Raw genomic sequence first — 435,394 nt, 5'->3', positions numbered from 1 at the left:
TTCTGGAATCTGGGTAGCACAACTTGCTTTTTGGTCTGCATAATGTTGATTATTACAAACAAAAATATAAACAATGTTGATAATAATCAACATTGTTTATTGCTCGTGAGCAGTCGCACAATCCCAGAGGATAATTTCGGGTGACTGGCAAGCGGTTAAAATTTCACTAAGCATTATATTGCTTTTAACATTAAGTCTTCCACCATGAACCTTTGGACTGAGTCGAAATCCCTTGACGAGATCATAAGATTGCTAGTGAGCTAAAAGACCTATAATATAACGTCTGTCATGAATCTCCTACAAAACATCAGAAGCCACTCAAATCAGCCGCTTACCCGGCAGCTGCTGGCATCGCTTCTCAAAGATCACAAGGAGCCCAATCATAAAATCAATGAGCTGCTATCTGCCGGCCTTCTGGAAATTGTGAGGGATGGCCTCTATATACCTACTAAAAAGCTGTCACCATTCCGCCCGGAGCCATTCCTACTCGCAAACCATCTGTTCGGCCCCAGCTATGTCTCACTTGACAGTGCCCTATTCTTTTACGGGTTAATTCCTGAGCGAGTATATGAAGTGACCTCAGCGACTACAAAACGTGCCCAGCGGTTAAACACCTCAATAGGTGCATTTAGCTTCGCGCGGCTGCCATTGCCCTATTACAGCTTCGGGATTCGACATTTTGAACTTGGAGATGAGCAACATATTCTTATTGCTTCGCCGGAGAAGGCGCTATTTGATAAAGTAGTGACTACCATAGGCGTAAAGCTAAATAGCTCGAAGTCCGCTATTGAATATCTCATCGAAAATTTAAGAATTGACGAAGATGACTTGCAAGAGCTCGATACAAAAGTCATGGAGACATGGCTGAGCGATGCTCCTAAGTCGAAAACCCTGTCAATGATTATAAAGTCGATCAAAGGCCTCAAATAGATTGAGCTGTTGAAAAGCAAAATTTTTAAATATACAATACCTTATATATTTAAACTGACAACCTCAGAGAAGAACCGTTATTATCGTGTACAAAAGCAAAAGATGAACGACCTTCGTTAAAAAAACACAAGTACCGGGCATTTTTGTGTTACAAACGATGTTAAAAATATGAACATTCTCACTTACAAAATGGACTTACGTACGACATTATCCGTCAACGAGAGCTTTCTCGAAATGTTGACAGACTGCAAAAATCGTGGCGCAAAAGCGGAAATGATATTGGACATCAACGGGCTCGAACGTGCTGAGGGCATCATAGCTGAGATCCACACAGGCGATCTGCAACCTTACATCAAACTGCAAGACGGAAGGGTCATTACAGAAAAAACAATCATCGCTCTCAATGGACTTTTCCGGCCTGAATATTCGGGGTGCTAGAATAGGTATATTAAAGCTCGTGAACAGATGTCGGGGTACTCCGCGACGTATCAATCAAACGGTAACTACTTAAAGGTAATGACTTAATTAAATGCTTTTGAACTACGCCTCAACACCCTTTTTTTTCGAATTCAAGTGATTGATTATTAGCACTTAGAGCGGTGATTCATGCCAAGTTGGTATATCGAGAGATAAGTCCATGCCAAAATTATCAAACAACAGACACTGCCCCTACTATTTTCTAAATACTCTCTTCAAGAAGGGCGTTTTACTTTTTGTATTTTTCAGCTCTTTTATCTGACCTTCTAATTCCTCAATTCTAAGCCGAGCAGCATCCAATTCAGCATTCTTAGGTGGAACATTTAGAAATTCCAATTGTGTTGCCTGCTTTATCTCATCCTTATAAGCTAACAGGGGACTGTAGATTTTGAAATACGCACCACCAACCACTCCTCGATAAAGTAACAAGTTCGGATTCTTAGAGCCGCCCTTGAGTATGTGCGTTGTCGCTATTCCCGGATAGGGATCAATGTAATAGATTTTTGTTACTCCTAATTGATACGCTTTTTTTGAACACAATTCACACGGGCTCGCGGTTGTAAATAAAATGCCATCTTCAATCCCGGCAGTCCCATATTTCGTTAATTGTAGAAATGCGTTCTCCTCTGCATGAAGCGATCTAGTATGTACCTGGTTCTTGTCACCGGTTAAACCATTTTGTATTTCTTTAAAGCAAAATGAAATGTTGTTTCCACATGACGAAAAATTCTTAATTTCTTCATTATCATAAGAAACGGAAACGAAGTCACGGAATTTCTTGTTCGACAGCTCATAGTCACTATACGCCTCAATATCAGATGCATTTGTTAGATCATTCACATTTCTAAGTAGGCACGGGACTTGGTTTTGTGGCGCATTATTCCAACCAATCGATTTTATTGAATAATGCTTATCCGTTACAACAGCACCTACCTGCCTAGATAAACAACCAGAATTGAACTTTGCTGTGTAAGCGATTTGCATCACCCGTTCAACTGGTGTAGGAGTAACAAGGCCTGGCTTCAAAATCAAAGAGTAATACCACAATAGCTGACGTTTCAATTCATTGAAGTTATCATTTTTACATAGTGGATTATGAACATGAATATCTGCTAATTCGATGCACGCTTGTATGTTTTGAGATATATACAATTTAGCTCCCTTCAATTTTGAAGGATATTCTTGATTATCAAGCTTTGTTATTGCCGAATCATCATATCCCTGTGAAACAAGGCGATTCTTTCTATCCTCCTCAGATGTATTCACTGACAATACGTAAAAGGCGGAATGCCGTTCTTTTAGAAAATTTATTTCAAATGGATTCCTTAAAGCGTCGATCACTATAAACGCCTTTTCGGTGGTCATATCATCTTTCAATTTATCAAATTCTACTTTCCTTTTAATTAGCTTTATAAACTTATTTATTTTTCTGACAATTGAATCCGTCTTTGATACATCGAAGGAATCTTCATCAGCAAATGCACTACCAGTAGATCTAATATTGTTTGCAATAGATTGATAAACAGATGCATATCCATTATCCAGAAGACCTTTGAGCCTATTTGAGAAATCTTGCAATTCCACAAAATGGAATTGAAACACGCTATTTATGTGAGGCTCTCCTGCATCATCTTCTCTAAGCTCCTTGATCGCTCTGCGTTTTGAATAAAATTTTGCATACTCTGTTTCAATTGATTTCAGGTTTTCAATAACTTGGATATCAGAAATCAACGTTGCCACATACGAGATAAAAGATTCAAAATCATGTTCTAAAATAAATGCGGTTATGATATCCTTAACCTGAATCCGATAAAATGGAAATCTATTCTCTCGAACAAATTTCAGAACAATATTTGTTTTCCGTCTGTCATTAGAATTCGAGTATTCGAATGAGTCAACATCTGGGAAACTAAACATTGCCGGGGATTGCGCAAGAATACTTGCGGCTGTTGTGCAACCCGATCCGGTCCGGCCGGTTAGGCCTATAACGAGGAAATCTCTTCTATTTGAATAAATTTTTTCAATTCCTTCTTTCATAAGTCTTAACGTAATGTATTGATAGGAGGGTTTAATGTGAATGAACAAGTCACATTAAAACGCAATTTTACAAAAAAATCTAAGATTATTACCATGTAGTCAATTCTTCTTTTCCTTGACTTATCAGGTTCAAGGCCACATGGCTGGTGTAGTTTGAACCTCTGGCTAAAATTATGCCCAATTCAAAACTACTACGTATCAAGGGTTTCAGGAAAGTGGACTTGTATCCCTTGCAACGCTCTGGATAGTGCGGAAGGCAATAATAAACGAACAAAGGCGCAGCAAGAATGCTGAGATCATAAGCGGCTTCAACTCATCTTATTCTCCCACCGAGCCCTCACCGGATTATCACTGCCAATTCTTATATTAGCTGAGACAATCGTTAGTTAGCGTTTTTGGCGTACGTAAGTGTGTTTTCAGATATTCTTTGTATTGTTAATTGCAGCACAATATGTCTAACTATTGGAGCACAGCGGGTATACCGCACAAAGGTTGGGAATACGAGACGGTCATAGACCTCAAAGAAGAGGGCGAAGACTATGAAACGTGTATGATGTGTGGTAAAGAGGAGATTCGTTACGTTCACATAGTGTCACACGATGAAGTTGCGGAAACGTATCGTGTTGGCTGCGTTTGCGCCGAAAAGATGACCAGCGACTACGTTAATCCAAAGGAAAGACAGCGGAAACTTGAAAACAGAGCAAAACGCAAAGAAAACTGGAAGTATAAGGAGTGGAAGCAAAGCCAGAAGGGCAACCAGTATTTCAAATTTGAGGGTCATTTGCTCTTGATATACACCGACAAGAGATCTGGCAAATTTAGATGCAAAATTGATGAAACTTTTGGCTCGAAATCTTACAATTACGTCAGCGAGGCGAAAGCTGGTATTTTTGAAAAGATTGAAGAGTTGAAGGAGCAGGGAAATTGGTAACGCAAAATAGACTAAGAAAGGACTGTCAGCCGTGAATAATTCGTTGGTTTCATTCCGAGGGCTTCCGGGTAAATTCTAATCAGAATAAGCAAATGACCTCAACAATGGCAGGCTATTTTCTAAGTAATCTTATAGATTAGAAGTTTATCGGTTTGATCGGCAAAGACATTAGATAAGCTAAAATGTTCCTCCGACATTACGGGATAGAACGTTCGGAATTTTGTAACTTCGCCTAGTAAAATCGCAGTTACCACCGCCAAAAACCACAGGCATTTCCCAAACTTTGAACACCAAGAACCGCCCGAAAACTCACCCAAAATCCAGCGAAAACCACCATTCAAACACTTCAATTTTCGCTTAAAGAAATTATACATAACAAATATACTGTTGTACTATATGTATAAAAAATAGTGAGTCATTCGTGTAGTTCACTTCAAATATAAGAGACAAATAATTGAACATGAGCTAATTAATGGCAAAGTTCGAGACCCGTCTCCCTCCCCAGTTTTAAGGCCCTGAATTTTCAGGGCTTTTTTTGTGGGCTTCAAACGGGAATCAATGCCTGCTTTACCAGGCTCATGATATATTCCAGGTTTGTCGTGTTTGCAACTGTCAATTCGTAATCTCCATTGCCCCAATGCCCCGATTGTGAGACGTCCCTCGTCAGTCCCTTTTCATCCAGAAGCTGTCCTTTCTTTAAGTTAATCCACATTTTTAATGATTCAGACTGAATGCGGACGTCGACTACATTCTTGGGTCTTTTGAAAGCGATGTAAAGCTTCTTTGCTTCTACCTCAATCTCTGGCAACAAGTTGAGGATTGCTGCCTTGTAAGCCTCATAAAGCTCCTTTACATGATCACTTTTTCCGGCCAGATGATCGTCCTCGGTATACACCTTAATCTCCGCCGTAACCTTGCCGATTTCGGTGTCCTCATTTTGCTGTACTTCCCTGAAACTAGGTGCCGATTTGGATTTCTTGATAGGACTGATGGTTACAATATCAGCCTCAAACTGTTTGATCTCCCACAACTCAATGGCCAAATCCTTGAAGTTCGTAGACTGCTTCTGAAAATCCGTAAAGGAGGGAGAGACAAAAATGATGCGGCTCTGCGACCAGTCCACATCGCTGCGTTTCAGATGTGTCTGCTGCGATTCGTTGTATTCCACAATGAAATCGCCTTTATATTCCAGCATCAGGTTCAGATACGAAACGCCCTGGTCCACCACGCTGTAATTTTGGCTACGCTTGTATTCGATGATCACAAATGCCCTGCTTTCCGGATCGAAAGCCAGGGTGTCAATGCGGGACTGCTTGATCGTAAACTCCGACTTCACCAATTTCAGCGAAGTAAGTACTTCCAGATTCTGTTCAAAGAGGTTTTGAATATCCCTTTCGAGTTTGAAAGGTACTTCGCGGAGATTGGAGAGGGTTTGTTTGTTGCTTTTAAAGATTTGCATACTCGAATGTCAGTAACCAGTCACTTATTGTCTCCAAATATCTGAAAATAAAAAAGGACTGCCACCGCAGCCCCTCACTTTCCTAAATCTTCTCTCCCATCTTCTCCAAACCTTCCCAAAGCACTTTCAAATCAAAAAGCGCCGACTTTTCTTCCGCATTAAACGGCACGTCCGAATGATAAAGCGCCAGATCGTGGACCATTCTGAGCGAATGCGCCAGCTCCTTGCAGCCCTGAGACTCGACGAGGTACCAAAACTCGGCCTGTGATTGCGTCAGCGGAGCGCTGACGTTGAATGCGTAACGTGCATCATGCGTGGGGTTGACTGAATGTTCGGTCGAGTCGACACCGGGACCATTTGGAGTTTGCATTGTAAATGGATTTGGGTGAAAAACAAGGAGAGGTCACCGCAAACTCCATCAATGGAAACCATCGATCAGGTCTCGGGACTTGCACCCGTATGCCTCTCCAAGGCCATTTTGGCCTGATTTTAACTAATGATTTCATAAAACATTGAATGGAATTTGCGGGGCAAATATAGGGGAATATTTTGAACCGAGAAGAGTCAGAAGATTGTGGCTTTGAGCCGCAGGATAACCAAAAGAGTAATGCGCATTTAAGCCAATTTCCAAATAGAAAAGGCTCAAATGCGCAGGTTATGGCACGTCATTGAAGATAATGGAAGACAAGCATTGACTCGCCTCAAGTGAGTATGGATTGCGTTCTCAAATCGGTGCCAGTCCCAGTTCAATTAAAAACGCATTGTGAGCGTCTGTGTGCTTTTTGATGTCCTTGTCTATTTGGCTCAATCTTGCATGCACGTCTGCTAAATTGATTTGAATTTCATCATCCGACGTATTTACATACCTCGAAATATTCAGGTTATAGCCGTTCCGCTCGATTTCATCCATTGGCACCCTGCGAGCGTAACGCTCGATGTACTCCGGCCGATATTGATAGGTGTCAACAATCTTCTGAATGTCGTTGGGTTCTCCGTCTTCTCCTTCTCTCAGCGTGTTTTGTCGCTTACCCTTTGCGAAATTCTGACTTGCATTAATGAACAAAACGTCATCTTGCTTTTTACATTTTTTCAACACCAGGATACAAACAGGAATTCCGGTGGAGTAAAACAAATTAGAAGGCAGGCCGATCACCGTATCAATGTGATTATCCTTCAAAAGTTTCGTGCGGATCCTCTCCTCTGCGCCACCACGGAACAAAACGCCGTGCGGCAAGATGATCGCCATCGTGCCCTCTTTGCCCAGGAAGTGAAAGCCATGCAGCAAAAACGCAAAGTCAGCCGCCGATTTAGGTGCCAAACCATAGCCCTTGAAACGGAAATCGTCGCCCAGCGTATCATTCGGCTCCCAGCGTAAGCTGAACGGTGGATTAGCGACAATGGCATCAAACTCAATCTTTTTAGAGGGATTCATTTCATTGAGCAAAGGCCACTGATTGTATAAAGTGTCCCCGTGAAAAATTTCAAACTCGGTGTCCTTCATCCCATGCAGCAGCATATTCATCCGGGCTAGGTTATAGGTGGTAATGTTCTTCTCCTGCCCGTAAATCTTCCCGATGCTACCGCCATTATCCTTCATCCGCTTCCTCACATTCAGCAACAAAGAGCCCGAGCCACAAGCAAAATCTAGCACCTTGTCCAGTTTCCTCTTCTTACCCGATGTTGGGTCCTGACTGTCTAGCGTTACGATTTCAGATAAGATGGTTGAGATTTGCTGTGGTGTGTAAAACTCGCCTGCCTTTTTGCCCGAGCCGGCTGCAAACTGACCGATCAGGTATTCGTAAGCATCTCCCAATGCATCGACATCAGTTGAGAACTCTGCGATTCCTTCGGCAATTTTTTGGATAACGGTAATGAGTTTCTTATTTCTTTCCGACTCATTCTTGCCGAGCTTGTCAGAATTCAGATTTATTTCTGAAAACAATCCCTGAAATGCATTTTCGAAAGATTTTTCTTGAATATATTTAAATCCATCTCCGAGTGTCTCTAACAACACATCACTTTGTGTTCGTGCAAGCTCTGCGATATTGCTCCAAAGATATTCAGGCAAAATTACATAATGCACTTTCCTACGCATCTGCTTTTCAAACTCCGGTACGTCAGTTTCATTAGCGGCATACCAAACAGATAGGGGTGTACGCTTATCTCCCTTTTCCAGTTCAGGATAATCGGAACCAAGCTCTCTTTTTGCTGATTCTTCGTAATTAGAGGACAAATATCTTAGAAAAAGAAATGAAAGCATATAATCACGGAAATCATCCGCGTTCATTGCACCCCGCAATTGATCTGCTATACTCCAAAGGGTTCTACCCAGTTGTTGCTGTTGTTTTTTTTGTGTCATGTATTTTAAGCGAAAATTTCCGGCAATTGAAAGCTATGCTTGTCAAGAAAAGCTTCCAATATCTTCCTAAATAATTCTTTGTTGTCTAAATTCATCTCAACTGGTTGGTAAATCGAGTATTTACCATGGCTAAGTAAGTTTAAGGCTCGTGAATAAAGCACTTCATCTTCAACGCCATAAATGCATTTCGAGAATTCGTCATAACCGAAAAAACTAGACGTCTTCTCTAAAACACTCCGTAGCATATTGAAATGATATGTATTTATTACATCAGTCTCTGACGCTTTCTTTAAGTCGCTTAGCAAGGCAACATGATGAAAGAAGGGAGTGTCGTCCGTGGCCCTCAACACATAACCTTCGTTTCCATTTTTGTGAAGAAAATGACTTTTGTGTGCAATATTCCTAAGCTCGTTATACACCACGTTGAAAAACAACGCATGATGTGACGAAATAACGACTCTTACTTTATCCTTTCCTTTTTTTAATAACTGCGCTAAATCACTAGCCACTGCAATGGAATTGTTGTCATCAAGTGAAGAAATCGGATCATCAATATAAATATTTTTCACCCAATTATATGACTGATCTCCGTCGATAGATAGCTCACAAATAGCAAGAAAAATACACCATATAAAAATATTTTCCTCTCCCCTAGAAACCTTAATGTTCTGTTGGACAATATACTCTGGCTCCTCGGAGTTTGGTCTAAACCTTGGATTTTTGACTTGCTTTCTAAAAGTTATATTCCAATCGTCATAATTTATAGTAAAATTAAAGTCTGCATACCGTTCAAGAAATCCGAAAATTTTTTCTTCCAGCGCCAGCTCCTTGAACCCTTCGAAAAAGCTCGAATTTTGATTTATAATCAAATGACGTTCAGAATCATTTGCCAGATCGTTGTTCCAATGGAAAAGGTCCTCTGTAAAAGCATTGTAGTAGAGTGTGTCTCTTACCGGATTTCTCCTACGTTTTTTAGATATATCTTTAAATTCCATCGACAGGCGTGTCTTCCCGGTTCCATTGTACGCATAAAGCAAAACAAAGTGATGGTCATTAAGATCATCACGTAGCCTAACAGCTACATTTTTTAAATTTTTGTATCTATACAACTTCTTCTCACCACTCATATTTTATTTCACCGGTTTAGGAAACAACTGCTGCATTAGACCAATTTTATGCAATTTCAATTGCTCAATTTTGTAAATACGTGCGCTAATCGATGTATCCAAATCAGAAAGGCATTCTGCTATCTTTCGTTGCTCTCTTGGCTTGGGTACATTTATTTTCAACTTCTTCAATTGGTTAGAATAAAGATGAACGACAGCGATTCCTTGCGCCAATTGGGATATTTTTTTCTTTTTGATATTGTTCAGATAGTACGACAAAAATACACCATTAATTTTTGTCCGGATAATATTCAAATCCCCGCCCAAGGCTATCCCATCTTTTAATACGCAAGAAGCAGTTGCAATATCGTCATGAGTCTCTCCTGATGCGGGAATAATAACATCATTAGTTCGACTTAATACTAAATCATCTACACTTAGATTGGTATAAGATTTGACAACACTTATGGTTTCATTGTAATAAGTATAGAGTTCTCCGTATCGAATACATGGCACACTGCCATTTTCAGCAATATCAGACTTTGCGATCCCCTTTCCTTTTAAAAACATTCCTTGCTCACCCAGCGTATCTTCGACCCACTCTCCATCTGTTAAAAACTCCGGAAATCTCATTTTCGGTACCGTCTCCCCTTCTTGTGGAAAAAGGTTTTGCATCAAGCCTTTCTTATGTTCTTTTAGAGCTTCTAGTTTTTGATTGTGGGCTGCGATCACTTCATCCAGGGAAGAAAGGCAGGAGGCGATTTTTTGCTGCTCTGGTAATTTGGGAAATGGGAATGGTGTTGAAAATAAATCTTTGACATTGACTTGGAGGGCCCCATTTGCCCTAGCTCCAACAGAAATAAATTTTTTAAGCCATTTTCCGTGAAGATTATTTGTAAATTGATATTTAGCAAGTTTTGGATAAACTTTCGACCTATCAAAGCGGAAGCAGGTAAAAATGCTGTTTGGAACAGCGCCCACCTCTTCATCTTCAAACATGGCAACCTCACCCTCGGGATAAAGTTTTGTTGAACTTCTGTTATAGGCAAAATCCCCAGCATGTATTACGTAATAGTTATTGTAAGAATCTCCCGCGATCTCTCTACCAAATTTTTCAATTTGCGAAACAAGCCCGATACCAGAGGTAATACTCATTAGCTTAAACTTACGCCCCTTAGTTTTTTCGGTGATTTCTTTACTTAAAATACCTAACGGCTCGATATCCCATTCTCCATTACTCCTGAACTCAGGAAAACGCAATTCAGGTAATAATTTATCTTTCTTATTATTCATTGTCTTGTTGAGTGGCATTTAATTCGTTCATTACCAGGGCTTGCAGTTCAGCCCTCGGCAGCAAAAGCTGATATTCAGCAACTCCTATCGGCTTATTAATGTCTTGCAAAGCTATTTCCACATCAAGGTGGTCTTTATCGGCACAGAGGATGATGCCGATGGATGGGTTTTCGGTTTCACTTTTCTCCAAACGGTCGAGTAAGGAGAGGTAAAGATTCATTTTACCGACATATTCCGCTTTGAAACTGCCGATTTTTAGTTCAATCGCCACCAGAGACCGCAAGCCGCGGTGAAAGAAAAGCATATCTACAAAATATTCCTTGGCATTGTATTCCAGTCGATATTGGTTCCCGATGAAACTAAACCCTCTGCCCAATTCCAGTATAAATGCCCTTATTTTAGCGATCAATCTGTTTTCAAGCTCCAACTCTTTAATTGGTTCCGTAACACCCAAAAATCCTAGATTGTAGGTGCTTTTGAATACTTCGTTGGCATATTCAGCATGTGCCTCGGGGAGCGTCTGGTCAAAATTGTGGGTTTTGACCTGCTTCCGCGCCTCGCCATAATTGTCCATTTTAATGGCATTCAACAGCAAATCTCTCGACCAACCTTTTGCCAGGGCCTCATGGGCATAGAATTCAGCAGAAGAATCATCTTTTACTTTATTGATCAACAGTAGATTATGCCCCCATGGCAAAACTGCGACAGCCTGTCGCAGTTTTGTATCTGCCCGATAGTAGCGCTCATAAAAGCGTTTCATGTCCCATAGATTTCGCGGAGACAAACCCATGTCCGGAAACTCGTTTTTGAGGTCAATGGATAATTGTTTTACAACACCGCTGCCATAACCTTCTTCCAATTTTCTTTCACTGAGCAATTTCCCCAGATTCCAATAAACAGACTGCGTGCTGTTATTTACCTGTCGGGCAATGAGAATACGAGCTGAATGGATCTGGCCAATCGCTTGATTGAGTATTTCCTTATACGCCGCTTCGTTAAAGCCCGGAACCGCTACTTTGTCATCATTCATACGCTGCCAATCCAGATATTTCCCGCCCTTCCGCTATTTTCTTTAACTGAGGCACCAAGTCCGCCATCAATGCAAGCTCCTTATTCCTGCGTTCCTTCCAGCTCAGTCCCAGTGGTTCCAGAAAGTCGGTGAGCTTTTCACCGTCGAAAATCATCCGGCTCATGATGCCATCCACAAAGCTTTTCAAGTCTGCCGTTTGTAATCCGTGCGCGTGTGCGATGACAGACAATTCCTTTTCGCTTTTTTCAACTTTAAAGGCTTCAAGCATTTTTTGCAGTTCATCAACTGTATACCCCTTATTCCAGTCTAAGGTTTTGATGAATTCTGTCAAATCCTCTTGCTCGTCCAACATATTGGCATTAGCACGTAGCAAACTGATCACCTGTTGTTGAGTCATCCTTTGCTTAGCCGGCTTTCTTTGCGTGCTGTCGGCAATCAGCTTCATGATGTAGTCGTAGTCAATGATCGCCGAAGCAAAGAGCACAAACTCGAAATCTAGTTCTTGAATGTCGACAGGTGCCTTGTCGCCTTGCTTTTGCTGAATCTCGCGCAATTGCTTGGCGGTTTCTATATAGGAGCTTCTGAACTCCTGTAAAGTCTCGTTGGGCAAAATGTGGTCAATTTCGTCCTTTTGCGCTGCATTCAAATCGGTGTACTGGTCCAGCTGGGTTTTAAGCCTTTGTACTTCCTTAAAGTTTTTCACAAAGGTGACGCGCGCCGCATCGCCTTTCAGATTGTACACCTCTTCCGGTTCCGTTGATAGATTATGCTCCCGCATGAATGCATCAAGGGTTTCTACCGCTTTCTGATACTTGTCAATCACCACGGGAGCGGGGTCAACCATCCATATTTCTTTTGCCTTTCCGCTGTCCTCCCCGGAGAAAAGCGCAATGGCTTTGTCTATTTCTAGTTGTTGAGAACGGAAATCCAGAATATTACCATAAGGCTTGGTGTCATTCAATACCCGGTTGGTGCGGGAAAATGCCTGGATCAAACCGTGGTATTTCAGGTTTTTGTCCACATACAAAGTATTCAGATATTTGGAATCAAATCCTGTGAGCAACATATCCACCACAATGGTAATGTCAATCTTGTTCTCGTGCGCGTAGTCGTGATTGCTGTATTTATGGTATTTAATGCGCCTTTGTACATCCTGGTAATACAAATCAAACTCGTTGATAGTATGATTTGTGCGATACTGCCGGTTGTAGTCCGCAATAATTTCGGTAAGCGCTCTTTTCTTTTCTTCGGGGTCGGTTTTGTTGTCCTCTTTTTCTTGCAGCAAATCATCCTGCAACTGTTTCACATCCGCTGCATTCTTTTGGCTTTGCTGGTCACCCTCTCTACCAATCAATTGGGCTGGCGGAGAAAATACACATGCAATATTTAAAGGCTGAAATTCAGCATACTGCGACTGCCGCTGGGATTGGATTTCTTTAAACAGCTGATAATATTCAATCGCATTATTAATGGAACCAGTCGCCAGCACTGCGTTGAAGCGTCTCGAATTGGTTGCGTCATCATGCTTCGCCAAAATAGCCTCCACAACCGCCTGTTGTGCAATCTGTTCGCCGGGTTTGGGACTTTGAGCGCCCTTTCCTTTGAAATAGTCGATATGAAATTTCAGAACATTCCTATCGTCTATAGCATGTGTAATGGTGTAAGCATGCAACCGTTGTTGAAAGATGAATTCGGTAGTTTTATTTAAGCCCGATTCTCCTTCGATATAGCTGTAACTGGCATTTTCGTCAAAAATGGGTGTTCCTGTAAAACCGAAAAGTTGAGCATTTGGGAAAAACTCTTTGATCGCCTTGTGATTCTCGCCAAACTGCGAACGGTGACATTCGTCGAAGATAAATACCACACGCTTGTCCCTCAATGGCTGTAAACGTTCTCTGTAACTTTGACGGTTAGTACCACCAAGCGCCAGTCCTAATTTTTGAATGGTCGTAACAATCACCCTATCGGCATAGTCAGAAGATAATAATCGCCTTACCAGCGTTTCGGTATTCGTATTTTCTTCGACACTACCTTCCTGAAATTTGTTGAACTCCTCCCGGGTCTGCCGGTCAAGGTCTTTGCGATCAACTACAAAAAGGCATTTTTCAATATCATTATTACTTTTCAGCAGGGTCGATGCCTTGAAAGAGGTGAGCGTTTTACCGCTTCCGGTCGTATGCCAGATATAGCCGTTGCCCCGGTTCTGTTGAATGCAATCCATGATGGCTTTCACAGCATAAATCTGATAAGGCCGCATAACAAGCAATTTCTGTTCGCTCTCCACCAACACCATGTATTTGCTAATCATTTCACCAAGCGTGCACTTGGTCAGGAATTTGTCAGCAAATGCTTCGAGATGGGTGATTTTTTTATTGCTTTCGTCTGCAAGCTGATAAATGGGCAAAAACTGCTCGTCCGCATTGAAGGCGAAATGCTGATTTCTGTTGTTGGCAAAATAATAGGTATTCGATCTGTTGCTAACAATAAACAATTGCATGAAGCACAGCAGCGTATTGCCGTAACCATTGCCCGCGTCGCTTTTATAGTCCACGATTTGCTGCATTGCTTTTCGTGGCGAAATATCGAGGCCCTTTAATTCGATTTGTACGAGGGGTAAACCATTGATCAACAGAATGACATCAAACCGCTGATGGCTATTCTCCGTATTGATGCGCAGTTGATTAACGACTTCAAAGTCATTCTTGCACCACTCCTTGTTGTTGACCAATGTGTAGTGCAACGGCGTACCGTCCTCACGCTGGAAGTATTGCCTTTCACGCAAAAGTTTAGAAGCAGCAAAGACGTCCGTCTTGATGATATCCTCCCGAAGACGCAGAAACTCATTCTCCGTCAACTTCACGCGATTAAGCGCTTCAAACTTGGTTTTGAAGTTCTGTTCAAGCGTCTTTCTATCAATAATGTCGGGCCGGTGTACGTATTTCAGGTCCGTCAGTTGATGGATCAGATCGTCTTCTATTTGGCTTTCCTTACTCATTCAGGTTCAGTTCGCGATTTGGCCAAATTTAGTCTTTTTAGATCGGTAAGTTATTTGCAACCTCGGCAAAAGTTAAGTTTTTTAGGAAGCGAAGAGGCAATTCGTAATTTTACATTTAGCGCTTTCCTCACAATATCAACACATATATGCCCATCCACGTAGCCATCACCCGCAAAGTCCTTCCCGGAAAAGAAGAAGAATTCAAAGATGCCCTCCGGCGCTTTTTAGGGGATTCGTTCTTGCATGGCGGCGTTCACGGGGCGGCCATGATGACGGCCCTGCCGGGCAGCGATAGTCGGGAAATAGGAATACTGAGGACTTTCGCCGATCAGGCCGAGCGGGATGCATTTTATAATTCGCAGCTCTTCAAGGATTGGGAAGCCTACGCATCGACGCTGACGGAAGAGCCGGTCTACCGGGAGCTTACCGGTCTGGAAGCGTGGTTCCGTTCATCTGTGCCTCCGCCGAAGTGGAAAATGGCGTTGGCGACGCTCTGCGGGGTGTATCCCACGAGTTTATTCCTGACATATGTGGTTGGCCCCTATATTCAGGGCCTGCATCCGGCATTTAGGACTTTGATAGTGGCTGGATGTATGGTCGGGCTGCTTACTTGGGTTGTAATGCCGCAGGTGACGAAAGTGCTGAAACCGTGGCTTTCCGGGAGCTCGCAAAATAAATAGAACCATATTCACCCGACTACCGATGGACAAATCAAACGGATATGAGGATAACGCCGCGACATTCATTCGTTGTCGCTCTAAGGGTATCGACGGAGTCGGTGCATCGTCAGTTCGGCTTTGGGCAAGGTCACTGGCCCCCAAAGCGACGGTGTTGGACGCAGGTTGCGGTATGGGCCTGCCGATTTCGAAGGCGTTGATCGACGAAGGTCTGACCGTCTATGGGATTGACGCATCGCCTTCAATGGTTCAAGCCTTCAAGCAGAATTTCCCGGATAATCCCGTCGCCTGCGAGGCCGCGGAAGATTCTGTCTATTTCAACCGGCAGTTCGACGCCATTATTGCCTGGGGACTTATGTTCCTTTTGCCGGTGGAAACGCAGGAAGTGGTAATCCAAAAAATGGCCAATGCCCTGCATCTTGGCGGAAAGTTGTTGTTTACGGCTCCTTCTCAGCAAATGAAATGGAATGATGCGATTACCGGGATAGCATCGGTATCGCTCGGGGCGGAACAATACAAGGCATTATTAGCGGCATCGGGCCTTTCGCTCATCGGGGAATTCGAAGATGAAGGCGAAAACCATTACTACCACGCGGTCAAGCATTAGGCAGCATTCCACTTTTCAGGTCAGACCTCAACTCTCCAAACTCTCCACGCAATATGAGCAGTACTACCTATGAAAATGGGTGGTAACCTCCATTTTATGCGGGTAGTGGGGCTGGTAATTTTGTGATGTCGAAAGACTAAGACATTTATCCGAAATCGCAAAGTCTGTCAGCCATGAAAACATTCTTCAAATCTATCCTGAGTATATCGCTGTCCGTTCTGAGCCAGTCGGGCGGAACCGCGAATGAAGCGGTGAGTCCCGCACGGGAAGCTTCGGCACAGTCTGTGCAGGTTGGTCACGAGGCTTTCCCCAATGAGAAAGAACCCCCATCCGACGCGCTTTACGGGACCAAAAGCGTAGGGATAGCGTTCGTCCTGGCCAATTTAAATTGATCCCGAATACCCTGACAATCATTAGCATATTCCTTTCTCCAACAAAATCAATTCCAGCCAGCCATGAAAAAAATACTGTTTGCCAACATGCCTTATGAGGGCCACTTCAATCCCCTGACGGGTATCGCCATGCACCTGAAATCACTCGGGCACGATGTGCGGTGGTATTCGGGAAGCATATTCAAAGACAAAATCGAGGGCCTCGGTATTCCCTACTACCCTTTCAAGAATGCGCTTGATTTCAATCAGCACAATGTACACATCCTCTTTCCCGAGCGCGACAAAGTCCGCGGCGCGGTTGGCAAGCTGAAATATGACCTGAAAACGGCATTTATACTCAGATCCACCGAGTTTTACGAGGATATCCGGGAGATCAACGAGTCATGGTCATTCGATTTACTGATCAGCGACGTCGCATTCACCGGCATGCCGTTCGTAAAGGAAAAACTGAACAAGAAAGTGGTATCGGTAGGCGTGTTCCCGCTTGTCGAAACCTCCCGGGATTTGCCTCCGACCGGTCTCGCAATGACGCCTTCCACAAGCTTTTTGGGACGCAGGAAACAGGACCTGCTTCGCTTTTTCGCTAACAAGATCATCTTCCGGGAAGCCGCCAGGCTCTTTGCCAGCCTTTTCCGTGAGCATGGCCTGGCACCGGTAAAAGGCAATATCTTCGATGTGCTGGGTAAAAAAACAGACCTTCTCCTGCAAAGTGGTACGCCCGGATTCGAATACAGCCGTTCCGATTTGAGTAAAAAAGTACGGTTTGTGGGGCCGCTGCTGCCATTCTCCAAACGCGGCAAGGGCATGACCGACCTCGGGGAACAACTCGGGAAATATGAAAAAGTGGTCCTGGTCACACAAGGCACGCTGGAAAGAGACCCGGCAAAGATTCTCGTCCCCACACTCGATGCTTTCAAGGACACGCCCGTACTGGTAATCGCTACCACAGGCGGAATGGGTACGGCCGAGTTACAGGCGCGCTACCCGCAGGAGAATATCGTGATCCGCGACTTTATTCCTTTCAATGACATCATGCCGCATTGTGATGTATACGTAACAAACGGGGGCTATGGAGGTGTGATGCTCGGCATACAAAACCAGCTGCCGTTGGTCGCCGCGGGTATTCATGAGGGTAAAAACGAAATCAACGCCAGGATTGGCTACTTTAAATTAGGTGTCGATCTTAAAACTGAATTCCCTACACCGGCGCAAATCAGGGCTGGCGTGGAAAAGGTGCTGGCGGACAGCACTTATAAAAACAATGTCAAAAAACTCAGCCGGGAATTCAAAGATTATAACCCTCAGTCGCTTTGTACACAATACATTGATGACCTTCTCGATATTAAAACTCCCGAACTGATATAATGTTATCCACCAGTCGATTCGTAGTCATTTTATACTTGCTGTCTGTCATGACCGCATGGGGCCAAACGATGGAGCCGCCTGTAATCGAGCTGGTTTACGGGCGGGTTAATTACCCCGTCGGGCGAAATGCGCTGGTGCTGGAAGACCCGACCAACGCATTGCCGTACGCCGACGTGGAGGCCAGGCCGGAATTGTTTAAGCCTATGACCCAGGAAACGCTCAATGTTGGACCAAGCGCTTCCACCTTCTGGCTGAAAATGCGCGTCGTCAGCAAAACGGAGACGGAATGGTTTCTGCACGTCAAGGCGCCATTCCTGCAACAGGTCGACCTGTTTGAGAGCGCACAACCGAGTTATGACAATACGATTAATTACATCACGAATGTCGGCTCCGCATTGCCTTACCACGACCGGCCTGTCCTCAGCAACCAGACGATCCTACCGCTCCACCTGGTCAGGAAAGACACCGCGACAATTTACCTGCGCGTGCGCAGCAACTCCATCGTACGCGTGCCCCTCGAAATTTCGACGCTTCAACACATCTATGAAAACAGCCAGAAGACTGACATCGGTCACGGATTTTATTACGGGTTAATTGCCGCGCTCATCATCTATAACTTATTCGTCTTCATTTCGATACGCGAGCGGACTTATCTATACTACGTGTTCTACATTTTTTTCGTCGCATTGAATATTGGTTATAGCAAAGGCCTTTTTCTACAATTCATCGTTCCGCATTTCCCACAAGCCAATCATTCCAACTATACCGGCAGCCTCGCTTTTGTATTCGCTTTACTTTTCACCAATTCATTCCTGAATACGCGGCATTATTGCCCGCGGCTTCGGAAATTGGGCTGGCTGATCGTCGTGTCCTGCGTGGGCGTAGTTGGACTTTCGCTTGTCGGGAATTTGTTGCAGGGTTTCCAACTAAGCTGGCTCACGGTGGGCTTCTTCCTGATCTACTCCAACGTAGTCGGTTTTACGGTACTGAAACAGGGTTTCAAGCCGGCCAGGTATTATCTGATGGGGTTCACCGCACTCCTGGCAGGTATTTTTATTTTCATGATGAAGGATATGGCTGTTTTTCCGGAGAACTGGTTTACGGAAGGTGCCTATCAGATCGGTTCCGGCCTGGAAGCCATTATACTTTCCTTTGCATTGGCCAACAAGCTTAATACTTTCAAGAGGGAAAAAGAACGAACCCAGGCAGAAGCCCTGGCACAGGCTACGATTTTTTCGCAGCAGTTGATCGGTTCGCAGGAAAGCGAACGCAAACGGGTAGCCGCCGAACTGCACGACAGCCTGGGCCAAAGCCTGGGAATGGTCAAAAACAAGGTCTTGATGATCAAGCGAGACACCGCGAAACCCGAACTACGCGATAAACAGCTCCGGGATCTCGAAGAAATGGTCACGGAGGCTATTCAGGAAGTACGCAATATTTCCTACAATTTGCGCCCGCTGCATCTGGAACTGCTGGGGATCACGCAATCGCTGCATAGCTTGCTGGAAGATGTAATAGAAACAGGCCTGATCGAACTGGAAACGGATATTCAGAACTTTGATAATATACTCTCCAAATCCAATGAAATGAATGTTTTCAGGATCGTCCAGGAATGCTTTAACAACATTCTCAAACACGCGCAGGCCACGGCGGCACGCATTCGGATTACCAAAACAGATGCCATGATAGCGATACGTATAGAAGACAACGGTGTGGGTATGCAACCTGCCTCAACCGGCAAAGGCGGCTTCGGGATGATTGTCATCCGGGAGCGGCTCAACATCCTCAACGGCCAGATCGAGGTCCGCGAAAACAAACCGTCCGGTACTATTATTCAAATTCAAATTCCTTTCTGACGATGGAAATCAGACTGCTGATCGCCGACGACCACCCCATTTTTCTCAAAGGACTCCAGGAAGTGATCGAAATGGATACCGACCTGAAAGTGATCGTCAGTGCCAAAAATGGCCAGGAAGCCCTGCATTCCTTTCAATCCCACAGCGTGGATGTGGTGGTTCTGGATATCGACATGCCCCGCATGAACGGATTGGAAGCTGCCGAGCAAATGCTGCATATCCGACCGACCCTTCCGGTCATTATGCTTACCATGCATAAGGAAAAGGCTCCCTTTCTGAAAGCGCTGGAAATAGGCGTGTTGGGTTACGTCCTTAAAGAAAATGCCGTTTCAGATATAGTACATGCTATTTACAAGGCCAAAGACGGAGACCTCTACCTGAGCCCGGAGATCTCCGCCTACCTTCTCAAAAAGACATCGGCCCTGCAACGACAATCGAAAAATGACCTGAAAGCATTGCTTACCCCTTCCGAAACCCACATTATGAAAATGATTTCGGAATACAAATCCAGCAAGGAAATCGCCGATGCGCTTTTCATTAGTGAAAAAACAGTATCCAACCATCGGATGAACATTGCCAAAAAGCTGAACCTGACGGGGAAGAACAGTTTGCTGCGGTTTGCGTTGGAGCAGAGCTGGGAATAACGGGGCTTTACTCCCCGCCCATTACCGCCACCATTCCTGGTATCGGATCCGCCGAATGCAGCAAATCCGTCATCTCCAGACTCATTTGTGTGATTTGCGACGCCCTTTTCCGCATCCGATCTTCATAATCCGCAATCGCGGCGCGAACATCGCCAAACATGCCCGCCGTCAGGCATTCCGACAACTCAAGCGCGTCCTGCATCGCCATGTTTACGCCTTCGCCCGCGTACGGGGGCATCCTGTGCGCTGCATCACCAAGCATGGTGAGGTTCGGAAGGGTTTCCCATTGCTGGTCGAGGGGGAAATGGCACTGAGGCCGGGGAGTGAGCCATATTTCGTCGCTGGTGAACAACTCCTGCCACACATCGTTCCACGATCCGAATGTTTCCTGAAACCAGTCAAATACCGCTTTCTTTTCATTAAAATTTATACCACTTTCCTGTACCCAGTTTTCAGCAACTTTGCAGCCGGTGTAAAACGCGAGGCTTCCGTCGCCTTTGGCGCTAAGGATCAACGACTGTTCATCTCCGAAAGCAAAGATTTTTCCACCCTTTACCAGCTCCCAAAGCCGTGGTGCGTTGGACGATGCATGGTAGATATTACCTTCCACGATCGTCACGCCGGAATACACCGGGGTTATCGCGGTTAAATAAGGTCGTATTTTAGAATTGGCACCATCCGCAGCAACAACGATATCAGCATACACCTCTGTCCCGTTTTTGAAATGCATCAGCCAACCCTCCCCTTTTCTTTCCATTGAACCAAACCGGCTGTCCCATACCACCGTGCCTTCTTGCAGCGATTCGAGTAAAATCTTTCGCAAGGGGGCCCTGTCAATCTCCGGCCGGTCCTCCGCAAATGCCCTTTCGGCCGCATGGTCATCTACATGGATATCGCCGTGCTTATCCAGGATCCTCACGCGCCCTGCATCGGGCCGGTAGTTTTGATAAAATGCATCCAGCAGACCGGCACGCCGAAGCGCTTCCAATCCCGATTCCTCGTGCAGGTCGAGCGTGGCGCCCTGCACCCGGGCATCCTTCCCGAAATCGCGTTCGTATACATGCACATCAGCGCCCGACATTTGGAGCAGCCTTGCCAATGTCAGCCCACCCGGGCCGCCGCCGACAATCGCTATTTTTTTATGGTCCAGTATCATAATTTCCGTTGTTTATGATACAAAACTAGCCCGGCGGCAATGTCGAAAATTGGATAAATCGGTCGTTTTTGTTCCGTGCAAGTTCTTTGGGGATAACCCCGGCGTACTTTTTGATCTCCCGGATGAAATGGGACTGATCTGCATAGTTTTCGTCAGGAAACAGCCTTCCCTCCCTGATATGCTGAAACGAAGCCCTGAAACGGATAATATTGCAATAGGTTTTCAACGACACGCCAATCGTATCGCGGAAATAGCGGTTGATCTGTCGGCTGGTCCAGGAAGTTTTTTCCGACAACTCAGCCACACTAATGGAGCCATTGGTTGTATAAATCAGCTCAAAAAGCTTCTTTTTGCGCTCATCGATGCTCTTTTTCACCATACCCTTCATGTTCTCCGTAAGCTTCGCACAAAAGTCCCCGATATCCTGAAACTCATCCAGGGCTATTCCAAAGAAATCGGCAGGCAGCACCGTGGCACTATCGGGCAGGATCGGTAGGAAGTCTTTGAATAAATAGGGGACGGCAAGCGGCCGGAAACTGATGCTGAAAAGGGTAAAATCCGCCGGGATCTCCGCACGCGAAGGCCCGCTCTCTAAACCGAGCAGCACAATGCCTTGCCCGCCTCCGAACGAAAAACTGGCATCGATCCGGCCGTCGGGTAACACCGTCACCGCCAATGGCTTTCCGGATTTGTTGGTCAGCATCCAGAAGCTCTCCACCAAATGGCTGATCTCCTCTGCTGGAGGCATTGACCAATAATCGATGTCGTCCTTTTGATACTGCAGTGGTTCCATTTCCAAGGCTATCACTTACCCTCGTTATTCACATTCACATCCTTAAACATAAATGCATTATCGCTCACTCTCACCGCCTTGCCGCTGGCCGTGGTAACATTTCTCAGCACAACGTTTTGGGTTTTCACGTACGGGTACTTCTCCTGGTAAGCACCGTCGGTCATCTCCGGGTTGAAATTGGCGAATATCGCAGGCCCCTGGTAGTTTTCGGGATGGGCGGCATCGTCGATCCGGAGGTTTTCAATGGTGATCTTTTCGGGCATGTAGCAGGTGTAACCAAAATCGTGCTGGCCGGAGTAAGAACCGCTGATCAGCGATGCATTGCTGGGCTTGCCGTTCGCCGGAACGAAAACGCAGTTACGGATCACCACCTCTCCCTGCCAGGTACTGCCGTAGTCGGGCCGGAGATTGACAATGCTTCTGCCCCTGATCGTGGAATTCTCTATCAGCAACAGCCCGCTTCCGATCGCATTGATCCCCATATGCCCCAGGGTAGAGTTACGGATGGTGGCATTGGCAACGCCCTGGTGCGCGTCGAACCGGGAGAGCGTACAACGGTCGTAAAGCAGGTTTTTGCAGAAGTTGGAACCCAGTATGCCCCAGTAGGTATTGTCGTTGATGTCGTTAGTCTGGCTGCAATTGATAAACGACACGTTCAGCGCCCGGTTGGCCGACAGGTCGTAGGTACCCATGGAAACAGGTTTTCCCGCCGCGCCGATGGTGCTATAAGTCTTATGACCCGTCAGCACGGTGTTCTTTACCGTCACATAAGAGCAATCACCGATGTTGATAAAGCCGCCATAGGGCGCGCCATGATCTTCCTCTCCCGTAATGCGGTGTTCCAGTCCTTCTACGAGCACATTCGACCGCCGGACCGCGATGTTTCGGTTATAATAGGTGTATTTCGATTCGGCTTTATTGGCAATGGTCGTAAAACGCCCGCCAGTGATTTTCAACGGCTTTTCGTCGATCGGCAGCGCGGTAATGTCCGTAATCTGATCAAAATCCCAGATGATCGGCGCATTCATATCCACTTTGCCGTTTTTATCCACCACAAAAATATCCGTTTGCGAAGACCCATTGTTTTGATTGAGCCCGAAACGGATATACTGTTTTACGTTCGAGTTGGTGACGGTGATCAGGCAAGGACCGGGTAAAGACGTTTCAATCTTTTCCTGGTTCCTTTTCAAGGAGGTAATCGTTTCCAGTTTAAACGGTTTCAGACCCGAGCTCACCGTAAAAACAGAGGCATTCCGGTTTTCCACCTCGCTATCGTCGATAATGAACGCAGCCTTTCCGAAATCGGTATCGGTTTGGATTATCACCGTCCGCTCTTTTCCACCCATGTAGTAAGTCGCGTCGTCGCTGGCTTTCACCGGCAACCGGTGGACGTTGGCAAATGCATGGGTTGCAGCAATCGCGTCCACGTCATCCGTTTTCCCGTCGCCCCGCGCACCAAAGTCGGCATAACGCACCACGCCGGCAGCCTTATACTTCCGGACGTCTTTGGGCACCACGTTCACTTGCAGCTCGCCTTTGTCATTGGTCTGCACCCCGGTTTTCGTGTTTTCGGAAGTAACCGTGACACTTTCGGCCGAACCTTTGTTTTGCGCCCGGATGGCCAACGGACAGGTTAAGAGAAAGGAGATCAGGAGCCAGTATTTTGTCATAAGGGTTAGTTTAGTCGCCATTAGTTTCAAAAGACGTCTTCCTCTGAAAATACTTTACAAGCCCCGATTCTCCGCCGATTTCAGCTTAATATTTCAGATCCCTGATTTTTTGAGCAACCCTGTTTGCGATAATCTGATAACCGGAATTATTAAGGTGAATCTCATCCGATTTATTATCCGGACGCATGCGGGAGGGAAAATTACCTCTTTGAATGTCCTCCCGATCGCCAGCGGTTGGCGTAAATCCGATATTGTTCATCTCTTCTTCGGTCGGCGGCGTCATGGGAACGTATGCGTCGCGGTACAGTAGCGCTAGTTCGTCGTTGAATGCGGTAACTTTTGCGTAGCCGTCCGTACCCTTGTTTTCCGTAGTGGCAGGTAATATGCCCAGCACCAGATACCGCCTCGGTTCTGCAATGTAATCCACCGAACTTTTGATCGCCGTGAGAATACCATCCTCCGGCTTCCCCTGGGTCATATCGTTTCGCCCATACCAAAGAATCTGCGTGCCCGTCCGCATTTTCACCGCGTCGGCCAGTTCGAACACCGAATCGTCGGGGATCTCCACATCTGCCGGCGTTCCGGCAGTTGCTTCCGCGTCGTTTTGCACCGTTGGCTCTACCACATAACGCTCCCCGACTTCCGGCAAAAATTTACGCGTGATGGCGCATGACACACCTGCGAGCGTGCCCGTACGACTATAAACGTTGCCATTCAGCGGGGTCGAAAGGAACTCGTTGCTAAGCTTTGTGACTGCTACCGGCTTCGCCCCATTGAATTTCCCACCGGCCACCGACAAGGTTAATGGCACACCGCCCTGCCGTATCGCGATCGACAATGCAACCTGTCCGTTGATACCGTCATTGTACACCGGCCTGTCCGTGAGGACATCGCTGACCCACGCCCCCAGCGGCTTGCTGCCGCCGGTTCCGATGGTGAGGCTATCGCCAAAAAAAGCGAGCGTTTTATCGCGTTTATCCTTTCTGGACGGGATGATTTTATCGAGCAGGTTATCGCAGGATGTCAGCAGCATTGTGGACAAGGCCGCCGCCCCAGATTGACGAAAAAAGCGTCTGCGGCTCATCCCCCTTTCCACCGGGTGGCTGGGGTTAGTGTGTCGGAAGGATTTCATTTTCATGGATGGAACGTTGCTGTAAAGGTGCTTTCGGGCATACGTAAACACGTATACATAGCATTATCGCAATAATCGTTCCACCAACGGGCGACTCGAAGAGGCCGGCATTGTCAGGAAATTCCTACAAGGTTTTGATCAAAACAATTTGGATTATATCCATTAATATGGATTAATTCCATTATCTTTGATCATCCAATATTGCCATACATAAATTGGGTTTTAGGGTTGTATAATGATCACATTCCGGAAGTATTGCTTCCGGAATGTCTGTTTTTTGAGAGGCAAAGCTTATTCTGCCCGCAAGCTTTTTACGGGATTGGTTAATGCGGCTTTGACGCTCTGAAAACTGATCGTCAGCAATCCTATTCCCACCGAAAGCGCCGCAGCCAACACAAAAACCCAGGCTCCAATATCAATTTTGTAGGTATATTCTTTCAAAAACGACTGCATGGCATACCAGGCGATGGGTGCGGCGATAACGAATGCTATGAGCATCAGTTTCAAAAAGTCGCGTGAGATCAACTGCACGATACTGTAAACCGTCGCACCAAGCACCTTGCGGACACCGATTTCCTTGGTACGCTGGGTCACCACAAACGAAACAAGCCCGAACAGCCCCAAAGAGCCGATGAGGATACCCAGCACAGCAAATAGTTGAAGGAAATTGGAAAGCTTCCGTTCGCTGTCGTAAAAGCTCTTAATATCGTCTTCCAGAAATTTGGGCTCGTAATAATTGTTGGGAAACATGGCTTTCCAATGCTCGCCGATGTGTGCGAGCGCCTCAGCCTTTTTTGTATTGTCGATACGGATGCTGGCCAGCTGGAAGTTCCAGCCTCCGTACACATATAAATGCGGCGTAAGCTTGGTCCTGAGGTCTTCGGAATGGTAGTCCTTCACCACGCCGACGACGTTCATTTTAGTACCCCAAAACTGGAGTTGCTCGCCTATGGCCTTTTCTACATTGCTGAAACCCAGGTCGCGCGCCGCTTTTTCGTTCACCAGCACGTCTGTAAACTGGGTACCCTTGCTTTCACGCGTCGTATCGCCGGGCGTGAGCATGCGACCCGCGAGCAACGGAATGCGGAAAAAATGGAAGTAATTGGTATCAATGTGCTGGAGACGGAAAGTTTCCTCTCCCCCAGGCAGGCCGGGATGCGTCACGGCTCCCCACCAGTGGTTTCGTTTGCTGGCTGGGGTCGTCAGGCCAAATGCTACCTCGCGTATCTCGGGGTGCTGTTTGAGCTGCCGCCGGAAACGCTCCCGCAGCATGGCGCTGCGATCGGGCATATTGACCGTAACAATGCCACTTTTCTCAAAGCCCAGGTCCTTTTCATAAAAATACCGGATCTGTTTCATCGCCAGCAAGGTACAGATCACCAGCACCTGGGCGATCACAAATTGCATAACGACCAGCGACGATCGCAGCGAAATGCCGCCACTGGGCAGCGCAACCCGGTTTTGCAGCGCCTTTACCGGCTGAAAACCCGAAAGGACGAGGGCAGGATACAACCCGGCCAACACCGTTACCACCACCGCCAGAGCTGCCAGAAAAAGGAATGTACCCGTATTCCAGACCGAAGCGGCTACGACGCGCGTATTCAGCAGCTCCGATGAGTAGGCGACCAGTTTCCCGGCCAGCAACGCGCCCAAAAGGGTCGCCAGCAATACCATTAGCCCTGTTTCCCCAAAAAACTGGAAGATCAGCTGCCCTCTGCCACTGCCCAGCACTTTGCGCACCGCAATTTCCCGCCCGCGCTGAATGGCCTGAACTGTGGCCAGGTTTACAAAATTGATACAGGCGATAAATATGAGGAATATGCCAATGCTTGTCAGCGTGTAGAGCATCCATTCCGGCATGGAGTAATTGAACGGATCCTTGCTGGTATCGAAATGCATTTCCGAAAGCGGTTGCAATTCGCATGAGGTTACTGTTGTCTCCTCCGGCCGGCTTTTGCAAAAGCGTGTCAGCCCGGCACTAACCGGCGCGGTCGAAGCGCCCGGCTTCATCAACACAAATCCCTGATGCATCGAATCGCCGCCGCTGAGCTTGTCTTCCTGGGCGAGATCGGGCTGTATTTTTTTCATCGTTTCCCAGGAAATGATCATTTCCATCGGGAATTCAGTGTTTACCGGAAGGTTTCCGATCACGCCGGTAACCGTGAGATCCGTACGGTTGTCGTAACGCAGTCGCTTGCCGACGGCATTACCTTTGAAAAGCTTCTTCGCAGTTTGCTCGTCAAGCACCACTTGTCCGGGCGCACTGAGCGATTCTTTGGGATTACCGGCGATCCAGCGGACATCCAGCATTTCAAACATGGCCGGTTCAGTAAAAAAGATATTCTCCTGGTTGAAAATATCGGTTCCTACCTGTACCGCTGCCGGGTTCATACCGTAGAAGTTCGCAGCAGCTTCCACGCCCGGAAACTGTGTTTTGAGTACCTTAATGAGGGTCTGATGTACGTGCGATTGCTTCTCCCCGAACTTGTCGGTGGATTTTACACGATAAATTCGGTCTGCCTTTGCATGAAAACGGTCGAAGCTGTATTCAAACCGCACGATCCAAAAAAGCATAATGGCAACGCCGAGGCCCAGCGTAAGGCCCGTCAGGTTGATGAACGTGTACAACCTGTTCTTTTGCAGGTTCCGGTAAGCAGTTTTGAAGTAAGTCCCGATCATATTTTCCAGGCAGTTTATATTTGAAACAGCGCTTTAGAGGGATATTTCAAAAATAGTCTGCCAATCAAAAGAGGCCGCATAAAACGGCCTCCTGACGCTTAATTCAAAGAAATTTAAAAATCCGGATGTCCGCAACCGGACAAAATCCGTTCAGCACTGAACATCCTTAAACCTTACCTCCATACTAAAACCTTCTGCTGTACAACCCGGTCGGCTCCGGCCATGCGTACCACATAGATACCCGAAGCGGTGTTACCGAGCGGGATACTGACCGGCCCGCTCCTGCCGCCGATTTTTTCCGTCAGCACTACCTGCCCTCCGGCATTCACAATTTCGACCGTTTGAAAAGGTTCTTCCACCAGCAAATTCATTTCGCTGGTGCTGATCAGCGAGGGCCGCACAAAGAGCTCGCCCAAAGTTCCCTCCCCGCGATGGACCGAAATGATTTTGGAATACCTGAAACTTTCATCCTTGTCCATCATTTTCAGCCGGTAGTAAAGATCCCCTTCTTCCAAAGTATGATGTGTAAATGAATACAGATTTCCGACAGGCGCATTGGCGCCCTGAACTGAGCCGATTGGCTCGAATTGGCGGGCATCGCGGCTGTACTGGATATCGAACGACTTGAAATCCTTTTCCATGGAGGTCTGCCACGCAAGCCGGACCCCTTCCGCACTGGGCGCACCGGAAAAATCAACCAACGTCACCGGCAATGGGTCCGTAGCTTCAATACGATAAACAGCCGTGGCCGTAACTGCATAGATTTCACCCGACTGGTCTTCCCCGATATCCCTCACGCCCGTGAATGTCGACGTTTCATACTCCTTTACAGATCCATCCGAATTGATTTTGTGGATATCCCCCGAGCCATAATCCATTCCTATATAATACCCCTTCATCACCGGCCAGGCATTACCGCGGTACACCACCCCGCCGATCACGGAATTACCCCGTGCTGTGCGGGTCGGATAGATGTAAACCGGTTTGGTAAAACTGGCCGAATCGGGGCATTCGTTAATCGCGATACTTGGCGTGTAGCCATTCCCTTCAAAGCACCGCCAACCGAAATTGGTCCCTGACGCATTGCCTGCCGTTACATGGTTGATTTCCTCCCACGTATCCTGGCCCACATCGCCGATCCACAGGTCATAAGTTTCACGGTCGAAACTCCATCGGAACGGGTTTCTCAGCCCGCGGATAAAGATCTCGTTTCCGAAAGGATTGGAAGGCGGTATCACATAAGGAAGCCCGGAGCCCAGCGGCGGGTTCACATCGAGTCTCAATATTTTCCCCAACAGACTGGTCGTACTCTGCCCGTTCATGTTAGGATCGTAACCCGCCCCGCCGTCGCCGGTGGAGAGGTACAAATAACCGTCTTCATAGCCAAAATGCAGCTCCCCTCCATTGTGGTTGGTATTGACCGGGTGCGGTATTTTCAGGATTTCCACCCGTGTATTGGCGGGCACGAAGTTCCCTGACGGGTTTGCGGAGGTGTAACGCGCCAACACCAGATCGCCATTTGTGTCGGTGTAATACGTGTAGACAAAGCCATTGGTAGCGAAATCGGGATGAAAGGCGACACTCAGCAACCCTCCCTCTCCTGTCTGCGAAACTACCTGTCCACCGCTATTCATATTGAGGTATTGAATAGGAGTCCCCAATGAGCCGGGATTGAACACCGTAATAACACCGGAGCGTTCCGCGATGAAAATCCGGTTGGAATTGTCTCCCGCGTGTACCAGCTGCATGGCGGACGTGAGCCCGGTGATGACGGCTGTCGGATTAATATTGACATCGGGAATTTGTGCGTAAATGCGTACCGCGGCCAGAACGAAGCAAAATAGCAGGCCAGCCCCCCGCAGTATTGGACAATGGTTGATATGTTTCATATTTAACATGGTTAAAAAACAACACTACTTCTACCATTTATTTCGAAATCATACTACAATTGTCGTGCCTGCATGGGCAGTCGAACATACTGGGAAACAAAAAACCTCCGGAAGATAACTCCCGGAGGCTCAGCATTTTGCAACAACTTTAAAAGCGGTCAATAATAGAAAGTGCCGTATTCGCTGCTGATTGTCAATTTTTTCGCGTCGGAAGCTTCCACACGCCCGATCACCTGCGCATCGATCCCGAAAGATTTCGAAATTTCAATCACGCGCGCGGCGTGGTTTTCGGGGAGGTAAATTTCCAGCCTGTGACCCATATTAAACACTTTATACATCTCCTGCCAGCTCGTACCGCTTTCCTCCTGAATAAGTCTGAACAATGGAGGCACAGGGAGCAGGTTGTCTTTGATAATGTGAAGGTTATCAACAAAATGTAGAATTTTGGTCTGAGCTCCGCCACTGCAATGTACCATGCCATGGATTTGCGGACGCATTTCGTCGAGCAGCGCCTTGGCTACGGGGGCGTATGTACGTGTGGGGGAAAGGATAAGCTTCCCCACATTCAAAGGTGCCCCCTCCACTTCGTCGGTCAGTTTTTTGCTTCCGCTGTAAATGAGATCCTCACTTACTTCGGGATCGAAGCTTTCGGTATATTTTGAAAGGTATTTGCCCAGAATGTCGTGTCTGGCGGAGGTAAGGCCGTTACTGCCCATGCCGCCATTGTACTCGCTTTCGTAAGTCGCCTGTCCATAGGAGGCAAGGCCCACGATCAAGTCGCCTGCCTGGATGTTGGCATTATCCACCACCTCCGAGCGCTTCATACGGGCGATGACCGTACTATTGACGGTCACGGTCCGCACAAGATCACCCACATCGGCCGTTTCACCGCCTGTGCTGTAAATCTCGACACCATAGCTCCGGAGCATGTCCAGCACGTCCTCCGCACCGTTGATCACCTCCGCGATCACTTCACCCGGAATGCGGTTCTTGTTCCGATCGATGGTCGATGAATAGAGCATCGGACCCGTTGCACCCACACAAAGCAAATCGTCGGTATTCATCACGATCGCGTCCTGTGCGATGCCTTTCCAAACGGAAATATCACTGGTTTCTTTCCAATACAAATACGCCAGGGAAGTTTTGGTACCGGCGCCATCGGCATGCATGATCGTGCAATACTCGGGATCGCCCGCGAGGGTATCCGGGACTATTTTGCAAAAAGCCTTCGGAAAAAGCCCTTTGTCGATCTTTTCGATGGCCTTATGCACATCTTCCTTTGAAGCCGATACACCGCGCTGTAGATAACGGTCGGTAGTTTTCATCTGAGCGTATTAATTAGTAAGCTATCCTGATTCCGCCACAAAAGTAGGCAAAAAGGGGGCTTAAACCTTTACTTTAATGAAAGTAACCCTTAATTAGGCAAATCAGTGATTTACAAAATATTGCAAAAATTAACGATTTGTTAAAATAAGACAAATGCAAAAAAGTCGTTAGCTTTACAAACCTGAGGTGATCACATCACAAAACCGTAGAATCTCTTGTTTGACCATTTAAAGTCCTGAACCCACTTTTGATTTCATGCATTTTTCGATTCGTTCAGTCATTGTAACAGCCTTTTTGTTTGCCGTCAGTTCGCTTCCCAACCGTTCTTTCGCACAAGTCTCCAAACCCCAGGAAGTGGTGGCCGACACGCTGAGCCCTATCCAGTCGCTGGTATCGTTCGCCACCAAGCATTTGCATATCCCCTACCGTTCCGGCGGGTCATCCAAGCGAGGTTTCGATTGCTCGGGTTTCGTCCGGTACTGTTTCAATCAATGGAATATCGCACTTCCGCATTCCAGTGCAGCACAGGCCGAGCACGGTGAAGCCGTAGAACTCGATAATGCCAAACCCGGCGACCTTATATTTTTCAAAGGCAACAGCGCCAAAAGCAAGCGCATCGGGCACGTAGGCATTATCACCGAAGTAGCGCCTGGCTACGTCAAATTCATCCATTCGGCCTGGAAAGGCGGTATCCGCTACGACCTGCTGAACGCCGCTTATTACAGCAAGCGGTTTGTGGCGATCAAAAGAATGATCGAGTGATTTTAACTAATTGCTTTCGCTCTTTTCTCCGTCGACTGAAGTCGACGGTAAGGCGATTGCTTCCGGCTGTCGCTGCCTGGCGGCAGCAGAAGCCTATTCAACTGGGAATTGCCAATCATCCCCTGCCGTCGACTTAAGTCGACGAGCTAAGGAGCTTAGTTGTTGTTAGAATTTGTCCAGCCATATTTTTGCATGAATCTGTTGATTTCTATTTCAAAGGTTTTGCCTTTGTGATGCTCTTCCTGCCGGAGTATATAATTGCGAACTCGCGGGACATGTTTTTCGCTGACACTTACAGCCCAATAGTCATCCTGCCAGACAAACTTGGTTCTTGTCAGTTTGTTCTTATTTATCCAGTAAGCTGACTCTCCCTTGATGATCTTCATTACATCCGAGAGCGTCTGCTGCCGGGTAAGACAAATGAGGCAATGCGCGTGATCGAAGTAGCCGTTGATCACATTCAACTCAATCCCCTTCGACATTGCATATTCCCTGATATGCATGAACACCTTATTTCGAATATCGTCTCCCAGTACTGGCGCACGATATTTCGTAGAAAAAACAACATGAATCCAAATCCGGCTCCAACTCATACCAATAGAAGATTAAAAAACGTCCGACAATAAACCCCTAGGCGGTCTCATTGATACGCTAAACCTCAAACTTGGTAACACCTCAATTTCATTTCCCATAAAAAATCCGATGGCCGTCGACTTCAGTCGACGGAAAAAGGGAAAGGAATGAGCTAATGATGTTAAATTTGTGTTGAAATTTGAAATCTATAAATTTTATCATTCCTGCATTTTGAAACTCTGGCAAAAGGAAAATACTGTCACTTCTGAGAAAATAGAACGCTTCACCGTCGGCCGCGACCGCGAGATGGATTTGCATCTGGCCGAATTCGATGTGCTGGGCAATATCGCCCACGCCACCATGCTGGAAACCATCGGTCTGCTCACGGCCGACGATCTGGCCGCATTGAAAACCGAACTCAAAGCCATTTACGGGCAAATCCGGAAGGGTGAATTCGTCATCGAAGAAGGCATCGAAGATGTGCATTCGCAGGTGGAACTGCTGTTAACCCGCAGGCTCGGCGATACCGGCAAGAAAATTCATTCGGGTCGCTCGCGTAATGACCAGGTGCTGGTGGACATGAAGCTGTACACCCGCGCGCGGCTTTTTGAAGTCGTGCAGGCCACAGAAAAGCTTTTCGACGTGCTGACCCGCAAATCCGAGGAACACAAAAATGACCTGCTGCCAGGCTACACGCATTTGCAAATCGCCATGCCGTCGTCATTCGGGCTGTGGTTCGGCGCCTACGCCGAAGGGCTCATCGACGATATTATCCAGCTGAATGCTGCCTACCGTCTTGCCAACCGCAACCCCCTAGGCTCAGGCGCGGGTTATGGCTCGTCGTTCCCGCTGAACCGCCAGCTGACCACCGAGTTGCTGGGTTTTGAAGGAATGCACCATAACGTCGTGTATGCGCAGATGAGCCGCGGGCGTACGGAGCAGGCCGCATTGAGCGCCATCGCTTCGCTGGCGGCCACCGTTTCGAGGCTTGCCATGGACGTTTGCCTGTACAACAGCCAAAACTTCGGCTTCATCGTATTGCCCGACGACCTCACCACCGGCAGCAGCATTATGCCGCATAAGAAAAACCCGGACGTAGCCGAACTCCTGCGCGCCAAAACCAACCGCATGAAAGCATTGCCGATGGAGGTAACGATGGTATTGAGCAACCTGCCGTCAGGCTATCACCGCGATATGCAGCTGCTGAAAGAAATCCTGATGCCGGCATTCGACGAAATCCTCGACTGCCTCGACATCGCTGCATTCATGCTGGAACATTTGAAAGTCAAACAAAACCTGCTCGACGACCCGAAATACGACTTGCTGTTCAGTGTGGAGCGTGTGAACGAACTCGTGATCGCCGGGGTACCTTTCCGTGACGCATACAAACAAGTCGGCGCAGAAATCGGCGACGGTACCTATACCGCGCCGCGGGAGCTGAAACACAACCATGAAGGAAGTATCGGCAATTTGCAAACGGAAGCCATTCGTGCGCGGATGGAACGGGAAATTGGCGCGTTCGGCTACGATAAAGTTTTGGCAACACTCGACAATCTGATCCGTTAAGCGGTCCGTCATGATACTGATAAAAAAGGCCCTGCTCATTTCTGTACCCATCGGAATGGCGGGGCTTTCTCTTTCTTTTCAGGAGAAGTTACCGGCATCCGAGGCCGCCGGCCACAGGCTGCAAGCCGATTCCGTCCAGCAAGGGAGAAAACTGGCGATGGATTATTGTCAGCGCTGCCATTTGTTCCCCGATCCTTCATTGCTGGACAAAAAAACGTGGGTAACCAGTGTGCTACCGAATATGGGTTTGCGGCTAGGTATCCGGCCCAATGGGCAGGACCCTTACGCCGATCTGATCCCCGAAGAAAAGCATGTGATGCAAGCCTTAAACGTCTACCCCGAAGCTCAACTCATTTCGGAGGGCGAATGGAAAGAGATCGTTGCCTATTACCGCTCTATGGCCCCCGCCGTGCCGCTTCCGCAGGAAAAAACGCTTCCTGTGGAAGACTCTCTGCGGCTTTTCCATGTGTCCGACCTGACCGTAGGCGATAAAGAAGTCCCCAAAACCTCCATGCTGAAATATGACCCGGCTTCTTCGCTGCTCTATATCGGCGACGATCAGAATGCTTTGTATGTATTCGGAAAGACGGGATTGAAAGATACCTGGTGGATCGATTCCGCGCCAACCGATATCGACTTCCCTCAAAACGCCCCGCCCCGCCTGCTCTCCATTGGGGTTTTCAAACCATCCGACCAGCGGACGGGCCGACTGATGTCGCTTTCCAAAACAACAGACCCTTCGCTTGTGAATGTTCAGAACCTTCCGCGCCCTGTACAATTTGCAACCGGGGACCTAAATATGGATGGAAAAGACGACGCCCTGATCTGCGGTTTTGGTAATCACTCCGGCAAATTGTTCTGGCTGGACAATTTCCAGCAGGATAAGGAGCATATTCTGAAAGAGTTGCCGGGTGCCAGAAAGGCCGAAATCCGGGACCTGAATGGTGACAAAAAGCCTGATATAATCGCGTTGTTGGCGCAAGCCTGGGAGCAGGTAACTGTGTTTTACAATCTTGGCAATGGGAAGTTCAAAGAAAAAACTGTGCTGCAATTTCCGCCTTCCTATGGGATGAGCTATATGGAAATGGTGGATTTCAACAAGGACGGCTTTCAGGATATTGTGCTGACCAATGGGGATAACTGGGACCTTTCACCCATCGATAAGAACTACCATGGCGTGCGTTTGTATTTAAATGACGGGAAAGACAATTTCAAGCTCGCCTGGTTTTTCCCGCTCTACGGCGCCAGCAAGGCCGTCGCCCGCGATTTTGATCTCGATGGCGATATCGACATTGCCGCCACGGCATTCTACTCTGACCTCGCCAATCCGGCGCATAGCTTCATTTATTTATCCAATGAGGGCAAAATGAATTTCAAAGCCTTTTCAACCCCAATGGCAGCCGCCGGCAAATGGCTGACGATGGAAGCCGCCGATTTTGACCAGGATGGCGACACCGATATTGTGCTGGGCTCCTATTTTCACACCATCGGAGAAATGACCAAACTAATCTCCCGTGGACAGCTATCATTTCCTCAACTACTCGTACTGACCAATCGGCGCAGGTAGTATCCCATTTTGGTTTAGAATAAAAAAGAGGCAGGTCAACGACCCGCCTCTTTCCATTCCTAACTAAATCTGATTGGTATTATCAATCCGGGTATTATTATTTCACGTCCCAGAAAAGCTTGGTAGTGAGTTTATCGTTCTCGCGAACCGCCGCGTAGTTAGCAGCATTGTAAGTAATCTCGTTACCTGGGTAGTTCAACCTTACGGGAGGAAGTGTCTGGTTGTTGTTGTTGTCAACCCAGAAGCTCAATGTCGGCAGGTTCAAACGACGGATATCCGCCCAGTTTTCGTATGGCTGCACCAGGTTATAGTGTACCCATTTCTGACCTGCGATCAGTTCCAGTTTCTGAGCAGCAGTAGTTGCTTTTGCCCAGTTTACGCCGTTTCCAGCGATGTACGCCGCAGCTTCTGCTGTGGTTACGTTGGCCGGTTTGGTGCCTTGCGCCGCGTTGCTCACGTTATTGATACGGTTATAGAAATCCATTGATTGGCCGATCGCCGTTTCATAAGCAGTTTTTGCAGATGCATCGTTACCGGATCTCAGGTAGTATTCCGCTTTGATCAGGTTTACTTCAGGCGCATTGATGATAATACCCGGGAAGAACTGATTGTAGTTGGTTACATAGCGGTTGTAAATCGCAACAACTCCTGCGTTAGAAAGTTCGGTTTGCGCCTGAGCAGTAGCCATTGGGTCGATACCGATATACTTTCCACCCGCATTAGCTCCCGGCTCGAACAACATGCGTAGACGGGGATCTGCGTTAGTACTCAGGTAGTCGATCAACTTTTTACCAGCAGTGTTACCATACCAAGTACCTGGACCCATACCATCCTGGAAGCCTTTCGAGTTGATAGGGCTGTTGAGATCATATACATTAATCTGGATATTCTGATCGTTGTTTTCGACAATCGGGAATGTGGTCGCATTACCCAGGATTTCCGCGATCTCCGAGTTAGAGCGTGACTGGAATGCAGCTACGTCCGAAACGCGGTTCAGCATACGAAGGCGCAGAGAGTTGCAATAACGTTTCCAGGCAGTCAGGTCTCCTTTGTTAATGAAGTCCTGGGTCTGGAACGACTTCTGATAACCCGCGTTGATTGTTGTTGCGTTCAGCTCCGCAGCAATGCTTTTCAGATCATCCAGCATCAGCGTGTAAAGCACCTGAGGATCGTCGAATTTCGCTGCCGAAGCATTGTAATCGCCACCATTTGTACTTACCATACCTGCTTCGGTGAAAGGAATCGCACCGAAAACATCGACCATTCTTTGGGTCTGATCGTAGAGGTAGATCTTCGCCACTGTCATGAAGAACTTGCGGTCAGCTTGCTCATCAGCAGTTTTCGAATTGTAAACCTTTTGCAGCTCACGATATTGCGCCAGCAGGTTATAGTAGTTGAACCAAATGTTCTCCACACCTGCCGAACCCGGCACATACTGACCTGAACCATTCACCCAGCCGATCGACTGGTTGTACTGGTTCAATGTAATGCGGAGCATGGTGAAGTAATGCGTGTATCCCGGCAACACATAGTCTTTGTTGGCTTGAAGAAACCCTGTGAATTGCTTCTCGACCGTTGTTGCGGAGATCTTCGAAGGATCAGGATATATGCTGCTGAAATCGGATTCTTTGCAGGACGCTGCCACCAGCATGAGCCCCGCCAAAATAACTGATGATATCTTTTTCATTTTCATAGTCTGATTGAAATTAGAAGCTGGCTCTCAACATTACACCCGCAGTACGGAACGATGGGTTAGCACCTGCGTTGGAGATGTTTTCATACCATCTTGTAGAAGTGTTGGTCTGTTCTGCATCAAGATCTTTGATGGTACGGTAGAGGAAGAACAGGTTACGTCCGAATACCGAGAGGGTCACGTTCGAAGCACCGATCTTGCTTCCGATTGATGAAGGCAGGCGGTATGCAAGCGAGATCTCACGCATTTTGATGTAAGTGTTTTTCTTAACGTACAGCTCGTAGCGTGCGTTACCATATTGAGGGCCACCCCAGTTGTAAGTAGCGTTGTAGTACACTGCTTGTGAAACGATGTTGGTGTTAGCTTCGCCGCTAGCAAGTACACCGTCCATCAACATACCATCGTGGTAAACAACCTGTCCGGCAGGGCCTGTTGCTGCTGTGGTAGGAATACCTTTACCATCCTTATCCAAATAGTAACTCATCCCGCCATGCTCTGCATCCATGTAGTTCAAGCTTTCCTTAGTCAAACCGCGTGAGGTCATCCAGTTGATACCCGTCGGCATGATCGAACCACCGAAACGGAAGTCGGTAATCGCATCGAGCGTGAAGCCTTTCCATGAGAAGCTGTTGATCAAACCACCGGTCAGTTTTGGCATTGCGTTACCTACCTTGATCCAGTTTGCTCCGTCCAATTGGTAAAGACCGTTCGGACCAACAACAGCCTGGCCTTTTTCATTTTTAAGTATGCCATGCGCGTAAATATCACCCATCGGCTGACCTACTACTGAGCGAATCTGCGCTGCGTTACCATCCAGGTCGGAGTGGAGCAACTCGGTAGAGTTGTTAGCGAGCTTCTCAACTTTGTTCACGTTTTTCGCAAGGTTCAAAGTCAGATCCCAGTTGAAATCGTTCAATGTTTTACCCTGGATTGGCGAAACGTTGAATGCCACTTCAATACCTTTGTTTCTCAGCGTTCCTACGTTAGCCAGAATGGAGCGGGCTCCTGTTGTAGATGCGATGGTAAGAGGCAGGATCTGGTCGACGATCTGTGCATTATAATAAGCGATATCGAGGCCGATACGGTTGTTGAAGAATTTAGTCTCCAAACCGAATTCAAACTCACGCTTTCTTTCAGGGCGGATTTTATCATTACCAAAGGCTGGATCCATGTAGGTATACAATACCGACTGGCCACCATTTTGCTGAGCGTTCAACGTACCTTGCTTATAAGCTACGTTCGCGCCGTAGGTCGGAGGATAGTTACCCACTTCACCCCATGATCCGCGCAGTTTACCATAGCTAAAGAAAGAAGGCAGGTTCAGTCCGTCGGTAAATACGTAAGAAGCGTTCACAGATGGATAAACGAATGCGTTGTTTCCGGGAGCGAGTGTCGACGTACGGTCGCGACGGATGGTACCTTCAATAAAGAATATTCCTTTATAGTCAAATTGAGCCGTTCCGATAAGCGCGTCACGTGTCCAATTGTTACGTTCTCTTGAACTTGTAACATTATTCACAGACGCCGAAAGGTCAAAGAAGTTCTCAGTGCTCAATCCGCCGTCAGTACCGTTGCTCATTTTGGTATCCATTTGCTTGTAGGCGTTATAACCTGCCATCAAAGCGATAGATACATCGTCAGTCAACTTTTTGTTGTAAGTCGCCAAAGCCTCACCGTACACGTTTCTGTACACGTTGTTGGCCATGCTGAAACCACCTGTGTAACCGAATGCCAATGGTTTCTCAGTAGCGTTGTTGTTTTGCAAGCGCTCCGAAGTGAAGTCGGTACCGATACGGCCACGAAGTTTCAACTCGTCGGTGATTTGCCAGTGTTGCGTAATGCTCGCAATCACGCGGTCGCTCCACTCGTCAGCGGTGTTCTTTCTTGTGTTCCAAACGTAGTCGGCGATGTCAGTCTTGAAACCGTTGTACTTGATGTTTTCAGCCGGTGTCAAGCTTGGGTTACCGGATGACTGCGTTACATATTTATAGCCCTGGCTGGTTTGATATTTATCAAAATACCAGTCAGCAGACTCGAAACGGTTCATCATACCGGTGAAGTTGTTGATCATACGGTCAACTTTGAACGGACGGTTGTGCGTTTTCTGGTTGATGTAGTTCACCATCAAATCGGTTTTCAGCTTCTTGTTCGCATTAAAGCTTGCGTTCAGGTTAGCAATGTTCTTGCTGTTTTTCGCATCGTAGCTGATCATGCCATTGTCCTGACGTGTGAAAGAGAAACGAACGGTAGAGTTATCCGTAGCTTTCGACACCGAAAGGTTGATGTTGGAGCTGTTCGCGTTCTGGAACAAATCCGCATAGCTGTTTCCTGATGGAGAATAAGGGCGGATTTTACCGTCGAATGCCATTACAGGCTGGCCATCAAATTTAGGACCGAAGTTCACAGTCGCGCCCAGCAAGCCGCGGGTTTCTTTGGTTCCGTCTCCATCCGTATCGTAATAAATGAAGCCGTTTTCATCCTGCCCCGCATCTACATAGTTTTTCAGGTAACCCGGACCTCTTACATCCTGGTAACGTGGCAGGTAAGCAATTTTATCTACGCTATAACTTGCGCTGAAATCAACCCCGATTCCTTTTTTCCCCTTGCCGGTTTTGGAAGTCACGAGCAACACCCCGTTCACCGCTTCCGAGCCGTACAATGCAGCTGCCGAAGCACCTTTCAATACAGTAATATTTTCGATATCAGCCGGGTTCAGGTCAAGGAGACCGTTACCGCGAATACGCTGATCGCCCCAGTAATCACCATTGCGGGACTCACCATTACGAATGGGGATACCATCCAATACGATCAACGGCTGAGTGTTACCATTGATAGAGTTGAACCCGCGAACACTGATACTCACCCCGGAAGTTGCTCCACCAGGTGTTGCATTGATAGTCACACCCGGAGCCTTACCGTAAAGTGCTGTTGCAAAGTTGGGAGAAGCCGTTTTGATCAACGCATCATTCTTGATCGTTGTAGTAGCATAACCCAGCGCACGCGATTCTTTAGCGATACCCAACGCGGTTACTGTTACCTCCTGCAAATTGGAAGCATCTTCAACCAGGGTAACGTTCAGTACATTACTGTTGCCTACCGCAACTTCCTGGGTTTTGTACCCAATGTATGAAAACACGAGGGTAGCCTTGCCTGATGCGGCAACGCTATAAGTACCATCGGCATCGGTGGTCGTACCGGTGGTGGTACCTTTTACCAGAACGGATACGCCGGGCAACGTGGCGCCGTCAGACCCGCTGGTTACTTTTCCGGTGATCGTTTGAGCGAGAACCGGGGCGCTTACCATCAGCAACATGACGATAAGTCTTAGTAGATTTTTTCCCATGAGTTAAGCTAGATTAATTAAGGTATTAAAATGGATACAATTTTAATATTATTTAGTATAATATCGTGCATTTATTAATTTTTTTACTAATACATACACGTTCGACAGATTGCCAACTGTGCGAGTGGACTTTTTTGCCTTCGGGGTATGGATACGTCCAGGGACCACGTCGGGCGGGTTCGAGAAGGATTAATAGTAGATTTTTAGTTTTGTCATACAGTCCCTTAAATGAATTTTAGATGGTTTAACCGGGTCATTTTCTTCTTTATTAGTCCGGACGTGCCGGCGGCGTCAAAGGGCTTCACACTACCGTAATATTCGGATGTCAAATATAAATATATTATTAACAAACTCAGCAAGATTTATTAAAAAAAATTAATAAATAGTCAACAAATAGGATAGAGTATTTGGTATCGGAGCGCCCTTAGTTACATATTATTTGTATGTAACCGCTTTTAATAAAATTAATTTGCTGAACTGACCTGAACCACCGAGTGCCTTTCCCAGCGCATTTAATATTGACAAAATATCAACCATAATTATTCGGATATTGACATCGTCATCTATTCACCGGGCGGTGAATCGAAACGTCTATGAGTATACGCAGCCTTGACAGAGAAATTAGTCGGCGAAAGACATTATGTCAAAAGTAACCCCTAAATCAACCCGCTATCGATTGAGGGGTTTGGGCAATCTCTAAGCGAGCACGATCGCAGTCCCCGCCCCGCCGGAAACGGCGTTCCCGAGTTCATCCGCATGGCAGATGGTCACCTGCTTCACACCCGAATGCAATGCCGCAAACGCGTTGTCGAGCTTGGGGATCATACCTTTATTAATAGCACCGGTTGATTTATATTCTTCGTAGGTACCCGGAACCAATTTGCTGATCACCGCATCATCATCGTCGGGGTCGGAAAGCACGCCTTTCTTCTCGAAACAATAAATAAGGTTCACATTAAATGCCTCCGACATCGCTACGGCTGTTGCCGAAGCCATGGTATCGGCATTCGTATTGAGCAGCAGACCTTCGGCGCTGTATGTCAGCGGCGCGATAATCGGCGTGAGTCCGCTGGAAAGTATTGCATGGATCTGTCCTCCATTCACAGCTTCGATATCGCCCACAAAACCGTAGTCGATCGTTTTGACCGGGCGCTTCACTGAGCGGATAATGCCCCCGTCGGCACCGGTGAGACCTATGGCATTGCAGCCTTCGGCTTGGAGTTGTGCCACGAGGTTTTTGTTGACCAGGCCACCGTACACCATCGTCACCACGTCCAGCATCGGTTGGTCGGTAATGCGGCGGCCGTCGACCATCTGCGTTTCGATCTGCAACTTCGCGGCAACCTGTGTGGCTACCTTTCCGCCGCCGTGAACAAGGATTTTGGGTGCATCGAGCTGCGCAAAGGCTTTCAGGAAACGGGCACATGCTTCGGGATTATCGATCACATTACCGCCGATCTTGACTACGTATAAGGTCTGGGACATGTTAATAACTGTTAACTTAGCTGGATTTGAGGCGACAAAGGTAGCAGAAACGCGAATCGGGGAAAAGGGAATTTCAAATGATGAATTTTTTTGTGAAAATTACGTTGGTTTAGAAAGCTCTATCAAAATTGTAGATTGATCGCCGGGACGTTCGCCAGCAATATCCCGGCCCAAGCCATTACCCCATACATCGACATGAAACGCGGTATCATACTCATTTTCACCTTTTTCCTTTTCGTGGCCAGCTTCGCGCAGGCGCAAGTCCAGAAGGCCAAAGCCCACTGGACCTATTCATTTTCCAAACCGGAAGTCAAAAAGGGTGAGACTGTGGACCTGATTTTTACTGCAACCATCGACAAAGACTGGTACATGTACTCGTCGGATTTCGATCCGGACCTGGGCCCGATGCTGACTACATTTACTTTTGAAAAGAACAATACCTTCGAAACCGTCGGCAAACTGAAACCGCAGAACCCGAAGACGAAGTATGAGGAAGTGTGGCAGGGTAATGTCCGCTATTTCGAAGGGAAAGGTGTTTTCAAGCAAACTGTCAAGATCCTGGCCGACAATCCGGTTATCAAAGGGACTTCCGAATACCAGACTTGCAGCCACGTGAGCGGCCTGTGCATTCCGGGCGGTGAAGATTTTGAATTCAAAGGATTAAAAGTAGCCTCCGCCACAAGCTCCGCAAGTGAGCAACCTAATGTAGGCACCACAACGCCCGCCGACAAACCGGCAGTAGCGCCTATCACCGCACCAGCCACCGACACCGCCGTGGCAGTTTCAGCAGGCGACATCCCCGCCAGTACGGACAACGCTACTACAAAAGCGGGTGCGACGGAAATTTCTGCCAACCCAACCGCCAGTGCTTCGACAACCGCCGAAACACCTGCTACCAACGGCTCATTGCTGGGCTTCGCATTGGCCGCATTCCTTTCGGGCCTGCTCGCATTGCTAACCCCCTGCGTTTTCCCGATCATCCCGATGACCGTGAGCTTTTTCACGAACCAGGAAAGGGGCAAATTCAAAGCATTTGTTTACGGTATATCCATTATCCTGATCTATACATTAATAGGTACCGTCGTTTCGCGGCTGAACGGGCCCGCATTTGCCAACTTCCTCAGCACGCACTGGCTGCCTAACCTGTTGTTTTTCGCGATCTTCATTACGTTTGGTTTATCGTTCCTCGGTCTTTTCGAGATCGTGCTGCCGAGCGGGTTTGTAAATAAAATGGACCAGAAAGCCGATCAGGGTGGCTATGCGGGGGTTTTCTTTATGGCTTTCACATTGGTACTCGTGTCATTCTCCTGCACCGGGCCGATCGTCGGCAGCCTGCTCGTAGCCTCCGCGGGTGGTGAAGTCGTAAAACCGATTGTGGGTATGGCGGCATTTTCGGCTGCATTCGCGATTCCATTCACTTCTTTCGCATTGTTCCCGCAATGGCTGAAATCACTGCCCAAATCCGGCGGCTGGCTGAATACCGTGAAAGTGGTGCTAGGCTTCCTTGAACTAGCGCTCGCGTTGAAATTTTTCAGCATTGCCGATCAGGTTTACCACTGGCATTTGCTCGATCGTGAAGTTTACCTCGCATTCTGGATCGTCATTTTTGCATTGCTCGGCTTCTATTTATTAGGTAAGATCCGCACACCGCATGATTCGCCTGTTGAAAAAGTGAGTGTTCCAAGACTGCTTCTGGCGATCGTTACATTTACATTCGTCGTGTACATGATCCCGGGCATGTGGGGCGCGCCGCTCAAAGCATTGGCCGGCTATTTGCCTCCGCAATCGACATTGGATTTTGATTTAAACAAAAGAAGCACAGGGGCCGCTTCATCAACCCTTTCCGGTGAGGCCCGCAAATATGCCGACCTTTTCCATTTACCCCACGAACTCGAAGGTTTCTTCGATTACCAGGAAGCATTGGCCTACGCCAAAAAGGTCAATAAACCGGTTTTCATCGACTTCACCGGCCACGGCTGCGTAAACTGCCGCGAAATGGAAGCCCGCGTATGGGTCGATCCGGCCGTGCTGCAACGCCTGAATAATGATTATGTGATCGTCGCCCTGTATGTCGATGACAAAACGGAGCTTCCCGAAGCCCAATGGTACACTTCCAAATATGATAACAAGGTGAAGAAAACCATCGGTGCCCAGAATGCCGACCTGCAAATTGTGAAATATAACAACAACGCCCAGCCGCATTACTGCCTGGTCGATCACGAAGGAAATTTGCTGGTTCAACCTAAAAACTACGATCTCGACCCGGCCAAGTTCGCGGCGTTTTTGGATAGCGGGAAGGCAGCGTTTTTGAAGAAATAAGTGTCGGACTGTTCATTAATGAACTTATCCCCTATCATTACGGGGATATTCCAACTCCGGGACTGAAGTCCCGGGCTCACTCACAAAACCGACCGAAACTATGCTCAAACGCTGGCTTACCGCGCTGACGCTTCTCACTACCTCAACGATTTTTGCACAATCCGTGCGGCCACCGGCCACACCCCTCGTCACCATTGATCCCTACACCAGCGTGTGGTCGTTCGGCGACCAGCTTACAGGCTCCATCACCAAACATTGGACCGGCAAGCCACATCCGATGGACGGTCTCATCCGTGTCGACGGCAAAGCCTGCCGCTTTATGGGCGCCGCCACGGCTGAGATGAAGACCATTCTGCCGACTGCCAAACAGGAAGCCTACACCGCCAAATTCACCGTCACCAAACCCGATCCGGAATGGTGGTTCAAAGAAGGATATAACATCAGCACCTGGAAGCAAGGCCCTGCGCCATTCGGTACGCACGAGCGCAATGACGCGATGCTCAAAGGCGGCACCGAATTCCCGAAGGAGCTCTGGTACCGGCGCGATTTTAACCTCACAAATGTCGATTTTGAGAAGCCTGTCCTGAATATCTTCCACGACGACGATGTGCAGGTGTTCATCAATGGCGTTCCCGCCTACGACTGTGCTCCCTGCTTTACGAGCGACTATGAGTTCAAGCCGATCAGTCCCGCCGCTGCAAAGGCTTTAAAAAAGGGCAAAAATACATTAGCAGCCTATGTGAAGAATGGCGCCGGGCCGGGTTACATCGATATTGGCCTGGCCGACGAAATCACACCGAAAGGTGCCGACGCCGTGGCATTAGCAAAGCAGACTGGCTTTGAAATGAAGGCTACGCAGTCCGTTTACCGCTTCGACGCGGGACCGGTACAGCTTACGGTCCGTTTCGTGGCACCATTGATCATGCGGGATTTGGTGCTGCTCTCGCGTCCGGTGAATTATGTGATATATGAAGTAAAATCCGCCGACGGTAAGCAGCATGATGTGAGCATTCTGAATGCCATATCGGGACTTTGGGCTACCCACGACAACACCCAGTCGGTAGTCGGCACAAAGGCCAACCAGGACGGACTAACTACATTATCCCTTGCCAATTCAGTCCAAAACCTCCTGGCCAGAAAAGGTGACGACGTGCGCATTGACTGGGGGCAGACCTATCTGGCCGCGCCGCAAGGCACGGTAAAAGGCGCTGCAATCGGCGCTCCGACCGATATCATTAAAGAATTTGCTTCCAAAGGCTCGTTAAGCGGCGACCAGGCCGGGGAGGCTCCGGCGGATAGCAAATCAATGGGGCTGATATTGAATGCGGGAAAAGTGGGTGCGGAAATGAAATCGGTACATGCAATGCTGGCTTATGACGACGGCTACTCCGTACAATATTTCGGCCAAAACCTGCGGCCGTGGTGGAACAAGGATGGCAACCAAACCATCGCCGGCGAGCTAAAAAGTGCCGAAGCCGATTTCACCAAAATCCTCCAAACCTGCGACGATACCGACAAAGCCATTTACGACGACGCACTCCATGCAGGCGGCAAACAATATGCCGAGCTCTGCGTGCTCGCGTACCGTCAGGCTATTTCCGCACACAAACTCGTCGCCGACCCGACCGGCACGCCATTGTTTTTCTCCAAAGAAAATTTCAGCAACGGCTCCATCGGAACGGTCGATATCACTTATCCATCGGCGCCATTGTTCCTGCTTTATAACCCGACGCTGCTCAAAGGCATGATGGGACCTATTTTCCATTATTCGGAAAGCGGTAAATGGACCAAACCTTTCGCCGCGCACGACGTAGGCACCTACCCGCTCGCGAACGGACAAACCTACGGCGAGGACATGCCCGTGGAAGAATCCGGCAACATGCTGATCCTCACCTACGCCATCACGAAAGCCGAAGGCAACACCGATTATGCCAAAAAGCATTGGAAAACCCTCAGCACCTGGGCCAACTACTTGAAAAAAGAAGGCTTCGACCCTGCCAACCAGCTTTGCACCGACGACTTCGCGGGACATTTGGCGCATAACACCAACCTGTCCATCAAAGCCATCATGGGTCTGGCCGCCTACGCCAAACTCGCCGAGCAACTCGGCGAATCGAAAGAAGCCGCCGAAGTAACCGCATTAACCAAAGACTTCGCTCAGAAATGGGTGCAAATGGCCGCCGACGGCGATCACTACGCATTGACTTTCGACAAAAAAGGCACATGGAGCCAAAAATACAACCTCGTCTGGGACAAGCTCCTCGGCCTGAACCTGTTCCCAAAAGCCGTCGCCCAAAAAGAAATCGCCTACTACCTCACCAAACAGCAACCTTTCGGCCTCCCGCTCGACAGCCGCAAAACCTACACCAAATCCGACTGGATTGTATGGACCGCCACGTTGGCTGAAAAACCGGAGGATTTCCAGGCATTGATTCAGCCCGTTTATAAGTATGCCAATGGTACTACCGACCGCATTCCACTTTCGGACTGGCATGAGACTACGAATGGTAAGTCCGTCGGTTTCCGCGCCCGGTCTGTGGTTGGGGGGTATTGGATGAAGGTACTTGGGGAGAGGTGGAAGTAGGCGCTTGCTTAGTCATCTAGTCAGGGGGTCAGGGATTGTCGGGTATGGCGATTTCTGGCCCTTTGTCTTGATATCATCCTTGTAAATTTAACGCTCGATGTTAAATCTGCAAGGATGGTATCCCGTTCATACATCTATCTCTACCGGTTGCTCATTGATGATTAAACATTAGGTTAATACAGCTATCTACAACGCCTTATGCTGAAACGGGCCTGATTTCAGGCTTGACAAATATTAAGTTAAAACTTAACTTTATGTCAAAGTTCAGCATTCGGTTGTCGGGCAAAGTATCATCGACAAGAATTAAACTTTTCAAGCTGGCTATTAACCAGATTTGCCCAATCGACGAATTTGAAAAAGTCATGAGGCGCGATGCTACCTTAAATTTTGAAATTGAAAAGATTTATTCAACCATTGAAGATTCATGTAATCTTGTAACGTTGCCTAAAACGATTTTTCGCCAATTGAAGCTCGGCAAATTGCCTTATCAGCTTTACGAGGCTAAAAGTAAGCACTTACGCTTCTATCTATTCAAGCTGGAAAAAACAGGAAGGGTAATTTTAATTGGCGGGCGCAAGACTGACCAAAAAGCAGATTTTAAATATCTGGAACGACTATTAAAGGAGATCCATTCACAGGGAATTTAACCACGAGAACTTATGACAGAACGCGAGGAAATTTTGAGAGGTACCGGCTACTGGCTCGCAAAAGTGCAAATCCAGGTTTTCAACCTCCTCAACACCTACATGAAGGAAAACAATCTAACCCAGAAGCAGGTGGCCGAGAAGCTGAATGTATCCCCCTCTTACGTCTCTCAGATTCTGAATGGTAATTTCAATTTTACCATTTCAAAACTGATTGAGCTCGCATTGCTCGTTGGAAAGGCACCTATTATTAAGTTCGAGACGATTGAACAGATTTTGAAAGCCGAAACGGCGCAAATGCAGGCAGAAAGCAAATCTAAAAAGAAGAAAACTGCCAGTTTAAACAGCCCGGTTTCGAATATCTCCATTAGTTAGATCTGCCGACCGCCGTGTTCGTATTCCGCCCCTACGAAATCTCCTTCAATCGCAAACCCAACTTCCGGGTCAGATACCGGCTTTATTCATATGTAACGCTATGAAAAATCTTGCCGGTATTGCCCTGCGATGGTGCGGCTTGTCGAAAGGCTCCGGGCGTGGTTACATACGCTAGGTCACCTTAGGCAGGGCATAATCTTTAACCTAAAAAGTAACGCAAATGACAACTTCATCACACACAACCGAATCCGAGGATTCGGTATGCCTCGCTTACGGCAGGCAAGTAAAAGAACTTTTGAATGTAGGCAGCCCGGCTGAAATTCGCGATCACCTGTGGTCGATTTACAGCGATGCAATGGCATTTCAGCAGGAAGCCGGCTACAATCCGCGTGTTAGTGACATTTTTATGACTTTCAGAGAGCTGGTATTTTTCATACAGCGCATTGAAAGTATGAAAGCATGATTTGAATGAAGGGCCAGAAATCTCACGGAAGGCAATTTCCGGCTCTTCTGCCAGATTACCGCCAGCCTTCTGCTCATTCGTGGCATCATATATTACTGAATTTGATTAAATTGTGATACAACTGACGACGCGATTATGGAAATCGAACGACAAAACGAGGACATCGTCATACGCTTCAACGCTTCTCTCATCGATATGGAAGAAGTACAAAAGCTTACCAGCTATTTCCGCTTTCTTGAATCCAATGCCAAAAATCAAGGCACTGGGGAACAGGCCGCGGAGCTCGCGCGTGAAGTACACGGTGCATGGTGGGCGAAGAACCGTAGCCGTTTTATCAAGTGACCATAGTTGTAGATGTAAACATCATTTTCAGTGCACTCATTACCCGGATAATAAACTGGCGAAAATCCTCACTCATCCCAATCTTCAAGCAAAACGCATTAGCTGCTATTACGCGGTTGTAGAGCTTTTCAAGCATCAGTCAAAAATTGTCAAGTGCTCGAAGAAATCTGTTGATGAAGTGATCGATGATTTGTTTGCCGTTCTCACCAGCATGCAATTGTACAATGAGACCTTCATCGAAGAAGAACACTGGTTGGAGGCCGAGCGTCTAACCGCAGGAGTTGATTGTTTCGACATTAACTACATTGCGCTAGCATTACATACGGGTGGCACGCTTTGGACCGGCGATAAGAAATTGATCGAACATCTACGCCGAATGGGATTTGATCAAACAATCAGCACCGCCAAACTATACGAAACTTTAATGTAAAATGCCCCACTGCCGAAAACAGTGGGGCATTTTACATTTATTCAAAGCATTATCAAGCCTCCAAAACCATCTCTTCCTTCACCTTCCGCTTCTTCCGCTTCGCAAAGCGCTCCTTAATCTTATCCACCACATAATAGGCGCTAGGAACCAGGAACAGCGTCAGCAGCAATGAGCTGGTCAAGCCACCGATGATCACCCATGCCATACCATTCTTCACCTCGGCACCGTCGCCGGAAGCAAGTGCAATCGGCAGCATACCCGCGATCATTGCGATGGTGGTCATCAAAATCGGACGAAGACGTTCCTTGCCGGCTTCAATAAGAGCTTCTTTTAATGCGTAGCCTTCTTCTTTCAACTGGTTAGCGAAGTCGACGATCAGGATCGCGTTTTTCGCTACCAAGCCCAGGAGCATGATCATACCGACGATCGAGAAGATCGTGAGGCTTTCCATGGTCAAAGCCAGGGCGGTTAATGCGCCGACGAGGGCTACCGGGATCGAGAAGAGTACCACAAATGGGTAAATGGTACTTTCATACAGCGCTACCATGATGAGGTAGATCAGGATGATGCCGAGCAGCAACGCCACCCCAAGACTGCCGAATGCGTCAGCCTGATTTTTCAGGTCACCGCGATATTCGATGCTGATGCCTTCGGGGAGCTTCACTTTCGCCATTTTAGCCTGAATGTCGGCACCGATGGAGCCGGACGGGCGGCCTACTACCTGCGAGTTGATGGTGATCGACGACAGACGGTCGATACGTTGCAGCACGCTTTCCCCCATTCCTTCACGGATGGTGGCAAATTGCGAAAGTTCGAAGGTCTGCCCCTGGCTGTTCACGAACGTCAGGTGACGAATATCGTCAGCTTTGGAGCGGTCGAACTGGTCGAGGTTCACCATAATGTCGTATTCCTTGCCGTTTTGCTTGAATTTCGAACGGTCGTCACCGCGGAAAGCGGTTTGTAATGTTGCACCTACTTCGGCAGCATTGATACCTAGCTGCGCCATTTTCTCGCGATCAAGCGTCACGCCTACTTCCGGTTTCGGATCGTCCACGGAATAATCGACGTTGGAACTACCTGGCACGGAAGCTACGATTTCTTTCACCTGTGCGGCGGTTTTACGGATCACGGCCATGTCGGTGCCCTTTACGGCTACCTGGATCGGAGCCTGGTTGGCATTACCGGTGATCGAAGTCGGCGCGACGGTTACTTTTACGCCCGGGATTTGCAGGATTTCCTTCTGGATATTCTGGCCAAATTCTTCGGACGAAATGGTACGCTCCTTTTTATCCACCAACTGAACGGTTAAATCGGCAATGTTGCTGTTGGAAGTGGTCCCCAAACCGGTACTGCTGTAACCGACATTGGTAAATACCTTGGTAACCTCCGGTTTTGCCAAAAGGATTTTTTCGACACGCTGCGCTACCTGATTGGTTTGATACACCGAAGCAGTCGGTGCCAATTCAATGGAGACATTCAACTCACCACGGTCGCTTTGCTGCATGAACGCCGCTCCTACAAACCCGCCCGGTACCAATGCGATGGAACCGACGATCAGAAAGATCGAAAGCAGGAAAATGTAGCGTTTGTGGCCCAGTACCCAGGTAAGGATGCGACCATATTCTTCTTTTACATTATCCAGGAATCTCTCGAATCCGAGGTTCAAACGGCCCCACAGCGTGTTTTTATCCAAAACTTCGACTTTGCCAAAACGCGATGCGAGCAATGGGGTCAATGTAAATGAAACTAACAAACTCATCAAGGTAGAGAATACGACCACCAGGGAGAACTCACGCAAAATGTTCCCGATCAAGCCCTGCGTCAATGCAAGCGGCACGAATACCACGACGTCCACGAGGGTAATCGCCAATGCGGTGAAACCGATCTCGGCCCGGCCATCCAATGCGGCCTGCCAGCGACTTTTGCCCATTTCCATGTGACGGTTGATATTCTCCAACACCACAATAGAGTCATCGACGAGGATACCCACCACGAGCGAGAGCGCCATGAGGGTCATCAGGTTGAGCGAAAAGCCCATCAAACTCATCAATATAAATGTCGGGATCATCGACGACGGCAATGCCACAAGGATGAACATCGAGCTGCGGAAGCTGTGCAGGAACAACAGCATGACCACGGACACGATCAGCACCGCGAGGCCAAGGTCAAACACCACGGCATTCGCCGACGCCAATGTGTAAATGGATTGGTCGGAAGCAATATTGAATTTCAAACCCTGCGATGCATATTGCTTTTCAAGGCTCGTCAGGCGCTCGCGGGTAAGCTTGCTCACATCCACAGCATTCGCGTCGGATTGTTTCTGAATTTGCAATGCCACCGACGGGCGACCATTGATGTGGTTCACCGCGGTAGCGTCAGCCACGCCGTCATAAACCTCAGCAATGTCGCGAAGGAAGATATTCCCGCCATTCGAAGATTTACCTACTATTACATTTCTCAAATTGGCAACCGTAGTAAGCTTCGCGTCAAAACGGATGGACAACTGGTCTTCCTGGGTTTTTACCTGGCCGGCCGGGTAAGAAGTGTTCGCATTGTTGATCGCGGCCGAAACCTGACTGATCGACAAATGGTAAGCCTTCAATTTAGCCTGACTGATATTTACCTGGATCTGGCGTTCGGTACCACCAATAATGGTCACCTGCCCCACACCAGTTACGTTCGAAAGCTGTGGTTTCAGCTTGTCGTCGATGAGGTCGTACAATGCAGACGGCGAAAGGTTCGCGGTCACGCCCATTCTCAAAACCGGGATTTCGTCGGTCGAGAACTTGTTGATAACCGGGCGGTCGGCGTCATCGGGCAGGAGTGAAATCGCTTGCTCCACTTTCCGCTGCGCTTCCTGTTGCGCCAAATCGACGCTAATGCCTTGTTTCAACTGGATAATCACGGACGAAACCCCTTCCTGCGAAGTCGAGTTGATCTGGTCCAAACCTTCAATGGCCGACACGGCATCTTCAATATGCTTCGTCACGTTCGTTTCGACTTCGTCCGCAGAAGCTCCGCGGTAAGTCGTCATCACGCTCACAACGTTGGCCTCGAATTTGGGCAACAAGTTGTAAGACAATTGGTTGTAGCTAATCAAACCGAATAGTACCAGTACGACGAATACTACGGTTATGAAGAGCGGTCTCTTTACGGCTACTTCGGTAATTGACATAATTCTTTCAGTTTGCTGATGAAGATTATTTTGTAACGGTCACCGAAGCGCCTTCGCTCAGGTTGATCTGTCCGGTTGTAACTACCGTCTCGCCGGCTTTCAGGCCTGTCAACACTTCCACATTGTCGCCTACTTCGCGGCCCACTTCAATTTTGCGCTGTTTCGCCACGCCGCCTTCCACCACGTACACATACGGGTTACGCACGCTTTCCACGAGCGCGCTGCGCGGGATCAGGAGCGACTGCGCGCTGCTTTTTTGCTGGAATTCAACGGTTACGAACGTTCCGGCTTTCAGTTCAGTCGAGTTTTTCACCACAATTTCAACGGGATAGTTATGCGACTCGTCACCTTGCGGAGCGATGTAGGAAATCACGCCGTCGATCTTTTTACCCGGGAAAATACTGGTGCTCACCTGCACGTGCTGACCTTCGTTAAGCTTATACACATCGTTTTCGTTGATCATCACCTGTACTTTCAGGCGCGATACGTCCAGGATCGTTCCCAGCGAAGTACCTACATTCACAAACTCGCCCGGCTCGATGTTTTTCTTCACGATGCGGCCGCTGATGGGCGCCTGAATAGACGCGTCGCTGATCTGCTGTTTGATCTGCTCGGCCTGGTTCAATGCATTGTCGTAGTTGTATTTGGTATCGTTCACCTGCACTTCGGTGGCCGCATTACCCGCCAACAGTTTGGAATAGCGGTCGGTGTCTTTTTTCAGTTTGTTGATATTGAGTTCGGTAGCTTCGAGTGACAGTTCTTTCAAACGGCTATCCACTTTCACGATCGTCGCGCCCTGGCTTACGTGCGAGCCGAGTTCGTATTTCACAGCCAATACCTTACCGGCAGCAGTTGCCATAATTTCGGCTTCTTTATAAGGAATAAGGCTACCGGTGCGGATCAGCTGCTGATCGGCGCTGCCTTCCTGCACTGCAGTGGCGGTTACCGGAATGGTTACATTCTTATTTTCGGGCATTTTCTTCTTCTCGTCGATCTTGGCTTTGTTGGCCACAAGTCGCAAACCGATCAGAACGCCGATGAGGGCGATGGAACCGATGATGATGAGTTTTCTTTTCATGGAGATTCAAATGAGTCAATGAGTGAATGAATGAATAGCCTGCAAGCAGGCTTGTTGATGAAGTGTTATGGTAATGCTGTGTAAAATTCGTTGAGACTACCGGTTGACTGTTCAAGGCCCAATTTCGCCTGGTAGTAGCTCAGCATCGAGTTGATATAGTTGCTTTGCGACTCTTTGTACGAAGTTTCGGCATTCAATAAATCTGTCAGCGGCACGGTGCCTTCGCGGTATTGCAGCGTTGTTACGTCGTATACCTCTTTTGCCAGGGTCACGTTGTTTTCGTCGCTCGCCAGATTGGATTTCGCTTTTTGGAGCTGGGTCAATGCGTTGCTGTTCTGCAATTCGTAGTTCTGCACATTGAGTTTCAGTTGCTCTTTCTGCGTCATCAGGTTCAGGTCGGCTTGCTTATACTGCGCGTCGCGGCGGAAGCTATCGAAGATTGGGATACTCACTTTCAGACCAATCGCGCCGTAACTGAACCAGTTACCCCAGGAGGTACCAAGGTCGTTCCCCAGCGCCTGCACGCCATAGCGGCCGTAAACCGATACCTTGGGCAAATAGCCTGCTTTAATGCGTGCTTTTTCCAATTGCTGCAAATCCATATTCAGGTTCTGGATTTTGAAATCCGTCAGATTGGAAGCATCAAACTGTCCCGGCTCTACAATTTTGAAAGGTTGATCGAGCGGATTGTCTGCGAGCACGAGTTGATCGCTCAACGGCATACCCATCTGGAACTTCAACTGGTTTTCGGATAGCGTCAGGTTGCTTTCCGCCAGTGTGAGTTGTGATTTGATATTGTTCAGATTCACTTGCGTCCGGTCGTAATCCACTTTCTTGATCACACCGTTGTCCAGTTGCAACTTCAATGTGCTCAGGATCTGGCTGGTTTTATCCAAATTATCCTTCAAAAGCGCGATCTGCTGCGAGGTCACGAACACCTGGTAATAGGCATTCGCTACATTATATATGATCGTCTCCTTCGTTTTCTTTGAGTTCAATGCTGCATTCTCCTGGTTCGGTTTGTTGGCTTGAATACCCACCAGCAGCGACTGGTCGAAAATCACCTGATCCACCTGCGCAGAGGCATTGCTCTGGTATTTGGTACCCAGCGCCACACGACGGTCTTCTCCGCCGAAAAGCGCGCCCGGCAACACGGTTGATTGCAGTTTGAGGTTGTCGTCGAGCGATGCGTTACCCGCTACTTGCGGCAGATAACCCGCCAGCGCTTCCCGGCCCTGCTGCACCGCCGTACTTTCTTTATACTGAGCTATTTTAACGTTCCCGTTATTCTTGATTCCGTAGGCAATGCAATCTTTGAGCGTCAGACGCGTCTGCGCCCAGCCCGGTGCCACCGACGCGGCGACTACGATGATTGCGGCTATCCATTTACTTTTCATTTGACCTGTTGCTGATTATTGTGGCTAATGATAGATAGTTGACACCTCTACTGGTGATATATCAACTATTAATTGAAAAAAAATTATTTGTCTACAACTTTGACGACCCTGTCCAGATAGCCCAGGAACGTCGTCCATTCCTGCTCTGTAAAATGTTCCATAATCTGGTTGTTGAATGCGATCGCAAGCGACTGAATACGTTCGCAGACAAATTTCCCACTCGGCGTAAGCGATATCAGATTCTTTCTTTTGTCCTCAATATCACTTTCGATTTTCAGGAAACCATCTTTGTGTAAAGTCTGCACAGAACGCTGGATACCCGCTTTATCTTTTTGCAAAATATTGGCAATGTCCTGCTGCGTGCGCGCCTGTTCCTGGAAATATACAACCATCAGAATAGGTAGTTGCTCAGCGAGCACTGGAATACCTTCATTGACGAGCTCCGCATTCATTTTCTTGAAAACCGTTTTGGTAACGGCCCCCAATTTGAATTGCAACGAGTTCTTCAATTCTTCCCTAAGGTTTTGCCAGCTATCGATGTTTGCGCTCATGATGTTACAAAGGTATATTGTGTTGATATGTCAACCAAATTTTAAAGTGAAAAGTTTCTGATCCCGGGACTAATGGTAGATTGGTCAGGATGAACGGTCAACAAAAAGAGCGACGACATTGTTTGATGCCGCCGCTCTCCTATTTTTCGAAGTAGGTTACTTACCCAGTATTTTGAAAAGCGAGCCCTTCGCAACTTTGTCCGTTAGTGCCATGCCATTCAGGATAGCGAGTTCGTCGAGCTTTCCATCGGGCTGATTGTTATCTTTCAACACCTCGCGCAAAGTTGCTTCGCGCTGGGCAGTTTTAATGCGGATGCGCTCCGGCTGGCGGTTCAGGATATTGGCATCGGAAACCGATTTGAAACCCTGTGCCACCGAGCGGAACTGGCCGGCATTAGAAGCATAGTTCCCTGCTGTGGACACACCATGAATCGCGTAAATGTTGCCGCCGTACTGGATTAGCCAGGTACCTACTTGCACAGTATTGTCAGTAGCCGCCACTGCCTGCCCCGTTTGCGATTGCTCCGCCTGCTGCGATACCATCACCAGCGCCGGATTACCGTTAATCGTCGTTTTATTGTTTTCCAATACTTTCAAACCGTAATTCTTCACCACTGCCTGCGCCGCTTCATCTAGTGTTTTGCCATCCGCGAGGGTAAAAAGCATCATCGATTTACCATCCTTTGAGGCCATCTGGAATTGTATCGGCGAGTTTTCATATTGCCAACCGCTCGGCACCGGGAACTGGAATTTCAGGGAGGGGTGGTAGAATGTATTATTCTCCACAAAACCCTGCTGCGGGTCGTTACCGTATATAATGCCATCGATTTTGCGCAAATACACATCGCGGTTTACATTATACTTGCCGGGATGTGCAGTCTGGTATTCGGCAGCCAGCTTGCCCACCTTCTGCATACGGTCACCCGGATCGGGGTGGGTAGACTGGAATGTAGGGATCGCCTGTCCTGCTTTTTCAGAGATTCTTTTGAGTGTACCAAAAAAATCGGCCATTTCCCTGGCGTCATAACCAATCTTGCTTGAATAATCGACCCCGATTTTGTCCGATTCGGTCTCGTGGTCGCGGCTGTAACTCAAAAAGAGCAAGCCCAGCGCCTGTTGCGCCTGCTCACCCATCGCACGTACCTGCGGGGAAAGGATCATCCCCGCCGCGAGGCCAACCTGCCCGAAGATCTGTGAGGTCTGTTGGCGGGCCGAGTGACGGGCCGTAATGTGGCCGATTTCGTGGCCGAGTACGCCGGCGAATTCGGCTTCATTATTGAAATGCGCCATAATTCCCCTTGTAAAATATACGTAACCACCGGGTACTGCAAATGCATTCACTACCGGTGAGTCCACGATGAAGAACTTGTAAGGTAGATCGGGCCGGTGCGAGATCTTCGCCATGGCCATACCTTTCTCATTGATGAAGGATTGCAGGTTTTTATCGTCATAAATGCCCATGGTGGCCACGATAGACGGGTGCGATTCGGCTCCGAGCGCGATCTCTTTCTCTTGCGACATAAAGACGATCTCTTTTTTGCCAGTAACCGGATTTTTGGAACAACCTGCGAGCATTCCAGCCACCACAACTGCCGGCAGAATGCGAAATGCGTATTTCATTTTCATAAAATTTGAAAAATGACTTGAATGAAGGGATTGGTCAAAATTAAATGTTCTCGCGAATTATATGCAAAGAATCATGCCAAATAGTGACTTCGGCATTCGGCTGACGGCTTTCGACTTTGGGCACTGAACAATGGGCGGTCGTAAAAATATTTGCCATTACGCCGGCTTATTCTCTAAATTACCACTTCTTCCCAAAACCGGGTGGAACAAACTTGAATACAAACGACACCTCCTAAGCCCGAATGCCCCGTTTACACCATTATGAGTTTTAAAAAGATCACATATAGCGCACTCCCTTCCTGGCTCGCCCGACTAGACTTCCTGGGCTTGTTCGAGAAAGATCCATTCGGCAACTTTCTGGCTATTAAACGATTACTCATTTTCATACTCGGTTGGGCCACTTATTACCGCTATACGGCCGTCAATAAAACCCGCATTACCGGCACCGAACACCTGATGGACCTTCCGGACCAGGGCGTGCTTTTTCTTTCAAACCACCAGACCTATTTTGCGGACGTTATCGCATTCTTTCATATTTTCTGTGCTGTCAAATGGGGTTATAAAGACACCATGTCCCCGCCGTTTTACCTGCTTTCACCCCGGGCGAGAATGTACTACGTAGCCGCAGCCGAAACCATGAAAGGTGGTTTTTTACCCAAAGTGTTCAGTATGGGTGGTGCCATTACCATCGAACGCTCATGGCGGGCCAATGGCGAAGACGTGAAACGCCAACTCGATACCTCCGCCCAGGACCGCATCGGGATGGGTTTGCAGCATGGCTGGGTGGTGAGCTTCCCGCAAGGAACCACCAAACCGTATGCCCCTGTACGCAAAGGCACAGCGCATTTGATCAACGACCATCATCCGATCGTGATCCCGGTCGTGATCAATGGCTTCAGACGGGCATTTGACAAAAAAGGACTGCGTTTTAAAAAGCGGAACACCCGGCTGACCGTTCAGTTCAAGCCACCCATGCATTTCCGTCCCGACGAGTCGGTAGAAGAAATGGTCGCACGCGTAACGCAGGCGATCGAGCAGGAGGCTCCGCGCGACGGATCGCCGGGCGACGGTTCGCCGGGCGACGCATTGCCATCGGCCGAAATCTAGCACGGTATGCTTTTTTCAAAGCATTGATTATGGGAAAGAAAGTACTGATCACCGGAGGCGCGGGCCTTATAGGCAAGCGGCTTACGCAAATGCTGCTCGAAAAGGACTATGAAGTCGCATTTTTGAGCCGAAAAAAATCCAGTATACCTCATGTTCAGGTTTTTGAATGGGATATTCAAAAAGGATATATTGAGGAAGGCGCATTGGATAACCTGCATTTTCTCGTGCATTTGGCTGGTACCAATGTAGGCGACGGCCGCTGGACGGAGGAACGCAAAAAAGCCATCCTGGAAAGCCGTACCGAATCGATCCGCCTCATTGCCCGAAAGCTCGCCGAAATGCCTGTAAAACCGGTTGCATTCGTGTCAGCCTCGGGCATCAGCTACTACGGCCAGGATACCGGCGACGCCAAAAATACTGAAAACACACCCGCAGGCAACGATTTTCTCTCCCACGTAAGCATCGAATGGGAAAAAGCGGCCGACGAAATTGCCGCATTAGGCATTCGTACGGTTAAGCTTCGGACCGGTATTGTGATCAGCAAAGACGGTGGCGCAATCCCCAAAATGGCATTACCCGCGCGGTTCGGCGCGGGCGCGCCACTGGGCTCCGGCAAGCAATGGATGTCCTGGATCCACCTCGACGATATGTGTAGGTTATACATCGAGGCGTTGGAAAATGAAAGCTGGCACGGGGCCTATAATGCCGTTGCAACACCACCAGTAACTAATGAAGCGCTTACAAAAGCCATTTGCAAAGTCCTCCACCGCCCGCAGTGGTTTCCCAATGTTCCTGCATTTGCATTGAAGCTGGTTTTCGGAGAAATGGCAGCGGTGGTGCTCGGTGGGAATTATGTGATTAATGAGCGGATTGTAGGCGAGACGGAGTTTCGGTACTGGTATGGGGAGCTGGAAGGTGCTTTGAGAGCAGAGTTGGGATAAACTTCGGCTATCGAAAATGTTACAAAATACTTGCATTCGCACGCTACATCCCATAAAAAGCCGACAGCCGATTGCCGACAGCCGAAGTATCTATCTCACTCTTCCTCGTCCCCGTCTTCCAATTCCTCCTCCTCGACCGTCAGTACCTGCGCCGTTTCCAGCCATTTTTCGCGTTGGACTTGTGCCTTAAAATCATCCAGCACATTCAATTGCACATTTCCATTGCTGAAAACCGACATTTGCAATCCTACAAATCCGAGCGCTTCGTTCAACCGGTCTTCAAGTGGTGCGGCTGTGAAAATGCATTCTTTCCAATACCATTCCAGCGATTCTCCGGCCACTTCCTCGACAATGCCGATATAATCTTCGAGCGTATAACCGACAAACGGCTTTCCAAAACGCACCCATAGCAGCTTCATCACATCGTCCAGCGACTGGGCGTGATTAGTTTTCTTCCTCAAATACAAATCCAGAATAAGCGCTACCAATGCGCCCTTATGGTAAACCGACACCTTCCGGTTCGGGATACCCTTTTCATACCCATCCAGCCAAAGATCGAACGACGATTCCGCAAGCGACTGCGCCGCGTGGGCACTGCTTTCGAAATGGCGCTTCATATAAACCTGCAACTCCTTCACATAAGTATCATCATTGAAAACGCCGGCGCGTCTCAGGAAAAGGTCGCCATAATAGGTCGTGCAGCCTTCGGCCACGAAGCAGGTCTGGAAGTAATTTTCTTTGGTAAAATCATAAGGCAAAAGCTCCGCCGGGCGGATGCGGATGATGTTCCAGGCGTGGAAAAGTTCGTGCGAGCTCACGCCCAGGAGGTCGGAGTAGAGGCCTTCACCCTCGTCGTCCGGCCCGAGCACAATCATCGTGGAATTCTGGTGCTCTACGCCGTGGTAGAATGCCGTTGGTAAAATCAGGTTCAGGAAATGGTAATCCTTCTCGGGAAACTCGCCCATCATCGCAATTTGTTCGCGCGAGAAACGGCGGAAGTCACGCTCGATGCGCCGCCAGTTGGGTTTGAGGTTTCCATGCATCCATATTTTAAAATGAACGCCGCGGACTTCGTATTCGCACTTTTGCAAGGTTTCCGAGGCCAGCATCGGGCTGTCGACCAATTGGTAAAAATCTCTCGCCGATAATGCATTCTTACCAGCCGATGGTAATCCGCATGCAACCTGGTAACCGTCGGGCAAATCGAGCTCGACAAGGTAAGGCTCTGCAATGCGGCCTTCAGTATACATGCAGAAGTTGATGAAGTTGAGGTACCACAATTCATCGTCTACGTAGCTGCTACCCGCATTTTGAATGGATGCATAGTAAGTATAATGTATCCGCACCTCGTTTTCGCCCGCTGTTCCAACCCGCCAGCGGTCTTTGGTTACCTTATGCAGGGGCAGTTTGTGACCAGCGGCAGAGATCGCTTCGATAAATTGAATATTTTTGGCGAAGTTTTGAAGTTCGTACCGCCCCGGGCGCCATGCGGGCAGCTGGATTTCGATCTGTTCGCTGTGGATTTCGGAGATGGTATAAGTGATGTCAAGGAAACGGTTTTGTGGGTCAGGAACCGAAATGTGATAGAGCATATACGAAACGCGTGGTGTTAAGAGGAGCCGGAAGCGCAGTTTCCGTAGACAAAAACCAGATAGTCCTACGTTACCAGTTACAACATTATAAAATAAACGATTTTAAGATGAAAAGTAAAATTCTCCTGCCATTCCTGTTTCTCCTGGCGGTTTTGATCAGTCCTTCGCTCATGGCGCAGAATGACGAATACTACCGCCCCGATTCGCTTCGGAAGGACCAGCCGGAAAGAAAGGAAGTACCTCCCGTCGAAAGAAAACCACAAGATCAGAAACCCGTTCTGGCTGAAAAGAAGAAACTCGCAGATTTCGAAGACAAAAAATTCATCGAAAGGCTGCGCCTCGGAGGCAGCTTCGGATTGAGCCTCGGAAGTGTGACAAACATTAACCTTTCACCCATGGCCGGTTACGAGTTGACCGAAAAGCTCGTCGGCGGCGTGGGCGCAACGATCATGTATTTCCGCTATAAATATTATGATATCAACACCGCCTACTATGGTGGCCGCGCATTCATGATGTACAATGTGATCCCGCCAGTCAACATCATCGGCGAGTTTGAAGCGCTGAATGTAGAGGGCTCGTATCAGAAGCGGCAATGGCTGGGTTCACCCATGGCCGGTGCATCCTATTCCCAGCCCATCGGCGGGAAGTTTATCAAAGCAGTGCATTTGACCGCGCTGTATAATTTCAGCTACGACAGCCAGATCGATAAATACAGCGGACAGAACCTGTCACCTTACGGCAGCCCGTTTGTTTTCAGGGTAACATTCCTGTAAGTACGATATTCAAGCCTAAATTTTTAAGTCTTCATTTGAACCAACCATTCAGATGAAGACTTTTTATTCGATAACAACAGCAATTATGGAAAACCCCGTATTAATCTTCGGCGCCGGCGACCTCGGTATGCAGGCCCTCGATATTTTCAGAAGAAACAATGTACTCGTCTACGGCTTCCTCGACGACCACGCAGAGCTGCACGGCAAAGAGTTCGGCGATGTGAGCGTGCTCGGCAATACCGACGATACGAGCTACCTTAATATAATAGGCTCCAAATGCGAGGCATTCATCGCGATCGGCGAGCGCTCGGTGCGGGAACGCCTCGTGGAAACACTGAACGAGGAATACAAGAATATGCCCGTGAATGCGATCCATGACAGCGCCGTGATCTCCGGTATGGCGTCGATCGGGCACGGTAACCTCATTGCAGCGCGTGCTACGATCGGCGCACGCACGGTGGTCGGTCATCACTGCCTTGTACAAACGGGGGCAATCGTTGATACTTCGGCCATCATAGGCGACTTCGTGACCATAGGCGCGGGCGCGATCGTGAATGACCGCGTGGCGTTGGGCGACGGCGTGTTCATCGGCTCTGGCGCGGTAATCGTGGCGGGTATACAGGTCGGCAAGAATGCGCGGATCGGTGCTGGATCGGTGGTGGTGGAGAATGTACCGGCTGGCGCTACCTATTTCGGGAATCCGGCGCGGAAAATCTGATAACACCAAAGAATAGCGGCAGGCGGGCAACAATTTTCCGGCCCAATGTTTTTTATTAAACTGAAACACATTACCTTTGCACTCCTTTTGACAGAAAAAGTGAAAGAGCTAAGTAAATACAACATAGACATTTACGGTTTGGAAGACAAACAGTATGACTATGATATGGAGTCTGGCGACGCTTTTTTTGAAGAAATGGAGCAGGATCTGATCGAGCACGGGCACTTCAAAACGCACGTGATCCTCAGCAAATCGGCGACGATGATCCAGCTCCGTTTTCACACGCAAGGAAGCGTAACCCTGACTTGTGACCGCAGCCTGGAAACGTTCGAAGAACCGATTGATTCCGACGAACGCATTATTTTAAAGTTCGGCGATCACAATGAAGAACTGACGGAAGAGATCGAGATCATCAGCCGTAACACCAACAGGATCAACGTAGCGCGTTATATTTTTGATTTCATCGCGTTATCGTTACCAGTGAAGAAGCTCCACCCGAGCCTGCGGACAGAGGAAGACGATTTCGATTTGGAGGATGACGAGGAAGAAGGCACATTGGTGTACACTTCCGGCGGAGAAACGGAGGAAGGGGAAGATGGGCAGGATGAAGAGAAGATCGACCCTCGCTGGGAAGCATTGAAGAATTTGAAAAAATAAGCTTTCTCTTTGGATCAGTTGATTAAAATCAACTGCAAAGAATTGAGAGAGAATGAAAAAGAATCATTTTACAGTCAGTTGAAACTGACTGATATAGATTATAAATAGTAAAAACAATAGACCAAAAATATCATGGCACATCCTAAGCGGAGACATTCCAGCACCCGTCGCGATTCACGCAGAGCGCACGATTTCCTTACCGGAAAGCAGTTGGGAACTGATGCTACAACCGGAGAAATCCACCAATTGCACCGTGCACACGTACACGAAGGCAACCTGGTTTACAGAGGAAAGGTTGTAGTTGAGAACTATACTAAAACGGTTTAGTTTCAGTCGATGAGCAATTCAATTTCGCAGCAGCCCTATAAAAGTTGTTGCGAAATTCTTTTTTACTGCGGCACATCTGCTAAATTTACACCTTCGGTTTCTAACTTATTTGTCAAAATAACAGCGTGTAAATGAAAATTGCGGTAGATGCTATGGGGGGAGATTTAGCTCCGCAAGCAATTGTTGAAGGGGTGATCCAAGCCTCTTCTGAGCTACCATCCGAGGCGAGAATCGTTTTAATTGGCCGTGAGAACGTGATCTGGGAGATATTCAACCAGCACAACTTCACGCCTACTAATGTTGACGTCGTTCACGCAGAAGATGTAATCGAGATGGGGGAACATCCTACCAAAGCCCTTTCTCAAAAACCCAATTCCAGCATTGGTGTGGGTTTCAAGCTTCTGAAAGAAAAAGAGGTAGATATATTCTGCAGTGCAGGAAACACAGGTGCCATGCACGTGGGCGCCCTTTTCAGCATTAAAGCTATTGAAGGTATTCTTCGCCCCGCCATCGCAGGCCTCGTGCCGCAGGTAGGAGGAGGATATGCCGTCATGCTCGACATCGGTGCCAATGCCGACTGCAAACCCGAGGTCCTTTCACAATTTGGCGAAATCGGTTCGATTTTTGCCCAGCACACTTTCCAGATCGACAAGCCAAGGGTTGCGTTGATGAATATCGGGGAAGAAGAGCAGAAAGGCTCCCTCACTTCGCAGGCCACCTATCCCCTGCTGAAACAAAACAAGCGCATCAATTTTATCGGGAATATTGAAGGGAAAGATCTCTTCACCAACAAGGCCGACGTGATCGTTACCGACGGCTTTACAGGCAATATTTTGTTCAAACTCGGAGAGTCTCTGTACGAGATTTCGAAGAAGAGAGGTTTCCAGGACGATTTTATCGACCAAACGAACTACGAGTCCATCGGAGGCAGTCCCATTATCGGGGTGAATGGAAATGTGATGATCGCGCACGGGGTATCAACACCTCTGGCCATCAAAAATATGGTTGACTGGGCTTACAAACAGGTGAAATCCAAAGCTTACCTGCACATCGCCCAAGCATTGAACTAACGACGGATGCGACAACCACATGACTATGAAAAAACTGAAACTGTCCCTTTTACCAAATCTATTCGGATTTTGAATAGTTGATTTATCATGACCCATATTAAAGCCTCTATAACAGGAATACAAGGTTATGTGCCTGATTATGTGTTGACTAATGCAGAGTTGGAAACAATGGTTGCGACGAACGACGAATGGATCGTTAGCCGCACAGGCATCAAAGAAAGACGTATTCTGAAAGGCGAAGGTTTAGGAAGTTCACATATGGGTGCCGAGGCTGTAAAGGGGTTGCTGGCCAAAACCAATACACGTCCCGAAGAAATCGACCTGCTCATCTGCGCTACGACCACACCCGATTTTGTTTTCCCCTGCACAGCTAACCTCATCTGCGATATGGTGGGCATCCGTAACATCGGAAGCTTCGACATCCAGGCTGCCTGCTCGGGTTTTATTTATGCATTGACACTCGGCTCGCAATTTATCGAGACCGGAAAATATAAAAAGGTGATTGTCGTGGGCGCGGATAAAATGTCCGCGATTGTCGACTACACCGACCGCAAGACCTGTATTCTGTTCGGCGACGGTGCAGGCGCTGTATTGCTTGAACCGGATACATCCGGAAACGGTATCCTGGACTCGATCATCAAATCGGATGGGGCAGGTTATCCTTACCTCAACCAGAAAGCCGGGGGAAGTCGCTACCCGCCCACCCACGAAACGGTAGAAAACAGGCTGCACTACGTTTATCAGGATGGCGCGCAGGTTTTCAAATTTGCCGTGACCAATATGGCCGACATCGCTGCCGACATCATGGAGCGCAATGGCCTCAACAGCGACAATGTAGCCTGGCTTGTTCCTCACCAGGCCAACCGCCGGATCATCGAAGCCACTGCCAACCGCATGGGCGTAGGCATGGACAAGGTGATGATGAACATACACAAATACGGAAATACCACGGCGGCAACGATACCGCTCTGTCTGTGGGATTATGAATCACAACTAAAGAAAGGCGACAACCTGATACTCGCCGCTTTCGGCGGAGGCTTTACCTGGGGCGCGATGTACCTCAAATGGGGTATCGAAGCGTAGGCATGTGATTTTCATTAAAGCATTATCATACAATTCATTAGCATAAAAATGGCAACTACTGCAGATTTGCGTAACGGTTTGGTGATCCATTTCAACCATGATCTTTTTCAGGTGATTGAATTCCAACACGTGAAACCCGGAAAAGGCAACGCGTTCGTACGTACCAAACTGAAAAGCCTTACTAGCGGCAAAGTACTGGACAATACGTTCTCCTCAGGCGCAGGCATTACGCCTGTACGCGTGGAGCGTCACAAGTTCCAGTTCCTATATAAAGATGAAGTTGGCTACAACTTCATGAACTCCGAAACATTCGACCAGGTATTGATCGACGAAAAACTGGTGACCAACGCCGACCTGATGAAGGAAGGACAGGAAGTTGAGATCCTGATCAATACTGAAAACGATGCAGCGTTAACCTGCGAACTTCCTCCTTTCGTGGAATTGGTGGTAACTTATTCGGAGCCGGGACTGAAAGGCGACACGGCCAACTCTCCTAAGAAAGCGATCGAAGTAGAAACCGGTGCACGCATTATGGTGCCGCTTTTCATCGACGAGGGTGAAAAAATCAAAGTTGACACACGCACATACGAATACGTAGAAAGGGTTAAATCTTAATTAAATGGAAACCAAAGAAATCCAAAAACTGATTGACTTCATTGCCCAGTCGGGACTTGATGAAGTGAATATTGAAACGGCCGACCTGAAAATCAAGGTAAAACGCTTTGCCACTGCACCGGTTGTAGCTTACACGCCAGCACCGGTAGCGGCAGCTGCGCCTGCAATCGCTCCTGCGGCACCCGCAGCAGCTGCACCGGCCGCTTCGGCCGAGCCAGCGGTTTCCAAAGAACCAGCTTCTTCGAACCTCATTACCATTAAATCCCCGATGATCGGTACGTTCTACCGCGCATCGAGCCCCGAAACACCGGCATTCGTTAACATCGGTGATGAGATCAAACCCGGAAAAGTAGTTTGCGTGATCGAGGCGATGAAATTGTTCAACGAAATCGAATCCGAAGTATCAGGTAAAATCGTAAAGATCCTGGTTGAAAACGCAACTCCGGTAGAATTCGACCAGCCATTATTCCTGGTTGAACCTGCTTAACGCAGCGAACGAAAACTCACTGAATTACATGTTTAAAAAGATACTCATTGCTAACCGGGGCGAAATCGCCCTGCGTGTAATCAGGACCTGTCGTGAAATGGGCATCAAAACTGTCGCGGTATACTCGACAGCCGATCGCGACAGCCTTCACGTACGGTTTGCCGACGAGGCCGTTTGTATCGGCCCTCCGCCCAGCAGGCAATCGTACCTGAGCATCCAGAATATCATTTCGGCAGCGGAAGTAACCGGAGCGGACGCGATCCACCCGGGCTACGGATTCTTGTCCGAAAACGCCGAATTCTCACAAATATGCGCGGATTACGGCATTAAATTCATCGGCGCAACCGCCGCCCAGATCAACGGAATGGGCGACAAAGCTACCGCCAAAGCGACGATGATCGCAGCCGGCGTACCGGTCGTACCAGGTTCCGAAGGCTTGCTCGAATCGCTTGAACAAGGCAAAGAACTCGCTGAAGGCATCGGTTACCCTGTGATCGTGAAAGCGACGGCAGGTGGTGGCGGACGCGGAATGCGCGTAATCAACAAGCCCGAAGAATTCGAAAAGGCGTGGAACGACGCCCGTACGGAATCTGCGGCTGCATTCGGAAACGACGGTTTGTACCTCGAAAAGTTCGTGGAAGAACCCCGTCACATCGAAATCCAGATCATCGGCGACCAGTTCGGTAAAGTATGCCACCTTTCGGAACGCGACTGCTCGATCCAGCGTCGTCACCAGAAACTGGTAGAAGAAACGCCATCCCCGATCATCACGCCTGAATTGCGTGAGAAAATGGGTGCTGCGGCCATCAAAGGTGCTCAGGCCATCGGTTACGAAGGTGCCGGTACCATCGAGTTCCTCGTGGACAAGCATGGTGATTTCTACTTCATGGAAATGAACACGCGTATCCAGGTAGAGCACCCGATCACCGAAGAAGTAACTGATTTTGACCTGATTAAGGAGCAAATTAAAGTAGCGGCAGGCGAGCCTATCTCCGGGAAGAACTACACGCCGAAGCTATATGCAATGGAATGCCGTATCAATGCGGAAGACCCTGCGAATGGCTTCCGTCCGGCACCCGGCAAGATCACTAACCTGCATTTCCCTGGCGGTCACGGTGTTCGCATCGACAGCCACGTGTACAGCGGCTACACCATTCCGCCAAACTACGATTCGATGATCGCGAAACTGATCGTCAGCGGCCAGTCGCGCGAGGAGGTGCTTACGCGTATGAAGCGTGCATTGCAGGAGTTTGTGATTGAGGGTATTAAAACCACGATCCCGTTCCATATTAAACTGATGGATGATCCTGGGTTTAAATCAGGGAATTTCACTACGAAATATCTGGAATCGTTTGATTTTAGTGCTCTATAAGAGTTTAAAGGTCGGGTAAACGAATCTAAAAAGTTGAGTAGCCCTCCGTTCACTGAAGTGAACGGTAATTAAGATATAAGAACGGCCGGCGGGGTTACTGTCGGCCGTTTTTTGTGTTTAGTATGATGCTTAAATTAGGCTATCAATGCCAACATCTTTTCCGTGGCTTCCATGCCTTGTTTGATAGTCCAAGCAGAAGGTGTAGCATGATAATAGCCTGCCAGGTGTAGTGTATCATAAGCTTTATTCAGGTAGCTCAGCAGAGTCTTGTTATGCTTATTTAGACGCACACGGTATTCGTCAATGCTGTTGGGCTTTGTAAATTTCACCCCCTCCTTCTTCCTCAAATATTCGTCGGCAATCATTAAGGCCGCATTATAGGCCGTTCCTGATGCCATCTGCACGTATTTAACGTCCTTATACACCTGGCCTTCCTTTTTAGCCTTAGTGGTCAAAATTTCTCTCGCATTGTCGAGATAGCGCGTGATTTCTTGATAGTGATTCATCGGTATAGTGGTTAAATGTAAACATTTAAATATTACAGATTGACAGCTTCATGCGCTACAACATCCTCCTCTTCCTCCATCATCCTTTCACCCTCCAACCGGTAAGGCCTATTGAATGCCTCCTGCCTCATCGCAAAACGCGTAGCCAGCTTACGAATAACCTCTTTAGACATTCCTTTTTTGTAGTTCAGAATCTCGGAAACATATCCTTTGCTGACATTCAGCAGTTCGGCTATGTCCTTCGCCTTCATCTTATGATCCTTCATGAGCGATTTGAGCAATTCAACCGGGTCAAACTCACCTTTGAAAATGGTATGCTCTGCATCAAAGTGTTCGATCAAGACCATCAAGAGTTCTGCTTCGTCCTGATATTTGCCTTCGGATTCTCCTGAATCATCCAATCTTTCCAACTCATTACAATACTCGTAGTATTGTTCCCTGGTCTTAATGACCTTGTATTTCAGCTCTCCCATGTCAGAATTGATTTATAGAATATTGCAGTCCGCGTTTACATAAATTCGTACACTCAGCATGAGTGCCAATCCAGCTTACATATAAGCGCACAAAGCTCTTGCCAAATGCATATTTACAAATCATGCGGTAATTGTTGCCGCCGATATCGAATACCACGCGAGGACATCCATTTCCAAGGAAATCGACTGTCGGGTAATTTTCCCGGATATCTCCGGGCGATCGCCAATTTGCACCTTTTAGCTTGCCAAGCCAATCATCAAATGAAGATGCACTTCTTGCGTGATCCGCAACAAATCCTGCAATGCTCTCTTTTCTAATCAAATGTACTTTCATACAAGTGTGTGAATATAAGAAAAGTTCTCATAAAGAGAACTTTTCAATGAACAATTATTAAATCACTCCAATGCTTCGCCTATACGACCTGCGGGAGCGCGTACGGTGAGCGGTATTTCCTCGTCAACAGCTTGTTAGCCTCCTCATCCCCTACAAACTTCTCAGTCTTGTTATCAAATGTCAATGCGCGGCCGACGCGGTAGGCGATATTCCCCAAATGCGCCAGGCCTGATGATAAATGTGCCGTCTCAACCGGCCCATTGAGCAACTTCGGATCCTTGGCGACTACGGCGTCGATGAAGTTTTTGTAATGATCTCCACCCGCTTTGCGTGACGGGCCAGCTTTTTTGTCCTTGCCCAGGAAAGTTTCGTAGTAATCATAGCCTTTCACGACCATGTAGCCTTCTGAGCCATAGAAGATGTTACCAATGCCTACGCCGCCTTCCTCGTTCGTCATCCACGGCCGCACTTCGAATTCGATGATCTTCTTTTCTTTGGTATATACAAATGAAGAGCTCAATACTTCCGGCGTTTCCTTGGCATCGTTCCAGAGGAATTTGCCTCCCGATGACGTGATCTTGTCCGGAAAGGATTCCACGCCGAGCCCCCACATACACATGTCGGTTTCGTGGATACCCTGGTTGCCGATATCGCCATTGCCATAGTTCCAATGCCAGTGCCAGTCGTAATGCACGTAGTTACGCGAAAATGGCTTCATTTCCGCCGGGCCGGTCCAGAGGTCGTAGTTGAGCCCTGCGGGTATGGATTCGGTGCCTTTATCGCCGATATCGGGGCGCCATTTGTAAACGAGACCGCGAGCCATATAGACATTACCAATCAATCCATCGCGGAGGTGCTTCACGGCCTCTTTCAATGCTTCGGAGCTACGGAGCTGGACGCCGTGCTGCACCACTCTTTTATATTTATGGGCAGCTTCTACAAGCTTACGGCCTTCGTGCAGGTTGTGTGAGCCCGGCTTTTCCACATACACATCCTTCCCTGCCTGACATGCCCAAATGGCCGCCAACGCATGCCAGTGATTCGGTGTAGCGATACTGACAGCATCGATGGTTTTATCATCGAAAACTTTGCGGAGGTCGTTTTCCGTTTTGACTTTCTTACCGGTCTTTTGCTCGAATTCCTGAGCCCGCTTTTGCAAAATGTTGTTGTCAGGATCGCAGAGCGTCGCGACTTCTACATTGCTCAGGGCATTAAAACCCGAAATATGGCTCTGTCCGCGCCCGTTCACGCCCAACACGGCTACACGTACACGGTCGTTCGCGCCGAACGCGCTGGCGGGGATGATGGCTGGAATAGAGAGTGCCACTGCGGCCCCGGTTGTGTTTTTGATAAAGTTTCTTCTCGATACTTCGGCTGGTTTGTCCATGTGAAAGAATTTAGGATTTCGAAATGCATACATTTTACCTGACTGGCAATCAGTTAGACGAAAATCAGAAGTAACTCCCCTATTCGTTTGCTATCAAAAAGTACTACTCATTTAAAATTAAGTACTATTCTTCCCTAAATAATTTGAACAATACCATACCCGCTCACAAACAGGATCGAGAGCACGCTTATCCAGAAAAAAATATCGTACAAAGCCGACGGTTTCAATGCAGCCGGCAGGTTGCGGTAACGGAATACGAGCGATACATACACCACGAGCAACAGCAGAACGGATGTTGCAATACCACCAAGTATTACCATCATTACCGGCGCTTGAAAAAACAGAAACAGCAGGCACCAGGCAATGGGCAGTACCCACGACATAATGCCGATACTGCGCTTTTGTTCGTGCTCCGAGCCGAACTTCATCCAGCCAATCTGCCCGAATGCGTCTCCCCAAACCCTCGCCCAGCTCGCCGCGGCAGTGAACAATGTCGAGTAAAGCACGAAGAATGCGCCAATCAGAAATATATTTTTTGCCCATGGGCCCAGTGTTTCGGTGAAAATGCGGGATAGCGTATCCACCATCTGGTAACCCTCCGGCACAGCACCTCCCGTGTGCAGCACTGCGGCGCCTAACAGGTAAAATGCGGCCGTCACAATAGTATAGACCACCATCGACAATACAGCGTCGAGATACATCACCTGAAACCAGCCTTTCGCCCGGGCAGACCACTCTTTCGTGCCGTCGTTAGGGCCGGTGTAGGCGGCGTAGCCTTTCTCGATACACCAGTAATTGTAATACATGATTTCGTCGCCACCGACGCCGGTTATACCAAATGCCCCGAATGCCGTCGCGACTAGTGCGGTCGGCAGCGAAAATTGCAAACCGCTCTCAAATTGCGGCCAGGTAATGGCATATGGCGTCCATTGGAGGGAAATGACGGATATGAGAATAACGACCGTGAAAAGAATGATCATCACTAGCGAACCTTTCTCCACCGGGCCATAGTTGCCCTTGTAGACCCAGAAAGAAGTGATTAAAACCGAAATAATGGCCCACAAATTGACCGAAATAAAAGGGAAGGCCATATTCAGTACAATGGCGACACCTCCGACAATGCCGCCCACTTGCAGCAATTTCAACCCTTGCAGTGAAAGCCATAGCCAAATGCTCCAATGCGCCTTACCCAGCCGTAACCCGGGCAGGTTATTGAAGTTATACATGATGAATGTCCCGGTGTAAATGGCATTCTTGCCAAATTCCAGCTGCAATGCGACTTTTACGAGACAGCTCAGAATAATGAGCCAGAACATGACGAAACCGGCTTTCGCGCCCAATGCAGTAGTGGCGATCAGCTCGCCGGAGCCTACGATAGCAGCGGAAAGGATGAAACCGGGACCGAGGTATTTGAGCCTGCCGAGGAAAGTGGTGGGCGGGGTTAGGATTTTGGACATAAGGGGGATTTTATATCCAAAAGCTAAGAAGCTTCTCTGCTTACTTTAATATGCCGTGAAGGCACCGCAGCGGCGGACCGCGAATTAGCACGAATATGTCTTCGTGTTCCTTCGTGCCTACACGGTCCGCCGCTGCGGTGGCATATTAAATCAGTTACAAATTCCCCACAGCCTGGTGAATCTGCTTCACCGTATCGACGTAGTTGTTCTCACTAGGAAGCCCGAACAGCGATTTTTCTTTGATAATCTGCGCCACATTCTCCGGCACAAGCTTCTCCCAACCCGGCTCCCCGCGCTTGATCATTTCAAGCACCGAGTCGGTGGTGATGTGCATGTGCTCGGTATTGTAATTCTTAATATCCTCGATCTTGTCGTTCACGATGAGGTATTGGAACAACGGCCGCAAATGATCCGGCACGCGGAAGTTTTCGCAGCTGTAAACCGAACCGTCGGGCTGTAATGTAGGGTAAATGTACAATTTCACCTTCCGGCTGAATAGCGTCGCAAACGATTCGAGAATGCCGCCTTGGAGGAATTGGTAATGCTTTTCTTCGAAAATGTCCTGCAAATTCGGGCTACCGAGCAGCAGGCCGGATTTCAATTTGGTAAGCCGCGACAGGTAAGCCACAAGCCGGTAATATTCATGGTGATTGGAAATCATCACCATGTGCCCCAGCGAGCAAAGGATATCCACCCGATCGAGGAAGTCCTTTTCATCGATATCGCGGTCTCCGGCTTTCAGGTTATGCAATGTGAGCTCTGAAATAAGCACCACTTTCGATTCGTCCACATCTTCTTCGGCCAAAAACTGACGCTGGCCATTGCTGATCAGGTCGATATGCACATTCGTGATCGGGCGCAGGCGACCGCGCATCATGAGGATATGCTTTTTGTACAATGCTTCCGAAGGCTGCAATACGCCGCCATCACTGCCGAACAATGCGGCGTCGGTAAAACCATTCTTCACCAGCCGCAGGCTCATGAGTCGGTTATCGACTTTGGCAAAATCAGGCCCGCTGAAACGTACCATATCGATCTCGATCCGGTCGATCGTCAGATCGTCCATAAGCGACATCAGCAGTATTTCGGGTGATTTATAATAGTAGTAGCAACCGTAAATCAGGTTTACACCGATAATGCCCAAAGCCTGCTGTTGCAGAATATTCTCATCATCGCGCATCCGCACGTGAATCACGACGTAGTTCGTCGGGCCCATGGGCGTGAGCTGGAATTGCAAACCTATCCAGCCGTGTGATTCGTTCGTTTTCTGAAAGTTGAGGGCTACAACTGTATTCGCGAAGGCAAAAAAGGTGCTGTCGACACCGCGTTTTTCCGACAGCCGCTTTTCCACAAGGTTATACTCGCGGTTGAGCATTTTCATCAGTCGGGATTCCACCACGTATCGTCCCCCCTCCTCTGTCCCGTATATCGCGTCGCTGAACGTCATGTCGTAGGCCGACATCGTTTTGGCGATGGTTCCGGATGCGCCGCCGGCTTTGAAAAAATAAGCCGCCGTTTCCTGACCCGCCCCGATTTCCGCAAACGATCCATAGATCCGACGGTCGAGGTTGATCCGTAGTGCTTTTTGTTTTGTACCAAGATTCTTTTCGTACATAACGGTATATTAGTATAATGAAGAAGCTTACATGTAAATATAAGAAAAATACAGTTCTGCATTAAGCGGAATTTCTGATCTTCTGGCAGCAGAATGGAAAAGTTATATAATTTATTCACTTACGGCACTTTGATGCAGGGTTTCGACAACCCCTATGCGCGAAAGCTGCGGTTGTCTGCAAACTATATAGGAAAAGGGTATTTCAATGGAAAATTGTTTCGCATCGAGTGGTACCCGGGCGCGCTGTACGAACCTGATGCGCATACACGCGTATACGGGGAAATTTATCAGTTAAACTCCCTTGAAGTACTCAAAGAACTGGATGAATATGAGGATGTTTTGGAAGATGAGGTGGCGAGTTTGTATGTCAGGAAGGTGGTACCTGTCAGGTGTGGTCAGGAAGTGGTCAAGGATGGTCAGGTACCTGTCAGGGATAGTCAGGAGATGGTCATTGATTGTTGGGCGTATTTGTACAATCAGCCGGTTCTGGACCTGCCTTTGATTGAGGATGGTTATTTCAAAACTAGGCCCTGAGACTTTCGCCGATAATGCGGAGGCCGTCCAAAGTTAACTTTCTGTCAATTTCTGTAAACTCGTCGCGGAGGGTATCGATGATGGAAGACAATCCGCCCGTCGCGACGGCAATGCATTCGCCGCCCAGCTCGGCCCGGATACGGCCCAGCAGCGATTTGACTAACCCTTCATAACCCAGCAAAATACCTGCCTGAATGGCTTCGACTGTGTTTTTACCAATGGCCGAGGACGGGAGTTGAAGCGGTACTTCCGGCAGCTGCGCGGTGTTGGCAAACAATGCTTTGACAGCCGTCACCAATCCGGGCAATATCGCCACGCCGAGGATCTTGCTGTCTTTGGAAACAGTTGTGAATGTCAATGCAGTCCCAAAATCGACGACCACGCAATTTTCTTTATATCGTGTTGAAACGGCTACCGCATTCGCGATCAGGTCCGCGCCGATTTCGTGCGGATGGTCGATTTCGATAGATAATGCGGGGTAAATTTCAGGTCCTACAACAATCACGCCGTCGCCGAACAGCGAGCGGAGCATTCTCAATATCACCGGCGTCAAAGCCGGCACGACACTGCTTAACACGACCGTATCCACATCCCCGAACCACAATCCGGCCTCCAGAAAATGCAACCGGAGCTTCGACTCGTAATGCGCCTCGTTTTCCTGAATCAGCGAGCGCATCCGCCAGATGTGCTCCCAGTTACCGGAATCATGAAGCCCGAATACAGTGTCGGTATTGCCAAGGTCGACGGCTAACAGCATAACAGAGAATTTACATGTGGAAGCAAAATAAAGGCATTCTTTAAATAAAACTTCATGGTGCCCCGGTTTTGCGTCCGTTTCTTTTTGATTATCCCTAATTTTAACGCCGAAATAAAAACGCGTGCTTTCCCTCGTCTAAAATAAAGCACCGCCCGAATGTTACCATCGAAAGTAATATGCAATTTTCTACCTGCCGCGGATTTCTGACACTGCTTTTTTTACTACCAATTCTGAACCAGGGCGTTCAGGCCCAGGCCATTCCCGAGTGGCAGGATCCGCAGGTGATCAGCATCAATACTGAAAAGCCCCGCGCCGACTTTTTCCCCTACTCCACGGAAAAAGCAGCGTTGGCCATGGACAAAAAAGGGCCTTTCGTTCAGTCGCTGAATGGTACCTGGAAATTCAAATGGGCGCAGCATCCCTCGAAGGCACAACTGAATTTCTATGATCCCAAAATCGCCGATGCGAACTGGGACAATATCCCCGTACCCTCCAACTGGCAGGTCGTGGGCGCACGCGAGGGCCGCAAATACGACCGTCCGATTTTCAGTAATATCAAACACCCCTTCAAGGCAACGCCGCCGCGCATTACCGCCGACACCAATGCCGTCGGCATGTACCGTACGACCTTCACTGTTTCACAGGATTTAAAGGATAAACAGGTGTTCCTGCATTTCGGGGGCGTGCAATCGGCCTGTTATGTCTGGCTAAATGGCGTCGCCATCGGGTATCACGAGGATGGCATGACCCCGTTTGAGTTCGATGTGACGGAAGATGTGAAGGCGGGCGTAAACAACCTGGCAGTGGAAGTGATCAACTGGTCGGATGGCAGCTACCTGGAAGACCAGGATTATTGGCGGCTTTCGGGCATTTTCCGCGACGTAAACCTGCTGCTTTTGCCCAAAGTTGTCCTAACCGACTATTCGGTCAGGACGATTCTGGACGCAAACCATGAGCACGCGACCTTGAAACTGAGCGCCTATGTGAAAAACTATGGCGAACAGCCCATTCATGCACACCAGGTACTTTTTACATTATACGATGCCGCCAAAGCCGTGGTCACTACCCCGGTGAGCCAAATGGTGGGCACGCTGGAAATGGGGAGAGAAGGCGCCGTACGTGCCGAAATGCAGGTCCCGAACCCTGCCAAATGGAGTGCAGAAATACCGAATCTCTACACGCTGACCGTGCAGCTGATGAATTCAGATGGCAAGGTCCTCGAAGCGACCAGCCAGCGTGTGGGGTTCAGGGATGTTAAGATAAAAGGCGGCCAGCTGTTGGTGAATGGCAAAGCAATAACTATCAAGGGCGTCAATCGCCACGAATTCGACCCGGAAACAGGCCGTGTGATCAGCCGGGAGTCGATGATCCGCGACATTACTTTAATGAAGCAGCATAATATCAATGCGGTTCGCACTTCGCATTACCCTAATGCATCCGAATGGTATGATCTGTGCGACCAGTATGGCCTATACGTAATGGACGAGGCCAATATCGAGAGCCATGAACTATGGAGCAAGAACATCATCCTGGCCGATAACCCGCAATGGCGTGCGGCATTTCTCGCAAGAGGCAACGCGATGGTGGAAAGGGACAAAAACCACCCTTCGGTGATCATCTGGTCGCTGGGTAATGAGTCGGGAATGGGGCAGAATTTCGTGGATATGGGTGATTTCATCAAACTCGCCGATCCCACCCGGCCTATCCATTACGAAGGACGCAAAGATTATAAACCGACGACGTTAAGCAGTTTCGACATTGTTTCGGTCATGTACCCTTCTATGCAAGACATGGCCGAGTTGGTCAAAAAGGATAAAACCCGCCCGCTCATCGTCTGTGAATATGCGCACGGAATGGGCAATAGCGTGGGCAACCTCAAAGAATATTGGGACCTGATCGAAAAACACCCGACTATGCAGGGTGGCTTCATCTGGGACTGGGTAGACCAGGGTTTAAAGCTGAAACGCCCCGATGGCACCGAGTACTGGGATTATTTCAATTACATCGACGGTGCCAATGCCGGCGACGGCCTTGTGAACCCCGACCGCACGCCCCAGCCCGAGCTGAACGAGGTGAAGAAGGTTTATCAATACATCAAATTCGAAATGCCGGACACGCTGAAAGCCGGGTCGAAAAATATCACGTTACATAATGCCTACGACTTTCAATCGCTGCACGGTTACGAACTGGTGTGGTCGCTCGTAGAGAATGGCAAACCCATGGGCAAAGGCGGAAGCATTGCCAATCTGGCCGCATTGCCACGCCAGAAACAGCAGATTACTATCCCCTACGAACTTCCGGCTTCGGCAAAACCCAATGCCGAGTATTTCCTCAATCTCAGTGTAAGATTAAAAGACGCGACCCACTGGGCGTCCAAGGGCCACGAAATAGCCTGGCATCAGGTACCGGTGGTGAAACTGGCTGCCCCAAGGCCAAACCTCAGCTTGTACAGCGAACGTCCGCTACGCATTGCGCAGATAACCGCGGCGCGCGTGCAGATTTCCGGGCAGGATTTTACGGTCGTTTTCGACAAAAACGAAGGCCGGATGATTTCTTTTAAGAATAAAAAAGAAGAAATGCTCGAAAGCGGCCCATACGCCAACTTCTGGCGCGTGCCGACGGACAACGACGAAGGCGGTGCGGCGAAAAGCTATGCTACACAGTGGCGCAATTTCGGCCTGGATACACTGGAACGCGTTTCTTCGGAAATGAAAACCCAGCGGCTGACAGCCCAGATCTACAAGGTGACGCTCAATCAGACCTTAAAGCAGCCCAAAGGCGAAATGGATGTGCAGTCGGTATACATGGTTTACGCTTCGGGCGATATTCATGTACAAAACACTTTCACACCGAGGGGCGAATGGCCGCCGCTTGCCAAAGTGGGAATGCAGCTGAGAATGCCTGCCACCTTTACCAAAACCCAATGGTATGGCAACGGCCCGCACGAGACTTATGCCGACCGCAAAACGAGTGGAAAAATAGGCATTTACGCCGGTACAGTGGCTGAGCAGCATTTCCCATACATTACCCCTCAGGAAAATGGTAACAAAACCGGCGTCCGTTGGGCTACTGTGACCAATGCGGAAGGTGTCGGGTTGCTCGTGCTGAGCGACACCGCATTCAATTTCAACGTCCATGATTATACGGACAAAGACCTGCTCGCCGCCAAACATCGCGCTGCAGTGCTCAACCGTGGTACCGCGACTGTCGTAAACATCGATCTCGCCCAGATGGGCCTGGGTGGGGACGATAGCTGGTCTCCCCGTGTGCACGACGCGTACCTGCTGCCCGCGCGCGCCTATGCATACTCATACAGAATGCGCCCGATCGAGAATACTTCGAATATCGAGCAAATCGCGGCTGTACGCCTGCCTTATGTTGATCAGAAGGAAACCAATGAAACGGTCGCGATCACAGAAACGGCTCCCGTAGCCGATGAAGCTGTTGCGGATGACGAAGAAGAGGAAGAAGTAGCAGCGACACCGGTCCGTAAAACAACCGTCAGGAAGGCGCCGGCGAAAAAGAAAGTTGTCCGGAAGAGAAAACCGGCCCGCAGACGGCGCAGAAGATAAAAAGAAAAAGACTTGGCAAGTTCAAGAAAGGCTTACCAAGTCTGTAACACCCCACAGTTTTAATAAAGAGCTGACAACATTTAAGAATGTTGCCAGCTCTTTATTATTTTTTATACGGAGCCAATGTATATTTCGCCTTCACCTTGATGATCTGCGCGATTTTCACGAAAACCACCTTCGGTACTTCGATATTGTGATCCACCAGCGCTACCTCAAAGTCGGAACTGATCGTGATCTTTCCGCCCTCGATCTTCATCTTCCCTTTGATCGTCCGCTCCTTGGTAACGCCGTGAACCGTAAATTTTCCGGTCGCCGACACATCGTAGTCGCCGTCTTTGGTATAGTCCGGCGCCTTATCGACCTTTCCCGAAAACGTAGCAGTCGGGTATTTCTCCGATTCGATGTAGTTCTCGTTGAAATGCTCCTGCATCAGTTTATTGGGAAAAGAAAACTCCCGCATATTCATCCGGATCGCGATCTCGTTGTTGGCCGTATTCAGGATCACCTGCGACTTTTTATTCTCCGCCTCAATATTCTCCAAAGGAGTCGATGCCGAGAATTGCGTATTACCGCCAGAAGTGGCAAACATTTGAGCAAATGCATTCCCGGAAAGCAAAGCGGTACTGAACATGGCCAGGCAGGCCACGCGATAAAAATGCGGTTTCATAGTCTGGATCAGTTTGGCTGCTTTTTGTTCTTCTTGTCAAAGCTGAATGTACGGGAAATGTTGAACCCGTAATGGATATCCCCTTTGCCCCAGCTGCCGGTGGTTTCGCCGATAAACTGTTTCTCGATCATGCCAAGGGAATTGGTAAAGTGCAGTTGGAAGACGTGCCCGCCGGTCTCGATATCGACACCAAACGACATCGAATCATGGTAAGGGGCCGTAACTGTGTTCTTTTCGCGGGCGGTGTAAAAGTATTCACCATTCAGCGAAACGCGTTTCGAAAGCTTGAAGCGGCCACCGATACCCACCGCGAAGAGTACTTTTTCATCACCCGTCACGTCCGGCATGGTGCGATACAGATAGGTCGGAGAAAGTTGCAGCGACAGCCGCTCACCAAACTTCCTGGCCACGAGCACTTGGGCGGTATAATACAGTTTGTCCTGAAAATCCCGCTCCTTGTCGACCGTAGTCACACCCGTTCCGCCGAACAAGGTGATCGAAACCGGGATGTTCCGTGCGCCGGTGGTTTGTTTCAGCACTTTATATTTGGCAAAAAAATCATACACTTTCTGCGACGTGCTGCGGCCGACGCCAATTTCCAGGTCGTCTGTCAACCCGTATTCGAAACCGAGACGCATGGTAGCCTGGTCGAGCCCGAAGAACTGGTAGGCGCCCGAGTTCAGCTTCCCGAAACGGTGCGAAATGCGGAAATCCAGGTGCTTTTTCTTCATCGTTTCCACCGACTGCCCGTTCACAACACGGGTCGATTTGAATGTGGCGGTAACCGGAACGGTTTGCGCGCTGTCCTGTTTGGATAACTCATTCAGCAAGTCATCCTGTGCATGTAATACTGTCGATGAACACATCAACATCACGAATAGGCGGAGTACTTTCATGACTGATTGAGATTAAGCCTTCACTGTTAAAGTGTTCCCGTCGGAAGAAACGGTTACTGTATACGCTGTGAGCGGACTCGCCGCCGGCCCTTGCTTTACAGCGCCCGTAAGCGTGAACTCAGATAGGTGTACCGGGCACTGGATATCATTCTGGGCCTTTCTGTAACCCACTGTATTTCCTTCGTGCGTGCATTTCTTCGACAAAGCCACATAATTGCCCGTTGTCGACAGGGCTACCAACACGTCCCCGATTATCTTCGAATTTCCGGCTGTTTTCAAGTCGGTATTGGAGGAGTTAGTTAAATCGATGGTGAAATTGATATTATTACCCGTCGTCGTACCGGATATTCCGTTGCCGCCCGTGCCTGGATTCGGATCTGGATCGGGATTCGGATTGGGATCATCATTTTTCGATCCGCAGGCCGTCATAGTGGTGCCGAGGCAATAGAATGCCATTAATGTTGAGGTGCTGAGCCCAAGACTTCTCAGGAATTCGCCTCTTTTCATGCTTCCTTTCTCAATTGAGTTCATAGTAATAAAGAATTAATTAGTAGATATAATGCAATGATAATGTGGGCATAGTGCTCACTTGAAAACAGGGGTGTAGCGCACCGATAGCCAGAGGCCGGTAGTAATGAGGTTCACTTTTCCGTACCCGACGCGTTTGAGCGGCATCCGGATCGACGGCTCGGCGAGGAGGGAGAGTTTACGGGAAATTCGGTATTCATAGCCGGCTGAAACGTTGGCGTGGCTGAGCCAGTACCAACCGGTTTCTCCATTCCAACCCGGCCACTTCTGCGCATTAGGGTCGTTCGGATCGATATAATAGTATTTGTATTTCTCGCTGTTCATATGGTAGGACGAAAACCCTCCCGTCGCAAACCAGCGAGACCGTTCGCCGGACGCAATATCGTATCGCACATTCAGTGGTATTTCCAGCACTTTGCACACACCATCTATTCCACTCAACGCAGGTGGCGGGTAATAGCCATGCTTGGGCAACCGATAAGCCTCCGCCGGAGCATAGTAATCTTTCCGGCTCCAAACCGCACCACTTTGCAGATATAGCCTTGGCAAAACCGAATATTCCACCAACAACGAAACGGACGTGCCCGGCTTTGAAAAATCCTTCAATCCTACCGTGCTCAAATCCGGCGAATAACCGAACCGGACTGCTGCCAGCGGCTGATCCTCTGCCGATAGTGACGATCGCTTCGGCGGCGCAGGCGGTTCCGGAAGCTCATACACCGGCTCGGAAATCCCGGGCAATTGCAATACATTCCATTTCAACATCTTACCATTCAATGCAGATGCAGAAATCAAAGTCCGGTCGGGCTCATCAACCTTCGTGACCAATTCGCTTGCGACTGCCGGCTGGCTGGCTGCCGGCGGCAGAGACGCCTCGCTGCCCCGCGTATTTGCATTGTTTTTAAAAGAAAGAGCCCCGTCGCCTCCTTCCACTTTTGAGCGGTTAGGCTCTAAGAACACTCCGCCTGCCTTAGATTGGCTCCGGGGCAATGGTTTTCTGCCGTTACCCACGGCAGCATTCAATTCTGATTTAGAGGAAGATTTACCAGCCTCTTTTTCACTGGTTTTCAGTTTGCCGCCAATATCTTTTTTGTTGTTACCAGCAACTTTGTTTCTTTTAGCAACCGGGGCATTTGTATTATCCACAGTCGGATTTTCTTTATCAACACTCGCAGCTGTTTTTACAGCTTCCTCTTCCGAACCTCCCGACTTCCCGACCCCTTCTGACGAACGACCTGATTCCTTAGCTACACCTGACTCCCTGACAACACCTGACTTGACTTCGACCCCGGCATTTTCAGCAGCCTTCACGCCTCCATCCTCCACTACCCCTCTCTCACTTCCTCCATCCTCCGTTTCTTCATTCCCGACAACACCTGACTCATCGACAATTCCTGACTTCTCCTTCCTCCCTTCTCCCTTTCCTCCCTTCTCCCTTTCCATAGAATAGAGCACAATTCCCGCAGGTATCAGCAGCGCCAGCACACCCAGCGGCCACCATTTCCGCCACCATCCGGCCGGAGTTCTCCCGTCCTGCTTATCGAGTTGCTTCCGCAGGTCATTCCAGTCATCGGGTTCGTATGCAGGATCAAGCTCTTCTGATGACTTTCTGAAGAGCTTGTCCAGTTCGTCATCTGGCAACTCTATCATAGTCGTCAATATTAATCTTGGATAACATCTCTCTCAACTTTTCCCTTGCCCGCGACAAATTAGACTTTGACGCCCCAACCGAAATACTCAGTTGTTCTGCAATTTCTTCGTGTGTGTAACCGTCGATGACCGACAAGCTGAATACCAGCCGGTATGCCGGTGTCAGACGCTGGATCAGTCCGACCAGCTCTTCGTGGGAAAGCTTGCTGATAACCGTTTCGTCGACGGACACCTGCTCCGCGACTTCCACGTCGTCAAAAACATCTCTGCGAACTTCCTGTCTGTAATGATCGAGGGCTGTATTAATCATGATTCTGCTCAACCAGGTTTTAAATGGTCGGCTCGCATCGAAACTTTCCAGCTTCGTGAAAACCTTCAGAAATCCATCGTTGAGTATTTCTTTCGCCTCTTCCCGGCTGCGTGTATAGCGCAAGCAAATGCTCATAGCATAGCCGTAGAACTGCTTGTACAACAGCTCCTGACTGCGGCGGTTTTTCTGTAAACAGCCGTCGAGTAGTTCTTGAAGAACGGCGGAGTTATACTCGGGCATGCTATTTGCTTTTTTTAACCAATACGAGGGAATCCGCTACAGGGTTGCCTGGGGTTTGCAAGTTTTTTACAACATTTTTACACCGGCAAAAAGACACATCGTCCGTTCATTGAAAATTTAAGAATTTTTAACCGCAATCGCACGTAAACTTGGCGTTAATGCTGTGCCTTAAGCCGCCCTACCCGGGCGGCTTTAAATAATGCGTACTTTTGCAGACCAGCTATCGAATGTTTATCCAAACCGGGTTTGAACTGATTCCCGGTGTACCTCATATCCAATGGCCAATAATGAAACTGGCAAGGCGTTGCCCGACAAGGAAGCTCCATCTCCGTTTGCTGTAAAAAAAATCAGATGGGAGGGATTAAAGATTACATTCCAGCTACTGCGCTACCTGCGCCCCTATCGGATGATGTTTGTGGCGGGGATGCTTTTCCTTGCATTATCCACCGGTACGTCCCTTGCATTCCCGAAGCTTGTAGGTAGCATCATCGAAGTCATTGAAGGGAAATCCCGGTTCACGATCAATCAGATCACGTTGTTGCTTTTCGTGGTTTTGGGTTGCCAGGCCGTATTCTCGTTCTTCCGTATCTACCTTTTTTCCAAAGTGAGTGAAAAGGCTGTTAATAATATTCGGCTCGATGTTTTCAGCAAGATCATCACCTTACCAGTCCCGTTTCTCGAAGACCGTCGCGTGGGCGAGCTCACCAGCCGCATTACCTCCGATGTCGCGCAACTACAAGGCCTGCTGTCATTTACGCTAGCGGAACTCTTCCGGCAGCTGGCAACGCTGATCGTCGGGATGTCTATTTTGTTTTATACTTCCTGGAAACTGACGCTCTTCATGCTCGCTACTGTGCCCATTCTGGGCGTGGCGTCGGTATTCTTCGGGCGCCATACGCGCAGGCTCGCGCGCAAGGCAATGGACCAGCTCGCCGCAGCGAATGTCGTGGTCGAAGAAACGTTGCAATCGGTGAACGTGGTCAAGGCGTTTACCAACGAGCCGCTGGAAATTAACCGCTACCGGACGATCCTGGATCAGGTGGTCGAACTTACGCTGCGTTCCGCGCGGTACCGGGGCGGGTTCGTATCATTTATCATTTTCGCTACATTCGGCGGGATCGTGGGGGTAGTTTGGTACGGGGCGGCTTTGGTACAGGCCGGTGAATTCGGGCTTTCGGATCTGTTCACATTCATCCTTTATACCACTTTCATCGGCGCGTCGATCAGCGGAATGGGTGATTTGTATGCCCAGATCAGTCGCACGGTAGGTGCGTCGGAACGTATCTTCGAAATTCTGGGAGAAGCGCCCGAGGTTTCGGTAGAGGAAGCTCAAAATGCGGTGGCAAGCCATGTAGAAGGCCGCGTAACTTATCAGGACATCCATTTTGCCTATCCATCAAGGCCCGATCTGCCGGTTTTGAAGGGTGTTTCGCTGGATATTCAGGCAGGCGAAAAAATAGCGCTGGTGGGATACAGCGGTGCGGGCAAATCAACCATTGTTCAGCTCCTGATGCGCTTCTACGAATATCAATCCGGTGAAATCCTCGTCGACGGCAAGCCCGTCCGGGAATATGGCATTTCGGCGCTAAGGAAAAATATCGCGATTGTACCACAGGAAGTCATGCTTTTTGGCGGGACTATCTATGAGAATATTGCCTACGGAAAACCCTCCGCATCACGGGAAGCCATCATTGACGCCGCAAAACGCGCTCACGCGCTGGAATTTATCGAATCTTTTCCCGAAGGGTTTGAAACTATCGTCGGCGAGCGGGGTATCAAGCTTTCCGGCGGCCAGCGGCAGCGCATTGCCATTGCAAGGGCTATTTTAAAAGATCCCAAAATCCTCATTCTTGACGAAGCGACCAGTTCGCTCGACGCTGAATCCGAAAAATTGGTACAGATCGCACTGGATGAGCTGATGGAAAACCGCACAACGATCGTGATCGCGCACCGGCTCGCTACGATCCGGAAAGTCGATATGATTTACGTCCTGCGCGAAGGCCGGATCGCAGAATCCGGAACGCACCAGGCATTAAGCACTGTTCCGGACGGCGTGTATGCCAACCTCATCAAACTGCAATTTGAAAACGTCGAAACCCTTTCATGAAAAACGCTGAACCAAACCAGTCTGCCTCGTTTTTTCAGACTGAAAAAGAAAAAGCAACTGTCGCGGAGCAACAAGAGCATGAACGGTTTAAAAACATTGCATTCATGCGGTTGGGAACTTTCACAGGCATGGTCATACTCGCCCTGCTTTGGAATAAAACCGGCATGGCATACTGGGGCGTCGGGATACTGGTATTACTGGTAATTTTCCTGATCCTAATGCGGAAACAGCAAGAGGCCCGCACCAACCGGAATTTCCAGCGCAACCTGGTAGCGATCAACGACGACGAACTCGCCCGCCTCGATCTGCGGTTCAAAAGGCCCGAAACCGGCGCGGAATTCCGGGAAAAAGATCATAACTACTCCGACGACCTCGACATTTTCGGAGAATTTTCCCTTTTCAAGCTTCTCAACCGCTCCCGTACCGCGGAAGGAAGCCGCCGGTTGGCCAATTGGCTCAAAAATCCCGCCAATGCCGCCGAAGTAGACCTCCGGCAGGCAGCCGCTGCTGATTTCGCCCGTCACCCCGAACTCATCCAGCAATGGGAAGCCACGGCATTGCTTCATAAACATGCGGCTAAGCATGTAGGTGAGTTTCAGGAATGGGTCGTAGAGCCATTTCCGGCGCCGTTGGAAAACGCATTGCCGCTGCGCTGGTATCCTTTGCTGACACTCTTAATCGCTGTATTATATTTTGCCGGAGCGCTGCCCGGCATCGTTGTGTTGATAAGCCTCGGAATCCACCTTGTCATATTGGGCCGCTATGCCGGCTTTGTGAAATTGCTCGCGAACAGTACAACCTCGATGGGCCAAACGCTCACCGCTTATTCCGATTTGCTCAAAAAAGCAGAGCATGCCCCTTATCAATCGGCATGGTGGCAAGCAAGAAAGACCCGGATCGCCGGCTCCTCGGCTGCATTAGCCAAGGTCGGAAATCTCTTCGAGAAGCTGGATTACCGCAACAATCCCTATTTCGCCATTTTCATCGGCATCCCCACGCTCTGGGATATGCATTGCCTCGCCAGCCTCGAAAACTGGAAGGCCATACATCACCAGCACCTCAACGACTGGCTGGACGTACTAGCCGATACCGAAGCGATGAACAGCCTGGCAGGCCACGCATTTGCAAACCCCGAATACATCGTTCCCGATGTTCAACATGTACCCGAGGTTACGATCGCCGCCACAGCACTGGGCCACCCGCTCATTCCTGCCGCCAAACGGATCAGTAACGATTTCGGCATGCGGGGTACAGGCAAGACGATTTTGGTAACGGGTTCGAATATGTCGGGGAAAAGTACCTTTTTAAGAACGATCGGCCTGAACCTCGTCCTCGCGCAAATGGGCGCGGTTGTGAGTGCGGGGGCATTCGCGTGCTCGCCTGTACGGGTGTTCAGCAGCATGCGTACGCAGGACTCGCTGGAAGAAAGCACCTCGTCATTTTATGCAGAACTTAAACGGCTGCGGAAATTACTCGGATTGTCAGATGAAAACGCCGTAGCCCCGGTGTTCTACCTGCTTGACGAGATATTGAAAGGTACCAACTCCGCCGACCGGCATCGGGGCGCGGAGGCGCTGATCCGCCAGCTGCATGCTAAAAAGGCGTCGGGCATGGTATCCACCCACGACCTCGAACTCGGGGAGTGGGGTGCGACCGAGTCCTACATCCACAACTTCCATTTCCGCTCGGATGTGGAGAATGGCCAGCTGCATTTCGACTACCGTTTGCACGAAGGCATCTGCCGGAGTTTCAACGCGTCGGAGCTCATGCGGATGATGGGCATCGCTATCGGTCCCGACAAAACCCCGCTTGCACACTGATACCGGGCATTTGTACGGTTGTTTAGGGATTTGCGTAACTTTACTGTTTACATTTACGTTTAAAACACTGATCCGGCAGCGGAGATCGAACTTTTTTTGATTAACAATTAACCCGTAACGATTACAAAACCTGAATGGAATTACAGAAAGCATTGGAAATATTGATCATGGCAGGGCAGCTTATCCTGGGCCTGTCGATCCTGGTGGGGTTGCATGAGTGGGGGCACATGGCCGCCGCAAAATTGTTCGGAATGAGGGTTGAAAAATACTTTATAGGCTTTCCTCCTAAAATTTTCAGTTTTCAAAAAGGCGAAACAGAATATGGTATAGGTGCTATCCCGCTGGGCGGGTTTGTCAAGATTTCCGGAATGATCGACGAGTCGATGGACACCGAGGCGATGAGCCAGGAACCGCAACCGTGGGAATTCCGATCCAAACCGGCCTGGCAACGGCTGATCGTGATGCTTGGCGGCATTATCGTGAACGTGATCGTGGGTATTATCATCTTCATCGCTATCGCTTATCACGAGGGCAAGCAGTTCCTTTCGATCAATGAAGTAAACAGATATGGTATCGTTGCAGGCGAGCTGGCACAAGAAATCGGTTTGAAAACCGGTGATAAAATTATCCGCGTCAATGGCAAGCCTTTCACGGATTTCAGCGATGTGATCAGCTCCGACGTTTTCCTGGGAAGCAACAGCTCCTACACAGTCGACCGCAATGGCCAGGAAGTACAGATCGAGATCCCTAACAATTTCATTGAAAAACTATCCGATCCTGACGAGAAACGCAACTTCATCCGTGCGCTGGAACCTTTTAAAATCGGCGAACTGATCCCGGGAATGCCTGCCGAAAAAGCAGGATTAGCGGTTGGCGACGAAATTACAGCGATCAATGGCACGCCTATCCATTTCTTCCACGAATTACAGGCCCAGCTAGAAAAACTGAAAGGAAAAGAAGTTGCATTGGTAGTGCAGCGCGGCGGTGCTCAGCAATCACTGAAAGCGGCAATTAGCGAAGACGGCACCCTCGGATTCTATCCTGAAAGCCTGCTCAACTTTACTGTTGTTCAATACACTTTCGGCGAAGCCGTGGCTGTTGGCACAGAAAATGCTTTCGGTGTGGTGTATAACAATATCAAAGGTTTCGGTAAAATATTCCGCGGTGAAGTTTCCGCTTCCAAAGCGCTGAGTGGGCCTATCGGCATCGCGCGTATGTTTGGTGGCGTTTGGGACTGGGGCCGTTTCTGGCAGCTCACCGGCTTGCTATCGATGGTGCTTGCATTCATGAATGCACTTCCGATTCCGGCATTGGATGGTGGCCACGCGGTGATACTGTCGTATGAAATCATCTCAGGCCGCAAGCCTTCCGACAAATTTCTTGAAAACGCCCAAAAAGTAGGCATGGTACTCCTTTTGGGCCTGATGGCTTTCGCCATTTTCAACGACGTATGGAAAGCGGTATTTTAATGAAAGGTAGGACGGAAGACCAAAAGGAAAAAGTCAGGAAGTCAGGAAGGTCATTGCGCTTTCCTGGCTTCCTGACCTTTTTTTCACCTCCCATCTTCCTCCTTTCCTCCCTATTACTCCTCACGTCCTTCAAACCCAAACACGACTACCACGTTTCGGTGACGCAAATGCAATACAATGCTTCGTCACGATCGTTTGAAGTGAGCATCCGGATATTTACCGATGATCTGGAAAAGGCATTATCTCAAAGCCATGCCAAACAACGTTTTGTGATCAAGGACAATGATCAAAATGATCGCTTCGTTGAAGAATACATTCGCAAATCGTTTGTCTTGACAGATAGTCAGAAAAAAAATACGCCTATCAAATATGTCGGGAAAGAACAAGAGGCGGATGCGACATGGGTGTATCTCGAAATCCCTTTTCAGGGCGCTTTGAACGGCTGTAAACTTTTGAATGTTACCCTCATGGAAGTTTTTGACGATCAGGTCAATATGACGAACGTTAAATTCCAGTCCGAAAAAAAGACGCTTTTATTTAAAAAAGGACAGACTTCTCACCTGCTGTAATTAGTTTGTGACCACTCAAAAAATGCATGACATAATGTGTAGTGGCACGGCTATTTTGTTTTATAATGCCTTTCTTTTGAAAGTCATTATTTATATATTGGGAAAAGATTATCTGTCAATTTGACAGAATGCCTATGAAATTTGAACCTTCTGATCTATATAGCCGGCTGCTGATGTCCGACTCGGACATGGATAGCCTTGAAATCGTTCCTCTTGGTGGCCCCGACGGCTCTGACGAGCCTTTTGAACTTCCCAATGAACTAGCGATACTTCCGATCAGGCAAACGGTGCTCTTCCCGGGGATGGTCATTCCCGTGACAGTGGTACGCCAGAAAGCCATCAGGCTTGTTAAAAAGATATACCGCAATTCCGATATCAATCAGCGTATTCTCGGTGCCGTCACACAAGCCATTCCCAACAAGGAGGACCCTACGGCGGAGGATCTTTACAACATTGGTACCGTCGCTCAAATCCTGAAAATGATCACCTTGCCGGATGGCAACGTGACGATCATCGTTCAGGGGCGTCAGCGTTTCGAGATCAAAGCCATTGTAAACGAAGAGCCTTATCTGACAGCCGAAGTGCGGCCAATCGAAGATTCGTTTGTGGGACCTACCAAAAAAGAGGCGAAGGCATTACTGCAATCGCTTCGCGATGGTGCGCACAAGATCATGCGCCTGAACCCGGAAATCCCGCAGGAGGCACGCATTGCACTGGATAACATCGAAAGCCCGATTTTCCTGATCCATTTCCTGTCGTCGAACATCAATGTAGAAGTCGCCGACAAGCAAAAATTGCTCGAAGAGCGTAACGGCCACAAACAGGCCACGCTTTTGCTGCAATACATGATGCGGGAGATTGAAATGCTGGAACTGAAACGGGAAATCCAGACAAAAGCCAGCTCGGATATCGACCAGCAGCAACGCGACTACTTCCTCCGCCAGCAGATCAAGGTTTTGCATGACGAGCTGGGAATGGATAGCCCGGAGCGTGACCTTGATGAAATCCGTCTGAAAGCCAGCCAGAAAAAATGGTCGGAGCCAGTGAAGATGCATTTCGAGAAAGAGTTGAGCAAATTGCAGCGCATTAATCCGATGGCCCCCGAGTACCCGGTAACGATGAATTACCTGGAAACACTGGTGGATTTGCCATGGGGACAATATACCAAAGACAATTTCGACCTGGTAAGGGCTCAGAAAGTCCTCGATGCCGATCATTTCGGCCTCGAAAAGGTGAAAGAACGCATTATTGAATACCTGGCCGTACTGAAACTGAAAGGCAACCTGAAAGCGCCTATCCTTTGCCTTTACGGCCCTCCGGGGGTGGGTAAAACCTCGCTGGGGAAATCCATTGCGAAGGCCCTGAACCGGGAGTATATCCGTATGGCGCTCGGCGGGGTGCACGATGAAGCCGAAATCCGCGGCCACCGCAAGACGTACATCGGCGCGATGCCGGGTAAGATCATCCAGAATATTAAAAAAGCAGGTTCTGCCAACCCGGTATTCATCCTGGATGAAATCGACAAAGTAAGCTCCGATTACCGCGGTGACCCTTCTTCCGCATTGCTGGAAGTACTCGATCCGGAACAGAACTCTTCATTTACTGATAATTATCTGGAAGTAGAATACGACCTCTCGAAGGTACTTTTTGTAGCCACCGCCAACTCGCTGGACACCATTCACCCCGCATTACGCGACCGGATGGAGATCATCGAAATGACTGGCTACACCATCGAAGAGAAATTGCAGATCGCGAAACGTTACCTCGTTCCGAAACAACGCAAAGACCACGGGCTGAAATCGACAGATGTGAAAGTGGACGACGCCGCTTTGCTGAAAGTGATCGAAGGCTATACCCGCGAGTCGGGCGTACGTAACCTCGAACAGAAGGTGGGCACGGTAGTTCGTAAGATCGCGAAATCGGTGGCGATGGAGCAGGATTATCCCAAGACTGTCAAAGCGGACCAGGTCGAGAAATACCTTGGCGCCGAGATTTTTGACAAGGATTTGTACCAGGGCAACGACTTCGCAGGCGTTGTTACCGGCCTTGCATGGACCTCGGTAGGTGGCGAAATCCTCTTTATTGAGACAAGCCTGAGCCGTGGGAAAGGTGGATTGACATTATCGGGCCAGTTGGGTGATGTAATGAAAGAATCCGCGGTTGCCGCATTGTCGTACCTTAAAGCCAATGCAGAAAGGCTGGGTATCGATTACCGCATTTTCAATCACTACGATCTGCACGTACACGTACCAGCGGGCGCAGTGCCCAAGGACGGACCCAGCGCGGGCGTGACGATGGCTACTTCAATGGCTTCGATATTTACACAGCGCCGCGTGAAACCTTATATCGCGATGACGGGCGAAATCACATTACGTGGGAAAGTGCTCCCGGTAGGTGGTGTGAAGGAAAAAATACTGGCAGCCCGCCGCGCGGGCGTGAGGGAGATCATTCTTTGCGTGAAAAACCGCAAGGATGTGGAAGAAGTACCGGCGAACTACATCAAAGACCTGACTTTCCATTACGTGGACCAGGTTGATGAAGTATTAGGTATCGCGCTGCTTCCCGAAAAAGTGAATAATCCGATGAACTTCGTTTTTCCCGATGAAAAGAAAGAAAAAGAGGAAAGCGGATTTGTTACGATGACGGTTTAGCTCCGGCTTAAAGAATATACCAAAGAGGTGCTCAAAAGGCGCCTCTTTTTGTTTAGGGGTTATACTTTCCAAACGGCGTCATACTTATCAAACCTTTTATCTACTGAAAAATGTCGTTACCGCAGCTTTCTCCCCAACTGCTCGACCAGCAGCCCGAACTTCTTCCCGAACACCGGAAACTTCTCGCATTGCCTGAAAAAATAATCCAGTTCGGCACAGGGGTACTCTTACGTGGCTTGCCGGATTATTTCGTCAACAAGGCCAATGCAGAAAGCATTTTCAACGGCAGGATCGTTGTGGTGAAGTCCACCAGCACCGGGGGAACGGATGCGTTTTCGGAACAACAGAATGTTTTCTCCCATAGCATTCGCGGAATTGAAAACGGCCGGCAGATCGACGAAACAGTTATCAACAGCAGCATCAGCCGTACCCTTGCCGCTGCCAGCGACTGGGCCGATATCCTCGAATGCGCCCACAATTCGGAGCTTAATATTGTTATTTCAAATACGACGGAAGTGGGTATCCAGCTCGTCGACGATCATATTTTCGCTAATCCGCCCATCTCTTTTCCCGGTAAGCTGACGGCCTATTTGCTGGAACGCTACAAAGCATTCAACGGGGCGCCGGAATCCGGGATGGTAATTGTTCCCACGGAACTGATCGTCGGCAACGGCCCTAAACTGAAAGCTATCGTATTGGAACAGGCGCAACGGCATGGCCTGGACAGGGCGTTTATCTACTGGCTTGAAAACCATAACCACTTTTGCAGCTCGCTGGTGGACCGCATTGTTCCCGGCAAACCCGACGCTGAAACGGTGCAGGCGCTTTCCGAAAAACACGGCTTCCGCGATGATCTGCTGATCGTTTCCGAAGTATACCGCCTCTGGGCCATCGAAGGTGACCAGCATGTTCGTAACGTACTGAGCTTTGCCCAGGCCGACAAAGGTGTGGTGATTGAGCCGGATATCGACCTGTTCCGCGAGTTGAAGCTAAGATTGCTCAATGGCACGCATACGCTCGCCTCAGGCCTCGCTTACCTGCACGGCCTGGATACGGTTCGCGAAGCAATGGAAAATGCCGAAACAGCGCAATTTATCGCAGATGTCATGCTGAAAGAACTTGCGCCGGCGATCCCTTACGATGTCGATCCCGCACAGGCGCAGGAGTTCGGTAACCAGGTGCTCGACCGCTTCCGCAACCCTTTCATCCGCCACCAGCTGATCGACATTACCGTTCAATACACGGCCAAGATGAAAATGCGCAACATTCCGACGCTTCTGAACCATTATCGGAAGTCCGACGAAGTCCCTGCATTGTTTGCCAAAGGATTTGCCGCATTCCTGCGGTTTATGAAGCCTGTGGTGCATAAGGACGATGCTTATTTCGGCGAACGCGACGGGCAGTCTTATCCGATTCGCTGCGACTCTGCGGCTTACTTTGATGAAAAATGGAAGAATGCCGCATCGCCGGCAGATCTGGCGCAGCAAGTTTTAGGCGATGCTTCGCTTTGGGACACCGACCTTACATTGCTGCCGGGCTTTGCCGACGCCGTGAAAGGCTATATGACCGAGCCCGTATTTACCGGGACTTCCACGCTTTAAGCTGATTATATAACTCGGTAGCCGAAACGGCATCCGAACTGAAATAGATCTCATCCCCGACTGTCCTGATCAACAGGAAGGGATGGGATTTTTTATTGATATACAATCTGACGATGCGCCCGTCGTCGGTTTTGAAGGCCCCTTTCGCGAACTCCCCGGCCGCGAAGCCATTTGCCTTGCTCGAAATATCCGGCAGGCTGTCGGTAACAGTGAAGTCGGTCACATCCTCCCGCGCAATTTTCATTCCGGAAAGGCCTTTGATTTCCAATGTACGTGTGGTCAGGAATATCTCGCTGTTCTTCATTCCTGTGAACATCAGGTAGCCCACGCCTACTACTACTACAATCAAAATAGCCATGACGATGTACGTCCCCACTCGCTGACCACTCGTGCCCGTATAGTAGCGGTTTCCTACGGCGATCATGTACACGTACGCCAAAAGCGGGTACATAATCATGAATCCGGAAGCCAAATTGGTATTAATTGCATTCAGGATGAGTACCCCTGCCAGCTCGCTGATGCCCAAAAATATGTGGAAGCGTTTGAAAAACTTTACGTAGGAAACAATGTCCATCTTCGCACGGTCGGCCTCGGACATCGTGTTGTAGCCTGATAACAGGTACTTCGCATTACCCGGCGTCACGATAAACCCCAGTGAAAACAAAACCAGCGAAATGATGATGGCAACGGTAAGCATAACTTTGTCACGGCTAATTGCCTTATAAGTTACAAAATTATGCAGGAGAAAGTCAATTGGCTTTCATTTTGGCAAATGCTATATTTACCAAAGAGCACATTATGTTTATCCCATTGAAAATACCCGCATATCCGTCTTTCTCAGACGATGAGTTGGTCGCATTCTGCATGGCCAATCCCGGACTGGGTGTGGAGCGCAATGAGTATGACCAGCTGTACATCAATGCGACACCCACTTCCGCCCTGATCAGTTCCAATAATAGTGAATTAATCGGCGAGTTAGGAATCTGGAACAGGGAGTACAAAGCAGGCAAAGTAGTGGATTCTAATGGAGCTTTTTTCCTCGGAGATTCCTCCATGCGAGTACCGGATGTAGCGTGGATACATATCGATCGCTGGAATGCGATGAGCAAAGCAGAAAAACGGTCATTTCCTCGTATGGCTCCTGACTTTATAATTGAATTAAAGTCCGAAACCGACAGCTTGCGCTATTTGCAGAAGAAAATGATCAAATGGATCGAAAACGGCGTGAGGCTTGCCTGGCTCGTATGTCCGGACAGCCAGACAACCTACATTTACGAACCGGACAAGCCTCAGCTTGCAATGCATTTTGAAGAAACGCTGTCAGGCGGCGAGGTACTTGTCGGTTTCTCCACCCGCCTGAGCGATATTTTGGAATATTAATCAGCTGTTCGCGCGGAACTCCTTCACGAGCGCAATGCTTTCTGCAACTTTTTGCTCGATCCAGGGGTAGTTTCCTTGCGCTACCACGTCTTTCGGGAACAGGTTTGAGCCTAAGCCGACAGCATAGGCACCAGCGCCGAACCATTCGTTGATGCTCTCTTTGGTAGGCTGTACGCCACCTGTCACCATGATTTTCACTTTCGGCATAGGCCCGCGGATCGCGCGTACGAATGCGGAACCTACCACTTCACCCGGGAACAGCTTCACTACTTCGGCACCCGCTTGCTGCGCGTTGTAGATTTCTGTCAGCGTAGAAATGCCGGGAATCCAGGGAATGCCCGCCTTCGCGCAGGCTTCACCTACCGCTGGATTAAGGCAGGGCGTAACGATGAAATCGGTGCCTGCATCGATGAATTTTTGTGCAGTTTCCGCATCATAAATCGTTCCGATACCCAGTGACAGACCAGGTAGGCTTTCCTTTACATAAGCCAGAAGTTCCGTAAATACATTGTATGCATTATCGCCGCGGTTCGTGAACTCGAATGCACGTGCACCCCCACGGTACGCCGCATTGATTACTTCTTTGGCGATTTCAATATCCGCATGATAGAACAGCGGCAGTACGCCGACTTCGTTCAAAAGTATCAGTGTTGTTTCTTTATCCATGATTGTTGGCCAGGTTACTAGCGTTTGATTCTTCCTGAGGTCTCTCCCTGACGAATGGCTTCCACTTCGGCGATCGTCGAGATCAAAGCGTCGCCTTCGATGGTATGCTTCAATGCAGATGCCGCCACACCGAATTCCAGCGCTTTTTGCTGGTCATCGAACGTAATGAGGCCATGAATAAGGCCGGCAATGAATGCATCGCCGCCGCCTACACGGTCGATGATCGGGTTAATTTCGATGTCTTCCGTTTCGAGCAACTCCTTGCCGTTCCACAAAAACGCCCTCAGCAGGTTGTGCGATGCGCTAATCGACGTTCTTTTGGTATCCACCACAGTTTTCACCTGCGGGAAAGCCTTCTGTAAGTTGACGCAGGATTCGACAAAATCGTTTCCATCGATGTCAAAAATCTCCTTGATATTGATGCTGTTGGCGATCACAACATCTGTTCCGGCTGTCAGCTCGGGAAGAATATCGGATGGCTTTTTACCATATTTCCACAAATTAGCACGGTAAAAAATGTCGCCTGATACGGTAATGTTACGTTTGCGGGCTGCTTTAATGCCGTCAAGCAATGCATCAGCTGCTTCCTGCGACAATGCAGGGGTAATGCCCGCCCAGTGAAACCATTTCGCGTCTTTCAGGATGTTATCCCAATCCAGTTCTTTGGGATCAATAGTCGCCAGGGATGAATTGGCACGATCGTACACGATCTGACTGCCTCGCATAGCAGCGCCGGTTTCGAGGAAATAAACGGCCATTCTCGGGCCTCCGAAAAGAATGTGCGATGTGTCGACGCCGTGGAAATGCAGGTACTGAGCCGCCGCACGTCCGATGGGCGAATCAGGGAAACGGGTAACGTGCGCCGTACTGTGCCCCCAATATGCCAGAGCGGTCGAAACGTTCGCTTCGCCACCAGCATATGTTACATTCAATTGACGGGCTTGTTCAAAACGGGAAAAACCAGGAGTGGAAAGCCGCATAAGGACTTCCCCGAAGGATACTATCTGAGCCATATTTTAAACTATTGCCCGTTTGCCAAAGAATGAAGCTCCCTGACGGGCCATTGAAAAATGATTACGCGCCAAAATTAAGTATTAACATTAAAATAGCCCACAACAAATGTCTGGGCTATTCCTTTTATTAGCGTATTTAAATTCGGATTTTATTCAAAAACCAAAATATTTGTTGGCGTTATTGTAGCTGATAGCTTCTACCATCTTACCCAGCCATTGGATATCGTTCGGCAATTCGCCATTCTCGACATCCTGACCGATGAGGTTACAGAGAATCCGGCGGAAATATTCATGGCGCGGATACGAAAGGAAGCTGCGGGAATCCGTAAGCATTCCTACAAAACGGCTCAGCAGGCCCATGTTCGAAAGCGCATTCATCTGCCGCTCCATACCGTCTTTCTGATCAAGGAACCACCAGCCGGAACCGAACTGCATTTTACCGGCAACAGTACCGTCATTATAGTTACCCGTCATCGTAGCCAATACTTCATTGTCGGCCGGATTGAGGTTATACAAAATGGTTTTCGCCAGCTGGTCCGTCGAGTCGAGTTTATTCAGGAATTTGGAGAGCGCCTGCGCCTGGCTGTAATCGCCGATGGAATCCCAGCCGGTATCGGGGCCGAGTTCGCGGAGCATACGTTCGTTGTTGTTGCGCAACGCCCCCAGGTGGAACTGCTGCGTCCAGCCTTTGCCGTGGTCCATTTTAGCCATTTCATACAACAGCACCGATTTGAATGCCAACGCCTGACTAGCCGAAGGCTTCTCACCCCTCAATGCAGCCGCAAACGCTTCACGAGCCGCGGCTTCATCAAATTCAGCATAAATATGCTCCAAACCGTGGTCAGACAAACGTCCGCCCATCGACGCGAAGAAATCGTGGCGGTTTTGCAACGCAGCCAGCAAAGCTTCATAAGAATCGATCTCTCCTACTCCGGCTGCCTGCGCTAGTTTGGATAAATACTGCTTGAAATCCTCCGGCGATTCGATCAGCAGCATGGCCTTGTCCGGCCGGAATGTCGGCAATACACGGATATCGAAACCGCTTTCGCTGATTGCGCTATGGTAATTCAGAGAGTCCGTTGGATCATCTGTGGTGCAGATTACTTTCACGTTCATGCGAGTAAGCAGGCTTTTCACCGAGTAATCGGGTTGGCGCAGCTTTGCAGAGCATTCTTCGTAAATTTCTCTTGCAGTATCTTTATTCAAAAGAATATCAATATCGAAATACCGGAGCAGTTCCAGGTGCGTCCAGTGATAGAGCGGATTGCGCATCGTGTACGGCACTGTGGCTGCCCATTGCTCAAACTTCTCCCAGTCGCTCGCGTCGCCGGTGCAGTACCGCTCGTTGATCCCATTGGCACGCATTGCCCGCCATTTGTAATGGTCGCCGTACAACCACGCCTGTGTCAGGTTCCCAAACTGCTTATCCTCCGCGATCTGATCGGGCGGCAGGTGGCAGTGGTAATCGATGATCGGCATTTCCTTCGCATAATCATGGTAAAGGATACGCGCAGTTTCCGAACGGAGGAGGAAATCTTCGGAAATGAAGGTCTTTTGTACAGCGGTGCTAATCGTTTCCATTCTCTTTCTTGTTACAATCACAAACTTCTTTCAATCCCGTATTCGAGGCCGCGCAGCTCCGCAAGCCCGCGCAGGCGACCGATGGCCGTGTAACCCGGGTTGGTCCGCTTCGTTGCCGACAGGTCGTCGAGCATACGATGGCCATGATCAGGACGGAAAGGCATTCTCAAATCGGTTCTACCTTCATTTTCACGCCTTTTCTGCTCCAATACCAACGCCCGCATGACACCGTACATATCCACGTCGCCATCGAGGTGATCGGCCTCGTAAAAACTGCCGTCGTGCTCGCGCTTGGTAGCGCGCAGGTGGATGAAATGGATCCTGTTCCCCAGCCTGTCGACCATTCCGGCCAAGTCGTTATCCGGCCTCACACCATAGGAACCTGTACAAAAGCAAATTCCGTTGGCTTGCTTATCATATGCTTTCAACAGCATTTCTGCGTCATTTTCGGTGCTTACCACACGCGGTAGACCCAGAATCGGATAAGGAGGGTCGTCCGGGTGAATCGCCAACTGGACCCCCGCCTCTTCCGCCACCGGCCCGATAGCCTGGATGAACTGGTACAAATGCGTGCGCAGCTCAAAATCGCCGATATGCTCATACGTTTTCAAAACCTTCCGGAATTCTTCGACCGTAAAGCTTTCTTCCGAACCCGGCAAACCTGCTATAATGTTACGGACGAGTTTTTGCTTCTCTTGCTCTGACGCCGAGTCCAGCCAAATTTTGGCAGCGCGTTTTTGCTCGTCGGTGTACAGCTCCCCGGCTTCCGGTCTTTCCAACAGGTAAAGATCAAATGCGGCGAACTGTGTTGCATCGAAACGCAAACCGGTCGAGCCATCCTTCATCGGCGCGTCCAGGTCGGTACGCGTCCAGTCGAGAATGGGCATGAAATTGTAGCAAACAGTGTCGATACCGCATTGCCCCAGGTTACGGAGCGATTGCTGATAGTTTAATATATGTTTCTCAAAATCGCCGGAACGCGTTTTGATCGATTCATGCACAGGCACACTTTCCACCACCGACCACGTAAGGCCGGCGCTTTCGATCAGCTGCTTGCGCGCCTGAATTTCTGATACCTCCCACACTTCTCCGTTGGGAATATGATGTAATGCGGTGACGATTCCGGTTGCCCCGGCCTGACGGATATCCTGCAACGAAACAGGATCGTTAGGCCCGAACCAACGCCAGGTTTGTTCTAATGCCATTTGATGCTATAAGCAATAGGCTTTAAGCTGTAAGCCTTAGGCCTGTATATATGTTAACTTGATTAATAATTTTATTCCAAACAAAGTCCAAAAGGTCATAACCTATCGCTTGAAGCCTACTGCTTATAGCTTAAAGCTTATAGCCTAAAGCCTATCGCTTACAGCATGCTACGCTACCAACCGATGCTCCGGCACGCGCTCGCGCAGGACTTTTAATGCCCGGCTCATTTGGGTTTCCACTGTTTTGACGGAGATTTCCAGACGCTCCGCGATGTCGCGGTAGCGGAGGCCTTCTTCGCGGCTGAGGCGGAAAATGAGCTGGCACTGGCGCGGTAATGCCTGAATGCAATCTTCTATATGCTCGTAAAATTCGTTGTACGACAGCTCTTCGGCGGGCGAAAAATGGTCGGCGTGGTTCATATTCCACTGCACCGATTCCAGCGAATCCCGCTCATTCTGACGATGGATACGCAGTTTCAGGTAATCCAGCGCCTGGTTGCGCACAGCTCTGTAAATGTAAGCCTGAAAAGAAGTATGCACTTCAATCTGCTCGCGATTTTTCCAAAGTTTCACGAATACATCGGATACCACTTCCTCCGCGATTTCCCGCGTCACCACCACGCGCATGGCATAGTTACAAAGCGACCGGTAATGACGTGTGAACAACTCGCGGAAGGCATTATAATCACCGTAAGTCACCACTCTGCCAAACAGGGTTTCCAGTATACTTTTCTGAGAACAGGCTGATGGTAATGTACTGGCAAATGAGTTTGTCTCCATGTTAGCTGAGCTAGGTTAATTATAGAAAATTTCCTGGAATTGTAGTGGTATTTAGCCCCTTGTCTTCGTCGATGATTTACCTAGTTTAAATACTGATTCGCTGATACACAAAAATAAATCTTGAAAAAAAGCAATAAATTTACGCAACCGTTCCCGGAACCGTTCCCATTCCCGCAATTTTTCCCGGAACTTTGTGCGAACTCCGGGGGCTTTATGCAACATTGACCGCCACGGTATTTTTAATGCTTTTTAGCAAGATTGTACTATTTCAATACAGCCCTATGAAAAAGGTTTCTATCACCATCAAAGAGATTGCAAGACAACTCGGCATTTCCAAATCGACCGTGTCGCGGGCATTGCGCGACAGCAGTGAGATCAGTGAAGAAACCAAGCAAAAGGTGATCGATCTGGCCGAACAGCTCAACTATTATCCCAATCCGATCGCGATCAGCCTGCTTAAAAACCGCACGCAGACGATCGGCGTGATCGTACCGGATATTGCCAACCGCTTTTACTCATCCGCGATCGGAGGCGTGGAAGATATCGCATACAGCCGTGGCTATCACACGATGATTTACCAGAGCCACGAGCTGCTCGAAAGGGAGCGCTCGGCAACGCGCCATATCGCATCGCGGCGGGTGGATGGCCTCGTGGTAGCGATTTCGAGCCAGTCGGAGAATATCGACCATTTTGCATCCTTGCAGGAACAGGGCATTCCGGTCGTGTTTTTCGATCGCGTGAGCGACGCTATGCACACGCATAAAGTGCGCGTGGACGACTACAAGGGCGCATTCGACGCAACCGAGCATTTGATCAAGCGGGGTTGCAGGCGCATTGCGCACATTGCCGGCCCGAAACCCGTGTCCATCACTCGCTTTCGTTTGGAAGGTTATAAGGATGCATTGCGGAAATACGGGATCGAATTTCAGGAAGAATGGGTGCTTCACAGCGAAATCACCCAGGCGGGCGGTACCGAGCGCACCTATCAGTTAATGGCCCTCCGCGAGCGTCCCGACGCTATTTTCGGGGCAAGCGACCGCATTACGATGGGGATTCACTGGGCATTGCGGCAACTCGGCTACAAAATGCCCGATGACGTGGCGGTAGTAGGTTTTTGCGACATTGCCATGTCGTCGCTCCTCGATCCGCCGGTAAGCTCGGTCACACAGCCGTCGTTCGAAATGGGCCAACAGGCCACATCCCTGCTTTTGGACCTTATTGAAAGCAAAAATACCCCGGCCGAATTCGAGACCAGGGTATTGCAATCTAATTTGGTTATTAACAAGTCGTCTATGCGGCATTAACCCGCAGGATCAACCAGTAAGGCATTCGCCGGTGAGCGTCACCCTGTAATTGCTTTCAATTTTCTTTCGAACTCGATGAGGATACGCTCCTTCATCTGAACCTTGCGTTTCTGGATGTTGATACGGCCCACTGCCTGCTTGTCCTGTTCAGGATCACCGGTAGCGGTGCGGTCAAATTCCAGTTGCGCGAATTCGAGGTCGCTTTTCTCCCGTTTGGTAAGCCATTCGAGCTCGCGGTATTTGGTACGGAGCTGCTCTTCCGGACTTTTGAGGTCGAATGCCGGGTATTTGCGGCTGATCACACGCGCCAGGTAGCTTAGCTCAAATATCTTGTCGCACACCATCCGGAATCTTTCGGCCAATTCCTTGTCTGCCAGTTTGAATGGAATTTTGATCTCCTTCCATTTGCTAAGCAGGACTTTTGCTTCCTGCGAGGCCTCAATGATGTCAGGCGATCTCAGAAGCGTTTCAGCCTGTGCAAGCAATTTTTGCTGCTCGACAATACGCGGGTCTACACGCACTTTTGGTTCGATACCTTTCGCTGCATTATACTTGTCGTAGAACAGTTTCAGGAAGTGGCGATATGCCTTGTTGACTTTAAAAAAGCGCTTCGGCGGAACCTCTCCGATATTGTTCCAGGCATTGCGGACATCTCTCGCTTTCGCATATGCTTCGTCGAGATCTTTGGCGTAGCTAAGCGTTTTGGTGATTTTGATCAGCTTTTCGTACTCTTCGATACGGTGCTGGTTGAGTTTATTCTGCTCGTCGAAATAATCGCGGCGGCGTTGGAAGAAATCATCCAGAATTTGCTGGAATGTGGTTTCGATTTCATCCTGATATTCCTTGTCGACCGGCCCGGTACGGATCCATTTGGCTTTGATCTCCTGAATCTGGTCCGTCGCTGTGGCATAATCGGTAACAGCAGCGGCAACTTTCACGTCCTCGATCAACGCACGTTTGATTTCCAGGTTTTTGAGCTGGTTAACCTCAATAAGCCCTTTGAGGTACTCTTCTTTCTCTTCCAGCCTTCTCAACAAAGGCACAAAATCGCCTAATGCATCAAAACTTTTCAACTTGCGCTGTAACTGGATCAGCTTGGTAAGATAGGAGCCCTTATTAAGTGCTTCATCAATTTCGCGTTCCAGCTGCTCTACTTTGTTCAGGACAATGTTAAAACGATTCTTGAAATAGTCAATCGCTTCCTGCTCAGTCCTTTTTACTTCTCCAATTTGCCGGTCGGGGAAATCCAGATACCCCTTTAAAAATACTTTGCTGTCCTTAACGTAGCCGTATTCATCATTCAATGTGGCATTTTCCATTCTTTCAATTTTTTTTATCTGCTAAGTGTAGGGATATATAACGATATTTGTTACGCACAAATTAAACAAAAAATGAGTAACGAAACCATTATTTTCTCAATGTCGGGGGTTAACAAAATCATTCCTCCCAACAGACATATTATTAAAAACATTTATTTATCCTTTTTCTACGGCGCCAAAATTGGCGTCCTCGGTCTGAACGGCTCCGGTAAATCGACACTCCTCCGCGTCATCGCCGGCATCGACAAAGACATTCAGGGTGAGGTAGTTTTCTCTCCGGGCTACTCCGTCGGCATGCTCGAACAGGAACCGAAACTCGATCCGAACAAGACCGTTCGCGAAGTTGTAGAAGAAGGTGTACAAGAAATTGTAAATCTATTGAAAGAATTCGACGAGATCAATGAAGCCTTTGGTGCAGAAGACGCAGATTTCGACAAATTGCTGGAAAGACAAGGCGAAGTGCAGGAAAAACTCGACGCATCCGATGCGTGGAATCTCGACAACCGCCTCGAAATCGCGATGGATGCCCTCCGTTGTCCGCCATCGGATGCATTGATATCGACACTTTCGGGTGGAGAAAAGCGCCGGGTTGCGTTGTGCCGCCTCCTGTTGCGCCAGCCGGATGTACTTTTATTGGATGAACCTACCAACCACCTCGATGCCGAGTCGGTACTATGGCTCGAAGAGCATTTGAGACAATATAAAGGAACGGTTATCGCCGTAACCCACGACCGTTACTTCCTCGACAATGTAGCCGGCTGGATCCTCGAACTCGACCGTGGCGAAGGTATTCCGTGGAAAGGCAACTATACTTCCTGGCTGGAACAAAAGCAGGAACGTTTGAAAAAAGAAGAAAAAACCGAATCGAAACGTCAGAAAACATTGCAGCGCGAGCTGGAATGGGTGCGTTTGGCGCCCAAAGCACGCCAGGCCAAATCCAAGGCAAGGCTGGGCGCTTACGAGCGATTGCTCAGCGAGGAAGGCAAAGAGAAGGAAGAAAAATTGGAGATCTTCATTCCTTCCGGGCCAAGGCTTGGGAACAAGGTTATCGAAGCACACAATGTATCGATGGGCTTCGGCGACAGACTGCTTTACGAAAACCTCAGCTTCGCATTGCCGCCGAATGGTATTGTGGGTATTATCGGGCCAAACGGCGCGGGTAAAACCACGTTGTTCAAACTTATTACCGGCCAGTTGAAACCACTCACAGGCCATTTCGAAGTAGGTGAGACCGTGCAACTCGCCTATGTAGACCAGGAACACGACAACCTCGATCCGAACAAGACGGTATACCAGAGCGTATCCGACGGCAACGACTGGATCATGCTCGGGGGCAAGCAATCGAATGCGCGTGCGTACGTGAGCCGGTTTAATTTCGGCGGCGGCGACCAGGAGAAGAAAGTAGGAACGCTTTCCGGCGGTGAGCGTAACCGCGTGCACCTTGCCATGACATTGAAAGAGGGCGGTAACCTGCTCCTGCTCGATGAGCCGACCAACGACTTGGACGTCAACACGCTCCGCGCATTGGAGGAAGGTCTTGAAAACTTCGCCGGTTGTGCGGTAATCATCTCCCACGACCGCTGGTTCCTCGACCGCGTCGCAACCCACATTCTGGCTTTCGAAGGCGACTCTCAGGTTTACTGGTTTGAAGGTAACTTCTCCGAATACGAGGAAAACCGCCGCAAAAGGCTCGGTACGGACGCTACACCGACCCGGATCAAATACAAGAAACTGGCGTAGTTACCACCCGGATCTACCGTTTAATAAGTGCTTGCCTACACAGGTGAGCACTTTTTTTGTGACCGCTTGTAGAATTTATTTCCTATTTCTCTTGAAATCTAGTTTTAATATTCTACCTTTCTATCCTATTCATACCATCCTTTATCAAGTTATCATCACAAATAAAATATTGAACAACTAGCCTATCTGGCTTAAAAACTAAAATTCCTCTTCTATTTCCATCCTGATTCTCAACAGGGTTTTGCAAATGACCGCCACAAATTGGCAGCCGTGTGTAACTCCATAAACTTCTATATCACTTATAGAGAAAATTAAATCTGTCTCAACGAATCAAAAAAGCTGTAATCGCCTACTGAACTAAAATTTTTATGCGCTTCATACGTCTGACGCCGCCGCCCAACAACTCACGTTTATTAACCATCGCACTTTTCCTTGCATTGCTGTTCAGCCGACCCACCGCACTTCTGGCGCAAAGAGAGCTGATCCTCAACACCACCGGTTACGGGTTCGACCGAACGGCACCCAACGGGATCAATACCGAACAATGGCAATACATCCTGAAATTCGCGAACCTCAAGTACAACGGAAAGGACGCAAGTCCGACGGCAATCAGGCTGCATATACAATGGGAGCATTATGAACCCACCCTGGGCAATTACCAACGCGCCAAGATGGCCCAGGCCGTTAAAGCCATTCTGGACATTAATCCGAACATGAAGGTAGCCCTTCACTTTTCCTATCTCCGGCCCGGGTATTGGAACGACAACTTTCTTTCGACCGTCGACGTTGCGCAACTTTCCAACGGCTCGCTCATGCGCGAGGCCATTTCCCATACGGTACCATCCGTTTTCTCCGAATATGCTACCGGCCGCTTCCTGGCTTTTGTAGACGATGCGCTCGCCCAGGTACAAGGTTATTCGTCCAGGATCCTGTATGTAGCAATGGGTAACAATGGATCCGAAGAATTTTATATGCCCAACAAAGTCGTCAACTCGGTCAACTACGCCGGGATGTTTGAAGCCAAAGCATTACAGGCCTGGCGCACCAAGTTCCTTCCGATCAGGTTTCCGGGCCAAACCAACGCTACCTGGGGCCGAAGCTCCTATCCCATTGCCACTGCACCCCAGCCAACCGACGGAAATTACAATTCGGAAATGGGCCGCGACCTGCATCGCTTTGCGGGATGGGGTTTGTTGAAGCTTTTCAAAGGTTTTTACGAAACCGTCAAAAACCGTAATTCTTCTATTAAAGTATTGCACTTCATATCCGACTTCGGCTCGGTGCAGGGAAACAACTGGCATTTGCACAGCAGCACGCTCCTTCTTGCATTGGAGCTTTCAGACGGCATTTACCATACCGACGGCAGCCATCAATGGGACCTGTGGAGAAAAATAATGGGGATCGACGTCATCAAAGGCACCTACCCCAATAAAATTGCAGGCCTCGAATTCGATCCGACCGATCTCGGCCAGCCCGACGGCGGTTCGGGAATCAATGGTGGTATTCCCTATGAGTGGTTCCCACGCGCCTACAAGCATGGTGCGAACTACGTGCATATTGCGATGCATTTTAATGATATTGAGATGGCGCAACTTGCCCCCACGCTTGCATTGTGCCGTGAACAATATCTGACACCCTCGTACCAGCCACCCGCGCGTGCGGAGGCCGTGACAGTCAATATTTTCCCGAATGTATTCACCGGGAATTTCCTTTTCGACACCTGGAACCAGATCGGAGGACAGGATTTCGGACAGAGTGATCTTCAACCGAAATCCATCAGAATGACGGATACCGGCTACTGGGAAAACATCTGGGACAGCGGCAACTACCTGCCATGCTCCTACTCTGTGAATGTGAGCTCTTCTCCGACCAAGCCGGTGGTCGGAACGTCGGTAACGCTCAGCGTCAATTGCCAGGGCCCTGAATGTAACACCGCCAACTACATATGGAGCGGTGAGGGTGCCTCCAACCGGATGGGCAACTCTATTACCATCACTGCTCCTAACTCGCCGGGCGATTACAATTATAGCGCCAAGTCGACACGCAGCGGGTGTGTTGCCAAATCCGCGGCAAAAGTCGTTCCGGTTACCCGCGCATTGCCGGTGAAGCTGATCAACTTCACTGCGGCGAAGGAAGGCCAGCAGGCGCAACTTGCCTGGTCGACGTCCGAAGAGATGAACAGCGAAAAATTCGATGTGGAAAGGAGCACCGATGGCAAAAAATGGGTGCGTATTGGCTCATTACCCGCTGGAGGCGACGTACTGAATGCTGTTACCCGCTACAATTTCAGTGATCTTACCCCGGCTGCAGGCGAAAATCTGTACCGTCTGAAAATGGTCGACCGCGACCAGACTTTCTCATACAGCAAGATTGTCAACCTGAACTTCAAAACGGACATTAGCATCTACCCGAACCCTGCGAGCGAAAAGGTAATGATCGCTGCCGGCAGTTGGGAGGATATCAAAACGGTCAGGATCATCAATGCGGCAGGGCAGGTCGTCTATAATTCGGACAAACCGCGCCGGGAGATCGATATCCGGGGCCTGGCTTCGGGCTCCTACATCATCGGCCTTGTGCGTGGCAACGGTACACAGGAAAATGTCAAGTTCGTGAAGGACGCCGGGAAATAGGAGGCAGGCAGGATTTGCCCAAAGGCCAATTCTTGCTAACTTTCGAACGGAATCAGTTTTTAGAATTGTCAATGAGTCAATCTTCATCTTTGCATAAAATACATTTCATTTCGATTGGTGGTAGTGTCATGCACAATCTGGCCATCGAGCTACATTTAAAGGGATTCATTGTGACGGGATCGGATGATGAAATCTATGAGCCATCGTCCAGCCGCCTCGCACAATATGACTTGCTTCCGCCTGTTACGGGATGGTTTCCGGAGAGAATCACCACCGACCTGGAAGCCGTGATTCTCGGAATGCATGCCAGGCAGGATAATCCCGAGCTCGCGAGAGCGAAAGAGCTGGGTATCAAAGTTTATTCGTATCCCGAATATATCTTTGAACAAAGCCAGAACAAACAGCGCGTCGTGATCGCGGGCAGCCATGGAAAAACAACCATTACATCCATGGTACTCCACGTTTTGAAATACAATAAAAGGAATTTCAATTACCTGGTCGGCGCGCAAATCGAAGGCTTCGATAATATGGTGAAGCTTTCCGAAAACGCTCCGCTGATCGTGATTGAGGGCGACGAGTACTTCACTTCACCCATCGATCCCACGCCGAAATTCATTCACTATCAGCCGCACATCGCATTGATCAGCGGCATTGCCTGGGATCATTTTAATGTGTTCCCAACCTGGGAATCGTACGTGAAGCAGTTCGAATTACTGGCGGATTCCCTACCAAAAGCCGGCGCAATCATCTTCGATCAAACGGACGATATGCTTGACGTAATCGGACGAAAAGAACGCCCGGACGTGGCAAGTACGCCTTACACCGTACATCCGCACCGGATCGAGGACAATAAAACAATATTGATCACCGCAGAGCAGGGTGAAGTTCCGGTACTTGTTTTCGGAAGTCACAATATGAAAAATATCAGCGGCGCGCGCGAAGTCTGTGAACGACTGGGCGTGACCGACGAGCAGTTCTACGACGCGATCCGCACATTCAAAGGCGCGTCGAAACGCCTGGAACTACTCGGAACGAATGAGTCGGTGAATGTTTACCGGGACTTCGCTCATGCACCTTCCAAAGTTGAAGCGACCACCAACGCCCTGAAAGAGCAATTTCCGAACAGAACACTGGTTGCCTGCGCGGAACTTCACACATTCAGCAGCCTTAATAAGGGCTTTTTATCCCAATATCGCCGCAAACTGAAAGCAGCCGACGTGGCGGTGGTCTACTTCAACCCGCTGACATTGGAACACAAGCGCCTGGAAAGCCTGTCGGAAGAAGAGATCAAAGCGGCATTCAAGCGTGATGATCTGAAAGTGTTTACCGATTCGGCCGAACTGGAAGCATTTTTGAAATCGCTGACCTGGAAGGATGCAAACCTGCTGCTGATGAGTTCCGGCACATTCGGTGACATTGACCTGAAAAAACTGGCTGCGGATATCTTGGCATAACCTGCCGGATATCCCGCCTCAAAACATCATATCCATTTATCCAATGCAATCCATAGTTGTATACTGCGGTTCAAATCCGGGAAAGAAAGCGCTATATGCCGAAGCCGCCTACGAACTGGGCGTAGCATTGGCAAAGCGGAGCATTAAACTCATTTATGGCGGCGGAAATATGGGCCTGATGGGTCGCGTGGCCGACGGCGCAATGGACAATGCCGGGTTTGTCACGGGCATTATCCCGAATTTCCTGGCCAAGCTGGAAGTGGCGCACAAGACCTTGTCCGAACTGCATTTCGTTGACACCATGCACGAGCGCAAGGCCAAAATGGTATCGATGTCCGACGGCGTCATCGCACTACCCGGCGGCTACGGTACTTTCGACGAGCTCTTCGAGATCCTGACCTGGGCGCAGCTTCGCATATTCCACGGTCCCGTCGGACTTTTGAACGTCAACGGATTTTACGATCTTTTGCTTCTGCAACTCGATAAAATGGTGGATGAAGGCTTTTTGAGGCCCGATAACCGCGCACTTTTGGTAGTTGCAGAAGATCCTGCAACGCTCCTTGAAAAAATGGAAGCCTTCCGTTTGCAAAATGCGGAAAATAAGCCGCTGGACGGGTCGTTGTATGTAGATAAAAACTAGCCATCCTGTAAGAACAATGCGTGCTTTCTGCCTCTTAGCCATTACGGTCGCCACGTCCATTTGCGCCTACGCGCAGCTGGAAAACCTCGGAAAATCGGTCAATACTGAATACAATGAAATCAGTCCGATCATTTCTCCCGACGGCAAAACGATCTATTTTTCAAGGGTAAGCCACCCGCAGAACACGCACGGCCCGAAAGGCAGCCAGGATATCTGGTATTCAGAACTGAAAAGCGACAAATGGACGCCTGCGCGGAGGCTGCCTTCGCCCCTCAACAAAGAAGATTACAACAGCCTTTACAGCATCACTCCCGACGGCAACACTCTGTTAATCAAAGGCTCGTACAAAAACGGAACCTACGAGACACGCGGGTTTTCAACCAGTAAAAAAACGGCGCGGGGCTGGTCCGCTCCAAACAAGCTGGATATTCCGGGTTATACCAAACTCAGCAAAGGCCAGTTCGACTGCGGTTATCTCTCCAATGACGGTAAAACGTTGGTGATGTCTTTCAGCGAAAAGAAAAACAGCAAAGTCGACGATTTGTACGTGAGTTTCAAACAAAAAGACGGTACCTGGTCCAAACCATTGAACCTCGGCGCTGAAATTAACACCGCAGATTTTACCGAAACCACCCCATTCCTCGCACCTGACGGCGTGACGCTCTATTTTTCCAGCGACCGGAAGGGCGGGCAAGGCAGCAACGATATTTATTACAGCAAGCGGATCGACAAATCCTGGAAAAGATGGAGCAGGCCGGTAAACCTCGGCCCTGCCATCAACACCGACGGCTACGACGCTTACTATACCATTTCCGCCCTGGGCGATTTCGCCTACATGGTTTCTTTCAAAGACACCGAGGGCAAAGGCGATATTGTCCGCTATAACCTGCAACCCAAACCTGCTCCGGCCGATTCGGCAACAGAAGCCCCTGTCGCCGTCGTGCCGCCCTCCGACCCCGTGGTCATGATCAGCGGAAAAGTGATCGATTCCAAAACCGGCAAGCCTGTTGAAGCGACGATCATTTACGAGGACCTTGCTACCGGCGAAGAAGTAGGTACCGCAACGACCAACCCTACCACCGGCGAATATAAACTCGTGCTTCCGTACGGCCAGAAATACAGCTGGCGGGCAGTAGCGCCCAATTTCATCGCGGAGGGAGAAAATATCGACCTTACCGACTCCACCAGCAACGGCAATAAGGGCTTCAAGGAAATCGCGAACAAATCGCTGAAACTGATCCCGATCGAAGAAGGCCAGATCGTGCGGCTTAACAACATTTTCTTCGCCACAGGAAAAGCCACGCTCCGCGACGAGTCGTTTGGCGAGCTGAACCGCATTGCCATCTCGATGGAAGAGAACAAGACGCTTTCCATCGAGCTCGGCGGGCACACAGATAATACCGGTAGCGCCGAGTTCAACATCGATCTTTCACAGAAACGGGCCGACGCCGTACGCGAATACCTGATCGGCAAAGGCATCGAACCCGATCGCATTGCCAGCAAAGGCTATGGTGAAACCAAGCCGGTTGCCAAAAATGACACACCGGAAGGACAGCAGCAGAACCGCCGCGTGGAATTCAAGATATTGAAGAAATAGGCGTCACAGGCTCATTACTTTTTCTTCGTGTCATCGTTTTCATTCCAAAAAACACCCGCAGGAGGTTACTTCGCCGGATCAGGAAATGATACATACCGAGGCAAATCACAAATGTGGCTATGCACAGGTAGATGAACTTCACAAACCAATGCATCGGTGATTGGATCAATGGATAGGCCAGGCAAATGATCACCGTCTGATGCAAGATGTAAAACGGGTATACCGCCTCATTGGCGTATTTCAGAAATGGGTTGGTGAATTGAAGGTAAGTATAGCCGTATCCAAAGATAGATAGCAGAATGCACCACGCGTTGGTCGTCTTGATCGCATCATAAACAAGCCATTCCACCGCATTCATATCCCTGTCGACAGTCCAATAATATGCGTAGAGGGCGATGGTCAGCGTAATCCATATGCCCAGCGTTAGCTGTCTGTATTTTTGGAGCGTTTCCCAGAAGCGGGTTTGCGTGCAAATCACAAATCCGGTCACGAAGAGCGTAAAATCATGAAAATGCTCGTTCCAATCCTTCACCAGATTATGTGTAGTAGGGAAATGTTCTTCCAGTAAAACACTACCGCCCACATGCCAGAGTACCGGCAAGGCAATTAAAGCCCAGGGATTGGCAAAGAATGCCGCCACACGCTGCGTAAAGCTGGTATAACGACGTAGCAAAAGCAACAGCGGCAGCCCCAATAAAGAATAGCAGAAAATGTAGACGAGGTACCACAAATGGTGCCAGCTGAAACTACCTTCGGGGTAAGGGATGAATTGAAACACGGTTTTATAGAAATCTCCGTAGTCATACGTTTGCCCCTGCGTAAGGCGCTCGAAAAAGATCTGCGGCGGCACGATCACGAACATCCCGAAAACAAGTGGTATGAAAATCCGGACAAAACGCTCTTTCAGAAAAGCTGCCGATCCGCGACTTCCGAGCGCAAAATAGACTCCGGCCCCTGATATCATAAATAGCAGCGACATTCTCCATTGGCTGCTGAACCGCATCGGCCATTCAACCGCATGTGTGATCACATTGTTTTTGATATGCCAGCCCCAATGGTTGAAAAACATTCCGACGTGGAAGAATATCAGGATTCCGAAGGCGAGCACGCGCAGCCAGTCGAGATCATATCGGCGGATTTGCGGTGATGGGGTATTAAATTGGCTGGGTTTTGTTTCCATGACAAATAGTTTTGAGTGATGCCCAAAACTAGTGTCCGAAACAGGTCTAAAACGACCGTTCTGATCCGTTCGAAGTTCTTCCCGATAAGTCAGAACTTCTGATTTGCCTGTTTTTTACGGTACTCGGAGGGTGTGGAACCGGTTATCTTTCGGAAAGCCGTGTTGAATGCGGATTTTGAGTTGTACCCTACCATCTGTCCGATTTCCTCGATTTTGATGTAAGCATTCTCCGGATCGGCAAGTAGCCGCTGCGCCTCCTGAATGCGGTATGCACCCAAAAAGTCGAAAAAGCTTTGTTTCAATTCCTCATTAAGTATCTGTGACAAATGGTGGGTCGACACACCGAGTCTTTTGGAAAGCGTTGGCAGGGAAAAACCGGGGTCGAGGAATGGCTTTTCCGCAAGCATGACCGCTTCCAGTTTGCCCAGCGTCGCAGATTGTATTTCTTCCGTCAGTGACGATTTTTCATATTTCCGGGCGGTGCGTTCATTCGACTCATGAAAAAACAGTGATTTTCTCAACACCGTGAAGCTGATAATGTAGATAATCAGCGAAATGAATGCGGCGATAATATGGTCGCCGAGATCATGAGGGAATGAGGTTCGGACGATAAAGAAAACCAGTATCAGGAATGTGAGCTGCAAAGACATGTCCCTGAACCAGGTAAGCGGATTCTTTTCACCCGCAAAAAAAGAAGTCCCGCGTTCCCGGAATGCACGGGTCAGAAACCAGAAGCCGGCAATGCTATAAATCACCATACTAGCGAACGTGAGATCGTTGATGTGCCATTTCGGGAAAAACATCCAATCGCTACCGTACCTCGTGGCTTCAATCCTTTCCATTTCGGGATGGAAAGAGCCAATATTTGAATTGTACTTGAATGCCAGACTTTGCGGGTAAATGAGCACGCACATATATGCTAGATACACCAGCGAGGGTAAAAAATGCAGCCATGCGCGCCGGGGCGTCTTCTGGTTCACTCCTGTTTGGGTATAAAGAAATGCGGTTGGGGCCATGAGCAAGTTCAGCGGCTCACTGAAATCGACCAGCCACAGCACACGGAACATGTAATGGGTATATCCCAACCAGACATCGGTGATAATGACCGACATTGCCAGGATCAGTATTCCGAGGAAGAGGTTCGCGCGATGGCTGCCCTTTACATGCGACAGGAAAACATACGCGAGGATCAGCCCCTGCACACAACCCAGCAGAATGAATAGTGAAAAAAGGTCGGTACGGATCGGCGGCGAAGCAGGGATCATATGATTACATCTCGGATTCCAAATATACGAATTCGGGAATGCAATTGCGGAGAAGGCACCTTTGGCCGGATCTCAGTAAAGTACGATCAGGAAAATAAACACCACAAGCCAGAGCGCGCCTGTGAAATGCCAGTAGCGGGTAAAAAGCTTAATACGCAGGCGGTTTGGAGGATTGACGCTGTATACGAACGAATCCACATAACTCCTGTTCTTCACCGCTTTCCGGAACAGATAGCTCAGATACAACACGCCTCCTATCATATGCAGCAGGTGAAGGCCCGTCAGCAGGTAAATGAATCCTTCGGGGGTATTGACGCCACTAAAAACGCCGGAATTAACCATTTCCATCCATCCGCCCGTTTGCAGCATAATGAAGGTAAATCCGAGCAAGAGTGTAGCGCCCAGAAATACCCTGTAATGCAGAAAACGTTCGTTTGTGAAAGCCAGGTTCGCTTCGTGAAGTGTAATACTGCTAAACAGGATGACCAGCGTACTCAGCCAGAACATGTCAGGCAATGCAACCAGGTGAGCGGTCTCTTTATGCGCCCTCAGAAGGAAAATGACGAAAATCGAGGTAAAAAGCACTGAGCTGCCAGCAACCCCTAGCCAAAGCATAAAGCCAAGCGGCTCACGACGTTTGGTGAAAGGGTTTTCGGTTTGCTTAGTTGTGTGCTTCGGACTCATCTCCTAATCATTGATATCTTCGAAAAGCGCAATTCAAAGTGAATATAACGACTATTTTGCACCTTAATACATAACGTAAAGGTTAAATTTATTTAAGAAAACCCTGCCACAGACGAAAGTCCGGAAAATGCTCTTTCACATTCTGCTCCTGCCCGAAAATGCCGAACAACGTAGATCCTGAACCGCTCATGGCTGCGTACTCGGCACCAAGGCCATATAATTTTTCCTTTATTTCCTCTAAAGAGGGGCATTTTTTAAAAAGAGTTGCTTCAAAATCGTTCGTGACGCGGCCTTTCCACTCGGTGATCGGCTCCCGAAGTATATTACGTAAATTTTCGGTGCTTCGTTTCGCGACTACCCCGGAATATGCTTCGATCGTCGAGATATGTATTCCCGGGTTCACAAGCACGATCCATTTACCGGAAATATTAATATCGATCGTATCAAACTGGTCACCTTTTTCGAAGCAATACACCGGTTTGTTACGGATAAAAAAGGCACAATCGCTGCCGATTAGTCTGGCATATTTCTCTTGCTCTTCGATGGAAATCGCCAGATCGAATAGCTGATTCAACGCTTTAATGGTAAAAGCCGCGTCTGCCGACCCTCCACCAAGTCCGGCACCGATAGGCACCGTTTTCAACAAATGTATTTTGACAGCGGACAGATCAAAATCATTTCTGAGCATTTCATACGCCTTTGTGCAGAGATTGTCGGCGGCGTTTCCAGGAATGGAAATCCCGTCGGCGTGAAATGAGAACTTCTCCGCCAAAGTAATTTCCAACGCATCCGACCAACCCACAGGATAGAAACAGGACTCGATGTTATGAAACCCGTCCGGGCGCTTTTCAACGATATTTAAACCGATGTTGATCTTGGCATTCGGAAATACTAGCATTGTACTTTCTGTTGCGGCAAATAGTTTACTGTTCCCATCGCCACTCCTGGCCGATAATCAGTTCTTCTTTCAATCCCTGCGATATCAGATAATCACGTGTTTTTTGGTCCGACAATTTCTTCACCGCGATATTCTCTGCATTGGATAGTGCGTATAGATACATGGAGGCGATGCGCACCGTATTTTCCAGCTGATCCTTGTTTACCAGACTGAAATCATCGCAATCTGCATGATAGCATTGCAAAACATTGGGATCGAGGTGGCCTGACAAACCGGCAATGGGGACGCCCTCCAGCATGAACGGCTGATGGTCGCTATGCAGACCAGCCCTGTTTGTTGTTTCGTTTTTATAATCACTGTCAACGGAACGGATAGCCTGTCCAACAGTCGCGAAGAACTCGGTCATCTCATCCCGTCCAAATGTATTGGCTCCATTCGGATCGTTGGTCATATCGAGGTTCATCATATAAGAAACCTTGTCGATCGTCCCGGACTTTTTAAGTTCGTTCACAAAGTGCTTCGAGCCTAGCAGCCCCTGCTCTTCCCCCATAAACAACACGAATTGAATGGTCCGCTCCGGTTTCACTTTCAATGCCTTGAAAGCTCTGGCCACATCTATTACTGCGAAAGAACCGATTCCATTGTCAATAGCGCCGGTGGCCAGATCCCATGAATCCAGGTGCCCCCCGATGATCACTTTCTCGTCCGATTTTCCTTTGAGCGTAGCTATTACATTCCGCGCTTTGATAGGCTTCGAAATGTTGTGCATATCGATATGAGCTTCCAGAGGGCCTTCGTCCTTAATCCATTTCCTGATCTCGTGGCCACTTTCGTTGGATATACACACCGCGGGAATGGAAATAATCGCTCCGGTAACCGATGCGGTTCCGGTAAGTAAAATCTTACCCGGCGCACCATTGACCATGATCACTCCCCGTGCTCCATATTTGATCGCCAATGCTGTTTTTTCCGACCGGTGCAGGTTCTTTTTGCCTGTTACACCCACCAGATTGATGTTTGCCATCGCAATCTTGCCCTTCACTTTGTCTTTCATAGCCAGGAAATCTTCTTCCAGGCCGTTACCGACATCCACAATTTCACCTTGCAGATTGGATTCCACAGGCGAATGCGCCAGGGATACTACGGGAACATCACGAAAGTTGTCGCTACTGCCGGGTGCAATGGATAGTGTGACAGTGTCCCGCATCCAGGCTTCTACTTCGAAAGGCTGATAAACCACATCGGTGAAACCATAACTTTTCAAAAGCTTGAATGCATATTCCTCCGCTTTTTCTCCATTTACGCTTCCCGTAAGCCGGTGCCCGATGGTCCTGGTTGCGTCCCCCAGTGTTGCATAGGCTTTGCTGTTTTCCCTGATTTCCCGATCAAGGCGGGAGAACTGCTTCTCCCATTTTCTGTCTACCGGGTGAAATTCTGAAAACAACAAAAACAATCCACCGATGAGAACGACTTGTACAACTTTCTTCATAATTCCCGATAAAGGATGTCAGCAACTTGAAATTTTCCTCAAATATCGCATAGATATTTGACCTCTTGCAAGATAAACACAAAGGAGACCCTAAAATCAACCCTTTAGTTTCATCAGGTCATTAATATACCCAATTTCTGACTGTTCTGACGTCACTTTCCCGTACCTATTCAACACATTTATATTTAAGTGTAAAAATTACACTTAATATGTTTCTTTTCTTAAAGTTATTTGAACATTTTTGTACTTTTTAGCGCTTATATTTAAACATTGAAGCATTTCAAATCAAAATAATCATATTTCGCAATGTATTTCCTTGGATTCGATTTAGGCAGTTCGTCCGTCAAAGCTTGTTTGATTCACGCAGATACCGGGGCAGTTGCCGCCTCCGCATTCTATCCTGAAAGGGAAATGACCATTGCTGCTCCCAAGCCGGGCTTCGCCGAACAGCAGCCGCAGATGTGGTGGGAAAATGCGTGTCTTGCATCCCAGGCTGTTATCAAAAAGGCGAACGTATCCCCTGACCAGGTTGGGGCAATTGGTATATCCTACCAAATGCACGGGCTCGTGGTCGTGGATGAAAACCTGAACGTGCTCCGTCCATCCATCATCTGGTGCGACAGCCGCGCTGTTGAAGTCGGCAACCAGGCGATGGAAGCATTAGGTGAAGAATATGTTTTACCGCATTTGCTCAACTCCCCGGGCAATTTCACGGCATCCAAACTAGGCTGGGTGAAGCAGAATGAACCCGATGTTTACGCGAAGGTCCATAAATTCATGCTGCCCGGCGATTACCTGGCTGCCCGCATGACCGGGGAAGTGGTTACGACTCCATCGGGGCTTTCCGAAGGGATATTCTGGGACTTTGTCAATCAGCGTCCGGCCGATTTCCTGTTCGACCATTTCGGATTCAACCAAAATATCCTTCCCGAAGTACTTCCAACATTTGCCGAACAAGGGAAAGTATCCGCTTCCGCTGCTGCCGAGCTTGGGTTACGCGCAGGCATTCCCGTTACATACCGCGCGGGCGACCAACCCAACAACGCCTTTTCACTCAATGTACTCGAACCTGGTGAAGTTGCGGCGACTGCCGGTACTTCCGGGGTCGTCTACGGCGTCAGCGATCAAATTAAGTTCGATCCGAAATCACGTGTTAATACCTTCCTGCACGTGAACCCTATTTCTTCGGCATCACGGTATGGCGTTTTGCTGTGCGTAAACGGGACCGGAAGCCTGAATGGATGGCTTCGCAATGCGCTGTTCCAGGGGAATATCTCTTACCCCGAAATGAACAACCTGGCCGCACAAGCGCCTGTGGGTTCCGACGGTCTGTTCTGCCTTCCATTTGGCAACGGGGCCGAGCGTATGCTCGAAAACCAGGATCCCGGAAGCACGTTCAAAGGGCTTCAATTCAGCCGTCACGGATTGAGCCATTTCACACGAGCGTCACAGGAAGGCATTGTTTTCGCCCTTTACTATGGCATGGAAATCATGGAAACAGTAGGCGTATCCCTCAAGAACATTCGTGCCGGGGAAGCCAATATGTTCCTCAGCCCCGTTTTCAGGGAAACCTTTGCCAATGTCTCCGGCGCTACCGTTGAGCTTTACAACACCGACGGCGCACAGGGAGCAGCCCGTGCTGCCGGCTTCGGACTCGGTTATTATAAGAACAGAGAAGAAGCATTTGTCGGCCTTACCGCGCTACGCACGATCGAGCCCGACGCAAATCACGTACAAGCCACGCGCGACGCGTACAGCAATTGGAAAGCTACACTCGAAAAGAGCTTGTCGTAAGCACAAAACAGGCCTCATGTCGAAACCAGGCATGAGGCCTGTTTAACCGCTCGAACCACTGGAATTGCCTCACACCGCAGCCTCCTTCTTCTGGACCTCCTCTACCTTATGCGCGGTTACTTCGGTACGCCTTACCGTACGATTATCTTTGTCGACATACTGCCGATAAGTTAACCGGCCTTCGATCGAGACCAGTTTGCCTGTTGTCAGGAATGTCTCGCAACGCTGTGCCAGTTCCCGCCACACGACTACCGTATGCCAGACCGTATTCTTGACCTCTTCTTTGTTCTTAGCCACATAGCCTTCGTCTGTGGCCAGTGAAAAGCTAAGCATCTTGCCGCCTTCAAACTCCTTTACATTGATTTCGCGGCCTACATTCCCGATTAATTTTACCGAATTCATTTTTGATAATGTTTAGATGATGAATAATGATGCCGGAACTGAATAATGCGAACCGGCAATGCAAAGGTGTAGTAGCCGGAAGAATCAAGTCGGTTTTTAACCGCTTATAATCGTATGAAAGCATTTGCAGCCGTTTGCAAACGGAAAAATGCGCGCATTTGAACCCCTCATGTGAATTTTACTAAATTGCACTTCAGGAGAATCTATGCACACTGCCGGACTTCAAGCGGTCCGGCGAAACAAAAAGGATATGATAAATTGCCAGGAATGCGGTAAACCCCTTACGGGTAGGGTCGACAAGAAGTTTTGTTCCGACTTGTGCCGGAACAGCTTTAATAACCGGCTCAATTCGGATTCTTACAACATTGTCAGGAATATTAATAACCAGCTCCGAAAGAATCGCCGCATTCTGGAAGAGCTTTGTCCCGACGAAAAATCCAAAACAACCAAGCACATTTTATTAGCCAAAGGCTTTGATTTTAACCTAATTACGAATATCCGTCCGACCCTCAAAGGAAGCATTTATCGCTTCGTGTATGACTACGGCTACCTTGAACTGGACAATGATTTTTATCTGATCGTAAGGGATAAACGATTGGAGAAATAGATACTTTTGCAGGAATTCAAACTACCACCGATGAAAAAAGTAAGCCTCAGCGATTCCGGCCCGAAGGTTTCGGAAGCAATTTATGGTTTCTGGAGATGGACCGACGAAGGTGCCGTTACCACCACTCAAATTGAAAAAACGGTCAACCTTTGCCTCGATCTGGGCATCAATACATTCGACCATGCTGATGTTTACGGCGACCACACAATTGAAGAACATTTCGGCAAGATCATTGCCAACAAATCCTTCAAACGGGAGGATATTGTGCTGTTCAGCAAATGTGGCATCAGGATGTCGGATGATAAATACCTGACATACTACGATAATTCGCGTGAGCACATTATCAACTCCATCAACGGTTCGTTAAAAAGGCTCAAAACCGACTACCTGGATATCTTCCTGCTGCATCAGAGCGATTTGCTCGCAGACCCGGAGGAAACAGCCATGGCATTGGCCGAAATCGTGACATCGGGCAAAGCGAAGCATATAGGCGTAGCGAATTTTACGGTTTTTCAGCATCAGCTGCTGGCGTCCTACCTCCGGATTCCGATCGTTACGAACCATATCGAACTGAATCTGATGAACACGACCGCAATCGAGGATGGCCGCATCGATTTTATCAAGCAGAGTTTCAGCAAGCCCCTTGCATGGGCTCCGCTCGCCGGCGGGAAAATCCTGAATGGCACTGACGAGAAAGCCGTACGGTTGAGAGCCAAACTGGACGAGGTCGGCAAGAAATATGACGCTAATATTGAACAGACGGCCGTCGCCTGGCTCATGAAGCTAGGGACATTACCCATTATCGGTTCGCTATCGGAAGCACGTATCCGCAACGGCGCGAGCGCGTCGGATATTAAGCTGAGCCGGGAAGATTGGTATGATATTTACCAGGTTGTTGGAAAATAAGCAGATGGGTATCGTCGGGACTGAGACGATACCCATCTTCATTTCAATCCTTTAACTACTTCGCATCCAGCTTTCTAATAATCTCCTTCTTATTAAAAAGCAGCCGCCATACAGCGAAAGTAGTGTCCTGCGCAGCCATACATTTTTTGCAAATGATGCTCCCTCCGGCGACAGGAGCGTTGTAAACGAGCAGGCTATCGTTGAGCTGCTGCAAATTATCGCCTGCCTGTGTATTGCTTTTAGCACTATATGCGTAAGCATCAAGTATTTCCCGTTCCTTGGCATGCAAATCGGCACGCTTTACATCATTAATACCAAACAACTCGACTTTAACGCCATATTCCTTTTCCAATGCGGCGATCACCGGAATGCCGCTCAGGTCGCGGCAATGCGCCAGTCCGGCGTCCGGGTTCTTTTCCAATTCGCCTTTCAGTGCTTTTTCTGCAATCTGCGCGATTTTCTTCCCCCATTCATCCGCCGATGACACCAGCTGCACGTTGGTCACCCGTTTGATCTGCGAGGCTTTAATTTCCCTGTTTAGTTCCTTCGTGTTTTCAATGCGCCCGCTTTTAAAATCGCAACCGATGAAAGCGCTTGCCAACATGGCTATGCATATGATCCTTTTCATTGTTCCAAATATTAGTTTAATCCATCAAACGGTTTCTCTCACAGCACACAGCCAGCTCCTTGAAACCATTCATTTAGCTAAAATGCGTATCTTTGTGCCCCGAATGCGAGATGCCAAAGATATTCAATAAAGATGATCGATAAATTAGAAGCTATAAAAGAACGGTTTGAAGAGGTTTCTCAACAAATCATACAACCGGAAGTGGTTTCCGACTCTACACGTTATTCCAAGATCAGCAAGGAATACAAGGATCTCGGCAAGATCGTAGAGCAATATGCACTTTACCAGAAATTGCAGAAAGACATTGCCGGCACCAAAGAACTTATAGCGACTGAAAAAGACGAAGATCTGCGTGAAATGGCCAAAGAGGAGCTCGATGAACTGACTCCGAAGCTGGAAGAACTCGAACAGACCATTAAGGAATTGCTTATCCCGAAAGATCCTAACGACAGCCGGAACATTATTCTCGAAATCCGTGGCGGAACCGGTGGCGACGAAGCTGCTATTTTTGCCGGCGACCTTTTCAGAATGTATCAGCGTTTTTTCGAAAAAATGGGCTGGCGGTCATCGGTAATGGATTATACAGAAGGCACCAACGGTGGCTATAAAGAGATTATCTGTAAGGTCGAGGGAGAGGATGTCTACGGCAAAATGAAATTCGAATCGGGCGTGCACCGCGTGCAGCGCGTACCTGCGACTGAATCTCAGGGTCGCATTCACACATCGGCGGCTTCGGTGGCGGTTCTGCCGGAAGCAGAGGAGGTGGATGTGCAGATCAATATGAACGATGTCCGCATCGATACTTTCCAATCATCTGGAGCCGGTGGACAATCGGTAAACACGACTTATTCCGCGGTACGCCTTACCCACATTCCGTCCGGACTCGTGGTGAGCTGCCAGGACGAACGTTCACAGCTCAAAAACAAGGAACGCGCATTGAGCGTACTACGCTCGCGTCTGTACGAGATCGAGTTGAAAAAACACAACGATGCGATCAGTTCGCAACGGAAATCGATGGTAGGCAGCGGCGACCGTTCCGACAAAATCAGGACCTACAACTACCCGCAAAGCCGCATTACCGATCACCGGATTGGTTATACGGTCTACAACCTCCCCGCCGTCATGGAAGGGGATATCGCGGAGCTGATCGAAAAGCTGCGCATTGCGGAGAATGCGGAAAGGATGCAGGAAGGGGAAGCGGTTTAGCGTATTTCGTTCTTTGACTAGTGGAGCGAATTTTCGGGTTTCTCAGTAAGGTACCTCAGTTCGATCTCATCCATATTATAACTGAAACCATCCTCGGAGAAAGCCCAATTGACTGCTTCGAGGATGTTTTGTTTCAACTCTTCCATACTATCGCCTTGCGTACCAATGAATTTGTCTTCGACATCGGCAACGGCGCTATAACCATCCTCTTCTTTGGTAACTTCCAGCACTATTTTCGGCTTTTTCATCTCTTATTGGTTTTTACATCCGCCTTTTTCAACAACGCCGCCAACAATCCTTTCTTCACTTCTTTTGAACCGTGGTAAGGGACAACCAATTGCTCTTCCTTTATCGGATGCCGCATTATTACATGGCTTCATTCTTGCCTAACAATAAACCAACCATCATCTTTTAGTATCCTTACAAGCTCACTGCACTTCATATAATTAGCTAATGTTAATAACAGAAGACAGGTTTGAGATAATTAAATCTGTTACTGCTATTTAATGACTATTTATAAGGAAGTTGAGTGATTTGACTTATCGTTACTTCGCCGGATACAACTGCGCGTAAGTCTTCGTTTTATAGCTTTCGAAGTCCTGCTTTTTGTGGTAATCCTCTCCGAAAAAGGTGATAATCTGGTGAAACTCTTTGGCTTTGAGGTAACCTGCGAGCGGCTGGATCATATTGAAATGATCGTCCAGGAAGACCGTTGTGGGATAACTTGGCTGGTTGTTGGTTAATGCCAATGCGATTTCATTAATGCCGCGCCCGCCCTGTTCGAGGTATTTGAACTGCTTGTCGCCCAGCTTGATCGTCCCTTTTTGCTCTGCATCGAGCTTTACGGCATAATACTTCTTGTTGATATATTCGGTGACCGCCTTGTCTTTGAAGGTTTCACGATCCATCACCTTACACCACCCACACCAATCGGTATAGACATCGATCAGAATTTTGCGGGGCTCTTTCTGGATTTTGGCATATGCCTCTTCAATGGTCAGCCATTGAATGCCCTCGGCAGCTGGCCCCTCCGCCACACGCCCCTTACCGGTGTCGGCCTTGAAACCGGCGAGAAATACCAGCATTAACGGAAATATTATCAGCGATGACAGGAGTCGTTTCATGGTAATTTCTTAGTTTTCTTTTAGCAAACAAATCTCAGCCACAAATCATTGCCGGGATTCGAAATCCGGGACGCGAAGTCCGGGACGCGCAGTCCCGTTCCCAACACTAAGCTCAAAAAACAATCGACATGGAAGCCAGCAAAGTCATCCCAATTTTACGCATTTTTGACGAAACGAAAGCACGTGAGTTTTACATCGGCTGGCTCGGCTTTCAGATCGACTGGGAACACCGGTTTTCCGATGATGCGCCGCTTTATATGCAAGTTTCGCGCGGTGGTGTCATACTCCACCTTTCAGAACATCATGGCGACAGCACACCCGGCGCCAAAGTCTTTATTGAATGCACCGGCGTGCGTGATTTCCACAAAGAGCTCAACGAAAAACAATACAAATACAATCACCCCGGCCTTGAACACGAACCCTGGGATGCCATTTCGGTAACGGTGATCGATCCGTTCATGAACCGGCTCGCATTCAATGAACGGCTTTAAGCATTTTTGGTTTTAGCCAGAGATACCAGAATCCCGCCTGTGATGATCAGGAGCATACCTGTCAGCATGGAAAGCGTCGGAATAGCTTCTCCCATCAGAAAGCCGATCAGCACGGAAAAAAGAATATTGGAATAACCTACCGCGGCGACACGTCCGGCTTTATCGTAAGTGAAAGATTGTGTCAGCATTTTTTGTCCCAAAAGCGCGGTAAGGCCCAATGCCAGAAAACCCAGCCATTGCCAGACATTCTCAGGCCATTTGAATGTGCCTATCAGAAAATCCAGGTGCTCCATGGGATAGTATGTTCCGACCAGCATCGATAGAATGGGCATTACAATGCCGCTAAGCATAAAGGAAAGAATGATTGCGCGCGTATCGTACACGACACCGAGCTGGCGGATCGACAGGTAGGAAACGGCCGTCAGCAATGCATTGCCCAGCCCCAGCGCATTATCCCGCAATGACGACGAAAGATCAGGCCGGAATACGAACAAAATACCGGTAAAGCCGACGAAAATAGCCATCCATTCCTTCCCATTCAGCGTTTCGCCGATGAGCAGCCAGGAAAAAAGTGCGAGAAAAATCGGGTAGGTATATTGGTAGGTCGACGCCCGACCGAGCCCAAGAGTCTGGATCGCATAAAAAAGCATGTAGAGCGACAATGTCCCTACTATACCTCTGAAAATAAGCAATCCTAACTTCCCTCCTTCCTGCCGTAACGGCCGCTGCCAGATGCTGCTAATGATGAATACGACCCCCACTATATTCCTGAAAAAAACCAGCTGCACAATATGAAACTCCCGTCCCAGCCATTTCGAGATCGCGGATGTGAGCGAGAAGAAAAATGCAGCGCCCAGCATGAGGTAAATGCCTTTCAGGGAGGGTGTGGTCGGAAAATTTTCAGTGGAAGTGGCCAAAAGCAATCAGAATTTGCCGCAAAGATAGCGGTTATTGCATACAACGGAAAGTCGACGGAAATACCTACCTTTGCACCCGCTTGGTGCCATAAGCTGCTTCTAGTCAGCTATTAGGCTTAATAGGGAATTCCGCTAGCACGGAAGCTGTCCCCGCAACTGTAAGTCTGCCAACACGCGTCCGATTCTTCATGCCACTGTCATGCGACGGGAAGGCTCCGGGTGCGAAAGACGAGCCAGGAGACCTGCCAGAGCATTTGATCGGGCCGTTTTCGGAGGAAAAACAGAAGATCGTCGCCAATCATTGCGATTTAGAGTGTTTACCGACCGGAGATTTGTGGGTTACTGGATGTTATGGGTAAGTTTTGCACTGCCCCTGCCGGCTTATGCGCAAAAAGACTCTATTGCCCTCGAACCGGTAATCGTGAAAGGATTTGTCCCGCAAAAATTCATGAGCGGTTTGAAAATCCAGCGCATCGACTCCGCTTCACTCGCCCAGGTCCGGTTTCAAAACATCAGCGACGTATTATCGGCCTATACGCCCATTGCGTTTAAAAACTATGGACCCGGTCAACTCAGCACTGCATCGTTCCGGGGCACCTCCGCCAATCATACCGCTGTTTTGTGGAACGGACTCAATATCAATGCGCCTACCCTTGGACAAACAGACTTTTCCACCATTCCGGTGGCAGGTTTCGATCAACTTTCGGTCCAGTATGGGTCCGCGGCCAGTATTGTGGGCTCCGATGCCGTGGGGGGAAGCGTTCTATTGAGTAGTCAAGCATCAGGCAAGCCGTTTCATGTGTCTGTCGGCAGGCAACAGGATAGCTTCAATAATCCCCAGACACAAACAGACCTCAGGTACGCCTTCCCACTGAACAGCCAATGGGCATTTTCAGGCAAAACGGCACTTTACGACGGCAGGATGAACAACGATTACCCGAAACCAACCCGGAATACATACGCACTTCTGCCTACTGAAACTTTTCAAAAGGGCATTGTGCAGGACCTGTTTCTGCGCTCACAAAACGACCGGGAAATTTCCGCACACATTTGGCTCACCGACAATAAACTGACCTTGACGCCCGAAGATGTGCAGGGCCGGGAAATGACCCGCACTACCGCCTATCGTACGATGGTCCGCTATCAGGTACGAACGCTCGCTCTGCGTACAGCCTGGGTACGAGACATCATCGACTATGCCAAAGGCGACCTCTCCCACCCCGATCATTCGGTAACCGACAAATTCGCTTCGAGACTTGAAAAAGACTTTTCGATAAATATTGCAGGCGACCTGAATCCGGTCCTTATCAAAGTCGGGGGAGAATGGACACACTTTCGTTCGCGTGTGCCCGGATACGCGTATTCGCCCGTGAGTGAGAACCGTACCGATATTTTCCTGCTGATGCGCTGGCAACCGACAGCCCGGATCACGACTTCTATTAATCTCCGGCAGGGGCTCGTTACCGGTTTTAATCCTCCATTTACACCATCGGTGGGTTTAGAATATGGTTTAATTCAAAAAGCGCATTACAATCTTACACTGAAAGGCTCCTATGGCCGCAGCTACCGGGTACCTACTTTGAACGAACGTTACTGGAAGGATCTGGGGAACCCGGATGTCCGCCCGGAAACAGGCTGGAACAAAGAACTCGGTCTTGAACAAACTTTTAAAGCATCTTCCGGCAGCACCTTAAGAACTTCCGCGACCCTTTACCACAACCGCGTGAAAGACTGGACTTACTGGAACCCTTCGAAGAGCTACCGGGTCGAAAATCTGCAACAGGTACTCGCGCGTGGAATTGAACTGCAATTGAACTATCAGCGCCAAACCGGTTCCTGGCGGACAGGCCTGGACGCGGGTTATGCATTTAACAAAAGCAGCCAGGAGAAAGCATATGACAATTACTCGCAGGACATTGTGGGGAAACAGCTGGTGTTTGTTCCTGCGCATTCGGCTAATGCAAATGCGTTCGTCCAGTTCAAATCCACGAAGCTTACCGGCCAGTTTCAAGCGGTCGGCAAACGCTATATCACCTTCGATAATTCCCAGTTTCTGGATGGCTATGGCCTCGCCAACCTGCTTGCCGAGACAACCTTTGTTTTTGACAAATTCAAGCTGGTCTTACAAGGCCAAGTCCGCAATGTCACCGACGCGTTTTATTTAAATGTCAGAAATAATGCGATGCCGGGAAGAAGTTTTGCATTAAGTTTAACCTTTAGTTATGATTCTCAATAAATCAATGAAAATGAAAAAACAGTTAGCCAGTTCATTAGCGATAGCTTTTTTAACCCTCGCGGTATGGTCCTGTAACCAAAGCGACCCGGCTCCGAAGGGCGACTATGTGAGTGGTGTCTTTGTAATGAATGAGGGTAATTTCACGAACAATAATGGCGGTATTTCCTATTTCGCGCGTGAAAACAATACTGCTACCGCCGATATTTTCGCGGCGGCAAACGGAACGGTACTGAAAGGCGGCGTGCAGGATTATACCGCGTCCGAACAGCAAGGCATTATCCTCGTTGACAATTCCACGGCTGGCCAGGATAAAGTGCAGTTCGTTGAACGCTACACTTTCAAGGACGAAGGCACCATCGGCGCTCCGGATATCGAAAATCCCCGTGAAGTGATAATCGTTGGGAGAAAGGCATATGTTTCTTGCTGGGGAACAAACTCCGATTTGAAATATACCACCGGCTACATTGCAGTTATTGACCTTACTACCAAAAAGGTTACGAAAAAAATCAACGTGGCCGACGGTCCAGAGAACCTGGCCTACGCTAATGGAAAGCTTTACGTGGGGACCACGCTATGGGGTGCCGGAAACAAGCTGGCGATTATCAATATAAATTCTGATGAAGCGACTTCGCCTATTACTACGTCAGGTGCAGCCAATCCGGTTGGTATTGATGCAAACGGGAAATTGTGGGTGAATGTCGGGGATAAAATGCTGCGCATAAATACCGAAACCAATGTTACCGAAGCAACGCTGGCAATAGCGACGGAAGGGACTAAAACGCCCGGCAATTTTACTTTCAGCAATGACCTGAAATCCATTTTCTTCGTGCTTTCGTGGTACGATAGCGCCGGTAAAGAGCATGGAGGAACCTACAAATTTTCGATTACCGATACGCAAATCGCCATGGTTACCCCGTTGATCCCGCGCCCGTTCTACGGCCTTGCGGTTGATCCGACGCAAGGATTGCTTTACGCAGGCGTGAGCCCGTCTTATACGCAGGCAGGTTACGCAGTTCGCTACCGAGCCGACGGAAGTTTGGTCGACTCCGTCAAAGTGGGTATTGCACCATCTGGCTTTTTCTTCCAATAACATGCAAAACGCCCCGGCGAGACGACGGGGCGTTTGTTTTATGCATTCTTCCAATTAATACCACAACCCTCGCAGGCGGCACCACATTCGATATAAACAAATGATTATGAGCAATGTAAATTAAACAAAAAAGTCTCCCAAGCGGGAGACTTTACAATTTCGGTACCATGCCACCTTATTTAAAAAATCCTTGCGGATCAGGCATCTTGGCTTTTAAAAGTTCAACAAAGTCGAGGTTCAGTTGGCTGAAATCCAGTGTCCGGCCCTTATGCAAATGCTCCCACGACTTGTCAAGCTCGTTGAGATTATAATGCAGCAATGCTAGATTGTACTGACCAAGCGCATAACTGGAATCAATAGAAACCGCGTGTTTCAATAATTCACCCGCCTCGTCCAACTCCTCTTTCCGGCTGGTGATCGCATACAGTTTGAGTTCAACCGTCGATAAATCCACCAGCAGCGGTACATTGTCCGCTTGTAGGCTTACGCCCTTACTCAGCATTCTTTTGGCATCCACCCAGTTTTCGCGCTGGTACGATACAACCCCGAGCCCCCAGTAGGCCTCCACATTCTTGTCGTTCAACAGTTGGGCGAGATTGAAACGGTAGCAGGCCGTGTCCAGAGAACCTTCCTGCAAATATTCCCAGGCACGCGTCGCAAAAAAACTGCTGGCTTCCGTGCGGCTCGAAAATGATTTGTCACATTCACTCAGGAATTTGATCTCTTCATCAATCTGCTCCGATGTCTTACTCACTTCCCCGAAGAGCGGGATAATACGCCTTTCCTTTAAATCAAGGGGCTTTTTGGGGGCTACGTTTGTATCTGTGCTTGGACCCGCGCTTGCCAGATGCGTGTTTTGAGCAAAGCTCAGCACAGGAATCAAGAGGGCAAGCCAAATTACAACAGACTCTTTCATAATTGACTTTAATAGAAGAACAGGTTTCTATTGTCCAAGTTAAACGGTTTTATTGGAATTGTATTGCATTACCGGCGTTTACTTCTTCCGCCCGCTCCCCTGCGTCCCTTACTGGTATTCCCGGTCCCTTTCTTGGCCGGCGGATAGCTGTGCTTTTTCTCATGAAATGCCCCTTTGAATGTAGGATCTTCCTTACGACGCTGGTTATCAATCTCGCGGAGCATATCCTGCCGTTCCTGGAAGGGCGTTTCGGCCATGTAGACATCATCCGGAAACTCCGCTCGCGGAATTTCCATGCGAATCATCGCTTCTATTTTACGGATATGATACTCGTCCGCGATGGTCATAAATGTGATCGCATTGCCGACAGTATTGGCCCGGCCGGTCCGCCCGATACGGTGCACATAATCTTCATAAATCAGCGGCACATCGAAATTGACCACATGGCTTACCTCCGTAATATCGATGCCGCGCGCCACCACGTCGGTCGCTACCATTACCCTGATATTCCCTTCCCTGAACGCCTCCATCGCATTGATCCGCGTATTCTGTCCCTTATTTGCATGGATTACGCGAAGCTCCGACTCGGTGACTACCCGGTTCAACAAATTTTGATGCACAAGCCCGGCCACCTCGCGGCTACGCGTGAATACGAGCACGCGTGTGAAGGCTTCCTTGTCTTCCAATAAATAGGAGAGCAGATTGATTTTCGTACGGAAATTCGGCACCTCATAAAGTACCTGCGTCACCATTTCCGCAGCGGTAGCCTGCGGGGTGACTTCGATCCGCGTCGGGAATTCCAGGAATTCGTAAGAAAGGTTTTCGACCTTACCGGAGAATGTCGCCGAGAAAAGCATGTTTTGCCTTTTGCGCGGGATTACTTCGAGCAATTTGCGGATTTGGGGCATAAAACCCATATCCATCATTTTATCTGCTTCATCGAGCACCATTACATTCAAATGCTTTACAACGATCTCTTCCTGGAAATACAAATCCATGAACCGGCCCGGCGTCGCCACGATAATGTCGACACCCTTTCGCAATGCTTCAATCTGTGTTTTCGGGCCTACACCACCGTAGAGCACCACGGTACGGATATCGGTATACTTGCCCAGCTGCGTGATAGCCTCGGAGATTTGCATCGCGAGCTCGCGCGTGGGTGCTAAAATCAATGCCCGGGGGTGTTGTCCCTGGGCATATTTGATGTGCATTAACAAGGGTAATGTATAAGCGGCGGTCTTGCCGGTGCCCGTTTGGGCGATGCCCAGAATGTCCTGTCCGGCCAGCGCCACGGGTATCGCCTGTTCCTGAATGGGGGTTGGTTCGGTATAACCTGCTTCTTCAATCGCGTTGAGCAATTGCCGGTTGAGCTTAAACTGCTCGAATGAGTTTTGCGTCTCTTGCATTCGGCAAAGGTACGAAAACTAAAACGGTAGCCGGTTATCAGCCTTTCACAACGTCTTCGACAAGCCCGGAAGAACCTATATAAAGTGGAGAACGTTGGTGGAAGGATTTCGGTACAATATCCAGAATGCTCCCAAAACCGTCACTTGCTTTCCCGCCCGACTTTTCGGCGATGAAAGCCAGCGGATAGCATTCGTAAAGCAGACGCAGCTTACCTTTCGGGTCTTTTTTGGTGGAAGGATAAAGGTAAATGCCGCCTTTCAGCATATTCCGATGGAAATCGCCTACCAGCGAGCCGATGTACCGGGCGCTAAAATTTCTCGACTTGCATTGTGCCACATATTGCTGCACAAATGACGGGTAACTATGGTAATGTCCCTCGTTGACGGAATAAATCGTTCCTTCGGCAGGCGTACCAATATTTTTATGGGATAAAATAAACTCCCCTAATGACTGATCGAATGTAAAACCATTCACGCCATCCCCTGTTGAGTAAACAAGCATGGTCGAAGAGCCATAAAGAATGTAACCTGCTGCAATCTGCTTGCGGCCGCCTTGCAAAAAATCTTCCATCGAAGCCGGACCGTTGATCGGTGTCACCCTTCTGTAAATGGAGAAAATGGAGCCGATGGAAACATTCACATCGATGTTGGAGGAACCATCGAGCGGGTCCATGGCTACGACGTACTTGCCGTGGTTGTTGCCGGTGTGGATAATGTCCTCCTCCTCTTCGGAAAGGATCGCGCAAACTTCTCCCCCATTTTTCAATGCGCGTATGAAACGTACGTTGGCAACGATATCAAGTTTCTGTTGGTTTTCACCCTGCACATTTTCTGTTCCGTTGCCGCCGGCAATGTCGATCAGCCCGGCGCGATTGATTTCCCGGTTGATGATCTTCCCCGCGAGCGCGATGTCGCGAAGTAGCTGCGACAACTCGCCCGTCGCATACGGGAATGCGCTTTGGCTGTGCATGATAAACCGGTCGAGGGTGACACCCACCGGCACCACCAGGTCCTGTACTGTTTTCGTCGCCATAGTCGATTGAATTACATGAGATTGGTGGGAAATTTACGCCCGGATTTTTCCTATTTCCAAACAGTTTGAACTAATAAAATTTTTTAAAAATGAATATAATTTTATCTCCATAAATTCATCGATTAATCCTAAGGGTGAGCCATTTACGCGGTCGTCACGTTGCACTTTTTAAATGTCATGCCGACATAAAAAAGTATTCATACATACTAAAAAAGCACAAGGCGCTAATGCCCTGTGCTTTACATTAAGAGTTGTATTTCTGACGTTTATTTGAGCCTTCCCAATGCTTCTGTCAATGTCGCGATCTTCGCTTCGGCATCAGCCTGCTTGGCTCTTTCCTTTTCGACGATATCGCCTTTCGCATTCGCCACGAAGCGTTCGTTCGATAGCTTTTTCATCACCGATTCGAGGAAGCCTTTGGTATATTCCAATTCGCGTAGCAAATTCTCGCGTTCCGCCTCGACATCCAGTTCGTCGGCCAGGTTCACAAAGAATTCATCCGACTTCACACGGAACGAAGTACCTTCAGCTTCGCCCGACACATAACTAATGCCTTCTACATTCGCGAGCTTCTCGATCAGCGGTGTCAATGCATTGTAGCGCTCCGCTGAATCGGTGCGAATCGCCAGTGGCAATGCCGTTTTAGGACTAATACCTTTCGAATTCCGTAGGTTACGGATCGACGAAACGAGTTCAAACAATATATCAAAGTCATTCAGCAACGCCTGATCGAACTCAGCCGCTTGTGGGAAATGCGCCACGCAGATGGACTCCTTTTCACCTCTTTCAATAATGTTCTGCCAAATCTCTTCCGAAATAAACGGCATGAACGGATGCAGCAAACGCATCAGGCGATCGAAGAAATCGAGGGTCGAATCGTAAGTCGAGAGGTCGATCGGCTGCTCGAAGCCCGGTTTGATCATTTCAAGGTATTGCGCGCAGAAATCATCCCAGATCAGTTTGTAAATCGACCCCAGTGCGTCTGAAATGCGAAATTTCGAGAAGTGATCCTGCACTTCGGCCAAAGTCTGGTTCAGTTTACTTTCAAACCATTGTACCGCCTGTTTCGAACCATCCGGAACCGGAAGCTCGCTGTCCACAGTCCAGCCTTTCACGAGACGGAATGCATTCCAGATCTTATTCCCGAAATTCCGGCCCTGTTCGATCAGTTTCTCGTCGTAAGGCAAATCGTTGCCCGCCTGCGAGCTGAAAAGCATACCGGTACGAATACTGTCCGCCCCGTATTTATCGATCAGGTCGATCGGATCGGGTGAATTACCCAGCGATTTCGACATCTTGCGGCCCTGCTTGTCACGAACAATACCCGTCAGGTACACATTCTTGAACGGATACTGGCCGCGGTATTCATAACCCGCAATGATCATCCGTGCCACCCAGAAGAACAGGATTTCAGGGGCAGTCACCAGGTCATTGGTCGGATAGTAGTAATTCACCTCCTCATTCTCCGGTTCTTTAATACCATTGAAAACAGAGATCGGCCACAGCCATGATGAGAACCAGGTATCCAGTACATCCTCATCCTGCTTGATATCCTCTTCGGTCAATGCAAAAAGCTGATACTCGTGCTGCGCCTTACGCAATGCCTCGCGCTTCGACTTCGCGACGATCATTGTACCGTCGTTCAGGTAATAAGCCGGAATGCGATGCCCCCACCAAAGCTGGCGGCTGATGTTCCAGTCGCGGACATTCTCCATCCAGTGGCGGTAAGTATTCTTGAATTTCGCGGGAATCAGTTGAACCGTGTCATTCATTACATTCTCAAATGCCGGCTTGCTGATCTTTTCCATTTTCAGGAACCACTGTTCCGAAAGCCGCGGCTCGATCACCGAATCCGTACGCTCCGAATGCCCTACGTTCGACCGGTACTCTTCCACTTTCACCAGGTTACCCGACTCTTCGAGCAACTTGATAATCTTCTTGCGGGCAATGAAACGGTCCTCGCCTACCAGGATCTGCGCCTTTTCATTCAAAGTACCATCCTCATTCAAAAGATCGATGATAGGCAGGTTATGGCGTTTTCCAAGTTCGTAGTCATTCGTGTCGTGCGCAGGCGTCACTTTCAAACAACCTGTTCCGAACTCCATTTCCACATAATCATCCGCGATAATCGGAATGGCCCGGTTGATCAACGGAATCAATACTTTTTTACCAATCAAATGCTGGTAACGCTCATCCGCAGGGTTCACACAAATCGCCACATCCGCCATAATCGTTTCCGGCCGCGTAGTAGCGATCACCACCCCTTCCTCCATACTCCCTCCTCCATTCTCCCCTTCGAGCGGATAGCGCAGGTAAACCAACTTCTGATTCACCTCTTTCATGATCACTTCCTCGTCGGACACGGTCGTACGCGCCTGAGGGTCCCAGTTCACCATGCGGTGGCCACGGTAAATTTCCCCTTTATTATAGAGGTCGATAAAAACATCGATCACCGAATCGTACAAATCCGGCTCCATGGTGAAGCGCGTGCGGTCCCAGTCGCAGGAAGCGCCGAGTTTGCGGAGTTGTTTCAGGATAATGCCGCCGTATTTGTGGGTCCATTCCCAGCAATATTCGAGGAATTCGTCCCGGGTAAGGTCACGCTTGTTGATACCGCGCTCTTTGAGCATCGCCACAACTTTGGCCTCGGTGGCAATGGAAGCGTGGTCGGTACCGGGTACCCAGCAAGCCTCTTTCCCTTCCATTCGTGCCTTACGGACCAGAATGTCCTGGATAGTATTATTGAGCATATGCCCCATGTGCAGCACGCCGGTGACGTTCGGCGGCGGGATCACGATGGTGTAAGGTTCTTTATCGGGATTGGGTTTCGACTGAAAGAACTTGTTCTCGATCCAGTAGGAGTACCATTTATCCTCTATCTCCTGAGGGGCATAAGTTTTGGAAATCATTGCGTGTTCAGAAATTTACCGTAACTGTCGGTTAGTCATCTTAAAAAGACGGCAAGTTAGCGGTTACGGGCGATATTTCTAAACTATTTGCTCCTCTTTGCGGACTGGCAGCCAGATCGTAAATGTGCTTCCTTCACCCGGTTTGCTTAGCAACCGGACGGTACCATCATGCGCTTCGACCATCTTTTTGACATAACTCAATCCGAGCCCGAAGCCTTTCACGTCATGCACATTACCGGTAGGCACGCGGTAGAAAGTATCGAAAACACGCTGCTGCTGCTCACGGCTCATGCCTATTCCCCTGTCGGCAATGGAGATCGCAATACCGCCGTTTTCATTTTTGGTACTGATATTCAAATACAGCTTTTCGGGCGAGTATTTAATTGCATTGTCGATGAGGTTGTTCAAAATGTTGGAGATATGTACCTCATCCGCCGCCACTACGTCTTCCTCCGCATCAAAATGCAAATCCACCTCACCTTCTTTCTGTTCGATCTGCACGCTCTGGCCATTCAATGCCGCTCCGATGAGATCATGAATATTGGTTTCCGTGATTTTGAGTTTGACGTGCCCTTTATCGAGCAGCGCCATCTGCAGAACCTTCTCCACGTGCGTGCCGAGCCTTTTATTTTCCTCGCGGATGATGCCCAGGTAGCGTTCGAGTCGTGAGCCTTTGGGGTTATCTAACAACGAAGCCGAATTCTCCTGCGCCATTTCCGCCGCCAACGCGATGGTAGAAATAGGCGTTTTGAACTCGTGGGTCATATTGTTGATAAAATCATTCTTAATGTCGGAAAGCTTTTTCTGACGAAGAATAGTCGTAACCGCCAGATAGAAACAGGCCATGATTACGATGATCAGAATGCCCGAGCCCCCGAACATCACGCCCATATTGCTGAGAATGTAGCGCTGCTGGTCCGGGAAATATACATACAATGCATTCTGCGCGGTCAGCGTCTCATTCGGGAATAGCGACGCCTTATACGATTTTTCCTCCCATTCAGCCGTACGCATGCTCACGGTCGAGAAAATGAGGCTGTCCGCCGACCGGCCCCGCACGGCACCTCTCACGGCAAATTCATACGGCAACGTAACACCATTCTGAATCAGCTGCTTTTTTAATAAGGTATCCAGCAAAAAGCGATTCACACGTTGTTCGATCGGCCTTTTCGTATAAACAAAATCCTTCATTACCTCCTTGAGCAACTCTGCACGATCAGGCTCTCCGGAGCTAAGGACCGTCCGCGACTTCTGCTTACCGCCTTTTGCATTATCCGGCAATGCGACTTTCCGGTTCGCCAGATTCCGCGAAACCGAATCCTTTTTCAGGAAATCCACCCCCTTCCGGCGAAATTCCGGGTCGGCCATGCCGCGCATCGCATTTCCCAGACGGCGCTCATCGTCCATCCGACGGCGTATAAACTCGTCGATCCCGGCCATGCCGTACTGCTGGGCCTGGAAAAACTCTTCCATGATGCGTTGCTGATGATCCGCCATCACCCTGAAATTCGGGCTTAGTACATCCGTAGGAACCGCTTCGGTGATGATCTGATAATGTATTTCCTCGCCATTCGGACCAATGGCGATCTCCATTCTGGGCTGGATTCGCGGTACCGCTTCCTGAACAGGTGTTTTAGGTTTCGCTGGGGGGATTCGCTTCATCGGCATGTCGCGCAACTGCGCAATGCGGTCGAGCTTACTTTTCTGCTGCTCGGTTTCAATGCGCCGTTGCAGGAGGTACATCATTTCCTGCTTTTCCAGCCGGTGCACTACCTGCTGTACCGACTCCGAGACCTTCTGGTTGAACTGGTCGTTTCTGATCGCGATCGCCTCCCTGATCCAGTACCATTGAAAACCGATGAGCCCGATCAATGCGAGACACATCAGCCCTACGATAATTTGTATTTTCCGTTTGGTCATAATTTCCGCTTCCCATGTGCAACGCGGGCCGTGCTTTGCCCGACATTTTGCCAAGAACAAATTTAATGTTTCGCCCCCGGCCAAAGGTGTTTTTAACATTATTTAACAACGCCCCAAGCAACATAGCCATGGTTTTGCAATTCATTCAGACTCAAAACAAAAAATGCTTATGAAAACTGTTTCAATTCAAAAACTGACATGGTCGCTGCTGCTCGTAGCGGCACCGGCGCTGCTATCCGTTGCGCAGGCCCAGTCCGACAAAAAACCTAAAAAGGATGACGATGACCAGAAGACCAGCATTCGAATCCGGGTAATGGAGGACGACAACGGCAAAACCCGCGACATCGAGAAAAGTTACAAGGTAGGCGCCCTAACCGATGAAGAACGGCAGAAATTCATCGACAAAGTCCTCGATTCTCTGAATGTCGATAAAAAGGGCAAACAAACCATTTCAATTACCGTGGATGACGGTGCCGACGGCGTGATAGCAGCTAAAAAACGCAAAAAAGTGATCGTCGACCACCGCGATCCGCGCGAACCGATGGTGTTTCACTGGGACGGCGATTTCAAGCATGACCTCGACTGGGATTCGGAGAAGTTCAACGAAAGCATGAAATCGATTCAGAAAAATATTGACAAGAACTTCCATCCCAAAGCCAAAATGATGATGCGCGACATGGAGGATTTTGGCAAGAATTTCGGCAAAAGCTTTGACTATGCCTGGGATAGCGCCGACAACGCCAAAGGAGCAAGCATCCGGTCATTGAATGCCTATACCAATAATCCAGCCGACGATGTGCTTAACCTGCGTTTCAGCGTGCCGCAAAAAGGTAACGTAACGGTAACGGTCACCGACACGAAAGGCAAGGAAGTGGGCAAAAAGGAGATCCACGAGTTCGAAGGCGAGTACGTGGGCCAGATCGAACTTAAGAAAAATACAAAAGGAACGCTGTTCGTAACGGTGGTTCAGAATGAAGATGGAGCGGTGAAAAGGGTAGTTATTCCCTGAATGGGGCCACTTTTACGATAGCGAATCCCCTTTGTCGGAAACGGTAAAGGGGATTTTTCTTGTAAAAATTATGCAACAATTTCGCAGACATCATAGTAAGAGTTGTAAATTTGCCGCTTATTCACCAATCTACCGCGACATCAATTTTTGAAGCAACTATGCTGAATCTTATACTGTTTGGCCCTCCGGGCGCCGGGAAAGGTACCCAAAGTGAAAAAATAATTGCAAAGTACAATTTGATCCACCTTTCGACAGGAGATCTGCTGCGCTCGGAAATTCAAGCCGGAACGGAACTTGGGCTTCAAGCCAAAACGCTGATGGACAAGGGCATTCTGGTGCCGGACGAAGTGGTGATCGGGATGATCGACAACAAGCTGAAAGAACACCGCAGCGCGGCCGGTTTCATCTTCGACGGTTTCCCAAGAACGGTGAAGCAAGCCGAGGCGCTCGATAACCTGCTGGCGAGCTACAACGAAGGCATTTCGGTGATGGTAGCGTTGTCGGTAGACGACGACGAGTTGCTGGCCCGTCTTTTGAATCGTGGCAAAACTTCCGGCCGTCCCGACGACCAGAACGAAGAGCTGATCGCGAAACGCATTCAGGAATATAACAGTAAGACAAAACCCGTTGCCGACTACTACCAGGAACAAGGTAAGTTTGTCGCTATCAACGGAATAGGTGAAATCGATTTTATTTTCGAGGAAATCTCGAATGCGATCGAAGCAGCCTGATTTCTATTTTTCACTATACTCACATGGCCTCCTCTAACTTCATCGACTACGTAAAAATCAATGCGCGCTCCGGGAACGGCGGTGCCGGCTCCATGCATTTCAGGCGTGAAAAACACGTTGAAAAAGGCGGGCCGGACGGCGGAGACGGCGGGCGCGGAGGTCACGTGATCCTGAAAGGCAATGCCCAGCTCTGGACATTGCTGCACTTGAAATATACCAAACACGTAAAAGCATTCGACGGTAAAGGCGGCGAAGGCGGCAGGCGCACAGGGGCGATCGGAAAGGATATTATCCTGGAAGTACCGCTGGGTACGATTGCCAAGAACGCCGAAACCGGCGAACAGCTTTTCGAAATTACCGAAGACGGGCAGGAGATGATCCTCCTGCGCGGTGGCCGCGGCGGAATGGGTAACGACCATTTCAAATCCGCCACTAACCAGACCCCCCAATACGCCCAACCCGGTGAACCCGGCAAGGAAGAGTGGTTCATCCTCGAACTGAAAGTACTCGCGGACGTAGGTCTTGTAGGCTTCCCGAATGCCGGCAAATCCACACTACTCTCGGTTGTTTCGGCTGCCAAGCCCGAAATTGCCGATTATCCCTTCACCACCCTGGTGCCAAACCTGGGCGTAGTGCCTTACCGCGATTACAAATCTTTCGTAATGGCCGACATTCCGGGCATTATCGAAGGCGCTTCACAGGGCAAAGGACTCGGTTTACGCTTTTTGCGCCATATCGAACGTAACTCCATCCTGCTTTTCCTGGTACCTGCCGATAGCGAAGACATCGAAGCCGAATACCAGACGCTCGTGCAGGAACTCCGCTTATACAATCCCCAACTGCTGGACAAGAACCGCATTCTTGCAATCTCCAAAATGGATGTAATCTCTGACGACGAGCGGGTTACATTACAAAAAAACCTACCGAACGGTATTCCTGCACTTTTAATTTCTGCAATAACCCAAGAAGGTATTGAACAATTAAAAGATAAAATATGGGAATTGATCAATTCTCCGTTCCCCGTACAATAATAATTTCTTGAAAGAGGCAACCTTTCGATGCAAATTGTGTGTCCAAGCAGTTATTTCAAAGAATTTATAGTCACCATGAGACACTATCTACCGTATTTCTATTGGGTAGTATTTAGTATTATTTCTTTCACCGCACACGGACAAATCAACATTGATTTCCCCTCCGACCGCGCCGTTTTTCAGCGTGATAAGAACAATAAAGCCAACATTTATATTTCCGGAAGCTACACCAAAATAGCTGACAAAATTGAAGTGAAACTTACCCGGCGGACCGATTCAGGCGCCGACCAGGACTGGACGGGCATCAAGGACAGCCCCGAGGGGGGCTTCTTCTCCGGGACACTCTCCGATGTGCAGGGCGGTTGGTACAAGCTTGAAATCAGGGCATTAAAGGGCGGGCAGGTAATTGGAACGAATTCCATCGAGCACGTGGGTGTGGGTGAGGTTTTTATGATTGCCGGGCAATCAAATGGGCAGGGGTATAAGGATGGCCAACCGAATGGTTCCGACATATGGGATGCACAGGGAGCGGGCGACGACCGTGTGAGTGTCGTAGACCATTCCAATGTTCCCGATGAACCCAACCTTCCGGGTGGCGGTTCCGATTTCCCCTATCCGTCGTTCAGACATCTTGACAAGGATGCCAACATCGCCCCCCGGGGCAAATCGGCGTGGGCCTGGGGAAGACTAGGCGACAGGCTCGCTTCGAGGCTCGGTGTACCTGTGCTCTTTTACAATGTGGCATGGTATGGAAGCCACGTGGGTGCCTGGCGGGAAAGTATCAATGGAGGCAGACCAAAATCCATCTATGCCGATGTATATTTCGACCCATCCGGAATGCCTTTTGGAAACATGCGGGACGTGATCCGGCGCTACACTTCACTCACCGGGCTAAGGAGTGTGCTTTGGATTCAGGGGGAGGCTGATAATGATAAGAATAACGACAGAAATAGTTATTTCAACGACCTGAAAGCCGTCATCGAGGCATCCCGGAACGAATCCGGCAGAGATATTTCATGGATGGTTGCCCAAACATCCTATAACAACAAAAATGGAACAGACACAGAGGTGATCGAAGGCCAGGGAATGGTCATCAATGGCGTACCCAATGTTTTCCAGGGCCCGTTGACCGACCTTATTCAAATTCCGCGCATTGACGGCGACGGCGTTCACTTTATGAGAGAAGGCCTTACCCAGCTCGCCGATGCCTGGTTCAATAGTCTTAATGACGACTTTTTCAACCGCTCGAACCCATATTCGGGAATGTCGCCGCTCAATGTTGTCGCGTCATGCGCCGGCAACGGGAATGTGACATTAACAGTAACCAATGGCGGAATGCACGATTTCGCCTGGAGTGCCGGGGGGAACTCCAGCAGTGTTCAGGTCGGAAACGGGACGTACCGTGTTACGGCGAGAGATGACCGCAACAACCTGATATGGTCGCCTGAAATCCGGGTGAGCGAGCAAATCCAGCCCAACCAACCTACAATATCCATCGACGGAAGCAATCCGGTGTGCGTTGGCAATACGGCCACCCTGGTTTCAAGTATTGAAGACAATGCGATTTGGAATACCGGCGCGACAGGCTCCCGCCTGCCCGTAACCGTAGGAGGTGACTATTTTGTGAAAGTCAAAAATATCTATGGGTGCGAGTCTACGTCAGACAAGGTCACTATGAGGGTAGTAACTTCTCCATTGCCGGACAAACCGAAGATCACGGCCTCGGGTGCACTTACATTCTGCCAGGGCGGCGAGGTAACACTGACCTCCGATTCAAAGGTTAAAAGCGTTTGGTCGAATGGTGTTACCAATGCAAATATTACCGCGGTAAGTTCCGGCGATTTCCGCGTCCGCGCGCTCAACGACGAGGGGTGTTACTCTCCGGAGTCAGATGTGACGACTGTAAAGGTGAATCCATTGCCTGGAAAGCCACAAATATCACTAAGCGGCGAAACGACATTCTGCGACGGCGGCAATGTTACCATGACTTCCAACTACGACAGCGGCAACATCTGGAGCACTACCGCAACGACGAAAGCCATCTCGGTGACCACCACGGGTACTTTCTCGCTCACGCAGCGCGATGGTAATGGTTGTGAGTCCAAATCCGACGAAGTATCCGTAAAAGTAAACCCACTCCCTGCGACGCCGACAATTACTTCATTGCGCCCGACTACATTCTGCGATCGCGATTACACCAGATTACGCAGCAGCGAGGCATATTCCTACCAATGGAGCAACGGGTCTACCGAACGCGAAATAGAAATACGGACATCCGGCAATTTTACTATTTCTGCCAGGGATGCCAACGGCTGCGTTTCGCCCGTATCACCGGTGGTGCAAGTCGTCTCCAACCCGCTTCCGACGACACCGGTCATTACCGCCGATGGTCCGACGACGTTCTGCGCCGACCTGAGCGTGAACCTGACGTCGACCCCGGCAGCAGGCTTCCTGTGGAGCAACGGGGCCTCGACACAAACGCTGAAAGTAACAATTGCCGGCACTTATTCGGTGCAAACGATCAATGAGTTCCAATGCTATTCCGATCCCAGCAACCAGATCAGCACGCAAACGCTGGCATTGCCGCCGTCTCCTACCGTTACAGCCCGATTAGCCACTACATTCTGCGACGGCGATACCATTTCCCTGAAAGCATCCAATGGCGACAAGTTCTTCTGGAATAACGGCCTCGAAGGCGACAGCATCGAAGTGTTCGCAACAGGCAACTATTCTGCGCGAATTGTGGATGGGCAGGGTTGCTACTCGCCGTATTCCGCTGCTATCGTGGTAGATGTGAAACCTACGCCGTCCACTCCTACTATCAAAAAAGTAGGTGTTTATACCCTTTTGGCAGAGAACAACCTGGCAACAGGCGATCACGTATGGAAATATAACGACGTCCAGCTGACCGAAAACAGTGCAACGCTGAAAGCCGTCAAAGCAGGTAATTACGTGGTGAACAACACCATAGTTTACAGCCCGACGCTCACTTGCGCATCGGACTTTTCGGAACCATTCCTATTTTATCTGGACACCGAGAATCCCGGTTTTGTCGCTTATCCGAACCCAAACAACACGGAAAGAGTCGCGGTGGAAACGCTTACCAACGTCGTAAATGCCGATGTGCAGATCATCGACAGTCGCGGCATTATTCACAGAACATTTAAGGTCGCCAAATTTGACAGCCAGCAATTCTTTAACCTGACCGGGCTTTCAAGCGGAATTTATTTTATCAGAATAACTTCGGCCTCATTGAACGCCTCACAGAAGCTGGTAATTGTAAGATAAGGGGGCATTCATGTGTCTCCTTGTCAAAAAAAGGAATAGTGATATTTTAGCCAAAATAATCCGTTACCTTTGTGACCGTTTTGTAATTGAACACATTAACAAAATCAAAACCAACTGTCGTTATTGCTTACAAAACTTTACCCGTATCAGAATTTACCAATGCGTTATAGAATTATTCGTCCGATAGTGGCAAAAGCATTGCTATTGGTTTGTGTCGTTTCCTCTACGGTTTTTTCTCAGACCATTAAAATCACCTCCCCTGTTTTCCAATCCGTTTATCAGCGTGATATTTCCGGACAAAGGGAGCTTACCGTATCTGGTACGTTTAGTGCCCTCATGGACAAGATTGAGGTGAGAGCAGTGCCTGTTGTTCAGGGCCAGGGTATTGAAACGCCATGGCAGGACTTGCAGGTTGCCCCCAAGGGTGGTGTCTTTAAAGGCAAGATAACCCTGTACGGAGGTTGGTATACATTGGAAGTACGTGGTATTGCTGACGGTAAAGTCGTAGGCCGTGACGTCTTGGCCCGTGTGGGTATAGGGGAAGTGTTCCTCATCGCAGGCCAATCGAATGCGCAAGGTTTGAAAGGAAAGCCGACCCCTCCGGGTGCCAACGACGACCGTGTACTTTACATCGATAACTACGAGAATGACGTGGATGGCAAGTATAAGGACTTGCTCACAGATCCTGTCCCTCCCACTTTTTCTAAGATCACAAGCGATATAAAAACCATGTCGCCCCGTGGGCAAACCGCCTGGTGCTGGGGAGCATTGGGAGATTTGCTGGTTGCCAAATTAAATGTACCCGTGCTTTTCATCAACACGGCCTGGGAAGGAACCTCGGTCACAAACTGGTCTGAAAGTGCGTCAGGTAAGAAAACGGTTAGTTTCTACGGTTACAACTACAATACGGGAATGCCTTATGCCAATCTCAGGATTGCGGCCCGTAACTACGGAAGCCAGTATGGGGTGCGCGCGGTACTCTGGATGCAAGGCGAAACAGATGGCTTCTTCGGAACTACTACTGCCGTTTACCGTGCAAGTCTCCAAAAAATCATCGACCAGTTGAGCGTCGATACTGACAAAAGGATTTATTGGGTAATAGCCCGCACAAGCCGCGCCTCGGGCGATGACAAGATTGATCCCAAACCTTATCCGGGAATCATTGCCGCTCAAAACGCGGTACTTGCTACGCCATTTAACCCTACTTACCCGGGACCGGAAACCGATCCACTCGTTCCCGACCGTAAAGATGGCCTTCACTTCGAAGGACCGGACCAGCTTCGGATATTGGCCAACGCGTGGAGCGAAAGCCTCGACATCAAGTTCTTTGCCGAGGTTCCGCCGGCAGCACCAGCGGCTGTCCCTACCATCACCGCTTCCTGTGTTACCCAGAACAACGCCGTTACACTTTCTTTACCGGCAGGATATACCTCTTATGAATGGCGGAGCAGCAAAAGTAGCACGCCTATCGGCATAGGCAGCACGATCACCGTTAGCCAGGCCGCTACATACAGCGCAACCGTCCGTGACGCATCAGGCAACTCCATTTTGACTCCGGTAGTTGTTCTTGACCATGACGCGAAGCCTGCCCAACCAAGCATCCTCCAATCGGGAGAACAGCAAGCCTGCGCCGACTCCTCGTTCAAGTTCTCGGTTAATGACGACGGGTATATCTATAACTGGTTCAAAGAAAACACGACCACGCCCGTTACCTCGGGAGCCATTGCAAGCATTGCAGAAAGTGGAAACTACTATGTGAAGGCACAGAACATTTTCGGATGCGTTTCCGAAAACTCGTCGGCTTCCAAACTGACTATTCGCGCTAAGATTTCCAAGCCGACCATCGAGCCGTCAGGACCTTTCAGCGTATCGGCGAGCATTCCGGAGGGCGATCAGATAAATGAAGTATTCCTGTGGAGACGCCCCGGTACCGAAACCGATACTACTGCGACGTTGGTCAAAATCCTGAAATCAGGGGTTTACACCACAAAAGCAAAGGTTACCTACACCATTGGCAGCAATAATCTGGTTTGCTATTCTGATACCGCTTCGAGGGAATTCAAAACCAACGAACAAAACGAGGTGGTGATTTACCCGAACCCAAGCCAGGGGGCTTACATTTACATTGAGTCACGAGATAATGTAAAGGATGCAGCGATCGAGCTTTTCGACATCCGCGGTAACGTGATCAAAACGACTCCTCCGCAGCTGCTTAACGGCCGAATGCAGATTGATGTTGGCCTTTTGCCAACAGGAAAGTACATTCTCCGCGTAACTGGTCAAGGGCAAAGCCTCACCAAGCAAATTGTGATAAGATAAATATTTCTTCTTTGATAAGTACTAAATAAGCCCCGCCACCACGGGGCTTATTTAGTATGATACTAATTAGACAAAACAAAAAGGAAAGAATTTGATTGATAAATTTGCAAAGCCTAATTTTGAGAGACGGGGAGGAATGTAACCCACTGACAACAGTTTTTGCTCATTCCTGACCCTCTGTAACCGGATCATAATAATGAAAAACGAATATCTCCCTTCCGATTATTTGCCCATCATTGTGCAATTTTTGCTCGCCGCAGGCTTCATTGGTGGCACGATGATTGTCACTCACCTTATCGGTCCGAGCCGCAAAAGCAAAAAGAAAGACGATCCGTTCGAATGTGGTATTGAGTCGGTCGGTGACGCCCGGACGCCTATTTCCGTGAAGTACTTTCTGGTGGCTATCCTTTTCGTTTTGTTCGACGTTGAGGTTATTTTCATGTATCCCTGGGCTGTTAATTTCAAAGGCCTGGGAATGTTCGGTTTTGTAGAAATGTTATTGTTCATGGCTCTGTTGCTGTCCGGTTTCTATTATGTGATCCGCAAGGGCGTACTGAACTGGGAGGAATAGGCTTCGAACATTGAAATACAAAGAATTATGAAAGAAGTAAAGATAGTGGAGGCTCCGCAGGGACATAGCGGATCCGGTTTTTTTGCAACTTCATTCGACGAGGCGATCGGTCTGGCACGCAGTTACTCACTTTGGCCGTTGCCATTTGCTACTTCATGCTGCGGGATCGAGTTCATGGCTACCATGGGCGCTCATTACGATATTTCGCGTTTCGGTTCCGAACGGCCGAGTTTCTCGCCACGTCAGGCCGATTTGCTGATGGTAATGGGAACCATCGCCAAGAAAATGGCACCGGTGGTGAAGCAGGTTTACCTTCAAATGGCCGAACCCCGCTGGGTAATGGCTGTTGGTGCTTGCGCTTCGAGCGGTGGTATTTTTGATACTTACAGCGTTTTGCAGGGTATCGACCGCATTATCCCTGTGGATGTGTACGTACCAGGTTGCCCGCCGCGCCCCGAGCAGATCATCGACGGCCTGATGCAGATCCAGTATCTGGCCCAAAATGAAAAGCTCCGCCGCCGGAATACCGACGAATACCAGGAACTATTGGCATCATATAATATTCAGTAACCCCCTATGCTTACTAACCAGGAGGTAGCCGAAGGGCTTTTGGAAAAATTCGGTGATCAGGTTTTTGACTTTGAAGAGCCGTACGGTTTGTTGACGCTTTCAACGACCCGCGAAGAGATTATTCCACTGATGGAGTTCCTGAGAGACCATAAAAACTACCAGGTGATATTCCTGACCGACATTACAGGTGTTCAATACCCTGACAATACCGGCAAGGAATACGTAGTGGTTTACCATATGCACAGCTTCGTGCACAACTTCCGCATCCGCATTAAAGTGGCCCTTTCGGCGGCCGATATCCACATCCCGACAGCAACAGGCCTTTTTGCCAGTGCCAACTGGATGGAGCGCGAAACCTACGATTTTTTTGGTATCTTGTTTGACGGGCACCCGAACCTGAAACGCATCCTGAACATCGAGGAAATGGATTATTTCCCGATGCGCAAGGAATACCCGCTGGAAGACGCGACCCGTGAAGATAAAATTGACGCCCTTTTCGGCCGATGATCTATATTGAGTAAGATATGGCAGATATTGAATTATTACCGCATAATGTCCCTTCTCAAAGCGAGTTGCCCGAACTCGTAGAAGAACTGACCACCCTCAACCTCGGCCCGACACACCCTGCTACCCACGGTATTTTCCAGAACATCCTGAAAATGGATGGCGAAAAGATCGTTTCGGGTGAGCAGACGATCGGTTATATCCACCGGGCGTTTGAGAAAATTGCTGAAAGAAGGCCTTTTTACCAGATTACCACGCTGACCGACCGCATGAATTATTGCTCCTCCCCGATCAACAATTTGGGATGGCACATGACGGTGGAGAAGCTTTTGGGCGTGGAAGTTCCCAAGCGCGCGCAATATATCCGCGTGCTCATGATGGAACTTGCACGCATTACCGACCATATTATCTGTAACAGTATCCTCGGCGTGGATACCGGTGCATTCACCGGCTTCCTGTATGTCATGCAGAAGCGTGAGGAAGTGTATGAAATCTACGAGGAAGTCTGCGGAGCGCGCCTCACAACCAACATGGGCCGCCTCGGTGGCATGGAACGTGACCTTTCGAGCACGGCTATCCGCAAGATTAAGGAGTTCATCAAATCTTTCCCGCCGGTACTTCGCGAGCTTGAAAAGCTGCTTAACCGTAACCGGATTTTCATGGACCGTACCATTAATGTAGGTCCTATTTCGGCGGAAAGAGCATTGTCATACGGCTTCACCGGCCCGAACCTGCGTGCTGCGGGTGTGGATTACGACGTGCGTGTGATGAACCCGTACTCGTCTTACCAGGATTTTGAATTCGACGTCCCCATCGGACAGAATGGCGATACTTACGACCGCTACATGGTCCGTAACGAAGAAATGTGGCAAAGCCTCCGCATCGTAGAGCAGGCCATCAACAACCTTCCCGAAGGACCGTATTACGCCGATGCCCCCGAATATTACCTGCCTCCGAAAAACGAGGTTTACCGTAATATGGAGGCGCTTATTTACCATTTCAAAATTGTAATGGGCGAAATCGACGCACCGGCCGGGGAAGTGTACCACGCTGTGGAAGGAGGGAACGGAGAACTGGGCTTCTACCTGATCAGCGATGGCGGCAGGGCTCCGTACCGTCTGCATTTTCGCAGGCCAAGCTTTATTTACTATCAGGCATATCCTGAAATGTGCAAAGGCTCATCACTGTCGGACGCGATCCTGACGATGAGTAGTTTGAACGTAATTGCAGGTGAACTGGACGCTTAAAGTTTGTTAAAGACCTATTTAGAAATGACCGAATCACCTAATCTGGTTGCGTTCACACCCGAACGACTTGAAACAGTAAAAGAAATTATCGCACGTTATCCGGAGGGCCGCCAAAAATCGGCTCTTTTGCCTGTTTTGCACGTGGCCCAGGAACAATGGGGCTGGCTGAGCAGCGAAGTAATGGATTACGTGGCCGGTATTCTGAAAATAGAACCCGTGGAGGTTTACGAGGTAGCTACCTTTTACACCATGTACCACCTCGACCCCGTGGGCAAGCACGTGATCGAATATTGCCGTACAGGCCCTTGCTGCCTCATGGGCGGCGAAGATGTGTACGGGCATCTGAAGAAAAAACTGGGCATTGAAGCAGGTGAAACCACCGCCGACGGCAAGTTTACACTGAAAGAAGTAGAATGCCTCGCAGCATGCGGCTGGGGGCCGGTTTTCCAGATCCGCGAGCAGTTCTACATGAATTTGACCAACGAGAAGGTCGACCAAATCATAGAAGATTTAAGTAAATAAGCTTTCAGGAGCTGAAAATATTATCCTCAAATGGCTAGAAAAATTTTAACGGAGCATATTAATGTCCCCGGTATCGAAACCTTCGATGTTTATCGCAAACAGGGAGGCTATACTGCCGTTGAAAAAGCTATCAAAACCATGACCCCGGAAGAGGTGGTGGAAGAAGCGAAAAAATCAGGCGTGCGTGGTCGTGGTGGTGCTGGTTTCCCGATGGGAATGAAATGGGGCTTCCTGGCCAAGCCCGAGGGCGTTCCCCGTTACCTGGTATGTAATGCCGACGAGTCGGAGCCCGGTACTTTCAAGGATCACCATTTGATGAAATCCATCCCTCACCTTTTGATCGAGGGTATGATCATTTCCAGCTTCGCATTGGGCGCCAACAAATCGTTCATCTACGTGCGCGGCGAGCTCATGTATGTGATCCGCATTCTGGAAAAAGCCATTGCCGAAGCAAAAGCACAAGGTTTTTTAGGTAAAAATATTCTTGGCTCCGGCTATGACCTTGAATTGGTCGTTCAGCCGGGCGGAGGCGCTTACATTTGCGGCGAAGAAACTGCATTGCTCGAATCGCTGGAAGGAAAAAGAGGTAACCCAAGAAATAAGCCGCCATTCCCTGCGGTGAAAGGCCTTTACCAGAGCCCTACTGTGGTGAACAACGTGGAGTCGATCTCCAACATGCCCTGGATTATCAACAATGGAGGTGATGCTTATGCACAAATTGGGATCGGCAGAAGTACAGGTACCAAATTGATTTCTGCATCAGGTCACATTCAAAAGCCCGGCGTTTACGAAATCGAGCTGGGCGTGAGCGTGGAAGAATTTTTGAATTCGGATGAATATTGCGGTGGTATCCGTAAAGGGCACCATTTGAAAGCATTGGTAGCGGGCGGTTCGTCTGTACCTATTCTTCCCGCAAATTTGATCACAAAAACCGCAGCCGGCGAGGATCGTCTGATGACGTACGAATCGCTTTCTGACGGTGGTTTCGCAACAGGTACCATGCTCGGATCAGGCGGGTTTATCGTTTTTGACGAAACAGCCTGTATCGTTCGCAATACCTGGAATTTCTCGCGTTTTTACCACCACGAATCCTGCGGACAATGCAGCCCTTGCCGCGAAGGAACGGGCTGGATGGAGAAAGTCCTCCACCGCATCGAGCACGGTCACGGCAGCATGCACGACATCGATTTGCTCGTAGATATTTCAAAGAAAATAGAAGGTAACACCATTTGTCCGCTAGGTGATGCGGCTGCCTGGCCCGTAGCCAGCGCGATCCGCCATTTCCGCGACGAATTTGTGTGGCACATCACCAACCCGCAGGAAGCGACAGCTCCGGGCGCGGTTTACATGGGTGATATGGCCCTGGTGTAATAGATCTCAGAACATTGTACTTGACTGGACATGGAAGAAGTTAAACCCCAATTGTTGAAAATTACATTCGATGGCATCGAGGTCGAAGTAGAACCCGGCACAACCATCATGCAGGCGGCGCGTAAAATCGCCGAGGCAGATGAAAGTCAGGGACACCTCGTTCCGCCCGCGATGTGCTATTATAAACCGCTTCCGGTTTCCGGAGGTAAATGCCGTGCTTGTCTGGTGAAAGTATCCGCAGGGTCCGCCAAGGATCCCCGCCCGATGCCGAAACTGGTCCCTTCCTGCATTACACAGGTTCAGGATGGAATGGTAGTTGAAAACACCACCAACCAGGCCGTACTTGATACCCGCAAGAGTATTGTAGAATTCCTGCTGATCAACCACCCGCTCGACTGCCCTATTTGCGACCAGGCCGGTGAATGCCATTTGCAGGATTTTGCATTTGAACACGGTTCGGTGAAAACCCGTTACGAGGAAGAAAGAAGGACGTTCGATAAAATCGATATCGGCCCGTACGTGCAGCTGCACATGACGCGATGCATCCTTTGCTACCGCTGTGTCTACACCGCCGACCAGATTACCGACAAACGCGTTCACGGCGTGATGAACCGAGGGGATGCTTCGGAAATCAGTACTTACATCGAGAAAGCGATCGATAACGACTTCTCCGGAAACGTCATCGACGTTTGCCCGGTAGGCGCATTGACCGACAAGACTTTCCGCTTCAAAAACCGTGTGTGGTTCTCGAAACCCGAAGACGCACACCGCGATTGCGACAAATGCTGCGGCAAAACAACCGTTTGGTACCGTGGTGATGAGGTGATCCGTGTAACAGCCCGCAAGAATACCTGGGGCGAGGTAACCGATTTCATTTGCAATACCTGCCGTTTCGAGAAAAAACAAACCAGTGACTGGGTATTGGAAGGACCTACCAAAGTGAAACGCAGCTCGGTGATTTCTGCCAACAAATACCGTAAGGATCTGGTCGCAAAACCTGACTTTGCATTGAAATTGGCGGCATCGCAGTTCAAACAGATCGACGACTCGCGTCCGTACGTGACCGACGAGGAAACGATCCGTCATCAGAGCATCGAAAATAACGATAAGGCCAACCACCGTTCACTGGCGGCCAACAATAATTAAGAGAATCAGTCAAAGCAGCCGGATAAAATTGCTTTCAAATGGATTTAGTAGAATTTCTTGTTAAAACCGTAACCATCGTTGCCGTTTTCGGGCTAACGCTCCTGATCGCCATGTACTCCACGTGGGCGGAAAGAAAGGTAGCAGGTTTCATCCAGGACCGCAGCGGGCCTAACCGCGCCGGTTGGGGTGGACTCTTGCAGCCATTAGCGGATGCGGGTAAAATGTTCTTCAAAGAGGACTTCATCCCTGCATTAGCCAACAAATGGCTCTTTATCGCAGGCCCGAGCTTGGCGATGCTCACCGCATTGCTGGCGAGCGCGGTGATCCCGTTCGGTAGCACGTTCCGCATTGCAGGCCATGAGGTGGCATTGCAGGGCGTCGAATCGAATATTGGTATTCTGTACGTTTTCGGCGTTGTGGCGCTCGGCGTTTATGGTATCATGGTCGGCGGCTGGGCTTCCAACAACAAATTCTCGCTTCTCGGAGCGATCCGCGCGGCTTCGCAGAACATCAGCTACGAGGTGGCCATGGGCCTTTCCCTTATCGCAATCCTCATGATGAGCAGCTCGCTTTCATTGGGCGAGATCGTGGCGCAGCAGCACGGTATGAACTGGAATATCTTCTACCAGCCGCTGGGATTCATCATTTTCATCACCTGCTCATTCGCGGAATGTAACCGCGTTCCTTTCGACCTTCCTGAATGTGAAACGGAGCTCGTAGGTGGTTACCACACCGAATACGGCAGTATGAAATTGGGTTTCTATCTGTTCGCGGAATATATCAACATGTTCATTTCCTCGGCGATCATTTCCGTGCTGTATTTCGGCGGTTATAACTATCCCGGAATGGATTTCGTGTATGCGCAACTGGTTAAATCTTTCGGGCCGGATCTGGGTCATAACATAGCGACACTGATCGGAACGGCTGTATTCTTCGGAAAAGCATTGTTCTTTGTGTTCTTCTACATGTGGGTACGCTGGACAATCCCACGTTTCCGTTACGACCAATTGATGAACCTGGGCTGGAAAAAGCTGATTCCTCTTGCTATTTTTAACATCATTATCACCGGTGCAGCCGTGCTTTTCCTGAAGCCCGTAATCACCGCGTGGTTGAATTAATATTAAAATCGTATTGCCATGCAATTGACAAATCGCTCAAAGCAAGTAAGCAATAAAGAAATGACGCTGGCGGAGCGCGCCTACCTGCCGGCTATTGCAACAGGTCTGGCGATTACGATCAAGCACTTTTTTTCAAAGAAAGTAACGATCCAATACCCGGAAGTGAAGCGGTACCTGGGACCGGTTTTCCGTGGAAGACATATCCTGAAAAGAGACGCGGAAGGTCGCGAGCGTTGTACAGCCTGTGGTTTGTGTGCGGTAGCATGCCCTGCGGAAGCAATTTCCATGGTGGCGGCCGAGCGTGTAAAAGGGGAAGAAAACCTGTACCGCGAAGAAAAATACGCAGCAGTGTATGAAGTAAATATGCTGCGCTGCATTTTCTGCGGCCTTTGTGAGGAAGCTTGCCCGAAACAGGCCGTGTATCTGCGCCACGACGAGTTCGTACCGGTATTTACTGAGCGCGACCAGGTGATATGGGGAAAAGACCTTCTGGTCGAAGATATGAACAACCGCTACACCCGTGAAGCCTGGACCAAGGAAGAAGCGCGTGCGCTGGATGCCAAAAGGGCCAGCGGTGAAGTTACCAACGTTGTTCCAAGAGCTATTCCCTGAACGGTAAACCAAGACTGTCAGCAGTTACTAACATTATGAATTCAGCAGTATCTTTTTTTTACTTTCTATCTTTCCTGACCATCCTGAGTGCGGTAATGGTCGTGGTATCGCGTAACCCCATTCACAGCGTACTTTACCTGATCCTGACGTTCTTTACGCTCTCAGGGCACTATATCCTGCTGAATGCACAGTTTCTCGCTGCGGTGAACATCATCGTGTACGCGGGGGCGATTATGGTACTATTCCTGTTTGTGATCATGTTCCTCAATATGAAGCAGGACCAGGAGGAAGCTAAGACGAATCTTACCAAAATAGCCGCGACAATCGTCGGCGGGACCGTTTTCGTGATCCTTTTCGGTGCTTACCGCAAAACGGCTATCGAGCCATTCAATCCGCAAACTTACGATTCGCAGATCGGTATGATCGAAAGCCTCGGGCATATGCTTTTCCGCGATTACCTGCTGCCATTTGAATTGGCTTCGATCCTGTTGCTGGTGGCGATGGTTGGAGCTGTGTTGTTAGGTAAAAGAGAGATCGGCGAACGGCATTTTTAGTTCAGGAGTTTAGGAGTTCAGAGTTCATGAGTTGAGAGCTCATGAGTTTTCGAATTTCAACCCATAAACTTTAAACTTATAAACTAATAAAGCAAAAATGGAGATGCCCTTTCGGACATCTCCATTTTTGCTTTATCGGCTTCCGATTAAGCTTCTTCCACTTCAGAATAAGCCTCAACCGGAATACAAGAGCAAATCAGGTTGCGGTCGCCGTAAGCGCTGTCGACGCGGCTTACGCTCGGCCAGAACTTGTTGAAGCGCAGGTAAGGCAGCGGGAATGCAGCCTTTTCGCGGCTGTAAGAACGCGTCCAGTTCTCGCTCAGCAATACACGTGAAGTATGCGGTGCATTCTTCAAAACGTTGTCTGTACGATCAGCAATGCCTTCTTCCACTTCACGAACCTCGTTACGGATCGCGATCATCGCGTCACAGAAACGATCCAACTCCGCTTTCGATTCCGATTCAGTCGGCTCGATCATCAATGTGCCTGCAACAGGGAATGAAAGCGTAGGCGCATGGAAACCGTAGTCCATTAAACGTTTGGCCAAATCCTCCGCCTCTACGCCAGCAGCCTTGAAGCCACGGCAGTCGACGATCATTTCGTGCGCACAACGGCCATTTGCGCCGGTATAAAGCACTTCGTAATGGCCGTTCAGGCGTTCCTTAATGTAGTTCGCATTCAAGATTGCAAATTTGGTCGCATTGGTAAGCCCTTCCCCGCCCATCATCGCGATGTAGGCATAGGAGATTGTCAGGATGCTCGCGCTTCCATAAGGTGCCGCAGAAACCGCTCCGGCTTGTCCGGATGGCAAATGCTCGGGCTGCGTGCTAAAATTCACGTGGCCTGGCAGGAACGGCATCAGGTGCTCGGCAACGCCGATCGGTCCTACGCCGGGGCCGCCGCCACCGTGCGGGATACAGAATGTTTTATGCAAATTGAGGTGGCAAACGTCCGCTCCGATGCTGGCAGGACTTGTAAGGCCTACCTGTGCATTCATATTCGCGCCGTCCATATAAACCTGTCCGCCGAATGAATGGATCATCGAACAGATCTCGATAATGCTTTCCTCATAAACACCGTGCGTCGATGGGTAAGTTACCATCAAACACGACAAGTCGTTGGCATGCTGCTCTGCTTTCGCGCGCAAATCTTCCACATCGATATTACCACGCTCGTCGCATTTGGTCACTACCACTTTCATACCAGCCATGACAGCCGATGCAGGGTTGGTACCGTGTGCCGATGACGGGATCAATGCCACGTTACGATGCGCTTCGCCGCGACTCTCGTGGTATGCGCGGATGGCCATCAAACCGGCATATTCGCCTTGCGCACCGGAGTTTGGCTGGAACGACATGGCTGCGAAACCGGTGATTTCGCAAAGCCAGGTATTTAGCTCGCTCACCAGCTGTGCATAACCGCCCACTTGATTGGTAGGCGCAAACGGGTGAATCCCCCCGAATTCCGGCCAGGTAAGCGGGATCATTTCAGCGGTTGCATTCAGTTTCATCGTACAGCTGCCCAGTGAAATCATGGAATGAACCAATGAAAGGTCCTTGTTTTCCAACGATTTCAGATAACGGAGCATTTCATGCTCAGTATGGTGGGTATTGAAAACCGGGTGTGTCAGATATTCCGACGTTCTCGCCAGGTTTTCAGGAAGCGAAAATTCGAGGTCCTCATCGATCACCATTTCGCCCTGGAAACCCGAAACCTCCGCGAATACATTTAGCAATGCAATTACATCGTCAAACGTCTTGGCCTCATCAAATGAAACCGAGAGGCTTTCATCGCCATGGTATTTCAGGTTAATGCCCCATTTCAACGCCTGTTCACGCAACTTACGTGTCAGCGGCGTGTTGATCGTCACGGTATCGAAATAAGTACCGGTAACAACTTCGTAGTTGAATTTTTTCACCGTATCCACAAACAGGCGGGTAAGGCCGTGCACGCGTGCTGCAATGCTCTTGATGCCCTCAGGTCCATGGTATACCGAATATGCGCCGGCGATAACGGCCAGCAGTACCTGTGCTGTACAAATATTAGAAGTCGCTTTTTCACGGCGAATATGCTGCTCACGCGTCTGCAACGCCATACGCAATGCACGATTGCCCTCGCCATCCACGGATACACCGATAATGCGGCCCGGGATCTGACGTTTGAAAGCATCCTTGGTTGCGAAATAGGCTGCGTGCGGGCCACCATAGCCCATCGGCACCCCGAAGCGCTGCGAAGAACCGATCACGACGTCGGCACCCATCTCACCCGGCGACTTCAGAAGTGTCAATGCGAGCAAGTCCGCCGCAACAGCTACGGAAACGCCCAGCTCATGAGCCGATGCAATGAAATCGGTATAGTCGATCACCTCGCCGTCCGTAGCAGGGTACTGAACGAGCGCGGCGTAAATATTTTCGTCAGTTAAATCAACCGTCGCATGGTTACCTACCACTACGTCAATGCCGACAGGCTTCGCACGGGTGTAGATGAGGTCGATGGTTTGCGGATGGCAAAGCTCCGACACGAAAAACGTATTAGCTTTCTTTCTGGAAGCACCCTTTACCGCGTGCAACATCGTCATTGCTTCTGCCGCTGCCGTGGCTTCATCGAGCAAAGATGCATTGGCAATCTCCATACCCGTCAGGTCAGTCACAACCGTTTGGAAGTTCAGGAGCATTTCGAGCCTGCCTTGCGCAATTTCCGCCTGATAAGGCGTATAAGCCGTATACCAGGCCGGATTTTCGAGGATATTCCTCAGAATGACGTTCGGTGTGATGGTGTCGTAGTAGCCCGTGCCGATGTACGATTTCAGCACCGCGTTTTTGGAGGCAATTCTTTTAATGTATTGTAAAAATTCCTGCTCCGATTTGGGCCTCGGCAAATTCAGTGGTTTTTGTAGACGAATCGCAGAAGGAAGAGTCTGGTCGATCAGTTCATCCACTGACCCGGCTCCGATGGTCTTCAACATTTCCTGCAATTCCTGTTCATCTTTACCGTGGTGACGGTTTTCAAACTTGTCCTGGTTTCGAAGATTAACTTTCATTCAAGTTAGGCTGAGAATGCCGCTATTAGGTGATTTTAAAATACAAAAGTAAGCAAATCCAACCAAATCTCTCAGAGATTGATGGCTATGCTTACTCTTGAATATGTACAAAATGTAAAGACGGGAAGTTCCTAATGGTTAGGACAGCCGCAATCGGTTTTCCGCTTGAATATTCCGAGGAATTTCTTGGACCTTGGCTTCTTGTAACCTTTGTATTTTTTCTTTTTACCAAACAATTCCACTTTGGTGGCGTCGGGCGTTGCAGCTGCGGCCGCCGAAACTGTCTGTACGCCTGAAATACTGCAAATCAGGGCCAGTACCAGAAGCCAGGGAGTGATTTTCTTCATCATGTTCGTTGCGCGTCAAAGGTTACTAATGCAACGCAATGCACACCCTTTTCGGTATGCATTGCGCCAACCCTTTCACAATTTTCCGAAAATTTTACGCCTTTACCAATTCCAGGATCGTGATTTCAGGCAGGATACCTACCCGACCGGGATATCCCAAATAGCCAAATCCACGGTTGACGTACAAATACTGATTATTCTCCTCATACAATCCGGCCCATTGCTTATAACGATATTGCACAGGGCTCCATCTCACTTTTCCTATTTCCACTCCAAACTGCATCCCGTGCGTGTGGCCGGCAAGCGCGAGGTCGATATCTTTATATTGAGGTAAAACCTGCGCTTCCCAATGGCTGGGATCGTGCGAGAGCAATATTTTCACTGGGTACTCGTCTGTACGCTCATAAGCTTTTTCCAGGTTTCCGTATTTGGCGAATTTCGTCCCCCAGTTCTGAATACCGATTAATCCGATAGATTCACCATCGACCGTAATCGGCCGGTTTTCATCCAACATTAGTTTCCAGCCCAGCAACTCGTGTGCTTTTTTCAAATTCGCGAGGTTATTGCTTTTGGCGTTTGCATCCGGCCATTGGAAATAGTCGCCATAATCGTGATTACCCAGTACAGAATGTACGCCCAGCGGAGCCTTCACTTTATCAAAAATATGGATGTAGTCCTGCACTTCCTTGGCCCGGTCATTCACCAGGTCACCCGTGAAGAATGCAATGTCCGGCTTTTCTTTCATCAACATTTCCACCCCACCTTTCACTGCGGTTTTATTGAAAAAACTACCCGAGTGGATATCCGAAAGCTGGGCGATTTTCATCCCATGGAACTGCCGCGGCAAATTTTTCAAAGGCACCTTCACTCGGCGAATACGGTAGTCGTGCGCGCCAGAGAGAATCCCGTATGCGAATGTGCCCATTAGACCGGCACCAGCCACCACGGCCGTCGTTGCAAGGAATTGAGAGCGCGGTATCGTTGGCTCGCCGGTTTCAGGGGAAGGAGTTGCGGCAGAAGGCACAAAAAAGCTGACAATCCATTGAAAAAAGCGGCGTACATCATCGATCAAAAGGATTGCAACAGCAAATAATTTCGATAAATACGGAATGGCGATAAATGCGACCACAAATGTGCGAGTAGTGCTTTTGAAGTAATCAGGCGGTAGCAATTGCATTCCAATATAAGCGCCCAGGGTAACGAGCGTCAAAGCCCAATAGGCGCCTCCGATCCATCGTTGTGTTAAAGGCGCAAGGCCGCGAATAGCCACTTTGAGACCTTGCCAGACATACCAGTCGATGGCAAAGAGTACAAAAGTTAATATGATAAAAAAGAAGGTTCTGTTCATTTTAAAATGATAGTTGTCATATCAACGACAAACATATGCAAAGCCTTTCACGTTCAGCGTCCAACCGGGATTTTGGATGAATGTATGCAATGGATGAACGAAGGCCGATTTCGGTAGCTAAGCGGTTTTCGGTATTTTTGTACCCTATCCCATATCAGTTATGCCTAAATACGATTTCAAACGGTTCCACATTCGCTCGATGAACGCGGGGTCCGACCAGGAGAGAGCAGCGATCAATCAGGAATTGAAAGATCTGTACGCGTCACTACCTGACGACGAAAAAAAGATTTTTAATGAAGAATTACAGCATTTCCTTACGCACGAGGTTGCGCGGATCAAGTCGGATTACGAGTCGGTGAAAGGCTTGAATCAGCCTAACTAACAAGATTAGTTCAAACGCGGGTCGATGGGGTAATGCGCGATCGACCGGTATTCCCCGCCCATATTGCGCAGGATTTCACGCCAGAAATTGCCCGGAGGTGTCGAAAACAGGAAATCGGAGGTTGTACTGGAGATGATCCACGAATCCTGCTTGATTTCCTCGTCGAGCTGCCCGCCGCTCCATCCCGAGTACCCGATGAAGAACATGACGTCCTCCTGTTTCAGCGTATTCAGGTTTAGCAGCGTTTTTACATTTTCGAAATCACCTCCCCAGTAAACGTCTTTCATAATCTCCGTCCCGCCGGCAACAAGGTCGGGGCGGCGATGAATGAAATGCAAGGTGTTTTTTTCAACAGGGCCGCCCAGGTGAAGCGTGATGTCCTGATAAATAGTCTCGTCCAGCACATCTCCCAGGAATAAATCGGTGGTTTGGTTGAGCACAAAACCGAAACTTCCCTGCTCATTATGTTCGCACATAAGGATAACCCCCCTTTCAAAATTGGGATCGCCCAAAAACGGCTTGGCAATGAGCAAGCTTCCTTTCGAAACTTTCGCAGTTGACGGCATGACCTGGCAAATTGTTAATTCAACAACGAAATATATTTATTTTTCGCACTGAAAAACTGATATTGCCCAAAATATAATAAAAATAAGATCATGGCATTGATAAAACCTGTCCGCGGACATCACCCTACCTACGACGAGAGTTGCTGGTTTGCGGAAAACGCTACCATTGTGGGCGATGTGGTGATGGGCGAAAATTGCACTGTTTGGTTTAATGCCGTGATCCGCGGCGACGTAAACAGCATACGGATCGGGCATCATTCCAATGTCCAGGACGGCGCCGTGATCCACTGTACCTACCAGCGATTCGCCACCACGATCGGAAATTATGTTTCCATCGCACACAACGCCATCGTACACGGTTGCACGATCGAAGACCATGTACTGATCGGAATGGGGGCGATCGTCATGGACGGGGCCGTCGTCGGCGAAGGCTCGATCATCGCCGCCGGAGCCATTGTTACCCAGGGCACCAAAGTACCTCCCGGCACCATTTACGCCGGCAACCCTGCCAAATACCTGAAAGATGTTTCACCTGAGCTGAATGCCGCCATTGATCGGACTGCTAATAACTATCTGATTTATTCTGGGTGGTTTAGGGAGGAAGAGAACCCCTAGAAATGCGCTGTTGTAATTTTCGGTTCAAGTTTGTTGATGAATTACCCATCTCATTTTACGCTATGTGAAACTACCTCACAAAGCAAATGAATTACTTTCCGCATGCTGTTGCGGAAAGCGCAGGGGTGTTTGCGGTTTCCGCACATAATTACGGCGAACGGGCGTGGGTTGTTTGGGGATTTCAAAAAGCCGCTAAATTTGTCAAGCCACTCATAACGAAGCACACTATGACAGATTTTGGAAGTAATTTCAGAAAGTTGAGAGAATGGGCAGGACTTTCCCAGGAAGCGCTGGGAATTAGTTTGAACGTGTCCGCTTCGGTCGTCAACAGGATCGAAAACAACAAAAGAAAGCTGGATATTCAGATACTGCAAAAGCTGGCTGTCAGTTTGCAGTTGGACGTAGCACTTGTCGTTACAGTATTGTTCAAAGGAAAATCGGCCCTGCCGAAGCAGAAAGCTCCGAAAGCCAGGAAAGTATTACCAATCCCGGCTTAATGCATTATTCAGCCATGCCTTTACGCGCATTCAGGTAACCTTTGATTACCGTGAAAGTGGTGATCGCCAAAAAGAAGAGAATGATGTATTGCACGTAATCCACGATCCACGGGAATTTTTCTCCAAAGAGGTATCCACCGCCGGTCAATGTAAAGATCCAGATTGCCCCACCCACCACATTGTTGATCAGGAAAGACGGAAAGGACATTTTCACCAGTCCCGCGAGGATTGGTGCAAACGTGCGTACAATAGGCAAAAACCGGCTGATGATCAGCGTGCGGCTTCCGTATTTTTCAAAATAATTATGCGTGGTTTCGATGTGTTTTTTCTTGAAAAAGAAAGAATCCGGCCGGTTTTTGAATATATCACCGAAATACTTTCCAAACACGTAACCTACCAGCGAGCCTAATATCGCGGCCGTTAGCATGCTGATCAGCAAAATGAGGATGGGTACGTCGAGAATACCGGTACCGCAGAACACCCCGGCCAGGAATACGAGATAATCCCCTGGCAGGAAGAATGCAAAAAACAAGCCGTTCTCCGCAAACACAATGAATGTAATCACCAGAAGTCCGCCGGTACGGATGATTTCCTCCGAATTAACAATGTATTGGAAAAACTCGACAATTGAATTCATAATCTACGATCTGAGAGTTCGCTCGCGTGCTGCCGGCAACCGGAGCACAGCAGTGCGCTACCAGCGGCCTAGGGCTACCAAAGCGCGGCGACGGGTTTGTTGACTTTTAAAATTAAGCATTTTCCGACAGTTCCAGCCAACGCATCTCCTTCTCGGCCTGACTGTCATTGATTTCCTCTATCTGTTTCGACCATTTGGCCAGGTCCTCGTGGGAACCGCCTTTGTTCAAATTTTCCACCAGCTGCGTTTTAGTTACTTCCATTTTCGCAATATCCGCTTCCAGTTGCTCCATTTCCTTCTGCTCCTTGTAGCTTAGCTTCCGTTTTGCAGTTGCCGAAGGCGCTGCTGCTACCGGTTCCTTCGGAGCTACTACAACGGGCGCAGCAGGCTTGGGCGCATTCGTCGCTGCTAGTTTCTTTTCGGCCTCCTGCTCATCCTGATAATCCCGCAGTTCAGTATAGTTACCCGGGAAATCACTGATCTTACCATCCCCTTCGAACACAAAAATATGCTGCACGAGCCTGTCGAGGAAGTAACGGTCGTGGGAGACGATCATCAGACAGCCCGGGAAATTGAGCAGAAACTCTTCGAGCACGTTCAAACTATCGATATCCAGATCGTTCGTAGGCTCATCGAGGATCAGGAAATTCGGCTGTTTGATCAGAATCAAAAGAAGCTGCAAACGGCGACGTTCTCCTCCGCTCAGTTTGGAAATAAAATCATATTGTTTGGAAGGCGAGAACAGGAATGCCTGCAACAATACGCCCACCGTAACGGTTTCACCGGTTCCCAGCTGCACCACTTCCGCTACATCCTTCACAATATCGATCACGCGCTGGTTTTCATTAAATACCAGGTCGGTTTGCTTGTAATAGCCAAATTGAACCGTTTCTCCGGTGCTGATCTTGCCTTTGTCAGGTTGCAACTCGCCCGTGATCATGTTCAGGAGCGTCGATTTGCCCATTCCATTTTTCCCTACCACGCCGATTCGGTCGCCGCGGCGGAAAGTGTACTCAAAATTTTTGATCAACTGACGCTCTCCAAAGCCTTTACTGATATTTTCCAGCTCGATGATCTTGCTGCCCAATCGCGACGTCCGCACGTTGAGCTCCATTTGTACATCAAACTTCTTCTGGCTCGCCTTCTCTTTTAAATCTTCGAATGCATCAACGCGGTATTTCGCTTTGGTGCCGCGTGCCTTCGGCTGCCGTCTGATCCAGTCCAGCTCCTTGCGCATAAGGTTACGCGCCTTGTCGATGGTCGCAGCTTCAAGTTCTTCGCGTTCCGCCTTCTTTTCGAGAAAATAGGAATAGTTCCCCTTATATGTATAAGCCGAACCATGATCGAGTTCGAGCATCTGGTTGCAAACGGTATCGAGGAAATAACGGTCGTGCGTTACGACCAGCAATGTGGTGTTCGAAGTGTTGAGGTATTCTTCCAGCCATTCGACGGTATCGAGGTCGAGATGGTTGGTCGGTTCGTCCAGGATAAGGAGATCAGGATCTTCGAGGAGCACTTTGGCCAAAGCTACGCGCTTGCGCTGACCGCCCGAGAGCGTCCCGTACGCATTATCCGTATGGTGAATGCCGAGGCGGCCGAGAACTTCCTTGGTTCTGTATTCAAAATCCCACGCATTCAACTTATCCATGTCCTCCATCACCTCCGCCAGCTCGTCGTGAAGGTCATTCTCAATCGCGTGTTCGTAGCGTTTCACGACCTGCGCAACCGGATTATTCGAAGAAAATATCACTTCCAGCACCGGAAGCGATTCATCGAACGCGGGGCTTTGATCGAGGTAACCCACACGGATGTCTTTCCGGATACTTACTTCGCCTTCGTCGGCGGGGATCTTGCCGGTGAGTATATTCAGAAATGTGGTTTTTCCTGTCCCGTTCGTTCCGATCAACGCTACCTTGTCGCCCTTGCTGATTCCAAAACTGATATTCCTGAAAAGCCACCGGTCGCCGAATGACTTTGCGATATTTTCCGCCGAAAGATAATTCATGTTCAAATGTGAAATTCTGTATATGCAAAGTTAGGACAGATATTAAACAACGAAGAAAAAATTCGCTTTCAAAGGGTAAATAGGCTAATATTGCCGCTTATATTCAGTTAGATGGTTCCATTGAACACATTCATTATCATGTCCAAAAAATCCCTTTACCTAATCTTAACCGTTTTTCTTTGTTTTAAAGCAGTAGCGCAGGACAGTAATTTCAAGACTTACACGCAAAAAATCGGAGGTAGCCCTCAGGTGTACGACATGGTCGCGATACCGGGCGGTGAATTCACGATGGGCAGCCCGGCCAGTGAAAAAGGCCGCAGAGCCGACGAAGGTCCCCAGCACAAGGTGAAAATCGAACCTTTCTGGATGGGCAAAACTGAGGTGACCTGGGACATTTACGATTTGTACGCTTTCAAGAATATGGAAAAGGAAATGGGCGCACGTCACCCGGATCCTGACAAAAGCGTTCAAAAAACAGACGCTAGTACCCGCCCCTCCCCTCCTTATGTAGACATGTCTTTCGGAATGGGCCGTTCGGGTTATCCGGCGATCAACATGACGCAGTACGCGGCGATCTATTTCTGCAAGTGGTTATACGAAAAAACAGGTGTTTTCTACCGCCTTCCAACAGAAGCAGAATGGGAATATGCCTGCCGCGCCGGTTCTAAAACAGCTTATTCTTTCGGTGATGAGTCGAAAATCGATGAATATGCCTGGTACCGCAAAAACAGTGATGCCGCATACAAAAAAGTAGGAACAAAAAAGCCGAATGCATGGGGATTGCACGACATGCATGGTAATGTAATGGAATGGACACTCGACCAGTATATTCCCGATTACTACGCGAAACAGCCCAAAGGCGAAGCTTTTGCACCGGTTACCGAACTTTACCCAACTTCCGTTCGCGGTGGTTCATGGGACGACGAGGCGGCCGATCTCCGCAGCGCAGCCCGCGTAGCTTCCAAGCCTGAATGGAAAATCCTCGACCCGCAGTTGCCTAAATCGGAATGGTGGATGACCAGCGCGTCGTTTGTAGGTTTCCGCATTGTAAGACCGCTGAAAACGCCTTCACAAGAAGAGATCAATGCTTATTACAGCCCTAAGTTGATTGAAGACTACTGATCATATTTAAACTCTTAAATTCGAAATGGAACAGAACAGACGTAATTTTTTGAAAGCATCGGGCCTCATCGCCGGCGGTGCCATCCTGAGCCCGCTCGCAGGCTACGGCTATAACAGCGCGGTAGGTGATACGATCAAAGTGGCACTTATCGGTTGCGGCGGTCGTGGTACCGGTGCTGCTGCGCAGGCATTGAGCACCACGCAAAACGTGCAGATCGTGGCCATGGCTGATGCTTTCAAGGACCGTCTCGACGATGCTTACAAAAACCTGACCGCTAAAAAATACAAGGACGCATCAGGAAAGCCGGTTGACACCAAAGTGAAAGTGGATGTGCCCGACGACCGGAAATTTGTAGGATTCGATGCATTTAAAAAGGCCATCGCGTTGAAAGATGTGGATGTGGTAATCCTTGCAACGCCTCCGGGCTTCCGTCCTTCGCATTTCGAAGAGGCTGTGAAGAACAACAAGCACATTTTCATGGAAAAACCGGTTGCAACCGATGCCCCCGGTATCCGCAAAGTGCTTGAACTGGCAGAAGAAGCTAAAAAGAAAAAACTGAACGTTGTAGTTGGTCTGCAACGCCACTACCAGGCAAACTACCGTGAGGCGATCAAACGCATTCACGACGGCGCGCTGGGCGATATCGTAGGCGGTCAGGTTTACTGGGTAGGTAGCAGCCCCTGGATGAAGGAGCGCCAGCCAAACCAGACTGAAATGGAGTACCAAATGAGAAACTGGTATTATTTCAACTGGCTTTGCGGTGACCACATTTCCGAACAGCACGTTCACAACATCGACGTGGCGAACTGGGTGAAACAAGGTTATCCTGTCACCATCCAGGGCTCAGGTGGCCGTCAGGTACGTACTGGCAAGGCTTACGGTGAGATTTATGACCACCACACGCTCGACCTCGTGTACGCGGATGGAACGGTAATTTCAAGCCAGTGCCGCCAATTCGAAGGAACCTGGAACCGTGTTGATGAAGCTTTCGTAGGCACCAAAGGCCGTATCGATAGCTTCGACGATAAGAAAACAATCCTGAAAGATTATAAAGGAGGCGTGATTTATCATCATGACAACTCTAATTACAGAAACCCATATCAGGTAGAGCATGACGAGCTGTTCGCTGCCATTGCGAAAGGTGAATACAAGTTCGCAGATGCTGAAAACGGCGCGAAAAGTACGATGACGGCCATTATGGGCCGCATGGCAACTTATTCAGGCAAGCAGATCAAATGGGAAGAAGCGTTGAACTCGGATATCAACCTATTCCCTGACAAACTTGCGTGGGACGCTTCTCCGAAAATCCTGCCAGGTCCCGACGGACTTTATCCTGTGGCGATCCCGGGTAAAACTCAGGTGATCTAATTCAAGACCAATAACGCAAAATGGCCCTTAGCGGGCCATTTTGCGTTATAATAGTATTTCTCGGAGCGAATAACTATATTCGGTAAGAGAATTCTTGACGATACTTATTGTGGAACGAAATATGTAGTCAGTGAAACTTAGCTTGAGAAACGCTGTACTTATCCTTCTTGCCGGTATGATCGTGCTGGCGACCGGTTCGTTTTTAAACTCTTCCAGAACACAATTCAGCGACCCTGTCATTCTAAGCGGGCTCGCGATCGAGTTCATCGGGACAATCTGGCTGGTGTTATACCTCAACCAGCGCCGCAAACGTCACAAAGCCTGATTACAACTTTGCCGATCTGTTTCTCAGATAAAAATCGGCCAGGACCAATGCCGTCATGGCTTCTACAATAGGCACTGCACGTGGTACCACGCAAGGGTCGTGACGCCCTTTTCCCTGTACAATTGCGACATTTCCGAACTGATCCACGCTTTCCTGATCCTGCATAATCGTAGCCACCGGCTTGAATGCCGTGCGGAAGTAAATATCCTCGCCATTGGAAATACCGCCCTGAATACCACCCGAATGGTTGGTACGCGTGTGTACATTGCCATTTGCGTCGGTATAGAAGGCGTCGTTATGCTGCGAGCCGGGTAACAACACCCCGTCGAAGCCGCTACCGTATTCAAAGCCTTTTACAGCATTAATGCTCAGCATGGCTTTCCCAAGCTCGGCGTGGAGTTTGTCAAAAACAGGCTCTCCCCAACCGGCCGGCGTACCTTTCACGACGCAGTTAACAACTCCACCGATGGAATCACCCTGCTTGCGAATGCCGTCGATATAATCGAACATCTGCTGGGCCATTTCAGGGTCCGGGCAGCGAACGGCATTGTTTTCCGTTTCAGAAAGATCCAGTTCCTGATAGCTTTTTCCCAGCTTCATGGTACCCACTTGTGATACGTAAGCCTGAATACTCACACCCAATTCTGCCAGCATCAGCTTCGCAAGCGCACCCGCGGCAACGCGTGCGGCCGTCTCACGCGCGGAACTGCGCCCGCCCCCGCGATAGTCGCGAACGCCGTATTTAACCTGGTAAGTGTAATCGGCATGGGAAGGCCTGAATTGGGCCGCTATATGCGAGTAATCCTTACTACGCTGGTCCTCGTTCCGGATCACCATTGCGATGGGCGTACCGGTCGTTTTTCCTTCGAATACACCGGACAATACTTCGAATTCATCCGCTTCTTTGCGCTGCGTTGTAATTCTCGACTGTCCCGGCTTTCTACGGGTCAGTTCACTTTGAATAAAATCAGAATCAAACGTCACGCCCGCCGGGCAACCTTCGATCACTACACCTATCCCCACTCCGTGCGATTCACCGAAAGTGGCGATTTTAAATATCTTGCCGTATGTACTGCCCATTAAACTTACTTTCTAAATACCCAAATCATTGTTACCAACAACAGCACGATGACGATGTTGGTTAAATCTTTTAAAATCTTTTTATAGTCGATCGTCTCGCGGCCGCTGTCAAGGTTTTCCAGGTTATCGTACAATCCCGATGAGCCTGAAAGCGACAAGTTAGTCAATTTGTAATCTTCTCCCCTCACTTCCAGCGATGCCTCCGATCTGAGCGTATCGTATTTCTCTTTTTCGACATTGAAATAAATCCAGTGAAAATACCTTCCCAACGGAAATTCGCCATCCTTTCGCGGAACGACAAAATAGTTGAATGTCTTTTCGCCGACAACGCTTTGGTAACTACGCTTTGTAATCTGGCTCACCTCAGGCGGGTAAATATCAAACGAAGAGCTCGCCTGGATTACCGGCGCGGGGATAGCTGTAATATTGCCGACCCCCTCCACCTTGAACATGTATCTGACACTTTCACCCGGATACACCAGATCGCTCGAAAGTCTCTCGTTCAAACTATATTGCCCTACCGCCACCTGGTCGCGCAACGGGTGATCGGGGAGTTGCCTCACGACTACTTCCACTGGTCGCGAGTAGAATCCTTTGACCAGCTTTTTCTCCACATTCACTGCCCTTCCGCTTTCGGTCACCAGCATATCCAGCTTCACCGCAGGTAATCGGATATCTTCTGTGGTGATTGGAAAGAACCTGGCCTGGTACATATTGTACTCGGCAAATTTCCGGCCCCGGATCGTCACCTTGCGCTTGATGATTTCCTCTACACCCACATTCTCTTCCCAGCAATTCACTGGCCTTAAAGCCTTCAAAATCCCCTGTAACTGCTCGTTGAAACGGTAAAATTCCATTTGCACCGGCGCATTTTCAGCGATATAAAGGGATATGCGGACCGCAAAACCTTGTCGGATATAAACCTGCTTTTTATCGGTCTGGACCGACAAAAACACCGACTGGCTATTGTCCTCAACCTCTCCTACGTCCACGTTTTCAGCCGCTACCGCATTCTCACCTTCCTCCCCCGACTTCGCAAATACAACCATAGTTTCCTCGGAGCGCAACTTCGTATTATTGACGGTCAGCGTAAACTCGGGGATAAGATAGTTTCCCGCCTTCGTTGCATAATATTCCTGTGTAATTGTCTGGATAACTACCTTTCTTCCATCCACCGTGCTGACCGAGCTCGTGGCCGACTTGCTTCTCTTCTCCAATTCCTTGATTTCCGGAAAGATAACCGATGGCCTTGTCTCCACATCCCGTAGCACTACGGATATCAGAAACGGCTGATCCAGTGTCAGATTCTTCGGTCCATACTCGATTGTCGCAGCATTGTCCGGTGTCTGCGCCAGAGAAATACTAAAAAAACACAAAAAAATATTTAATAACGCATATAATTTCATTTCAGTTTTTCGTTATCTTTATTGGAATTGCTGAAAACGAAGCGTTTTAAGGGTTTCTCTTTGTTTTATCGTTGTCCCTAAACCACAAAACTACATAATACTATGGCCTCGATGCTTGAATACATTAAAATTATTCTCCAAAAAGTCAGCTTCGACCGCAAATTATTTGAAAAAGAACTCCGAAAAGCGATACGCATGTTAATGCCCGCTGAGATCAAAAGACTTAGACAATGGTGTTACGACCATTATGCGACTGTCCACCTGCCAGTGTTGAACACTTGTTTTGAAAGACTTTCACCGTCGAATTAGCAACAATAACTACCATTTGATTATCGAGAGCTTATAAAATAAGAAAGCCGCCCGGATTCGGGCGGCTTTCTTGCTTATAGCCTTTTCGGGGCTTATTTTTTCTTTGGAGCAGGCTTTGCAGCTGTTCCGGCAGCAGGTTGTGCAGGTTGAGCAACCGCCAATCCCAACGCCTCTTTCGCAGCAGCATTGTCCGGGTCTACTTTAAGTAATTTCTCCCAGTACTCCTTCGCCTTCGCTTCGTCTTTCAATGTCGATTGCGCGTGGAATGCGAGGTAGCCATACGCCAGTTTCAGATAAGACTTGTATTTGCTTGGATCCGGATCTTTCTCGGCCAATTCCGTCAATTTCAGGTAGTATGGCTGTGAAATACCTTTGTCCACATTTTCCTGTCTGTCGTACGCATTGTAAAGCGTACTTGCACGCCAGTAGTATCCATAAGGCCAATCCGGCAATTTCTTGGTTACTGTCGCGAAGATTGAATCCGCTCTCAGGTACTGGTTACGTTTGTCAGTAGCGATTTTCGCGCTATCAGCAAAATTAGCGTCGCCAGCTTTCGGAACGATGATTCCCTGAGCAGTCTGGAAGTTTGCAAGACCTTCGTAGTAGTAGTCGTTCGCTGTTGCTTTCGCAGTATCCAAACCATTACCTTTTGCATAAGCAGCAGCAGCTTTAGGATAATCTTTCGCAGCGTAGTACAAACCAGCTACTTCTTTGTAAGCAGCAGCAGCTTCGGCTTTGCTGGTGTCCATTTCAGCACCTTTTTTGATATACTCCATACCCAGCGAGTCGTAGCCTTTTCCATCAGTTGATTTGGCATTGAGCGCACGGCCGAGGTATTTATAGTCGTCACCGATTACTTTTTCAGGAGAAGCTTTGATGAACTCCTCCAAATTCTGGATAGCTTCGTCAGGTTTATTGGTTTTGAAGTAAGCCCATCCGTACATACGTTTTATGATCGTGTTGTTCAGCTTGCCTTTTGCTTCTTCCAGGAATTGAAGCGACTTAGTGTAATCATCAGCCGTAAATGCGAACTGTGCACCGCGAAGTTTCATTTCGGGATCAGTGCTACCACTTTTTTGCAGATAAAGGTCGAAGTTTTCAGCAGCTTGCTTGAACTTCTGAGCAAAGAAGTAAAGCTCCGCGAGGTCTTTGTAAGCAGGGGCAAAATTAGCATCAGCTTCGATCGCTTTCTTGTAGTTTTCCAAAGCGAGGTTATAGTTCTTACCACGGAGGTAAACAGAACCGATCGCATTGTGTGCAGCGGCATAATTTGGTTTTGCCGTCAAAGCATATTCGTAAGCTGTTACCGCGTTACCACCCTCGTTACGCAGCATCAACGCGTCACCTTTTGCGATGTAAGCATCCGCCAGGTTCTTATCACGTTTAACTGCGAGGTCCAGCAAACGGATTGCCTCAGCAGGGTCGTTATTTTTCTCGAAAAGTGTATAAGCTTCACCTATTCTGTAAAGAACCTCAGCATCCTTGCCCTTTTTCTTTTCAGCGGTATCGAAAAGCTCTTTCGCTTTCGCGCGATCGCCTTTCGCTAATGCTACTGTTCCAAGACCTACCTGGTTCAGGTAAGATTTCTCATCCAGCGACAAGCCCTTTTCGAATGCTTTCTGCGCCTCATCCAATTGGTTGGTTTTGATATAGTAATAACCAAGGTAATATTGGTTATCAGCAGAAGGGCTTCCCTCGGCAAGCTTTTTAAGCAAAGCGCCTGCTTCATTGTAACGTTCTCCAACGATTAATGCTAAGCCATCCTGTACCGTCTGTGCGTGTAAGTTAACAAACGCTAATAAACCAAATACCAATGCTACTAATTTCAATCTCATGTTTCTGTTCATTTTTTACCCGGTTAAAATAATGATAAAAAACTTGGTTTTTCAATAACAAGCCCCAAATCTACTAATTGTTTACATTCACTATAACTCTTTCTTAACTTCCAGTTCGCGCGGGTAAACTACCGTTGGCAGCAGACCCATTTTCTGAATAATCAACCCTCCTACGTCCCGGGCAATGTAAGTCATCAACCCACCACCGAGTCCCGAGTACCCTTCCCGGCTGATAATATATAAATCCCTGTGCAGCGGATAACGCTTGAACTCCAATCCTGCCTGAAACGGCTGAATGTAGTCCGAAAGCGAACCTGGCTGGGCATCCTTTGCAACTCCCATCACCCGGATTCCCTTTGACAGCTCTTCCGAAGCCAGTGAATGTCCGTCACTGATCCAGTTCACCCCGATAAAGCCGAGGTGTGTCGGGTTATCCCTGACGTCTTTGATTACATTCTCGTTTGATCCCGCCGAAATAATCCTCAGCTTCTGGATATCCTTAATGCCAAACTTATTGAGGACAAAGTTCAGATTGCTTGCATTGGCATTATCAAAAACCAGCGTAATCAATCCCTCTTGCCCACCTTTAATCTCAGACCAGTCCGTCAATTTGCCTTCCATGATCGCTTTCAGCTCCGGAATCGTGATAAGGCTATCCGGATTGCTCTTTCCAATCACCAGGGCCAGTCCGTCCGTGGCAATGTGCTGAAACTTCTGGCTGCCTTTTTGCTTCCGAATAATTTCCAGCTCCTTGTCATTCAACTGCCGTGTTGCAAAGATAATCCTTGCACTATCATTCAATAGCTGTCGGATTGCTTCCTGCTCCGGTTTATAGTCCAGTTTGAAATGCGCTTCGGGATAGATTCCCTCATAGGCACTCGTCAGCGAATTGATCAGCGGTTTGAAAGATTCATCCGCCGCAATCGTGATCGTACCTTGCCGTGGGTTGTCCAGGTCGCTGTTGGAAGAGGTACATCTGAGTAATCCTGCAATACCGAGCGTCGCCAACAGCAGCAGTCCCGCCAATCTCTTTTTCATGACTCGTCGTCCTGGTTATTTCTAAACACTCTGTAACCCCGGTAGGCTCCGTATAAAATAAGCGTGCCAGCAAAAGCATACCTCCATACGCTGCCGATCGGCAGCAGTCTAAACGAGAAGGAGGAGAGGATCAAAAAGACCCCTCCTCCTACGTATGCCAGAGCCATTACCGAAGAGGCCAGATCACCGAGCTTTTCGTGCAATGGTTTCTCCCTCATGCCTTACTCCAATTGGAAGTTGATCGGCAGGTTATATTTTACACGAACTGCACGTCCTGACTGCTTTCCTGGCTTCCATTTCGGCATAGCTTTTACTACGCGGATCGCCTCTTCATCGCAACCAAAACCCAATCCTTTCAAAACCTGAACATCCTGGATACTTCCGTCAGTGTTAACAACGAAGGACATGAAAACCCTTCCGGAAACGTTAGCACGGGATGCCGCACTTGGGTACTTGATATTCTTTCCAAGGTACTTGTACATTTCTGCAGTACCTCCCGGGAATTCCGGTTGTTGCTCAACCACTGTAAATACCTTTTCAGGTTCAGGGGCTGCCTCTACTACTGTTCCTTTGCTAGGCGCTGCAACAGCTTCGGGGGCAACAATGATTTCATTCGCGTTAGGATCACCTTCTACGGTTTTATCCGCAACAACAGCTTCTTTAATTTCTTCAACTGTTGGTGGTGGTACCTCTTCGGGAACCTCTTCGTCCTTCTTAACCTCAGGAGGCAAGAATTTCACCGTGTTCACCTTTGGCGCTTCCACTGGTGGCGGCGGTGGCGGTGGTGGTTCTGCCGGGTCAATTGGCGGCGGTGGGATCTTCATCAAGTCCACTTCAACCATCGGCGCTTCTTCTTCCTTACCAGCCGTCAAAGTATTGATGATTGACGGTGTAAACATGGCAAGAACAAAAAGAGCAGCTCCGATTATAGTGGCCTTCGTCACATCTTTACGATACCCCTGACGAAGTTCAAAAGCTCCGTACGCCTTATTACGATCCGCAAACACTATATCATCCAGTGTTGCATTCGGGCTAATCTCTGCCATGGCGCTGTGATTAATTTTGTTTAAAAACTAGTTTTTTGGTTTGATTTTGTCACCCAGGACTTTCTTCTCCGCATCGGTCAAAGCGTCCACAAGTGCATAGCGCTTGGTTTTTGTAATCGCCATTTCGTCCAGAACATCTACCATGTTTTTATAAGTAGATACGTCCGTCGGCTTAATTACTACTACAAACGCGTCATTACCGTCTTTATCCTTTGGATTGGCCGCATTGATACGCTTCTGAGACGCGAAGATCACGCTTCTGAGATCGAACCCATAGCGGGTTGTCTTCAATTCAGTAGGTGCTTTATCGTCATCCGCAGCGATACCATCCAGATAATAAACGTCGTCATTCGCACCCATGAAAAGGGTTAGTACTTTCGACGCTTTCAAAGGTTCTGTCGGCTTTTCCTGATCTTCGGTTTTGTCAGGCACAGCGAGCGACATGGATGTCGGTTTAGACATTGTTGTCGCAAGCATGAAAAAGGTAATAAGCAAAAATCCTAGGTCCACCATTGGTGTCATGTCCACACGGGTGGACATTTTCTTACCGCGAACCTTACCACCACCTTTACCGTGCCCACCACCACCGGATTCTTCAATTGCTGCCATTTCTTCTAATTATTAAATGATAACATTATTCGTTTGTATAACCGGCCGGTGCTTGTTCGCTACCTGTGATCAGGTTGAACTTGTTAATATTCTGCGATTGCAGGTTAGCCAACACGTCTTTGAACGCAGGGAATTTCGACAGGTTGTCGCCCTTCAATGCAATACGTAGACCGCTATCCGCTTTACGCGCAGCATAAACCCAGTCTGCCAATTCGCTGGCGCCTGTGGAGTCAACCGGGATCCCTGGCTGCTTCACCTGGCTCATTTGCTCTTTTGGCATGTTCAACCAGGGCTTCAACTGATTCAGAGGAAAACCAAAGCTCGACTGCAGTGCAAACTTCGCCTTCTCAGTGTCAGTAAAAGTGATGCCTTTGGCTTGTCCAATGTTGTCCAGCATTGCCACACGGGTAGGCTGGGCATCAACTCCAAAGAACACTTTCCCTGTTTTGTCAATGCTAATGACCATGATCTTATCATCTGGCACTTTGATTTGCGAAATCGATGTAGGCGTTGTAATCTCTGCATCGTTCGACTTAAAAGTCGCCGTCATAATGAAGAACGTCAAGAGCAAGAAGGCAACATCCGTCATGGCCGTCATATCAGTATGCGGCGCATGTTTCTTAGGCCTTACCTTTCCCATACAAATATATAAGTTTTTTTTATATTAACGAAACTTCACTATAAAATAGTTCTGGGAACTATTAATAATGTGCAGCAAAGTTCGACTGAAGGCTCATGCCAATTTCGTCGATGCTGTAAGTAAGATCGTCAACACGGCTGTTCAGGTAAGCGTAAGAGATTGTTGCGATAGCCGAAGTACCGATACCAAGAGCGGTATTGATAAGGGCCTCAGAGATACCGGTTGCAAGAGCAGCGGAGTCAGGAGAACCTGATGTACCCAATGCCGCGAACGCCTTGATCATACCGATTACCGTTCCCAAAAGCGCCAAGAGGGTAGAAGCACCCGCCAGTGTAGCGATGATGGTAAGGTTTTTCTGAAGCATTGGAAGTTCAAGTGTAGTAGCTTCTTCGATCTCTTTCTGAAGAGCCGCCAGTTTTTGCTCTTTGTCGAGCGCAGTTTCAGTAGTCAACTGCTTGTATTTCAACAGACCTGCTTTGATTACGTTACCAACAGATCCTTTTTGTTTGTCGCATTCTTTGATAGCCTCTTCGATTTGGTTTTTGTCGAGCAGGCTTCTCACTTTACGAACGAATGAATCGATGCTGCCTGTTCCGCTAGCTTTGCTCAAAGTGATCAGACGCTCGATTGTAAAGGTCAATACAACAAGGAAACATGTCATCAAGATAGGTACGATAGGACCTCCCTTGTAAACGATTCCGTAGTAATCACCATCGATAGGGCCTTTTGCGTGATCGCCATCTTTGAAGTGTTCCGGAGCACCCAGAACGAAAATGTAAACGCACAATGCAATCGCAAAAAGGAGAGGGATTACCAATGCCGGGTTCAAACCGCCTTTGCCTTTAGATGCTGCCGCAGCAGGCTTTGGAGCTGGTGCCGGACTTGTAGCTTTCTTTTCCATCAGACTTACTTTTAAAGGTTAAATTGAGATTTTGGTTGTGAATTAAATAAAACTTTTGGTTTAAACTGGTTTTCGTAAAATAAAATTTTGAATGCTTTTCGGATAAACGACATCTACAAAAGTATGAGTTTTCCTTTTAAAAAAAAGCAAGCGTTTCGGCAGATTTTTTCTCAGATTTTTCGCCGAAAAGACTCCGAATTGCATATTTTAAAGAATGCCCTCCCTTCTATTTTTAGTAAAATTTCTAGTTTTAATACTGACTTCTAGGGATATAACCACCATCCCCAAACCTCTATATAATTGCACTCTTTGCGTTCATATGTAACAACATGTTTTTTAGTGAGGAGATTTGCGTTTCAAAATATTTCAAGATTACCTTAGAAAAGCAAATATTATTTTTCTCCTACTATGTGTCTTAACAACAATTTTAAATTTCAGCGACCGGGATTTTCTGCCGTGCCCTAAAGTTTGACTAAATCAATCCGGCCCGCGCCCCGATTTTTTTCGTCCTTGCAACCGCTTGTCACTCAATTTCCCTGACTATACCACTAGCGGAATGACAAAAATCCGGTAATTTTGGCTTTCCGCAGATAGCGTGTCCGTTAACTTAACAAATTCTTAAAATACATGAAGATCGATCAGGAGTCGCTCAAAAAGATCGCGCACCTCGCACGATTGGAGATCAGGCCCGGGGAAGAAGCGGCTCTCCTACAGAGTATGGATTCGGTTCTTACCTGGATGGACCAGCTCAATGAAATCAATACGCAGGGAGTGGAGCCTTTGACGCACGTGCTCGACGAAGAAAATAACTGGCGGGAAGATAAAGGCGCCAATACGCTCACACGGGAGGAAGCGCTCTTCAATGCACCGTCGAAAAATAGTACCTATATAATGGTACCGAAAGTGATTGAGTAAGTATAGGACACAATGTCCTATACCTCAACAGTGGATTTCAAAATCGTCGGCGTCCGACAATGCGGGAAAACTCTTCCGGTAAGCGAGCAGGTCCGCCTTCGAAATATGGACGACCTTTTCAGCCTCCTGGTTGGTCAGCATGCCCAGCGGCTCGCCCAGGTAATCGAGCGCTACGGAATCACCACGGTATTCCAGGCCGTTCCCATCGGTTCCGACACGGTTAACCCCCATCACGTAACATTGATTTTCGATCGCCCTCGCCTGCAAGAGCGTGCTCCATGCATGCGCGCGGCGCGCGGGCCAGTTCGCTACATATAATAGGATATCGTAAGGGTCGCTTTGCAAGTTGCGGCTCCACACCGGGAAGCGCAGGTCATAGCACACGAGCGGGCAGAGCTTCCAGCCTTTCCATTCGAATGTAAGTCTTGTATTGCCTGCGGTGTAATGATTATTCTCCTCCCCCATCCGGAAGAGGTGCCGCTTGTCGTTTTGCGCGTAGGAACCGTCCGGACGTACGCAAAGGAGGCGGTTAAAAAAACTGCCCCCTTCATTGACCGCGAAACTTCCCACCACCAATGCATTGTGCTGCTTCGCAATTTGCTTCATCCAGCGGGTGGTGGTCAGGTTCATCGGCTCGGCGAGCGCGGTATTCATCGTGAAACCGGTGTTAAACATTTCCGGAAGCACGATCACATCGACCGGTTCCGGCAATGCAGCCAGCTTTTCCTCAAAGGAGGCAAGGTTGGCTGTTACATTTTCCCAATGCAAATCGGCCTGGACCAATGCAATGGAAAGGATTTCCTTATTTTCCTGCATGACCGAATATTATATGGGTTAAAGCCTATCTGCGGCTTGGGAAACGCATGCGATAGTCGGCATCCACGTTTCCTTTTGAAATATCAGTCAGCTTCTTCTTGATAAACTGCTTTTTGAGCGTCGGCAGGTAATCCACGAACAATTTGCCCAGCAAATGGTCGTATTCATGCTGGATGATACGCGCAGCCATACCCGAGTAGGTTTCCTCATGCTCGTTCCAGTCGAGGTCGCGGTAGCGGATGCGGAGTGTTTCGGGACGGTACACATCGCCACGGATGCCGGGAATGCTCAAACAACCTTCTTCAAACGCCCACTCTTCGCCGGTTTCTTCGAGGATTTCGGGATTGATGAACGTCTTTTTGAAATCGGCCAGTGACAAATCCGGCTCGTCATCTTCGTCTTCCTCATCTCTTTCGGCAAACGGCGTACCGTCGACCACGAAAACGCGGATATTCAGACCGATCTGCGGGGCGGCCAGGCCCACGCCGTTCGCTCCGTGCATGGTTTCGAACATATCCTCCGAAAGTTTCTTCAAATCCACTTCATCTTTTTCGATAAAACGGGTTGGTTTTCTCAGGATCGGGTCGCCGTATGCAACTATTGGATAAATCATGCTTATTAAAACTTTTGCTACCTATATAATATGTACTACTTACAAATTCTACCTCCGGCTTTCCATGAACGACTGGAGAATGATCGTGGCGCTGACTTTGTCGATATTGCCTTTATCGCGCCGGTCGCTTTTCTTCGACCCCGAAGCGATCATCGATTGCAACGCCATGGACGAGGTAAACCGCTCATCGTGCAAATGCACCGGAATTTCGGGAAATGCTTTTTGCAATGTTTTTACAAAGGCCGTAACCCTTGCGGCATTCTCGCTGTCGGTATTATCGAGTTTTTTGGGCATTCCTACCACAAATGCCTCGACCTGTTCTCCCGACGTATACTTTTTGAGAAAATCGGTGAGCTGATGCGTAGGAACCGTGTCGAGCGCGGTTGCAATAATTTTCAACGGGTCGGTCACGGCAATTCCGCTGCGTTTGGCACCGTAATCGATCGCCAGAAGACGTGGCATGGGCTTAAAATATGTTAATAGTTTGCAAAGATAAGACCTTTCGGTTAGCTTTTCCCGATCGATCACCCGATTGCACATTTTGGCTGCAAGCATTCCGGATTCCGATTATCTTTGCCGTATGATTGAAAAGCGCTGGATACATTACCCTCCCTTTACCTCTGAACAAGAACAGGTTGCACAGAGACTCGCCGAATCTTTGAAAGTAAGTCCCTCGCTGGCAACACTTTTGGTTCAGCGCGGCATTCTCGATTTCGACCAATCCCGCGATTTTTTCCGCCCCGAGATCAGGCATCTGCATGATCCGTTCCTGATGGCCGATATGGAGCAGGCTGTGGAACGCCTGATCAAAGCAATCGATTCCAATGAGAAAATACTGGTTTACGGAGATTACGATGTAGATGGTACTACTTCCGTGGCCATGTTCTATGGTTTTCTAAAAAGAATTTATCCAAATCTGGACTATTACATTCCCGACCGTTACGAGGAAGGCTATGGCGTTTCTTGGCAGGGCGTGGAATGGGCCGGGGCTAATGGCTATACATTAATAGTAACCCTCGACTGCGGCGTAAAGTCGGTTGACAAGGTGACTGTCGCTGCCGAAAAGGGCATCGACTTCATTATCTGTGATCACCACCGCCCCGGTGACGAGCTTCCACCGGCAGCCGCCGTGCTGGATCCCAAGCGGGAAGATTGTTTGTATCCTTATAAAGAGCTGACAGGCTGTGGCGTAGGCTTCAAGCTTTTGCAGGCATTTTGTATCAAGCAAGGCCTCGATCCTGAAATGCTGTACGATTACCTCGACCTGCTGGTCGTCAGCATCGCTTCCGATATTGTGCCTATTACCGGTGAAAACCGTGTTCTGGCCTATTATGGTTTACAAAGATTAAATGCGCAACCGCGGACGGGGATTAAAGCATTGATTCAGATTTCCGGAATCAGCGGCGCGCTGGATATTACCAATGTCGTTTTCGGACTCGGGCCACGCATCAATGCGGCCGGGCGTATCAAGCACGCGAAAGAAGCGGTGCGTTTGCTGCTTTCCGAAATCGAGGAAGAGGCCATGGAATTTGCGGAAGAAATTAACAAGCACAACAGCGAGCGCCGCAATTTCGATTCGAGCATTACCGAGCAAGCACTTTTTATGATCGAAAACGACGAATGGTTTTCGAATGCGAAAAGTACCGTATTATATAAGGAAGACTGGCACAAAGGGGTGATCGGGATCGTGGCCAGCCGGTGCATCGAAAAATACCATCGCCCGACGATCATCCTCACGCAATCGCACGGGAAAGCCGCCGGCTCCGCGCGTTCAGTGCCGGGTTTCGATGTGTACGAAGCGATTGAAGAATGCGCTGACCTTTTGGAACAATATGGCGGGCACACATTTGCCGCCGGCCTCACCTTACCGCTCGACAATGTAGAAGCATTCAGAACACGGTTCAATGAAATCGTGAGCAACCGCATCCAGCCGGACCAGCTGGTGCCCATGATCAACGTCGATATGCTGCTCGAACTGGAAACGATTACGCCGAAGTTTTACAATATACTCCGTCAAATGGGGCCATTCGGGCCAGGGAATATGACCCCGGTTTTCGAGTCAAGAAACATGACGCTCGTTGGGCGCCCCGTTTTGATGAAGGAAAAGCACATCAAGTTTGATGTAAAGCAAAACAACTCGTCGGTTTTCACGGCCGTCGGCTTCGGAATGGGACATTTTTATCCTGATATTGTCAACGGAAGATCGTTCTCGATATGCTATTGCCTCGAAGAGAATAATTTCCGTGACAAGAAAACCTTACAGCTTTCGTTGAAAGACATTAAGCTGCATTGAGGAAGAACTTAAACGAACAATGATACTAAGAACTGAAAACCTCGTGAAGAAATACGGGGTTCGTCTTGTCAATAACAATGTAAGCTACCAGGTTGAGCAGGGCGAGATCGTAGGATTGCTCGGGCCCAACGGAGCAGGCAAAACTACTTCCTTTTATATGGCCGTTGGTTTGGTGAAACCTAACAGCGGAAAAGTGTACCTCGACGACAAGGACATTACCAACCTTCCCATGTACAAGCGCGCGCGCCTGGGCCTGGGCTACCTTGCGCAGGAAGCGTCTGTTTTCCGGACACTGACCGTCGAGGAGAACATTAAGGCCGTGCTGGAAATGACCGATCTTCCCAAAGCGGACCAGAAACGGAAAGTGGAAGAGCTGATCGAAGAGTTTCACCTCGGGCACGTACGTAAAAGCAAGGGTATGGTCCTTTCGGGAGGCGAACGCCGCCGGACGGAAATTGCAAGATCGCTGGCGGTGGATCCGAAATTCATTTTGCTCGATGAGCCGTTCGCGGGTGTGGACCCTATTGCGGTTGAGGACATTCAAAGCATTGTCGCCAAGTTGAAACACAAGAATATCGGTATTCTCATCACCGACCACAATGTGAACGAGACCCTTTCAATCACCGACCGGGCGTATTTGCTGTTTGAAGGAAAGATACTGAAACAGGGAACTGCAGAGGAACTGGCGGAAGATGAAGTTGTGAGACGGGTATACCTTGGACAGAATTTCGAATTAAAACGGAAGATCTGAAAAGCCTCCAACATAGAAAAGGGAACGCTCAGGTGGCACTCCCTCTCTTACAATTATTCACCATGAACTGTATTACTAGTCGAAAGGAGTAACAGCGATGTTACTTCTTTGGGCACTTTTTACAATGCTTGCCCTTCTTTTTGTATTTCTCGCAACACTTCTTAAACACGCATTCGGTGCTGTCTTCGAAGCTTTTCATCCAGAAACACCCCTGCTCCGACCCCACATTGTAATCACTAATTGTAAAAGCGCTCATTCACATTGCCGTTAAAACTGAGGCAAATATATCACCTATTTAGAATCATTCAAATGTTTGGCAAAAATTGTTTTGAATAAATCTAAATAACTGCCGTGCACAAAACGGTCACTTCACATACCCTTTCTTTTTTAATATATCGAAAATCTCCTCGGCGGACACCTTTTCTTTATGGTACGACAGAGTGACCGTCCGAGCGTTGAGGTCAATACTTCCCTTGCGTACGCCATCGATCCGGTGCAGATCGGTCAGCAGTTCCGCTCTATTGCAGGTACCCGCCAAATCAACTCGAAACTGCCTTTGAGATTTGAAGCGCTCAAAATGCTGCTCGGCCAGAATCTGCTCCTCGGTTTTGAATGGCTCCCACCGATTGATAACCAGTCCCGACAATGCGATAAGCCAGCCGATCGCATAAGAAAAAGCTTCCATCCGGCTATGGAAGTCCTTTTTCCAAAAATAAAAGATGGATAGACGACCGCTCAGCCCAATGAACAAGGTCCACTGTAAAATTGTAAAAACGAGCCGGTGCCTGGTCAGAAAATCGATATTGAAAAAGGGCAGGGATGCCATGGAAATGAATGGTAGTAGGCAGCAACCGACGTGTAAAACGGTAATTATCAAACTGAAAGACAAGGAATAAAAAGTCCGCATGATGGAAGAAAATCGACGCAACTGTTGCGTGTTAGAAGTATTTATTTCATTTTTGCAACATTGTTGCATTTAATGAAGTTCCACCCGAAATGAATATCATCTATCCGGCTTCCATAACAATGCTTTTGCTGGCGACTATGTCCTGCTCGTCAGGAAATGAAAAAAGTCCCGAGCTCGTCGAAGCCAACCGTTTGCATCTTGAAGCCATGAAAATCTCAGAATACCTCGAACAAAAACTCGACAGCCTCGCACCGTTGGCAAAGGATGACCTGGAAAAGTCGCAGATTGACAGTTTAAAGAACCTGATCGAAGTTTGGGAAGAGAACTTCATCGAAGTGCCCGGTTTCGCGCATGCACACGACCACGCGCACGGCGCACACGAACACAAAGCGGCGCTACCAATGACCGACGGATCGATGCTGGATTACCAGCGGCAATCGAGAGAGGCCATTTTGGAATTGCAACAAGCCATTATATCACTTGACAGCCTGCGGAAATGAAGAAATTCGGGATCCTGCTTATTCCGCTCTTTGCATTTACATTTTCAGCTGAACCGATAACTATCAACTGGAAGCGCCTCACCGATGTGCGATTTACCCGAAAATTGAACAGGGAGCTAAGCATGTATTTCCTTTACCCTACTTTCGGGCCGTCGGTAAATGCATTGCAGGGGAAAGAGATCAGCATTCGTGGCTATATGATACCTGTGGACGAAAACGATCACATCTACGTGATTTCCGCCAAACCTATGGCAGCCTGTTTCTTTTGCGGCGGCGCCGGCCCCGAGTCCATCATCGAATTGCAGTTCAGAAAGAAGAAACAGCGCTTCCGGACGGACGAAGTACTGACAGTCCGGGGCAGACTAATACTCAATGCGGATAATGTCGATCACCTCAACTACATCCTGAAAGACGCCGAGGTGATCGAATAAATATCAGGGAATCTTTTCCCAAATCTCGTGAATCGGCTTACCGTCGCTGCTCTTTCCGCTATGGTCCCAACGGCCGTTATCGAGCTTGAAATCAAACCTCAGCGAAGAACCAACGCGGTTGTTGTCCTTGGAGAAAAATTGGATGTTTTCAGTGTATTTGCCATCCTTGGCCGTGTAGGTTCCGCCGCCGGTTGCATAAAATTTCTTGACCGCCGGGTCAATCGCGAACCATTGAAAGCGGGTTTTTGAAAGCAATTTAAGTGTCTTCCGCGTTCCCTCCCGATGTACCTGAACAAGCGAACCCTGCCCGTTATCACGTTCCGTGATATGCCAGGCACCAGCCATAGGCGCATTACTAGTGGCATCATCGACACGCATCCAGACCATCGCCTCTTCATAACGCAATGTCAGGATATCATCTTTCACCGTGACGGTGAATTCGATCGGGACCCCGATTTTGGCCGTATCCGCCGAATTGAACTCGGGCGTGTAAGTCATTTTGTTCCCATTCATGGTAAACGGGCCGCCCTCCGTCCTCTCAAAATACTTGTTACCAATGCTGTAAGAAGCGATAACCAGGTAATTATCAGCTACAATAAGTGTGGAAGCACTGCCGGTAGGCTCCTGCGATTTCCACGCGCCTTTGGGCACCTGGGAAAATGTTAGGATCGAAATCAGCAAAAAGGCGGTCGTCAGTATGTGTTTCATTGCATTAGGTTTGATGGAATTACCCTATACGTTATCAAAATTATGCCAATTCCTGCGGGAAGCAATTTTCAGCGCAAAACTTCCCTCAAAACATCCAGCGACTTGATTTCCCCGAGCGCATCCATGTGGATCTTGTAAAAGAAAATCATCTTTTCGAGGATATTTATCCGCCGAGGCCTGTCCAGCGGGATGGACAAACCGTAGCCATTGTCCAGCATTTGCACCGTAGCCGCATGCTCCTGCTCGTCGGGCCGGTGCGGGAAATGGTGATCTTTCAACTCACTTTCAAGATCTTCGGCTGTCTCCACACCAAAACCCAGATAATGCGCCAGCTGCATCAGAAACTGAATGTGAAAGTTCTCGTATCCGGTATCTGCCTCATCGAGATAGAGCACCGATTGTTCAATAAAATGGAACAATGGCTCGTTGTTCTCTTCCTCGCGCAAAGTTTTACCAAGCATTTCGGTCATAAAAAGCGCCAGGCCTGATTTTATTACGTCAAAAGGTATGGAGAAGAATGGCGCATAACATTTGATCTCGGAAATCCGGTGGATAGTGTCTTCCTTATTCTTATGATACACTACCAGATCCAGCAATGTGAGCGGCTGAAAGAAGGCGATCCGGTTGGTTTTGGACTTGCTGCTTCTGACGCCATTCACTATATAGGTCTGTATGCCAAAGGCTTCGGTGTAAATCTTCGCGATAATCGAGGATTCCTTGTACCGGATGTAGCTCAATGCGATACCGCGGGTTTTATGAAGCATATGAAATTTTAATATCGATCTGATCAAAAATAGTTATCTTTCTTATAATGAGAATCCCTTATAATTCTGATCCGGCAGTTTCAACTGCCGGTAAGAGGATGGAGGGCGTACAATTTTAATGACGGTATGCCAATCTTATCCCGTCAGTTTAAACTGACGGAAAGGATTTAAAAAATTGAACAATTTTTGGAGTTTTTTAAGCCAAAGGATTTGTACCTTTGTAAGAAATAACGAACTAAACAAGAATCGAAATTCGTTAGGCTAATATTCAGGGAATACGCTTTGCATACCAGCAAACACCAATATCTCTAACTGCATTACTCTTCTTATGAGCGACGCCATTAAGCATGAGTGCGGCATAGCACTTATCCGTCTTAGAAAGCCTTATCAATACTACATCGACAAGTACGAAACGCCGCTGTACGCAGTCCATAAGCTTTCGGTCATGATGGAAAAACAGGTCAACCGGGGCCAGGACGGAGCCGGGGTAGCCAATATCAAGATCGATGTCCCGCCCGGGAAACGATATATCAGCCGATACAGATCCGTAGAACCTCAGCCACTTACGGATATTTTCTCCAAAATCCATAAAAAATTCCGCAAGGGCCTCAAAAACAACCGCGACCACGTCAACGACGCGAAATGGTTGCAGGAAAACCTGGCATTTACGGGAGAAGTATGGCTGGGACATCTTCGTTACGGCACGCATGGCTCCAATGAAGTGGAAAACTGCCACCCAATGCTGCGCCAAAGTAACTGGCGGAGCCGCAACCTGGTGATGGCCGGCAACTTCAACATGACCAATGTGGATGAGCTTTTTGGCAAACTGGTTTCATTGGGCCAGCACCCGAAAGAAAAAGTCGACACCGTAACGGTAATGGAAAAAATTGGACATTTCCTGGATGAAGAAAACCAGCGGGTGTTCGAGCGTTTCAAAGGAATTTATGAAAACCCGACGTTGTCCGACGTTATCGAAGACAATATCGACCTGCCGCGCCTGCTTTACCGCTCGTGCCGCGATTTCGATGGCGGTTACGCGATGTGCGGCCTCACAGGCTACGGTGCATCCTTCGTGATCCGCGACCCGGCAGGTATACGACCGGCATTCTATTACGCTGATGATGAAGTGGTTGTAGTAGCATCCGAGAAACAGGCCATCAAAGCTGCATTTAATGTAGATTACGATCAGATCACCGAAATTACACCGGGTTCTGCATTGATCGTCGACAAAAACGGTGAATACAATGAGTTCCCGATCCTGCCCCGATTGGAAAAACGCTCATGCAGTTTCGAGCGCATTTACTTCTCGCGCGGTACCGATCCGGATATTTATAATGAGCGCAAGCAGCTGGGTAAACTGCTGATCCCGCAAATTCTTAAAGAAGTTAATTACGACCTCGAAAACACGATTTTCTCATACATTCCGAACACTGCCGAAACGGCGTTCCTCGGGATGATCGAAGGTTTGGAAGAATATCTGGCAAAAAAGCGCAAGCAGGCCATCATGGAAGGCATCCTTTTCGAAGCCGACCTTGAAAAAGTGCTTTCCTTCCGTCCAAGGATCGAGAAACTGGTAACGAAGGACGTAAAATCACGTACATTCATTACCGCCGACGCCCTGCGCGACGATATGGTTTCGAGCGTGTATGACACTACTTTTGAAGTGGTGCGTAAAAACGTGGACACCGTCGTGATCATCGACGACTCGATCGTACGTGGTACTACACTTGAAAAGAGTATCCTCACCATGCTCGACCGCCTCAAACCGAAAAAGATCGTGGTAGCGTCCTCCGCACCACAAATCCGCTTCCCGGATTGCTACGGTATCGACATGTCGAGAATGAAGGATTTTGTCGCTTACCGCGCAGTGCTGAAATTGCTCGAAGAACGTGATATGGAGTATAAACTGGAAGATGCTTACACGCAAAGTGTTACAGCGCTGGCGACGAAAAATCCATACCATACCAATTATGTGAAGGCGCTTTACGAGCCCTTCACGGACGAAGAAATCTCTCAGAAAATTGCTGAAATCATTCGCCCGAAAGGTTTGAATGCGGAACTCTCGGTAGTGTTCCAAACTGTCGAAAACCTGCACAAAGCCTGCCCCGGCCATTTGGGAGACTGGTACTTTACCGGAAACTATCCGACACAAGGCGGAAACAAAGTAGTAAACAAGGCCTTCACCAACTCTTACGAGGGTAAATTGGAAAGGGCTTATTGATAAATAGAATTCATTTGAGATAGCCGACTTGGGAACAGGTCGGCTATTTTTTTGTCCATTTTAACTAAATTCCGTCAACGTACTGACTGTATTTGGCTAAATTCCGTCAGTACGTTGACGGAATTAACATTTCTATTAATTTGCCAACTCAATTCACAACCTAAATCTCAATGACCCAATTCAACACAATTAGAAGAGTTTGTCTGGCATTTGCCCTGGTATTGACGGCTACATTTGCTCAGGCGCAAGGTACCCTGAACGATATCGCGTTCCTGGACGGACGTTGGCTCGGAACTTACAATGGCGGACCGATTGAAGCTTCCTGGACGGCTCCTAAAGGCAATAATATCGTGGGCTTCATCCGCATGATCAAAGATGACAAACCTGCTCTTTACGAGATTTTTGCATTCGAGCAGACCGACAATGGCCCTGTGGCGATGGTGAAGCATTTCAAACCGGGTATGATCTCGCTCGAAGAAAAAGAGGTAGCTGACCGTTACAAGTTCATCGAAGCCAAAAAGAACCAGGCTTTGTTCGAAAAGGACGATGCGTCGGTGCGGATCATTTATGAAAGACGCTCCCCTACTCAACTGGTTATCCAGCGCGGAAAGAAGGAAAATGACAAGTGGAGCTTCGTGGATTTGTTTATATTCAATAAAATCCCCTGAGACATTCAGAAAGCATTCAAAGCAGCAATCCAAACGGGTTGCTGTTTTTTTATGCCCTAATTTTTAAGAATAAGGTATACTCCGCCTACCAGCAGGATGGTACCCAAAATGCGGGGCAGATTCATATGGTGAACAGCAAAGCCCTGTAAACCAAAATGATCAATGGTCATGACCGTCACCATCTGGCCCGCAATCACCAGGCACATCATATTGGCCGGACCAATGTTACGGACAATGAAGATGACCGTAATGACATAGAATGCGCCCAAAACTCCGCCCATAAATCGCGTCCACGAAACCTGTTTGAGGTCGGCCAGGGAAGGAACCGGGTTTTGATTGAAACAGGCAAATGCAATGGTAAGAACCATCAACCCCACAAAAAAAGAGGTCATGGCTGCTAGAATGGGGTTGTTGATCGACTCGCGAAGCTGCGTATTCACGCCCGATTGTACGGCGTTGCTGATACCGATCAGAAAAGCGAAGATCAGGAAAATCCAGTTCATGCGGGGCGACAGGAGTTTTTTAAGCTTATTGCTTCAATTCATTTACCTTATCAGGATCGACCGTTTTGAAACGACCATATACACGAAGAATGATCGCCAGCGCCACCGTCACTTCGGCCGCTGCCACCACAATCACAAATAATGCAAAAAGTTGACCGCTCAAACGCTCCGGGTCATGCCTGCCAAACGCTACCAAATTGATATTGACCGCATTGAGCATCAGTTCAATACCGAGCAGCATCCCTATAAAGTGCCGCTTGGTAATGGAAATGGCCAATCCAATGCAAAACAATGCAGCTGCAATGACCAGATAGTATTGTACAGGTATTGTCGTCATGCGGTCGGGTTTCGGTTTAGTGCGAGATAGGCGGCCCCGATGAGCGCGACCAGCAAGAGGATAGCGGCTATTTCAAAGGGCAATAAATGGCTGGTCATCAGCTCCACGCCAATCGTCTTAATCGTTGATTTGGTACTCATTTCTTCTCCGGCCATTCTAAAATCCGAAGAAAAAATCACCTTCATCAGCAACCCGAAGAGCCCGATACCTGTCAAAAAGCCCCATATTTTGCGAGTAATCGGGACTTCGACGCGGTTATGCCGGGTGGAATCGTCGCTTTTCTCTTTTTTTTGAGTGAGCATAATCCCGAATATCAGCAGCACCAGTATACCTCCGACATAAATCATAATCTGTGATACGGCCAGAAAGTCCGCACCTGCGAGCACGTACAATGCGGCTACGCCCAAAAACACGACGAACAATGCGAATGCACCGTAAATGAGATTTCGGGAAAAAAGGATGAATAGCCCGGCAGCGAGCGTCAATGCGGAAAAAATGTAGAATATAATTACCTCCATGCGCGCCTATTCTTTGGGTTTCGGTTTCATTGTCGGGCGGAATGCGGGTTTCGCAGCTACCGGCTTTTCTGACGATTCAGCTGCTGACTCAGCAGGCGTTTCAGCAGCTGGCTTCTCCACATTTTCATCCGAAACTACCCTAGGCTTCATGGTAGGACGGAACGCGGGCTTGGCAACAGCCGGTTTTTCTGCCGGTTCCGAAGCTGACTCAGTCGGCGTTTCAGCAACCGGTTTCTCTACATTTTCCTCTGAAACTGCCTTAGGCCTCATGGTAGGACGGAATGCAGGCTCCGCAACAACCGGTTTTTCTGATGGTTCCGAAGCCGACTCAGCCGGCGTTTCAGCAACGGGTTTCTCCACATTTTCGTCTGAAACCGCCTTGGGCTTCATGGTCGGACGGAAAGGCGGTTTGGTAGCTGGCTTTGCAACCGGTTCGGCTGGTGTATCTGCGGCAGAAGCGTCTGCCGCAGGCGCTTCCGCAACCGGCTTCTCCACATTTTCGTCTGCTATCACTTTTGGTTTCAAAGTGGGGCGGAATACCGGCTTCGCAGCGGCGGTTTTTTCTGTCGGCGGAGTTTCCGGTGCCGTTTCTTGCACTGGTGCATCACCTTCCACCTTTCTCGGCTTCATTACGGGCTTGAAAGCCGGTTTAGGAGTCGGAGTTGCCGCCTGGGCAGCGTCAGCATTCGTATCGTTGGCAGCAGGCTCTTCGGCCGGCTTCGGCTTTGCAGTTGGTTTGAAAACCGGTCGGGCAGGAGCGGTTGCACTCGCAGCAGCAGCGGCAGGTGTTGCCGAAGGGGCTGCCTTTGCCGCTTTCAAAGCTTCTTTTTCTTTCTGGAACTGTTCCAGCAGCGTCCGCTTTTCGTCAGCTTGTTCGGCGGTGAGGTTAGAATAATTGTAAACCATATCCCGCACATCCAGCTCACTGTAATCGAAAGTCTTGGTCATGGTAAGACATTCCGTCGGGCAAACCGTCGTACAAAGGCCGCAATAGCAGCATTTGGCCATATCGATATCGAACTTGGCTGCGTACAGACGGATCGGCGAACCATCGGAGGCGCGTCCTACATCTTCTACCGCTTTAATCGGCTCGATATCAATACAGTCTACCGGACAGACTTTCGCACATTTGTCGCAAACAATGCAGTCGTCCATCTCGTTATGCAGACGGTACCTGCCATTATCCGGAATGGGAATGGTTTCCAGCGGATATTGGATCGTCACGATGCCATCCTGCTGGTCGTAAAAACTGGACGAACGAATATCCGCAGGTCTACGGCTCTTACGCGCATTCCAGAGGTGCCGTAACGTCAGCCGCATGCCCGTGAGGGTCGTGCTGATGCCGTCGGATATATTTTTAAAGTATTCTGACAAAATCCCTGTTCGTTGGTATTGCGGTTTACCCTATGACAAATATAGAGTAAACGGTTCAAAAACTCACTTATCCACAGCCACTGCTTCCAAAAGCTCCTGCAATTCATTTTGCAGCGAGGCCGTTTTGTCAGCAATGTACCAACGCTGGATATCCTCCGAAAATTCACTGTACGACTTCACCGGATTGGCTTTGTACTCCCTCAGCAATTCCTGAGCACCTGCCGGACGCGGCCCCCATGTGAAAATTTCATTGAAATCCTCATCCACCGCAATCAACTTCGGGATTGAACGCCCGCCATTGGTAAGATAAGCATCCATCAATTCGGGGTTCTCATCCCGAAGCAGGAATGTTACCATGATTAAAGGGTTTGAAAGTGATGCCGCTACGATAGTGGGGAGGTTCTGCGCGGCATCCCCGCACCACGCCTCGGTCAGAATGTACCAGGTTTGTGGGTTATCAACCTGATTGACGGCCTCTTTCAAAGAATCCTGGATTGTCGTTGTTTTATTAAGACGATGCATCCGTGCCAGGTTCAACCTGGTATAATGGCTCAGCGCCTCGGATTGTTTAGGGCCGGTTGTCCTGTTTTCCAAGACCACCGTTTCCATTAAATGCATGTATTCTGAATATGTATAAGCCCCTTTTCTGACCGATTCGGGGAATAGATGCGCTACGTTTCTCATTGGATTTTCATTTATTAGAAAACCCTCCGGCGGCGCTTTCAGTTCACTTTCCCCCTGCCAAAAATTGTACTTTTACCTGTCACTTTAAGTTGATTTTCAATGCATTCCAAAAGACGCTTCGCCAGCTTGTCCCTGTCGAAATGCACGCGTACAAACTGGTAGCCGTTGTCACCATGTTCGCTCAGCAGGGCCCGGTTTTCCATGTATACTCGAATCTTCCGGGCCAATTCCACAGGATTTCCCGGCTCTGAAAACATCCCCGCCTTAGCTTGCTCCACCAAATCGCGCGAAACGCCGTCAATTACCATCAAAACCGGCTTTTTACAGGATAGGTAATCAAAGGTTTTGTTACTGTAAACGGTTTTGAAAATGTCTGCTTTTTTCAAAACTGCTACGCCGGCATCGGCCATTAAAATGTATTCGAATACTTTCTCTTTGGAAACAGGGTCCAGAAATGATACATTTCCTAAGTCACGGAAATTTGCTTCTTCTATTAACATTTTCTTCTGCATTCCGTCGCCCACCAGCAGAAAATGGGCATCAGTGCCGCGAAGCAGCGTCGCGGCTTCCAGGAGTTGCATGAGATCATTTGCCAAACCATGCGCTCCAACATAAATGATCACAAACTTTCCTTCCAGGCCGAGTTTTACACGCAACTCACGCGTACATAAGCTACGTAACGCCTGTTCGCTCCAACGAAGATCCGCCGCGTTGGGGATCATAACGATCTTACGCGGATCAACGCCTTTGTGATGAATAAGCTTTTCACGAAATGCCGGGGTGAGCACATTGAGCAGCTTTGCTTTGGAGTAGAGGTATTTTTCAAATCGGTATGCCAAACGGATCAGCCACTTGTTCCTCAAAACACCCATTTCAATCGCCGATTCAGGCCAGAGATCGCGAATCTCCACTACCAGCGGAATACGTTTCATTCTCGAGAGCACCAGCCCCGGAATGCCCACCAGAAGGGGCGGCGAGGTTATGATAATGCAGTCATATGGGTCGTTTGCGAAGCGCATTCCTGCATAAACGGCTATAAGTGCGAAGGAAATGTAGCTCCAAAACCGCCCGAAGAAACTACGGTGGTAATACCGGGATGTATTACAACGGATCACCAACACCCCGTCTGCATTCGATTTAACATAGAAAAACTTCCTGACCCGGTGGACTTTGTTCTCCTGCATATAATGTGCGTCTCCGGCAATCACCGTCACAGAATGCCCTTCCTGCACCCAAATCCGCGCCATTTCATTCCAACGGGAGCCTCCGCCTGCGCTGTCTTCGAGGAAGTATTGATGAATAAGGAGAAAGTGCATAACAGCCTGGTTAAGTTAATGTCCCACAATAACGGTCCGGACATAATGCCCCAAAGTCTCGAATACCACCATTTTACATTCCTCTCTTTCACCATACATTTTTGAATACCAACCACTTTCAATAATCTGAGGAATTTCGTTACCGTGCTCGTCGGTTGCCCTAATCGTGAAATCGTTGTCGAATGCTTCATCCGGATGCCAAAGCTGCCGGATTGGCGCTCCTTTCGGAACGTTTTGAACGTAATCCTCAACCACCCAATGCAGCTGACCAACTTTCTTAACGACCCGGCGTTTATGGACAATCCCCTTACCGAGGTGACGGAAACCTTCAAACTCGGCTTCAATCCAGTACTCGTTGCCGGAAGAACCAACCTTCCCTTTTGCATTTGTAATCCAATGCGTCCAGATGAAGCGGTGTCGCTTTTGCATTTGATCAAAATCACCAATCATGATCGTGTTATGCCCCCTGGTACCTGAAAAATAGCGCATTGATTCCTGATCGGCATTGTACAACCAGGTACCGGCGTCACGAAGGATATTGCGGCCGTTTATCCAAATGTCGAGGTGATTGTTATCGGCCTGAAAGGGGCGGGTGTCGTATTTTCCGCAGCGCAGGAATGTGAGCGTTCCGGTATCGCGGATGATATGGTAACCACCTATCGGAAAGGACGATATACGCCGGGGGCACATTTTCGACAAAGACTTAGACCTGCCACCGGTCAACCACACCGACTCCTCGTTCCAATTTCCCTCTCGGTAATCCAAATCGCGCCCCAGCACATTAGCAAGTGCCATCATCTGCGGTCGAAAGTCCCCGAAGCTACGCTCCGACAATGGGAAGAACAATGCACCGTCGTTGTGACCATAGTTGGGAAGACGTCCATTTATATTCACTTGGCACGTTCTCAGAAAAATTAATGAAGCCTTCGCCCGCGAGTACACCGTATCACACAGCCGATCGCCATTTCGCTCCGACAACCGGATTCCCCAGGTCATTAGCTGAATCACAACACGATGATAGTTCATCGAAAATTGAAGGAAAGTCCCGTCCCGTGCAATCTGTTCGCATACTTCCGTTTCGAAGATAAATTTCCCCTTGTTACGCCATTGCATGGCTCGGGGTAAAAAAGGCATTAACAAGCCAACCGTGTACAAACCGAGGGCTTCCGTCAACAGATGATTGTTCTTTAGAGCAACCTGCGAGAACCGGATATTGCTTACAACATGCCACATCTGGTCATAAATGCTGCACAGTATTTTGTCTAATAGGCGCTGATTTAACGTCGGCGATTTCCGATAATAGTGCAGCGCAAAAGTCCAGTTCAAAATGCGCAGCGCAATCTCCTGGCTGCATTTCCAGTTTGGCCCGCAATTGACGGGGTTGTTATCGATCCAATGGGTAATCAGTCTAAAAACCGTTTCGGATTGATCTTCTTCGAAGTGGTAATCATAGCGGATCAGGTCATATAAAAAGCAGAATCGCGATTTCTCCCATACATATTTGATATCCCCAGCTTCCGGTGAAAAATCGTCCACATCCGACCAATGTTGATTTCGAGGGTAAACAAAGCCAGTTAATGGATTGGTATGCCAACCAGGTACTTCAAACCATTGCTTACTGAAATAGCGATATCTTCCAATGTTTATTTGCGTGGCCCGCCATTTCAAATCTTTAAGGCTTGCGTTCCTCTGTATAGCCAGTTTCTCCGGGTCGAAAAGAAATAGAGATTTGCAATTGCACCATTTGTGGATACTTACAAACGAGTGCCTTGTGGCTCTTTTCGGGAAACGTAATTTCAACAGCCCGGTTTTCGCTTGCAACCAGAACCCCGCCCGGAACAGCACATATGGCCAACCCATTTGTCGGCCAATTTGCCAGATAAGCATCAAATGCCGCAGCGCTTTCATAGTACCTTCACCCATCCGCCGGTCCACATGCTATCCCGCGCAGCCAATGTCGCCCTGCTGGAATTCCAAATGTCCTCAATAGGCATTAACGGCATAGTTTCGGCTGAAATGCATTCAAACAGCCTGTCGAACTGCTCCCGGTGGCCCTTCCCGGTGTCCATTCTCATTTCGGCAAATCCTTTGAAACCATATCCGCGCAATACTTTATAGTCGTCCAGAACGACCGTCCGTCCGAGCGAATGCACTTCTATTCGCTCTTTTGGATAACCGCTATGGCCATTTGAAAAATAATGCACGGTGCCGGTCGAGCCATTTTCGAGTTTCAAAAGCACGGTCGCATTCTCGGAACTCATGCACCCGTGGACCGCCAGCGCATGGGTGCAAACTTCCGTAATGCGGCTCTCCGCAATCCAGGCGACGAGGTCGATGAAATGGCACGCCTCGCCCACCAGCCTTCCTCCGCCCCTCGCGCTGTCGTGTATCCAGGAATTTCCCAAAATATAGCCAGCGTTAACGGTGATCACGACATTCATCGGGCAGCCTCCCAGCAGTTCCCGCAATTTGGTAATGTGCGGTGCATATCTCCGGTTGAAACCCACCGTGAGGAAAACCGGCCACGGAGCGTTTTGAAGTGCCGATTTCACTGTTTCAACACCCCTAAAATCAATGCTAAGCGGCTTTTCCACGAAAACATGCTTCCCGGCCCGTATCGCATCTGCTGCGATGGAAACGTGCTGATCGTGCCGGGTAGCGATGATAATCAGATTGACTTCGTCGTCCTTCAAAATCTCGTCATAATCGGTGGCTACCCGTGAAATCCCGTATTTCGCTGCCAGTTCGGCCGCCCTTAATCCGCCTGAACTTGCGATGTATCTGATACATTTTCCGCGAAGGCAAGGCAACAGCGTCATACTCGCAAAATTTCCAGCGCCAACAATCGCTGCAACTACTTTTTGAAACGTCCTGGCATTATCAGCGCTTTGGATCACCGTTTCGCGGGTATTGCATTTGCCACTGTAATCGATTAATGTTCCCAGCGATCGGCTGTTCCTTTGGTATATGCCTGAACAGTTTTCAAGCGGCACAATGTCGGTGATCAACGGCTTTACATCCAGCGCGCCATTCCCTAACAGTCGGAGGATTTCCTGAAAATTGCGGTTCATTGTCCAGCGTACATACGGCAAAGGATAGTCAACGCCTTGTTCCTCATACGCGTGATCGTAACGCCCGGGCCCGTACGCGCAGGAAACCTGGAATGTCAGTTCCTTGTGGTAAAAATCCGCGCGGTTCAGACGCAGGGGCACGTCGCCAATAAGCACTATTTTTCCTCTTTTTCGGCAAATCGCAGAGACCATCGATATAACCTTACCAGACCCGGAAGAAGCGGTAATAATCACTCCATCCATTTCACCGGATTGCTCTGAAATAAATCTGCCGGTAGATTTTAAAGGATCAAAGGCTCTAATACCTTTTTCTTCGGCAAGTCGTCGCCTACCCTCATCCGGTTCGATACCTATTACCTCGCACCCTTGCGCGCGCAGGAGGTCAACAACTATCAAGCCGATTAATCCCAATCCTACCACCGCCACCCGCTCGCCCAATGCGGGCGCCAGCAAACGCACGCCATGCAGCCCCACCGCACCCAGGACCGTGAATGCTGCTGCTCCATCGGGCAGATTTTCCGGGATCTTTGCCACCAGGTTGACGGGCACACAGACCACCTCCGCGTGCGGCCCGTTGCTGACCACGCGATCACCGATGGTGAATCCTTCCACACCCTCTCCTAAGGCTACTACATTCCCTACATTACAATACCCCAACGGCAGGACCTGATCCAGCCTGCGGAGTACTGATCGCGTGGTTTTCCAGAAACCGTCCGTTCTGATTTTGTCGATAACGAGGCGCAGTTTGTCGGGCTGTTGCCGTGCTTTGAGCAGAAAATTGGCTTTGCTGAACCGGACCAGCATTCGTTCGGTGCCGGCGGAAACAAGGCTTTTGCGGGTTTTGATGAGCAGACAACCCTTTCGAGCGAGCGGAACGGGGACATCCAGGAGCAGCGTCTCTCCCGTTCGGAGATTCTGGGCAAGTTGTTTCATGAAATATAGTGTGCAGTTTGAGTAAATATCAGGAGTAGGAATTTACGAATTAAATCCAATCGCCAAGATTTGATAATTTTGACGGCATTCAATCCTTAACCACACAAATTTCCCGATGAAAAAGCAAATCAATATCGGTATAGTAGGTTACAAGTTTATGGGCCGGGCGCATAGCAATGCCTGGAAAAAAGCCCCGCTATTTTTTGACACGCCTTCGACGCCCGTCCTGAAAGTCGCGTGCGGTCGCCATCAGGAATCGCTTTCCGAGTTCGCCCGGAATTGGGGCTGGGAGGAGACCGAAACCGACTGGCAAAAGCTTATAAACCGCCCCGACATCGACATTATCGACATCGCATTGCCTCAAAATCTGCATTACGAAGTCGCAATCGCTGCGGCAAAGGCGGGCAAGCATATTTTCTGTGAAAAACCGCTTTCGATGGACAGCGCACAGGCGGCCGAAATGCTGAAAGTTTGCCAGGAGAACGGCGTGAAGCATTACCTGAACCACAATTACCGCCGGACGCCCGCCGTAGCGCTCGCCAAAAAGATGATCGAAGAAGGCAAGATCGGGCGCATTTTTCACTGGCGTTGCGCTTACCAGCAGGATTGGATCGTCGATCCGTCGTTCCCGCTCACCTGGCAGCTTAAAAAAGAGACCGCCAAAGCCGGCCCGCAGTGGGACCTTAATTCTCATGCGGTCGATCTCGCGCACTTCCTTGTAGGTGACATTGTTTCCGTGTCCTCACTGACGGCGAACTTCATTAAAGAACGCCCGATAGCCGACGAAACAGCCACCGGAAGTCTGTCCGGCGCGTCCAAAGGCCACGAAATGGGCGAAGTGACGGTCGAGGATGCCGCCCTGATGATGGTCAGGTTCCAAAACGGCTCCATTGGCTCATTTGAAGCAACCCGGTTCGCAACCGGCCGGAAAAACCGACTGACGTTCGAAATTTATGGCAGCAAAGGCAGCCTCGTTTTTGACCTTGAACGTATGAACGAGCTGCAATACTATTCCAACGAAGACGCGAAAGGCGAACATGGATTTCGCACCATTCTTGCCACCGAGTCCATTCACCCCTACGCCGGGCATTGGTGGCCCGCAGGTCACATCATCGGCTACGAGCACGCATTCGTGCATGCGGTGGTCGACTTCCTCGATGCCATTGAAAGTGATACCGAACTCAAACCGGATTTTGCCGATGGTTTGAAAATCATTCAAGTGCTGGAAGCCGGGTTACGTTCGGCCGAAAGTGGTAATGAGGTGAGACTTTAAATTTTGGGGAGGAAGGAGGAAAGGGAGGAAAGTAGGAACTAGTATTACCCTTTCCATCCTCCCTTTGCTCCATCCTCCTTCCTTCATCCTACTTCAAAAGCGCAGCCACTTTCAAATCCACTGCATTATCCCCCGTATCGTATCCTACGTGCTGGTCGACTACTTTGCCGCTGCCGTCGAGAAGCACCCAAATCGGGATTGTTTGTAGATTATATTTCTTGTCCAGCATCGCATAAGTCTCCCCAGCGGGCAGGAGGAATTGCTTCCAGGGCATTTGCTCTTTTTCCATGGCCTTTTTCCAGGCATTTAGATCCTTATCGACGGAAATGCTGACTACATTCAAATCCGCCGCTTTGCTTTCATACAGTTTTTTGATTTGCGGAATTTCCATCCGGCAAGGCCCGCACCAGCTTGCCCAAAAGACAATCAGGTTATGTTTGGAGGAATCCACCAGAGCTTTGCTGATCGACTTATTATCCGTCGTTTTTAATGCAACTTCCGTCGGGAAATCGCTGCCGGTTTTGTTTTCGTATTCCAAATAGGTTTTTAAGGCAATATAACCGGGGTTTGAATGCAGCTTGGGATCGAAAAGTGAAAGCAGATGTTTGGCTTCATCCGTGGCGAGAGCTGCTTTACTGAAATTCAAAGTACGCAGCAATTCCAGTGAATTGAAATTCTTTTGAACTAATGACTCATTATAAGTTTGGTTATCATCCGCCTTTTTCGGATCAACCTTGAAGGCATAGTGATGGAATGCCGCGCTCGTTTGCTGGTTAACCTTATCAATTTTGAATACAACAACCTTATTTTTCGGAGTGAATATCTGGATCGTGTCGAGCTTCAACTCCATTACACCCCGCTCGGCATAAAAATTACTCTCACTCGTTTTCTTGAAATAAGGATTTTTATAGCCAACGAGCTGATGTGGCCAATCGGGATTTCCAGTCTCAAATACAATAGCTGCCCGAAACGGAACAAAATTCCCGTCGGTATTAACCCTAAACTCAAATTTCCCGTCCCGCACTAATGCCGTATCCACAAAGTTGCGGGTTTCCGCATTGCCAAAATACAGCGTCTTGCCTTCCAGAAACGTGTTGGCACCCCGCAGATCGCCATGTATCACTATTTCCCGATTGTCCCCGCAAGCCCACAACACACAAATCATCACAAACACCCCCGCCGCACCGAAAAGGGCACGAATAATCCGATTATTTTCCATAACACATTATGATTTTGTTGATACACAATGGTAATGAGTTTGTTATAGAAAACAAAATATAAAATAAAATTATATATATTCTTAATTTGCTCTTAAATAAAAATGGCAACCGAAGAGGCTGCCATATTAAAATTAAACTCAAAACACATTTACACGGTTACTTTGGCTCCGCGTGCGTAGTAGGCGTGTGAACGATATCGAAATAGATCGATTGGTCATTATTGTTGGGATAAATCCTGTACGTAAATTCGTCTTTTGTAAGTACTGTAATATCCACAACACGGGTGAACAAAATAGCTCCGGTATTATCCTTTGCTACAATTGTGCGGGTTTTTCCATCGGCAGAAACGGTCCAGTCGCCATGCATTTTGGGTGAATTATCCAGATTATACATAGCAAATGTCCCATCTGCCTTGAAATAAGCAAAACCCACAAAGTTGGCTACATTAGCATCGGTCAACGCCACATTTTCTCTCTTACTATTTTTTGCGTTTGTTGTTTCCCAAGCAACACTCGCCAGCACTTCACTGGGTGTTAATGCTTTTTGCGGCTCATCGTCATCGCTGCAACCAATAAATAGTGTGGCACAAAAAACGACCACCAAACCCAATACAATCTTCTTAAAATCAGTCATGTTTGATAAAGTTAATTACACCACAAAAGTATTTTATGCGGTACGTAATCACTTTACTCTTTTCATCCCGATAGTTGTAAATTTTATAACTTCCGGACTCGTGCATTACCAGCACGTGCGATCATTGACACTCCTAAAACACAATATTTCCCTTGTGAATCAGCGATATCACCGGTGACATACGGGATACTGCTTCGGCGGAACAACTTGCCGCTACCAACACCATATCCGCCTCATCACCGGCTTTGGGCCATTGCTGTGAACCTTTCTCGTCCAGCGGAAGCACGTAACGGGTTGCAAAAGCGAGCGTCCGCGACAATTCCCATTCGGTGGAGTAGCCGTACAGTTCTGCGATGAGATGTGCTTTCTGAAGCATATTTCCCGAACCGAAAGTACTCCAATGGTCCTGTATGTTATCATTCCCGATCAAAACCTCCACACCATGCTTTCTAAGCGTCGGAATGGGCATAATAGTACCTCTGAACGGCACCGATGACACAATACCCACGCCCGCCGCTGCCAGGCGCTCGGCTATTTTTTCTGTTTCGGGCGTGCTCATATGCCCCAGTGCGAATGCGTGACTAACGTACGTCTTCCCTCTCAGCTGTGGATTTTCCATGGCCTTGTCGATCAGAAATTCGATGGTCTTTACACCACTTTCTCCTCTTTCATGCAGGTGGAGATCAATACCCTTGCCATTGTCCAAGGCCAATTGTGTAATCAACTCCATGGGCTTTTCAATGCTTCCGTCGATCGAATAGGGGTCGACACCCCCGATAAAGCCCACGGAATCCATTTGGGCTACCTCTTTCAACAGAGATTCCGTTTGAGTGTAGTAAATTCCATGCTGAGGAAAAGCGACCAACTCCGCGGCGAGACTCTTACGCTTGTGTCGGAGCGCTTCTTCCAGGTGGTAGAGGGAGTCGAGTCCCGAAGTCGGATCTACATTGAAATGCGAACGAATGAAGTGCGTTCCGTAAGAATGGAGGAAATCGATTAACTTTTCGGTGCGCTCGATAGAGGTTTTCAGCCACTCGGGGATCATCCGTTGTTCGTAGGCGATCATATCCTTTACCGTCTTTCTTTTGGCCGAAACAGCCTGCCACGGCAACCCGAAAAGCATTTTGTCGAGATGCGCGTGCATATCCTTAAATGCCGGCAGCAAAAGCCTGCCTTTCGCGTCTATTCCCTCTCCATGGGGTTTATTAGGTTTAATACTTTTTATTTTGCCATTCTCTACTTCAATACAAAACAAAGCTGTTTTCGTGTGCACCACCTCGCCTTCTTCGTATTCAAAACCTGTTTCCAGCAACACGTTTTTCAGGGTATATTCCTGATTTTCCATTTTCCTCTATTTCGATAAAATGCTTACTATTTCTGTAAAACCACGGCTTTGCGCATGTTGCAAAGGTGTAACACCATCGTGGTCGGGTATGCCGAGGTCCGCGCCGCCATCTTTCAGCAGCTGCACAATTTCCTGGTACTTTTTGCTCCCATTGCCCAACACAATGGCTTCCATCAAAGCCGTCCACCCCAGACGGTTTACATGATTAATGGGAAATCCTTTGGTACCTACCAGCACTTTCACCGTTTCCACGTGCCCGCGTTCGCATGCGGGAATCAATGCGGTGCCGTTGTAGCGGTTGAAAACGTCAAACCGGGCACCATGGGTAAGAAACAGCTTCACCAGTTCGGTTTGACCGCTCGCGCCGGCATACAGAAACGGGCTGTCCTGGATATTGTCCTGCAAATTGACATCCGCACCTTTCTCCGTCAGCAGCGTGGCCATTTCCATGTGCTTATCGATCGTCGCCAGCAAAAGCAGCGACTTCCCGCTTCCGTCTCGGGTATTGACATTAGCTCCCTCGTTAAGCATCTTTTTTACGCCGCTCAGGTCGTTTCGGCTTACCAGTTTGAGGATTTCCTCCTGTTGCATCGTAGTATCGCTTGTTAACGGCTCATTTTTCGCATGGCAGGACGCAAATACACCCATCAATGCGAACAGCAATAATGTTTTCATAACTCCAATCGATTAATTGAAAAATTACAACGACAAGGTAAGGCGAGTTTTCCGGTAGCGCTTTGCGGAATGTATGCTGATAGTTGGAGGATTTATTACTTCGCGCCGAATGGTGACGACTGTCATGCAATGGTTGAAACGACCAGAAACGAAAAAAGCACCGATTTCTCGACGCTTTCTGTGGGAGTTGAGGGATTCGAACCGCGGCGGACCGTCCCCGACCCTCTGCTTGTAAGCGGACGCCGCGCGGGCAGATGCTCTGAACCAACTGAGCTAAACTCCCTTTCTTTTTTCTTTTGTTTTCCCGATTGGCCAGAAACGAAAAAAGCATCGATTTCTCGATGCTTTCTGTGGGAGTTGAGGGATTCGAACCCCCGACCCTCTGCTTGTAAGGCAGATGCTCTGAACCAACTGAGCTAAACTCCCTTTCTTTTTTCTTTTGTTTTCCCGTCGTTTGGGAGTGCAAATATGTGCGACTAAATTGAACTCTGCAAATATTCTTGAAAAAAAAATTTAAAATATTTTTTAACCGCCTGATAACCAGTATACGCTATTCAAAATTTAAATAGAGCGTGACAGTGTGGGTACGCATGCGACTGATGCCATTAGCTACGGAATTTGCGCCGGGCACAAGCATATTGGTCAATCCATGTGAAAAACGCAGTTCGGGAGCGAATTTGAAGAACTCGAAGAACTGCTCGTAACCGATCCCGTAGTCGATAGAGAAGTCGCTCGACTTGGTGTTGAGGGCAGTAGCTCCACCTCCCCGGTTACGTTTTACGTTGGTCTCAATCCCCAGCGTCACGCCTGCGATCATGTACATGCGCGAGTTGACCCGGCGTAGGGATTTGTATTTTAGCAAGAGCGGTACTTCAATCCACGTCGACTCCCGCTTTTCCGTACGGTCGGTACCATTCGGATAGCTGAATTTAACATGCCGCTCGTAAAGTGAAACCGCGGGTGTTGTGCGCAGGTCGAAATGCTCGTTCAGATAGGCATTGACGGTAAATCCCATGCGAAATGCCGCATTCGTGGGCGACTGGATCACAAACGCCGTATCCTTCGTCACAAAGTCGTTGCTGTGCTTGATATTGAACCGCGTGAAGGGGACCGCGAAAAGAATACCGTAATGGATCGGCTTGTCGTCATAGTATTCGAGGTGCTTGCGACGGTACCCGATGCCCTGAGACTGCGCTTCCTGCGCGGCCATCAGCAGCGCCAGAATGCCGATAATTACTTGTGTCCGACGTAAATTGAACAGATCCCGAAGGTAAGTGATATGCATTTGGTATTTATGAAACCTGCTTTTTTATAAATATCAAGAAAAGCTTCCCCATCCGGAAAGGCCTGTACGGACTCGGGCAGATAAGTATATGCCGAGCTGTCTTTGGAGACCGTCTTCCCTATTATTGGCAATATGTATTTGAAATAAAAATTGTAAATCTGCTTGAACGGAAAGCTTTTAGGCTTCGAAAATTCGACCACCACGCAAGTTCCGCCCGGCTTCATCACGCGGTTCATCTCTGTCAGTCCGGCCAGCAAATTCTGAAAATTGCGTACTCCAAACGAAACGATAATCGCGTCAAAATAATTGTTTGCAAAAGCCAAACTTTCCGAGTCGCCGCTTTGCAGGGTAATCACGTCTTGCTTGCCCAGTTTGGCGATTTTCTCGCGCCCTACGGCCAGCATACCCTCCGAAATATCGACGCCGATGATCTTCTCGGGCTTCAAAGCAAGCGCTTCGATCGCGAAGTCGCCGGTGCCTGTCGCAATGTCGAGAATAACCTTCGGTTGTTGTTTTTTGAGCAGTTTAATGGCCCTTTTGCGCCAATATATATCTACACCACCACTCAGGACGTGGTTCAGCAAATCGTACTTAGGCGAAATATTATCAAACATTTCCGCAACCTGCTCCCGCTTGGTCCCTTCCTTATCTTTATAGGGTACTACACTCATCTTTCTATTGTATTTTCAACTACAAGCAAAACTAACAGATATTTACGGTTATCGCACGGCGGGCCGGCATCTTAATTGGTTCTACAAAAAGTGACCAAAATGAAAAGCGCACGTATCAATGGCTGAACAAACATTTCATCCCGATCATTTCCAGCCATGCGTTACATTTTACTATTTGCCGCCTGTGCCATAGCCGGCATAACCGTCGCTCAGCCTGTCCGTTACCGCTCGCCGAACGGCATCAGTGAAAAGAAAAGTTACAATCGCCGTACTACGCAGCCCAACTTTATCAGCCTCCGATACGGCCTCACACAGTTTTACGGCGAACTCAACGCGCAAGCCATGCACACGATCGCGGGGTTAGGCGTCGGCCGGTCGATTAACAAAGAATTCGCCATTCAACTCGATTACAATGCCGGACGCATTGGCGGCGAGAAAAGGGCTTTTTTTAATTCCTGGTTTGTAAATGAATATAACAGTGCAGAATGCCTCTTGAAATGGGACCTTTCGGAGCAGTTCAGTGATCGAGAGCCCGGACCGGCACATATCTCGGCTTTTGCCGGATTAGGGCAAATCTGGTTTAGCGCCAATGCCTATGATCTCGACGACGACCGGCTTTTACGCTTCACCAACAGTCAGCAAAGTGCCAGAAATCCGCTTTTTCTCCGCTGGGGACCGGCCAGGGGGCCGAAAGGCATCAAAAAAACGAGAGAAGGGATATTACCGCTCGGCACTTCTGTGAGCTATGCTTTGTTAGAAAAATGGAAAATTGCATTCGAATATCGCTTCTATTTCGTGCGGACGGACAAGCTCGACGCCACATCAGGCCAGCGGCTGATCAACCCCGAAGAAAGCGAGTCGTACAGCGACACGCCGAACGACACTTTCAGTTTCATCGCCGTATCGGTGCAATATCATTTCGGCCAAAAGAAAAATTGAATGCCTGTTAACGTTGTTAAGTAATGATTTCTACCACTGTTAAATACAAACTTTATCCCTCTCTGCTAAGCTGTTTCGATCGGTTTGAGCGTGGTTACATCCATGAACAGGAGCTGCTCGACCGCATTAACCGAGTGCCGGTGCCGCAAACGGAGGCGCAATTTCGCGGTTCCTCGTTTGAAGATGCGGTGATCAAAGGGATTGGCGAAGAAGCATTTGACCCGGAAATCCTGTCGAAAGTGCGGTCGTACCTGCCGCGCCCGATGCTGAAAACACAAGTGTACTGCGAATACCAATTGAATGACAGCCTGATTTACGGGTATGTGGATGTCATCGGAAAGATGCTGGCCGTCGACATTAAAACCACCGGTAATTACCGGGAAGGCGCTTTTGCAAAAAGCCACCAGAACTTCTACCTGCCGGCATTGCGAATGAAAGGCATCAGAAGCCTCCGCTATGTGATTACCGATTTTAAGGAAGTCTATCTCGAAGAATATGATCAAATGGCGGATCTTACTTATCAGGAGGAGCAAACTGCCCGCTTCTGTGCATTCCTCGAAACCGCCCGCGACCGCATTACCGACTTACGTGTATTTGCCCGCATTTAACACTGATAACCAGGCTAAAAATCGAGCAATTGGTATTTCACCGCAAATATCGCCAGGCTCACCGAGTTACTCGCCCCGGTTTTTTCCAGCAGATTTTTACGGTGACCTTCCACCGTCCGGTAGCTGATAAAAAGTTCCTCCGCGATTTTGGCCGTGTTATAACCTTTGCAGATAAGCGCCAGCACCTCCATTTCGCGGTCAGTGAGGCCGACGTTCAGAGAAGGAATAGCCACTTTACTCCGCGTCGGTTTGATGTCACCGTGTTGCAGCCCCTGCCGCATTACCTGCGCGATGTCGTCGTTGATGTAGTAGCCTTTTGTCACAACCTGCGTGATCGCTTCGCTCAAAATGCCCTGATCGATGTCCTTGGGCAGGTAGCCGTGCACGCCTACACGCATGAGCTGCAAGATGTGTTCGGGGGAGTAATTCATGGAAAGGATAATGATTTTTACATCAGGGTACTGTTTCAAAAGTAGCCCTGCTACTTCTTTCCCATCCATTCCCTTCATAAAAAGATCCAGCAGCACCACATCGGGCCCAGCATTCCCTATTTCCTGCAAAAGCTCCTCACCTGAAGCGGCCTCCAGAACAACCTGATAATCTTCATTTCGGGCCAGAATCTGGCCTAATCCCTGGCGGAACAGCTTATGATCGTCCGCTATCGCTATTTTAACCGGTTCCAATTTGATCGTTGAGAAAATGTTAAACGGGCATTTCAATTTTAAAACGGGTGCCTTCACCCGGAGCCGAACGCAGTTCGAGTTTGGCCCCCAAAAGGTCGGTACGGGTACGGATCGTGCTCATGCCCATCCCGGTCGCTTTGGGACCGGAGAGCATATCGAAGCCCTTTCCATTATCGCTCATCAGTAAGCTCAGTTGCGAGTTGTTGTGATGGAGATCGAATGTAATTTCACTAGCTTCGGCATGTTTGACCACATTCCCGATCACCTCCTGAATAATGCGGTACAGGACCAACTGCTGGTACGACGAAAGCACCTCGGCAGGGTCGTCGATCGTGCAATGGATGTCCATTCCTGCATCTTCCATCCGGTTTAGCAGAATTTTTACAGCTCCTGCAAAACCAAAGTTTTCGATGATTATCGGCGACAGATTATGCGCGATATGCCGCACATCTTTCACCACATCCCCGATAATCTGGCCCGAGCGCGCCGCGAGGCCCTTCATTTCTTCCGGCGACTTTTCGTACTGTATCTGGCTCACAAACAAACGCACGGCCGACAACGACGCCCCAACCTCGTCGTGCAGGTCGCGCGCGATGCGCTCACGCTCGTTCTCCTGCGAGGCTACGATCGATTCGAGAATCTTTTTCTGATGGACCATTTCCATCTGATGCAGGCGGCTTTGCTGAAAATGCAGCTTCCGCTGGTAAAGCAGCACAAAAATGACGATCGCCAGGGCCATCATCACCATAATACCGATCCCGCCGAAAAGCAGTTGTGCAAATTCTATTTCCCCCGGCCTACCCATAATGCGATGGCGTAAGTGATATACAGCATATAATTCATCAGCGCGTGGATCACCCAAATCTGGTCATTCAGGTTTTTGGAATACAGTAAAATGAAATTCATGAATATGAAAATCAAAAAGTTGCCCGAAAAGAAAAGCAGCAACCCTGCCGATACCCAGAAGAAAGGCTCAAGCAACAGGTTTTGCACTTTCAATTCCTGAAAAACTTTATAGAAATAAGCGAGCGCCAGGAAAATAACGACCACACTCTCGATCGACCGCCCCGCATTATCGATCCACACCGACTGCCCTTGCTGCCCGAGCTCGCGCACCAGCACGACAAGCGTAAATGCCCCCGACATCCAGCCGCGCAGGGCAATAAGCCACTTCTGATCCAAGACCAGGCTGTACATCCGGATGAGCAATGCGAACTCGACGGTAATGTAAATCGGCCAGAGAAAAAGGTTGGATACTTTGAAAAACCATAAGACACGCGAAATACTCTCGATGAGTAATGCAAAGAAGATCAGCCAACATAAGAGCTTCATGGGGCGATCGGCCCTTCGGTACCGCACCAATGCCATTCCCGCCGCCACGAGCACGGGCAGGTATGTAAAAAGCACGATCAGTTGCTCTTTGGAATAGTGCATGGTATTAGCTGGATGAAGGTTTGGAATATGCATTCTCCCGCACGCCGGCACAGGAGGCAATTCTGGAAATTAAATACCTGGAATAATGTCGACAACGAACGGTCGGAGAATTTTCTGAGAGGGAGACTGGTGAAGCCGGTGGGAAATTAATGGTTAAGTCAAAAAGAAAAAAGCCGCTTCGGCGATAAATGAGAATGGCTTATTTAGCGGTAAAATCTTCAAAGGAAGCCCCGGAAAACAAAAACGCCTTGACATGTGACTGTCAAGGCGTCGTGCATTTTGGGTGGTGATGGACGGAATCGAACCGCCGACACATAGATTTTCAGTCTATTGCTCTACCGACTGAGCTACATCACCGTTTCAGTTGGTACCTTTTGGGACTGCAAAGGTAGAATGTTTTTTGAACAAACAAAACAAAAAATCAAACGTTCGGAAATTAATTTTGTTCGCTCGCATTATTAGACTGATTGTCTTTTACTTACACATAAAAATATTTTTTATTCCCAATCCATTTGCGCCAGAATACATTTTTGTTCTACTTTGTTAGTATGCTTGCATACTAAACCAGCCCTATTTCGCTATGCAGATCTTACAGCAAATCATCTTTATAGCCGCCCTGGGAATGGTATCCTGGCTGATTTACCAGCGGGTCGGCATTATAGGCAAAACGATCCGGCTCGGGAAGGATGAGAACCGTACCGACCAACCTGCCCGGCGACTATCGATCATGATGCGGGTCGCTTTCGGGCAGAAAAAGATGTTTGACCGCCCGCTGATCGGCTTTCTGCATTTCGCTGTGTATGCCGGATTTATACTGATCAACATTGAAATACTGGAAATCGTGCTGGATGGTATTCTGGGAACGCATCGGATTTTTGCCGGGCCATTGGGCGCCTTTTACAGTATCCTGATCGGCTTTTTCGAGCTGCTGGCATTAGGCGTGCTCATCGCGTGTTCTATTTTCCTGATCCGTCGCAGCATTCTGAAAGTGGAGCGGTTCCAGCCTTCGCGCCACCGTGAAATGACCGGATGGCCGCAGCTGGATGGCAAGCTGATCCTGGTTTTTGAGATCGTTCTGATGATCGCGATCCTGAGCATGAATGCCGCTGACAGCGCATTACAGGACCTGGGGAGCGAGCATTACCCGGTCGCAGGTGACTTTTTAATCAGCCAATTTTTGAAACCGCTGTTTGCCGGTTGGAGCGAGGGTGCATTGATTGCCTACGAACGCATTGCCTGGTGGGTCCACATCCTGGGAATTTTCGTATTTGCGGTCTATCTCACCTATTCCAAGCATTTGCACATTGCATTGGCATTTCCCAATACCTATTTTTCCCGACTGGAACCCAAGGGGGAAATGAAAAATATGCCCGAGATTACCCAGGAAGTGAAGATCATGCTGGGCCTGGAAACGCAGGCAGGAGATGCTGCGGTTCCCGAGCGGTTCGGCGCGAAAGATGTGGCTGATTTGACCTGGAAAAACCTGATGGATGCCTATTCCTGCACCGAGTGCGGGCGGTGTACTTCGGCCTGTCCGGCAAATATTACGGGCAAAAAGCTTTCCCCGCGCAAGATCATGATGGATACGCGCGACAGGCTGGAAGAGGTTGGCCGCAACATACTGGCTAACAAGGGCCAATTTGTCGATGATAACAAAAGCCTCCTCGGCGATTATATCCAGGAAGAAGAACTCCTCGCGTGTACGACGTGCAATGCGTGCGTACAGGAGTGCCCGGTGCTGATCAACCCCCTCGATATTATCCTGCAATTGCGCAGGCACAAGGTCATGGACGAAGCACAAGCGCCGGGATCATGGAATATGATGTTCCAAAATCTCGACACCAACCAGGCGCCATGGAAGTTTTCACCGGGTGACCGATTCAACTGGGCTTCCGCAGTGACAGATAGCGGCCGCGAAGACAATTCAACAGCATCATAAAGCATCAATAATATGAGTGAGATCGCATATCGGGTGCCTACGATGGCCGAAATGGCGGCAAACAACGAGACTCCCGAAGTTTTGTTCTGGGTAGGCTGCGCCGGGTCGTTCGACGACCGCTACAAAAAGGTGACGGTCGCTTTTGTAAAAATTCTTAACAGTGCCGGCGTGAAGTTCGCGGTGCTCGGGACTGAGGAGAGCTGTACCGGCGATCCGGCGCGACGTGCAGGCAACGAGTTTACCTTCCAGATGCTGGCGATGTCGAATATCCAGGTTTTGGATATGTATAACGTAAAAAAGATCGTCACGGCCTGCCCGCATTGCTTTAATACACTTAAAAATGAATATCCTGCATTGGGTGGTAACTACGAGGTACTGCACCATTCGGAATACCTTCAACAGCTGATCGACGCGGGCCGCGTACGCTTGCAGGGAGGCGAGGTATTCAAAGGAAAGAAAATCACTTTCCACGATTCGTGTTACCTTGGCCGTGCGAACGATGTATACGAGGCGCCCCGGCATGTACTGGAAGCGCTGGACGCGGATCTGGTCGAGATGAAGCGTTGCCGCACCAAGGGCTTATGCTGCGGAGCAGGTGGCGGGCAGATGTTCAAAGAGCCTGAACCCGGCAGAAAAGACGTGAATATCGAACGGATCGAGGAAGCCTTGCAGACGGGTGCCGATACGATTGCCGTGGCTTGCCCGTTTTGTATGGTAATGATGACCGACGGTATCAAAAACAAAGAAAAAGAACAGTCAGTGAAAGTATACGACCTGGCCGAGCTGATTGCCCAGGCGAAAGGTTTGTAACCAACTATTTTGAGAACTATGCCGCTAGCACGGTTGTTTTAGAATACTCATACAGTAAACCGTTTGACCGGCATTTAACCCTTTTTAACCATGTACATCCCTTTTAGTGATATCGATTTTCAATCCCGGGTCTGGGTTTACCAGGCCAATCGGGAACTCACCTCGGAAGAAACAGGAATTATTACAGAAACCCTGAAAGCTTCACTGGACACCTGGGAAGCACACGGCAAACCGCTCACGGCTTCCGGAAAGATATTCGAACACCGCTTCATCGTAATCGCCGTGGATGAACGCGACGAGCTGCCCAGCGGTTGTTCGATCGACAAGTCGGTACATTGGCTGCAAGAAATCGGGCAGCGGATGAATATCGATTTCTTCGACCGCTCGCTTGCATACGTCGACGAGAACGGCCACGTCAAAACCATCCCGGTACCGAAGATCAAGCAGGCTGTGATCAACGAAACGATCCTGCCGACCACCACTATTTTCGATAACCAGGTGGCTACCAAGGCTCAGTGGATGAGCCGTTGGAGAATCCCGGCATCGAATTCATGGCTGAGCCGTTATTTTACGGAGCAAACCAGTTTATAAAAACGATAAACAGGTACTTTTGCATTTCAACATATCAGAGTCTTTCATGAAGTTCTCCCGGCTGGCTGTCGTCGTTTTTTTTGTGTCCCTTTTATCAGGTTGTGATAAAAATGTCGTCTACAAAGCCCACGAGGATATTGATGACGGACTCTGGTATATTAAGAACAAGCCTTCTTTTAAGGTAGAGATTACCGACACTACGCAGGCCTACAACCTGTATTACGTGCTGCGGAATGCATTGCAATATCCCTACTACAACCTCTACATCACCCGCAACTTCGCCGGGCCCGACGGAAAGGTCATTTCCAATACCCTGGAAGAGGTTTTTATTTCCAACGAAACCACCGGCAAGCCCTATGGCCACGGCCTGGGCGACTTGTTCGACCATAAAATTCCTTTCCTGAAAAATTATCGTTTTCCACGTTCAGGAACCTACACGTTTACGATCTCACAGTCTATGCGCCAAAACCCGCTGCCGTTTATCATCAGTGTGGGTATCAGTGTGGAGAAAGTGGCTGTGCAAAAATAGCCAGGCATTTCAGTCAGCCGATGCAGGAGGGGCGCCACCTTCCGGTTTTTTCTTCGGCCTATTGCGGTGCCTGCGATAAGGCTTTTTCTTGAATTCTTTTGCTACTGCCTGTTCTCTGGCTAAATCGGCCTTTTCTTCCGCTACCTCGTGCACAGGCTCTCCCAGCAGGAATCCGTAAGGTTCGAGGCTTGGAATGCTGTCCATAATCACTTTAAGGATCGCGGTAACGGGCAAGGCGAGGATCAAACCGGAAAGTCCCCAAAGCTGGCCGCCTAAAAACAATGCAACGATAGCCGCCAGCGGGTTGACGCTCACCTTCGAGCCCACAATGTGCGGCGTGATAAAGTTACCTTCCAGAAACTGTACAAAGCTCATGACACCTATCACCCCCAGCGCGTACCAGGGCGAATCCATGGTGACAATGCTCAGCAATGCCGGCAATATGGAGCCGATCAGGATGCCGATGTAGGGTATCAATATCAGGAACCCTGCCAAAAACCCGAAAAATATCGCGTGCGGAACGCCCAAAAACAGCAATCCGACACTGTTGAGCACGCCCACAATCAGGATCACCAGGAACAGACCGGAGAGATAGCTCTGGATCACTTCGTAAATTTTCTTCAACAGTACATTCAACTCCTCATTCGGAACGCTGCGAATGGCTTTGTGGACAAACATCCTGAAAAAGTCGCGGTAGAGGAGGAAAAAGAATATGTACAACGGAATCAGCACAAATGTGGAAATGGCACCGGTTGTGGTCACCAATGTGTTGAGCAGCACAGCACGGCCCTCACTCAATGCATTAATCAGGTATTTCTTTGCCTCGCTTACCTGCTGGGTGCGGCTGATATTCAGGTAGCGTTCGCCCATCGTCAGCGTTTCGTCCAGGATTGCCTCCGCTTTTTCGGTAATGCGGGGAAGCTCTTCAGCAAAGCTGCCTATCTGCATTGAAACGACGTAAACAAGGATCACAAGTACGGTAAACAGCGCCAGAATACTCAGCAAAATAGCCCCGATCCGCGGCACTTTCCGCACTTCGAGCCATGCGCAAACCGGGTGCAGGAGAATTGCCAGTAAAATCGAGAATGCCAGCGGGATGATCGTTTCGCGAAGTACGTAGAGGATATACACCGTTGCAATGAGCGCCACGAGCGAGCTGGCGATCTTTAAGTACACGGGGGTTTCGCTATCTTTGTTTGGAAGAGGACGCAACGTTGAATTCATGAACAAGTTGATATATCTGTGGTTAGCGGTCAAAACCGTGTTCTGTACCTGTCAACCCGATCACAGAACCAATGATTTTAAGAAAGTTAAAGCGCATTACAAAAATAGCAAAATAGGAAAGCTTCCGGCGGTAGCCTCGGAAAGTTCGGGACTGGCCAGTGGAAAGCAGCCCGGTACATTCTGGACGCATAACGACAGCGGCGGCAAACCGGAGCTTTACCTTTTTGACCTGGACGGCAAACTCCTCGATACAAAAGCCGTTCCCAACGCCGGAAACATCGACTGGGAAGACCTGACGCACGACGACAACGGCAATCTCTATATCGGTGATTTCGGGAACAATGGCTCGCAACGCAAGGTTTTTGACATCTACCGCTTCAATCCTGAAAATAATAGCAGCGAGCGCATTACGTTTCGTTACCAGTCGGCGCCCCCCGATTGCGAGTCCTTTTTTTATCATCAGGGAAGTTTGTACCTTTTTTCGAAAAACTGGGGCAAGGACAAATGGGTGAAAATGTATCGCCTGCCCGCCCAAACCGGTGAGCATACCATCACGGCTACCGATAGCATACGCATCAATGCCCAGGTTACCTCCGCAGCCATCAGCCCCGACGGTAAAACATTCGCACTGCTGACTTATGGAAAAGTATTGCTCTTCGAAACGACTGGTGACAACATCGATTTCAGTAGACCAAAGGGCTGTTTCCGCTTTTCAAGGAAACAAACAGAGGCCATCGAATTTTTGAACAATACCGATATGCTGATCACCAATGAGCAGGGCGGCGTCTATCGAACTACTTTTCGCTGATGTTATGTTTATGTTAATATTAGATTTCCTCATGTAATGTGAACATCACATCTGCTAATTTCGAATCGTGTTTTAATCATCAAAACAATGAGCACTGCTAAATCTGCAAACTCGGCTCCGAAAGTACTGGTAGTTGACGACGATTCCGACATAGTTGAATTGCTAGAATATAACTTAACCAAGGAAGGCTATTCGGTGTTAACCGCTTCCAATGGCAAGAAGGCCATCGACATCGCCAAAGCATTCGTGCCGGACCTCATCCTCCTCGATATCATGATGCCTCAACTCGACGGCATCGAAACCGGCAGGATCCTCCGTCAGAACCCCGATATCAAGAACACCTACATTCTGTTTCTGACTGCCCGTTCCGAGGAGTACTCGGAGGTAGCGGCGTTCGAGGTAGGTGCCGACGACTATATTACGAAGCCTATCAAGCCACGTGCATTGATGAGCCGTATCAATGCCCTGTTCCGCCGCGAAGCGCAAAAAGCGGAGTCGGGTGATACCATCGAAATCCTCGATCTGTCAATCAACCGGAAGAACTATACGGTCACCCAGGGCGGAGAGAAGTCGACTGTTTTGCCTAAAAAGGAATTTGAATTGCTGTTCTTCCTCGCGCAAACGCCTAACAAGGTTTTCAGCCGTGACGAGCTTTTGCAAAAGATCTGGGGTGCAGACATTTATGTACTCGAACGGACTGTGGATGTGCATATCCGCAAGTTGCGCGAGAAGCTCGGCGACAATTATATCAAAACGTTGAAGGGAGTAGGCTACATGTTCAGCAACGAGCGGGAGTAACCGTCATCGCTCGATATCTTCCAATTTTTTGACCTCAGACTCGTCGTCCTTAGACTTATCCTTCTTTTTTCTGCGGAAGGCGAGTTTGATATTCACCTCTCCGTTTTCATCGACCGCCCTGAGGAATATTTTAGAACCTTCCCGCTTTTCGGGATTGTTGGGATCCAAAACGTAGGTTGAGTCGCGCTTTTTCAGGTTACTAAGCGGAATCTGAATGTTGATGTCGGTTTTATTCCCGAAACTGTAAATGCCGTCAATATAGAGCGTCAGTACGTTGGATTCAATTTCCATCGGCGCTATTTCTACCTCCTGTCCATTGAGTCTGAAATCGTTACGGATCGGGGCAAATTTGACGCGTTCGAAATTCCGCCTTTTGAAAATCAACTTTTTCATCTTCATAAACGGCTCGAAGTTGATAATGTAAGCATTCGTCAAATCGATCCTCAGCAAACCTTTCATGCTCGCTGGTACCAGCTTCACATTATTGTTAAGGGTAGATTCAAAGTTAAAATCGGTGTTGAGCAGGCCTTTCAGGTTTTGATGCGTCAGCGTTTTTTGGCCAAAATTGTCGAAGGAGTAAAAAACGGAATGTACATCCGCATTCGCGATCTTTCCGCGGACGGCCATATGCGGTAGTTTCCCTGATCCCGCATTATCCATTTCACCGGAGAGCCGGACATTTCCTCCCCCGAATGCTTTTAAGGTAAAGTACTCGATGTGCACTTCATTGTTAGTGATTCTGAGCTGGCCTTTCACGTCGTGCCCCGTAAAATGTCGGTACTGTAACCTCCTGGCGTCGAGCTTAGCTACGATTTCCATCTTATCGATTGCATTATCGAGCAATTCAGAAAGTTTGAGCGATTTCCTGGCTTTGGGCTTGCTGTTACCTTTTGCGGCCAGTAATGTTTCCAGCCAGTTGAGTTGCCAGTCGGGAATATTGATATCCACGTTCGCGCGCAGCGGCTTGGGCGAGCCAAAGAGGTAGGGAATAAGGTCCAGCAATGTCCCGCGTACAAACAGCATGTTCTGCCCGTCGTAAAACCGCAGATTAGGCATCACCATCACTTTTTCATTGAACGTCAGATCGCCGTTGATTTTACTGACCCTTACCTTTTGGGGAAGATAATCCATCGCGATGTTTTTGAGCGAAATCCTGCCCGATACTTTACCGTCAAAATTGTCCTTACTGGCATTATAGAACTTTCTCAGGTTGCCGCTGAAATGAAAGTCAATCCTCGCAGAGCCGTTTTTGAAACGATAACGTCCGGGATCCAGCAACGCGCCCATATTGGTTGAATCGGCTTCGATGCGACCGTCTATATCGGCCCGCGGATTTCGGAAGTTATTGACAACCAGCTTGAATGCAAATGGTATGGTCTCAAAAAAGCCCGTGATCTTGGGCGCTATCAGCCTCGAATTGAAGACGTCGGCCAGTTTGGTCGTGTCTGCCCTGTTGGTAAACGTACCAGAGGCCTTCATTTTGCGCAGGACACCTACCGGCAGGTTATACCGGAAAGTGTCTGTTTCAAAATGCACATCTACCTGCGGTTTGAGCCCCGGCCGACCCAAAATCCCGGCGACCTTGACCTGCGTATCCACATTCGTCTGGATCCCGATCGAGTCAATCTGCTTTTGCAGCCGTTGGTTCAGCAAAGGCAATGCATTTTTCACCGCGATTCCCTTTGCATCGAAATTGAGGTGGAATACTTTGATGGTATCCGAAAAATCGAAGACGCCATTAATTCCGATCTTGTCGTGCGTTGCGCTTTCGAGGGTTGAAGGATAAATTTTCAGCTTCTTTTCACCCTCATCATAACCCAATGCCAAAGCGAGCGTCGTTTCCTGGTTCATCAAAAAACCACCCTTTTCAACCCTGAATGTCAACCCATTGAAAAGCACAGCGCCGGTAAAACTGGCATTCGTGCTCGAATCGGTCCGCTCAATGATATTCGTCGCATCGTGAAAAAGCGCCCCGTAATATTTTTCCTTCACCGAGTCGGAATACGCAACAGCGAAGTTGAGAAAGCGGATGTTCCCTAGCTTTTTGAGAATCTCGTTCGGGTCCTTTTTTTGCTGCCCCTTTTTCTTTTGCGCTTCGGATTTGAAAATGGAAGCATTGGAATACCCATTTCGCTGAACAAACATTTTGAGGGCACCGTCTTCCAACACCAGGTTTTTTACCTGTACGTCGCCTGACAGGACGCGCTGGAGATCGAGCGCGACGTGGATTTTACCAGCCTCAAGAAACGGTTTATGGTGAACGTTGTACAGCGTGTCGGTCAGCTTTACGTCGTATAATGTGAAGTTCAGTCCCAACCCGCCGTAGAATGGCCTGAATTTAAAATCAGCTATTTCAAGGTTTCCGTTAAGGTTTTCATTGATCAGCTCCTTTGCCTTCAGAAAGAGCTCATCCCTGTTCTTATAAACCCAGAGTTCCACAGCCCCGAAAAGTAAAGCGCAAACCAGAGCGACGATACCAATGATTTTTAAGACCTTCTGAGACATCTAACGAAGAGGTTTATCGCTGTTGATGAAATAGGAACAATTCGCTCCGATCTACAATATAAGCAAGACATTAATAGCGTGCCAGAAATAATGTCCCACCGGCCATTGCAGTATCTTAACGGCCGCTTTACTCGCTATTCAGGACAAAATGTAGTAGTTTTGCGCACTCTTTTGGAATACCTACTTCCATTTACCAATCCATTGCTGTAAGATGCTACTGAGCGAACAGGAAATACTGCGCCGTCAAAAACGCGAGGAACTCATGCGAATGGGCATTGAGCCTTATCCAGCGGAAGAATTTGTCGTAAACGCCTACGCGGCCGACATTCTCAAAAACTACGAAAACAACAAGATCGACTATAAAAACGTGACGATGGCCGGCCGGCTCATGGGCTTCCGCATTATGGGAAGCGCTGCATTTGCCGAGTTTCAGGATGCCACCGGACGTATCCAGCTGTACTTCCGCCGTGACGATCTCTGTCCGGGCGAAGACAAGACATTGTACAACACCGTTTTCAAGAAACTGCTCGATATCGGTGATATTATCGCCGTACAAGGATTTGTTTTCACTACCCAAACCGGTGAGATTTCCGTGCACGTGCAGGAGTTCAAGATATTGAACAAATCACTCCGTCCATTGCCGGTCGTGAAACGCGACGAGGATGGAAATGTTCACGACGGCTTTACCGATCCGGAACTGCGTTACCGCCAGCGTTACGTGGACCTGATCGTGAACCCGGAAGTGCGTGATATATTCATCAAACGCGCCCGGATCATCACGACCATGCGCTCATATTTTGATGCCAATAACTGGCTCGAAGTAGAAACACCGGTGTTGCAATCCATTCACGGGGGCGCGGCCGCACGCCCGTTCACGACGCACCACAACGCGCTCGACCTGGGCCTGTACCTGCGTATCGCGACGGAGCTTCATTTGAAACGCCTCATTGTAGGTGGTTTTGAAGGGGTTTATGAGTTTGGGAAACTGTTCCGCAACGAAGGAATGGACCGTACCCACAATCCGGAGTTTACCACCGTGGAGCTTTATGTAGCTTACAAGGATTACCTCTGGATGATGAATATGACCGAGGAAGTGCTCGAAAAAGTAGCACTGGCTGTGAATGGCACTACCAAGGCGAAATTCGGGGATGTGGAACTGGATTTTGCAGGCCCTTATCCGAGATTGAGCATCACCGATGCGATCAAGCAATATACCGGTCTCGACGTGGAAGCGCTCGACGAAGTCGCGATCCGTGAGCAATGCCGGGCGTGGGGAATGGAAGTGAACGAAAGCATGGGCAAAGGCAAGCTGATCGATGAAATTTTCGGAGAGAAAGTGGAATCGAACATCATCCAACCTACTTTCATCATCGATCACCCGGTTGAAATGTCGCCGCTGACTAAGAAGCACCGCACCAAAAAAGGCATGGTGGAACGTTTCGAGCTGTTTGTCAATGGCCGCGAGGTAGCCAATGCTTATTCCGAGCTTAACGACCCGATCGAGCAGAAAGAGCGCTTTGAAGATCAGCTTCGCCTGAAAGAAAAGGGCGACGACGAGGCCATGGAGATGGACGATGACTTTATCCGCTCACTGGAATACGGCATGCCGCCAACCGCAGGTATCGGTATCGGTATCGACCGCCTTACTATGTTGCTTACGGACAACGCCAGCATTCAGGAAGTAATTTTCTTCCCGCAAATGCGTCCTGAAAAAAAGGCGGAGATCGCGAAAGAATCGGATTACGTAACTGCGGGCGTACCCGCAGTGTGGGTACCGGCGTTGCAGAAGATGAATATCCTGACGATCGAGCAACTGAAAAGTGCAAATCCGAACAAGATTTTCAATGATTTGGGAGGGATGCGCAAGAAGCTCAAAATAGATGAAAAAATGCCTCTGCTGGACGATGTGAAGTCCTGGGTGGAATAGCTTATAAATTAAAAATGCCGCTCCACTAGCGGCATTTTTAATTTCTCTTGCAAAAAAAATACAATTATATCTTTTTTACCTGCACAGCGTTAAGTCCTTTTTTTCCTTCAACGACTTCGTATTCTACTTGGTCATTTTCACGGATAGTAAGTCCTCCCAATCCTGTCACATGGACAAAAATGTCCTTTTTTGTGTCGTCTTCCACGATGAAGCCGTATCCCTTAGCTTCATTGAAAAATTTTACAGTACCTGTTGGCATAATAGTTGAAATAAAAAAATTGAAATAAGGTGAAAATACAGAAGATATGTAGGCGTTTCAGTTAAAAGTCGAAATGGCTATACCAAATAATTGAGGGAGGCTCAACGCATTAGCAAAAGAAATTTTGGAAAATCTTCCGAAGACATCTTGATTATAATGAACAACTTACAAATTCTTCAATCACAAAGAAACAAAAATTGTTTGTAAAACAATTTATTTGATTAAAGAATTTGAAAATTTAACGAGCAAGCGGTATTTTGCCTTTTTGGCTCATTTAAAGCAAATTTCACACGGCAGAATTGCATATTCGGGTGAAAATCGCTAATTATGAGGCAATTATCAAAAAGCAGGTATGAACAAGTTTAGGTATTTCGTTGAAAACCAAATATTTGGAGTTTGTGCGGAACTAGGAGAAAAGCTCAACTTCCCGGCGAGCAGTATCAGGAAATACTTCATCTACGCCACTTTCATGACCTTCGGTTCACCCATTATCCTGTACCTCGTACTGGCCTTTTGGATGGAGTTGCACCAGCATTGGCGCCGGCATAACAGCCCTACAATCTGGGAGCTTTAATGGGCTCGATGCCTGTAAGCTGGCCGAATTTGTGTTTCCCCAGCATAAAATATTCCCACACAACACTTCTGTAGTAAAGCGGTGCCCTGTACCGGGTCCGTGGTGTTTTCCGGGTTAACTCGGGGATCATGGCGTAAAATGCAAAGTGCGCCCTTACAATCGCCAAAACGTCGGGCCATGCTCCGGTAGCCATAAACCGCACGCTGGAAATACCGTCGAGCACCAACCTGATGAGCACCGTCTTCCACCTACGGCCCTTCGGCAGGTTTTTGAAGAGCATAATCAGGTTGTTACGGTAGTTCAGAAATGTCTTCTTCGGATTGGATTTGTGCAGGGTCCCCCCACCCACGTGGTAAACCGTCGATTTGCCGCAATAGGTAATGCGGAACCGCATATTAAGCAACCTCCAGCAAAGGTCTATTTCCTCCATATGGGCAAAAAACGATTCGTCGAAGCCCGATGCCGCATGAAATGCCGATGAACGTACAAAAAGGCAGGCGCCCGTGGCCCAAAACACATCCTTTTCATCGTCGTACTGGCCGAGATCTTCTTCCCGGGTATCGAAAATGCGCCCCCGGCAGAAAGGATAACCGAGGTAATCCATGTATCCGCCTGCCGCACCCGCGTACTCGAAGTGGGTAGGCAGGTCGTATGCGCGTATTTTAGGTTGGCAGGCAGCGATAAGCGGGTCCGACTCCATGAATGCGATTACGGGGGCGATCCAGTTTTCGGTTACCTCGATATCGGAATTGAGCAGAATGTAATAGTCTGCCTGAATGCGACGCAGCGCATCGTTATAACCTCCCGCATAGCCCTTGTTTTCACTGATCGTGAGTGTGTTCAGTTCCGGATAATGCGTATTCAGCCATTCGAGCGAATGATCTGTTGAAGCGTTATCGGCAATCCAGATCGCATGGCTTCCGGAATGTTCGATGACTTTTGGAAGGAATTTTTCGAGATAATGCTGACCGTTATAATTCAGGATTACAATCGCAACAGAGGGAGTCATTCGGTATTCGGTTATTTCATAAAGCTGCCCAAATCCAACCCTGGAATATTGGGGAGCACTCCATCCGTTACCTTTTGCAGATGTTGTTGAATTTTGGATTCGATATTCTCATTGGCTTTATTGACTGCCGCCACAATGAGGTCTTGCAGCATTTCCTTATCATCGGCATTGATGATGTCTTTATCAATGTCCAGGCTGAGCAATTTTCTTTTTCCATCGACGGTAGCCTTCACCATCCCCCCACCCGATTCGGCGGTTTCGGTGATGTACACCAGTTGCTCCTGTGCTTCTTTCATACGCGACTGAAGGTCCTTCATTTTGCCCATGAGGCCCATCATGTCCGCCATATTTCCAAACATAGCTGTACTTATTAAGTTTAAACCTTGAAAAAACTTATTTTACGGAAATAGTTCCTCACCGTAAAAGCATAAAAGTACCGCTTTTTTCAACAGTTTGATTGATGTCGTCGACGAAAGTCATCTTGTAGTAGTAGTAACCCACGGGCGCATTGGTCCCTTTGAAAGTTCCGTCCCAACCCTTGGTAATGTCGTCAGAGTGGAAAACGACCACTCCCCAGCGGTTCATGACCGACAATTCGAACGATTGCAGCTGTTCCGATTTCGCTTCCAGGATGTCGTTGAAGCCGTCGCCGTTGGGGGTAAAAGCGTCGGGAACGAATACGCCGGCGCTGCGCCGATAGTTGATAATATTCGACAAACTCTCGAAATCGCCGTCAACGGTGGTGGCCCTGATCAGGAAGTTGTATTCCAGATCGCTCTGGTTATTGAATTTCGCTGTGTAACGTAAATTTTTCTGAACCGGAATTTCTTCCGCGGTACCGGCAGAACCCGTCTGCACGACGGTATACCCTTCAAACCCGCCCAGAATAGGCGCTTCGGCCGTCCAGTTGAGGGTTGTGAGGTTTTTGGTGAGAAGAATGGTACATATTGGTTCGGAAACCGGCACTTTCTGTCCGCACGAGTTTTCGTAGCTCATGCGATAGCAGTACGACAATTCGCTCGTTTTGGCAGCATTGTCGACGTACGAATTCTCATTATATAGTGTAATGATCTTCTTAAAAAGCGTGCTGCCTGCTTCTGCACGTTCGATCGACAGTTCGTAAGTGGTGTTCGGGCCTGCACCGGGGACGTCGGCTTTGATCGCCACGCTGGCCCCGTCCAGTACCGAAACCGAGCCGCCCGTCAACGGCTTGGCGCTGCCTGTTTCCACTTTAAGACCCACAGCAGCCGAAGTGGAAGTAGCTGTCTTTAACTTCGCAACAACTTGATATTCTGCAAATGTGCCGCATTCAACATCATTATCGTCATAGCTCGTCTCGCCGATGCCGGTAAAACTCTTAATGACGGTTCCGTCGCGAAGCAGGTCATAGCCGTCGAATTGCGCAGCATCGGGATATTGATTCCATTTCAAAGTGTTGGTACCATCGGTAGATGTTCCGGTCAATACCATTGTACTGAGCGGCTGTGTTTCGGTGCTGCCGGCACAAAGGTCTTCGGACGACAACCTTACTTTGTAGCTCTGAGTGGTATTTAGTCCTTTAATATCGTAAGGCTGTGTGCCACCCGTCGATCGCTTTCCGGAAGTGGTGTATGAAGTTCCGTCAGTGCTATATTGAATGTTCGTGGGAATCCCTGTGACCCCCTTGTAGGTCAGCCTGATCGTACCGTCGCTACGCATTTCTACGGCACTCATTTGGATTTCATTCAGTTGCGGACGTTCGAATTTAATGGGTACATTGACTGTAACACCTTTATCGCAGGCTTTTCCAGCCCCATATAAACCCGTGATCATCACCGTCGGACTAGAAGCGACGCTTGCATAATTGTGCACCAATTCAAGCGACGCTCCCTTCTGCCATTTTGTGGTTTCTCCGTCGCCCCATTTTATTTCAACCTCATCGTAAGCACTAAGTATAGCATCATTTGTCAGAAGCATAATAATCTTACCGCCACCGCAGGAAGAATACGTAGAGGCAATACCTCTGGTTTCACTTACCTTCACCGTTTTACATGCATATACCCTACCAGTACTTATCGCAGCTTGCTGCAAAAGAATGTATGTACCAGGAAGATTATAGGTAGCGGTTGACACTTCTACGAAGCTGGGGTTCAGAGACTTACCATCATAGCCGCCATTGTATCCAAGCAAAATAGGGTTGGGAACTGTATTTGTGATTTTAACTGTCAAAGGCGCGCAACCTTCGTACTTATCAAGCTCAAAGCCACCGCCGCCGCGGTCACACAGCCCCTGTCCATACGAAGCAAGCGTTGAAAGTATAAGAAAAAAGAAAGAGAAGGAAAGTAATGTTATTCTCATAAGTGTGGCATATTTAACCCTGACTTTTTTTCAAAGACGATAGATAGAACAATAAGTTTCCGGAATCATAACGAATTCAAAAACGCAATAGCAAAAATAAGCTATTTAGGGGTGGCAGTAACGCGTAACTATTAAACGGGCATATTAAAAAAGTATTATCCCGAGGGATACAGTCTTGAAAAAATCCTATCTTATTAGGAGAAAGCTCCCATTTTTGACCACTGTCTGGCCGGAGGCATTGGTCGCTTCGATTTTGTAGAGGTAATAACCGCCCGGTGCTTTGCCGGTTTTGATGTTGCCGTCCCAGCCGTCGGTAATATTGTCGGAATGGTAAACCACTTCGCCCCAGCGGCTGAAAACAGACATCTTGAAATCCTTCACAAAATAGGCTTTCACTTCGAAACGCTCGTTGTAGGCATCCCCATTCGGCGTGAAGGCATCAGGAATCAGGAGAATGGCTTCGCTTCTGAAATTCAGCAAATTAGATAAACTGGTATAGTTGCCCGATTTGGCCTCAATCCGGTAGCTGAACTCCGATTGAGATGCCAGATCGAGCGTGTGGCTGGTGGCAAGCCCTTTGGGTGTTTCATTGATCAGATTGCCTCCCTCGTCGACCTGTTGAAGATTGTAGCTGTCGACATTACTGATGAATGGCGTATCGCCGGTCCAGACGATGTCCGGAGTATTCGTTTTCAGCAAAATCGAGCAAACGGGCTTGCTGAACGACAGAGATTTCATTTTACAGGCATTCTCGTACTGGAAACGGTAGCAATAGGAATTTTGCGAGGTATTTACATTCGTATCATCCCATTGCAGGCTCTGGTTGTTTGCCGGTGAAACCAGTTCGAAATTCGAACCGCCTAGCAATGCCCGCTCCACAATCAGATTATACCCACTCGTGATCCCTTCACCCGAAAGCTCGACTTTGGTTGTAATCGTATTATCGTCCTTCACAGTAACCAGCGCATTGGTAATATCGTCCGGTTGAGCGGTTGTAGGTTTAAGTTCGATAGGGGCAGAATAAGAACGGACGTCATTCTTGATGATGGTGACGATCTCGTATCGATAAGTATTCCCGCATTTGACATCAGTATCTTCATACGAACGCTTGTTTGGAGTGGTGAAAATCACCGCGCCGTTGCGTTTCAACTGAAATTCTACCTCTCCATCGGTATTAGGCTCTGTTTCCCACTCAAGGGAAATAATTTCATCGAGCGACAACCCTCCCTGTTTGATTGCAATACTGCTTACGATCGGGCTTTTAACGACGTTACCGCAAATGTCCGTCGACCACAACTGAAAGCGATAAACAGTCTTTGGATCCAGCAAAGGCACCGACGCTGCCTGGGTGCCGCCGGTTTGCCCGCTCTGGTTGGTAAAAATGAAATCTCCGCTTCCCTTGGCGATATAAACCTTGGTTTCGATGCCTTCCATTCCGTCATAAGTGATTTTCGCATTCCCATCTGCCGGCATTTCCACGGTTCTGATCCGGATACTGCTGAGCGATTGCTGCTCAGCCGGCGTTAAAGTGGTGGTAGTTGCCTCTGCACTACACACGCTATTGGTATAGGATCCTTTTAGTGTAATGGCCGGAACGCTGCCGCCCGGAGCGTAGGTATGCTCGAAAAATGCAGTGGTATTTGTTTTTAGATTGATATCTTCTTTTTTGCCGTCACCCCAGTTGATCGTCACCACATCATATGCCTTCGTCACCGGATCGTTGCCCAGCGTGACCCTTACCTTTCCGTTGGGACAAGTAATCAGTTCTCCTTTCGGGCCGCGGGTTTCCTTTACGACCACGTCCTTACATGCGCTGAAACCGGTACCACCGGCGCTGCCGTATTGCAAAATTGTGAAAGTACCCGGTGTCGTGTAGGTAAAGGAGGAATCCTGTGTTGTCTCGCTTAGATTAGGTGGGGTGTTCTGGTTGCGGTCGAAACGGAAAGCATAAGTAAGGCTCTCCGGCTTCGGCACCCGGTTTTTTACATTGACCGTCATCGGTGCGCAACCCATTTCGGGTATTACGGTAAATGCGCCTGTATTCCCGCAAAAGCTTTGCGTAGCTCCCGTCCTCGCACCAGCGCCCTGACCTGAAACTTCCTGCTTAACAAGCGAAAAAATGCCTAGGAGAAATACGATCAGTAGCTTATGTTTCATAGTGAGTAAAGTAGGTTCCCCGCAAGGTGCGCCGGTATGGATTGGCTCCGTTGAAACGGATCATGCAAATCCATTGTTCAATCTGTAACGGACGTTCAAAAATAGAACTTTCGACATTATCAACGTACCTTTGTCAAGTAAAAACGAGTTTTAGTTTAAAACTATTTTTTCATTAACCCGATTAATGAGTAACAATACAAACCCGATTGCGCTGGACTCTATCGAAGACGCCATCGAAGCAATCAAAAGAGGGGAGCTTATCATCGTTGTAGATGACGAGGACCGTGAAAATGAAGGTGATTTTATTTGCGCTGCCGAGCTGGTAACGCCTGAAATAGTCAATTTTATGGCGAGGGAAGGCCGCGGACTGATCTGCGTGCCGATTACCGAAGAGCGTTGCGCCGAACTTGAACTGGAAATGATGGTGGGCAACAACACCGCCCTGCACGAAACGGCATTCACCGTTTCCGTCGACTTGCTCGGGCATGGCTGCACCACGGGGATATCTGCCAGCGACCGTTCCAAAACGATCCAGGCGCTCGTCAGCAAAGATACCAAACCAACCGACCTGGGCCGCCCCGGGCATATTTTCCCCCTGAAAGCCAAAAGAGGCGGGGTGCTTCGTCGTACCGGCCATACCGAAGCGGCGATCGACTTCCCACGTCTGGCGGGATTATCTCCCGCAGGTGTTTTGGTTGAGATTCTGAATGAAGATGGTTCGATGGCGCGGCTACCTCAGCTGCGCGAGATCGCCAACCGCTTCAACTTGAAACTCGTCAGCATCAAAGACCTGATCGAATACCGCCTTCGCGCAGAATCGCTGATCAAACGTGAAATAGGCGTGGATATGCCTACCAAATGGGGCCATTTCGACCTGATCGCCTACCGTCAGATCAACACAGGCGACTTGCACCTGGCATTGGTGAAAGGGACCTGGGAAAAAGACGAGCCCGTGCTCGTACGCGTGCATTCGTCATGTGTGACGGGCGACATTTTCGGTTCGTGCCGCTGCGACTGCGGCCCTCAACTTCACGCTGCCATGGAAATGGTAGATCAGGCTGGTAAAGGTGTGATCGTTTATATGAACCAGGAAGGCCGCGGAATTGGTCTTTTGAACAAGCTAAGGGCCTATAAATTGCAGGAAATGGGCCGCGATACCGTGGAAGCGAATCTTGAACTGGGCTTCCCGATGGATGATCGCGATTATGGGGTGGGCGCGCAGATCTTGCGTGATCTTGAACTTACCAAAATCAAGCTGATTACCAATAATCCCAAGAAACGCGCCGGATTGATCGGCTATGGCCTCGAAATCGTGGATTCCGTAGGAATTGAAATCCCGGCTAACCCGTATAACGAGAAATACCTGCTCACTAAACGTGACAAAATGGGCCACAATCTGAACAATCTGACCATCGTAGGACATAACAAAGGATTATGACGATCAAGACCGTCCAAAACGATGCCGATATTCTTAAATGCCGCGGCGCCATCCAGGCGCTGCGGCCATTCCTGACCGACGACATTTATACAGAGGCCGTAAAGCAAACCCTCGCCGATAACCGGCAGATCATTTTCATTGAAGATGGTAGCCCTGATGCCGCCGCCGTGGCCGTTTTTGAAACCGGTTACAATCTTTTTCGTGGAAAATACATCTACATCGACGATCTTTCGACTTTGCCGTCGCAACGTGGCAAGGGTTATGCAGGAATGCTGCTCGACTGGATTGCGGAATATGCCCGGAACGAAGGGTTCAACGAAATCCATCTCGATTCCGGTGTGAATGCAGCCCGGACGGACGCGCACCGGCTTTATCTCAATAAAAGATTTCAGGTTACCAGCCGGCATTTTGTTGCCAAGGTCTGATTTTTTAATACAGATCTGCCGGCATTTTTAGCACATAACTACATGACAATCGATCAGGTTTTTGAAGCATTTGATACCCTTCGTGTACTGGTAATCGGCGATGTGATGCTCGATTCCTATGTTTGGGGGAAAGTTGAAAGAATATCTCCGGAAGCGCCCGTACCGGTGGTCAATGTTCAAAAAAGGGAATACCGGCTGGGTGGCGCAGGCAATGTGCTGCTGAACGTACAGTCGCTTGGTGCAGAAGCCATTATCTGTTCGGTAATCGGCACCGACAGCCCCGGCGACCTGCTCGAAAACAGCCTGAAAGAAAAAGGATTGAACTGCGAAGGCCTGATCCGCAGCAACGGCCGCATTACCACCATTAAGGAGCGAATTATCGCTGGTTCGCAACAGGTTGTGCGGATCGATACCGAAACCGACAAACCGGTTTCCAAAGCAGAAACCCAACAACTGATCGCGAAGGCCAAGGAGCTGATCCCTTCCTGCCAGGTGATTATTTTTGAAGATTATGACAAAGGCGTGCTCACGCCCGAATCCATCGCTGAAATTACCGCTTTCGCGAACGCTAACGGCGTACCGACTGTGGTTGACCCCAAAAAACGCAACTTCCTCGCCTATAACCACGTCACGCTTTTCAAACCCAACTTGAAAGAGCTCCGCGAAGGGTTGAAAGTGGACTTCAATGTGGATAACCTTGACGAGCTGAAAGCGACCGTCCAGCATTTGAAAGATACGCTTCAAGTCAATGGCGCATTGATCACTCTATCGGAAAGAGGGGTTTTTATTGATTTCAACGACGAAACCCACAAGCTACCGGCGCATATCCGCCAGATCGCCGACGTTTCCGGCGCGGGCGATACGGTGATCAGCATTGCCGCATGCTGCGTGGCATTGGGACTTCCGCCGAAAAGCGTCGCTGCCATTTCCAACCTCGGCGGCGGACTGGTGTGTGAAATGGTCGGCGTAGTACCTATTGACAAGGCATTGTTGAAATCGGAAGCTAAAAAGCTGGTTTAGCTCTCACTTGCGGGCAAAATTCATTACCAGTTAATGCCGCCTTCGCCTAACCCCATTCGCCGCGTAAATCTGGACGACAGCCGCGACCGGCTCGTTATGTAGCGTACGCTCGCGCCTATGTAAGGCGTAGTCGCGGGTGTGTAAGAAGTCAGGTTTTCGCGGGCGCTGTTGAATGTTCGCAATTGCCGGAATGTTGTAACGCCGGCTTCCACCGACACATTCAGCACCGAAAACAAATGCACATTGGCTGCGATACCCGTTTTGATCTGCCTGTAATTTTCACGCCGCAGCGCTTTCTCCTCCGGCGTCTGTACCTGGAAACCACCGCTGTAACCATTGAGACCGGCTAGAAAATCGACATTGAACCACTTGGTAGCTTTGTAGTTGGCATTTACCATAAAAGGCAGCAAGGCCGAAACGCGCCAGTCTTTGCCTAGCCCCTTATTTATCCCTAATACCGGAATGAAACGCAACTTCTGGTTGTAAGCTAACACGGACCCGTACATAAACTGCGTACGAAGACCGAGAATATGCATCCGCGCCGCACCGCCCCAGAAAAATGGTTGCGGGCTGAAAAACGTCTCATTACTTTCCGTCATCCCCAAACCACCGCCATAGACCCAAAGCCGGTCCTTAATGCTGGCCTGCAAACGGATGATACCAAGCGATAACGTTTTGTAACCGTTGGATGGATCATTCTTACCGTCGAAAGTGGGCTGAATCTGTGTGTACTGTGCCAGTGCCACCGTATGCACCGCTCTCAGATCAAACTTTTTACGCAGACTGTAACCAAGCTGCACCTCACTTTGCAAGGGTATTATACCAAAGAAACCGGTGCGGGATACGCCATAGTCCCGTGTTCCGTCGAGACTCGACGGCACGTTATAATCCGCTTTAAGCGTGAGATTGGGATAAAAAAGACGGCTTAATGAGAAATGCTGTGCTTGTGCGGGAACGATCAGGCACAATAGCAGACAGGTTAACAGGTTGCGCGAGTTAGCCATGCAGGAATGTTAGGGGGATGCGTTAAATGTTGGCAAATAACGTGGAAATAATAGGGCTATTGTGCAGCAATCCTTAGCCGCAACTCTTCGTAGCTTATTGAGAGCGGCACGGAGCGCGCAAGTGCATTGGGGCATATTATCTTTTCAACGGCCAATCCTTCACGAGTAATCATTTCATACAACCGTTTTTCCCAGGGGGCAGCGCTTCGTCCCTTTTTGGCATTTCCGAGGTATCCATTCACGTAGATCACCTTTTGGCTGCTCAGGTAATAGCCGGCCTCCCATTTCTCATAGTTAGGGTTAGGGTTTGAGTTAAGCATAAAAATGCGATAGCCATCCTTCTCAAAATCGGTTTCGAAGGAATGCAGTGTACCATCTGAAAGCCGCGCATTCCAGATCGAGTCCTCTTTCGGGTTATACCTGCGCCGTTGATCCTCCGACATAAGTCCCAGTCCTTTGGGATAATATAGCTCTGTGCCGGTGTCAAACAGGCCAGAAAGTGCCTGAACCCAGGAAATTGCCTCTATACCAAAAATATTCCGGATCTTTTTCCCCGGGAATTTCTCATCCAGTGCTTTCCTCATTTTTCCAATAATCTCTTCATTGTAAATGAATCCGGTAAACAGGTCGACAACCTGATTACTTTCTACAACAAGCGTACGCGCACTGCCGGAATGCCACCCGGTTAACTCCATGAGAAAAAGATTATTTCCCATATCGGTAAACCTAAACCTGGCTTTCTCTTCCGGCGTGGGCTCACGGGCAAAGGTCGAATCGGGAAATACCTCATTGATATGACTCCAGGCCAAATTGTACCTGACTGTCACGCCGAAACTGGTACTGGTTTCCTCCAAACCGGACGGCAGCAGCAGGCCGGATATTTTCTTGTAGTTGCTGAAAACATGATTCTCTTGATAATGCACCGGCCCTTTCCCCATCAGCGGATCTGTATCGACCCGTGGAATGACGATCCGTGACACGAGCCGGCTTTCCTTCCCAATCATCACGTCCAGCCATTTTCCGTTAACCTTTACTTGTATTATGTGCTGATCCTCATTCTCCGATACCGTCGCCCCCGTGTAGTGAAGTTCGACCGTATCAGACGCCATGTATTGAAGCATTAACACCGGGTTATTCAACAAAACCGCAGCCATTTTGCCATCGCGAAGCTCCGTCACTGCTCGGCTTGTATCCTGAGCACCTGTTAAACCTATTCGTAGGTTAGCTGCCTTTTTTAAACTCAGATCGGTAAAAGAAATATCCACCAATCGCTCATGCATCGCGACCAGTTCCTGGTCCAGGGTTTCACTCGCACGTTTCATTTCGGTAGCCATCTGCTCTTTGACCGAATCAGGGGCAATACTCATGAGCTCCTCCATCAAATCGCGCATCGGACTGCGTTGCGTTTGTTTTAAAGCATCAGTACCGGGCCGGTCAAAAGTGGTAACGAGTTTAAAACTATTGACTTTTCTACCTCCTGTGGTTTTCAAAAAAGACTTCCTAACGATTTCCTTCGGCGATACATTTTGCCCGTACGATCGGCCTATGTAAAAAAGCAGTAAAAACGCTAGTACGAACTTCTTCATAAGAGGTATAGTCTGTTAATGATCACCGCAAACATAACCAAATAATGAGCTTATGAATAAAGTATTACTGCTATTTGCCGTGCTGTTGTCCGGCAACGTTTTCGCCCAAACAACCGAACCCACCTACGCCGAAAAGCTCGGATACCCAAAAGGCAAAAAGGTCCTCATTATCCACGTCGACGACGTAGGAATGTCCTATGAATCCAACCAGGGGGCTATTAAGGCCATCCGCGAAGGCGTCGCCAATTCACTGAGCGTAATGATGCCCTGCGGCTGGGTACCGGGCTTTGTGCATTACTGGAAAGAAAATAAGGATATCGACGCCGGTCTGCATTTGACGATGACATCGGAATGGAAAGATTATCGCTGGGGGCCGCTCGCCGGCAAAACGAATGTAAAAGGCCTCACCGATACCGAAGGCGCATTGTGGAGAAGCGTGGCGGATGTTGTTAAAAATGCCTCGCCCGATGAAGTGGAAACCGAAATCCGCGCACAACTCGAACGCGCCCGTACGATGGGCTTCGAACCCACACATTTGGACTCGCATATGGGTACGCTATTCGCGACGCCGGAATTTTTGGAAAGGTATCTGAAAGTAGGAATGCAGGAGAAAATCCCGGTCATGTTCCCCGGTGGGCACAATACTGCTATTCGAGGTGAAGAAAAGATGATCGACCAGCAATTCGAAATGACCCAAAAAGTAGGACAGCAACTCTGGGCGGCAGGATTGCCCGTCCTCGACGACCTCGAAAACAGCAGCTATGGCTGGAAGGGCCCCGAAAACGGCGATAAATCCGAGAAGGCATTGCAGAAATACAAAACTGCGAAATACATCGAAGCAATTGGCAAGCTGAAACCCGGTCTCACAATGGTGATCATGCATTGCACGATCCACACCGAAGTTTTCCCACAAATCTCCGACTCCTGGCCCACCCGCGAAGGCGACTTCCTGGCGATGATCGACCCGGAATTAAGAAAGTATATCGAGAAGGAAGGGATTGTGCTGACAACGTGGCGCGAGGCGATGCAGCGTAGGCAGAAGGTGAGGTAGAACTTCGGCTTTCGGCAGTCGGCTTTCAGACTTTTTTTTGAACAACGACAATCCAAACCGCCGCCGACTACGGTTTATCGTTGTTCAATTCTTCCCAAATGCGTTGTAGTTCTTCGACATCCCCGAGATCCTTGTGTCTTGCGGTGGCTTTCTTTTCTGTTATTAAATCGGGTAAATGGAGCACTCGGAAGGGCACCCCGTTATAGTCAGCTACCAGTGCCCTTTCGTAACATGCATCAAAGTCTGTTTCTGCGAAAGCCTTCAAAGCATGTCCCAAATCCAGTTCGAAACCTGATTTTCCAAAACGGACCGACGTCCAGCCGAAAATAAGCGGCATTGTCCTCAGCAGTTCCGCTCCAACCACCTCGTTTTCAACCAATGCGTGAATGAATGCTTCTGTGTTCTCCGGCGTATTGCTTATCCAGAGGTCCATATCCATAGTAGTGCGCACATGCCCGTGGACGACGCCGGCCATTCCACCCACAAGTAGGTATTTGACCTGATGTTTATTGAGACTTTTCAATAGTTGCAAAACATCTCCACTGCTAATGTCCATAGTTCGCCTATTTTTAGAATTCGGATTGGAACGACGCAGGTCTCCCTCCACCTGTTTCAAGCGAATGAATGCTTCCAGATTCTCGGAATATCGCTCGGTTAGTGTATTAGCAGACATAGGAAGTTGAGCAGTGTTTTGAGTAAAAATAAACAATGCCCGGAATAACTCCCGGGCATTGCCATAATCAATATTCCGACAGCCGAAAGCCGACAGCCGAAGTCTTACAATCTTACAAATCAATCGCCTCGCCGTAAGCCGCTTCGGTAGCGCCTTTCAGTGCTTCCGACATGGTTGGGTGCGGGTGGATGGCGCGCATAATCTCGTGAGATGTTGTTTCCAGCTTGCGGGCTACTACTACCTCTGCGATCATTTCGGTTACGTTCGCGCCAATCATGTGGGCTCCGAGGAATTCACCGTATTTCGCGTCGAAAATTACTTTTACGAAACCGTCGGTAACGCCGGCTCCTACCGCCTTACCAGACGCTTTGAACGGGAATTTACCTACTTTGATATCGTAACCAGCTTCTTTCGCTTTTTTCTCGGTGAAACCTACCGATGCGATTTCCGGCTGGCAATAAGTACATCCAGGGATGTTGCCATAATCCAATGCTTCGGTTTTGTGACCTGCGATTTTCTCAGCGCAGATGATCCCCTCGGCTGTTGCCACGTGTGCCAATGCCTGGCCAGGCGTGCAGTCGCCGATCGCGTAGAAGCCAGGAACGCTGGTTTCGTACCATTCGTTGACAACAATTTTACCTTTATCGGTTTTGATACCAGTTTCTTCCAGGCCGATGTTTTCGATGTTAGATACGATACCCGCAGCTGAAAGCACTACGTCTACTTCGAAAGTTTTCTCGCCATCCGGTGTTTTAACGGACACTTTGCAGCCTTTGCCGCTGGTATCCACTTTCTCCACCGAAGAGTTTACCAAAGTTTCGATACCGATCTTCTTGTATTGCTTAGCGATCTCTTTTGAGATCTCTTCATCTTCAACCGGAACCAGGTTAGGAAGGAATTCCACCACGGTAACCTTGGTACCCATGGAGTTATAAACATAAGCGAACTCCATTCCGATCGCGCCGGAGCCGATTACCAGCATGGAAGCAGGCTGTTTTTCAAGGCTCATTGCCTTGCGGTATTCGATGATTTTCTGTCCGTCGAGTTTGATGTTCGGCAATTCGCGTGCGCGTGCGCCTGTTGCGATGATTACTCCTTTTGAAGCACTGTAATCAGTCTTTTTGCCATCCTTGTCAGTTACTTCAACCGTTTTCTGGCCTTTTACTTTACCGGTACCCATAATGACGTCGATCTTGTTCTTTTTCATCAGGAACGACACCCCTTTGCTCATGGTATCAGCCACGCCGCGGCTGCGTTTGATCACCGCTCCGAAATCGGCCGATGAGTCGCTTACATTGATACCGTAATCTTTTGCGTGCTTGATATACTCGAAAACCTGAGCACTTTTCAGCAACGCTTTTGTTGGAATACAACCCCAGTTAAGGCAAATCCCTCCTAAACTTTCTTTTTCAACAATAGCAACTTTAAGTCCTAATTGGGAAGCACGAATGGCTGCGGGATAACCCCCAGGGCCGCTACCAATTACAATCACATCATATGTTTGAGCCATTTTCCGGTATTTTTATTGTACGAAATGGGTTGACAAAATTTTGACGCAAAGGTAACAATTATCGTCAGAAATTGGTCAGGAATTAGTCTGGTCTGGTCAGGAATTAGTCGGGTGTAGTCAAGCCTGGTCAGGAAATAGTCAGATATGGTCAAATGTAGTCAGGAAGTCATTTGTTGTGAAGTTGATAGGCCTATTCTACAAGCCGTTACCAACAAGGGATTCTCGCGTATCAATTCGGTAACAAATCAGCTGCACTCATGAAACTGGAAGAACTACGCGTATACCAGCTGGCAATGCGGATTGGCGACGAAATATGGCGAATTGTGGACGATTGGAGCTATTTTGTGAAAGACGCATTTGGCAAACAACTGATCCGCGCCGCCGATTCTATCGCTGCCAATATCGCCGAAGGCTTTGGAAGATACCATTACAAAGAGCATCTGAACTTCTGCTACTATTCGAGAGGTTCTTTAAAGGAGACGGTAACCTGGCTTACCAAAGCATTAAACAGGAATCTGATTTCTAAGGAAAAATTCACAGAATTGAACCAACTTTGCGAGTTGTTATCCATTAAGCTTAACAACTACATTAAAACAATAGGCAACGGTTCGCGGTGATTCAAGATAAGGACCAGTCACAATAAATGACTATACCTGACAATTCATGACTACTCATGACCCCTCTTGACTACCCCTGACGAAACCTGACAGCGAAGCGTTTATTATTAACTTAAATTCAAAAAATTCAATGACTGCAGAGCAATTGAAAGACTTGAAAGCCCGTGTAGAGGCTTTGGGGAGGTATCTTTGACTACGCTAACCGGAAACAACAGCTAGGACAACTTGAACAGCAGACTGTTCAGCCGGAATTCTGGAACGACTCGACCCGTGCGGAAAAGGTCATGAAGGAGATCCGGGGATTAAAATTCTGGACCAATGGATACGAGGAACTCGCGCGCCTGCGCGACGACCTGGACACGATCTGGGAATTTTATGAAGCCGACGAGGCCACAGAAGAAGAAGTGGACGAAGAAGGCAAAAAACTCGCCGACAAACTGGACGAAATCGAGTTCCGGAAAATGATGGGCGAAGAAGGCGACGAACTGCCTGCCGTGATCGAAATCAATGCGGGCGCGGGTGGTACCGAGTCGCAGGACTGGGCCTCGATGCTCATGCGGATGTACATCATGTGGGCCGAAAAGAATGGTTACAAGGTGCGCCAGGTGGATTTGCAGGATGGCGATGTGGCAGGGGTAAAATCCGTGACCCTCGAAATCGACGGCGAATATGCCTACGGCAACCTGAAATCGGAGAACGGCGTGCATCGCCTCGTCCGTATTTCGCCATTCGACTCGAATGCGCGCCGGCATACGTCCTTCACCTCCGTGTACGTCTACCCGCTCGCGGACGACAACATCGAGATCGAGGTGAATATGGCCGACATTACCTGGGACACCTACCGCTCGGGCGGCGCCGGTGGCCAGAACGTAAACAAGGTGGAAACCGCGGTACGTCTGCACCACAAGCCCTCGGGCATCATCATCGCCTGCCAGCAGGAGCGCTCCCAGCTCATGAACAAAGAGGTGGCGATCCGCTTGCTGAAATCACGCTTGTACCAGATCGAGCTCGAAAAGCGTAACTCGGCCCGCGCCGAAGTGGAAGCTTCGAAACGCAAAATCGAATGGGGCTCGCAAATCCGCAGCTACGTCCTCGACGACCGCCGCGTAAAAGACCACCGCACCGACTACCAGACTTCGAACACCGAAGCGGTGCTGAATGGGGATATTAATGGTTTCATCAAGGCTTATTTGATGGAAGCGTAAAGACAATAAAGACCTCTCAAACGGACTGTTTCAATGAGCAGGGTGTTTGGAGGTCTTTTTGTTTTATCTTAAATTTAATATTATAATCAATCTTCAATGCAACATGATCGGGGTCAGATACAATACCGACGCACAAGGACACAAAACCGAAGTGATTATCGATCTGAAAAAACACGGTCGGATAGTAGAGGATATTTTGGATGCTCTGCTGATGGAGGAGAGAATGAATGAAGAATCAATTCCGTTTGAAGATTTTGTGCAACAACTAAAAGCCGAGGGCAAGTTTGATGAATGATATTTACGAAATCATCATTAGCAATTCTGCCCAAAAAGATATACGAAAACTTGCCGGCCAGGAAGTAAATAAGATCATTCCTGCGATTCGTTCACTTGCTCACGATCCGAGACCATCGGGCTGCAAAAAGTTGGTCAATTCAAAAAACAAATACCGCGTTCGCGTAGGAAATTACAGGGTACTTTACTTCATTGAGGACCAGATCAGGATTGTACAAGTATCGGCAGTAAAACATCGCCGCGAGGCCTATGAATGATCATTCTTCCAAAAGTCTGCCTTTTAACCAACTCGGCTCCGGCCCTCGCATTCTCCTCGCATTCCACGGCATTGGGCAGGACGGCGTATCATGCTTTGCGCCCGGCCTTGGATCCCTCGGCTCGCATTACTCTATCTTCGCATTCGACCTTCCATTTCACGGCGAAAACAGCAACGCGCCATTCGAACTGATCTCAAAAACAGCCTGGAAAGAAAGCATTCAATCCTTTCTAAATCAAAACAACATCACCCGCTTCGACATTACCGGTTTCAGCATTGGCGGGCGATTTGCGCTGGCCACTTTGGAAGCATTCCCTGAAAACATCGATAATGCGTTCCTGATCGCGCCCGACGGCGTGTCCGAGCATCCGATGTACACGCTCGCTACGCGCATTCCGCCTGCGCGATGGGTTTATGGATGGCTCATGCGACATCCCGGCCTGTTCTTCCCCGGCGTGCGTGTGGCGAGGACGTTAAAACTGGCCAGCAAAAGCCTTGTACGGTTTACACAGCAAGTTTTAAATACGCCTGAAAAAAGACAGACCATTTACCGCTCCTGGGTCGCATTCCGGGATCTGCGATTTGATATACCCGCGTTGGTGAAGACCGCGAATGCAAACGGGGTAACGATCTATCTTTTCGCGGGGATTTATGACAGTCTGCTCAAACCCAAAACAGTACATAAACTGGCGGAACTACTTCCCGAAAAACAATACATTGAACTAAAAAGCGGCCACACCCGGCTGGTAGAACACGCAGCCACATGGATTTGCACTTTATTTAAGTAAATTGGGAAAACCTAATCCCGATTTATGGAGCAAACTTTACATAAAGACGATACCGCCTGGCGCCTTAAAGCCATCATCGGCGGCTCAGCAGGTAACCTCGTCGAATGGTACGACTGGTATGCTTACTCCGCATTTTCCCTCTATTTTGCCAATACGTTCTTTCCCGATTCTAATCCGACAGTCCAGCTGATCAATACCGCAGGCATTTTCGCGGTGGGCTTCCTGATGCGACCGATCGGCGGATTTGTATTCGGGAAATTGGCGGATAATCGCGGACGTAAAGTAGCGATGACCGTTTCGGTATTGCTGATGTCGCTTGGCTCGCTGCTGATTGCATTCCTCCCCGGCTATAACAGCATCGGGATTGCGGCGCCGCTGCTGCTGTTGATCGCCCGGTTACTCCAGGGCCTCAGCGTCGGTGGGGAATATGGCACTTCCGCCACGTATCTCAGCGAAGTGGCCACGGAGGAAAAGCGCGGGTTCTTTTCCAGTTTTCAATACGTGACGCTCATCGGCGGGCAGCTAATCGCATTGGGTTTACAACTCATTTTACAGAATATCTTCCTCACCGACCAGCAAATGCACGACTGGGGCTGGCGCATTCCGTTCGTGATCGGTGCGCTATTGTCGCTGGTTGCATTGTACCTGCGCGCTCATTTGAACGAGACAGAAGCATTTCAATCAAAGAAAAAAGAAGGCTCGTTGAAAGAGCTGATGAAACACCCCAAGGCGGTTTTGGTGGTAATAGGCCTTACTTCGGGCGGTACATTGGCGTTTTATACCTACACTACCTATATGCAGAAGTTCCTCGTCAATACGGTGGGTTTGACGAAATACCAATCGACTATCCTCACCTTTTGCTCGCTGTTCATTTTTGCCGCCTTGCAGCCGGTTTTCGGCGCGCTTAGCGATCGGATTGGGCGCCGGCCGCTGTTGATCGGTTTCGGGGTCTTGGGAACGATTTTTACCTATCCTCTCCTTACCACATTGAGCCATACCACTGAAATGTGGCCGGCATTCGGGCTGCTCATGGCCGCGCTGATCATCGTGAGCGGCTATACGTCCATTAACGCGGTGGTGAAAGCCGAGCTCTTCCCCGTGGAGGTGCGGGCGCTGGGCGTAGGACTCCCCTATTCAATTGCCGTGGCGGTTTTCGGCGGGACGGCGGAATACCTTGCATTATGGGCCAAAAACCTGGGGCACGAGACCTGGTACTATTGGTATGTTACGATCTGCGTCTTCATTTCACTGATCGTCTACATCCGGATGAAAGACACTAAACACACTTCCCTGATCGAAAAACATTGATTTTTAGTCTTTAAGATGCTTGGAAAAAAGCCATTTTCTCTTGACATAGTCCATTCAATCCTGTAACTTTCTTGAAACCAAAATTTGAGAAATTATGAACATGATGGATCGAATCGAGCATTGGGGCGATACACACCATCCGGCGTGGATGGACATAGTTCGTATTGCTTTGGGAGTATTTTTGTTTGCTAAAGGTATCAGCTTCATCAGCGATACCACCAAGTTGTCTCATCTGGTTACCGGCCTCGACTTTCATTTGTACACCGTCACAGCCGTTCACTACGTAGCTTTTGCGCACATTTTTGGCGGATTCCTTATCGCAATGGGATGCCTGACCAGAATCGCATCCATCATTCAAATACCGATCCTGCTTACTGCCGTATTTTTTGTCAATATCCGGCTCGGCTTTTCATACCTCAACTCGGAGCTGTGGCTTTCGATGATTACGCTCATCCTGGTCATAACATTTGCCGTGGTAGGCTCCGGACGTTTCTCGATGGACGAGTGGATGAAGAACCACGACAAATGATCAGGCCATTTCGGGTGCGGCTTTGTAAAGATATTTCCGCTTGTATTCCAGGGGAGTCATATCGGTAACCTTCTTGAAATGCCGGTAAAAGTTGGAAACATTGTTAAAACCGCACTCGAAACAAATCACTTCGGTGGCCATTTTATCTTCAATCAGGAACCGGCAAGCCTGGCTAATCCTGATCTCTACCAGAAAATCGTTATAGGTTTTCTTGGTCATCAATTTAAAATACCTGCAAAAAGATGTAATGCCCAGGTTGGCGATCGACGCCACGTCCTGCAATGAAATGTCGTTGCGGTAATTGGAAAGCGTGTAGGCGTAGATTTTGTTCAGACGCAGCGTTTCGGCATCATTGGACTTATAGAACGCATGCGCCGAAGCGATCGTCTCGTATTCACTTGCCTCTGCGAGGATTTTCAGGATCGAAAGTAATGCGATCAGCCGGTCGAGGTTTTCTGCGTCCACTGCGGAATGCATCAGGCGAATGACCTTTTCCCTGGCCTCGCCGCGTATCAACAAGCCTCTCTTGGCACGCTCGTACAGTTTCGGAATCTGGTAGGCTTCCGGCAGCAGGAGCAGTTCGCTGCCCAGGCAATTGGGCAAAAAGTGAATGATAACCACCTCCACCGTCGTGTTGCTCGCCCCCTCTTCCACCCGCCAGGTGTGCGGCAAATTTTCGCCCAGCAGGATCAATTCCCCGTCGGAAAAGTTGCTGATATTGTCTCCGATAAACCTTACCCCTTTTCCCTTGACCAGATAATGTAATTCAAGCTCGGGATGGTAATGCCAAACCGTGCCGAAGCCAGAGTCTTTGTCATGACGGATGCTGAACGAAGTCCTCGAGGGAATAGGGACCTTATGGAAATGCGGTTTCATTTTAAATCAATGCTGGCAGGGTTTAGGTTGGCTGCCATTGCTCAATTTAAAAGAAATTTTTTTAATAATCCATCCTGTGCTAGAGACAAAATGCTAAAAAAATACTATTAAATAGTGTAATACTAATATTAAGGCTTCAAAAACAAGTCCGTCAGCCCGCCCGAAATGACTGTATACGATCGAGATATTGCTTGCGTGCAGCGGGATCGCTGTATTTTCGCATCTCTCCAAAAATCTGATCTTTCAGACTGCAGAACAGGTAAGATTGGAAATTACCTTCGGTTCGCAAATCAAGCCGCTCGTTCCAGATTTTGTTGAAAACAGAGTTGATGACATTCTCCGCCTCTGTTTCGTCTTTCAGGAGAACGGCACAAAATTTAAATGCAGCGACATGGAAGTATGAACGGAGTTGCGTAAATGCAACTTCATCCCCCTCGGTTACCCGATCCAAAATTTGCTGGTTAGGAAAAGTCATAGCTCAAAATTTAGGGTTTGATCCGATTGGGTTATTTCAACGTGCTTCTAGAGCCTTTTTAAATACACTGGGAATCCCGAGCGTAGCCTGTATCCGGTCTACTTCATCCAACAGCTGATCGGCTCGTTCCTGCAAATCGGCCGTCAGCTCGCCCACATCACGGCGCGTATACATCGAAATGGGGAAGCCTCTTTTTTGCAGGCAATACTTCGCGATGATCGGATAAGCTGAATGCACGATGTCCATCGATTCCACGAAAAATGCTTGCAGCACCTTTACATCTTCCTGTCTTTCCGCATTGTTATAATTTTTGCAAATCCAGACGACCAGTTCGGGATAAATATTCCCCTGAATGCAGGATAGACCGGCTGCTCCGGCTTTAAGGGATGCCGTCGCATTCACCATGTAAGCATCATAAAGGCCGAAACGGTAGCCCTCGGCCACTTTGATTCTGCGGATAACTTCTTCAATATCGAGGCAGGTATCTTTGTGATAGATAACACGGTTCGAAGGGAGCAATTCCGCAAGGACTTCGCTACTGATCAATCGCTTATAGGGAACCGGGCATTCATAAAAACCGAGCGGAACCCCGCTGGTAAGGCTGATCAGCTCCTTTGCCCGCTGGATAAATACTTCATCCGATTCATCCTCATCTGCCAGCAGTCCGGTAATTACAATCACTGCCTCCACACCGGTATCATATATACGTTTCACGAACTGCGCCTGCTCCGGAATCGGTCCTCCGAAGGTGCCTGTCGCTACAACCGGTACTCGTCCTGCCGTATGTTCCACCACTGTCCGCGTAACTTTCAGCCGCTCTTCCACCGACAACTCGTACATTTCGCTCGAAAGACAGTTGGCAAACAGTCCCGCGGCACCCGCTTCGAGGTACAGGTCCGTCAATGCTTTTAATCCTTCATAATCTACCTCACCAGTTTCCAGGAAAGGGGTAAGCATGACGGGAATGAAGCCTTGCGGCAACGACGCGGTGGAAGACGTTACAGATGACATCGTGTATGGTTTTAAATACTTGTAAGAAAAATCACTCTGAAATTCCGGCTCATACACCGGGCTTCTGTTACTTGCTGTGCAAAAGCACCTCTTTTTCGACCGGTTGTTTGCGTTTCAGTCTGGTAAGCAGCACGCCGGCCAAAAAGATTGTCAGTGTTCCGACCACCATGATCATATTCTGGTGGAGCGGGTTTCGCAAATAGGAATAGGTGTCGGGAAGTTGGGTCGAGAAAGTCATCCAAACAATGACCACGATCCCGATCATGGTTGCTGTAAGCGCTTCGGCATTTTTGGTAGTTTTCGAGATCATACCCAGCAGGAACAGCCCGAGCATCCCGCCCGCGAAAATTCCTGAAAGCATCCACCACACGTCCAGCACGCTTTTTACCCCGATCATCGCAATACCCGTAACCATTCCGAGCAAACCGAAAGCGGTAGTGGCAATGTAAAGCAGGCGCAACGATTGCTGCGATGTGAGGTCCGATTTGATATACTTCTGATAAATATCCACGGAGAATACCGTCGCAGAGGCATTCATTCCCGAACTGATTGTACTCATCGCAGCCGACATGATGGCCGCGATAATCAGCCCGAGCAAACCCACCGGCACTTTGGTTACCATGAAATGCGGCATCACTTTGTCGCCATAGTCCGCGGGCGTGAGTGTCGCAGCCAGGCTAGCGATCGCATCCGAAGTTCCTCCCGGCAGCTTTTCTGCTGCTACCTGCATTTTAATGGTCTGTAACAGCTCCGGATTCCCCTGGTAGTATGCAAAAAGGCAGGTTCCCAACAAAAAGAATATCAACGACACAGGCACATACAGGTACACGCAAAGCCATACCGAACCCGCAGCTTCTTTCGCCGACGACGTAGTATGGTACCGCTGCACGTAGTTCTGGTCCATCCCGAAGTTGTTCAGGTTCATGAAAAACCCGTACAGTAATATCACCCAGAACGAGGCCGTGGTAAAATCCGGCGCCAGCGTCCCCAGGCTGAATTTATCATTCGCCTTTCCAGTCTCAATAATGCTCGGCATCCCGCCGGAAACGCCTGATACTATCAGGTAAAGTATAACCAGCGCACCGATGGTTTTAATCACACCCTGCACCACCTCTGTCCAGATCACCGCCTCCATTCCTCCCATTACTGTGTACAGAACAATACAGATTCCCACTACAACCATGATTGTGGACATCGGATAGCCGGTCAGCGCCTGCAAACTCAATGCAATACCGAAGAAAATCGACCCCATGCGGGCGAGCTGCGTGAGCAGGAAGCAAATCACCGCATAAGTCCGCGCCCATGGCCCGAAGCGGTGTTCAAGATGGGTGTAGGCGGAAACTTCACCGGTACTTCTGTAAAAGGGAATAAAAAACTTGGTTGCAACCCAGGCTGCCAACGGCATCGACAAGCTGAAAACAAAGGAACTCCAGTTGCTTCCGAATGCCTTGCCCGGCACGCCGAGGAAAGTATTGCTGCTCAAAAAAGTCGCATAAATCGAAATACCGATCGCCCAGCCAGGAATACGTCCCGATGCTTTGGTAAACTGATCCGCACTGGTGTTTTTCCGTGAAAAGTAAATCCCTACGGCAACCATTCCTGCCAGGTAGGCAATCACAATAATGAGATCAATGAAAGGTAAGGATTTCATTCTACTTTTCGGGTATTTATAACTTTACCACAAAGAAACAGGATGAAGCTGATGGATTTGTAGCGTTTCGTAGCCTATTATTGTACGATATTACCAAAGGAGCCTCTCCAACGCCTGAAACCGTCCTAGGATTCTACTGTACTCTTGTCTTTGAAGAAATATCCGATGCCGACGGTAGATATCACGATGAGGGCAATCAAGACAAGTTTGGTAGCCAATCCTTCATTCGGATGTTCGAGCAGATAACGGATATCCTGTGCTTCCTTGCCGGCCCAGACGGCCAGTACGGTCCGGGGAATCATACCTAATGTTCCCCCCGTGAGCACTTGTTTGAAACGTGCGCCGGCCATCGCAAAAAACAGATTGGTAATCGCGAAGGGCAGTACAGGAGACAATTTGGCGAAAAAAATCAGCCTCAATTCATTTTTATAAAACCGTCGCAACAACGTTCCAACCTGCGGGTACACCTGAATGAGGTAACTCCTGACAGAAGCCGCATGCAGGAAATGTGCCGATACATATATAATAGCGATCGCGCCGATATTCAGAACGAAAAGCATCGGGATCGAGGCCCAGCCCAGGAAGTAACCATACACCAATGCCAGAAACGTGGGAGGAGTGAGCGCGGATGAAGAAGCCAATGTGAGGATGACCGTTACCCCCAGCCACCATTCGATCGGCAACTCGCGGAGGATTTTTTCATGATTGATAGCCCACGCCGTTATAATAGAGGTCGTCACCAATGGCACGATCGTCATCAGAATACTTACGACGACCGGAAGTGAGAATCTTTTTGGTGTTGACGTTTCCAAGGCTAATTTGACTTTTTTCTAATGGGATAACCAGTTGTTTTGACAAAAGGTTTTTGTGAACTTGCTTTTGTAGTAATATATTTTTTATGCCACGAACACCCGAATTTCCACCAAAACGGTTCGTGCCTTCGTGGCAACAATAACCACTAAAAAATGAAATTCGCGACCAAAGCCATACACGCAGGCGTAGAGCCGGACCCCAGTACCGGTGCCATTATGACGCCGATTTATCAAACCTCCACCTACGTCCAGGAAAGCCCCGGCAAGCATAAAGGCTACGAATATGCCCGCAGCAGCAACCCCACCCGCACCGCATTACAGAAGGCGTTGGCAGCGCTTGAAAATGGTAAGCATGGCATTTGCTACGCCTCGGGCCTCGCTGCCACGGATGCCGTTTTGAAATTGTTCAAACCCGGCGACGAGATCATTGCGCCCAGCGACATTTACGGCGGCACCTACCGGCTCATGAAACGCATTTTCGAGCCATTGGGGCTGGTTTTCAAATTTGTGGATATTGAGGAAGTGGGCCAAATCGATCGCCTGCTATCGGAAAACACGAAACTCGTTTGGCTGGAAACACCGACCAACCCATTGCTGAAAATCATCGATATTGAACAAATCGCGCGCATTTGTAGGGAACGAAACGTTCTGACCTGCGTCGATAATACCTTTGCATCCCCCTACCTCCAAAACCCGCTGGACCTCGGCGCGGATATCGTCATGCATTCGGTCACGAAATACCTTGGTGGCCATTCCGACACGGTAATGGGGGCATTGATTACGGATAATGACGAACTGGCTAGTGAGCTAAAATTTATTCAGAATGCCAGCGGCGCGGTACCGGGGCCGCAAGATTGCTTTTTGGTATTAAGGGGAATTAAAACATTACATATAAGAATGCAGCGCCATTGCGAGAATGCCGGACAAGTGGCTGTTTGGCTCGCCGCACATCCCAAAGTCGGGAAGGTGTATTACCCGGGCCTCCCCGACCACCCCGGACACGAGTTGGCGGCAAAGCAAATGCGGGGCTTCGGCGGTGTTGTTTCTTTTGAACTGCAAGACGACAGTTATGAAAAAGCCGTTCGTACCATGGAACGGTTGGAGGTTTTTGCCCTGGGAGAATCGCTCGGCGGAGTAGAATCACTTTGTACGCACCCCGCAAGCATGTCGCACGGGGGTATGCCGCGTGAAGAACGACTGAAAATAGGGTTGAAAGACACATTGATACGCCTCAGTGTGGGTATCGAGGATGTAGAAGATCTTATCGCGGATCTCGACCAGGCGATCGGTACCGATTAGCAATCAGCGTTGCAATCGACGGCCAAAAACCTTACTTTTGGAACCATTTTTGAAACGACACTAAAAAACATATTATCAATGGAAGTATCAGGAACAGTCATTTCATTGCTGCCGGAAGTTACCGGCCAGGGAAAAAACGGAATGTGGCGCAAGCAGGAATTCATTCTTGAAATACCTTCTCAATACCCTAAAAAAGTGTGTATCTCACTTTGGGGTGACAAAATTGACCAGGCTAACCTGCAAGTGAACGACTCGGTAACCGCTTCTATCGATGTGGAAAGCCGCGAGTACAACTCCCGCTGGTACACTGAGGTGCGCGCATGGAAAGTAGAGAAAGCAGGAGCAAGCGGCGGTAACGCCGGTTACAACGCAGGCGGCTCGCCATTGCCTCCGGTCACCACTTTCACCGAAGACGAATCGGACGACCTCCCGTTCTGATCACCGAAACACAAGCTATGCCAAATCGCCAATACCTTTGGGTGTTGGCGATTTATTTTTACACGAAGATTTTTTGCTACTTTTACGAAAAAGGAAATGGTGTCTTCCTATTTAACCGCCCTAAAAAGCTGATGGCGCCTGGTATAACGAAAAATGCTCATTATCACCAGGTATTACTATGTCCGTTCAAAAGCCGTTAGTCCGATCCAAATCATTTTTCAGCCAGCTTACCGACTTTAACAGGAGGTTCCCTTCTACATTATACATTGTAAAATGGCTCGTCATATGCTCCGTAACCGGCGCCTTGATCGGTTCAGCTTCCGCATTCTTCCTCGTTTCGCTTGATTGGGCTACACAAATAAGGGAATCGAACACCTGGATCATCTGGCTGCTGCCCGTCGCCGGTTTCGCTATCGGCTTGCTTTACCATTATTTCGGGAAGGAAGTGGAGCGGGGAAATAACCTGCTCATCGAAACGATTCATGATCCTAAGGAATTCATCCGTTTCAGGATGGCACCTTTCGTGCTGCTCGGGACAGTTACCACACATTTATTCGGCGGGTCGGCAGGCCGCGAAGGCACCGCGCTGCAAATGGCCGGGGCCATTGGCGAGCAATTCAGCAAACTCTGCAAGCTGAATGCCTATGACCGCAAAATCCTGCTCATATCAGCCATTAGCGCCGGCTTCGGCTCAGTTTTCGGCACCCCGCTGGCCGGGGCTATTTTTGGGCTGGAAGTGTTTTTGACAGGAAGATTAAAATACGACGCTATTTTCCCCGCATTTGCTTCCGCGATCATTGCGAGCCTCGTCACCGATTCATGGCAAGTGAAGCACACGCATTACCACATTCCAGCCATTCCCGAAATGTCTTTTGCCAACATTATCTACGCCATTCTTGCGGGAATAGCGTTCGGCATCATAGCGGCGGCTTTCAGCAAAACCATTCATTTTTGTGCCCAACAATTCAAACAACACATCGCTTTTCCGCCGCTCAGACCTGTTGTGGGCGGATTAATCGTTTCCGCGGGTGTATGGCTGATCGGAACACGCTACATCGGCTTGGGGATTCCGGTGATTGTCGAGTCATTTACAACACAACTGGCTCCGTATGATTTTGCATTAAAAATCATTTTCACCATCATAACGCTCAGCGCGGGGTTCAAGGGAGGCGAAGTGACGCCGCTATTCTTCATTGGTGCTACGCTGGGCAATGCATTATCATATTTTATCCCCTTACCGGTGGGACTACTCGCGGGCATGGGTTTCGTTGCGGTATTTGCCGGCGCCACCAACACGCCGCTTGCCTGCATACTGATGGGCATCGAACTGTTCGGGAGCGAATGCGGCGTTTTTGTAGCAATAGCCTGCGTGGTCTCGTACCTCCTGTCCGGACACACGAGTATTTACCGTTCACAAGTCTACGGTGGGCCCAAAACTAGCTCGACTGATAAGCCATCGACATGGTAAACTTATCGATCATTTCGTGCGGATGCACTTCCAGGATTCGCGCCAATACCATAACCACCAACGTGTTAGAAGCCATTTTACGCGGAATGCCGGCAACCGTCGCGAACAAATCCACCGTTACGGACTCCTTTTCGTCGAGCAGCTTCATCAGTTTTTCCTCCTTATCGCCATATTGAAAACTGATGTCCCGCTCGCCGCGGCCCCGGCGCATAATTTCCTTCATTTCGCGGCTGGCCTGGATGGATTTGTCTTCCACTCGGATGTACGCCTGGCGCGCACCCGTATCGTCCACCACATAATGCGGCTTGTCGACGCTCCTGGGGATCGTCAGCACGAGCACGTCCCGGTCAGGTGTGATGGCCACACGCTCTTTTTTAAAACTTATTTTGGGATAAATGAATTTGTCGATCGCCCGGGTGAGCGTAAATTCGTCCTCTTCTGCATCTTTGAGGCCCTTGATGGTCTTGTCGTCACCCACTCCGACCAGCAGCTTGCCGCCACCTGAATTTGCGAAAGCAACCACTTCGCGGACGATCTTTTCGGGGTGATTGGATTTCAGTTTGAATTCCAGATGTTCCCCCTCACCTTTCTTAACCAGCTCTTTCAACAATCGAAGCTCCATCGGGTTGGAATGGATAAATTATGAGTTATGACTAAATCACTTTCGGTAACTTACCTCGTCCTCCTCATTTGTTAACGCTAACAATTTACATTCCTTTTGTCAGATTTAAAAAATTATGGGGAGTGAGTCACGTAAAAAAGCGGACCATATATCATAAAAAAACGGCACCGATAGAGTGCCGTTTGCATTTAGTATTCGTCTTCGTTGAAAAAGAAATCGTCTTTCGTGGGATAGTCGGGCCAAATCTCTTCAATGCTTTCATAAGGCTGCCCATCATCTTCAAGCTCCTGAAGGTTTTCAACTACTTCTAACGGAGCGCCTGTTCTGATTGCAAAGTCAATTAGCTCGTCTTTGGTAGCTGGCCAGGGAGCATCTTCAAGGTACGATGCGAGTTCGAGAGTCCAGTACATAATATTTTCGCCTATTAATGGTTACTTTACTTTTCTGCAAAAGTAAAAAATTTGCTATCTTTTAAAAGCTTAAAGCAAAAAAAAAGAAAAATAATTGCCGGGTTACAAATTTTATTTTCTTTTTACGATTAACAGACTGAATTACAGTAATTTAAAACCAACACTGCAAGTAAAGTCTCTACCGGAGCATCTCCATATTTCCCCTCTCCCCGAAAAACCCTTAATTTCCCTCACCATTACAAATACCATATTATGACTATTGAAATTTGTGCTTACTCACTGGAATCCTGTATCAATGCGCAGGCCGGCGGGGCGGGCAGAATTGAGCTATGCGGAGGGCTCGGCGAAGGCGGTACCACACCCAGTGCCGGACTCATCGAAATCGTAAGAAAAAACATTGACATTCAGCTATATGTGATGATCAGGCCGCGTGGCGGGGATTTCGTCTATGATTTTTTTGAGGAAGAAATCATGCGGAAAGACATCGATCTGGCCAAAAAACTGGGCGCTAACGGCGTCGTGCTGGGCATTCTCATGCCCGACGGCAACGTGGACGTGGCGCGCACCAAAGCGCTGGTCGACTACGCGGCGCCATTAAAGGTAACCTTCCATCGCGCATTCGATCTCACGCCCGATCCGATGAAGGCCCTGAAAGATATTATCGCCACCGGTGCGGAGCGTATCCTTACGTCCGGGCAGAAGCCTTCGGCCATTCAGGCGACCGAACTGCTCGGTAAACTCTCCAGAGAAGCCGATGGAAAAATCGAAATCATGGCAGGTGGCGGCGTGAACCACAACAATGCGGCTGAGCTCAAAGCTGCCGGCGTACATGCATTACATTTAACTGCTAAAAAATTCCGGCCCGCACGGCAGAAGTTTTTCCCTGAGGGCATTTCAATGGCCGGAGAAATTCCGGACGAAAAGTCGGTCATGTACTCGGACCTCGAACTGGTCGAGGCCATGGTGCAGGCCGTTTCAGAATGACGCCTTTTTCTGGTAAAAGTACATCAACATCCTCTCTATGAAGTTCGTAAAGGCAATTCTGTTTATCGCAATCACCGCCGGGCTCGTGTATGTGCTGGACAAGCCTTGGGCTCCCGCACCCGCGTTGGGGCCGTTCCTGAGCCCTTTTTGCGGGTTATGGCAAAACAGCGAGGAAGTTATCGACCCCAAAACACGCGTAACCCTGCACCTCGACAGCCTGCGCAATGAGGTGACGATCCGCTTCGACGATTCCGGCGTACCGCACATTTTTGCCCAAAACGACTTCGACCTTTTTTACGCGCAGGGCTACATTACCGCCAAAGACCGGCTCTGGCAAATGGACCTGCAAACCCGCGCCGCAGCGGGCCGGCTTTCCGAAATACTGGGCCCGGCCACACTCACGCTTGACCAGCAGAGCCGCCGTTTGGGAATGGGTTACGGCGCAGAAGCCAATCTCAAAGTAGCGATGACCGATCCCCGCTCGCGGGAAGCACTACTGGGCTACACAGCTGGTGTGAATGCGTTTATCCGGCAACTGGCTCCGAAGGATTATCCTATTGAATTCAAACTTCTTGGATACAAACCGGAGCCCTGGAAACCGATTAATACCATGTATATGCTTGAACAGATGACGCTCACGCTCGCGGGGCGTTCCAACGAGCTGGCCATGACCAATGCATTGAAAAAATACGGCCGGGAAACCATCGCTCAGCTTTTCCCGGACTATCCGATGTTACAGGAAAGCCCGATTATCCCATCGGGCACAGCTTGGGACTTCCCTAAGCTGCCGATCCCCAGAGCCGTTCTGCCAATAGTACCGGGCGACAGCGGCCTGTTGTCCGCAAAACCGTTGACTGCACTGCCACCAAGAGCCCCTAAGGAAGAAGGCATCGGCAGTAACAACTGGGCGGTAGGTGCCGAAAAATCCATCACCGGCTATCCTATCCTCGCTAACGACCCGCACCTCGAACTATCGCTGCCGTCGATATGGTACCAGGTGCAGCTGCATTCGCCGAACATGAATGTGTATGGCGTGTCGCTGCCAGGCATTCCCAGTGTGATCATTGGTTTCAATGAGCGCGTCGCCTGGGGGGTTACCAACGTGGATGCCGATGTTTTCGATTTGTATAAAATCAAATTCAAAAATGAATACCGAAATTTCTATTGGCATGATAGTCAATGGAAACCCACGCATAAGCGCGAGGAGATCATCCATGTTAAAGGCCAGCTGAAACCCTACCGGGAACAGATCATTTATACACACCACGGACCTGTTACCGATTCGGACGGCACGTTCGGGAATTTGCCCAACCTGGCGATTAAATGGATCGGTCATGAGCCGGGTAACAGCTTCATCACATTTTATGAGCTCAACAAGGCCAAAACCTACGACGATTACCGTAAGGCTTTGACCCATTACGTCGGCCCCGCACAAAACTTCGTATTTGCGGACAATGAAAAGAATATCGCCATTACTGTGAATGGGAAAATTCCTTTGAAATACAAGGAACAGGGCAAATTCCTACTGGATGGTTCCTCTCTCGCCGACGACTGGCACGGCTGGATTCCCGCCGAACAAAACCCGTTCGTAAAAAATCCGCCAAGAGGTTTTGTCAGCAGCGCAAACCAATCTTCCGCCGATACCACGTATCCTTATTATATCAACTGGAGCTTTGCGCCGTCCGAGCGCGGGATACGTATCAACGAGCGCCTGCAAGCAATGACCAATGCCAATGCGGACAGCCTCCGGATGCTGCAAAACGACAATTTCAGTGTATTGGCCCGCACATTACTGCCCAAACTGCTGACCATTCTCGAAACCCGGTCATTAACGCCAAAACAAAAAGCGGCCCATATCCTGCTCTCGAACTGGAATTATCAGAATGCTCCGGAATCCATCGCGGCGTCGATTTTTGAAACCTGGTTTCCACTACTGGGTCAGGCCATCTGGAATGACGACTTCTCTTCTCCCGAAGCACCAATGGAATATCCCTCGCGGGACCGGACGTTGTATCTGATTTTGAAACAACCAAATGAAAAATGGTTCGATAATATAAATACCCCCGAAAAAGAGACATTGCCTGACCTGGTTTACCAAAGCTTTAACGCGTCGCTCGACACGCTCACTGCGCGCAGGGGAGCAATGAGTCCCGAGTGGCAATGGTCGAAGGTGAAAGATGCTGAAATAAGGCATTTAAGCAGAAGTATCAAGCCGTTCAACGCGCCTTCGTTGGTAACGGGCGGTGGCAGCAGCATTGTGAATGCGATGACGAAACGCAAGGGGCCGTCGTGGCGGATGGTCGTCGAACTGGGTCCTACGCCCCGAGCTTACGGAATTTATCCGGGAGGCCAATCGGGCAATCCGGGCAGCCCCTACTATCTCAATCTGCTAAAAAAATGGGAGAAGGGTGAGCTCAATGAATTGATATTCCTCACGTCACCGGACCAGAAAGTGCCCCACCTGGCATCCAGTCTTGTATTGCAAAAACGTTAAACCGGAACTTATGAATTTTCTGATTATAGCCATTCTATCGGCAGTATTACAAATCTTTACTCCATGGTGGATAATCGCCATTGTCCCATTTGTGATCCTGCTATGGCGGCCTTCCCGATCCTCCGGGGCATTTTGGGCGGGCTTCGGCGGTATCGCCGTGCCCTGGCTGCTTTATGGGTATTACCAGCATTTCATCTCCGATGGCGCCCTCTCCGACCGTGTTGCGAAGATATTCATGTTGCCGAACGGCATCCTGCTTTTGCTTGTAACGGCCCTCATAGGAGGCCTTGTGGGCGGCTTTTCTGGCCTGGCCGGATATTGGGTGCGTCAGATCTTCCGCCGGCATCCGGTGCCGCTGTCGGGACCAGCCTCGTAAAACCCGCGGCCTGGCCTTATTCATTGTACTTAAACACAAATCATTATCTTTGCGGCTCGTTCAAAAACAATAAACCTTAAAAACGTGAACAACAATACTTCATTGATCTGGAACGTCGTCCTTTCGCTTGCTGTGGCGGTGTTATTCTTCCTTCATTTTTCAAGCAAATCGTCAGACGCCGGTGCAGCCGCAGATGGTGCAGTAGTGGAAGGCCGCCGCACTGTTTACGTTCAGGTGGATTCACTTCTGAAAAACTACGATTTCTTCAAGGATACCAGAAAAGAGCTTGAAAACAAGAATTTCCAGCTTGAAAACGAGCTGACTACCAAAGGACGCTCTTTGCAAAATGAAGTGGCTTTCTTCCAGCAACGCGCAGCCACCATGACTCCCGAGCAAGCTCGTTCCACAGAAGCGCAGCTCATGAAAAAGCAGCAGGACCTGATGGCCTACCGCGATCAGTCGGCGCAAGCTCTGGGCCAGGAAGAGGCTAAAAAGAACGAAGAACTTTACAAAAACATCCGTTCTTACATCGATAAATACAACAAGGAAAATGGCTACGAGTACGTTCTTGGCTATTCCCTGGGCGGCGGCATCTTGTTTGCCAACCCTTCATTGGACGTAACCCAGAAGATCATCGACGGTCTGAACAAAGAATATAAGAGCTCAGGCAAAGCAGCTGCTCCGGCTGATACTACTAAGAAAAAGTAATTTCGAAGTTAGCCTGCAAAAAAACGAAGCAGACGGTCAAAAGATCGTCTGCTTCGTTTTTTTGCATAAACTGGTTTTATATCTTCAGCTTGCTCAAATCAAATTCGAATCCCGGCAACACATTTCCTCCTGATAATTGTTGGCTAAAACCGTTGAAAATCTCAACATCTGCATTGGGTCGATAAACGAAAACAGTTTCTGTAAACGGATCGATGAGCCAGGCCAACTTGCACCCATTGCCTATCCACTCGTCTTGCACTTTCTTCTGAATGATTTTCAAATCATCATTCGCCGAGAGTAGTTCTATAACAAAATCAGGGCAAATGGGCGGAAACTTTGTTTGTTCGCTATCTGTCAAATGCTCCCATTTCTCATTGGAAATCCACGAAGCGTCAGGAGACCTAACGGAGGTATTTGGAAGACGAAAGGCTGTCGATGACTCAAAAACATGACCAAAGTCCCTCGCGAGATGCCAGTGCATCAGCCAGTAAATGATGATCGCATTCAATTTGCCTGTCTTTCCGCCAGTATTCGACATAATATAGATCGTCCCTTCGCTATCCCTCTCAATTTTGAGTTGATCATTCTCCCTGCAAAATTCATAGAATTCATCATCGTCAAGACGCAGGGGCTTATATCTCAATTCTATCGTATCCATGTTGTTGTTTCCTTACCTAATGCAATATAAACATTTTGAAACACTAACAGATTCAAGGCTTACCCCTCAAAAACAAAACAGGGCAGCCGGAAACCGACTGCCCTGCATTGCATTAAATATATCCTTAAACCGCCGAAGAAGAGAATTTCGCACCGATGTACTCGCGGTTCATGCGGGCGATGTTTTCGAGGCTGATTTCTTTCGGGCATTCTGCCGAGCACGCACCGGTGTTGGTGCAGGCTCCGAAACCTTCTGCATCCATTTGAGCGACCATTTTCTCGGCACGGATGCTGCGTTCTGCCTGTCCTTGCGGCAACAATGCCAGCTGGGAGATTTTGGCGGATACGAAGAGCATCGCAGATGCATTTTTGCAAGCCGCTACACAAGCGCCGCAACCGATACACGCTGCCGCCGCGAATGCGTCGTCTGCCGCTTCTTTTGCAATCGGTAATGAGTTTGCGTCCTGTGCATTACCGGTATTTACAGAAACAAAACCACCGGCAGAGATCACGCGGTCGAACGCATCACGGTCAACCACCAAGTCCTTGATAACCGGGAAAGCCTGCGCTCTCCACGGCTCTACCACGATGGTGTCACCGTCTTTGAACGAACGCATATGCAGCTGGCAGGTAGTAACCCCGCGCAGAGGGCCATGCGGACGGCCATTGATATACATCGAACACATCCCGCAAATACCTTCACGGCAGTCGTGGTCGAATGCAACAGGTTCCTTTCCTTCTTCGATGAGCTGCTCGTTGAGTACATCGAACATTTCAAGAAATGACATATCAGGGGAAACGTTGTCCAGCTTGTAGTCTTCGAAACCTCCCGCTGCGTCTGTATTGCTTTGTCTCCACACTTTCAGAGACAACCTCATATTTCCTTCCATACCTATATTCTTTATTTCTGATACAACTTTTTAGCGTGGCATAAATCCGTGCCACCGGGGGTTTCCTATTTGTAGCTGCGTTGAGCGATTTTGATGTTTTCGTAAATGAGTTCTTCTTTGTGAAGCTCCCATTCCTCGGGTCCCTTGTGTTCCCAGGCCGATACATACATATAATTTTCGTCGTCGCGCAATGCTTCGCCCTCTTCGGTCTGATATTCTTCCCGGAAATGGCCTCCGCATGATTCGTTACGGTCGAGTGCATCAATACACATCAATTCGCCCAGTTCGATGAAGTCCGCCACACGGTTAGCCTTATCGAGTTCAGGGTTGAAGTAATTGGCAGTACCCATTACTTTCACGTCCGACCAGAATTCTCTTCTCAACTGACGGATCTCTTCGATCGCCTCTTTCAAGCCCTGTGCATTACGCGCCATACCGCATTTTTCCCACATGATCTTGCCCAAACGGCGGTGGAAAAGCTCAGGGGAAGTTTTACCCTGGATTTTCAGCAACGTGTCAATACGCTCTTTCACCTCCGCTTCGGCTTTTACGAACGCTTCGTGGTCGGTAGAGATTTTTCCGGTGCGAATTTCGCTCGCCAGGTAAGCACCAATGGTGTAAGGGATCACGAAATAACCGTCGGCCAGGCCCTGCATCAACGCCGAAGCACCGAGGCGGTTCGCGCCGTGGTCGGAGAAGTTAGCCTCTCCGAGCGAGTACAAGCCAGGAACGGTGGTCATCAGGTTGTAGTCAACCCAAAGGCCGCCCATAGTGTAGTGCACCGCAGGATAGATACGCATAGGCACTTCGTACGGATCCTCACCCGTGATTTGCTTATACATATCGAAGAGGTTACCATATTTTTCTTTCACAACTGCCTTACCCCAAAGCGTGATGTCCGCGTCGGAAGCATTGTGAATGTTATTCTTGTTAGCTTCCGCACGTCCGTAACGCTCTACCGCCGCAGCGAAATCGAGGTAAACGGCCAGTTTGGAAGTTCCTACACCGTAGCCGGCATCGCAACGCTCTTTCGCCGCGCGCGACGCGATGTCACGCGGTACGAGGTTACCAAATGCAGGGTAACGGCGTTCGAGGTAGTAGTCACGCTCGTTCTCAGGGATTTCGTTGCCGGGGCGGTTATCGTCCTTTTTCTTGGGAACCCAGATCCGTCCGTCGTTACGCAACGATTCCGACATCAAGGTCAGTTTCGATTGGTGCTCGCCGGAAACCGGGATACACGTCGGGTGAATTTGGGTGAAGCAAGGGTTACCGAAGAATGCACCGCGTTTGTGGGCTTTCCATGCCGCGGTTACGTTGCTCCCCATTGCATTGGTAGAGAGGTAGAATACGTTTCCGTACCCACCTGTACAAAGCAATACCGCGTGGCCTCCGTGTCTTTCAATTTCCCCTGTAATGAGGTTCCGTGCGATGATACCGCGGCATTTACCCTCGATATTCACGACGTCGAGCATTTCGTGGCGGTTGTACATTTTGACAGTACCCATACCTACCTGGCGTTGCAACCCTGAATACGCTCCGAGCAACAGCTGCTGGCCTGTCTGGCCCGCCGCGTAGAATGTACGCTGCACCTGCGTTCCACCGAATGAACGGTTGGATAGCAAACCGCCGTACTCACGTGCGAAAGGCACACCTGCCGCTACGCATTGGTCGATAATGTTCCCCGAAACTTCGGCCAGGCGGTGTACGTTCGCTTCACGCGCACGGTAGTCACCTCCTTTGATGGTATCATAAAAAAGACGGTAAACCGAGTCACCGTCATTCTGGTAGTTTTTTGCTGCATTGATCCCTCCTTGCGCGGCAATGGAGTGCGCACGGCGTGGGGAATCCTGAAAACAGAATGCTTTCACTTTATAACCGAGCTCCGCAAGCGTAGCAGCGGCAGAAGCACCGGCAAGTCCCGTTCCTACAACGATAATTTCGAGATTACGTTTGTTGGCAGGGTTGACAAGCGGAACCGACGAGCGGTATTTGCTCCATTTACTTTCGAGTGGTCCTTGTGGTATTCTGGCATCCAGACGAGATGACGTTGCCATATATCAAATATTATTTAATCGAAAATTTAGAAATAAGACGCTATCGGGATTACTTCACCCAGCCGAGGTAGATCGAAATCGGCATTAATGCAAAGAGGATCGGCACGATGATCGAGAATGCGGTTCCTACGAATGCGATCGCACCATTGTATTTTACGTGGTTGAGACCGAGCGATTGGAATGCACTTTTGAAACCGTGCAGCAAATGCCAGAAAAGGGAAACGCAACCCAGCACGTAGATCAGCACTACAACCGGGTTCTGGAATGTTTCGAGCATCATCTGGTAAAGGTTCAGCTCTTCGCCTGTGGCAAACTGGTTGGACCGATTGGGGATCCAGAAATGCGAGGTATGGATTACGAGGAAGATCAGAAGCAATGTCCCGAGCAAACCCATGCTGCGTGAATACCAGGTGCTGTTCGCCGCTGCATTGTTGACAGCATATTTAACCGGACGGGCGTCACGGTTACTTTTCCAGAGCATCAAACCATCAATAATATGGATCAGAAAACCCGCTACCAGGCCTATTTCAAGCGTACGTATAATCGGGTTAGTACCCATGAAATGTCCCCAGTGCGAGAACGTCTCTCCGCCGTCATTGTAAAAAATCATGGCGTTGATAGTGGCATGAATGACCAGGAAGCTAATCAAAAAAAGTCCGGTAAGAGCCATCAGAAGTTTTTTACCGATAGAGCTCGTTAACGTTTGTGAAAACCACGACATAATCAAAAACGAATGGTTTTAGTGCAAAAAAATGAGGTATATTTAGAACCTTTCAAAGGTATATCACAAACGTTAGCGAGACAAAGAATCCCTTCCATTTTTGCAAACCGCGCCGTTTATTTATAATCATTATTAAGAATTATTTAGACTGATTAGTCTTTGCAAAAGCAAGACGCTCAGTGCGAAGGCCTCAGCGCATTCTTTCCAACTATTTTGTAACCGAATAGCACACATTTTCAAACATGTGTTTCGTTGAGTTGGTACATAGCTGAACGACCAACGAACCTACCCATGCCCAAACCTCTATTTTTCCGGATTTCGATTGTTATCCTGATACTGACATTATCGCTCAGCCAGGCTTTCGCAACACACTTTCGTGCAGGGGAGATCACGGCACGAAGACTCTCGCTCTCGTCGCCCACTTACGAAATCAAGCTCACCGGTTATTTCGATATGATTAGCGGGCCTGATGCCGCCAACCAGCAGAATAAGGTCGTTTTTACCATCAACAACGTCAAAGGAACCGGAGATCCTCAGTTCGTTGATGCACCTCGTATTCCTCCTATTATCAATATTGGAAACAATACCACGCAAAATGTTTATATAGCCATTTACACGTTTCGGTCGGTAGGCGCCTACCGCATTTCCGTGGAAGAGGATGCACGCAACGAAAGTGTACTGAACATCGGCCCCAAGCCCACCCAAAGCCTTAATTTTTATGTTAGCACCACCCTGGAAATCAATGCCGCTTTCGGTTTGAACCGGACGCCTGTGCTCCGAAACGCCCCTATCGACATCGCTGCTGTGGGCCAGCGCTATATTCACAACCCGGCCGCGTTCGATGCCGACGGTGACAGCATTGCCTATCGCATGTTTGTTCCCCAGCAAAGGGGGGCCAATGGCATGGGTATAGACCTCGTGTATCAGGACCCTAACACCGTTACGCCGCCCGGCCAGACCGAATCCGGTTCATCTCCGGCAACATTCAGCCTGAACCGCGTTACCGGTGATCTGATTTGGGATGCACCGGTTACTAAAGGATATTATAATGTGGCTTTTGTAGTAGAGGAATGGCGCGACGGAACTCTTATCGGCCAGATCGTCCGCGACATGCAGATCATCGTGGAGGACGCACGAAACGATAGACCCGTTTTGACCCCAATACAGGATATTTGCGTCGAAGCAGGGACAATGATTAATCAAAAGGTCGTAGCGACTGATAAAAACGGCGACAAGCTGACACTAACGTCCGCGAGCGGTACGTATGATGCTACATTAACCAAGCCTCCGCTGGCCGCGTTCACCGTTGCTAATCAAGGAGCCCAGGGCAGCGTTACCGGCACATTCTTGTGGCAGACATCCTGCGACCATATTCGGATGGGCCCTTATGGTGTGCTGTTCAAGGTCGAAGACGGTCCACCTCCCACATACCCAAATCCTTCGCTGTTCAAGAAGCTCGCCGACATGACATCATTTAATATCCGCGTCTACGGGCCAAAACCGACGGGTTTGAGGGGGACGGCCGTGGCCGATCCCACCGGAACCGCCTACCGACTCAACTGGGATGCCTATAAATGCCAGATCCCCGGCGCCAAGTTCGCCATTTACAGGGCCGAAAAATGTACCGACCTTCAAGAGGATGTGTGTAGTCCGGGAATTCCCGCAGGCTCGGGTTATGAAGAAATTGGAAGGGTGGATATTAACCAGACTACATTCCTGGACAACAATGGCGGCGAAGGCCTGCGCCCAGGCGTCTCCTACTCCTACCGCATCGTGGCCCTGTTCCCAAGGCCGGGCGCCAGCCCCACCGACCCAGGTTACCTGATCGGTGGCGGGGCAAGCCTTGCCTCGGCAGAGTATTGCCTCAACTTACCATTGGCGATGCCGGTGATCACTAACGTGACTGTCGATTCTACCAGCACCACCAGGGGGCGGATCACCGTGAAATGGATCAGACCAGCTGCATCGGCCGGACTACCTGCCCAGTACCGCCTTTACAGGGCTATCGGACAGAACGGTACTGCTTTCACCAAAATTGCAGACATCAATACCAACCTCACACCAGGAGCAGCCGATACTCTTTTTGTCGACAAAGGGCTCAATACCGAGGCCAATGCCTACAATTACAAACTCGAATATTATACTACTGTGAACGGCCAGCTTACCAAGTTCGACGAAACTGAAACGGCCAGCTCGGTAAGACTGGAACAGGGTGCTGCACCAGCCAATCAGGTAGGGTTAAAATGGACCGCCCTTGTACCATGGGACAATGGAAACCGTGTCCACCGCATATACCGGGAAGATAAAACCAAACCGGGCACTTTCAACCGCATTGCCGAAGTAGCCGTTACAGGGCCGCAGACATTTACTTATTCCGATGATGGTACCGATAAATATGCCGCCGACGGAACGGTTAATATCAAGATTGTGAAGGATTCTACCTATTGTTATAAGGTGGAAACGGTGGGTTCTTATAATAACAGTCAGATCAAACCGTCGGTACTCTATAACTTCTCGCAGATACTTTGTGTTTCCTCATCGGATACCACCAAGCCTTGTCCGCCTGTACTCACGCTTGACCCGCTCAATTGCGACTCACTCAGGGCGCATCCGGAAGCATTTTGTACCCCATCAGGGTTTACCAACCATTTGACGTGGGAATACCCTGCCCAAGTAGGCGGAAAGGAATGCGACCCGCTCGTCACCGCGTACAGGGTGTATTATGCAAGATATGAAGGCGATTCACCAACGTTGATCGCCACTGTGACCACCCCGCCTTCGCCACTGCAAACCAGCTTCGACCATACAGGCCTCAGTTCGTTTGCGGGATGCTATTATGTGACGGCCGTCAACCGTTTCGGAAGTGAAAGTGCGCCAAGCAACACCGTGTGCCGCGATAACTGCCCGATGTTCGTTCTGCCAAACGTATTTACACCCAATGGCGACAACAAAAACGACACATTCCAGCCGCTGGAATGCCCTGCATTCGTCCAATCGCTGGAATTCAAGGCCTATAACCGCTGGGGTGCACAGGTATATTCGACCAAGGATGTAAACATCAACTGGGATGGTAAAACCAACGGTGGTAAAGACCTTGCGGCGGGACAATATTATTATGAAGTAAAAATCTATTTCGAATCTTCTAAAAAACAAAGTGTGCCAGTGACCATGAAAGGATGGGTACAGCTGCTGCGATAGATTCTTTTTTCTTTCACATTCAAGTATTTCCTTTGTAGCCCGGTTTTTTGCCGGGCTTTTTGTTTCATCATGAATAACCATAAATCATCCATATGAAAACGGCATATGTTTTCCCTGGTCAGGGCTCGCAGTTCAAAGGAATGGGTCTGGACCTTTACCAAAGTTCCGATTCCGCCAAAGCATTGTTTGAAAAGGCGAACGAAATCCTCGGTTTTGAGATCACCAAAATCATGTTCGAAGGCACCGACGAGGAGCTGAAACAAACCAATGTGACCCAACCAGCGATATTTATCCACTCCGTGATCCTGGCGAAAATCACCCCCGATTTCGCTCCAAACATGGTAGCAGGCCATTCGCTCGGCGAATTCTCAGCTTTGGTTGCAGCCGGAGCCCTTTCTTTCGAAGACGGCCTGTCGCTCGTAGCAAAACGTGCGGCGGCAATGCAGAAGGCCTGTGAAATCCGCCCTTCGACAATGGCCGCCATCCTCGGCCTTGCCGACAATGTGATCGAAGAAATCTGTGCCGGCATTACCGACGAGATCGTCGTACCCGCGAACTACAACTGCCCGGGACAGGTGGTGATCTCCGGAACCATCGAAGGCGTTGAGCGCGCCAACGAACTTCTGAAAGCCGCCGGCGCGAAACGCGCTCTGGTGCTTCCCGTCGGAGGCGCATTCCACTCGCCATTGATGGAACCCGCACGTGAAGAACTCGCAGCAGCCATCAACGCGGCACAGTTCGAGCAGCCTATTTGCCCCGTTTACCAGAATGTGAATGCAAAGCCGGCCACAGAAGTTGCCGTTATCAAGGAAAATCTGATCTCGCAGCTCACTGCCCCGGTAAGGTGGACGCAGTCTGTGGAGCAAATGGTCGCCGACGGTGCAGAAATCTTCATCGAATCAGGACCGGGCAAAGTTTTGCAAGGCCTTGTAAAAAAGATCGCTAGCAACGTTGAGCTAAAAAGTATTTAATTTTTTTCTCAAAATACTTGACACATTACCCGACTCCCATTACTTTTGCACCACTGTTTACGGTTTTGGCCGATGGTGTAATGGTAACACAGGACATTTTGGTTGTCTTATTCAGGGTTCGAGTCCTTGTCGGCCAACAGTAATCGAAGAGCTCATTTTTCAATGAGCTCTTTTTTATTTCCATCCAATCTCGCTCCTTAACATTAGAATACTTCCAAATTTCGGAGGGTAAAAGGCCATTTAATAGCATTTCCAACTTTTTGCGACTTTACGGTGACATTAAGGAAACCTTTTTAAAAATTTGGTTACTTAATGTAACTTTTCTGCTATAAAATTTGGATATGAAATGTTACATTTACTATGTTTTAACCTAAACAGCACCCATATGAAAGTAGAAAAAGTTAAAAAACGTGATCGCGAGCGCACGAAGAGTAAAATACTCAAGGCGGTCGGCGAAGTAATTGAACAACATGGCACCGAAAAGGTGGGCGTCAACCTGATCGCCCGCACGGCAGGAGTCAATAAAGTACTGATTTACAGGTACTTTGAAAGCGTAGACGGCCTGATGGAACAATACGTCAGGTCGGGAGAGTACACGTCAACCCTCAGCACAGATTACATTGACAACATCCCGGAGCTAACACCGGAAGAACGGAACAAAGCTCTCACGTCCCTCATGCACACTTTCACCAACGATCTGCGCCAGCGTAAAGCTACGCGCGACCTGCTCCGCTGGGAGATCGGAACCGGAAAGTCGATGCTTTCAGACGCCCGCAACCAGATTGCGACGCGTATCCTCAACAAAATAGGCGACCTGCCCTATTACAATGACACCAGCGCGTTAATCGCATTCATTTCAGCAGGCATTTATTTTTTGACCATCTCCTCTGATTATCGTGAAAAAATGCTTGACGTAGACCTTCAAACTGATGAAGGCTGGAAGCGTATCGAGCGCGTAGTTGACAGTATTATCTCGGATGTCCGGGGTTGACGATAAAAAACCACAGGCCCTTCCCCCAAACGGGAAGGGCCTTTTCCTTTTATTGGCCGTTACTCTCCTATATTTGCGAAGGAAAATCCCGCATTGAATGAGCGTACTGAAAAAACTGGCCAGTGAAACCGCCACCTACGGCATCAGCACCATGCTGGGCCGCTTTTTGAACTACCTGCTGGTGGCCCTGCATACCAAGCTTTTTGAACCTCAGCAAATAGCCGCACAGGGGCAGCTCTTCGCCTACGCCGGCCTGGCACTCGTGCTTTACACATTCGGGATGGAAACCGCGTTCTTCCGCTTCGCACGCGAGGAAAAGGACCGGAAACAATATTACGACCTGATTTTAAGCGCGGTGATCCTGGTCAGCGTGGTCTGCTCCACGCTCATGTTCGTCTTCGCCGGACCGATCGCCGAACTGATCAAATACCCCGATTCAGCTTCCATTGTCAGAATGTTCGCCATCATTATGGCTACCGACGGCATTGTGTCCATTCCATTTGCGCGGTTAAGGCTGGAAGGCAAGGGCAAAAAGTTCGTGATTGTACGGGTTACCAACATTTTAATCAACATCTTTCTGAACCTCTTCTTCCTGCTTGTCTGCCGCGATATTCATGCAGGCGAATACCTGACGTTCCTCCAACCGGCAGTCGACCTGTTTTACAATCCGCTGCATGCACCGGATTACATCGTGCTCGCAAACCTCATTGCTAACCTCGCATTCTTTTGGATGCTCCGGAAAGAATTCGCCGACTTCCGGTTTGTGTTCAGCGGCGAGCTTTTCAAACCCGTCTGGGTTTATGCGTTCCCGGTGATGATCATGAACGTCGGTGGGGTACTGAATATGCTCTTTGACCGGGCGTTTATTCAGTTTTTGCTGCCTGCGAATTTCTACCCCGGCCGCAGCAACGAAACCGCCATCGGGATTTATGTGCAGTGCTACAAATTGTCGATTTTCATGAACCTGGCCATTCAGGCATTCAAATACGCCGCGGAGCCATTTTTCTTTTCCAAAGGCGAGGACAAGAATGCACCACCGGTTTTTGCCAAGGTCACCAAGTATTTTATCATCATATGCGTACTCATGTGGGTGGGCATATGCCTGAACCTCGACCTTTTCGCCGAGCTGTTCCTGAAAAAGAAGATTTACCACGAAGGCCTGGGCGTAGTACCCTGGCTGCTGGCGGGATATTTGTTTCTGGGTGTGTATTACAACCTGGCGACCTGGTTCAAACTGACTGATAAAACGCAATATGGCACCTGGCTCACGCTTACCGGCGCGGGCATTACCATCGCGACCAGCTTCGTGCTTGTGCCTCAGATCGGCTACCACGGGTTCGCCATCGCATTCGCATTATCGGGCTTTGTGATGCTGGCGCTTTGCTATTATTTCGGGCAAAAATTTTACCCCGTACCTTATGATGTCGCGTCCGCGATAGGCTACATAGGCGGAGGCGCATTGCTGATTTACGCCTCTTCTTTGTTTAAAATGCCCAATTTGTGGATTTCCGTGCCTGTACACATGAGCGTGCTGGCGATCTTCGCGGTCGTCGTGTTTTTACTTGAAAGAAAAAATATTCCTGCATTGAACCGGCGCTGAAAGGCCTATTCCTGCATTTCGCGCAGCAACTTATTGGAGAAAAGGAACTCTTTCAATTCGGGCACGTCGGTTTTGGTAATGTCCGTATTCACACCTTCCCAGAGCTTGTTTCCCTGATAAAGGAACATGATATTCTGCCCGATCTCCATCACCGAGTTCATATCGTGGGTGATGATGATAGTGGTGATCTTGTATTCTTCGGTAATCTCTTTGATCAGCTCGTCGATTTTCACCGATGTAAGCGGGTCCAGGCCGGAGTTGGGTTCGTCGCAGAACAGGTAAGCCGGGTTCATCACAATGGCCCTTGCAATCCCGACGCGCTTTTTCATCCCGCCGCTAATTTCCGAAGGCATCCGTTTCGCAGCCTGTTCCAACCCCACCCTTTGCAGACAGAATGCGACACGTTCCCGTTTTTCTTCCGGCGATTGGGTCGTAAGCATATCCAACGGAAAGCGCACGTTTTCCTCCACCGTTTTGGAATCAAACAATGCCCCGCCCTGAAACAGTACGCCCATTTCCCGCCGGATCGACTGCTGGGTATCTTTGTCGCAATGGTAAAAATCGCGGCCGTTGTACAGCACATTGCCCTGGTCGGGTTTCACGAGACCGATCATGCATTTGAGCAATACACTTTTACCTGTGCCGCTGCCGCCGATGATCAGGTTCGTTTCCCCTTTCTGAAACTGGGCCGAAATCCCCTTTAAAACTTCCTTACCGTTGAATGCCTTCGAGATATTATTGATTTCAATCATTTTGTGTCCGGTTGAGAACGCTTACAAAAGCAGCTGCGCGAGCAAGTAATCGGCGATGAGGATGGAAATACAACTGTTGGTCACCGCCTGTGTGCTGGCCTTACCCACTTCCAACGCACCGCCAGAGGTAAAAAATCCCTTGAAAGAAGAAATCGAAGCGATCAGGAAGCCGAAAACGAAGGGTTTCACACACATGAAAAATATATTGTAGGGTACAAAGGAATCGCGGATACCGTATAAATAATCGCGTTCGGTAATCACGCCCGTAAGCGTGCCGGCGAGGTAGCCGCCAAAAATGCCCAGGAATGCGGAGAAAATGACGAGCATCGGGAATGTGAGCATCGCAGCCACAACTTTCGGAAGCACCAGATAGGACGAAGAATTGATTCCCATTACTTCCAGCGCGTCGATCTGCTCGGTAATGCGCATGGTACCCAGTTCACTGGCGATATTGGACCCTACTTTTCCGGCCAGTACGATACAGGTAATGGTCGGTGCGAGTTCGAGGATTTCCATATCACGCACAATCAATGCCACTGTGGAAATAGGGATGATGGGGCTAACCAGGTTGTAGGCCGTCTGAATACAAGACACCGCACCAATGAATGTGGATACGATCGCAACGATGAAGATCGAGCTGACACCGATGCCCACGCATTCCTCCATCAGCCTCCGCCAGTAAACCGATAATTTCTCGCCCTTCCCGAACAGCGTCCCTAAAAAAATGAAGTATTTACCGATTACAGACATGATATCTTAATTGTATTCAATATTTTCGGGAAAATTAGGCAAAAAAAGAAGTAATCAGAAAAATGAATCCATTAGCGGTTGTAACCGGTGGAACAAAAGGGATCGGAAGGGCAGCGATAGAAAAATTTTTAGCACAAGGCTTCGATGTAATTACCTGCGCAAGAAACGAGAGCGACCTGCTCGCACTGCAACAAACATTCAGCGAAAGTTTTCCCCAATCAAAACTGACTTATTTAACGGCCGACCTTTCGGTAAGGGCCGATGTGGATGCTTTCATCGCATTTATCCACAAACATAACTCACCGGTGGAGGTACTTATCAACAATACCGGCGTATTTATTCCGGGGCAGGTCCATAATGAAACGGAGGGTACGCTGGAAAAAACGATGGAGACCAACCTGTATAGCGCCTACCACCTTACCCGCGGCCTTTTGCCGGGTATGATGGAGCAGAAAAAGGGCCATATCTTCACCATTTGCTCCACGGCCAGCATTATCGCCTATCCGAATGGCGGCTCTTACTGCATTTCGAAGTTCGCATTGTATGGGATGACCAAAGTACTGCGTGAGGAAATGAAGCCCTACAAAGTGCGTGTAACGGCTATTCTACCCGGCGCGACTTACACCGACAGCTGGAAGGGCACCGACCTGCCCGAGGATCGTTTTATGGATTCCGGCGACGTGGCCGAATCAATCTGGGCCGCGTATGCATTGTCTCCCAGGGCAGTGGTCGAAGAAATTTTGATCCGCCCGCAGTTGGGAGATTTGGATTAATGAGTGAACAATAGAGCAATTTTACTAAATTGCCGCATTTTTAAAATTATTTATTAAACCCATATTTTCATTTCATGGAACAATACCTCGGTATAGACGTGGGCGGTACTAACGTAAAAATGGGGATCGTTGACGCTACGGATGGAAGAATCTCAAATTTTTACAGTCACGATACTGCCAGCTGGCGCAGCTCAGGGCATTTTATTGACAGATTAGGCGATGCAATTGCTCTCCAACTCGTTGAATATCCCGAAGTAAAAAAAGTAGGGATCGGTGTTCCGGGACTCATTTCCCGCGACAGAACCACGCTGATCGAAATTACGGCGATCCCCGAAATCGACGGGATCACCATTGTTCCGGATTTGAAAGCACGGTTTCCGCAACATGATTTTTACCTGGAAAACGACGCCAATGCGGCTGCTTTGGGTGAATATTATTTTGGGGAAGACAAACTCCCGGAAGATTACATTTTCGTAACCCTCGGCACCGGCATCGGCGGCGCGGCGATTATCGACAAGAAGGTGTTCAAAGGCGGTGGCGGTAATGCCATGGAGCCAGGCCACGTCCCTTCCAAAAACGGAAAAGTGCTCGAACGCAACATCGGTAAAAAAGAACTGCTTGACATGGCTAATGCAATGCGCGCAGCTTACACCGGCACTACCCAACTTCCTGCCGACGGCACGATTTCAACAACCGGCCTGGTAGCAGCAGCTTCGGCGGGCGACGAGCTCGCGAAAGCGGTTTTCCATGAGATGGGTTACCTGCTGGGCGAAGGGCTTGTTTCGATGATCCGGATACTCGATATCACAACAATTTTGATCGGTGGTGGTATTTCTGCCTCATTTGAGTTTATTTTGCCGGCTATTAACGATCGTTTCAAGTACTGGCTGACGCCTTACTACCTGAAAACAATCAATATCAAACGCGCAACGCTCGCTAACGACGCCGGACTGCTTGGAGCAGCTTCTTTGTGTTTTGAATAACGAATAACCCCGAAACAATAACGATTCACTCTTAAACAGTCTCACTATATCTTTCCCTGATGAAATTATCGGTTATCGTTCCTGCCTACAATGAAGAAAAGACAATCCGAAATGTACTGGATAAACTCAAATCCGTTGACCTGATAGGTAATTTTCAAAAGGAGATTGTAATTGTAAATGACTGTTCTGCCGACAATACGGAGGCAGTTGCTAAAAAATTCATAGAAGAGAATCCTGAGCTGGAAGTAGCTTACTTCCGGCATGAATACAACCAGGGGAAAGGGGCGGCATTGCACACAGGCATCCGCCGCGCTACGGGCGACTACATTATCGTCCAGGACGCCGATCTTGAATACGATCCCCAGGAATTCAATATATTGCTAAAACCGGTTATCGAAGGATATGCGGATGTGGTGTATGGCTCCCGCTTCATGGGCGGAAGACCACACCGCATCCTTTTTTTCTGGCATACCATCGGGAACAAATTCCTGACGTTCCTGAGCAACATGTTTACCAACCTCAACCTGACGGACATGGAAACATGCTACAAACTCTTCCGGGCCGACTTACTGAAAGGCCTGAAACTGGTCGAGAACCGCTTCGGCTTCGAGCCGGAAGTGACAGCCAAAATCTCCAAAATCCCCAAAATACGCATTTACGAAGTGGGCGTTTCCTACTACGGCCGCACCTACGACGAAGGCAAGAAGATCAACTGGAAAGATGGTTTCCGGGCGCTGTACTGCATCGTGCGTTACGGGTTGGGAAGCTAAATATCCAGCAACACCACGTGGATACCGTTTCCGCAAACTGTTCCGGTGTAACTTTTAGCCGGATTGGTCGGATGCTTGATCTCGATGGTGTGACGGAGATTATCCGCATACATATTGAAGTAATACAGGATCATCTTGTTGCCTGAAATACGGCACCGCGCAATGCCTCTTTTGGCAAAATAAGCACTCACAATGTCGCAGCCAGATACTTTCCGGTCGATCCACGCATTGCCATCGAGGCGATAGGAACAATAATACGGCGTCCCGCCTGCGACGTTCCCGCCCGTTTGCATCCACAATAAATTCCCGAAATAGCTGTAATCACTGCTGACCGCCAACGGTGAATAAAAGTCCTGCGGCGGCAAACCGACACCTAACTGGTAGTAATAGGGAAACGTCGCTGGGCCGCCCGCATTGGGCCGCCAGTAATCCATGCTCTGATGCACCGGTTGATAATACCCGATGGGTTTCTTGCTGGCCGGCTGTTTCAGGAACGTACCCCAATCCACAAAAATATTGCCGTACTCGTGGGCCAGAAAACCCATGAGAATCTGAAATGCAGGGTCATGCACCGGTTTGTCGGCGCGGAAAAATGTGCCTTCCGGGAACGTAACCTTGTCGGGAAACGACTCCGGCGCCCATTCGTGGTGGTTATAGAAAAACATCCCGGTGTATTTGCCGAGTTTTTGCCAAAGCTCCATGCAGAAGAGCGTATTCATCGCCTGGCCCGGATTAAGGTCGAATGCTCCGAAGTAAATACCTTCCATTATGGTGTTGGTACGCGATAATGTCCCGCCGGGGTGAAACCACGTCTTCATCTGCCATTGCGAAGGGTCCTGGGTATACATTACTTCCCAGTCGTTTTGGGTCTTGGAAGTGTTTCCCAAGTAATAAGGGCCGGTTGCAAAGTAGTTATGGCAAAGGAAAAACGGCTTCTGGTCCTGCGCCTTCTTCGCTTCGTAAAGCCCCGCGAGTTCATCATAGAATGAATGCCACATCGACTTGTCGGCCGGCATAAAAGGGAAGTTCTCCATCGTTTCGCCGATCCAGAGATTGGATGCATTGCCGCTATTCCATATCTCGTGCGCCTTTGCACGGGCCTCCGCATCCGTAAACGGGCCGTTGGGCCAGCATTTCTTGTTATAGCCATCTACCCACTCTTCCGGCCCCGAACAGGGCAGGCCAAATATCGTTGGGATAGTGGGAACGCCATTGTATTCCTTGTCGGGATAAGTGCTCCTGAATGTCGCCAGGGAGCCTTCGTTGCCAAGTTCCGTGCGGTTGTAATGTGTGCCGCCCTTCGCGAACGTCTGCGCCCATGTGTACGACTGCTTGGTGGGCGGTTTTACGAGCACATGCCCCGGCGGCATCACAATGTTCGGGCTCACTTCCATAAAACCGGGTGCCTGCGAAGTCGGGTCGTAGCCGGAGGGAATGGTATTTTTGAAAATGACAGGTATTGTTTGGGCATGGAGTGTCGGGGCGCCCAGGAGCACCCAAAGCAGAATCAGCTTTTTCATGGTCAGTTAAAGATAAAAGTGGTGAGACCTCCCCGCGCGCCCGGCGCGAGTTGTGCGACAGCGTCGTTTTGATAATAGTAGTTACAACCTTCCGGAGGGCATGGCCAGCGGTTGAGCGTATCGAGCCCGATCTTCGTTGCCATTTTCACCACTCTGCCCGGACTACCCGACTGCCAGGGTTCATTGGTTAAATTGGCTCCCGTTCTGAGCCATTTGCTGCCGATAAAATAGGACCACTCATAACCGGCCGGCAAACTCACCGTTCCGACATCGCTTAATAACCAACCCCCGGGATTCGCAGGGTCAGCAACGATCGATAAAGTGAGGATTTCAGGAAAACCGCTCGAAGAAATCTTTGGAGCCAATGCAGGCGGGGCACAATTCGCTGCCTGTGTCACCGCGAATGATTGGGATAATCCGCTCGTGCAGCTACCATTACTACTCAGCGCGGTGTAAGTACCGGCATTGGCCGTCGTCAAGGCAGTACCGCTCCCTGCCGACGACCCATTTAACAGCCAGCTCACATTACCCGAGTAACCCGAAGCCGTCAATGTTACCTGCTGACTGGTCGCCGGGCACACATTCGTTCCAGCCGTTTGCACAATAGTAGGTGTAATACAGGTCGTTGCACAACCGGCAATGGACAAGCCTACAAAATTGCTCGGTCCCACATGTGCCCCAACACCCGCATACTGACCGTGCCATGAAGCGTTTACTGTCCCATCAATGGCATATTGCCAGCCCATGGCAGCCACATTCGGCTCGGAGCCAAAGGGTGTTCCTGAAAGTTTGGTAGCCCCGCCGTAAAATTCGATCTCGCGTAACTCGCCGTAGCCGATTGGGCTGGCTGCATATCGAACGTGCTGATAGGGCGTTACATTCGGAAAAGTAAATTCCTGCCAGCTGCCCGTCGCATTCACCCCGATCGTGTAAATATCCGTCCAGGTCGAACCGTCGTTCGATCCCTGAATTTTCGCTCCATTGAGGCGGTTAAAATCAGCCGTGCGCCAATGCAACCTTACCTTACTCAAAACAGGACACATCTGGCCTTCCCCTGTGACGCAAATCTTGTCCTGACGGCAACTTCCGCCACCTGTACCGGCTATTTTCAGGATCGATGCGCCCGCGTTCAGGTTCACGGCGAAGGTGTAATCGGTATAAGCAATATTCCAGGACCCCGAATTCGGCAGTGAAATACTCTGCGCATTACCGCCATTGACCGTCACGTTCACCACCGGTGCCGCCGACGAGTAATAGCGTAACGTAACCTGATAAAGCCCCGCCGAAGGCGCATTCACCGTGTAATCAACGAAGTGATTGAACTGGTTCTCAGCGCCGCGCGTCTGGCCGTTGGAAGCATTCGGGTCGCTGGTAACAGGGCCATTGGCGCCGGACATCGATTCTGCTTCGAGGCATTGGCTGAAAACCTGGGCGGCATTTTGCTTCGAGGCACTTGCTGCCATTTCCGGGTCGTCGACCGCCATTGCCAGCTCTCCCCTGTAAAGAAACCGGTCGATGTCAGCCGAACGCTTTGTTCCGCGTAGCAGCATAAACTTTCCCGAAGGCGGCTTCGATATAAACTTGCCGGTAAGCCTGAACGCCACGCGCTCACCCGGTCGCAGGAGTTTCCCGGAGACCTGGTGATAATAGTTACCACCCGTTTGTACAAAGCCATCCGGGAAGACCACCTTCAAAACAAACTCGCCGTCCAGCGGCGCCATAAACAGCCGGAGCCCTGAAAAATCACGCAGCGCGCAGTGAATATCGATCGAAAACTCCTCGCCAACCTTCACCACGGGCCGATCCGCAGACATTGAAAATAAAACCGGGTCGATATCCGTCTCATTTTCATCTTTAACGCCATTTGCAATCACGTGATTTGCATTAAGCAAAAGCAACCATGCCAGAACATATCCGGCAAAATTAATCTGAGTGTGCATAACGAAATAAGTAAAGTAGTTTCCGTAAAACTATATCTACTATTTTACTTCACCTATTTCATTCACCCATCAAAAATTTACACCAAACACCTCAATTATTGAGGGGTTTTTATTTTTAATAAAACAAATAACTTTGCCATTCGTCATCATTGACTTTCGTAATAATGGCGATTAAAATCCTATCAGAACTACCACTGTCAACACGCTATTCATGACCCCTGTATCAGAAAAAGCTTCCATACTACTGGCGGACGATTGCCAGTCGATCAACCAGAAGCTCCTCCAACTCACAGACCGCGAATGGGACGTATTATCCTTTATCGCAGATGGCCTAACTACCGCAGAAATAGCCAAATGCCTTGTCATTGAGCCCAAAAGCATTGAAAATTATAAACGGAGGATCAGCAAAAAGCTGGAAATCGGAGGTCGGAGCAACCTCGTGCGATTCTGCATTGTGAACCGGGATTACCTGTGGAAACTTTACACCCTGGTTCGCAAATAGAATTGAAAATCGATATATAAAATCAGTCGTTTACCGACTGATAATTCAAATAAGCTATACACACATTATTTCAATTAAATGCGAAACAAAACGCTTTACACCGTTTCAATTATATATTTATTAATACCCAATATCATTTACTATTTGTATTGGGTTAATTACACATTTTCAATAGCGGGGATTGCACTTCTCATTTATCTCCTCCGCAAATGCATACTGCAAGAAATTCCGTTCCCTAAATCATTTATTCATTTAAAAGACATTTGTATCGCCCTGAGCCTGGCTGTGGGCCTGACACTCGCCTCCGGCATTACCGGTTTTGCATTTCAAACAATGGACCACTGGTGCCACAATGCCAAATTCCAGGACCTTCTGCAAAACGATTGGCCGCTCCGCTTTCCAGCCAACCATCCGGTCATGGCCTATTATTTCGGCTACTACCTGGTGCCGGTCGCCGTTTCCAAGATGGCTGGCTATATTTCTACGGCCGCGATCCTGATCTGGACCAGCCTCGGTATTGCGCTGGGACTTTTATGGATTTGCATATCGCTGGATCGGAAGTGGTGGGCGGCATTGCTTGTGTTGTGCGCAGGCGACTTTCCGAGGGTTTTCAAGGGCATCGCATCGCACGGATCCATTCAATTGTACAGGTATGAAGACATTGGCGTTGAGCATTGGTCGAATCTTGAAAACCTGTTCTGGGCACCGAACCAGTTTATTCCCTCACTCATGCTCGGCGGAATGCTTTTTCATATGATCCGCCATCGGCTGGACTATGCACTGCTCTGCTTCCCAATCGGGCTGGCGCTTTGGTGGGCCGCTTTTCCTGCATTGGTTGTAGGGCTTGTCACAGGGGTGCTTCTGGTTTTTCAATGGATTCGGTGGGGCATTACCTTTCAGAGACTGTTTCAGCAGGTTTTGTTGCCTTCCATCGCAGCGGTGCCGGTATTGCTGCTATTTCAGTCGCACCCTCACCCACCGGAGAATGGGCTGATCTGGGAGTTTCGAAGTGACATAGGCAATCTCTTACAGGAATACCTGGTGAACACGGTTGCGGATGTGTTGCTCTTTGTGCTGGTGTACCGGATATCGCGTCGCGCCGGCCTGCCCGGAATTTCGCCGGTGCCGTTCTGGACGCTGATTTGCATTACGCTGCTTTTTCCGCTGGTCCGGGTAGGAAAGGTGAATGATATGCTGCTGCGTGGTATGATGCCCGTGCTGATATTGATCGGCTGTTGTTTGCTTTATCCGCTCACGAGCCAACCATTGTCCAAAGTGCTTGCAGCATTGAGGGGAGGTGTCAATTGCATCATTATTATGCTCGCACTGGCACTTCCTGCTGTCGTGGGAATAGGGCGGCTTTACCGGGCGGCGACGCTCAACCGCATTACCGCGTTATGGAGCCCTCCCAACGCACGGTTCGTGGCGATCCCATATGATGCCTATCCGAGCCTGTATGAAACACTACGACAACGCTGGTCGCAACAAGAGGCAGAACAGTACCTCGGAAAACCTAACTCGTTTTACGAAAAATACATTGCTCCGCCTCCCGCCAAAGATCATTGATATGCCTAACGTTTGATAAACTGCTGTGCGGTCCTTACGCCGTCCTGATTTTCAAAATTCAATAAATATGTACCGGTCGGCCACTCGGCTACATTAACTTCCTCACTTCTGGAAGCTTTGAGGGCTTTCCGATGCAGAATTTGGCCTTTCGCATTGAAAATTGCCATCGAACCCGTAACCGCATTTTTAAATTCTACGCGCAGTACGCGGTCGGTCGGATTGGGGAACATTTGCCAAAGCGTGTTTTTGACGCCGGCCTCGTTGCCCAGGATGGGACTCAAATCAACATTCACGGTCGAATATCCCGACTGTGAAATGTCGCTGAATGCCTGAATGCGGTAAGTATAGGTTGCATTCAGTTGAATATCGCGGTCTTCGAACGATAACGACTTGCTATCGAGCTGTTTCAATACCTCATATGGGGCAGAATCGGATTTTTTACGTTCCAGAACGTAGCTGGTAGCAGTTTCTACCGCTGGCCAGGTCAGTATCACCGAATTGTAGGTGCGGTTGGCCGAAAGCGTCACATTCGGCAAGGGATTACCAATGGCGATTTTATCGAACGAAAACGCGCCCAGGCCACGCTTGTTACGAAGGTACGGACCGGTAAAAATGCCAATGTTGAAAGAATAAGGCTCTTGCAGCGGCAGGTTGTCCGGATAGAACGACGGCAAGTAGCTCAGTTTCGTCGCACCGGAAGCTTCTTTGAGCGTCAGCGTAACCTTGTTGCCTTCTGCTTTTCCGGCAGAGAATGCAGCTTTCTTTTCATCACCGTCGAGGAAGAAAAAGTTTTTGAGACTCAATACAAGCGGCTTGCCGTCCTGCCCTTTGATAGTGCTGTCCGCCGCCCATCTCAGGTCCTGCCCCTCTTCGAATATCAGAGTGATTTCCTTTTTATCTGCACTGGTATAAAATGCCCTTTTAATGTCGGGACATCTCACATTATCCGCAACCTTCGAGCCGTAAATGGTCGGGGCGAAAAAACGGTACATCCGCCGGCCAAACTCCTCATAACCGGCCCTGTGGTAATGCACACCGTCGTATTCGGGTGTCCCAACAGCGGCGAAGTGGTCTGTTTTAGGGTAGAGATATTTGGTCCTCCTCAAAAAATCGCGGACAGAGCCTCCCTGTGGGTTTGGCGTATCGTTTCTTAGAACAATAATGTTTGACTGAACTACCACAAACTGCTCGACTTCGGGGTAATCGTGCGCCCAAAACTTGTACAGCTGGTCATATTGTTCGGCGTAATTGCCAATATTTTCAAATACTTCCTGCTCGCCATGCATCCAGATGAACGCCCTGATGCGTGCGGGATTTGCTACGCGTACCCTCTTCACCAACCCGCCGTACAACGAAAAGCTCGTCGAGTCTTTGGCGTCCCTGTTGAGGAACTCGCTCAGCTTCGCACCCGGAAGCGACCCGTTGATTACGCAGGTAGGAATGCTGTCGCGCTCCAGAATTTCTTTTTGCATTTCGAGGCCCCACGCGCCTACGTACGTCCATGACCATGCGGCGGCGCTCCAAAGCGTGTCACCCGGCGTGATCGCAGGACTTGCATCGGGTGTGCGGGCCACGGTGCGCGCATATTTGTTCGACCACGCGCCAAAAACTGTTGCCGCGGCATTGGATTGCCCGCTGATCACATAAAAATCACCTGCGACCACCTCGTTCCGCCGCACGATCAGCACCGAGTCGGCCTCATGGCAAGCGTATACCTCAAAGGAGTAATCAGCCATTTCCGCCTTGATTCGGGGCTTCATGCTGAATGTGCCGGTTGTTCCGGTGCCATAAGTGATCGCCGACTTCTGATAGCCGGTCCGCACGTTGTTCCGGAATGTAACTACCGACATGTGATCCCATCCCGCCAGCTCAATCCTGCCGGAAATAGGCACATCGGCCAGGTTATCGTCTGCACGCGCGTACACTTGCATATCACGCGGCAGCTTATTGAAGACCACCGAAAAAAAACGCTGGGCACTGGCGCTGCCTGATGTGCAGCAAAAGAGAAGGGAAAGCAGGAAAGGTCTTAAGTGTGTAAAGTTCATTTCATTAAAGATGCTGTTTCTGATGGCTATTGAAATCTCCGCATCCGACCGGACGCTGGTAGACAAATGGCAAATCGTTGCCGGTTATAAATATATCTTTAATATTTTACATTTAATCCCTCCGGTTGGTTACCGGCACGGGTTTCGGATGGAAACCAATGCTCGTCATACATGGCCAGGAACCACAAAACCATGATCATCGGGAGTGAATATTTGTCCCACGAAAGCTGTGCTTTACCGAGCAGCAGGATATTCAACAGAAAAATCCAGGTCGCGAGATTGAAACGCGGCGATACGAAGCGCACGAGCGTAACAAGCATCAATACCCCGAAAACCAGCTGTTTCATTAATCCGCTGACACCGATTTTCATCAGCAATTCATCCACATAACCGAGATATGGCCAGGTGAAATAGGGATTATAGGCCTGTTTCGCAGGAAAAAAGGCAACAATCGCCGCAATGACCACCAAAAAACCGGCGAACATAACCGGGTGCTTTCGCGGGTATGCGAGAAAGTGCGAAAAACGGCGCGTTATCAACGTTTCCGGAACAATATAATACACCGCTACCACCGCCGAAGCGTACATTAAATAGCCGAAATTGTAATTCACCAGCTTATCCGAATTATAATGCTGATCGGCCATGACAGACGCCGGCGCAGGTCCATGCCAGATAACCACCCAGGGAACAATCGCCAGTACCGCCAGCGCATACCAGATCCATGCAGTATCGGTGAATACACTTTTGATCAAAACCACCGGATTGGTACTCCACTTCACATTTTTGAAAACCTCGTAGGCCAGAATTGCCGCCGGGAATGCCAACATATACTGCCGGCAGCAAACCGCCGCAGCAAACGACAGAAATCCGACCCAATGCCATTTCCGCAGATACGCGATTACCCCGCCGAGCGTGAACACCATCGCAAAAATGTCGGTGTAGTAGTAGACACTCACCAGGTAATAGTTCGGAAAGATCAGCAACCCGCCGAGGCAAAGCCAGAAACGCTTCGTGCGTTGGGGACTGTACCAGACGAAGAGCATAAGCAATGCAAAACTGGTAAAGGCTGTGAGCAACCGGAGGTTCTGGATGTCTTCCCCGAAAACCCGCAACACCCATCCACCCAGAATAAAAGGAATAGGTGTATTCAGTTCATTATAAGTTTGCAGCAGGTGCAGCGAGGGAATGGGCTCGGTGCTGAACAACACTGCAGTGGGCAGGTAATGGTGTTCGTCCTGGTAGGGATCAACGGTAAACCGGTCTTTCAGGAAGAAAACAATGATGAATAATGCGAGCAGGGCAAATGAGGTATATAACTTTTTGCGATGCATAGGATACTATATAAAATTGACTTCCGCGTTGAGCCGGATCCCGAACTGTCCGGCTACGGACGCTTGAATTTTTTCTGATAATGCTTTGATCTGCGCCCCGGTACCACCGCCGTAGTTGACCAACACCAGCGCCTGCCGTGCATGGACGCCTATTTCACCTTCCCGGTAACCCTTCCAACCGGCCCGTTCGATCAGCCACCCGGCAGGTACTTTCACCGTTTCGGCATCAACCGGATAACCGGGCACTTCCGGAAAGGTTTCCCGCAAATGTGCAAACTGAGCAACCGGTATCTCGGGATTTTTGAAGAAACTTCCTGCATTCCCGATCTCGGCCGGATCGGGGAGCTTACTGCGGCGGATTCGCATAATGGCCTCGCTGATGTCGCGGATGGTCGGGTTTTCAGCACCCATTTCCTGCAATGTTTTTTGAACATCGCCATAGGCCGCGTTCAAAACCGGCTTTTTACTGAGCCTGAAAGTAGCGCCGGTGATCACATATTTATGCTTCAATGCTTTCTTGAATACACTTTCACGGTAGCCAAACTCACATTCCGCATTGCTGAAAACACGTTTTTCACCGTGCTCCATATTCACCGCCTGCACCGATTCGATCACACTTTTGATCTCCACACCGTATGCACCGATATTCTGCATCGGCGCGGCTCCCACCGTTCCGGGAATGAGCGACAGGTTTTCCACACCACCATAACCATTATCCACACAATGCATGACGAAATCGTGCCAGACCTCGCCTGCACCCACTTCGAGCACGACCGCTTCCTCAGTTTCTCCGATGATTTTAATGCCCTTGATATCAGGATGGATCACGAGCGCATCGATATCCTGTGTAAGCAAAATATTACTTCCTCCGCCGAGGATGAACTTGGGCGTTCCCTTCCATTCGGGATCACGCAAAATGGCCGTTAGCTCATCGACAGACCGCACATTTACAAAATATCTGGCATCTGCATCGAGTCCGAATGTATTGAGATGACGAAGCGAAACGTTGGATTGTACTAGCATTGAAATCGGGGATAAACCGGGTAAAGTTAGGTATTACATTCAAAATTAAGTGGTATGGTGATTCATCCAATTTTGATTAAGTTTGTGGGCTCAGTTACAATGGTTCAGGATATGACGCTAAAAAAGAAATTTTTATGGGCTCTGCATCTTGGTATCATTCTGATTTCGGGTTGTGCTAAAACGTCGGTTGTGAGCTCCGGTTCCGAGTACAGGGAAGATCTTTCTGCGGTCCGGCCACGCTATGAATATGTGGAACCTGCTGTCGTAACCCGAACAGAACCGGCGACACCCGTGAAGAGCAATAATGTTCCGAAAGCCGATGTAGACAAGCCGCTGTATGTCAACAGGAAACTGGAGTCGGTACTGGACACGCTGGCGAAGCAGAACAAGGCTATCCGCTACATCAATGGTTTCAGGATCCAGATTTATGTAGGAAATGTGCGGCAGGAAGCGGATGGTGCAAAGTCCTACATCTACCAGGCCTTTCCGGATTTGAACCCTTACGTTTCGTACACCCAGCCGACCTACCGCGTGAAGGTGGGCGATTTTATGTACCGGAGCGACGCAGAGCAATACCTTGATCTGATCCGTGAGCAATATGCTTCCGCGGTGATCCTCGCCGACAGGGTGGATATCAAGCGGAGCCTGATGGTTAATCCGGCTTCCGACCACAATTAATGTAATTACTTATTAACCGGATAACTTTATCCACATATACATACTACCAACAGAATGAAGAAAGCGCTAATTACAGGGATCACCGGCCAGGATGGCTCCTATTTGGCCGAGCTCCTTTTGAGCAAGGGATATGAAGTGCATGGTATCAAACGCCGCAGTTCGTTGTTCAATACTCAGCGGATCGACCACATCTACGAAGACCCGCACGAGAAAAACGTGCGCTTTCACCTTCACTACGGCGATCTGAGCGACTCTACGAATATTATCCGCATCATCCAGGAAGTTCAGCCGGATGAAATATACAACCTGGGCGCGATGTCGCACGTTCAGGTGAGTTTTGAAGAACCTGAATACACTGCTAACGTCGACGGTATCGGAACACTCCGCATCCTCGAAGCGGTACGTTTGCTGGGACTGACCCAAAAAACCAAAATTTACCAGGCATCCACTTCCGAATTGTACGGTCTGGTTCAGGAAGTACCACAATCGGAGCGCACGCCGTTCTATCCGCGCTCGCCTTACGCGGTTGCGAAGCTTTATGGTTACTGGATCACCGTCAATTACCGCGAGGCATACAATATGTTTGCGGTGAATGGTATCCTTTTCAACCACGAGTCGCCATTGCGTGGCGAAACTTTCGTAACCCGCAAGATCACCCGCGCGGTGGCACGTATCGCCCTGGGCTTGCAGGACAAAGTGTACCTCGGTAATCTCGATGCTCAGCGCGACTGGGGCCATGCCAAGGATTTCGTGGAAGCCATGTGGCTCATCCTCCAACAGGAAACACCTGAGGATTTCGTAATCGCAACCGGTGTTACCACCCGCATCCGCGAGTTTGTGAGAATGGCGTTTGCAGAAGTAGGTATTGAAGTTGAATTCTCCGGAACAGGCGCAGATGAAATCGCGAAAGTGGTTAAATGCAACAATCCTGAATTCCAGATCGAAATCGGAAAGGAAGTGGTAGCGGTTGACCCACGTTATTTCCGTCCTACCGAAGTGGAATTGCTCATCGGCGATCCTACCAAATCAATGGAAAAGCTGGGCTGGAAACCGAAATACGACCTGAAAGCGCTCGTGAACGACATGGTTGCGGCCGACGTTCAGTTGTTCCGCAAGGATCGTTTGCTCGAAAGCAGCGGCCACCGCGTTCCAAACTATTACGAATAAGAACGATCGTCAATATAAAAGCCCCGCAGAGCTCTGCGGGGCTTTCTTTTGATACCTCAAATAAAAACACTCATAATTTAGATAGCAGGTCCTTTTTGTACGGATTTGGCTACTTTGATCAAATCCTGAGGCTGCTGATAACCCAAAAGCTGCTTCACCACTTTGCCTTTACCATTGATAAAGAACAAGGTCGGATAACCTTCGATCGGGTATCTTTTTGCCAGTGAAGGCCCTTCACCAGCTTCCATATCGATCTTCACATTGATAAAATTTCCATTGAAGGTCGCAGCTACGTCGTCACGCGTGAAGACGTTCTTTTGCAGCAACTTACACGGGCCGCACCAGGTCGTATAGGCATCCAGGAAGATTAATTTGTTCTCTTTCTTAGCCTGTTTAAGGATTTCAGACCATTTCCCTTCCGTAAACTGGATTCCCTTCTCGGCATTTTTCGACGCCTTTTTATCTCCTTCCCCGGCCATTGCCACCGACATGGCGAGCATCAAAGCCACGATCGCGAACCCGAGATTTTTAAGATTTTTCATTTGAATAATAAGATTTTTGATTTGAGTATTCCATAACGAAAATACGCCTTTGTTTTATTTTACACAATTATGGACTGCGGGCCAATCCGGCACCTTTTGCGGATAAGAAACTCAAAAAGGGTAACTTCGCAGCTTCATTAACACCAGAGTACCATGAAAGTTCAGGAAGCCAGATACGTGATGAGCAACTCCGACTACCAGAAATGTCCGGAGCCCGTCCTTCCCGAATATGCATTTATCGGGCGGTCCAATGTGGGTAAATCGTCGCTTATCAACATGCTGACAGGCAAAAAAGCATTGGCGAAAACCTCGCAGCAACCGGGAAAAACGCAGATGATCAACCATTTCATCATCGACAATGCCTGGTACCTGGTCGATTTGCCCGGTTATGGTTATGCCAAAGTGAGTAAAGTCGAGCGCGATAAGTGGGAAAAGATGATCCACGATTACCTGCATTACCGCGAAAACCTCATTTGTACGTTTGTCCTGGTAGACGTCCGCCACAGCGCCATGGCCGTCGACCTCGAATTCATGGCCGCGTTGGGTGAAGCAGGTATTCCGTTTGAAATCATATTTACCAAAGCCGACAAGCTCAAACCCGGCCAGGTAGCCGCACAGGTAGAAGCCTATAAACGTAAAATGGGCGAAATGTGGGAAGAAGTACCTGAAATGTATGTGACTTCGGCAGAGAAAAACGAGGGCCGCGAGCCCATACTGGCGACAATAGAAACTTATAATCAGTCGTTTGTGAAGACAAAATAGGATATAGGTTGTTTCCCGGACAATCTTTCCGTTATTTTGCGCAAAAATTCAATTGCCGCATCCAACATTAACATCAAGATATAACCATAGTAAGAAAGGATGAGTGAAAAAGTAGAATCAACAGGAATGGACTTGTTGAAAGAAGTAGCCAATGTATCCGGCAAGCCAGGGTTGTTCCGCATTCTGAAACCAAGCCGTGCGGGCGTGATCGTAGAAAGCCTGGACGAGAAACGTGAAAAAACACTGATCGGGCCAACCGCGCGCGTATCGGTATTGAAAGACGTTTCGATCTTTACAGACGGTGCAGAAGAGTCTGTTGCCCTGTCGGATGTGTTCCTGAAAATCCGTGAGGTTCACGGCGAAGAGGTAACATTATCGGTTAAAACTTCATCAGACAAAGAGCTCATCGAGTTTCTTGCAGAGGTACTTCCGGAATTCGACCGCTCGAAAGTGTATGTGTCGGATATCAAGAAAGTCATTACCTGGTACAACCTGCTTTCGAAATACACTCCCGAAGCATTTGCCGTAGCAGAAGGCGAAACGGTTGCAGAAGCGGCATCGGAAGTTTCTGCTCCGGAAGAAGAAGTGCAAGAAGCGCCTGCCAAAAAGGCTGCCAAAAAAGAAAAAAGCAAAGCTTAAACAGCATCTGATAGCATATGGAACCCTGCCTTTCCGGCGGGGTTTTTCCTTTTTATGGATAATCTCTCTTCCTACATCGACCACACCCTGCTCGCAGCAACGGCCAGCGAAACCAATATCCGCAAGCTTTGTGAAGAAGCTTGGATACACCAGTTCAAAGCAGTGTGCGTGGCACCCGTTTATGTGCCATATGTCGTTGAAATGCTGGAATTTTGTCCAATAAAAATTGAAATAGCGACAGTGGTGGGATTTCCGATGGGCTATTCCACAACAGCTACCAAGCTCGCCGAAGCCCGGGAAGCATTGCAGCATGGCGCTACCGAGCTCGATGTGGTCATGAATCTGTCACAATTCAAATCGATGGCCTACCTGAGCATTCGTGAGGAGTTGAAAAGTCTTGCCGACCTCGCCCATGGGCAGAACGCATTGCTGAAAGTGATTATCGAAACCGCTGCACTCGATTCATTCGACCTTTACACGGCCTGTGAAATCTGTGCGGAGGCAAAAGCCGATTTTGTCAAAACGTCAACCGGCTTTGGTCCCGGTGGTGCGGATGTGGAAACGGTTCGCAAAATGCGGTCGATTCTGCCTTCCGAGGTGAAAATCAAGGCTTCGGGCGGTATCAAAACTTACGAACAGGCCATCGCCATGATCGAAGCCGGCGCCGAACGCATCGGAACCTCATCGGGCGTCGCAATCGTGACCCACGCATGAAACGCGTGCTGCTGCTCAGCACGGTGCACCCGTCGGCAGACTCGCGCATTATGTACAAGATCGCCCCCTCGCTCCGAAACCATTACGAGGTATTTTGTGCATTACCCGGCCTCGGAAGTGGCATGAAGGAAGGGCTGCATTTGATCGACCTGCCGAAATTCGGGCGGTTACTACCCAGAATCCTGTTTGCGCATCCCGTAGCATTGTTCAAATGTCTGCGGCTGAGAGCGGACATCGTCCACATTTTTGTGCCGGAACTGATTCCGATGGCATTCCTATTCCGATGGGCAGGAGCGAAAGTGGTATACGAAGTGCAGGAGAACCTGTTCAAGAAATTCGCGATCAAGCGGTACAACAACAACCCGGTTTTCAGGCAACTGTTCCGGTTTTTCGATAGCCTGGCACGCCGGAAATTCCATTGCGCATTTACGGACCACGCTTACCTGGAAGAATACCATCATCTGGCAAAGCCATTTGTTGTGATCCACAATTATGTATCGCTGCCTGTAATGGATTCCCTCGCACACGAGCGTGTCCCCGTGCACGGGCCCGAGATCTTTTACCTCGGGGTAGTGTCCATGGAGCGGTGCCTCGATACGATGATCAATGCCATGGCAATCCTGAAAAACAGCCATCCCGGCTGCCATTTGCATCTTTTCGGCCCGGTGCGGGTAAGCCAAACAGAGCTGGAAGCGATAGCGGGCTATCAGCAGGCAAGGAACAATATCACATTCCACGGTTACACTGACCAGAAGCTGGCGCTGCCATATGCCCGGCAGTCGGTAGCCGGCATTGCGCTGCTGAAACCTGTGGCCGATTACCCGGAGTCGTTCCCGACAAAGCTGTTCGAATACATGGCGCTGCAATTGCCTGTCATCACCTCCGATTTCCCTGCTTACCGGCAAATTGTGGAGGGGGCGCAATGCGGGTTTTGCATTTCTCCCTGCAATGCCGAAATGCTGCGCGAGGCATTGGAATGCTGCATTACCGACAGCGCACTAGGGCAACAAATGGGTAAGAATGGCAGAAAAGCTGCCGAAGCATATTACAACTGGGCCACGGAGGAGGCAAAACTTTTGTCGTTTTACAGCGACATTTTTAATTCCTAACAATCTAATTTACAGGCGCAGTTATTATAATTTTATAAATTTATTATTGAATTGTTCAAATATGGAGTGCTACGATTTCTACGAAATATTTAACTTTCGGAATCGAAAAGAATTGTAGCTTGCGAAGTCAACTTCTCAATCATGTATATTAATACGGTTAGTCATTATCTGCCAAGCGAAGTTATTGGTAATGAATATTTTACAAATCTCAACAACCTATCTAACGAGTGGATAACGGAAAGAACGGGAATCTCAGAAAGACGTAAAGCATCAGCAGACGAAAATACATCGACCATGGCCATGAAGGCGGTCGAAACATTGCTCGAAAATATCCCATACAGTAAAAACGAGATAGATCTGATCGTAGGCGCGACTTACACGCCTTATGACACCATCGTCACGCTGGCCCACGCGGTACAGCACCAGCTTCAAATTCCCGACATTCCGGTCGTAAGCATTTCATCCGCCTGCTCGTCGTTGCTTAACGCGATCGAGATCGTCGAAGGCTATTTCGCCATGGGCAAGGCTTCGAAGGCATTGGTGGTTGTTTCTGACCATAATACGGCCTATTACAATGAAATGGATACGGTTTCCGGGCATTTGTGGGGCGATGGCGCTTCCGCTTTGCTGATTTCCAGGGAGCGGCAGACGGAAGGCGACATGCAGATCAAAAAGCTTATCACCGGCGGCGCGGCCACCAGCGGAAAAGCCACAGAAGCCGTTGTACTCCGACCCAACGACCGGGGTGTGGTAATGCCTTTCGGGCGTGATGTGTTCCAGAATGCGTGTGTTTACATGCCCAAAGTGAGCCAGCAGGTGTTGCAGGAATGCGGTCTGACAATCAACGACCTCGATTACCTGATTCCGCACCAGGCCAACCACCGCATTAGCCTGAACGTGATCAATACCCTGGGTATTCCGGCCGAAAAGCTGATTTCGAACATCCAGTACCTCGGTAATACGGGCTGCGCCGGGTGTGCGATCGCGCTCTCAGAAAATAAGGATAAATTTAAGAAGGGTGAAAATATCGTGATCACGGTATTTGGCGGCGGCTATTCGTATGGCGCCATGCTGCTTACGGTCTAATCGTACTTCTCATTAAACCATAAAAAAGCCTTCCAACCGTTACGATTGGAAGGCTTTTTCTATGTGTCCGAATGCACTCAATTCACATCGGGTTCGGTATTGTAGGAGGCCGGTTTCCAGACATTATTCTCAGGATTGATATCAGGCAGGTTATGCTCAGGATCGATCGTTACGGAACGGATAGGTCCCTGCGTCGCCGCTTTAAACGTCCATGCGCCTCCGCGCTGCCAGATTTCAACCGGCAATTCAACCCGCGTTTTCTTGCCGCTCACTTCTTCAATATCCACTTTGACCGGCATTGCGAGCTGATCGAGGTTTTCGATCGTGATGTAAGAGCCTTTCTGCGGGTTTTGCTCCACATAAGCCACGTCCTTCACCGACTGATCCAGTTTGTAGTTCTCAAAGAACCAACCTTTCCAGAACCAGCCCAGGTCTTCGCCTGCCGCATCTTCGATGGTACGGAAGAAATCATACGGCGTAGGATGCTTGAATGCCCAGCGCTGTACGTAAATTTTGAATGCATAATCGAAACGTTCCTTGCCGAGGATTTGCTCGCGAAGCATTTTGAGGCCTAATGCAGGTTTGTAATAGGCTTCCCAACCCAGGTTCACAGCCTGTACCACATCAGGGATCGTCATAATCGGATCCGCTTTCGGGCGGAAGATCATCGGTGCCAGGCGGTGCATATCATTCATCTGGGTCGTTTTATACTCGCCATTGTTGAAGTTATCGCCTGAAAGGAAATTGATGAACGTGTTGAACCCTTCGTCCATCCATGCATATTTACGCTCGTTATTACCTACGATCATCGGGAACCAGTTGTGACCAAACTCGTGGTCGGTTACGCCCCACAGGTCCTCTTTACGGCTTTTGCTGCTACAAAAAACGATTCCCGGATACTCCATACCACCCACGATACCGGCCACGTTGGTCGCTACCGGGTAGGTGTATTCATGTACATAGTTGGAATAGAACTCGATACAGCCCTTCACGTACTCGGTCGAGCGGCCCCAGCCATCCAGTCCGCCGTCCTCAGCCGGGTATACCGACTGCGCCAACGCGGTTTTCCCTTTGGGCAGGTTCATACGCGCTGCATCCCAAACAAACGCCTTCGAAGTAGCCCACGCAATGTCGCGCGCCTGCACGCACCGGAAGCGCCAGGTCAATGTACCCGATTGTTTGGGCCTTGTGCTCGGGTTGGTTACGTCTTCCGCACTGCGAATTACAACTGTCTGGTCACTTTTGGCGGCATCCGCCAGTCTCTTACGCTGCTCGGCGGTCAGTACTTCGTTCGGGTTAAGCAATTCGCCGGATCCCACTACAATGTGGTCCCAGGGAACAGTCACATTGTATTCAAAATCGCCATATTCGAGGTAAAACTCGCCTGCACCCAGGTACGGCAGCAGGTTCCAGCCTTCGATATCATCGAAAACAGCAACCCGGGGATACCATTGCGCCATTTCATACACGATACCATTCTTGGTTTCCAGCGTTCCCATACGGTCGGAGCCGTACTCCGGAATTTTGAATGAATAGGCCAGCTTGATCTTGATCACGTCGCCATTCGCTTTCACCGGCGTTTTAAGGCGGATCTGCATGCGGGTATCGGTCACTTTGTATTCCGCATCCACAAATGCGCCCTTACCTTGCTGTACCGTTACGGATTTGATGGAGTCGCCACCGTCAAATCCCATATTGCCGAAACGGCCGCCACTCACCGGCGTAGTCTGCGCACCTCTTGAATGGCTGCCAAACGCATTCTGATCGAGCTGCAGCCAGATGAATTCCAGATTTTCGGGGCTATTGTTTTTATAGGTAAGCTCTACCTCTCCACTCACAGTCCCTTTCTCCTCCTCGAGCGCTACATTGATCTTGTAATCGGCACGGTTCTGCCAGTATTTGGGTCCGGGGGCGCCACTTCCCGTCCGGTACTCATTGCCCGGCTGGAAATTGAAAAGCGGATGAAAAAGGACATGGGCATCATATTTCACCTTCTCCGCCTCCTGTGCGATAGTGTTGTTGAAGAAGCCCAGACTGCTCATTGCCATGACGCCCAGACGAAATATTGAAATTTTCATTATAATGGTTAAAAATTGGAAATATTGGGTTGTAAACGAGCAATATACACCTTTTCACCTGTTTTAGGAGAAAAAGTTTCATTTTAGCGACGGACAACGCCGTTTGTCTGCCGACGTCAAATTTTCCTTCCAATGCGCCAACGACTGTCTGTTGAAACTTATGCCAAAGGGATCCTTTCGGGCGATCGTACCACGCTCAGCCGCGCGATCACGATCATCGAAAGCAGCCTTGCCGGGGACCGTGCATTAGCTTCGCAGATCCTCCAAAATATCCTGCCGCACACCGGCAAGTCCATTCGCATTGGTATTACCGGAGTGCCCGGCGTCGGGAAAAGCACATTCATCGAGGCATTTGGAAGTTACCTCACTTCGCTGGGTAAGCGGGTGGCTGTGCTGGCTGTCGACCCGAGCAGCAAGCAGTCGGGCGGGAGCATATTGGGCGACAAAACGCGGATGGAAAAGCTGTCCCGCGACCCGAATGCCTACATCCGTCCCTCCCCTACCAACCTCTCGCTCGGAGGCGTCGCGCGGCACACGCGCGAGGCGATCCTGCTTTGTGAAGCGGCAGGTTACGATCTTATATTGGTCGAAACGGTAGGTGTGGGCCAGTCCGAAACCCTCGTGAAGGGTATGACCGATTTCTTCCTGCTCCTCATGCTCGCAGGCGCAGGTGACGAATTGCAGGGTATCAAAAAAGGCATTATGGAGATGGTGGACGCCGTGGCTGTCAACAAGGCCGATAGCGGCAATGAACGGGCCGTTGCAAAAGCCGTAACGGAATACCGGCAGGCATTACATCTTTTTCCTGAGACCGCATCTAAAATACCGGTGCAAGTCGTGGCCTGTTCGGCATTGGAAGGAACCGGAATGGCCCCGATCTGGAACATTATCAGCGATTACCATGCGCAAACGTCGGCCAGCGGCTATTTGCAGGAAAACAGGCGGCTGCAACGCATAGACTGGCTCCGCGAGCAGATCCTGCAATCGCTCGAAGACCGGTTTTATGAAAATGAACTGGTAAAGCAGCGCATTGCCTCCGAGGACGAAGCCGTACGAAGCGGGGAAAAGCTGCCCGACGAAGCGGCTTCGGATCTGATTAATCTGTTTCTTTCTTCCGAACAACCTTCAAAATTTTCCGCTAAGTCATAAAACTTCCCGCCAAAAGGCATTTTTCACTAAGTTTGAGCGTTAAAACTAACGCGAATCAACTCTATTGATTTTAACTTTTAAGTTCTCAACTATGAAAAAAACCTACGCCCTCGGCAAAACCTCCTTGCTAGCCATGTTCATGATCCTCTCCGTCGTTTTTGCTTGTAAAGATGACGATGATGAACCGACACCACCAGCAAACAACGATCCGATCGTGGCGACATGGCAACTTACTGCCGTTGCGGCTGCTCCGGGATCTACGTTGCCCGTTGACCCTGCTACACTTGTACCGTGTATATACAGCTTGAAATTGACTTTTAAGGCTGACAACTCCATTGCAACTGCCGATTGTCCAACTGCTGTAACGCTCATCAACTCCGTTATACCCATCAACGGAGCTAAATGGGAGGTTAAGGATGGTAATTTGATTCTCAAAGACAGTTCGAATAATTCTAAATCTTTCAAATACACCCTGAATGGTTCCGATTTGCAAGTTTCCGTTGACGATGCTGCGGTTATTCCGGGTTCAGCGGCCATTGATGTGGTGCTGAAATTCAAAAAAGTATAGCATTCTCCAATACGAGAAACAAAAAAGCCGGGCTTTCTCAGTCCGGCTTTTTGTTTACCCGCTCGTATGATCGCAAACGATCAGCCATTTGCCTTTGATTTTCTTGAACAAAAGTGTGTAATGACCTTCCAGATCTCCCTTTTCGGGTCGTGTCAAATGAAATTTCCCTACTACAAAAGCCACATCGCGGCCGGGGAATGAGAAATTGAGGAAGCTGAATTTCAATGTCCCCATCGTCGCACGATCGGGATAACGTTTGAGATAACCTTCGTAAGTCGGCTTGTAACCGTAAGTAATGCCCGCTTTTCCGACGAACATCAGCGAATCGGATTCCCAGTAACCGTTCATGAACGATTGAATGTCCCCCTTGTTCCAATCTGCCTCCTGGCGTTTCAGGATGCCGAGGATCTCCTCATTGTCGCGCGGCGACTGCGCCTCCGACATGAAAGCAATGCCGATCAGAATGAGGGTAAAAAACCAGTTTCTCATATTTTTTATGGATTTTTGTAATGCAATTGACGATTCTAAATATAACGGAAAGATCGGCGCCCCAGGAAGGCACATAGCCGAAATATCATTGATCCAGCAGGTATGAGCAAGTTCGACAGCATTTTCAAGAAAATCGACCGCCAGAAATATCCATTCGTGGATGGTCTTTACTACCTGTTCATCATTGTTTTTATTCTTATTCTGTTCCTATTTTTTGCCTGACCAGTGACCCATCCCTATTTATTTATACTGAATCCCAATTCGGGCACTTCAATCGGCAAGAACAGCGCAGCTGTACGGGAACGAATCCATTCTGTTGCGAAAAAGAATGCCGGCTCTGCCCAGATCCTTTTCACCGAGGAGCCCGCCCATGCGACCGAGCTCGTGCGCGAGCATATGCACACGGAAAAATGGAAGGCGATCGTAGCAGTCGGCGGTGACGGTACTGTGAATGAGATTGCCAAACCGCTGGTGGACACCAATATTCCAATAGGTATTCTACCCCTGGGCTCGGGAAATGGCCTTGCTCGGCACCTCGGCCTTCCGCTGACGCTGGATGCAGCCCTGAAACGGCTCTTCGAAGGCAAGCCCTCGACGATCGACAGCGCCGAATTGAATGGTATACCCTTTTTCTGCACTGCCGGAATGGGTTTCGACGCATACGTGGGGCATTTGTTCAGCCAGCAGAAAAAGCGCGGACTGATTACATATGTCAATGTTTCATTTAAGGCTTATTGGTCCTATAAACCGCAGTCGTTCCGGCTCAATGGCGTCGAAAAGCGGGCCTTCTCGCTTTCATTTGCCAATGCGGGCCAATTTGGAAACAATGCCTGGGTAGCCCCGCAAGCCAGCTTGCAGGATGGTTTGCTCGATGTATGCACGATCAGCCCTTTCCCGCAATGGTACGGCACGGCACTCGCCTACGGATTGTTCACCAAGCAATTGAAGCAATCGACCTATATCGACTACCAGCGCGCCACACAGGCGGTGGTCGAAACCGATGTGCCCCCGATGATCCATTACGATGGAGAGCCATTACAGCTGGATACTACGCGAATAGAGGTTAAAATTAAGCCGGGAAGCCTGAATGTAATCATCTGATTCCCCTAACGCTGAAAATATGTCAAAGAAAAACCGCTCGGGCATAGTGTACTCTACCAACCCCGAGTTTGAATACAACGATCAGGAAGACGAACCCGAAACGCTGGCCCCGCAGCAGCAGGACCTTCGCATCTGGCTCGACCGCAAAGGCGGCGGCAAGGTGATTACCGTCGTGAAAGGATTTATCGGAGCAAATGCCGACCTGGAAACGCTCGGCAAGCAGCTGAAAGGCCTCTGTGGCAGCGGCGGCACCGTCAAAGACGGCGAAGTGCAGATCCAGGGCGACCACCGCGATAAAGTTATTACGTGGCTCACAAGCAAAAGCTATAAAGCCAAAAAAGCCGGAGGGTAGCTCCGGCTTGGGTTATAATGTTTTGGTAGTATCGATTTCCATTGGTGCAGGCACTGACGATGAGGGCGGCGTCACTGGCTTCGTTGGGCCCAGCACTTCTACTTCCGTCACAAAAAATTTCGTGTCACCATTCCAGGGTAGCTGAAAAATCTTCTCTTTATACGTCAATGAAACCCGATGGCCATTTTTAATCGCCTCTTCGAGTTTTGAGATCGCATCCTTGTCCTTGCCGCTTACCGAAAATACCCATTGCGACGAATTCATCGTGCCGTCGCCTTCAAACAGGCCGCCCATTCTCAGTTCGCCTTCGTAGGTTTTAAACAAATAGCCTCTTTTGCTGAGCCTCGTCACATATCCCCCCCGCTTTCCTTCACTGTAATAGCCAAAAGTGACATAACATAAAGATCCAATTATGATAGCCAGAAATACGGCGAAAATGACCCATTTACGCATAATGCCCGATTAGTTTGGTGATAGAAGCGAACTTCGCAAAACGGTTTGAATTTTCCTAGTTATTATTTGGCACGGATGGCGATCACCGGGTCCATGCGCGCTGCCAGCATGGCGGGCACGATGCCCGAAAGCACACCGATAATACTCGACACACCCAATCCCAAAAGCACGTTGCGCGGCAACAGCAGAATTTCCAGCGAACCGAGTTTCATGAATGAAAGCAGGTACACCAGGAATATCCCCACCAGCCCTCCGACCAGGCTCAGCATCACCGCTTCGAACAGGAATTGGAACAATATCGAATAGTTTTTGGCCCCCAGCGACTTCTGGATCCCGATCAGGTTTGTCCTTTCCTTGACGGACACAAACATGATATTGGCAATCCCGAAACCGCCCACCAGGATTGAAAAGCTACCGATGACCCAACCCGCGACAGTCAGTACGGCAAACAATCCTGAAATAGCAGCGGCCGCGGCTTCGGGCCTGTTCAATGAGAAATTATTGCCGTCGCGCGGCTTGATCCCCCGTTTGGTGCGCATCAGCCCGACGATTTCCGCCTCCACTTCTTTCATACCTACATCATCCGGGAAACCTTTCACCACGATATCCGCACTACGCCGGCCGGATTGGAACAGCTTGGAAAACGAAGCGAACGGAATAAGGCAGATTTTATCGGGACTTCCTCCGAAGTCGACCAGGCTTTCACCCTTTTTTACCCGCACGCCGATAATCGTAAACTTATGCCCCGCCAGCTTAAACGGCTTTCCAACCGGATCCTGTCCCGGAAAAAGCGATTCAGCAATGTCCGCACCTACGATCGCCACATTTCGGGCATTGTTGGTTTCGAGCGGGATGAAATAGCGGCCAGTCTGGATAGGGATGTCCGAAATGAGGTTGTATTCAAAAGACACCCCTTGAATGGGTGCGGTAATGCTATTGGAGCCGTTTTTGAGCGTGGTATTGCCCCTGAAATCCATGACGGCCACAGCACTGGCACTTTCCAGGTTATCGTAGAGATATTTGTATTCGGCGTAGTTCGGTTCCGGCCACTGGAAATACTTCCACCATTGATATTCGCCACCGAAACCCCAGGGCCATTTTTGTACATAAATCACTTTGTCGCCGATGAAGCTCAGGCTGTCGCGGATGCTCTTTTCCAGGGAATCCACGATGGTAAATACGGCGACGATGGCGAAGATGCCTACCGTGACACCGAGCAGCGATAAGATAGTGCGGGTAATATTGGACTTAAGAGCTCCCCAGGCGAACCGGAAACTCTCCCAGACCTGTCGTAAAAACTTCATCATGATGTTACGGACAATTTGAATTCAAAAGTTAGCGCATCGTCCCAATGCATCGAAATAAATTGGTACAAAAGGCAAGAAAAAGGGTTTGATTTAATAAATTACAACATTAACCTGACACTCCTATATGAAATTACGCTACACGCTAATGCTGATCGCCGGCTCGCTATCCGGCATTTCTTTCGCCCAGAAACCGGTACAGGAATCTACCGGCTTCTACCAGTTCCTTTCCGACGACCCGAATCAGAAACCATTTTTCAGCGACCGTAAAGGCGTCGTTGCCCAAAATGGCATGGTCGCTTCCGCGCATCCGGTGGCATCGCAGGTGGGTGTGGATATTCTGAAAGCCGGAGGCAATGCCGTGGACGCCGCAGTGGCCGTGCAATTTGCACTAGCGGTGGTACACCCATCCGCGGGTAATATAGGCGGCGGCGGATTTCTGGTTTTGCGGGATAAGGAAGGCAAAAGTTACAGCATTGATTTTCGCGAAAAAGCACCCGGCAAAGGCCACGCCGATATGTACCTGGATAAAGACGGCAATATTATCCCGAAATCCAGCACATTGGGCCGCCTGGCATCGGGCGTACCGGGATCTGTGGACGGTATGGCGCAAGCCCACGCGAAATATGGCAAACTGAGCTGGAAACAGGTATTGCAACCCGCTATTGATATTGCAAAAAACGGCGTGGTTCTGACCGAACGGGAAGCCAGAAGCCTCAATTCGATCAAAAGCGACCTGTTAGCGGTCAATCCGGGCTCGTCCTACTTTCTCAACCCGACCGGTAAGGACTGGGCTGCGGGCGATTTGCTCGTGCAGAAGGACCTTTCCAAAGTGTTAAAACGTATTCAAAAGAAAGGTCGTGAAGGCTTTTATGCAGGTAAGGTGGCCAAGCAGCTCGTGAAAGATATTAACCGGAATGGCGAAGGCATTATCAGCAAACAGGACCTGGCCGATTACCATGCGCAGTGGCGCGAGACCATCGCCGAAGGCTACAAAGGCTATAAAGTGATCACCATGGCCCCGCCATCCAGCGGTGGAGTCGCATTGCTGCAACTCATGCGCCTCACCGAGCAGCATCCGTTACGTAAATGGGGCTGGCACAGTGATTCGACCATCCAGGTCATGATCGAGGCCGAGCGACGCGTATATGCCGATCGCGCCAAGTTCCTCGGAGATCCCGATTTCGTGAAAGTTCCGGTGAATGAGCTGATCAGCCAAGATTACCTGCAAAAACGCTGGAGCGATTTCACATGGGACAAAGCTACCGACAGCAAAAATATCCACGGGGGCGAGCTTCCAGGCTACGAAAGTCTCGAAACAACGCATTTTTCAGTGGTGGATAAAGAGGGTAATGCCGTGTCCGTTACCACTACCCTAAACGGCGGATATGGCAGTCGGGTCGTGGTAAAGGGCGGAGGTTTTTTCATGAATAATGAGATGGATGATTTCAGCATCAAAGCCGGCGCACCGAATATGTACGGCCTGATCGGCAACAAAGCCAATGCGATTGCACCGGGCAAGCGAATGCTCTCGTCCATGACACCGACGATCATTGAAAAAGACGGAAAACTGCTGATGGTCGTAGGAACGCCGGGCGGTTCTACTATTATCACGTCCGTTTACCAAACGATTCTGAATGTACTGGAACATGGCATGACCATGCAGCAGGCCGTGAATGCATTGAAATTTCACCACCAATGGCTGCCCGACAAAACGACTTTCGAAGCCAATGCATTTTCAGCAGAAGCCATCAAAAAGTTGCAAGACAAAGGTTACATGCTTGAACAGCAGCGTAATTCCATCGGCCGGATGGATTGCATTCTGGTACTTCCCGATGGTTCCCTCGAAGGTGGCTCCGACCCGCGCGGGGACGACACAAGCGTGGGTTACTGAGCACAGGCGCCGGGCTGGTCAGCACCAGGTGAGTTCCGCTATCAGCCCGGCGTGTTGGGGATAAAGTTGCGATAGTGCGTCCTTTTCAGCCATTTCAAAATCAGTAAAATCGAAGCCCGGCGCTACCGTGCAGCCCACCAGCGCGTAAGTGCTGCCGCTCGCAGGGCGCGAGCCAAACCATGCACCTGCCGGTACTACGGCCTGGAAAGTTTCTCCGTTATCAGGGTTATTGCCCAGCCTGATAATGCGCAACTCCCCTGTTTTTTCATCAATCACAAATACTTCCAAGGCATCTCCGGCATAGAAGTGCCACATTTCATCGGCCTGAATGCGGTGGAACGCCGAAAAATTGTGCGATTCGAGCAGGAAATAAATGCCGGTGGAAAATGCCCTGTCGCCTCCAAACCTCGCTGGTAACGCGCTGTGCGGAATGCTTTCGGGTGCGCGATAGGTTTCGGCAAAATGACCGCCTTCCGGGTGCGGCAGCAGGTTGTACTTTTCAATCCAGTAAGATGCAGGTTTCATGGAACGTCGGTTGAGATACAACCGCAAAGTAATCCGGATCATTAAATATTCACCATTGGCTCATTCTTTTTTGCCAACAGAAAAGTTTTGATTAATTTTGATCATTATTAATCATAAATAATCATTTTTAATCAATGGCTAATCCGCGTGTCAACATTACTTCCGAAGAAGTGCTTTCCAATAATTGGTACACGCTTCGCAAATACACCTTCGACTACCAGCGTGCCGACGGCTCCTGGGAGCGCCAGGCGCGCGAGGCATACGACCGCGGGAACGGCGCGGTGATTTTGCTTTATAATAAGGAAAAGAACACCGTGGTGCTTACCCGGCAATTCCGTCTTCCTACCTACACCAACGGCAATGAAACCGGCATGATGATCGAAGCTTGTGCAGGTTTACTTGATAAGGACAATCCGGAGGAATGCATCAAGCGAGAAACAGAAGAAGAGACCGGCTACAAAGTGAGCTCGGTGAAGAAGATATTTCAGGCCTATATGTCGCCCGGCTCCGTTACGGAAATCCTCTATTTTTTCGTGGCCGAGTATTCCGACGCGATGAAAGTAAGCGACGGCGGGGGCTGCGCGACAGAGCAGGAGAACATCGAGGTGATGGAAATTCCTTTCAAAGAAGCCGTTCAAATGGTTGTCAACGGAGTAATCAACGACGCCAAAACCATCATGCTCATCCAATACGCGCAGATTCATGGATTGGTAGGGCAATAAAATGCCGGAGAATATTCGTGTCAGAATGTTCTCCGGCATCGGTCGTCTGTTGCTATCAGGAAATAGGATCGGGCGTCGGCGTTACATCCGTTTCAGTGGAAGCGGTACCCTTGGTACCCTTGAACTTTTCGAACAGATCCTTGAAAAATGCTTCCGCGTCGGGGAAATTGCCTTTCAGCGTCTCGGCGCCCTTCGTTTTAAGTTCCTCGAAATACTCAGGAGCTTTATCGATGGCCCCTTCCGCTTCGGCTTTCAGGTTGTTAGCCTTTGTTTTGAGGTCTTCCAGAAGCTTTTCTCCCTCCTCCGTCTGAAGGTATTTGTGTGCAGCTACTCCCGCAGCGGCGCCCAAGATAAATGTGGCCAGGTGTTTCGCGTTAATGCTCATGATTTCCAGTTACTTAGTTTGAGATTGAATATTCAAGTTAAAGAAACTAATACTTCCAACAAAAGAACGGACTGACAAATCCTGATACATCACACCGAAAAAATTGTGCCCGGCAAACTGTTGACCGGGCACCTGACAGGGAGTTTATGCGTGAAATAGCCTATTTGATTTCAAATGCAGCCTGCATACGGTAACTGATCTTGATTTTCTGGTACTGCACGTCGCTGTCCTGAACAGCATCCGCTGCCTCCGCCGCAAATGCGCGTACATTCGCTTTCGCAAAAACAGGTTGCGGGAAGTACAGATTCTCATCCAGCTCTTTGATTTCGAGCACCTTACCCAACTTTTGATCCAAAGAAGCCACCAGATATTCCGCTTTTACTTTCGCCGCTTTCAATGCGTCGATTTTCACTTGTTTTTTGAACTCCTCGCGTTTCGAGTGATCTACCCGCGCGACGTTCGCAAACTGCACACCGCGGCTTTCAACTTTCGACAAAATACCGTCCAGCTTTTCCGCACTCGACACTTTCAGCTCATATTGCTTCGCTTCGAGAAAAGTAGCAGGTTTCTTTTTCTTATCGACATAGTTCTGGTAACCTCCCACTCCGCTGATCGACAACGCTTCTTTCGGCAAACCGGCGTCCGCTACCGCCTTGATCAGCTGCTTTTCCAGTGTCGAAATGTTGACTTTGTCCTTCTGATTTTTTTCGTCCTGGAAGTACTCACGGAGCGAAATATTGAAATAGATTTCATCGGGTACAACCTCCATTTCGGCGAAACCCGCCACTTCGATATTCGGAACCTGATATAATTGTTCTGTTTTGACTTGTGAAAACGCAGGGGTAATGAGTGATGAAGTGATCAGTGCGCCGAGCAAAAAATACTTTTTCATGGCCTTAAAGATGGATAAAAATGAAAATGATATTAACCTGAACAGCCCGCCCAAACCAGTTGGTCGCGGAACCGTTCTATGGTTTAGATACAAAAACATGCCGAAAGGTTTAACCGGATGCTCATACAAATGACCCGTTGCTCCCCAACTTCTACACAAAAAAAGTGGAAGAACGACGTAAAAAGCTGTCATTCTTCCACTTAATGGCACGGTAAAAATTTTGTCAAATCAGGTAAAATTTTGGTAAATAGAGTCCATGATCCGCACGAAATGCTGGTAATCGGAGTCACTCAGACTGCCCCATCCTTTGCGACGAATATCGGCCACGATCGGGAATGCCTGGTTATAAATCGTCTCTCCGCTTTTGGTCAGGAAAAGGTTGAATTTGCGACGGTCGCCTGCCGCAGGGCCTCGCTCTACCAATCCTTTCTTTTCCAGTAAATCGATAATCCTCGTCACTGTCGGAGGATCTTTGAAAGTCATTTCCGCCAATTCGTTCTGGCTGATCCCCTGCTTCCTGAAAATATGGTCAATAAGCACCCATTGATCGACCGTGAGGTCAAAACCCGCCTCAGTCAACTGCTTTTGCAAGGCATTACGAATCTTTTTGATAGTCGTATCTATCTTAAAAAAATAGGCACGATGATCCGACTGATGTGTCATGATGTGGAAGTAATAGAAATTTAGAATGATTGAGTATTAACAAATATAAGCCTACGCAACAATTCGTCTACTAATAATTGTGGGAAAAAGTTTAGGAAAAACTGGTGTCGATAATTGATGTTAACCGCTTATCAGGAATGGATGCCCGAAGGATGGTTCACAGCCAAAACACTTTTCGAGCAGCAGAAATAATGCAAAATTTCACTCGAAATATTACATCGACATGCATTATCTAAACTAATTCTGCTATGCGAAAATTACTTTACACTTTCATCCAAACAGGCCTATTCGCGATCATCTCGTGCGTCGGCCTGTCCCTCCAAGCGCAGGACACGCCGTTTATTCAACCCGTATCTGCCAGCCAGATTCCGGACTCTCAGGAAATGGCCACATACGGCGAACGTTTACGAAAGAATCCCAATATTACAGGCTATCATTTCATCAAGCTAAACGAGCTGGCCACTTCGCAAAAAGACGGCATTCTGCTGCTTCACATTCCCGGCGGCCCAACGATTACCGCAGTCGCCAGCCATGTAGAATACGAATCGGCCAGTGAATATGAGTGGATCGGCAAAACCGACGAAGATAGAGGCACTGTGATTATCGTATCGAAGGTTGGTCGGGTTTGTGCACACATATCCACACCCGCGGGCGTGTACGAGATCTTTCCGGCGCCGTCGGGGCTGTATTGTTTGCACGTAATCGACCCGGAGAAGGCTTGGGATGTTGGCTGCGCCACAACCTCGTCCGTCGCAAAGCCGGAGAATGGGGGGACGGCAGCTGCGGAGCCTGCAATAAAGCAAGAAGGTAATGTCAATGCGAAAATGCAGCCTTGCCAGGCATTGACCTACCCGAGAGTACTGGTACTCTACACGCCGAAGGCGTTGACATTGGCAGGAAGTACCGCAGTAATTGCTGACCATGTAAACCTGTCCATTTCGCAGTTTAACAGTTGTATTTACAACAGCGGGATTACGAGTGCCGCGGCCTTGGTACTGGCGGGGGTAGCACCGCTGAACAACCTCTCGGAAACGGGATCTATTACCAATGACCTCAACAGTCTTGTAGGTAATGCGAATGCGCAAAATCTAAGAAATCAACATCAGGCTGATTTGGTCGTACTTCTAACCGACTCATACTACCAAGGGGGCGATACCAGAGGTAAATCTCAAACGGTAACATTAGAAAATTCAAACTCCTACTCAATTGTTGAATTGTGGTGTGCCACTTCTCACAAAACCTTCGCTCACGAGATCGGACACCTATACGGATGCCGCCACGAAGACGACAATACTGCCTTGCCTTCCTACGCCAAAGGCTATAAAATCAAATTCCTCGGATTTACAGTAGACAGGACGATGATGGTAGGTAATGGAATTTCCGGTGACCAAGCTAAAAACAGGCTTCTAAATTTTTCAAATCCAAATATTCAGGTAAGCGGAAGGGCCACCGGTACGAACGACGAAAATAATGCCCAAAGAATTACTGAATCGCACCCGATCGTGGGCGCATTCAGGCCAGATCCTGCTAATCCACTGAATGTTTTTGTGGATGGGCCCACATGGGTAAGCAGCCCGGGTGGCAAGAACTATGAATTGTATTATAGCTGCGGGTCTGCGCCGTACACTTTTAGCTGGCAATACAGCTACGACGGAATCAATTACATCCTTTCAAATATAACCTCAGACGTATTTACATGGTATTTCAATCAAAATCAAAAGATTTACATTAAAGGTACTGTTACCTCCAACGGCCAGTCTGCAATAGCGTACATAACAGTAACTGCCCAGCTGCCTGCTAATCCATACAAGGTTTCAGCAGCAGGAAATGACACAATTGCATTGCAACACGAGCTGCCCGGTTTAATCGCAACTCCCAATCCAGCAGATGATCGGATTAACATTTCCTACAACCTTCAATTTGATATGCAGGTCAAACTAGATATGCTGGATCAATCAGGAAAGGTCATTGAAATACTGAAAGACGACAAGATAATAAGTCGTAAGGGTCGCTATTCTGCTACTGTTAAGAGTAAGAATCTGCCAGTTGGTACCTATTTCATTCGCCTCCTCACTAGCCAAGGGATCAAAACTTGCCGGGTAATCATCACAAAATAGCCTTCTAAATGACACGCTCTCGGACTCTTTATATATCTCTTGGAATTATCATGCTGCTAGCTGGTTGTAAAATTGCCGACGCAATAATTGGTGCTGCCGGGCCTCTCCCACGCTTGCCCAACTGGGGCTACCTCACAGCTGAAATGAATGGCGTAGATTGGAGTACAACCTATAAAAATGCCTATCAGGTTACACATGGATCCACTACTTATGCCGATAATCCCAAAGGTGTTTTCTACGCATTAACCTCGATACTGTATTCACCGGAAGGCTGTGATCGTCAACAGTTGCTGTTTCAAAACATCCCATTTTATCCACATACAGGCCGGCATAAACTTGTATCATGCAACCCCTACACGGGGTGCGAATCCAGCGACAAACCAAGGGTAGCATTGTTTGAATCACTCAGCGACGGCGATGTTGCAGGAGACTTCTTCTATACCGTCGATTCTGAGGATAATTATATCCAAATCGACAGTTACAATGTCCAAACGCAAGAAATAAAAGGGAGCTTTCAGCTTACATTAGCCAACGCCCGGATCCCCCGATCGTCCAACGCATTACCCGATACATTACGCTTCCAAAACGGCCGGTTTCACACCAGGATTATTGAATACAAAGGAAGAGGCGGATGATCAATTGAATATGGATGTACAGCGGAAGGAAAACCAAACACTTCATCGGCATTTATGCATTAAACCTTTGTTACCGCTCATGAAACACTATTCCGTTTTAATGTGCATATGGATCTGCTTCGGGAACTGCCAATCCGATGTCTACTTTCCCCCAATTCATTTGGGTATTTAAAAGCGAAAGTAAACGGTCGGGATTGGGAGAAGACTTACTTCAATGCATATCAGCTGATACATGCCCATATGGAGAATGATGAACATATTCCCAAATGTCGCCGAACCCTCTACTTCTCAGTAGAGGCATTACTTTTGGACACTCCCGGGACATTACAACAAACGCTTGGCTTTTACTCCATTCCCTCGGCGCCCGGACGATACAAATTGAACCCCAACGAACCAAATTGTGAAGATACACTCGCTGTGTATACGCAGTTTTGCACTTTCATTGATGAAGACATTTACCGCGACAGATATGAGATCGTTCCTGGTGTTGAAAACTACCTGATTCTGGACAAGTATGAAAAAGATGGAAATATGGAAATCAAAGGGAGTTTCGAAGCAACTTTTGTTCTGCGGTCTCCCCGCTCCTGGAATTCCTGGGAAGATACCTTGCGATTCACAAACGGGCGTTTTTACACAAAGATTGTCATTCCGGAGCGACGAAAATTATAACGCTCTATAACGACATGAGCCGGGCACAGCCCCGGCTCATGAAATATAAAACTTTCGGAAAACCCTACGCCGAATTTCGCGCCGCATTGATAATCCCGAACATCGCCCGGATAATCAGCTGGTTATACGTCTCCACATCCACTTGCAATTTCTTTGGATCGCCGGCGAGCATTTGTAATGCATATTGCTGAATCGTGATCAACGGCAATACGATGCGCTCGCGGGTTTTGATGGACACCTTTGTGACATTGTTGCTATCAAGCAGCTCCTTCTGACTGGAAACTTCCAGCAGGAGCTCGCGCGTGAGCAGGAATTCTTCGTACATTTTATCCCAAAACTCGCGGTACTCTTCCTCATCGCGAAGGTATTTGGTAGCAGGAAAAAACGCCTTGGACAGCGACTGCATCGAGTTCTCGATCAGCGTCCGGAAGAAAAGTGATTTCTGGTAAAGCTTCTTGATGTCCTCGACCTTGTCCTGTTTCGCCAGTTCACGAATAGCGGTTCCGAAACCATAGAAGCCCGGCACATTCTGCTTCATCTGCGCCCACGAGCCCACAAACGGGATCGCACGCAGGTCTTCAAACTTCAACCCTTCATCATCGTTACCGCGTTTCGTTGGGCGGCTTCCGATGTTCGTTTGCCCGTAAAAGCGCAGCGGCGTCTTTTTATCGAGGTACTTGACAAACATCGGGTGGTTTTTCAGATCCAGATAGGAATTGTAGGCGATTTCAGCCATTTCTTCAATCAGGTCCTTGTCGGCATCTGTCAGCTCGTCATCGCGGTGGCCTTTGAAAAGGTGGTTTTCGAGGCCGGCTGTAAACAACCTTTCCAGATTGTACATGGCCGTCGTGACGGTACCATAGTTGGAGCTGATGGTTTGTCCCTGAACTGTGAGTTGAATTTCCTTATCCTCGATATCCTTGCCGAGCGACGAGTAAAAGTTGTGGTTGTTACCGCCCCCACGTGCAGGAGGTCCTCCACGACCGTCGAAGAACGTCACTTTAATACCAAATTCACGTGATACCTTGGTCAATTCCTCCTTGGCACGGTAAATCGACCAGTTGGCGCGCAGGTAACCGCCGTCTTTGGTTCCATCCGAGAAGCCCACCATGATCGTCTGGTGATTCTCACGGTTACTCAGGTGGTTGCGGTAATATTCATTTTCGTACAGTGTCCGCATGATGCCCGGAGCATTGGCAAGGTCATCCACGGTTTCAAAAAGCGGTACGACGTCGAGTGCCAGCCTGCCTTCTTCATCTGCAATCAGGTTTTTGGCCAGCGCCACCACCTGCATCACATTCAATGCAGAAGTGTTGTTGCTGATCACATACCGGTGCGCCCCTTTTTCACCATTCTTTTCCTGAATAGTTTTGATTGCTCTGATCGAGCCCAGAATATCTTTTGTAAGCTCGTCCTCATAATCCTCATCGCGAAGCGGGATATTCAGCGAGAGCAGCAAGTCTATTTTTTTAGCCTCGTCCCAGCTTTGGTAGTCGCTGTATTTCAACAGCGGGATTTTCTTTTCCAGTCTTTTCAGAATATCCTCCCAGGCTTTGCCATGCTTACGGCTGTCCTGACGAACGTCGAGGCTTGCGAAGAAGAATCCGAAGAGGTTCAGTTTCAGGATGAAATTATCCAGCAATTCTACGAAAAGCCCCTGGTGCTTGTTTACCAGTACTTCACGTGCTTTCAATAATTCGTCGATCAGCTCCTGCGCGCTCCCGTAACCTTCCTCAAACGGCCCGAAAATGGTGCTGTTCATCTTTTTCTCCGCCAGCGAAACAGCGTCATCCACCCCTTTAAAGGTAAGGCGACGCTTCAATTGACGAATATCACGGTAGTAGCCCCGCAACAGCGTTTCGCGCAGGCGGTCCGCGACTTTCAAAGTGATTTCGGGATTCACAAACGGGTTACCGTCACGGTCACCGCCAGGCCAGAAGCCCAGACGGAACACATTCGGATAAGGCCAGTCGTGCACGCTCATTCCCAGTCCGTTGATCAGTTTTTCAAGAATGGACGGGATAGCGTCGTAATATACATTTTCAAGGAACCAGCACAGGCTCACCGCCTCATCGAACGGTGTAGGTTTTTCATGGTTAATGAAAGCCGTTTTCCCGAGCTGCAACAGCAACTGGTTTACCTCCGTAAAATCGTTAGCCTTGATCGCATCTTCCAGATCGTTGATAATGCCCAACACCTTGCCCGAATAAAACTGGGTCGGGTGGGCAGTCAATACGATGCGTACACTGAAATCTTCCAGTTTGGCGAGCAGTTTCTTTTTCAGCTCGTCGTTTTCCAGCCGTTCGGTGAGGTAGGTTACCGAGCCTTTACCGGTCAGGTCGTGGGTCTCATCGAAGGCCGCATCTTCCACCGAGTCGAAAAGCACGACTTGGCGTTCGATGTATTGGATAAATGCAAAAAGCAGATCTGCACGTTCCTTGGGAGTAGCCGTTTCCAGGAGCTCTGAAAAAAAATGCTCGATGATTTCTTTGGGAGATTTGCCTTCCTGAAAGCCTATCTCGCTTTGCTGAGTCAGTATCGGAAGTAGGGAACCTGTTTGGAATATACCGCGGTAGGGTAAGCTGAGAAACAGGCTATTAAAAATATTATACTTCGTTACAACTGCGTCCTGGAAACTATTATTCATAATGGAGTGACGAAATTATATTTTGAAATTTGCACTGAAGGCAAATATAACCTTAAAAAATGGGTTTCAGGCTTTGGGGTGCGCTTGTTGATGCGATTTTTTAAGCTTTTCGATGGAGTTATGCGTGTAAATCTGCGTGGCTGCGAGGTTGACATGGCCCAGCAACTCTTTGATCGAATTCAGATCGGCACCGCGGTTCAGTAAATGCGTTGCATACGTATGCCTGAGCACGTGCGGGCTCTTTTGCGACAACGTCGTAACAGCCGAAAGGTATTGCTTTACCTTTCGCTGTACAAAAACAGGATAAACAGCTTTATTTGAATCCGTTAACAGCAGAATATTGGTATTTTCTTCCGGCGCACGCTGCTCTATATATTTTTGAAGTAGTTGCACCAGGGAAGTGGAAACAGGCACGATCCGCTCCTTTGATCGCTTGCCAAAAACACGAATGGTGCGAGCGGACAAATTGAGGTCTTTTAATTCGAGTTCCACCAGCTCCGAAAGCCGGATACCGCTGCCATACAACAGTTCCATGATCACCCGGTCGCGCAGGCCTTCGAAATCATCGGTGAATGTACCTTCTTCAAAAAGCATTTCCATAGATTTCTCCTCCACGAATGCCGGCAGCTTTTTGCGGGCTTTCAGGGCCGACAGGATTTTCGTCGGATCGTTATCGATGTGTTTTTTCTTCCTTAGATAGCCATAAAAGGTCCGGAGCGCGGCAATTTTCCGGTTAATAGACGACGGGTTAAGCCCTTCTTCCATCAAACTCACCACCCACGACCGGAGCATCGGCGCCTTGGCGGTTTCAGGCTCGGCGCAGTCGTATTGAAAAAGGAGGTATTTCTGAAACTGTTCGAGATCAGTCTGGTACGATTTGATCGTATGCGCACTGGAGCGCTTTTCGAATTGGAGAAATTCCAGAAACGGTGTTATCATAGTCCTAACATACGAAAAGGAGCCATCTTATTCAAGACAGCTCCTTTTCGTATGATATGGATACAATAATCCTATAGAAGTCTTTCAGAGAACCATTCCGTTAGGAACTAGTCTTCTAAGTGACCGTAAGTTTTCTCTTTGTAAACGGCACGCAAAACTTCGAAACGACGCTTAACAGATGGTTTTTCGAAAGCTGTACGGGCACGAAGCTCACGCATTGTACCAGTTCTTTCAAATTTCTTCTTGTAACGCTTAAGAGCGCGATCAATCGATTCGTTGTCTTTAATGTTAATAATAAGCATGCTTATAATTTCTAATGTTCTTTGAATTGGTTTCTGAAATCGGACTGCAAAGAAAAACTATATCCAACAGAAAATCAAGAAATAAGTCGTTAAAATTCGTTTATTTTTGTATCCATTGCATTGAAACACTAGTCATTAACAGATTAAACAGCCCAATATGAGTTCCAGACTGGGAATAATTGACTTAGGCACCAACACATTTCACCTGCTGATCGCGGAGCCTAACGGCGCTCATTTCAAGACTGTTTTCCATGAAAGCAGGCCCGCCAGGATCGGCTTGGGGGGAATCAACAAACGCCTGATCACACCCGAAGCCCAGGACCGCGCCCTTGCTGTCCTCTCCTATTTCCGCGAAAAGCTCGATTCCTTTGACGTGACACCGGAAAAAACGTTCGCATTCGGTACCAGCGCGGTGCGCAATGCGGAGAACCGGCAGGAGTTCTGCTCCGAAATTTTGGAAAAAACCAATATCGAGGTGACCGTCATTGACGGTAACCGCGAGGCAGAGTACATATATTATGGAGTCCGCCATGGGGCCGATATTGGTGACATCCCTTCACTGATCATGGATATCGGTGGCGGAAGCGTGGAATTTATCATCGGCAACCGCTCCCAGATCTTTTGGAAACAGAGCTTCGAAATTGGCGGACAACGGCTGATGGAGAAATTCATGCGGAACGACCCGCTCTCGCAGGCCGATCGCCGGGCACTTTACAATCATTTCGACGAAAACCTGATCCCACTCGCGAATGCCGTACATCAATACGCCCCGGAAAAGCTCGTGGGCTCGTCGGGGACATTCGATACCCTCGTCGATATCGACTTCCACCATCGGACCAACGACTGGCCGCCCGCGTCGGAAACGGATTTCGATATCACCCTGGAAGAATTTTACCGTGTATACGCCCTCATCCTGTCCGGCAATCACGACGAACGCATGGCGATCCCGGGTATGATCGAGCTACGCGTGGACATGATCGTCGTCGCCGTCTGCCTGATCGATTATGTACTCAAAACACACGGTATCCGGCAAATCCAGGTTTCGAAATATGCCCTCAAAGAAGGCGTGCTAGCCGAGCTGATGGCCAGATAACCCCCAACCTATCATTTAAATACACTTTTATACTTTATCCCAAAAACCAACTCTATGAGATTAATGCGTTACCTTCTCCTCGCGGCGCTGGCATTCGTGTATATGCACGACGCGCACGCGCAACGAAAGAAAAAGAAAGACAAGCAGGAAGATGTCAAGATCGACAAGGCAGTCGACGCGGTGGCCTCCGCAGTCAAAGACAAGCTGAAAGACGACAAAAAGAAAGGGCCGAAAGCCTTCAAAGACCTCATCGACAGCACCAATGCCATTAGCCAGAAAGGCATGATCTCCGTCCATAAAGTGGATGACAAATGGTATTTCGAAATCGCCGATTCGCTCCTGAACCGCGATATCATGGCTGTAACACGCTATTCCAAAACCGCAGCGGGCGGCGGTATTTTCGGGGGTGAGGAGGTGAACCGCCAGATGATCCGCTGGGAACGGGGAATGGATAACAACCTGCTGCTTCGGTCGGTAACGATCGTCGTGACCAGTCCCGATAGTACCAAACCTATTTTTCAGGCTGTCAAAAACTCTAATTCCGACCCGATTATCGGTGTTTTTGACATCAAAGCAATTAAAAAGGAACCCGAGAAATCTTCGGTAATCGACGTTACGGAGTTTTTCAACGCGGATAACCAGGTATTCTCGCTGAGCTCCGTGAGCAAACAATTGCTGAAACTCGCAGCGTTCAAGAAAGAGGCTTCCTTTATTTCCAAAATCAGCACTTATCCGATCAATACGGAGATCCGGACGATCAAGACGTTCAATGTAACGCCTCAGCTGCTAACACCTACACCGGTACCTTCAATCGGCCAATATCTGCCATCTGGCTTGGACGCAGGCGTCGTGACGTTTGAAATGAACTCCTCACTTATCCTGCTTCCGAAAGCACCGATGAAAAAACGCATTTTCGACAGTCGTGTAGGCTATTTTGCCAATCAATATGCCACATTCGGGGAAGAATCGCAGCGCTCCGACACCGAGGTCTTTGCCGTGAGATGGCGCCTTGAACCTAAAAATGCAGAAGATGCGAAGAAGCAGAAAAACGGCGGGCTGATCGAACCCAAAAAGCCGATCGTTTACTACATCGACCCGGCTACCCCTGAAAAATGGCGCAAATACCTGAAAGCGGGCGTCGACGACTGGCAGGTGGCATTCGAAAAAGCGGGCTGGAAAAACGCAATCCGCGGTGAATACTGGCCCGAAAGCGACACAACGATGAGCCTCGAAGATGCCCGTTACTCCGTGATCCGCTATTTCGCTGCCGACATTCAGAATGCCTATGGCCCCAACGTGCATGATCCGCGCAGTGGTGAGATCCTCGAAAGCCACATCGGCTGGTACCACAATGTCATGCGCCTACTCCGCAACTGGTATATCATCCAGGCCGCAGCTGTGGATCCGAAAGCGCGTACCAAAAAGTTTGATGATGAATTGATGGGCCAACTCGTTCGTTTCGTGTCTTCTCACGAGATCGGTCATACGCTTGGCTTGCGTCACAATATGGGCGCCAGCTCGGCTACGCCGGTAGAAAAACTGCGCGACAAAGCGTGGGTGGCCGAGCACGGACATACTTCGTCCATTATGGATTACGCTCGTTTCAATTATGTGGCCCAGCCAGAGGACGGCATTACCGATCTCTTCCCACGCATTGGTGATTACGACAAATGGGCCATTCAATGGGGTTACAGCAATTTCCCCGACGCACAAGACGCCCAGGCCGAAAAATTGGCTTTAAATACCCTTACCAAAGAGGCTTATAAAGACAACCGCCTGCATTTTGGTACGGAAATCAGCCCTTATGATCCACGTTACCAGACCGAAGATTTGAGCGACAATGCCATGAAAGCTTCGGAATACGGTATCAAAAACCTGAAACGCATTCTGCCAAACCTCATCGAATGGAGCAAGGAAGATGGCGAAAGCTACAAGGAACTGGACGAAATTTACGGCAATGTGGTCACGCAATACCGCCGCTACCTCGGCCACGTGATCAAAAATGTGGGCGGCATTTACGACACGCCTACAACCTACGACATGGAAGGACCGACCTTCACGACCGTGCCGAAAGCAACCCAAAAAGAAGCCATAGACTTCCTGAATGCCCAGCTGTTCAAAACGCCTACCTGGCTTTTGGACCAGAATATCCTCAACAAAGTGAAGCCCGAAACCGGTATGGAGGCAGTGAAAGCATTACAGGATTATGCATTAACCTCCCTTTTTGCCGGCGACCGCGCGGTACGACTGATGGAAACCGGTATTTCTGCTAAAAACTACACGCTCGACGATCTTTTCACCGACCTCGAAGCGGGAATATGGTCGGAAGCCAAAGCCGGAAAACCGATAGATCTGTACCGCCGGAACTTGCAAAAGGTATATGCTGAAAAGCTGATTTCTCTGCTGAAACCCGGCCGGGCTAATGTCCAGTCAATTCCCGTGGGTATTACCTATGGTTTTTCAACACGCTCGGTGGAACTTGAAAAAACCGATTTGCCATCGATCGCGCGGGCGCATTTGGAAAGCCTGAAAACAACGGTGAATGCGGCCATCGCGAAAAGTGCCGACAAAAACACCCGCTACCATTTGCAGGATGTGTCGCAAAGAATCAAGCAGGCGCTTGATCCGAAATAAAGTAAAGTAAATTAAATCAGGCAAGTCGTTATGGCTTGCCTGATTTGTTTCTAATCTTTGAAAAATGTCAGAACTCACCGAATTGCTTCGCCAACACCCTGCATTCTGCGCTGTCGTACAGAATGGTAAACCTTACCGCCAGCTGGATTTTACGGCTGCCAATACCGATTTGCTGACGCGCGATCTATCGAAAACACGTGATTTCTCCAACTACGTCTTCGATGAACTGCTTTCCGGAAGCACATTCAACGGAATAGGCGGCTACGGTGAAGATCGGATTATTTACCGGCACCGAAAACATTTCACATCCGACAATGAAAAGCCGAGAAGCATTCACCTGGGCGTCGATATCTGGGCAGAAGCAGGTACCCCGCTTTACGCCCCCCTCGATGCGATTGTGCATAGTTTTGCATTCAACGACCATTACGGCGACTACGGTCCCACCATTATCCTCGCACACGAGCTAGCCGGAACAACTTTCTTCACACTCTACGGGCACTTATCACTAAACTCGCTGGAAGGCTTGCACGAAGGCAAGGCGCTCATAGCAGGAGAACGCTTCGCTGCTATTGGCCCTTACCCCGAAAACGGCGACTGGCCGCCCCATTTGCATTTCCAGGTTATCCGCGATATGAGAAGTTACCGGGGCGATTTCCCCGGTGTTTGCCACGCAGCCGATCAGCACTATTATTTCAATTTATGCCCTGATCCTGAGTTGATTTTGAGAAACAAAATTTGAGATTTATGCGTATCTCTTGAAATGTATGCGCATATTTATGTATGAAAACTCGCTTGAACATTACAATTGAAGAGACTGTGCCGGCATACATTAAAAGCTATGCAGCAGCGCGGCAAATGAGTGTTTCTCAAATCATTGAAGATCATCTGAAATCTATTGCGCGCTCAGCTGAACAAAAGCGCAATATTCTCGAAGTAATCGACGAAATGGATGCACCCGTTGGTATAAATGCCGATCAGGACCTGGTAAAAGCCTATCACGAAGCCCGGGGAGAAAAATATGGCAACTAGCGTTTTCCTTGATGCCAACATTATTCTTGATTTTCTTTTGAAAAGAAAAGACTGTGAAGACGCCAGGAAATTGTTGGAAAATTTCTAAATCTACTGGATAAGCACTCTACGTAAACTACTCAGGATTTCTTCTCCAAATTTGGCAAAAACCCTGTCAGCAACCCGATCAATGGCAGGAACGAGCAGATCCAGAAAACGTATTCAATACTCGTTTTATCAGCCAGCGTACCGAGGATAGCCGATCCGATACCGGCGATACCGAATGCGAAACCGAAGAACAAGCCGGCGATCATCCCTACTTTACCCGGGATCAGCTCCTGCGCGTATACGAGGATGGCCGAGAATGCGGACGACAGGATCAGGCCGAGAATGCAGCTCAACACGCCCGTCCAGAACAGATCGACGTAAGGCAGCAGCAATGCAAACGGCGCCGCGCCGAGGATCGATATCCAGATCACATATTTACGACCAATGCGGTCCCCAACCGGCCCACCAATGAATGTACCCGCCGCCACCGCGAACAGGAAAGCAAACAGGTAAATCTGCGAACTCTGGATGGAAACGCCGAATTTGTCGATCAGGTAAAATGTGAAATAGCTCGAAATGCTGGCCATGTAAATGTATTTCGAGAAAATCAGCAGGAGCAGAATGCCTATTGAAATAACCACCTTGGATTTCGACAAGGTAGATTCTTGCTTGACGGCACCCGTCGCTTTTTTGACAACCGTGCTCAGGTTTTGCTTGTACCAGCCGCCTACCCACGAAAGGATAACAATCGCCAGCAAAGCCACCAGTGAAAACCAGATCACTTGAAAACGGCCGTAGGGCAACAATATCAATGCCGCCAGCAATGGTCCGAGCGAACTGCCCGCATTACCACCCACCTGGAAAAGCGATTGCGCCATTCCGTGCTTGCCGCCCGATGCCATACGCGCCACGCGTGAAGCCTCCGGGTGAAATACTGCCGAGCCGATGCCTATCAGCCCCACTGAAAGCAATACAATGTGAAAACTATTCGCCATCGAGAGCGATACAAGGCCCAGCAATGTAAAACACATCCCAACCGCGAGCGCATAGGGCTGCGGTCTTTTATCGGTAAACGACCCTACAAGTGGCTGAAAAACAGACGCACTCACCTGAAATGTAAATGTAATGAGCCCGATCTGCGAAAAACTCAGATGAAACGACTCCTTCACCATCGGGTAAATCGACGGAATGAGGGATTGCATCGTGTCGTTCAGCAGGTGGGAGAAACTCAGCGCCAGAAGGATTGGAAATACGGTCTGGGAAGCGGAAACTGTGGCCGTATCCACGGCAGCCGCGGAATCAGCGGGAGAACTCTGGTCGAAACTTTTCATAGGCATTTAAAATGTCCCCGACTTCCTGTTTATAGAAGTCGGGGCCTAAAAAAGAATGACAAAGGTATCGATTCCCAGCCGCATTAAGGCCGGAAACCAAATAAAATTCTATTTGCGATGGATCACAGTAGCCGCGGACTGGGCTCCGGCCAGAATGGTAATGTCCGCAATTGTAACACGGTCAGGCGCATTAACGGCGTAGAGGATCGCATCGGCGATGTCACCGGCCTGCAATGGATCGAAACCCTGGTAGACCTTTTCAGCCCTGGCTTCGTCGCCTTTGAAGCGAACCAATGAGAATTCCGTCTCCACGGCACCGGGCGCAACATTGGTTGTTTTGATACCATGCTGCGTCAGTTCCAGACGCATTCCTTCGCTGATCACCTCCACGGCGGCTTTGGAAGCACAATAAACGGCACCATTGGCATAAGTCTGCTTGCCGGCAATGGAGCTAATATTGACAATGTGACCTTTGCCGCGTTCGAGCAACAACGGAATAATGGCTTTCGAGACATACAGAAGCCCCTTCACGTTGCCATCGATCATCGCATCCCAGTCGTCGGTATCACCTTCATCGAGCGTGCCGAGGCCGTGAGCGTTACCGGCATTGTTGACCAGAATATCGATGTTTTTCCAGTTGTCCGGCAACGAGCCGACCGCGGCGAATACCGCGCCTTTATCACGGACGTCGAATACGAGTGTGGTTACTTTTACTTTGGAGGACAATTCAGCGGCTACTTCGTCGAGGCGTTCCTGGCGGCGGCCGCACAAAATAAGGTCTATTCCGACCCCGGCGAATGCTTCCGCCGTGGCCTTACCGATACCGGATGTGGCTCCGGTAATAAATGCAATACGGGACATTGAGTGGATGGTGTGGCGTGAATTTTACTTTTTGTTTTTTGGAGTATTCAGACTGCTAAACTCGCCTTTTTCAAGCTGTGCCGCCTGGCTGAAAAGCTGCACGGCTTGCTGGTAAACATTATCGCTCGGGTTGAGAACCTGGAATACTTCGTTGTTCAAACCATTCTTTTGCTTTCTTCCCCACACATAACGGCCGATAATCGCCTTCGTTTGCGAGGTAATGAGCGATTTGGACAGGTTCAGTTCTTTTTCATTCGGTTTGATACCGGCCCTGGAAGCGTCTTTTACCAATTCGGCCAGCATCGCATCCGACACCTGGAATGATTTCAGATATTCCTTGAACGGCTGCTTTTCAAGCTTTTTCTGGTTTTCATTCGCATAGCGCAGGGCATATTCACGGATAATGTTTTTGGAATACAACTCAAACAGGTATTTACTGTTCATCAAAGTATCTTTTGCCACGAAGATGTCCGGGGTAATACCACCTCCGCCATACACCAAGCGGCCACCATCGGTTTTATATACCTTGCTTTTATCGAACTTGATACTGTCGGCATTGAACAGCTCTCCGCTTTCATACCGGTGTGCCAAATCCTGGCTGTAATCTTCGCCTTTACCGAGCTCGTAAGGTTTTTGAATGCTGCGACCGCTCGGCGTGTAGTAGCGGGAAATAGTGAGACGCAGTTCGGAGCCATCCGACAGTTTGATCGGCATTTGAACCAGGCCTTTTCCATACGACCTTCTGCCCACCACCAGTGCTCGGTCGTGGTCCTGTAATGCGCCCGCGAGGATTTCAGAGGCCGATGCGCTGCCCTCATCCACGAGCACAATCAACGGACCTTGCTCGAAAAGGCCATCTACGTGCGAGCGGGTCTTGCGGTCGAAACGGCTGTCTTTGCCTTCGGTATAAACCAGTAGTTTATCGCCGGCAATAAATTCGTCGGCCATGCTCGTAGCGCGCTCCATGTAGCCGCCCGGATTTCCGCGAAGGTCGAGAATAAGGTTTTTCAAACCTTCGGCCTTCAATGTTTTCAAAGCGGATTTAAACTCATCAAAAGTGGTTTCCGAGAAACGGCTCACCTTAATATACCCTATTTCCTGATCCACCATGTAGGAAGCATCCACCGAATAGGTAGGAATACGATCGCGCACTACGGCGAAATTCATTTTATCCTTTAATCCTACCCTTTCTATCGACAAATCTACTTTGGTGCCACGCTTGCCACGCAACAGCTTGTAAACCTGGGCATTTGTCACGCCTGGACCTGAAAGATTTTCTTTATTCACCGAAATAATGCGGTCGCCGCTCTGGATACCAGCCGCCTCGGACGGGCCGCCGCTGAGCGGGGTTACCACATAAACCGTATCATTATAAATATTGAACTCGACGCCGATCCCGTCAAAACCTGATTCCAGCTGCGACCGTGCCGCGGTAGCTTCCTCGGCGTTGAAATAAGCCGTATGCGGATCGAGTTTTTCGAGCATTTTGGAGATGGAAAAATCCACCAACTCCTCGGTATTCACCGAATCGACATAATTATTCTCCACCAGCATCAATACCTCCCTGAACTTGCCGTAACCTTTCGCCACGTCAGATAGTTTTTTCCCACCGCTGAAAAACGTGCTTCCCAGCAGCACTCCCGCCGCCAGCGTGATCGCGATGATGATAGGCAAACGAACTACGGATTTCGAGTTCTGGATCGGAGGCTGAGGTCTTTCTGAGTTCATACCTGTAAATATTAGGAGTATGGGCTGGCGTCGCGGTAATGGGATATTTCCCCAACGTGAATTAAACGATTTTGGTTGCCTAATGCAAGTGAATGCAGGGCGTTAACATACCGGCAGCACGTATTTCTAGATGAATGCCTTTAACGATTCGGGATTGCGCATCGTATCGATATTGATACACTTCGCCGGGTCCTGCCCCATCAGTATCCGCTTCATCGGCGCTTCCATCTTTTTGCCGTTGATCGTATAAGGAATGTCGCTCACCTGCTCAATGGTGTCGGGCACGTGCCGCGGGCTGTATTGGGACCGCAAAGTGTCTTTGATCTTCTTCTTTAAATCTTCCGTTAGCTCTTTATCCATAGCAAGGACGACAAATAGCGATATTGTCCCCTCTCCATTCGACTTTTCGAGGTAAACAGCCAGGCTATCTTTCACCTCGGGGATACTTTCTACGGCACGATAAATCTCGGCGGTACCAATACGGACGCCGCCGCGGTTCAGGGTAGCATCGGAACGGCCATAGATAATCACCGACTTCCGGTCCGTGATCTTGATCCAGTCGCCATGCCGCCATACGTGCGGGTACATTTCAAAGTAGCTGGAAATGTATTTCTCGTCGTGCTCGTCGTTCCAGAAGTAGATCGGCATCGACGGCATCGGCTGTGTGATCACCATTTCGCCCAATTCATTCAAAACCGGCTTCCCATTTTCATCGAATGCTTCGATCCGGGCTCCGAGCATCCGGCATTGTATTTCCCCCGCGTATACAGGCAAAAGCGGGCACCCGCCTACGAACGCGCTGCACACATCCGTGCCCCCACTCAGGGAGATCAGCCACACATCCTTTTTGACATGCTTGTAAATCCATTCAAATGCCTCCGGCGGCAACGGCGAGCCAGTGGAGCCGATCGTTTCCAAATGACTGAGCCGTTCGGAAGTAATGCTGACGCCGCTTTTCATGGAAGCGATAAAAAATGCTGCCCCGCTACCAAAATGCGTGATTTTAGCCTTTTCGGCCAAAGTCCAGAGCACTTGCGACGACGGATAAGCCGGAGCGCCGTCATATAGCACCAATGTGCCCCCGCAAAGCATCGAGCTCAATGCGTAGTTCCACATCATCCAACCGGTGGTGGAGTACCAGAAATAGCGGTCACCCGGCTTCACGTTCTGGTGTAGCACCAGCGCCTTCAAATGCTCGATCAGGCAGCCGCCCACACTGTGGGTAATCGCCTTGGGCTTGGCAGTTGTTCCGGAAGAATACAATATCCATATCGGGTGGTCGAACGGAACCGGCTCGAAATCGATCCCGAAGTTTTCGAAATGCAGGATATCGTCCCAGGCGGTGAAACGTTCGGGCCGCGATTCTGAAAATATGTTGTTGATCAGTACAGTATCCGCCACGCTGGGGAGCGCCGCGGAAAGCTCGCCGGCAAATGCGGTAATATCGTATGTTTTACCGTTGTAGACGTAGCCATCTACCGTAAACAATACCTTCGGCTCTATCTGCGAAAACCGTTCGGTAATGGCCGGCTTGCCAAAGTCGGGGGAACAGGACGACCATACCGCCCCCACCGCATTAGCAGCCAGAAACGCTACTACCGCTTGCGGAATGTTGGGCAACACCGCCGCGACACGGTCCCCCGGTTTCACACCACGCTGTTTCAACCAGGTCGAAACGGCAGCTACCTGGGCTTCGAGCGTTTCCCACGAGATCTCCACGAGCTCGGGTTTTTCGGACTGAAAAATGATCGCGGGACGTTCTTTTGTCTTATTCCTGAAAATGTGTTCGGCGTAGTTCAGCTTGGAGCGGGTAAACCAGCGCGTACCGATCAGACCGCTCAGGGGCTTTTGCAGCACTTCGAGGTATAAATCGTGTGATTTAATATTGAAGTAATTCCAAAGACTTTCCCAGAAATCTTCCAGGTCGGTCACCGACCATTCCCACAGATCGTGATAGGAACGGAAATAGAGGCCCTTTTTGACAAAAAGCCAGTCCATATATTTTTTCAGATTGGACTGTTCCAACAGGTTCCGTCCCGGTTTCCACAACGGTTGCGCCTCAGCTGACATAATTCACTTGTTAATGAAGGTTTAGTTAGGTAAAAATGGCCATTTCCTGCCGCATTTCTCCGATAGTACTTATAAACGTTTCCATATCATTTTTGACATAAACACATTCAAATATTTTTAGCCGGAAAAATTAACGTATCTTTGCAGGCTATTTTTTTCAACACTAGTACTCTGACGATCAGATACGTTGACTAACCAGTTTTAGTGGCAATTCAAACCATTTTGTGCGAATAAAGCACTAATCGGTTACAAGGTAAATTTGTAAGAGGAAATAAATCCAGTAGTGATACTGCATTCCTAATGAGAAACAGAAACAATTCCAAAGGCTCCCAAGGCGGAGGCGGCTTCTTCAAGCGCGCAAAGCCTGAAACCGAAAGCCGGTTCAGCAAACCAAGCATCAAAAAATCCAGTCTGCGCTTTTCAGCCCCTGCGGAAAACAAGGGACAAAAAGCACGTCCGAGCTTCGATCACGAGAAGCCGCGGGAAGATCGTGGAGGCTTCGGTAAGCCGGGCTTCGACAAGCCGGGCTTCGATAAGCCCCGTTTTGGCAAACCCGATTTCAAGAAATGGGACAAAGGCGGTAACGATCGCCCATTCCGCCGCGAAGGCGATTCTGCCGACCGCGGTTTTAAAAAGGATTTTGGTAAAAAAGATTTTCGCAGTAACGACCGTGGAGGCGACCGTCCGGGCAGCAGGAAGCCATTCGGCGACCGGCCTGAAAGATCGGGCGGAGATCGTAACCGTGAGTTCAAGCCGCGTTTCGACCGCGATAATGATGAACGGGAGTTCAGACCACGTCCGGAAAGAGATTCACGCGATTTCAAATCACGTCCGGAAAGAGGTGACCGTGAATTTAAACCGCGCTTCGAAAAAGATAATGGCGATCGCGAATTTAAGCCGCGTTTTGATAAAGAAAACGGCGATCGTGAGTTCAAGCCTCGGTTCGAGAAGAATGATAACGAACGTGAATTCAAACCTCGTTTCGAAAGAGGTAACAGCGACCGCGAGTTCAAGCCGGGCTTCGATAAGCCACGTGGTGAGCGCAGCGAGTCAAGATCAGAAAGACCGTCGCGTTCATTCGACCGCAGTGAAGGTTCTTTTAAAAAAAAAGAAGATAGGGACGACAAACCCTACCGCTCCCGTTTCCAGGACGATGAAGAGCAGGACCGTAGCGGGTTGGAGAGACGAGTAGGACGGTACGAAACCGCACCTCGTTACAATCTTGACAACTACGAGCACAAAAAGAAGCCTTCGGCAAGGCATAAGGATAAGGAAGAAACCGACGAAATCCGCCTGAACCGCTACATCGCGAATGCGGGCATTTGCTCACGGCGTGAGGCCGACGACCTGATTTCTTCGGGCCAGATTTCGGTGAATGGCAAGATCATCACCGAAATGGGCTACAAAGTACGCCCTACCGACGTGGTGAAATACGGCAAGAAGGCTTTGAATCCGGAAAAAATGGTGTACATCCTGATTAACAAGCCGAAGGATTACATCACTACGACCGACGATCCCGAAGAGCGTAAAACCGTACTCGACCTGATCGCCGGCGCATGCTCCGAGCGTGTGTACCCCGTAGGCCGCCTCGACCGCAATACAACCGGTTTGTTGCTGCTTACCAACGATGGTGAACTGGCCGAGAAGCTGACACACCCATCAAGCGGTATCAAGAAAATTTACCAGGCAGAACTCGATAAGCCCATTACCACGGAGGATTTCGAGCAACTGCAAGCAGGCGTTGAACTGGAAGATGGTTTTATCCGCCCCGACGAAGTAGGTTTGGTAACGCCGGACGCCCAGGTTGTTGGGCTTGAAATCCACAGCGGCCGCAACCGCATTGTACGCCGCATGTTCGAGCATTTGGGCTACGAAGTGCAGAAACTGGACCGTACCGTTTTCGCAGGTTTGAACAAGAAAGACCTGCCCCGCGGCAAATGGCGCTTCCTGACCGAGAAAGAGGTGATCAAGTTGAAATTCCTGCTTTAATAGCAACGGTCATAAAACGAGAAGGGCTGCGATGTTGATCATCGCAGCCCTTTCTTTATGGATTTCTATTGGAATTACAATCTGAATCCGAATGAGTAAACGTCGTAAGGAGCATCAGGGTAAAGTCCCTCGAATTGCACCATCGATTCTTCCTTACCGGCAATCGCAGCTTCAAACTCTTTTACCGTTTTAACAGCCTTTCCATTCACTTTGGTGATGATGAAGCCCTCTTCCACCTGCGAGCGCGCGAACTTGCCGCCGTCGATAGAAAGTACTTTCACACCGCCATCGATTTTGTAGCGCGACAGCCTTTGCTTTTCCTGATCGCTCAGGTTACCGAACTGCGCACCCAGCGAGCTCATTACAGCAGCTGATTCGTCCCGTTTGATAATTTCTGAGCCACCTGTGCGGTTACGTAGCGTAATGCTCAGGTCTTTTTCCTTGCCGTCACGGTTAACTGTCAAATTCACTTTATCACCAGGCTTGTGCAAACCGATCGATTGCTGCAACTCGGGGATCGAGTGAATGTTCACGCCGTCAACTTTCACGATCACGTCGCCTTTGTTCACACCGCCTGCTTTGGCTGCGCTATTTTCGGTGAAGTCGCGCACGTACACACCATCGCTTACTTTCACACCGTATTCTTCGGCTTTTCTGCTATCGAGGTCGTCGAGGGAAATCCCCAGGTAACCACGTTGTACATTACCGAATTTGATCAAATCGCTCGATACTTTTTTCACAATGCTCGAAGGCACGGCAAATGCATAACCTGCGAAGCTACCGGTAGGACTGGCAATGGCGGTGTTGATACCGATCAGCTCGCCTTTCAGGTTTACCAATGCACCACCACTGTTACCGGGGTTTACCACGGCGTCGGTCTGGATGAACGATTCCAACGGAGAGTCACCGGCTGCGGCTGCGGTTGGCTGCATCTGGTTACGACGGCTCGACTGGCCGATAATACCCAACCCACGGCCTTTTGCACTCACAATACCGGCTGTAACAGTCGATTCGAGGTTAAATGGGTTACCCACGGCCACTACCCACTCTCCCACTTTCACCGCATCCGAGTTGCCCAGCGTCACCGCAGGCAAATCCCTACTGTCGATTTTAATTACTGCGATATCGGTAGAGGGGTCTGTACCGATCACTTTTGCGCGGAATTTGCTTTTGTTATGCAGGGTAACTTCCAGCTCCTGCGCACCTTCCACCACGTGATTGTTGGTAACAATGTATCCATCATTAGAAATGATTACGCCCGAACCGGTTGCTTCCGATTGCTGTGGGCCGCGCTGGCCTCCTCCGAAATCATCACCAAAGAAGTCCCGGAAAATATCGGGGATCTGTTGGCCGCGGTAAGCCTGGCGCGTAATGGTCGATTTAATGTGTACAACCGTCGGTGTAGTTGCCTCTGCCGCGTAAACGAAATCACCCGGCGCACCTGCAGGCGCTCCTGCGGAAGTAAAACGTGCTATATTTTCGGAACCTGCTTCTTTGAAAATTACATCTCTATCATGATCAGGACCAAGGAGTTTCAGGCCAGCTATGGTTGACGCACTTGAAATCAACCCAACCAACACCAAACCTTTCCAATTTGTTTTCATAGACATATGTTGGGGTTATATTTTTATGGACAAATAACGCAAATCAATCAACAAATTATTCCCGTCGTAGATTCGTTTAACATCTTTTAACAAAGATATTTCATTTGGGAATTTACTAAAATATCCTGCCAGCCGATTATCTGCCGGCTCCATAAAAAAGGCGTTATCCTTTCGAATAACGCCCATTATGTAAGTCCGTCCGATTAAGCGATCTCGATCAGGCGGGCTGGTTTTTCTTTCGCTTCCTCACGTTTCGGCAATGCGATACTCAGGATGCCATCGGCATAGTTAGCTTCGATCTTATCGCCATCCACGGTGTTGGGCAAGGTGAAGGTTCTTTGAAAAGAAGTGTATTTGAATTCTTTCCTGGTGTACTTCTCATTGGCATTTTCTTCCTTCTGCTCTTTCTCAGCTGAAATGGTCAGTTGGTTTTTTTCGAGGTTCAGTTTGAAATCACCTTTTTGAAGGCCGGGAGCCGCTACTTCGATGCGGAAACCTTCTTTACTTTCAACCACATTCACAGCTGGTACGGTGCCTGCAAAGGCAGGGGTGTTGTACTCGTGGAATAGATCCTTACCAAAAAATCCGTTCAAATAAGATGGACCTGCGAAATGTTTGACTAATGTGCTCATTGCTATAAAGTTTTTGTTTTTAGTTTTTCAGTTTCTTCCAACCTCACGGTTATGCCCTCTTTTTAACAACTTCTGTTCCGAGCCGAAAAAATTGAAAAACGTGCGACAAAATGGCCGATTTTGACAAAATCGTGCCTTTTAATACAGACAAAATGACCGCATCGTGTTTTTCAAAATGACAGAAATGCCATTAGCCCATTGGGAAACCAATGAGCGAGCATTTGATTAATAGATAAGGTTATTTCAATTCCAGGATCGCGCAGGCTTGCTCCGATGCGGATTGCTCGGCCTTCTTCTTGGTAAAGCCATTGCCTGTTGCGAAAGGCTCGTCGTTGACGAGAATTTGAGAAATGAATTCGCGGTGGTGGCGGGTACCCCGTTCTTCGAGTATTTCAAAACGGATTTCCTTGCCCTCGCGCTGAGCCCATTCGATAATGAGGCTTTTGAAGTTCACATTGTTCTGGATAATGCTGTCCAGATCGTAATGTGTGATCAGTTTGCTGATAATAAAGGTACGCGTGAAGCGAAAACCCTTATCGAGGTAAATCGCGCCTACGAATGCTTCGAGCGCGTCCCCGTACATAGACGAGCGGGGTGACATACCACGGCGGTTTCCGTCGTATTCAATCAGCCTGTCGAGGCCCAGTTTGCGGGAAATCTGGTTCAGCGACTCGCGGTTCACGATGCGCGAACGGATTTCGGTCAGGAAGCCTTCGTCTTTGTAGGGATATTTGGTAAAAAGAAATTCTGCTACCACCATACCCAGCACCGCGTCGCCCAGGTATTCCAAACGCTCATTCGATTCCCTGAAACCCTTGATAGCGGTCTCGCGGGAAGCGGAGGTGTGCCTGAAAGCCAGCTGATAAACGCCGAGATTGGAAGGCTTGTCGCCTATAACATGCGCAATCGACTCCTTAAATTTTTTGTCCTCAGCACTTCCGGTCCTGAATAGGGAAAGTATCGGTATAAGAATTCGCTTTGCCAATGGTAGAGATTTAATCAGTCTTCGTACTTCTTGAAAACGACTGACGCATTATGACCTCCGAAACCGAAAGTATTGCTCAAAGCGATATTTACGCGACGTTTTTCAGCCTTGTTGAATGTGAGCTTCAACCGCGGATTGATTTCCGGGTCGTCGGTAAAGTGGTTAATGGTAGGCGGCACGACCTGGTCCTTGATCGCCATGATACAGGCGGCAGCTTCAATCGCTCCTGCTCCTCCCAATAAATGCCCTGTCATCGATTTCGTAGAGCTGATATTCAGATCATATGCATGCTCGCCGAAGAATTTTTCTATGGCTTTGATCTCCTGCGGATCACCGATCGGGGTAGATGTACCGTGGGTATTGATGTAATCGATCTCCTCAGGCTTGATACCTGCGTTTTCGACTGCATTTTTCATTACAATGTACGCTCCCAGTCCTTCCGGATGCGGAGCCGTGATGTGATAGGCGTCGGACGACATACCGGCACCGATCATTTCGGCGTATATTTTGGCCCCCCGAGCTTTCGCATGTTCGAGTTCTTCCAAAATAATAGCCGCTCCGCCTTCTCCGAGCACGAAACCATCACGGTCCTTGTCGTAAGGGCGCGAAGCAGTTTCAGGCGAGTCGTTTCTTTCGGACAATGCTTTTAATGCATTGAAACCACCCACACCGGCAATCGTTACCGCCGCTTCCGAACCGCCTGAGATACACACATTCATCAAACCGAGTTTGATATAGTTGTATGCGTCGATCAAAGCGTTGGTTGCCGAAGCGCAAGCCGATACCGTGATAAAATTGGGTCCCCGGAAACCATACCGGATCGACAATACGCCAGACGCGCTGTCGACGATCATTTTCGGGATAAAGAAAGGATTGAAGCGGGGTGTTCTGCCGTTCTCGGAGAAATTCATCACTTCTTCCTCGAAAGTTTTGAGGCCACCGATGCCGGAGCCCCAAATTACACCGGCTTTGTCGAGATCAAGCGTATCTGCGTCAAAGCCGGCGTCCTTCATCGCTTCATCAGCCGCGATGACGGCGTATTGTGTAAAGGGGTCCATTTTACGGGCTTCTTGCCGGGGTATGTAATTCGTGACGTCCAATCCCTTCACCTCACAGGCGAAACGCGTACGAAACTTTTCAGCATCGAACCGCGTGATGGGGGCTGCACCGCTTACGCCTGCAACCAGATTTGACCAAAAGGTAGGAACATCATTGCCAACGGGCGTCAATGCGCCCATACCTGTAATTACAACTCGCTTAAAACTCATAAAATTGGGACAGAAATAGAAGATTGTACTGGTAAAAACCGGATTACTTCACGTTTTCTTCCAGATATGCAACAGCCTGACCAACTGTACCGATGTTCTCTGCCTGATCGTCAGGGATAGAAAGATTGAATTCTTTTTCGAATTCCATAATCAACTCAACGGTGTCTAGAGAGTCCGCTCCCAAGTCGTTCTGGAAGTTTGCTTCCGGTGTAACCTCCGACTCTTCTACGCCGAGTTTTTCGACGATAATTTGCTTAACTCTTTCTGCAATTGCTGACATTTTATAATCACTTTTTGGTTAAAATCGCCACAAAGAAAGATATTTCAGTTCACTTTTTCAAAAATTTTTTAAACACGGCATTTTATTGCACAATCCGTGTTTAAAATAAAAAAAAGCAGGAAATCAGCCGATTATAAGGGTTCTGTTTCAAGAAATCGGCCGAGTGCAAAGAGAACATTGCGGATAGCCGTACATTCGCGAAACATTTATCAATATCTATACCAACACCAGTATGATCTCGATACCCAAGTTGAAAAATACCGATTCGACCAACTTTTTCCTCATGGCCGGCCCCTGTGCCATCGAAGGAAGGGATATGGCGCTCCGAATCGCCGAACATATTGTGACAGTTACCGACCGCCTTCGCATTCCGTATATTTTCAAAGGCTCTTACCGCAAAGCCAACCGAACTAAAATCGATTCCTTTACCGGGATCGGCGATGAAAAAGCGTTGAAAATCTTGCAGGAAGTAAGTCAGACATTCGGCATTCCTACTGTTACCGACATCCACGAATCACACGAGGCCGCATTCGCCGCCGAGTATGTGGATGTGCTGCAAATCCCTGCATTCCTTTGCCGCCAGACGGAATTGCTCGCGGCCGCCGCGCGCACAGGGAAGGCTGTCAATGTGAAAAAGGGCCAGTTCCTTTCAGGCGCGTCCATGAAATTCGCTGCCGAGAAAATTAACGAAGTAAATCCCGACGCACAGGTAATCCTTACCGACCGCGGCAACAGCTTCGGCTATGGCGATCTGGTAGTAGACTACCGTAACCTGCCTGAGATGGCTGCTTTCGGTGTGCCCGTGGTCATGGACTGCACGCATTCATTGCAACAGCCCAACCAGACCTCCGGCGTAACCGGCGGTAAGCCCAAACTGATCGAAACGATCGCCAAGGCCGCCATTGCCGTAGGTGCCGACGGTCTTTTTATCGAAACTCATTTCAACCCTTCCGAAGCGAAATCCGACGGCGCCAACATGCTCCCGCTCGATCAGCTAGAAGGGCTGCTGGAAAGACTTGTACGCGTGAGAGAAGCTGTTTTATGATCCCAACAACTATAAAGGCATATTTAATATGCCTTTTTCTTTGCATTCAAATTCTCCCGCAAGCGGCATTTGCCCAGCAGGATTCCACCAAACTTTGGAAAGTAACGGCCGGAGACGTGATTCCGCCTGTTACGCTTGGCCTTGCGAGCCTCATTGTTCAAGGCAAAATCAGTCGGCATTTGCAGGAGCGAGTGGTTTCCAATTATCCCAATTACCGGACCAAAGTGGACGAATATCTGCCTTATGTACCTGGTGTAGTCAGCCTCGGACTGGCATCTGCCGGAGTGAAAGGGAAACATAAGCTGGGCGATCAGGTCATCCTGGCCATACTTTCCAATGTGATCGCCCAGGGCGTTACGCAGAGCCTGAAGCGCATTGTAAAATATCCGCGCCCCAACGAGGAAGACAACCATTCTTTTCCCTCCGGCCATGCGACAACGGCATTCACGAATGCGACGATACTGCACGAGGAATATAGCCAGCGCAGCATATTATATAGTATCGGCGGCTACGGCACGGCGACTACCGTAGGCGCCATGCGCGTGCTGGGCAATCACCACTGGCTTGCTGACGTACTGATGGGCGCAGGCATAGGCATCGGCGCCACGAAGATTGTGTATATCAGCTACCCGTGGATGCAACAGCAGGTGCGGAGAATGAAGGCCCGCCGACACGATGAAAAAAATTGAAGTACTGCTGACATAGGGTTGTCACTCGGATGTTTGTCTTTTGTACAAACATCTGTTAGCCATGCAAACTAAAACGATTCAGCCTATCCACGTTCTGTGTTTCGAAACACGTACCTCATTCCAGGAAATTCTCCGGTTTGTGCGTGTTGAGGCCCGGAAACTGTATCAGGATGCTATCCGCAACGACCTCGAAATCACCGGCCCCGTATACTGGGTCTATGAAGGTGCCGACGGACGCCCCGATACAGTTTTTACATTGACGATCGCATTGCCGGTCACACCACCGTCACACGCTATTGATTCTCTTTACCAGTTAAAGCAGCTTGAAACATTCGAATGCATCGGCGAAACGCTTTATGGAAACTGGGATGGGCTCATCAATATCTACGGTTCGCTGTTCGGTGAGATCATGTCGCAGAAGCTCATCATGTCGGGGCAAAGCCGGGAAATTTATCTGAATATGGATTTCGAAAACCCCGAACGGAATATCACCGAGGTCCAGGTCGGCATTTTGAAATAGCTTTTAAAGCACAAGCCCTCAACCATCAACGCGATGTCATATTGCACTTACATCATCAACAACCCCTCGGAGCAGGCTGACTACCTGCTCCACAAACATTACCACGATAACCAGTACGGCTTCCCGATCGACGACGACAACGAGCTTTTCGGGCGGCTTTTGCTGGAAATCAATCAGGCAGGCCTCAGCTGGACACTCATGCTCCGCAAGCAAGACAGTTTCCGGGCTGCTTATGATAACTTTTCAATCGAGAAAGTGGCCGCCTACGACGAAACCGACCGGGAGCGCCTATTGGCCGATCCCGGCATTGTCCGGAACCGGTTAAAAGTGAATGCGGCCATTGTGAATGCACAGAAAATCCTTGCATTGAAAAAGGAATACGGATCATTCAAAGGCTGGATCGATGCGCATCACCCATTAACAAAGGAACAATGGGTCAAGCTGTTTAAGAAAACCTTCAAATTTACCGGAGGCGAGATTGTCAATGAATTCCTGATGAGTACAGGATATCTGCCCGGTGCACATGATGCGGATTGCCCGATATTTCATGCCACGAAGGCACCGCAGCGGCGGCCGTGAATGCTCACGAATGGCTTTTAACGTAATCTACTAGCTCCGCCGGCTTGTCGGTTTGCAGCCCCTGCACCCCTTTATGCAATGCCTCGTTCCAGGACGCAGGGCCTTCCGTAGGACTTTGCACATCGAGCCATACGGAAATACCCAGCTCGTGCGCGGCTTTGAGTAGCTCTGGGGTAGTGAGGTTGTCGACGACCTGAATATCCATCTGATGGAGAAACGCCGAAAGTTGTTCTTTGGTAGTGACCTCCTTGGGAAGGCTCGTCATCAGCGGTACCTCTGGCGCCACTTCTTTCCATTGTTTGTACTGTTCTTCCTTGTTTAAATAGACCACCACCTGGTGCTCCATTCCGGCAGCTTTAATCTGTTTCCAGGTTTCAGCCACATCCGCGTCTTTGAAATCGAGGTAAATATTGATTTTGCCTTTGCAAAGTGCGAGCAGCTCTTTGAATTCGGGAATGCGGTGGGTCTTCTTATTGCGGTTAAAAACCTGCAATTCTTCCACTTCCTGCCAGGTCATATCGGCGACTTTACCCATGCCGTTGGTCGTCCGGTCTACTTTCGCGTCATGCAGCGCTATGAGATGGCCATCTTTGGTGGTTCTTAAATCGACCTCCACGTAATCGGCACCGCAATTAATGGCTTCCCGCGTGGACGCGAGCGTATTCTCGGGCGCGTTCACATGGTTGCCCCTGTGCGCGATCACAACGGTCTTATGTTTGGAATGCGGTAGTGCCGGGTGTGCGTGATCCTGCGCAAAGGCGGGTGTAATGAACGCGGCGCTGGCAATGAGGGAGCAGACTTTGTGAACAAACAATTTCATCGGAATTTCAGGTTATCAGCGGGGTTACAGCTTTTTGGGTCAAACAGGCTAATGGGCCGGTTAAAAAAATGAGCCTACAAGCAGAAATGTGGTTCCAACTTATAGACTCATTTACTCTGAACTTTAAACTTTTATTGTATTTCGAAGCTCGCCAGTTTCACAAATTCCTGAACGCGGGCATTGATTTCTTCTTTTGAAAGGTTCACGAGACGCTCGGTACCGAATTTCTCGACGCAGAAAGAAGCCATCGCCGAACCATAAATGATCGCACGTTTCATGTTTTCAAAAGAAACGTCGTTGGTAGCGGCGAGGTAGCCGATAAAACCGCCTGCAAATGAGTCACCTGCACCGGTTGGATCGAAAACTTCTTCCAATGGCAATGCAGGCGCGAAGAAAATGCGATCTTCCTGGAACAACAACGCGCCGTGCTCGCCTTTCTTGATGATCAGCGTTTTCGGGCCCATAGCCATGATTTTCTTGGCTGCTTTACGCAATGAGTATTCACCTGAAAGCAAACGGGCCTCTTCGTCATTGATCGTAAGCAGATCAACCAGTTTGAGAACGGATTTCAAATCGTCCAGCGCGATGTTCATCCACAGGTTCATCGTATCGAGCATGATCAGTTTCGGGCGTTTCGCCAGGCGCTCGATCACCAGTTTCTGGGTGGCAGGCACCGTGTTTCCCAGCATCAGGAACTCAGTACCCTGGTAGGAATCCGGAATGATCGGATCGAAATGCTCCATCACATTCAGCTCCGTAATCAGCGTGTCGCGAGTGTTCATATCTTCATGGTACTTACCCGACCAGAAGAATGTCTTGCCATCCTGCACGATTTCCAAACCTTTGGTATCTACGCCGTGTTCTTCGAGCAGGCCGATCATTTCTTTTGGGAAATCGCCGCCTACAACCGCAACGAGGTTATTTTGCTGGGTAAAATAGGAAGCAGCTAGTGTGATGTAAGTGGCTGCACCACCGATAATTTTGTCTGTTTTTCCAAACGGGGTTTCGAGCGCATCGAATGCAACAGATCCTACGGTAAGTAAACTCATAAGTGATTACTGTATTGATTTTAAGTTAGTTTCAAACTGGATTTTAAATGCAAAAACGCTGCGAAGATAAACAAAACGGCCGAATACCCTCTCGCCGCCTGCTCATTCTCGCTTATACCTACAAATCAATCTTGGGTTATTTGCTATTTTTGTCTGAAGTAAAATTCTCTATCAATTAAATCACATACTATCATGGAAGTAATTACCGAAGCTAAAAGGTACATCGACAACGCAAGAGGATTTCTCAAAGACAATGCCAGAAAGGAAAATGGCGTGTACCAGGATACAAAATACGTGAAGATCGCTGGACACACGGCTTACAGCGGCGTCTTGATAGCGCTTGATGCGGTGCTTCCGGAGAAGGGTTCGCGCAAAAGCGTCGAATGGTACCAGAAAGAACTAAGTGCTATTGACAAACGAGTGCTATCCAGTTTTTCGAATGTGTATCACCATTTGCATATTGGCATGGGCTATGACGGTGATCCAACAGCAAAGACGGCAAATATAGCATTGCAGGACGCAGATAGAATTGTCCATTGGGTCGAAACGCGGCTCGAAAAGAAAAACAAATAGCCAAGAAAATACAACATACTAAACACATACTAGCATGGAAGCAATCTCAGAAGCAAGAAGACACATTGACAATGCAAAGGACTTTCTCAGCAACAATGCAAAGAAACAGGATGGGCTTTATCAGGACAGAAAATATGTCAAAATCGCTGGCCACGCAGCATACACCGGGGTGCTGTTGGCGCTGAATGAATTTTTAGGAGAGAAAAGTAAAAAGACGCCTAAAAGCGTTGAATGGTACCAACACACATTGAGTCGGATCGACAAGTCTCTTCTTTCTAATTTTAACGAAGCTTATGAAATCCTCCACATTCACATGGGGTACCAAGGCATTAAAAGTTCTGAAACTGCCTCGGTAGGTTTGAGAAAAGCCGAAAAAATCATCGACTGGGTCGAGACCCGGCTCGAAAAGAAAAACTAGTAATCAAGAAAGTACAACATATAAATGACCGCACAAACGTTCCAGCCACTTAAAATATTCAATACGCTTACCCGTAAAAAGGATGTTTTCGTTCCCATTGCCCCTCCCTATGTCGGCATGTATGTGTGCGGGCCGACGGTCTACAACAATGTGCATTTGGGTAACATCCGCACGTTCCTGTCATTCGACATTCTGTTCCGTTATCTGACGCACATTGGTTATAAAGTGCGTTATGTCCGCAACATTACCGACGTAGGCCACCTTGTGGGTGACGGCGATGCCGGCGAGGACAAAATCGGGAAGATGGCCAAGCTGCAAAAACTCGAACCGATGGAGATCGTACAGCGATATACGAATGATTTTCATGAAGTTACCGCTATATTCAACCTCCTTTCTCCTAGTATTGAACCTACTGCAACCGGCCACTTGATCGAACAGATCGAGGCGGTGCAGACGCTGATCGACAAAGGGGTTGCGTACGAATCCAATGGCTCGGTTTATTTTGATATCAACAAATACCAGGCGGGTGGTAATGAATATGGTAAATTATCAGGCCGCATTATCGAGGATCTGCTAAACGAAACGCGCGAACTCGACGGCCAGGCCGAAAAACGCAATCCACTTGATTTCGCATTGTGGAAAAAGGCCAATCCGGAGCACATTATGCAATGGGAATCACCTTGGGGCAAAGGCTTCCCCGGCTGGCATTTGGAGTGTACCTGCATGAGTGCCAAATATTTAGGCAAACAATTCGATATTCACGGCGGTGGAATGGACCTTAAATTCCCTCACCACGAATGCGAGATCGCACAAGGCAAATCGCTAACCGACGAAGAGCCTGTCCGGTACTGGATGCATACCAACATGCTGACCGTCAACGGCCAGAAAATGTCGAAGTCGCTCGGTAACTCGTTCCTGCCGTCGGAGCTGTTTTCGGGAAACCACGAGTTGCTCGATCAGGCTTACAGTCCGATGACCGTTCGTTTCTTCATGCTGCAAAGCCAGTACCGCAGTACGCTCGATTTTTCGAACGATGCATTGAAAGCGGCTCAAAAGGGTTATAAAAAACTCGCCAATGGTCTGCGCATCGCGAAAATGCTCACGTACACGCACGAGGACGGCGTAAATGCGGACGAGGCGAAAAAAGCCGATATCGAAAAATCGATCGAAGGTTTTTACAATGCCATGAACGACGACCTCAACACTGCCGTAGCATTCGCCAACCTTTTTAATATGTTGAAATACATCAACATGTTGAATACGGGGCAATTGAAATCCGCAGCTTTGGGTGAGGCGGTGTTTATTTCGCTGAAAGAGCAGTTCGTTGTATTCTTTGAAGACGTGCTGGGCCTGAAAGAAGAACTCGCCGAAGGCCACGCAATCCTCGACGGCATGCTGAAACTGTACCGGGAATTTAAACTGTCGCAGAACTACGAAAAAGTCGACGAAATCCGTTCTTACTTCAAAAATCAGGGGCTGGTGATCCGCGATACCAAGACTAGGATCGACTGGGCTTACGAGGAATAATCATGAAAAAGCGGCAGTCGGTTTTTGCATTTATCTTACTGGGTGTGTTTTTATTAGGCGGCGTGGCGTATTTCGTAGCCTCGTTTTCCAACGAAAGCACCCCTTCCGAAATGCATGCCCCGGCAATACCGACACCGGTTTTCAACAAGGAAGGCGAGGTGACTTTCCTGAAAAAAGGCCAGCCTTTCAAAAAAATCGAGGTTGAGATCGCCGAAAACGAAGCCGAACGGAACAAGGGCCTGATGTTTCGCTCCTACCTGCCCGATTCGGTGGGTATGCTCTTCATTTTCGAACAGCCTGGCGACCATTCCTTTTGGATGAAGAACACATCCATTCCGCTGGACATTATATATGTAGGTCCGGATAAAAAAATCGTCTCCATCGCGCAAAACACACAGCCATATTCGGAAGAAAGCATTCCAACGTATGGTCTGGTGCAATATGTGGTGGAAGTCAATGCGGGTTTTACCAAGCAAAACAATATTCAATCAGGAGATGTCATTTCTTTCTAACAGCCCGTTTTTTAAGCGCCTACCCATCGCATTAGCGATCATTATCGGTACGTACGGCTGCAACAGCAACACCAATTCCGAGCAAACAGCCGAACAGGCGCCTCCAACGCTCGTCAAAAGCGCGGATTTCAATGCCGACAGCGCTTATCAGTTTGTACAAAAGCAAGTAGATTTCGGCCCACGTGTGCCTGGTACGTCGCAACACAAAGCTTGTGGTGATTACCTTGTAGCGACTTTGAAGCAATACGGCTTGCAGGTAACCGAACAGACCTTCAAAGACACTACTTTCGACGGAAAAATTCTCAACGGCCGCAATATCATCGGCTCGCTCAATCCGGCCGCTGCCAAACGAATTCTCCTGGCGGCCCACTGGGATTCGCGCCCTTTTTCAGACCAGGATTCCGTAGTGAAAAACAAACCGGTGCTGGCCGCGAACGACGGCGCAAGTGGCGTGGGAATCCTGCTGGAAGTAGCCCGTACGCTATCGGCTCAGTCTACCAAGCCGGAGATCGGAGTCGATATCATCTTCTTCGACCTGGAAGATTGGGGTAGTTCCGAGTCGGAGCAGACCAAGATGGAGCATGGAGGTTTCTGCCTTGGCTCACAATACTGGGCGGCCAACAAGCATATCCCCAACTACACCGCGTATTTTGGAATTCTCCTGGATATGGCGGGCGCCAAAGGGGCCACATTCTTTAAAGAAGCTTATTCCTTGCAGCTCGCCAGCGATGTCGTACGTCAGGTTTGGGCAACAGCCAGCCGCCTTGGTTACAGCAACTATTTCATCGACGAAGCCGGCCCTGGCATTACCGACGACCATGTTCCTGTAAATCAGGTGGGGCATATCCCGATGATCGACATCATCCACACCCGTCCGAACAATATGAATAAGACGTTCTTCGACCAGTGGCACACTGCACACGACACGATGGAAAACATCGATCCGAAAACGTTAAAAGCCGTCGGCCAGACGCTCGTTCAGGTATTGTATCAGGAAGCGCAGGATCAGCCGTTGTAATGTGGTCAGGTATAGTCAAGAATTGTCGATTTAAATAACAAAACTTGACCGCACCTGACTATACTTGACAATTCTTGACTACACCTGACAATACCTGACAGTTTCACATCCGCTTCACAACAATCCAGACATCCGAATTCCTCCCTTTATCATCGCTGCAAGAAACCTTGACGCGCCCGAGCGGCGGGCTCAGAAAGACACTTTCCTGCGGCGGCGATTTTTGGTATAACTTATCATTGACATACCAATAAACCTCCTGAACATCATTGGCAGCCTGACAAGCCAGCTGAATCTGCTGGGGTTCGTCCTTGCGGATGTAGTATTCACTTCCATCGTTGGGACTTACAATCAATGGCGCTCCTTCGTGAAAAACCCGCTCGCATTGTGGATTATGGGGCGGAATTTTCTGATAGGGTAATTTTTGCAATTCATAGAACGCAATCAGTTCAGGCGCGAGATTGGGATAAGCCCTTTTCTCAAACCCTTTTTCAGGAAGGCAATAGGTGCAATACGACATTTTCCCGGCCGCATCGGTAAACACCCAGCGCATATGCTGGCATTTGCGGTAAGCCGAAACGCCGACAATGTATTGGTCCGGCACCTGGTGATCGCAAAAATCCGAAGGAATGTCGCCACTCACAGGGCATACATTCCGAAGCGAGATGTTGGCCGGTGATTTGTACCAGCCTTTCGGTGAGTTGTAATCCAATGTGTTGAAGATTGAAAACAGTAGCGGCGTAGCAGTGTTGGCGCCGCTCAGCTCGGGCACGCCTTCGCCGGAAAAATTCCCGACCCAAACCCCCACCGTGTACCGGCGGTTATACCCAATGCTCCATGCGTCCCTTTTACCATAAGAAGTACCGGTTTTCCAGGCAATGCGAGGTAAATGATAGGTATTGTCAAAATTAGTGGGCAAGTCGGGGCGAGTGATCTGCGTGAGAATGCCGGTGGTAAGGAATGTCGCATCCTCGGACAATATCGACGTTCCTTTTTTATCCAAAACATCGCCTCCGCTCAGTCGCAGGTTCCGCAATTTTCCTTCATTGGCAAATGCTGCAAAAAGCCTTGTCAACTCTTCCAAGGTGACTCCGCAGCCACCCAATATCATCGAAAGGCCCAGGTCCTTCGCCTGCTTGTCCACTGTTTTAAAACCCGCTTTTCGAAGTTTGGCGATCAATGCGGGGGTTCCAATGTCTTTCAAAACCTTCACCGCCGGGATATTCAGCGAATTGGCTAATGCAAACTCAGTAGTAACCGCCCCATTGAAATGCTTATCGAAGTTTTCAGGCTCATATCCATTGAAATTCCCCGGAACATCATTCAAAACCGATTTCGGCGTGATAATACCTGCGTCGAATGCCGTGGCATATAGCAGTGGCTTCAAAGTACTTCCCGGAGAGCGCACGGCCCTCACCCCATCCACCTGCCCTCCGTCGAACGGGTTATTGAAGTCGGCAGAGCCGACGTAAGCCTCCACTTCCATAGTTTCATTATTCACCACCAGCACTGCCGCATTGTGGATATTCATGAGTTGCCGGCGGTTAATATAATTCCTCACCTGTTCCTCGATCTGGCTTTGCGCTTGCATATTGAGGTTTGTGCGGATCACCGGCTCGTCGGGATATTGTTGCCGCAAACGGATCGAAAGGTGTGGGGCCAGGCGCGGGGTTTGGAGGCGGCGGATATTCAAAGGCTCGTCCAATGCGTCCTGAATAACGGTTTTTGGAAATAAGTCATCTTCCTGAAACCGTCTCAGCCAGCTGTTCCGTGCCTCGCGCAATGCGTCGTTGCGCGTCCCCGGGCGCAGGCCCGACGGGCGGTTGGGTACGATTGTGAGCGCGGTAATTTCTGCGAGGCTTAAAAGTTGTGGCGCTTTGCCGAAGTAAAGCAGCGAAGCGGCCTTGATACCTTCAATGTTGCCGCCATAAGGCACCAGGTTTACATAGAATTGAAGGATCTCTTCTTTGGAATAATGCATTTCCAGCTGAAACGCATGCCACATTTCAATTACTTTATTCAAATAGGTCCGTGGCCGCGAGTCCATTAGCCTCACCACCTGCATGGTAATCGTGGACGCTCCGGAGGTCCTTCTCCCCGAAAACGTATTTTTAACAGCCGCCCGCACAACCGCAAACGGGTTTACGCCAGGGTGGTAGTAAAAATATTGGTCTTCCTTATAAATGAGCGTTTTCCGAAGCAGCGGCGTGATCTCATTCACATTCGAATAGAGCCGCCATTTATCCTCCTTACTTAAAAATGCATGGATTACCCTTCCTTTCTGGTCGGTAATTTGCGTCGCATACCGGATTTCGGGTTTAAAAGGAAAGATCAGGTCGAATACAAAAAACAGGAGTACGAGGCCAATCACTGCCAATAACCCTTTTCTGACCTTGCTGTTTTTCATGGGAGGATGTGCTGTAACCCGATTATGCCGCAATATAATACAGCCAACGCCGACGAACGGTTTTACGGTCTTCCGTTCAATAAAATTGCCTGCGCATTTGTCCTGATCGGTTAATTTTCCCTATTTACTTGCTTTACTACAAATAAAATCAATCATAATACCATTATGTCCAAATACATTGCCGCCATTGACCAGGGTACTACCAGCACACGCTGCATACTTTTCAACCATCAGGGGAATATCGTTTCGGTAGGACAAAAAGAACACGAGCAGATTTACCCGAAGCCGGGTTGGGTGGAACATAACCCGACCGAAATCTGGAAAAATACCCTGGAAGTGATCGCTTTGGCGCGCATTCACGTGTCGGCACACGCTTCGGATATTGCGGCCGTGGGCATTACCAACCAGCGCGAAACGACCGTCGTCTGGAACAAGCGCACCGGCAAACCCTATTACAATGCATTGGTGTGGCAAGATACCCGCACCACCGATCTCGTCGCGAAATACGAAAAGGAAGGTGGTCTTAACCAGTTCCGTGAGATTACCGGCCTGCCGGTTTCTACCTATTTCAGTGGTTTGAAATTGAAATGGCTGCTTGAAAACGTAGAGGGCATTCGCGAGGACGCCGAAAAAGGCGAGGCGATTTTCGGAAACATGGATACATTTCTGATCTGGCACCTTACCGGCGGCACGCAAGGCGGCATTCACGTGACAGACGTTACCAATGCCAGTCGCACGCAACTGATGAACTTGCGGACACTGCAATGGGACAAATCGATGCTGGCCGCTTACAATATCCCCGAAATTATGCTCCCCGCCATTAAAAGCAGCAGCGAAATATACGGCTATGCCACCCACGAAGTGCTCCCGGGCGTGCCCGTCGCTGGTGACCTGGGCGACCAGCATGCCGCATTGGTAGGCCAAACCTGCTTCGAACCCGGCATGGCCAAAAACACCTATGGCACCGGCTGCTTCCTTGTAATGAACACGGGCACCGAGTTAAAAACTTCCGAAAATGGCCTGCTAACCACGATTTCATACAAATTTGGCGACCAACCTGTGCAATACGCATTGGAAGGAAGCGTGGCCGTCACCGGCGCGCTGGTGCAATGGCTGCGCGACAACCTTGGATTGATCCAGAATAGCAGCGACATCGAGCCATTGGCCCAAACCGTCGAAGACAATGGCGGAGCCTATTTTGTACCTGCATTCTCGGGCTTGTATGCCCCCTACTGGCGTAACGACGCCCGCGGCGTGATCGCGGGTCTTACACGCTATGTGAACAAGGGCCACATTGCCCGCGCCGTGCTCGAAGCCACTGCCTATCAGACGGTTGATGTGGTAAAAGCCATGGAACAAGACTCTGGTATTGAACTCGCGTCACTCCGGGTCGATGGTGGCATGGTGCATAACCAGCTGCTGATGCAGTTTCAGTCGGATATTCTGAATACACAAGTTGTGTCGCCAGCCGTGGCCGAAACCACCGCATTAGGCGCTGCTTACGCCGCCGGACTAGCCGTCGGATACTGGAAAAGCACCGAAGATTTGAAGAAAAACTGGGCCATCGCCCACACCTGGAACCCCGACATGCAAGCCGAAAAGCGGGATGCGTACTATAAGGGTTGGAAGAAGGCGGTTACCAAGTCGTACGACTGGATTGATTAGCGACGTGTTTCGTTATTGTCAGGTGTGGTCATTTGTAGTCAAGAATTGTGAATTGCAGTCAGGAATAGTCATTAATAGTCAGGTGTAGTTCGGAGTTGGAAAACAAAGTTTCTCCTCTCTTGACCACACTTGACAAATCAAGACTACACCTGACTATTAATGACTACTCCTGACCACTCCCGACTACAAATGCCTTTTTTATAATCTTTATAAACAAGCCCATTCCTTGTGCCGTCACGCGGTTCACCTTAACTTCGCGGTGCCAAATCAACCTCAGTAACCCATGCATACCCTCCATCTCAAAAAGCCCCTTGCTTTTTTTGATCTTGAGACAACAGGAGTAAATATTGTCCGCGACCGCATTGTAGAGATTTCCGTTGTAAAAGCATTGGTGAATGGCGAAACCGAGATCCGCACGCGGAGGATCAATCCTGAAATGCCTATTCCGCTGGAAAGCAGCCTTATACATGGCATTTACGACGAGGATGTAAAGGATGCCCCCACATTTAAGAGCATTGCCAAAAACCTGGCGTCGTTCCTCGAAGGATGCGACCTGGCGGGCTTTAACAGCAACCGTTTCGACATTCCGATGCTCGTGGAGGAGTTCCTTCGTGTAGGCGTGGATTTCGATATCAAGAACCGCCGCATGGTGGATGTCCAGCGCATTTACCACATGATGGAGCCACGTAATCTGGGGGCCGCCTACAAATTTTATTGTGGCAAAACGCTCGACAACGCGCACAGCGCCGAAGCCGATACCATCGCGACCTTCGAAGTTTTACAGGGACAAATCGAAAAATATCAGGGCGTTACGATCACCGATTCACACGGTAAGGTAACCGAGCCGGTGAAAAACGATGTGGCGGCGCTCCATGAGTTGACGGCCTCCAAAATCGTGGACTTCGCGGGGCGGATGGTATTCAACGACAAAGGCGAGGAAGTGTTCAACTTTGGCAAGCACAATGGCAAGCGCGTGACCGACATCCTGAAAAACGAACCGTCGTTCTTCGACTGGATGATGAAAGGCGAGTTTCCGCTCGACACCAAACGCAAATTGACGGAGATTAAATTAAGGGGATTAACCCAACGTTGACATAATCTTACCTCAGGTTTGAGTAAGTAGTAATTATGTCTATTTTTGCCTGAAATCTATTTTTGACTATTTTAACCGGATATCCCATTAGGTAAACCTGCTATGATCCCAAACCCCACCATGCCAGAGGTTAACATACCAGCGGTTATTCAACATATCCCACTTCAAAGCTATCTAATTCTTGCAACCCTGCTATTTGTGATCGGCATCATCGGCGTACTTACACGCAGGAACGCCATTATCATATTTATGTCGATTGAATTGATGCTGAACGCCGCCAACCTGCTGCTGATCGCATTCTCTTCCTACCGGTCCGATCCTTCCGCACAGGTTTTCGTATTCTTCATTATGGCCGTAGCCGCCGCCGAAGTGGCCGTCGGGCTTGCGATCATCGTAATGATTTACCGCAACACCAGAAATACGGACATCGGGTTCCTGAACAAGCTAAAATGGTAATTATCGGCGCGTAACCGGTACACAATCAAGAGATTAAAGATTAAAAAATAGACATGTCTGCATCATTACTCATCCTGATTCCGCTGCTGCCGCTCGCCGGCTTTCTGATCAACGGAATCGGATTTCCCAGTATTCCCAAAGGCGCAGTGGGCATCATCGGAACGTTGGCGGTTGTGGCCAGCTTTGTGTTGTCGGTCATGACCTTCAATGCATTTGTAGCGGCGGGCAGCCAGCCTTTCATCGTGCCGCTTTTCGACTGGATTTCCGTTGGCGACCTGCATATTCCATTCTCATTCCAGGTGGATCAGCTTTCATTGCTAATGCTGATGATCATCACCGGAGTAGGCTCGCTGATCCACATTTATTCGATCGGCTACATGCACCACGATTCGGGTTTCGGCAAGTTTTTCGCTTACCTGAACCTGTTTTTGTTCTTCATGCTCCTGCTGGTGCTGGGGTCCAACTACGTGATCATGTTCATCGGCTGGGAAGGTGTGGGACTTTGTTCGTACCTGCTGATCGGTTTCTGGAACAAGAATACCAACTATAACAATGCCGCCCGTAAGGCATTCATTATGAACCGCGTGGGTGACCTCGGGTTCCTTTTGGGTATCTTTACAATCATCGCCACATTCGGTTCAGTGGAATATTCGGAAGTATTTGCCAAAGCCGCGCAAGGCTTCCAGGTAGGCGATCCGGTGATCATTACCATTACATTGTTCCTGTTTGTAGGCGCAATGGGTAAATCGGCACAGATTCCGTTGTATACCTGGCTACCCGATGCGATGGCCGGTCCTACGCCCGTATCCGCGCTCATCCACGCGGCTACGATGGTTACCGCGGGTATTTACATGGTGATCCGCTCCAACGTGCTCTATTCTCTGGCACCGTCTACACTCGAAATCGTGGGTATTATCGGTGGTGCTACCGCCTTGTTTGCCGCTTCTATCGGCCTTTTACAAAACGATATCAAGAAAGTACTAGCCTACTCTACGGTGAGTCAGCTGGGTTATATGTTCATGGGTCTGGGTGCGATGGCCTACTCGGCATCAATGTTCCATGTTATTACCCACGCATTCTTCAAAGCGTTGCTCTTCCTCGGGGCAGGTAGCGTGATCCACGCCATGTCCGACGAGCAGGATATCCGTTCAATGGGTGGTCTTCGCAAGAAATTGCCTGTTACGTTCCTGACTTTCCTCATCGCCACGATCGCGATTTCAGGTATCCCGCCATTTGCAGGTTTCTTCTCCAAAGATGAAATCCTTGCGCACGTTTTTGAACACAACAAAGCATTGTGGGTAATCGGTGTGTTGGGTTCGATCATGACGTCCTTCTATATGTTCCGCCTGTTGTTCCTGACATTCTTCGGTGCATTCCGCGGTACGCACGAGCAGGAGCACCATTTGCACGAATCACCTGCCTCGATGACAGTACCCCTGATCATCCTTGCTATTCTTTCAGCTGTGGGCGGTTTCATCGGCGTTCCCGAAGCATTGCACGGCTCGCACCAGCTGGCCCAGTTCATGAGTCCGTTGTATGATCTGGCCAAAACGGCTAACCCGGCCGCATTTGAACATACCTCGCTTTCCCATTCAGAAGAATATATGCTGATGGCCATTTCGGTAGCAGCGGCACTGATTTCCGCGATTGCTGCTTATGTCATGTATGTACAAAAAGGCGCTGTACCCGCCCCGGATTCAGAAGAAAAATCAGGCTTGCAGCGTGCGATTTATAACAAATACTATGTCGACGAGCTGTATGATGCAGTATTTGTGAAACCGATTAAAACACTGTCCAACATCCTGTACAGCTTCGGCGAGATCTTCATCGACCTGATTATCGATGCATTCGTAAAACTCGTGTCCCTGGGTGCCAAACTGTTAAGAAAAACACAAACCGGCTCCACCGGCGAATATGTGTTCGCGATGGTGATCGGCATTGTGGTCATATTATTCTGGAAGCTGTTACTCTGATCCGATCATTCATAAATCCGTTTCTCATTAGTTTCGGACCGTCGACTTGAAAATATGCTTACTCTTCTTTTAATACTTTTACCGATAGCGGCAGGCGTTATCACCCTCCTGGCCGGCGAACGCATGGCGAAGCAGCTCGCGCTGGTTGGCGGCCTCGCATCATTGGGCGTCGCTGTTTTCACCTGGCTGCAATTCGACCCTGCGGCGGGCTCTCAATTCGGGTTTAAATATGCCTGGGTAGCGTCCGGAGGCATTTCATTTGCTGCCGGTATCGACGGTATCAGTTTGCTGCTCGTGCTCCTGACCACATTCCTGACGCCATTGATCATTCTTTCGGCATTTAAAAACGAGTACAAAAACCCCGCGGCATTCTATTCGCTCATCCTGTTCATGGAAGCAGCGCTGATCGGCGTTTTCACGGCTACCGATGCGTTTCTTTTCTACCTGTTCTTTGAAGCCGCATTGATCCCCGTTTATTTCCTTGCGGCGATCTGGGGCGGAGAAAACCGGATCAGGGTTACCTTCAAGTTTTTCATTTACACGATCTTCGGAAGCTTGTTCATGTTCGTGGCGCTGGTTTACCTTTATTACCAAACGCCGGGCACGCATACTTCTGAAATAGCAGCATTCTACCAATTGCAACTGAGCCCTGCGGCGCAAGGCTATGTGTTCTGGGCATTCTTCATTGCATTTGCGATTAAAATGCCGCTGTTCCCTTTCCATACCTGGCAACCTGACACCTACACCGAGTCGCCTACCGCGGCAACAATGCTTTTGTCGGGTATTATGCTTAAAATGGGGGTTTATGGTCTGATCCGCCTGTTGCTTCCGATCGTACCGATGGGCATGGAGCAATGGGGCTTCCTGGCGATGATCCTGTCGGTGATCGGTATCATTTACGGTTCTATCATCGCGATCCAGCAGAGTGATATGAAAACGCTCATCGCCTACTCGTCCTTCGCGCACGTAGGATTAATGGCCGCCGGCGTGTTCTCTTCTTCACTGAATGGCTTGCAGGGCGCATTGATTCAGATGCTGGCACACGGTATCAACGTGATCGGACTTTTCTTCATCGTCGACATTATTTATTCAAGAACCAAAACCCGCTACCTCGACCAACTCGGGGGCATTACCCAAAGCACGCCGCATTTGAGCGTATACTTCATGGTGTTGCTGCTCGGTAGCGTGGCATTGCCCCTCACCAACGGTTTTGTAGGTGAATTCCTGTTGCTTTCAAGTGTATTCCAATACAAAGGCTGGCTGGGTGCCGTGGCCGGTCTGACGATCATTCTAGGGTCGGTATACATGCTCCGTCTTTTCCAGAAATCCATGTTCGGACCGAAATCGAAATGGGTGGAAGGCTTCCAGGACCTGACTGCCAGCGAGCGCGCAGTACTGCTGCCATTGGTGATCATGGTATTCTGGATCGGTATTTATCCAAGCACATTCCTGAAAATAACAGAGCCTGCTGTAAACCAACTGTTGCAACTGGTCAATAACTAAGTTAAGAATATGTATCCCATTATATTGTTGTCGGTTTTTGGAGTGTTAACGCTTTTTCTGGGCTTTTCGAAATCCAAGAACATCCTCCTGCCTTCTACCCTGCTTTTCCTCGCAATTGCACTGGGAAGCAACTTTGTCGACTGGGGAAAAGGGCCCTTCCTGTACTTCTACGACATGCTGCGCGTCGATAACCTGACGCTCGCGTTCAACGGGATCGTACTGATTTCGGCGTTCATGATCGTGGCCATTTCGGGCGGGTTTCAGGACAATGCGGACGCCGAGCCGGCTGAATATTATGGACTGATGCTTTTCTCGCTCGTGGGAGCGATTATGATGATCGGTTTCGATCACCTGATCATGCTCTTCATCGGTGTGGAAATCCTTTCCGTGGCCATGTATGTGCTCACGGGCAGCAACAAACGTAACCTGCGCTCGAATGAGGCCGCTTTGAAATACTTCCTGATGGGTGCATTCGCGACCGGCTTTATGCTATTCGGGATGACGTTGCTTTACGGAGCTACGGGCTCTTTCCAGCTTGTTGCTATCCAGGGTTTCGCCTCGAACATGTCTGCCGCTTCGCAATCCTACATTTTCTATGCGGGTTTACTGCTGCTGCTGATCGGTATGCTTTTCAAAGTGTCGGCGGCACCGTTCCACTTCTGGACACCTGACGTTTACGAAGGAGCGCCGACGATCTTCACGACCTTCATGTCGACCATCGTGAAAACCGCAGGGTTTGCAGCCCTCTTCCGCCTGTTGAATCATTCATTTGCTATTTACAATTTCTGGTGGATTGTGATCGCGGTCATCGCCGTACTCACGCTGCTTGTAGGCAACATCGGAGCTACCAGCCAGAACAGCTTTAAAAGAATGCTCGCCTACTCGGGTATCTCGCATGCAGGTTATCTGCTGATCGCGCTGACGGCCCTGAGTAAACCAACTCAAAACGCCATTATCTTTTACTCACTTGCCTACTCTTTATCGACTATCGCTGCATTTGGTGTGCTGATGCTCGTTTCTAAGGAGAAAACGATCGAAGGGCAGCCCAACGAGCGCTACGAAGCATTCAATGGTTTGGCAAGGCAAAACCCGTTGCTGGCTTTCGTATTGGCGGTAGCGATGCTTTCGCTCGCAGGAATCCCGCTCACAGCAGGGTTCTGGGGTAAATTCTTCATTTTTACCAGCGCCGCAGAGCGTGGCATCATGTGGATCACCGTCATCGCCGTTCTGATGTCGACAGTCGGTATTTACTACTATTTTCGCGTGATCATCTCTTCCTATTTCAAAGAAGGGGATACCGTTAAAATCCGCGTCGCGCCATTTTACCAGATCATCCTGGTGTTGGCTACATTCCTGACGATCCTGTTCGGTCTGGCGCCGGGTATCTTCGAAAAGCTGATTTAAGAACTTGTCAATATTACCTTACGAAAAGAGCCGTATACCCTACGGCTCTTTTTTCGTTACCAAATTCGAAAGCGAGCGTATCAAGGGTATCTGTAATTCAAAAACGATATCCGGATGCAAACACCACAACACACCTATCCCCATTTCACATTCAGGCCGGAAGACCTGCTCGACCGTGCTCCTATCGTTCTCGATATGCGAAATGCCGCGCGGGAAATCCGCGGCCGCATTGTTCTCATCACCGGCGCCGCCGGAACGATCGGCAGCGAACTAGCCTCGCAGGTATGCGCCTCCGCGCCCGCGAAGGTAATATTGGTGGATCAAGCCGAAACCGCATTATTCGAACTCGAATACCGGCTCCAACAGCAATTTCCGCGAACCGACATTTCCACCGAGGTAGCGAGCATTACCGATGCCTTACGTATGGCCGGGTTATTTTCGCAGCATAACATTCACGTCGTATTTCACGCAGCAGCCTACAAACACGTGCCGTTGATGGAGCGGCATCCTTACGAGGCGATCAAAACCAATATACTCGGTACCGAAATCCTCGCTGACCTCGCCGTTTCTTACCGGGTCCGGAAATTCATTTATATCTCCACCGATAAGGCCGTCAGACCTGCCAGTGTTATGGGTGCCACGAAGCGCTTCGCCGAGATGTACCTCCAATATCTAAGCCGCGAATATCCCGGGCAGACGCGGTTCATCATTACACGGTTCGGAAATGTGCTAGGCTCGAATGGCTCGTTCCTGATCCGGTTCGCACAGCAAATCCGTGATGGCGGGCCGGTTACGGTCACAGATCCGCTTGCACACCGGTACCTGATGACCGTCACCGAAGCGTGCCAGCTCGTGCTACAAGCCACTGCGGTAAGCGACGGAGGCGAAATACTATCATTTGATATGGGTAAGCCGGTACGTATCGCAGACGTCGCGCGAAAAATGATCCGGCTTGCGGGGGTCGAAGCGGGAAGGGATATTCAGATCCTTTTCACCGGACTAAGACCGGGCGAAAAGCTAAGCGAAGACCTGGAACCGGATGGAATGCAAACAACAACCGTCGGAGAGCTCAGAACAGCCCGTTTTGTCGACACCGGAGCGCAATGCATGCGCTATGCCATGTCGGTATTGCAAAAAGCGCTGGATTCAGGTCGGGCCGAGGAAATGGTAGGGGCACTCAAAATGATGATACCCGAGTATGTCAGTGCCAATTCGCCTTATGCAAAGTTGGATAACTTGCATGTGGGTGGCCTACTCTGACAGCCGACGGCTGACCGCCGATGTTTATTCATTTTGCAGGAATGAAACCGCTGGTACGCATCCAATGCAGGCAACGACCAAACCACTCCTCGAACGACGGCGTTTTTGGGTAACCATGCTGTCCCTGGGAGTAAATATGCATATCGGCAGGACCCCCTTTTGCATTCAAGGCTTCGTAAAAGCGAATACTGTTCGACACCGGCACCACCGTATCGTCGCCCGCATGCGTAAGGTATGCGGGCGGCGTGGAAGCCGTGACCTGTAAATCGTTGGAGAAGTAATTGACGCGTTCAGGAGAAGGCGCGGCGCCGAGCAGGTTAGCCGACGAGCCCTTGTGCCCGATTTTACCGTCGAAACTGATCACCGGGTAAACCAATATCATAAAATCCGGCCGAAGGCTTGTCTTTTGAGGATTGTCGACAAAACTGCTATCGTAATGCGTACCAGCCGTGGAAGCGAGATGCCCGCCGGCTGAAAAACCCATTATACCGATCTTCCCCGGATCGACTTGCCATTCCTTTGCCTTTTCACGCACTGTTTTGATGGCCTGCTGCGCGTCCTGCAATGGGCCTATTGTCTTATCCTTCATAATCCGGTCACTCGGTAGGCGGTATTTCAGCACGAATGCCGCGATTCCCGCCTTGTTCAACTCCCTGGCAACTCGGTAACCTTCCCTTTCGATCACCAGGCCACCGTATCCTCCGCCGGGGCAGACAATCACTGCCGCGCCATTGCCGGTACCAGCCGGCGGAAGGAATGCAGTAAGTGTAGGTTTCGAAACATTCTTGACGTACCCCTTCTCGTTGGTTTCCTGGTTTTCCGCTTCAACGGCGTTGGGGACACGGCCCGGGTAAAGTGCTATTTCGGTTTGGGCTCTGAGCGGCGTGGCCAATAGCTGAATGAGCCCTGCAATGGCCAGGAGGCTGGATATTTTTATCATTTAATTTTTTTCTAATTCCTATTAAATATAATTTCTACCTAAATTTCGGTTACACTGTTGACCGCCCGGCCCAGCAGAACCCTCCGCCACGACTTGTGCGCGGTAAACAATGGGTTAAGACTTGTTCTGACAAAATTTACCTGTGCAACGTGCATGGAAAAACCTCCGGAGTGGAGCGAACAGAATTGCACCATTCTGTGTTATTCGACTAATTCTTTTAATATTAATATAATATTTACAAGAAATTCGAAACGCGTTTGTTACTTTGTCCCATTGAACAATCAAAAAAATAACTAGTTTTGTAGAGTATCCTAATCATGCACTAGTTTCTTTGATAAGTTATAAATCGTCTTAAATCCACAAAAGAATGAAATATACAGTACATGCAGAGGGCAGGTTTCAGTTTATCGACGAGGGAAAGGGCGAAACATTGCTGCTTTTGCATGGCCTTTTCGGTGCATTAAGTAACTGGGATGGTATTATTGATCATTTTTCCGACCGTTACAGGGTCGTTATTCCATTGCTGCCCATCTACGAGCTTCCTCCGCGTGAAGCCGGTTTGGAAGCATTACTTGCCTTTCTCGAAGACTTTGTTTCGTTTAAAAACCTGACCAACGTTACGGCGATCGGTAACTCACTGGGTGGCCACATCGGCTTGCTTTATACCCTGAAAAACCAGGAAAATGTACAGCGGCTGGTGTTGACCGGCAGCTCGGGCCTGTTCGAGAACTCGATGGGCGGCTCGTTCCCGAAACGTGGAAGTTATGATTATATCAAGGAACGCGTAGCCTACACGTTCTACGATCCGGAAGTGGCGACCAAGGAGCTGATCGACGAGGTGTTCGAAACTACTTCGAGCATTCCGAAATGCATGAGCATCGTGGGTATAGCGAAATCCGCCCAGCGGCACAATCTCGCGAAGGATTTACATCAGATTACAGTTCCGACCCTGCTCGTGTGGGGCCTCAACGATACCATCACACCTCCGCATGTAGGTTATGAGTTCAATCGCCTGATAGCCAATTCCGAATTGTACTTTATCGATAAATGCTGCCATGCCCCTATGATGGAGCATCCACACGAATTTAACCTGATCCTGGAAAGCTTTCTGGAAAAAGACGTGTCGGTCCCGATGGCATAAAACCCGGGAATTCCGGGAAAATTTCTTTTGTTACGATAGTTGATCTATATATTGTTTTTTTATAGCTTCGGAAAATGACGTTCTGACCCATGCTCGCAGCCAATCTGATAAATCCAATGATCCCCTTACTGAAACCGAGCGATTCGGTGGGTACGGCTTTGGACTGGATGGACGAGTTTGGTGTGAAACAACTCGTTATCGCTGATTCAGCCATCTATCAAGGCATCGTTTCAGAGGATATTCTCTTTGACATAACGGATATTTCTGAGTCGCTTTCCAAGGTCATCATCCAGCATAAGGACATTTTCGCAACGGAGGACCAACATCCCTACGAGCTGCTCCGGCTGGTCAATCAATTTGGCCTGCTGGTTATCCCCGTATTGCACGAAGACCGGACATTTGCCGGCAGCATTCTGGTCAACGACCTCGTCGAACATTTTGTAAACGAGCTGGGCGTGCAGGAAAAAGGCGCCGTGATTGTCCTTAAAATTGAGGAAAGAAACTACTCGCTTTCGGAAATAAGCCGGTTGATCGAGTCCAATGGTGTTAAAATCCTGAGCAGCTACTATTCGTCGGGAGAAGTTTACAATCCTACCAACGAGGCCCGGTTAACACTAAAATTGAACCGGACCCATATTACCCCCATCATTGCCACGCTGGAACGCTTCGGATATGAAATTGAAGAAGCCCACGCCAACGATCCGATCGAAAGCCTCGACCAGGAGCGCCTCGATATGCTGTTACGCTATCTGGCGACCTGACACCCCATACCGTGCACCCGGCGCTGTCAAATGTGCATACGGCTTTTGAATCGCCCTATTTGTCGTGTATCTTTCGGCTGAAACCACAAGTTTTATTTTTCCTTCATGAAAATCGCCATTCACGGACGCAACTTTAATGAGTCCGCAAGGCCGTTCATTGAAAATATGTTCGATGAACTGGCGCGCAGAAAAGTTGAGGTCCAGCTTTCGAAGTCTTTCAGGACATTTCTGGACCAGGCCGGTATTTCGCATTATTCCGAACTAGTTTACGAGAAACCCGAAGAACTTTTCGACGCGCGCCTGATTGTAAGCATGGGTGGCGACGGCACATTGCTTGAAACAATTTCACACGTAGGCAAGCGCCAGACGCCGGCGATCGGCATTAATGTGGGCCGCCTCGGTTTCCTGGCGACGATATCGCCGGAACGCATTACCGACATGATCGCTGCGCTCGAAAACAGCCAGTTCCGCATCGACGAGCGGACACTGGTGGAAGTGGAGTCCAATATCGATCTGTTCGACGGCCTGAACTTCGGTTTGAACGACTTCACCATCACTAAAACCGATACCTCGTCGATGATCACCGTCCATACCTACCTGAATGAGGAGTTTCTTAACTCTTACTGGGCCGACGGACTCATTGTATCCACGCCGACCGGTTCGACGGGTTATTCATTAAGTTGTGGCGGTCCGGTGCTTATGCCGCATTCACAGAACTTCATCGTCACGCCCATCAGCCCGCACAACCTGAACGTGCGCCCGCTGGTGGTGGAAGATACCGCCGTGATCCGCCTCGAAGTAAAAAGCCGCAGCAGCAACTTCCTCGTTTCGCTCGACGCGCGCTCACGCATCGTGGATGAGAACACGCAATTGCTCGTGCGCAAAGCCGGGTTCATTGCGCGGTTAATCAAGATGAAAGACGACAGTTTTTTGAATACATTGAGAAGCAAACTATCGTGGGGGCTCGATATGCGAAACTAGGCCCCTTAAATCTCCATTTCTGACACCCTATGCGCCTTACGTACCACACTTTTGACCTTCAACTCAAACATACCTTTACCATCGCGCACGATTCGCGCGATGTCCAGCAAACGCTGATCGTCCAGCTGAACGACGGCATCCATGCCGGCTTCGGCGAAGCCACCTCGAATCCCTATTATGGCATTACGATCGGCAATATGATCGGGACGCTGGATATGGTCAAGGATATCGTTGAAAAAGGGAAATATGCCTCGGCAGAAGAACTCTGGACCATGGTACACCCGCTTCTCAGAGATAATTCTTTCGCACAATGCGCGCTGGACGAGGCCGCACAGGATTATTTTGCCAAAAAGAAAGGCCAGAAACTGTACGAAAGCTGGGGATTATCGCCCGACCATATTCCGATGACCAACTTTACGATCGGTATCGATACCGTGGAAAAGATGGTCGCGAAAATGAAAGAATTGCCCTGGCCCATTTACAAAATCAAGTTGGGCACGAACGAGGACCTGCGCATTGTACAGGAACTAAGAAAAAACACGGATGCATTGTTCCGCGTCGACGCCAATTGTGGCTGGACCGCAGAAAAAACCATTGAAATAGCCCCGCAACTGGCTGCATTAGGCGTGGAATTCATCGAGCAGCCATTACCCGCCGATGATATCGAGGGCATGAAGAAGGTATTTGCATCGAGCGCACTGCCTGTTATCGCCGATGAGAGCTGCATTGTCGAGGAAGATGTGGCGCAATGTCATGGCCTTTTCCACGGCATCAATGTGAAACTAACCAAATGCGGCGGGCCTACCGCTGCCCTCCGGATGATCGCAGAGGCGCGGTCACTGGGGATGAAAACAATGGTGGGCTGCATGACCGAAACGAGCGTCGGCATTTCAGCCATCGCCCATTTGCTCCCGTTGCTCGACTACGTGGATATGGACGGCTCGCTCCTCATCCGCAACGACCCTGCCACCGGTGTTACCTTCGATTTTGGCAAGGTGATCTACGCTCAGGACAACGGTACCGGCGCCGCACTGAAACCCGAATTCTTATAGGTTTCGCCGTGAACATCTACCATACCCGCAAACTGCCCGGCAGGACCGTCACGACGACCGACGGTCGGGATTTTTTATGGTTCAGCGGCACGGATTACCTCGGAATGGGGCACAACGAAGAGCTTCGTAGAAACATCCATGCAGCTACGGAAACTTTCGGAAATCACTATGGCAGTTCGAGGAGCAATAGTCTGAGGTTGGACATTTATGAGGAGGCCGAAATGCAATTGGCTGATTTTCTGCAAACTGAATCCGCATCGATTGTTTCCTCCGGTATGTGGGCAGGACAATTACTGATGAAAGTGATTGAAAACACTGTTCCTCCGGGCATCACCAGAATCATTTACCATTACGCGCCTGGCGTACATCCTGCGTTATGGGGCAATGCATTTGACAGAAGCAATGGTGAATGGAGTGAATGGGCCACACAAACCGCTCGAAAAATCAATGCGACGGAGCCTGATGTCGCTCATATAATCTGCACGGATGCCGTAGGTTCACCGGTGGTGAAGGCATTCGATTTTACACTTTTCAATGCTATTCAAAATCCTGCGAATACATGCCTGGTCATCGATGAGTCGCATTCGCTGGGTGTGATGGGTACCAACGGAAATGGCGTGACGAAACAAGTAGATTCAATGCTTTTAAAACAAACCATCTTCGTTTCGTCCCTGAACAAGGCACTAGGTATCCCGGCAGGAGCAATCTGGGGTTCAAAAACGGTTGTGGAAACGGTGCGGAAATCGCCGTGGTACGCTGGCGCGTCCCCGCCGGCCCCTGCGTATGCGTACGCGCTGAAAATGCATTTGGAACAAAACAAATACCAATCGGCGCGTGCTTTGCTGGCAGACAACATTGACTATTTCAATGCAAAAATGGAGGGTAATGCGCTTTTTGAAACCATACCGGACTATCCTGTATTCTGCTCCGCAAATGCAGCACTATTCAATCATCTGCTGCAAAACGGCATTATGGCGTCGTGTTTCCCCTACCCTTCGCCCGCCGACGCGCCGGTAACACGCATCGTGATCAGCAGTCTGCACCAAAAAGAAGACCTCGACCGGTTGGCCGAGGTCTGTAAGCGGTTTATTGCTTAATATCTTCCAAATCAATCTTCCGTAGTGGTCCCGCCTAGTTTCGCGAGGCGTTTTTCTTCACGCAGTTTTTCCCGCTCCACTTTCGCCGAAACCATAATACTAACTTCGTAAAGCATGAAAAGCGGAATTGCGACTAGAATTTGGCTATAAATATCCGGCGATGGGGTAATTACAGCAGCCACGATCAAAATCACGATCATCGAATGTTTACGGTATTCACGCATAAACGATGGCGTAAGAACACCGATTTTCGACAACACAAAAACGACAATGGGCAGCTGGAATGCTACTCCACACGCCAAAGTGAGCGTCGCGACCAGTGATATATAGGACGAGATGCTGAATTCATTGATAATAGCCGGATCAAGTGTAAAATTGGCAAGAAAGTTGATCGCCAATGGGGCTACAACAAAATAGCCAAACAGTACACCCGAAAAGAACAGGAATGTCACATAGAAAACAGCTCCTCGTGCTGATTGCCTTTCTGATGGCTTTAAACCGGGCTTAATAAACCTCCAAAGTTCCCAAAATGCATAAGGAAATGCGAACACGAGGCCGGCAATCACCGAAGATGTCATACTCATCGTGAACTGGTCGCCCATTCCGATTGCCTGTAACTTGAAATTAAGGGATTTAATACACAAGTCTTCATAGCCGACAATGACCGACAACTTGCAGAGCATCTTATAAGTCCAGAAATCAGCACGGGACGGGGCAATGATCACATAGTGATAAAGTTCCTCAATGTAAACAAATGCAAGAATCGCAAATACGAGAATCGAAGCACCGGCTCGTATTACATGCCATCTTAGTTCTTCGAGATGCGAGAGAAACGACATCTCCTTGCCATCGCCGTCTTCATCATCCTGCTCTCTGTCAAAATCCTGATCCAGGGACATATTTTAAATTATTACTAGAACTCAATCTAAGTGAAAAGCTGAAATTACTTAAAAAACCCGTCGAAGTGATCCGACGGGTTTTTTATTCATGCGTTCTGGATCAAATTAATCCATTACAAAAGGATAGTCGTTCTCAACGTACACGTCTGTGTAAGCCTCTTTCGGATCCGGCCACTCCGATTCCTCGGCGAATTGCACAGATTCCGCAACGATTTCTTTTACCTTTTTATCGATGTTTTCAAGATCCTCTTCAGTGGCAATCTTGTTTTCGAGTATCACCGCACGGATCTGCTCGATCGGGTCGCGGTGCTTATATTCTTCAACCTCTTCTTTCGAACGGTATTTCTGAGGATCGGACATGGAGTGTCCGCGGTAGCGATACGTGCGGAATTCGAGGAAAGTAGGACCGTCGCCTTTGCGTGCACGCTCAGCCGCGCGGGAAACCGCTTCGTGGATAGCCTCAACGCTCATCCCGTCAACCGGCTCGGAAGGAATATCGTACGCCTCTCCAAGGGTGTAAAGCTCCGTAACATTGGAAGTACGCGCTACGGAAGTACCCATGGCGTAACCGTTGTTCTCAACGACAAAGATCACAGGCAGCTTCCAGCTCATCGCCATGTTCAGCGTTTCGTGGAATGACCCCTGGCGGATTGCGCCGTCACCGAAGTAACAGATGCACAGGTTATCGGTTTTGTTATATTTCTCAGCAAATGCGATACCTGCGCCCAGGGGAATCTGGCCGCCTACGATACCGTGGCCTCCGATAAAGCCCACTTCTTTATCAAAAATGTGCATGGAACCGCCCTTACCTTTGGTAGTACCCGTCTTTTTGCCGAAAAGCTCAGCCATGATCGCGTTCGGGCTCGTACCCAATGCGAGCGGAATACCGTGGTCGCGATAAGCGGTAATGTACTTGTCGCCTTTTTTCAGGGCACTCACCGCTCCGGAAGAACAGGCTTCCTGGCCGATATAGAGGTGACAAAAACCACGAATCTTCTGCTGACCGTACAACTGGCCCGATTTTTCTTCAAAACGGCGTTGTAAAAGCATATTCTCGAACCAGAACATGTATTGCTCCTTCGGATGCTGTAACTTTTTGGGGGCTGATGCTTTCTTTTTCTCAGTAACGGTGGCCATGTATTTGGTTCTCGTTTATAAAGACAGAACTTTGTCTTAAAGTTATGGTATGAACAGAGTCTGTTTTGCCGTACTCACGCAATGATGTGCGAAAATAAGCATAAACTAAATAACAAAGAAGTTCATGTGGCTAGAAAAGCTCCGTCTTACATACTTTAAAAGCTATGAGGAGAAGGCCTTCACTTTTGGAAAACATGTGAACTGTATCGTGGGCGAGAATGGCAGCGGCAAAACCAACCTGCTCGACGCGATCTATTTTCTGACTCTTACCAAGAGCGCATTCCACAACCAGGACGCATTGGGCATTCGCCATACCGCTGATTTCTTCCTCATTGACGGCGTTTTCAACGAGCAGGACAAGCACATTCAGATCACATGCAGCCTGCAACGCGGTCAGCGGAAGGTTTTCATGGCCGATAAAAAGCATTACGATCGTCTGAGCGACCACATCGGCCTTTTTCCCGTCGTTCTCATCGCCCCCGACGATACCGACCTCATCCGCGACGGCAGCGAAGAGCGTCGCCGCTTTTTCGATGGTGTCCTCGGCCAGGCTGTGCCCGGTTACCTCGGCGATTTCCTGCATTACAATAAGATCCTGACCCAACGGAACGGCCTTCTGAAGCTGTTTGCCGAAAGAAATTATCTGGACGAAGATCTGCTCGAAACCTACAACGAGCCATTGATCGTCCTCTCGCAGCGCATTCACGAGCACCGCGCGACGTTTATGCAAAAATTTATCCCGCTGTTTTGTAAATACTACGAATTCCTGAGCAGCGGTCATGAAAAAGTGGATGTAATCTACGAAAGCGAAGTCGCCAGCCCCGATTTCCCGGCCGAATTCCGTCGCAACCGCAGCCGCGACCTGCACGCGCAGCGCACGGGCAAGGGCGTGCACAAGGATGAATATGTATTCGAAATTGACGGGGTTACGCTCAAAAAGTTCGGCTCACAAGGCCAGCAAAAGTCGTTCCTGATCGCCCTGAAACTCGCGCAATTCGAGCTGTTAAAAGAAGAAAAAGGCAAAACGCCTATTTTACTGCTGGACGATATTTTCGACAAGCTGGACGACCGGCGCATTCACAAACTGATCGAATTGATTGATACCGGCTTTCTGGCCCAGGTTTTCATCACCGACGCCCGGCCGGAGCGCTCGCAACGGATTTTGGAGCATGTGAAGGCGGATGTGCGGTTTTTTGAGATTGAGAAGGTGTTGAAGGAGTAGCTGCTAGCGACGCTTCGACGAATGCGTTATATTCATAATAAGGACGATATTTTCAAACACTGTGTAAGCCAAACGGTACTGCTTGTCAAGTAGCAGTTTCCTCATAGAAGGGATCATTTCGTCTGCCGCGCCGATGTAGGGGTAATGCTCCAACCTTTGCAAGCTGGCTTGAAGACTGTCTGTAAACTTTTCGGCACTTCGATCACCGCCGACATCATAAAGATAACTTATAATATCAGTGTAATCTTTCTTTGCGAGCGGACTCCATTTTATCTCGTATACCACGCCTGATTTCATTAAACACCTCTTCATTCGAGTAAAGAGGACCTGTTTCGGCTGAGCGCAGAGATTCGTTGAGTTTTTCTAAAAATTCAGGAGAATGAGTATCGACACCTGCATATGCTTCCTGCTCGGCAAATGCACGGATAGTAAGCAACAAGTCATGCAAGCGATCGTCACTGACCTCATTCACGAGCTGCATTAATTCTGCTTTTATTTCTCGACGATTAGACATAAGCTGTTCAATTGACATGTAACCTTTCTGTGAATTTACAAATTTCAAAACAAAAAATCCAGGCCAAACTGACCTGGATTTTCAAGCGGCATGCATTAATAATCAACCGCATTAAACATATTTCGGGTCCAGCTCCTTGGCTTGCGCCACGAACTCCTTCACCTTCTGTTCGTCGTCTTTTTTGCAGATCAACAGCACGCCGTCGAATTCCGCGACGATGAAACCATCGAGGCCGTTAATGACTACCAGCTTGTCTTTCGGCGTTTTGATGATCGAGTTCGTCGTATTATGCAGGATCAGGTTGCCGTCTGTAACATTCAGGTTTTCATCCTTTTCCGAAACTTCATACATCGATTTCCACGTTCCCAGGTCCGACCATCCGAAGCTAGCCAGTACGACGTGCACATTTTCAGCCTTTTCCATAATACCATTATCGATGGAAATGCTGCCGCAATGCTGGTAAGCCCGTTGGATGAACGAATCCTCCGAATCGAGGTAATAATGTTCGACTCCGCCCTGGAAAATTTCAGCAATGTCGGGCTGGAACTGATTCAGCGCCTTTTTGAATGCATTGATATTCCAAACGAAAATACCCGCATTCCACACAAAATCACCGCTATCCAGGAACTGCAATGCCAGTTCCAAATGAGGTTTTTCCGTAAACGATTTTACTTTTTTCACCGTCAGCTTATCCGGGATATACTGGATATAGCCATAGCCCGTGTCGGGGCGCGTTGGCTGGATACCGAGCGTAACCAGAATATCCTCATTGCGGGTCGCTCCGAGTGCTACTTTGATGGTATCCTTGAAAACCTCTTCTTTTAATATAATATGGTCCGCAGGCGCTACGACCACGTTCGCATTCGGGTTCCGCGCTGCGATTTTGTAGCACGCATAGGCGATGCACGGCGCGGTGTTCCGGCGGTGCGGTTCCAGAAGGATCTGGTCGTCGGTCAGTTCGGGGATCTGCTGTTTGATCAGATCCTTGTATTCCTGACTGGTTACTATATAAATGTTTTCAATGGGGCAAACGCCGTCGAACCGGTCGACCGTTTGCTGTAACAGCGTCCTTCCTGTGCCAAGCACATCATGGAATTGCTTCGGGAAATCCGTCCGGCTGAACGGCCAAAAACGGGTTCCTACGCCGCCTGCCATGATTATCACATAAGTGTCCTGCATCTGTGTTGTGTAAGGTATGTTTGTTATAACGTTAAATAAAATCCCTCAAAACTAATGATAAAGAGTCAGTATGCTCAATCCGGGCATCGGAAAAGTCCCGGAAAGTTAGTTCATGGCTCGAATAGCGATCTTTCGTCAATGCATTAAATTTCTCCCACATCATCGAATTATTTGATTTCCGATCACACGTATTTTTGTTTTATGAATTCCCAAAGAAAAAATTGGATATTATGTAAACAAAATCGATTTCTTAGTAACTTGTTACAGACATCAACCCACTAACCGACCATGATCCGAACTTCTGCATCCCTCAGAAATCTGCTTTTCTTGTTTCTCGTATTGTTGTTTTGCCAACATTCTTTCGCGCAGATTAGTTTGACCGGCAAGGTCACCGAATCGGTGACCCGGGAACCGCTCGCCGGCGTTAGCATTCGTATACAGGGTAAAGTGGCCGGCACGATCACCGACACAAAAGGTGAGTTTTCTCTGACCACCACTTCCAATCCGCCATTTTCCATCATCGTCAGTTCCGTCGGTTTTCAAACCCAGGAAATTGCGGTCACTGCGAGCATGTCGAATCTCGAAATAAAAATGGTAGAGCAGCCTGTGCTCGGTAAGGAAATCGTCGTTTCCGCATCTCGCGTTGAGGAAAGTGTCATGAAATCACCCGTTGCGGTTGAAAAACTCGATATCCGGGGCATTCGCGACACGCCGGCTACCAACTTCTACGATGCCCTCGCGAACCTGAAAGGCATCGACATGACGACGCAGGGCGTTTTGTTTAAATCCATCAACATGCGTGGCTTTGGCGCGACCGGTAACCCGCGTACCGTGCAGATGATCGACGGAATGGATAACCAGGCACCCGGGCTCAATTTTCCGCTCGATAACATCATCGGCATGTCGGAGCTCGACGTGGAGAGCGTCGAGGTTCTTCCCGGCGCGGCATCGGCGCTATACGGTCCCAATGCGGTAAACGGGTTGGTACTAATGAATAGCAAAAGCCCGTTCCTCTACCAGGGATTGAGCGCGAACGTCAAAGGTGGCATTATGCACGAAAAGACCCGTTCGAAAGCCACTACACCATTTGCCGAGGCTACTGTTCGCTATGCCAAAGCATTCCATAACAAATTCGCATTCAAAGTAAACCTCTCGTACATCCAGGCGAAGGATTGGGAAGCCACCAATTATACCAACCTCAACGTAGGCGGCAATGCCGACCCAAACCGTGGAAAAGGGACCGACTTGGATTATGACGGAACGAATGTGTATGGGGACGAAATCCAGACCAATATCAATGCAGTAGCTAAGGCGCTTGCGGCGTCGGGGCAGATTCCTCAGGCAGCGGTAAGCCTTGTTCCCAATGCATTTGTCAGCCGCACAGGTTTCCGCGAAAAAGATCTGGTGGATTACGATACTAAAAGTTTCAAGGCGAATGTGGCATTGCATTACCGCCTGAACGAAAAAGTAGAGGCCATCGCGCAGGTCAATTACGGCTATGGAACGACGGTTTACACCGGCACCGGCCGCTATTCGCTACGTGATTTCAACCTTACCCAGGCTAAACTGGAACTGCGGGGCGACAATTTTACCGTGAGAGCGTACACCACTCAGGAGCGTTCGGGCAAATCGTACCTGGCGGGCCTTGCGGCGGTTTCCATGCTGGGTGAGATCAAACCAAACAATACGTGGTTCGGGCAATATGTGGGCGCATTCGTGCAGGCGCGCGGTGCAGGTGCAGCAGAAGCCGACGCGCACATAGCTGCGCGGCAGTTTGCGGATCAGGGTATGCCGCAGCCGGGCAGCGCTACATTCAACCAGCTACTGGATAAGTACCGGAATATGCCGATCGTAAATGGAGGGGGCGGTTTCGCCGATAAAACCAACATGTACCACGCAGAAGGTTTTTATAATTTCAAAAACCAGGTCCGCTTTCTGGAACTGATCGCCGGAGCCAACTACCGCCTTTACACGCTTCGCTCGGCAGGGACATTATTTGCGGATACCAAAGAAGGGCGTGACGGCACGATACCTATTAATGAATGGGGTGCGTTCGTGCAGGCGGGCAAAAACCTGCTTTCGGAGCATTTAAAACTGACCGGTTCTATCCGTTACGACAAAAACGAGAATTTCGATGGACAATTTACACCCCGGGTATCGGCGGTTACTACATTTGGCGAGCATAATATCCGCCTTTCGTACCAAACAGGCTTCCGTATTCCAACCACTCAAAACCAGTATATCGACCTCAGAACACCATCCGGAACGCTCGTGGGCGGCTTGCCGGAGTTTGATTCACGTTACAACTTGTCGAGCGGTATTCTTCGGCAGAACCTCTCCGAGGCAAATGTAGCCGCTGTGGTACAAAGCGATCCGTCGATTATTCAAAGCGCTCAGCAATATGCGACGGTGGTGGTTACCCAACAGGCAACTACCGCCATTACACAACAGGTTACCACGGCGGTGACTGCGCAGGTCAACGCGGGCGTAGCGGCTGGGACCATTCCAAATGATCCGGCGGTGATCCAGGCGGCTATTACGGCTGGCGTCAACCAGACACTTCCGGGCGTACTGTCGGCACAGTTGCCGGGTATTCTCGCGACCCAGGTGCCGGCACTCGTCCCCGATCTGGCGAAGGCTTATGCATTGGGAAAACTGCCCAAATACCAGCCCGTGAAACTGAAACCGGAGCGCATTGCTTCCTACGAAATTGGTTACAAAGGCATTATCGCGAAAAAGCTCTTCATAGATGCCTATTATTATATCAGTAAATACAAAAATCTCATTGGCGGAACAGTTATCGTGGTACCGACGGCCGCCGCTGCACCGGGCCTGCCTATTGAATCGGGTATCGGAGTGGGTAATTACCAGGGCTTCGCGCGGACGGTGAATACCACCGAGACCATTACCACACGCGGCTTCGCGATAGGGCTGAATTATGCATTACCCAAAGGATTCAATATCGGCGGTAACGTGGCGAACAACGAGTTGAAAGATTTTACGCCGTCGCCTGAAGTGCAATACTCGCAATTCAATACCCCTAAATACCGGTACAATGTGAGTCTCGGACGCCGTATTACCAGCTCGAACACGTGGGGATTCAATGTAGTGTATCGGTATCAACAGGCCTTTTTGTGGGAATCGAGCTTTGTGGTGCCTACTACCACGGATGTTCCTGTGTTTTCAAATACAAGGGTTCCGGCGATCAAAAACCTCGACGCGCAGGTTAGCTTGAAAGTGCCTGCGATTAAATCGATTATCAAGCTGGGCGGTACGAACCTGTTCGGGAAATCGTACTTCCAGTCATACGGCAGCCCGAACGTGGGTAGCACGTACTACGTATCCATTATGTTCGATGAATTGCTGAACTGATTGTTCGGGAGGCTATTTTTCGCCAAAAGCCAGGTCACCGGCGTCGCCGAGGCCTGGCACTATATAATATTGTTCGTTCAGCTTCTGATCCACGGCTCCCAACCAGAGGCGGCATTGCGGGATTCTCTGTTGAAGGAATTGAACACCCTCAGGACTTGCGATCACGGAGGCAATATGGGTCTGAGCAGGAATGCCAAAACGGAGCAAAGCGTGGTAAACCTTTTCCATGGAACGGCCGGTTGCCAGCATCGGATCGATCATTACCAGGATCTTACCCGTCAGATCGGGGCTGGTGATGTAATCCATTTCAACCGTAAATTCCTCCTCTGCATTGATATGGTGCCCGCGGTAAGCTCCGATGAACGCATTATCGGCCTTATCGAAAATATTCAGGAAGCCCTGGTGGAATGGTAACCCGGCGCGCAGAATGGTGGCGAGCACAATGGGTTGCAACATCGACCGGCACGGGGCGGTACCGAGCGGCGTTTCTACTTTCTCCGTTTTGAAAGTAAGCGTTTTGGACATTTCGTACGCCAGCAGCTCACCCACCCTTTCCATATTCCGGCGAAACCGCATCCGGTCTTTCTGACAATTCACGTCACGCAATTCGGCCAGATAGTGATCTGCTATGGAAGGTTTCTGGGAAAGTAAAAACATGGGAGCGACAGTTTTTTAGACTACTCCATGCAAGATAATACAAATTCATTGACGTAATTTGGAACACCATTTCTAAAAATTACGTGCAAAAGCTCAATTTGCGGTCGAAGTAGATTTTTGTTGCCTATGTATCAAGGAATTATCCGGCATTTTAAATTACTGTTTTTAACACTGGTATCCTCGGCTTACGTACACGCGCAAAGTGCATTCGTTCCGCTCAACGACGACTATTACCATCTCATTGATCGTCTGGAAATCAAAAGGGGCAAATTTTCCGAAGGTTTTCACTACAATGCCAAGCCATTCGAGCGCAAAGCGGTGGTGGCACTCACCGACTCCATATTAAAAGAAGGCACCGTAGACCTGACCGATCGGGACTGGGAAACGATCGATTACCTGCGCGAGGACAGTTGGGAATGGACCAAAGGCATGATATCCACGGATTCGGCCAAGTACAACAAGCTGGCGCGACTGGGTTGGTTCAAATCGCCGCCGCCCGGACAGAAACGCAAATTTTTCAATCACCCCGCCGATCTGTACAGCATTCATAACAAAGATTTCGACCTGCATTTCAATTTTACTACTACCAACTTCATCGGAAAAGACGACAGCTACGACACTACGTCGCATCAGACGCTCTGGTTTACCGGTCGCGGGGTGGAGATCAGGGGGATGATTAATGACAAGTTGGGTTTTTACACATTTGTTTCGGATAACCAGGGCCGGTTCCCGCGCTATGTAAATGCATTTGCGCCCAAATACAGCTTCCCGGGCGAAGGTCTGGCGAAAGCGACGCGTAACCACGGCAACGACTTCCTTTCGGCGCGTGGCTACATTACCTTCCGCCCGTTGAAAGCCGTGAATGTGAAATTCGGGCACGATTACAACACATTCGGCAGCGGTTACCGCTCGCTGATCCTTTCGGACAACAGCAGTCCTTATTTGTTTTTAAGATTAGATACCCAGCTCGGCAGGTTCCATTATACCAACCTCTGGACCAGCATGATCGACGGTGGCGAGGACGCATTCTCTGAGTTTTTGAGAAAAAAGAAATTCGCCGCAATTCACCATTTGAGTGTTAACCTGACGGACAAAATCAATTTCGGGGTGTTCGAAGCCGAAGTTTTCAACCGCGATTCGGTTGGCGGCGGATATGACCTTAATTACCTCAACCCCATCATCTTCTACCGCTACGTAGAATCCTACATCGGCAGCCAGGATAATGCATTGCTCGGTTTCGATTTCCGCTGGCTCGTGGGCAAAACCGCTTCTATTTACAGCCAGTTTGTACTCGACGAGTTTTTGACCAAATTCCTTTTCAATGGCAGCGGATCCTGGACTAACAAATACAGCTTCCAACTCGGTGCCAAATACGTGGACGCTTTCGGCATACCTAACCTTGATTTGCAGGCCGAATACAACGTCGTGCGCCCTTACACCTACTCGCACAAGGACGGCGGGCGTAACTACATGCATTACGGTCAGGCGCTCGCGCACCCGTTGGGAGCTAATTTTAGGGAGTATTTGGGTATTTTGAGATACAAAGTCACGCCGAGGCTGTCGATTTACGGCACCGTCATGTCGGCCATGCAGGGTAAAGATCCGAGCACAGGGCCTTCTATCAATTACGGCGGCGATATTTCGAAGAGCTACGAAACGAGACGGCCGGGAGACGAGGGTAACCTGAACCAGAAAATCGGCCAGGGCATCAAAGCAACAACACTATTTACCGATTTACGCCTGTCGTACTCACTGGCCCACAATCTGTTCCTCGACGGCCGCTACCTGATGCGGAAAGTGACCTCGCAGGATGCAAAGGTGGCTACCAACTCCAACGTTTTTTCGATTGCCATCCGCTATAATATGGCTTACCGGCAACAGACCTACTGATTTTAATTTCTACTAAAATGGAAACTGACCCCCACGAACTCCGGAATCTTCTCAGGCTCGCATTGCTGGAAGATATCGGTGACGGAGACCATTCATCCCTCGCCAGCGTACCCGAAAATGCCACCAAGCGCGCCAAGCTGCTGGTAAAGCAGGACGGAGTACTCGCGGGTGTGGAAGTGGCGCAGATCATCTTCGATGAAACCGCAAAATATTACGGTTACCCCCTTCCGAAAATTGATGTGTTACTTTTTGACGGGTCTGTCGTATCAATAGGAGACATTGTTTTTACGGTAGAAGGAAACGCGCGTCTGATCCTGAAAGCCGAGCGGCTGGTGCTGAACATTATGCAGCGCATGAGCGGCATCGCCACTTATGCACGGCAAATGTCGGACCTGATCAAGGATTTGCCTGTAAAACTGCTCGATACCCGCAAAACGACCCCGAATTTCAGGCTGTTTGAAAAAATGGCGGTGAAAATCGGCGGCGCGGTGAACCACCGGATGGGCCTTTACGACATGATTATGTTGAAGGACAACCACGTGGATTACGCAGGTGGCATCGAAGCGGCGATTACCGGGGCTAACAAATACCTGAAAGAGACCGGCCGGAAGCTGAAAATCGAGATCGAAACGCGGAACCTGGCCGAGGTGGACGAGGTGCTGCGTGTCGGCAACGTCGATATTATCATGTTGGATAATTTCTCGCTCGACGACCTCCGGGAAGCTGTAAAGCGGATCGGCGATCGATACGAAACGGAAGCTTCGGGCAACATTACCGAAAAAACATTACGCGCAGTGGCCGAAACCGGTGTGGATGGGATTTCCAGCGGTGCGCTCACGCATCAGGCCCGAAGTCTGGATTTAAGTCTGAAAGCCTTCTAACCTTTTCATTCATATCAAAAGCGTATGCTGAGATCGATGAAAACCACATACGCTTTTGATCTTCAAGGGTTTCCTGCCGGCTATTCCCTGTGGATAACCGCATTGCTTGGCATTTGCATTCCATTCCTGTCCATAGCCCAGGAGCCGCCCCGGCCTGACGTCGACATCAATCTGTTCATCGCCGAACTTTTCCCCGTACCGCCCGACGATTCGGAAGACCTTTACGAAGCGCTTTTGCAGCTCTACGCCAGTCCGCTCGACCTCAACACCGCCACGCCCGACGACCTTGCTGCCACATTTATTTTAAGTGAAGAACAACTCCGTTCCTTTTTCGACTACCGTGCAAAAGCAGGTGCATTGCTCTCACTTTACGAATTACAGGCTATTTCTGGATTTGACATCTACACCATTAAAAGGCTGTTGCCCTTTGTGACGATCAGTGTCAAAGCGGTTTCTCTTCGCGACGCATTAAAAAATCCAGGTCAGCATTTCCTCATGTTGCGTTCGGGGAAGTTGCTGGAACAGCAGAAGGGTTATGCACCGTTGGATTCCAATTCGAATGCGACGACACGGTACCAGGGCCCGCCCTTCAACGGCTACATTTGCTACCGCAATGCCCGGAGCGGTGCTTATAGCTTTGGAATTACATTGGAAAAGGATGCCGGGGAAGAAATATGGCAATGGAATGCCCGCAGGCAGATTTTGGGCATTGACTATACTTCCTTTCATGCGCAAATCCTCAACCGGGGACGGCTTAAAAACCTGATTATCGGCGACTTTCAGATGCAGGCAGGGCAGGGAATGATTACCGGCGCAGGATTTTCACTGGGTAAAGGCGCTGAGGTGATCCGTTCCGTTTACAGAAGCACAACCGGTCTCAAACCTTACACTTCCGCTACCGAAGCCACCTTTTTCCGGGGCATTGCAGCGACGTGGAGCGTTACCACACGCACCGATCTCACCATTTTAATCTCCAAAACAAAACGCGACGCCACCCAGGAACCGGACAGCATTCATTCCAACATTACCACTTCCCTGCCCGTTACCGGCTACCACCGCACACCTTCGGAAATTGAAAAACACAATGTGCTTGGAGAACAGCATGTCGGTTTGCATTTGCTGCACAAAATAGCGTCCCAAAAAGGACAAATCGGGCTCACAATGCTGCATACCGGCTATGATTCTTTTATCCAAAAACGTGATCTGCCTTACAACCGCTATGAATTTTCGGGCAAGCAAAACCTCGTTGCAGGCCTCCACGGCGATTACCATTGGCAGAATATCCATTTTTTTGCTGAAACCGCGATTTCAAAAAGCGGCGGGAGCGGCGCTATCGGCGGGTTCATTGCCAGCGTCGGCAAGAAGATCGACATTTCCTTGATGGCCCGGCATTATGCCCGCAACTTCCATACATTTTGCGGCAACCCGATCAGCGAAGCCACACGTCCCATCAACGAGCGCGGCGCCTACGCGGGCGCACGCTGGTCGCCCTCGCGGAAATGGCAATGGAGCACCTACTTCGATTATTTCCGGTTTCCATGGCTGAAATACCAGGTTGATAAACCTTCCAGCGGTTTCGATTATTTCCTGCATTTGCTATGGAAACCTTCGAAGCGATTGAATGCCTATTTGCTATTTCATGAGAAGCATAAACAGGTTAATGATCCTGCGGCAGAGGGTAATAATCCATCGCTCATCCGATCTATTAAGCGGACAGCCATGTTCAATATGGATTACGAAATTCCGCTCAAATGCGCTTTCCGGACCCGGCTGCAATATGGCGAGTTGAAAAATGCGCATTCAAAAGGCTCCCACGGCTTCACGATCGTGCAGGACATGACCTGGCATTTTTCAAAGGTCGAAATCAGCGGCCGCGCGGCATTTTTCAAAACCGACGATTACGACAGCCGGCAATATGTGTATGAAAGAGATATGCTTTACGCATTTTCGATTCCCGCCTACTACAATACCGGCATCAGACATTATTTAATGCTACGTTACACCATTTCAAAACAGCTTAAAATATGGCTCAGATGGTCGCAAACGCGGTATTCAGACATTGAAAAGATCAGCTCAGGACTCAACGAAATTAACGGTAGCAAGCGAAGCGAGGCAAAAGTACAGGTGATGTATCAGTTTTGAAGCCGTATTTTTGCAGCGCGAAAGGAAATTCTTTTGAAGTAAATACCATTAATCAGTACATCATGTCCATTAACAAACTTGAAGCATTAAAGAAATATTTCGGATACGACTCCTTTCGCCCCCGGCAATCCGAAATCATCGACACGATCATGGCCAACCGCGATTGCATGGTGCTGATGCCCACGGGCGGTGGTAAATCTGTGTGTTTCCAGATCCCGGCTGTGCTGCGCCAGGGGCTTACGGTGGTTGTTTCGCCGCTAATCGCCTTGATGAAGGACCAGGTTGAGGCATTGCGAGGGAACGGTATCACCGCAGCATTCCTCAACTCCACACTTTCGGGAGCGGAACAGGACCAGATCATGTGGCAGATCAAGCTAGGCGAATTGAAATTGCTTTACATTTCGCCCGAGAGGCTTTTTGCGGGAAATACATTTGACCTGCTCCGCGAATGGAACGTGCAGCTTTTCGCCATCGACGAATCGCACTGTATTTCTTCCTGGGGCCACGATTTCCGGCCGGAATACCGGCAGCTGAACCTCCTGAAAGTACGTTTCCCCGATGTTCCGATCGTAGCACTCACGGCCACCGCTGACCGCGTCACGCGCCGCGATATTCTGAAACAGCTGAATATCGAACACGCCGAAACTTTCATTTCCAGCTTCGACAGGCCCAATTTAAGCCTCAATGTGTTGCCGGGAAGAAAGCGGATCGAGCAAATCCAGCGCTTTATCAACCGACACGAGGGCCAGCCGGGCATTATCTATTGCCTCAGCCGCAAAGGCACCGAAACCGTGGCGGCCAGCTTACAAAAAGCAGGCTTCCGCGTCGCGTACTACCACGCGGGCATGACCGCCGACAAGCGCTCGCAGGTGCAGGAGAATTTTCTGAGGGATGATATTCAAATCATCGTCGCGACGATCGCGTTCGGAATGGGGATCGATAAATCGAATGTCCGCTGGGTGATCCACTATAATTTGCCTTCGAATGTCGAGAGCTTTTACCAGGAAATCGGGCGGGCGGGACGCGACGGTGCCAGTGCGGATACCGTACTGTTTTACAGCTACATGGATATTATCACCCGGCAGGACATGATCAACAATTCGGACCAGTCGGCCGAGCAAAAGGAATTGCTGCATGCCAAACTCAACCGCATGAAGCAATATGCCGAAGCCGATATCTGCCGCCGCCGCATTCTCTTAAGTTATTTCAACGAGCCCGTCGATCACGACTGCGGCAACTGCGACGTCTGCCGTAACCCTCGCACCCGCTTCGACGCGACGATCATCGCCCAAAAGGCACTCTCCGGCATCGCCCGTACGGAGCAAAAGGTAGCGATGGGTATGCTCATCGACATTCTGCGCGGCAGCCGCAACCGGAACGTGTTGCAACATGGCTACGAAAGACTTCCGACTTTCGGCGTCGGACATGAGCTGAGGGGTGACGAATGGTCGGAATACCTGGGGCAAATGCTGAACTCAGGCGTCATGGATATTGCTTACGATGAGGCGCATTCATTTAAACTGAACCCGGTAAGCTGGCAGGTTTTGAAAGGCGAACGGCAAATCGAACTTGTGAAGTTCATCCCGCTCAGCGAACGCAAAGCGAAAGAAGAAGAACTGGTACCGAAAGAGAAACCCAAGCAGGAAATTATCCGCGACGCTCTTTTCGAGCGCTTGCGCCAGCTTCGGAAACAACTGGCCGATACTCTCGGCGTACCTCCCTACGTAGTGTTCAGTGACGCTTCACTATCCGAAATGGCCCAGAAAAAACCGATTTCCGAAGCACAAATGAAGGCTGTTTCAGGTGTGGGGGCCGAAAAGTTCCGTCGGTATGGTGAGGCATTCATCAATGCAATCCTCGATTTCGCGCGGGAAAACAATGCACCCGGCACACGTGTGATGAAAGGGATGACATTTGTTGAAACCTTTGATCTTTATAAGGAAGGCTATTCCGTCAAGGTGATTGCCGAAAAGCGCAACCTCAACCCGGTAACGATTATCTCGCATTTGGTCAAACTGAAAGAAGACGGCCACGGCGTTGATCTGAAATCGCTTATTGAACCCGCGGCTTACAAAACCATCATCGCAGCAGCAGAAGAAATCCAGGTCGGGAAAAATGATCCGCTAAAACCGCTGTTCGAGTTACTGAACGAGCGGTTCGATTACGGACAAATCCGGCTGGCGCTGGCGATTTGGGAAAGCGAGCGGCCTTTTCCGTGACCGAGGTTTTTGGGTAATCTGTTTACTTCGTGTAATTTAGCTTACACTTTCTCGACAAATACATGCTTCACCCCTTTTCAAATTCGGAGATTGACAAGCTTGGCAATGCGATTATTTACCTTGCCGAACGAATCAGGCCGTTGTCCAAAACCAAACTTTTGAAACTGATTTACCTCATTGAAGAATACGCTGTACGGACCTACGGGTTACCATTCTTCAATCTGGACTTTTCGGTGTGGAAACTCGGTCCGGTCTCGCGGGATGTTTTTGTGGATTTATCCTCGGATGAGCCGGTTTTACTGACAAACTATATCACACGGACTATTTCCGACGGCTCCGTTTTCATCGCTCCGAAGAAAGCTTTCTCCGACGAGGAGTTTTCCGATAATGAAATGGACTTGTTAGAGCACATTGTCGAGACTTTCCAGACCACCTCTGCGACAGAACTCATTCAGCTGACCCATCGCAAACACTCTCTTTGGTATCTCACAGCGCAGGAAAACGGTGTGTTAGAACATTTGGAAAGTGGCCATCTTAATTCTACCGAAATTCCCATAGATTTTTCCCGGTTACTGGAAAGCATGCCGTTGAAAAAGGAAATCTATCAGGATCAATTGAGCTACCTGAGAAATACCAAATCGCTTATGTATCGAAGTTTCCGAGGCGTGTTTCAACTGTTTCGTTTTCAAGGCCGGTTTCTCAGTTGCGACCAACAACTAGGCGTTCCCTCTTGACACGTTTGTTTATGGACAACAAATAGACGAGTATGAGATCGCCACTTTGCAAGACATTTATCCGGTCCAGGGCCTCGATTACAAAGTTGTTGGCCGGTTGAAAGATACCGAATTCAAGCGTTTGAAAGATTGCTTTTGCAAATCTGCAAGTGTAAAACGGCGCTTCCGGAGGCTTCTCGCAACCGATTGATCCTTAACTTTGAGCAATTTCTATTTTTAACAACTTAATATGTCAAGACAAAATATACTCTCAGGATCCCCTTGGGAAGACAAAATGGGGTATTGCCGGGCGGTTCGGATCGGGAATATCATTGAAGTAGCCGGGACGGTAGCTATTGTAGATGGCGATAAAGTGAAGGCGGATGATGCTTATGCGCAGACGAACAATATCATCGAGCGCATCGAGAAGGTGTTGCAGGATGCTGGTGCCAGCCTGGCGGATGTAGTTCGTACGCGAATCTTTACAACAGACATTACCCTTTTTGAGGATATCGCCCGCGCACATGGTGCGTATTTTGGCGCCATTAAGCCCACCACAGGTATTTACGAGATCAGCAAACTGGTATCGGCCGACTACCTTGTCGAGATCGAATTCACAGCAATAGTCCAGTAATCCGTTGGAATATTTAAAAAATGGCCTGTTTCTCATCAGAAACGGGCTTTTTTTGTCACCATTTGAAACTGTGATTCCAACCTTCTGGCGCGAAATTTGCTCTTTGTGAAAGTGTTGTCTGATTTAGAACCCTAAACAATAGGCATCTCCCGACATGAAAAATGGAATTACACTTCTAATAGCCTCAGTTTTACTGGTCCTGTGCGTAATGCAAAAAGAAGCCCGGTATGGAACGGCTCAACACGCAGGTGTAGAAAAAATGTACAATTCTTCGCCAATCAGTCCGAAAAACGGGACTAATTTGGAAAAACAATATAATGATGAGCTTCTGACCGATTCGCAGACTTTCGAATTCGCGTCCGTTGACTCGCTGAAATCAGAGCCTACGGCACGCTTAGCGAATCAAAGATTATTGCATATTTCCGCTGGCAGCAAACTGCTAAATTACTGAATCGAAATAAGGGTTCAGTAATTTAGCATTCCTCCGGCATCAGCTGAAAAGCCCCATAATATCCTCCTGGCTCAGTTTCTTGATGAAGCCGGACTCCCCGCCCACCAAATCTTCCGCCAAGTCCTGCTTGCGTTGCTGTAATAGCAGAATTTTCTCTTCAATCGTATCCTTACAGATCATTTTATAGGCAAACACCTTGCGCGTCTGCCCGATGCGGTGCGTACGGTCGATCGCCTGACGCTCCACGGCAGGGTTCCACCACGGATCGACGAGGTATACATAATCCGCTTCGGTCAAATTGAGTCCCACCCCGCCCGCTTTGAGGCTCATCAGGAACACCCGGCAGGTTGAGTCGTTCTGGAAGCGGTTCACGCGTCCGGCGCGGTCAACGGTCTGGCCGTCGAGGTATTCGTAAGGGATATTCATTTTTTCCAAATGCTTCCGGATCAGGTCCAGCATGCCCAGAAATTGACTGAATATCAATATTTTGTGGTTCGAAGCATTCTCTTCGATTTCACGGGTAATCTCTTCGAGCTTCGCCGATTCATTTCCAAAATCTTCCTCACCCGATAGGATTGAAGGCGAATCGCAAATCTGGCGGAGTTTCAGCAATGCTTCCAGGATGAGGAAACTACTCTTGTTGAGACCTTCGGTTGCGAGTTTTTCGGCGATTTCCTGGCGGTAGCGCTCGCGGAATGTATCATAGACTTTCCGCTGCTTATTACCCATTTCGCAGAACAGGATCGTCTCGGTTTTGTCCGGCAAATCGGTCGCTACTTCCTCTTTCGTGCGTTTGAGCATGAATGGGTAAACCAGCTTACGCAGCTCGGCCGCCTTTTCTTTATCCTGGTATTTATCGATCGGCGTCGCATATTCCGTCCGGAAGAAGTCGGCGTGGCCGAGCATTCCCGGGTTCAGGAATTCGAATTGCGAGTACAGGTCAAATGTATTGTTTTCTACTGGCGTACCCGTCATGGTCAGGCGGTTGCGTGCGCGTAGCAGGCGCGAAGCCTTCGACGTAAGCGAATCAGGGTTTTTAATGGCCTGTGCTTCGTCGAGAATGATGTAGTTGAAATCAAACTCCCGCAGCAGTTCCACGTCGCTGCGCATCGTGCCGTAAGTCGTGAGGATAATGTCGTATTCCCGGAAAAACTCGATGTCTTTCCTTCGCGCCATCCCCCGATGAACATACAGTTTCAGGTCAGGCGTGAATTTCGCAGCCTCGGCCTGCCAGTTGAAAATCAAGGTAGTAGGAACTACGACAAGGTTCGTATATTCCGGATCCAGGTTTTTCTGGTTTTGCAGGAAAGTCAGCATTTGCAGGGTTTTACCCAAACCCATATCATCCGCCAGACAGCCCCCCCATTGGAACTCATCCAGAAAGTGGAGCCATTTATAACCCTCCTCCTGGTATTGGCGAAGTGTCGCCTCGATATTCTGCGGAAGTGGTACCGATGGAATTTGTTTAAAATTGAGCAGCTTTTGCTTCTTTTCCCAAAGCTCGCGGAATACATCCTCATTGTCGATTTCCGAAACGAGTTCATCGATCAGTGAGAAATGGATCTTGGATAAATGGATTTGGTCGTCGTTCACACGACCGAACTGCATGAGCGGTTCCAGTTTCGCGATCCATTCGTCGGGCAGCACACCCAGTGAGCCGTCCTGCAATTGAATGTAGTTCTGCTTTTTGAGCAATGCCTTTTTCGCGTCAGCCAGCGATACGGTCTGGTCGCCGAAACTGATCTCGATCTTCATGTCGAACCAGTCGATCCCCGATGAGGTATGCACCTTCACTGTCCCGCGGTTGGGATTGAACTTCATCTTTTTCAGGTCTTTAAACCCGAAAATCTCGTAGTGCTTCTTCTTGGCAGCATCCACGAAATTGAACAGCCAGCCATCCTTCATCACCTGCTCAAAAGGCACATAGAAAAACGGTTGACCGGTTTGATGTTCGAAGCTCGGATGCAATGCTTTCACCCAGTCCCAAACCGCATTCTCAGCCTGAACATCGCGTTCAAGCATCGTGATCTGATTGTTATCGAAGCTGGTTCTCGTGCGGCGCTGGTCGTGCAGGAGTTCCAGCTCCTCGACCTTGCCGTTTTCTTCGAGATAAACGTAAGAAGGTACGATGAGCAAGTTCGCTTCGTCCTCTTTCAGGTAAAACTTCGGTTTCTGGAAAGCCAGCGGCGAAGTTTGTATTTCGTGTCGCGTCTGGAAGATCACGTCGAATTTCTCAGAAACCGGAATGATCCAGTTTCTCAGGAAATCGTCGCCAAAATCCTTTTTGACACGTATTTTAAATCCATTCTGACTCAGGTAAGCGACCATTTCGGCCTCGCTGATACCTGCCCAGCGGAACAATGTCTTTTCGTTATAAAGTCCTAACCAGAAGCTGTCGAGCGATACCACTTTCTGCAATTCCAGCGGCGTGCCCGGTTTGATTTCGACGTAAGGATTGAGCGTTATGAATTCTTTGTCTTCGGTGAGAACGAAGAACAGTTTGACCGGCTCACGGTGCAATTCCAGCTGCGTGAGCTGGTGGTTGCTGGTCACATAATCACCGTCTGCGAGGAAGAGCCGGTCGCCGTCGAGGTCGTTGAAAACGCGGGTAAGCTGCTTGCCGACGTAATTGCGGGCTTCGTAACGCTGGTCGGCCTCTACATCGTCGAAATGCAGATAGGCATTATACGCCCAACCCTGTTTGCGGATGAATTTCTGCAAACCTTCCTCCCAATGCTTCGCCATGCGCACCAGGCGCGCGTCCGACTCGGTGAGTACCGGAATTTCATCCGCATTATAATAATGGCTCGAACCTCCGGCGATATTGCGGATGTTCGTTACCTTCTCGGATTTAGAGCTGAATTTGACGGAAAAAACTCCGAAACCGATGTCCAGCAGGTGATTTTTCCCTTTTGGCCAAAAAACAAAAATGGAAACGCGGTCCTCGTCGTCCTGCCCATTGTCCGTGAGCGTCACTGCAAATGAGGACTCCTGCACGGGCAATATGCGCTCGCGCAGCGACTGCCAATCCTGGTACGCGCCCACCTTCTGGATCGCCGGATCGAGCTTGATCAAATGCAGCCCGCCGTCCTCATCCAGCCGGAATTCGAATTTATCTTTAAACTGATCTTCAAGGGAATAGCCGTATTCGGCCAGCAGATTGCTTTTCTCGACCGTCAGGTCGCGCATTACCTCGAATGCTTTTTCGCCCAGTTCCTCGCGAAGTTTCAGCAATGCAGCCAATTTGTGCTCGCAGAGCGGCACCCAGAGTTTCTGGTTACAAGTACAGGAAGTCTGAACCTGGCGGGTGCCTTTTACACGCCTGAAAGTGGTCAGGTACTCCTGTCCTTTGTCCGTCACCTGGCATTCGGCTTCGCCTTCTTTCGCGGATACGATCTCCACAGGTCCCACGTTCTCGCGGTTTTGCCAGGTTTCGTCGAGTACCATGCCTCGTAACTGCATTTCGCGAATTTCTTGTAGCTCGATCGTCGTGTTGCCCATTTCGTGGACAACCTGCTTGATCGTCGGCATCTTGTCGAGAATGTACAAAATACTCGCCACGCGGTGTTTGCATAACCCGGCTTTGTCGGGGCACGAACATTCGGTGGTTATCTGCGGTGTGAGAAAATCGCGGATGAAAATCTGGTAGTACTGGATCGAATAGTCGCTTTTGACTTTGAATTCAGCATTACCCGGGCCATTATAATCGAGTTTGGAAACTTTTAAGCCGCCACTGCTATAAATGGAACGCCCTCTTGACAATACATCCCGGTCCGCCCGTCTCAGTAAGAAGTTGGACAATTTCTCCTTCTTTTCGTTTTCCATTTACCCTGCTGCCTATTAAAAACGCAAAAGTACGGTATGTTTCTGTCTTATAGAAACGAACGAAGAAGTATTGACCCCAACCAACCGGTTTATGAGCGCACATAGGGCTGATCGATGACGCCTATGTGCCCCGAATGCAGCGATTCATTGCAAAATGCGGCGATCTGCGGGCCAAGATTGGGATACAAATGCCTGGAACCAAGCGATGCCACCGGTAGCCATACAATTTCGAGCGCCGTGGTATGGGCCGGATCGAGTGCCGGGACGCCTTTTGTTATATTTGCGTTAAATACCATGTGCAGCGTCTCTTTCCGCACTTCCTGCCAGATCACTTCCCCGCAAGAGATCATTTCGCCAACCGCAACCTCCACGCCCAGCTCTTCCATCAGCTCCCGCGCGAGCGCGTCCGAAAGTGATTCTCCGGGATCGGGATTACCACCGGGCAATGCAAATACTTCCTTTTCGCCGTAACGATAGCGCAGCGTGAGGATCTTGTCGTTGTCGAGAATGATAGCGGATGGACGGACGTTCATTGGTACGGGTGTGTAGGATGTTTAACGGATGCGTTCAGTCAGGAAGTTGTCAAGTGTGGTCAGATATTGTCATGTGTTGTCAGGAATGGTCATTTGTGTTCAGATATTGTCAAGGATAGTCCGTTTTGAAATGATTGTTTCTCAATAAACAAACTTCCTGTGAAAAATAACACCACCTGACAACAAATGACTACCCTTAACAATGCCCGACAATTTTCTGACTACACGTGACAACCTCCTGACCACACCTGACTGCTTCCTGATAATACTTGGCAACCTTCTGACTACTTCCTGACAATACTTGACAACCTCCTGACTACTTCCCGACAATACTTGACAACCTCCTGACTACACCTGACAAAACACAATGCCGCCAAACAGCATCGCGTTAGTCGCGCAGCACCATTTTTTCGATCAGGAGCATAAAAATGTGGATGACCTTGATGTGGATTTCCTGAATGCGGTCGGCGTAGCCGAAATGGGGTACACGAATTTCAACGTCGGCGATACCCGCGAGCTTCCCGCCGTCCTTGCCCGACAGGATGATGATTTTCATTCCTTTCGCTTTCGCGGCTTCGGTAGCACGGATGATGTTCGCGGAATTCCCGCTCGTACTTAGCCCCAGCAGCACGTCGCCGGGTTGGCCCAATGCCTCAATATATCTTGAAAACACATATTCATACCCGAAATCGTTGCTGACGCAGCTCAAATGGCTCACGTCGGAGATCGCAATCGCTGGCAGCGCACGGCGGTTGTCGCGGTAGCGGCCGGTAAGCTCCTCGGCGAAATGCATGGCGTCGCAATGCGAGCCGCCGTTGCCGCAGGAAAGGATTTTGCCATTATGAATGATGGCGTCGGCCATCAGTCCTGCCGCCTTTTCGATCTTTTCAATTTGTTCCGGATCGCTCAGGAAGTTGTCGAGAACGGATTGTGCTTCCTTCAATTCCTGGCTAATAATGCTTTGGTAATTCATGTCGGTATTAATGCTAATGAATGTCAGAGTTTGATGGCTTTGAGAATATGCGCTTTCCGGCCGGGGCCTTTGTGCCGCTCTACTGCAAAACCTGCGGCGGCCAATGCCCTTTTAACGATGCCTTTCGACGAATATGTCACTAATACGCCACCGGGCTTGGTTTGGGCCGCTATTTTGGTGAAAATTTCTTCTGTCCAGAGCTCCGGCTGCGCCTGCGGATCGAATGCGTCGTAGAAAATAACGTCAAAAAACCGGTCCGGCGTGAAATCCTGTAAGGTGGTTATTTCTTTCCTCAGGTAAAAAAAAGGAGAAATCCCTGTTTCCTTGCCCCACGGTGCGTGGTGCAGCTGCATAAAACCTTTTTCACCCGTTGCTTCTTCATAGTTGAGCTGCGAAGCTTCGAGCATGGAGACAGGATATGCCTCCACAGAAGTGTAGAAAACCTGCTTTTGAAGCTGATCGGCCAGTTTCCACGCGAGAAACGCGTTCAGTCCCGTTCCGAAACCCATTTCAAAAACAGAAACCGGCCCGTTTTCAAGGGCCGGCCTTAGTCCAAGGTTGATATAAATGTGCTCCGATTCATTCAAAGCACCTTGCAAGGAATGGTATTGCTGATTAAACTGCGCACTGAACAACGAATGCGAGCCGTCTTCCGTGATAATGAAGCGTTTCAAATGGCCGGGTATTAGTTTGGCCAAAAGTACTAAATCATTCTGCGCAGTGTGATCTGGGTAAAGAAAATATCACCCTTGCGTTTTACAAGCAGGTCGATGTTTTTCCCGTCCCCGCGCTGCATGAGCTTATATACTTCACTCACATTGAGCTCGGAAGCGGAGTGGTCGTCGATAAACAACAGCTGGTCACCTTCCATTAATCCGGCATGCGCGGCCGGAGAGTCGGCCACGATGTGATTGACGATGTAGTCGCGCAAATCCCTTCCTTCCGCACGGATCTCCATGCCGCTCATATCATGCTCAAATTTCTCACGCAGGCGACTTCTGATCGGTTTGAGTACCATGTAGCGTTCACCGTAGTTGAATGTAACCTTGAAACGGCGGAGCAGCTCGCAACCGATATTTCCCTGGCGCTCGGCCCCGGCCCGAATTTTCGAACCAAATGCAATGCTGTCGGGAAACGAGGCTACCACATTGTTCAATTCAAAACGGCCCAGCTTCATTTTATCGACCCGGCCCAGGTTTCCGTTGATCACACCATTCAGCCCGCGGCCCAACTGCGCGCGGATCACTTTTTCAGGCAAGCGGAAAGTTTCTTTCGGCGTATTGTTCAAAAGCAACGCATGCCCGGCACCTGTATCGATCAGCACCCGGATCGGATGCTCGCGGCCGTCTGCAAACAGTGTCACCGCATCCGTAAATGGCTTTGTATCCTCAATAATGAGCGGATGCTTATCGCCTTTACTGGATTTGTACTTGTACCTGTCAGGCCGCATCAGCAATAGTTCCTTTTTGGCAAAATCGATGGTGACGACGAAGTTATTGAAAATCTCATACCCAAAAATCCCGTGTACCGGCACGCCTACGTACTCGGATAGCCGCAGGAAATCCTGTTCGAGGATCACGATGTTCTGGTGATTAGCTCTTAACCTTCCCATCGAAAATTTGTTGTCGATCGCCACATGCGCCGAAATAGATGCCCCTTCACCCGCGCCAGTGAGATTAACCTTCCGGGTTAAACGCAGCTTGTCGGCCTTCAGAATATTCGGGTCGGTGATGATGATGGAACTAACTCCCGTGTCGAGGATAAAACGCAGCGAATCATTGTCGTTGATCTTCGCGTAGAGCAATATCAGGTTGGAATGCAGCTCGAACGGGATGCGTGCTGTTTTATGGTTTTTATCCAAAAAGTAACCATACTTTTCCTCTGATACAGGGGGTACGTCGCTGGAATGGCCGAATGTCAGGGTATGAGTAAAAAGTATGATCGCTGCTATAAACCACTTAGACGTTTTCATCGTGGCCTCCTTTCTTTAAATGGCTAATTTTCTAATCCTGGGGTGACATATTTCAACACGTTGACTATAAATGACTTGAAACCCTATTTATATTCTTCGGTGTACGCTAAGTATCGAATTCAGTCCAATCGGTTAATTCAAGTAAAAATAGTTCTTTTCACATTAATAAAACACAAAAAAATCTCGATATGTGCAAACTTTCCGACATTTTTTTGATCACATATATATAATCATGTAAATGAGGAAAATATGGTACTTTTGTTGCGTAAAATGACTTTTTCCCACAATAAAAATTTTCTCATGCGAAAAAAAATTGTTGCCGGTAACTGGAAGATGAACAAGGTTCTGGATGAAGCAGTTGCGCTTACTTCAGAGCTCGTTAACATGGCCAAAGACGAGGTCCGTAACGACGCGAAAATCATCCTTTGCCCTCCTGCGATTTACCTTACTACCATTCAAAAATATATCGAGGACGCGCCCAACTTCGCATTGGCCGCTCAAAACTGCTCCGATAAAGTTTCGGGTGCATTTACCGGTGAGATTTCTGCGCAAATGCTGCAATCGATCGGTGTAGAATATGTGCTGATCGGCCACAGCGAACGCCGCCAGTATTTCAATGAAACCAATGCATTGCTGGCTGAGAAAGTAAATACGGCGCTTTCTTTCGGCGTATCCCCTATTTTCTGCTGCGGTGAATCGCTCGAACAGCGTCAGAATGAAGATTATATCGGTTTTGTAAAAAATCAACTGACCGAAAGCCTTTTCCACCTTACCGAAGAGCAGTTGAAATCGGTGGTAATCGCGTACGAGCCGATCTGGGCGATCGGAACAGGCCTTACGGCTTCGGCTGAGCAGGCGCAGGAAATGCACGCGGCATTGCGCGCGCACATCGCTTCTAAATATGGCGCGGAAGTAGCTGATGAAATTTCGATCCTCTACGGCGGAAGCGTAACAGCTGCCAGCGCACCCGAGCTTTTCGCTGCTCCGGATATCGACGGCGGCCTGGTAGGCGGCGCATCGTTGAAATCGAGGGAGTTTACGAATATTATTAAGGCACGTTAACACGCGGATTGTCACACTGAGCGAAGTCGAAGTGCATGCACTACGGATCCGTACGGACTGTCTTCGACTCCGCTCAGACTGACATTAACGAAACTACATTTCCGTAATCACGAACTCCACCCGACGGTTCTTTTTCCGTTCTTCTTCGCCTCCTTTTGTAAGTGGTCGCGTGCCGCCGTAGCCTTTCGCCTCAATACGGCTGCTTTCAATGCCCTTTTCGATCAGGTAGTTTTTCACCGACTCCGCGCGCTGGCGGGAGAGTTCGAGGTTTTTGTCAAAATCGCCTACATTATCGGTGTGGCCTTCTACACGGATCTTGACAGTCGGGCTATCACGCATCACATCTACCAGCCGGTTCAGCTCTTCAAACGACTCGGGTAGCAAAGTGTATTGGGAAGTTTCGAAATAGATATTGGGCAACAAAATCGTTTCCCCTGCGATGAGAGGCGTGAGGTACACGTCCTGATCGAACGATTTGCCGGACGAATCGCCCGGCGCGAGACTAAATGAGGACCCGTAATAACCGCGGGCCGTCACGCGGAATTTGTATTGCTCACCCGCTTCAACACCCACCCGATATTTCCCCGACGACGAGCGGACTTGCAGCGTATCGCGGCCCTCCACGTACGAGAGCTGAGCCGCGATCGGTTCTTTGGTTTTCGCATTGTAAACTGTGCCCTTCAAGACCGCGACTTCGCCGTCCTTTTTCGGAGCAGGAACCGGCTTCTGTGGCGCCTTGGCCGCTGGTTGGGTCTCCGGCTTCTTTGCGGGCGGTGTGGTTGCTTTCGCTACCGGTTTCGCCGATTTTTCAGGCTGCTTTTTGAGCGGGTTTTTAACATGGATACCATAAAAATTCCACGACTGATTACCACCGGAACTGCGCCCTTCATAAAAATCAAACTCCTCGATCCCCGGTGTAAGTCTTTCAAAATAGGCTACAAAATCGACGGTATCGCCATTCGCGACACTTGTTTTCGTGGTGGTAGTAATGTTTTCGGCCCTGATGAATTTGAATTTCTTATCGATTTCGCCGGGCTTGTAAAGTCGTGTTTCAGGATCGAGCCAAATCTGGCTCTGGCCTTGTTGCTGTAACTGCGGAATACGCGAATCGGGGAATCCCGGCATCCGGGGTTGCGAGCGGAACTGCGGCTGCTGCTTCGATTGCTTCTCGATGAATTGAAGGTAGATAATCGTGTTGGCGTCCGTTAGTTCCACCTTTTTGATTTTCACATAGGGGACCGACGATTCTTCTACTTTGGGATTTTCAGTAATTTGCCCGAAGCTGGTATGGATGGATAGTAAAATGGCTCCAAAACTGGCCGAAAGCAATTTGAAATTCATAGTGATATTGGGGTTTTACCTAAATATCAGCAAGAACGTCCGAAAACCGTCGATAGTTTGTTAAAAATTGTTAAACGCAGGAAGTCACTGGTTTACAGTAATGAATGGAGCCCAAAATGCCGCGTCGTAACGCTCCCAGGCGTGGCAGGCGAAAGGTAGCCGGTGATCGGTAAGCTCATAGCTCGCAGCCGGGCTTTTCTCGAAGGCAAATTGCAATGCCTCCCGCCACCCGGGTAATGTCATGAAAAGCTTCATCGGTTTAAGCCGCGTCGCTTCCTGGCAGAAAAGCATGTCTTCGTTCCCTTTCCAGGCCGGATAAAAGATATTGTAAATCTTTAAATAGCGTAAAAAAGAAGAAATCCTCCGCAGTGATAGTCCGCCGTTCAGCACGACACGCCGCGTCGATAATGCATGCGCGAAATCCTGGGCAGCTTCCGCGGAAATTGTATCAAATTCAGGTTGATGCAGCGACGGCGCACCGATGTAGTCATATCCCTTAGCGCACCATTCTTTCAATTCATCCCGGAAAACAAAAGCATCGAGCTGATAAATGAGAATGTATTCGTAGGCGGAGAAAGTTTTGTAAAAATTAATGGACACCATCAACCGGTTATAGGCGTCGACATTTGTGAAAAAGCTATTGTCGAAAGACTGGAATGTAAGCGAAGGGTATTGCTGTTGGAACGCGGAAAGGTCCAGCGCCGCGGGTTTTACAATAATCACCGGGTAATCGCCCAATACATGCATACATTGCCGCAACGACATCTGTTCCGCCTTTGTCAGATTTGCCTGATACACCGGTATTACCACCGCCACCAACGACTTATTTTCAGCCATTTTCAAATAATCATCCAGTTCTTTATTCCAATAAATCGCCCACCGCGGGTAGCCACCAATCTTTGCTGCTGAACCGGTAATAACCGCGTAGAAGCTGACTCAGCACGGGAGTAAGTCGTTTGAAACGATTTTCCGGCAGCCCGGCACGAGTGTAAAAATGTTTTTGCGAAAGATACAATTTGAGCAGCTTCTCGCGCGGGACGAACGGAAGCGCACGCAGGAGCAAATACAGCTCATGCAACTTGTTGGCCTTTTCTTCCAGCGGGATCAGTTTCAACCGACGGTCGCGTTTGAAGCGATCCGCGAGCTGCACTTTTTCCACCTTGTTACCAAACCCAACCTGCTGGCTGGAATGAATGCGATACGAGATGAGACATTCGGGAATGAATTCGATCTTACCTTCCAGGCTCAGTACCATCGCTATCCAGGCGTCATGGATCAGGTCTTGTACGTGCGTCGGAAACGGCATGAGCCGTTCGAGGCAGGATTTGCGGATCGCCAGCGTTGCGCCTGTTACCACAAAACCATTGAAAAGTATCTCGTGTGATTTGCCGCTATGCCATAGCTGCTGCCGGGCCTGATTGAATTCGATTTCCTCCCAGATGGTACCTCCGGTCGGCTGAGAGTCGTCATCGATCTTGTCGGCGTCGCTGAACACCGCATCCAGATTCGGATGTGCATTCAGGAATGCGAGCTGCTTTTGCACCTTGTCTTTCCGCCAGCGGTCGTCCTGATCGGAGAGGAAGATAAAATCCCCGTTGCACAGAGAAAGGCATTTCTCGAAATTCCTGGTGGAACCGAGATTTTGCTCGTTCACATGGATGCGTACCGGAAATTTGCTCGTGGCAGCAAAAGATTTTATGATTTCAATAGTGTCGTCCTTCGATCTGTCGTCGCAAACAACCAATTCGTCCACCGAAACCGTCTGATCAGCAATGCTCTTCAACTGTTCGGGCAGGAACTTTGCCCCGTTGTAAGTACACATAGCTACTGAAATCATAATGTGTATCTGTATTTTATATTTTTGTAAAAGCTTCCCGGCCCGTTTTTGAGCCACAAAGGTACGTGGTTGTGCCGGGAATTAAACTAAAAGTTATTAAAAGCACCCGAATGGCGTTACCAGAACAGCTCAAAAAGGCGATTATCCAAATGCCTGCCAAAGAAAAGGATAAACTGCTCCTGAGACTGATCACGAAAGACAAAACCCTGAGCGACCGGCTGCATTTCGAGCTCATCGAGGATAGTTCTACCATTCCCGAGCGGCGCGAGGAGCTCATGGGGCGTATCGTGCGGACATCGAAATTCAACCAGAATACACCCGGCTGGGTACTGATGGACATGCGCAGCCTCAGCGCAGACATCGCTTACCATGTGAAAGTCACGAAAGACAAGATCGGGGGCATCGAACTCAACCTTTTCCTGCTCAATACCTTCCTGGAAAGCTACTCGGATATTCTGCGTACCTACTCGTCCCGCGCCGATACCTGTGCATTATACATTGCCAAAAAGGCACAGGTAATCCTCAACGGGCTGAGTAAACTCGACGAAGACTACCGGACCGATTATATCAAAGATGCGAACCGGATGCTGCAACTGGTTTTCAGCCTCTGCTCCAAAATGTATGCGCGGCAAATGGAACTACCGCACGAACTCGAATTTTAAACACACCATGAAAAAGACCGCATTGCTGATCATCGACGCCCAATACGATTTTTGCGATCCTAACGGCACCCTGTATGTGCCCGGGGCCGAAAAAGACGTGGAGCGCATTGCCAACCTCATTGCGCTCGAAAGCGACAAAATCGACGCGATATTCCTGACGCTCGATACGCATAAGGTGCTGGATATTGCCCACCCGCTTTTTTGGGAGGACCAAAACGGCAATACGGTCGCGCCGTTCACATTGATATCGGCGCAATCGGTGAAAGCGTGCAAATGGGTACCGCGTTACCAGCCCGAATATGTTTTGGAATATTTGCAAACCCTCGAAAAGGAGGGTGAATTCCAGCATTTCATCTGGCCGGAGCATTGCCTGATCGGCTCCAAAGGTGCCGCCATAGAGGATACCCTCATGCGCGCCGTACTCGCGTGGACACACCGCACCCGTCGCGACTACCGCACCGTTTCGAAAGGCATTAATCCGCTTACCGAACATTTCGGGGTTTTTAAAGCGCAGGTACCGGTAGCGAATGCCCCTGAAACAGAGCTGGACAAACGTTTTCTGGCGGAGCTAAATGCATTTGACCAGGTATTGGTGGCCGGAGAGGCGCGTTCACATTGCGTCGCGACCAGCATCCGGCAAATCGTGAAATATGCCCCCGATCTGGCTCCGAAAGTTATTGTACTGACAGACTGCATGTCCGACGTTCCCAACTTCGGCCATTTCGCCGACCCGATATTTGAAGAGGCTGCTCAGAACGGTATGAAATTTGCGAAAGCGAACCAGGTTTTTAAAGAAAACTAAATGCCCCGGCTTTTGGTTATAATAGTATCACATCATCATTCAAACTAATATCATAATCCATCGATAACCCCGCTATGATGCAACTAGCTGTGCCCCGGATCGAGGCCGACCAGTTCGATGAACTGGATCCGAGACAATACATTCTGATCAAAGGTGCCCGAGTAAACAATCTGAAAAATGTAGATGTGGCGATCCCCCGCAATAAGCTGGTCGTCATTACCGGTCTTTCCGGCTCCGGGAAGTCGTCGCTCGCCTTTGACACGCTGTTCGCCGAGGGCCAGCGCATGTACGTGGAAAGCCTCAGCAGCTATGCACGGCAATTCCTTGGCCGGATGGAAAAGCCCGAAGTGGAATATATCAAAGGCATTTCACCGGCTATTGCTATTGAGCAAAAGGTAAATACCCGCAACCCGCGGTCGACCGTCGGTACTTCCACCGAGATTTATGATTATCTCAAACTGCTTTTTGCACGCATCGGGCATACCTATTCGCCGGTTTCGGGTGAAATTGTAAGAAAAGACTCTGTTACCGACGTGGTGAACTACATGCTCGCGCATGACGAGGGCACGCGTGTGATGATCCTGGCGCCACTGCTTATCCGCGACGGCCGCTCGCAGATCGAAGAACTTACGATCCTGCTCTCCAAGGGCTATAACCGCATTGTGCTGAATGAGGAAGTGGTTTCGATCGAGGATATTCTCGAAAAACCGGATCATTTTCCGCAAGCCGGCAACCAGGTTTTCATCCTCATCGACCGTGCGGCAATCCGCCACGACGACGAGGACACGCAATACCGCCTATCCGACTCCGTGCAGACCGCCTTTTTTGAAGGAGAGGGCACTTGCACCGTACATATAGTTGGGGGTGAAAAAAGGGTTTTCTCTGATAAATTCGAACTGGACGGCATCACCTTCGAGGAACCGACCGTCAATCTTTTCAGCTTTAATAATCCTTACGGTGCCTGTAAAAGGTGTGAAGGTTTTGGAAAAATATTGGGTATTGACCCTGATCTGGTCATTCCTGACAAAAATCTTTCGGTATACGACGGCGCTATTGCGCCGTGGCGAACCGAGAAAATGGGTGAGTGGCTGATCCCGCTCGTCCGCAATGGTGTGAAATTCGATTTTCCGATCCACAGGCCTTACAAAGACCTTACACCTGCTCAAAAAGAGCTGCTCTGGACCGGTAACCAGTATTTTCAGGGAATCAACGATTTCATTTCCGAACTCGAATCCCAGACGCATAAGATCCAGTACCGCGTAATGCTCTCGCGCTTCCGCGGCCGCACGACCTGCCCCGATTGCCGCGGCTCACGCTTGCGGAAGGATGCGTCGTATGTCAAAATCGGCGGTAAATCCATTACCGACCTGGTACTGATGCCGATCCAGGATGTGTCGGCGTTTTTCAAACAACTGGAACTCAACGACCACGACCGCCAGATTGCGCGCCGCGTTCTAACCGAAATCGAATCTCGCCTGGACTATATGAACCGCGTCGGGCTTGGCTATCTGACGTTAAACCGGTTGACGAGCACGTTGTCCGGCGGCGAATTCCAGCGTATCAAGCTCGCTACTTCACTGGGAAGCGCATTGGTTGGCTCGATGTACATTCTCGACGAACCGAGCATCGGCTTGCACCCGCGCGACACACAACGGCTCGTGGGCGTACTAGAATCGCTGCGCGACCTGGGCAACACGGTCATTGTGGTGGAACATGAAGAAGAGGTAATGCACGCGGCGGATCAGATCATCGATATTGGCCCGGAAGCCGGTACTGGCGGCGGGCATGTCGTTTTCCAGGGAAATCAGGGTGATATTGAGGCGTTGAAGAGTGATGGTCGGGAGGTCAGAAATAGTCATGTGGTAGTCAGGAATGGTCAGGATGTAGTTGAAAATGCGGCGCAGTCGCATACTTTGGATTTTTTGCTTGGGAATGATTCAATACCTGTACCTTCGGTTCGCAGAAAATCTTTGCATTTCCTTGAAATCAAAGGGGCGCGGGAGAACAATCTGAAAGAACTGGATGTCAAGATTCCATTGAATAACCTTACCGTCGTCACCGGTGTGAGTGGTTCGGGGAAATCTACATTGATCCGGAAAATCCTCTATCCCGCATTAATGCGCCTCAAAGGTGAGTTCAGCGAAGATGTGGGCCGTTTCGACGAGCTCACGGGCAGCCTGGACCGCATTGAAGCCGTTGAAATGATCGACCAAAACCCGATCGGAAAATCGTCTCGTTCTAACCCCGTGACCTATATCAAAGCGTATGATTATATTCGGCAGATGATGTCGGAACAACCGCTTTCGAAGGCGCGAGGGTACAAACCTTCGCATTTTTCCTTCAATGTCGACGGCGGCCGCTGCGAAATATGCCAGGGTGAAGGCCAGGTAAAAATCGAAATGCAGTTTATGGCCGATATTTACCTGACTTGCGAAGGCTGTAACGGCAAACGTTTCAAGCAGGAAGTTCAGGAGGTGAAATATCAGGATAAGGACGTTGCCGAAATCCTGGATATGACGGTCGACGAGGCCGTTGCGTTTTTCCGGGAGTCGGAGCCGAAACTGGCTGATAAATTACTCCCTTTGCAGGAAGTAGGGTTGGGTTATGTAGGCCTCGGACAATCGTCGAATACACTGTCCGGCGGAGAAGCACAGCGCGTGAAGCTCGCCTCCTTCCTCGGCAAAGGCTCTTCCAACAAGGGCAAAACCCTCTTCATTTTCGACGAACCGACCACCGGTTTGCACTTCCACGACATCAAAAAGCTTCTCAAAGCGATTAATGCATTGGTAGAACAGGGCGATAGCGTGATCATCATCGAGCACAATATGGAAGTCATTAAAAGTGCCGACTGGATCATCGACCTTGGCCCCGAAGGGGGCGAAAACGGCGGCCAGCTCACATTTACCGGTACACCTGAGGAAATGGTGAAGCTCGAAGGAAACTATACCGCTGATTTTCTGAGAGAAAAGATTTGACAATGTGAAGTATGTCACTTAACTTAGTGACATACTTCACTGAAAGCCCTATGTCAACGCCACCCATCCGATTTTTTGAAGAGGAATTCGTTCCCTATGGCAAGCAGCCCGCTTCGGAGTTTCTCGTTGTGAAAACTTCGCGCGAGGGCCTTATGCGCTCCGTTGCCGATGAAATTTCTGATCTGGTAGGTTTAACCGACAACGAAATCGCCTACGTGCTCGGCATGACGCCGCGTAATCTACACCGCATTCAGGGCGAAAAGCGGCTGGGAACCGATGCTTCCGAGCGGCTTTTACTGCTCAGAAATGTACTTATTCACGCGCTGGATACATTTGAAGGTAATGAAAATGTCGTGAGGCATTGGCTACGCACGCCAATCCCGGAGCTTAACGACCAATCACCGCTGCAAATGATGGATACCGTTACGGGCTTCGGGCTCGTCGATAACGTGCTGGGCCGCCTGGATTATGGTTTACCCGCCTGATCGCGTCGCCTATGCCATTGGTATATAGGATTACGCGCGAAAAATTTCGGCACGATGCGCTTTCTACCGAAGGCGCACGGCTATTTGGCGCACGCTGGAACCCAAAAGGCATTGGTGTACTTTATACCACTTCAACTCCCGAGCTCGGCCTTGTAGAAACCCTCGCACACGCGCCCGGCGTGCGTTACGAGGACCTTCCGAAATACTGGCTTTCGTCGATTGAAATCCCGGACGCCATCCGGCATTATGCACGAAAAGATCTACCCGACTTTTGGCAGGACAAAACTTACGGCCGGACACAATTCTGGCTCAAAGACTGGCTCATTAAACCCGATGTCCTCTCGATCGGCATTCCGTCGGTAATCGTCCCTTTTTCTTCCAATATCATTCTCCATCCCCATCATCCGCTGTTTGCGGACATCAGGCTAGTGGCCCAGGAGCCAATTCCGATCGACCGGCGTCTGTGGCGCAACTGACGGTTCCATATTCCCAAAAATCCAGTGGCCTGAAACACTTTCCTGTGCGTATTTAACAGTAAAGACGCCCGGCAGGGGACTTATTCAGGCAAAACCAAAATCTGCATTTCATGAAATTATATAAGACCGAAAATGGCATCCTCCTTGAAAACGAGGACATTTTCTACCGTCTCCACGAAACCGACTGGGACATGGTTGTGAACAGGAATAACCTGTACGAATGGCTCGAAGGCCAGGCCCAGAGCCTTATCGCCCTGACATTCAGCGATGATTTCCCAATGCCGGAGGCACTGGCGCCTATAGGCACGCAGGAAGTATGGGCGTCGGGCGTGACCTATTTCAAAAGCCGTACGGCGCGCATGGAGGAATCCGAAAAAGCAGGCGGCGGCAGTTTTTACGACCGCGTATACGAAGCAGAACGTCCGGAGCTCTTCTTTAAATCGACCGCATGGCGGGTGGTAGGCCACCACGGGACTGTTCGTATTCGCAAAGATTCAACCTGGGACGTTCCCGAACCGGAGCTCACCTTGTTTGCTACTTCGGAGGGTGCATTGGTGGGTTATACGATCGGTAACGACATGAGCTCGCGAAGCATTGAAGGTGAAAACCCACTGTATTTGCCTCAGGCCAAATCCTATACCGGCAGCGCGGCACTGGGACCCTGCCTTTATGTATTCAAAGAAAAACTCAGTCCCGACACGGTGATCGATCTCTCGATCGTGCGCGGCGGCGAGGAGGTCTTTAACGGGGAAGTTACATTGTCGCAGATGAAACGCAAACCAGACGAGCTGCTGCATTTCCTTTACCGCGAAATGTCGTTTCCGACAGGCGCTTATCTCATGACAGGTACAGGCATCGTGCCATCGTCCGATTTCACATTGCAAGCCGGCGACGTCGTTCACATTACGATCGAGCCCATTGGCACGCTGACCAACACGGTTGGCTGATAAAGTAAAAAGGTGCGGGATCGATTCCCGCACCTTTTTACTTTCATAAATAACAATATCTCTTACGAATGGCCCAGCTTGGGAATGAAGGCAAAGATCACGCATCTCACCGCTCCCACCAGTTTGCTCACCATCGATTCTCCTTCGTTTTCTTCGGATTCATTTTCAAAGAAAGCGGCCGGTCCTTCTTCCAGCATACGGGCATTCAATGTCATGATTTGAGAAGCCGGCGCGCTGGCGCTGGTATTTTTGATAATCCCTGCGTGCTTCACCTGTGCGGGGGCTTTCGCTTTCAAAACAGGCTTGGCCTTTCTTGCAATCGCCCGTTCCGTTACACATTCCTTGCCTGACTGCAACTTTCTGTGTGCTACAAACATGTTGTGCACGTAGCCCGTTGCGCTGGCCTGCAGGCTGATTATTGTGAGCAATATTACGATTCTGAGTGTTTTCATGGCTTGTATGCAATCGTTAAGAATTCGTCCGAATTATGTGTAACTAATTGACCTTACAAATATATATGTTTCATTAGGTATCTTGCAATACATAGTACCTTGTTTTTAACATTTTTTTTGAAAATTTTTCAGGATTCTCTCAAAGTACCGTGGCTGGCCGGATAACAGATGTAAAAGTAATATAAAAGGTTGCTCGAGATATTCTAAAAAAGACAAACCGTCAAATTTTCTAGCTGAACAGTAGCAGGTTACGGATAAATTGCAAAAGCGCCGACGGGCAAAATCCCGCCGGCGCTTTCATGCTGATGCCATTTACTTCCTATTTCTCACGGAAGAATATCGTGATCGGTACGCCCGAAAAATCGAAGTTCTCACGCAAACGGTTTTCGAGATAGCGCAAATACGGCTCCTTCACGTGTTTCGGATGGCTGCTGAAAAAGACGAACGTTGGCGACGGCGTCGGCAGCTGGATCATGTATTTGATATTGATATACTTGCCGCGGTGTGCCGGTGGCGGGTATTTTTCGATCTCCGCCTGCATTACCTCGTTCAGTTTCGAAGTCGAGATTTTCTTGGTTTTATTCTGATAAACTTCCATCGCTTTCTCCATTACCTGGTGGATGCGCTGTTTTTCAACAACGGACGCGAAAATGATCGGCATGTAGTTCATCGGCGCGAGTTTTTCGAGCAACGCCTTTTTATATGCATCCGCAGTTTTGGAATCCTTTTCGACCAAATCCCATTTGTTGACCATGATCACAATGCCTTTCTTGGCTTTGTCGGCCTGACCGATGATCGTCATATCCTGCCCTTCCAGTCCGAGCGTGGCGTCGAGCAGGATGATGCAAACGTCGGATTCTTCCATAGCCTTCACCGAGCGAAGCGTCGAATAAAATTCGATATCTTCTTTTACCCGCGATTTGCGGCGGATACCTGCTGTGTCGGTCAGGATAAATTCCATCCCGAATGCATTATAATGTGTATGGATCGCGTCGCGCGTTGTGCCCGCGATGTTGGTCACAATGCTGCGGTCGGTGCCGGTGAGCACGTTCAGGAACGAGGATTTACCCACATTCGGGCGTCCCATGATCGCGATACGCGGAATGCCTTCTTCGGGATTTTCGATACCCGCTGTTTCGAAATGCGTCACTACTTTATCGAGCAGTTCGCCTGTTCCGAAACCTGTTTGCGCAGAAATCGCGAAAATTTCGTCACCCAAACCTAATTCATAAAATTCACCTGCCGATTGGTAACGCTCAGTCGTTTCGGCTTTGTTAGCTACCAAATACACTGGCTTGTTAAAGCGGCGAAGCACATTTGCGAAGTCCTTGTCGAGGTCGGTAAGGCCGGTCATGGTGTCAACCATAAACAGTACCACTGTGGATTCCTCGATTGCGAGCTCCACCTGGTCGCGGATAGCCCCTTCGAAAATATCTTCCGAGCCTACTACATATCCGCCCGTGTCGATCACTGTGAAATATTGGTCGGTCCATTCGCCGTAACCATAATGCCTGTCGCGGGTTACGCCGCTTTGGTTGTCCATAATGGCCTTCCGGCTTTCGGTAAGGCGGTTGAACAAAGTGGATTTGCCCACGTTCGGACGACCAACAATCGATATTACATTTGCCATTTTCTTACTATTAATATGATCCGAGCCGGTCTGGCACCTGCTCTTCATTCGTTTTATTTAAAATTTATTCCTGGTAACCGAGCTGGCGCAGCTTGTTTTCCTTGCTTCTCCAATCCGGCTCTACTTTTACGTGCTGTTCGAGGAAGACTTTCTTGCCAAAGAAATCTTCAAGGTCCTGGCGGGCCTGCGTACCGACTTTCTTCAACATTTCCCCTTTTTCACCAATAATGATCCCTTTCTGGCTTTTGCGTTCGACCAGAATTTCTGCGCGGATCACAATGATGTCGTCCTTGTCCTTAAATTCAGTGATCACTACTTCGGAGCTGTATGGAATTTCCTGGCGGTAATTCAAGAAGATCTTTTCACGGATAATTTCGGAAGCAAAGAAACGCTCCGGCTTATCGGTTAGTTCATCCTCATCGAAATAAGGCGGGTGGAAAGGCAGGCGTGTCACCACCGCATCGAACAATGTACCGATATTCGCTTTTTCCAACGCGGAAATCGGTACAATGGCGGCAGGGTGTATTTCATTCTCCCATTCCGCCATTTTTTGTTTCACTTCCTCATCATTCGACAGATCGATTTTGTTCAACACTAAAACCACCGGTGATTCGGTGCGTTTCAGCAGCGGCAGTACCTCGTGCTCGGAGGCCTTCTCCCCTATCTCTACCACAAAAAGCACCACATCGGCATCTTCCAGCGACCCTTTTACAAAAGTCATCATCGAGTCGTGCAGCTTGTACGACGGCTTGATCACCCCCGGCGTATCAGAGTAGACAAGTTGGAACGGAATATCTTCATGCTTCCCGTTCAAGATCCCGATAATGCGGTGACGGGTCGTCTGCGCTTTGGAGGTGATAATCGACATTCTTTCGCCTACGAGTACGTTCATCAGCGTCGATTTGCCCACGTTGGGTTTTCCGATAATGCTTACAAAACCAGCCCGGTGGTTGCGCAACTCGGTATTATTATTTTCGGCTTTTTCTTCCATAAAAATTACTTCTTCACTTTTTTCAGCTTCCCAAAAACGTGGCACCTAGGGTGTTACCGTCAGCCGGTCGTCCAGCATCCGGTTCGAATATTGCTGGATAAATGCCTTAACCTGCAATTCCATAGGCCCTTGAACCTCCGGAATCTTACCGGCGAGGTTATTTTTCAAAAGCTTGTCTTCCTGATATTTATACAAACCTACGGTTTTCCGGCCATCAAATTGCAAAACGTACGGCCCGTTATACCATTGATAAACTCCGTCATAGTTGACAGCAAAGTTGAGCGGAGGGTTCCCAAAGACGTTTTTACCAAATCCAAAATAGGGCTTGTCGTAATGCAAATAGCCCAATACCGAAGGCATAATGTCGATTTGCTGGACCAGGCGGGTGCTATCCGTGACGGCCATCGCCGGCGCGGGGGAAGTGGCGTCGCCCGGCGAGGCGTCGCCCGGCGCGTAGAAAAGAATCGGTATCGAGAAATTTCCGATCGAGGTCTGGTATTTAGGATAATGCGCAAATGTGGCGGCGTGGTCGGCGGTGATCACGAACAATGTGTTTTTGAACCAGGGCTTATCCTTCGCGGAGTCAAAAAACCGGCGCAATGCATGGTCGGTATAACCCATGCATTCGTAAATCGGCAGCGGGCCCTTCGGGAATTTGCCCTGGTAGCGCGCGGGCACCTTGTACGGGTCGTGCGAGGACACCGTGAACAATGTGCTCATGAACGGTTCGTGGAAAGTATCCAGCTTTTTGGACCAGAACTGTAAGAATTCCTCATCCCAAATACCCCAGATCCCATCATAATCCGCGTCGTTATTGTATTCGGTTTTACCATAATAATCTTTAATACCGATCAGGTTCGTGAATGCCTTGAAGCCCATCGAGCCGTTCGGGGCTCCGTGGAAGAACGAGGTATGGTATCCCTTGGCTTGCAGCATTTCGGGCAGGCTGGGCAGTTTGTTATCGGTGTAGCGCGTCAGAATGAATGGCTCCATAATACCCGGAATGCTCGTGAGCACCGAGGGAATAGCCTCGATCGACTTCGCCCCATTGGCAAACGAATACCAGAATACCTTGCTATGCGGCATCAGCGAGTCGATAAATGGTGTGTAACCTTTATAGGTACCGTTCTCCAAATCTTTGTTATAGGTTCCCACCATTTCTTTTCCAAAACTCTCCCAGATGAGGATCACGACGTTTTTCGGATGGAATGCAGGCGCATTGGGATCAGGATAGTGGATCGGCGAATACACTGCATTCATCTCCTGCTCCGATTTGAAAAAATCCGCCCGTTGATAATCGGAGCTTTTCAGGGTTTTATAAATGCAGAACGGCGTGTTCAGCACGATAAACATTTCTTTCGGCTTGTCGACATATTCGCCGGCATTGCTCAGTGTGATAGGGCGGGTGCTGTGTCGGAAACCGCCTTTGACGCCCCCGATAAAAAGGAACACCGCAACGGTCATCAATACACTGTGAACGAGGAATATCTGCCAGGCCGGGCGCGCCGGCTTGGCGCCTACCCGCCAGCGTCGCGTGATGTACACGACCAGTGCCACCAGCAGTACCCAGACGAACGCCACGTACCAGTAATTCACCAAAAAGCCGCCAAACAGCTTGTGCATGTTGTTTTCATGCGAAAATTCCTGCAAAACCGACCAGGTGCTCCTTTTGATCGTGAAGCGGTAATAGATGAAATCGGCGCAGTTGGCGAGCAGGGCAATGCTATTGGTGATGATAAAAAGGTAATCGAGAAACTTCTGGAACGTCGGCCGGTACTTGAATGTGACGGGAATGAGTGTCAGAAACACGTAGAGAATATTTGTATAGAGCACCGCCACGAGATCGAAACGCAAACCTCCCAGGAATAACCGAGGCGCGAGCGCCAGGCCAACCTCCGGAAAAAACGGCTGATTGAAGAAATAAAAGAGAATCCGGCAAACGGTAAACAGGGCCATGATGCCGACCAACCTGATCAGCAGCACTTGATGAATGCGCCACCCGAAACCGGAAGCGACTGAATATGAACTCATAAAATCGATGTCAGAACGTTAGAGGCAAACTTTTTTGAAAAGTTTTCACAAAAATAGTTGTTTTCTGTAAAACATTTGTTGTATGTTTGCACTCCAATTCAACGACACCGCGGGATGGAGCAGTTGGTAGCTCGTTGGGCTCATAACCCAAAGGTCGCTGGTTCGAGTCCAGCTCCCGCTACTAAGCAAAAGTCACTTTCGAAAGAAGGTGGCTTTTTTTCATTTACCACAAGCCTGATCCGGTCGAAAAGTTTCTTTTTTTGTCAGGAATTATTTGCTCTATTTTGTGAATAGCCCTTGCACAATCCTGGATCAATGATTCTCCCCATCCGCCTGAGACCTATCGGCAGCGCTCTCGCAGCTTGCCCGTTGCTATGCATTGCGCTTTATTTCAGCTGCCTGCATTTCCCCGCTAAGGCACAGCAATCCGGGCTCAGCTATGATAAGTATGCCCTTACCCAATACACCGCCGAGACCGGACTACCTCAAAACAGCATCAAGGCTATCGTAAAGGATGACGCAGGTTTTTACTGGCTGGCTACCGAAGACGGCCTCGCAAGGTTCGACGGCCGGCATTTTCACATTTTCAATAGTTCGAATGCCCGGTTCGACTCCAACCGCATGATTCAGAGTTTTCGCGGGATTTCGGATAGCGAGCCTTATTTCGTCGGTGAAACACATGAAATCTTTAAAATTTCGGCGGGAACCGTCACAAAGACTGCCATGCACGACAAGGAATTTAAAAGACTGAACATCAACAATTTCCCCCTCCAAAGCCACTTCCTGAACTTCGAGCTTACCAACAGACATATTTACAATTACGGCTGGAAGTACTCGGTAGTACCTGTTTCCCCGGGAAGCTATTTTATCTGCGACACCGCCAATGTAACTTTTTTCAAACATAATAAACCCATTTATCACCAGAGAAACCACGCAGACAGGACGCTCGACTATTTTAACCATGGACAGGAGCTGTATCATTACGACCGCCCCAATGCCACCATCACGCGAATAGATCGGAATGGTCTCCACAACGTGGCGATCACCGGAGATGTAGTGAGGGATTATGGTGCTCCGGCCGGCCAGAAAGACCTGGAGGTTCTCTGGAATACGTTTTCCGAAAACCTCCTGATGGCGTCGGGAGGTAAAATTTACAGCGTCGACTTCGTTGGCCGCGACACGCTTGACACAAAGCTGATTCTCGAAGGTTTTGATACCGAAAAGAATAAGATCATCAGCTCATTCTACGACAAGACTAGTGGTACACTGCTGCTCGGTAGCCACACCAACGGGTTGTTTGTCTTTACCAAAAAACATTTCTACGCATTTAAAGGAAGTGAGGGTTTTTCCTTCCACGAACAAATTCTGTTCAAAAACCGCTATATCATCACCCATTTCGGCGCATACGATATCTATTCAAAAGGAGGCGCCCCGGCTTCCATTTCGGACAAGTTCAAAGGCAGGAACCCTTTCAGGGCAAAAACCGGCTATACCTGGGCCACCAAAGCGGGCATCCTGTCTTTATTCGAAGAAGAAAGCGCCCACCTGGTGAAGAGCTGGCCGATAGGCGCCGACGTAAGCATTACCTATACAGACCCTGATGGCCATCTTTGGCTGGGCCACCGCCACGGACTGCTTCGAAGGCTGGATACAAATACCTTCAAGTGGACCGACATCCGTATTGCAGGGTTGAAGAATATACAGATCAATTTTATCCTTCGCGACAATTCGCCGGATCCCGCGAAACAAACTTTCTGGATGGGTACGACGGAGGGACTTTACCGGTTTACCTTCCCCGGGTGCCGTTTCGAAAAGATCAAAAATCTGGGAAACAGCGCAGTTCATTCCCTGCTCCTGCGATGCACACGCGATGGTACTGAAGTGTGGGGAACGATTTACGGACAGGGACTTTTTTTGATCAAAGACAACCACACCACTTTATTTCCACTAGACCGAAAAAAACACCTCGGATCGGCCCATTGTATTACGGAAGATAAAAACGGCTTTTTCTGGGTTCCCACCAATAAGGGCTTGTTCCAGATCGGGCTTAACGACCTCCTTGCATTCGCCCGGAAGCAGATTCGAAGCCCCTATTACTTTTTTTATGACTACCAAAGCGGGTTCCCCACCAACGAATTCAACGGCGGATGCATACCCTGCTCGCTGACTTTGCCCAACGGACTACTTTCGCTGCCATCAATCAGCGGGCTGGTGTACTTCTACCCTTCCCTTATCCTCCCGCAACTTCCCGATAAACCACTGCTGATCGATCGCATAGAATACAATGGAAAGCGCATCGGCTACTCCGACAGCCTGACCCTCGACAGCGACTTTGAGTCTATTAAGTTCTCGGTGTCGACCCCGTACTTCGGAAATCCGGACAATGTGCAGATCGATTACAGCCTGTCGGGAAACCATCAGAGAGGCCTCTGGCACCCTGTGCGCGACGGCGGAGAAATCGTTTTCAACGGATTGGGCAGCGGAGAATACGTGTTGTCGATCAGGAAAAGAAACGGCTTCGGCAAGGAAAACTATATGGCCCGGCGCATGACGTTCACCATTGCCCCGGAATGGTACGCAACCTGGTGGTTCAGGACGTCACTTCTGTTATGCATGATCCTGAGCGTGTATGCCTTTTTCAAATGGCGTACGGGGGCTATCAAAAGAAAGAACGAAGATCTCGAACGTGCCGTTACCGAACGCACCGCCGCCTTAAAGGAGTCCCAAAACGAGCTTAGCAGACAGCTGAACATCCAGGCGCACCTGATCGCGTCTATTACGCATGACGTGCGCGCACCGCTCAAATACGTAACACAAGCCTCCGGTCAGATCGCGAGACTGAATGAGCTGGGCCAACGTGAAATGCTGAGCCAGGTAGGTAATGCTTTGGAACAAAGCCTGGTGCAAATGACCAACTTCCTCGACAACCTGCTTAGTTATGTACGCACCACGCTGTATCATACGAAAGTGGAAATGACCCCCATCGACCTTTCCGGGCTTGTAGGGGAAAAACTGGTGCTATTTGAAAAAGTATTCCTGCTTTACAAAAACGAGGTGGTGAATGAGGTCCCTCCCGGACTGACCATAACGTCCAATCCCGAACTACTTTCGGTCGTGATCCATAACCTGATCGACAACGCCAGCAAATATGCCCGCAACGGCCAGATCCGGATTTTTTCGAGTGTTACGGGCCACACGGTGCACCTCATCATAGCCGATTCGGGTAAAGGTATCGATGCGGAAATCCGCGAATGGTTCAACAACCCGAACGCAACGCATTCCGAATCGTACGGTAATACGTCGCCCAAAGGCTTCGGCCTGGTAATCGTCAAGGAGGTCGCGCGTTTGATCAACCTTTCCGTTTTTGTGGACAATCACAATGGCTGCGAATTTCATCTGGTGTTCGACACACCCGATTACGCCGGGCGGCTACATTAGCCGGCTGCCATAAACTGGCGTACTCATATCATTATCAATCTCTTTACCAGTCCGGGCGAATTTTTATGTAAAAAATTATTTTACCTCGGTGACATATTATTTTACAGTTCTTGAACTAAATTTGAAGAAATTATGAGTAAAATATAAATTTATTCTACATTTATATAAAACAACACCTACGCTTTTGTATCTTGCGGTTGATTTATTCATGATGCCATGCGAATATGATTATGACAAACCCTTATTTCTCCGGCTTCGAACATAGTGCAGCGCAAATCCGCCGTTTTCTGCAAACACACAAAACTTTTACACTTTTGCTTTCGGGCGGGCGTATCGTTCACCACGAAGCAGAGGATGCCATTCGTTTCAGGACCTGGCTTCTGACACATCAGATCGAAGACGTGCGCGAATCGTTTACCAAAAACTATTCAGCCTATAATCTGATGTCGGCCTAGTCGCATTTGCAGACAATTTTCATTCCGGCATTTGTTGCCTTCTCTTCTCATTCCTAACAATTCCCTTTGCATTCCGGTTAATAGTGGCAAGTTGTGCATTCTGAATATGTGCACGATCGTATCTTTGCATCAGCACAGAAGTAACGACGCGTGGATTTCTCCAGACGTCAATACGGGCTTTGAGGATCGTTGGGGAAGACAACTAAGTTGCAAACGGCCTTATTAACAGACTATTTCTGAAAAAAATACAGAAATTTTGACTTGATTAATTTTTTTATCTACCTTTGCAAGCCAAAATTACGGGTAGACAGAGATTTATATCGCAATAATTTGATACTGAGATGAAACGTACCTTTCAACCATCGAATCGCAAGAGGAGAAACAAGCACGGGTTCCGTGAAAGAATGTCCACGGCAAACGGACGCAAAGTAGTTGCTGGCCGTCGTAAAAAAGGTCGTTGGAAACTGACTGTTTCTGACGAAAAACGTCACAAGCAATAAGCTTAGCTTGAAGGTTTGAGTAGAGGACGTTCGTTCGGGACGCACAGTCAGGACGCCTAAGTCTTTACATAGTCTGATAAGTTTGAAAACCACAAACTTATCAGACATTTTTTTCTACAAGAACTTGAAACAGACATTTGGTAAGAACGAGCGGTTGTGTAACCTCCGTATCATAGGCAGGCTTTTCAAAAAGGGCAGTCCGGAGGTTCAAACGTTCTATCTTTATCCATTCAGGGTGCTGTACATCTACGCCCCCGAAGCCTCCACCCCGCTTCCGCAGGTACTTTTCTCCATTTCCAAAAGGCATTTCAAGAAAGCGGTTGACCGCAACCTGATCCGCCGACGCTGCCGTGAAGCTTACCGGCTGAACAAATCCGCGCTCGTGGCATTACCCGCCGAAACGCGCCCTTCCTACATCGCTTTTTTGTATCTTGCAAAAGAAATAACCTCATACGACGTTATTGAAACGGCCATGAAGCAGTCGCTCAAAAAGCTTGAAAAGCTGCCGCCCGCCTTTCTCAAAGAACAATCCAATTCCTGAACATAGATGAAAAAGTATCTTCGTTCCATTTTGCTGGCCGCTCCTGTTGTAGGCGGGCTCGCATTCGTTTCGTTCCGTCAGGACGACCGCCTCTTCGAAATCGCGCGAAACCTGGACATCTATGCCACGCTTTTCAAGGAATTGAATGCATATTATGTTGATGAGATCAATCCCAATCAGCTGATCAAGACCAGCATCGACAATATGCTCCGCTCGCTCGACCCGTACACCGTGTACTATGCGGAGGACGATATCGAGGACTACATGACTATGACCACCGGCAAGTATAATGGTATTGGTGCGATGGTTAACTCCGCAGATGGAAAGCATACGGTCATGATGGTGTATGAAGATACGCCCGCACAAAAGGCTGGCTTGCAGCTTGGCGACGAGATCACGAAAATCAACGATATAGACCTGTCTACCCGTGAGGATTTCGATACCGGCAAGCTGCTCAAAGGCCAGACTCAAACGGCCGTTAAACTGACCGTGAAGCGCTACGGCATTACCAAGCCGCTCGAAATCACGCTCAATCGCGACATTGTGAAAGTGACCAATGTACCTTACTATGGCATGCTGAACGAGGAAGTGGGTTATATCGATTTGAAGGATTTTACGGCAACAGCTTCCAGAGAGGTGCGCAATGCATTCCAGGAACTGAAAGGTAAGGGCATGAAATCCGTTGTGCTCGACCTGCGCGATAACCCGGGCGGGTTGCTGAATATGGCCATTGAAATTTCCAATATATTTATTCCAAAAGGCGAAGAAGTGGTTTCGACCAAAGGAAAAGTGAGCGAATGGAATAAAACCTACACGGCTTACAATCCGGCACTCGATACCGAAATACCCGTCGTGGTGCTGACCAACAACCGCAGCGCGTCGGCAGCAGAAATCGTTTCCGGCGTCATTCAGGATTACGACCGCGGCGTATTGATCGGCCAGAGAACTTATGGAAAAGGCCTCGTGCAAACCACGCGTGACCTTTCATTCAATACCAAAATGAAGATCACCACCGCTAAATATTACATTCCAAGCGGACGGTGTATCCAGGCGATCGATTACAGCCACCGCAACGACGACGGCAGCGTGGGCAAAATCCCCGATTCGCTGATGACAGAATTCAAGACGAAAAATGGCCGTACGGTATTCGACGGCGGTGGTATTTTGCCCGATATTATTACGGAAAAGGAAAACTTCTCGCCATTGGCCGTTTCGCTGGGCCGCAACCGCCTGTTCTTCGACTATGCTGTAAAATACCATTTCGAACACCCGACGATCAAACCGGCCAAGGAATTTCATTTGACCGACGCCGATTATGCCGCATTCACGAAATGGCTGGGCGATAAAGAGTACGACTATACCACCCAGGTTGAGCGCGACCTGAAAGACCTGGAAGCTTCTGCTAAAAAGGAAAAATCACTAGAAGTGATCGAGGATCAATTAAAAGCATTGAAATCCAAACTTTCGCACAGCAAGGATAATGATCTGCAAATCTTCAAGCCGGAGATCAAAAAGATCCTGGAAGAAGAGATCATCAAGCATTACTATCTGGAAAAAGGCATGCGGGAAGCTTCTTTCAACGAAGATCCCGAAGTGAAAGCGGCCCTGGCGTTATTCAAGGAGCCGGCCCGTTACAGCCAGATTTTGAAAAAGAAATAATACCATCCGGCCCGTCGCTCGCGGCGGGCTTTTTTATATGCTCTTACTCAGTATCGACACCTCGATCCGCGGATGCTCAGTGGCCGTACACAATGAAACCGGCTTGCTGGCCGCTTATGATCTTTTTACGGACAAGTCCTCCTCCGCCATGCTCACCTCGCTCATGCGCGATAGCGTGACACACGCAGGATTCGAACTTTCGGACATCGACGCGATTGTGGTCGCCAAAGGCCCGGGCTCATACACGGGCTTGCGCGTGGGCGTGTCCACGGCCAAAGGCCTGTGCTACGCGCTCGACAAGCCGCTCATCGCCATCAACACCTTGCAGGCAATGGCCATGCAATTGGCAGCGTTTTTCCCCGGACATTTATTCTGCCCGATGATCGATGCGCGTCGAATGGAAGTTTACGCGGCAGTTTTAGACGATACCAATGCATTTGTTCAGGAAACGCAGGCGGTAATCATGAATGAGACTTCATTTCAGGACCTGCTGACCGAACGTAGAGTGGTATTCTTCGGCGATGGCGCTGCAAAATGCAAGCCGCTTCTGGAAAAGCATCCTAATGCCGTTTTTCCCGCAGAGGACATCAAGCCTTCGGCACGGACTGTCGGCCAGCTGGGTACGATTGCATTCCAAAACAGCCAATTTGAGAATGTCGCTTCTTTTGAACCCTATTATTTGAAGGATTTCATGTCACCGGCGCCGCGGAAAGCCAGTACGCTGGTGCAATAACCGGCGGATTTTAGCAGGCTTGTCAAACAATCGTCCGTGTTTTGTTGTTAGCCTTTTTGTAAATGGATTTTTAGTATGGAAACTGACGAAATAGTAAACCGGGTTGCCACCAGCGGCATTATCTCCCTGGACCTCGAAGAGCTCTACCACCCCGGCGAACGCATTGTTTACGATATTAAAGACAATCTCTGGCAGGGTATGATCCTGCGGGAAAAAGATTTCCGCGACTTTCTTAAAAGCCACGACTGGGCACAGTACCAAGGCAAAAATGTAGCGATTATCTGTTCGGAAGATGCGATTGTGCCCACCTGGGCCTATATGCTCCTCGCCGTGCACCTCGAACCTTATGCTCATGCATTTGTATTCGGGGATCTGAATGCATTAGAGGACAAGCTCTTCGCCGACGCCATTGCGAAACTGAATGCAGAGGAATTTGCAGGAAAACGCGTAGTAGTGAAAGGTTGTAGCAAGGTAGAAGTACCCGTTTCGGCTTATGTAGCGGTGAGCAAATTGCTGAAACCGGTTGTACAAAGCCTGATGTTCGGGGAACCGTGCAGCACGGTGCCGCTTTACAAAAAGCCTAAATCTTCGGTTTCTTCTACCGACTGATCGCCTTCTTCCTTAATTAACTTGAAAGACATTCTGTGATAGGAACACGGGCCGTGGAGCACGATCGCTTTGCGGTGATGAACCGTCGGGTAGCCGACATTTTGTTCCCAGCCATAGTGCGGGAATTGCCGGGAAAGGTTGCTCATCAGCTCATCCCGGTAATTTTTTGCCAGAACCGAAGCTGCCGCAATCGATAGGTAATGCGCATCGCCTTTGATAATGCAGGTGTGCGGGATCATCGGATAAGGCGTAAAACGGTTTCCATCCACCAGCAAGTGCTCCGGACGTATCCGTAGCTTATCGACAGCCCTGTGCATGGCCAGGAAACTCGCTTTCAGGATATTGATTTTGTCGATTTCAACATTATCAACCTCAGCCACCGCCCACGAAACCGATTCGCGGATAATTTCCTTTTCCAGTTCCAGGCGCTGCGCCTTGGTGAGTTGTTTGGAATCATTGAGGAATGAGTGCTTATAATCGCGCGGCAAGATCACCGCCGCCGCCACAACCGGCCCGGCCAGGCAACCCCTCCCCACTTCATCCAGTCCTGCCTCGATGGCGTCGATATTGTAATAAGCTTTCAGCATCAATCTTCCAGAATATTGGCCATAAATGTACTCTTCGTCCCGATCGCCACAAGCAGCAATGTAACCGCCCAATAGAGGTAAACGCGGTAGTAATCCTTCACATCGCGCGACAATACATCCCGTGATTTCACTTTTTCGAACTGGTCGATCTGTTTGAAAACCGTTTCGAGTGCCGTGTTATCGGTAGCACGAAAATACTTCCCGTTACCGATTCCCGCAATATTTTGTAGCTCGCCCTCATCCATTAATGCACCTGAATGGGCCGTGGTGTCGGCCTTCGACATTTTTTTAGGTCTTCCTACCGAAATCGTGTAAACCTTTACCCCGAATGCATTCGCAAGTTGTGCCGAGGTTGTGGGCCCGAGGTTACCAGAGGTATTGTCGCCGTCGCTGATCAGGATTGCGACCTTGCTCTCCCCGGGCGTATCGCGCATGCGGTTTACGGCCACGGCCAATGCGCTGCCGATCGCCGTGCCGGGCGTGGGAATGAGGCTGGGGTTTACCTCGTCGAGAAAGCCGTATAATAATTCGTAATCGGTCGTAAGCGGGCAGAGCGACACGGCTTCCCCCGCGAACACGATCAACCCGATGCGGTCCTGCAATCTGCCTTTGATAAACTGCCGCGCCATTCTCTTGGCAGCCTCGAGGCGGTTGGGGCTCAGGTCCTTTTCGATCATCGAATCCGAAATGTCCAGCAGGAGCATAATATCAATCCCTTCGGAATACTGGTCTTTCCGCTCCGAAACCACCTGCGGCCGCGCCAGCGCGACCAGGATAAGGCAAATAGCCAGCCCCACGCAAATGGGCTGTACGAAGCGCAGCAATGTAAGCCAGCTGCGGAAGCCTGTAACCGATGTGTAGGTAATAGTCAGCCGCTGCTTGTGCTTGCGGTGCAACGCATTCCTCAACCAAAACAGGAATGGGACCAGCGGCAGCAAATAGAGGAAATAGGGATATACCCACTCGTACGACCTCAGCGCGCTGTAACCAAACCATTCCAGTGAAAACCAGTTTTCCATTCAATGTCCGGGTTATGCGACGGGGCTGTCCAATACAAATTTCCTTTTGGCCCGGTACAACCGCGTGGCGCCCGTTTTGAGCACTTCCAGATACTTTTCCATATTCCCCGACCGGCCCTGCCCGTACACGATACTGTCCATGTTTTTCAATGCATCGGCCAGTTCGTCGTCGGGCATATTATCGATAATTTCTCTTGTGGTATAAGTCGCAAACGGCTTTTTCTCCAACCTTTCCAGGTAGTTTTTCCAGATAATGATAGCCTTTTCGGCATCCTTGATATTGCCCTTCTCGCGTGCGCTGCGCATGAGACGGTTAAACGACCGCACATATTCCAGATGCCGGCGCTGCAATTTGAGTAGCTGCCATTGTTTGTAAATATCGCGCCCGAAAACCCAGTAAATGCTCCCTACCACGCCGATAATCAATGCGACGGAACCTATCAGCATCGAAAAGTTAAACTCACGGCTCAGGGCGGCAAGCCGGGTTTCTTCTTTTAATACTGGTTTTTTGCTGAGATCAATATTGTTGCTTCTGATGAGCAAAACCGAGTCGGGTTCGGTGAAAACCGCAGTGCAATCCTTTTTTTGGAATATAAAAACAGGCAACCGCAGCTTTTGCACTTTGGATACGTCGAAAGAAATGAGATGATAAACCGCGCTATCCAGCGTGCCGCGGCTGTCGGTGCTGGATACGAAAGTTCTTTGCGACACCAGTTCAAAAGGTGAGAAGTCATAGGTGCTATCAGGGAAGAAAATCTCGGATTCGGGGCTATGGCGTACGCTGAGCGAGAAATAAACAGGCTTGCCCACTTCCACGCTGTCGGTCTGGAAAACGCCTTTGGGCGTGATCCGCTGCTTGCGCGCGTCCCTTGCAATGCCCGGGAAGGACAGCAAGAAACCTATTGCTACCGAAAAGATTACCTTCAAAACCCTAGCCATTGGATGGTGCCGAACTTTTGGTATAACGCCTCACCTTAAACAAATGGATCAATGCCGGCACATAATCTTCCTGGGTATTGATGGAAATATAGTCGGCGCGGTTCTGGTGGCACAGCCGTTGAAGCTCGGCGCTTCTTTTTCCGAAGCGGTTGGCCATTTCCTCGCGGTACTGGCGCGAAGACGTGTTTACCCAAACTGTCGTCTTCTTCTCGGCGTCGTAAAGCGGGATAATGCCTAATCCAGGCAAATTCACCTCCCTCGAATCGTACAAATGGATCACGATCAGGTCGTGTTTGCGGGCGAGGGCTTTGAGGTTGTGCTGGTAGTTGTTATCGATAAAATCCGAGATGAGGAATATCAGGCTGCGTCGGCGGAGCACATTCAATGCGACGAGAATGGCTTCGGCGATATTGGTTTTGGTGGATTCGGGAACGAGCTTGTACAACTCCGAAATGAGTCCGTAACCGTGCTTCATACCGTCGGACGGCCGGATGTACCGCTCATTTTTATCCGAAAAACAAAGTAATCCTACCCGGCTCGCTTCCTGAATGGCCGAAAGCGTCAGCACCCCGCATATTTCCTTCGCAATATCGATTTTCAGCTTCTTGATCTCCCCTACCTGCTGCGACGCGCTCACGTCGAGCATGAAGAATGCCGTCTGCTCCTTATCCTCCTTGAAAATCTTGACAAATGTACCGTGACCTTTCGCCGAAGTGTTCCAATCGATGGCGCGGACGTCGTCGCCATACTGGTATAAACGGAGGTCATCGAATTCCAGGCCGGACCCTTTGAAGACCGAATGGAAATTGCCGTGACGCTCGCTGGTCACCGCTTTTCGCATCCGGATTTCATACTTCCTTAACTTTCCCAGAAACTGCTCAAACATAAGTTTTGCAAAAAAATCACCACCTTTGTCGTCTGGTGTACCTAAAACAAAGATAGGTATTTTGATAGTAAGCTACGCCCTGCGATGAAATTCACGACCGGTATAAGCCTCCTGGCCCTTTTTATGCTCCTGTTTTCGGCCTGTTCCGAAGACGAAAAGCCGCCCAAAGGGACATTATCCGAGGAAAAAATGGCTACCATTCTGACCGACATCCACCTGGCCGAGTCGCGCGTGAACCGTTTACAGCTGAAATCGCTCGATTCGTCGCTCATGATTTTCAACCGTTTGAAAAGTGATATCTGGAAAAAACATCAGGTTGATACAACAGCTTATCGTGAAAGCTATGCTTACTACATGAGCCATCCCGAGCAAATGACGACCATTTACGAAAAAGTGAACAAGAAAATTGAGGAACGGGAGAAAAATAACAATATTAAGTTCTGAATTTTCTGTATCGCGCTCTATACTACGCATTTAACTTCTAAACTGGACAATTTCTGTGAACGATTGCATTGTAGTTATCCCTACCTACAACGAACTTGAAAATGTGGAAGCCATCATCCGGAAGGTTTTTAGCCTCAATCATCCGTTTGACCTGTTGATCATCGACGACGGGTCGCCGGACGGCACCGCAGCGGTTGTCAAGGAGTTAATGAAGGAGTTTTCAGGCCTTCATCTTGTAGAAAGAAAGGGAAAACTGGGCCTGGGCACCGCTTACATCCACGGCTTCAAATGGGCGCTTGAAAGAGGATACAACTATATTTTTGAAATGGATGCCGACTTCTCGCATCCACCCGAGGACCTGATCCGCCTCTACAATGCGTGCGCCAACGAAGGCCATGATGTGGCTGTGGGTTCTCGCTATATCACAGGGGTAAATGTGGTGAACTGGCCGATTAACCGCGTGCTAATGTCCTATTTCGCGGGATATTATGTGCGGATGATCACCGGCATGCCGATTATGGACCCAACGGCAGGCTTTATCTGCTACACCGCCAAAGTGCTGAACACGATCAACCTCGATAATATCCGTTTTATCGGTTACGCGTTCCAGATCGAGATGAAGTTCAACTCCTGGAAATACGGTTTCAGCATTACCGAGGTGCCTATCATCTTCACCGACCGCACCAAAGGCGCCTCAAAAATGTCGAAAGGCATTTTCAAGGAAGCCATCTTTGGTGTGATCACATTGAAACTCAACAGTTATTTCAAAAGGTATATCCCTAAGCATTCAGCTCAGAAATTGCCAGCCAACTCATAAGGCCGGTCGAAATTTCGAGTGCGCTTTCGTCGATATCGAATGTAGGGGTGTGCACGCCGGAAATGATTCCGCGTGCCTCATTACGCGTTCCGAGGCGATAGAAACACGAGTCGACCACCTGTGAGTAGAATGCGAAATCCTCGCCAGCCATCCAAAGGTCGAGGTCGATCACGTTTTCGGCACCCATATAGCCAACGGCTGCCGTTCTCACCCGTCTGGTGAGTTCCGGGTGGTTTTTCAGGAATGGATAACCTCTCACGATCTCAAATTCGCAGCTTCCGCCCATCGCTTCGGCAATATTTTCGGCCATTTTCTTCATACGACGCAGACCGTCTTCACGCCATTCTTCGTCCATACAACGCCACGTTCCCTGAATGGTCACTTCGTTGGGGATCACATTCGTAACGCCATCGGCTATGAAGCGGCCGAATGACAGTACCGACGGGTTCGCCGGGTTGCGGTTGCGGCTGATGATCTGCTGCAATGCTACGATAATGTGAGACGCCATTAACACAGGATCTACCAGTTGATGCGGCGCCGCAGCGTGGCCGCCTTTTCCTTTGACAGTCAAATACAGCTCGTCGGTGCTGGCCATGTACATACCCTCGCGGAAACCAATTTTGCCAACCGGAATATTGGGTGCTACGTGCTGGCCTACCATGCTCGCGGGGCGCGGGTTTTCCAGGACTCCTTCTTTAATCATCAGGGAAGCTCCGCCGGGTGCTTTTTCCTCAGCCGGTTGGAATACCAGTTTCACAGTCCCTTCAAACTCCTCGCGCAATGCGTGCAGGATGCGTGCCGTACCAAGGAGCGACGACGTGTGCACATCATGCCCGCACGCGTGCATCACGCCCGGAACCTTCGATTTATAAGGAACATCATTCGCTTCCAGGATTGGCAATGCGTCCATATCAGCACGCAGACCGACGATTTTCTTGCCCGGGTTACGCCCTTCGATGATCGCCACCACGCCCGTTCCGGCAATACCTTCTTCGGGTTGAAGACCAATTGCTGTGAGTTCCGATGCAACGTATTTCGCCGTTTTGAACTCTTCAAATGATAACTCGGGGTTACTATGCAAATGATGGCGGTGAGCAACAATGTCTTCCGACTGATCTTTGGCAAGCGCTTTGATTTTTTCCTGAAGCTGGGACATGATATTGAAGTACTACGGGTTGTCTTTACAAAACATTCAAAGGTAATAATAAAAAAATGGCGTGGTATCGTTACCATACAACAGAAAACACATCGCCCATTTGCTAAGAACGCGGCCGGCATTGGCTGGTGTTCCAAAGAAAAAGGGTAATTTTGACCAGATATGAATCAATCAGACACGCAAAAATGAATCAACAGGAGTTTTTAGAATCATTGGTTTGTCCACGCACAGGAACCCCTTTAACCATAGCCGAAGACGGCAAATCTCTCAAAAGCGAAGACGGCACAGTTTACGAAGTAGGCGACACCGGCATTGTCAACATGCTGTATCCCAAAGAATTGCTGCCGGAAGATGCCCGCGAACAATATCTGTACGACCAGGCTTTCCTTCGCTACGATCGCGGCGTTTCCTGGGTTTTCGAAACCCTGAACCAATCGGATGAAGCTGCGACACGTCGATTTTTCATCGACCTGATGGAGCTGAAACCAGGCATGACAGCCTTGGAAGTCGGTGCCGGAACGGGCAAAGACTCTGCATTGATTCTTGATAAACTGACTCCTGGAGGCACGGCCGTATTATCCGACCTATCGCCGAACATGCTCAAACGCGCGCAGGAAAAGCTTGCTGCCAATGGGGATGTGAACGTGCATTACTTCCTCGGCAACGGCTCTTATCTTCCTTTTCCCGATGGTACTTTCGACGCCGTATTCCATTTCGGAGGCATTAATACCTTCTCCGAGCGCAAGCGTGCATTCGACGAACTGACCCGCGTCGTGAAACCCGGCGGAAAAGTAGTCGTAGGTGACGAAAGCGTCGCTCCATGGCTGCGGAATACCCCTACTTACGCTACTTTGCTGAAAGCGAACCCGCTTTTCCGGGCCGAAGTGCCGTTGGAAGATGTGCCTGCGAACATCGAGGATTTCAAACTCCATTATGTGTTCGGTAATGCCTATTACATTATGGAATACCGCGTGACCGCCAAAGCACCGGAAGTGGATATCGATCTGCCGATCCCGGGTAAAGATTTCGTTGATAACTGGCGCATTCGTGCTGAAAAGGCAGTCGACTAAGCGTTACGCCATTACTCAATACCAAAATTCAACGTTCCAATGTGGGTTAAAAAAGGAGTTATTTATAAACCTGACGGCAGTCTGGCGCACAGTCAGAGCCATGCACAGGTGCCATTTGCCTATAAACACAAGGATTTCCTGCGGATTTACTTCTCGACGCGGGATAACAGTACACAGTCTCGGCCGACGTTCATCGACGTCGATTATGACGATCCCAAAAAGATCCTTTACATACACGACAAGCCCGTGCTCGAACTCGGCGGTCCGGGTGAATACGACGAAACTGGCGCCATGCCGGCCTGGTTTGTGGACCGTCCGAACGGCGACATCTGGCTCTATTACACCGGCTGGAACCGTACCTGGAATTCCTACCGGCTCTCGATGGGTCTTTCTGTAAGCCACGACGGCGGTCTGACATTTAAAAAGATGTTCCGCGGACCGATTATGGACCGCAGCATTCAAAACCCGCTTTGGGCTGCGCAGCCCTCGGTACTGATCGACGATGATGGTACCTGGCGCATGTGGTACATTTCGGGCCACAAATGCGAGATGATCCACGACTATCCCGAGCCATACTACCGCGCACAATCCGCGACTTCGAAAGACGGCATCCACTGGGAAATCAGCGACATTCCGACATTGGATTTCGATGATTTCCTGCACGCGGTAGGCCGCCCGAGCGTATTTAAGGAAGATGGCATTTACAAAATGTACTACTCCTACCGCCACTCCCGCGACTACCGCACCGACCGCAACCAGAGCTACCGCCTGGGCTACGCCGAGTCGGCTGACGGTACCACCTGGGAGCGCAAAGATCATCTGGTAGGCATCGCGAAATCCGACAACCCGGAAGATTTCGATTACGAAATGATCGATTACGCCAATTTCTACCAGCACAATGGCAAGCGTTACCTACTTTACAATGGTAATGGCTTCGGTGCGGCGGGCTTTGGCTATGCGGTTTGGGAAGATTAATATTCTGAATCAAACTGAGGCTAGTCATAACCTCAGCAACAATGGCGAGATAATTTTGAAGAAATCACCATTAAATGTCACAAACGTGATCGCACAATGAGTACACTTCAGGAGCAGTTCAACCGCGATGGTTATGTCCTTTTGAGAAACTACCTCGACAAGGACGTCATTAATGCAATATACACCGATGCCCGCAAGATTTTTGCAACGCAAATTAAGCGCGTAACAGGCAAAACCGTCGATATCGACGACCGCGATACATTTGAAAATGCGATGTTCGAGTTCTTCGAAAAGGATTTCGATGGTTTTGTGAGCACCGGAAAAACAGTTCAGCACTCATTCTCGCTGCACCGCCTGGGTGTTGACCCTGTTATTGAAAATCTTTTGAAAGATGTTGGCCTTTCGGCGCCCATTATCGGTGCGCGTGCCGCTATGCAGTTCAACAGTCGGTTTCTGTCCAAAGACGGCAGCAAGCACTGGAAACTGGATGCACACCAGGACTGGCGTACCGGCCAGGGCTCTCTCGATAGCGCGGTGATCTGGTTCCCGATGGTCGATGCAGGTGCGGATATCGGCGCATTGCAGGTGATTCCTGGCAGCCACAAGATCGGCTTGCAGGCTTCTACCACTTCCGGTTATCAGGGAGGTATTACTGTTGAATTAAAGGATGAAGATTTTGTTCAAACGGAATTCAAAGTCGGTGATATCCTGATCTTCTCGGCATTCCTGATCCACCAGTCGGGTAACAACATTACCAACAACATCCGCTGGTCGGTGCAGCTGCGTTACAACAACCTCGACGAACCGACATTCATCGAGCGCGGCTATCCGATGGCGTACATTTACAAGCCTGAAACAGAGCTCGTCACACCGAATTTCCCGACTGTGGAGCAACTGAAAGAGGTTTTTAGCTAAAATTCGAATGAAACTTTCCGTTTGTGTCCCGACGTACAACCACGAGCAATATATCGGTCAGATGCTGGATGGTGCATTCATGCAGCAAACTAGCTTCGACTTTGAAATTGTCATCGGGGACGATGCTTCGACCGACGCAACGCCGGACATTATTCGTGCATATTCTGCAAAAAAGCCTGGGTTAATCCGGGCTTTTTTGCATTCCGAAAACCAGGGGCCAAAAGAGCCGCGCGAGTTTGCCGGAAGAAATAATGTACTGCAATTGCTCAAAGCCTGCAAAGGTGAATATGTAGCGATGTGTGAAGGCGACGATTACTGGACTGACCCATTAAAACTGCAAAAACAGGTCGATTTTTTGGATCAGAACCCCGATTTCTCCGTTTGCCATCACAATATGGAGGTCATTTATGAAGACGGCTCCCCATCGCATTTCTTCAATGCAGCCGATCAGAAAGCGGTTTCGACGATCAAGGATTTGCTCGAAGACAAATGGTTTATGGCGACGGCCAGCTGGGTTTACCGTAATCATTTCCTTACTGAAGACTTTGCCGAGTGGCATTCTAGCGCGGCGGCAGGCGACTGGGCGATTATGTTCCAACTGGCAGCAAAGGGTAAAATCGGCTATTTGAGTGACGTCATGGGTGTTTACCGCAAGCATAGCGCGGGCCTAAGCAATGTACACGCACACACCAATCTCAAATTTTTACAAAACAGAAAACAAATGTTCGTCAATGTGGGCAACTGGCTCAACGGACGCTATGATGCGACCGTTGCTAAGACCCTGCACCGCTATGACGAGCTCCTTACCAGCCTTGAAAAAATTGGCAGTTCGAATTAATAATCTTTAATTTGTACTGTTTAACACATAACACATTTATGAAGCTAAGCGTCGTAATACCAGCCTATAACGAGGAAGAATCGATCACTCACACGCTTGTATCTTTACACAATACATTAAATAAGTACAATATTCCCCACGAGATCTGCGTCACCAACGACAATTCGAAGGACGGGACATTGCGTGTGCTGGACGAGCTATCGCTTCAAATTCCTACACTGGTTTATTACACCAATCCGGGCCCGAATGGCTTCGGTTATGCGGTACGCTACGGTTTGGAGCGCTTCAAAGGAGATTGTGTGGCCGTTTTCATGGCCGACATGTCCGACGATCCCGAGGATCTCGTGAAGTTTTATTACAAAATGCTGGAAGGCGACTATGACTGCGTTTTTGGCTCGCGCTGGGAAAAAGGCGGAAAAGTGATCGATTATCCTGCGTTGAAAAAGGTGATCAACCGCGTGGCGAATGCCATCGTGCGCATGGTGATGGGAATCAAATACAATGATACGACCAATGCATTCAAGCTTTACAAGCGCGAAACGATCGAGGGTATCAAGCCGTTTCTGGCCCCCCACTTCAATTTGACTATCGAATTACCCCTCAAAGCCATGGTGCGCGGCTATAATTACGCCGTGGTGCCCAATAGCTGGACCAACCGGAAATACGGCGAATCGAAGCTGAAAATCAAGGAAATGGGTAGCCGGTACTTCTTTATATTGATGTACTGCCTCATCGAAAAGTACTTCTCGCAAGGCGACTTTATGAAGAAAACGGCAGCGCCGAAGAAGGAAGTCAGCCGGTAATGCCTTGCCGGCCGCACCTTGCCGGTCGCGCCTTGCCGGTCGCGCTCTATTTAATCCACTCCTGGATAAAGGTCATTTTGTGCGCGATGTACGAGATCGCGAGGCCCCATACGAGCGCACTGGCGGACATCCACAGGAATATCGAACCCTTTGGTACCCGGAACGCCACCGCGAGAATAGGCCCGAAGAGCGGCGTGAACAATGGCGGCGTGAGGAATGCGATGCCTACGATCCCGAATTTGCGCCAGATATTGACGGCAATGCGGTTGGTTTTCGTGAATTTTTTGGGCGGCGATTTCCGGTACTTCTGAATCAAGTTGCGGATTGCCCCGCCTACGTACGTGAGCACGAACACCGTGAACATCATGCCCACGGCCGAGCAAAGGGCTGTTTCGATCCAGGTCAGTTTAAGTACGACCCCCGCAATCGGCCCTCCGAAGAATTTCAATGTACTGGCAAGCGCAACAGACAGGTATTTCAAAAACGTGGTTTTCATTTAGACTTTGACCTGTATCATTTCAGAAGCAAAACGCCTTGTCGCCTCGTTCGTCTGAACATAATCCTCGATTGAAGGATTCCCTACAAATGCGATTTTGGCAAGGCTCTCGACAATAACGTCCGAAATATCCAGAAAACCTATCTTATCGTGCAGGAATGCGTCAACGGCAATTTCGTTGGCCGCATTGACGATACAAGCGGCATTTCCGCCTTTTTCAAGCGCTTCATAGGCGATCGCCAGGTTGCGGAATGTTTCCAGATCGGGCTTTTCGAAATTGAGGGAAGGATAATCCATGAAATTGAACCGGGGGAAGTCCGATTTCAGGCGCTGCGGGTAATACAGCGCATATTGAATAGGCAGTTTCATGTCCGGAAGGCCCATTTGCGCCTTGATACTGCCATCTTCGAACTGAACCAGCGAATGTACGATGCTCTGCGGATGCACGATCACATCTATTTGTGAAGCATGAAGATCGAAAAGCCATTTCGCTTCGATCACTTCCAGGCCTTTGTTCATCAGCGTCGCAGAATCGATCGTGATTTTCGCGCCCATACTCCAGTTCGGGTGTTTGAGCGCCTGCGCCTTGGTTACGTGCGCGAGAAACTCCCGGTCCTTACCACGGAACGGGCCACCGGATGCGGTCAAAATAATCTTTTCAATCGCATTCTCCGATTCACCGGCCAAGCACTGGAAAATGGCCGAATGTTCCGAATCGACGGGGTAAATGCTGATATTGTGCTGTTTGGCCAATGCTGTAATGAGTTCACCAGCCACCACAAGTGTTTCCTTGTTGGCCAATGCAATATCCTTACCCGCTTTGATCGCGTGGATCGTAGGCAAAAGACCGGCGTACCCTACCATGGCTGTCAGCACCACGTCCACATGATCCGATTCCACTACGGAAGCCAAAGCAGATGCCCCGTTATAAACCTTGATACTGAATGGAAAGAGGGCTGCCTTAACCCTTTCATAATGCGCTTCATTGCAAATGACAACCTCCTCCGGCTTGAATTTGACCGCCTGTTCGATGAGCAAGTCGGCGTTGCCCCCGGCGGTAAGCACCGAAACGGAGAAAATTTCCGGATGCGCCGCGATCACTTCGAGGGCCTGGGTACCGATAGAACCGGTCGAACCTAAAATAGCTACTCTTTTTTTCATTGCATGCTCACTGTTAGGTTCGGTCAATTATGGTTCAGCCGGATCAGTTCGTCGGCGATCTTGCGGTCGTTGGAGAGGCGTGGCACCTTGTTCTGGCCGCCCAGCTTGCCATTGGCCCGCATATAGTCGATGAAGGAGTTCTTGCGCAGCGGCGTCAATTCGAGGCGGCGCAGGATACTTCCGGTGATCAGGTCTTTGTAATAAATGTTGAGTTCGGTTAGCTTGCGGTCGAGGTCGTTCGCAAATTGCTCCATATCATTCGGCCGGGTCGCAAATTCCACCAGCCATTCATGGTAAGGAAGGCCGCCATGCGTAGAATTTACCATCGGCGCGACGGTCAATTCCACTACTTCCGTCTCCGGATGCCTTTCCAAGGCGTATTTCAATGCTTTTTCAATCTCTTCGCCGATCACGTGCTCGCCAAATGCGGAGATAAAATGTTTGATACGGCCTGTTACGAGCACTTTATAAGGGTCCGTAGAAACGAACTTGACGGTATCGCCCAGCGAGTAACCCCACAATCCGGCATTGTTGTTGACAATCACCGCATAATTTTTGCCTACCTCCACTTCACCGATGGATAATCGACGCGGATTTTCGTCGAAGTAGTTTTCAACCGGAATAAATTCGAAGAAAATACCGGTGTCGAGCAAAAGCAATAGGCCTTCGTCATCCTGCTTGTCCTGGTACGCCAGGAAGCCTTCGGAAGCCGGGTACAGCTCTATGGAATCGATGCGCTTACCGATCGATTCGAACAATTTAGCCCGATAGGGCTCGAAATTTACCCCACCATATATAAAAAGCGAGAAGTCAGGGAATACGTCCTTGATCTTCTTGCCTGTACGTTCGATAATGCGGTCGAAATACATTTGCACCCACGGCGGAATGCCCGAAATGAGCGACATCCGCTGGTCGAGCGTTTCGTCGATGATCTTGTCGAGCTTGGTTTCCCAGTCCTCAATACAGTTCGTTTCATAGCTCGGCAGCTGGTTGGAGCGCAGATAACCCGGCACGTGGTGGTTGGAAATGCCTGACAGGCGGCCTGTCAGTACTCCGCCGGTGTCTGTCAGTACCGGGCTGCCAGAGAGAAAAATCAGCTTATTATCCAGGAAATCAGCTTTTTGAGTCTCTTCAATATACGTCAAAATGGCATTGCGCGCCGAATCGATGTGATTGGAGATGGAGTCTTTGGAAATCGGGATGTATTTGGTACCCGAAGTAGTTCCCGATGTTTTGGCAAAATACAGTGGCTTGCCCGGCCACAAAATATCACTTTCCCCGGATTTTATTTTCTCTACATAAGGTTTCAGGTCCTCATAATCGTACACCGGAACGGCTTCCCTGAAATCGGAATAGCTATGAATGTCTTTGAAGAAATGGTCTTTCCCAAACTGCGTGGCGGCGGCCTTCTTTACCAACTCCGACCTCCATTTTTCCTGGACCTCAACACTTCGCGCGATCCATTCCTGTTGCTGCTTGACAATGTAACGGGCCAACGGCCTGCTTAAAACTGATCTGATTCCCATAGTGAAAACAAATGTACGCAGGAATTACAAATTCCATGATTTTAGACCCGTTGGAAACCCCGTTGGAAAGCCACCCGGAACGCCTATCGGAAAGCCCTTTGCAACTAGTTTTACGCCCTTCGGATACCGCATACCGAAATTTTTTAAATGCCTTTGTTTGTGGTTAATAATCTGTAATTTTGCCATCCTGAAATCAAAGGGAGCAAAAGTTTTTAACATTATATATGGGATTGTTTGATTTTTTGACGAGCGATATAGCGATTGATTTAGGTACTGCCAATACTTTGATCATCCATAAAGATACTGTTGTTGTTGATGAGCCGTCGATCATTGCCATGGACAAAACCACCGGCAAAGTGCTGGCGATTGGCCATACGGCAATGCAAATGCACGAGAAGACGAACGAGAATATAAAGACCATCCGTCCATTGAAGGATGGGGTGATTGCCGACTTTACCGCGGCTGAAATGATGATCCGGGGGATGATCAAAATGATCGACACCGGCAGCCGTTTCTTCACTCCTTCCCATCGCATGGTGGTTTGTATTCCTTCGGGAATTACCGAGGTTGAAAAACGTGCGGTAAAGGATTCCTGCGAGCATGCAGGTGCGAAGGAAGTCTACATGGTACACGAACCTATTGCGGCGGCTATCGGTATCGGTATCGACATTACGCAGCCCAACGGGGTGATGATCGTCGATATCGGCGGCGGTACAACCGAAATCGCGGTAATCGCATTGTCGGGTATCGTTTGCGAGCAGTCGGTGCGCATTGCGGGCGACGTCTTCACACGTGATATCGTCGATTACATGCGCCGCGAACACAACCTGCTGATCGGTGAGCGTTCTGCCGAATTGATCAAAATGGCAATCGGCTCCGCATCTCCGGAGCTCGAAATCCCACTGGATGACTACCAGATCCGCGGCCGTGACTTGATGACCGGTATTCCCAAGGAAATCCGCGTCACTTACAGCGAAATCGCTTATTCTCTCGATAAATCGATCTCCAAAATTGAAGAGGGCGTGATGAAAGCCCTTGAAATTTCTCCTCCTGAGCTTTCTGCGGACATTTTCAAAAACGGTATTTACCTGACAGGCGGCGGTGCATTGATCCATGGCCTCGACAGACGTATCGCCCAAAAAACCAAGTTGCCAGTACACATCGCCGACGATCCGTTGAAGGCTGTTGTAAAAGGTACCGGGGAAGTCCTCAAAAACCTCGAACTATACAAGCCTGTACTGATTTCGTAGGATCGGAGCGCGCAGTTCATCCATATGCGTACGATGCGCCGGGCGTAAAAAATTTTCTATTTTTGCGCAACGTGCTTCTTGTGCACCAATTGATGAACTGCGCGTGAACATTTAACCCCATGCTCCAACTCGTTGATTTCGTCGTCCGGAATCGTTTCTTTTTGGTATTTGTGTTGCTGGAAGTGCTCAGTGCCTGGATGATCGTGCGCAACAATACCTACTGGGGAGCTACCTATTTCAATACTTCCAATTACTACGTCGCTAAAACGCTCGCGTTTTCGAACTCGGTGCGGGATTATACCAAGCTCGACGAGATCAATGCCGACCTCGCCAGCGAGAACGCGCATTTGCACGCGCTGGTAGCGAAGCTCAGCCAGACGAACCCCAGCCAGTTGCCCGCGGGTTATGTGCCGGACTCAGCATTCGCAGCGAGGTTCTCGTACACCGTGGCGAAAGTGGTGGATAATGAAACCAACAAGGCAAACAACGTCATCACGATCGACAAGGGCACGGCGCATGGTATCAAGCCGGGTATGGGTGTTATTTCGGCCACCGGCGTGGTGGGTAAGGTGCGGTTCTGCTCGCAGCATTACTCGGTCATTACCTCGATCCTGCATTCGAACTTCATGGTTTCGTCCAAGCTGGTGCGGAGCAAGGAAATCGGTTATGCCAAATGGGACGGAAAAGATCCTAACCTGATCGATATGATCGATGTTTCGAAGTATACCAAAGTTTACAAGGGTGACTCAGCGGTAACATCGGACCAGAACTCGGTATTCCCGCCGAACATTATGGTCGGGAAAGTACAGAGCGTGGCCGTGAACCCGAACCAGACTTTTTACAATATTGTGCTCAAACTAGCCACCGACTTCCGGAACCTGTCGTACGTGTATGTGGTACAAAATCACCAACTTGTAGAACAGGAAAATCTTAAAGCAAGAACCATAGAACTGAAAAAATGAGCTTACGCGAGGCGATACAATATTCCCTGATGATCCTGCTTTACCTGTTTTTGCAGATCTTCTTCATGCGGAATATCGTGCTTTTCAACTACGCGTTCTGTTTCATTTACATTGCGGCCATTCTGCTGCTGCCCGCGGACATGGACCGGATGTATACGTTGCTTATAGCATTCGCAGTAGGCTTTGTGGTGGATGTTTTCTCGAATACATTCGGGATGCACGCCTCGGCAACGGTGCTGATCGCCTATCTCCGGCCATTCCTGATCCATTACCAGATGAAGTCGCGCGGGGCCGAGCGCGCAGAGGTGGGCATACGTGCGCAAGGGCTGGGGGCATTTGTTTCGTACATTTTCCCGCTGATCCTGATCCACCATTCCATGCTGTTCCTGATGGAGATGAACAACTTTGGAATGATCCTTTACACACTGATACGCATCGGTGCCAGCACGCTCTTCACCACCATCCTCATTATCCTGCTGGAACTCTTCTCCAAACGCTAGCATGACATTTTGGCGGGACCTCGTTTTTGGCTCGGAATTTGATGTAATAACATTAAATTAACGATACGAGGCGACACCGTTTGGGAAGCAGGTTATTCATCCCAGCTCTTTTTAATTTTATCGTGAAATAAGGGCAGTTAGGACGCTCCATTCAGCCATTTATCAAATTTTAATTTGTACGAATTGGAGCTGTTATTAATCTTTGTAAATTCAGCATTCCTATGTTAGTTGCCATGTCAGAAACGCTCACGACTAATGAATACACGGACGATCTTCGTTATGAAGTATTTAACCGCGAGTTCATGCCACACATTGACTCCATGTACAACTTCGCCTTCCGCCTCACCATGGACGAAGACGATGCAAACGACCTGGTTCAAGACACATATCTGAAGGCGTTCCGTTTTATATCTTCATTCGAACAGGGTACCAACGCAAAAGCCTGGCTTTTCAGGATCCTCAAAAACAGCTTCATCAACGACTACCGTAAAAAAAGTAAAGAACCTTCCAAAGTTGATTATCAGGAAGTTGAAACGACCTATAATTCCGAGGAAGCATCTGATACCACTTATACCGTAGACCTCCGTGCTGATGCTGTACAGGAACTGATCGGCGATGAAGTTGCGAACGCACTCAACGCCCTGCCTGTCGACTTCAGAACGGTCATCATTCTCTGCGACATCGAGGGTTTCACCTACGAAGAGATGGCCAAAATCCTGGACATTCCTATCGGAACGGTGAGGTCCAGATTGCACCGCGCACGTAACCTCCTGAAAGAAAAACTCAGAAGCTACGCGAGCTCAATGGGATATGATTCATAGGGTTGTGAAACTTTTTTTGCAACCTCTTCGGTTATAGGGTACAACTGTACAATATTCCATTATTCTTTTTTCATTTTAACTAATGAATGCATCTTCCACGACGCCTTCTGTAACAGAAGTTGCGCAAAAACAAATGAAGCATACCTGCGAGCACCATGCTGAGTGTATGAAAATTATTCAGGCAATCCTGGATGATGAGGCGAGCGAAGCAGAGAAGGACCACTTCCGCGAAAACATGGATAAATGCATCCCTTGTATCGAGGCGTATCGCCTGGAAAAGTGCATCAAGGATTCCCTCAACATGAAAATTGTCAAGAAACCTTGCCCGGATAGCATTCTTAATACGATTATTTCAAAAATTAACAGTTAATCTGTTCGAGTGAAAGGTAAGCTTATCATATTTTCTGCCCCTTCCGGATCCGGAAAGACCACCATCGTAAGGCATCTTTTAAATACATACACACAACAACTGGCATTTTCTGTTTCCGCATGTACGCGCCCGCGCCGCGACTATGAGATAGATGGCAAAGATTACTACTTCCTGACCTTACAGGACTTTCGTCAGAAAATAGCGGATCAGCAGTTTGCGGAATGGGAGGAAGTTTACGCCGGCAATTACTACGGCACACTTAAATCAGAAATACAGCGCCTTTGGGATGAAGGCAAGCACGTCCTCTTCGATGTGGATGTGAAGGGAGGGTTAAAACTGAAAGAAGCATATGGCGACGCCGCACTCGCCGTATTCGTGAAAGTTACCTCCGATGAAGAAATTAAGCGCCGCCTGTCGGGCCGCGGTACGGAAACGGAAGAAACTTTGGCCACACGCCTGGCCAAAGTGCGTTACGAACAGAGTTTCGAGCACGAATTCGACGTGGTGCTTGTCAATGATGAACTGGACGAAACGCTGGCCAAAGCGGAAGACCTCGTTCAGGCATTCATCCAATCCTAAATTTTATTCAACGCAATGAAGATCGGCCTGTTTTTCGGATCGTTCAATCCTATTCATGTCGGTCACCTGATCATCGCCAACACCATGGCCACGACGACAGACCTCGAACAGGTCTGGTTTATCGTGAGCCCGCAAAATCCATTCAAGAAAAATAATAGTCTCCTGCACGAATTCGACCGTTTCGACCTCGTGCAGCGCGCTATTTCGGACAATACGCTGCTTCGGGCGAACGATATCGAATTTCATATGCCCAAGCCAAGCTATACCATCGACACGCTCGTGCGCTTGCAGGAGAAATTTCCGCAGCACCAGTTCAAGCTGATCATGGGAGAAGACAACCTGGCGCAATTTCCGAATTGGAAGAACTACGAGAAGATCCTTGAATACACGGGCCTTTATGTTTACCCGCGGCCTCATTCAAAACCACACGCATTCGGTAACCATCCGGATGTGAAATTCGTGGAAGCGCCATTGCTGGACATTTCGGCTACTTTCCTCCGCGCCTGCATTCAAAAAGGCCAGTCGATCCGCTACATGGTGCCCGAACCCGTGGAGCAGCTGATTAAGATCAAGAAGTTTTATCAGTAATCAGAGCGGCCTGTCCTGGTAGGTAATTTCGGACAGCAATCCAACTGCATTGAACTTAAGTAACACCTTTCTCGCATCGGATTTGGCTTGCATATTCTCGCATTGCGGACCTTTTTCGAGAAAGTAAACATAGAATTTGGTATTCCGCTCGCCAAGCTGATGAATATCCGGCCGACCTAGTATTTCTCCGATCGTGTCGGCAAACTTTCCCTTCAATTCTTTTTCAACACTTTTAAAATCGCCTTCAAGACCTTTGCGAACGTCGTTGCACCCTCCGCGATCACCCCGCCATTTTTTAAGGTCCAGGTTGCCTAATTTATCGGGCGCACTCGAACAGCCGGCAATCACACCTATCAACGCTGTAAGAAGAATTTTTATAGATAATTTCATTGTCATGATTCGTTCATTCAAAACTGAGGCGAATCTAGCCATACAATGCGAGAATCTTGCAATGCATTCTCCCAAACAACATCTAACCATACCTGACTACAACTGACTATACCTGACTACATCTGACCATACCTAACTACATCTGACTATACCTGACTACAACTGACCATACCGCACTACTACTGACCATACCTGACTACTACAACTGACTATACCCATGAAGAAACAACTCCTGACCATTTTCGCCCTGATTTTCGTTTCACTGGCGGCATTAGCGCAAGACAATGCCCCACAACCCGTCGACGGTACCGATTGCTCGAACCTGTTTTTTCAGGCATTACTGGACGAGAACGCACCGGCCGTGGGTAACCTCATTGCCAATGATTTTACCGTAACCAATTACAATGGCCAGACGATCGATGGCCGTTCGTTACAGCAAGCTATCGGGCAAGGCTACATTATTGTCGACTCCGGCATGCTCACGGGCACACGCACGCGTACGTACGGGGACGTAGCGGTCGTGCAGGGCTTCTGGAATGTAAGCGCACGGATTCAGAACAACGGCTTCAATGGGAATGTCGCGTACACAAGCGTATGCGTTCGCTCGGGCGGGAAATGGAAGATTACGACCGTACAGCTGACGCCCGCCCAGTAATGTCAAGGCATAAAAAAAGAGAACCGGAACCAGTTCTCTTTTTCAATTATAGTCTAACATTACATTCTAAACATTCATCAGCGATTCGCGACGACGCATTTTTCCGGCCGGGATACCGAACATCATCTTGAAGCGGCGGCAGAAATAAGCGGTGTCTTTGTAACCCACATCGGAACCGATCGCGCGGATGCTTTTCTTCGAGGTGCGGAGCAGATCCACAGCTTTTTCCATGCGCTGGTATTCGATATAATCCTGCGGGTTGATACCGGTCAGCATTTTGAAATACTGGCCTACATAATCCTCTGAAACGTTCGCTACGTTCGCGAGTACCTTGTTCGACAGGTCGCCACCCAGGTTATCCTTGATGTAAGCGAAGATGTCGATCAGACGAGGATCTTTGAAATAGGTACTGTTGGTAACGAGCTGCTCTACGAACAGTTTGTTTTTCAAAATATAACGGATGATCTCGATCACCACCTCTTCGGTTTTGATCTTGATGATACGGCCTTTACCCGGCGTATCGAGCATATCTTCCGTCAGGATCTGGTTGATCGTCGCAGCGATCTGGTCGTCGCGTTTGATCAGGAACGGAGGCACGTCCAGGGACGTAAAGAAGTTTACGGTATCAAATACTTTCGCTTCGAAAGAGATCAAACCGAAAGAGTTTGGCAACTTTCCGATCAATGCCGGATCGTGGCCTGCTTCGATATAATTGTCACGGTTGGTCATGAACTCCTCGTTCGACACGGTTTTGGCGGATGCGCCGTTTCCGTATGTCACGGTAGCATGCTTACCTCCCGGAATGAAGAGCATATCCCCTTCCTCAACCCTCTGAGGCTCGTCGGATCCGAAAGAAACTTCACCGTCGTACAGAATGGTCAAAGAGTTCTGTACGTCATAAAAGTTTTTGATTGTGATGGGCTGTAAAATCCTGATATGACGGGCCTTCACAAATTTCACCCCCAACGACTCAATAATCTTATTATAGTCTTCCATACTTGATATATTTAAGGGCCGTTTTGACCGATTTTTCAAATTTTGTACAAATCTAATAAATTGTACAAAACTAATACAAGTATAGTTTCACAAAAATTTGAAAAAAAGTGATATTTTGATATTATTTTAATCCAACATTCAGAATAAAATCGACTTTTGGGAGAATTACTAATTATTTAAGAAGCTCCCGGGCGATTACGAGTTTTTGGATTTCGGAGGTACCTTCATAAATCTGTGTGATTTTCGCATCCCGCATGAGGCGCTCTACGTGGTATTCTTTCACATAACCGTAGCCCCCGTGCACCTGGACGGCTTCTGTTGTCACCCACATCGCCACTTCGGATGCATACAATTTTGCCATAGCCGCAGCCTGGATGTAGTCCTTGCCCTCGTCTTTCAACCGGGCGGCTTTGTAAACAAGTAACCGGGCGGCTTCAATCTTCGTCGCCATTTCCGACAATTTGAACTGGATCGCCTGGTGCTCGGCGATGGGTTTGCCGAATGTCTTCCGCTCCTTGGAATATTTTAAGGAAAGCTCAAATGCGCCCGCAGCGATTCCCAATGCCTGTGCTGCAATGCCGATACGGCCGCCATTCAGCACATTCATCGCGAACTTGAATCCAAAACCGTCCTCCCCGATCCGGTTCGCCGCCGGCACTTTCACGTCCGAAAACATCAAAGTATGTGTATCTGAGGCCCTTATACCCATTTTATCTTCCTTGCGACCGACAGAAAAGCCTTTCCAGCCTTTCTCGACAATGAAAGTATTAATCCCCTTGTGCTTCGCCTCCGGGTGTGTCTGCGCGATCACCAGGCAAACCGACGAAGTATTTCCGCTGGTGATCCAGTTTTTTGTGCCGTTCAATAAATAGTGGTCGGCGTTCAGGAATGCGGTCGTATGCTGCGAGGTCGCATCCGAACCGGCTTCCGGCTCCGACAGGCAGAATGCACCGATGATTTCGCCCGATGCAAGCCTCGTCAGATATTGCTGCTTTTGCGCCTCCGTACCATACTTTTCAAGGCCCCAGCATACCAGCGAATTGTTCACCGACATGATTACCCCCGCCGAGGCATCCACCTTCGAAATCTCCTCCAACGCGAGCACGTACGCGAGCGTATCCATGCCTCCGCCGCCGTACTCGGGTGCTACCATCATGCCTAAAAAGCCTAATTCGCTCATTTTGCGCAGTAATACCGGGTCGAAATGTTGGGCAGTATCGCGTTCGATCACACCGGGTAATAATTCGGTTTGAGCGAAATCGCGTGCAGCGGCCTGCACCGCCTGGTGCTCTTCACTGAGGTTGAAATCCATTCCGGTAAGTGGTTGGGAAGCTGACATAGAAGACGTTGATTTTTGAGGATGAAGATTTTCAAAAATAGGATTTACGAAAACAGTATGCAAGCATACAATTTCCTAACCGATTAAAACTTTGGGTTTTGCTGGCCGTTTTGAAGAAAAGTTGTCTTAAGTTTGCGCCCTGATCACGACAGATTACACATGCCCGTTCTTACCGTTTTTTACATTAAGCTGCTCATCAACCTTGCATTGACAATCGGAATCATCTGGACCATCAGCCGTTCGGATCTGTTTTCAAAATGGCAGCGAGAAAACGATAAACTGATCCTCACATTAGGCTTTGTGCTTTTCAGGCTCATTCCCTGGATCGGTATTTTCCTGATCATCAATGAGGAACCGCGGGGAGATATTCCTTTCTTTTTTTACAAGGCAGAAGGCGCCAAAGCGGGTGGTTTCGTGTATCGCGATTTCTGGTCGTACCACGCACCGCTTTACGCGTACATTATCAGCATTCCGGTCTGGATATGGCACAATGCGCGGGCGATCGTGCTTTTTATGGTGCTGATGGAAACCGCCATTCTCTGGCTTACTTACGATACTTACAAAAGTAAAACCCCGAAAGCACTACAACTGGCCGCGATTTATTACATGCTGCCTGCTGCATTCATGTACATCCTCGTCGATGGGCAGGAAGAAGTGTGGTTCTGGGGAGCGGCGCTGCTGATCTGGCGTTATACCATTAAAAACAGAAGCAACTACGAGGTCGGTATCGGACTTTTGTACGCGATGACCTTGCTGACGATCAAGGTTACATTCATATTCCTGCTGCCGGCATTGCTGGTCATGGTGAAAAAACCCATTAAAATGCTGCTGGTGATGGCGGCGATCGGTTTACCCGCTGTGGGCTTCCTTTACTGGCAGATCGGCGACCTGTTCCTGATGCCAATCCGGCATACCGAACAGCTCATGACGCCCAACCTATTCTCGGTGCTCCGGCCATTTGTAGAAATCGTTTTCCATGTCGATGAAAAGAAATCAACGCTGATCAACTGGTTTGGACTCTTGTTTACAGTATTTATTCCCGTGTACATGGCATTTAAAGCACGGCACAGGCACATCAGCGAAGTATTGCCGGGCCTTTTCATTGCCTGCTTCGTGTGTATGATGCTCTTCCAGGCCAGCGCGATGGGCGCATATGTGATCGCCTATCTGATGGCCGTTGTATTTGAAATCATTGATATTCGTAAAACCGCCCACGTGGTTGTATTGCTGGCATTGAACTGGCTTACAGTAGTGCAGCCGTTTGTGTGGGTGTATATCAAACAGCCCGCGTACACATCGCTGAGCCGGTTTGCCAACACGTCCTATCTTTTCGAGTACGTATTGCAGATCCTGAATGTGCTCTGCTTCCTGTGGATTCTCCGCCAAACATATCGCAAGGTGGTTCATTCACAAACTCTGGCTGCGGCATGAATATAGTCCTCGCCAAAACCGCCATCAGCGTAGCCGCATTACTGGTTACTGCCGCATTACTATTCAAAAAGGACGCTCTGACCGATTGGCTGGAAACAAAGTCCGCAAACATGGTCATGGCTGTGGCCTGGATACTCCTGCGACTGCTGCCATTCATTGCCGTATACCTCATCGCGAATATGGAGCCGACCTCGGACGTGAACGGCTTCTGGGACGAGGGGAGCAAGGCTTCTTTAGGCCAGGTCGTGTACCGCGATTTCTGGTCGCCCTACTCGCCACTTTACGCCTATTTCCTTGGCATTTGGCTCAAACTTTGGTATAATCCAAAAATGATCGTCATCACGATGGCAGCGATGGACGGCATTGCATTGCTTGTTTCCTACCATTTTTTCAGGCCATTCCAATCGCGCGGTACATTCCTGTTCCGGGCGCTCATTTACCTGCTCTTGCCCGGTTCTCTCGTGCTATGTGTGATAGGTGCGCAGGAGGATGTGTGGATGTGGCTGTTCGTGACGCTCGCCTACCTCGTGCGTGAGCGCACTTTGCGCGTGGAATGGTACGCGATCATTCTCGCCATCGGCTTGCTGATGACCAAAGCTATTTTCGTGCTCATCATGGTGCCGTTGTTTTTGCTGGAAAAACAAAAGATCCGCTTCGTCATCCCCATTGCCATTATCGGCATTATCTCGCTGGCGATTCTGTACCCGCTCGTCGGGCTGGAATTCATGCAGCCGCTCGATGAGGCCAAGACTTTACGTGCTCCGAATATTCAGTCCATACTCAATCCATGGTTTTATAACTCCATCGGTGTAGGTGAAAAGTTCTGGAACTGGATCGGGTTGGTGGCTTCGGTTGGGTTAGCTTGCATTTCTGCCTGGCGTCTTCGCCATGCCGATTTCCGCGTAATGCTTTCCAAAGTGTGGGTGGTTCTGTACGCTACGATGATGATCGTACAGCAGAGCGCTTACAGCAATTATATCTTCCTTTTCCTGCTCCCGCTGGTATTCTATGTAATTGACTGGAAGAACAAAACACAAATTACGATACTTTTCGTATTCAACTTGCTTTGCGTCGTGCATCCGTCCTATTGGTGGCGGCTCGGCATGCCCTGTTATATGACGCCCTCCGACACGGCCGCGTCTTCCGAACTGCTCATCGACTATTCGATGCAAACCGCCATTGTGGTCCTGACGGGGTATTTCATCTGGTTGGCATTTCCGAAAAAGGAGGAAGTTCCTGCCAGTCAGCATTAACAGGAAGACCTCTGTTTCTTCGCGGTACCCATTTTCCGAACCGCAAGTTTAACTTTCTTTAACGCTCCGCATTCGGTACCGGTTTTTACATTTGGAAAAACCCAAAACCGCCCGAATGCAGCCCGTTGACCGGCATACCCTACACGAACTACAACTCCTGCCGGAAAACAGCCGGACGGCCAGTATTTTCGCCTTCTACAACCGTACTGAAACGCTAGGCGGCGGTGATTATCTCAAAAGCATTATCACCCGGCCCAAGGAAACGCCCGAGGACATTATTCGCTTTCAGGACCTGTTAAAAGCCATTGCCATGCGTCCGACGGCCTGGCAGGTACACATTGCCAAAGCATACGCCGCCGCAGCCGAAAGCTACTATGCATTGAGCGTGGCGCATTCGATGTCGCAGGATGCGATCAAGCATTGGTTTGACACCTGGCTGTATTCGGTCAGAAACAAGGGGGAATATTACCGCATTCAAAGTGGCGTACTCGCAACGCTGCGGCTGGTTAGGGCGGTTCAATCCACTTTGGATCATCTGGCGGAGGCCGCTATCCCGGATGAAATTTCCGACGACATTGCCGGGCTCAGGAAGTTCATCTTCTCCCCCATTCTGGCTATGTTTTTGAGGAAAAACGATGAAGGACTATCCGACAGCGCTATCTTTTACCTCGACTATCATCTGCGGATCAGCCACAGAAAACAGTTCCGGCAAATGCTCGACACGCTGTACAAGCTGGACGCCTGCCTGGCCATTGTCAAAACCGCAAAGCGCTATCAGCTTGCATTTCCGGTTTTTGATTTACATTCCAATGATTTCAATGCCGAAGCTGCCTGGCACCCGCTTGTCACCGGCGCAGTCGCCAACGATCTGAGCCTGGCGCATAACAACCCCGTCTGCATTCTCACCGGCGCGAATACCAGCGGCAAGACCACTTTCCTCAAAACCTGCGGCATTATTGTCTATCTCGCACATTTGGGTTGGCCGGTGCCCGCCAAATCACTGCACTTATCATTTATCGACCGGCTTTTTACCTCCATACACCTCTCCGACGACCTCGATCAGGGTTTCAGCCATTTTTACAGTGAAATGATGCGTATCAAACAGATTTCTGAAGCGTTGAGCCGGAGTGAAAAATGCTTTGTGATCGTGGATGAATTATTCCGCGGTACCAACCAGGAGGATGCTTTACATTGTTCCAAAACGGTACTCGACGGCTTTTCGAGCTTCAAGGGCTCCTATTTTCTCGTTTCTACGCACCTCCATGAGCTGATCGCACATTATGCCGGCCATTCCAAGCTGAGCTTCCGATGCTTCCGCACGCGCATTACCGATAATCAATTTCAAAATACATTTAAAATAGAAGAAGGCGCCGCATTTGAGAAAGTGGGAAGGCTCATTATGGATCAAACCGGCGTGACGGCATTGCTCCAAAACGCGAAAAGGCCCTCACCGCAATGAGAGCCTTTCACCTATTTGCATTCAAATATTCTATTCAATCACATCAAAACCGCAGAATGGCACCAGCACGGCCGGTACTTTCACCGTTCCGTCGGGTAGCTGGTTATTTTCCAGCAATGCCGCCAGGATGCGCGGCAACGCTAATGCGGAACCATTCAACGTGTGAAGCAGCTGCGTTTTTTTGTCGGCATTCTTGTAACGCAGTTTCAAGCGGTTGGCCTGGTAGGTCTCAAAGTTAGAAACAGAACTGCATTCCAGCCAGCGCTGCTGCCCGGCCGACCATACTTCGAAATCGTAGGTCAATGCGGAAGTGAAGCCCATATCGCCACCGCACAAGCGCAGAATACGATAAGGCAATTCCAGTTTTTCGAGCAACATTTTCACGTGCTCCACCATTTCGTCGAGGGCTTTGTAAGATTCTTCCGGTTTGTTGATCTGCACGATCTCTACCTTATCAAACTGGTGCAAACGGTTCAGCCCGCGTACGTGTGCGCCCCAGCTACCCGCCTCCCTGCGGAAACACGGCGTGAATGCGACGTTTTTCACCGGCAATTCACTTTCGGCAACGATCACGTCGCGGTACAGATTGGTGACCGGTACCTCGGAAGTCGGAATCAGGTAGAGGTCATCGACAGTAGCGTGGTACATCTGACCTTCCTTGTCGGGCAGCTGTCCGGTAGCGAAACCTGAATCCGCATTCACGACGATTGGCGGCTGTACCTCGGTATAACCCGCTTTGCCCGCTTCATTGAGGAAAAAGGCGATCATCGCACGCTGCAAACGAGCAGCTTTACCTTTGTACACCGGAAAGCCTGCGCCGGTAATTTTGTTGCCCAGTTCAAAATCAATGATCGGGGCCAGGTTACCACCCAGTTTTTTAATCAAATCCCAATGCGGCAATGCGCCATCGTGCAAAGCAGGCTTGGTACCGCTTTCCAGTACAGTCACATTATCATCGGCCGTACGGCCTTCCGGGACGCTTTCGTGCGGGAGGTTAGGCAGCTTTACCAGTTCTTGCAACAGGGCTTCCTCAAATGCCTTATGCTCCTCTTCCAGTGCCTTGGAACGGTCTTTCAATGCAGCGGTATCGGCTTTGGCGGTTTCGGCCTCGGCTTTCTGACCAGCTTTCATCAACGCACCGATTTCCTTGGCCTTGTTGTTGGAAGCAGCCAGCACGTCATCCAAATCCTGTTGGATCTGGCGACGCTTTCCATCCAGTTCAATAATGCGGTCTACCGCCTGTTCGGCATCCTTGAAATGCTTTTTAGTCAGTCCCGCGATGGTTAGCTCGCGGTTTTCGCGGATAAAATTCGTTTGTAACATTGGCTGTCGGCTGTCGGCTTTCGGCGATCAGCTTTTTAGTATTTGAATACTTTGAGATCAGGGAGCAGTGAAAATATCCTTCATCGCGTCTTCATAAAAGAACAGACGTTCGTTGAGGACGTTCAATGCTTCCGCTTTGTATTTTGAGTGGATCAACAGGGAAAGATTGTGCTCCGACGCTCCGTACGAAATCATTCGTATTGGAATATTTTTCATCGCGTCAAGCACTTTCAGGGCGATACCTTCTTTGTCGGCGCTGAAATTCCCAACGATACAAATGATGTTCTGATCGCGGTCATGCTCCTCCAAATCAGCGAATTCGCGCAATTCGGCGCTGATCTGTTCCAGGTTTTCGGAGTTATCGATCGTTACCGACACCGATACTTCGGAAGTTGTGATCATATCCACCGGTGTTTTATATTTTTCGAAGATCTCAAACACCCTGCGCAGGAAGCCGTAAGCATTCAGCATACGGGTCGAGTGAATGTAAATCGCCGTGATATTGTCTTTCGCCGCAATGGCTTTGATATCGCGGTCGGAAGTCTGGGTTGCGATGAGCGTGCCAGGTGCTTCGGGCTGCATCGTGTTTTTCAAACGAACCGGTACACCGCGCAATTTGGCAGGGGTAATGGTGCTCGGATGCAAAATTTTCGCCCCGAAGTACGCCAGTTCAGCCGCCTCTTCGAACGTCAGCTCGCGGATCGGGAAGGTACGCTTCACAATGCGCGGGTCGTTGTTATGCATGCCGTCGATGTCGGTCCAGATCTGGATCTCGTCCGCGCGAATCGCACCGCCGATCAACGAAGCAGTGTAGTCCGAACCACCTCTTTTCAGGTTATCCACTTCTTCGCGCGGGTTGCGGCAAATGAAGCCTTGGGTTACGATCGTCTGCTTGTCGGTATATTGGTTCAAAATCGTCACCAATTTCTCCTCGATCGTCGCCAGTTCAGGCTCGCCGTCGGCGTCGATGCGCATGAAATCCAATGCAGGCAGCAATACGGAGCTCTCCCCTTTTTCTTCGAGGTAAGCCTGGAACATCTTGGTACTCAATATTTCACCTTCCGCAACGAGTTCTTTCTCCTGCTTGATGGTGAGCGGTTTCACGCTTACCACGGATTTGATAAATCCAAACTCCGAATCCACGATCTGCTGACCAGCCGCGAGGCCTTCCGGCGTTGAATACAACTCTTTAATAAACAGGTCGTAGTGATTTTTCAGCTCTTCAATCAGTGCAGCTGCCTTGGCATCGTCATACGATTTGGCCGCTTCTCCGATAGCGATCAGCGCATTGGTAGAACCGGACAATGCCGACAATACCACAATTTTACGATTAGGATCATTGTTGAGGAGTTCGCGGATTGAGTGCATACGCTCAGGCTTCCCTACCGAAGTGCCGCCAAATTTCCAGACTTGCATAACTAGTTTTGAATGATTGAATTTTGAATGATTGAATGGGTAATGACCGAATGATTGAATGATTGAATGATTGAATGATTGAATATTTTTTAAGCAATAAATTAAGTCGTGAATTCTGCCGCTAAACAGTAACACGTCCTATTCAATCATTCAGTCATTCAATCATTCAAAATTAAACTTTTGAGCCCGATCATCTTGATCGCCGTAATAGCCGCCTCGTCGCCCTTGTTACCGTGCACCCCGCCCGCACGCTCCAGTGCCTGCTCCATATTATTCGGGGTCAGTACGCCGAAGATTACTGGTTTGTCGTATTTGAGGCTCACATTGGTAACGCCTTGTGCCACCGCGTGGTTGATGTAATCGTTGTGTTTGGTTTCGCCCTGGATCACGACGCCCAATGCGATCACCGCGTCGATATCGGCGCGTTGGGCGAACCATTGCGAACCCATCGTGAGCTCAAAGCTTCCCGGCACATTACCTCTGACGACATTCGCCGGCACCGCCCCGTAGGTAACGAGGGTTTGATACGCGCCTTCGAACAGTTTCTCGGTTACCTCGCTGTTCCATTCGGCCACCACGATCGCAAATTTTTTGTTACTAATATCCGGAAGTCCTTCCGTTGTAAACACGCTTAGATTCTTATCTGCACTTGACATTGATTTTCAAGGGGTTTTATGAAAACAGCTATATATTTAAGATTTCGGATTAAATGAATAAAAAAAGGATAAAACCGTGGCCGGCTTTATCCTTTTTCAGAAACAGAATGGGTTAACCATTATTTGCCGACCTGTCCCTCTAATAATCCCATATATTTCTTCGCGTTCACTACTTCCGAGGAAAGTGGGAACTCGTCAACAACACGTTTATACGTAGCAACCGCATCGGCAGGCTGGTTAGCCTTCTCCTGAGCGAGAGCGAGTTTCATCAGATAAACAGGTGTAAAATACTCGTTCTTCTCATAATCAGCAGCTTTTTGATAGTATGAGATGGCTTCGGCAGCCTGATTTTTTTCGAGATAAGCGTCACCGATCAATGACTGCGCACGTGCGTGGATCAACAGATCGGAAGAGCTGAATGATTGAAGACGGCTGATAGCCTCATCGTATTTGCCTTGTTTCAGCAAAGCCACACCAGCGTAGAAGCTTGCGAGGTTGCTAGCGTCGGTTCCTTTATAATTGTCCGCGATAGACAAAAGGCCTTCGTTACCACCGGCTCCGTTCAATGCTTTTTGCAATGAATCCGCTTCAAAATCGTAAACGACACTGGCAAGGGCATTTTGCGCTGTTCCTTCCTGCGTACCAATGTAAGCGCGATAACCAGCGAACGCTGCAATAGCAACTACAATCGCTCCTCCGATACCCAAAACAACCTTACGGTTTTTTAAGAAAAAAACCTCAGCTTTATTGATCTGACCCGCTAATGCCTCCGGAGATTCGATGATTTCAATCCCGGGTTCTCCCGGATTTTTCTTGCTCATATCAATTAATTCGATTTTGGAGTGCAAAGTTATGAAAAACTTATTAAGTCAAAACAAGTTAGGACACAATTCTTTGTGTTATCTATTTCCGGCACACCATTAATGAACGAATGGCTTGCGGTGACAAATGCACCCGGGCTCATTTGATTTGTGCCCCAGCCCATTACCCTCGCCCGGAAACAAAAACTGCGCGGCAACCAGGGTCGCCGCGCAGCATTTCGTATACTATATAATATTAGTACAATGGATATTGTTTCATCCATTCGTTAACTTCTGTTTTCACAGCGGCGATTTTCGCGTCGTTGTCGTTGTTGACCAGAACGGTGTCAACCAGGTCAACGATACGCTCCATATCTGCCTCCACCAATCCGCGGGTGGTCATCGCAGCCGTTCCTACGCGCATACCTGAGGTTACCATCGGCGATTTGTCGTCGAACGGCACCATGTTTTTGTTGATAGTGATATCCGCTTTGATCAATGTATTTTCGGCCAATTTACCAGTCAGGCCTGATTCCACGCCATTTTTAGTGCGCAGGTCGATTAGCATCAGGTGGTTGTCGGTACCGCCTGAGATGATACGGTAACCTTTGTCAACGAATGCTTTGGCCATTGCCTGGGCATTTTTCGCAACCTGAGTTGCGTAGTTGTAATATCCTTCGCTCAGCGCTTCACCGAATGCAACGGCTTTGGCAGCGATAATATGCTCCAACGGCCCGCCTTGTGTACCCGGGAATACACCCGAATCCAGAAGCGACGACATGGTGCGCAGCTGACCTTTCGGGGTTTTGATACCGAATGGGTTTTCGAAATCGTTGCGCATCATGATCACACCGCCGCGTGGGCCGCGCAATGTTTTGTGCGTGGTAGTAGTAACGATGTGGCAGTGATCGAACGGATCTTTCAAAAGTCCTTTCGCGATCAAACCGGCCGGGTGGGAAATATCGGCCATCAGCAAGGCACCGATTTTGTCGGCTACGGCGCGAAGACGCTCGTAATCCCAGTCGCGGCTATATGCCGATGCACCGCAGATCAAAAGCTTCGGACGCTCTTTCAAAGCAGTTTCCTCTACTTTATCCCAGTCGATCAGACCAGTTTCCGCTTCTACACCATAAAATACAGGCTGGAAATACTTACCCGAAATGTTCACTGGCGAACCGTGGGTAAGGTGGCCTCCGTGTGCGAGATTGAAGCCCATGATTTTGTCGCCGGGGTTCAAACAGGCAAGGAAAACAGCCGTATTGGCTTGTGCTCCCGAATGGGGTTGTACGTTAGCCCAGGTAGCACCGAAAAGTTCTTTCAAACGGTCGATCGCGATCTGCTCGATTTCATCAACGATTTCGCAACCGCCATAGTAGCGTTTGCCCGGAAGACCTTCTGCATATTTGTTGGTCAACACACTGCCTGACGCCTCCATCACCTGGCGTGATGTGAAGTTTTCAGAAGCGATCAGTTCGATACCAGACTCCTGGCGATGTTTTTCTCTGTTGATCAGATCAAAAATGGTGGTGTCACGTTCAACGCTGGTGAGTGTAGACATGGGATTTGTCAGAAAAAATGGTGTGATACTCGTGGAATAAGCCGCAAAAATACAAGCAATTATTTTGGAATAAAATACTAACACTTACTTTATATTTAAAGTGCGAACCGCCCGAGAAGCCGAACGGGGCCAAATAGTCCGTAGTGATGCGGCAAGCGTAATTTTAAGTGTAAGTTATTTCTTAAATTATTTTAAGAATAATTGTTTTCCGTTGTACTTTTGTGGTCAAATCGTTCGTGCGTGATCGAACACATGAGTAACTTGCAGTTTAATCCGAAGTCTATTCACGAAACTCTTACATAATTTAACATTTAGTTATGAGCCAACAAACGGTAAGTCCACAAACAATCCTGATGCAAGCTTCCAGCAATGGAAAAGGCACTACCGGCACCATAGGTCAGCCCATCACCTATGAAAAAATCCCGACGCAGATTTTTGCCGATTCCAAAGAAGCGTCCTATGCAGTTGCAAAAGAGATCTCGGACCTCATCCGTCAGAAACAAAAGGAAGGTAAACCTTGTGTTTTAGGACTTGCAACCGGTTCTTCGCCGAAGACCGTTTACGCGATCCTCGTGCGCATGCACCGTGAAGAAGGTTTGAGCTTCAAGAATGTGATTTCTTTCAATCTGGACGAGTACTACCAAATGGAGCCGGATTCCATTTACAGCTACCACCGGTTCATGAAAGAGCAGCTGTTCGATCATGTCGACATTCCAAAAGAAAACTATTTCCTGCCGGACGGAACGGTACCCGCTGCTTTGCTGCGTGACTACTGCATGTCTTACGAGAATAAAATCAATGCGGTAGGCGGACTGGATTTCCAGTTGCTGGGTATCGGGGGTAACGGCCACATCGGTTTCAACGAACCGGGTTCATTGATCAACTCTCATACACGCCTCATTACACTCGACCACTCTACGCGCGCCGCTGCGAGCATGGAGTTCGGTGGACTGCATAATGTACCGCGTAAAGCGATCACATTGGGTGTTGCACCTATTTTGAATGCACGCCGCGTGGTATTGCTGGCTTGGGGTGAAAGAAAGGCTTCTGTGATCAAGAGCGCTGTGGAAGGCCCGGTGACCGAGCTTAACCCTGCTTCTTACCTGCAAGCACACACCGATGTGACTTTCGTCGTGGACGAGAGCGCAGCTTCCGAGCTGACCCGCATTAAAACACCTTGGGCGGTTGATTCAGTGGTCTGGGATAATAAAATGATCAAGAAAGCGGTAACCCATTTGTCGCAAACCTTGAAAAAACCAATCCTGAAACTGACCGACAAAGATTACAACGACAATGGTATGAGCGACTTGCTGGCACAATATGGTGCTTGCTACGAGATCAATATCAATGTTTTCAACCAGTTGCAACATACCATTACCGGCTGGCCGGGTGGTAAGCCTAATGCGGACGATACGCACCGCCCGGAACGCGCTCAGCCTGCGAAAAAACGCGTGCTGATTTTCAGCCCGCACCCGGACGACGATATTATTTCAATGGGTGGTACTTTCCAACGCCTCGTTGACCAGGGCCACGAAGTACACGTTGCATACCAGACTTCCGGAAACATCGCGGTAGCCGATGATGAAGCATTGCGTTTCATCGATTTCGTAGTCGACTTCAACAATGGATTCGATATCGACAGCCCGGATGCGAACAAACTGTTCCTGGATGCGAAAGAATTTTTGAGACACACCAAAAACAGCGAGATCGACAGCCCCGAGGTTCGTAAAGTAAAAGGGCTGATCCGCCGTGGTGAGGCTAAGGCTACCTGTCGTTTCGTAGGTATTCCTACCAGCCAGGCGCACTTCCTCGACATGCCTTTCTACGAAACGGGTACTGTTCAGAAAAAGCCTATCGGTGAAGAAGATATCAAGATCATCGAAAACCTGATCGAAGAGATCAAGCCGCATCAGATTTATGCAGCCGGCGACTTTGCCGATCCGCACGGAACGCACAAAGTGTGCTGGGACGCGATCGAGGCCGCATTGCAGCGTTCGAAACATAAGAATTTCATGAAAGACTGCTGGGTATGGTTGTACCGTGGCGCATGGGCTGAGTGGGATATTTATGAAATCGAAATGGCTGTGCCGATGAGCCCCGACCAGGTGCTGAAAAAACGCCAGGGAATCTTCAAGCACCAGTCGCAGAAAGACGGTGTGGTATTTCAGGGCGAAGACTCCCGCGAGTTCTGGCAACGTGCCGAAGAGCGCAACCGCGGAACCGCGCAGCTCTACGATTCACTCGGCCTTGCCGAATACGAAGCGATGGAAGCATTCGTACGCTGGAAGTTCTAAGCAATAACTGTAAATGAAAAGAGCCCGGAAAAATTCCGGGCTCTTTTCATTTTATATCTACCTGATACGCTGATCAATCAATCGGCATTCAAGCGCTACAACTCCATATCGACCCACATCCTGTGCGCCATTTTTTCAACCATATTCATGACGCCTTGTACGGCACCGAAAATGATACAAAGAGGCAGAATGACCGGGAGGAAGATCAGCCATTGCAATGCCATGGTAAAGTTAAATCTCTTGATAATTGGCGTTTTCATAACAGGATCAGGTGCTAAATAACATCGGTTTAGTATCCCAAGTTATACAATTAATTAATACTCAACAACTTTTTACGGTACTAACGCTCCCGTTTTCTGTAAAATTTGAATTATTAATGTAATTATTTCAATCGGGATTCTTGATAAAGCAAAATCACCCGATTTGTTACCCGCCGATATTCACCGGGCAGTAAAAAAAATTTTTGTTTATTTGTTATAGTAAAGTTAACTGCCACTTCCGACATGCCTTCATCCGACATCATTCAACTATTACCCGATTCCATAGCCAACCAGATTGCCGCGGGAGAAGTCGTTCAGCGACCGGCTTCGGTGGTAAAGGAGCTAATGGAAAATGCGATTGATGCGAAGGCTACCCAGGTGCAGGTGATACTCCGCGAAGCCGGCCGGACGCTCATTCAGGTCATCGACAATGGCACCGGAATGTCGGAAACAGATGCACGCATGTGTTTCGAAAGACATGCTACTTCGAAAATCCGGCAATCGGAAGATCTGTTCAGGATCAAGACGATGGGTTTCCGCGGTGAGGCACTGGCGTCGATCGCGGCGGTGGCTCAGGTGGAAATGCGGACGCGCCAGGAATCGGACGAACTCGGCACATTGATTCGAATCGACGGCTCGGAAATCAAAACGCAGGAGGCAGTGGCTTGCCCGAAAGGGACCAACTTTTCGATTCGCAATCTGTTTTTCAATGTACCGGCCCGCCGGAACTTTCTGAAATCGAACTCCGTGGAAATGCGGCATGTACTCGACGAATTCCAGCGGGTCGCATTGGCACATCCTGAAGTGGGCTTCACGCTCCATCACAACGATACGGAGGTATTCAACCTTCAACCGGTGAAGCTGGTGAGAAGGATCATCGATATTTACGGCAAAAGTTACCGCGAGCAGCTGGCTTATTGCCAGGAGGACACCTCGTACATCAATGTGCGGGGCTACATCGGCAAGCCCGAATTTGCCCGTAAAACGCGTGGGGAGCAGTTCTTTTTTGTGAACGACCGCTTCATCAAGCATAATTACATGCACCACGCGGTAATCAGCGCTTTCGACGGTACCATTCCCGAGGGGAGCCATCCGTTTTATGTTTTGTTTATTGAAATCGACCCGTCACATATCGATATCAATATTCACCCGACTAAAACGGAGATCAAATTCGACGACGAACGTTCGGTGTACGCGATCATCATGGCGGCCGTGAAGAAGGCGGTAGGTGTCTACAACCTCTCGCAGTCCATCGATTTCGAAGAAAATATCAATTTTCTCAATCCTAGCCCCAGCGAACCCAATAACAACCTGATCCCGCGCACGGTGATGCCCGACTGGGCTGCGCAGCCGCGCAAGAGCGAGAGCAATGCTTCCAAATCAAACCTGACCAACTGGAGTAAGCTTTTCGAGGGTTTGCAAAATACTGAAGACCGGCACCGCGAGCTGGCCGCATTCGAAATGGGTACCACCACGCCTTCCAGGCCAGTGTACCAGGAACAGGCCAAAACCGTGGCAAGCAAAGTGAACAGGATGGCGTCCGAGGTAGTTGCCGCGCCGGAAGCCGATGCGCTGTTATTTCAGCTCCATAACCGCTACATTTTATCGCAGGTAAAGGATGGGATCATGCTCATCGACCAGAAGGCCGCTTACGAACGCATTCTCTACGAACGGTATCGTAAGATGCTCATTAACCGCAATGGTGCGTGCCAGCAGCTGCTTTTTCCCAAAACTATCCGGCTTACGCATTCGGATATGCAGCTTGTACACGAGACGAAAAAGGAGATCAGGAGCCTGGGATTTGAATTTGATGAGTTTGGATCGAACGAACTGATCATTCGCGGTATTCCGGCCGATTTACCGGAGGAAAGCGAACAGGATTTGTTCGAAGAACTGATCGAGCAACTTAAACAGAGTTATTCCGACCTTAAACTGAATAAGCCGGAAAGCCTTTCAAGGTCTTTGGCTAAGCGTTTTTCAGTGCGTTATGCCGTGAAGCTCTCGCACATGGAAATACACACATTGATGAACCAGCTATTTTCATCGTCGGATCCGAACAGAACGCCCGGCGGTGAGCCCATTATCGTTCTCTTGACAATGGATAAGCTGGCAAACATATTCCGGAATTGAGAAACAAAAACCGGGAGTACGCAGTTTATTTAAGATAAATATTTGACTTTGAACTAAATATGTTAGCCATAACCCCCACGGTAAGGAATCTACTCATCCTGAATATTCTATTTTATTTTATAGATTCTTCTATTCTCAACCTTAGCGGCCTGTTTGCGCTCAGGCCGGTCGTGTCTCCGAATTTCCATATTTTCCAGTTTGTTTCTTACATGTTCCTGCATGGCACCATCGGCCACATTTTCAGTAACATGTTTGGTCTGATTATGTTCGGGCCATTGCTGGAAAGGATCTGGGGAGCGAAAAGATTTTTGATATTCTACTTCGTAACGGGAATCGGTGCCGGGCTTCTGTTCTCAGGAATCGGCCTGTATGAAAACTGGCATTTGGCACAGGCTGTTGACTTATATACCCAAAATCCTACACCTGACGGCTTCGCCGACTTCCTGAGCAAGCATGCCGAAGCATATTATGAGGCCAGACTCCAATTTGTGAATGATTTTGAAGTTAATCCGACGAATTCCATGTATATTCAACAGAGTATTAGGGATGTACGGGACGTTTACGAGGCTACGATCAACATACCGATGGTTGGCGCTTCGGGAGCAATTTTCGGAATCCTGATGGCGTTTGGTTTGTTGTTTCCGAATACGGAGCTTTTTCTCCTGTTCGTACCGTTCCCTATAAAAGCAAAGTATTTCGTTGCTTTTTATGGGCTTTTTGAATTGTATTCGGGAATACAAAATGCTCAGTCCGATAATGTTGCCCACTTCGCACACATTGGAGGAATGCTATTTGCATATATATTGTTGCGTTACTGGGGTACGCAAAAGTCAAATTTCTATTAGAAGAAGAAGATGAGCAATATTGTTGACGACGTTAAAAGGGAATTCGCGAAATCCGAGAATGCGCTTGTAAAGATTATTCTGATAAACACGGCAGTATTTCTCGTTCTGCTGCTCATGAAGATTGTGCTAACCCTCTCTCAATCTTCGAACGTATACGCACTGGTAATCAATATGTTGCAACTTCCGGCCGCAACGGATGAATTTATATACAAGCCCTGGACGCTGGTCACGTACTTCTTCACACACGATGATATTTTTCATATTCTCTTTAACATGCTCTTTCTCTACTGGTTCGGGAAACTGGTGGATGAATACCTGGGCGCAAAGAGAGTCGTGGCGCTGTATATGCTGGGCGGCATCGCCGGCGGATTGATTTATATTGTGTTATATAACCTGCTACCTTATTTTCAGGCGCACATCGAAGGTTCCAGAATGCTTGGCGCTTCGGCAGCGGCATTTTCCGTGGCGGTAGGAGCGTCTACGCTGTTACCAAATTATACTTTCAACCTGATCTTTCTCGGCCCCGTCCGGATCAAGTTTATCGCATTGTTTTACATCATTTTGTCCCTCGCACAGACGGTCGGACCGAATGCAGGCGGTAACCTGGCGCATTTGGGTGGCGCATTGACGGGTTATATATTCATCAAACTGCTGCAAAACGGGACAGATTTGGGCAAGCCTGTTTACGGGCTATTGTCGATATGGTCACGTATTTTCCGGAAACGTCCATCCATGCAGGTAACCTATCGCGAACGGCAGGTGTACCGCAGTACGAGTGTATATTCGTCATCATCATCCGGCACCATCGAAATGCCCGATCAGATGGAGATTGATTCGATCCTGGACAAGATCTCGAAATCGGGTTATGAAAGCCTGACGCGCGAGGAGAAGCAGAAGTTGTTCAAGGCAAGCCAGCAAAAATAATAGTCATACTTAATGCGTATTTGCTTAATTTTGTGACTATTTAATAAAGCGGACAGCTAGTAAATTTGATTCAACAGCCCTACGGTATGCTTATAACGCCAGGAAAATTATTAGCAACAATTAATTCTCCCGAAGATCTCCGAAAACTGGACAGTTCTCAGCTTCCGCAGGTTTGCAACGAGTTAAGGCAATTTATCATCGATAATGTGTCGGTTTACGGCGGGCACTTCGGCGCCAGCCTGGGGGTTGTGGAGTTGAGCGTGGCACTGCATTACGTATTCAATACGCCCGACGACCAACTCGTTTGGGACGTGGGCCACCAGGCTTACGGACATAAGATACTCACCGGCCGTCGTGATGAATTTCATTCTAACCGGGTCTATGGCGGACTATCCGGTTTTCCCAAGAGAAAAGAAAGCATTTATGATGCATTTGGAGTAGGCCACTCGTCGACATCCATTTCTTCTGCGCTGGGAATGGCAGTAGCATCTGCATTGGAGAAGAATTTCGAACGCCAGCACATTGCCATCATCGGCGACGGTGCCATGACTGCCGGTTTGGCCTTCGAGGGCATGAACCACGCAGGCGCTACGGATTCCAACCTGCTGATTATCCTCAATGACAACTGTATGGCCATCGACCCGAACGTCGGTGCGCTGAAAGAATACCTGACCGACATTACCACTTCGCAGACTTACAACAAGTTCAAAGACGAGGTATGGAATCTGCTCGGTAAAATGAGCAACTTCGGCAAAAGCGCTCAGGAAATTGTCTCCAAGGTCGAGACTGCGATGAAAACAGCAATCCTGCGCCAGAGCAATCTGTTCGAGTCGCTGGGATTACGCTATTTTGGCCCTATTGATGGAAATGACATCAGCCATCTGACCGAAGTACTCAAAGATCTTAAAAACATTCCCGGCCCTAAGCTTTTGCATTGCCTTACCGTAAAAGGAAAAGGCTACGGCCCAGCGGAAAAAGACCAGACGAAATGGCACGCTCCCGGCGTCTTCGACAAGATCACGGGCGAGATTCAGAAAAAGGTTTACAATACGCCGCAGGCGCCTAAATACCAGGATGTATTCGGCCATACCATTGTGGAGCTGGCGAAGCAAAATCCTAAAATCGTTGGTATCACTCCTGCAATGCCTTCCGGTTCTTCTTTGAACATCATGATGGAAGCCATTCCTGACAGGGCATTCGATGTAGGGATTGCAGAACAACATGCCGTCACGTTCTCCGCCGGTATGGCAACACGTGGCGATGTGGTATACTGCAATATTTACTCCACATTCATGCAGCGCGCGTACGACCAGGTCGTGCACGATGTATGTATACAGGAGCTACCGGTGGTCTTCTGTTTGGACAGGGCGGGACTGGTAGGAGCGGACGGTCCTACGCACCACGGCGTGTATGACATCGCTTTTATGCGTTGTATCCCCAATATGGTGGTGGCGTCGCCCATGAACGAGCAGGAACTGCGCAATATGATGTACACCGCGCAGCTCGAATCATTTCAATCCGGTAAAAATGCATTTACGATCCGCTACCCAAGAGGCAACGGAGTAATGCCGGATTGGAAAACACCATTCGAAGAAATACGGATTGGCAAGGGAAGGAAAATCAAAGAAGGCTCCGACCTCGCAATACTTTCATTTGGACCACTAGGCAACTTTGCGTTGAAGGCATGTGATGAGCTGGAAACGCAAGGCATTCACGCCGGTCTTTTCGATATGCGTTTTGCAAAGCCATTGGACGAGGCTATGCTGCACGAAATCTTCTCGTCCTATGACAGAGTCATGACATTGGAAGATGGCTGCTTACAAGGCGGATTTGGCAGTGCTGTGCTGGAATTCATGATTGACAATGGGTATACCAGTCAGGTAAAACGCCTTGGAATACCTGACGCAATCGTTGAGCACGGTGAGCCTGCTGAATTGTATCAGGAATGCGGCATAGATACTGCGGGTATCATTGCCGCTTCGATCGAATTCGTGCACCGTCAGTCTAAAGTCGCTTCTGTTTTGCACTAGCAATAAGAAATTTTTTTACTGAAAAGCCGGTCGGGAGATCAGTCATGGTCGGAAGATTTTTCTTCCGACTTTTTCTGTTTTTAGGGGTGATTTTTTATTGATTAATTAGTTGGTTTTTAGGTTTTTATGTTGATTTTGCGAGATAGATTGATTATCTTCAGTAGTTGATAATCAGTTAGATATGCCAGTTTTTAAGGATCACAAGATTAACATAAATCATCTTTTAGGTTTCATTCCCGAAGCCCTTATCGCCCATCTCTCAGCCGCCACCAAAGTCGATCATTACACCAAAGTCCTGCATGGTAAAAAGATGTTTTATCTGTTAATGTATGGCATTTTAGAGAATGACAGACTTAGCCAGCGAACGCTGGAAGACAGCTTCAATGACCCGGTTTTCAAGGTGCTCTTTAATCTGGATGAAGGCGAAACCGTACGCAGGAGTTCTATTTCGGATAGGCTCTCGAAAATGGAGCCCGATTATTTCAGACAACTATATGAATGTATTTACGATCAGTTCTCAGAGTTGTATTCTTCTGCTGAGAAGGAAAAATATAACTTGATCCGTGTTGACAGTTCAATGGTCAGTGAAACGGTAGGCAAACTATTGGAAGGGATTGATAATAAAAGTGGTAAGAAGGCAGTAAAGTATAGCATTGCCTTCGATGGTATGCTTCCATGTCATTCTGATGTCTTCACCGCCGCCGGTTATGCCAGTGAAGACATAGCCTTGCCAGAAGCAATTATGGGGCATGTCAAAAAGGACGATGGACATCGCAACATTTATGTAATGGACAGAGGGTTGCAATCTACCCGCGCAATGAAGGCCTTCAATGATCAAAAGGTAACCTTTATTGCACGAGCCAAGGAGAACCGCAAGTTCGTGGAACTCGAATCGTTTATAGGTGCAAACCAGGATTTGGATTTAGGGGAATCTACCCTTGTCAAGGATTGTAAAATTCAATTGTACACAGGCTTGACTATCCACAACAAACGGGGTAACAAGCATAGCAGGGAAGTACTATCTGAGGGCCATTTCCGCCTGGTGATAGTTGAAAGCAAAGCCGGGACAGGCAAGACATTCTGGTTTCTGACCAATGACTTTGAGTGTAGTGCAAAAGAAATCGCTCATGCATATAGGCGACGTTGGGATATAGAAATATTCTTCCGCTTCCTAAAAACAGGAATTGAATGTAAGCCACTTGGTTTCCTTAAACAAGAACCGCATACAGCTCATGCTATACATGACTTTAATCACGGCCATGATGATTCTGATGTACAAAAAGGCCAACAGCATAGGCTACAAAACCGCGAAACGAAGATTCTCAATGGAGGTAAGGGACCTGGCTATTGCCATGATCGTGGTCCATTGCGGCGGAAATCCAGACCTGTTTTTCAAGACATAAAAAATGGCCGGAATTTCTTCCGACCATGACTGGTCGGGAGATCGGCTTTTTTCTTTTCAGGAATTTTGGAGGCTTAATCAAAACTTCGATTTAAGAAGTGCCATTTTCCGAATTGACTTCTGATATCTCCGGATCACCAATATGTGCTCAAAACAAATAAAAAGGGTATTTCTGGATATATCAGTGCCCACCGACTTCAAACAGCCAGCACTAATGTTTAAGAATTCGGCTCTATCTGATCACTTTTAAAATTTCTGGCACTTTCAAGAAGTGATGATTCCACTAGATCGGCATACCAAAGTTAATACAGCCCCTGTAAACGCAAAAAAGCATCTCCTAATGAGATGCTTTTGCTTTTAATAATTGTGGCGGCTACCTACTTTACCAGGTTTGAAC

At 49.0% G+C, this 435,394-nt stretch carries 393 protein-coding genes, 5 tRNA genes, 1 pseudogene and 2 riboswitches; of the genes and pseudogenes, 210 read left to right on the top strand and 189 right to left on the bottom strand.

From position 1 onward, the window contains the following. The first annotated feature begins 288 nt into the window (after nucleotides 1-288). Nucleotides 289-930 (top strand): hypothetical protein, encoded by a 642-nt coding sequence (locus J7619_RS25165; protein WP_291205386.1) that lies wholly within the window; start codon nucleotides 289-291, stop codon nucleotides 928-930. A gap of 168 nt (nucleotides 931-1,098) precedes the next feature. Beyond that, on the top strand, nucleotides 1,099-1,368 hold the full coding sequence (locus J7619_RS25160; RefSeq protein WP_291205383.1) for a hypothetical protein: 270 nt from the start codon (nucleotides 1,099-1,101) through the stop codon (nucleotides 1,366-1,368). A 234-nt stretch (nucleotides 1,369-1,602) separates the two neighbouring features. On the opposite strand, the gene J7619_RS25155 is transcribed toward J7619_RS25160, so the two are convergent. Further along, a complete protein-coding gene (locus tag J7619_RS25155) occupies nucleotides 1,603-3,444 on the bottom strand; it encodes a hypothetical protein (protein ID WP_291205381.1) in 1,842 nt (613 codons plus the stop codon). Between the two features lie 451 nt (nucleotides 3,445-3,895). On the opposite strand from J7619_RS25155, the gene J7619_RS25150 reads away from it, so the two are divergent. After that, a complete protein-coding gene (locus J7619_RS25150; RefSeq protein ID WP_291205379.1) occupies nucleotides 3,896-4,375 on the top strand; it encodes a hypothetical protein in 480 nt (159 codons plus the stop codon). A gap of 544 nt (nucleotides 4,376-4,919) precedes the next feature. Here the strand turns inward: J7619_RS25150 and J7619_RS25145 are convergent. From J7619_RS25145 to J7619_RS25115, 7 genes are all read right to left on the bottom strand, one after another. Beyond that, a complete protein-coding gene (locus tag J7619_RS25145) occupies nucleotides 4,920-5,834 on the bottom strand; it encodes a DUF5655 domain-containing protein (protein WP_291205376.1) in 915 nt (304 codons plus the stop codon). Between the two features lie 82 nt (nucleotides 5,835-5,916). Then, nucleotides 5,917-6,204 (bottom strand): hypothetical protein, encoded by a 288-nt coding sequence (locus J7619_RS25140; protein WP_291205373.1) that lies wholly within the window; start codon nucleotides 6,202-6,204, stop codon nucleotides 5,917-5,919. A gap of 354 nt (nucleotides 6,205-6,558) precedes the next feature. Continuing rightward, nucleotides 6,559-8,193: a type I restriction-modification system subunit M gene (locus tag J7619_RS25135; RefSeq protein ID WP_291205370.1), complete on the bottom strand. Its 1,635-nt coding sequence runs from the start codon at nucleotides 8,191-8,193 to the stop codon at nucleotides 6,559-6,561. Nucleotides 8,194-8,198: 5 nt separating this feature from the next. Further along, nucleotides 8,199-9,320 carry an AAA family ATPase gene (locus J7619_RS25130; protein WP_291205367.1) on the bottom strand — a complete coding sequence of 374 codons (1,122 nt, stop codon included), beginning with the start codon at nucleotides 9,318-9,320 and terminating at the stop codon, nucleotides 8,199-8,201. 3 nt (nucleotides 9,321-9,323) lie between these two features. Continuing rightward, complete coding sequence (locus J7619_RS25125) at nucleotides 9,324-10,592, bottom strand: restriction endonuclease subunit S (RefSeq protein ID WP_291205364.1); 1,269 nt, start codon at nucleotides 10,590-10,592, stop codon at nucleotides 9,324-9,326. Beyond that, nucleotides 10,585-11,622: a YhcG family protein gene (locus J7619_RS25120; RefSeq protein ID WP_291205362.1), complete on the bottom strand. Its 1,038-nt coding sequence runs from the start codon at nucleotides 11,620-11,622 to the stop codon at nucleotides 10,585-10,587. The genes J7619_RS25125 and J7619_RS25120 overlap by 8 nt, the downstream gene beginning before the upstream one ends. Beyond that, complete coding sequence (locus J7619_RS25115) at nucleotides 11,615-14,617, bottom strand: type I restriction endonuclease subunit R (protein WP_291205359.1); 3,003 nt, start codon at nucleotides 14,615-14,617, stop codon at nucleotides 11,615-11,617. Before J7619_RS25115 ends, J7619_RS25120 begins: the two co-directional genes overlap by 8 nt. A gap of 146 nt (nucleotides 14,618-14,763) precedes the next feature. Between J7619_RS25115 and J7619_RS25110 the strand changes: the two genes are divergently transcribed. The 6 genes from J7619_RS25110 (at nucleotide 14,764) to J7619_RS25085 (ending at nucleotide 20,158) form a co-directional block, all read left to right on the top strand. Next, entirely contained in the window at nucleotides 14,764-15,297 is a 534-nt protein-coding gene (locus J7619_RS25110; RefSeq protein ID WP_291205356.1) for an antibiotic biosynthesis monooxygenase, read from the top strand. 22 nt (nucleotides 15,298-15,319) lie between these two features. After that, entirely contained in the window at nucleotides 15,320-15,901 is a 582-nt protein-coding gene (locus tag J7619_RS25105) for a bifunctional 2-polyprenyl-6-hydroxyphenol methylase/3-demethylubiquinol 3-O-methyltransferase UbiG (RefSeq protein WP_291205353.1), read from the top strand. Between the two features lie 173 nt (nucleotides 15,902-16,074). Continuing rightward, nucleotides 16,075-16,293, top strand: coding sequence for a hypothetical protein (locus J7619_RS25100; RefSeq protein WP_291205350.1), 219 nt, complete (start codon nucleotides 16,075-16,077; stop codon nucleotides 16,291-16,293). Nucleotides 16,294-16,356: 63 nt separating this feature from the next. Then, entirely contained in the window at nucleotides 16,357-17,658 is a 1,302-nt protein-coding gene (locus J7619_RS25095; RefSeq protein WP_291205347.1) for a glycosyltransferase, read from the top strand. 47 nt (nucleotides 17,659-17,705) lie between these two features. After that, nucleotides 17,706-19,514 (top strand): 7TM diverse intracellular signaling domain-containing protein, encoded by a 1,809-nt coding sequence (locus J7619_RS25090; RefSeq protein ID WP_291205344.1) that lies wholly within the window; start codon nucleotides 17,706-17,708, stop codon nucleotides 19,512-19,514. A 2-nt stretch (nucleotides 19,515-19,516) separates the two neighbouring features. Continuing rightward, entirely contained in the window at nucleotides 19,517-20,158 is a 642-nt protein-coding gene (locus tag J7619_RS25085) for a response regulator transcription factor (protein WP_291205341.1), read from the top strand. A gap of 7 nt (nucleotides 20,159-20,165) precedes the next feature. On the opposite strand, the gene J7619_RS25080 is transcribed toward J7619_RS25085, so the two are convergent. The 7 genes from J7619_RS25080 to J7619_RS25050 form a co-directional block, all read right to left on the bottom strand. Further along, a complete protein-coding gene (locus tag J7619_RS25080; RefSeq protein WP_291205338.1) occupies nucleotides 20,166-21,314 on the bottom strand; it encodes an NAD(P)/FAD-dependent oxidoreductase in 1,149 nt (382 codons plus the stop codon). 25 nt (nucleotides 21,315-21,339) lie between these two features. Then, a complete protein-coding gene (locus J7619_RS25075) occupies nucleotides 21,340-22,107 on the bottom strand; it encodes an AraC family transcriptional regulator (RefSeq protein ID WP_291205335.1) in 768 nt (255 codons plus the stop codon). 11 nt (nucleotides 22,108-22,118) lie between these two features. Next, nucleotides 22,119-23,777 carry a hypothetical protein gene (locus J7619_RS25070; RefSeq protein WP_291205331.1) on the bottom strand — a complete coding sequence of 553 codons (1,659 nt, stop codon included), beginning with the start codon at nucleotides 23,775-23,777 and terminating at the stop codon, nucleotides 22,119-22,121. Between the two features lie 85 nt (nucleotides 23,778-23,862). Next, nucleotides 23,863-24,909: an SGNH/GDSL hydrolase family protein gene (locus tag J7619_RS25065; protein WP_291205328.1), complete on the bottom strand. Its 1,047-nt coding sequence runs from the start codon at nucleotides 24,907-24,909 to the stop codon at nucleotides 23,863-23,865. A gap of 291 nt (nucleotides 24,910-25,200) precedes the next feature. Beyond that, complete coding sequence (locus J7619_RS25060) at nucleotides 25,201-27,588, bottom strand: ABC transporter permease (RefSeq protein ID WP_291205325.1); 2,388 nt, start codon at nucleotides 27,586-27,588, stop codon at nucleotides 25,201-25,203. Between the two features lie 173 nt (nucleotides 27,589-27,761). After that, a complete protein-coding gene (locus tag J7619_RS25055; RefSeq protein ID WP_291205322.1) occupies nucleotides 27,762-29,477 on the bottom strand; it encodes a PQQ-dependent sugar dehydrogenase in 1,716 nt (571 codons plus the stop codon). 158 nt (nucleotides 29,478-29,635) lie between these two features. Then, entirely contained in the window at nucleotides 29,636-30,802 is a 1,167-nt protein-coding gene (locus tag J7619_RS25050) for an AIR synthase related protein (protein ID WP_291205320.1), read from the bottom strand. A 256-nt stretch (nucleotides 30,803-31,058) separates the two neighbouring features. On the opposite strand from J7619_RS25050, the gene J7619_RS25045 reads away from it, so the two are divergent. Further along, nucleotides 31,059-31,565 carry a C40 family peptidase gene (locus tag J7619_RS25045; RefSeq protein ID WP_291205318.1) on the top strand — a complete coding sequence of 169 codons (507 nt, stop codon included), beginning with the start codon at nucleotides 31,059-31,061 and terminating at the stop codon, nucleotides 31,563-31,565. 155 nt (nucleotides 31,566-31,720) lie between these two features. On the opposite strand, the gene tnpA is transcribed toward J7619_RS25045, so the two are convergent. Then, on the bottom strand, nucleotides 31,721-32,158 hold the full coding sequence (gene tnpA / locus J7619_RS25040) for an IS200/IS605 family transposase (RefSeq protein WP_291205314.1): 438 nt from the start codon (nucleotides 32,156-32,158) through the stop codon (nucleotides 31,721-31,723). 211 nt (nucleotides 32,159-32,369) lie between these two features. On the opposite strand from tnpA, the gene argH reads away from it, so the two are divergent. Further along, nucleotides 32,370-33,704 carry an argininosuccinate lyase gene (gene argH, locus J7619_RS25035; protein WP_291205311.1) on the top strand — a complete coding sequence of 445 codons (1,335 nt, stop codon included), beginning with the start codon at nucleotides 32,370-32,372 and terminating at the stop codon, nucleotides 33,702-33,704. A gap of 10 nt (nucleotides 33,705-33,714) precedes the next feature. Further along, complete coding sequence (locus tag J7619_RS25030) at nucleotides 33,715-35,271, top strand: VCBS repeat-containing protein (protein ID WP_291205309.1); 1,557 nt, start codon at nucleotides 33,715-33,717, stop codon at nucleotides 35,269-35,271. 97 nt (nucleotides 35,272-35,368) lie between these two features. Here the strand turns inward: J7619_RS25030 and J7619_RS25025 are convergent, their stop codons facing one another. The 3 genes from J7619_RS25025 to argB all read right to left on the bottom strand — a co-directional run bounded on the left by J7619_RS25025 (nucleotide 35,369) and on the right by argB (nucleotide 41,792). Further along, nucleotides 35,369-36,958, bottom strand: a complete 1,590-nt coding sequence (locus J7619_RS25025) for a SusD/RagB family nutrient-binding outer membrane lipoprotein (protein ID WP_291205306.1) — start codon at nucleotides 36,956-36,958, stop codon at nucleotides 35,369-35,371. A gap of 19 nt (nucleotides 36,959-36,977) precedes the next feature. Then, on the bottom strand, nucleotides 36,978-40,307 hold the full coding sequence (locus tag J7619_RS25020; RefSeq protein ID WP_291205303.1) for a SusC/RagA family TonB-linked outer membrane protein: 3,330 nt from the start codon (nucleotides 40,305-40,307) through the stop codon (nucleotides 36,978-36,980). Nucleotides 40,308-41,003: 696 nt separating this feature from the next. Then, nucleotides 41,004-41,792: an acetylglutamate kinase gene (gene argB / locus J7619_RS25015; protein WP_291205299.1), complete on the bottom strand. Its 789-nt coding sequence runs from the start codon at nucleotides 41,790-41,792 to the stop codon at nucleotides 41,004-41,006. Between the two features lie 195 nt (nucleotides 41,793-41,987). On the opposite strand from argB, the gene J7619_RS25010 reads away from it, so the two are divergent. From J7619_RS25010 to J7619_RS24980, 7 genes are all read left to right on the top strand, one after another. Beyond that, on the top strand, nucleotides 41,988-44,111 hold the full coding sequence (locus tag J7619_RS25010; RefSeq protein WP_291205402.1) for a cytochrome c biogenesis protein CcdA: 2,124 nt from the start codon (nucleotides 41,988-41,990) through the stop codon (nucleotides 44,109-44,111). Nucleotides 44,112-44,211: 100 nt separating this feature from the next. Further along, the gene (locus tag J7619_RS25005; RefSeq protein ID WP_291205296.1) at nucleotides 44,212-46,695 is read left to right on the top strand and encodes a glutaminase family protein; all 2,484 of its coding nucleotides are present in this window, start codon (nucleotides 44,212-44,214) and stop codon (nucleotides 46,693-46,695) included. A 254-nt stretch (nucleotides 46,696-46,949) separates the two neighbouring features. Then, nucleotides 46,950-47,342 carry a hypothetical protein gene (locus J7619_RS25000; protein ID WP_291205293.1) on the top strand — a complete coding sequence of 131 codons (393 nt, stop codon included), beginning with the start codon at nucleotides 46,950-46,952 and terminating at the stop codon, nucleotides 47,340-47,342. A gap of 12 nt (nucleotides 47,343-47,354) precedes the next feature. Then, entirely contained in the window at nucleotides 47,355-47,714 is a 360-nt protein-coding gene (locus J7619_RS24995) for a helix-turn-helix transcriptional regulator (RefSeq protein WP_291205291.1), read from the top strand. A 220-nt stretch (nucleotides 47,715-47,934) separates the two neighbouring features. Then, nucleotides 47,935-48,177 carry a hypothetical protein gene (locus J7619_RS24990; protein ID WP_291205288.1) on the top strand — a complete coding sequence of 81 codons (243 nt, stop codon included), beginning with the start codon at nucleotides 47,935-47,937 and terminating at the stop codon, nucleotides 48,175-48,177. A gap of 135 nt (nucleotides 48,178-48,312) precedes the next feature. Then, on the top strand, nucleotides 48,313-48,519 hold the full coding sequence (locus J7619_RS24985) for a hypothetical protein (protein ID WP_291205285.1): 207 nt from the start codon (nucleotides 48,313-48,315) through the stop codon (nucleotides 48,517-48,519). Then, a complete protein-coding gene (locus J7619_RS24980) occupies nucleotides 48,422-48,949 on the top strand; it encodes a PIN domain-containing protein (protein WP_291205282.1) in 528 nt (175 codons plus the stop codon). Before J7619_RS24985 ends, J7619_RS24980 begins: the two co-directional genes overlap by 98 nt. Nucleotides 48,950-49,001: 52 nt before the next feature. On the opposite strand, the gene J7619_RS24975 is transcribed toward J7619_RS24980, so the two are convergent. From J7619_RS24975 to J7619_RS24955, 5 genes are all read right to left on the bottom strand, one after another. Continuing rightward, on the bottom strand, nucleotides 49,002-52,124 hold the full coding sequence (locus J7619_RS24975) for an efflux RND transporter permease subunit (protein ID WP_291205279.1): 3,123 nt from the start codon (nucleotides 52,122-52,124) through the stop codon (nucleotides 49,002-49,004). A 25-nt stretch (nucleotides 52,125-52,149) separates the two neighbouring features. Continuing rightward, complete coding sequence (locus tag J7619_RS24970) at nucleotides 52,150-53,202, bottom strand: efflux RND transporter periplasmic adaptor subunit (RefSeq protein ID WP_291205276.1); 1,053 nt, start codon at nucleotides 53,200-53,202, stop codon at nucleotides 52,150-52,152. A gap of 65 nt (nucleotides 53,203-53,267) precedes the next feature. Further along, complete coding sequence (locus J7619_RS24965; RefSeq protein WP_291205273.1) at nucleotides 53,268-54,599, bottom strand: TolC family protein; 1,332 nt, start codon at nucleotides 54,597-54,599, stop codon at nucleotides 53,268-53,270. Nucleotides 54,600-54,682: 83 nt separating this feature from the next. Next, nucleotides 54,683-55,150: a MarR family winged helix-turn-helix transcriptional regulator gene (locus J7619_RS24960; RefSeq protein WP_090156145.1), complete on the bottom strand. Its 468-nt coding sequence runs from the start codon at nucleotides 55,148-55,150 to the stop codon at nucleotides 54,683-54,685. A gap of 156 nt (nucleotides 55,151-55,306) precedes the next feature. Continuing rightward, nucleotides 55,307-56,776 carry a M48 family metalloprotease gene (locus J7619_RS24955; protein ID WP_291205270.1) on the bottom strand — a complete coding sequence of 490 codons (1,470 nt, stop codon included), beginning with the start codon at nucleotides 56,774-56,776 and terminating at the stop codon, nucleotides 55,307-55,309. 261 nt (nucleotides 56,777-57,037) lie between these two features. On the opposite strand from J7619_RS24955, the gene J7619_RS24950 reads away from it, so the two are divergent. Then, entirely contained in the window at nucleotides 57,038-57,883 is an 846-nt protein-coding gene (locus tag J7619_RS24950; RefSeq protein ID WP_291205267.1) for a 1-acyl-sn-glycerol-3-phosphate acyltransferase, read from the top strand. Nucleotides 57,884-57,912: 29 nt separating this feature from the next. Then, a complete protein-coding gene (locus tag J7619_RS24945) occupies nucleotides 57,913-58,824 on the top strand; it encodes a TIGR01777 family oxidoreductase (RefSeq protein WP_291205264.1) in 912 nt (303 codons plus the stop codon). A 95-nt stretch (nucleotides 58,825-58,919) separates the two neighbouring features. On the opposite strand, the gene J7619_RS24940 is transcribed toward J7619_RS24945, so the two are convergent. Next, nucleotides 58,920-60,416 carry a M61 family metallopeptidase gene (locus J7619_RS24940; protein WP_291205261.1) on the bottom strand — a complete coding sequence of 499 codons (1,497 nt, stop codon included), beginning with the start codon at nucleotides 60,414-60,416 and terminating at the stop codon, nucleotides 58,920-58,922. 107 nt (nucleotides 60,417-60,523) lie between these two features. Between J7619_RS24940 and J7619_RS24935 the strand changes: the two genes are divergently transcribed. The 9 genes from J7619_RS24935 (at nucleotide 60,524) to accC (ending at nucleotide 67,518) form a co-directional block, all read left to right on the top strand. Continuing rightward, entirely contained in the window at nucleotides 60,524-61,189 is a 666-nt protein-coding gene (locus J7619_RS24935; protein ID WP_291205259.1) for a hypothetical protein, read from the top strand. 85 nt (nucleotides 61,190-61,274) lie between these two features. Continuing rightward, nucleotides 61,275-61,907 (top strand): acetyltransferase, encoded by a 633-nt coding sequence (locus J7619_RS24930; protein WP_291205256.1) that lies wholly within the window; start codon nucleotides 61,275-61,277, stop codon nucleotides 61,905-61,907. A 45-nt stretch (nucleotides 61,908-61,952) separates the two neighbouring features. Then, entirely contained in the window at nucleotides 61,953-62,564 is a 612-nt protein-coding gene (locus J7619_RS24925; protein WP_291205253.1) for a DUF177 domain-containing protein, read from the top strand. 132 nt (nucleotides 62,565-62,696) lie between these two features. Further along, nucleotides 62,697-62,891, top strand: a complete 195-nt coding sequence (gene rpmF, locus J7619_RS24920) for a 50S ribosomal protein L32 (protein WP_015813599.1) — start codon at nucleotides 62,697-62,699, stop codon at nucleotides 62,889-62,891. Nucleotides 62,892-63,022: 131 nt separating this feature from the next. Then, a complete protein-coding gene (gene plsX, locus J7619_RS24915) occupies nucleotides 63,023-63,961 on the top strand; it encodes a phosphate acyltransferase PlsX (protein ID WP_291205250.1) in 939 nt (312 codons plus the stop codon). 87 nt (nucleotides 63,962-64,048) lie between these two features. Further along, nucleotides 64,049-65,044, top strand: a complete 996-nt coding sequence (locus J7619_RS24910) for a beta-ketoacyl-ACP synthase III (protein ID WP_291205247.1) — start codon at nucleotides 64,049-64,051, stop codon at nucleotides 65,042-65,044. 48 nt (nucleotides 65,045-65,092) lie between these two features. After that, nucleotides 65,093-65,659 (top strand): elongation factor P, encoded by a 567-nt coding sequence (gene efp / locus J7619_RS24905; RefSeq protein WP_106594126.1) that lies wholly within the window; start codon nucleotides 65,093-65,095, stop codon nucleotides 65,657-65,659. Nucleotides 65,660-65,663: 4 nt separating this feature from the next. Beyond that, complete coding sequence (gene accB / locus J7619_RS24900; RefSeq protein ID WP_291205242.1) at nucleotides 65,664-66,146, top strand: acetyl-CoA carboxylase biotin carboxyl carrier protein; 483 nt, start codon at nucleotides 65,664-65,666, stop codon at nucleotides 66,144-66,146. 28 nt (nucleotides 66,147-66,174) lie between these two features. Continuing rightward, entirely contained in the window at nucleotides 66,175-67,518 is a 1,344-nt protein-coding gene (gene accC, locus J7619_RS24895) for an acetyl-CoA carboxylase biotin carboxylase subunit (RefSeq protein WP_291205239.1), read from the top strand. Between the two features lie 134 nt (nucleotides 67,519-67,652). Here accC and J7619_RS24890 read toward each other — a convergent pair whose 3' ends face one another. The 6 genes from J7619_RS24890 to J7619_RS24865 all read right to left on the bottom strand — a co-directional run bounded on the left by J7619_RS24890 (nucleotide 67,653) and on the right by J7619_RS24865 (nucleotide 73,290). Beyond that, entirely contained in the window at nucleotides 67,653-68,024 is a 372-nt protein-coding gene (locus J7619_RS24890) for a DUF5618 family protein (RefSeq protein ID WP_291205236.1), read from the bottom strand. A gap of 32 nt (nucleotides 68,025-68,056) precedes the next feature. Further along, nucleotides 68,057-68,497 carry a type II toxin-antitoxin system HigA family antitoxin gene (locus J7619_RS24885; protein WP_291205233.1) on the bottom strand — a complete coding sequence of 147 codons (441 nt, stop codon included), beginning with the start codon at nucleotides 68,495-68,497 and terminating at the stop codon, nucleotides 68,057-68,059. Between the two features lies 1 nt (nucleotide 68,498). After that, nucleotides 68,499-68,831: a type II toxin-antitoxin system HigB family toxin gene (locus tag J7619_RS24880; RefSeq protein WP_291205230.1), complete on the bottom strand. Its 333-nt coding sequence runs from the start codon at nucleotides 68,829-68,831 to the stop codon at nucleotides 68,499-68,501. A gap of 79 nt (nucleotides 68,832-68,910) precedes the next feature. Next, nucleotides 68,911-70,218 (bottom strand): Gfo/Idh/MocA family protein, encoded by a 1,308-nt coding sequence (locus J7619_RS24875; protein WP_291205227.1) that lies wholly within the window; start codon nucleotides 70,216-70,218, stop codon nucleotides 68,911-68,913. Between the two features lie 134 nt (nucleotides 70,219-70,352). Then, a complete protein-coding gene (locus J7619_RS24870) occupies nucleotides 70,353-71,675 on the bottom strand; it encodes an Nramp family divalent metal transporter (protein WP_291205224.1) in 1,323 nt (440 codons plus the stop codon). Nucleotides 71,676-71,829: 154 nt separating this feature from the next. Continuing rightward, nucleotides 71,830-73,290 (bottom strand): TonB-dependent receptor, encoded by a 1,461-nt coding sequence (locus J7619_RS24865; protein WP_291205220.1) that lies wholly within the window; start codon nucleotides 73,288-73,290, stop codon nucleotides 71,830-71,832. A gap of 93 nt (nucleotides 73,291-73,383) precedes the next feature. Here J7619_RS24865 and J7619_RS24860 point away from each other — a divergent pair, with 93 nt between their 5' ends. Beyond that, complete coding sequence (locus tag J7619_RS24860) at nucleotides 73,384-73,824, top strand: gamma-glutamylcyclotransferase (RefSeq protein ID WP_291205218.1); 441 nt, start codon at nucleotides 73,384-73,386, stop codon at nucleotides 73,822-73,824. Here J7619_RS24860 and J7619_RS24855 read toward each other — a convergent pair. Then, nucleotides 73,814-74,581 (bottom strand): type III pantothenate kinase, encoded by a 768-nt coding sequence (locus J7619_RS24855; protein ID WP_291205216.1) that lies wholly within the window; start codon nucleotides 74,579-74,581, stop codon nucleotides 73,814-73,816. The genes J7619_RS24860 and J7619_RS24855 overlap by 11 nt on opposite strands. Nucleotides 74,582-74,757: 176 nt before the next feature. Here J7619_RS24855 and J7619_RS24850 point away from each other — a divergent pair, with 176 nt between their 5' ends. After that, a complete protein-coding gene (locus J7619_RS24850) occupies nucleotides 74,758-78,153 on the top strand; it encodes a glycoside hydrolase family 2 TIM barrel-domain containing protein (RefSeq protein WP_291205213.1) in 3,396 nt (1,131 codons plus the stop codon). 103 nt (nucleotides 78,154-78,256) lie between these two features. Here the strand turns inward: J7619_RS24850 and J7619_RS24845 are convergent, their stop codons facing one another. Genes J7619_RS24845 through J7619_RS24825 form a run of 5 tightly spaced genes read right to left on the bottom strand, consistent with a single transcriptional unit; the run spans nucleotide 78,257 to nucleotide 82,444 of the window. After that, nucleotides 78,257-78,820, bottom strand: coding sequence for a YceI family protein (locus J7619_RS24845; protein ID WP_291205210.1), 564 nt, complete (start codon nucleotides 78,818-78,820; stop codon nucleotides 78,257-78,259). A gap of 8 nt (nucleotides 78,821-78,828) precedes the next feature. Next, nucleotides 78,829-79,716 (bottom strand): DUF5777 family beta-barrel protein, encoded by an 888-nt coding sequence (locus tag J7619_RS24840; RefSeq protein ID WP_291205207.1) that lies wholly within the window; start codon nucleotides 79,714-79,716, stop codon nucleotides 78,829-78,831. 12 nt (nucleotides 79,717-79,728) lie between these two features. Further along, on the bottom strand, nucleotides 79,729-80,247 hold the full coding sequence (locus J7619_RS24835; RefSeq protein WP_291205204.1) for a ubiquinol-cytochrome c reductase iron-sulfur subunit: 519 nt from the start codon (nucleotides 80,245-80,247) through the stop codon (nucleotides 79,729-79,731). Nucleotides 80,248-80,301: 54 nt separating this feature from the next. Then, a complete protein-coding gene (locus J7619_RS24830) occupies nucleotides 80,302-81,894 on the bottom strand; it encodes a hypothetical protein (RefSeq protein ID WP_291205201.1) in 1,593 nt (530 codons plus the stop codon). Then, the gene (locus J7619_RS24825; RefSeq protein WP_106594112.1) at nucleotides 81,875-82,444 is read right to left on the bottom strand and encodes an RNA polymerase sigma factor; all 570 of its coding nucleotides are present in this window, start codon (nucleotides 82,442-82,444) and stop codon (nucleotides 81,875-81,877) included. The genes J7619_RS24830 and J7619_RS24825 overlap by 20 nt, the downstream gene beginning before the upstream one ends. A 277-nt stretch (nucleotides 82,445-82,721) precedes the next feature. Between J7619_RS24825 and J7619_RS24820 the strand changes: the two genes are divergently transcribed. From J7619_RS24820 to J7619_RS24795, 6 genes are all read left to right on the top strand, one after another. After that, entirely contained in the window at nucleotides 82,722-84,551 is a 1,830-nt protein-coding gene (locus J7619_RS24820; RefSeq protein WP_291205197.1) for an ABC transporter ATP-binding protein, read from the top strand. Further along, entirely contained in the window at nucleotides 84,548-86,371 is a 1,824-nt protein-coding gene (locus J7619_RS24815; RefSeq protein ID WP_291205194.1) for a MutS-related protein, read from the top strand. The genes J7619_RS24820 and J7619_RS24815 overlap by 4 nt, the downstream gene beginning before the upstream one ends. Nucleotides 86,372-86,523: 152 nt before the next feature. After that, a complete protein-coding gene (rseP, locus tag J7619_RS24810) occupies nucleotides 86,524-87,840 on the top strand; it encodes an RIP metalloprotease RseP (protein WP_291205399.1) in 1,317 nt (438 codons plus the stop codon). Continuing rightward, a complete protein-coding gene (locus tag J7619_RS24805; protein ID WP_291205191.1) occupies nucleotides 87,840-88,409 on the top strand; it encodes a DUF6702 family protein in 570 nt (189 codons plus the stop codon). The genes rseP and J7619_RS24805 overlap by 1 nt, the downstream gene beginning before the upstream one ends. A 134-nt stretch (nucleotides 88,410-88,543) precedes the next feature. Continuing rightward, nucleotides 88,544-91,060, top strand: coding sequence for an endopeptidase La (gene lon, locus J7619_RS24800; protein WP_291205188.1), 2,517 nt, complete (start codon nucleotides 88,544-88,546; stop codon nucleotides 91,058-91,060). Between the two features lie 110 nt (nucleotides 91,061-91,170). Beyond that, nucleotides 91,171-92,661 carry a tagaturonate reductase gene (locus tag J7619_RS24795; protein ID WP_291205185.1) on the top strand — a complete coding sequence of 497 codons (1,491 nt, stop codon included), beginning with the start codon at nucleotides 91,171-91,173 and terminating at the stop codon, nucleotides 92,659-92,661. Here the strand turns inward: J7619_RS24795 and J7619_RS24790 are convergent. Next, entirely contained in the window at nucleotides 92,639-93,358 is a 720-nt protein-coding gene (locus tag J7619_RS24790; RefSeq protein WP_291205182.1) for a DUF3784 domain-containing protein, read from the bottom strand. The genes J7619_RS24795 and J7619_RS24790 overlap by 23 nt on opposite strands. Nucleotides 93,359-93,426: 68 nt before the next feature. Between J7619_RS24790 and J7619_RS24785 the strand changes: the two genes are divergently transcribed. Beyond that, the gene (locus J7619_RS24785) at nucleotides 93,427-94,041 is read left to right on the top strand and encodes a Uma2 family endonuclease (RefSeq protein WP_291205179.1); all 615 of its coding nucleotides are present in this window, start codon (nucleotides 93,427-93,429) and stop codon (nucleotides 94,039-94,041) included. Here J7619_RS24785 and J7619_RS24780 read toward each other — a convergent pair whose 3' ends face one another. The 5 genes from J7619_RS24780 to J7619_RS24760 form a co-directional block, all read right to left on the bottom strand. Beyond that, entirely contained in the window at nucleotides 94,042-94,707 is a 666-nt protein-coding gene (locus tag J7619_RS24780) for a bifunctional 4-hydroxy-2-oxoglutarate aldolase/2-dehydro-3-deoxy-phosphogluconate aldolase (RefSeq protein ID WP_291205176.1), read from the bottom strand. It lies immediately after the preceding gene. A 17-nt stretch (nucleotides 94,708-94,724) separates the two neighbouring features. Then, entirely contained in the window at nucleotides 94,725-95,720 is a 996-nt protein-coding gene (locus J7619_RS24775) for a sugar kinase (RefSeq protein WP_106594104.1), read from the bottom strand. Nucleotides 95,721-95,873: 153 nt separating this feature from the next. Beyond that, on the bottom strand, nucleotides 95,874-97,301 hold the full coding sequence (gene uxaC / locus J7619_RS24770; RefSeq protein WP_291205172.1) for a glucuronate isomerase: 1,428 nt from the start codon (nucleotides 97,299-97,301) through the stop codon (nucleotides 95,874-95,876). A gap of 17 nt (nucleotides 97,302-97,318) precedes the next feature. After that, complete coding sequence (gene uxuA / locus J7619_RS24765; protein WP_291205169.1) at nucleotides 97,319-98,506, bottom strand: mannonate dehydratase; 1,188 nt, start codon at nucleotides 98,504-98,506, stop codon at nucleotides 97,319-97,321. A gap of 168 nt (nucleotides 98,507-98,674) precedes the next feature. Further along, a complete protein-coding gene (locus J7619_RS24760) occupies nucleotides 98,675-99,286 on the bottom strand; it encodes an RNA polymerase sigma-70 factor (RefSeq protein ID WP_291205166.1) in 612 nt (203 codons plus the stop codon). A 281-nt stretch (nucleotides 99,287-99,567) separates the two neighbouring features. Between J7619_RS24760 and J7619_RS24755 the strand changes: the two genes are divergently transcribed. Then, entirely contained in the window at nucleotides 99,568-100,590 is a 1,023-nt protein-coding gene (locus J7619_RS24755; protein WP_090375451.1) for a LacI family DNA-binding transcriptional regulator, read from the top strand. Between the two features lie 38 nt (nucleotides 100,591-100,628). On the opposite strand, the gene J7619_RS24750 is transcribed toward J7619_RS24755, so the two are convergent. Beyond that, a complete protein-coding gene (locus J7619_RS24750; protein ID WP_291205163.1) occupies nucleotides 100,629-101,909 on the bottom strand; it encodes a DUF349 domain-containing protein in 1,281 nt (426 codons plus the stop codon). A gap of 72 nt (nucleotides 101,910-101,981) precedes the next feature. On the opposite strand from J7619_RS24750, the gene ettA reads away from it, so the two are divergent. The 5 genes from ettA (at nucleotide 101,982) to J7619_RS24725 (ending at nucleotide 109,970) form a co-directional block, all read left to right on the top strand. After that, a complete protein-coding gene (gene ettA / locus J7619_RS24745) occupies nucleotides 101,982-103,649 on the top strand; it encodes an energy-dependent translational throttle protein EttA (RefSeq protein WP_223401562.1) in 1,668 nt (555 codons plus the stop codon). 368 nt (nucleotides 103,650-104,017) lie between these two features. Beyond that, nucleotides 104,018-106,279 (top strand): T9SS type A sorting domain-containing protein, encoded by a 2,262-nt coding sequence (locus J7619_RS24740; RefSeq protein ID WP_291205158.1) that lies wholly within the window; start codon nucleotides 104,018-104,020, stop codon nucleotides 106,277-106,279. Nucleotides 106,280-106,350: 71 nt separating this feature from the next. Next, a complete protein-coding gene (murC, locus tag J7619_RS24735) occupies nucleotides 106,351-107,733 on the top strand; it encodes a UDP-N-acetylmuramate--L-alanine ligase (RefSeq protein ID WP_291205156.1) in 1,383 nt (460 codons plus the stop codon). Nucleotides 107,734-107,776: 43 nt separating this feature from the next. Next, nucleotides 107,777-108,373: a TIGR00730 family Rossman fold protein gene (locus J7619_RS24730; RefSeq protein WP_291205152.1), complete on the top strand. Its 597-nt coding sequence runs from the start codon at nucleotides 107,777-107,779 to the stop codon at nucleotides 108,371-108,373. Nucleotides 108,374-108,389: 16 nt separating this feature from the next. Further along, entirely contained in the window at nucleotides 108,390-109,970 is a 1,581-nt protein-coding gene (locus J7619_RS24725) for an OmpA family protein (protein WP_291205149.1), read from the top strand. Here the strand turns inward: J7619_RS24725 and J7619_RS24720 are convergent. The 5 genes from J7619_RS24720 to J7619_RS24700 form a co-directional block, all read right to left on the bottom strand. Next, on the bottom strand, nucleotides 109,951-111,150 hold the full coding sequence (locus J7619_RS24720) for an acyltransferase (protein WP_291205146.1): 1,200 nt from the start codon (nucleotides 111,148-111,150) through the stop codon (nucleotides 109,951-109,953). The genes J7619_RS24725 and J7619_RS24720 overlap by 20 nt on opposite strands. 89 nt (nucleotides 111,151-111,239) lie before the next feature. Beyond that, nucleotides 111,240-112,415 carry an AraC family transcriptional regulator gene (locus tag J7619_RS24715; RefSeq protein WP_291205143.1) on the bottom strand — a complete coding sequence of 392 codons (1,176 nt, stop codon included), beginning with the start codon at nucleotides 112,413-112,415 and terminating at the stop codon, nucleotides 111,240-111,242. 72 nt (nucleotides 112,416-112,487) lie between these two features. Then, nucleotides 112,488-113,099: a heme-copper oxidase subunit III gene (locus tag J7619_RS24710; protein WP_291205141.1), complete on the bottom strand. Its 612-nt coding sequence runs from the start codon at nucleotides 113,097-113,099 to the stop codon at nucleotides 112,488-112,490. An 88-nt stretch (nucleotides 113,100-113,187) separates the two neighbouring features. Next, complete coding sequence (gene ispE, locus J7619_RS24705; protein ID WP_291205137.1) at nucleotides 113,188-113,997, bottom strand: 4-(cytidine 5'-diphospho)-2-C-methyl-D-erythritol kinase; 810 nt, start codon at nucleotides 113,995-113,997, stop codon at nucleotides 113,188-113,190. Nucleotides 113,998-114,022: 25 nt separating this feature from the next. After that, nucleotides 114,023-115,486: a M20/M25/M40 family metallo-hydrolase gene (locus tag J7619_RS24700; RefSeq protein WP_291205134.1), complete on the bottom strand. Its 1,464-nt coding sequence runs from the start codon at nucleotides 115,484-115,486 to the stop codon at nucleotides 114,023-114,025. A 306-nt stretch (nucleotides 115,487-115,792) separates the two neighbouring features. Between J7619_RS24700 and J7619_RS24695 the strand changes: the two genes are divergently transcribed. Beyond that, a complete protein-coding gene (locus J7619_RS24695; protein ID WP_291205130.1) occupies nucleotides 115,793-117,280 on the top strand; it encodes a xylulokinase in 1,488 nt (495 codons plus the stop codon). A 69-nt stretch (nucleotides 117,281-117,349) separates the two neighbouring features. Here J7619_RS24695 and J7619_RS24690 read toward each other — a convergent pair whose 3' ends face one another. Continuing rightward, entirely contained in the window at nucleotides 117,350-117,682 is a 333-nt protein-coding gene (locus tag J7619_RS24690) for a single-stranded DNA-binding protein (protein WP_291205128.1), read from the bottom strand. A 250-nt stretch (nucleotides 117,683-117,932) separates the two neighbouring features. Here J7619_RS24690 and J7619_RS24685 point away from each other — a divergent pair, with 250 nt between their 5' ends. Together J7619_RS24685 and J7619_RS24680 are read left to right on the top strand one after the other, a co-directional pair. Then, the gene (locus J7619_RS24685) at nucleotides 117,933-118,289 is read left to right on the top strand and encodes a hypothetical protein (RefSeq protein ID WP_291205125.1); all 357 of its coding nucleotides are present in this window, start codon (nucleotides 117,933-117,935) and stop codon (nucleotides 118,287-118,289) included. 30 nt (nucleotides 118,290-118,319) lie between these two features. Further along, a complete protein-coding gene (locus tag J7619_RS24680; RefSeq protein WP_291205122.1) occupies nucleotides 118,320-119,195 on the top strand; it encodes an aldo/keto reductase family oxidoreductase in 876 nt (291 codons plus the stop codon). Between the two features lie 55 nt (nucleotides 119,196-119,250). Here the strand turns inward: J7619_RS24680 and J7619_RS24675 are convergent, their stop codons facing one another. Beyond that, entirely contained in the window at nucleotides 119,251-119,823 is a 573-nt protein-coding gene (locus J7619_RS24675) for a hypothetical protein (protein ID WP_291205120.1), read from the bottom strand. A 132-nt stretch (nucleotides 119,824-119,955) separates the two neighbouring features. On the opposite strand from J7619_RS24675, the gene prfA reads away from it, so the two are divergent. Further along, nucleotides 119,956-121,029 carry a peptide chain release factor 1 gene (prfA, locus tag J7619_RS24670; RefSeq protein ID WP_291205117.1) on the top strand — a complete coding sequence of 358 codons (1,074 nt, stop codon included), beginning with the start codon at nucleotides 119,956-119,958 and terminating at the stop codon, nucleotides 121,027-121,029. 17 nt (nucleotides 121,030-121,046) lie between these two features. Here the strand turns inward: prfA and J7619_RS24665 are convergent, their stop codons facing one another. The 3 genes from J7619_RS24665 to J7619_RS24660 form a co-directional block, all read right to left on the bottom strand. Continuing rightward, a complete protein-coding gene (locus J7619_RS24665) occupies nucleotides 121,047-121,277 on the bottom strand; it encodes a hypothetical protein (protein ID WP_291205114.1) in 231 nt (76 codons plus the stop codon). Then, entirely contained in the window at nucleotides 121,274-121,393 is a 120-nt protein-coding gene (locus J7619_RS32325) for a type II toxin-antitoxin system HicA family toxin (RefSeq protein WP_409012764.1), read from the bottom strand. The genes J7619_RS24665 and J7619_RS32325 overlap by 4 nt, the downstream gene beginning before the upstream one ends. A gap of 181 nt (nucleotides 121,394-121,574) precedes the next feature. Further along, nucleotides 121,575-122,153: a DUF255 domain-containing protein gene (locus tag J7619_RS24660; RefSeq protein ID WP_291205111.1), complete on the bottom strand. Its 579-nt coding sequence runs from the start codon at nucleotides 122,151-122,153 to the stop codon at nucleotides 121,575-121,577. Nucleotides 122,154-122,281: 128 nt separating this feature from the next. On the opposite strand from J7619_RS24660, the gene J7619_RS24655 reads away from it, so the two are divergent. Beyond that, on the top strand, nucleotides 122,282-122,644 hold the full coding sequence (locus J7619_RS24655; protein ID WP_291205109.1) for a glyoxalase superfamily protein: 363 nt from the start codon (nucleotides 122,282-122,284) through the stop codon (nucleotides 122,642-122,644). On the opposite strand, the gene J7619_RS24650 is transcribed toward J7619_RS24655, so the two are convergent. Continuing rightward, nucleotides 122,641-123,561: a DMT family transporter gene (locus J7619_RS24650; protein ID WP_291205106.1), complete on the bottom strand. Its 921-nt coding sequence runs from the start codon at nucleotides 123,559-123,561 to the stop codon at nucleotides 122,641-122,643. The genes J7619_RS24655 and J7619_RS24650 overlap by 4 nt on opposite strands. A gap of 64 nt (nucleotides 123,562-123,625) precedes the next feature. Next, a riboswitch (cobalamin riboswitch) is annotated at nucleotides 123,626-123,826 on the top strand. 36 nt (nucleotides 123,827-123,862) lie between these two features. Between J7619_RS24650 and J7619_RS24645 the strand changes: the two genes are divergently transcribed. Beyond that, entirely contained in the window at nucleotides 123,863-125,797 is a 1,935-nt protein-coding gene (locus J7619_RS24645; protein WP_291205103.1) for a TonB-dependent siderophore receptor, read from the top strand. Nucleotides 125,798-125,807: 10 nt separating this feature from the next. After that, entirely contained in the window at nucleotides 125,808-126,887 is a 1,080-nt protein-coding gene (locus tag J7619_RS24640) for a DUF5074 domain-containing protein (RefSeq protein ID WP_291205101.1), read from the top strand. Nucleotides 126,888-127,062: 175 nt separating this feature from the next. Here the strand turns inward: J7619_RS24640 and J7619_RS24635 are convergent, their stop codons facing one another. The 5 genes from J7619_RS24635 to J7619_RS24615 all read right to left on the bottom strand — a co-directional run bounded on the left by J7619_RS24635 (nucleotide 127,063) and on the right by J7619_RS24615 (nucleotide 135,071). Next, entirely contained in the window at nucleotides 127,063-127,803 is a 741-nt protein-coding gene (locus J7619_RS24635) for a M48 family metallopeptidase (protein WP_291205098.1), read from the bottom strand. 68 nt (nucleotides 127,804-127,871) lie between these two features. Continuing rightward, on the bottom strand, nucleotides 127,872-129,209 hold the full coding sequence (locus tag J7619_RS24630; RefSeq protein WP_291205095.1) for a DEAD/DEAH box helicase: 1,338 nt from the start codon (nucleotides 129,207-129,209) through the stop codon (nucleotides 127,872-127,874). Nucleotides 129,210-129,246: 37 nt separating this feature from the next. Further along, nucleotides 129,247-130,242 (bottom strand): class 1 fructose-bisphosphatase, encoded by a 996-nt coding sequence (gene fbp / locus J7619_RS24625; protein WP_291205092.1) that lies wholly within the window; start codon nucleotides 130,240-130,242, stop codon nucleotides 129,247-129,249. Between the two features lie 266 nt (nucleotides 130,243-130,508). Continuing rightward, the gene (locus J7619_RS24620; RefSeq protein ID WP_291205090.1) at nucleotides 130,509-133,151 is read right to left on the bottom strand and encodes a valine--tRNA ligase; all 2,643 of its coding nucleotides are present in this window, start codon (nucleotides 133,149-133,151) and stop codon (nucleotides 130,509-130,511) included. 78 nt (nucleotides 133,152-133,229) lie between these two features. Next, nucleotides 133,230-135,071 carry a sensor histidine kinase KdpD gene (locus tag J7619_RS24615; RefSeq protein WP_291205087.1) on the bottom strand — a complete coding sequence of 614 codons (1,842 nt, stop codon included), beginning with the start codon at nucleotides 135,069-135,071 and terminating at the stop codon, nucleotides 133,230-133,232. A 169-nt stretch (nucleotides 135,072-135,240) separates the two neighbouring features. Here J7619_RS24615 and J7619_RS24610 point away from each other — a divergent pair, with 169 nt between their 5' ends. From J7619_RS24610 to J7619_RS24540, 15 genes are all read left to right on the top strand, one after another. Further along, nucleotides 135,241-136,080, top strand: coding sequence for a T9SS type A sorting domain-containing protein (locus tag J7619_RS24610; RefSeq protein ID WP_291205085.1), 840 nt, complete (start codon nucleotides 135,241-135,243; stop codon nucleotides 136,078-136,080). Nucleotides 136,081-136,238: 158 nt separating this feature from the next. Continuing rightward, a complete protein-coding gene (locus J7619_RS24605; RefSeq protein ID WP_291205082.1) occupies nucleotides 136,239-136,811 on the top strand; it encodes an adenylate kinase in 573 nt (190 codons plus the stop codon). Nucleotides 136,812-136,834: 23 nt separating this feature from the next. Beyond that, a complete protein-coding gene (gene obgE, locus J7619_RS24600; protein ID WP_291205079.1) occupies nucleotides 136,835-137,842 on the top strand; it encodes a GTPase ObgE in 1,008 nt (335 codons plus the stop codon). Between the two features lie 75 nt (nucleotides 137,843-137,917). Beyond that, complete coding sequence (locus J7619_RS24595) at nucleotides 137,918-141,130, top strand: T9SS type A sorting domain-containing protein (RefSeq protein WP_291205076.1); 3,213 nt, start codon at nucleotides 137,918-137,920, stop codon at nucleotides 141,128-141,130. A gap of 159 nt (nucleotides 141,131-141,289) precedes the next feature. Beyond that, on the top strand, nucleotides 141,290-143,449 hold the full coding sequence (locus J7619_RS24590) for a T9SS type A sorting domain-containing protein (protein ID WP_291205073.1): 2,160 nt from the start codon (nucleotides 141,290-141,292) through the stop codon (nucleotides 143,447-143,449). Nucleotides 143,450-143,645: 196 nt separating this feature from the next. After that, nucleotides 143,646-144,020: an NADH-quinone oxidoreductase subunit A gene (locus tag J7619_RS24585; protein WP_090375516.1), complete on the top strand. Its 375-nt coding sequence runs from the start codon at nucleotides 143,646-143,648 to the stop codon at nucleotides 144,018-144,020. 27 nt (nucleotides 144,021-144,047) lie between these two features. Beyond that, a complete protein-coding gene (locus J7619_RS24580; RefSeq protein WP_015813533.1) occupies nucleotides 144,048-144,590 on the top strand; it encodes an NADH-quinone oxidoreductase subunit B in 543 nt (180 codons plus the stop codon). Nucleotides 144,591-144,596: 6 nt separating this feature from the next. Next, on the top strand, nucleotides 144,597-145,097 hold the full coding sequence (locus J7619_RS24575; protein ID WP_291205070.1) for an NADH-quinone oxidoreductase subunit C: 501 nt from the start codon (nucleotides 144,597-144,599) through the stop codon (nucleotides 145,095-145,097). A 17-nt stretch (nucleotides 145,098-145,114) separates the two neighbouring features. Then, a complete protein-coding gene (gene nuoD / locus J7619_RS24570; RefSeq protein ID WP_291205067.1) occupies nucleotides 145,115-146,341 on the top strand; it encodes an NADH dehydrogenase (quinone) subunit D in 1,227 nt (408 codons plus the stop codon). A gap of 24 nt (nucleotides 146,342-146,365) precedes the next feature. Further along, the gene (gene nuoE / locus J7619_RS24565; protein ID WP_291205064.1) at nucleotides 146,366-146,863 is read left to right on the top strand and encodes an NADH-quinone oxidoreductase subunit NuoE; all 498 of its coding nucleotides are present in this window, start codon (nucleotides 146,366-146,368) and stop codon (nucleotides 146,861-146,863) included. Nucleotides 146,864-146,893: 30 nt separating this feature from the next. Further along, nucleotides 146,894-148,234, top strand: a complete 1,341-nt coding sequence (nuoF, locus tag J7619_RS24560; protein ID WP_291205061.1) for an NADH-quinone oxidoreductase subunit NuoF — start codon at nucleotides 146,894-146,896, stop codon at nucleotides 148,232-148,234. Nucleotides 148,235-148,264: 30 nt separating this feature from the next. After that, a complete protein-coding gene (locus J7619_RS24555) occupies nucleotides 148,265-149,380 on the top strand; it encodes a 2Fe-2S iron-sulfur cluster-binding protein (RefSeq protein ID WP_291205058.1) in 1,116 nt (371 codons plus the stop codon). Between the two features lie 38 nt (nucleotides 149,381-149,418). Next, on the top strand, nucleotides 149,419-150,498 hold the full coding sequence (gene nuoH, locus J7619_RS24550) for an NADH-quinone oxidoreductase subunit NuoH (protein WP_291205055.1): 1,080 nt from the start codon (nucleotides 149,419-149,421) through the stop codon (nucleotides 150,496-150,498). Between the two features lie 18 nt (nucleotides 150,499-150,516). Further along, nucleotides 150,517-151,110 carry an NADH-quinone oxidoreductase subunit I gene (locus J7619_RS24545; protein ID WP_015813526.1) on the top strand — a complete coding sequence of 198 codons (594 nt, stop codon included), beginning with the start codon at nucleotides 150,517-150,519 and terminating at the stop codon, nucleotides 151,108-151,110. A gap of 35 nt (nucleotides 151,111-151,145) precedes the next feature. After that, nucleotides 151,146-151,664: an NADH-quinone oxidoreductase subunit J gene (locus J7619_RS24540; protein WP_106594063.1), complete on the top strand. Its 519-nt coding sequence runs from the start codon at nucleotides 151,146-151,148 to the stop codon at nucleotides 151,662-151,664. 146 nt (nucleotides 151,665-151,810) lie between these two features. On the opposite strand, the gene gcvP is transcribed toward J7619_RS24540, so the two are convergent. From gcvP to J7619_RS24525, 3 genes are all read right to left on the bottom strand, one after another. Next, the gene (gene gcvP / locus J7619_RS24535; protein WP_291205052.1) at nucleotides 151,811-154,705 is read right to left on the bottom strand and encodes an aminomethyl-transferring glycine dehydrogenase; all 2,895 of its coding nucleotides are present in this window, start codon (nucleotides 154,703-154,705) and stop codon (nucleotides 151,811-151,813) included. A gap of 131 nt (nucleotides 154,706-154,836) precedes the next feature. Further along, a complete protein-coding gene (locus J7619_RS24530) occupies nucleotides 154,837-155,055 on the bottom strand; it encodes a hypothetical protein (protein ID WP_291205049.1) in 219 nt (72 codons plus the stop codon). A gap of 91 nt (nucleotides 155,056-155,146) precedes the next feature. Beyond that, entirely contained in the window at nucleotides 155,147-156,400 is a 1,254-nt protein-coding gene (locus tag J7619_RS24525) for a metallophosphoesterase (RefSeq protein WP_291205046.1), read from the bottom strand. Between the two features lie 160 nt (nucleotides 156,401-156,560). Between J7619_RS24525 and J7619_RS24520 the strand changes: the two genes are divergently transcribed. Then, nucleotides 156,561-156,782 (top strand): hypothetical protein, encoded by a 222-nt coding sequence (locus J7619_RS24520; protein ID WP_291205044.1) that lies wholly within the window; start codon nucleotides 156,561-156,563, stop codon nucleotides 156,780-156,782. A 5-nt stretch (nucleotides 156,783-156,787) separates the two neighbouring features. Here the strand turns inward: J7619_RS24520 and J7619_RS24515 are convergent, their stop codons facing one another. Beyond that, entirely contained in the window at nucleotides 156,788-157,348 is a 561-nt protein-coding gene (locus J7619_RS24515; RefSeq protein ID WP_291205041.1) for a YqgE/AlgH family protein, read from the bottom strand. Between the two features lie 90 nt (nucleotides 157,349-157,438). Between J7619_RS24515 and J7619_RS24510 the strand changes: the two genes are divergently transcribed. Further along, on the top strand, nucleotides 157,439-157,963 hold the full coding sequence (locus J7619_RS24510) for a gamma carbonic anhydrase family protein (protein WP_291205038.1): 525 nt from the start codon (nucleotides 157,439-157,441) through the stop codon (nucleotides 157,961-157,963). A 227-nt stretch (nucleotides 157,964-158,190) separates the two neighbouring features. Next, nucleotides 158,191-158,460, top strand: coding sequence for a helix-turn-helix domain-containing protein (locus tag J7619_RS24505; RefSeq protein WP_291205035.1), 270 nt, complete (start codon nucleotides 158,191-158,193; stop codon nucleotides 158,458-158,460). 4 nt (nucleotides 158,461-158,464) lie between these two features. On the opposite strand, the gene J7619_RS24500 is transcribed toward J7619_RS24505, so the two are convergent. Both J7619_RS24500 and J7619_RS24495 read right to left on the bottom strand, forming a co-directional pair. Continuing rightward, nucleotides 158,465-159,097, bottom strand: a complete 633-nt coding sequence (locus tag J7619_RS24500) for a DedA family protein (RefSeq protein WP_291205032.1) — start codon at nucleotides 159,095-159,097, stop codon at nucleotides 158,465-158,467. A 112-nt stretch (nucleotides 159,098-159,209) separates the two neighbouring features. Further along, the gene (locus tag J7619_RS24495) at nucleotides 159,210-161,102 is read right to left on the bottom strand and encodes an ABC-F family ATP-binding cassette domain-containing protein (protein ID WP_291205029.1); all 1,893 of its coding nucleotides are present in this window, start codon (nucleotides 161,100-161,102) and stop codon (nucleotides 159,210-159,212) included. 111 nt (nucleotides 161,103-161,213) lie between these two features. Here J7619_RS24495 and J7619_RS24490 point away from each other — a divergent pair, with 111 nt between their 5' ends. From J7619_RS24490 to J7619_RS24480, 3 genes are all read left to right on the top strand, one after another. Continuing rightward, a complete protein-coding gene (locus J7619_RS24490) occupies nucleotides 161,214-162,224 on the top strand; it encodes a formylglycine-generating enzyme family protein (RefSeq protein WP_409012763.1) in 1,011 nt (336 codons plus the stop codon). A gap of 25 nt (nucleotides 162,225-162,249) precedes the next feature. Beyond that, nucleotides 162,250-163,593, top strand: a complete 1,344-nt coding sequence (locus J7619_RS24485) for a Gfo/Idh/MocA family protein (protein ID WP_291205024.1) — start codon at nucleotides 162,250-162,252, stop codon at nucleotides 163,591-163,593. 142 nt (nucleotides 163,594-163,735) lie between these two features. Then, nucleotides 163,736-163,918: a hypothetical protein gene (locus tag J7619_RS24480; protein WP_291205022.1), complete on the top strand. Its 183-nt coding sequence runs from the start codon at nucleotides 163,736-163,738 to the stop codon at nucleotides 163,916-163,918. On the opposite strand, the gene aroC is transcribed toward J7619_RS24480, so the two are convergent. Both aroC and J7619_RS24470 read right to left on the bottom strand, forming a co-directional pair. Beyond that, nucleotides 163,919-164,998: a chorismate synthase gene (gene aroC, locus J7619_RS24475; RefSeq protein WP_291205019.1), complete on the bottom strand. Its 1,080-nt coding sequence runs from the start codon at nucleotides 164,996-164,998 to the stop codon at nucleotides 163,919-163,921. 5 nt (nucleotides 164,999-165,003) lie between these two features. Further along, nucleotides 165,004-166,374 carry a BatD family protein gene (locus J7619_RS24470; RefSeq protein ID WP_291205017.1) on the bottom strand — a complete coding sequence of 457 codons (1,371 nt, stop codon included), beginning with the start codon at nucleotides 166,372-166,374 and terminating at the stop codon, nucleotides 165,004-165,006. Between the two features lie 132 nt (nucleotides 166,375-166,506). Here J7619_RS24470 and J7619_RS24465 point away from each other — a divergent pair, with 132 nt between their 5' ends. Further along, nucleotides 166,507-166,713: a hypothetical protein gene (locus tag J7619_RS24465; RefSeq protein ID WP_106594050.1), complete on the top strand. Its 207-nt coding sequence runs from the start codon at nucleotides 166,507-166,509 to the stop codon at nucleotides 166,711-166,713. A gap of 92 nt (nucleotides 166,714-166,805) precedes the next feature. On the opposite strand, the gene J7619_RS24460 is transcribed toward J7619_RS24465, so the two are convergent. The 6 genes from J7619_RS24460 to J7619_RS24435 all read right to left on the bottom strand — a co-directional run bounded on the left by J7619_RS24460 (nucleotide 166,806) and on the right by J7619_RS24435 (nucleotide 172,782). Beyond that, nucleotides 166,806-168,548, bottom strand: coding sequence for a tetratricopeptide repeat protein (locus tag J7619_RS24460; protein WP_291205012.1), 1,743 nt, complete (start codon nucleotides 168,546-168,548; stop codon nucleotides 166,806-166,808). A 90-nt stretch (nucleotides 168,549-168,638) separates the two neighbouring features. Continuing rightward, nucleotides 168,639-169,586: a substrate-binding domain-containing protein gene (locus J7619_RS24455; RefSeq protein ID WP_291205009.1), complete on the bottom strand. Its 948-nt coding sequence runs from the start codon at nucleotides 169,584-169,586 to the stop codon at nucleotides 168,639-168,641. Nucleotides 169,587-169,807: 221 nt separating this feature from the next. Beyond that, entirely contained in the window at nucleotides 169,808-170,632 is an 825-nt protein-coding gene (locus J7619_RS24450) for an energy transducer TonB (RefSeq protein ID WP_291205006.1), read from the bottom strand. Between the two features lie 27 nt (nucleotides 170,633-170,659). Continuing rightward, a complete protein-coding gene (locus J7619_RS24445; RefSeq protein ID WP_291205002.1) occupies nucleotides 170,660-171,241 on the bottom strand; it encodes a biopolymer transporter ExbD in 582 nt (193 codons plus the stop codon). A gap of 25 nt (nucleotides 171,242-171,266) precedes the next feature. Beyond that, nucleotides 171,267-171,881 (bottom strand): biopolymer transporter ExbD, encoded by a 615-nt coding sequence (locus J7619_RS24440; protein ID WP_291204999.1) that lies wholly within the window; start codon nucleotides 171,879-171,881, stop codon nucleotides 171,267-171,269. A 61-nt stretch (nucleotides 171,882-171,942) separates the two neighbouring features. Then, complete coding sequence (locus J7619_RS24435) at nucleotides 171,943-172,782, bottom strand: MotA/TolQ/ExbB proton channel family protein (protein ID WP_291204996.1); 840 nt, start codon at nucleotides 172,780-172,782, stop codon at nucleotides 171,943-171,945. A gap of 627 nt (nucleotides 172,783-173,409) precedes the next feature. Between J7619_RS24435 and gatC the strand changes: the two genes are divergently transcribed. Next, entirely contained in the window at nucleotides 173,410-173,697 is a 288-nt protein-coding gene (gatC, locus tag J7619_RS24430) for an Asp-tRNA(Asn)/Glu-tRNA(Gln) amidotransferase subunit GatC (RefSeq protein ID WP_090156047.1), read from the top strand. 24 nt (nucleotides 173,698-173,721) lie between these two features. Here the strand turns inward: gatC and J7619_RS24425 are convergent, their stop codons facing one another. The 3 genes from J7619_RS24425 to ruvX are packed head-to-tail and all read right to left on the bottom strand — an operon-like array spanning nucleotide 173,722 to nucleotide 175,588. Beyond that, nucleotides 173,722-174,513, bottom strand: coding sequence for an amidohydrolase (locus tag J7619_RS24425; protein WP_291204990.1), 792 nt, complete (start codon nucleotides 174,511-174,513; stop codon nucleotides 173,722-173,724). A 25-nt stretch (nucleotides 174,514-174,538) separates the two neighbouring features. Continuing rightward, nucleotides 174,539-175,126: a peptide deformylase gene (gene def, locus J7619_RS24420; protein ID WP_291204987.1), complete on the bottom strand. Its 588-nt coding sequence runs from the start codon at nucleotides 175,124-175,126 to the stop codon at nucleotides 174,539-174,541. A 48-nt stretch (nucleotides 175,127-175,174) separates the two neighbouring features. Beyond that, nucleotides 175,175-175,588, bottom strand: coding sequence for a Holliday junction resolvase RuvX (ruvX, locus tag J7619_RS24415; RefSeq protein ID WP_291204984.1), 414 nt, complete (start codon nucleotides 175,586-175,588; stop codon nucleotides 175,175-175,177). 118 nt (nucleotides 175,589-175,706) lie between these two features. On the opposite strand from ruvX, the gene recJ reads away from it, so the two are divergent. Together recJ and lptB are read left to right on the top strand one after the other, a co-directional pair. Continuing rightward, nucleotides 175,707-177,419, top strand: a complete 1,713-nt coding sequence (recJ, locus tag J7619_RS24410; RefSeq protein WP_291204981.1) for a single-stranded-DNA-specific exonuclease RecJ — start codon at nucleotides 175,707-175,709, stop codon at nucleotides 177,417-177,419. A 19-nt stretch (nucleotides 177,420-177,438) separates the two neighbouring features. Beyond that, a complete protein-coding gene (gene lptB, locus J7619_RS24405) occupies nucleotides 177,439-178,170 on the top strand; it encodes an LPS export ABC transporter ATP-binding protein (protein ID WP_291204979.1) in 732 nt (243 codons plus the stop codon). A gap of 364 nt (nucleotides 178,171-178,534) precedes the next feature. Here lptB and J7619_RS24400 read toward each other — a convergent pair whose 3' ends face one another. Continuing rightward, complete coding sequence (locus tag J7619_RS24400) at nucleotides 178,535-178,996, bottom strand: heavy-metal-associated domain-containing protein (protein WP_291204976.1); 462 nt, start codon at nucleotides 178,994-178,996, stop codon at nucleotides 178,535-178,537. A 170-nt stretch (nucleotides 178,997-179,166) separates the two neighbouring features. On the opposite strand from J7619_RS24400, the gene J7619_RS24395 reads away from it, so the two are divergent. Both J7619_RS24395 and J7619_RS24390 read left to right on the top strand, forming a co-directional pair. After that, nucleotides 179,167-179,577, top strand: coding sequence for a hypothetical protein (locus tag J7619_RS24395; protein ID WP_291204973.1), 411 nt, complete (start codon nucleotides 179,167-179,169; stop codon nucleotides 179,575-179,577). Next, nucleotides 179,574-180,008: a DUF3299 domain-containing protein gene (locus J7619_RS24390; RefSeq protein ID WP_291204970.1), complete on the top strand. Its 435-nt coding sequence runs from the start codon at nucleotides 179,574-179,576 to the stop codon at nucleotides 180,006-180,008. The genes J7619_RS24395 and J7619_RS24390 overlap by 4 nt, the downstream gene beginning before the upstream one ends. A 3-nt stretch (nucleotides 180,009-180,011) precedes the next feature. On the opposite strand, the gene J7619_RS24385 is transcribed toward J7619_RS24390, so the two are convergent. Both J7619_RS24385 and recO read right to left on the bottom strand, forming a co-directional pair. Next, a complete protein-coding gene (locus J7619_RS24385; protein WP_291204968.1) occupies nucleotides 180,012-180,716 on the bottom strand; it encodes a hypothetical protein in 705 nt (234 codons plus the stop codon). A 68-nt stretch (nucleotides 180,717-180,784) separates the two neighbouring features. Further along, nucleotides 180,785-181,480, bottom strand: coding sequence for a DNA repair protein RecO (gene recO, locus J7619_RS24380; RefSeq protein WP_291204965.1), 696 nt, complete (start codon nucleotides 181,478-181,480; stop codon nucleotides 180,785-180,787). Between the two features lie 328 nt (nucleotides 181,481-181,808). Between recO and J7619_RS24375 the strand changes: the two genes are divergently transcribed. Further along, nucleotides 181,809-183,701: an amidophosphoribosyltransferase gene (locus J7619_RS24375; protein ID WP_291204962.1), complete on the top strand. Its 1,893-nt coding sequence runs from the start codon at nucleotides 181,809-181,811 to the stop codon at nucleotides 183,699-183,701. A gap of 170 nt (nucleotides 183,702-183,871) precedes the next feature. Next, a complete protein-coding gene (locus tag J7619_RS24370) occupies nucleotides 183,872-184,369 on the top strand; it encodes a DUF6265 family protein (protein ID WP_291204959.1) in 498 nt (165 codons plus the stop codon). Between the two features lie 56 nt (nucleotides 184,370-184,425). On the opposite strand, the gene J7619_RS24365 is transcribed toward J7619_RS24370, so the two are convergent. Then, nucleotides 184,426-184,872 (bottom strand): DMT family transporter, encoded by a 447-nt coding sequence (locus tag J7619_RS24365; protein ID WP_291204957.1) that lies wholly within the window; start codon nucleotides 184,870-184,872, stop codon nucleotides 184,426-184,428. A 25-nt stretch (nucleotides 184,873-184,897) separates the two neighbouring features. Next, nucleotides 184,898-185,182 carry an NADH-quinone oxidoreductase subunit NuoK gene (nuoK, locus tag J7619_RS24360; RefSeq protein ID WP_409012767.1) on the bottom strand — a complete coding sequence of 95 codons (285 nt, stop codon included), beginning with the start codon at nucleotides 185,180-185,182 and terminating at the stop codon, nucleotides 184,898-184,900. Here nuoK (J7619_RS24360) and J7619_RS32320 point away from each other — a divergent pair. Beyond that, nucleotides 185,159-185,239, top strand: a pseudogene (locus J7619_RS32320) (hypothetical protein); the annotation flags it as partial. The gene nuoK (J7619_RS24360) and the pseudogene J7619_RS32320 overlap by 24 nt on opposite strands. On the opposite strand, the gene J7619_RS24355 reads toward J7619_RS32320, so the two are convergent. The 6 genes from J7619_RS24355 to J7619_RS24330 all read right to left on the bottom strand — a co-directional run bounded on the left by J7619_RS24355 (nucleotide 185,206) and on the right by J7619_RS24330 (nucleotide 193,105). Further along, on the bottom strand, nucleotides 185,206-185,727 hold the full coding sequence (locus J7619_RS24355; RefSeq protein WP_291204952.1) for an NADH-quinone oxidoreductase subunit J: 522 nt from the start codon (nucleotides 185,725-185,727) through the stop codon (nucleotides 185,206-185,208). The pseudogene J7619_RS32320 and the gene J7619_RS24355 overlap by 34 nt on opposite strands. A 6-nt stretch (nucleotides 185,728-185,733) precedes the next feature. Next, entirely contained in the window at nucleotides 185,734-187,101 is a 1,368-nt protein-coding gene (locus tag J7619_RS24350) for a 4Fe-4S binding protein (RefSeq protein WP_291204950.1), read from the bottom strand. Between the two features lie 63 nt (nucleotides 187,102-187,164). Further along, complete coding sequence (locus J7619_RS24345) at nucleotides 187,165-187,785, bottom strand: thioredoxin family protein (RefSeq protein ID WP_291204947.1); 621 nt, start codon at nucleotides 187,783-187,785, stop codon at nucleotides 187,165-187,167. Between the two features lie 38 nt (nucleotides 187,786-187,823). After that, the gene (locus J7619_RS24340) at nucleotides 187,824-189,101 is read right to left on the bottom strand and encodes a glycosyltransferase family 4 protein (RefSeq protein ID WP_291204944.1); all 1,278 of its coding nucleotides are present in this window, start codon (nucleotides 189,099-189,101) and stop codon (nucleotides 187,824-187,826) included. Between the two features lie 15 nt (nucleotides 189,102-189,116). Then, a complete protein-coding gene (locus J7619_RS24335; RefSeq protein ID WP_291204941.1) occupies nucleotides 189,117-190,637 on the bottom strand; it encodes an alginate lyase family protein in 1,521 nt (506 codons plus the stop codon). 368 nt (nucleotides 190,638-191,005) lie between these two features. Continuing rightward, the gene (locus J7619_RS24330; RefSeq protein ID WP_291204939.1) at nucleotides 191,006-193,105 is read right to left on the bottom strand and encodes a bi-domain-containing oxidoreductase; all 2,100 of its coding nucleotides are present in this window, start codon (nucleotides 193,103-193,105) and stop codon (nucleotides 191,006-191,008) included. A 115-nt stretch (nucleotides 193,106-193,220) separates the two neighbouring features. On the opposite strand from J7619_RS24330, the gene J7619_RS24325 reads away from it, so the two are divergent. Continuing rightward, a complete protein-coding gene (locus J7619_RS24325) occupies nucleotides 193,221-194,378 on the top strand; it encodes a Gfo/Idh/MocA family protein (protein WP_291204936.1) in 1,158 nt (385 codons plus the stop codon). Between the two features lie 88 nt (nucleotides 194,379-194,466). On the opposite strand, the gene J7619_RS24320 is transcribed toward J7619_RS24325, so the two are convergent. From J7619_RS24320 to ubiE, 8 genes are all read right to left on the bottom strand, one after another. After that, on the bottom strand, nucleotides 194,467-195,597 hold the full coding sequence (locus J7619_RS24320) for a TlpA disulfide reductase family protein (RefSeq protein WP_291204933.1): 1,131 nt from the start codon (nucleotides 195,595-195,597) through the stop codon (nucleotides 194,467-194,469). 157 nt (nucleotides 195,598-195,754) lie between these two features. Beyond that, complete coding sequence (locus J7619_RS24315) at nucleotides 195,755-196,231, bottom strand: DUF4822 domain-containing protein (protein ID WP_291204930.1); 477 nt, start codon at nucleotides 196,229-196,231, stop codon at nucleotides 195,755-195,757. A gap of 133 nt (nucleotides 196,232-196,364) precedes the next feature. Continuing rightward, nucleotides 196,365-197,576: an amidohydrolase gene (locus tag J7619_RS24310; protein ID WP_291204927.1), complete on the bottom strand. Its 1,212-nt coding sequence runs from the start codon at nucleotides 197,574-197,576 to the stop codon at nucleotides 196,365-196,367. A gap of 6 nt (nucleotides 197,577-197,582) precedes the next feature. Further along, nucleotides 197,583-198,251, bottom strand: coding sequence for an ankyrin repeat domain-containing protein (locus tag J7619_RS24305; RefSeq protein ID WP_291204924.1), 669 nt, complete (start codon nucleotides 198,249-198,251; stop codon nucleotides 197,583-197,585). 181 nt (nucleotides 198,252-198,432) lie between these two features. Further along, nucleotides 198,433-198,534, bottom strand: a tRNA-OTHER gene (locus tag J7619_RS24300). 68 nt (nucleotides 198,535-198,602) lie between these two features. After that, a tRNA-Val gene (locus J7619_RS24295) sits at nucleotides 198,603-198,677 on the bottom strand. Nucleotides 198,678-198,801: 124 nt separating this feature from the next. After that, nucleotides 198,802-199,461, bottom strand: a complete 660-nt coding sequence (locus tag J7619_RS24290) for a porin family protein (RefSeq protein WP_291205395.1) — start codon at nucleotides 199,459-199,461, stop codon at nucleotides 198,802-198,804. 23 nt (nucleotides 199,462-199,484) lie between these two features. Then, nucleotides 199,485-200,207 (bottom strand): bifunctional demethylmenaquinone methyltransferase/2-methoxy-6-polyprenyl-1,4-benzoquinol methylase UbiE, encoded by a 723-nt coding sequence (gene ubiE / locus J7619_RS24285; protein ID WP_223401454.1) that lies wholly within the window; start codon nucleotides 200,205-200,207, stop codon nucleotides 199,485-199,487. Nucleotides 200,208-200,363: 156 nt separating this feature from the next. Here ubiE and J7619_RS24280 point away from each other — a divergent pair, with 156 nt between their 5' ends. After that, entirely contained in the window at nucleotides 200,364-201,146 is a 783-nt protein-coding gene (locus tag J7619_RS24280; RefSeq protein WP_291204919.1) for a hypothetical protein, read from the top strand. 23 nt (nucleotides 201,147-201,169) lie between these two features. Next, entirely contained in the window at nucleotides 201,170-201,754 is a 585-nt protein-coding gene (locus tag J7619_RS24275) for a hypothetical protein (RefSeq protein ID WP_291204916.1), read from the top strand. Nucleotides 201,755-201,768: 14 nt separating this feature from the next. On the opposite strand, the gene J7619_RS24270 is transcribed toward J7619_RS24275, so the two are convergent. From J7619_RS24270 to J7619_RS24255, 4 genes are all read right to left on the bottom strand, one after another. Next, nucleotides 201,769-202,437 (bottom strand): response regulator transcription factor, encoded by a 669-nt coding sequence (locus J7619_RS24270; protein WP_291204913.1) that lies wholly within the window; start codon nucleotides 202,435-202,437, stop codon nucleotides 201,769-201,771. Nucleotides 202,438-202,456: 19 nt separating this feature from the next. After that, nucleotides 202,457-203,242 carry a sensor histidine kinase gene (locus J7619_RS24265; protein WP_291204910.1) on the bottom strand — a complete coding sequence of 262 codons (786 nt, stop codon included), beginning with the start codon at nucleotides 203,240-203,242 and terminating at the stop codon, nucleotides 202,457-202,459. Beyond that, a complete protein-coding gene (locus tag J7619_RS24260) occupies nucleotides 203,221-203,871 on the bottom strand; it encodes a hypothetical protein (RefSeq protein WP_291204907.1) in 651 nt (216 codons plus the stop codon). The genes J7619_RS24265 and J7619_RS24260 overlap by 22 nt, the downstream gene beginning before the upstream one ends. A gap of 284 nt (nucleotides 203,872-204,155) precedes the next feature. Beyond that, nucleotides 204,156-204,228: transfer RNA gene (locus J7619_RS24255), tRNA-Phe, on the bottom strand. A gap of 223 nt (nucleotides 204,229-204,451) precedes the next feature. On the opposite strand from J7619_RS24255, the gene J7619_RS24250 reads away from it, so the two are divergent. The 4 genes from J7619_RS24250 to J7619_RS24235 all read left to right on the top strand — a co-directional run bounded on the left by J7619_RS24250 (nucleotide 204,452) and on the right by J7619_RS24235 (nucleotide 207,740). After that, a complete protein-coding gene (locus J7619_RS24250; protein ID WP_291204904.1) occupies nucleotides 204,452-205,810 on the top strand; it encodes a (Fe-S)-binding protein in 1,359 nt (452 codons plus the stop codon). Nucleotides 205,811-205,822: 12 nt separating this feature from the next. Next, the gene (locus J7619_RS24245) at nucleotides 205,823-206,620 is read left to right on the top strand and encodes a (Fe-S)-binding protein (protein ID WP_291204901.1); all 798 of its coding nucleotides are present in this window, start codon (nucleotides 205,823-205,825) and stop codon (nucleotides 206,618-206,620) included. 90 nt (nucleotides 206,621-206,710) lie between these two features. After that, the gene (locus tag J7619_RS24240; protein WP_291204898.1) at nucleotides 206,711-207,211 is read left to right on the top strand and encodes a hypothetical protein; all 501 of its coding nucleotides are present in this window, start codon (nucleotides 206,711-206,713) and stop codon (nucleotides 207,209-207,211) included. A gap of 46 nt (nucleotides 207,212-207,257) precedes the next feature. After that, the gene (locus J7619_RS24235) at nucleotides 207,258-207,740 is read left to right on the top strand and encodes a gliding motility lipoprotein GldH (protein WP_291204896.1); all 483 of its coding nucleotides are present in this window, start codon (nucleotides 207,258-207,260) and stop codon (nucleotides 207,738-207,740) included. 9 nt (nucleotides 207,741-207,749) lie between these two features. Here J7619_RS24235 and J7619_RS24230 read toward each other — a convergent pair whose 3' ends face one another. Continuing rightward, the gene (locus J7619_RS24230; protein WP_291204894.1) at nucleotides 207,750-208,964 is read right to left on the bottom strand and encodes an AI-2E family transporter; all 1,215 of its coding nucleotides are present in this window, start codon (nucleotides 208,962-208,964) and stop codon (nucleotides 207,750-207,752) included. Here J7619_RS24230 and J7619_RS24225 point away from each other — a divergent pair. Both J7619_RS24225 and J7619_RS24220 read left to right on the top strand, forming a co-directional pair. Then, a complete protein-coding gene (locus J7619_RS24225) occupies nucleotides 208,963-209,772 on the top strand; it encodes a hypothetical protein (RefSeq protein ID WP_291204891.1) in 810 nt (269 codons plus the stop codon). The genes J7619_RS24230 and J7619_RS24225 overlap by 2 nt on opposite strands. Nucleotides 209,773-209,859: 87 nt before the next feature. Further along, a complete protein-coding gene (locus tag J7619_RS24220; RefSeq protein ID WP_106594009.1) occupies nucleotides 209,860-210,570 on the top strand; it encodes a response regulator in 711 nt (236 codons plus the stop codon). Nucleotides 210,571-210,573: 3 nt separating this feature from the next. Here J7619_RS24220 and J7619_RS24215 read toward each other — a convergent pair whose 3' ends face one another. After that, a complete protein-coding gene (locus tag J7619_RS24215; RefSeq protein ID WP_291204886.1) occupies nucleotides 210,574-213,075 on the bottom strand; it encodes an AsmA-like C-terminal region-containing protein in 2,502 nt (833 codons plus the stop codon). A gap of 211 nt (nucleotides 213,076-213,286) precedes the next feature. Between J7619_RS24215 and lysS the strand changes: the two genes are divergently transcribed. Next, the gene (gene lysS / locus J7619_RS24210; RefSeq protein ID WP_291204883.1) at nucleotides 213,287-215,002 is read left to right on the top strand and encodes a lysine--tRNA ligase; all 1,716 of its coding nucleotides are present in this window, start codon (nucleotides 213,287-213,289) and stop codon (nucleotides 215,000-215,002) included. A gap of 64 nt (nucleotides 215,003-215,066) precedes the next feature. On the opposite strand, the gene J7619_RS24205 is transcribed toward lysS, so the two are convergent. Then, the gene (locus J7619_RS24205; protein WP_015813455.1) at nucleotides 215,067-215,261 is read right to left on the bottom strand and encodes a cold-shock protein; all 195 of its coding nucleotides are present in this window, start codon (nucleotides 215,259-215,261) and stop codon (nucleotides 215,067-215,069) included. Nucleotides 215,262-215,613: 352 nt separating this feature from the next. On the opposite strand from J7619_RS24205, the gene J7619_RS24200 reads away from it, so the two are divergent. Further along, entirely contained in the window at nucleotides 215,614-215,835 is a 222-nt protein-coding gene (locus J7619_RS24200; protein WP_015813454.1) for a PspC domain-containing protein, read from the top strand. Here the strand turns inward: J7619_RS24200 and J7619_RS24195 are convergent. The 4 genes from J7619_RS24195 to J7619_RS24180 form a co-directional block, all read right to left on the bottom strand. Beyond that, nucleotides 215,816-216,844 (bottom strand): glycosyltransferase family 2 protein, encoded by a 1,029-nt coding sequence (locus tag J7619_RS24195; RefSeq protein WP_291204880.1) that lies wholly within the window; start codon nucleotides 216,842-216,844, stop codon nucleotides 215,816-215,818. The genes J7619_RS24200 and J7619_RS24195 overlap by 20 nt on opposite strands. Before the next feature lie 11 nt (nucleotides 216,845-216,855). After that, nucleotides 216,856-217,203 carry a YbaB/EbfC family nucleoid-associated protein gene (locus J7619_RS24190; protein ID WP_211302183.1) on the bottom strand — a complete coding sequence of 116 codons (348 nt, stop codon included), beginning with the start codon at nucleotides 217,201-217,203 and terminating at the stop codon, nucleotides 216,856-216,858. A gap of 55 nt (nucleotides 217,204-217,258) precedes the next feature. Then, a complete protein-coding gene (locus J7619_RS24185) occupies nucleotides 217,259-219,181 on the bottom strand; it encodes a gliding motility-associated C-terminal domain-containing protein (protein ID WP_291204873.1) in 1,923 nt (640 codons plus the stop codon). Between the two features lie 186 nt (nucleotides 219,182-219,367). Continuing rightward, on the bottom strand, nucleotides 219,368-221,338 hold the full coding sequence (locus J7619_RS24180; protein ID WP_291204870.1) for a gliding motility-associated C-terminal domain-containing protein: 1,971 nt from the start codon (nucleotides 221,336-221,338) through the stop codon (nucleotides 219,368-219,370). Between the two features lie 184 nt (nucleotides 221,339-221,522). Here J7619_RS24180 and J7619_RS24175 point away from each other — a divergent pair, with 184 nt between their 5' ends. Genes J7619_RS24175 through J7619_RS24165 form a run of 3 tightly spaced genes read left to right on the top strand, consistent with a single transcriptional unit; the run spans nucleotide 221,523 to nucleotide 224,221 of the window. Then, the gene (locus tag J7619_RS24175) at nucleotides 221,523-222,776 is read left to right on the top strand and encodes a bifunctional 3,4-dihydroxy-2-butanone-4-phosphate synthase/GTP cyclohydrolase II (protein WP_291204867.1); all 1,254 of its coding nucleotides are present in this window, start codon (nucleotides 221,523-221,525) and stop codon (nucleotides 222,774-222,776) included. Beyond that, nucleotides 222,773-223,201: an N-acetyltransferase gene (locus J7619_RS24170; protein ID WP_291204864.1), complete on the top strand. Its 429-nt coding sequence runs from the start codon at nucleotides 222,773-222,775 to the stop codon at nucleotides 223,199-223,201. Before J7619_RS24175 ends, J7619_RS24170 begins: the two co-directional genes overlap by 4 nt. Before the next feature lie 42 nt (nucleotides 223,202-223,243). After that, the gene (locus J7619_RS24165; protein ID WP_291204861.1) at nucleotides 223,244-224,221 is read left to right on the top strand and encodes a bifunctional heptose 7-phosphate kinase/heptose 1-phosphate adenyltransferase; all 978 of its coding nucleotides are present in this window, start codon (nucleotides 223,244-223,246) and stop codon (nucleotides 224,219-224,221) included. Between the two features lie 23 nt (nucleotides 224,222-224,244). Here the strand turns inward: J7619_RS24165 and J7619_RS24160 are convergent, their stop codons facing one another. Together J7619_RS24160 and J7619_RS24155 are read right to left on the bottom strand one after the other, a co-directional pair. Further along, nucleotides 224,245-225,225: a DUF6268 family outer membrane beta-barrel protein gene (locus J7619_RS24160; protein WP_291204859.1), complete on the bottom strand. Its 981-nt coding sequence runs from the start codon at nucleotides 225,223-225,225 to the stop codon at nucleotides 224,245-224,247. Nucleotides 225,226-225,281: 56 nt separating this feature from the next. Beyond that, complete coding sequence (locus J7619_RS24155) at nucleotides 225,282-226,811, bottom strand: hypothetical protein (protein WP_291204856.1); 1,530 nt, start codon at nucleotides 226,809-226,811, stop codon at nucleotides 225,282-225,284. A gap of 52 nt (nucleotides 226,812-226,863) precedes the next feature. Between J7619_RS24155 and J7619_RS24150 the strand changes: the two genes are divergently transcribed. After that, complete coding sequence (locus J7619_RS24150; RefSeq protein WP_291204852.1) at nucleotides 226,864-227,862, top strand: polysaccharide deacetylase family protein; 999 nt, start codon at nucleotides 226,864-226,866, stop codon at nucleotides 227,860-227,862. A 67-nt stretch (nucleotides 227,863-227,929) separates the two neighbouring features. On the opposite strand, the gene J7619_RS24145 is transcribed toward J7619_RS24150, so the two are convergent. After that, nucleotides 227,930-228,535, bottom strand: coding sequence for a nucleotidyltransferase (locus J7619_RS24145; RefSeq protein WP_291204850.1), 606 nt, complete (start codon nucleotides 228,533-228,535; stop codon nucleotides 227,930-227,932). 112 nt (nucleotides 228,536-228,647) lie between these two features. Continuing rightward, a complete protein-coding gene (gene lpdA, locus J7619_RS24140) occupies nucleotides 228,648-230,045 on the bottom strand; it encodes a dihydrolipoyl dehydrogenase (protein WP_291204847.1) in 1,398 nt (465 codons plus the stop codon). Between the two features lie 257 nt (nucleotides 230,046-230,302). Here lpdA and J7619_RS24135 point away from each other — a divergent pair, with 257 nt between their 5' ends. The 7 genes from J7619_RS24135 to J7619_RS24105 all read left to right on the top strand — a co-directional run bounded on the left by J7619_RS24135 (nucleotide 230,303) and on the right by J7619_RS24105 (nucleotide 235,042). Continuing rightward, nucleotides 230,303-230,662, top strand: a complete 360-nt coding sequence (locus J7619_RS24135; RefSeq protein WP_291204844.1) for a four helix bundle protein — start codon at nucleotides 230,303-230,305, stop codon at nucleotides 230,660-230,662. Nucleotides 230,663-230,792: 130 nt separating this feature from the next. Beyond that, a protein-coding gene (gene prfB, locus J7619_RS24130) for a peptide chain release factor 2 (RefSeq protein WP_291204840.1) occupies nucleotides 230,793-231,867 on the top strand; the annotation gives its coding sequence in 2 pieces (ribosomal slippage) (nucleotides 230,793-230,852 and nucleotides 230,854-231,867; 1,074 coding nt in all). A 103-nt stretch (nucleotides 231,868-231,970) separates the two neighbouring features. Continuing rightward, nucleotides 231,971-232,162: a hypothetical protein gene (locus J7619_RS24125; protein ID WP_291204837.1), complete on the top strand. Its 192-nt coding sequence runs from the start codon at nucleotides 231,971-231,973 to the stop codon at nucleotides 232,160-232,162. Then, nucleotides 232,155-232,418 carry a type II toxin-antitoxin system RelE/ParE family toxin gene (locus J7619_RS24120; RefSeq protein WP_291204834.1) on the top strand — a complete coding sequence of 88 codons (264 nt, stop codon included), beginning with the start codon at nucleotides 232,155-232,157 and terminating at the stop codon, nucleotides 232,416-232,418. Before J7619_RS24125 ends, J7619_RS24120 begins: the two co-directional genes overlap by 8 nt. After that, complete coding sequence (locus J7619_RS24115; protein ID WP_291204831.1) at nucleotides 232,411-233,205, top strand: alpha/beta fold hydrolase; 795 nt, start codon at nucleotides 232,411-232,413, stop codon at nucleotides 233,203-233,205. Before J7619_RS24120 ends, J7619_RS24115 begins: the two co-directional genes overlap by 8 nt. Nucleotides 233,206-233,229: 24 nt before the next feature. Further along, nucleotides 233,230-234,513 carry an MFS transporter gene (locus J7619_RS24110; RefSeq protein WP_291204828.1) on the top strand — a complete coding sequence of 428 codons (1,284 nt, stop codon included), beginning with the start codon at nucleotides 233,230-233,232 and terminating at the stop codon, nucleotides 234,511-234,513. 94 nt (nucleotides 234,514-234,607) lie between these two features. Then, complete coding sequence (locus tag J7619_RS24105; protein ID WP_106593986.1) at nucleotides 234,608-235,042, top strand: DoxX family protein; 435 nt, start codon at nucleotides 234,608-234,610, stop codon at nucleotides 235,040-235,042. On the opposite strand, the gene J7619_RS24100 is transcribed toward J7619_RS24105, so the two are convergent. The 5 genes from J7619_RS24100 to J7619_RS24080 all read right to left on the bottom strand — a co-directional run bounded on the left by J7619_RS24100 (nucleotide 235,043) and on the right by J7619_RS24080 (nucleotide 239,867). Then, entirely contained in the window at nucleotides 235,043-235,918 is an 876-nt protein-coding gene (locus J7619_RS24100; RefSeq protein WP_291204823.1) for an AraC family transcriptional regulator, read from the bottom strand. 151 nt (nucleotides 235,919-236,069) lie between these two features. Beyond that, on the bottom strand, nucleotides 236,070-236,393 hold the full coding sequence (locus J7619_RS24095) for an RNA polymerase sigma factor (RefSeq protein WP_291204820.1): 324 nt from the start codon (nucleotides 236,391-236,393) through the stop codon (nucleotides 236,070-236,072). A 36-nt stretch (nucleotides 236,394-236,429) separates the two neighbouring features. After that, nucleotides 236,430-237,404 carry a dihydrodipicolinate synthase family protein gene (locus J7619_RS24090; protein WP_291204817.1) on the bottom strand — a complete coding sequence of 325 codons (975 nt, stop codon included), beginning with the start codon at nucleotides 237,402-237,404 and terminating at the stop codon, nucleotides 236,430-236,432. A 67-nt stretch (nucleotides 237,405-237,471) separates the two neighbouring features. Continuing rightward, nucleotides 237,472-239,055, bottom strand: a complete 1,584-nt coding sequence (locus J7619_RS24085; protein WP_291204814.1) for a sodium:solute symporter — start codon at nucleotides 239,053-239,055, stop codon at nucleotides 237,472-237,474. Between the two features lie 125 nt (nucleotides 239,056-239,180). Then, the gene (locus J7619_RS24080; protein WP_291204812.1) at nucleotides 239,181-239,867 is read right to left on the bottom strand and encodes a VTT domain-containing protein; all 687 of its coding nucleotides are present in this window, start codon (nucleotides 239,865-239,867) and stop codon (nucleotides 239,181-239,183) included. Between the two features lie 153 nt (nucleotides 239,868-240,020). Between J7619_RS24080 and J7619_RS24075 the strand changes: the two genes are divergently transcribed. The 3 genes from J7619_RS24075 (at nucleotide 240,021) to J7619_RS24065 (ending at nucleotide 243,072) form a co-directional block, all read left to right on the top strand. Next, nucleotides 240,021-241,166, top strand: coding sequence for a cystathionine gamma-synthase (locus J7619_RS24075; protein WP_291204809.1), 1,146 nt, complete (start codon nucleotides 240,021-240,023; stop codon nucleotides 241,164-241,166). Nucleotides 241,167-241,244: 78 nt separating this feature from the next. Then, nucleotides 241,245-241,604, top strand: a complete 360-nt coding sequence (locus J7619_RS24070) for a DUF3127 domain-containing protein (RefSeq protein WP_291204806.1) — start codon at nucleotides 241,245-241,247, stop codon at nucleotides 241,602-241,604. 83 nt (nucleotides 241,605-241,687) lie between these two features. Continuing rightward, nucleotides 241,688-241,752: riboswitch (Fluoride riboswitch) on the top strand. A 30-nt stretch (nucleotides 241,753-241,782) separates the two neighbouring features. Then, on the top strand, nucleotides 241,783-243,072 hold the full coding sequence (locus tag J7619_RS24065) for a voltage-gated chloride channel family protein (RefSeq protein ID WP_291204802.1): 1,290 nt from the start codon (nucleotides 241,783-241,785) through the stop codon (nucleotides 243,070-243,072). Here the strand turns inward: J7619_RS24065 and J7619_RS24060 are convergent. Both J7619_RS24060 and J7619_RS24055 read right to left on the bottom strand, forming a co-directional pair. Then, complete coding sequence (locus J7619_RS24060; protein WP_291204799.1) at nucleotides 243,041-243,694, bottom strand: helix-turn-helix domain-containing protein; 654 nt, start codon at nucleotides 243,692-243,694, stop codon at nucleotides 243,041-243,043. The two genes, J7619_RS24065 and J7619_RS24060, sit on opposite strands and share 32 nt — an antisense overlap. Before the next feature lie 188 nt (nucleotides 243,695-243,882). Beyond that, nucleotides 243,883-244,104: a DUF2795 domain-containing protein gene (locus tag J7619_RS24055; RefSeq protein ID WP_013927448.1), complete on the bottom strand. Its 222-nt coding sequence runs from the start codon at nucleotides 244,102-244,104 to the stop codon at nucleotides 243,883-243,885. 252 nt (nucleotides 244,105-244,356) lie between these two features. Between J7619_RS24055 and J7619_RS24050 the strand changes: the two genes are divergently transcribed. From J7619_RS24050 to J7619_RS24035, 4 genes are all read left to right on the top strand, one after another. Further along, on the top strand, nucleotides 244,357-245,088 hold the full coding sequence (locus J7619_RS24050; RefSeq protein ID WP_291204796.1) for a copper homeostasis protein CutC: 732 nt from the start codon (nucleotides 244,357-244,359) through the stop codon (nucleotides 245,086-245,088). Nucleotides 245,089-245,125: 37 nt separating this feature from the next. Beyond that, nucleotides 245,126-247,582: a penicillin acylase family protein gene (locus J7619_RS24045; RefSeq protein WP_291204793.1), complete on the top strand. Its 2,457-nt coding sequence runs from the start codon at nucleotides 245,126-245,128 to the stop codon at nucleotides 247,580-247,582. A gap of 10 nt (nucleotides 247,583-247,592) precedes the next feature. Continuing rightward, nucleotides 247,593-247,958 carry a hypothetical protein gene (locus tag J7619_RS24040; protein ID WP_291204790.1) on the top strand — a complete coding sequence of 122 codons (366 nt, stop codon included), beginning with the start codon at nucleotides 247,593-247,595 and terminating at the stop codon, nucleotides 247,956-247,958. An 84-nt stretch (nucleotides 247,959-248,042) separates the two neighbouring features. Beyond that, entirely contained in the window at nucleotides 248,043-248,666 is a 624-nt protein-coding gene (locus J7619_RS24035; RefSeq protein ID WP_291204787.1) for an OmpH family outer membrane protein, read from the top strand. Nucleotides 248,667-248,742: 76 nt separating this feature from the next. On the opposite strand, the gene J7619_RS24030 is transcribed toward J7619_RS24035, so the two are convergent. The 4 genes from J7619_RS24030 to J7619_RS24015 form a co-directional block, all read right to left on the bottom strand. Then, on the bottom strand, nucleotides 248,743-249,324 hold the full coding sequence (locus J7619_RS24030; RefSeq protein WP_291204784.1) for a Uma2 family endonuclease: 582 nt from the start codon (nucleotides 249,322-249,324) through the stop codon (nucleotides 248,743-248,745). Nucleotides 249,325-249,448: 124 nt separating this feature from the next. Further along, complete coding sequence (locus J7619_RS24025; RefSeq protein WP_211302197.1) at nucleotides 249,449-250,201, bottom strand: succinate dehydrogenase/fumarate reductase iron-sulfur subunit; 753 nt, start codon at nucleotides 250,199-250,201, stop codon at nucleotides 249,449-249,451. 77 nt (nucleotides 250,202-250,278) lie between these two features. Next, nucleotides 250,279-252,267 (bottom strand): fumarate reductase/succinate dehydrogenase flavoprotein subunit, encoded by a 1,989-nt coding sequence (locus tag J7619_RS24020; protein ID WP_291204781.1) that lies wholly within the window; start codon nucleotides 252,265-252,267, stop codon nucleotides 250,279-250,281. Between the two features lie 49 nt (nucleotides 252,268-252,316). Continuing rightward, on the bottom strand, nucleotides 252,317-252,988 hold the full coding sequence (locus J7619_RS24015) for a succinate dehydrogenase cytochrome b subunit (protein ID WP_291204778.1): 672 nt from the start codon (nucleotides 252,986-252,988) through the stop codon (nucleotides 252,317-252,319). Nucleotides 252,989-253,279: 291 nt separating this feature from the next. On the opposite strand from J7619_RS24015, the gene J7619_RS24010 reads away from it, so the two are divergent. The 5 genes from J7619_RS24010 to J7619_RS23990 all read left to right on the top strand — a co-directional run bounded on the left by J7619_RS24010 (nucleotide 253,280) and on the right by J7619_RS23990 (nucleotide 259,748). Next, nucleotides 253,280-256,186 carry a gliding motility-associated C-terminal domain-containing protein gene (locus J7619_RS24010; RefSeq protein WP_291204775.1) on the top strand — a complete coding sequence of 969 codons (2,907 nt, stop codon included), beginning with the start codon at nucleotides 253,280-253,282 and terminating at the stop codon, nucleotides 256,184-256,186. A gap of 92 nt (nucleotides 256,187-256,278) precedes the next feature. Further along, nucleotides 256,279-257,157, top strand: a complete 879-nt coding sequence (gene fabD, locus J7619_RS24005; protein ID WP_223406469.1) for an ACP S-malonyltransferase — start codon at nucleotides 256,279-256,281, stop codon at nucleotides 257,155-257,157. A 66-nt stretch (nucleotides 257,158-257,223) separates the two neighbouring features. Further along, nucleotides 257,224-257,294 (top strand) — tRNA-Gln (locus J7619_RS24000). Nucleotides 257,295-257,542: 248 nt separating this feature from the next. Then, nucleotides 257,543-258,148, top strand: a complete 606-nt coding sequence (locus tag J7619_RS23995; RefSeq protein ID WP_291204771.1) for a TetR/AcrR family transcriptional regulator — start codon at nucleotides 257,543-257,545, stop codon at nucleotides 258,146-258,148. 97 nt (nucleotides 258,149-258,245) lie between these two features. Further along, complete coding sequence (locus tag J7619_RS23990) at nucleotides 258,246-259,748, top strand: lipopolysaccharide biosynthesis protein (protein ID WP_291204768.1); 1,503 nt, start codon at nucleotides 258,246-258,248, stop codon at nucleotides 259,746-259,748. 5 nt (nucleotides 259,749-259,753) lie between these two features. Here J7619_RS23990 and J7619_RS23985 read toward each other — a convergent pair whose 3' ends face one another. Then, nucleotides 259,754-260,500, bottom strand: a complete 747-nt coding sequence (locus J7619_RS23985) for an ABC transporter ATP-binding protein (protein WP_291204765.1) — start codon at nucleotides 260,498-260,500, stop codon at nucleotides 259,754-259,756. Between the two features lie 21 nt (nucleotides 260,501-260,521). Continuing rightward, complete coding sequence (locus J7619_RS23980; RefSeq protein WP_291042488.1) at nucleotides 260,522-261,250, bottom strand: ABC transporter permease; 729 nt, start codon at nucleotides 261,248-261,250, stop codon at nucleotides 260,522-260,524. A 62-nt stretch (nucleotides 261,251-261,312) separates the two neighbouring features. Between J7619_RS23980 and J7619_RS23975 the strand changes: the two genes are divergently transcribed. The 3 genes from J7619_RS23975 to J7619_RS23965 all read left to right on the top strand — a co-directional run bounded on the left by J7619_RS23975 (nucleotide 261,313) and on the right by J7619_RS23965 (nucleotide 263,776). Beyond that, on the top strand, nucleotides 261,313-262,023 hold the full coding sequence (locus tag J7619_RS23975; RefSeq protein WP_291204762.1) for an SDR family oxidoreductase: 711 nt from the start codon (nucleotides 261,313-261,315) through the stop codon (nucleotides 262,021-262,023). 74 nt (nucleotides 262,024-262,097) lie between these two features. Further along, nucleotides 262,098-263,006, top strand: a complete 909-nt coding sequence (locus J7619_RS23970) for an ROK family protein (RefSeq protein ID WP_106599595.1) — start codon at nucleotides 262,098-262,100, stop codon at nucleotides 263,004-263,006. 59 nt (nucleotides 263,007-263,065) lie between these two features. Continuing rightward, entirely contained in the window at nucleotides 263,066-263,776 is a 711-nt protein-coding gene (locus tag J7619_RS23965; protein ID WP_291204759.1) for a glycosyltransferase family 2 protein, read from the top strand. Here the strand turns inward: J7619_RS23965 and J7619_RS23960 are convergent. Both J7619_RS23960 and J7619_RS23955 read right to left on the bottom strand, forming a co-directional pair. Next, complete coding sequence (locus tag J7619_RS23960) at nucleotides 263,773-265,296, bottom strand: hypothetical protein (protein WP_291204756.1); 1,524 nt, start codon at nucleotides 265,294-265,296, stop codon at nucleotides 263,773-263,775. The genes J7619_RS23965 and J7619_RS23960 overlap by 4 nt on opposite strands. Nucleotides 265,297-265,298: 2 nt before the next feature. Continuing rightward, entirely contained in the window at nucleotides 265,299-267,236 is a 1,938-nt protein-coding gene (locus J7619_RS23955) for a hypothetical protein (protein WP_291204753.1), read from the bottom strand. Nucleotides 267,237-267,447: 211 nt separating this feature from the next. Between J7619_RS23955 and J7619_RS23950 the strand changes: the two genes are divergently transcribed. Next, nucleotides 267,448-267,738, top strand: a complete 291-nt coding sequence (locus J7619_RS23950; protein ID WP_291204750.1) for a response regulator transcription factor — start codon at nucleotides 267,448-267,450, stop codon at nucleotides 267,736-267,738. 144 nt (nucleotides 267,739-267,882) lie between these two features. After that, nucleotides 267,883-269,304 (top strand): hypothetical protein, encoded by a 1,422-nt coding sequence (locus J7619_RS23945; protein WP_291204747.1) that lies wholly within the window; start codon nucleotides 267,883-267,885, stop codon nucleotides 269,302-269,304. A 5-nt stretch (nucleotides 269,305-269,309) separates the two neighbouring features. Here the strand turns inward: J7619_RS23945 and J7619_RS23940 are convergent, their stop codons facing one another. From J7619_RS23940 to murB, 3 genes are all read right to left on the bottom strand, one after another. Next, nucleotides 269,310-271,349, bottom strand: a complete 2,040-nt coding sequence (locus J7619_RS23940) for a T9SS type A sorting domain-containing protein (RefSeq protein WP_291204744.1) — start codon at nucleotides 271,347-271,349, stop codon at nucleotides 269,310-269,312. Between the two features lie 98 nt (nucleotides 271,350-271,447). Next, complete coding sequence (locus J7619_RS23935) at nucleotides 271,448-272,680, bottom strand: hypothetical protein (protein WP_291204741.1); 1,233 nt, start codon at nucleotides 272,678-272,680, stop codon at nucleotides 271,448-271,450. Between the two features lie 6 nt (nucleotides 272,681-272,686). Next, on the bottom strand, nucleotides 272,687-273,703 hold the full coding sequence (murB, locus tag J7619_RS23930) for a UDP-N-acetylmuramate dehydrogenase (RefSeq protein ID WP_291204738.1): 1,017 nt from the start codon (nucleotides 273,701-273,703) through the stop codon (nucleotides 272,687-272,689). Nucleotides 273,704-273,892: 189 nt separating this feature from the next. Between murB and J7619_RS23925 the strand changes: the two genes are divergently transcribed. Further along, entirely contained in the window at nucleotides 273,893-274,381 is a 489-nt protein-coding gene (locus tag J7619_RS23925) for an SPOR domain-containing protein (RefSeq protein WP_291204735.1), read from the top strand. Nucleotides 274,382-274,435: 54 nt separating this feature from the next. Further along, nucleotides 274,436-275,548: a GDP-mannose 4,6-dehydratase gene (gene gmd, locus J7619_RS23920; RefSeq protein ID WP_291204732.1), complete on the top strand. Its 1,113-nt coding sequence runs from the start codon at nucleotides 274,436-274,438 to the stop codon at nucleotides 275,546-275,548. Nucleotides 275,549-275,625: 77 nt separating this feature from the next. On the opposite strand, the gene J7619_RS23915 is transcribed toward gmd, so the two are convergent. Then, nucleotides 275,626-276,090, bottom strand: coding sequence for a thioredoxin fold domain-containing protein (locus tag J7619_RS23915; RefSeq protein WP_291204730.1), 465 nt, complete (start codon nucleotides 276,088-276,090; stop codon nucleotides 275,626-275,628). 153 nt (nucleotides 276,091-276,243) lie between these two features. On the opposite strand from J7619_RS23915, the gene yihA reads away from it, so the two are divergent. From yihA to J7619_RS23890, 5 genes are all read left to right on the top strand, one after another. Continuing rightward, entirely contained in the window at nucleotides 276,244-276,852 is a 609-nt protein-coding gene (gene yihA / locus J7619_RS23910; protein WP_291204727.1) for a ribosome biogenesis GTP-binding protein YihA/YsxC, read from the top strand. Between the two features lie 99 nt (nucleotides 276,853-276,951). Next, nucleotides 276,952-277,491, top strand: coding sequence for a DUF5606 domain-containing protein (locus J7619_RS23905; protein ID WP_291204724.1), 540 nt, complete (start codon nucleotides 276,952-276,954; stop codon nucleotides 277,489-277,491). A gap of 54 nt (nucleotides 277,492-277,545) precedes the next feature. Beyond that, nucleotides 277,546-278,205: a deoxyribose-phosphate aldolase gene (gene deoC / locus J7619_RS23900; protein ID WP_291204721.1), complete on the top strand. Its 660-nt coding sequence runs from the start codon at nucleotides 277,546-277,548 to the stop codon at nucleotides 278,203-278,205. After that, nucleotides 278,202-279,314 carry a glycosyltransferase gene (locus J7619_RS23895; protein WP_291204718.1) on the top strand — a complete coding sequence of 371 codons (1,113 nt, stop codon included), beginning with the start codon at nucleotides 278,202-278,204 and terminating at the stop codon, nucleotides 279,312-279,314. Before deoC ends, J7619_RS23895 begins: the two co-directional genes overlap by 4 nt. 141 nt (nucleotides 279,315-279,455) lie before the next feature. Then, nucleotides 279,456-280,400 (top strand): 3-oxoacyl-ACP synthase III family protein, encoded by a 945-nt coding sequence (locus tag J7619_RS23890; protein WP_291204715.1) that lies wholly within the window; start codon nucleotides 279,456-279,458, stop codon nucleotides 280,398-280,400. A gap of 77 nt (nucleotides 280,401-280,477) precedes the next feature. On the opposite strand, the gene J7619_RS23885 is transcribed toward J7619_RS23890, so the two are convergent. After that, nucleotides 280,478-282,478 carry a M1 family metallopeptidase gene (locus J7619_RS23885; protein ID WP_291204712.1) on the bottom strand — a complete coding sequence of 667 codons (2,001 nt, stop codon included), beginning with the start codon at nucleotides 282,476-282,478 and terminating at the stop codon, nucleotides 280,478-280,480. Between the two features lie 132 nt (nucleotides 282,479-282,610). Between J7619_RS23885 and meaB the strand changes: the two genes are divergently transcribed. Beyond that, complete coding sequence (gene meaB, locus J7619_RS23880; protein ID WP_291204709.1) at nucleotides 282,611-283,627, top strand: methylmalonyl Co-A mutase-associated GTPase MeaB; 1,017 nt, start codon at nucleotides 282,611-282,613, stop codon at nucleotides 283,625-283,627. A gap of 91 nt (nucleotides 283,628-283,718) precedes the next feature. Then, nucleotides 283,719-284,195 carry a lipocalin family protein gene (locus J7619_RS23875; RefSeq protein WP_291204706.1) on the top strand — a complete coding sequence of 159 codons (477 nt, stop codon included), beginning with the start codon at nucleotides 283,719-283,721 and terminating at the stop codon, nucleotides 284,193-284,195. 54 nt (nucleotides 284,196-284,249) lie between these two features. Here J7619_RS23875 and J7619_RS23870 read toward each other — a convergent pair whose 3' ends face one another. Next, nucleotides 284,250-284,684, bottom strand: a complete 435-nt coding sequence (locus J7619_RS23870) for a DUF4440 domain-containing protein (protein ID WP_291204703.1) — start codon at nucleotides 284,682-284,684, stop codon at nucleotides 284,250-284,252. Between the two features lie 225 nt (nucleotides 284,685-284,909). Here J7619_RS23870 and J7619_RS23865 point away from each other — a divergent pair, with 225 nt between their 5' ends. Both J7619_RS23865 and J7619_RS23860 read left to right on the top strand, forming a co-directional pair. After that, nucleotides 284,910-285,785, top strand: coding sequence for a diacylglycerol kinase family protein (locus J7619_RS23865; protein ID WP_291204700.1), 876 nt, complete (start codon nucleotides 284,910-284,912; stop codon nucleotides 285,783-285,785). Nucleotides 285,786-285,804: 19 nt separating this feature from the next. Further along, nucleotides 285,805-286,137: a translation initiation factor gene (locus J7619_RS23860; RefSeq protein WP_291204698.1), complete on the top strand. Its 333-nt coding sequence runs from the start codon at nucleotides 285,805-285,807 to the stop codon at nucleotides 286,135-286,137. Between the two features lie 12 nt (nucleotides 286,138-286,149). Here the strand turns inward: J7619_RS23860 and J7619_RS23855 are convergent, their stop codons facing one another. Further along, nucleotides 286,150-286,590 (bottom strand): hypothetical protein, encoded by a 441-nt coding sequence (locus J7619_RS23855; protein ID WP_291204695.1) that lies wholly within the window; start codon nucleotides 286,588-286,590, stop codon nucleotides 286,150-286,152. 62 nt (nucleotides 286,591-286,652) lie between these two features. Beyond that, nucleotides 286,653-287,897 (bottom strand): ABC transporter permease, encoded by a 1,245-nt coding sequence (locus tag J7619_RS23850; protein WP_291204692.1) that lies wholly within the window; start codon nucleotides 287,895-287,897, stop codon nucleotides 286,653-286,655. 124 nt (nucleotides 287,898-288,021) lie between these two features. Between J7619_RS23850 and ggt the strand changes: the two genes are divergently transcribed. Continuing rightward, entirely contained in the window at nucleotides 288,022-289,788 is a 1,767-nt protein-coding gene (gene ggt, locus J7619_RS23845; RefSeq protein ID WP_291204689.1) for a gamma-glutamyltransferase, read from the top strand. A gap of 18 nt (nucleotides 289,789-289,806) precedes the next feature. Here ggt and J7619_RS23840 read toward each other — a convergent pair whose 3' ends face one another. Then, nucleotides 289,807-290,313 (bottom strand): cupin domain-containing protein, encoded by a 507-nt coding sequence (locus J7619_RS23840; RefSeq protein WP_291204687.1) that lies wholly within the window; start codon nucleotides 290,311-290,313, stop codon nucleotides 289,807-289,809. 134 nt (nucleotides 290,314-290,447) lie between these two features. Here J7619_RS23840 and nudK point away from each other — a divergent pair, with 134 nt between their 5' ends. Then, complete coding sequence (nudK, locus tag J7619_RS23835; RefSeq protein WP_291204684.1) at nucleotides 290,448-291,035, top strand: GDP-mannose pyrophosphatase NudK; 588 nt, start codon at nucleotides 290,448-290,450, stop codon at nucleotides 291,033-291,035. Between the two features lie 55 nt (nucleotides 291,036-291,090). On the opposite strand, the gene J7619_RS23830 is transcribed toward nudK, so the two are convergent. The 3 genes from J7619_RS23830 to J7619_RS23820 form a co-directional block, all read right to left on the bottom strand. After that, a complete protein-coding gene (locus J7619_RS23830; RefSeq protein WP_106599567.1) occupies nucleotides 291,091-291,420 on the bottom strand; it encodes a YtxH domain-containing protein in 330 nt (109 codons plus the stop codon). Between the two features lie 160 nt (nucleotides 291,421-291,580). Next, complete coding sequence (locus J7619_RS23825; RefSeq protein WP_291204679.1) at nucleotides 291,581-292,312, bottom strand: SIMPL domain-containing protein; 732 nt, start codon at nucleotides 292,310-292,312, stop codon at nucleotides 291,581-291,583. Nucleotides 292,313-292,540: 228 nt separating this feature from the next. Continuing rightward, the gene (locus J7619_RS23820) at nucleotides 292,541-292,975 is read right to left on the bottom strand and encodes a MarR family winged helix-turn-helix transcriptional regulator (protein ID WP_291204676.1); all 435 of its coding nucleotides are present in this window, start codon (nucleotides 292,973-292,975) and stop codon (nucleotides 292,541-292,543) included. A gap of 248 nt (nucleotides 292,976-293,223) precedes the next feature. Here J7619_RS23820 and J7619_RS23815 point away from each other — a divergent pair, with 248 nt between their 5' ends. The 3 genes from J7619_RS23815 (at nucleotide 293,224) to J7619_RS23805 (ending at nucleotide 296,396) form a co-directional block, all read left to right on the top strand. Beyond that, entirely contained in the window at nucleotides 293,224-295,092 is a 1,869-nt protein-coding gene (locus tag J7619_RS23815) for a M12 family metallo-peptidase (protein ID WP_291204673.1), read from the top strand. A 50-nt stretch (nucleotides 295,093-295,142) separates the two neighbouring features. After that, nucleotides 295,143-295,727, top strand: coding sequence for a hypothetical protein (locus J7619_RS23810; RefSeq protein ID WP_291204669.1), 585 nt, complete (start codon nucleotides 295,143-295,145; stop codon nucleotides 295,725-295,727). Between the two features lie 108 nt (nucleotides 295,728-295,835). After that, complete coding sequence (locus J7619_RS23805) at nucleotides 295,836-296,396, top strand: hypothetical protein (protein ID WP_291204666.1); 561 nt, start codon at nucleotides 295,836-295,838, stop codon at nucleotides 296,394-296,396. Nucleotides 296,397-296,460: 64 nt separating this feature from the next. On the opposite strand, the gene J7619_RS23800 is transcribed toward J7619_RS23805, so the two are convergent. From J7619_RS23800 to rpsU, 3 genes are all read right to left on the bottom strand, one after another. Beyond that, nucleotides 296,461-299,043 carry a phosphoenolpyruvate carboxylase gene (locus J7619_RS23800; protein ID WP_291204663.1) on the bottom strand — a complete coding sequence of 861 codons (2,583 nt, stop codon included), beginning with the start codon at nucleotides 299,041-299,043 and terminating at the stop codon, nucleotides 296,461-296,463. A 66-nt stretch (nucleotides 299,044-299,109) separates the two neighbouring features. Beyond that, entirely contained in the window at nucleotides 299,110-299,982 is an 873-nt protein-coding gene (locus J7619_RS23795) for a tyrosine-type recombinase/integrase (protein ID WP_291204660.1), read from the bottom strand. Nucleotides 299,983-300,089: 107 nt separating this feature from the next. Continuing rightward, nucleotides 300,090-300,284 (bottom strand): 30S ribosomal protein S21, encoded by a 195-nt coding sequence (gene rpsU, locus J7619_RS23790; protein ID WP_015813375.1) that lies wholly within the window; start codon nucleotides 300,282-300,284, stop codon nucleotides 300,090-300,092. 157 nt (nucleotides 300,285-300,441) lie between these two features. Here rpsU and J7619_RS23785 point away from each other — a divergent pair, with 157 nt between their 5' ends. From J7619_RS23785 to J7619_RS23770, 4 genes are all read left to right on the top strand, one after another. Further along, nucleotides 300,442-301,377: a phosphatase gene (locus J7619_RS23785; protein ID WP_291204657.1), complete on the top strand. Its 936-nt coding sequence runs from the start codon at nucleotides 300,442-300,444 to the stop codon at nucleotides 301,375-301,377. Between the two features lie 54 nt (nucleotides 301,378-301,431). Then, nucleotides 301,432-304,011 (top strand): zinc-dependent metalloprotease, encoded by a 2,580-nt coding sequence (locus J7619_RS23780; protein WP_409012762.1) that lies wholly within the window; start codon nucleotides 301,432-301,434, stop codon nucleotides 304,009-304,011. 64 nt (nucleotides 304,012-304,075) lie between these two features. Continuing rightward, nucleotides 304,076-304,750 carry a peptidoglycan DD-metalloendopeptidase family protein gene (locus J7619_RS23775; RefSeq protein ID WP_291204651.1) on the top strand — a complete coding sequence of 225 codons (675 nt, stop codon included), beginning with the start codon at nucleotides 304,076-304,078 and terminating at the stop codon, nucleotides 304,748-304,750. A gap of 53 nt (nucleotides 304,751-304,803) precedes the next feature. Continuing rightward, nucleotides 304,804-305,040, top strand: coding sequence for a DUF6364 family protein (locus tag J7619_RS23770; RefSeq protein WP_291204647.1), 237 nt, complete (start codon nucleotides 304,804-304,806; stop codon nucleotides 305,038-305,040). A gap of 119 nt (nucleotides 305,041-305,159) precedes the next feature. On the opposite strand, the gene J7619_RS23765 is transcribed toward J7619_RS23770, so the two are convergent. The 4 genes from J7619_RS23765 to J7619_RS23750 form a co-directional block, all read right to left on the bottom strand. Continuing rightward, nucleotides 305,160-306,398: an MFS transporter gene (locus tag J7619_RS23765; protein ID WP_291204644.1), complete on the bottom strand. Its 1,239-nt coding sequence runs from the start codon at nucleotides 306,396-306,398 to the stop codon at nucleotides 305,160-305,162. Between the two features lie 108 nt (nucleotides 306,399-306,506). Further along, nucleotides 306,507-307,259 (bottom strand): SDR family NAD(P)-dependent oxidoreductase, encoded by a 753-nt coding sequence (locus tag J7619_RS23760; protein ID WP_291204641.1) that lies wholly within the window; start codon nucleotides 307,257-307,259, stop codon nucleotides 306,507-306,509. A 24-nt stretch (nucleotides 307,260-307,283) separates the two neighbouring features. Continuing rightward, nucleotides 307,284-308,987 carry a S41 family peptidase gene (locus J7619_RS23755; protein ID WP_291204638.1) on the bottom strand — a complete coding sequence of 568 codons (1,704 nt, stop codon included), beginning with the start codon at nucleotides 308,985-308,987 and terminating at the stop codon, nucleotides 307,284-307,286. A gap of 126 nt (nucleotides 308,988-309,113) precedes the next feature. Then, on the bottom strand, nucleotides 309,114-311,057 hold the full coding sequence (locus J7619_RS23750) for an acetoacetate--CoA ligase (RefSeq protein ID WP_291204635.1): 1,944 nt from the start codon (nucleotides 311,055-311,057) through the stop codon (nucleotides 309,114-309,116). Nucleotides 311,058-311,357: 300 nt separating this feature from the next. On the opposite strand from J7619_RS23750, the gene J7619_RS23745 reads away from it, so the two are divergent. Continuing rightward, complete coding sequence (locus J7619_RS23745; RefSeq protein ID WP_291204632.1) at nucleotides 311,358-313,046, top strand: pseudouridine synthase; 1,689 nt, start codon at nucleotides 311,358-311,360, stop codon at nucleotides 313,044-313,046. Nucleotides 313,047-313,120: 74 nt separating this feature from the next. Here J7619_RS23745 and J7619_RS23740 read toward each other — a convergent pair whose 3' ends face one another. The 5 genes from J7619_RS23740 to J7619_RS23720 form a co-directional block, all read right to left on the bottom strand. Next, complete coding sequence (locus J7619_RS23740; RefSeq protein WP_291204629.1) at nucleotides 313,121-314,650, bottom strand: Do family serine endopeptidase; 1,530 nt, start codon at nucleotides 314,648-314,650, stop codon at nucleotides 313,121-313,123. Between the two features lie 203 nt (nucleotides 314,651-314,853). Next, entirely contained in the window at nucleotides 314,854-315,282 is a 429-nt protein-coding gene (locus J7619_RS23735; protein ID WP_291204626.1) for an Hsp20/alpha crystallin family protein, read from the bottom strand. Between the two features lie 238 nt (nucleotides 315,283-315,520). Beyond that, nucleotides 315,521-316,267: a ribonuclease III gene (rnc, locus tag J7619_RS23730; RefSeq protein ID WP_223406370.1), complete on the bottom strand. Its 747-nt coding sequence runs from the start codon at nucleotides 316,265-316,267 to the stop codon at nucleotides 315,521-315,523. 14 nt (nucleotides 316,268-316,281) lie between these two features. Beyond that, the gene (gene fabF / locus J7619_RS23725; protein ID WP_291204621.1) at nucleotides 316,282-317,535 is read right to left on the bottom strand and encodes a beta-ketoacyl-ACP synthase II; all 1,254 of its coding nucleotides are present in this window, start codon (nucleotides 317,533-317,535) and stop codon (nucleotides 316,282-316,284) included. A 43-nt stretch (nucleotides 317,536-317,578) separates the two neighbouring features. After that, nucleotides 317,579-317,815 carry an acyl carrier protein gene (locus J7619_RS23720; protein ID WP_015813362.1) on the bottom strand — a complete coding sequence of 79 codons (237 nt, stop codon included), beginning with the start codon at nucleotides 317,813-317,815 and terminating at the stop codon, nucleotides 317,579-317,581. A 232-nt stretch (nucleotides 317,816-318,047) separates the two neighbouring features. Here J7619_RS23720 and kdsA point away from each other — a divergent pair, with 232 nt between their 5' ends. The 4 genes from kdsA (at nucleotide 318,048) to J7619_RS23700 (ending at nucleotide 320,648) form a co-directional block, all read left to right on the top strand. Next, nucleotides 318,048-318,860, top strand: coding sequence for a 3-deoxy-8-phosphooctulonate synthase (gene kdsA / locus J7619_RS23715; protein WP_291204618.1), 813 nt, complete (start codon nucleotides 318,048-318,050; stop codon nucleotides 318,858-318,860). Beyond that, entirely contained in the window at nucleotides 318,857-319,549 is a 693-nt protein-coding gene (locus J7619_RS23710) for a phosphatase PAP2 family protein (RefSeq protein WP_291204616.1), read from the top strand. Before kdsA ends, J7619_RS23710 begins: the two co-directional genes overlap by 4 nt. Nucleotides 319,550-319,610: 61 nt before the next feature. Further along, nucleotides 319,611-320,069, top strand: coding sequence for a GyrI-like domain-containing protein (locus J7619_RS23705; protein WP_291204613.1), 459 nt, complete (start codon nucleotides 319,611-319,613; stop codon nucleotides 320,067-320,069). 33 nt (nucleotides 320,070-320,102) lie between these two features. After that, nucleotides 320,103-320,648 (top strand): DNA-3-methyladenine glycosylase I, encoded by a 546-nt coding sequence (locus J7619_RS23700; protein WP_291204610.1) that lies wholly within the window; start codon nucleotides 320,103-320,105, stop codon nucleotides 320,646-320,648. A gap of 4 nt (nucleotides 320,649-320,652) precedes the next feature. Here the strand turns inward: J7619_RS23700 and J7619_RS23695 are convergent, their stop codons facing one another. Next, nucleotides 320,653-321,468, bottom strand: coding sequence for a glycerophosphodiester phosphodiesterase family protein (locus tag J7619_RS23695; protein ID WP_291204607.1), 816 nt, complete (start codon nucleotides 321,466-321,468; stop codon nucleotides 320,653-320,655). Nucleotides 321,469-321,599: 131 nt separating this feature from the next. Next, a complete protein-coding gene (locus J7619_RS23690) occupies nucleotides 321,600-322,517 on the bottom strand; it encodes a PfkB family carbohydrate kinase (RefSeq protein ID WP_291204604.1) in 918 nt (305 codons plus the stop codon). 192 nt (nucleotides 322,518-322,709) lie between these two features. Between J7619_RS23690 and J7619_RS23685 the strand changes: the two genes are divergently transcribed. Genes J7619_RS23685 through J7619_RS23665 form a run of 5 tightly spaced genes read left to right on the top strand, consistent with a single transcriptional unit; the run spans nucleotide 322,710 to nucleotide 326,565 of the window. Then, nucleotides 322,710-323,090, top strand: coding sequence for a DUF5618 family protein (locus J7619_RS23685; RefSeq protein ID WP_291204600.1), 381 nt, complete (start codon nucleotides 322,710-322,712; stop codon nucleotides 323,088-323,090). Between the two features lie 34 nt (nucleotides 323,091-323,124). Next, a complete protein-coding gene (locus tag J7619_RS23680) occupies nucleotides 323,125-323,508 on the top strand; it encodes a DUF5618 family protein (RefSeq protein WP_291204597.1) in 384 nt (127 codons plus the stop codon). Nucleotides 323,509-323,532: 24 nt separating this feature from the next. Further along, nucleotides 323,533-325,035, top strand: coding sequence for a cysteine--tRNA ligase (cysS, locus tag J7619_RS23675; protein ID WP_291204594.1), 1,503 nt, complete (start codon nucleotides 323,533-323,535; stop codon nucleotides 325,033-325,035). Between the two features lie 2 nt (nucleotides 325,036-325,037). Then, nucleotides 325,038-325,547: a DUF192 domain-containing protein gene (locus tag J7619_RS23670; RefSeq protein WP_291204591.1), complete on the top strand. Its 510-nt coding sequence runs from the start codon at nucleotides 325,038-325,040 to the stop codon at nucleotides 325,545-325,547. Beyond that, nucleotides 325,531-326,565 carry a M28 family peptidase gene (locus J7619_RS23665; protein WP_291204588.1) on the top strand — a complete coding sequence of 345 codons (1,035 nt, stop codon included), beginning with the start codon at nucleotides 325,531-325,533 and terminating at the stop codon, nucleotides 326,563-326,565. The genes J7619_RS23670 and J7619_RS23665 overlap by 17 nt, the downstream gene beginning before the upstream one ends. Nucleotides 326,566-326,668: 103 nt before the next feature. Here J7619_RS23665 and pbpC read toward each other — a convergent pair whose 3' ends face one another. Next, nucleotides 326,669-328,969, bottom strand: coding sequence for a penicillin-binding protein 1C (pbpC, locus tag J7619_RS23660; RefSeq protein WP_291204585.1), 2,301 nt, complete (start codon nucleotides 328,967-328,969; stop codon nucleotides 326,669-326,671). Between the two features lie 165 nt (nucleotides 328,970-329,134). Between pbpC and glpK the strand changes: the two genes are divergently transcribed. The 7 genes from glpK (at nucleotide 329,135) to J7619_RS23625 (ending at nucleotide 338,323) form a co-directional block, all read left to right on the top strand. Further along, on the top strand, nucleotides 329,135-330,634 hold the full coding sequence (gene glpK / locus J7619_RS23655) for a glycerol kinase GlpK (RefSeq protein WP_291204582.1): 1,500 nt from the start codon (nucleotides 329,135-329,137) through the stop codon (nucleotides 330,632-330,634). A gap of 283 nt (nucleotides 330,635-330,917) precedes the next feature. Further along, nucleotides 330,918-331,727, top strand: a complete 810-nt coding sequence (locus J7619_RS23650; RefSeq protein ID WP_223406336.1) for a 3'-5' exonuclease — start codon at nucleotides 330,918-330,920, stop codon at nucleotides 331,725-331,727. Between the two features lie 120 nt (nucleotides 331,728-331,847). Continuing rightward, entirely contained in the window at nucleotides 331,848-332,183 is a 336-nt protein-coding gene (nuoK, locus tag J7619_RS23645; RefSeq protein WP_176885077.1) for an NADH-quinone oxidoreductase subunit NuoK, read from the top strand. A gap of 53 nt (nucleotides 332,184-332,236) precedes the next feature. Next, on the top strand, nucleotides 332,237-334,156 hold the full coding sequence (nuoL, locus tag J7619_RS23640; protein ID WP_291204573.1) for an NADH-quinone oxidoreductase subunit L: 1,920 nt from the start codon (nucleotides 332,237-332,239) through the stop codon (nucleotides 334,154-334,156). A gap of 54 nt (nucleotides 334,157-334,210) precedes the next feature. Then, nucleotides 334,211-335,659, top strand: coding sequence for a NuoM family protein (locus J7619_RS23635; RefSeq protein ID WP_291204570.1), 1,449 nt, complete (start codon nucleotides 334,211-334,213; stop codon nucleotides 335,657-335,659). Between the two features lie 9 nt (nucleotides 335,660-335,668). Beyond that, complete coding sequence (locus J7619_RS23630; protein WP_291204567.1) at nucleotides 335,669-337,063, top strand: NADH-quinone oxidoreductase subunit N; 1,395 nt, start codon at nucleotides 335,669-335,671, stop codon at nucleotides 337,061-337,063. A 114-nt stretch (nucleotides 337,064-337,177) separates the two neighbouring features. Beyond that, complete coding sequence (locus J7619_RS23625) at nucleotides 337,178-338,323, top strand: polysaccharide biosynthesis protein (protein ID WP_291204563.1); 1,146 nt, start codon at nucleotides 337,178-337,180, stop codon at nucleotides 338,321-338,323. 28 nt (nucleotides 338,324-338,351) lie between these two features. Here J7619_RS23625 and J7619_RS23620 read toward each other — a convergent pair whose 3' ends face one another. After that, the gene (locus J7619_RS23620; protein WP_291204560.1) at nucleotides 338,352-339,263 is read right to left on the bottom strand and encodes an alpha/beta hydrolase; all 912 of its coding nucleotides are present in this window, start codon (nucleotides 339,261-339,263) and stop codon (nucleotides 338,352-338,354) included. A 367-nt stretch (nucleotides 339,264-339,630) separates the two neighbouring features. Between J7619_RS23620 and J7619_RS23615 the strand changes: the two genes are divergently transcribed. From J7619_RS23615 to J7619_RS23595, 5 genes are all read left to right on the top strand, one after another. Then, on the top strand, nucleotides 339,631-340,404 hold the full coding sequence (locus J7619_RS23615) for an alpha/beta fold hydrolase (RefSeq protein WP_291204557.1): 774 nt from the start codon (nucleotides 339,631-339,633) through the stop codon (nucleotides 340,402-340,404). Between the two features lie 89 nt (nucleotides 340,405-340,493). Continuing rightward, a complete protein-coding gene (locus J7619_RS23610) occupies nucleotides 340,494-341,165 on the top strand; it encodes a CBS domain-containing protein (protein WP_291204554.1) in 672 nt (223 codons plus the stop codon). Nucleotides 341,166-341,270: 105 nt separating this feature from the next. Then, entirely contained in the window at nucleotides 341,271-342,146 is an 876-nt protein-coding gene (locus J7619_RS23605) for an NAD kinase (protein ID WP_291204551.1), read from the top strand. A gap of 29 nt (nucleotides 342,147-342,175) precedes the next feature. Further along, a complete protein-coding gene (locus tag J7619_RS23600; protein ID WP_291204548.1) occupies nucleotides 342,176-343,198 on the top strand; it encodes a dipeptide epimerase in 1,023 nt (340 codons plus the stop codon). A gap of 8 nt (nucleotides 343,199-343,206) precedes the next feature. Then, on the top strand, nucleotides 343,207-344,295 hold the full coding sequence (locus tag J7619_RS23595) for a pyridoxal phosphate-dependent aminotransferase family protein (RefSeq protein WP_291204545.1): 1,089 nt from the start codon (nucleotides 343,207-343,209) through the stop codon (nucleotides 344,293-344,295). An 11-nt stretch (nucleotides 344,296-344,306) separates the two neighbouring features. Here J7619_RS23595 and tatC read toward each other — a convergent pair whose 3' ends face one another. Beyond that, complete coding sequence (gene tatC / locus J7619_RS23590) at nucleotides 344,307-345,194, bottom strand: twin-arginine translocase subunit TatC (protein ID WP_291204542.1); 888 nt, start codon at nucleotides 345,192-345,194, stop codon at nucleotides 344,307-344,309. Nucleotides 345,195-345,299: 105 nt separating this feature from the next. Continuing rightward, nucleotides 345,300-346,331, bottom strand: a complete 1,032-nt coding sequence (gene pdhA / locus J7619_RS23585; protein ID WP_291204539.1) for a pyruvate dehydrogenase (acetyl-transferring) E1 component subunit alpha — start codon at nucleotides 346,329-346,331, stop codon at nucleotides 345,300-345,302. A gap of 124 nt (nucleotides 346,332-346,455) precedes the next feature. On the opposite strand from pdhA, the gene recF reads away from it, so the two are divergent. Next, nucleotides 346,456-347,553 carry a DNA replication/repair protein RecF gene (gene recF / locus J7619_RS23580; RefSeq protein WP_291204536.1) on the top strand — a complete coding sequence of 366 codons (1,098 nt, stop codon included), beginning with the start codon at nucleotides 346,456-346,458 and terminating at the stop codon, nucleotides 347,551-347,553. Nucleotides 347,554-347,556: 3 nt separating this feature from the next. Here the strand turns inward: recF and J7619_RS32315 are convergent, their stop codons facing one another. From J7619_RS32315 to J7619_RS23570, 3 genes are all read right to left on the bottom strand, one after another. Next, nucleotides 347,557-347,850, bottom strand: a complete 294-nt coding sequence (locus J7619_RS32315; RefSeq protein ID WP_409012761.1) for a type II toxin-antitoxin system RelE/ParE family toxin — start codon at nucleotides 347,848-347,850, stop codon at nucleotides 347,557-347,559. Beyond that, nucleotides 347,789-348,085 (bottom strand): hypothetical protein, encoded by a 297-nt coding sequence (locus J7619_RS23575; protein WP_291204533.1) that lies wholly within the window; start codon nucleotides 348,083-348,085, stop codon nucleotides 347,789-347,791. Before J7619_RS23575 ends, J7619_RS32315 begins: the two co-directional genes overlap by 62 nt. A gap of 93 nt (nucleotides 348,086-348,178) precedes the next feature. After that, nucleotides 348,179-349,246 (bottom strand): mannose-1-phosphate guanylyltransferase, encoded by a 1,068-nt coding sequence (locus J7619_RS23570; protein WP_291204530.1) that lies wholly within the window; start codon nucleotides 349,244-349,246, stop codon nucleotides 348,179-348,181. 288 nt (nucleotides 349,247-349,534) lie between these two features. Here J7619_RS23570 and J7619_RS23565 point away from each other — a divergent pair, with 288 nt between their 5' ends. Continuing rightward, on the top strand, nucleotides 349,535-352,618 hold the full coding sequence (locus tag J7619_RS23565) for a carboxypeptidase-like regulatory domain-containing protein (RefSeq protein ID WP_291204527.1): 3,084 nt from the start codon (nucleotides 349,535-349,537) through the stop codon (nucleotides 352,616-352,618). A gap of 12 nt (nucleotides 352,619-352,630) precedes the next feature. Here the strand turns inward: J7619_RS23565 and upp are convergent, their stop codons facing one another. Continuing rightward, complete coding sequence (gene upp, locus J7619_RS23560; protein ID WP_291204525.1) at nucleotides 352,631-353,275, bottom strand: uracil phosphoribosyltransferase; 645 nt, start codon at nucleotides 353,273-353,275, stop codon at nucleotides 352,631-352,633. Between the two features lie 126 nt (nucleotides 353,276-353,401). Between upp and J7619_RS23555 the strand changes: the two genes are divergently transcribed. From J7619_RS23555 to J7619_RS23530, 6 genes are all read left to right on the top strand, one after another. After that, nucleotides 353,402-355,165: a capsule assembly Wzi family protein gene (locus tag J7619_RS23555; RefSeq protein WP_291204522.1), complete on the top strand. Its 1,764-nt coding sequence runs from the start codon at nucleotides 353,402-353,404 to the stop codon at nucleotides 355,163-355,165. Between the two features lie 17 nt (nucleotides 355,166-355,182). Beyond that, nucleotides 355,183-356,046: a carboxylating nicotinate-nucleotide diphosphorylase gene (gene nadC, locus J7619_RS23550; protein ID WP_291204519.1), complete on the top strand. Its 864-nt coding sequence runs from the start codon at nucleotides 355,183-355,185 to the stop codon at nucleotides 356,044-356,046. 36 nt (nucleotides 356,047-356,082) lie between these two features. Next, nucleotides 356,083-358,188 (top strand): helix-hairpin-helix domain-containing protein, encoded by a 2,106-nt coding sequence (locus J7619_RS23545; protein WP_291204516.1) that lies wholly within the window; start codon nucleotides 356,083-356,085, stop codon nucleotides 358,186-358,188. A gap of 62 nt (nucleotides 358,189-358,250) precedes the next feature. Next, complete coding sequence (gene recQ / locus J7619_RS23540) at nucleotides 358,251-360,407, top strand: DNA helicase RecQ (protein ID WP_291204513.1); 2,157 nt, start codon at nucleotides 358,251-358,253, stop codon at nucleotides 360,405-360,407. Between the two features lie 62 nt (nucleotides 360,408-360,469). Beyond that, entirely contained in the window at nucleotides 360,470-361,141 is a 672-nt protein-coding gene (locus J7619_RS23535; RefSeq protein WP_291204509.1) for a Panacea domain-containing protein, read from the top strand. Between the two features lie 229 nt (nucleotides 361,142-361,370). Continuing rightward, nucleotides 361,371-361,754: a RidA family protein gene (locus tag J7619_RS23530; protein WP_223406288.1), complete on the top strand. Its 384-nt coding sequence runs from the start codon at nucleotides 361,371-361,373 to the stop codon at nucleotides 361,752-361,754. A gap of 490 nt (nucleotides 361,755-362,244) precedes the next feature. On the opposite strand, the gene J7619_RS23525 is transcribed toward J7619_RS23530, so the two are convergent. From J7619_RS23525 to J7619_RS23505, 5 genes are all read right to left on the bottom strand, one after another. Beyond that, nucleotides 362,245-366,030 carry a DEAD/DEAH box helicase gene (locus J7619_RS23525; protein WP_291204505.1) on the bottom strand — a complete coding sequence of 1,262 codons (3,786 nt, stop codon included), beginning with the start codon at nucleotides 366,028-366,030 and terminating at the stop codon, nucleotides 362,245-362,247. Nucleotides 366,031-366,119: 89 nt separating this feature from the next. Next, a complete protein-coding gene (locus J7619_RS23520; protein ID WP_291204502.1) occupies nucleotides 366,120-366,563 on the bottom strand; it encodes an NUDIX domain-containing protein in 444 nt (147 codons plus the stop codon). A gap of 388 nt (nucleotides 366,564-366,951) precedes the next feature. After that, nucleotides 366,952-367,536 (bottom strand): D-sedoheptulose 7-phosphate isomerase, encoded by a 585-nt coding sequence (gene lpcA / locus J7619_RS23515; protein ID WP_106599393.1) that lies wholly within the window; start codon nucleotides 367,534-367,536, stop codon nucleotides 366,952-366,954. 23 nt (nucleotides 367,537-367,559) lie between these two features. Next, on the bottom strand, nucleotides 367,560-368,210 hold the full coding sequence (mnmD, locus tag J7619_RS23510; protein WP_291204498.1) for a tRNA (5-methylaminomethyl-2-thiouridine)(34)-methyltransferase MnmD: 651 nt from the start codon (nucleotides 368,208-368,210) through the stop codon (nucleotides 367,560-367,562). 29 nt (nucleotides 368,211-368,239) lie between these two features. After that, nucleotides 368,240-369,508 (bottom strand): aspartyl protease family protein, encoded by a 1,269-nt coding sequence (locus J7619_RS23505; protein WP_291204495.1) that lies wholly within the window; start codon nucleotides 369,506-369,508, stop codon nucleotides 368,240-368,242. 300 nt (nucleotides 369,509-369,808) lie between these two features. Between J7619_RS23505 and tpiA the strand changes: the two genes are divergently transcribed. Beyond that, nucleotides 369,809-370,570, top strand: coding sequence for a triose-phosphate isomerase (tpiA, locus tag J7619_RS23500; RefSeq protein WP_291204492.1), 762 nt, complete (start codon nucleotides 369,809-369,811; stop codon nucleotides 370,568-370,570). Nucleotides 370,571-370,663: 93 nt separating this feature from the next. On the opposite strand, the gene J7619_RS23495 is transcribed toward tpiA, so the two are convergent. The 3 genes from J7619_RS23495 to J7619_RS23485 form a co-directional block, all read right to left on the bottom strand. Further along, on the bottom strand, nucleotides 370,664-371,911 hold the full coding sequence (locus tag J7619_RS23495; RefSeq protein WP_291204489.1) for an OmpA family protein: 1,248 nt from the start codon (nucleotides 371,909-371,911) through the stop codon (nucleotides 370,664-370,666). 84 nt (nucleotides 371,912-371,995) lie between these two features. Continuing rightward, nucleotides 371,996-372,748, bottom strand: coding sequence for a DUF5672 family protein (locus tag J7619_RS23490; protein WP_291204486.1), 753 nt, complete (start codon nucleotides 372,746-372,748; stop codon nucleotides 371,996-371,998). A 22-nt stretch (nucleotides 372,749-372,770) separates the two neighbouring features. Then, nucleotides 372,771-373,748 carry a glycosyltransferase family 2 protein gene (locus J7619_RS23485; RefSeq protein ID WP_291204483.1) on the bottom strand — a complete coding sequence of 326 codons (978 nt, stop codon included), beginning with the start codon at nucleotides 373,746-373,748 and terminating at the stop codon, nucleotides 372,771-372,773. A gap of 110 nt (nucleotides 373,749-373,858) precedes the next feature. Here J7619_RS23485 and J7619_RS23480 point away from each other — a divergent pair, with 110 nt between their 5' ends. From J7619_RS23480 to J7619_RS23455, 6 genes are all read left to right on the top strand, one after another. Continuing rightward, nucleotides 373,859-374,410, top strand: a complete 552-nt coding sequence (locus J7619_RS23480; RefSeq protein WP_223406266.1) for a hypothetical protein — start codon at nucleotides 373,859-373,861, stop codon at nucleotides 374,408-374,410. A 7-nt stretch (nucleotides 374,411-374,417) separates the two neighbouring features. Continuing rightward, nucleotides 374,418-375,212: a cysteine hydrolase family protein gene (locus J7619_RS23475; protein WP_291204477.1), complete on the top strand. Its 795-nt coding sequence runs from the start codon at nucleotides 374,418-374,420 to the stop codon at nucleotides 375,210-375,212. Nucleotides 375,213-375,286: 74 nt separating this feature from the next. Beyond that, a complete protein-coding gene (locus J7619_RS23470) occupies nucleotides 375,287-378,187 on the top strand; it encodes an excinuclease ABC subunit UvrA (RefSeq protein ID WP_291204474.1) in 2,901 nt (966 codons plus the stop codon). Nucleotides 378,188-378,237: 50 nt separating this feature from the next. Continuing rightward, on the top strand, nucleotides 378,238-378,672 hold the full coding sequence (locus tag J7619_RS23465; protein ID WP_291204471.1) for an antitoxin Xre/MbcA/ParS toxin-binding domain-containing protein: 435 nt from the start codon (nucleotides 378,238-378,240) through the stop codon (nucleotides 378,670-378,672). An 11-nt stretch (nucleotides 378,673-378,683) separates the two neighbouring features. After that, nucleotides 378,684-379,148: an RES family NAD+ phosphorylase gene (locus tag J7619_RS23460; protein ID WP_291204469.1), complete on the top strand. Its 465-nt coding sequence runs from the start codon at nucleotides 378,684-378,686 to the stop codon at nucleotides 379,146-379,148. Between the two features lie 110 nt (nucleotides 379,149-379,258). Beyond that, a complete protein-coding gene (locus J7619_RS23455; RefSeq protein ID WP_291204466.1) occupies nucleotides 379,259-380,095 on the top strand; it encodes a fumarylacetoacetate hydrolase family protein in 837 nt (278 codons plus the stop codon). A gap of 62 nt (nucleotides 380,096-380,157) precedes the next feature. Here the strand turns inward: J7619_RS23455 and J7619_RS23450 are convergent, their stop codons facing one another. The 4 genes from J7619_RS23450 to J7619_RS23435 all read right to left on the bottom strand — a co-directional run bounded on the left by J7619_RS23450 (nucleotide 380,158) and on the right by J7619_RS23435 (nucleotide 385,199). Continuing rightward, a complete protein-coding gene (locus J7619_RS23450) occupies nucleotides 380,158-380,547 on the bottom strand; it encodes a hypothetical protein (RefSeq protein ID WP_291204463.1) in 390 nt (129 codons plus the stop codon). Nucleotides 380,548-380,866: 319 nt separating this feature from the next. After that, nucleotides 380,867-382,177, bottom strand: coding sequence for a ribosome biogenesis GTPase Der (gene der / locus J7619_RS23445; RefSeq protein ID WP_291204460.1), 1,311 nt, complete (start codon nucleotides 382,175-382,177; stop codon nucleotides 380,867-380,869). Nucleotides 382,178-382,241: 64 nt separating this feature from the next. Further along, nucleotides 382,242-383,168 carry a GTPase Era gene (gene era, locus J7619_RS23440; protein WP_291204457.1) on the bottom strand — a complete coding sequence of 309 codons (927 nt, stop codon included), beginning with the start codon at nucleotides 383,166-383,168 and terminating at the stop codon, nucleotides 382,242-382,244. Between the two features lie 45 nt (nucleotides 383,169-383,213). Then, nucleotides 383,214-385,199, bottom strand: coding sequence for an LTA synthase family protein (locus J7619_RS23435; RefSeq protein ID WP_291204454.1), 1,986 nt, complete (start codon nucleotides 385,197-385,199; stop codon nucleotides 383,214-383,216). A gap of 108 nt (nucleotides 385,200-385,307) precedes the next feature. On the opposite strand from J7619_RS23435, the gene J7619_RS23430 reads away from it, so the two are divergent. The 8 genes from J7619_RS23430 to J7619_RS23395 all read left to right on the top strand — a co-directional run bounded on the left by J7619_RS23430 (nucleotide 385,308) and on the right by J7619_RS23395 (nucleotide 393,134). Beyond that, nucleotides 385,308-385,380 (top strand) — tRNA-Met (locus J7619_RS23430). Between the two features lie 134 nt (nucleotides 385,381-385,514). Next, nucleotides 385,515-388,637: a sensor histidine kinase gene (locus J7619_RS23425; RefSeq protein WP_291204451.1), complete on the top strand. Its 3,123-nt coding sequence runs from the start codon at nucleotides 385,515-385,517 to the stop codon at nucleotides 388,635-388,637. Nucleotides 388,638-388,867: 230 nt separating this feature from the next. Beyond that, nucleotides 388,868-389,092 carry a hypothetical protein gene (locus J7619_RS23420; protein WP_291204448.1) on the top strand — a complete coding sequence of 75 codons (225 nt, stop codon included), beginning with the start codon at nucleotides 388,868-388,870 and terminating at the stop codon, nucleotides 389,090-389,092. Nucleotides 389,093-389,433: 341 nt separating this feature from the next. After that, nucleotides 389,434-389,592 (top strand): 50S ribosomal protein L34, encoded by a 159-nt coding sequence (rpmH, locus tag J7619_RS23415; protein ID WP_015813300.1) that lies wholly within the window; start codon nucleotides 389,434-389,436, stop codon nucleotides 389,590-389,592. Nucleotides 389,593-389,716: 124 nt separating this feature from the next. Next, nucleotides 389,717-390,133, top strand: coding sequence for a ribonuclease P protein component (locus J7619_RS23410; protein ID WP_291204445.1), 417 nt, complete (start codon nucleotides 389,717-389,719; stop codon nucleotides 390,131-390,133). A gap of 6 nt (nucleotides 390,134-390,139) precedes the next feature. Further along, nucleotides 390,140-391,792: a S41 family peptidase gene (locus J7619_RS23405; protein WP_291204442.1), complete on the top strand. Its 1,653-nt coding sequence runs from the start codon at nucleotides 390,140-390,142 to the stop codon at nucleotides 391,790-391,792. 37 nt (nucleotides 391,793-391,829) lie between these two features. Beyond that, on the top strand, nucleotides 391,830-392,525 hold the full coding sequence (tsaB, locus tag J7619_RS23400) for a tRNA (adenosine(37)-N6)-threonylcarbamoyltransferase complex dimerization subunit type 1 TsaB (RefSeq protein ID WP_291204440.1): 696 nt from the start codon (nucleotides 391,830-391,832) through the stop codon (nucleotides 392,523-392,525). A 75-nt stretch (nucleotides 392,526-392,600) separates the two neighbouring features. After that, nucleotides 392,601-393,134, top strand: coding sequence for a DUF2480 family protein (locus J7619_RS23395; protein ID WP_291204437.1), 534 nt, complete (start codon nucleotides 392,601-392,603; stop codon nucleotides 393,132-393,134). Here the strand turns inward: J7619_RS23395 and J7619_RS23390 are convergent. Genes J7619_RS23390 through J7619_RS23375 form a run of 4 tightly spaced genes read right to left on the bottom strand, consistent with a single transcriptional unit; the run spans nucleotide 393,095 to nucleotide 396,565 of the window. Continuing rightward, a complete protein-coding gene (locus tag J7619_RS23390) occupies nucleotides 393,095-393,721 on the bottom strand; it encodes a ribonuclease HII (protein ID WP_291204434.1) in 627 nt (208 codons plus the stop codon). The genes J7619_RS23395 and J7619_RS23390 overlap by 40 nt on opposite strands. Next, nucleotides 393,721-394,740 carry a VWA domain-containing protein gene (locus J7619_RS23385; protein WP_291204431.1) on the bottom strand — a complete coding sequence of 340 codons (1,020 nt, stop codon included), beginning with the start codon at nucleotides 394,738-394,740 and terminating at the stop codon, nucleotides 393,721-393,723. Before J7619_RS23385 ends, J7619_RS23390 begins: the two co-directional genes overlap by 1 nt. Before the next feature lie 12 nt (nucleotides 394,741-394,752). Then, the gene (locus J7619_RS23380) at nucleotides 394,753-395,679 is read right to left on the bottom strand and encodes a hypothetical protein (RefSeq protein ID WP_291204428.1); all 927 of its coding nucleotides are present in this window, start codon (nucleotides 395,677-395,679) and stop codon (nucleotides 394,753-394,755) included. Further along, nucleotides 395,672-396,565: a DUF58 domain-containing protein gene (locus tag J7619_RS23375; RefSeq protein ID WP_106599609.1), complete on the bottom strand. Its 894-nt coding sequence runs from the start codon at nucleotides 396,563-396,565 to the stop codon at nucleotides 395,672-395,674. Before J7619_RS23375 ends, J7619_RS23380 begins: the two co-directional genes overlap by 8 nt. A gap of 84 nt (nucleotides 396,566-396,649) precedes the next feature. On the opposite strand from J7619_RS23375, the gene J7619_RS23370 reads away from it, so the two are divergent. Together J7619_RS23370 and J7619_RS23365 are read left to right on the top strand one after the other, a co-directional pair. Next, the gene (locus J7619_RS23370) at nucleotides 396,650-397,009 is read left to right on the top strand and encodes a DUF4296 domain-containing protein (protein WP_291204424.1); all 360 of its coding nucleotides are present in this window, start codon (nucleotides 396,650-396,652) and stop codon (nucleotides 397,007-397,009) included. A gap of 55 nt (nucleotides 397,010-397,064) precedes the next feature. Further along, nucleotides 397,065-397,826, top strand: a complete 762-nt coding sequence (locus J7619_RS23365) for a polyprenol monophosphomannose synthase (RefSeq protein WP_291204421.1) — start codon at nucleotides 397,065-397,067, stop codon at nucleotides 397,824-397,826. Here J7619_RS23365 and J7619_RS23360 read toward each other — a convergent pair. Beyond that, entirely contained in the window at nucleotides 397,789-398,982 is a 1,194-nt protein-coding gene (locus J7619_RS23360) for a M20 family metallopeptidase (protein WP_291204418.1), read from the bottom strand. The two genes, J7619_RS23365 and J7619_RS23360, sit on opposite strands and share 38 nt — an antisense overlap. Nucleotides 398,983-399,167: 185 nt before the next feature. Here J7619_RS23360 and J7619_RS23355 point away from each other — a divergent pair, with 185 nt between their 5' ends. The 5 genes from J7619_RS23355 (at nucleotide 399,168) to J7619_RS23335 (ending at nucleotide 403,583) form a co-directional block, all read left to right on the top strand. Next, complete coding sequence (locus J7619_RS23355) at nucleotides 399,168-400,052, top strand: class I SAM-dependent methyltransferase (RefSeq protein ID WP_291204414.1); 885 nt, start codon at nucleotides 399,168-399,170, stop codon at nucleotides 400,050-400,052. A gap of 39 nt (nucleotides 400,053-400,091) precedes the next feature. Beyond that, nucleotides 400,092-401,027, top strand: coding sequence for a hypothetical protein (locus J7619_RS23350; protein ID WP_291204411.1), 936 nt, complete (start codon nucleotides 400,092-400,094; stop codon nucleotides 401,025-401,027). A gap of 96 nt (nucleotides 401,028-401,123) precedes the next feature. Next, entirely contained in the window at nucleotides 401,124-401,942 is an 819-nt protein-coding gene (locus tag J7619_RS23345; RefSeq protein ID WP_291204409.1) for a phytanoyl-CoA dioxygenase family protein, read from the top strand. A 7-nt stretch (nucleotides 401,943-401,949) separates the two neighbouring features. Further along, entirely contained in the window at nucleotides 401,950-402,780 is an 831-nt protein-coding gene (locus J7619_RS23340; protein WP_291204406.1) for a glycosyltransferase, read from the top strand. A 38-nt stretch (nucleotides 402,781-402,818) separates the two neighbouring features. Further along, nucleotides 402,819-403,583 (top strand): glycosyltransferase family 2 protein, encoded by a 765-nt coding sequence (locus J7619_RS23335; RefSeq protein ID WP_019946010.1) that lies wholly within the window; start codon nucleotides 402,819-402,821, stop codon nucleotides 403,581-403,583. Nucleotides 403,584-403,629: 46 nt separating this feature from the next. On the opposite strand, the gene J7619_RS23330 is transcribed toward J7619_RS23335, so the two are convergent. Genes J7619_RS23330 through J7619_RS23320 form a run of 3 tightly spaced genes read right to left on the bottom strand, consistent with a single transcriptional unit; the run spans nucleotide 403,630 to nucleotide 406,766 of the window. Then, a complete protein-coding gene (locus tag J7619_RS23330) occupies nucleotides 403,630-404,079 on the bottom strand; it encodes a hypothetical protein (RefSeq protein ID WP_291204401.1) in 450 nt (149 codons plus the stop codon). Next, nucleotides 404,080-405,240: a 1-deoxy-D-xylulose-5-phosphate reductoisomerase gene (locus J7619_RS23325; protein WP_291204399.1), complete on the bottom strand. Its 1,161-nt coding sequence runs from the start codon at nucleotides 405,238-405,240 to the stop codon at nucleotides 404,080-404,082. Between the two features lie 23 nt (nucleotides 405,241-405,263). Continuing rightward, nucleotides 405,264-406,766, bottom strand: coding sequence for a GH3 auxin-responsive promoter family protein (locus J7619_RS23320; RefSeq protein WP_291204396.1), 1,503 nt, complete (start codon nucleotides 406,764-406,766; stop codon nucleotides 405,264-405,266). Nucleotides 406,767-406,990: 224 nt separating this feature from the next. Between J7619_RS23320 and J7619_RS23315 the strand changes: the two genes are divergently transcribed. The 7 genes from J7619_RS23315 to nadD all read left to right on the top strand — a co-directional run bounded on the left by J7619_RS23315 (nucleotide 406,991) and on the right by nadD (nucleotide 411,836). After that, nucleotides 406,991-408,016 (top strand): rod shape-determining protein, encoded by a 1,026-nt coding sequence (locus tag J7619_RS23315; protein ID WP_019946014.1) that lies wholly within the window; start codon nucleotides 406,991-406,993, stop codon nucleotides 408,014-408,016. Between the two features lie 119 nt (nucleotides 408,017-408,135). Next, a complete protein-coding gene (mreC, locus tag J7619_RS23310) occupies nucleotides 408,136-408,978 on the top strand; it encodes a rod shape-determining protein MreC (RefSeq protein ID WP_291204390.1) in 843 nt (280 codons plus the stop codon). Further along, the gene (locus J7619_RS23305; RefSeq protein WP_291204387.1) at nucleotides 408,975-409,478 is read left to right on the top strand and encodes a hypothetical protein; all 504 of its coding nucleotides are present in this window, start codon (nucleotides 408,975-408,977) and stop codon (nucleotides 409,476-409,478) included. Before mreC ends, J7619_RS23305 begins: the two co-directional genes overlap by 4 nt. A gap of 221 nt (nucleotides 409,479-409,699) precedes the next feature. Further along, on the top strand, nucleotides 409,700-410,299 hold the full coding sequence (locus tag J7619_RS23300) for a sigma-70 family RNA polymerase sigma factor (protein WP_015813277.1): 600 nt from the start codon (nucleotides 409,700-409,702) through the stop codon (nucleotides 410,297-410,299). 82 nt (nucleotides 410,300-410,381) lie between these two features. Beyond that, nucleotides 410,382-410,669, top strand: coding sequence for a phosphohydrolase (locus J7619_RS23295; RefSeq protein ID WP_106599622.1), 288 nt, complete (start codon nucleotides 410,382-410,384; stop codon nucleotides 410,667-410,669). A 9-nt stretch (nucleotides 410,670-410,678) separates the two neighbouring features. Beyond that, a complete protein-coding gene (gene gmk / locus J7619_RS23290; protein ID WP_291204382.1) occupies nucleotides 410,679-411,248 on the top strand; it encodes a guanylate kinase in 570 nt (189 codons plus the stop codon). Between the two features lie 15 nt (nucleotides 411,249-411,263). After that, the gene (nadD, locus tag J7619_RS23285; protein ID WP_291204379.1) at nucleotides 411,264-411,836 is read left to right on the top strand and encodes a nicotinate (nicotinamide) nucleotide adenylyltransferase; all 573 of its coding nucleotides are present in this window, start codon (nucleotides 411,264-411,266) and stop codon (nucleotides 411,834-411,836) included. Here the strand turns inward: nadD and J7619_RS23280 are convergent, their stop codons facing one another. Beyond that, on the bottom strand, nucleotides 411,837-412,226 hold the full coding sequence (locus J7619_RS23280; protein WP_291204376.1) for a hypothetical protein: 390 nt from the start codon (nucleotides 412,224-412,226) through the stop codon (nucleotides 411,837-411,839). A gap of 217 nt (nucleotides 412,227-412,443) precedes the next feature. Here J7619_RS23280 and J7619_RS23275 point away from each other — a divergent pair, with 217 nt between their 5' ends. After that, complete coding sequence (locus tag J7619_RS23275) at nucleotides 412,444-412,881, top strand: nuclear transport factor 2 family protein (protein ID WP_291204372.1); 438 nt, start codon at nucleotides 412,444-412,446, stop codon at nucleotides 412,879-412,881. A gap of 66 nt (nucleotides 412,882-412,947) precedes the next feature. On the opposite strand, the gene J7619_RS23270 is transcribed toward J7619_RS23275, so the two are convergent. Further along, nucleotides 412,948-413,877, bottom strand: a complete 930-nt coding sequence (locus J7619_RS23270) for an AraC family transcriptional regulator (protein ID WP_090376150.1) — start codon at nucleotides 413,875-413,877, stop codon at nucleotides 412,948-412,950. Nucleotides 413,878-414,049: 172 nt separating this feature from the next. After that, entirely contained in the window at nucleotides 414,050-415,189 is a 1,140-nt protein-coding gene (locus tag J7619_RS23265) for an acyl-CoA dehydrogenase (protein WP_291205392.1), read from the bottom strand. 186 nt (nucleotides 415,190-415,375) lie between these two features. Here J7619_RS23265 and J7619_RS23260 point away from each other — a divergent pair, with 186 nt between their 5' ends. The 3 genes from J7619_RS23260 (at nucleotide 415,376) to J7619_RS23250 (ending at nucleotide 419,359) form a co-directional block, all read left to right on the top strand. Further along, a complete protein-coding gene (locus J7619_RS23260) occupies nucleotides 415,376-416,647 on the top strand; it encodes a hypothetical protein (RefSeq protein WP_291204367.1) in 1,272 nt (423 codons plus the stop codon). Next, on the top strand, nucleotides 416,644-417,900 hold the full coding sequence (locus J7619_RS23255; protein ID WP_291204364.1) for a hypothetical protein: 1,257 nt from the start codon (nucleotides 416,644-416,646) through the stop codon (nucleotides 417,898-417,900). Before J7619_RS23260 ends, J7619_RS23255 begins: the two co-directional genes overlap by 4 nt. A gap of 115 nt (nucleotides 417,901-418,015) precedes the next feature. Next, nucleotides 418,016-419,359 carry a MutS-related protein gene (locus J7619_RS23250; protein WP_291204361.1) on the top strand — a complete coding sequence of 448 codons (1,344 nt, stop codon included), beginning with the start codon at nucleotides 418,016-418,018 and terminating at the stop codon, nucleotides 419,357-419,359. Nucleotides 419,360-419,389: 30 nt separating this feature from the next. On the opposite strand, the gene serS is transcribed toward J7619_RS23250, so the two are convergent. The 5 genes from serS to glyA form a co-directional block, all read right to left on the bottom strand. Continuing rightward, nucleotides 419,390-420,682: a serine--tRNA ligase gene (gene serS, locus J7619_RS23245; protein WP_291204358.1), complete on the bottom strand. Its 1,293-nt coding sequence runs from the start codon at nucleotides 420,680-420,682 to the stop codon at nucleotides 419,390-419,392. Nucleotides 420,683-420,739: 57 nt separating this feature from the next. Beyond that, nucleotides 420,740-422,098 (bottom strand): aspartate kinase, encoded by a 1,359-nt coding sequence (locus J7619_RS23240; protein WP_291204355.1) that lies wholly within the window; start codon nucleotides 422,096-422,098, stop codon nucleotides 420,740-420,742. Nucleotides 422,099-422,256: 158 nt separating this feature from the next. Next, the gene (gene ribH, locus J7619_RS23235; protein WP_291204352.1) at nucleotides 422,257-422,754 is read right to left on the bottom strand and encodes a 6,7-dimethyl-8-ribityllumazine synthase; all 498 of its coding nucleotides are present in this window, start codon (nucleotides 422,752-422,754) and stop codon (nucleotides 422,257-422,259) included. Between the two features lie 119 nt (nucleotides 422,755-422,873). Beyond that, on the bottom strand, nucleotides 422,874-423,575 hold the full coding sequence (locus J7619_RS23230; RefSeq protein ID WP_291204349.1) for a tol-pal system YbgF family protein: 702 nt from the start codon (nucleotides 423,573-423,575) through the stop codon (nucleotides 422,874-422,876). Between the two features lie 235 nt (nucleotides 423,576-423,810). Further along, nucleotides 423,811-425,112 (bottom strand): serine hydroxymethyltransferase, encoded by a 1,302-nt coding sequence (gene glyA / locus J7619_RS23225; RefSeq protein ID WP_291204346.1) that lies wholly within the window; start codon nucleotides 425,110-425,112, stop codon nucleotides 423,811-423,813. A 353-nt stretch (nucleotides 425,113-425,465) separates the two neighbouring features. On the opposite strand from glyA, the gene nagB reads away from it, so the two are divergent. Further along, a complete protein-coding gene (nagB, locus tag J7619_RS23220) occupies nucleotides 425,466-427,406 on the top strand; it encodes a glucosamine-6-phosphate deaminase (RefSeq protein WP_291205389.1) in 1,941 nt (646 codons plus the stop codon). Between the two features lie 95 nt (nucleotides 427,407-427,501). Here nagB and J7619_RS23215 read toward each other — a convergent pair whose 3' ends face one another. After that, nucleotides 427,502-427,666 carry a hypothetical protein gene (locus J7619_RS23215; RefSeq protein WP_176885078.1) on the bottom strand — a complete coding sequence of 55 codons (165 nt, stop codon included), beginning with the start codon at nucleotides 427,664-427,666 and terminating at the stop codon, nucleotides 427,502-427,504. A gap of 243 nt (nucleotides 427,667-427,909) precedes the next feature. On the opposite strand from J7619_RS23215, the gene mutL reads away from it, so the two are divergent. From mutL to J7619_RS23190, 5 genes are all read left to right on the top strand, one after another. Further along, nucleotides 427,910-429,796 carry a DNA mismatch repair endonuclease MutL gene (gene mutL, locus J7619_RS23210; protein WP_291204338.1) on the top strand — a complete coding sequence of 629 codons (1,887 nt, stop codon included), beginning with the start codon at nucleotides 427,910-427,912 and terminating at the stop codon, nucleotides 429,794-429,796. Nucleotides 429,797-429,855: 59 nt separating this feature from the next. Continuing rightward, nucleotides 429,856-430,641, top strand: a complete 786-nt coding sequence (locus J7619_RS23205) for a rhomboid family intramembrane serine protease (RefSeq protein ID WP_291204335.1) — start codon at nucleotides 429,856-429,858, stop codon at nucleotides 430,639-430,641. A 9-nt stretch (nucleotides 430,642-430,650) separates the two neighbouring features. After that, a complete protein-coding gene (locus tag J7619_RS23200) occupies nucleotides 430,651-431,565 on the top strand; it encodes a rhomboid family intramembrane serine protease (RefSeq protein WP_291204332.1) in 915 nt (304 codons plus the stop codon). An 86-nt stretch (nucleotides 431,566-431,651) separates the two neighbouring features. Next, complete coding sequence (gene dxs, locus J7619_RS23195; protein ID WP_291204329.1) at nucleotides 431,652-433,595, top strand: 1-deoxy-D-xylulose-5-phosphate synthase; 1,944 nt, start codon at nucleotides 431,652-431,654, stop codon at nucleotides 433,593-433,595. A gap of 181 nt (nucleotides 433,596-433,776) precedes the next feature. Continuing rightward, entirely contained in the window at nucleotides 433,777-435,027 is a 1,251-nt protein-coding gene (locus J7619_RS23190) for an IS4 family transposase (protein WP_291204326.1), read from the top strand. Nucleotides 435,028-435,394: the final 367 nt, after the last annotated feature.

It is taken from the genome of Dyadobacter sp. (assembly GCF_017744695.1).
GTDB lineage: Bacteria > Bacteroidota > Bacteroidia > Cytophagales > Spirosomataceae > Dyadobacter.
The sequence above is the reverse complement of the archived record's forward strand: the minus strand, read 5'-3'. Positions and strand labels throughout refer to the sequence as shown.

Bases quoted from the DNA above. Each gene is read 5' to 3' on its own strand.
- J7619_RS24165 (WP_291204861.1), top strand. From the start codon at position 223,244: ATGACAATCGATCAGGTTTTTGAAGCATTTGATACCCTTCGTGTACTG.
- J7619_RS23465 (WP_291204471.1), top strand. From the start codon at position 378,238: ATGTCAACGCCACCCATCCGATTTTTTGAAGAGGAATTCGTTCCCTAT.
- J7619_RS23825 (WP_291204679.1), bottom strand. From the start codon at position 292,312: ATGAAAAAGTATTTTTTGCTCGGCGCACTGATCACTTCATCACTCATT.
- nuoL (WP_291204573.1), top strand. From the start codon at position 332,237: ATGTCTGCATCATTACTCATCCTGATTCCGCTGCTGCCGCTCGCCGGC.
- J7619_RS23605 (WP_291204551.1), top strand. From the start codon at position 341,271: ATGAAAATCGCCATTCACGGACGCAACTTTAATGAGTCCGCAAGGCCG.
- J7619_RS23915 (WP_291204730.1), bottom strand. From the start codon at position 276,090: ATGAAAAATCTTAAAAATCTCGGGTTCGCGATCGTGGCTTTGATGCTC.
- J7619_RS25100 (WP_291205350.1), top strand. From the start codon at position 16,075: ATGAAAACATTCTTCAAATCTATCCTGAGTATATCGCTGTCCGTTCTG.
- J7619_RS23555 (WP_291204522.1), top strand. From the start codon at position 353,402: ATGTATCAAGGAATTATCCGGCATTTTAAATTACTGTTTTTAACACTG.
- J7619_RS23795 (WP_291204660.1), bottom strand. From the start codon at position 299,982: ATGATAACACCGTTTCTGGAATTTCTCCAATTCGAAAAGCGCTCCAGT.
- nadC (WP_291204519.1), top strand. From the start codon at position 355,183: ATGGAAACTGACCCCCACGAACTCCGGAATCTTCTCAGGCTCGCATTG.
- J7619_RS24435 (WP_291204996.1), bottom strand. From the start codon at position 172,782: ATGGAAAAGAAAGCTACAAGTCCGGCACCAGCTCCAAAGCCTGCTGCG.
- gmd (WP_291204732.1), top strand. From the start codon at position 274,436: ATGAAGAAAGCGCTAATTACAGGGATCACCGGCCAGGATGGCTCCTAT.
- J7619_RS24710 (WP_291205141.1), bottom strand. From the start codon at position 113,099: ATGAGTCCGAAGCACACAACTAAGCAAACCGAAAACCCTTTCACCAAA.
- J7619_RS23970 (WP_106599595.1), top strand. From the start codon at position 262,098: ATGGAACAATACCTCGGTATAGACGTGGGCGGTACTAACGTAAAAATG.
- rpmF (WP_015813599.1), top strand. From the start codon at position 62,697: ATGGCACATCCTAAGCGGAGACATTCCAGCACCCGTCGCGATTCACGC.
- J7619_RS24375 (WP_291204962.1), top strand. From the start codon at position 181,809: ATGAGCGACGCCATTAAGCATGAGTGCGGCATAGCACTTATCCGTCTT.
- ubiE (WP_223401454.1), bottom strand. From the start codon at position 200,207: ATGAGTGTAGTACCCTATAAAGATAAGGAAGGGACCAAGCGGGAGCAG.
- J7619_RS23380 (WP_291204428.1), bottom strand. From the start codon at position 395,679: ATGGCTAGGGTTTTGAAGGTAATCTTTTCGGTAGCAATAGGTTTCTTG.
- J7619_RS23330 (WP_291204401.1), bottom strand. From the start codon at position 404,079: ATGAAAACCACGTTTTTGAAATACCTGTCTGTTGCGCTTGCCAGTACA.
- J7619_RS23810 (WP_291204669.1), top strand. From the start codon at position 295,143: ATGCTGCTAGCTGGTTGTAAAATTGCCGACGCAATAATTGGTGCTGCC.
- J7619_RS24370 (WP_291204959.1), top strand. From the start codon at position 183,872: ATGACCCAATTCAACACAATTAGAAGAGTTTGTCTGGCATTTGCCCTG.
- plsX (WP_291205250.1), top strand. From the start codon at position 63,023: ATGAAAATTGCGGTAGATGCTATGGGGGGAGATTTAGCTCCGCAAGCA.
- J7619_RS32325 (WP_409012764.1), bottom strand. From the start codon at position 121,393: ATGCGGCATCCGATAAAGGAAGAGCAATTGGTTGTCCCTTACCACGGT.
- lysS (WP_291204883.1), top strand. From the start codon at position 213,287: ATGCTACTGAGCGAACAGGAAATACTGCGCCGTCAAAAACGCGAGGAA.
- J7619_RS23625 (WP_291204563.1), top strand. From the start codon at position 337,178: ATGCAAACACCACAACACACCTATCCCCATTTCACATTCAGGCCGGAA.
- J7619_RS23885 (WP_291204712.1), bottom strand. From the start codon at position 282,478: ATGAAAATTTCAATATTTCGTCTGGGCGTCATGGCAATGAGCAGTCTG.
- J7619_RS24525 (WP_291205046.1), bottom strand. From the start codon at position 156,400: ATGAACAGAACCTTCTTTTTTATCATATTAACTTTTGTACTCTTTGCC.
- J7619_RS24015 (WP_291204778.1), bottom strand. From the start codon at position 252,988: ATGTCGTGGTTTTCACAAACGTTAACGAGCTCTATCGGTAAAAAACTT.
- J7619_RS24725 (WP_291205149.1), top strand. From the start codon at position 108,390: ATGCGTGCTTTCTGCCTCTTAGCCATTACGGTCGCCACGTCCATTTGC.
- J7619_RS23630 (WP_291204567.1), top strand. From the start codon at position 335,669: ATGTATCCCATTATATTGTTGTCGGTTTTTGGAGTGTTAACGCTTTTT.
- serS (WP_291204358.1), bottom strand. From the start codon at position 420,682: ATGTTACAAACGAATTTTATCCGCGAAAACCGCGAGCTAACCATCGCG.
- J7619_RS25095 (WP_291205347.1), top strand. From the start codon at position 16,357: ATGAAAAAAATACTGTTTGCCAACATGCCTTATGAGGGCCACTTCAAT.
- J7619_RS23895 (WP_291204718.1), top strand. From the start codon at position 278,202: ATGAAACGCGTGCTGCTGCTCAGCACGGTGCACCCGTCGGCAGACTCG.
- J7619_RS25045 (WP_291205318.1), top strand. From the start codon at position 31,059: ATGCATTTTTCGATTCGTTCAGTCATTGTAACAGCCTTTTTGTTTGCC.
- J7619_RS23370 (WP_291204424.1), top strand. From the start codon at position 396,650: ATGAAATTCACGACCGGTATAAGCCTCCTGGCCCTTTTTATGCTCCTG.
- J7619_RS25090 (WP_291205344.1), top strand. From the start codon at position 17,706: ATGACCGCATGGGGCCAAACGATGGAGCCGCCTGTAATCGAGCTGGTT.
- J7619_RS24510 (WP_291205038.1), top strand. From the start codon at position 157,439: ATGGCATTGATAAAACCTGTCCGCGGACATCACCCTACCTACGACGAG.
- J7619_RS24835 (WP_291205204.1), bottom strand. From the start codon at position 80,247: ATGAACTCAATTGAGAAAGGAAGCATGAAAAGAGGCGAATTCCTGAGA.
- J7619_RS24125 (WP_291204837.1), top strand. From the start codon at position 231,971: ATGATCGGGGTCAGATACAATACCGACGCACAAGGACACAAAACCGAA.
- fabD (WP_223406469.1), top strand. From the start codon at position 256,279: ATGAAAACGGCATATGTTTTCCCTGGTCAGGGCTCGCAGTTCAAAGGA.
- J7619_RS24630 (WP_291205095.1), bottom strand. From the start codon at position 129,209: ATGCAAGAGACGCAAAACTCATTCGAGCAGTTTAAGCTCAACCGGCAA.
- J7619_RS23275 (WP_291204372.1), top strand. From the start codon at position 412,444: ATGAAGAAACAACTCCTGACCATTTTCGCCCTGATTTTCGTTTCACTG.
- J7619_RS23295 (WP_106599622.1), top strand. From the start codon at position 410,382: ATGAATGCATCTTCCACGACGCCTTCTGTAACAGAAGTTGCGCAAAAA.
- J7619_RS25050 (WP_291205320.1), bottom strand. From the start codon at position 30,802: ATGAAAACTACCGACCGTTATCTACAGCGCGGTGTATCGGCTTCAAAG.
- J7619_RS23765 (WP_291204644.1), bottom strand. From the start codon at position 306,398: ATGAAAAGTTTCGACCAGAGTTCTCCCGCTGATTCCGCGGCTGCCGTG.
- J7619_RS23355 (WP_291204414.1), top strand. From the start codon at position 399,168: ATGAATCAACAGGAGTTTTTAGAATCATTGGTTTGTCCACGCACAGGA.
- J7619_RS24935 (WP_291205259.1), top strand. From the start codon at position 60,524: ATGAAAAGTAAAATTCTCCTGCCATTCCTGTTTCTCCTGGCGGTTTTG.
- J7619_RS24960 (WP_090156145.1), bottom strand. From the start codon at position 55,150: ATGAGCGCAAACATCGATAGCTGGCAAAACCTTAGGGAAGAATTGAAG.
- tnpA (WP_291205314.1), bottom strand. From the start codon at position 32,158: ATGAGTTGGAGCCGGATTTGGATTCATGTTGTTTTTTCTACGAAATAT.
- J7619_RS25060 (WP_291205325.1), bottom strand. From the start codon at position 27,588: ATGATCGGGACTTACTTCAAAACTGCTTACCGGAACCTGCAAAAGAAC.
- J7619_RS24105 (WP_106593986.1), top strand. From the start codon at position 234,608: ATGAACATGATGGATCGAATCGAGCATTGGGGCGATACACACCATCCG.
- tatC (WP_291204542.1), bottom strand. From the start codon at position 345,194: ATGTCCCTGGATCAGGATTTTGACAGAGAGCAGGATGATGAAGACGGC.
- kdsA (WP_291204618.1), top strand. From the start codon at position 318,048: ATGATCTCGATACCCAAGTTGAAAAATACCGATTCGACCAACTTTTTC.
- J7619_RS23215 (WP_176885078.1), bottom strand. From the start codon at position 427,666: ATGAAAACGCCAATTATCAAGAGATTTAACTTTACCATGGCATTGCAA.
- J7619_RS24110 (WP_291204828.1), top strand. From the start codon at position 233,230: ATGGAGCAAACTTTACATAAAGACGATACCGCCTGGCGCCTTAAAGCC.
- J7619_RS24945 (WP_291205264.1), top strand. From the start codon at position 57,913: ATGGGAAAGAAAGTACTGATCACCGGAGGCGCGGGCCTTATAGGCAAG.
- J7619_RS24925 (WP_291205253.1), top strand. From the start codon at position 61,953: ATGTTTTTTATTAAACTGAAACACATTACCTTTGCACTCCTTTTGACA.
- meaB (WP_291204709.1), top strand. From the start codon at position 282,611: ATGCGCCAACGACTGTCTGTTGAAACTTATGCCAAAGGGATCCTTTCG.
- J7619_RS23325 (WP_291204399.1), bottom strand. From the start codon at position 405,240: ATGAAAAAAAGAGTAGCTATTTTAGGTTCGACCGGTTCTATCGGTACC.
- J7619_RS24955 (WP_291205270.1), bottom strand. From the start codon at position 56,776: ATGAAAATGAAATACGCATTTCGCATTCTGCCGGCAGTTGTGGTGGCT.
- J7619_RS24135 (WP_291204844.1), top strand. From the start codon at position 230,303: ATGAAACTGGAAGAACTACGCGTATACCAGCTGGCAATGCGGATTGGC.
- J7619_RS24195 (WP_291204880.1), bottom strand. From the start codon at position 216,844: ATGACTCCCTCTGTTGCGATTGTAATCCTGAATTATAACGGTCAGCAT.
- J7619_RS24280 (WP_291204919.1), top strand. From the start codon at position 200,364: ATGCGTTACATTTTACTATTTGCCGCCTGTGCCATAGCCGGCATAACC.
- J7619_RS23360 (WP_291204418.1), bottom strand. From the start codon at position 398,982: ATGTCCCAGCTTCAGGAAAAAATCAAAGCGCTTGCCAAAGATCAGTCG.
- J7619_RS24750 (WP_291205163.1), bottom strand. From the start codon at position 101,909: ATGGAAAATGCCACATTGAATGATGAATACGGCTACGTTAAGGACAGC.
- J7619_RS24930 (WP_291205256.1), top strand. From the start codon at position 61,275: ATGGAAAACCCCGTATTAATCTTCGGCGCCGGCGACCTCGGTATGCAG.
- recQ (WP_291204513.1), top strand. From the start codon at position 358,251: ATGTCCATTAACAAACTTGAAGCATTAAAGAAATATTTCGGATACGAC.
- J7619_RS24665 (WP_291205114.1), bottom strand. From the start codon at position 121,277: ATGAAAAAGCCGAAAATAGTGCTGGAAGTTACCAAAGAAGAGGATGGT.
- J7619_RS24825 (WP_106594112.1), bottom strand. From the start codon at position 82,444: ATGCCCGAGTATAACTCCGCCGTTCTTCAAGAACTACTCGACGGCTGT.
- J7619_RS24885 (WP_291205233.1), bottom strand. From the start codon at position 68,497: ATGGGAGAGCTGAAATACAAGGTCATTAAGACCAGGGAACAATACTAC.
- J7619_RS32315 (WP_409012761.1), bottom strand. From the start codon at position 347,850: ATGAAATCAGGCGTGGTATACGAGATAAAATGGAGTCCGCTCGCAAAG.
- J7619_RS24220 (WP_106594009.1), top strand. From the start codon at position 209,860: ATGAGCACTGCTAAATCTGCAAACTCGGCTCCGAAAGTACTGGTAGTT.
- J7619_RS23480 (WP_223406266.1), top strand. From the start codon at position 373,859: ATGGCGTTACCAGAACAGCTCAAAAAGGCGATTATCCAAATGCCTGCC.
- J7619_RS24660 (WP_291205111.1), bottom strand. From the start codon at position 122,153: ATGAAACGACTCCTGTCATCGCTGATAATATTTCCGTTAATGCTGGTA.
- rpmH (WP_015813300.1), top strand. From the start codon at position 389,434: ATGAAACGTACCTTTCAACCATCGAATCGCAAGAGGAGAAACAAGCAC.
- tsaB (WP_291204440.1), top strand. From the start codon at position 391,830: ATGCTCTTACTCAGTATCGACACCTCGATCCGCGGATGCTCAGTGGCC.
- J7619_RS25010 (WP_291205402.1), top strand. From the start codon at position 41,988: ATGAAACGCGGTATCATACTCATTTTCACCTTTTTCCTTTTCGTGGCC.
- J7619_RS25030 (WP_291205309.1), top strand. From the start codon at position 33,715: ATGATACTGATAAAAAAGGCCCTGCTCATTTCTGTACCCATCGGAATG.
- J7619_RS24995 (WP_291205291.1), top strand. From the start codon at position 47,355: ATGACAGAACGCGAGGAAATTTTGAGAGGTACCGGCTACTGGCTCGCA.
- J7619_RS24240 (WP_291204898.1), top strand. From the start codon at position 206,711: ATGTACATCCCTTTTAGTGATATCGATTTTCAATCCCGGGTCTGGGTT.
- J7619_RS23535 (WP_291204509.1), top strand. From the start codon at position 360,470: ATGCTTCACCCCTTTTCAAATTCGGAGATTGACAAGCTTGGCAATGCG.
- rpsU (WP_015813375.1), bottom strand. From the start codon at position 300,284: ATGCTTATTATTAACATTAAAGACAACGAATCGATTGATCGCGCTCTT.
- lpdA (WP_291204847.1), bottom strand. From the start codon at position 230,045: ATGGCTCAAACATATGATGTGATTGTAATTGGTAGCGGCCCTGGGGGT.
- J7619_RS25025 (WP_291205306.1), bottom strand. From the start codon at position 36,958: ATGAAAAAGATATCATCAGTTATTTTGGCGGGGCTCATGCTGGTGGCA.
- fabF (WP_291204621.1), bottom strand. From the start codon at position 317,535: ATGAGTTTTAAGCGAGTTGTAATTACAGGTATGGGCGCATTGACGCCC.
- J7619_RS24540 (WP_106594063.1), top strand. From the start codon at position 151,146: ATGAATTCAGCAGTATCTTTTTTTTACTTTCTATCTTTCCTGACCATC.
- ggt (WP_291204689.1), top strand. From the start codon at position 288,022: ATGAAATTACGCTACACGCTAATGCTGATCGCCGGCTCGCTATCCGGC.
- J7619_RS23635 (WP_291204570.1), top strand. From the start codon at position 334,211: ATGCTTACTCTTCTTTTAATACTTTTACCGATAGCGGCAGGCGTTATC.
- J7619_RS24445 (WP_291205002.1), bottom strand. From the start codon at position 171,241: ATGGCAGCAATTGAAGAATCCGGTGGTGGTGGGCACGGTAAAGGTGGT.
- J7619_RS23530 (WP_223406288.1), top strand. From the start codon at position 361,371: ATGTCAAGACAAAATATACTCTCAGGATCCCCTTGGGAAGACAAAATG.
- J7619_RS24685 (WP_291205125.1), top strand. From the start codon at position 117,933: ATGATAAATTGCCAGGAATGCGGTAAACCCCTTACGGGTAGGGTCGAC.
- J7619_RS23985 (WP_291204765.1), bottom strand. From the start codon at position 260,500: ATGATTGAAATCAATAATATCTCGAAGGCATTCAACGGTAAGGAAGTT.
- J7619_RS25150 (WP_291205379.1), top strand. From the start codon at position 3,896: ATGTCTAACTATTGGAGCACAGCGGGTATACCGCACAAAGGTTGGGAA.
- J7619_RS24775 (WP_106594104.1), bottom strand. From the start codon at position 95,720: ATGGCTCAGATAGTATCCTTCGGGGAAGTCCTTATGCGGCTTTCCACT.
- nuoE (WP_291205064.1), top strand. From the start codon at position 146,366: ATGACCGAATCACCTAATCTGGTTGCGTTCACACCCGAACGACTTGAA.
- nadD (WP_291204379.1), top strand. From the start codon at position 411,264: ATGAAGATCGGCCTGTTTTTCGGATCGTTCAATCCTATTCATGTCGGT.
- J7619_RS24755 (WP_090375451.1), top strand. From the start codon at position 99,568: ATGAAAAAGGTTTCTATCACCATCAAAGAGATTGCAAGACAACTCGGC.
- J7619_RS23785 (WP_291204657.1), top strand. From the start codon at position 300,442: ATGAGTTCCAGACTGGGAATAATTGACTTAGGCACCAACACATTTCAC.
- J7619_RS24310 (WP_291204927.1), bottom strand. From the start codon at position 197,576: ATGGAAAATCAGGAATATACCCTGAAAAACGTGTTGCTGGAAACAGGT.
- J7619_RS24740 (WP_291205158.1), top strand. From the start codon at position 104,018: ATGCGCTTCATACGTCTGACGCCGCCGCCCAACAACTCACGTTTATTA.
- J7619_RS24400 (WP_291204976.1), bottom strand. From the start codon at position 178,996: ATGGCATCCCTGCCCTTTTTCAATATCGATTTTCTGACCAGGCACCGG.
- J7619_RS24700 (WP_291205134.1), bottom strand. From the start codon at position 115,486: ATGAAGAAAGTTGTACAAGTCGTTCTCATCGGTGGATTGTTTTTGTTG.
- J7619_RS23280 (WP_291204376.1), bottom strand. From the start codon at position 412,226: ATGAAATTATCTATAAAAATTCTTCTTACAGCGTTGATAGGTGTGATT.
- J7619_RS24695 (WP_291205130.1), top strand. From the start codon at position 115,793: ATGTATTTCCTTGGATTCGATTTAGGCAGTTCGTCCGTCAAAGCTTGT.
- J7619_RS23230 (WP_291204349.1), bottom strand. From the start codon at position 423,575: ATGAGCAAGAAAAATCCGGGAGAACCCGGGATTGAAATCATCGAATCT.
- J7619_RS23495 (WP_291204489.1), bottom strand. From the start codon at position 371,911: ATGAATTTCAAATTGCTTTCGGCCAGTTTTGGAGCCATTTTACTATCC.
- nuoF (WP_291205061.1), top strand. From the start codon at position 146,894: ATGGCTAGAAAAATTTTAACGGAGCATATTAATGTCCCCGGTATCGAA.
- J7619_RS23340 (WP_291204406.1), top strand. From the start codon at position 401,950: ATGAAACTTTCCGTTTGTGTCCCGACGTACAACCACGAGCAATATATC.
- lpcA (WP_106599393.1), bottom strand. From the start codon at position 367,536: ATGAATTACCAAAGCATTATTAGCCAGGAATTGAAGGAAGCACAATCC.
- J7619_RS24500 (WP_291205032.1), bottom strand. From the start codon at position 159,097: ATGAATTCAATTGTCGAGTTTTTCCAATACATTGTTAATTCGGAGGAA.
- J7619_RS24890 (WP_291205236.1), bottom strand. From the start codon at position 68,024: ATGAATCACTATCAAGAAATCACGCGCTATCTCGACAATGCGAGAGAA.
- J7619_RS23975 (WP_291204762.1), top strand. From the start codon at position 261,313: ATGAATCCATTAGCGGTTGTAACCGGTGGAACAAAAGGGATCGGAAGG.
- J7619_RS24875 (WP_291205227.1), bottom strand. From the start codon at position 70,218: ATGGACAAACCAGCCGAAGTATCGAGAAGAAACTTTATCAAAAACACA.
- J7619_RS24855 (WP_291205216.1), bottom strand. From the start codon at position 74,581: ATGCTGTTAGCCGTCGACCTTGGCAATACCGACACTGTATTCGGGCTT.
- J7619_RS24320 (WP_291204933.1), bottom strand. From the start codon at position 195,597: ATGGAAAATAATCGGATTATTCGTGCCCTTTTCGGTGCGGCGGGGGTG.
- J7619_RS24325 (WP_291204936.1), top strand. From the start codon at position 193,221: ATGAAAAAGCAAATCAATATCGGTATAGTAGGTTACAAGTTTATGGGC.
- J7619_RS24760 (WP_291205166.1), bottom strand. From the start codon at position 99,286: ATGGAGACAAACTCATTTGCCAGTACATTACCATCAGCCTGTTCTCAG.
- J7619_RS24530 (WP_291205049.1), bottom strand. From the start codon at position 155,055: ATGATGAAGAAAATCACTCCCTGGCTTCTGGTACTGGCCCTGATTTGC.
- J7619_RS24180 (WP_291204870.1), bottom strand. From the start codon at position 221,338: ATGAAACATAAGCTACTGATCGTATTTCTCCTAGGCATTTTTTCGCTT.
- nagB (WP_291205389.1), top strand. From the start codon at position 425,466: ATGCAAGCTTCCAGCAATGGAAAAGGCACTACCGGCACCATAGGTCAG.
- J7619_RS24555 (WP_291205058.1), top strand. From the start codon at position 148,265: ATGGAAGAAGTTAAACCCCAATTGTTGAAAATTACATTCGATGGCATC.
- J7619_RS23935 (WP_291204741.1), bottom strand. From the start codon at position 272,680: ATGCATCGCAAAAAGTTATATACCTCATTTGCCCTGCTCGCATTATTC.
- J7619_RS24585 (WP_090375516.1), top strand. From the start codon at position 143,646: ATGAAAAACGAATATCTCCCTTCCGATTATTTGCCCATCATTGTGCAA.
- J7619_RS23575 (WP_291204533.1), bottom strand. From the start codon at position 348,085: ATGTCAATTGAACAGCTTATGTCTAATCGTCGAGAAATAAAAGCAGAA.
- J7619_RS24260 (WP_291204907.1), bottom strand. From the start codon at position 203,871: ATGCACTATTCCAAAGAGCAACTGATCGTGCTTTTTACATACCTGCCC.
- uxaC (WP_291205172.1), bottom strand. From the start codon at position 97,301: ATGGAAACGATTAGCACCGCTGTACAAAAGACCTTCATTTCCGAAGAT.
- J7619_RS23990 (WP_291204768.1), top strand. From the start codon at position 258,246: ATGAGCGTACTGAAAAAACTGGCCAGTGAAACCGCCACCTACGGCATC.
- J7619_RS23650 (WP_223406336.1), top strand. From the start codon at position 330,918: ATGCATACCCTCCATCTCAAAAAGCCCCTTGCTTTTTTTGATCTTGAG.
- J7619_RS23905 (WP_291204724.1), top strand. From the start codon at position 276,952: ATGAGTGAAAAAGTAGAATCAACAGGAATGGACTTGTTGAAAGAAGTA.
- J7619_RS23545 (WP_291204516.1), top strand. From the start codon at position 356,083: ATGAAAACCACATACGCTTTTGATCTTCAAGGGTTTCCTGCCGGCTAT.
- J7619_RS25115 (WP_291205359.1), bottom strand. From the start codon at position 14,617: ATGAGTAAGGAAAGCCAAATAGAAGACGATCTGATCCATCAACTGACG.
- J7619_RS24580 (WP_015813533.1), top strand. From the start codon at position 144,048: ATGAAAGAAGTAAAGATAGTGGAGGCTCCGCAGGGACATAGCGGATCC.
- J7619_RS23860 (WP_291204698.1), top strand. From the start codon at position 285,805: ATGTCAAAGAAAAACCGCTCGGGCATAGTGTACTCTACCAACCCCGAG.
- J7619_RS25055 (WP_291205322.1), bottom strand. From the start codon at position 29,477: ATGAAACATATCAACCATTGTCCAATACTGCGGGGGGCTGGCCTGCTA.
- J7619_RS24975 (WP_291205279.1), bottom strand. From the start codon at position 52,124: ATGTCAATTACCGAAGTAGCCGTAAAGAGACCGCTCTTCATAACCGTA.
- J7619_RS24395 (WP_291204973.1), top strand. From the start codon at position 179,167: ATGAATATCATCTATCCGGCTTCCATAACAATGCTTTTGCTGGCGACT.
- J7619_RS24215 (WP_291204886.1), bottom strand. From the start codon at position 213,075: ATGTCTCAGAAGGTCTTAAAAATCATTGGTATCGTCGCTCTGGTTTGC.
- J7619_RS25070 (WP_291205331.1), bottom strand. From the start codon at position 23,777: ATGACAAAATACTGGCTCCTGATCTCCTTTCTCTTAACCTGTCCGTTG.
- J7619_RS23995 (WP_291204771.1), top strand. From the start codon at position 257,543: ATGAAAGTAGAAAAAGTTAAAAAACGTGATCGCGAGCGCACGAAGAGT.
- J7619_RS24815 (WP_291205194.1), top strand. From the start codon at position 84,548: ATGAAAAACGCTGAACCAAACCAGTCTGCCTCGTTTTTTCAGACTGAA.
- J7619_RS23385 (WP_291204431.1), bottom strand. From the start codon at position 394,740: ATGGAAAACTGGTTTTCACTGGAATGGTTTGGTTACAGCGCGCTGAGG.
- J7619_RS23840 (WP_291204687.1), bottom strand. From the start codon at position 290,313: ATGAAACCTGCATCTTACTGGATTGAAAAGTACAACCTGCTGCCGCAC.
- J7619_RS23815 (WP_291204673.1), top strand. From the start codon at position 293,224: ATGCGAAAATTACTTTACACTTTCATCCAAACAGGCCTATTCGCGATC.
- obgE (WP_291205079.1), top strand. From the start codon at position 136,835: ATGGCCTCCTCTAACTTCATCGACTACGTAAAAATCAATGCGCGCTCC.
- J7619_RS24160 (WP_291204859.1), bottom strand. From the start codon at position 225,225: ATGGCTAACTCGCGCAACCTGTTAACCTGTCTGCTATTGTGCCTGATC.
- J7619_RS23260 (WP_291204367.1), top strand. From the start codon at position 415,376: ATGCCCGTTCTTACCGTTTTTTACATTAAGCTGCTCATCAACCTTGCA.
- J7619_RS24545 (WP_015813526.1), top strand. From the start codon at position 150,517: ATGCAATTGACAAATCGCTCAAAGCAAGTAAGCAATAAAGAAATGACG.
- J7619_RS23940 (WP_291204744.1), bottom strand. From the start codon at position 271,349: ATGAACTTTACACACTTAAGACCTTTCCTGCTTTCCCTTCTCTTTTGC.
- J7619_RS23875 (WP_291204706.1), top strand. From the start codon at position 283,719: ATGAAAAAAACCTACGCCCTCGGCAAAACCTCCTTGCTAGCCATGTTC.
- J7619_RS24365 (WP_291204957.1), bottom strand. From the start codon at position 184,872: ATGAACTGGATTTTCCTGATCTTCGCTTTTCTGATCGGTATCAGCAAC.
- J7619_RS23720 (WP_015813362.1), bottom strand. From the start codon at position 317,815: ATGTCAGCAATTGCAGAAAGAGTTAAGCAAATTATCGTCGAAAAACTC.
- J7619_RS24520 (WP_291205044.1), top strand. From the start codon at position 156,561: ATGCCTAAATACGATTTCAAACGGTTCCACATTCGCTCGATGAACGCG.
- aroC (WP_291205019.1), bottom strand. From the start codon at position 164,998: ATGGGCAGTACATACGGCAAGATATTTAAAATCGCCACTTTCGGTGAA.
- J7619_RS23740 (WP_291204629.1), bottom strand. From the start codon at position 314,650: ATGAAAACAAATTGGAAAGGTTTGGTGTTGGTTGGGTTGATTTCAAGT.
- J7619_RS25110 (WP_291205356.1), top strand. From the start codon at position 14,764: ATGCCCATCCACGTAGCCATCACCCGCAAAGTCCTTCCCGGAAAAGAA.
- argB (WP_291205299.1), bottom strand. From the start codon at position 41,792: ATGTCCCAGACCTTATACGTAGTCAAGATCGGCGGTAATGTGATCGAT.
- J7619_RS23265 (WP_291205392.1), bottom strand. From the start codon at position 415,189: ATGGATTTCAACCTCAGTGAAGAGCACCAGGCGGTGCAGGCCGCTGCA.
- J7619_RS24465 (WP_106594050.1), top strand. From the start codon at position 166,507: ATGGCCTCGATGCTTGAATACATTAAAATTATTCTCCAAAAAGTCAGC.
- fbp (WP_291205092.1), bottom strand. From the start codon at position 130,242: ATGGCGACGAAAACAGTACAGGACCTGGTGGTGCCGGTGGGTGTCACC.
- J7619_RS24030 (WP_291204784.1), bottom strand. From the start codon at position 249,324: ATGGATACGATAGAATTGAGATATAAGCCCCTGCGTCTTGACGATGAT.
- recJ (WP_291204981.1), top strand. From the start codon at position 175,707: ATGATTGAAAAGCGCTGGATACATTACCCTCCCTTTACCTCTGAACAA.
- J7619_RS24150 (WP_291204852.1), top strand. From the start codon at position 226,864: ATGAATAAAGTATTACTGCTATTTGCCGTGCTGTTGTCCGGCAACGTT.
- J7619_RS24085 (WP_291204814.1), bottom strand. From the start codon at position 239,055: ATGAAATCCTTACCTTTCATTGATCTCATTATTGTGATTGCCTACCTG.
- J7619_RS23240 (WP_291204355.1), bottom strand. From the start codon at position 422,098: ATGCAAGTCTGGAAATTTGGCGGCACTTCGGTAGGGAAGCCTGAGCGT.
- J7619_RS23850 (WP_291204692.1), bottom strand. From the start codon at position 287,897: ATGATGAAGTTTTTACGACAGGTCTGGGAGAGTTTCCGGTTCGCCTGG.
- J7619_RS23520 (WP_291204502.1), bottom strand. From the start codon at position 366,563: ATGAACGTCCGTCCATCCGCTATCATTCTCGACAACGACAAGATCCTC.
- J7619_RS23960 (WP_291204756.1), bottom strand. From the start codon at position 265,296: ATGAAAAAGCTGATTCTGCTTTGGGTGCTCCTGGGCGCCCCGACACTC.
- J7619_RS24065 (WP_291204802.1), top strand. From the start codon at position 241,783: ATGTCCGTTCAAAAGCCGTTAGTCCGATCCAAATCATTTTTCAGCCAG.
- J7619_RS24020 (WP_291204781.1), bottom strand. From the start codon at position 252,267: ATGGCAACGTCATCTCGTCTGGATGCCAGAATACCACAAGGACCACTC.
- J7619_RS23270 (WP_090376150.1), bottom strand. From the start codon at position 413,877: ATGGAAGACTATAATAAGATTATTGAGTCGTTGGGGGTGAAATTTGTG.
- murC (WP_291205156.1), top strand. From the start codon at position 106,351: ATGAGTCAATCTTCATCTTTGCATAAAATACATTTCATTTCGATTGGT.
- J7619_RS23750 (WP_291204635.1), bottom strand. From the start codon at position 311,057: ATGTCAGCTGAGGCGCAACCGTTGTGGAAACCGGGACGGAACCTGTTG.
- J7619_RS25125 (WP_291205364.1), bottom strand. From the start codon at position 10,592: ATGAATAATAAGAAAGATAAATTATTACCTGAATTGCGTTTTCCTGAG.
- J7619_RS24060 (WP_291204799.1), bottom strand. From the start codon at position 243,694: ATGGAGCTTCGATTGTTGAAAGAGCTGGTTAAGAAAGGTGAGGGGGAA.
- J7619_RS24050 (WP_291204796.1), top strand. From the start codon at position 244,357: ATGACTATTGAAATTTGTGCTTACTCACTGGAATCCTGTATCAATGCG.
- J7619_RS23315 (WP_019946014.1), top strand. From the start codon at position 406,991: ATGGGATTGTTTGATTTTTTGACGAGCGATATAGCGATTGATTTAGGT.
- J7619_RS24850 (WP_291205213.1), top strand. From the start codon at position 74,758: ATGCAATTTTCTACCTGCCGCGGATTTCTGACACTGCTTTTTTTACTA.
- ruvX (WP_291204984.1), bottom strand. From the start codon at position 175,588: ATGCCACGTCTTCTGGCGATCGATTACGGTGCCAAACGCAGCGGAATT.
- J7619_RS24675 (WP_291205120.1), bottom strand. From the start codon at position 119,823: ATGAAAAGGATCATATGCATAGCCATGTTGGCAAGCGCTTTCATCGGT.
- J7619_RS24830 (WP_291205201.1), bottom strand. From the start codon at position 81,894: ATGATAGAGTTGCCAGATGACGAACTGGACAAGCTCTTCAGAAAGTCA.
- J7619_RS24805 (WP_291205191.1), top strand. From the start codon at position 87,840: ATGAAAGGTAGGACGGAAGACCAAAAGGAAAAAGTCAGGAAGTCAGGA.
- J7619_RS23830 (WP_106599567.1), bottom strand. From the start codon at position 291,420: ATGAGCATTAACGCGAAACACCTGGCCACATTTATCTTGGGCGCCGCT.
- J7619_RS23390 (WP_291204434.1), bottom strand. From the start codon at position 393,721: ATGCTGAAAGCTTATTACAATATCGACGCCATCGAGGCAGGACTGGAT.
- era (WP_291204457.1), bottom strand. From the start codon at position 383,168: ATGGAAGAAAAAGCCGAAAATAATAATACCGAGTTGCGCAACCACCGG.
- J7619_RS24505 (WP_291205035.1), top strand. From the start codon at position 158,191: ATGACAGATTTTGGAAGTAATTTCAGAAAGTTGAGAGAATGGGCAGGA.
- J7619_RS24355 (WP_291204952.1), bottom strand. From the start codon at position 185,727: ATGGAGGTAATTATATTCTACATTTTTTCCGCATTGACGCTCGCTGCC.
- J7619_RS23775 (WP_291204651.1), top strand. From the start codon at position 304,076: ATGTCAGAACTCACCGAATTGCTTCGCCAACACCCTGCATTCTGCGCT.
- ispE (WP_291205137.1), bottom strand. From the start codon at position 113,997: ATGCTAGTATTTCCGAATGCCAAGATCAACATCGGTTTAAATATCGTT.
- J7619_RS24070 (WP_291204806.1), top strand. From the start codon at position 241,245: ATGGAAGTATCAGGAACAGTCATTTCATTGCTGCCGGAAGTTACCGGC.
- der (WP_291204460.1), bottom strand. From the start codon at position 382,177: ATGGCAAATGTAATATCGATTGTTGGTCGTCCGAACGTGGGCAAATCC.
- glpK (WP_291204582.1), top strand. From the start codon at position 329,135: ATGTCCAAATACATTGCCGCCATTGACCAGGGTACTACCAGCACACGC.
- J7619_RS24205 (WP_015813455.1), bottom strand. From the start codon at position 215,261: ATGCCAACAGGTACTGTAAAATTTTTCAATGAAGCTAAGGGATACGGC.
- J7619_RS23820 (WP_291204676.1), bottom strand. From the start codon at position 292,975: ATGACACATCAGTCGGATCATCGTGCCTATTTTTTTAAGATAGATACG.
- prfA (WP_291205117.1), top strand. From the start codon at position 119,956: ATGATCGATAAATTAGAAGCTATAAAAGAACGGTTTGAAGAGGTTTCT.
- J7619_RS25085 (WP_291205341.1), top strand. From the start codon at position 19,517: ATGGAAATCAGACTGCTGATCGCCGACGACCACCCCATTTTTCTCAAA.
- J7619_RS23305 (WP_291204387.1), top strand. From the start codon at position 408,975: ATGAGCTTACGCGAGGCGATACAATATTCCCTGATGATCCTGCTTTAC.
- J7619_RS23800 (WP_291204663.1), bottom strand. From the start codon at position 299,043: ATGAATAATAGTTTCCAGGACGCAGTTGTAACGAAGTATAATATTTTT.
- J7619_RS24795 (WP_291205185.1), top strand. From the start codon at position 91,171: ATGTCGTTACCGCAGCTTTCTCCCCAACTGCTCGACCAGCAGCCCGAA.
- J7619_RS24515 (WP_291205041.1), bottom strand. From the start codon at position 157,348: ATGCCGTCAACTGCGAAAGTTTCGAAAGGAAGCTTGCTCATTGCCAAG.
- J7619_RS23980 (WP_291042488.1), bottom strand. From the start codon at position 261,250: ATGTCTGTAATCGGTAAATACTTCATTTTTTTAGGGACGCTGTTCGGG.
- J7619_RS24170 (WP_291204864.1), top strand. From the start codon at position 222,773: ATGACGATCAAGACCGTCCAAAACGATGCCGATATTCTTAAATGCCGC.
- J7619_RS23680 (WP_291204597.1), top strand. From the start codon at position 323,125: ATGGAAGCAATCTCAGAAGCAAGAAGACACATTGACAATGCAAAGGAC.
- accB (WP_291205242.1), top strand. From the start codon at position 65,664: ATGGAAACCAAAGAAATCCAAAAACTGATTGACTTCATTGCCCAGTCG.
- J7619_RS24385 (WP_291204968.1), bottom strand. From the start codon at position 180,716: ATGAAACACATACTGACGACCGCCTTTTTGCTGATTTCGATCCTAACA.
- upp (WP_291204525.1), bottom strand. From the start codon at position 353,275: ATGTTTTTACTTTCCCAGAAACCTTCCATAGCAGATCACTATCTGGCC.
- deoC (WP_291204721.1), top strand. From the start codon at position 277,546: ATGGATAATCTCTCTTCCTACATCGACCACACCCTGCTCGCAGCAACG.
- mutL (WP_291204338.1), top strand. From the start codon at position 427,910: ATGCCTTCATCCGACATCATTCAACTATTACCCGATTCCATAGCCAAC.
- J7619_RS25135 (WP_291205370.1), bottom strand. From the start codon at position 8,193: ATGACACAAAAAAAACAACAGCAACAACTGGGTAGAACCCTTTGGAGT.
- J7619_RS24940 (WP_291205261.1), bottom strand. From the start codon at position 60,416: ATGCTCTATCACATTTCGGTTCCTGACCCACAAAACCGTTTCCTTGAC.
- J7619_RS24950 (WP_291205267.1), top strand. From the start codon at position 57,038: ATGAGTTTTAAAAAGATCACATATAGCGCACTCCCTTCCTGGCTCGCC.
- J7619_RS24595 (WP_291205076.1), top strand. From the start codon at position 137,918: ATGAGACACTATCTACCGTATTTCTATTGGGTAGTATTTAGTATTATT.
- J7619_RS24720 (WP_291205146.1), bottom strand. From the start codon at position 111,150: ATGGAAACAAAACCCAGCCAATTTAATACCCCATCACCGCAAATCCGC.
- J7619_RS24275 (WP_291204916.1), top strand. From the start codon at position 201,170: ATGATTTCTACCACTGTTAAATACAAACTTTATCCCTCTCTGCTAAGC.
- J7619_RS24640 (WP_291205101.1), top strand. From the start codon at position 125,808: ATGAAAAAACAGTTAGCCAGTTCATTAGCGATAGCTTTTTTAACCCTC.
- J7619_RS24730 (WP_291205152.1), top strand. From the start codon at position 107,777: ATGCAATCCATAGTTGTATACTGCGGTTCAAATCCGGGAAAGAAAGCG.
- J7619_RS24840 (WP_291205207.1), bottom strand. From the start codon at position 79,716: ATGAAAGTACTCCGCCTATTCGTGATGTTGATGTGTTCATCGACAGTA.
- J7619_RS24340 (WP_291204944.1), bottom strand. From the start codon at position 189,101: ATGCACTTTCTCCTTATTCATCAATACTTCCTCGAAGACAGCGCAGGC.
- J7619_RS23420 (WP_291204448.1), top strand. From the start codon at position 388,868: ATGACAAACCCTTATTTCTCCGGCTTCGAACATAGTGCAGCGCAAATC.
- J7619_RS23965 (WP_291204759.1), top strand. From the start codon at position 263,066: ATGAAATTATCGGTTATCGTTCCTGCCTACAATGAAGAAAAGACAATC.
- recF (WP_291204536.1), top strand. From the start codon at position 346,456: ATGTGGCTAGAAAAGCTCCGTCTTACATACTTTAAAAGCTATGAGGAG.
- J7619_RS25065 (WP_291205328.1), bottom strand. From the start codon at position 24,909: ATGAAATCCTTCCGACACACTAACCCCAGCCACCCGGTGGAAAGGGGG.
- mreC (WP_291204390.1), top strand. From the start codon at position 408,136: ATGCTCCAACTCGTTGATTTCGTCGTCCGGAATCGTTTCTTTTTGGTA.
- J7619_RS23805 (WP_291204666.1), top strand. From the start codon at position 295,836: ATGGATCTGCTTCGGGAACTGCCAATCCGATGTCTACTTTCCCCCAAT.
- J7619_RS25130 (WP_291205367.1), bottom strand. From the start codon at position 9,320: ATGAGTGGTGAGAAGAAGTTGTATAGATACAAAAATTTAAAAAATGTA.
- J7619_RS24290 (WP_291205395.1), bottom strand. From the start codon at position 199,461: ATGGCCGCGCAGGAAGCGCAGTCTCAGGGCATCGGGTACCGTCGCAAG.
- J7619_RS24655 (WP_291205109.1), top strand. From the start codon at position 122,282: ATGGAAGCCAGCAAAGTCATCCCAATTTTACGCATTTTTGACGAAACG.
- J7619_RS23890 (WP_291204715.1), top strand. From the start codon at position 279,456: ATGTATATTAATACGGTTAGTCATTATCTGCCAAGCGAAGTTATTGGT.
- J7619_RS24615 (WP_291205087.1), bottom strand. From the start codon at position 135,071: ATGACCAAACGGAAAATACAAATTATCGTAGGGCTGATGTGTCTCGCA.
- J7619_RS24345 (WP_291204947.1), bottom strand. From the start codon at position 187,785: ATGAGAAACGTAGCGCATCTATTCCCCGAATCGGTCAGAAAAGGGGCT.
- J7619_RS23475 (WP_291204477.1), top strand. From the start codon at position 374,418: ATGAAAAAGACCGCATTGCTGATCATCGACGCCCAATACGATTTTTGC.
- nuoH (WP_291205055.1), top strand. From the start codon at position 149,419: ATGGATTTAGTAGAATTTCTTGTTAAAACCGTAACCATCGTTGCCGTT.
- J7619_RS24265 (WP_291204910.1), bottom strand. From the start codon at position 203,242: ATGGGTAGGCCGGGGGAAATAGAATTTGCACAACTGCTTTTCGGCGGG.
- J7619_RS24455 (WP_291205009.1), bottom strand. From the start codon at position 169,586: ATGAAAAAGAGATTGGCGGGACTGCTGCTGTTGGCGACGCTCGGTATT.
- yihA (WP_291204727.1), top strand. From the start codon at position 276,244: ATGAAAGTTCAGGAAGCCAGATACGTGATGAGCAACTCCGACTACCAG.
- J7619_RS23470 (WP_291204474.1), top strand. From the start codon at position 375,287: ATGATGCAACTAGCTGTGCCCCGGATCGAGGCCGACCAGTTCGATGAA.
- J7619_RS24250 (WP_291204904.1), top strand. From the start codon at position 204,452: ATGCAGATCTTACAGCAAATCATCTTTATAGCCGCCCTGGGAATGGTA.
- J7619_RS24100 (WP_291204823.1), bottom strand. From the start codon at position 235,918: ATGAAACCGCATTTCCATAAGGTCCCTATTCCCTCGAGGACTTCGTTC.
- J7619_RS24115 (WP_291204831.1), top strand. From the start codon at position 232,411: ATGAATGATCATTCTTCCAAAAGTCTGCCTTTTAACCAACTCGGCTCC.
- J7619_RS23705 (WP_291204613.1), top strand. From the start codon at position 319,611: ATGCAAACTAAAACGATTCAGCCTATCCACGTTCTGTGTTTCGAAACA.
- J7619_RS23855 (WP_291204695.1), bottom strand. From the start codon at position 286,590: ATGCGTAAATGGGTCATTTTCGCCGTATTTCTGGCTATCATAATTGGA.
- J7619_RS24635 (WP_291205098.1), bottom strand. From the start codon at position 127,803: ATGAAAGAGTCTGTTGTAATTTGGCTTGCCCTCTTGATTCCTGTGCTG.
- def (WP_291204987.1), bottom strand. From the start codon at position 175,126: ATGATTTATCCAATAGTTGCATACGGCGACCCGATCCTGAGAAAACCA.
- J7619_RS24245 (WP_291204901.1), top strand. From the start codon at position 205,823: ATGAGTGAGATCGCATATCGGGTGCCTACGATGGCCGAAATGGCGGCA.
- J7619_RS23350 (WP_291204411.1), top strand. From the start codon at position 400,092: ATGTGGGTTAAAAAAGGAGTTATTTATAAACCTGACGGCAGTCTGGCG.
- J7619_RS24910 (WP_291205247.1), top strand. From the start codon at position 64,049: ATGACCCATATTAAAGCCTCTATAACAGGAATACAAGGTTATGTGCCT.
- J7619_RS23665 (WP_291204588.1), top strand. From the start codon at position 325,531: ATGTCATTTCTTTCTAACAGCCCGTTTTTTAAGCGCCTACCCATCGCA.
- J7619_RS23345 (WP_291204409.1), top strand. From the start codon at position 401,124: ATGAGTACACTTCAGGAGCAGTTCAACCGCGATGGTTATGTCCTTTTG.
- J7619_RS24780 (WP_291205176.1), bottom strand. From the start codon at position 94,707: ATGGATAAAGAAACAACACTGATACTTTTGAACGAAGTCGGCGTACTG.
- murB (WP_291204738.1), bottom strand. From the start codon at position 273,703: ATGCTAGTACAATCCAACGTTTCGCTTCGTCATCTCAATACATTCGGA.
- J7619_RS23335 (WP_019946010.1), top strand. From the start codon at position 402,819: ATGAAGCTAAGCGTCGTAATACCAGCCTATAACGAGGAAGAATCGATC.
- J7619_RS24155 (WP_291204856.1), bottom strand. From the start codon at position 226,811: ATGAAGAAGTTCGTACTAGCGTTTTTACTGCTTTTTTACATAGGCCGA.
- J7619_RS24490 (WP_409012763.1), top strand. From the start codon at position 161,214: ATGGTTCCATTGAACACATTCATTATCATGTCCAAAAAATCCCTTTAC.
- J7619_RS23690 (WP_291204604.1), bottom strand. From the start codon at position 322,517: ATGAGTTTACTTACCGTAGGATCTGTTGCATTCGATGCGCTCGAAACC.
- ettA (WP_223401562.1), top strand. From the start codon at position 101,982: ATGAGTAACGAAACCATTATTTTCTCAATGTCGGGGGTTAACAAAATC.
- J7619_RS23490 (WP_291204486.1), bottom strand. From the start codon at position 372,748: ATGGCTGAAAATAAGTCGTTGGTGGCGGTGGTAATACCGGTGTATCAG.
- ribH (WP_291204352.1), bottom strand. From the start codon at position 422,754: ATGTCAAGTGCAGATAAGAATCTAAGCGTGTTTACAACGGAAGGACTT.
- J7619_RS24330 (WP_291204939.1), bottom strand. From the start codon at position 193,105: ATGAAACAACTTGCCCAGAATCTCCGAACGGGAGAGACGCTGCTCCTG.
- J7619_RS23710 (WP_291204616.1), top strand. From the start codon at position 318,857: ATGATCCCAACAACTATAAAGGCATATTTAATATGCCTTTTTCTTTGC.
- nuoD (WP_291205067.1), top strand. From the start codon at position 145,115: ATGGCAGATATTGAATTATTACCGCATAATGTCCCTTCTCAAAGCGAG.
- J7619_RS25020 (WP_291205303.1), bottom strand. From the start codon at position 40,307: ATGGGAAAAAATCTACTAAGACTTATCGTCATGTTGCTGATGGTAAGC.
- J7619_RS23300 (WP_015813277.1), top strand. From the start codon at position 409,700: ATGTTAGTTGCCATGTCAGAAACGCTCACGACTAATGAATACACGGAC.
- pdhA (WP_291204539.1), bottom strand. From the start codon at position 346,331: ATGGCCACCGTTACTGAGAAAAAGAAAGCATCAGCCCCCAAAAAGTTA.
- J7619_RS23695 (WP_291204607.1), bottom strand. From the start codon at position 321,468: ATGAAATTGTTTGTTCACAAAGTCTGCTCCCTCATTGCCAGCGCCGCG.
- lptB (WP_291204979.1), top strand. From the start codon at position 177,439: ATGATACTAAGAACTGAAAACCTCGTGAAGAAATACGGGGTTCGTCTT.
- J7619_RS24690 (WP_291205128.1), bottom strand. From the start codon at position 117,682: ATGAATTCGGTAAAATTAATCGGGAATGTAGGCCGCGAAATCAATGTA.
- uxuA (WP_291205169.1), bottom strand. From the start codon at position 98,506: ATGGCATTAGAACAAACCTGGCGTTGGTTCGGGCCTAACGATCCTGTT.
- J7619_RS23955 (WP_291204753.1), bottom strand. From the start codon at position 267,236: ATGCACACTCAGATTAATTTTGCCGGATATGTTCTGGCATGGTTGCTT.
- J7619_RS23395 (WP_291204437.1), top strand. From the start codon at position 392,601: ATGGAAACTGACGAAATAGTAAACCGGGTTGCCACCAGCGGCATTATC.
- J7619_RS24200 (WP_015813454.1), top strand. From the start codon at position 215,614: ATGAACAAGTTTAGGTATTTCGTTGAAAACCAAATATTTGGAGTTTGT.
- J7619_RS24590 (WP_291205073.1), top strand. From the start codon at position 141,290: ATGCGTTATAGAATTATTCGTCCGATAGTGGCAAAAGCATTGCTATTG.
- J7619_RS24315 (WP_291204930.1), bottom strand. From the start codon at position 196,231: ATGACTGATTTTAAGAAGATTGTATTGGGTTTGGTGGTCGTTTTTTGT.
- J7619_RS24225 (WP_291204891.1), top strand. From the start codon at position 208,963: ATGAACAAGTTGATATATCTGTGGTTAGCGGTCAAAACCGTGTTCTGT.
- J7619_RS24010 (WP_291204775.1), top strand. From the start codon at position 253,280: ATGCCCAAACCTCTATTTTTCCGGATTTCGATTGTTATCCTGATACTG.
- J7619_RS23755 (WP_291204638.1), bottom strand. From the start codon at position 308,987: ATGAACTCAGAAAGACCTCAGCCTCCGATCCAGAACTCGAAATCCGTA.
- J7619_RS24145 (WP_291204850.1), bottom strand. From the start codon at position 228,535: ATGTCTGCTAATACACTAACCGAGCGATATTCCGAGAATCTGGAAGCA.
- tpiA (WP_291204492.1), top strand. From the start codon at position 369,809: ATGCGAAAAAAAATTGTTGCCGGTAACTGGAAGATGAACAAGGTTCTG.
- pbpC (WP_291204585.1), bottom strand. From the start codon at position 328,969: ATGAAAAACAGCAAGGTCAGAAAAGGGTTATTGGCAGTGATTGGCCTC.
- glyA (WP_291204346.1), bottom strand. From the start codon at position 425,112: ATGTCTACACTCACCAGCGTTGAACGTGACACCACCATTTTTGATCTG.
- J7619_RS24980 (WP_291205282.1), top strand. From the start codon at position 48,422: ATGCCAAAAATCAAGGCACTGGGGAACAGGCCGCGGAGCTCGCGCGTG.
- recO (WP_291204965.1), bottom strand. From the start codon at position 181,480: ATGCTTCATAAAACCCGCGGTATCGCATTGAGCTACATCCGGTACAAG.
- J7619_RS24610 (WP_291205085.1), top strand. From the start codon at position 135,241: ATGAAAACTGTTTCAATTCAAAAACTGACATGGTCGCTGCTGCTCGTA.
- J7619_RS23610 (WP_291204554.1), top strand. From the start codon at position 340,494: ATGCTCGCAGCCAATCTGATAAATCCAATGATCCCCTTACTGAAACCG.
- J7619_RS24230 (WP_291204894.1), bottom strand. From the start codon at position 208,964: ATGAATTCAACGTTGCGTCCTCTTCCAAACAAAGATAGCGAAACCCCC.
- J7619_RS23375 (WP_106599609.1), bottom strand. From the start codon at position 396,565: ATGTTTGAGCAGTTTCTGGGAAAGTTAAGGAAGTATGAAATCCGGATG.
- J7619_RS24845 (WP_291205210.1), bottom strand. From the start codon at position 78,820: ATGAAACCGCATTTTTATCGCGTGGCCTGCCTGGCCATGTTCAGTACC.
- J7619_RS25165 (WP_291205386.1), top strand. From the start codon at position 289: ATGAATCTCCTACAAAACATCAGAAGCCACTCAAATCAGCCGCTTACC.
- J7619_RS24870 (WP_291205224.1), bottom strand. From the start codon at position 71,675: ATGTCCAAAATCCTAACCCCGCCCACCACTTTCCTCGGCAGGCTCAAA.
- J7619_RS24620 (WP_291205090.1), bottom strand. From the start codon at position 133,151: ATGATTTCCAAAACTTATGCCCCTCAGGAGATAGAGGATAAATGGTAC.
- gcvP (WP_291205052.1), bottom strand. From the start codon at position 154,705: ATGAAAGTTAATCTTCGAAACCAGGACAAGTTTGAAAACCGTCACCAC.
- J7619_RS23205 (WP_291204335.1), top strand. From the start codon at position 429,856: ATGTTAGCCATAACCCCCACGGTAAGGAATCTACTCATCCTGAATATT.
- J7619_RS23615 (WP_291204557.1), top strand. From the start codon at position 339,631: ATGAAATATACAGTACATGCAGAGGGCAGGTTTCAGTTTATCGACGAG.
- J7619_RS23525 (WP_291204505.1), bottom strand. From the start codon at position 366,030: ATGGAAAACGAAAAGAAGGAGAAATTGTCCAACTTCTTACTGAGACGG.
- J7619_RS24305 (WP_291204924.1), bottom strand. From the start codon at position 198,251: ATGAAAACATTATTGCTGTTCGCATTGATGGGTGTATTTGCGTCCTGC.
- J7619_RS24485 (WP_291205024.1), top strand. From the start codon at position 162,250: ATGGAACAGAACAGACGTAATTTTTTGAAAGCATCGGGCCTCATCGCC.
- J7619_RS23190 (WP_291204326.1), top strand. From the start codon at position 433,777: ATGCCAGTTTTTAAGGATCACAAGATTAACATAAATCATCTTTTAGGT.
- J7619_RS23745 (WP_291204632.1), top strand. From the start codon at position 311,358: ATGAGAAACAGAAACAATTCCAAAGGCTCCCAAGGCGGAGGCGGCTTC.
- nuoK (WP_176885077.1), top strand. From the start codon at position 331,848: ATGCCAGAGGTTAACATACCAGCGGTTATTCAACATATCCCACTTCAA.
- cysS (WP_291204594.1), top strand. From the start codon at position 323,533: ATGACCGCACAAACGTTCCAGCCACTTAAAATATTCAATACGCTTACC.
- J7619_RS24040 (WP_291204790.1), top strand. From the start codon at position 247,593: ATGAATTTTCTGATTATAGCCATTCTATCGGCAGTATTACAAATCTTT.
- J7619_RS23685 (WP_291204600.1), top strand. From the start codon at position 322,710: ATGGAAGTAATTACCGAAGCTAAAAGGTACATCGACAACGCAAGAGGA.
- J7619_RS24970 (WP_291205276.1), bottom strand. From the start codon at position 53,202: ATGAAAAGAAAACTCATCATCATCGGTTCCATCGCCCTCATCGGCGTT.
- J7619_RS23505 (WP_291204495.1), bottom strand. From the start codon at position 369,508: ATGAAAACGTCTAAGTGGTTTATAGCAGCGATCATACTTTTTACTCAT.
- J7619_RS24190 (WP_211302183.1), bottom strand. From the start codon at position 217,203: ATGTTTGGAAATATGGCGGACATGATGGGCCTCATGGGCAAAATGAAG.
- J7619_RS23455 (WP_291204466.1), top strand. From the start codon at position 379,259: ATGAAATTATATAAGACCGAAAATGGCATCCTCCTTGAAAACGAGGAC.
- J7619_RS24985 (WP_291205285.1), top strand. From the start codon at position 48,313: ATGGAAATCGAACGACAAAACGAGGACATCGTCATACGCTTCAACGCT.
- J7619_RS23460 (WP_291204469.1), top strand. From the start codon at position 378,684: ATGCCATTGGTATATAGGATTACGCGCGAAAAATTTCGGCACGATGCG.
- J7619_RS23425 (WP_291204451.1), top strand. From the start codon at position 385,515: ATGATTCTCCCCATCCGCCTGAGACCTATCGGCAGCGCTCTCGCAGCT.
- J7619_RS23780 (WP_409012762.1), top strand. From the start codon at position 301,432: ATGAGATTAATGCGTTACCTTCTCCTCGCGGCGCTGGCATTCGTGTAT.
- J7619_RS24450 (WP_291205006.1), bottom strand. From the start codon at position 170,632: ATGGCAGAGATTAGCCCGAATGCAACACTGGATGATATAGTGTTTGCG.
- J7619_RS23620 (WP_291204560.1), bottom strand. From the start codon at position 339,263: ATGATAAAAATATCCAGCCTCCTGGCCATTGCAGGGCTCATTCAGCTA.
- J7619_RS24880 (WP_291205230.1), bottom strand. From the start codon at position 68,831: ATGAAAGTACATTTGATTAGAAAAGAGAGCATTGCAGGATTTGTTGCG.
- J7619_RS25005 (WP_291205296.1), top strand. From the start codon at position 44,212: ATGCTCAAACGCTGGCTTACCGCGCTGACGCTTCTCACTACCTCAACG.
- J7619_RS25000 (WP_291205293.1), top strand. From the start codon at position 46,950: ATGTCAAAGTTCAGCATTCGGTTGTCGGGCAAAGTATCATCGACAAGA.
- nudK (WP_291204684.1), top strand. From the start codon at position 290,448: ATGGCTAATCCGCGTGTCAACATTACTTCCGAAGAAGTGCTTTCCAAT.
- J7619_RS25105 (WP_291205353.1), top strand. From the start codon at position 15,320: ATGGACAAATCAAACGGATATGAGGATAACGCCGCGACATTCATTCGT.
- J7619_RS23950 (WP_291204750.1), top strand. From the start codon at position 267,448: ATGACCCCTGTATCAGAAAAAGCTTCCATACTACTGGCGGACGATTGC.
- J7619_RS23200 (WP_291204332.1), top strand. From the start codon at position 430,651: ATGAGCAATATTGTTGACGACGTTAAAAGGGAATTCGCGAAATCCGAG.
- J7619_RS23435 (WP_291204454.1), bottom strand. From the start codon at position 385,199: ATGAGTTCATATTCAGTCGCTTCCGGTTTCGGGTGGCGCATTCATCAA.
- J7619_RS24235 (WP_291204896.1), top strand. From the start codon at position 207,258: ATGAAGTTCTCCCGGCTGGCTGTCGTCGTTTTTTTTGTGTCCCTTTTA.
- J7619_RS24440 (WP_291204999.1), bottom strand. From the start codon at position 171,881: ATGGGAAAGGTAAGGCCTAAGAAACATGCGCCGCATACTGATATGACG.
- gatC (WP_090156047.1), top strand. From the start codon at position 173,410: ATGAAGATCGATCAGGAGTCGCTCAAAAAGATCGCGCACCTCGCACGA.
- J7619_RS24860 (WP_291205218.1), top strand. From the start codon at position 73,384: ATGGAAAAGTTATATAATTTATTCACTTACGGCACTTTGATGCAGGGT.
- J7619_RS24460 (WP_291205012.1), bottom strand. From the start codon at position 168,548: ATGAGATTGAAATTAGTAGCATTGGTATTTGGTTTATTAGCGTTTGTT.
- J7619_RS24715 (WP_291205143.1), bottom strand. From the start codon at position 112,415: ATGATCCCTGCTTCGCCGCCGATCCGTACCGACCTTTTTTCACTATTC.
- J7619_RS24965 (WP_291205273.1), bottom strand. From the start codon at position 54,599: ATGAAAAGTAAATGGATAGCCGCAATCATCGTAGTCGCCGCGTCGGTG.
- J7619_RS25155 (WP_291205381.1), bottom strand. From the start codon at position 3,444: ATGAAAGAAGGAATTGAAAAAATTTATTCAAATAGAAGAGATTTCCTC.
- J7619_RS25120 (WP_291205362.1), bottom strand. From the start codon at position 11,622: ATGAATGATGACAAAGTAGCGGTTCCGGGCTTTAACGAAGCGGCGTAT.
- J7619_RS25145 (WP_291205376.1), bottom strand. From the start codon at position 5,834: ATGCAAATCTTTAAAAGCAACAAACAAACCCTCTCCAATCTCCGCGAA.
- J7619_RS24990 (WP_291205288.1), top strand. From the start codon at position 47,935: ATGACAACTTCATCACACACAACCGAATCCGAGGATTCGGTATGCCTC.
- J7619_RS24680 (WP_291205122.1), top strand. From the start codon at position 118,320: ATGAAAAAAGTAAGCCTCAGCGATTCCGGCCCGAAGGTTTCGGAAGCA.
- J7619_RS24120 (WP_291204834.1), top strand. From the start codon at position 232,155: ATGAATGATATTTACGAAATCATCATTAGCAATTCTGCCCAAAAAGAT.
- J7619_RS24090 (WP_291204817.1), bottom strand. From the start codon at position 237,404: ATGTCATCTGTAACGTCTTCCACCGCGTCGTTGCCGCAAGGCTTCATT.
- J7619_RS24820 (WP_291205197.1), top strand. From the start codon at position 82,722: ATGGCCAATAATGAAACTGGCAAGGCGTTGCCCGACAAGGAAGCTCCA.
- J7619_RS24495 (WP_291205029.1), bottom strand. From the start codon at position 161,102: ATGAATTATCTTTCGGCGGAAAATATCGCAAAGTCATTCGGCGACCGG.
- accC (WP_291205239.1), top strand. From the start codon at position 66,175: ATGTTTAAAAAGATACTCATTGCTAACCGGGGCGAAATCGCCCTGCGT.
- J7619_RS24575 (WP_291205070.1), top strand. From the start codon at position 144,597: ATGCTTACTAACCAGGAGGTAGCCGAAGGGCTTTTGGAAAAATTCGGT.
- J7619_RS24390 (WP_291204970.1), top strand. From the start codon at position 179,574: ATGAAGAAATTCGGGATCCTGCTTATTCCGCTCTTTGCATTTACATTT.
- J7619_RS24055 (WP_013927448.1), bottom strand. From the start codon at position 244,104: ATGTACTGGACTCTCGAACTCGCATCGTACCTTGAAGATGCTCCCTGG.
- J7619_RS23735 (WP_291204626.1), bottom strand. From the start codon at position 315,282: ATGAGCACATTAGTCAAACATTTCGCAGGTCCATCTTATTTGAACGGA.
- J7619_RS25075 (WP_291205335.1), bottom strand. From the start codon at position 22,107: ATGGAACCACTGCAGTATCAAAAGGACGACATCGATTATTGGTCAATG.
- J7619_RS23255 (WP_291204364.1), top strand. From the start codon at position 416,644: ATGAATATAGTCCTCGCCAAAACCGCCATCAGCGTAGCCGCATTACTG.
- J7619_RS23760 (WP_291204641.1), bottom strand. From the start codon at position 307,259: ATGTCCCGTATTGCATTTATTACCGGAGCCACATCCGGTATCGGTAAG.
- J7619_RS25080 (WP_291205338.1), bottom strand. From the start codon at position 21,314: ATGATACTGGACCATAAAAAAATAGCGATTGTCGGCGGCGGCCCGGGT.
- J7619_RS25160 (WP_291205383.1), top strand. From the start codon at position 1,099: ATGAACATTCTCACTTACAAAATGGACTTACGTACGACATTATCCGTC.
- J7619_RS23600 (WP_291204548.1), top strand. From the start codon at position 342,176: ATGCGCCTTACGTACCACACTTTTGACCTTCAACTCAAACATACCTTT.
- J7619_RS23700 (WP_291204610.1), top strand. From the start codon at position 320,103: ATGTCATATTGCACTTACATCATCAACAACCCCTCGGAGCAGGCTGAC.
- J7619_RS23320 (WP_291204396.1), bottom strand. From the start codon at position 406,766: ATGGGAATCAGATCAGTTTTAAGCAGGCCGTTGGCCCGTTACATTGTC.
- J7619_RS24865 (WP_291205220.1), bottom strand. From the start codon at position 73,290: ATGTACGAAAAGAATCTTGGTACAAAACAAAAAGCACTACGGATCAAC.
- J7619_RS24095 (WP_291204820.1), bottom strand. From the start codon at position 236,393: ATGACTTTTCCTAACCAGCAAATTTTGGATCGGGTAACCGAGGGGGAT.
- J7619_RS24185 (WP_291204873.1), bottom strand. From the start codon at position 219,181: ATGAGAATAACATTACTTTCCTTCTCTTTCTTTTTTCTTATACTTTCA.
- J7619_RS23565 (WP_291204527.1), top strand. From the start codon at position 349,535: ATGATCCGAACTTCTGCATCCCTCAGAAATCTGCTTTTCTTGTTTCTC.
- J7619_RS24025 (WP_211302197.1), bottom strand. From the start codon at position 250,201: ATGAGGTTGTCTCTGAAAGTGTGGAGACAAAGCAATACAGACGCAGCG.
- J7619_RS23405 (WP_291204442.1), top strand. From the start codon at position 390,140: ATGAAAAAGTATCTTCGTTCCATTTTGCTGGCCGCTCCTGTTGTAGGC.
- J7619_RS23570 (WP_291204530.1), bottom strand. From the start codon at position 349,246: ATGCAGGACACTTATGTGATAATCATGGCAGGCGGCGTAGGAACCCGT.
- J7619_RS24075 (WP_291204809.1), top strand. From the start codon at position 240,021: ATGAAATTCGCGACCAAAGCCATACACGCAGGCGTAGAGCCGGACCCC.
- J7619_RS24425 (WP_291204990.1), bottom strand. From the start codon at position 174,513: ATGCAGGAAAATAAGGAAATCCTTTCCATTGCATTGGTCCAGGCCGAT.
- J7619_RS23670 (WP_291204591.1), top strand. From the start codon at position 325,038: ATGAAAAAGCGGCAGTCGGTTTTTGCATTTATCTTACTGGGTGTGTTT.
- J7619_RS24605 (WP_291205082.1), top strand. From the start codon at position 136,239: ATGCTGAATCTTATACTGTTTGGCCCTCCGGGCGCCGGGAAAGGTACC.
- J7619_RS23870 (WP_291204703.1), bottom strand. From the start codon at position 284,684: ATGAGAAACTGGTTTTTTACCCTCATTCTGATCGGCATTGCTTTCATG.
- J7619_RS24045 (WP_291204793.1), top strand. From the start codon at position 245,126: ATGAAGTTCGTAAAGGCAATTCTGTTTATCGCAATCACCGCCGGGCTC.
- lon (WP_291205188.1), top strand. From the start codon at position 88,544: ATGAAATTTGAACCTTCTGATCTATATAGCCGGCTGCTGATGTCCGAC.
- efp (WP_106594126.1), top strand. From the start codon at position 65,093: ATGGCAACTACTGCAGATTTGCGTAACGGTTTGGTGATCCATTTCAAC.
- J7619_RS24790 (WP_291205182.1), bottom strand. From the start codon at position 93,358: ATGCTTACCGTTGCCATCATCATTTCGCTGGTTTTGTTTTCACTGGGG.
- J7619_RS23485 (WP_291204483.1), bottom strand. From the start codon at position 373,748: ATGATTTCAGTAGCTATGTGTACTTACAACGGGGCAAAGTTCCTGCCC.
- dxs (WP_291204329.1), top strand. From the start codon at position 431,652: ATGCTTATAACGCCAGGAAAATTATTAGCAACAATTAATTCTCCCGAA.
- J7619_RS25140 (WP_291205373.1), bottom strand. From the start codon at position 6,204: ATGCAAACTCCAAATGGTCCCGGTGTCGACTCGACCGAACATTCAGTC.
- J7619_RS23450 (WP_291204463.1), bottom strand. From the start codon at position 380,547: ATGAAAACACTCAGAATCGTAATATTGCTCACAATAATCAGCCTGCAG.
- J7619_RS24175 (WP_291204867.1), top strand. From the start codon at position 221,523: ATGAGTAACAATACAAACCCGATTGCGCTGGACTCTATCGAAGACGCC.
- J7619_RS23250 (WP_291204361.1), top strand. From the start codon at position 418,016: ATGCAGCCCGTTGACCGGCATACCCTACACGAACTACAACTCCTGCCG.